The organism is Nakamurella sp. UYEF19, from assembly GCF_040546275.1.
Classification (GTDB): Bacteria; Actinomycetota; Actinomycetes; order Mycobacteriales; family Nakamurellaceae; genus Nakamurella.
On sequence record NZ_JBEPNO010000001.1, the window covers coordinates 57672 to 515515 of the forward strand.

Annotated in this window: 426 protein-coding genes, 2 tRNA genes and 9 pseudogenes (2 of these 437 cut by a window edge); 227 read left to right on the top strand and 210 right to left on the bottom strand. The window is 67.8% G+C overall.

Annotated features, from left to right (window positions below):
* The 4 genes from ABIB25_RS00240 to ABIB25_RS00255 all read left to right on the top strand — a co-directional run.
* Window positions 1–977: the 3' portion of an ABC transporter ATP-binding protein gene (locus tag ABIB25_RS00240; RefSeq protein ID WP_354526397.1), read on the top strand. 31 nt of this gene lie to the left of the window's left edge; the window shows 977 of its 1008 coding nt (coding positions 32–1008); its start codon lies beyond the left edge, outside the window; it ends in the stop codon at window positions 975–977.
* Window positions 974–2353 (top strand): ABC transporter permease, encoded by a 1380-nt coding sequence (locus ABIB25_RS00245; RefSeq protein WP_502919710.1) that lies wholly within the window; start codon window positions 974–976, stop codon window positions 2351–2353. The genes ABIB25_RS00240 and ABIB25_RS00245 overlap by 4 nt, the downstream gene beginning before the upstream one ends.
* 3 nt (window positions 2354–2356) lie before the next feature.
* Entirely contained in the window at window positions 2357–5131 is a 2775-nt protein-coding gene (locus tag ABIB25_RS00250; protein ID WP_354526398.1) for a bifunctional YncE family protein/alkaline phosphatase family protein, read from the top strand.
* A 230-nt stretch (window positions 5132–5361) separates the two neighbouring features.
* Complete coding sequence (locus tag ABIB25_RS00255; protein WP_354526399.1) at window positions 5362–6399, top strand: metallophosphoesterase; 1038 nt, start codon at window positions 5362–5364, stop codon at window positions 6397–6399.
* Between the two features lie 116 nt (window positions 6400–6515).
* Here the strand turns inward: ABIB25_RS00255 and ABIB25_RS00260 are convergent, their stop codons facing one another.
* From ABIB25_RS00260 to ABIB25_RS00290, 7 genes are all read right to left on the bottom strand, one after another.
* The gene (locus ABIB25_RS00260; RefSeq protein ID WP_354526400.1) at window positions 6516–7409 is read right to left on the bottom strand and encodes an inositol monophosphatase family protein; all 894 of its coding nucleotides are present in this window, start codon (window positions 7407–7409) and stop codon (window positions 6516–6518) included.
* Window positions 7406–8086 (bottom strand): glycerophosphodiester phosphodiesterase, encoded by a 681-nt coding sequence (locus tag ABIB25_RS00265; RefSeq protein WP_354526401.1) that lies wholly within the window; start codon window positions 8084–8086, stop codon window positions 7406–7408. The genes ABIB25_RS00260 and ABIB25_RS00265 overlap by 4 nt, the downstream gene beginning before the upstream one ends.
* Window positions 8087–8091: 5 nt before the next feature.
* A complete protein-coding gene (locus tag ABIB25_RS00270) occupies window positions 8092–9258 on the bottom strand; it encodes an ABC transporter ATP-binding protein (RefSeq protein ID WP_354526402.1) in 1167 nt (388 codons plus the stop codon).
* Window positions 9258–10181 carry an ABC transporter permease gene (locus tag ABIB25_RS00275; protein WP_354526403.1) on the bottom strand — a complete coding sequence of 308 codons (924 nt, stop codon included), beginning with the start codon at window positions 10179–10181 and terminating at the stop codon, window positions 9258–9260. The genes ABIB25_RS00270 and ABIB25_RS00275 overlap by 1 nt, the downstream gene beginning before the upstream one ends.
* Window positions 10182–10183: 2 nt before the next feature.
* Window positions 10184–11161 carry an ABC transporter permease gene (locus ABIB25_RS00280; RefSeq protein WP_354526404.1) on the bottom strand — a complete coding sequence of 326 codons (978 nt, stop codon included), beginning with the start codon at window positions 11159–11161 and terminating at the stop codon, window positions 10184–10186.
* A 37-nt stretch (window positions 11162–11198) separates the two neighbouring features.
* Window positions 11199–12485: an extracellular solute-binding protein gene (locus ABIB25_RS00285; RefSeq protein ID WP_354526405.1), complete on the bottom strand. Its 1287-nt coding sequence runs from the start codon at window positions 12483–12485 to the stop codon at window positions 11199–11201.
* Window positions 12486–12721: 236 nt separating this feature from the next.
* A complete protein-coding gene (locus ABIB25_RS00290; protein WP_354526406.1) occupies window positions 12722–13093 on the bottom strand; it encodes an ArsR/SmtB family transcription factor in 372 nt (123 codons plus the stop codon).
* Between the two features lie 103 nt (window positions 13094–13196).
* Between ABIB25_RS00290 and arsM the strand changes: the two genes are divergently transcribed.
* The 3 genes from arsM to ABIB25_RS00305 are packed head-to-tail and all read left to right on the top strand — an operon-like array spanning window position 13197 to window position 15651.
* Window positions 13197–14084: an arsenite methyltransferase gene (gene arsM, locus ABIB25_RS00295; RefSeq protein ID WP_354526407.1), complete on the top strand. Its 888-nt coding sequence runs from the start codon at window positions 13197–13199 to the stop codon at window positions 14082–14084.
* Complete coding sequence (gene arsB, locus ABIB25_RS00300; protein ID WP_502919727.1) at window positions 14075–15199, top strand: ACR3 family arsenite efflux transporter; 1125 nt, start codon at window positions 14075–14077, stop codon at window positions 15197–15199. Before arsM ends, arsB begins: the two co-directional genes overlap by 10 nt.
* A 41-nt stretch (window positions 15200–15240) precedes the next feature.
* On the top strand, window positions 15241–15651 hold the full coding sequence (locus ABIB25_RS00305; RefSeq protein WP_354526409.1) for an arsenate reductase ArsC: 411 nt from the start codon (window positions 15241–15243) through the stop codon (window positions 15649–15651).
* Window positions 15652–16034: 383 nt separating this feature from the next.
* Here the strand turns inward: ABIB25_RS00305 and ABIB25_RS00310 are convergent, their stop codons facing one another.
* From ABIB25_RS00310 to ABIB25_RS00335, 6 genes are all read right to left on the bottom strand, one after another.
* Entirely contained in the window at window positions 16035–17108 is a 1074-nt protein-coding gene (locus tag ABIB25_RS00310) for a methyltransferase domain-containing protein (RefSeq protein WP_354526957.1), read from the bottom strand.
* A gap of 118 nt (window positions 17109–17226) precedes the next feature.
* The gene (locus ABIB25_RS00315) at window positions 17227–19026 is read right to left on the bottom strand and encodes a DUF222 domain-containing protein (protein ID WP_354526410.1); all 1800 of its coding nucleotides are present in this window, start codon (window positions 19024–19026) and stop codon (window positions 17227–17229) included.
* Between the two features lie 613 nt (window positions 19027–19639).
* On the bottom strand, window positions 19640–19909 hold the full coding sequence (locus ABIB25_RS00320; protein ID WP_354526411.1) for a hypothetical protein: 270 nt from the start codon (window positions 19907–19909) through the stop codon (window positions 19640–19642).
* A 115-nt stretch (window positions 19910–20024) separates the two neighbouring features.
* Complete coding sequence (locus ABIB25_RS00325) at window positions 20025–20774, bottom strand: LLM class flavin-dependent oxidoreductase (protein WP_354526412.1); 750 nt, start codon at window positions 20772–20774, stop codon at window positions 20025–20027.
* A 10-nt stretch (window positions 20775–20784) separates the two neighbouring features.
* Window positions 20785–22749: an acetoacetate--CoA ligase gene (locus tag ABIB25_RS00330; RefSeq protein WP_354526413.1), complete on the bottom strand. Its 1965-nt coding sequence runs from the start codon at window positions 22747–22749 to the stop codon at window positions 20785–20787.
* Window positions 22750–22762: 13 nt separating this feature from the next.
* Window positions 22763–23752, bottom strand: a complete 990-nt coding sequence (locus tag ABIB25_RS00335) for an LLM class flavin-dependent oxidoreductase (RefSeq protein WP_354526959.1) — start codon at window positions 23750–23752, stop codon at window positions 22763–22765.
* A 296-nt stretch (window positions 23753–24048) separates the two neighbouring features.
* On the opposite strand from ABIB25_RS00335, the gene ABIB25_RS00340 reads away from it, so the two are divergent.
* The 3 genes from ABIB25_RS00340 to ABIB25_RS00350 all read left to right on the top strand — a co-directional run bounded on the left by ABIB25_RS00340 (window position 24049) and on the right by ABIB25_RS00350 (window position 27385).
* Entirely contained in the window at window positions 24049–24825 is a 777-nt protein-coding gene (locus tag ABIB25_RS00340) for a glucose 1-dehydrogenase (RefSeq protein WP_354526414.1), read from the top strand.
* A gap of 92 nt (window positions 24826–24917) precedes the next feature.
* Entirely contained in the window at window positions 24918–25673 is a 756-nt protein-coding gene (locus ABIB25_RS00345; protein ID WP_354526960.1) for a response regulator transcription factor, read from the top strand.
* Window positions 25670–27385, top strand: a complete 1716-nt coding sequence (locus ABIB25_RS00350) for a sensor histidine kinase (protein WP_354526415.1) — start codon at window positions 25670–25672, stop codon at window positions 27383–27385. The genes ABIB25_RS00345 and ABIB25_RS00350 overlap by 4 nt, the downstream gene beginning before the upstream one ends.
* Window positions 27386–27483: 98 nt before the next feature.
* Here the strand turns inward: ABIB25_RS00350 and ABIB25_RS00355 are convergent, their stop codons facing one another.
* Window positions 27484–27861, bottom strand: coding sequence for a fumarylacetoacetate hydrolase family protein (locus ABIB25_RS00355; protein ID WP_354526416.1), 378 nt, complete (start codon window positions 27859–27861; stop codon window positions 27484–27486).
* Between the two features lie 126 nt (window positions 27862–27987).
* Window positions 27988–28179: pseudogene (locus ABIB25_RS00360) on the bottom strand (VOC family protein); the annotation flags it as partial.
* Window positions 28180–28463: 284 nt separating this feature from the next.
* Here ABIB25_RS00360 and ABIB25_RS00365 point away from each other — a divergent pair.
* From ABIB25_RS00365 to ABIB25_RS00395, 7 genes are all read left to right on the top strand, one after another.
* Window positions 28464–29498, top strand: coding sequence for an aldo/keto reductase (locus tag ABIB25_RS00365; protein WP_354526417.1), 1035 nt, complete (start codon window positions 28464–28466; stop codon window positions 29496–29498).
* Between the two features lie 75 nt (window positions 29499–29573).
* A complete protein-coding gene (locus ABIB25_RS00370) occupies window positions 29574–29813 on the top strand; it encodes a ribbon-helix-helix domain-containing protein (RefSeq protein WP_354526418.1) in 240 nt (79 codons plus the stop codon).
* Window positions 29813–30118 carry a type II toxin-antitoxin system PemK/MazF family toxin gene (locus ABIB25_RS00375; RefSeq protein ID WP_354526419.1) on the top strand — a complete coding sequence of 102 codons (306 nt, stop codon included), beginning with the start codon at window positions 29813–29815 and terminating at the stop codon, window positions 30116–30118. Before ABIB25_RS00370 ends, ABIB25_RS00375 begins: the two co-directional genes overlap by 1 nt.
* Entirely contained in the window at window positions 30093–33269 is a 3177-nt protein-coding gene (locus ABIB25_RS00380) for an ABC transporter permease (protein ID WP_354526420.1), read from the top strand. Before ABIB25_RS00375 ends, ABIB25_RS00380 begins: the two co-directional genes overlap by 26 nt.
* On the top strand, window positions 33266–35983 hold the full coding sequence (locus ABIB25_RS00385; protein ID WP_354526421.1) for an ABC transporter permease family protein: 2718 nt from the start codon (window positions 33266–33268) through the stop codon (window positions 35981–35983). The genes ABIB25_RS00380 and ABIB25_RS00385 overlap by 4 nt, the downstream gene beginning before the upstream one ends.
* Complete coding sequence (locus tag ABIB25_RS00390) at window positions 35980–36915, top strand: ABC transporter ATP-binding protein (RefSeq protein WP_354526422.1); 936 nt, start codon at window positions 35980–35982, stop codon at window positions 36913–36915. Before ABIB25_RS00385 ends, ABIB25_RS00390 begins: the two co-directional genes overlap by 4 nt.
* Window positions 36912–37634 carry an ABC transporter ATP-binding protein gene (locus ABIB25_RS00395; protein ID WP_354526423.1) on the top strand — a complete coding sequence of 241 codons (723 nt, stop codon included), beginning with the start codon at window positions 36912–36914 and terminating at the stop codon, window positions 37632–37634. The genes ABIB25_RS00390 and ABIB25_RS00395 overlap by 4 nt, the downstream gene beginning before the upstream one ends.
* 64 nt (window positions 37635–37698) lie before the next feature.
* On the opposite strand, the gene ABIB25_RS00400 is transcribed toward ABIB25_RS00395, so the two are convergent.
* Entirely contained in the window at window positions 37699–40536 is a 2838-nt protein-coding gene (locus ABIB25_RS00400; protein WP_354526424.1) for an ATP-binding protein, read from the bottom strand.
* Window positions 40537–40755: 219 nt separating this feature from the next.
* Between ABIB25_RS00400 and ABIB25_RS00405 the strand changes: the two genes are divergently transcribed.
* On the top strand, window positions 40756–41454 hold the full coding sequence (locus ABIB25_RS00405; RefSeq protein ID WP_354526425.1) for a response regulator transcription factor: 699 nt from the start codon (window positions 40756–40758) through the stop codon (window positions 41452–41454).
* A gap of 93 nt (window positions 41455–41547) precedes the next feature.
* Here ABIB25_RS00405 and ABIB25_RS00410 read toward each other — a convergent pair whose 3' ends face one another.
* Complete coding sequence (locus ABIB25_RS00410; RefSeq protein WP_502919711.1) at window positions 41548–42018, bottom strand: response regulator transcription factor; 471 nt, start codon at window positions 42016–42018, stop codon at window positions 41548–41550.
* 93 nt (window positions 42019–42111) lie between these two features.
* Here ABIB25_RS00410 and ABIB25_RS00415 point away from each other — a divergent pair.
* Window positions 42112–42910: pseudogene (locus tag ABIB25_RS00415) on the top strand (COG4705 family protein).
* A 9-nt stretch (window positions 42911–42919) separates the two neighbouring features.
* Here ABIB25_RS00415 and ABIB25_RS00420 read toward each other — a convergent pair.
* Genes ABIB25_RS00420 through ABIB25_RS00435 form a run of 4 tightly spaced genes read right to left on the bottom strand, consistent with a single transcriptional unit; the run spans window position 42920 to window position 47640 of the window.
* A complete protein-coding gene (locus ABIB25_RS00420; RefSeq protein WP_354526426.1) occupies window positions 42920–45580 on the bottom strand; it encodes an FtsX-like permease family protein in 2661 nt (886 codons plus the stop codon).
* A complete protein-coding gene (locus ABIB25_RS00425; protein ID WP_354526427.1) occupies window positions 45577–46272 on the bottom strand; it encodes an ABC transporter ATP-binding protein in 696 nt (231 codons plus the stop codon). Before ABIB25_RS00425 ends, ABIB25_RS00420 begins: the two co-directional genes overlap by 4 nt.
* 49 nt (window positions 46273–46321) lie before the next feature.
* Window positions 46322–46981, bottom strand: a complete 660-nt coding sequence (locus ABIB25_RS00430; RefSeq protein WP_354526428.1) for an ABC transporter ATP-binding protein — start codon at window positions 46979–46981, stop codon at window positions 46322–46324.
* Window positions 46978–47640, bottom strand: coding sequence for a hypothetical protein (locus ABIB25_RS00435; protein ID WP_354526429.1), 663 nt, complete (start codon window positions 47638–47640; stop codon window positions 46978–46980). The genes ABIB25_RS00430 and ABIB25_RS00435 overlap by 4 nt, the downstream gene beginning before the upstream one ends.
* Window positions 47641–47827: 187 nt before the next feature.
* Between ABIB25_RS00435 and ABIB25_RS00440 the strand changes: the two genes are divergently transcribed.
* From ABIB25_RS00440 to ABIB25_RS00465, 6 genes are all read left to right on the top strand, one after another.
* Window positions 47828–49132 carry a sensor histidine kinase gene (locus ABIB25_RS00440; protein ID WP_354526430.1) on the top strand — a complete coding sequence of 435 codons (1305 nt, stop codon included), beginning with the start codon at window positions 47828–47830 and terminating at the stop codon, window positions 49130–49132.
* A 371-nt stretch (window positions 49133–49503) separates the two neighbouring features.
* Entirely contained in the window at window positions 49504–50193 is a 690-nt protein-coding gene (locus ABIB25_RS00445; protein ID WP_502919728.1) for a DedA family protein, read from the top strand.
* Window positions 50190–51164, top strand: a complete 975-nt coding sequence (locus ABIB25_RS00450; protein ID WP_354526431.1) for an undecaprenyl-diphosphate phosphatase — start codon at window positions 50190–50192, stop codon at window positions 51162–51164. The genes ABIB25_RS00445 and ABIB25_RS00450 overlap by 4 nt, the downstream gene beginning before the upstream one ends.
* A gap of 28 nt (window positions 51165–51192) precedes the next feature.
* Window positions 51193–52122 (top strand): ATP-binding cassette domain-containing protein, encoded by a 930-nt coding sequence (locus ABIB25_RS00455; protein WP_354526432.1) that lies wholly within the window; start codon window positions 51193–51195, stop codon window positions 52120–52122.
* Window positions 52119–52955, top strand: coding sequence for an ABC transporter permease (locus ABIB25_RS00460; RefSeq protein ID WP_354526434.1), 837 nt, complete (start codon window positions 52119–52121; stop codon window positions 52953–52955). Before ABIB25_RS00455 ends, ABIB25_RS00460 begins: the two co-directional genes overlap by 4 nt.
* Before the next feature lie 22 nt (window positions 52956–52977).
* Window positions 52978–53622 (top strand): DedA family protein, encoded by a 645-nt coding sequence (locus ABIB25_RS00465; protein ID WP_354526435.1) that lies wholly within the window; start codon window positions 52978–52980, stop codon window positions 53620–53622.
* Here the strand turns inward: ABIB25_RS00465 and ABIB25_RS00470 are convergent.
* The gene (locus ABIB25_RS00470; RefSeq protein WP_354526437.1) at window positions 53586–54281 is read right to left on the bottom strand and encodes a response regulator; all 696 of its coding nucleotides are present in this window, start codon (window positions 54279–54281) and stop codon (window positions 53586–53588) included. The genes ABIB25_RS00465 and ABIB25_RS00470 overlap by 37 nt on opposite strands.
* A complete protein-coding gene (locus ABIB25_RS00475; RefSeq protein WP_354526438.1) occupies window positions 54278–55852 on the bottom strand; it encodes an ATP-binding protein in 1575 nt (524 codons plus the stop codon). Before ABIB25_RS00475 ends, ABIB25_RS00470 begins: the two co-directional genes overlap by 4 nt.
* Window positions 55853–56134: 282 nt before the next feature.
* Here ABIB25_RS00475 and ABIB25_RS00480 point away from each other — a divergent pair, with 282 nt between their 5' ends.
* From ABIB25_RS00480 to ABIB25_RS00495, 4 genes are all read left to right on the top strand, one after another.
* The gene (locus ABIB25_RS00480; protein WP_502919729.1) at window positions 56135–56953 is read left to right on the top strand and encodes an ABC transporter ATP-binding protein; all 819 of its coding nucleotides are present in this window, start codon (window positions 56135–56137) and stop codon (window positions 56951–56953) included.
* Window positions 56950–57861 carry an ABC transporter permease gene (locus ABIB25_RS00485; protein ID WP_354526439.1) on the top strand — a complete coding sequence of 304 codons (912 nt, stop codon included), beginning with the start codon at window positions 56950–56952 and terminating at the stop codon, window positions 57859–57861. The genes ABIB25_RS00480 and ABIB25_RS00485 overlap by 4 nt, the downstream gene beginning before the upstream one ends.
* A gap of 98 nt (window positions 57862–57959) precedes the next feature.
* Window positions 57960–59069, top strand: a complete 1110-nt coding sequence (locus ABIB25_RS00490) for an ABC transporter substrate-binding protein (protein WP_354526440.1) — start codon at window positions 57960–57962, stop codon at window positions 59067–59069.
* Between the two features lie 75 nt (window positions 59070–59144).
* Complete coding sequence (locus ABIB25_RS00495; RefSeq protein WP_354526441.1) at window positions 59145–59822, top strand: class I SAM-dependent methyltransferase; 678 nt, start codon at window positions 59145–59147, stop codon at window positions 59820–59822.
* 43 nt (window positions 59823–59865) lie between these two features.
* On the opposite strand, the gene ABIB25_RS00500 is transcribed toward ABIB25_RS00495, so the two are convergent.
* The 5 genes from ABIB25_RS00500 to ABIB25_RS00520 all read right to left on the bottom strand — a co-directional run bounded on the left by ABIB25_RS00500 (window position 59866) and on the right by ABIB25_RS00520 (window position 65228).
* Window positions 59866–60837 carry a glycoside hydrolase family protein gene (locus ABIB25_RS00500; protein WP_354526442.1) on the bottom strand — a complete coding sequence of 324 codons (972 nt, stop codon included), beginning with the start codon at window positions 60835–60837 and terminating at the stop codon, window positions 59866–59868.
* Window position 60838: 1 nt separating this feature from the next.
* On the bottom strand, window positions 60839–61765 hold the full coding sequence (locus tag ABIB25_RS00505; RefSeq protein ID WP_502919712.1) for a carbohydrate ABC transporter permease: 927 nt from the start codon (window positions 61763–61765) through the stop codon (window positions 60839–60841).
* Window positions 61762–62706, bottom strand: coding sequence for a carbohydrate ABC transporter permease (locus tag ABIB25_RS00510; protein ID WP_354526443.1), 945 nt, complete (start codon window positions 62704–62706; stop codon window positions 61762–61764). The genes ABIB25_RS00505 and ABIB25_RS00510 overlap by 4 nt, the downstream gene beginning before the upstream one ends.
* Before the next feature lie 74 nt (window positions 62707–62780).
* On the bottom strand, window positions 62781–64073 hold the full coding sequence (locus ABIB25_RS00515; RefSeq protein WP_354526444.1) for an extracellular solute-binding protein: 1293 nt from the start codon (window positions 64071–64073) through the stop codon (window positions 62781–62783).
* A gap of 123 nt (window positions 64074–64196) precedes the next feature.
* On the bottom strand, window positions 64197–65228 hold the full coding sequence (locus ABIB25_RS00520; protein ID WP_354526445.1) for a LacI family DNA-binding transcriptional regulator: 1032 nt from the start codon (window positions 65226–65228) through the stop codon (window positions 64197–64199).
* A 367-nt stretch (window positions 65229–65595) separates the two neighbouring features.
* Between ABIB25_RS00520 and ABIB25_RS00525 the strand changes: the two genes are divergently transcribed.
* Window positions 65596–67059, top strand: a complete 1464-nt coding sequence (locus ABIB25_RS00525) for an aldehyde dehydrogenase family protein (RefSeq protein ID WP_354526446.1) — start codon at window positions 65596–65598, stop codon at window positions 67057–67059.
* A gap of 99 nt (window positions 67060–67158) precedes the next feature.
* Window positions 67159–68265, top strand: a complete 1107-nt coding sequence (locus ABIB25_RS00530; RefSeq protein WP_354526447.1) for an NAD(P)-dependent alcohol dehydrogenase — start codon at window positions 67159–67161, stop codon at window positions 68263–68265.
* Between the two features lie 13 nt (window positions 68266–68278).
* On the opposite strand, the gene ABIB25_RS00535 is transcribed toward ABIB25_RS00530, so the two are convergent.
* From ABIB25_RS00535 to ABIB25_RS00555, 5 genes are all read right to left on the bottom strand, one after another.
* Window positions 68279–68785: a MarR family winged helix-turn-helix transcriptional regulator gene (locus ABIB25_RS00535; protein ID WP_354526448.1), complete on the bottom strand. Its 507-nt coding sequence runs from the start codon at window positions 68783–68785 to the stop codon at window positions 68279–68281.
* Window positions 68782–68991 carry a hypothetical protein gene (locus ABIB25_RS00540; protein WP_354526449.1) on the bottom strand — a complete coding sequence of 70 codons (210 nt, stop codon included), beginning with the start codon at window positions 68989–68991 and terminating at the stop codon, window positions 68782–68784. Before ABIB25_RS00540 ends, ABIB25_RS00535 begins: the two co-directional genes overlap by 4 nt.
* A 12-nt stretch (window positions 68992–69003) precedes the next feature.
* On the bottom strand, window positions 69004–69210 hold the full coding sequence (locus ABIB25_RS00545) for an SgcJ/EcaC family oxidoreductase (RefSeq protein ID WP_354526450.1): 207 nt from the start codon (window positions 69208–69210) through the stop codon (window positions 69004–69006).
* 101 nt (window positions 69211–69311) lie between these two features.
* Window positions 69312–70598 (bottom strand): FtsX-like permease family protein, encoded by a 1287-nt coding sequence (locus ABIB25_RS00550; protein WP_354526451.1) that lies wholly within the window; start codon window positions 70596–70598, stop codon window positions 69312–69314.
* Window positions 70599–70660: 62 nt separating this feature from the next.
* A complete protein-coding gene (locus tag ABIB25_RS00555) occupies window positions 70661–71323 on the bottom strand; it encodes an ABC transporter ATP-binding protein (RefSeq protein WP_502919713.1) in 663 nt (220 codons plus the stop codon).
* Window positions 71324–71743: 420 nt separating this feature from the next.
* Here ABIB25_RS00555 and ABIB25_RS00560 point away from each other — a divergent pair, with 420 nt between their 5' ends.
* A complete protein-coding gene (locus ABIB25_RS00560; RefSeq protein ID WP_354526452.1) occupies window positions 71744–72511 on the top strand; it encodes a TetR/AcrR family transcriptional regulator in 768 nt (255 codons plus the stop codon).
* Between the two features lie 69 nt (window positions 72512–72580).
* On the opposite strand, the gene ABIB25_RS00565 is transcribed toward ABIB25_RS00560, so the two are convergent.
* The 16 genes from ABIB25_RS00565 to ABIB25_RS00640 all read right to left on the bottom strand — a co-directional run bounded on the left by ABIB25_RS00565 (window position 72581) and on the right by ABIB25_RS00640 (window position 87013).
* Entirely contained in the window at window positions 72581–73879 is a 1299-nt protein-coding gene (locus tag ABIB25_RS00565; RefSeq protein ID WP_354526453.1) for an RNA polymerase sigma factor, read from the bottom strand.
* Window positions 73880–73947: 68 nt separating this feature from the next.
* Entirely contained in the window at window positions 73948–74310 is a 363-nt protein-coding gene (locus tag ABIB25_RS00570; protein ID WP_354526454.1) for a YciI family protein, read from the bottom strand.
* A 79-nt stretch (window positions 74311–74389) separates the two neighbouring features.
* Window positions 74390–75067, bottom strand: a complete 678-nt coding sequence (locus ABIB25_RS00575; RefSeq protein WP_354526455.1) for a DUF998 domain-containing protein — start codon at window positions 75065–75067, stop codon at window positions 74390–74392.
* A gap of 166 nt (window positions 75068–75233) precedes the next feature.
* On the bottom strand, window positions 75234–76073 hold the full coding sequence (locus tag ABIB25_RS00580; RefSeq protein WP_354526456.1) for a class F sortase: 840 nt from the start codon (window positions 76071–76073) through the stop codon (window positions 75234–75236).
* A 9-nt stretch (window positions 76074–76082) separates the two neighbouring features.
* The gene (locus ABIB25_RS00585; RefSeq protein ID WP_354526457.1) at window positions 76083–76694 is read right to left on the bottom strand and encodes a CHRD domain-containing protein; all 612 of its coding nucleotides are present in this window, start codon (window positions 76692–76694) and stop codon (window positions 76083–76085) included.
* Window positions 76695–76892: 198 nt separating this feature from the next.
* Window positions 76893–77750, bottom strand: a complete 858-nt coding sequence (locus tag ABIB25_RS00590) for a class III extradiol dioxygenase subunit beta (protein ID WP_354526458.1) — start codon at window positions 77748–77750, stop codon at window positions 76893–76895.
* The gene (locus ABIB25_RS00595; protein WP_354526965.1) at window positions 77743–78099 is read right to left on the bottom strand and encodes a protocatechuate 3,4-dioxygenase; all 357 of its coding nucleotides are present in this window, start codon (window positions 78097–78099) and stop codon (window positions 77743–77745) included. Before ABIB25_RS00595 ends, ABIB25_RS00590 begins: the two co-directional genes overlap by 8 nt.
* A gap of 20 nt (window positions 78100–78119) precedes the next feature.
* Complete coding sequence (locus tag ABIB25_RS00600; RefSeq protein ID WP_354526459.1) at window positions 78120–78395, bottom strand: muconolactone Delta-isomerase family protein; 276 nt, start codon at window positions 78393–78395, stop codon at window positions 78120–78122.
* Between the two features lie 8 nt (window positions 78396–78403).
* Window positions 78404–79141 carry an alpha/beta fold hydrolase gene (locus ABIB25_RS00605; RefSeq protein WP_354526460.1) on the bottom strand — a complete coding sequence of 246 codons (738 nt, stop codon included), beginning with the start codon at window positions 79139–79141 and terminating at the stop codon, window positions 78404–78406.
* A complete protein-coding gene (locus ABIB25_RS00610) occupies window positions 79138–79827 on the bottom strand; it encodes a 4-carboxy-4-hydroxy-2-oxoadipate aldolase/oxaloacetate decarboxylase (RefSeq protein ID WP_354526461.1) in 690 nt (229 codons plus the stop codon). The genes ABIB25_RS00605 and ABIB25_RS00610 overlap by 4 nt, the downstream gene beginning before the upstream one ends.
* Entirely contained in the window at window positions 79824–80555 is a 732-nt protein-coding gene (locus tag ABIB25_RS00615) for a PIG-L deacetylase family protein (protein ID WP_354526462.1), read from the bottom strand. Before ABIB25_RS00615 ends, ABIB25_RS00610 begins: the two co-directional genes overlap by 4 nt.
* Before the next feature lie 172 nt (window positions 80556–80727).
* On the bottom strand, window positions 80728–81405 hold the full coding sequence (locus tag ABIB25_RS00620; protein WP_354526463.1) for a response regulator: 678 nt from the start codon (window positions 81403–81405) through the stop codon (window positions 80728–80730).
* Complete coding sequence (locus tag ABIB25_RS00625; protein WP_354526464.1) at window positions 81402–82991, bottom strand: PAS domain-containing sensor histidine kinase; 1590 nt, start codon at window positions 82989–82991, stop codon at window positions 81402–81404. The genes ABIB25_RS00620 and ABIB25_RS00625 overlap by 4 nt, the downstream gene beginning before the upstream one ends.
* A gap of 206 nt (window positions 82992–83197) precedes the next feature.
* Entirely contained in the window at window positions 83198–84223 is a 1026-nt protein-coding gene (locus ABIB25_RS00630) for an ABC transporter permease (protein WP_354526465.1), read from the bottom strand.
* A complete protein-coding gene (locus ABIB25_RS00635; RefSeq protein WP_354526466.1) occupies window positions 84220–85833 on the bottom strand; it encodes a sugar ABC transporter ATP-binding protein in 1614 nt (537 codons plus the stop codon). Before ABIB25_RS00635 ends, ABIB25_RS00630 begins: the two co-directional genes overlap by 4 nt.
* 1 nt (window position 85834) lies before the next feature.
* Window positions 85835–87013, bottom strand: coding sequence for a sugar ABC transporter substrate-binding protein (locus tag ABIB25_RS00640; RefSeq protein ID WP_354526467.1), 1179 nt, complete (start codon window positions 87011–87013; stop codon window positions 85835–85837).
* A gap of 256 nt (window positions 87014–87269) precedes the next feature.
* On the opposite strand from ABIB25_RS00640, the gene ABIB25_RS00645 reads away from it, so the two are divergent.
* The 7 genes from ABIB25_RS00645 to ABIB25_RS00675 all read left to right on the top strand — a co-directional run bounded on the left by ABIB25_RS00645 (window position 87270) and on the right by ABIB25_RS00675 (window position 94847).
* Window positions 87270–87731, top strand: a complete 462-nt coding sequence (locus ABIB25_RS00645) for a MarR family winged helix-turn-helix transcriptional regulator (protein WP_354526468.1) — start codon at window positions 87270–87272, stop codon at window positions 87729–87731.
* A gap of 72 nt (window positions 87732–87803) precedes the next feature.
* Window positions 87804–88811 carry a nuclear transport factor 2 family protein gene (locus ABIB25_RS00650; RefSeq protein ID WP_354526469.1) on the top strand — a complete coding sequence of 336 codons (1008 nt, stop codon included), beginning with the start codon at window positions 87804–87806 and terminating at the stop codon, window positions 88809–88811.
* A 173-nt stretch (window positions 88812–88984) separates the two neighbouring features.
* Complete coding sequence (locus tag ABIB25_RS00655) at window positions 88985–90133, top strand: VOC family protein (RefSeq protein ID WP_502919714.1); 1149 nt, start codon at window positions 88985–88987, stop codon at window positions 90131–90133.
* The gene (locus ABIB25_RS00660; protein WP_354526471.1) at window positions 90130–91059 is read left to right on the top strand and encodes a fumarylacetoacetate hydrolase family protein; all 930 of its coding nucleotides are present in this window, start codon (window positions 90130–90132) and stop codon (window positions 91057–91059) included. The genes ABIB25_RS00655 and ABIB25_RS00660 overlap by 4 nt, the downstream gene beginning before the upstream one ends.
* Entirely contained in the window at window positions 91056–92618 is a 1563-nt protein-coding gene (locus ABIB25_RS00665; protein WP_354526473.1) for a bifunctional 3-(3-hydroxy-phenyl)propionate/3-hydroxycinnamic acid hydroxylase, read from the top strand. Before ABIB25_RS00660 ends, ABIB25_RS00665 begins: the two co-directional genes overlap by 4 nt.
* Window positions 92615–93433: an SDR family oxidoreductase gene (locus ABIB25_RS00670; protein ID WP_354526474.1), complete on the top strand. Its 819-nt coding sequence runs from the start codon at window positions 92615–92617 to the stop codon at window positions 93431–93433. Before ABIB25_RS00665 ends, ABIB25_RS00670 begins: the two co-directional genes overlap by 4 nt.
* Window positions 93434–93482: 49 nt before the next feature.
* Window positions 93483–94847 carry a cytochrome P450 gene (locus tag ABIB25_RS00675; protein ID WP_354526475.1) on the top strand — a complete coding sequence of 455 codons (1365 nt, stop codon included), beginning with the start codon at window positions 93483–93485 and terminating at the stop codon, window positions 94845–94847.
* Here the strand turns inward: ABIB25_RS00675 and ABIB25_RS00680 are convergent.
* The gene (locus ABIB25_RS00680; protein ID WP_354526476.1) at window positions 94844–95482 is read right to left on the bottom strand and encodes a TetR/AcrR family transcriptional regulator; all 639 of its coding nucleotides are present in this window, start codon (window positions 95480–95482) and stop codon (window positions 94844–94846) included. The two genes, ABIB25_RS00675 and ABIB25_RS00680, sit on opposite strands and share 4 nt — an antisense overlap.
* A 232-nt stretch (window positions 95483–95714) precedes the next feature.
* Between ABIB25_RS00680 and ABIB25_RS00685 the strand changes: the two are divergent.
* From ABIB25_RS00685 to ABIB25_RS00700, 4 genes and pseudogenes are all read left to right on the top strand, one after another.
* Window positions 95715–96341, top strand: a pseudogene (locus ABIB25_RS00685) (AMP-binding protein); the annotation flags it as partial.
* Window positions 96342–96456: 115 nt separating this feature from the next.
* Window positions 96457–97440, top strand: coding sequence for an AMP-dependent synthetase/ligase (locus tag ABIB25_RS00690; RefSeq protein WP_354526477.1), 984 nt, complete (start codon window positions 96457–96459; stop codon window positions 97438–97440).
* 254 nt (window positions 97441–97694) lie between these two features.
* Window positions 97695–98177 (top strand): GNAT family N-acetyltransferase, encoded by a 483-nt coding sequence (locus ABIB25_RS00695; protein ID WP_354526478.1) that lies wholly within the window; start codon window positions 97695–97697, stop codon window positions 98175–98177.
* A gap of 188 nt (window positions 98178–98365) precedes the next feature.
* Window positions 98366–98608 (top strand): annotated as a pseudogene (locus ABIB25_RS00700) (type II toxin-antitoxin system PemK/MazF family toxin); the annotation flags it as partial.
* A 90-nt stretch (window positions 98609–98698) separates the two neighbouring features.
* On the opposite strand, the gene ABIB25_RS00705 reads toward ABIB25_RS00700, so the two are convergent.
* Window positions 98699–99133, bottom strand: coding sequence for a hypothetical protein (locus ABIB25_RS00705; RefSeq protein WP_354526479.1), 435 nt, complete (start codon window positions 99131–99133; stop codon window positions 98699–98701).
* Window positions 99134–99274: 141 nt separating this feature from the next.
* Between ABIB25_RS00705 and ABIB25_RS00710 the strand changes: the two genes are divergently transcribed.
* Window positions 99275–99889, top strand: coding sequence for a TetR/AcrR family transcriptional regulator (locus tag ABIB25_RS00710; RefSeq protein ID WP_354526480.1), 615 nt, complete (start codon window positions 99275–99277; stop codon window positions 99887–99889).
* A gap of 105 nt (window positions 99890–99994) precedes the next feature.
* Window positions 99995–100129 (top strand): hypothetical protein, encoded by a 135-nt coding sequence (locus ABIB25_RS00715; RefSeq protein WP_354526481.1) that lies wholly within the window; start codon window positions 99995–99997, stop codon window positions 100127–100129.
* 12 nt (window positions 100130–100141) lie between these two features.
* Here the strand turns inward: ABIB25_RS00715 and ABIB25_RS00720 are convergent, their stop codons facing one another.
* Window positions 100142–100741: a TetR/AcrR family transcriptional regulator gene (locus ABIB25_RS00720; protein ID WP_354526482.1), complete on the bottom strand. Its 600-nt coding sequence runs from the start codon at window positions 100739–100741 to the stop codon at window positions 100142–100144.
* Window positions 100742–100817: 76 nt separating this feature from the next.
* Between ABIB25_RS00720 and ABIB25_RS00725 the strand changes: the two genes are divergently transcribed.
* From ABIB25_RS00725 to ABIB25_RS00740, 4 genes are read left to right on the top strand one after another with little or no spacing between them, the layout of a single operon-like run.
* The gene (locus ABIB25_RS00725; protein ID WP_354526483.1) at window positions 100818–101777 is read left to right on the top strand and encodes an ATP-binding cassette domain-containing protein; all 960 of its coding nucleotides are present in this window, start codon (window positions 100818–100820) and stop codon (window positions 101775–101777) included.
* Window positions 101774–102574 (top strand): ABC transporter permease, encoded by an 801-nt coding sequence (locus ABIB25_RS00730; protein WP_354526484.1) that lies wholly within the window; start codon window positions 101774–101776, stop codon window positions 102572–102574. Before ABIB25_RS00725 ends, ABIB25_RS00730 begins: the two co-directional genes overlap by 4 nt.
* Before the next feature lie 19 nt (window positions 102575–102593).
* Window positions 102594–104441, top strand: a complete 1848-nt coding sequence (locus tag ABIB25_RS00735; RefSeq protein ID WP_354526485.1) for a DEAD/DEAH box helicase — start codon at window positions 102594–102596, stop codon at window positions 104439–104441.
* Entirely contained in the window at window positions 104438–104992 is a 555-nt protein-coding gene (locus ABIB25_RS00740) for a hypothetical protein (RefSeq protein WP_354526486.1), read from the top strand. Before ABIB25_RS00735 ends, ABIB25_RS00740 begins: the two co-directional genes overlap by 4 nt.
* A gap of 146 nt (window positions 104993–105138) precedes the next feature.
* Here the strand turns inward: ABIB25_RS00740 and ABIB25_RS00745 are convergent, their stop codons facing one another.
* Window positions 105139–105663: a PadR family transcriptional regulator gene (locus tag ABIB25_RS00745; RefSeq protein WP_354526487.1), complete on the bottom strand. Its 525-nt coding sequence runs from the start codon at window positions 105661–105663 to the stop codon at window positions 105139–105141.
* 41 nt (window positions 105664–105704) lie between these two features.
* Between ABIB25_RS00745 and ABIB25_RS00750 the strand changes: the two genes are divergently transcribed.
* Window positions 105705–106079 (top strand): nuclear transport factor 2 family protein, encoded by a 375-nt coding sequence (locus ABIB25_RS00750; RefSeq protein ID WP_354526488.1) that lies wholly within the window; start codon window positions 105705–105707, stop codon window positions 106077–106079.
* Window positions 106080–106416: 337 nt separating this feature from the next.
* Here ABIB25_RS00750 and ABIB25_RS00755 read toward each other — a convergent pair whose 3' ends face one another.
* A complete protein-coding gene (locus ABIB25_RS00755; RefSeq protein WP_354526489.1) occupies window positions 106417–107283 on the bottom strand; it encodes a helix-turn-helix transcriptional regulator in 867 nt (288 codons plus the stop codon).
* 156 nt (window positions 107284–107439) lie between these two features.
* On the opposite strand from ABIB25_RS00755, the gene ABIB25_RS00760 reads away from it, so the two are divergent.
* Complete coding sequence (locus tag ABIB25_RS00760; RefSeq protein ID WP_354526490.1) at window positions 107440–108513, top strand: aldo/keto reductase; 1074 nt, start codon at window positions 107440–107442, stop codon at window positions 108511–108513.
* A gap of 191 nt (window positions 108514–108704) precedes the next feature.
* On the top strand, window positions 108705–109208 hold the full coding sequence (locus tag ABIB25_RS00765) for a DinB family protein (protein WP_354526491.1): 504 nt from the start codon (window positions 108705–108707) through the stop codon (window positions 109206–109208).
* A gap of 30 nt (window positions 109209–109238) precedes the next feature.
* Here the strand turns inward: ABIB25_RS00765 and ABIB25_RS00770 are convergent, their stop codons facing one another.
* A complete protein-coding gene (locus ABIB25_RS00770) occupies window positions 109239–109880 on the bottom strand; it encodes a putative glycolipid-binding domain-containing protein (protein WP_354526493.1) in 642 nt (213 codons plus the stop codon).
* 96 nt (window positions 109881–109976) lie between these two features.
* On the opposite strand from ABIB25_RS00770, the gene ABIB25_RS00775 reads away from it, so the two are divergent.
* Together ABIB25_RS00775 and ABIB25_RS00780 are read left to right on the top strand one after the other, a co-directional pair.
* The gene (locus tag ABIB25_RS00775; protein ID WP_354526495.1) at window positions 109977–110849 is read left to right on the top strand and encodes an SDR family NAD(P)-dependent oxidoreductase; all 873 of its coding nucleotides are present in this window, start codon (window positions 109977–109979) and stop codon (window positions 110847–110849) included.
* Between the two features lie 9 nt (window positions 110850–110858).
* On the top strand, window positions 110859–111326 hold the full coding sequence (locus tag ABIB25_RS00780) for a MerR family transcriptional regulator (RefSeq protein ID WP_354526496.1): 468 nt from the start codon (window positions 110859–110861) through the stop codon (window positions 111324–111326).
* Here ABIB25_RS00780 and ABIB25_RS00785 read toward each other — a convergent pair whose 3' ends face one another.
* Window positions 111327–111854 carry a nuclear transport factor 2 family protein gene (locus tag ABIB25_RS00785; RefSeq protein ID WP_354526497.1) on the bottom strand — a complete coding sequence of 176 codons (528 nt, stop codon included), beginning with the start codon at window positions 111852–111854 and terminating at the stop codon, window positions 111327–111329.
* A gap of 79 nt (window positions 111855–111933) precedes the next feature.
* Here ABIB25_RS00785 and ABIB25_RS00790 point away from each other — a divergent pair, with 79 nt between their 5' ends.
* The 5 genes from ABIB25_RS00790 to ABIB25_RS00810 all read left to right on the top strand — a co-directional run bounded on the left by ABIB25_RS00790 (window position 111934) and on the right by ABIB25_RS00810 (window position 115263).
* A complete protein-coding gene (locus ABIB25_RS00790; protein ID WP_354526498.1) occupies window positions 111934–112287 on the top strand; it encodes an ester cyclase in 354 nt (117 codons plus the stop codon).
* A 224-nt stretch (window positions 112288–112511) separates the two neighbouring features.
* The gene (locus tag ABIB25_RS00795; RefSeq protein WP_354526499.1) at window positions 112512–113093 is read left to right on the top strand and encodes a nitroreductase family protein; all 582 of its coding nucleotides are present in this window, start codon (window positions 112512–112514) and stop codon (window positions 113091–113093) included.
* A gap of 12 nt (window positions 113094–113105) precedes the next feature.
* Window positions 113106–113576: a hypothetical protein gene (locus ABIB25_RS00800; RefSeq protein ID WP_354526500.1), complete on the top strand. Its 471-nt coding sequence runs from the start codon at window positions 113106–113108 to the stop codon at window positions 113574–113576.
* A gap of 246 nt (window positions 113577–113822) precedes the next feature.
* Complete coding sequence (locus tag ABIB25_RS00805; protein WP_354526501.1) at window positions 113823–114557, top strand: SDR family NAD(P)-dependent oxidoreductase; 735 nt, start codon at window positions 113823–113825, stop codon at window positions 114555–114557.
* Window positions 114558–115002: 445 nt separating this feature from the next.
* Window positions 115003–115263 carry a hypothetical protein gene (locus ABIB25_RS00810; RefSeq protein WP_354526502.1) on the top strand — a complete coding sequence of 87 codons (261 nt, stop codon included), beginning with the start codon at window positions 115003–115005 and terminating at the stop codon, window positions 115261–115263.
* A 33-nt stretch (window positions 115264–115296) separates the two neighbouring features.
* On the opposite strand, the gene ABIB25_RS00815 is transcribed toward ABIB25_RS00810, so the two are convergent.
* Window positions 115297–116154 carry a LysR family transcriptional regulator gene (locus ABIB25_RS00815; protein ID WP_354526503.1) on the bottom strand — a complete coding sequence of 286 codons (858 nt, stop codon included), beginning with the start codon at window positions 116152–116154 and terminating at the stop codon, window positions 115297–115299.
* Between the two features lie 106 nt (window positions 116155–116260).
* Here ABIB25_RS00815 and ABIB25_RS00820 point away from each other — a divergent pair, with 106 nt between their 5' ends.
* The gene (locus ABIB25_RS00820; protein WP_354526504.1) at window positions 116261–117208 is read left to right on the top strand and encodes a DMT family transporter; all 948 of its coding nucleotides are present in this window, start codon (window positions 116261–116263) and stop codon (window positions 117206–117208) included.
* Between the two features lie 293 nt (window positions 117209–117501).
* Here ABIB25_RS00820 and ABIB25_RS00825 read toward each other — a convergent pair whose 3' ends face one another.
* Together ABIB25_RS00825 and ABIB25_RS00830 are read right to left on the bottom strand one after the other, a co-directional pair.
* On the bottom strand, window positions 117502–118344 hold the full coding sequence (locus ABIB25_RS00825) for an RCC1 domain-containing protein (protein WP_354526966.1): 843 nt from the start codon (window positions 118342–118344) through the stop codon (window positions 117502–117504).
* A gap of 42 nt (window positions 118345–118386) precedes the next feature.
* A complete protein-coding gene (locus ABIB25_RS00830; RefSeq protein ID WP_354526505.1) occupies window positions 118387–118671 on the bottom strand; it encodes a hypothetical protein in 285 nt (94 codons plus the stop codon).
* Between the two features lie 217 nt (window positions 118672–118888).
* Here ABIB25_RS00830 and ABIB25_RS00835 point away from each other — a divergent pair, with 217 nt between their 5' ends.
* The 3 genes and pseudogenes from ABIB25_RS00835 (at window position 118889) to ABIB25_RS00845 (ending at window position 121202) form a co-directional block, all read left to right on the top strand.
* Window positions 118889–119866, top strand: coding sequence for an alpha/beta hydrolase (locus ABIB25_RS00835; protein WP_354526506.1), 978 nt, complete (start codon window positions 118889–118891; stop codon window positions 119864–119866).
* A complete protein-coding gene (locus tag ABIB25_RS00840) occupies window positions 119832–120536 on the top strand; it encodes a helix-turn-helix transcriptional regulator (protein WP_354526507.1) in 705 nt (234 codons plus the stop codon). Before ABIB25_RS00835 ends, ABIB25_RS00840 begins: the two co-directional genes overlap by 35 nt.
* Before the next feature lie 219 nt (window positions 120537–120755).
* Window positions 120756–121202 (top strand): annotated as a pseudogene (locus tag ABIB25_RS00845) (TetR/AcrR family transcriptional regulator C-terminal domain-containing protein).
* A 176-nt stretch (window positions 121203–121378) separates the two neighbouring features.
* On the opposite strand, the gene ABIB25_RS00850 reads toward ABIB25_RS00845, so the two are convergent.
* Window positions 121379–121807, bottom strand: a complete 429-nt coding sequence (locus tag ABIB25_RS00850; protein WP_354526508.1) for a hypothetical protein — start codon at window positions 121805–121807, stop codon at window positions 121379–121381.
* Between the two features lie 228 nt (window positions 121808–122035).
* A complete protein-coding gene (locus tag ABIB25_RS00855; protein ID WP_354526509.1) occupies window positions 122036–122353 on the bottom strand; it encodes an ArsR/SmtB family transcription factor in 318 nt (105 codons plus the stop codon).
* 83 nt (window positions 122354–122436) lie between these two features.
* On the opposite strand from ABIB25_RS00855, the gene ABIB25_RS00860 reads away from it, so the two are divergent.
* The 3 genes from ABIB25_RS00860 to ABIB25_RS00870 all read left to right on the top strand — a co-directional run bounded on the left by ABIB25_RS00860 (window position 122437) and on the right by ABIB25_RS00870 (window position 125148).
* On the top strand, window positions 122437–123498 hold the full coding sequence (locus ABIB25_RS00860) for an SDR family oxidoreductase (protein WP_354526510.1): 1062 nt from the start codon (window positions 122437–122439) through the stop codon (window positions 123496–123498).
* A 151-nt stretch (window positions 123499–123649) separates the two neighbouring features.
* Window positions 123650–124285, top strand: coding sequence for a TetR/AcrR family transcriptional regulator (locus ABIB25_RS00865; RefSeq protein WP_354526511.1), 636 nt, complete (start codon window positions 123650–123652; stop codon window positions 124283–124285).
* Complete coding sequence (locus ABIB25_RS00870) at window positions 124282–125148, top strand: TIGR03620 family F420-dependent LLM class oxidoreductase (protein ID WP_354526512.1); 867 nt, start codon at window positions 124282–124284, stop codon at window positions 125146–125148. Before ABIB25_RS00865 ends, ABIB25_RS00870 begins: the two co-directional genes overlap by 4 nt.
* A 69-nt stretch (window positions 125149–125217) precedes the next feature.
* Here the strand turns inward: ABIB25_RS00870 and ABIB25_RS00875 are convergent, their stop codons facing one another.
* The 3 genes from ABIB25_RS00875 to ABIB25_RS00885 are packed head-to-tail and all read right to left on the bottom strand — an operon-like array spanning window position 125218 to window position 129206.
* The gene (locus tag ABIB25_RS00875) at window positions 125218–126183 is read right to left on the bottom strand and encodes an oligopeptide/dipeptide ABC transporter ATP-binding protein (RefSeq protein WP_354526513.1); all 966 of its coding nucleotides are present in this window, start codon (window positions 126181–126183) and stop codon (window positions 125218–125220) included.
* Window positions 126180–128165, bottom strand: a complete 1986-nt coding sequence (locus tag ABIB25_RS00880; protein ID WP_354526514.1) for a dipeptide/oligopeptide/nickel ABC transporter permease/ATP-binding protein — start codon at window positions 128163–128165, stop codon at window positions 126180–126182. The genes ABIB25_RS00875 and ABIB25_RS00880 overlap by 4 nt, the downstream gene beginning before the upstream one ends.
* Before the next feature lie 3 nt (window positions 128166–128168).
* Window positions 128169–129206: an ABC transporter permease gene (locus ABIB25_RS00885; RefSeq protein ID WP_354526515.1), complete on the bottom strand. Its 1038-nt coding sequence runs from the start codon at window positions 129204–129206 to the stop codon at window positions 128169–128171.
* Between the two features lie 152 nt (window positions 129207–129358).
* On the opposite strand from ABIB25_RS00885, the gene ABIB25_RS00890 reads away from it, so the two are divergent.
* Window positions 129359–131035 (top strand): ABC transporter substrate-binding protein, encoded by a 1677-nt coding sequence (locus ABIB25_RS00890; protein ID WP_354526516.1) that lies wholly within the window; start codon window positions 129359–129361, stop codon window positions 131033–131035.
* Here the strand turns inward: ABIB25_RS00890 and ABIB25_RS00895 are convergent.
* A complete protein-coding gene (locus ABIB25_RS00895) occupies window positions 131002–132351 on the bottom strand; it encodes an alpha/beta hydrolase (protein WP_354526517.1) in 1350 nt (449 codons plus the stop codon). The genes ABIB25_RS00890 and ABIB25_RS00895 overlap by 34 nt on opposite strands.
* 78 nt (window positions 132352–132429) lie before the next feature.
* Between ABIB25_RS00895 and ABIB25_RS00900 the strand changes: the two genes are divergently transcribed.
* From ABIB25_RS00900 to ABIB25_RS00910, 3 genes are all read left to right on the top strand, one after another.
* The gene (locus ABIB25_RS00900) at window positions 132430–133914 is read left to right on the top strand and encodes a serine hydrolase domain-containing protein (RefSeq protein ID WP_354526518.1); all 1485 of its coding nucleotides are present in this window, start codon (window positions 132430–132432) and stop codon (window positions 133912–133914) included.
* Window positions 133915–133917: 3 nt separating this feature from the next.
* The gene (locus ABIB25_RS00905) at window positions 133918–134814 is read left to right on the top strand and encodes a GNAT family N-acetyltransferase (RefSeq protein ID WP_354526519.1); all 897 of its coding nucleotides are present in this window, start codon (window positions 133918–133920) and stop codon (window positions 134812–134814) included.
* Between the two features lie 96 nt (window positions 134815–134910).
* The gene (locus tag ABIB25_RS00910; RefSeq protein ID WP_354526520.1) at window positions 134911–136572 is read left to right on the top strand and encodes a helix-turn-helix domain-containing protein; all 1662 of its coding nucleotides are present in this window, start codon (window positions 134911–134913) and stop codon (window positions 136570–136572) included.
* A gap of 21 nt (window positions 136573–136593) precedes the next feature.
* Here the strand turns inward: ABIB25_RS00910 and ABIB25_RS00915 are convergent, their stop codons facing one another.
* Window positions 136594–137436 carry a M55 family metallopeptidase gene (locus ABIB25_RS00915; RefSeq protein WP_354526521.1) on the bottom strand — a complete coding sequence of 281 codons (843 nt, stop codon included), beginning with the start codon at window positions 137434–137436 and terminating at the stop codon, window positions 136594–136596.
* A gap of 231 nt (window positions 137437–137667) precedes the next feature.
* Here ABIB25_RS00915 and ABIB25_RS00920 point away from each other — a divergent pair, with 231 nt between their 5' ends.
* Window positions 137668–139401 carry a serine hydrolase gene (locus ABIB25_RS00920; protein WP_354526522.1) on the top strand — a complete coding sequence of 578 codons (1734 nt, stop codon included), beginning with the start codon at window positions 137668–137670 and terminating at the stop codon, window positions 139399–139401.
* Window positions 139402–139570: 169 nt separating this feature from the next.
* Complete coding sequence (locus tag ABIB25_RS00925; RefSeq protein ID WP_354526523.1) at window positions 139571–139954, top strand: hypothetical protein; 384 nt, start codon at window positions 139571–139573, stop codon at window positions 139952–139954.
* Here ABIB25_RS00925 and ABIB25_RS00930 read toward each other — a convergent pair.
* The gene (locus ABIB25_RS00930) at window positions 139940–140395 is read right to left on the bottom strand and encodes a hypothetical protein (protein ID WP_354526524.1); all 456 of its coding nucleotides are present in this window, start codon (window positions 140393–140395) and stop codon (window positions 139940–139942) included. The genes ABIB25_RS00925 and ABIB25_RS00930 overlap by 15 nt on opposite strands.
* A gap of 275 nt (window positions 140396–140670) precedes the next feature.
* Between ABIB25_RS00930 and ABIB25_RS00935 the strand changes: the two are divergent.
* The 9 genes and pseudogenes from ABIB25_RS00935 to ABIB25_RS00975 form a co-directional block, all read left to right on the top strand.
* A pseudogene (locus tag ABIB25_RS00935) lies at window positions 140671–140748 on the top strand (MerR family DNA-binding transcriptional regulator); the annotation flags it as partial.
* Between the two features lie 198 nt (window positions 140749–140946).
* Complete coding sequence (locus ABIB25_RS00940) at window positions 140947–141222, top strand: muconolactone Delta-isomerase family protein (protein WP_354526967.1); 276 nt, start codon at window positions 140947–140949, stop codon at window positions 141220–141222.
* A gap of 236 nt (window positions 141223–141458) precedes the next feature.
* Entirely contained in the window at window positions 141459–143162 is a 1704-nt protein-coding gene (locus ABIB25_RS00945) for an ABC transporter substrate-binding protein (RefSeq protein WP_354526525.1), read from the top strand.
* Window positions 143163–143224: 62 nt separating this feature from the next.
* A complete protein-coding gene (locus ABIB25_RS00950; protein WP_354526526.1) occupies window positions 143225–144163 on the top strand; it encodes an ABC transporter permease in 939 nt (312 codons plus the stop codon).
* Window positions 144160–146148 carry a dipeptide/oligopeptide/nickel ABC transporter permease/ATP-binding protein gene (locus ABIB25_RS00955; RefSeq protein ID WP_354526527.1) on the top strand — a complete coding sequence of 663 codons (1989 nt, stop codon included), beginning with the start codon at window positions 144160–144162 and terminating at the stop codon, window positions 146146–146148. The genes ABIB25_RS00950 and ABIB25_RS00955 overlap by 4 nt, the downstream gene beginning before the upstream one ends.
* 31 nt (window positions 146149–146179) lie before the next feature.
* On the top strand, window positions 146180–147211 hold the full coding sequence (locus ABIB25_RS00960) for an oligopeptide/dipeptide ABC transporter ATP-binding protein (RefSeq protein WP_354526528.1): 1032 nt from the start codon (window positions 146180–146182) through the stop codon (window positions 147209–147211).
* A complete protein-coding gene (locus ABIB25_RS00965; protein ID WP_354526529.1) occupies window positions 147211–148254 on the top strand; it encodes an alpha/beta hydrolase fold domain-containing protein in 1044 nt (347 codons plus the stop codon). Before ABIB25_RS00960 ends, ABIB25_RS00965 begins: the two co-directional genes overlap by 1 nt.
* Window positions 148241–149275 (top strand): LacI family DNA-binding transcriptional regulator, encoded by a 1035-nt coding sequence (locus tag ABIB25_RS00970; protein ID WP_354526530.1) that lies wholly within the window; start codon window positions 148241–148243, stop codon window positions 149273–149275. The genes ABIB25_RS00965 and ABIB25_RS00970 overlap by 14 nt, the downstream gene beginning before the upstream one ends.
* A 45-nt stretch (window positions 149276–149320) precedes the next feature.
* Window positions 149321–150334 carry an alpha/beta hydrolase gene (locus ABIB25_RS00975; protein ID WP_354526531.1) on the top strand — a complete coding sequence of 338 codons (1014 nt, stop codon included), beginning with the start codon at window positions 149321–149323 and terminating at the stop codon, window positions 150332–150334.
* Window positions 150335–150532: 198 nt separating this feature from the next.
* On the opposite strand, the gene ABIB25_RS00980 is transcribed toward ABIB25_RS00975, so the two are convergent.
* Window positions 150533–151144 (bottom strand): TetR/AcrR family transcriptional regulator, encoded by a 612-nt coding sequence (locus ABIB25_RS00980; RefSeq protein WP_354526532.1) that lies wholly within the window; start codon window positions 151142–151144, stop codon window positions 150533–150535.
* Between the two features lie 53 nt (window positions 151145–151197).
* Between ABIB25_RS00980 and ABIB25_RS00985 the strand changes: the two genes are divergently transcribed.
* The 5 genes from ABIB25_RS00985 (at window position 151198) to ABIB25_RS01005 (ending at window position 157829) form a co-directional block, all read left to right on the top strand.
* The gene (locus tag ABIB25_RS00985; protein ID WP_354526533.1) at window positions 151198–152178 is read left to right on the top strand and encodes an aldo/keto reductase; all 981 of its coding nucleotides are present in this window, start codon (window positions 151198–151200) and stop codon (window positions 152176–152178) included.
* A gap of 50 nt (window positions 152179–152228) precedes the next feature.
* Window positions 152229–153245 (top strand): quinone oxidoreductase family protein, encoded by a 1017-nt coding sequence (locus ABIB25_RS00990; protein ID WP_354526534.1) that lies wholly within the window; start codon window positions 152229–152231, stop codon window positions 153243–153245.
* 374 nt (window positions 153246–153619) lie between these two features.
* Window positions 153620–155605 carry a glycosyl hydrolase 2 galactose-binding domain-containing protein gene (locus ABIB25_RS00995; protein ID WP_354526535.1) on the top strand — a complete coding sequence of 662 codons (1986 nt, stop codon included), beginning with the start codon at window positions 153620–153622 and terminating at the stop codon, window positions 155603–155605.
* Complete coding sequence (locus tag ABIB25_RS01000; protein WP_354526536.1) at window positions 155602–156645, top strand: carbohydrate kinase family protein; 1044 nt, start codon at window positions 155602–155604, stop codon at window positions 156643–156645. The genes ABIB25_RS00995 and ABIB25_RS01000 overlap by 4 nt, the downstream gene beginning before the upstream one ends.
* Window positions 156642–157829 carry a serine hydrolase domain-containing protein gene (locus ABIB25_RS01005; RefSeq protein WP_354526537.1) on the top strand — a complete coding sequence of 396 codons (1188 nt, stop codon included), beginning with the start codon at window positions 156642–156644 and terminating at the stop codon, window positions 157827–157829. The genes ABIB25_RS01000 and ABIB25_RS01005 overlap by 4 nt, the downstream gene beginning before the upstream one ends.
* Window positions 157830–157887: 58 nt before the next feature.
* Here the strand turns inward: ABIB25_RS01005 and ABIB25_RS01010 are convergent, their stop codons facing one another.
* Genes ABIB25_RS01010 through ABIB25_RS01030 form a run of 4 tightly spaced genes read right to left on the bottom strand, consistent with a single transcriptional unit; the run spans window position 157888 to window position 164423 of the window.
* Entirely contained in the window at window positions 157888–161175 is a 3288-nt protein-coding gene (locus tag ABIB25_RS01010; protein WP_354526538.1) for a GH92 family glycosyl hydrolase, read from the bottom strand.
* Window positions 161172–162128 (bottom strand): carbohydrate ABC transporter permease, encoded by a 957-nt coding sequence (locus ABIB25_RS01015; protein ID WP_354526539.1) that lies wholly within the window; start codon window positions 162126–162128, stop codon window positions 161172–161174. The genes ABIB25_RS01010 and ABIB25_RS01015 overlap by 4 nt, the downstream gene beginning before the upstream one ends.
* Window positions 162125–163144: a carbohydrate ABC transporter permease gene (locus ABIB25_RS01020; protein ID WP_502919715.1), complete on the bottom strand. Its 1020-nt coding sequence runs from the start codon at window positions 163142–163144 to the stop codon at window positions 162125–162127. The genes ABIB25_RS01015 and ABIB25_RS01020 overlap by 4 nt, the downstream gene beginning before the upstream one ends.
* A gap of 28 nt (window positions 163145–163172) precedes the next feature.
* Window positions 163173–164423 carry an extracellular solute-binding protein gene (locus tag ABIB25_RS01030; RefSeq protein ID WP_354526542.1) on the bottom strand — a complete coding sequence of 417 codons (1251 nt, stop codon included), beginning with the start codon at window positions 164421–164423 and terminating at the stop codon, window positions 163173–163175.
* On the opposite strand from ABIB25_RS01030, the gene ABIB25_RS01035 reads away from it, so the two are divergent.
* The 4 genes from ABIB25_RS01035 (at window position 164413) to ABIB25_RS01050 (ending at window position 169490) form a co-directional block, all read left to right on the top strand.
* The gene (locus tag ABIB25_RS01035; RefSeq protein ID WP_354526543.1) at window positions 164413–164661 is read left to right on the top strand and encodes a hypothetical protein; all 249 of its coding nucleotides are present in this window, start codon (window positions 164413–164415) and stop codon (window positions 164659–164661) included. The genes ABIB25_RS01030 and ABIB25_RS01035 overlap by 11 nt on opposite strands.
* Before the next feature lie 423 nt (window positions 164662–165084).
* On the top strand, window positions 165085–167556 hold the full coding sequence (locus tag ABIB25_RS01040; protein WP_354526544.1) for a cellulase family glycosylhydrolase: 2472 nt from the start codon (window positions 165085–165087) through the stop codon (window positions 167554–167556).
* Between the two features lie 31 nt (window positions 167557–167587).
* Window positions 167588–168247 (top strand): sugar-binding protein, encoded by a 660-nt coding sequence (locus tag ABIB25_RS01045; protein ID WP_354526545.1) that lies wholly within the window; start codon window positions 167588–167590, stop codon window positions 168245–168247.
* Window positions 168248–168455: 208 nt separating this feature from the next.
* A complete protein-coding gene (locus ABIB25_RS01050) occupies window positions 168456–169490 on the top strand; it encodes a LacI family DNA-binding transcriptional regulator (protein ID WP_354526546.1) in 1035 nt (344 codons plus the stop codon).
* 192 nt (window positions 169491–169682) lie between these two features.
* Here the strand turns inward: ABIB25_RS01050 and ABIB25_RS01055 are convergent, their stop codons facing one another.
* Window positions 169683–170297 (bottom strand): TetR/AcrR family transcriptional regulator, encoded by a 615-nt coding sequence (locus tag ABIB25_RS01055; protein WP_354526547.1) that lies wholly within the window; start codon window positions 170295–170297, stop codon window positions 169683–169685.
* A gap of 197 nt (window positions 170298–170494) precedes the next feature.
* On the opposite strand from ABIB25_RS01055, the gene ABIB25_RS01060 reads away from it, so the two are divergent.
* Window positions 170495–172186, top strand: a complete 1692-nt coding sequence (locus ABIB25_RS01060) for an MFS transporter (RefSeq protein WP_354526548.1) — start codon at window positions 170495–170497, stop codon at window positions 172184–172186.
* Window positions 172187–172303: 117 nt separating this feature from the next.
* On the opposite strand, the gene ABIB25_RS01065 is transcribed toward ABIB25_RS01060, so the two are convergent.
* The 4 genes and pseudogenes from ABIB25_RS01065 to ABIB25_RS01080 all read right to left on the bottom strand — a co-directional run bounded on the left by ABIB25_RS01065 (window position 172304) and on the right by ABIB25_RS01080 (window position 174470).
* Window positions 172304–172480, bottom strand: a complete 177-nt coding sequence (locus tag ABIB25_RS01065; protein WP_354526549.1) for a hypothetical protein — start codon at window positions 172478–172480, stop codon at window positions 172304–172306.
* 146 nt (window positions 172481–172626) lie between these two features.
* A pseudogene (locus tag ABIB25_RS01070) lies at window positions 172627–172960 on the bottom strand (dihydrofolate reductase family protein); the annotation flags it as partial.
* Entirely contained in the window at window positions 172957–174114 is a 1158-nt protein-coding gene (locus tag ABIB25_RS01075) for a serine hydrolase domain-containing protein (protein WP_354526550.1), read from the bottom strand. The pseudogene ABIB25_RS01070 and the gene ABIB25_RS01075, both read right to left, overlap by 4 nt.
* Window positions 174111–174470, bottom strand: coding sequence for a VOC family protein (locus ABIB25_RS01080; protein WP_354526551.1), 360 nt, complete (start codon window positions 174468–174470; stop codon window positions 174111–174113). Before ABIB25_RS01080 ends, ABIB25_RS01075 begins: the two co-directional genes overlap by 4 nt.
* Window positions 174471–174616: 146 nt before the next feature.
* Here ABIB25_RS01080 and ABIB25_RS01085 point away from each other — a divergent pair, with 146 nt between their 5' ends.
* Window positions 174617–175108 carry a winged helix-turn-helix transcriptional regulator gene (locus ABIB25_RS01085; RefSeq protein ID WP_354526552.1) on the top strand — a complete coding sequence of 164 codons (492 nt, stop codon included), beginning with the start codon at window positions 174617–174619 and terminating at the stop codon, window positions 175106–175108.
* Between the two features lie 72 nt (window positions 175109–175180).
* On the opposite strand, the gene ABIB25_RS01090 is transcribed toward ABIB25_RS01085, so the two are convergent.
* The 3 genes and pseudogenes from ABIB25_RS01090 to ABIB25_RS01100 form a co-directional block, all read right to left on the bottom strand.
* Window positions 175181–175405 (bottom strand): hypothetical protein, encoded by a 225-nt coding sequence (locus ABIB25_RS01090; RefSeq protein ID WP_354526992.1) that lies wholly within the window; start codon window positions 175403–175405, stop codon window positions 175181–175183.
* 80 nt (window positions 175406–175485) lie between these two features.
* On the bottom strand, window positions 175486–175923 hold the full coding sequence (locus ABIB25_RS01095; protein WP_354526553.1) for an FAD-dependent monooxygenase: 438 nt from the start codon (window positions 175921–175923) through the stop codon (window positions 175486–175488).
* Window positions 175919–176168: pseudogene (locus ABIB25_RS01100) on the bottom strand (family 1 glycosylhydrolase); the annotation flags it as partial. The pseudogene ABIB25_RS01100 and the gene ABIB25_RS01095, both read right to left, overlap by 5 nt.
* Window positions 176169–176473: 305 nt before the next feature.
* Here ABIB25_RS01100 and ABIB25_RS01105 point away from each other — a divergent pair.
* Complete coding sequence (locus tag ABIB25_RS01105) at window positions 176474–176785, top strand: hypothetical protein (protein WP_354526554.1); 312 nt, start codon at window positions 176474–176476, stop codon at window positions 176783–176785.
* Here the strand turns inward: ABIB25_RS01105 and ABIB25_RS01110 are convergent.
* Window positions 176760–177719, bottom strand: a complete 960-nt coding sequence (locus ABIB25_RS01110; protein WP_354526555.1) for a helix-turn-helix transcriptional regulator — start codon at window positions 177717–177719, stop codon at window positions 176760–176762. The two genes, ABIB25_RS01105 and ABIB25_RS01110, sit on opposite strands and share 26 nt — an antisense overlap.
* Window positions 177720–177781: 62 nt before the next feature.
* Here ABIB25_RS01110 and ABIB25_RS01115 point away from each other — a divergent pair, with 62 nt between their 5' ends.
* From ABIB25_RS01115 to htpG, 3 genes are all read left to right on the top strand, one after another.
* Complete coding sequence (locus ABIB25_RS01115) at window positions 177782–178990, top strand: epoxide hydrolase family protein (RefSeq protein ID WP_354526556.1); 1209 nt, start codon at window positions 177782–177784, stop codon at window positions 178988–178990.
* 10 nt (window positions 178991–179000) lie between these two features.
* On the top strand, window positions 179001–179549 hold the full coding sequence (locus ABIB25_RS01120) for a pyridoxamine 5'-phosphate oxidase family protein (RefSeq protein WP_354526557.1): 549 nt from the start codon (window positions 179001–179003) through the stop codon (window positions 179547–179549).
* Between the two features lie 61 nt (window positions 179550–179610).
* Complete coding sequence (gene htpG / locus ABIB25_RS01125; protein WP_354526558.1) at window positions 179611–181575, top strand: molecular chaperone HtpG; 1965 nt, start codon at window positions 179611–179613, stop codon at window positions 181573–181575.
* A 32-nt stretch (window positions 181576–181607) separates the two neighbouring features.
* On the opposite strand, the gene ABIB25_RS01130 is transcribed toward htpG, so the two are convergent.
* From ABIB25_RS01130 to ABIB25_RS01140, 3 genes are read right to left on the bottom strand one after another with little or no spacing between them, the layout of a single operon-like run.
* Window positions 181608–182396: an FAD:protein FMN transferase gene (locus ABIB25_RS01130; protein WP_354526559.1), complete on the bottom strand. Its 789-nt coding sequence runs from the start codon at window positions 182394–182396 to the stop codon at window positions 181608–181610.
* On the bottom strand, window positions 182393–182938 hold the full coding sequence (locus tag ABIB25_RS01135) for an FMN-binding protein (RefSeq protein ID WP_354526560.1): 546 nt from the start codon (window positions 182936–182938) through the stop codon (window positions 182393–182395). The genes ABIB25_RS01130 and ABIB25_RS01135 overlap by 4 nt, the downstream gene beginning before the upstream one ends.
* Window positions 182939–182943: 5 nt before the next feature.
* Window positions 182944–184362, bottom strand: coding sequence for a ferredoxin reductase family protein (locus ABIB25_RS01140; RefSeq protein WP_354526561.1), 1419 nt, complete (start codon window positions 184360–184362; stop codon window positions 182944–182946).
* Window positions 184363–184631: 269 nt separating this feature from the next.
* On the opposite strand from ABIB25_RS01140, the gene ABIB25_RS01145 reads away from it, so the two are divergent.
* From ABIB25_RS01145 to ABIB25_RS01160, 4 genes are read left to right on the top strand one after another with little or no spacing between them, the layout of a single operon-like run.
* The gene (locus tag ABIB25_RS01145) at window positions 184632–185327 is read left to right on the top strand and encodes a response regulator transcription factor (protein WP_354526562.1); all 696 of its coding nucleotides are present in this window, start codon (window positions 184632–184634) and stop codon (window positions 185325–185327) included.
* Window positions 185324–186730: a sensor histidine kinase gene (locus ABIB25_RS01150; RefSeq protein WP_354526563.1), complete on the top strand. Its 1407-nt coding sequence runs from the start codon at window positions 185324–185326 to the stop codon at window positions 186728–186730. The genes ABIB25_RS01145 and ABIB25_RS01150 overlap by 4 nt, the downstream gene beginning before the upstream one ends.
* 12 nt (window positions 186731–186742) lie before the next feature.
* Window positions 186743–187816, top strand: a complete 1074-nt coding sequence (locus ABIB25_RS01155; RefSeq protein ID WP_354526564.1) for a lysylphosphatidylglycerol synthase transmembrane domain-containing protein — start codon at window positions 186743–186745, stop codon at window positions 187814–187816.
* Between the two features lie 31 nt (window positions 187817–187847).
* Window positions 187848–189119 (top strand): cytochrome P450, encoded by a 1272-nt coding sequence (locus ABIB25_RS01160; RefSeq protein ID WP_354526565.1) that lies wholly within the window; start codon window positions 187848–187850, stop codon window positions 189117–189119.
* 29 nt (window positions 189120–189148) lie between these two features.
* Here the strand turns inward: ABIB25_RS01160 and ABIB25_RS01165 are convergent, their stop codons facing one another.
* Window positions 189149–189847 carry a Pr6Pr family membrane protein gene (locus tag ABIB25_RS01165; RefSeq protein WP_354526566.1) on the bottom strand — a complete coding sequence of 233 codons (699 nt, stop codon included), beginning with the start codon at window positions 189845–189847 and terminating at the stop codon, window positions 189149–189151.
* Window positions 189848–189901: 54 nt separating this feature from the next.
* Window positions 189902–190765, bottom strand: coding sequence for an aldo/keto reductase family oxidoreductase (locus ABIB25_RS01170; RefSeq protein ID WP_354526567.1), 864 nt, complete (start codon window positions 190763–190765; stop codon window positions 189902–189904).
* A gap of 204 nt (window positions 190766–190969) precedes the next feature.
* On the opposite strand from ABIB25_RS01170, the gene ABIB25_RS01175 reads away from it, so the two are divergent.
* Complete coding sequence (locus ABIB25_RS01175; RefSeq protein ID WP_354526568.1) at window positions 190970–191836, top strand: universal stress protein; 867 nt, start codon at window positions 190970–190972, stop codon at window positions 191834–191836.
* Window positions 191837–192008: 172 nt separating this feature from the next.
* Here the strand turns inward: ABIB25_RS01175 and ABIB25_RS01180 are convergent, their stop codons facing one another.
* From ABIB25_RS01180 to ABIB25_RS01200, 5 genes are read right to left on the bottom strand one after another with little or no spacing between them, the layout of a single operon-like run.
* Entirely contained in the window at window positions 192009–192755 is a 747-nt protein-coding gene (locus tag ABIB25_RS01180; RefSeq protein WP_502919716.1) for a VIT1/CCC1 transporter family protein, read from the bottom strand.
* A 52-nt stretch (window positions 192756–192807) separates the two neighbouring features.
* The gene (locus ABIB25_RS01185) at window positions 192808–193011 is read right to left on the bottom strand and encodes a ferredoxin (RefSeq protein ID WP_354526569.1); all 204 of its coding nucleotides are present in this window, start codon (window positions 193009–193011) and stop codon (window positions 192808–192810) included.
* On the bottom strand, window positions 193008–194312 hold the full coding sequence (locus tag ABIB25_RS01190; RefSeq protein ID WP_354526570.1) for an NADH-ubiquinone oxidoreductase-F iron-sulfur binding region domain-containing protein: 1305 nt from the start codon (window positions 194310–194312) through the stop codon (window positions 193008–193010). Before ABIB25_RS01190 ends, ABIB25_RS01185 begins: the two co-directional genes overlap by 4 nt.
* Window positions 194309–194905 carry a ferric reductase-like transmembrane domain-containing protein gene (locus ABIB25_RS01195; protein WP_354526571.1) on the bottom strand — a complete coding sequence of 199 codons (597 nt, stop codon included), beginning with the start codon at window positions 194903–194905 and terminating at the stop codon, window positions 194309–194311. The genes ABIB25_RS01190 and ABIB25_RS01195 overlap by 4 nt, the downstream gene beginning before the upstream one ends.
* Window positions 194905–195879 (bottom strand): FAD:protein FMN transferase, encoded by a 975-nt coding sequence (locus tag ABIB25_RS01200; protein ID WP_354526572.1) that lies wholly within the window; start codon window positions 195877–195879, stop codon window positions 194905–194907. Before ABIB25_RS01200 ends, ABIB25_RS01195 begins: the two co-directional genes overlap by 1 nt.
* A 33-nt stretch (window positions 195880–195912) precedes the next feature.
* Here ABIB25_RS01200 and ABIB25_RS01205 point away from each other — a divergent pair, with 33 nt between their 5' ends.
* Entirely contained in the window at window positions 195913–196395 is a 483-nt protein-coding gene (locus tag ABIB25_RS01205) for a hypothetical protein (protein ID WP_354526573.1), read from the top strand.
* 177 nt (window positions 196396–196572) lie between these two features.
* Here ABIB25_RS01205 and ABIB25_RS01210 read toward each other — a convergent pair whose 3' ends face one another.
* From ABIB25_RS01210 to ABIB25_RS01255, 10 genes are all read right to left on the bottom strand, one after another.
* Entirely contained in the window at window positions 196573–197616 is a 1044-nt protein-coding gene (locus tag ABIB25_RS01210) for a sensor histidine kinase (RefSeq protein ID WP_354526574.1), read from the bottom strand.
* Window positions 197617–197651: 35 nt separating this feature from the next.
* Complete coding sequence (locus ABIB25_RS01215) at window positions 197652–198371, bottom strand: response regulator transcription factor (RefSeq protein WP_354526575.1); 720 nt, start codon at window positions 198369–198371, stop codon at window positions 197652–197654.
* A gap of 437 nt (window positions 198372–198808) precedes the next feature.
* Window positions 198809–199513 carry a hypothetical protein gene (locus tag ABIB25_RS01220; protein ID WP_354526576.1) on the bottom strand — a complete coding sequence of 235 codons (705 nt, stop codon included), beginning with the start codon at window positions 199511–199513 and terminating at the stop codon, window positions 198809–198811.
* Between the two features lie 102 nt (window positions 199514–199615).
* Window positions 199616–200542, bottom strand: a complete 927-nt coding sequence (locus ABIB25_RS01225) for an N-acetylmuramic acid 6-phosphate etherase (protein ID WP_354526577.1) — start codon at window positions 200540–200542, stop codon at window positions 199616–199618.
* Window positions 200539–201441: a MurR/RpiR family transcriptional regulator gene (locus ABIB25_RS01230; protein ID WP_354526578.1), complete on the bottom strand. Its 903-nt coding sequence runs from the start codon at window positions 201439–201441 to the stop codon at window positions 200539–200541. The genes ABIB25_RS01225 and ABIB25_RS01230 overlap by 4 nt, the downstream gene beginning before the upstream one ends.
* Window positions 201438–202436, bottom strand: coding sequence for an ABC transporter ATP-binding protein (locus ABIB25_RS01235; protein WP_354526579.1), 999 nt, complete (start codon window positions 202434–202436; stop codon window positions 201438–201440). Before ABIB25_RS01235 ends, ABIB25_RS01230 begins: the two co-directional genes overlap by 4 nt.
* Window positions 202429–203448, bottom strand: a complete 1020-nt coding sequence (locus ABIB25_RS01240) for an ABC transporter ATP-binding protein (RefSeq protein ID WP_354526580.1) — start codon at window positions 203446–203448, stop codon at window positions 202429–202431. Before ABIB25_RS01240 ends, ABIB25_RS01235 begins: the two co-directional genes overlap by 8 nt.
* Window positions 203445–204338: an ABC transporter permease gene (locus tag ABIB25_RS01245; protein ID WP_354526581.1), complete on the bottom strand. Its 894-nt coding sequence runs from the start codon at window positions 204336–204338 to the stop codon at window positions 203445–203447. The genes ABIB25_RS01240 and ABIB25_RS01245 overlap by 4 nt, the downstream gene beginning before the upstream one ends.
* Window positions 204335–205294 (bottom strand): ABC transporter permease, encoded by a 960-nt coding sequence (locus ABIB25_RS01250; protein WP_354526582.1) that lies wholly within the window; start codon window positions 205292–205294, stop codon window positions 204335–204337. The genes ABIB25_RS01245 and ABIB25_RS01250 overlap by 4 nt, the downstream gene beginning before the upstream one ends.
* 18 nt (window positions 205295–205312) lie before the next feature.
* Window positions 205313–206956, bottom strand: a complete 1644-nt coding sequence (locus ABIB25_RS01255) for an ABC transporter substrate-binding protein (protein WP_354526969.1) — start codon at window positions 206954–206956, stop codon at window positions 205313–205315.
* 93 nt (window positions 206957–207049) lie between these two features.
* Here ABIB25_RS01255 and ABIB25_RS01260 point away from each other — a divergent pair, with 93 nt between their 5' ends.
* The 3 genes from ABIB25_RS01260 to ABIB25_RS01270 are packed head-to-tail and all read left to right on the top strand — an operon-like array spanning window position 207050 to window position 209876.
* Window positions 207050–208186, top strand: coding sequence for a serine hydrolase domain-containing protein (locus tag ABIB25_RS01260; protein WP_354526583.1), 1137 nt, complete (start codon window positions 207050–207052; stop codon window positions 208184–208186).
* Entirely contained in the window at window positions 208183–209358 is a 1176-nt protein-coding gene (locus ABIB25_RS01265; protein ID WP_354526584.1) for an anhydro-N-acetylmuramic acid kinase, read from the top strand. Before ABIB25_RS01260 ends, ABIB25_RS01265 begins: the two co-directional genes overlap by 4 nt.
* Window positions 209355–209876, top strand: coding sequence for a GNAT family N-acetyltransferase (locus ABIB25_RS01270; protein ID WP_354526585.1), 522 nt, complete (start codon window positions 209355–209357; stop codon window positions 209874–209876). Before ABIB25_RS01265 ends, ABIB25_RS01270 begins: the two co-directional genes overlap by 4 nt.
* Window positions 209877–209913: 37 nt before the next feature.
* Here ABIB25_RS01270 and ABIB25_RS01275 read toward each other — a convergent pair whose 3' ends face one another.
* Together ABIB25_RS01275 and ABIB25_RS01280 are read right to left on the bottom strand one after the other, a co-directional pair.
* A complete protein-coding gene (locus ABIB25_RS01275) occupies window positions 209914–210813 on the bottom strand; it encodes a slipin family protein (RefSeq protein WP_354526586.1) in 900 nt (299 codons plus the stop codon).
* The gene (locus ABIB25_RS01280) at window positions 210810–210953 is read right to left on the bottom strand and encodes a DUF6307 family protein (protein WP_354526587.1); all 144 of its coding nucleotides are present in this window, start codon (window positions 210951–210953) and stop codon (window positions 210810–210812) included. The genes ABIB25_RS01275 and ABIB25_RS01280 overlap by 4 nt, the downstream gene beginning before the upstream one ends.
* A 142-nt stretch (window positions 210954–211095) precedes the next feature.
* On the opposite strand from ABIB25_RS01280, the gene mgtA reads away from it, so the two are divergent.
* Complete coding sequence (mgtA, locus tag ABIB25_RS01285; RefSeq protein WP_354526970.1) at window positions 211096–213717, top strand: magnesium-translocating P-type ATPase; 2622 nt, start codon at window positions 211096–211098, stop codon at window positions 213715–213717.
* An 18-nt stretch (window positions 213718–213735) separates the two neighbouring features.
* Here the strand turns inward: mgtA and ABIB25_RS01290 are convergent, their stop codons facing one another.
* Window positions 213736–214737 (bottom strand): zinc-binding dehydrogenase, encoded by a 1002-nt coding sequence (locus ABIB25_RS01290; protein WP_354526588.1) that lies wholly within the window; start codon window positions 214735–214737, stop codon window positions 213736–213738.
* A gap of 389 nt (window positions 214738–215126) precedes the next feature.
* Between ABIB25_RS01290 and ABIB25_RS01295 the strand changes: the two genes are divergently transcribed.
* From ABIB25_RS01295 to ABIB25_RS01305, 3 genes are read left to right on the top strand one after another with little or no spacing between them, the layout of a single operon-like run.
* Window positions 215127–215621 carry a universal stress protein gene (locus ABIB25_RS01295; RefSeq protein WP_354526589.1) on the top strand — a complete coding sequence of 165 codons (495 nt, stop codon included), beginning with the start codon at window positions 215127–215129 and terminating at the stop codon, window positions 215619–215621.
* Complete coding sequence (gene ppk2 / locus ABIB25_RS01300; RefSeq protein WP_354526971.1) at window positions 215618–216430, top strand: polyphosphate kinase 2; 813 nt, start codon at window positions 215618–215620, stop codon at window positions 216428–216430. The genes ABIB25_RS01295 and ppk2 overlap by 4 nt, the downstream gene beginning before the upstream one ends.
* 26 nt (window positions 216431–216456) lie before the next feature.
* A complete protein-coding gene (locus ABIB25_RS01305) occupies window positions 216457–217926 on the top strand; it encodes a glycosyltransferase (protein ID WP_354526590.1) in 1470 nt (489 codons plus the stop codon).
* 82 nt (window positions 217927–218008) lie between these two features.
* On the opposite strand, the gene gap is transcribed toward ABIB25_RS01305, so the two are convergent.
* The 5 genes from gap to ABIB25_RS01330 form a co-directional block, all read right to left on the bottom strand.
* The gene (gene gap / locus ABIB25_RS01310; protein WP_354526591.1) at window positions 218009–219010 is read right to left on the bottom strand and encodes a type I glyceraldehyde-3-phosphate dehydrogenase; all 1002 of its coding nucleotides are present in this window, start codon (window positions 219008–219010) and stop codon (window positions 218009–218011) included.
* 202 nt (window positions 219011–219212) lie between these two features.
* The gene (locus ABIB25_RS01315; protein ID WP_354526592.1) at window positions 219213–221543 is read right to left on the bottom strand and encodes a heavy metal translocating P-type ATPase; all 2331 of its coding nucleotides are present in this window, start codon (window positions 221541–221543) and stop codon (window positions 219213–219215) included.
* Window positions 221544–221636: 93 nt separating this feature from the next.
* A complete protein-coding gene (locus ABIB25_RS01320) occupies window positions 221637–222680 on the bottom strand; it encodes a zinc-dependent alcohol dehydrogenase family protein (protein WP_354526593.1) in 1044 nt (347 codons plus the stop codon).
* Between the two features lie 114 nt (window positions 222681–222794).
* Complete coding sequence (locus tag ABIB25_RS01325; protein WP_354526594.1) at window positions 222795–224294, bottom strand: bifunctional aminoglycoside phosphotransferase/ATP-binding protein; 1500 nt, start codon at window positions 224292–224294, stop codon at window positions 222795–222797.
* Between the two features lie 198 nt (window positions 224295–224492).
* Window positions 224493–224993 (bottom strand): universal stress protein, encoded by a 501-nt coding sequence (locus tag ABIB25_RS01330; RefSeq protein ID WP_354526595.1) that lies wholly within the window; start codon window positions 224991–224993, stop codon window positions 224493–224495.
* Between the two features lie 529 nt (window positions 224994–225522).
* Between ABIB25_RS01330 and ABIB25_RS01335 the strand changes: the two genes are divergently transcribed.
* On the top strand, window positions 225523–225852 hold the full coding sequence (locus ABIB25_RS01335) for a hypothetical protein (RefSeq protein ID WP_354526596.1): 330 nt from the start codon (window positions 225523–225525) through the stop codon (window positions 225850–225852).
* Between the two features lie 43 nt (window positions 225853–225895).
* Here the strand turns inward: ABIB25_RS01335 and ABIB25_RS01340 are convergent, their stop codons facing one another.
* The 7 genes from ABIB25_RS01340 to ABIB25_RS01370 form a co-directional block, all read right to left on the bottom strand.
* Entirely contained in the window at window positions 225896–227293 is a 1398-nt protein-coding gene (locus tag ABIB25_RS01340; RefSeq protein ID WP_354526597.1) for a sensor histidine kinase, read from the bottom strand.
* Window positions 227290–227943: a response regulator transcription factor gene (locus tag ABIB25_RS01345; RefSeq protein WP_354526598.1), complete on the bottom strand. Its 654-nt coding sequence runs from the start codon at window positions 227941–227943 to the stop codon at window positions 227290–227292. The genes ABIB25_RS01340 and ABIB25_RS01345 overlap by 4 nt, the downstream gene beginning before the upstream one ends.
* Window positions 227944–228563: 620 nt before the next feature.
* Window positions 228564–228803 (bottom strand): ferredoxin, encoded by a 240-nt coding sequence (locus tag ABIB25_RS01350; RefSeq protein WP_354526599.1) that lies wholly within the window; start codon window positions 228801–228803, stop codon window positions 228564–228566.
* Entirely contained in the window at window positions 228800–230041 is a 1242-nt protein-coding gene (locus ABIB25_RS01355) for an NADH-ubiquinone oxidoreductase-F iron-sulfur binding region domain-containing protein (protein WP_354526600.1), read from the bottom strand. Before ABIB25_RS01355 ends, ABIB25_RS01350 begins: the two co-directional genes overlap by 4 nt.
* Entirely contained in the window at window positions 230038–230763 is a 726-nt protein-coding gene (locus ABIB25_RS01360; protein ID WP_354526601.1) for a ferric reductase-like transmembrane domain-containing protein, read from the bottom strand. The genes ABIB25_RS01355 and ABIB25_RS01360 overlap by 4 nt, the downstream gene beginning before the upstream one ends.
* Window positions 230750–231742, bottom strand: a complete 993-nt coding sequence (locus ABIB25_RS01365; protein ID WP_354526602.1) for an FAD:protein FMN transferase — start codon at window positions 231740–231742, stop codon at window positions 230750–230752. Before ABIB25_RS01365 ends, ABIB25_RS01360 begins: the two co-directional genes overlap by 14 nt.
* 689 nt (window positions 231743–232431) lie before the next feature.
* Window positions 232432–233196 carry a hypothetical protein gene (locus tag ABIB25_RS01370; RefSeq protein WP_354526603.1) on the bottom strand — a complete coding sequence of 255 codons (765 nt, stop codon included), beginning with the start codon at window positions 233194–233196 and terminating at the stop codon, window positions 232432–232434.
* 756 nt (window positions 233197–233952) lie between these two features.
* Here ABIB25_RS01370 and ABIB25_RS01375 point away from each other — a divergent pair.
* From ABIB25_RS01375 to ABIB25_RS01385, 3 genes are all read left to right on the top strand, one after another.
* Window positions 233953–234288, top strand: a complete 336-nt coding sequence (locus ABIB25_RS01375; protein WP_354526604.1) for a hypothetical protein — start codon at window positions 233953–233955, stop codon at window positions 234286–234288.
* Window positions 234289–234501: 213 nt separating this feature from the next.
* Window positions 234502–235137, top strand: a complete 636-nt coding sequence (locus ABIB25_RS01380; RefSeq protein ID WP_354526605.1) for a DUF4352 domain-containing protein — start codon at window positions 234502–234504, stop codon at window positions 235135–235137.
* 63 nt (window positions 235138–235200) lie between these two features.
* Entirely contained in the window at window positions 235201–235866 is a 666-nt protein-coding gene (locus ABIB25_RS01385) for a BON domain-containing protein (RefSeq protein ID WP_354526606.1), read from the top strand.
* Window positions 235867–235894: 28 nt separating this feature from the next.
* On the opposite strand, the gene ABIB25_RS01390 is transcribed toward ABIB25_RS01385, so the two are convergent.
* Window positions 235895–237082: an AI-2E family transporter gene (locus ABIB25_RS01390; protein ID WP_354526607.1), complete on the bottom strand. Its 1188-nt coding sequence runs from the start codon at window positions 237080–237082 to the stop codon at window positions 235895–235897.
* A gap of 248 nt (window positions 237083–237330) precedes the next feature.
* Between ABIB25_RS01390 and ABIB25_RS01395 the strand changes: the two genes are divergently transcribed.
* Complete coding sequence (locus ABIB25_RS01395; protein WP_354526608.1) at window positions 237331–237591, top strand: hypothetical protein; 261 nt, start codon at window positions 237331–237333, stop codon at window positions 237589–237591.
* Complete coding sequence (locus ABIB25_RS01400; RefSeq protein ID WP_354526609.1) at window positions 237588–238520, top strand: hypothetical protein; 933 nt, start codon at window positions 237588–237590, stop codon at window positions 238518–238520. Before ABIB25_RS01395 ends, ABIB25_RS01400 begins: the two co-directional genes overlap by 4 nt.
* Window positions 238521–238590: 70 nt before the next feature.
* Here the strand turns inward: ABIB25_RS01400 and ABIB25_RS01405 are convergent, their stop codons facing one another.
* The 3 genes from ABIB25_RS01405 to ABIB25_RS01415 form a co-directional block, all read right to left on the bottom strand.
* Entirely contained in the window at window positions 238591–239565 is a 975-nt protein-coding gene (locus ABIB25_RS01405; RefSeq protein ID WP_354526610.1) for a M48 family metalloprotease, read from the bottom strand.
* A 4-nt stretch (window positions 239566–239569) separates the two neighbouring features.
* Complete coding sequence (locus ABIB25_RS01410; protein WP_354526611.1) at window positions 239570–239947, bottom strand: BlaI/MecI/CopY family transcriptional regulator; 378 nt, start codon at window positions 239945–239947, stop codon at window positions 239570–239572.
* A gap of 162 nt (window positions 239948–240109) precedes the next feature.
* Complete coding sequence (locus tag ABIB25_RS01415; protein WP_354526612.1) at window positions 240110–240733, bottom strand: COG4705 family protein; 624 nt, start codon at window positions 240731–240733, stop codon at window positions 240110–240112.
* A 264-nt stretch (window positions 240734–240997) separates the two neighbouring features.
* Here ABIB25_RS01415 and ABIB25_RS01420 point away from each other — a divergent pair, with 264 nt between their 5' ends.
* From ABIB25_RS01420 to ABIB25_RS01435, 4 genes are read left to right on the top strand one after another with little or no spacing between them, the layout of a single operon-like run.
* Window positions 240998–242149, top strand: coding sequence for an iron ABC transporter substrate-binding protein (locus ABIB25_RS01420; RefSeq protein ID WP_354526613.1), 1152 nt, complete (start codon window positions 240998–241000; stop codon window positions 242147–242149).
* Window positions 242150–242196: 47 nt separating this feature from the next.
* The gene (locus tag ABIB25_RS01425) at window positions 242197–243720 is read left to right on the top strand and encodes an ABC transporter permease (RefSeq protein ID WP_354526614.1); all 1524 of its coding nucleotides are present in this window, start codon (window positions 242197–242199) and stop codon (window positions 243718–243720) included.
* The gene (locus ABIB25_RS01430) at window positions 243717–244769 is read left to right on the top strand and encodes an ABC transporter ATP-binding protein (protein ID WP_354526615.1); all 1053 of its coding nucleotides are present in this window, start codon (window positions 243717–243719) and stop codon (window positions 244767–244769) included. Before ABIB25_RS01425 ends, ABIB25_RS01430 begins: the two co-directional genes overlap by 4 nt.
* Window positions 244770–244798: 29 nt before the next feature.
* Window positions 244799–245527 (top strand): TetR/AcrR family transcriptional regulator, encoded by a 729-nt coding sequence (locus ABIB25_RS01435; RefSeq protein ID WP_354526616.1) that lies wholly within the window; start codon window positions 244799–244801, stop codon window positions 245525–245527.
* 86 nt (window positions 245528–245613) lie between these two features.
* Here ABIB25_RS01435 and ABIB25_RS01440 read toward each other — a convergent pair whose 3' ends face one another.
* Window positions 245614–246753, bottom strand: a complete 1140-nt coding sequence (locus ABIB25_RS01440; protein ID WP_354526617.1) for a thiolase family protein — start codon at window positions 246751–246753, stop codon at window positions 245614–245616.
* 326 nt (window positions 246754–247079) lie between these two features.
* Between ABIB25_RS01440 and ABIB25_RS01445 the strand changes: the two genes are divergently transcribed.
* Window positions 247080–248741 carry a SulP family inorganic anion transporter gene (locus ABIB25_RS01445; RefSeq protein ID WP_354526618.1) on the top strand — a complete coding sequence of 554 codons (1662 nt, stop codon included), beginning with the start codon at window positions 247080–247082 and terminating at the stop codon, window positions 248739–248741.
* 153 nt (window positions 248742–248894) lie between these two features.
* Window positions 248895–250424 carry a fatty acyl-CoA synthetase gene (locus ABIB25_RS01450; protein WP_354526619.1) on the top strand — a complete coding sequence of 510 codons (1530 nt, stop codon included), beginning with the start codon at window positions 248895–248897 and terminating at the stop codon, window positions 250422–250424.
* Window positions 250425–250439: 15 nt separating this feature from the next.
* Here ABIB25_RS01450 and ABIB25_RS01455 read toward each other — a convergent pair whose 3' ends face one another.
* Entirely contained in the window at window positions 250440–251378 is a 939-nt protein-coding gene (locus ABIB25_RS01455) for a LysR family transcriptional regulator (RefSeq protein WP_354526620.1), read from the bottom strand.
* An 83-nt stretch (window positions 251379–251461) separates the two neighbouring features.
* Here ABIB25_RS01455 and ABIB25_RS01460 point away from each other — a divergent pair, with 83 nt between their 5' ends.
* Window positions 251462–252346 carry an EamA family transporter gene (locus ABIB25_RS01460; protein ID WP_354526621.1) on the top strand — a complete coding sequence of 295 codons (885 nt, stop codon included), beginning with the start codon at window positions 251462–251464 and terminating at the stop codon, window positions 252344–252346.
* A 171-nt stretch (window positions 252347–252517) separates the two neighbouring features.
* Here ABIB25_RS01460 and ABIB25_RS01465 read toward each other — a convergent pair whose 3' ends face one another.
* Window positions 252518–253006, bottom strand: a complete 489-nt coding sequence (locus ABIB25_RS01465; RefSeq protein ID WP_354526622.1) for a hypothetical protein — start codon at window positions 253004–253006, stop codon at window positions 252518–252520.
* A gap of 16 nt (window positions 253007–253022) precedes the next feature.
* On the opposite strand from ABIB25_RS01465, the gene ABIB25_RS01470 reads away from it, so the two are divergent.
* From ABIB25_RS01470 to ABIB25_RS01485, 4 genes are all read left to right on the top strand, one after another.
* Entirely contained in the window at window positions 253023–253487 is a 465-nt protein-coding gene (locus ABIB25_RS01470; RefSeq protein WP_354526623.1) for a hypothetical protein, read from the top strand.
* 85 nt (window positions 253488–253572) lie between these two features.
* A complete protein-coding gene (locus ABIB25_RS01475; RefSeq protein WP_354526624.1) occupies window positions 253573–255003 on the top strand; it encodes a phytoene desaturase family protein in 1431 nt (476 codons plus the stop codon).
* 175 nt (window positions 255004–255178) lie between these two features.
* On the top strand, window positions 255179–257221 hold the full coding sequence (locus ABIB25_RS01480; RefSeq protein ID WP_354526625.1) for a hydantoinase/oxoprolinase family protein: 2043 nt from the start codon (window positions 255179–255181) through the stop codon (window positions 257219–257221).
* Entirely contained in the window at window positions 257218–258897 is a 1680-nt protein-coding gene (locus ABIB25_RS01485; RefSeq protein WP_354526626.1) for a hydantoinase B/oxoprolinase family protein, read from the top strand. Before ABIB25_RS01480 ends, ABIB25_RS01485 begins: the two co-directional genes overlap by 4 nt.
* A 325-nt stretch (window positions 258898–259222) precedes the next feature.
* Here ABIB25_RS01485 and ABIB25_RS01490 read toward each other — a convergent pair whose 3' ends face one another.
* The gene (locus ABIB25_RS01490) at window positions 259223–259576 is read right to left on the bottom strand and encodes a VOC family protein (RefSeq protein WP_354526627.1); all 354 of its coding nucleotides are present in this window, start codon (window positions 259574–259576) and stop codon (window positions 259223–259225) included.
* Between the two features lie 633 nt (window positions 259577–260209).
* On the opposite strand from ABIB25_RS01490, the gene ABIB25_RS01495 reads away from it, so the two are divergent.
* Entirely contained in the window at window positions 260210–260338 is a 129-nt protein-coding gene (locus ABIB25_RS01495; protein WP_354526628.1) for a hypothetical protein, read from the top strand.
* A gap of 27 nt (window positions 260339–260365) precedes the next feature.
* On the opposite strand, the gene ABIB25_RS01500 is transcribed toward ABIB25_RS01495, so the two are convergent.
* From ABIB25_RS01500 to ABIB25_RS01540, 9 genes are all read right to left on the bottom strand, one after another.
* On the bottom strand, window positions 260366–261622 hold the full coding sequence (locus tag ABIB25_RS01500; protein WP_354526629.1) for an MFS transporter: 1257 nt from the start codon (window positions 261620–261622) through the stop codon (window positions 260366–260368).
* On the bottom strand, window positions 261615–262100 hold the full coding sequence (locus ABIB25_RS01505) for a MarR family winged helix-turn-helix transcriptional regulator (protein WP_354526630.1): 486 nt from the start codon (window positions 262098–262100) through the stop codon (window positions 261615–261617). Before ABIB25_RS01505 ends, ABIB25_RS01500 begins: the two co-directional genes overlap by 8 nt.
* Before the next feature lie 284 nt (window positions 262101–262384).
* Entirely contained in the window at window positions 262385–263911 is a 1527-nt protein-coding gene (locus ABIB25_RS01510) for a PucR family transcriptional regulator (protein ID WP_354526631.1), read from the bottom strand.
* A gap of 79 nt (window positions 263912–263990) precedes the next feature.
* Window positions 263991–265130, bottom strand: a complete 1140-nt coding sequence (locus tag ABIB25_RS01515) for an S-methyl thiohydantoin desulfurase domain-containing protein (RefSeq protein WP_354526632.1) — start codon at window positions 265128–265130, stop codon at window positions 263991–263993.
* 58 nt (window positions 265131–265188) lie between these two features.
* Complete coding sequence (locus ABIB25_RS01520; protein ID WP_354526633.1) at window positions 265189–266499, bottom strand: hypothetical protein; 1311 nt, start codon at window positions 266497–266499, stop codon at window positions 265189–265191.
* Between the two features lie 30 nt (window positions 266500–266529).
* Window positions 266530–267513, bottom strand: coding sequence for an ABC transporter permease (locus tag ABIB25_RS01525; protein ID WP_354526634.1), 984 nt, complete (start codon window positions 267511–267513; stop codon window positions 266530–266532).
* A complete protein-coding gene (locus tag ABIB25_RS01530; protein ID WP_354526635.1) occupies window positions 267510–269012 on the bottom strand; it encodes a sugar ABC transporter ATP-binding protein in 1503 nt (500 codons plus the stop codon). Before ABIB25_RS01530 ends, ABIB25_RS01525 begins: the two co-directional genes overlap by 4 nt.
* A gap of 116 nt (window positions 269013–269128) precedes the next feature.
* On the bottom strand, window positions 269129–270310 hold the full coding sequence (locus tag ABIB25_RS01535; protein WP_354526636.1) for a sugar ABC transporter substrate-binding protein: 1182 nt from the start codon (window positions 270308–270310) through the stop codon (window positions 269129–269131).
* Window positions 270311–270402: 92 nt separating this feature from the next.
* A complete protein-coding gene (locus tag ABIB25_RS01540) occupies window positions 270403–270708 on the bottom strand; it encodes an antibiotic biosynthesis monooxygenase family protein (protein WP_354526637.1) in 306 nt (101 codons plus the stop codon).
* A gap of 382 nt (window positions 270709–271090) precedes the next feature.
* Between ABIB25_RS01540 and ABIB25_RS01545 the strand changes: the two genes are divergently transcribed.
* The 3 genes from ABIB25_RS01545 to ABIB25_RS01555 are packed head-to-tail and all read left to right on the top strand — an operon-like array spanning window position 271091 to window position 276107.
* A complete protein-coding gene (locus ABIB25_RS01545; protein WP_354526638.1) occupies window positions 271091–273193 on the top strand; it encodes a hydantoinase/oxoprolinase family protein in 2103 nt (700 codons plus the stop codon).
* A gap of 5 nt (window positions 273194–273198) precedes the next feature.
* On the top strand, window positions 273199–274914 hold the full coding sequence (locus ABIB25_RS01550; RefSeq protein ID WP_354526639.1) for a hydantoinase B/oxoprolinase family protein: 1716 nt from the start codon (window positions 273199–273201) through the stop codon (window positions 274912–274914).
* On the top strand, window positions 274911–276107 hold the full coding sequence (locus tag ABIB25_RS01555; RefSeq protein ID WP_354526640.1) for a metal-dependent hydrolase family protein: 1197 nt from the start codon (window positions 274911–274913) through the stop codon (window positions 276105–276107). The genes ABIB25_RS01550 and ABIB25_RS01555 overlap by 4 nt, the downstream gene beginning before the upstream one ends.
* A gap of 15 nt (window positions 276108–276122) precedes the next feature.
* Here ABIB25_RS01555 and ABIB25_RS01560 read toward each other — a convergent pair whose 3' ends face one another.
* From ABIB25_RS01560 to ABIB25_RS01600, 9 genes are all read right to left on the bottom strand, one after another.
* The gene (locus ABIB25_RS01560) at window positions 276123–276872 is read right to left on the bottom strand and encodes a class I SAM-dependent methyltransferase (protein WP_354526641.1); all 750 of its coding nucleotides are present in this window, start codon (window positions 276870–276872) and stop codon (window positions 276123–276125) included.
* A 350-nt stretch (window positions 276873–277222) separates the two neighbouring features.
* Window positions 277223–278224, bottom strand: a complete 1002-nt coding sequence (locus ABIB25_RS01565) for a proline racemase family protein (RefSeq protein WP_354526642.1) — start codon at window positions 278222–278224, stop codon at window positions 277223–277225.
* Between the two features lie 48 nt (window positions 278225–278272).
* Window positions 278273–279736, bottom strand: a complete 1464-nt coding sequence (locus ABIB25_RS01570) for an FAD/NAD(P)-dependent oxidoreductase (RefSeq protein WP_354526643.1) — start codon at window positions 279734–279736, stop codon at window positions 278273–278275.
* A complete protein-coding gene (locus ABIB25_RS01575; protein ID WP_354526644.1) occupies window positions 279717–280007 on the bottom strand; it encodes a (2Fe-2S)-binding protein in 291 nt (96 codons plus the stop codon). The genes ABIB25_RS01570 and ABIB25_RS01575 overlap by 20 nt, the downstream gene beginning before the upstream one ends.
* Window positions 280004–281173 carry an NAD(P)/FAD-dependent oxidoreductase gene (locus tag ABIB25_RS01580; protein ID WP_354526645.1) on the bottom strand — a complete coding sequence of 390 codons (1170 nt, stop codon included), beginning with the start codon at window positions 281171–281173 and terminating at the stop codon, window positions 280004–280006. The genes ABIB25_RS01575 and ABIB25_RS01580 overlap by 4 nt, the downstream gene beginning before the upstream one ends.
* The gene (locus ABIB25_RS01585) at window positions 281173–282153 is read right to left on the bottom strand and encodes an ornithine cyclodeaminase family protein (RefSeq protein ID WP_354526646.1); all 981 of its coding nucleotides are present in this window, start codon (window positions 282151–282153) and stop codon (window positions 281173–281175) included. The genes ABIB25_RS01580 and ABIB25_RS01585 overlap by 1 nt, the downstream gene beginning before the upstream one ends.
* Window positions 282150–282866, bottom strand: a complete 717-nt coding sequence (locus ABIB25_RS01590) for a GntR family transcriptional regulator (RefSeq protein ID WP_354526647.1) — start codon at window positions 282864–282866, stop codon at window positions 282150–282152. The genes ABIB25_RS01585 and ABIB25_RS01590 overlap by 4 nt, the downstream gene beginning before the upstream one ends.
* Window positions 282866–284386: an aldehyde dehydrogenase (NADP(+)) gene (locus ABIB25_RS01595; protein WP_502919717.1), complete on the bottom strand. Its 1521-nt coding sequence runs from the start codon at window positions 284384–284386 to the stop codon at window positions 282866–282868. The genes ABIB25_RS01590 and ABIB25_RS01595 overlap by 1 nt, the downstream gene beginning before the upstream one ends.
* Window positions 284383–285288 (bottom strand): dihydrodipicolinate synthase family protein, encoded by a 906-nt coding sequence (locus ABIB25_RS01600; RefSeq protein ID WP_354526648.1) that lies wholly within the window; start codon window positions 285286–285288, stop codon window positions 284383–284385. Before ABIB25_RS01600 ends, ABIB25_RS01595 begins: the two co-directional genes overlap by 4 nt.
* Window positions 285289–285474: 186 nt before the next feature.
* Between ABIB25_RS01600 and ABIB25_RS01605 the strand changes: the two genes are divergently transcribed.
* Both ABIB25_RS01605 and ABIB25_RS01610 read left to right on the top strand, forming a co-directional pair.
* A complete protein-coding gene (locus ABIB25_RS01605; RefSeq protein WP_354526649.1) occupies window positions 285475–286866 on the top strand; it encodes an aspartate aminotransferase family protein in 1392 nt (463 codons plus the stop codon).
* A gap of 107 nt (window positions 286867–286973) precedes the next feature.
* Complete coding sequence (locus ABIB25_RS01610) at window positions 286974–290015, top strand: glycoside hydrolase family 2 TIM barrel-domain containing protein (protein WP_354526650.1); 3042 nt, start codon at window positions 286974–286976, stop codon at window positions 290013–290015.
* Window positions 290016–290099: 84 nt separating this feature from the next.
* Here the strand turns inward: ABIB25_RS01610 and ABIB25_RS01615 are convergent, their stop codons facing one another.
* The 3 genes from ABIB25_RS01615 to ABIB25_RS01625 form a co-directional block, all read right to left on the bottom strand.
* Window positions 290100–291134, bottom strand: a complete 1035-nt coding sequence (locus ABIB25_RS01615; protein ID WP_354526651.1) for a Gfo/Idh/MocA family protein — start codon at window positions 291132–291134, stop codon at window positions 290100–290102.
* A 14-nt stretch (window positions 291135–291148) separates the two neighbouring features.
* Entirely contained in the window at window positions 291149–292312 is a 1164-nt protein-coding gene (locus ABIB25_RS01620) for a glycosyltransferase family 2 protein (RefSeq protein ID WP_354526652.1), read from the bottom strand.
* A gap of 232 nt (window positions 292313–292544) precedes the next feature.
* Entirely contained in the window at window positions 292545–293408 is an 864-nt protein-coding gene (locus ABIB25_RS01625; protein WP_354526653.1) for a GGDEF domain-containing protein, read from the bottom strand.
* Between the two features lie 146 nt (window positions 293409–293554).
* Here ABIB25_RS01625 and ABIB25_RS01630 point away from each other — a divergent pair, with 146 nt between their 5' ends.
* Window positions 293555–294325 carry an enoyl-CoA hydratase-related protein gene (locus tag ABIB25_RS01630; protein WP_354526654.1) on the top strand — a complete coding sequence of 257 codons (771 nt, stop codon included), beginning with the start codon at window positions 293555–293557 and terminating at the stop codon, window positions 294323–294325.
* A 68-nt stretch (window positions 294326–294393) separates the two neighbouring features.
* On the opposite strand, the gene ABIB25_RS01635 is transcribed toward ABIB25_RS01630, so the two are convergent.
* The 3 genes from ABIB25_RS01635 to ABIB25_RS01645 form a co-directional block, all read right to left on the bottom strand.
* On the bottom strand, window positions 294394–295437 hold the full coding sequence (locus tag ABIB25_RS01635) for an NAD(P)-dependent alcohol dehydrogenase (RefSeq protein WP_354526655.1): 1044 nt from the start codon (window positions 295435–295437) through the stop codon (window positions 294394–294396).
* A 126-nt stretch (window positions 295438–295563) separates the two neighbouring features.
* Entirely contained in the window at window positions 295564–296733 is a 1170-nt protein-coding gene (locus tag ABIB25_RS01640; protein ID WP_354526656.1) for a 4-hydroxybenzoate 3-monooxygenase, read from the bottom strand.
* 14 nt (window positions 296734–296747) lie between these two features.
* Window positions 296748–297545, bottom strand: a complete 798-nt coding sequence (locus ABIB25_RS01645) for an IclR family transcriptional regulator (protein ID WP_354526657.1) — start codon at window positions 297543–297545, stop codon at window positions 296748–296750.
* A 142-nt stretch (window positions 297546–297687) separates the two neighbouring features.
* Between ABIB25_RS01645 and ABIB25_RS01650 the strand changes: the two genes are divergently transcribed.
* From ABIB25_RS01650 to ABIB25_RS01685, 8 genes are all read left to right on the top strand, one after another.
* Window positions 297688–298869 carry a thiolase family protein gene (locus ABIB25_RS01650; protein ID WP_354526658.1) on the top strand — a complete coding sequence of 394 codons (1182 nt, stop codon included), beginning with the start codon at window positions 297688–297690 and terminating at the stop codon, window positions 298867–298869.
* Window positions 298866–299585, top strand: coding sequence for a protocatechuate 3,4-dioxygenase subunit beta (gene pcaH / locus ABIB25_RS01655; protein WP_354526659.1), 720 nt, complete (start codon window positions 298866–298868; stop codon window positions 299583–299585). The genes ABIB25_RS01650 and pcaH overlap by 4 nt, the downstream gene beginning before the upstream one ends.
* Window positions 299582–300145, top strand: a complete 564-nt coding sequence (pcaG, locus tag ABIB25_RS01660) for a protocatechuate 3,4-dioxygenase subunit alpha (protein WP_354526660.1) — start codon at window positions 299582–299584, stop codon at window positions 300143–300145. Before pcaH ends, pcaG begins: the two co-directional genes overlap by 4 nt.
* Window positions 300142–301317 (top strand): lyase family protein, encoded by a 1176-nt coding sequence (locus ABIB25_RS01665; protein ID WP_354526661.1) that lies wholly within the window; start codon window positions 300142–300144, stop codon window positions 301315–301317. Before pcaG ends, ABIB25_RS01665 begins: the two co-directional genes overlap by 4 nt.
* Entirely contained in the window at window positions 301314–302138 is an 825-nt protein-coding gene (gene pcaD / locus ABIB25_RS01670) for a 3-oxoadipate enol-lactonase (RefSeq protein WP_354526662.1), read from the top strand. Before ABIB25_RS01665 ends, pcaD begins: the two co-directional genes overlap by 4 nt.
* The gene (gene pcaC, locus ABIB25_RS01675; RefSeq protein WP_354526663.1) at window positions 302138–302563 is read left to right on the top strand and encodes a 4-carboxymuconolactone decarboxylase; all 426 of its coding nucleotides are present in this window, start codon (window positions 302138–302140) and stop codon (window positions 302561–302563) included. Before pcaD ends, pcaC begins: the two co-directional genes overlap by 1 nt.
* Before the next feature lie 365 nt (window positions 302564–302928).
* On the top strand, window positions 302929–304215 hold the full coding sequence (locus ABIB25_RS01680; RefSeq protein WP_354526664.1) for an EAL domain-containing protein: 1287 nt from the start codon (window positions 302929–302931) through the stop codon (window positions 304213–304215).
* Between the two features lie 100 nt (window positions 304216–304315).
* Window positions 304316–304672 carry a hypothetical protein gene (locus tag ABIB25_RS01685; protein WP_354526665.1) on the top strand — a complete coding sequence of 119 codons (357 nt, stop codon included), beginning with the start codon at window positions 304316–304318 and terminating at the stop codon, window positions 304670–304672.
* 2 nt (window positions 304673–304674) lie between these two features.
* Here the strand turns inward: ABIB25_RS01685 and ABIB25_RS01690 are convergent, their stop codons facing one another.
* From ABIB25_RS01690 to ABIB25_RS01700, 3 genes are all read right to left on the bottom strand, one after another.
* Window positions 304675–305469: an ATP-binding cassette domain-containing protein gene (locus tag ABIB25_RS01690; RefSeq protein WP_354526666.1), complete on the bottom strand. Its 795-nt coding sequence runs from the start codon at window positions 305467–305469 to the stop codon at window positions 304675–304677.
* Window positions 305470–305487: 18 nt separating this feature from the next.
* A complete protein-coding gene (locus ABIB25_RS01695; RefSeq protein ID WP_354526667.1) occupies window positions 305488–306522 on the bottom strand; it encodes an ABC transporter permease in 1035 nt (344 codons plus the stop codon).
* Between the two features lie 140 nt (window positions 306523–306662).
* A complete protein-coding gene (locus tag ABIB25_RS01700; RefSeq protein ID WP_354526668.1) occupies window positions 306663–307847 on the bottom strand; it encodes a substrate-binding domain-containing protein in 1185 nt (394 codons plus the stop codon).
* A gap of 367 nt (window positions 307848–308214) precedes the next feature.
* Here ABIB25_RS01700 and ABIB25_RS01705 point away from each other — a divergent pair, with 367 nt between their 5' ends.
* The 4 genes from ABIB25_RS01705 to ABIB25_RS01720 all read left to right on the top strand — a co-directional run bounded on the left by ABIB25_RS01705 (window position 308215) and on the right by ABIB25_RS01720 (window position 312740).
* Complete coding sequence (locus tag ABIB25_RS01705) at window positions 308215–309237, top strand: LacI family DNA-binding transcriptional regulator (RefSeq protein WP_354526669.1); 1023 nt, start codon at window positions 308215–308217, stop codon at window positions 309235–309237.
* Between the two features lie 226 nt (window positions 309238–309463).
* Window positions 309464–311638: an alkaline phosphatase family protein gene (locus tag ABIB25_RS01710; protein ID WP_502919718.1), complete on the top strand. Its 2175-nt coding sequence runs from the start codon at window positions 309464–309466 to the stop codon at window positions 311636–311638.
* On the top strand, window positions 311635–312228 hold the full coding sequence (locus ABIB25_RS01715; RefSeq protein WP_354526670.1) for a hypothetical protein: 594 nt from the start codon (window positions 311635–311637) through the stop codon (window positions 312226–312228). Before ABIB25_RS01710 ends, ABIB25_RS01715 begins: the two co-directional genes overlap by 4 nt.
* A gap of 188 nt (window positions 312229–312416) precedes the next feature.
* Complete coding sequence (locus ABIB25_RS01720) at window positions 312417–312740, top strand: hypothetical protein (RefSeq protein ID WP_354526671.1); 324 nt, start codon at window positions 312417–312419, stop codon at window positions 312738–312740.
* On the opposite strand, the gene ABIB25_RS01725 is transcribed toward ABIB25_RS01720, so the two are convergent.
* On the bottom strand, window positions 312737–314881 hold the full coding sequence (locus ABIB25_RS01725) for an acyltransferase family protein (RefSeq protein WP_354526672.1): 2145 nt from the start codon (window positions 314879–314881) through the stop codon (window positions 312737–312739). The two genes, ABIB25_RS01720 and ABIB25_RS01725, sit on opposite strands and share 4 nt — an antisense overlap.
* Window positions 314882–315023: 142 nt before the next feature.
* Here ABIB25_RS01725 and ABIB25_RS01730 point away from each other — a divergent pair, with 142 nt between their 5' ends.
* Complete coding sequence (locus ABIB25_RS01730; RefSeq protein WP_502919730.1) at window positions 315024–316823, top strand: acyl-CoA dehydrogenase; 1800 nt, start codon at window positions 315024–315026, stop codon at window positions 316821–316823.
* Window positions 316824–316845: 22 nt separating this feature from the next.
* On the opposite strand, the gene ABIB25_RS01735 is transcribed toward ABIB25_RS01730, so the two are convergent.
* The 8 genes and pseudogenes from ABIB25_RS01735 to ABIB25_RS01775 form a co-directional block, all read right to left on the bottom strand.
* Entirely contained in the window at window positions 316846–317658 is an 813-nt protein-coding gene (locus tag ABIB25_RS01735; RefSeq protein WP_354526674.1) for an aminotransferase class V-fold PLP-dependent enzyme, read from the bottom strand.
* 7 nt (window positions 317659–317665) lie between these two features.
* Window positions 317666–317947, bottom strand: a complete 282-nt coding sequence (locus tag ABIB25_RS01740; RefSeq protein WP_354526675.1) for a hypothetical protein — start codon at window positions 317945–317947, stop codon at window positions 317666–317668.
* Window positions 317944–318657 (bottom strand): ABC transporter ATP-binding protein, encoded by a 714-nt coding sequence (locus ABIB25_RS01745; protein WP_354526676.1) that lies wholly within the window; start codon window positions 318655–318657, stop codon window positions 317944–317946. Before ABIB25_RS01745 ends, ABIB25_RS01740 begins: the two co-directional genes overlap by 4 nt.
* Window positions 318573–319604: an ABC transporter ATP-binding protein gene (locus ABIB25_RS01750; RefSeq protein WP_354526677.1), complete on the bottom strand. Its 1032-nt coding sequence runs from the start codon at window positions 319602–319604 to the stop codon at window positions 318573–318575. Before ABIB25_RS01750 ends, ABIB25_RS01745 begins: the two co-directional genes overlap by 85 nt.
* Window positions 319605–319662: 58 nt before the next feature.
* Window positions 319663–320190, bottom strand: coding sequence for an ABC transporter permease (locus ABIB25_RS01760; RefSeq protein ID WP_354526678.1), 528 nt, complete (start codon window positions 320188–320190; stop codon window positions 319663–319665).
* Window positions 320187–321878 (bottom strand): ABC transporter substrate-binding protein, encoded by a 1692-nt coding sequence (locus tag ABIB25_RS01765; RefSeq protein WP_354526679.1) that lies wholly within the window; start codon window positions 321876–321878, stop codon window positions 320187–320189. Before ABIB25_RS01765 ends, ABIB25_RS01760 begins: the two co-directional genes overlap by 4 nt.
* Before the next feature lie 72 nt (window positions 321879–321950).
* On the bottom strand, window positions 321951–322697 hold the full coding sequence (locus ABIB25_RS01770) for an amidohydrolase family protein (RefSeq protein WP_354526973.1): 747 nt from the start codon (window positions 322695–322697) through the stop codon (window positions 321951–321953).
* Window positions 322627–323031: pseudogene (locus ABIB25_RS01775) on the bottom strand (amidohydrolase family protein); the annotation flags it as partial. The pseudogene ABIB25_RS01775 and the gene ABIB25_RS01770, both read right to left, overlap by 71 nt.
* A gap of 440 nt (window positions 323032–323471) precedes the next feature.
* Between ABIB25_RS01775 and ABIB25_RS01780 the strand changes: the two are divergent.
* Window positions 323472–324095 carry a hypothetical protein gene (locus ABIB25_RS01780; RefSeq protein WP_354526680.1) on the top strand — a complete coding sequence of 208 codons (624 nt, stop codon included), beginning with the start codon at window positions 323472–323474 and terminating at the stop codon, window positions 324093–324095.
* A 142-nt stretch (window positions 324096–324237) separates the two neighbouring features.
* Here the strand turns inward: ABIB25_RS01780 and ABIB25_RS01785 are convergent, their stop codons facing one another.
* From ABIB25_RS01785 to ABIB25_RS01795, 3 genes are all read right to left on the bottom strand, one after another.
* Complete coding sequence (locus ABIB25_RS01785; RefSeq protein WP_354526681.1) at window positions 324238–325071, bottom strand: alpha/beta fold hydrolase; 834 nt, start codon at window positions 325069–325071, stop codon at window positions 324238–324240.
* A 169-nt stretch (window positions 325072–325240) separates the two neighbouring features.
* Window positions 325241–325693, bottom strand: a complete 453-nt coding sequence (locus tag ABIB25_RS01790) for a MarR family winged helix-turn-helix transcriptional regulator (RefSeq protein WP_354526682.1) — start codon at window positions 325691–325693, stop codon at window positions 325241–325243.
* 78 nt (window positions 325694–325771) lie between these two features.
* Window positions 325772–326860, bottom strand: a complete 1089-nt coding sequence (locus tag ABIB25_RS01795) for a TDT family transporter (protein WP_354526974.1) — start codon at window positions 326858–326860, stop codon at window positions 325772–325774.
* 174 nt (window positions 326861–327034) lie between these two features.
* On the opposite strand from ABIB25_RS01795, the gene ABIB25_RS01800 reads away from it, so the two are divergent.
* From ABIB25_RS01800 to ABIB25_RS01825, 6 genes are all read left to right on the top strand, one after another.
* Window positions 327035–328042, top strand: a complete 1008-nt coding sequence (locus tag ABIB25_RS01800) for a LysR family transcriptional regulator (RefSeq protein WP_354526683.1) — start codon at window positions 327035–327037, stop codon at window positions 328040–328042.
* Entirely contained in the window at window positions 328039–329112 is a 1074-nt protein-coding gene (locus ABIB25_RS01805; RefSeq protein ID WP_354526684.1) for an adenosine deaminase, read from the top strand. Before ABIB25_RS01800 ends, ABIB25_RS01805 begins: the two co-directional genes overlap by 4 nt.
* A gap of 72 nt (window positions 329113–329184) precedes the next feature.
* The gene (locus ABIB25_RS01810; protein ID WP_354526685.1) at window positions 329185–330906 is read left to right on the top strand and encodes a GGDEF domain-containing protein; all 1722 of its coding nucleotides are present in this window, start codon (window positions 329185–329187) and stop codon (window positions 330904–330906) included.
* A gap of 204 nt (window positions 330907–331110) precedes the next feature.
* Entirely contained in the window at window positions 331111–333309 is a 2199-nt protein-coding gene (locus ABIB25_RS01815; protein ID WP_354526686.1) for an acyltransferase family protein, read from the top strand.
* Window positions 333310–333542: 233 nt separating this feature from the next.
* Entirely contained in the window at window positions 333543–334064 is a 522-nt protein-coding gene (locus tag ABIB25_RS01820) for a DUF3145 domain-containing protein (RefSeq protein ID WP_354526687.1), read from the top strand.
* 153 nt (window positions 334065–334217) lie between these two features.
* The gene (locus ABIB25_RS01825; protein WP_354526688.1) at window positions 334218–335006 is read left to right on the top strand and encodes a hypothetical protein; all 789 of its coding nucleotides are present in this window, start codon (window positions 334218–334220) and stop codon (window positions 335004–335006) included.
* Between the two features lie 64 nt (window positions 335007–335070).
* On the opposite strand, the gene ABIB25_RS01830 is transcribed toward ABIB25_RS01825, so the two are convergent.
* The 9 genes from ABIB25_RS01830 to aceE form a co-directional block, all read right to left on the bottom strand.
* Window positions 335071–336525, bottom strand: a complete 1455-nt coding sequence (locus tag ABIB25_RS01830; protein WP_502919719.1) for an acyl-CoA carboxylase subunit beta — start codon at window positions 336523–336525, stop codon at window positions 335071–335073.
* A 17-nt stretch (window positions 336526–336542) separates the two neighbouring features.
* Window positions 336543–337766 carry a beta-ketoacyl-[acyl-carrier-protein] synthase family protein gene (locus tag ABIB25_RS01835; protein ID WP_354526689.1) on the bottom strand — a complete coding sequence of 408 codons (1224 nt, stop codon included), beginning with the start codon at window positions 337764–337766 and terminating at the stop codon, window positions 336543–336545.
* Window positions 337763–338005 (bottom strand): acyl carrier protein, encoded by a 243-nt coding sequence (locus tag ABIB25_RS01840; protein ID WP_354526690.1) that lies wholly within the window; start codon window positions 338003–338005, stop codon window positions 337763–337765. Before ABIB25_RS01840 ends, ABIB25_RS01835 begins: the two co-directional genes overlap by 4 nt.
* A 135-nt stretch (window positions 338006–338140) precedes the next feature.
* Entirely contained in the window at window positions 338141–339124 is a 984-nt protein-coding gene (locus ABIB25_RS01845; RefSeq protein ID WP_354526691.1) for a beta-ketoacyl-ACP synthase III, read from the bottom strand.
* The gene (locus ABIB25_RS01850) at window positions 339121–340098 is read right to left on the bottom strand and encodes an ACP S-malonyltransferase (RefSeq protein WP_354526692.1); all 978 of its coding nucleotides are present in this window, start codon (window positions 340096–340098) and stop codon (window positions 339121–339123) included. The genes ABIB25_RS01845 and ABIB25_RS01850 overlap by 4 nt, the downstream gene beginning before the upstream one ends.
* A gap of 129 nt (window positions 340099–340227) precedes the next feature.
* Window positions 340228–341415 carry a PucR family transcriptional regulator gene (locus tag ABIB25_RS01855; RefSeq protein ID WP_354526693.1) on the bottom strand — a complete coding sequence of 396 codons (1188 nt, stop codon included), beginning with the start codon at window positions 341413–341415 and terminating at the stop codon, window positions 340228–340230.
* Complete coding sequence (locus ABIB25_RS01860; RefSeq protein WP_354526694.1) at window positions 341412–342677, bottom strand: DUF5685 family protein; 1266 nt, start codon at window positions 342675–342677, stop codon at window positions 341412–341414. Before ABIB25_RS01860 ends, ABIB25_RS01855 begins: the two co-directional genes overlap by 4 nt.
* A 129-nt stretch (window positions 342678–342806) precedes the next feature.
* Window positions 342807–343010, bottom strand: a complete 204-nt coding sequence (locus ABIB25_RS01865; protein ID WP_354526695.1) for a cold-shock protein — start codon at window positions 343008–343010, stop codon at window positions 342807–342809.
* A gap of 234 nt (window positions 343011–343244) precedes the next feature.
* A complete protein-coding gene (gene aceE / locus ABIB25_RS01870; RefSeq protein ID WP_354526976.1) occupies window positions 343245–346055 on the bottom strand; it encodes a pyruvate dehydrogenase (acetyl-transferring), homodimeric type in 2811 nt (936 codons plus the stop codon).
* 354 nt (window positions 346056–346409) lie between these two features.
* Between aceE and ABIB25_RS01875 the strand changes: the two genes are divergently transcribed.
* From ABIB25_RS01875 to ABIB25_RS01885, 3 genes are all read left to right on the top strand, one after another.
* On the top strand, window positions 346410–346853 hold the full coding sequence (locus tag ABIB25_RS01875) for a DUF3052 domain-containing protein (RefSeq protein WP_354526696.1): 444 nt from the start codon (window positions 346410–346412) through the stop codon (window positions 346851–346853).
* A gap of 80 nt (window positions 346854–346933) precedes the next feature.
* Window positions 346934–347398, top strand: coding sequence for a peroxiredoxin (locus ABIB25_RS01880; protein WP_354526697.1), 465 nt, complete (start codon window positions 346934–346936; stop codon window positions 347396–347398).
* A gap of 167 nt (window positions 347399–347565) precedes the next feature.
* Window positions 347566–347637: transfer RNA gene (locus tag ABIB25_RS01885), tRNA-Val, on the top strand.
* A 136-nt stretch (window positions 347638–347773) separates the two neighbouring features.
* Here the strand turns inward: ABIB25_RS01885 and ABIB25_RS01890 are convergent.
* Together ABIB25_RS01890 and ABIB25_RS01895 are read right to left on the bottom strand one after the other, a co-directional pair.
* Entirely contained in the window at window positions 347774–348196 is a 423-nt protein-coding gene (locus ABIB25_RS01890) for an organic hydroperoxide resistance protein (protein ID WP_354526698.1), read from the bottom strand.
* A gap of 144 nt (window positions 348197–348340) precedes the next feature.
* Entirely contained in the window at window positions 348341–349528 is a 1188-nt protein-coding gene (locus tag ABIB25_RS01895) for a Gfo/Idh/MocA family protein (RefSeq protein WP_354526699.1), read from the bottom strand.
* Window positions 349529–349687: 159 nt separating this feature from the next.
* Here ABIB25_RS01895 and ABIB25_RS01900 point away from each other — a divergent pair, with 159 nt between their 5' ends.
* On the top strand, window positions 349688–350491 hold the full coding sequence (locus ABIB25_RS01900) for a methyltransferase domain-containing protein (RefSeq protein WP_354526700.1): 804 nt from the start codon (window positions 349688–349690) through the stop codon (window positions 350489–350491).
* A 24-nt stretch (window positions 350492–350515) separates the two neighbouring features.
* On the opposite strand, the gene ABIB25_RS01905 is transcribed toward ABIB25_RS01900, so the two are convergent.
* Window positions 350516–351607, bottom strand: a complete 1092-nt coding sequence (locus tag ABIB25_RS01905; protein WP_354526701.1) for a hypothetical protein — start codon at window positions 351605–351607, stop codon at window positions 350516–350518.
* Between the two features lie 63 nt (window positions 351608–351670).
* Here ABIB25_RS01905 and ku point away from each other — a divergent pair, with 63 nt between their 5' ends.
* Both ku and ABIB25_RS01915 read left to right on the top strand, forming a co-directional pair.
* A complete protein-coding gene (gene ku, locus ABIB25_RS01910) occupies window positions 351671–352669 on the top strand; it encodes a non-homologous end joining protein Ku (RefSeq protein ID WP_354526702.1) in 999 nt (332 codons plus the stop codon).
* A gap of 162 nt (window positions 352670–352831) precedes the next feature.
* Complete coding sequence (locus tag ABIB25_RS01915) at window positions 352832–353173, top strand: hypothetical protein (RefSeq protein WP_354526703.1); 342 nt, start codon at window positions 352832–352834, stop codon at window positions 353171–353173.
* Between the two features lie 92 nt (window positions 353174–353265).
* On the opposite strand, the gene ABIB25_RS01920 is transcribed toward ABIB25_RS01915, so the two are convergent.
* From ABIB25_RS01920 to ABIB25_RS01930, 3 genes are all read right to left on the bottom strand, one after another.
* A tRNA-Arg gene (locus tag ABIB25_RS01920) sits at window positions 353266–353337 on the bottom strand.
* Between the two features lie 69 nt (window positions 353338–353406).
* Complete coding sequence (locus ABIB25_RS01925) at window positions 353407–354195, bottom strand: DUF305 domain-containing protein (RefSeq protein WP_354526704.1); 789 nt, start codon at window positions 354193–354195, stop codon at window positions 353407–353409.
* A gap of 5 nt (window positions 354196–354200) precedes the next feature.
* On the bottom strand, window positions 354201–355202 hold the full coding sequence (locus tag ABIB25_RS01930; protein ID WP_354526705.1) for a thioredoxin-like domain-containing protein: 1002 nt from the start codon (window positions 355200–355202) through the stop codon (window positions 354201–354203).
* Between the two features lie 148 nt (window positions 355203–355350).
* On the opposite strand from ABIB25_RS01930, the gene argS reads away from it, so the two are divergent.
* From argS to thrB, 6 genes are all read left to right on the top strand, one after another.
* Complete coding sequence (argS, locus tag ABIB25_RS01935) at window positions 355351–357003, top strand: arginine--tRNA ligase (RefSeq protein ID WP_354526706.1); 1653 nt, start codon at window positions 355351–355353, stop codon at window positions 357001–357003.
* 274 nt (window positions 357004–357277) lie between these two features.
* Window positions 357278–358714, top strand: coding sequence for a diaminopimelate decarboxylase (gene lysA, locus ABIB25_RS01940; protein ID WP_354526707.1), 1437 nt, complete (start codon window positions 357278–357280; stop codon window positions 358712–358714).
* Window positions 358711–358935 carry a hypothetical protein gene (locus ABIB25_RS01945; RefSeq protein WP_354526708.1) on the top strand — a complete coding sequence of 75 codons (225 nt, stop codon included), beginning with the start codon at window positions 358711–358713 and terminating at the stop codon, window positions 358933–358935. Before lysA ends, ABIB25_RS01945 begins: the two co-directional genes overlap by 4 nt.
* A complete protein-coding gene (locus tag ABIB25_RS01950; RefSeq protein WP_354526709.1) occupies window positions 358932–360224 on the top strand; it encodes a homoserine dehydrogenase in 1293 nt (430 codons plus the stop codon). Before ABIB25_RS01945 ends, ABIB25_RS01950 begins: the two co-directional genes overlap by 4 nt.
* Window positions 360221–361309: a threonine synthase gene (thrC, locus tag ABIB25_RS01955; protein WP_354526710.1), complete on the top strand. Its 1089-nt coding sequence runs from the start codon at window positions 360221–360223 to the stop codon at window positions 361307–361309. Before ABIB25_RS01950 ends, thrC begins: the two co-directional genes overlap by 4 nt.
* Window positions 361306–362199 (top strand): homoserine kinase, encoded by an 894-nt coding sequence (gene thrB, locus ABIB25_RS01960; protein WP_354526711.1) that lies wholly within the window; start codon window positions 361306–361308, stop codon window positions 362197–362199. Before thrC ends, thrB begins: the two co-directional genes overlap by 4 nt.
* On the opposite strand, the gene ABIB25_RS01965 is transcribed toward thrB, so the two are convergent.
* Both ABIB25_RS01965 and ABIB25_RS01970 read right to left on the bottom strand, forming a co-directional pair.
* Window positions 362171–362650, bottom strand: coding sequence for a MarR family winged helix-turn-helix transcriptional regulator (locus ABIB25_RS01965; RefSeq protein WP_354526712.1), 480 nt, complete (start codon window positions 362648–362650; stop codon window positions 362171–362173). The two genes, thrB and ABIB25_RS01965, sit on opposite strands and share 29 nt — an antisense overlap.
* Complete coding sequence (locus tag ABIB25_RS01970) at window positions 362647–364062, bottom strand: MFS transporter (RefSeq protein ID WP_354526977.1); 1416 nt, start codon at window positions 364060–364062, stop codon at window positions 362647–362649. Before ABIB25_RS01970 ends, ABIB25_RS01965 begins: the two co-directional genes overlap by 4 nt.
* 626 nt (window positions 364063–364688) lie before the next feature.
* Here ABIB25_RS01970 and rho point away from each other — a divergent pair.
* From rho to ABIB25_RS02060, 18 genes are all read left to right on the top strand, one after another.
* Window positions 364689–366959, top strand: a complete 2271-nt coding sequence (rho, locus tag ABIB25_RS01975; protein ID WP_354526978.1) for a transcription termination factor Rho — start codon at window positions 364689–364691, stop codon at window positions 366957–366959.
* An 11-nt stretch (window positions 366960–366970) separates the two neighbouring features.
* On the top strand, window positions 366971–367363 hold the full coding sequence (locus ABIB25_RS01980; RefSeq protein ID WP_354526713.1) for a PPOX class F420-dependent oxidoreductase: 393 nt from the start codon (window positions 366971–366973) through the stop codon (window positions 367361–367363).
* A gap of 111 nt (window positions 367364–367474) precedes the next feature.
* Window positions 367475–367687, top strand: coding sequence for a 50S ribosomal protein L31 (gene rpmE / locus ABIB25_RS01985; RefSeq protein WP_187091180.1), 213 nt, complete (start codon window positions 367475–367477; stop codon window positions 367685–367687).
* A gap of 105 nt (window positions 367688–367792) precedes the next feature.
* A complete protein-coding gene (prfA, locus tag ABIB25_RS01990; RefSeq protein WP_354526714.1) occupies window positions 367793–368920 on the top strand; it encodes a peptide chain release factor 1 in 1128 nt (375 codons plus the stop codon).
* Window positions 368910–369785: a peptide chain release factor N(5)-glutamine methyltransferase gene (gene prmC, locus ABIB25_RS01995; RefSeq protein WP_354526715.1), complete on the top strand. Its 876-nt coding sequence runs from the start codon at window positions 368910–368912 to the stop codon at window positions 369783–369785. Before prfA ends, prmC begins: the two co-directional genes overlap by 11 nt.
* Window positions 369786–369862: 77 nt before the next feature.
* Window positions 369863–370510 carry an L-threonylcarbamoyladenylate synthase gene (locus ABIB25_RS02000; protein WP_354526716.1) on the top strand — a complete coding sequence of 216 codons (648 nt, stop codon included), beginning with the start codon at window positions 369863–369865 and terminating at the stop codon, window positions 370508–370510.
* Window positions 370511–370877: 367 nt separating this feature from the next.
* Window positions 370878–372110: an MraY family glycosyltransferase gene (locus ABIB25_RS02005; RefSeq protein ID WP_354526717.1), complete on the top strand. Its 1233-nt coding sequence runs from the start codon at window positions 370878–370880 to the stop codon at window positions 372108–372110.
* A gap of 36 nt (window positions 372111–372146) precedes the next feature.
* Window positions 372147–372623: a Cg1360 family ATP-synthase-associated protein gene (locus ABIB25_RS02010; protein ID WP_354526718.1), complete on the top strand. Its 477-nt coding sequence runs from the start codon at window positions 372147–372149 to the stop codon at window positions 372621–372623.
* Between the two features lie 176 nt (window positions 372624–372799).
* Window positions 372800–373081, top strand: a complete 282-nt coding sequence (locus ABIB25_RS02015) for an AtpZ/AtpI family protein (RefSeq protein ID WP_354526719.1) — start codon at window positions 372800–372802, stop codon at window positions 373079–373081.
* The gene (atpB, locus tag ABIB25_RS02020) at window positions 373072–373863 is read left to right on the top strand and encodes a F0F1 ATP synthase subunit A (protein ID WP_354526720.1); all 792 of its coding nucleotides are present in this window, start codon (window positions 373072–373074) and stop codon (window positions 373861–373863) included. The genes ABIB25_RS02015 and atpB overlap by 10 nt, the downstream gene beginning before the upstream one ends.
* 96 nt (window positions 373864–373959) lie before the next feature.
* Window positions 373960–374205, top strand: a complete 246-nt coding sequence (gene atpE, locus ABIB25_RS02025) for an ATP synthase F0 subunit C (RefSeq protein ID WP_354526721.1) — start codon at window positions 373960–373962, stop codon at window positions 374203–374205.
* Window positions 374206–374248: 43 nt separating this feature from the next.
* Complete coding sequence (locus tag ABIB25_RS02030; RefSeq protein ID WP_354526722.1) at window positions 374249–374779, top strand: F0F1 ATP synthase subunit B; 531 nt, start codon at window positions 374249–374251, stop codon at window positions 374777–374779.
* Window positions 374779–375600 (top strand): F0F1 ATP synthase subunit delta, encoded by an 822-nt coding sequence (locus tag ABIB25_RS02035; RefSeq protein ID WP_354526723.1) that lies wholly within the window; start codon window positions 374779–374781, stop codon window positions 375598–375600. The genes ABIB25_RS02030 and ABIB25_RS02035 overlap by 1 nt, the downstream gene beginning before the upstream one ends.
* Before the next feature lie 100 nt (window positions 375601–375700).
* On the top strand, window positions 375701–377344 hold the full coding sequence (gene atpA, locus ABIB25_RS02040) for a F0F1 ATP synthase subunit alpha (protein ID WP_354526979.1): 1644 nt from the start codon (window positions 375701–375703) through the stop codon (window positions 377342–377344).
* On the top strand, window positions 377344–378270 hold the full coding sequence (locus ABIB25_RS02045; protein ID WP_354526724.1) for a F0F1 ATP synthase subunit gamma: 927 nt from the start codon (window positions 377344–377346) through the stop codon (window positions 378268–378270). Before atpA ends, ABIB25_RS02045 begins: the two co-directional genes overlap by 1 nt.
* Before the next feature lie 4 nt (window positions 378271–378274).
* Window positions 378275–379699, top strand: a complete 1425-nt coding sequence (gene atpD / locus ABIB25_RS02050) for a F0F1 ATP synthase subunit beta (protein ID WP_354526725.1) — start codon at window positions 378275–378277, stop codon at window positions 379697–379699.
* 176 nt (window positions 379700–379875) lie between these two features.
* A complete protein-coding gene (locus ABIB25_RS02055) occupies window positions 379876–380268 on the top strand; it encodes a F0F1 ATP synthase subunit epsilon (protein ID WP_354526726.1) in 393 nt (130 codons plus the stop codon).
* A gap of 45 nt (window positions 380269–380313) precedes the next feature.
* Window positions 380314–380769, top strand: a complete 456-nt coding sequence (locus tag ABIB25_RS02060) for a DUF2550 domain-containing protein (RefSeq protein WP_354526727.1) — start codon at window positions 380314–380316, stop codon at window positions 380767–380769.
* Window positions 380770–380868: 99 nt separating this feature from the next.
* On the opposite strand, the gene ABIB25_RS02065 is transcribed toward ABIB25_RS02060, so the two are convergent.
* Entirely contained in the window at window positions 380869–381444 is a 576-nt protein-coding gene (locus tag ABIB25_RS02065) for a cob(I)yrinic acid a,c-diamide adenosyltransferase (RefSeq protein WP_354526728.1), read from the bottom strand.
* 121 nt (window positions 381445–381565) lie between these two features.
* On the opposite strand from ABIB25_RS02065, the gene murA reads away from it, so the two are divergent.
* Window positions 381566–382822, top strand: coding sequence for a UDP-N-acetylglucosamine 1-carboxyvinyltransferase (gene murA, locus ABIB25_RS02070; RefSeq protein WP_354526729.1), 1257 nt, complete (start codon window positions 381566–381568; stop codon window positions 382820–382822).
* An 8-nt stretch (window positions 382823–382830) separates the two neighbouring features.
* Here murA and ABIB25_RS02075 read toward each other — a convergent pair whose 3' ends face one another.
* The gene (locus tag ABIB25_RS02075) at window positions 382831–383691 is read right to left on the bottom strand and encodes a sucrase ferredoxin (protein ID WP_354526730.1); all 861 of its coding nucleotides are present in this window, start codon (window positions 383689–383691) and stop codon (window positions 382831–382833) included.
* Between the two features lie 88 nt (window positions 383692–383779).
* Between ABIB25_RS02075 and ABIB25_RS02080 the strand changes: the two genes are divergently transcribed.
* From ABIB25_RS02080 to ABIB25_RS02095, 4 genes are all read left to right on the top strand, one after another.
* The gene (locus tag ABIB25_RS02080; RefSeq protein WP_354526731.1) at window positions 383780–384550 is read left to right on the top strand and encodes an enoyl-CoA hydratase-related protein; all 771 of its coding nucleotides are present in this window, start codon (window positions 383780–383782) and stop codon (window positions 384548–384550) included.
* 68 nt (window positions 384551–384618) lie between these two features.
* The gene (gene nucS / locus ABIB25_RS02085) at window positions 384619–385278 is read left to right on the top strand and encodes an endonuclease NucS (RefSeq protein ID WP_354526732.1); all 660 of its coding nucleotides are present in this window, start codon (window positions 384619–384621) and stop codon (window positions 385276–385278) included.
* A 918-nt stretch (window positions 385279–386196) separates the two neighbouring features.
* On the top strand, window positions 386197–386481 hold the full coding sequence (locus ABIB25_RS02090) for a hypothetical protein (protein WP_354526733.1): 285 nt from the start codon (window positions 386197–386199) through the stop codon (window positions 386479–386481).
* 88 nt (window positions 386482–386569) lie between these two features.
* Complete coding sequence (locus ABIB25_RS02095; protein ID WP_354526734.1) at window positions 386570–386800, top strand: DUF3107 domain-containing protein; 231 nt, start codon at window positions 386570–386572, stop codon at window positions 386798–386800.
* Between the two features lie 60 nt (window positions 386801–386860).
* Here the strand turns inward: ABIB25_RS02095 and ABIB25_RS02100 are convergent, their stop codons facing one another.
* The 4 genes from ABIB25_RS02100 to ABIB25_RS02115 are packed head-to-tail and all read right to left on the bottom strand — an operon-like array spanning window position 386861 to window position 390263.
* On the bottom strand, window positions 386861–387493 hold the full coding sequence (locus ABIB25_RS02100; protein ID WP_502919731.1) for a TetR/AcrR family transcriptional regulator: 633 nt from the start codon (window positions 387491–387493) through the stop codon (window positions 386861–386863).
* Between the two features lie 60 nt (window positions 387494–387553).
* Complete coding sequence (locus ABIB25_RS02105) at window positions 387554–388327, bottom strand: hypothetical protein (protein ID WP_354526736.1); 774 nt, start codon at window positions 388325–388327, stop codon at window positions 387554–387556.
* 29 nt (window positions 388328–388356) lie between these two features.
* Complete coding sequence (locus ABIB25_RS02110; protein ID WP_354526737.1) at window positions 388357–389961, bottom strand: alpha/beta hydrolase; 1605 nt, start codon at window positions 389959–389961, stop codon at window positions 388357–388359.
* Entirely contained in the window at window positions 389958–390263 is a 306-nt protein-coding gene (locus ABIB25_RS02115; RefSeq protein ID WP_354526738.1) for a type VII secretion target, read from the bottom strand. The genes ABIB25_RS02110 and ABIB25_RS02115 overlap by 4 nt, the downstream gene beginning before the upstream one ends.
* 128 nt (window positions 390264–390391) lie before the next feature.
* Here ABIB25_RS02115 and ABIB25_RS02120 point away from each other — a divergent pair, with 128 nt between their 5' ends.
* The 4 genes from ABIB25_RS02120 (at window position 390392) to ABIB25_RS02135 (ending at window position 394845) form a co-directional block, all read left to right on the top strand.
* A complete protein-coding gene (locus ABIB25_RS02120) occupies window positions 390392–391417 on the top strand; it encodes an alpha/beta fold hydrolase (protein ID WP_354526739.1) in 1026 nt (341 codons plus the stop codon).
* The gene (locus tag ABIB25_RS02125; RefSeq protein ID WP_354526740.1) at window positions 391414–392682 is read left to right on the top strand and encodes a DUF3152 domain-containing protein; all 1269 of its coding nucleotides are present in this window, start codon (window positions 391414–391416) and stop codon (window positions 392680–392682) included. The genes ABIB25_RS02120 and ABIB25_RS02125 overlap by 4 nt, the downstream gene beginning before the upstream one ends.
* A 128-nt stretch (window positions 392683–392810) precedes the next feature.
* On the top strand, window positions 392811–393974 hold the full coding sequence (moeZ, locus tag ABIB25_RS02130; protein ID WP_354526741.1) for an adenylyltransferase/sulfurtransferase MoeZ: 1164 nt from the start codon (window positions 392811–392813) through the stop codon (window positions 393972–393974).
* A 64-nt stretch (window positions 393975–394038) separates the two neighbouring features.
* A complete protein-coding gene (locus tag ABIB25_RS02135; protein ID WP_354526742.1) occupies window positions 394039–394845 on the top strand; it encodes a TIGR02569 family protein in 807 nt (268 codons plus the stop codon).
* Here the strand turns inward: ABIB25_RS02135 and ABIB25_RS02140 are convergent.
* Together ABIB25_RS02140 and ABIB25_RS02145 are read right to left on the bottom strand one after the other, a co-directional pair.
* On the bottom strand, window positions 394792–395934 hold the full coding sequence (locus tag ABIB25_RS02140) for a DUF4192 domain-containing protein (protein ID WP_354526743.1): 1143 nt from the start codon (window positions 395932–395934) through the stop codon (window positions 394792–394794). The genes ABIB25_RS02135 and ABIB25_RS02140 overlap by 54 nt on opposite strands.
* An 81-nt stretch (window positions 395935–396015) precedes the next feature.
* Window positions 396016–396339 carry an MGMT family protein gene (locus ABIB25_RS02145; RefSeq protein WP_354526744.1) on the bottom strand — a complete coding sequence of 108 codons (324 nt, stop codon included), beginning with the start codon at window positions 396337–396339 and terminating at the stop codon, window positions 396016–396018.
* An 81-nt stretch (window positions 396340–396420) separates the two neighbouring features.
* Here ABIB25_RS02145 and ABIB25_RS02150 point away from each other — a divergent pair, with 81 nt between their 5' ends.
* The 6 genes from ABIB25_RS02150 to ABIB25_RS02175 are packed head-to-tail and all read left to right on the top strand — an operon-like array spanning window position 396421 to window position 405298.
* Window positions 396421–399639, top strand: coding sequence for an ATP-dependent helicase (locus ABIB25_RS02150; protein WP_354526745.1), 3219 nt, complete (start codon window positions 396421–396423; stop codon window positions 399637–399639).
* Window positions 399636–402926: an ATP-dependent helicase gene (locus tag ABIB25_RS02155; RefSeq protein WP_354526746.1), complete on the top strand. Its 3291-nt coding sequence runs from the start codon at window positions 399636–399638 to the stop codon at window positions 402924–402926. The genes ABIB25_RS02150 and ABIB25_RS02155 overlap by 4 nt, the downstream gene beginning before the upstream one ends.
* A gap of 58 nt (window positions 402927–402984) precedes the next feature.
* Window positions 402985–403797, top strand: coding sequence for a dihydropteroate synthase (gene folP, locus ABIB25_RS02160; protein WP_354526980.1), 813 nt, complete (start codon window positions 402985–402987; stop codon window positions 403795–403797).
* A 37-nt stretch (window positions 403798–403834) separates the two neighbouring features.
* The gene (locus ABIB25_RS02165) at window positions 403835–404233 is read left to right on the top strand and encodes a DivIVA domain-containing protein (RefSeq protein WP_354526747.1); all 399 of its coding nucleotides are present in this window, start codon (window positions 403835–403837) and stop codon (window positions 404231–404233) included.
* Complete coding sequence (locus ABIB25_RS02170) at window positions 404230–404709, top strand: SRPBCC family protein (RefSeq protein WP_354526748.1); 480 nt, start codon at window positions 404230–404232, stop codon at window positions 404707–404709. The genes ABIB25_RS02165 and ABIB25_RS02170 overlap by 4 nt, the downstream gene beginning before the upstream one ends.
* Before the next feature lie 10 nt (window positions 404710–404719).
* Window positions 404720–405298 (top strand): DNA-3-methyladenine glycosylase I, encoded by a 579-nt coding sequence (locus ABIB25_RS02175; protein ID WP_354526749.1) that lies wholly within the window; start codon window positions 404720–404722, stop codon window positions 405296–405298.
* Here the strand turns inward: ABIB25_RS02175 and ABIB25_RS02180 are convergent.
* Window positions 405281–405694 carry a DUF6191 domain-containing protein gene (locus ABIB25_RS02180; RefSeq protein WP_354526750.1) on the bottom strand — a complete coding sequence of 138 codons (414 nt, stop codon included), beginning with the start codon at window positions 405692–405694 and terminating at the stop codon, window positions 405281–405283. The genes ABIB25_RS02175 and ABIB25_RS02180 overlap by 18 nt on opposite strands.
* A gap of 33 nt (window positions 405695–405727) precedes the next feature.
* Complete coding sequence (locus ABIB25_RS02185; RefSeq protein ID WP_354526751.1) at window positions 405728–406564, bottom strand: enoyl-CoA hydratase/isomerase family protein; 837 nt, start codon at window positions 406562–406564, stop codon at window positions 405728–405730.
* 229 nt (window positions 406565–406793) lie between these two features.
* Between ABIB25_RS02185 and ABIB25_RS02190 the strand changes: the two genes are divergently transcribed.
* Entirely contained in the window at window positions 406794–406961 is a 168-nt protein-coding gene (locus ABIB25_RS02190; protein WP_090479970.1) for a DUF3117 domain-containing protein, read from the top strand.
* A 99-nt stretch (window positions 406962–407060) separates the two neighbouring features.
* Here ABIB25_RS02190 and glgA read toward each other — a convergent pair whose 3' ends face one another.
* Window positions 407061–408212, bottom strand: a complete 1152-nt coding sequence (gene glgA, locus ABIB25_RS02195; RefSeq protein WP_354526981.1) for a glycogen synthase — start codon at window positions 408210–408212, stop codon at window positions 407061–407063.
* Between the two features lie 137 nt (window positions 408213–408349).
* Between glgA and glgC the strand changes: the two genes are divergently transcribed.
* The gene (gene glgC / locus ABIB25_RS02200; RefSeq protein ID WP_354526752.1) at window positions 408350–409573 is read left to right on the top strand and encodes a glucose-1-phosphate adenylyltransferase; all 1224 of its coding nucleotides are present in this window, start codon (window positions 408350–408352) and stop codon (window positions 409571–409573) included.
* Window position 409574: 1 nt separating this feature from the next.
* Here glgC and ABIB25_RS02205 read toward each other — a convergent pair whose 3' ends face one another.
* Window positions 409575–410024, bottom strand: a complete 450-nt coding sequence (locus ABIB25_RS02205) for a D-alanyl-D-alanine carboxypeptidase family protein (protein ID WP_354526753.1) — start codon at window positions 410022–410024, stop codon at window positions 409575–409577.
* 19 nt (window positions 410025–410043) lie between these two features.
* Between ABIB25_RS02205 and ABIB25_RS02210 the strand changes: the two genes are divergently transcribed.
* Window positions 410044–410421 carry a hypothetical protein gene (locus tag ABIB25_RS02210; RefSeq protein ID WP_354526754.1) on the top strand — a complete coding sequence of 126 codons (378 nt, stop codon included), beginning with the start codon at window positions 410044–410046 and terminating at the stop codon, window positions 410419–410421.
* Here ABIB25_RS02210 and ABIB25_RS02215 read toward each other — a convergent pair.
* On the bottom strand, window positions 410411–411031 hold the full coding sequence (locus tag ABIB25_RS02215) for an O-methyltransferase (RefSeq protein ID WP_354526755.1): 621 nt from the start codon (window positions 411029–411031) through the stop codon (window positions 410411–410413). The two genes, ABIB25_RS02210 and ABIB25_RS02215, sit on opposite strands and share 11 nt — an antisense overlap.
* 176 nt (window positions 411032–411207) lie before the next feature.
* Between ABIB25_RS02215 and sigE the strand changes: the two genes are divergently transcribed.
* From sigE to tatB, 4 genes are all read left to right on the top strand, one after another.
* The gene (gene sigE, locus ABIB25_RS02220; RefSeq protein ID WP_502919732.1) at window positions 411208–411840 is read left to right on the top strand and encodes an RNA polymerase sigma factor SigE; all 633 of its coding nucleotides are present in this window, start codon (window positions 411208–411210) and stop codon (window positions 411838–411840) included.
* Window positions 411837–412364, top strand: a complete 528-nt coding sequence (locus ABIB25_RS02225; protein WP_354526756.1) for a zf-HC2 domain-containing protein — start codon at window positions 411837–411839, stop codon at window positions 412362–412364. Before sigE ends, ABIB25_RS02225 begins: the two co-directional genes overlap by 4 nt.
* Window positions 412365–412389: 25 nt before the next feature.
* Complete coding sequence (locus ABIB25_RS02230) at window positions 412390–413865, top strand: S1C family serine protease (RefSeq protein WP_354526757.1); 1476 nt, start codon at window positions 412390–412392, stop codon at window positions 413863–413865.
* 136 nt (window positions 413866–414001) lie between these two features.
* Window positions 414002–414631 carry a Sec-independent protein translocase protein TatB gene (tatB, locus tag ABIB25_RS02235; RefSeq protein ID WP_354526758.1) on the top strand — a complete coding sequence of 210 codons (630 nt, stop codon included), beginning with the start codon at window positions 414002–414004 and terminating at the stop codon, window positions 414629–414631.
* Between the two features lie 26 nt (window positions 414632–414657).
* Here the strand turns inward: tatB and ABIB25_RS02240 are convergent, their stop codons facing one another.
* The gene (locus ABIB25_RS02240) at window positions 414658–415797 is read right to left on the bottom strand and encodes an Mrp/NBP35 family ATP-binding protein (protein WP_354526759.1); all 1140 of its coding nucleotides are present in this window, start codon (window positions 415795–415797) and stop codon (window positions 414658–414660) included.
* A 64-nt stretch (window positions 415798–415861) separates the two neighbouring features.
* Here ABIB25_RS02240 and ABIB25_RS02245 point away from each other — a divergent pair, with 64 nt between their 5' ends.
* On the top strand, window positions 415862–416386 hold the full coding sequence (locus ABIB25_RS02245) for a YflT domain-containing protein (RefSeq protein ID WP_354526760.1): 525 nt from the start codon (window positions 415862–415864) through the stop codon (window positions 416384–416386).
* Between the two features lie 4 nt (window positions 416387–416390).
* On the opposite strand, the gene corA is transcribed toward ABIB25_RS02245, so the two are convergent.
* Window positions 416391–417473: a magnesium/cobalt transporter CorA gene (corA, locus tag ABIB25_RS02250; RefSeq protein ID WP_354526761.1), complete on the bottom strand. Its 1083-nt coding sequence runs from the start codon at window positions 417471–417473 to the stop codon at window positions 416391–416393.
* 84 nt (window positions 417474–417557) lie between these two features.
* Here corA and ABIB25_RS02255 point away from each other — a divergent pair, with 84 nt between their 5' ends.
* Together ABIB25_RS02255 and ABIB25_RS02260 are read left to right on the top strand one after the other, a co-directional pair.
* The gene (locus tag ABIB25_RS02255; RefSeq protein ID WP_354526762.1) at window positions 417558–418436 is read left to right on the top strand and encodes a PHP domain-containing protein; all 879 of its coding nucleotides are present in this window, start codon (window positions 417558–417560) and stop codon (window positions 418434–418436) included.
* A gap of 4 nt (window positions 418437–418440) precedes the next feature.
* Window positions 418441–418776 (top strand): hypothetical protein, encoded by a 336-nt coding sequence (locus tag ABIB25_RS02260; RefSeq protein ID WP_354526763.1) that lies wholly within the window; start codon window positions 418441–418443, stop codon window positions 418774–418776.
* A gap of 5 nt (window positions 418777–418781) precedes the next feature.
* On the opposite strand, the gene ABIB25_RS02265 is transcribed toward ABIB25_RS02260, so the two are convergent.
* From ABIB25_RS02265 to ABIB25_RS02275, 3 genes are all read right to left on the bottom strand, one after another.
* The gene (locus ABIB25_RS02265; RefSeq protein WP_354526764.1) at window positions 418782–419639 is read right to left on the bottom strand and encodes an alpha/beta fold hydrolase; all 858 of its coding nucleotides are present in this window, start codon (window positions 419637–419639) and stop codon (window positions 418782–418784) included.
* A gap of 96 nt (window positions 419640–419735) precedes the next feature.
* On the bottom strand, window positions 419736–421235 hold the full coding sequence (locus ABIB25_RS02270; protein ID WP_354526765.1) for an Rv3212 family protein: 1500 nt from the start codon (window positions 421233–421235) through the stop codon (window positions 419736–419738).
* 137 nt (window positions 421236–421372) lie between these two features.
* Window positions 421373–422896, bottom strand: a complete 1524-nt coding sequence (locus tag ABIB25_RS02275; protein WP_502919733.1) for a DEAD/DEAH box helicase — start codon at window positions 422894–422896, stop codon at window positions 421373–421375.
* 273 nt (window positions 422897–423169) lie between these two features.
* Here ABIB25_RS02275 and ABIB25_RS02280 point away from each other — a divergent pair, with 273 nt between their 5' ends.
* Window positions 423170–423883 (top strand): ferritin-like fold-containing protein, encoded by a 714-nt coding sequence (locus tag ABIB25_RS02280; protein ID WP_354526767.1) that lies wholly within the window; start codon window positions 423170–423172, stop codon window positions 423881–423883.
* Here ABIB25_RS02280 and ABIB25_RS02285 read toward each other — a convergent pair.
* Window positions 423866–425860: a prolyl oligopeptidase family serine peptidase gene (locus ABIB25_RS02285; protein ID WP_354526768.1), complete on the bottom strand. Its 1995-nt coding sequence runs from the start codon at window positions 425858–425860 to the stop codon at window positions 423866–423868. The genes ABIB25_RS02280 and ABIB25_RS02285 overlap by 18 nt on opposite strands.
* A 5-nt stretch (window positions 425861–425865) precedes the next feature.
* Window positions 425866–426570, bottom strand: coding sequence for an MOSC domain-containing protein (locus tag ABIB25_RS02290; protein ID WP_354526769.1), 705 nt, complete (start codon window positions 426568–426570; stop codon window positions 425866–425868).
* Window positions 426571–426661: 91 nt separating this feature from the next.
* On the opposite strand from ABIB25_RS02290, the gene rlmN reads away from it, so the two are divergent.
* On the top strand, window positions 426662–427789 hold the full coding sequence (gene rlmN / locus ABIB25_RS02295; protein ID WP_354526770.1) for a dual-specificity RNA methyltransferase RlmN: 1128 nt from the start codon (window positions 426662–426664) through the stop codon (window positions 427787–427789).
* Here rlmN and ABIB25_RS02300 read toward each other — a convergent pair.
* The 3 genes from ABIB25_RS02300 to hrpB are packed head-to-tail and all read right to left on the bottom strand — an operon-like array spanning window position 427771 to window position 431969.
* Window positions 427771–429021, bottom strand: coding sequence for an ArgE/DapE family deacylase (locus ABIB25_RS02300; protein ID WP_354526772.1), 1251 nt, complete (start codon window positions 429019–429021; stop codon window positions 427771–427773). The genes rlmN and ABIB25_RS02300 overlap by 19 nt on opposite strands.
* A 23-nt stretch (window positions 429022–429044) precedes the next feature.
* The gene (locus ABIB25_RS02305; protein ID WP_354526773.1) at window positions 429045–429398 is read right to left on the bottom strand and encodes a DUF2631 domain-containing protein; all 354 of its coding nucleotides are present in this window, start codon (window positions 429396–429398) and stop codon (window positions 429045–429047) included.
* A gap of 30 nt (window positions 429399–429428) precedes the next feature.
* Window positions 429429–431969 carry an ATP-dependent helicase HrpB gene (gene hrpB, locus ABIB25_RS02310; protein WP_354526774.1) on the bottom strand — a complete coding sequence of 847 codons (2541 nt, stop codon included), beginning with the start codon at window positions 431967–431969 and terminating at the stop codon, window positions 429429–429431.
* On the opposite strand from hrpB, the gene dxr reads away from it, so the two are divergent.
* From dxr to ABIB25_RS02330, 4 genes are read left to right on the top strand one after another with little or no spacing between them, the layout of a single operon-like run.
* Window positions 431963–433153, top strand: coding sequence for a 1-deoxy-D-xylulose-5-phosphate reductoisomerase (gene dxr / locus ABIB25_RS02315; RefSeq protein WP_354526775.1), 1191 nt, complete (start codon window positions 431963–431965; stop codon window positions 433151–433153). The two genes, hrpB and dxr, sit on opposite strands and share 7 nt — an antisense overlap.
* Window positions 433147–434454, top strand: a complete 1308-nt coding sequence (locus ABIB25_RS02320) for a M50 family metallopeptidase (protein WP_354526776.1) — start codon at window positions 433147–433149, stop codon at window positions 434452–434454. The genes dxr and ABIB25_RS02320 overlap by 7 nt, the downstream gene beginning before the upstream one ends.
* Before the next feature lie 48 nt (window positions 434455–434502).
* The gene (gene ispG, locus ABIB25_RS02325; protein ID WP_354526777.1) at window positions 434503–435666 is read left to right on the top strand and encodes a flavodoxin-dependent (E)-4-hydroxy-3-methylbut-2-enyl-diphosphate synthase; all 1164 of its coding nucleotides are present in this window, start codon (window positions 434503–434505) and stop codon (window positions 435664–435666) included.
* Window positions 435667–435677: 11 nt separating this feature from the next.
* Complete coding sequence (locus tag ABIB25_RS02330; protein WP_354526778.1) at window positions 435678–436511, top strand: GNAT family N-acetyltransferase; 834 nt, start codon at window positions 435678–435680, stop codon at window positions 436509–436511.
* A 28-nt stretch (window positions 436512–436539) separates the two neighbouring features.
* Here ABIB25_RS02330 and ABIB25_RS02335 read toward each other — a convergent pair whose 3' ends face one another.
* Window positions 436540–438114 (bottom strand): MFS transporter, encoded by a 1575-nt coding sequence (locus ABIB25_RS02335; RefSeq protein WP_354526779.1) that lies wholly within the window; start codon window positions 438112–438114, stop codon window positions 436540–436542.
* A 111-nt stretch (window positions 438115–438225) separates the two neighbouring features.
* On the opposite strand from ABIB25_RS02335, the gene ABIB25_RS02340 reads away from it, so the two are divergent.
* Entirely contained in the window at window positions 438226–440064 is a 1839-nt protein-coding gene (locus ABIB25_RS02340; protein ID WP_354526781.1) for a penicillin-binding transpeptidase domain-containing protein, read from the top strand.
* Window positions 440065–440080: 16 nt separating this feature from the next.
* Window positions 440081–440935 carry a type I methionyl aminopeptidase gene (gene map, locus ABIB25_RS02345; RefSeq protein ID WP_354526782.1) on the top strand — a complete coding sequence of 285 codons (855 nt, stop codon included), beginning with the start codon at window positions 440081–440083 and terminating at the stop codon, window positions 440933–440935.
* Between the two features lie 18 nt (window positions 440936–440953).
* On the opposite strand, the gene ABIB25_RS02350 is transcribed toward map, so the two are convergent.
* The 4 genes from ABIB25_RS02350 to ABIB25_RS02365 all read right to left on the bottom strand — a co-directional run bounded on the left by ABIB25_RS02350 (window position 440954) and on the right by ABIB25_RS02365 (window position 444833).
* Entirely contained in the window at window positions 440954–441553 is a 600-nt protein-coding gene (locus ABIB25_RS02350) for a hypothetical protein (protein WP_354526783.1), read from the bottom strand.
* A complete protein-coding gene (locus ABIB25_RS02355) occupies window positions 441550–442947 on the bottom strand; it encodes a mycothione reductase (protein ID WP_354526784.1) in 1398 nt (465 codons plus the stop codon). Before ABIB25_RS02355 ends, ABIB25_RS02350 begins: the two co-directional genes overlap by 4 nt.
* A 9-nt stretch (window positions 442948–442956) precedes the next feature.
* Complete coding sequence (locus ABIB25_RS02360; protein WP_502919720.1) at window positions 442957–443883, bottom strand: serine protein kinase RIO; 927 nt, start codon at window positions 443881–443883, stop codon at window positions 442957–442959.
* 146 nt (window positions 443884–444029) lie between these two features.
* Entirely contained in the window at window positions 444030–444833 is an 804-nt protein-coding gene (locus ABIB25_RS02365) for a YaaA family protein (RefSeq protein ID WP_354526785.1), read from the bottom strand.
* Between ABIB25_RS02365 and ABIB25_RS02370 the strand changes: the two genes are divergently transcribed.
* The gene (locus ABIB25_RS02370) at window positions 444832–445788 is read left to right on the top strand and encodes a GNAT family N-acetyltransferase (RefSeq protein WP_354526786.1); all 957 of its coding nucleotides are present in this window, start codon (window positions 444832–444834) and stop codon (window positions 445786–445788) included. The genes ABIB25_RS02365 and ABIB25_RS02370 overlap by 2 nt on opposite strands.
* An 88-nt stretch (window positions 445789–445876) precedes the next feature.
* Window positions 445877–447673 carry a proline--tRNA ligase gene (locus tag ABIB25_RS02375; RefSeq protein ID WP_502919721.1) on the top strand — a complete coding sequence of 599 codons (1797 nt, stop codon included), beginning with the start codon at window positions 445877–445879 and terminating at the stop codon, window positions 447671–447673.
* Here the strand turns inward: ABIB25_RS02375 and ABIB25_RS02380 are convergent.
* The gene (locus ABIB25_RS02380; RefSeq protein ID WP_354526788.1) at window positions 447645–448145 is read right to left on the bottom strand and encodes a DUF4439 domain-containing protein; all 501 of its coding nucleotides are present in this window, start codon (window positions 448143–448145) and stop codon (window positions 447645–447647) included. The genes ABIB25_RS02375 and ABIB25_RS02380 overlap by 29 nt on opposite strands.
* Complete coding sequence (locus ABIB25_RS02385) at window positions 448142–448687, bottom strand: hypothetical protein (protein ID WP_354526789.1); 546 nt, start codon at window positions 448685–448687, stop codon at window positions 448142–448144. Before ABIB25_RS02385 ends, ABIB25_RS02380 begins: the two co-directional genes overlap by 4 nt.
* 65 nt (window positions 448688–448752) lie before the next feature.
* Between ABIB25_RS02385 and rimP the strand changes: the two genes are divergently transcribed.
* From rimP to ABIB25_RS02430, 9 genes are all read left to right on the top strand, one after another.
* The gene (gene rimP / locus ABIB25_RS02390) at window positions 448753–449442 is read left to right on the top strand and encodes a ribosome maturation factor RimP (RefSeq protein WP_354526790.1); all 690 of its coding nucleotides are present in this window, start codon (window positions 448753–448755) and stop codon (window positions 449440–449442) included.
* Window positions 449439–450437, top strand: coding sequence for a transcription termination factor NusA (gene nusA / locus ABIB25_RS02395; RefSeq protein WP_354526791.1), 999 nt, complete (start codon window positions 449439–449441; stop codon window positions 450435–450437). The genes rimP and nusA overlap by 4 nt, the downstream gene beginning before the upstream one ends.
* 96 nt (window positions 450438–450533) lie before the next feature.
* Window positions 450534–450839, top strand: coding sequence for a YlxR family protein (locus ABIB25_RS02400; RefSeq protein ID WP_354526792.1), 306 nt, complete (start codon window positions 450534–450536; stop codon window positions 450837–450839).
* A 76-nt stretch (window positions 450840–450915) separates the two neighbouring features.
* Window positions 450916–453891, top strand: coding sequence for a translation initiation factor IF-2 (gene infB / locus ABIB25_RS02405; RefSeq protein ID WP_354526793.1), 2976 nt, complete (start codon window positions 450916–450918; stop codon window positions 453889–453891).
* Between the two features lie 78 nt (window positions 453892–453969).
* Window positions 453970–454263, top strand: a complete 294-nt coding sequence (locus ABIB25_RS02410) for a DUF503 domain-containing protein (protein ID WP_354526794.1) — start codon at window positions 453970–453972, stop codon at window positions 454261–454263.
* A gap of 24 nt (window positions 454264–454287) precedes the next feature.
* Window positions 454288–454866: a 30S ribosome-binding factor RbfA gene (gene rbfA / locus ABIB25_RS02415; protein WP_354526795.1), complete on the top strand. Its 579-nt coding sequence runs from the start codon at window positions 454288–454290 to the stop codon at window positions 454864–454866.
* 257 nt (window positions 454867–455123) lie between these two features.
* Window positions 455124–456167, top strand: coding sequence for a DHH family phosphoesterase (locus ABIB25_RS02420; RefSeq protein ID WP_502919734.1), 1044 nt, complete (start codon window positions 455124–455126; stop codon window positions 456165–456167).
* A gap of 55 nt (window positions 456168–456222) precedes the next feature.
* Window positions 456223–456882 (top strand): GntR family transcriptional regulator, encoded by a 660-nt coding sequence (locus ABIB25_RS02425; protein WP_354526796.1) that lies wholly within the window; start codon window positions 456223–456225, stop codon window positions 456880–456882.
* Window positions 456883–456889: 7 nt separating this feature from the next.
* A protein-coding gene (locus tag ABIB25_RS02430; protein ID WP_354526797.1) for an MFS transporter crosses the window boundary here: on the top strand, window positions 456890–457844 show its 5' portion. Its footprint extends 542 nt past the window's final position; the window shows 955 of its 1497 coding nt (coding positions 1–955); its start codon is at window positions 456890–456892; its stop codon lies beyond the right edge, outside the window.

The following is a 457844-nucleotide window of genomic DNA, read 5'->3' on the forward strand; positions in this document are numbered from 1 at the left end:
GTATCGTCAAGTCTTTTGGTGCTGTCATCGCACTGGACGGCGTGGACATTGACATCGCCGAAGGCCACGTCCATGGCCTGGTCGGCCCGAATGGCGCCGGCAAGACGACTCTGCTGGGCCTGCTCCTCGGCCTGGCCGTGGCTGACAGCGGAACGCTGGAGGTGCTGGGCCGGCCGGTGCGCCGCGCGCTCGCCCTGCCCGACGGTGTTGCGGGCTTCGTCGACGGGCCGGGTCTCTATCCCTCGCTGACCGCACGGCAGAACCTTGTTGCCCTGGCGTCGCTGCGCGGCGACCGCAAGCCCGGCATCGACGATGCCCTTGACACTGTTGGCCTGACGGACGTCGCAGACGACCGCGTGCGTGGCTTCTCCCTCGGCATGCGTCAGCGCCTCGGGCTCGCCGCCGCCCTGCTGTCCCGGCCGCGTCTTCTCGTGCTCGATGAACCGGCCAATGGCCTCGACGCCGCCGGGACCCGCCACGTCCACCGGGTACTGGGTCGCCTCGCGGCCGGCGGCGCGTCGGTGGTGATGTCCAGCCATCGCATGGATGACCTGACGGCCCTGTGCACCGAGGTCAGTCTGCTGGCCAGTGGCCGGGTGGTGTTCTCCGGGCCGGTGAGCAAGCTCGCCGCGGAGACCGGAGCGATCGACTACCGGCTGCGCACGTCCGACGGCGCTGCCGCCCGGCGGCTTGCCGAGAGCACTCCGACTGTCCGGGTGCTCCCCGACGACGACCTGCTGCAGCGTCAGGACGCCCAGGCCCTGCTCGTCCGGGGGTCTGTCGCGTCATTGGACGACCTCGTCGCCCGACTTGTCGGCCTTGGAGTGGCCGTCCGCGAGCTCTGCCCGGTCGTGTCGCCCCTCGAGGCCGCCTACCTCGCCCTGACCGGGACCGAGGAGGACCGCGGCGGCGACGGCCCGCCATCGTCGCCAGGCCAGGGGTCCGATGACCGAACCGACGACGGGATCAACCGGTGACTGCCCAGACCGACGCCCTGCCTGGCGAGGCGGCGACGCTTCCGCGGCCCGATGCCGCGCCCGCCCCGCTGTGGCGTGGCTACCGTTTCGAGCTGGTGAAGCTGTTGTCGCAGTGGCGACTTCGAGTCGTAGCCCTTGTCTGCTGGCTGGGGCCCGGGTTGGTGGTGGCCGTCATCAGCACAGCGACCACGTTGCCGACCGACACCGTTTTCGGGCGCTGGATGGGCCAGACCGGGTGGGCCGGGTCGCTGGTGGTGCTGTCTTTCGCGTGCGCGTGGGTGTTGCCGCTGCTGACCTCGCTGGTCGCCGGCGACGTGTTCGCCGCGGAGGACCGGCAGGGGACCTGGCGGCACCTGCTGGTAGCCGTGCGCTCACCGCGAAGGATCTTCCTCGCCAAGGCACTCGCCAGCCTCACGGTGGTGCTTGCCCTCGTCGTTGGCCTCGCGGTGTCCAGTGTCGTCGGCGGCCTTGCGGCAGTCGGCGGCCGGCCTTTGGTCGGGCTGGACGGCCAGGTGCTGTCACCCGGCCACGCCGCGATGTCGGTGATGCTCGCCTGGGCGGTGGTGCTGGCACCGACCCTGGCCTTCTCCGCGGTCGGTCTGCTCGGTTCCGTCATGTTCGGGCGGTCGCCGATGGGTCTGCTGACACCGGTGGCGCTCGCGTTCGTGCTCGCCCTTGCCCAGCTGCTGCCGCTGCCCGTCCTGCTGCGCATCGCCCTACCCAGTTGGTCGTTCCTGGCCTGGCGGGGGTTGTTCACCGAGCCGGCACAGATCGGGCCCATCGTGGCCGGCGTGGTCGTCGACCTGGTGTGGGCGCTGCTGGCCGCGGTCCTGGCCTACGCGGTGTTCGTGCGCCGTGACTTCACCGACCCTGCCTACGACGGCGCGGGGCCTCGTACGGTCTTGTCGACCCTCGCTCCGCTGGCCGTGCTGGTGGCCGTCAGCGTGGCCGTGCTCGCCGCGGTGACTCCGACGTCGGGGTCGGGCATCGACCGGCCGAAGCTCGAACGCTCCCTCGCGACCGCCTACGGACATCTGTACCGGCTGCAGACGCGGGAGCTCGCCCGACCGGACGTGCCCGAGGCGCAGTTGAACGTCGGCGCGTCGTGCGACAAGGGTGGCGACCTCGTCGAGGACGCCGGACCCGGGAACGACTGGCGTTGCGTCGTCACCTGGCACATTCCTGGCGCCACGGCCGTCGGCTCGGCGGTCTACCAGCTCGACGCGACGCCCGACGGGCGTTACGTCGCCGACGGGGACGGTCCCCAGTCGGTCAACGGATTCTTCCAGGTGCGGACCCCTACGGGTGACGTACCGAATCCGCTATGGCAGTTCGACGGCTCCGTCGATCTGTTCACCGCCACCACGAAGGGTTGAACCATGCAGGTCACACGACAACGGCGGCCAGCCACACGGCGCCGCCTCGGTCGCCGATCGCGAATCGTCGCCGTCGGCACCACCGCGATCCTGATCGCCGGCGCCGGCGCCGCCTACGCGTCCACTTCGCAGTTCGGACACCGTGAGGTCGGCACGCAGTACAAGGACGGGCTGCAGATCTCGTCCGACCAGGTCATCGAGCCGCTCGGCGATCGCCTGTTCACCAAGTACGGCAAGTTCATGGCGTCGACGCCCAGCCCCGACGGGCGTTACCTTGCCGTCACGAGCACCGACAAAAGCGTTGTGCTGCAGATGTTCGACCTCAAGAACTACCGCCTCGTCTACACCGTCGGTTCGGCGACGTTCGCGAACCAGGCGACCAAGGACGGCACCGTCGGGCAGGGCGGGCCGGCGTGGTCGCCCGACGGCAAGGCGCTGTGGCTGCCGCAGGCCAACGGCCTCACCCGGTACCCGGTCAATGCCGGCGGCACGCTCGGCGCGCCGATGACCGTCACCCTGCCAACGGTGAACGGCGCAGCGCCGCTGCCGGGCAAGGCCGTCTACACCCCTGACGGCAGGGGCCTCTACGTCCCGGTCAACGGCCAGAACACCGTCGTCTCCCTCAACCCGGTCACCGGCAAGGTGCAACACACCTGGAACGTGGGCATCGCCCCGCGCGAGCTGGCCTTCGTCGGCTCGAAGCTGTACGTGAGCAACGAAGGTGGACGGTTCGCCAAGCCGGGCGAGACGACGATCAACTCCTACGGCACCCAGGTGCCCGCCGACCCGTACCTGGGAACGTCCACCACCGGCACCCTCAGCGTCATCGACACCACGTCAAGGTCGGCAAGCGTGAAGTCGATCGCGGTCGGACTGCACCCCACCGCGCTCTACATCAGCGGAAAAGCGCTGTTCGTCGCCAATACCAACAGTGACACCGTCTCGGTGGTCAACACCACGAACGACAAGGTCGTCCAGACCATCGCCACCCAGCCATGGACGAAGTCGACCGTCGGCTACGAGCCGACCGGCATTGCTCTGACCAAGGGCCACCTGCTCGTCACGTTGGGGCGTGCGAACGCTGTCGCGGTCTACCGCTACTCCGGCGCACCGCAGGACCCGGTGAGCTACCTCGGCCTGCTGCCCACCGACTACTACCCCGAGGACGTCACGGTCGCCGGCGGGCAGGTCGTGGTCACCAACACCCGCGGCATCGACGCCCGGGGGCCGGAGCTGACCGTCACCAAGGGCCAGGGCACCGTGCCGGCCACGGGACACGGCACCCACAGCACCACCGGATCGCTGACGAAGTTCACCTTGCCGACCGACCAGCAGATCGCGAAGGACACCGCCACGGTGTTCGCCCAGAACGGTTGGGGGACAACGGATGCAGCCCAGGCAAAGGGCCCGTCCAAGGCGCCCGTCGCAATCCCGACCCGGGTCGGTGACCCGTCCACGATCAAACACGTGTTCGTGCTGGTCAAGGAAAACCGCACCTACGACCAGGTGTTCGGCGACATCGCGAAAGGCAATGGGGACAGCACACTCGCACAGTTCGGTGCGAAGGTGACGCCCAACCAGCACGCGCTGGCCAACCAGTTCGGGCTGTACGACAACACCTACGACATCGGCACCAACTCCGCCGAGGGTCACAACTGGCTGATGCAGGGCGACAACCCGGAATACACCGAGTCCTCCGCCGGGGAGTACATCCGCAGCTACGACACCGAGGACGACGTCCTTGGTCACCAGCGTTCGGGCTTCCTCTGGACCTCCGCCCAGGACGCGGGAGCCACCGTGCGCAACTTCGGTGAGTTCACCCAGTTCGAGACCAAGCCCGCCGATGCGACCTGGCAGAAGTACTACTGCGCCGCCACCAACGTCGACCAGGGCGGCGACCCCGCCCAGCTGACCGACCCGGCGATCAAGCAGGACACGGAGTCACCGATTCCGTCGCTCAACGCGATCACGAACCACGACTACCCGAAGTTCGACACCGACATCCCGGACCTGTACCGCTACAACATCTGGAAGCAGGACTTCGAGAAGAACGGTCCTGCGAACCTGAACATGTTCTGGCTGTCCAGCGACCACACCGGCGGCACCCCGGACCCGCAGGCGCAGGTCGCCGACAACGACCTCGCCGTCGGCAAGATGGTGCAGGAGATCTCGCACAGCCCCTACTGGAAGGACTCCGCGATCTTCGTCGTCGAGGACGACAGCCAGGACGGCGTCGACCACGTCGACGGACACCGCGCACCGATCCAGATCATCAGCCCGTACGCGAAGCGCGGCGTCGTCGACAGCACCTACTACACCCAGATCACCATGGTGCGCACCATCGAGCAGATCCTCGGGGCGCAGCCGCTGAACCAGAAGCTCGCCGCCGCAACGCCCATGGCCGGCGCGTTCACCAACACGCCCAACCTGACGCCGTTCACCGCCGTCAAGAACCAGGTCCCACTCACCGAGGGCGTCAGCCCGGCACCGGCCTGCGGTACCGACCCCGTCGGCAGAACTGGGACTGCGGCGACCAGGGCGACGACCCCGGCCATCCCTGCTGCGCAGCAGGGTATTGCAGCGCTGTGGACGACCTGGGCCAAGAGCCAGCGCTTCACCGGCAACAGGGCCGTACCGGACTACGCCGACCCGGAGCAGATGAACCGCTACACCTGGTACCGGACCAACGGGTACACCAAGCCCTACCCCGGGGACCCGAGGATCTACCCCCCGGCCCAGGTCCCCGGCGCCTACATCCCAAGCTCGGACACCGAGTGAACTGACCCGCTCCAGTTGGCGCACCGACCACCAACACCACCGCGACCGCCCCGCCGGGATTGCCCGGCGGGGCGGTCGTGTCCACCGGCCGACCGATGTCAGCCATGACAACCCGATCCGGGTACACAGTTTTCCCGTGGGCATTCCCTCGGCTGGGTAACGGCCGGTGAACCCTGCCGATGGATCGACTGTGCCGCCAACGATCAATCCTCCCGTCTGATTGGAACTCCGTGAAATTCCTTCGATCGACTGCCGTCGCTGCCTGTGCTGCTGCCGCACTGACGCTGACGAGCTCCCTCAGTCCTGCCGCGGCCGGACCCGGCCATGACGACGATCATGGCCGGGATTCGTTCACCTTCGCGGTGATCGGTGACATTCCCTACGGCGATGCGCAGATTGCGAAGTTCCCTGCCGTGATCAAGCAGATCAACGCAGACCCCAAGGTCGCCTTGGTCGACCACCTCGGCGATATCAAAAGCGGATCATCGATCTGTTCTGATAGCTACTTCCAGCAGGTCAAGAAACAGTTCGACAATTTCGCGGACCCCTTGGTCTACACCGTCGGCGACAACGAGTGGACCGACTGCCACCGGCTGAACAACGGCGCGTACAACCCCCTGGAACGCCTGGCGAAAATTCGTTCGGTGTTCTTCGCCCACCCCGGACAAACCCTCGGCCGGCATCCGGCTCCGGTGAAATCTCAGGTAGCGCATGGGTATCCAGAAAATGTTGCCTACACCCGAGCCGATGTGGCGTTCGCGGCAGTGCACATCGTGGGCAGCAACAACAGTCTCGCCCCTTGGACCGGCAACATCGGACCGACACCGGAGCAGAGCGCCGAAGTGCTCGGCCGGACCGCGGCCGGTATCCAGCTGATTCGGGAAACGTTCGCCCGCGCCCGCGCCGAACACCAGCGGGCGGTGGTGCTGCTCACCCAGGCCGACATGTTCGACCCGACGGTCAGCAACCCGGTCTTCGCCGACTACTTCGCCTTCCAGCCCATCGTCGCCGCAATCGCCCAGGAGTCCGCAACCTTCCGCGGCCCGGTGTATCTGTTCAACGGCGACAGTCATGTCTACAACGACGACCACCCATTGGCCGTGGGTTCGAGCTGGCTGACGTTCTATGGAATCAGCACACCCGTGACCAACCTGACCCGGGTCACCGTCGACGGATCGACCGGTGTCGACAACTACCTGCGGGTCACCATCGACCCTCGTGACCGGAACGTCCTGAGCTGGACGCGCGTCCCGTTCACCGCTGGCTGAGCGGTCTACCGGGCCACCCCTTTTCGGTCCACGGATCGTGCACGATTGGGTGGAGTCATTTGACGTGTTTCAGGGGTCGGCGACGAAACACCGGCCCACCGTGGGGTCGTGGGTCCTCAGTCGGCAAGTGCGTTGCGCCAGATGGCGCTGAGCTCCTCGGCGACCTGGGGTGCTGCGAGTAGTACGCCGCCGGCGGCAGGCCCGGTGGTGGCGTGACCGTCGGAGTCCAGGCAGACGGCGCCGGCTTCGAGGCCGGCCAGGATCGACGCGAGGTTGTCGATGGGGGAGAAGGTGGAGATGACCGCGCCGGCTGCCCGTCCGGCGGCCACCTGCAGGAGCGTCAGGGCCGAGGAGCCGAGAATTCTGGCGGTGCAGGACCTGGCGGCCAGCTCGTCGATCATCGGAAACATCCCTGGCCATGGCAGGTGCGCCAGTAGTTCGGTGGTGAAGACTGTGCCGGCCAGGGTTGCGGTGCTCGATGCAGCCAGTCTTGCCGGCTCTCCGGTGAGCCGGTAGTCGTCATCAAGCCGCCAGCGCCAGGCGCCGCCGCCGCGGCGTGCGAGCACCAGTTCCCTGCGGACCGGGTGGGTCACCACTCCCAGCAGTGGACCGTCCGCGTCGGTGCAGCACAAGCTGAAAGCGCTCCAACCGAGGTCGTTGGCGTAGTTGGTGGTGCCATCTACCGGGTCGCAGTACCAGGTGAATGCTGCCCGCTCGTTGCCGCCGGCGCCGAACTCCTCGCCGATCAGGCGATGGTCGGGGAACGCGCCGAGGAGGCGGTCGCGAACGTCCAACTCGATCCTGGTGTCCAGCTCCGTCACCAGGTCGGCAGGGTGGGCCTTGGTCGTCACCGCGGTGGCGCGCACGGTGTCGATCGACCTGGCGGCTTCGCAGGCCAGGTCGATCGCCAGCTGCTGCGCCGCGTCCGGAAGCGTTGTGCAGGCCGACGATCCGGTCGAGCGTCCGACGAGCTCGACCGGCCGGTCGCGTGGTGTTGCTGACCCGGTCACGAACTCCTTCTCCCCTTGATCACTGTTTCCAGCAAAGCGATCTCGTTGCTGATGATGGCGTCCGCACCCTGGGCGATCGCGGCCGCCATGTCGGCCGGGTGGTCCACCGTCCACACCGATACCTGTATCCCCTTGGCGTGCATGTCATCCACGATGCCTGCGGTCAGCAGCCGGAAATAGGGGTTGAAGAACGCCGGGCGCCGCTCCCTGAGCAAGTCCTCCGACGGTAGTTCCAGATTTTCCCAGCTCAGTGCGATCCTGGCGGTGGGGGCATGCGCTCGCAGGGGACCGGTGTTTCCTGCGAACAGCATGCTGTCCAGGACACGGAGGCGCTGCAGCTCGTCGAAGGCGGCTGGGCCGATCACCGGGTCCGGTAGGTCGACCATCAGCTGGCACTGCCGCTCGGAGGCCAGCCGCGCGACGTCTGCCAGGGTGGGGACACGTTCTCCGGCCGGACTGGTCAAAGCTCTGACCTGCGCCAGATCCAACTCGGCGAGCAGGTGCGGAACCTTCCACAGTCGGGTCAGCTCGGCGTCGTGCAGGACCATCAACGTGCCATCGCCAGTGGCCCGCACGTCGATCTCGACCATGTCCGCGCCGGCATCGATGGCTGCCGCCACCGACTCCATGGTGTTCTCCCGATGCGCGACAGGTTCGCCGCGGTGGGCGATGGACATCACCCTCATGCTGATCGGTACTTTTCAGAACCGCCTGCTGACGCGGTGGATCGTGAGTTCTCACCGGCGGATTCCTGTTCGGCGACAACAGATTCCTCGTCCTCGACCAGCAGATCGTCGGAATAGACGAGCGCCCTGGTCGCCCGCACCCCCACCACCTGCTCCGGCTGCGGGTCGTCGTCTGAAAACGCTCGCAGCGCGGTGCCATGGGACTGCAGGAGCACTTCGCGGTAGTGGCCGCGTGGGATGACCCGAAGGACCACGGCACGCCCGGTACCCGGTGCGCCGGCGTCGGTGAGCTGGATGTCCTCAGGGCGCACCCAGCAGGAATTCCCGCGCCGGCCGCTGAACGATGCGCATGGCAGTGATCCGCCGCCGGTGAACGGGATACTCCCGGCGACCGGCCCGGATTCGAAGACGTTCATGGTGCCGATGAAACCGGCGACGAACTTGGTTCGCGGCAGCCGGTACAGCTCCGCCGGCGGAGCCAGCTGTTGGATCCGCCCCCCGCTCATCACGGCCACCCGGTCGGCGATGGACAGGGCCTCCTCCTGGTCGTGGGTGACGAAGACGGTGGTGATGCCGAGGCGCTGCTGGATTTCCCTGATCGTCTCGCGAACCTGCACCCGCAGCTGGGCGTCGAGGTTGGACAACGGCTCATCCATCAACAGCACTTCCGGTTCCAGCACCAGGGCCCGCGCGAGCGCGACCCGCTGCTGCTCCCCACCGGAAATCCGGGCCGGCATGGAGTCCCGATGGTGCTGCAGGCCCAGCAGATCCAATGCCCAGTCAGTCTTCTCCTTGATCTGGGCCTTCGTCATCCTACGTACTGCGAGGCCGAACGCGATGTTCTTGGACACCGTCATGTGGGGCCACAGCGCGTAATTCTGGAAGACCGTCGCTGTCGGTCGCCGTTCGGGCTTGGCATGGGTGTAATCGATCCCGTCGATCTGCAGTCGGCCGGCGTCCGGCTGGAGGAACCCGCCGATCATCCGCAGGGTGGTGGTCTTCCCGCATCCCGACGGCCCGAGCAGGCAGACCAGCTCACCCTTGTCCACCGCGAGGTCGAGATGGTCGACGATGGTGCGTCCACCGAGGATTTTGGCGATTCCCTCGAGCTGCAGGCCTGGTGCGGTGGCGTCGGGGTTCGCTGCCCGTCGGGGAGTTGACATCACTTGATCTGAAAACCTTCCGCGAGGTGGCCGCCGAGGATGTGTCTACGCACCAGCAGGAGCAGCAGGATGCTGGGGATGGTGAGCACGATGGCGAAGACGGCCGCCGCCGGCGCCGGGTAGTTGTCGACGAGGGTGTACATCTGGGTGGGCATGGTGATGTACGTCGGCGAGCCGATCAGGTAGGTACCCTGCGCCTCGTCGAAACAGGCCAGAAAGGCCAGGATCAGAGCTACTGCAATACCGGGAATGGCCTGTGGCAGAGTGATTCTGGCAAAGGTCCGGACCGGACCGGCACCGGCATCCCTGGCGGCATCGAGCATGCTCGGCGACACCGAGGCGAAGGCGGCGGCGGGCAGCCACACCATCGTCACAATGGTGCCGAGCAGTTGGATGATCACCACGCCCAGACCGGTCCCCATCAGGTTCAAGGAGTAGAACAGCGTCGCGATCGAGGTGAACAGGCCCATCTTGGGAAACGCGTTGGTCGCGAACAGCCCGATCAGGACGACTCGGCGCCCCGGGAACCTGCGTCTGCCGATCGCGTAGGCGGCCGGCAGACAGATCACCGTTGCGAGTGCGGTCGCCGAAACTGCGAAACGCAGGGAAAGCCAGAAGGAATGGCCGAGTTCGGGTTGCGCGAAGACGATCTTCCACCAGGACAGCGTCCAGGCCTGGGGTAGGAGCGACGGTGCGTTCCAGGTCTTGGCGAAGGCGCCGATGGCGAGCCACACCAAGGGGCCGACGATGAACAGAACCAGCACGATCGAGACCGTCAGGCCCAGGAGCCGCAACAGGACCGAACGGGCGCGTTCGGCGGGGCTGGGTCCTCGTTTGCCGAAGGAGAGCTCGGGGCGGTCGGCGGCGACGCTGATCGATGCTGCATCGACGGCACCGTTGGACAAGGATGGGGCGACAGTCACGACTACATCACGGCCGATGATCTTGCCTGCCTGGCGTTCGCCCAGACGTAGGCCCAGCCGATGAGGATGGCCAGGGCGAACAACACCACGGCCATCGCCTGCGCATCCTGGGGCTGTTGATAGGTGTTGTAGGTCGTCACCATCTGCACTCCCAGCATCGTCGGACTGGCCGGGCCGACCATGAACGGCACCGTGAACGAGCCGAGCACCCCGACACCGGTGAACGTCGCCACGATCACCGTCGGAACCGTGGCCATCGGCACCATCACCGACCACACGGCTCGGCTCATCGAAGCCCCTGCGTCCCTGGCCGCATGGATCAGCGCATCCGGCACGGCCGCCACCCCGGAGGAGATCAGCAGAACGGCAAAGGGTAACGACGTCCAGATCTGCGCGACGATCACACCGGAGGTGTGATAGCTCAACGGCGAGAGATGAAATCCGAGCAGGCTGCCGGCACTACCCCAAAATCCGGTCGAAAGGTAGAAGTTGCGAATCGAGTACGCCCCGATCACCACTGGGATGAACAGCGGGACAATGGCGATCCCGGTGATGAAGCGCCCCCAGCGAGAGCCGGAAAGCCTTGCGTACAGGGCGATTACCCAGGAGATTGCGGTCACGACCACGACGGTGACCACCGTGACAAGAACGGTCACCCACAGATCCGAGCGGAACAGCCGGTCGGCAAACACCTTGCTGAACACGTCGAACGTCGGCGATCCGTTGTTCTGCAGCACGCTCGTCGACAGCAGCGTGGCTATTCCGTTCGGGCCGCCGGTGTACCCGAGGGTGTAGAGAATGCCGGTGACGATGGGGATGCCGACGAAGACGATCACCACCATCACCGGCGGGGAGACCATGAGCCAGCCGGCACCGACCCTCTTGGCGGTACGGCCGGCTGTCCCCGACCGATCGACGACTGTGGGTCGATCGAGGACAGATCGATCTGAAATCGAAGTCTGGTTCAAGGGGGTGGTCATGGACACTCCGGCGGCTCGCACAGGTCGATCAGCACGATCAGCCCTGTGCGACGGCAGTGGCCCACTGCTTCTGCAGATCGGCACTGGTCTTGGATTCCAGGTTTGGCCGCAAATTCTGGGTGTCGATGCCCGCGAACGCCCCTTGTACACCGGCCGGGAGGTCAGAGATTGGAATAGCCGGGAAACCCGCGATGGTGCTGACGATCTGCGACTGCTGAGCCGGCAGCAGGACCCAGTCGATGAACGCCTGCGCGGCCTTCACATGGGCGGAGGACTTGATGATGGCCAGATACGTCGGGCTGCCGTTCAGCGACGGATTGGCGATCTGGGTGACCTTGATCTTCTTGTCTAGCTGCCCGGTCTGCTGCGCGGACAGGAATTGATCCGACCACACGGGCGCCATCTCGATCTCCCCCTTGCTCAGGAGATCAAGCACAGCCTGGTTCCCGTTCGGATAGGTGTTCTGATAGACCGAGGGGGTCAGATCCTTGAGAACGGCCAGACCAGGGGCGAAATTGGAATCCAGCGCGGGGTTGTACGTGGTCTGCATCGACGTCAGCGCGCTGGCGGGAATCTTGGAATCCACGACAGTCTCGACGAAGTTCCCGCCAGATCCACCAGTGCTGGGACTGTTGTAGGTGAACTTCCCAGGGTTGGCCTTGATCCAGGTCAGCAGTTCAGCCAGCGTCTTCGGCGGGTCGGTGACCTTCGTGGAGTCATAGGCCAGGAGCACCGACGACGCACGATAGGGGACCGCCGCGCTCTTCACCGCTGCCATCGCGGTGGGCGAGATCCTGGAGATGCTCGGAATGTCGGCGACCGTGACGGGCTCGGTCAGACCGGCCTGTTGCGCGGCCATGCTGAAGTTGTCGGTCAGGTCCACTGAAACCGGCTGGCCCGACTTGATCGCAGCCGCGACCTTGGCCAGATCCAGATTGGCGTTGGCACTGTGGGTATCGAAGGTGAAGGTGATCTTCGTGTTCGGGCAGACCTTCTCCCACGCCGGGATCAGGTTCTTCTGCCACAGGTTCTGGATGTTGACGTCACCACCCGAAGCGAAGGCGAAACCGTCGCCGCCTGTCGGGCAGTTGAATGCGGCCGAAGCCGCGACTCCGGACCTTCCGGCAACGGTTGACCGGGGCGCGCCCACGGAACCGGAGCCAGCCGCCGCGGACGAGCTCGAACCGGCCGCGCCGGCGGTGGTAGCGGCCACTGGGCTGCTGAGACCAGCGCCGGAACTGACCTGTGTGGAACTACCGCAGGCGGCAAGGATCACGGCCAACGCCGCGACACCTGGAACAAGTAGTAGAGACGTCCTGCGCATGAAGGTGTCCTCCGATCGATGAGGTGCGTCCCAATGGAGCAAGCGCGACGCTACGGTCGGTCGGTACACGATTGGCCCCCCACAAAGTGCCCACTTGGTGAACAGGACACCAACACTTCGTGGGGCTAAGTAGTCACTCCCGAGGGCGGCGCCCGATGGTGCAACCTTGGCAGCCGTCGACGGTCGGCTGGCGTTGACGGCGATGAGGCATGGCATCCGGTATGGTTCGGCCTCGATCAGACGGCCGCACCTTCGGCCGGTTGCTGGCTGGTGAGTACCGCGGCGAGGGAGTCCAGGGCGCCGGGTACCAGCGCGAAATAGGCCCACACGCCACGCTTGTCGCGGGTCAACAACCCGGCATCGACGAGCACTCTGAGGTGGTGTGACACGGTCGGTTGGGTCAGGCCGAGCGGCTCGGTCAGATCGCATACGCACGCCTCGGCGTTCTCGTGCGCGGCGACCATCGAGAGCAGCCGCAACCGGGTCGGATCCGCGATCGCCTTCAATCTTTGCGCCAACACCGCGGCCGTCTCGGCGGTCATCGGCTCCCTGGTCGGCGGCGCGCAACACGCCACCTCGGTCGATGGCAGCTCGGTCCGGGTGGTCATCAGACAAGTATGCACCTGGACATTGACAAACGTCTATGTCTGGGGCCATGGTGGGGACATCGACGTTCATCTATGCAGGCGCCATCTCTGAAAGGAATCGGTCATGCCCACCACCGACGAACTCCGCGAACACGTCCGCGATCGCTACGCCGCTGCAGCAGCCGCTGTCGGATCAAGTTCAGGGCAAAGCTGTTGCGCGCCTTCTGATGCTCTCGCCGTGATCAGCGATGGCGACGAGTCGGAGGTCTTCGGCGCCGGCCTCTACGACGCCGGACAGACCGACGGTCTGCCCGCCGAGGCCGTACTGGCCTCACTCGGGTGCGGCAACCCCCTGGCTGTCGCCGACCTGCGGGCCGGGGAGAGGGTGCTGGATCTGGGGTCCGGCGGCGGCATCGACGTGCTGCTCTCGGCCAAGCGGGTCGGACCGTCCGGGTTCGCCTACGGCCTGGACATGACCGGGGAGATGCTGGAGCTGGCCCGGGCCAACGCCTCCCGTGCCGGCGCCACCAATGTCGAGTTCCTGGAGGGTCAGATCGAGCAGATCCCGCTGCCGGCCGCTTCGATCGATGTGATCATCTCCAACTGCGTCATCAACCTGTCCACCGACAAGCCGGCGGTGCTGGCCGAGATGTTCCGGGTGCTGATCCCGACCGGCCGGATCGGCATCTCCGATGTCGTCGCAGAGGACCACCTCACCGCCGCGCAGAGGGCAGAACGAGGCTCCTACGTCGGCTGCATCGCCGGGGCGCTCTCGGTCACCGAATACCTCGACGGGCTGACAGCGGCCGGATTCACCGGCGCGGAGGTGGTGTTCACCCATCAGGTCGCCGACGGCCTGCACGGCGCGATCGTCCGCGCCACCAAACCCGCGGTTGCCGGCTGCTGCACCCCGGCCGATCACGCTGACTGCTGCGAAATCTCCGCCAAGACCGACTGTTGTGGGACTTCCAGCGCGGGTGGCACCGCCGCGGCGAGCTGCGGTTGCCGGTGACGACCACGCACATCTCGACAGCCGGGCAACCCGCGGGCCTGGCCAAGCTGTCGAGGCTGGACCGGTTCCTGCCGGTCTGGATCATCGCGGCGATGGCACTCGGGTTGCTGCTGGGCCGGGTCATCCCGGGCCTTTCCAGGGGCTTGGATGCGGTGAAGGTCGGGTCCGTGTCGTTGCCGATCGCTATCGGGTTATTGGTGATGATGTATCCGGTGCTGGCCAAGGTCCGCTACCACGAGACGCGCAGGGTGACCGGCGACAAACGTTTGCTGATCTCCTCGTTGGTGATGAATTGGATCATCGGACCGGCGCTGATGTTCACCCTGGCGTGGCTGCTGCTGCCGGACCTGCCGGAATACCGGACCGGGTTGATCATCGTCGGGTTGGCCCGCTGCATTGCCATGGTGCTGATCTGGAACGAACTGGCCTGCGGCGATCGGGAGGCCGCGGCCGTCCTGGTGGCCATCAACTCCGTCTTCCAGGTCATCGCCTTCGGGACCTTGGGCTGGTTCTATCTCCAGGTCCTGCCGCGCTGGCTCGGCCTGGCAACCACCACTGCCGGATTCTCCATCGGCGCGATCACCCTCTCTGTCCTGGTGTTCCTCGGGATCCCTCTGGTCGCTGGGTTCCTGACGCGCACCATCGGTGAGAAGACCAAGGGCCGGGAGTACTACGAATCGGTCGTGCTGCCCAAGATCGGGCCCTGGGCCCTCTACGGGTTGCTGTTCACCATCGTGGTGCTCTTCGCATTGCAAGGTGATGCGATCACCACCCGTCCTTGGGATGTCGCCCGCATCGCGCTCCCGCTGGTCGTCTACTTCGCCATCACCTTCGGTGTCGGATTCGGCCTGGGACGGGGCCTGAAACTCGGCTACGCCAAGACCACCACCCTGGCGTTCACCGCTGCCGGCAACAACTTCGAACTGGCCATCGCCGTGGCCATCGGTACTTTCGGGGTCACCTCCGGGCAGGCCCTGGCCGGCGTCGTCGGCCCACTCATCGAAGTCCCCGCCCTGGTCGCTCTGGTCTATGCGGCGTTGTGGGCCGGCCGACGGTTCTTCCCCGGCGACGCCACCGCGCCGATCACCCCGCGCAACACCTCCGCCGGCTCCTGAACCCCGGCGTTCCGAGTCCCCAAGGAATGGAGCTCCCCCTGATGTCCGACAAGCCTTCGGTGTTGTTCGTCTGCGTCCACAATGCCGGCCGCTCTCAGATGGCCGCCGGGTTCCTCACGGCACTGTCCGACGGCGTGATCGAGGTCCGCTCGGCCGGGTCGTTGCCGGCCCATCAGGTCAACCCCGCCGCGGTGGCGGCGATGGCCGAGGTCGGTATCGACATCACCGCGCAGGTTCCGAAGGTGCTGACCACCGAGGTGGTGCAGGCCTCCGACGTGGTGATCACCATGGGCTGTGGTGACGCCTGCCCCATCTTCCCCGGCAAACGCTACGAGGACTGGGAACTCGACGACCCGGCCGGGCAGGGCGTTGAGGCCGTACGACCGATCCGAGACGACATCCGCAGACGCGTCGAAGCTCTCGTCGCCGAATTGCTCCCGGCCAAGGTCTGACATCGTGATCGCCACCTAGCAGCCACCGACGCCCGGACTGCTCGGCCCGCAGACCATTGACCGTGCTCACCCCGGCCAGTCGGGCCACCTCGTCCCGCCGGAGAACTGGCACGCGCTGAAATGCGCTCCAGGCCGCACGGCCAACAGGTCACCGGAGGAAAGCACGCCGCCTACGACCAGGTGCTGATCGACGCGGCGGCGGCCCACGGCGCCCAGGTCGTCGACCTGCGCGTGTCGTACGGGCAGGAGGCCGACCAGAAGTTCTGGGCCGAGGACGGATCGCATCCCACCCCCAAGGCCTATGTCGACTGGTCGGTGGCGATGGCCGCGGCGGTGCCGCTCCGTGCCGCTGACCTACAGCCAGTGGGGAGCTTGCGAACAGATCACCGCCGTTCCAGCAGGACTGCCACCTCGACGTGCGTAGTCTGCGGAAACATGTCGAAAAGCTTTGCCTCGACTGGGTTCAGCGACGGCATCCTGGCCAGATCGGTGGCCAAGGTCGCCGGGTTGCAGCTGGAGTAGACGACGTGCCGAGCGGCGCCGGCCTCGATCCGGTCAGCGACGGTTGCGCCCAGTCCGCGACGGGGCGGATTGACGATCACCAGATCGGCGTCCAACCGTTGCGTGGCAGCGTCGTCGGCGTCGAAGGTGAAGCGATCCGGATCGGGTAGGTCAGCAGCGCTGCGTCGCGCACTGGACACGGCGTCCGCGGAGACCTCGACGCCGTGGATGGTGTTGGCGGATGCTGGTGCGCAGTGCAGGGCGAAACCGCCGACGCCGCAATACAAGTCGAGGACTGATGTCGGCGCGATCTGAGCAGCCCAGGCGGCGGCCTGCCGGTAGAGACCGGCGGCGACGGCTGTATTGGTCTGGAAGAAGGACTGCGGACCCACGTGCAGGCCGACGTCCCCGAGCCGCATGAGCAGTGTGCTTTGCTCGGTGAGCACAATTTCCTGATCGCCTTCGAGCACAGCTTTGTGTTCCGGATGCAGATTCACCGATGCGACCGCGAGCTGGGGGAGTGCAGACTGCAGATCAGGCAGTCGGCGCCTGATTTCTTCCAGCCGGTCGAGCGACCGCAGGACGAACCGGACGAGCAGCTCGCCCTGGGGTGACGCCGTGACGATCAGGTACTTGATGTCGCCCCGGCGGCGGTTGACATCGTAGGGAACCAGTCCGGTCCGGGCGATGAAGTCGACGAGGGCCGGAAACGCGTCGATCAGCGCCGGCTCGCAGATCCCGCACCGGCGCAGGTCGATGCCCTCGCGGTTCTCGTCCAGGATGCCGATGGACGGATTCTTCTCGTCGCCGCCGACCACCCACTTCGCCTTGTTGCGATAGCCGGACTCTGCGCTGGCAAACGGCTCAGCCCAACGGATGTCCGGGCCTACCGCGTGCAGCGCCCGAGCGGCCAGAGCCTGCTTGTCGGCCAGTTGGCGGTGGTACGGCACGCCCATCAACCGGCATGAGCGGCATTGACCGGCACTGAAGTAGTCGCACTGCACCGTTCCACCATATGGCGAGGTCCGGGTTTGATCAGCGTCTGGCAGACTCCACCGCTGCCCGAGCGGCCGGTCAGGCCGACGGGTCGGTTGTTGGCACCGGGTCGGTTGTTGGCACTGGGTCAGTTGGGGCTGGCGGGCCGGTTGGTGGCGGGTCGGTTGGTGGTGTCGGGTCTGGTTCGGGTGTCGGGTCGGGCCAGTTTTCTGCCGGCAGGGGTGGGTCGGGGGTGGTGTAGGTGTGGCCGGTGGGGGTGGTCCATTGGTTGGTGTGCGGGGTGGTGCGGGTGCTGTGGTGGCCGGCGTGGGTTTTGGCGCGGTGGTCGCCTCGGCATTTGTTGTCCAGGTTGTGGGCGGCGGTCGGTCCTGATGGTGCGGGTTGCAGGTGGTCCAGGTCGCAGCGTCGGCCGGGGACGGTGCAGATGGGGTTGGTGCAGGTGCCGTCGCGGAAGGTGAGGGCGTGGCCGAGTTTGCGGGAGGGGAACCGGCCAAGTTCGGTGGTGGCCAGGAGGTTCCCGGCCTGGTCGGTGAGCAGTTGGTAGAACAGGGTGCCGGGTTGGTGGGCGTAGTCGCGGATGGTGTCGGCGGGGATGAGGGCGGAGCGGTCGGCGAGTTGGCCGGGGGTGTCGGTGTAGCCGAACAGCGATTGGATGGTGATGATGACGCCGATGGTGACCGGTAGCGGCCGCGCGGGGTGCGGTTGGGGGCAGGGGGTGATGACGGGCCGGCCGGGGCGTTCGGGGTCCCGCGGCTGGGTTGCCGGGCCGCCTGGACCGGTGCCGGGTGGCGCGGGGTCGGCGGGGTATGTGGTGGGTTGGGTGCGGGGGTCGGGGCGGAACGCCGACGGCGGCAGGTCCCACTCGTCCTGGACGGCAACGTCCTGCGCGGTCGTGTCTTCGAGGTCGGCATCTTCGGGCGCAGCGTCGTCGGGGACCCTACCGGCGTCCGGGCCGTCGCTGCGCTCGTCGACTGCGTCCTCGGCCTGCCCGGCGTCCGGGCCGTCGCTGCGCTCGTCGACTGCGTCCTCGGCCCGCTCGGCGTCCTCGGCGTCCTCGGCCCGCTCGGCGCGCTCGGGGTCGTCGACTTCGGCGGCGTTCTCGTCGACCGCGTCGTCTTCGACAAATTCGTCGTCTTCCCAGGCGACGTGGCAGCCGTTGCTGACCCGACCCAACACCAGATCGACCAGCACATCGGCGCGGCGCTGCGCCCAGGTCCGCCGATCACCCGGCTCCACCAACCCCGCCACCGCGTTCAACACCTGATCCACCGCATCGGCATCCACCGCCGAGATCGCCGCCGACAAAAACGAGATCCCATCGACATCGGGCCGGACCGAGACGTACCGGTCGGCGAAAGAACGCCGCAACCGCTCGTTCGTCTGATCCGGTTCGACCTTCGCGACGAACTCGTTCAACCAGCGACCCAGCAGCTCCGCGGTCTTGCACGTCGCCACCGGCACCACCAACAAATTCAACAACCGTTTCGAGGAGTCCCGGGTCAGCCGCAGCAACGCACTGCTGATCTTGCCCGCCCGGCGCAGGTCCACATCCCCGGCCAGCCACGCATCCCACACCCGCGGCGCCTCCTCCTGCAGCCGCCGGGTGATCCCCATCGTCCGCTGCACCGAAAACTTGGTGACCTTCACCGCCAGCCCGATCTCCGTCGCCGCGAACTCGCCCGGCTCGTACCGCGCCGAGATCCCCACCCCGGTGCGCTCGGCGATCCGCCGAACGTCCACATCGTGGCGCAACACAGCGAACTGCACCATCAACTCCGCCTGCCGCGCCTGCGCACAGGCCAGAACCCGCTGCTGGCAGGACAACTCATCAACCAACGCAGCCGCCCGCTCGGCCTGCACATCGGTGGCTGTCCCCATACCAAAACCCTAGACCGGACCACCGACAGTCACTGATAGTGATGGGTCGAATGCGAACAGGGTGTCCGCCAGTCGGCGGCGCACCGGCAGGCACGTCTGCGCACCCATTACCGGCCCACCAGCAGGTGCCAGCGTTTCGCGCAGCCAGGTAACTCGGCCATGGCGATTCATCGACGAGGGCCGCAGCAGAATCGAGTCGGTTCCACCGACCGAAGCCCGTCGGCAACAGTCGGACACCCCGTCTGATCACCGGGGAGACTCACCAGCGGGCTGATCGTGCACCCCGAGGCCCGGAAACCCCGGCGGACCGCTGTGGCCAGGGAGGCCCCGGTCGGCCGGAACCCGTCCTTCGGCGTTCACGGCTGAATTTCTGGTCCCATGCTGTCGGGTCTGCTCGGCCAGACGTCGGTAGTAGTCGGAGACGATGGTGAATGACTGGCCGATCGCTGCCAAGAAAGTCGCCGCGGCCTGTTCGACCACCTCGCCCTCCTGCAGTACGAACGCACGAACGCACGAACAGCGCCACGTGCTTCAGCTGGTTGAGAACGCCGGGATCGGAGTCCGTGTAGATGCGCCAGAGGGGGCGCAGGTCCTCGGACACCAGGCCGTCGAGTCAGCTGATCAGGAATCGTCGGTGTGCTTCGAGGACGAATTGAGCCTTGAAAGGCGTGAGCTCCTGGGAATTCTCGCCGCGCACGGCGATGGTGGAGGTGACCGCATGGTCTGCAGCGAGCGCATTTTTCATACCCGCGATCAGGTACACGAATCGGACCCAGACGGTGAACAGCTCCTCCAGCAGCATCGAACGAAGGCCTGTCTCGGTGAGCACCACGCCCCATCGCGCGCCGCACTGCAGCCGCCGGAGGTGGCCCATCTCGTCCATTCCGAGTTGGCGTCGATGTCGGAGTGCTGGTGGTGCAGTACTTTTCGATGGGCAACGGTGGCGTCGAGGCCAAGGAGGTGGCCAAGGATGGCGGGGGGCACTTCCGACCCGCTGTCTACCCGAACAGAGCCCGGACCTCCTCGGGCGCTGGGCCTCCGGGTTCGATCACGACGACGGCGTCGTCGAAACCTGCCTCGGCGTAACGGGCCAGATCGTCGCCGATACGTCCCAGGTCGCCCGGTTCGGCCAGCTGGACGGCACACACGATGGCCCGTCGACCGCCGGAGGCTCGGTAGCGATCGTGGGCGGTGATGATCTCGTCCGTGCTCCGGCGGTAGGCGGATGCCAGCCAGCCATCGAACTCGCGAGCAGCACGGTCCACGTTCGCGCCCCAGGAGCCGAGGAGCAGGGGCGGGCGCCCGGAGACCGGGGCAGGGGCGAGGTCGGCGTGTTCGTCCCGTCCGTTCTCCAGCAGCACCCGCAGGCGCGCCACGTTCGACGTGAACGTGCGGAACCGCGCGGCGTGGTCCCGATCGAGGGTGGCGAAGTCGATGTCGGTCGACCCGGGGCTGACGCCGAGGCTCAAACGGTCGCCGCACACCAGCTGCAACGAAAGGATTCGATGGGCGAGTTCCGCGGGATGATGAAGCGGGACCTGCAGGGTGGCGGTCCCGAGCTCCACTCCTTGCGTCGCAGTGGCCGCCACCGCCAGGGTGACGAACGGATCCGGCACCATGAAGCCGCGCCCGATGATCTCCGGGACCCACAGGCTCTCGAACCCGGCGTCCACCAACTGTTCTGCCCACGGGGCGATCGGCCTCGGGGGTGTCGAGGACAGATGGCCGAGCGTTGCGCCCAGGCGCATGTCGGCTCGGTCAGCCGGACTGCTGCAGCCGGTTCGCGGCGAATTCCGCGTACCAGCGCAGGGCGTCGGGATTATCGACCGAGGCGATGTTCGCGGCCTTCTCCAGCGGCTTGCCGGCGAGCAGTTTCTTGATCGGGACCTCGAGTCGCTTGCCGGTCAGGGTGTGGGGGACGGCGGGTGCCTCCACGATCTCGTCGGGGACGTGTCGCGGCGTCAGGCGGGTACGCAGGGTGGTGATGATCTTCTGCTCCAGCGCGTCGTCCAGCGCCTGTCCGGGAGCGGGCACGACGAACAATCCCAACCAATATCCGTCGTCGGGTAGATCAACTCCGATCACCAGGGTTTCGGTGATCTCGGGCATGCTTTCCAGCACGTCGTAGAAGTCGGCACTGCCCAACCGCACGCCCTGCCGGTTCAGCGTCGAATCGGAACGGCCATGGACCGAGATGCTGCCGTCGGAGTGCATCGTCACCCAGTCCCCGTGTCGCCACACTCCCGGCCAGGTGTCGAAGTAGGACTCCTGGTAGCGCACGGCATCCGGGTCGTTCCACAGGTAAATGGGCATCGAGGGCATGGGCGCGGTGATGACGAGGTCACCGACCGAGTCCACGACTGGACGACCGTCATCGTCCCAGGCCCCGCAGTCGACGCCGGCGAGGATCCCGCCGATCCGGCCGACCTGGACGGGGGTGTACTCGTTGGCGCCGATGAACGAGCCGGAGATGTCCGTGCCGCCGCTGGTCGAGTCGATGCGCAGATCAGGGCTCACGTGCTCCATCACCCAGTGGTACCCGGCCGGCGGTAGGGCTGACCCGCTGACGAACACATGGCGGAGCCGGCTCAGGTCCCACCCGAGCTGCGCCGCGGACACGCCGGCGTTGGCGCTCGCCGTGATGACGGCGGCGCCGAGCAGCATGACCTGCGCCCCGGTGCGGGCTGCGACCTCCCAGACCGCGCCTGGAGGATGGCCAGGGCTGCCCTCGTAGAGGACCAGGCCCGCACCCTGCGTGAGCGCGTTGATCTGGATGTTCCACAGGGCCCAGCCGGTCGAGGTATAGGTGAAGATCCGTTCGCCGGGGCGGAGTCCGGCGTAGAGGCCGGACCACTTGAGCCCCTCGAGGGTGATCCCACCGTGGCCGTGCACAAGCCCTTTGGGCAACCCGGTGGTGCCGGAGGTGAACAGGACCCACAGCGGATGCGAGAACTCGACCTGCTCGAACTCCAGGTGATCGTCCCCGGACACCAGCTCGTCCCATGACGTGGAGCCCGCTGGATCCGGCCGGTCGAAGACGTACGCGATGTGCAAATAGTGCCGCACGGTCGGCAGCTGCTCCCGTAGCTGCGCGACGACGCCGCTGCGGTCGATGTCCTTGCCGTTCCAGTGGTACCCGTCCGTCGCGATGAGCACCGTGGGTTCCAGCTGGGCGAGGCGGCCGATGGTGCCCTCGGCACCGAAATCCGGGGAACAGCAGGCCCACACAGCCCCGACCGCAGCCGTGGCCAGACACGCGATCACGGCATGCTCGGTGTTCGGCAGGTATGCGGCGACCCGGTCGCCCGGTCGCACGCCCGCGCGGCGTAGCCAGCCGGCGGCCGAGGCCACCGACCGACGCAGCGCACCGAAGGTGATCTCACGCGCCGGTCCGCCGCCCTCCTGGAGGCAGACCAGCGCAGCGACATCGTCAGAACCGTTGCGCAGCAGATGTTCCGCCCAGTTCAGCCGGGCCCCGGTGAACCACCGGGTGTGCGGCATCTGGTCGGTGGTGCGGACCTGCGTCCAGGGTTGCGAGAAGCTCACGCCGTAGTAGTCGACCACGGAGAGCCAGAACCTGTCCAGGTCCTCGACCGACCAGCGCCACAGGGCGTCGTGGTCGTCGAACTGCCGCTCTTCGCGCACCTGCAGCCAGTCCAAATACTCGCGCATCGCCGACGCCTGGATGCGCTGAGCCGAAGGGGTCCATAGTGTCTCGGTCATTCCCTGACCAGATTCAGCCGGCATTGACCTTGGGCATGATCTCCTCGGTCAATCGCTTCAGATCGTCCATCGTCTTGGCCGTCGGCACGTCGCGGAACGGCGGCCACAGGAGCGGCATCGTCATGCCGGCTTCCTTGTACCGCTTGAGGATGTCCTCGAGCTGGCGTGCAGAACCCGCCAGCAGGTTGGAGGCCTTTCCGGCCGGAGTCTGGTCGATGTCCTCGTCGGTGATGACGAACCAGATCATGCTGCACATGTCGAAGTTCTCCGGCAGCGTGCCACCCATCTCGTTCAGCTCCCGCTCGATCTCGGTGCGCCAGCGCCTGATGTCCTCTGGCGAGTCCTGGATGCCGATCCATCCCGAGAGCCCGTACTTCGCAATACGCCTCGCCGAGCGCTTCGGGTCCTTGAGACCGCTGAAGAAGATCGGCGGATGGGGCTTCTGGATCGGTTTGTGGCCGAACCCGGACAGGGCGAAGTCGGCGAATTCACCGTGGTACTCGAACAGGTCGTTCGTCCAGATGCCCTGCATGATCTCGATGGTCTCGCGGACGTGCCCGTGACGGCGCGGGAACAGGTCGGTGGCGCTCGCGGCGGCGAACTCCTCCGGCATCCACCCGGAACCGACGCCGACATTGAGCCGGCCGCCCGACAGGTGATCCTGGGTGGCCAACTCGGCGGCGAGCACTGCGGGCGCGCGATAAGGGGTGTCGATGATGCTCATGCCGATCCGGATCTTCGTGGTCTTCGCTGCCAGCCACGGGATGAGCGTCATGCCCTGGAACCACTCGCCCCGCGAGATGACCGGCATTCCCGGCGGGAAATCCATCATCATCCCGAATGGGAACTGCATCTCGGCACGATCGGAGGTCTCGGGCACGATGATCCGGTCCAGGGTCCAGATGGAATCGAAGTCCAGATCCTCGGCCAGGGCCGTGAGGTCCTCGAGTTCCTTGACGGTTACCTTGTCGCGGAAGTTGGGAAGGTACAAAGCCAGCTTCATCGCTGCGTCCTCGTTCATTGCGGCCTCCTCGGGTCGATATCGGATGTCCACGCTCGACCGGCACGGAAGAGATCCCCGACCGTGCGCGGTGCGGCGTGCCCTCACCGTCGTCGGCGGGTCTGGTCGTTTGCCCAACAGCGTCTCAACAGTTCATCAATTGTGGGCCCGGTCACCACTCTGCCCCTATCGTCGGCCTGGCCTCGGCGGTCACGTCCAGGAACGAAATGTCTTGAGCCAGTGAGCCAACGCCATTGGGCTACCGCACTGGGCCAACGCCAACAACTGTGGAGGAAATCGTGGGAAGAGTCGAAGGAAAGATCGCGCTGGTCACCGGTGGAGCGAGAGGCCTCGGTGAGGCGACGAGCCGGACGCTGGCCACCGAAGGCGCCACCGTCATCCTGACGGACGTGCTCGACGAGGAGGGCACCTCCGTCGCCAAGGAGATCAACGCGGCCGGCGGAAAGGCTCTCTACCTGCATCAGGACGTCACCGACGAGGGCCGCTGGAACGAGATCACCAGCGAAGTCGTGGAGAAGTACGGCCGGATCGACGTGGTGGTCAACAACGCCGGCATCGTGGTCGACGCCACCGTGGAGGACACCACGCTCGCGGACTGGCGGCGGGTCAACTCGATCAACAGCGAGGCGGTCTTCCTCGGGACCCGCGCGGCCATCGCCGTGATGAAGAACCAGGATCCGATCGGTGGCTCGATCGTCAACATCTCGTCCATCGCCGGGCTGGTGGGAATCGAGAACCTGGCTGCCTACAACGCATCCAAGGGCGCGGTACGGATGTTCAGCAAGTCCGCGGCCCTCCATGTGGCGAAGTCCGGCTACAAGATCCGGGTCAACTCGGTGCACCCCAGCTACACCTGGACCCCGATGGTGCAGTTCCTCGGCGACAACACCGGTGACCGGGATGGCTTCTTCGACGCGCTGGGTGCGATGCACCCGCTCGGCCGACCGGGAGTGCCGATGGACATCGCCTGGGGTGTGCTCTACCTGGCGTCGGATGAATCCACCTGGGTCACCGGCTCCGAGTTGGTCATCGACGGTGGCATCACCGCAGGCTGAGCTCAGCGCCACGGGATACGCTGATGGTGCCTGAGTTCCCCTCCGAGGGCGAAGAGGATGCCATCAATGAAGATGCGCCCGTGACGAGCAGCATGCTGCAGAACGCAACACGGCCGGACGGTCGCGGTGCGCGAACGATCCTGGTCGTCGACGACGACGAGCGGGTCCGGGAAGTCGTCAGCTGGCAGTTGGAGGCGGAAGGTTTCGCGGTCGGTCAGGCCGGAGACGGGCCGGCGGCGTTGCAGTCGATCGCAGCGCTGCCGCCCGATCTCGTAGTTCTCGATCTGTCGTTGCCGGGACTCGGCGGGCTGGATGTCCTCCGCCGGTTGCGCCAGCAGAGCCGGTTGCCGGTGATCATCCTCAGCGGGCGGAACGGCGAGACCGACCGGATCGTCGGCCTGGATCTCGGAGCCGACGACTACCTGGTCAAGCCGTTTTCGCCCGAGGAGTTGGCGGCCCGCGTGCGGTCGGTGTTGCGCAGGTGCGAGCCGGCCGGCGTCGCCGAGTCGGCCGATCCGGATGATTCTGCGGGCGGGACGGGCGGTACTGCTGGTGTCCGGCTCCGGATCGACTCCGGGAGCAGGGAGGTCACCGTCGACGGCCAGGTCGTGGAGCTGACGGCCAAGGAGTTCGACCTGATTGCCTTCCTGTCGGCGCATCCTCGTCACGTCTTCACCAGAGCCCAACTGCTGGAGCATGTGTGGCGTTCAGACCCCGGGTGGCAGTGTGACGCCACGGTGACCGAGCACGTCCATCGGGTGCGGCACAAGGTGGAGCCCGACCCGGCGCATCCGCGCTGGCTGCGGACCATCCGCGGGGTCGGATACCGGTGGGAGCCCGGTCCGTGACGGCGACGATCAGAAGGGACCGGCTCCTCGGCGGCGACCGACCCGGCTCGGCCGTGGGTGTCGGCATCGATCACGCCGACAGTCTGACGCTCATCGAGCGCCACTCCGAGGTGCTCGACCTGCTGGCGTCCGGGGCAAGCCTGGTAGACGTGCTCACTGCGGTCGCGGTGGCTCTGGAGGAACTGATCCAGGGCAGCAGTTGCTCGGTGCTGCTGCTGGACGGTGCGACCGGAACGCTGAATCATGGTGCGGCGCCTCATCTTCCAGCGAAATACATGGCGGCGATCGACGGACTGAGCATCGGCCCGGATGTCGGGTCGTGTGGCACCTGCGCGCACTCCCGGACCCCGGTGGTCGCGTCCGACATCACCTCGGACCCCCGGTGGGCAGGGTTTCGGAATCTCGCCGCCGAGTGCGGTCTGCGGTCGTGCTGGTCGCAGCCGATCTTCGGCCGCAACGGAGCGGTGCTCGGAACTTTCGCGGTCTACCACCCGGAGCCCCACGTTCCCGACGACCGTGAACTGCGGCTCGTCGGCCGTTTCGTGCACCTCTCGTCGGTGGCCATCGAGCATGCAGTGATGGTCGGCGCCCTGGTGGAGAGCGAGGAGCAGTTCCGCCGGGCGTTCGAGGACAACGCGGTCGGCATGGCCATGACCGATCTGCAGGGCGTGCTCACCAAGGTGAACAAATCGCTCCGAGTCATGCTGCGGTGCAACGAGTCCGACCTACTGGGCCGACCGCTGGCCGAGCTCGTCCACCCGGACGACCGAGCCGCGGCTGCAGCCGCGCTGCAGATGTCCCCGCGGGATGACACGGACGGTGTCGAATTCGAGGCACGTTTTGCAGCGGCCGATCACAGGTCGGTCGTCGTCGCCGTCACCGTGTCGGCCGTCCGGGCGGCCGACGGGACGCCGCTGCGGTGGTGCGTGAATCTGCTGGACGTGACCCAGCGGCGCGCGGTGCAGGCCGAACGGCAGGCCCGCCGTGAGGCGGAGGCTGCGCAACGCACCGCGGAGGCGGCGAGCCGGGCGAAGTCGGATTTCCTGGCCGCCCTGAGCCACGAGATCCGGACACCGTTGCAGGCCGTCACCGGATTCACCGAGCTGTTGCAGAATCTTGACCTCTCGGCCGAGCGCAGAAGGCTTGCCCTGCGCCACATCGAAGGTGCCGCCGGGCATATCCTGGCGTTGGTCGACGACGTGCTGGACATCGCGAAGATCGAGGCGGGCGCGCTTCCACTGCAGATCGAACTGGTCGATCTGGCCGCGCTGGTCCGTGAGGTGGTCGAGCTGTTGCGGCCGTTGGCCGACCAGCGGACGATCACGCTGCATCTGGAGGCCGATACCAGCGGCGGGCAGGTGCACGCCGACCGTCGTCGGCTGCGGCAGGTGTTGATCAACGTGATCAACAACGGGCTGCTCTACAACCACCCTGGCGGGTGGGTCAGCCTCAGGGTGGACATCACCGACGGCGCGGTGGTGGAGGTCTCCGATTCCGGGCCCGGCATCGCCGACGAGCTCCGGGATCGGTTGTTCCTGCCGTTCGACCGGCTCGGCGCGGACATCGGGGGTGAGCCGGGTGCGGGACTCGGACTTGCCCTGTCCCGGGCGTTGACCGAGGCGATGGGCGGACGGTTGATGCTGCGCAGCGCAGACGGCGGTGGCACCACCGCTGTGGTCACCCTGCGGGTGGACGACGCCTCGATCCACTGATCAGGCCCGATGTAGAGTGCGGACCCGCGCGGGCGTCGTGATCGGGGCGGGCAGGAGGGCGACCACCGTGTTGACGATCGTGCTGATGCCTTCGATGGTCATCTCCACCACATCACCGGGCTGTAGCGGTGGTGGATCGGTGCGTCCCCGTCGGCGTCGTGCCGATCGACGAACTCGTCGGCGGTGACGATCCAGGGGCCGCGGGTGGCGGACGAGTCCTTCCCCTTCGCCGGACCCAGGTTCACCTGCCTCTCGCGCCGCTGGAGGTCGCGGGCCGACCAGTCGTCGAGGATGCAGTACCCGAACACGGAATCGTGGGCGGACACGGGGTCCAGATCGTGCCCGGACGCGCCGACCACGACGGCTACCTCGAGCTCGAAGTCCGGCTGCTGCCAACCCGGTGGGACAGGGACGTTCTCGCCCGACAGGACGGCCATCCGCTGCCCGTCCGCGTGCAACACCGTCGCGAGACGCATGTCAGGTTTCCTTCTGTCCCAAGATCGTGATGGGTTCCGGGGTACCGATGCGCCGCAACGGGATCGACTTCCAGATGGTTGCTCATCGGGTGGTCAGGGGCCAGCAGGTTGCGTTCGGTGGCGGGGTCACGGATCATGCCGGGACTGACGCCGTTCACCCGCATCCCGGCTGACCATCGGGTCGCTGAAGTCGAGAAGGTGCGGGTGCCAGGTGTCCTCGTCGAGGGTCTCCAGTCCGGTGGTGCATTCCATGGTGTTGCCGTGCGGGTCGAGGAAGTAGCTGAAGGTGTTGTTCCCCGCCTGGTGTCGACCGTGGCCGGATTCGATCGGCACTGATCCTCCTGCATCTCACCGGTGGCGAAGATGACCGCCTGGCGGGCGGTCTTCACGCTGACAGCGGGAATGCCGGTACGGAAGTGCTGATCGGTCATGAGGATCATGCGCCTGGTCGTATGGGACTCCCGAGTCTCCTCGATCAACGCAACGAGCCGATCGACATGGACATCAGCGACACCGGATGCGGCGCGGCAACAACAGGGGCGGGTGGCAGAGAAGGACGGATGCAGGGTTTGGGTGTGCTCCTGCCGGAGCACTGCAGAACCATGGAATATCGACTTCTTGGCACAAGCGGCTGCGCCGTCTCGAATCTCACCCTTGGCACCATGACCTTCGCCCGGGAAAGCTCGGAGGACGTGGCCCTCACCCAGCTCGATGCCTTCATGGCAGCAGGCGGAAATCTGATCGACACCGCGGACGTCTACAGCTCGGGGGCCTCGGAGGAGGTCATCGGGCGCTGGTTGGCGGACCGGCCCGCCGACATCACCGATCAGGTGGTGCTCGCGACGAAGGGCAGGTTCCCGATGGGGACGGGACCCAACGACCTCGGGCTCACCCGTCGCCATCTGCAGCGCGCCCTGGACGACTCGTTGCGCCGGCTCGGCGTCGACTGCGTCGATCTCTACCAGGTGCACAGCTGGGATCCCCTCACCCCGATTGCCGAAACGCTGCGCACGCTCGACGGTTTCGTCCGACAGGGCAAGATCCGATACATCGGCTTGTCCAACTTCACCGGCTGGCAGGTGCAGAAGGCGGTGGCCACGGCCGCGGTGCTCGGCCTGGAACCCCCGGTCACCCTGCAGCCGCAGTACAACCTGCTGGTCCGGGAGTTGGAATGGGAAATCGTGCCGTCCTGTCTGGACGCCGGGCTCGGCCTGCTGCCGTGGTCGCCGCTCGGCGGCGGCTGGTTGACCGGCAAATACACCCGTGAGGCCCGGCCGGCCGGTGCCACGCGGCTCGGCGAGAACCCCGACACGGGGGTGGAGGCCTACGACCGGCGGGCCGGCGCCGATCGGACCTGGTCCGTCGTCGAGGCGGTGCAGTCCATCGCCGACGCTCGTGGCGTCTCGATGGCACAGGTGGCTCTGTCCTGGTTGGCGGACCGGCCTGCCGTCACCTCCGTCATCCTCGGTGCCCGCACCCTCGAGCAATTGAACGACAATCTCGGCGCTGCTGATCTGCATCTCGAATCCTCGGAGACCGCGGCGCTGGACAAGGCCAGCGATCCGATCGCAGCGGACTACCCGTACGGCGTCCCGGGCAGCGATCAGCGGAGTCGGAAGCTCGCCGGCGGTCGCTGATCCGGGGCGGCCTCGGCCGGCAGGCAATCACGCGCCGTATACCAAGTGGTTGACGGACGCGGTAGCGTCTGGGACGTGACTACGCAGATCGCCATCCGGCTGGAAGCCCACGAGCTGGCGGCGCTCGACACCGAGGTCGCCGAAGGTCGGGCGGCCAATCGTTCCGAGGCTGTTCGGCTGGGTATCGCACGTATCCGACGAGATCAGCGATATCGCGGTGACGAAGCGATTCTGGTCGAACTTGCCCGCCGGGGGGAGCGGGTCTATCCGGATCTCGAGGGTCTGCTCGACCTCACGCATCCCGCGTTGGACTGATGCGAACCATCGCTGTGGTCCTGCTGGACAAGTGTCGTCCGGCGCTGATCCTGACAAGGCAATCCAAGCTGCACCTGTCGACCTGGTTGACCGTGGCGCCGATCACCATGACCACTCGCGGGCTGAGCAGCGAAGTTCCTGTGGGGCCACGAAACGGACTCGACCACGACAGCGTGGTGAGCTGCGACCACATCACCACGGTCCGGAAAGATGCGGTCGGGGAGACCCTGGGCTTGCTGTTCGACGACCAGGAGGCCGCCCTGGCGCGGGCGATCAGCGATGCGTTCGAACTCGATCTGCGCTAGGCGGGCGGTCGCACACCGGTGGTTCCTCTTCGCGATCATCCTCGTCGTTTTCCTCGTCACCGCCGGCTTGACCACCATGACGATGTTCCTGGCCGATGCGGCGCAGGCGGGCGTGCGGGCCACCCTGGACCAGGCAACGATGAGCGCCCGTGCCGTCCAGTTGGCGACCGAACTCGCTCCGGACGAGGCAGCCCAGGGTGTTGCCGCCCAACACCTTTTTGCGACCGCGTTCGCCGGACTACCGGTCCGCGTCGACCGGGCTGTGGCCGGTGGGCAGTTTCCGGTGATCCCGGGACGTCCCGATGGTCGGCCGACATCCGGGCCTGCTTTCGAGCCGCGGACATTTGCCGATCTTCCCGGCCATGCGCACATCCTCGCGGGCACCTGGCCGGCGGCGGCCGTCGCGGGCAGCATTGCGGTTGCGGTACCGGCCGATCCGGGATCGGCAGCCGGCCGGCGAGTCGGTGACACGTTCACCATTGCCGATGACAACAGCGGCACGGTGTTCCGGGTGGCGGCGCTGTACCGACCGGACGATCCGCTCGACCCGTACTTCCTCCCGCAGGTGGGCGGGGCGTCTGCCGCGCCGATCGTCGTGGCGGTGGGGGAACAGGACCTCAAACTTCTGTCCAGCAGCCCTTCGGCGCTGTGGACCGTCTCACCGGACATCCCGAACTTCTCGGCCGCACCGGCGGAATCACTGAGTCGAGCGCTTGCCGGCCTGGAGCGGTTGGCCGGTAACTACCCGGGCGTCAACGTCCACGGAGTCCAGCTGTCCGGTGGGCTCCCCGACACCATGACGACCATCATCGCCAGCCTGGCCGCCGTACGCGGGGTGGCAGCCCTGCCCGTCCTGCTGACGGCTGGGTTCGGTGTCGTCCTCATCGGGTTCCTGGTCGCGATGCTGGCCAGGAACCGGCGTCAGGAGCTATCGGTGCTTCGGGCCCGTGGGCTGGGGATCGCTCGCCTCACATCCTGGGCCGCAACGGAAAGCGTCGCCGTCACCGTCCCGGCGGCCCTGGTCGGCCTGTGGGTGTCATGGTGGATCAGGCCCTGGGTCCAGAGCCCGGCGGGTCGGGCCATCGCAGGTCCGATTCCCTGGTGGCCGGCCGTTGTCGTGATCTGCGCGTCCGTCATCGCCGCGATCGTGTTGACCCTGCGGGAGTCTCGTCGCGGGTTCGTTCCCGGTCGGGCGTCGACGGTCGGCTCGATCATCCCTGTGGTGCTGATGCTGGCCGCCGGCGTGGTCTCGTTGTGGCGGTTCCGGCATGCCGGCTCGGCCGTGCTGACCGAGTCCGGATCGATCCGCGTCGATCCGGTCGCGTTGCCGGCACCTGCGCTGAGCCTGCTCGCCATCGGCTTGGTGGGTACCCTGCTGGCCGCCCTCGCAGCCCGTGTCACCGCCGTCGCCGCCGGTCGGTTGCCGGGTCTCGGATCGGTCCTGCCGGCTCGGGAGTTATCCCGCCGATGGCCCACGTTCGGCGCTGCGGTCCTGTTGATCTGCCTCGCGGTCTCGGGCGCCACCCTGACGGCCGGCTACGACCGGACGCGGACATCGTTCGCGGACGCGTCCGCCAAGCTGGTCAACGCCTCCGATGTCGGGGTCCACCTGCCCGACTTCGTCGCCGAGACGGGAGCCGAAACCCCCAGCGGCCATCGCGGTCTGGCTGCGGTTGGCAGCGTCCGGCAGGTGACTGATGCGTATCTCACCCCTATCACGATCGGGAACACGGCCGGGCAACTGGTCGCGGCGCCGGCGGCGGACCTGCCCGGATTGTTGCCCGCCATGCCGGGTGGCTACGACCCGGCGGCCGTCGCCCGCAGCATCTTGTCACCGGTGGTCGGCATTGCCCTGCCGTCACGCGTCCGGCAGATCACCGTCGACATCTCCCTGAAAGCGGCTGCTGCGCCCGCCGCCCTCGCAGATCCGGGCGCGGTGCCCCCATCGACCAGCGCCTTCCTCGGAGTACATCTGGTGCTATGGATCGCGGTTCCGCGTGGTGGCGTGACACCGTTCGGAAGCAGTGGCCTCCGTGTACCGCTGGGCGCGGGCGACCCTCGGCCGCCGGTGACGCAGCAGGTCTCGATCCCCGTGACGACAGTCGAGACGTTGGGCGGCACGCCGGTGATCGTGGCCATCGACACCGTCCTGGACACCCAGGGCACCGACACGGTCGACAGCGTGCACATCAACCGGATCCGAACCGACGGCAGGGACACCGGTTCGGCGCAGTCGTGGACGCAGGCAAGAATCCAGGCTGCCGATGACCCGGCGACGCTCACGACGGGCCGGCCGGGTTCGATCAGCTGGGCCGGATCGATCCCGGCGGCCGCCACACCGCGGACCGTCCGACTGATGCCCCAGGAGATCGCATCGGCCGGCGGCGCGGTGAGGGCGCCGGTCCGGGTGGTCGTCAACCAGTTGATGGCGGAGCAGCTGGGGGTGGGAGTCGGCGGTTCCCTGGACTTCCGGCTGGATGCCACCGGCGGGCACGCACTTGCCACGGTGGCGGCGATCTCGCCGGTGCTGCCCGGAGATGCCGCCGTGCCGAGGGCAATGGCGGATCTGACGGCCATCACCGTGCAGCTGTTGTCGACCACCACTGTCATACCAAGGGCGAACGAGATCTGGATCAGGACGACCTCACCGGGTGCGACAGCCGGCAAGGTGCGCGAGGCAGGCGGCCCTGGATGGGTGGTGACGATCGCCGGCGACCGGACGGCGGCCGCCCTGATCGATCCGGCGCAGACCGCGTTGTGGATGGGCGTCGGTGTTTTCATGCTGCTGGTCGTCCTCGCCGTTGCCCTGATGGCCGGGAACCTCGGCCGGGATCGACGTGGAGAGATCCGCCCACTGGTCGCAGCCGGTCTCACCCGCCGCCAGTTGGTTGCCCTCCGCCGACGAGAATTGTTGTGGTGCCTGATCATTGGTACGGTTCTGGGGCTCGCGGTCGGGCTGATCGCATCGATCCTGACGGTGAGCGGGCTGGCCCGGTCAGCGGTCGTCGGTGCCCCTGCCCAGCTGGCCCCTGTACTGGGGTTCTCCGCCGGGTTGTGGCCGGCGATGGCGGCGGGCGGGATCGGTGTCGCTGCGGTGCTGGTCTGGTACGGCCGGTTGAATTCCCATCACTGGGGCAAGGCCGTGCGATGACGGAGAACCATTCGGTGGCAGTGGGTCTCGTCGGGATCCTGCGGCGGCATCTGCGCGCCGCGCGCGGCCCGGGCGTCCTGCTGGCGCTGTTGGTCTTCGTCTGCACCACGCTGGTCGCCGCTCTACCCGGCGCGATCGAGTCCCGTGGCGCTGCCGAACTGCGTTACCAGGTAAGTGATCTCGGTCCGACCCAACGCTTTCTGACCACCCGGGTCTTCGCCCCGCTGCCGAGGGTCTCCGTGTCGGTCCCCGGGTTCTCTCCGGATGTCGCGGCCGTCTGGGGCGGCTGGGACGCGGCTCTGGAGAACGTGCGTGACCAGGCGCCCGAACCGCTCCGACAGACCCTCGGGCGCCCCGTCTACACAGCGGTGACCACTGCGTTCCCGCTTCCCCGGGATGCCGCCGTCAGCGCCAACCTGCAGTTGAGCTTCGCGGCCGACCCCCGCCTGACTGATTTCGCCCGACTCGTGGCGGGGGTGTGGCCGGCGGCCGATCACCAGGCGCCCGCTTCGCTCTCGCCGGTGGACGTGGCATTGTCGACCGAGACCGCCAAGGCCCTCGGCTGGAAGATCGGAACGGTGCGGCGCACCGTCATGCGGGACGGCCGTGTCCATCCGATGATCCTGACAGGCCTGTTCGAGGCCGCCGCCGGCAGTACCGATCACTGGTTGCTCAACGGCAACATCGTCCACCCCAGCATCGTCGAAACCCCGAATACGCAGATCCGGACGGGGGTCGCCTACGTGCACCCGGCGAGTTGGCCACTCGCCGAGGCGTTCACCTCGAAAGAGCAGACGCAGATCTACCTCCGGTTCGACGTGAGCCGGATCCGGTCCTCGGACGTGCCGGCCCTGCGTGCCCAGATCGATACCTTCACCGCCGCAGCCCATCCGTTGACAGGGCTGCCCGGAGCGGATCCGTTGCGGCTGAGTACCCGGTCGGGGCAGACCCTTCGGGCCGTCGAGGCGTCTACGGCGGTGGCGCGCGCGCTCCTCCTGGTGATCGCCGTCGGGCCGTGCGGCGCCGCGGTGGCAGTACTGCTGCTGGCCAGTCGTCTGCTGGTCGACCGGAGACGTCGGGCACTGGGTCTGCTGTCGACCCGCGGCTGGTCGACGCTGCGGTCGCGGGTGGCGCTCGCCGCCGAAGGTCTTCTGCTGTCGGTGCCCGCGACCCTTCTTGCCGTGGCAACGGTCCTGCTGATCGCGCCGCCGGATCACCGGGTGGATCTGGTGCTCCCGGTTGCGGCCGGGTTGCTGCTGGTGCCATCGCTGCTGGCTGCCGCGGCTACTCCGTCCAACTCCCCGGGGGCGCGCGCCGACTACGCGCCCCGGCGTAGTCGCCGGCGGAGATGGGTCGCGGAGGTCGTGTTGCTCGGCGCTGCGGTGGCGTCGGTGGCGCTGCTGTTCGCCGCGGGGGCGAGCCCTGCGGCCGGTGGTGTCGACCCGTTGATCGTGGGCGCGCCGTTGCTGCTGTGTCTCGCGTCGGCAGTGGCCGTGACCCGTGTGTATCCGTGGCCACTGAGGGGACTGCTGCGCAGTTTTCGGCGCCGCCGCGGTGTGGTGAACTTCCTGGGCTCGGCGCGGGCGGTGCGCGAACCGGCCAGCGGAGTGGCGCCGGTGTTCGCGCTGGTGGTGGGGGTCGGCACGGCGGTGCTGTCCTCGATCCTGCTGTCCACCCTGAGCCAGGGGGTGAACTCGGCGGCCCGCTCCGACGTCGGGGCAGATCTGCGCGTGGCTGCGGCGCGACTCTCGCCCGCCGCCCTGGCCAGGGTCCGAGCGCTGCCCGTCGTCGTCGCCGCGGCCACCTCGATGACGGTCGATCCGGTCCAGATCGCGGTCTCCGGTACGGAACAGGCCATGTCGGTGTATTTGGTGGATGCCGGCGAACTGCGGTCGGTCCAGGCGGGTGTCACCGGCGCGGCGTCGATACCGGATTCGGTGGTCACTCCCGGACCGGCCAACCAGGTGGTGATCTCCGCCGATCTGGCGGCGCAGCTGGCCCAGCTACCGGCAAGAGCGTTGGCCGTCGGTGACCACGCCCTGACCGTCGCCGATGTCTCCGCGTCGGCCGCCGGTCTTGGACGGAGTTCGACCTGGATTCTCGCCGATCGGTCGATGCTGTCGGACTTCACCGACAGTGCGTATGAGCCCGACACGCTGCTGCTCGAACTCACTCCCGACGCGGACCCCGCCTCTGCGGCAACGGCTGTCGACGGCGCGATCCAGGGTGAGGGCGCGGTCATCGCTCCGCAGCAGGTGTCGGCCACGTTGCTGGCCGCCCCGGCGATCGGTGGGGTCCAGGCCATGGTGCTGATCACCCTGATCAGCGTGGCGGCGCTCGGTGCTCTGGCGGTGACGCTGTTGTCGGTGGGGAGTGCGCCGGCGCGCCGGCGGCTGCTGGGGGTGCTCGGCATTCTCGGTCTACCCCCGGGTGCGGGGCGCCGTCTCGTCGGATGGGAGTTGATCCCGATGGCCCTGGCGGCGTTGCTCGGCGGTGGCGCGGTGGGGGTCGGGCTGAGCAGGATGGTGCTGTCGGCGATCGATCTCCGTCCCTTCACCGGCGGACCGGCAGGCCCCTCTCTCGCAGTGGACCCAGTGGTGATGATCATGCTGGTCGGTGGATATGTGGTGGTCGTCGCGCTGGCCACGGTGCTCGGTGCTGCGATCGCCGAGAAGGCTGCTGCGGCCGTGGTCGTCAGGTTCGGCGAGACATGAGCGAAGAGGAAGGGAACGCGATGACGCAGACCGTGACAGCCGAACCGGCGATCCTGTGCCAGGACCTGATCAGGATCTTCCGGGAGCAGGGTGTCGAGGTGCAGGCGCTGCAGGGGCTCAACCTGCGGATCGGCGTAGGGGAGCTGGTCGGCATCGTCGGCGAATCCGGATCGGGCAAGTCGACCCTGATGTCGATCCTGTCCGGATTGGACGCACCGTCCGCGGGTTCCGCTGTGGTTTCCGGTCACGATCTCGTCGGGTTGAAACGCGCGCAGCGCACCCGCTACCAGCGTGAGGTGGTCGGATTCGTGTGGCAGCAGACGGCTCGAAACCTGTTGCCCTACCTGACGTCTGCGCAGAATGTCGCTGTGGTGCTCACGGGGATCGACCGCGTCCGACGACGGGCGCGCGTCGCCGAGCTGCTGGACCTGCTGACCGTGTCCGACTGCGCGAACCGCCGCCCGACGGAGATGTCCGGTGGTCAGCAGCAACGGGTGGCCATCGCGGTGGCTCTGGCCAACGGCCCGCGGGTCCTGCTGGCCGACGAACCGACCGGTGAGCTCGACGAGGAAACCGCGGCGGTCGTGCTGGAGGCGATCCGCACCGTGAACTCGCAGCTGGGCGTCACCACCGTCATCGTCACCCACGATCCGGCCGTCTCCGAGCACGTCCGGCGGACCGTGCAGATCCGTGACGGACGCACTTCGACAGAGGTGTTGCGCCGGACCACCTCCGATCGCTTCGGCGTCCAGATCACCACTGCGCAGGAGTATGCGGTGCTGGACAGGGTCGGCCGGCTGCAGCTGCCGTCCAACTTCATGAGCAGACTCGACCTCGCGGACCGCGTCCGCCTCGCACTGGAACCGGACCACATCGGCGTCTGGCACGCCGACTCGACGCCGGCCCCCGATCCGGGAGAAGGCCAGCGGTGACAAACGTTCCGGTCCTGAGTGCACGCGAACTGACCCGGATCTACTCCGGCGCGGCAGGGGACGTCATCGGCTGCCAGGCAGTGACCGTCGATGTGCTGGCCGGGGAGTTGGTGGTGCTCCGCGGACGTTCGGGCGCAGGCAAGACCACCCTGCTGAACCTGTTGGGTGGTCTGGATCGGCCCACGTCCGGATCAATGCAGATCGGCGGTCTCGACATCGCGTCGATGCCCGAGACGGAGCTGGCCGCACTGCGCCGCGACCGGCTCGGGTTCGTATTCCAGTCGTTTGCGCTGCTGCCCATGCTCTCTGCGGCCGAGAACATCGAGGTCCCCCTGCGGATCCAGCGTGTCGCACCGGCCGAGAGGGATGCAAGGGTGGCCGAGGCGCTGGATGCGGTGGGCCTGAGCAGGCATGGCCGGCAACGGCCTGGCGAACTGTCGGGAGGGCAGCAGCAGCGTGTCGGGCTGGCCCGCGCCCTGGTCGGCCGGCCGGACATCCTGATCGCGGACGAACCAACGGCCCAGCTCGACAGCGTCACGGCCGCAACGATCATGGATCTGATCTCCGAGATGGTGCATGCCGGTGGCATTGCCGCCGTCGTCGCCACTCATCACGCAGCCATGGCCGCGAGGGCCACCCGGGTCTGGGAGATCAGAAGTGGCCGGGTCACCGAGCAGTCTGCGGCGGCCGGCAGCCACGGCCGTCGCGCCGCGCCGTGAGGCTGCCGTCGGGCAGAGTCCCTGAACGGGAGGGCCGGTGATGCCGGCGGAGCGATTGCCGACGTCAGGAATTGCGGTGGGCCAACTGGGCCCGGCCCCGGATGGCGAGCTTGCGGTAGACGACTGCGAGATGACCTTCGACCGTTCGGCTGCTGATGAACAGCTCTGCAGCGATCTCCCGGTTGTTGCGGCCGGCTCCGGCCAGAGCGGCCACCTTCTCCTCGGTGGCGGTGAGCATGGCTCCGGTTCGCGGGCCGTCGATGCGCGCGAGTTCGTCATCGGCGAATCGCATCCACGGAATTGCCTCGATGGTGGTGAATCGGTCCTTCGCGGCTCGGAGGTTGCTCCTGGCCCCGGGTTTGTCACGACGGCGGCGGTGCACCTGGCCAAGGGCGAACAAGCTGCGGGGCAGCTCCAACGCCAGCGGTGAGAGCTGATGTGCTGCAACGGCAGCGCCGAGCGAGGCGACGGCATCGTCCAGTTCGCCATTCGCCGCATGGATGAGACCACGCAGGCGGTGACCGACGCCGATCAGCGTGGTGCGGCTCAGGAGTGCTCCCAGAGCGAGCTGCTCGGTCGCCAGTTCGGCGGCTCGTTCCAGTTGCCCGGCCGCGATCAGGGCCTCACCCAGATCGGCCTCCAGCCGTTGCCGACGGCCTGGCTCCTGGATCTTCAGCACGACAACGGCCCGCCAGGCCCGCTCGAGGTGGACCAGGGCCGCGGCGGGATGACCGTCGAGGAGGTCGGCCAAACCGAGGACGTGGCAGTACGCGATGGTCTTCTTGGTCGGATCGGCGTCGTCGCCGGGCAGCTGCGCCATGATCAGTTCACGGGCGCGCCCTGCCTGTCCGCTCAGGACGGCAGACAGGGCGTAGGCCGAGTACAGGGTGGCCGGTGCCACCCCGCCGCGCGCCTCGATCTGCGCGAGGCCGTCGCTTGAAAGTTCCGTTGACCGGCGGTAGTGACCGGCCCAGTACTCGGTGAGCGCCAAGTGCCCGAGCAGCGCGGCGATCGACCCGTCGTCACCCTCGGCACGGGCCGTCGTGATCGCGCGATTCAAGCTGGTCCGCGCACCGTCCAGGTCGTCGACCAGCTTGAGTTGGTAGGCGCGAATGCTGCTCACCCGATTGAGGACGGAGATCGACCGGGGCTTCGTCGCCCGGTGACGGGACTCTGCCGCTTCGGCCCGCTTCAACAGATCGGTCGCCATGCCATGACCGGAATCAAGATGGTCTTCGGCGAGATAGACCAATGCCATGGAAAGTGATCCCGGGTCGGAGCCGTCCAGACCATCGAAAAGCCGGATGGATTCCCGGGCCAGGTCTGCGCGGTCCGATCCCGCTCCGTCTCCGACGTCCGCCGCGCAGGCGAGAGCAACTGCGCGGCAACGTGGATGCGTAGGGAAGCCGTCCAGGACCGTCCGCACTGCGGCCTGAGCGGCACGTTGACCATGCACCCAGTAGGTCGTCTCGACCAGCATGGGCAACAGATCCGACCATCCATCGGCGTCGGGCCGGTCGGCAGCCAGGTCCCCGGCCCGCTCGCACGCTCCCTGGAGATCGCCGGCAGCGAAGTACAACTCTGCCGCGGTCAGCCCCCGGCGGAACCGGTCGATGCGATCTCCGGCGGGAGTCGAGGCGATGGCCAGATCGGCCAGTTCGGCCGCGGTATGCACAGCACCGCGCGATCGGGCCGAGAGTGCACCGGCTTCCAGCGATCTCGCCAGGTCGGCATCCGGTTCCCCGTCGGTCGCCAGGGCCAGGTGCCGGGCCCTCTGCTCCGGATCAGCGGTGTTGTCGGCGAGCCGGCGATGGAGTCTCCGTCGCTGTCCCGGTGGCAGCGACCGTAGCGCCTGGGAGCCCAACAGCGGATGCGACATCCGCAGCCGGCCGGCGGTCTCCACGACCAGGCCGGCCGCGACGGCGTCGTCGATGGCGGTCTCCGGGTCGGCCATCACGCCGGCCAGTGCCCGGCCGGCCGAGCGGCAGGTGGGAGTGGACAGTGCGGCCACCACCAGCACGACCTCGCGCACCGCGCCGGTCTCCCGCCGGAGCCGCCGATCGAGTAGCCCCGTCAGGGTGTCGGGCACGGTCAACCGTTCTTCCGCTCGCGGCTCCCCGGTGCGAAGCGAGAGCCTGGCCTGACCGAGTTCGATGGCCCAGTAGGGATTTCCGCCCGAAACGGTGACCATCTCACGCAGGGTGCCGGGTGTCCATCTGCTTCCGAGCCGATGACACAGGAGTTCCCCGAGCGCGGGAGCTGGGAGGGCGCCGAGCGCGACCACCTGATGGTGTCGACCGGCGAGGCCATTCGATTCGACCAGCCCGGGAGCATCGATGTCGGGCAACACATCGGGGTCGCCGGTGCGCCGGGTGATGAGCACCCACACCGGTTCGTCTCGCAGGCGTCGGAGCGCGTAGCCGAGCACGTCCGCGGTGGCCTGATCCAGCCATTGCACGTCGTCAGCTGCGATGGTGATGGACCGATCTCCCGACAGGAACCGAAGAGCTTTGAGAACGGCGGCACCGATCTCGCGTTCGGACGGCGGCGGGCCATGGGAGACGCGTCGCAGCAGGGCGACCTCGAGTGCAGTCCGTTGCAGGTGGTGCAGCTGGGGTAGCACGTCGTCTGCCACCGATTCGAAGAGGTCGCCCAGGCCGGCGAACGACATCCGAGCTTCCGCCTGCGTCGGACGAACGCTGAGCACCAGCATGGATCGAGCCATCGCAAGCGAGACACCGGCCGCCCACAGCGTGGACTTGCCGATGCCGGCCTCACCGGTGATGGTCATGCTGCCCGGGGATTCATCGGAGCCGAAAAAGTCAGTCATGATTGCGATCTCGGCAGACCGCCCGAAGATCACGTCTGTCGGACCAGCAGCAGGCACCATCTCACAACCCATCTACGGCTGTGTGGACCGTCGGGCCCTGAGTCGTCGTCGACAAAACCGGGGGCGCGCAAGCGTCGTGATCGAGGCTAGCGGATGGGGTAGCCGATAGCTTGCTGCCGGCGGGCCGGCATCCGAGATGCCTTCCACACATAGCCGTGCTGTTGGCAGGCCGCTCACCCTGTCCGACCCGCTTGGATTCACCTGACCGGCGCCTCGGGATACCGTCCGGTGATGGCGCATCTGTTGGTGGTGGAGGACGACGAGACGATCGGCGGGGTGCTGCGCTCGAGCCTGGCCGCTCATGGCCACGTGGTGACATGGGCGTCCACGGGCAGCGGTGCCCTGGAGGTGACGGCCGCCGAGATGTTCGATCTCGTGCTGCTGGACCTGGGATTGCCCGACATGGACGGCGTCGACGTCTGTCGGGCGCTGAGATCAGCCCAGCCCGGCGCGGTACTGGTCGTCCTCACCGCGCGGGACGAGGAGATCGACGTGGTCGTGGGGTTGGAGGCCGGGGCGGATGACTACCTGACGAAGCCGTTCCGTCTCGGCGAACTCCTCGCGCGGATCCATGCCCACCTCCGTCGATCACAACCCACGACAGCATCCCCGGCCGGCGCAGACGGCGCGCTTCGAGTCGATGAACAGACCCGACGTGCCTACCTCGGTGAAGCCGAACTCCCCCTGCGCGCGAAGGAGTTCGACCTGTTGGCCCGGTTCCTGGCCTCGCCGGGGGCGGCGTTGTCCCGGGCAACCCTGATGGCCGACGTCTGGGATCCCCACTGGTTCGGATCGACCAAGACTTTGGACGTTCACGTGTCCAGTCTGCGATCCAAACTTCAGGCCGCCGCAGTGCTGGCAGCACTGAGCGCCCCGTCGATCGTGGCGGTCAGGGCATTCGGGTACCGGCTGGAAACCGAAGGGAGGTAGGCAGGTTCGCCATGGCACGGGTCGACAGCCGGTTACCCGGCCGGGAGGTCGATGCGGAAGGTGCACGGTGACGCGTGGGCCACGACGGTGACGTCACCGTCGGATGCGCGGGCAAGCCGCCGAGCCAGGGCCAGTCCGAGGCCGGCTCCGAGATGTCCGTCGCTCGAGGCCGGCCCACGCAGCGGTCGGGGGCCCGGCGCTACGACGCAGGACGGCCCGGAGCCGGGCGATCAACTCGGGAAATGCGATCGGTTTGCTCAGGTAGTCGTCGCCGCCTGCGGAAAACCCGGAAAGGCGGTCACCGAGCTCGCCCCGGGCGGACAGGAAGATCACCGGCGCGTCGACCCCTCGGGCGCGCAGCGCCTGACACACATCGCGTCCGTCAGAATCCGGGAGACCGATGTCGAGAAGGACAGCGTCCACCGATCTTCCGACTGCGGTTCGGATCGCGCCGCCGCCGTCGGAGGCGGTGACGACCTCGAAGCCCTCTTCACGCAGGCCCCTGGCGAAGACATCCCGCAGGCCGTCGTCGTCTTCGACGAGGAGCAGCCGGTCGTTGGTCACCTGCACCAGTATTGCGCCCGGCCCAGGCAGTCGAGGGCTCGATGGCTGACGTGGTCAGGATATTTACAGGTTCGCCAGGTCAGCATCTGGATCATGAACATCGAAACCCAGGTCCAGATGCCGGCATCGACACGACGTGCACTGCTCAACAAGGTCCCGGAAGTGACCCTGTACTTCTGGATCATCAAAATCCTCGCCACCACCGTTGGTGAGACCGCCGCCGATTACCTCAACACCAACCTGAATTTCGGTCTCACCAACACCACCTACGTGGTGGCCGGTCTGGTGCTGGTCGTGCAGTTCCGGTTGAAGAGGTACGTCCCCGGCGTGTACTGGCTGGCGGTGGTGCTGATCAGCGTGGTCGGCACCTTGATCACCGACAATCTGACCGACAACTTCGGGGTCACCCTGCCGATCGCGACACTCGTGTTCGCGGTGGCGCTCGCGGTGACCTTCGCAGCCTGGTACGCGACCGAGGGGTCCCTGTCGATCCACACCATCGTCACCGGCCGTCGGGAGGGAGGCCTTCTACTGGCTGACCATCTTGTTCACCTTCGCCCTCGGCGCCGCGGCCGGCGACCTCGCGGCGGAGCGCCTGAATCTCGGATACTGGCTGTCGGCCATCGTCTTCGCGTCGCTGATCGCCGCCGTGTCGTTGGCGCACTTTGCGTTCCGGTTGAACGCGGTCCTGGCGTTCTGGATCGCCTACATCCTGACCCGGCCGCTGGGCGCGTCGTTGGGTGACTACCTGTCCCAGCCGGCGGATGCCGGCGGGCTGGAGCTGGGAACGACCGGAACCAGCGCGATCTTCCTGTCGGTCGTTCTCGTACTCGTCGTCTACCTGACCTGGTCGAAGAGGGACAGGACCTCGGCTTCGGCCCTGACCGCCTGAGGACGCCATCTACAGCTCCCGCAGGACGGCGATCGGCGGTCTCTGTGCGACGCGTGTCGCGACGGTGCCGACGGTCGCCAGCGCGGCCAGGGTCAACAGGGCGACGATGCCCAGATACAGCCAGGGCACGGCGATGATCGACGGTGGCGGGTCGAAGACACCGGTGAGAACTTTCACCAGCATCTGCGACAGGATCCACCCCATGATGCCGCCGGCGGCGAGGCCGCCGATGGCCAGCACGATCACTTCGCTGAAGATCATGCCGCGCAGGTGTTTTCGCCGTGCGCCGAGGGCGCAGGCGATGGCGAAGGTTCGTCGTCGCTCGGTCAGGCCCAGACCCAGGACAAGCCCGCCCGCGGCTGCTGCGAGCAGCAGGGCGAAGGCGAGTTCGACGCGGGTCAGTCCGGTGAGGTCGACGGCGGTGAGGCTGGAGCCGACGGTCTTGCGGGTGGTGCTGATGTCGGTGACGGTGGCGTTGGGACCCAGGATGCTCTGGATGCCGGTCGCAACGGTGGCGCTGTTGCGGCCGCCGGTGTTGACCAGGAACGACCCGACGGCGTCGGTGCCGGTGCGCTGGGTGATGTAGGCGGCGTTGGCGACGAAGAAGCTGTCCTTCGGGGCGGTGGGGAACTCGCTGACCACCCCGACGTAGTGGAAGGTCACGGTGGCGAGTTGGTGGGTGCGGCCGTCCATCAGCCGCAGGTTCAGCGGGTCGCCGGGCTGCAACTGGTAGTCCTTGACGGTCTCGGCGGAGACCAGGATGGAATCGGGCGTGGCGGCCAGGGTGGCCATCAGACCGGACGCGGTGCCGCCGCTGAAGTAGGCGTCCTGCAGGGCGGTCGCCGAGGTGATGCTCGCGGGTCGGACCCCGTAGAGGTCTTGCAGATCGGTGCCGATGTAGGCGAAGCGGTGCTGCACAGGCTCCACCGCCGTGACGCCTGGAACACCGGCCAGCGTGGCCGCCGCGGCCGGGTGCACGATCGTTCCGGGGGGTTGGGTGACGGTGACGTCGGCGCCGTTGGTCAGCTGTGCGTCGGCTTCGGCCTGCTGGGCGTAGGTGGCGTTGAAGGTCGAGGTGGAGGCGGCGAACGACAGGGCCAGTGCCAGCAGGACGATGGCGCGGGCCATCGGACGCCGCTGCCGCGACAGCCCGGCTGCCACCGGAGCAGCCAGGCGACCGGTGAGTGGTCGGAGTAGTTTCTGCAGGATCGGTCGGCCGCGGCCCAGGAGGAAGTCCGCGCCGCGCCACGCGAGCAGTCCCGCGCCGATCCACAGCAGCGCCGGTCCGGCCAGCGCCCAGTAGGACACCGAGATCGTCGGCACCCCTTCCGGTGCGATCACCAATTGGTAGCCGTTGCGGCTGGTCGCATTGAAGACCAGACCGGCGACGATCAGCAGGGCTCCGTCCAATCCGTAGCGGGCCCACGCCGGGTAGCGCAGGCCGCGAACGGTGGCCCGGCCGGCCGCGACCGTTGCGTTCTTGAGGTCACCTCGGGCGGGCACGAGAATGGTGAGGGCGGCGATGACCAGCCCGACGAGGGCTGCGGTGACGCCCCAGACGAGAGCGTCGGTGGTGGTGTTGCCGAAGCTGGAGGTGCCGAAGGCGATCTGGCCGACGATGGCAGCTCCGGCCAGTCCCACCGCGGATCCGACGAGGCCGGTGAGCAGGGCTTCCACTCCGGCCAGGCGGATCAGTTGGGCGGCGGTTGCGCCTCGGGCGCGGAGCAGGGATTGCTCACCGCGCCGTCGTGCGGCTCCGGCGGAGGCGATGGTCGCGGTGAGGAATCCGGCCAGGATCGCCCCGGGCAGTCCGAGGAACAGGAACAGCACCTGGGAGTATGCGGCGTCACCGCGGGCTCCGCCCAGAGCGGCGCCGAGGTTGTCGCCGACCACGGCTCCGCCGGCGGTGACGGCTTCCAGGTTGTGGGCCGCGGCGGTGACGGCGACGTAGGCGGCGGCGGGGTCGGTGGGCAGCGAATGTGCTCGTAGCACGTGGATCTGGGACGACAGCAGGTCGGGACGACTAGTGGCCAGCGGATCGAAGATGTTGTGCCACAGAGTTTGTGGGAGCAGCATGACGTTGTCCGGTGGGGCGGTCCGTAAGGCTCCGACGGCGGCTCCGACGGTCTGGAACAGGGAGTCGGCCTGGGGTAGGTCGATGACGCCGGCGATGGTCACCGTCACCGGTGGTAGTCCGGCGCGTCCGATCAGCACCTTGTCGCCGGCGGCGGCGTGCAGGTTCGATGCGGTCTGCTGGGCCAGCAGCACCCCGGTATCGGCACCGGCCAGGGTGCGGATGACCGTAGGGAACTGGCGTCGGTAGGTGTCCGGGATGCCCAGGATGACGGCGGGGCCGGTGGTCTGGTTGCTGCCGCCCGCGGTGGTGCTCAGGCCGCTGCTCTGCCCGAAACCGACGGTGGCGGAGGTGATCACGCCGAAGGTGCCGGCGACGGTACGGGCGACCGCTGCCGGGTCGGCGCCGCGTTGGACCTGGACCTGCCAGTCGATGCCGACGCTGCGGACGGCCCGGTCGGTCATGGTGGCCTTGGAATGGGCCAGGAACGCGCCGAGGGAGGCGAGCAGGGCGACGGCGATGGCGATCCCGAAGGCCGCTGCCGCCAGCCGGGTGGGCCGACGCAGGATCAGTCCGCGGATCCACAGGGAGATCATGACGCCACCTGAGCACGGGTCCGGTCGGCACCAGGCAGCAGCATCGCGCCATCGCGCATCGTCCACCGCTGGGGGAGGCGGGCGGCGATCACCGGGTCGTGGGTGGAGATGACCAGGGCTGCGCCGAGTTCTTCACTGGCGCGGAGCAGGACGTCGATGACCAGGGCTGCGGCCTGGTGATCGAGCTGTCCGGTGGGTTCGTCGGCCAGGATCAGTTCCGGTGCCGAGGCCAGCACTCTGGCGACTGCGACCCGTTGTGCCTGCCCGCCGGACAGGGTCTCCGGGAGCTGGTGGGCCAGCTCGCTCAATCCGAGCGTCTTGAGAGCCTCGGTGGCGTAGCTGCGGGCGACACGGTCGCTGACGTCGGCCAGCAGCAGCGGGAAGGCGACGTTCTCCAGGACGTCCAGCGCCGGGAGCAGGCTCGGACCCTGGAAGACGATCCCCATCCGGCCTGCTGTCCGGAGAGGATCTTGGCCCCACGTTGGCCAGGTCAGGCTGCCGCCGATGGCCGGGACGAGACCCGCCATCATGTGCAGCAACGTCGATTTCCCCGAACCAGAGGGTCCGGTCACCGCGACTCTGGTCCGCGAGGTGACCACGGCATCGACGCCGTGGACCGCGACCACGGCGGTCCGCCCCGATCCGTAGGTATGCCCGACACCGACGCATTCGATCAGGATGTCTTCTGGCATGTTCGTTCCCTGGACTGGAAGTGAAATGGAGGGTGAGATCGGCTGGCCATCAGGTCAGCGCCCCATCGGTGATGGTGATGATGCGGTCCGCCGCGGCGGCGACAGCGGGGCTGTGGCTGGCCACCAGGATCGCCACCCCGGTGGCGGCCAGAGCCGAGAACAGCTGCAGCACGTGCTGTTCGGTACCTTCGTCCAACTCGCCGGTTGGTTCGTCGGCCAGCAGCACCGCGGGGCGGTTGGCCAACGCGACGGCCAGGCCGGCACGGGCCGTCTCGCCTCCGGAGAGTTGCCCGGGGTAGGCACCGGACCGTGCGGCGATGCCCAGCGAGGTCAGCAGTTCCGGAACATCCGGCCGGTCCCTGCGGCGGGCCAGACGCTGTGCCAGGCGGACGTTGTCACGCACGCTGAGGTGGCCGATCAGGTTGGCCGACTGGAACAGCAACCCGATTCGTCGGGCTCGCAGTTCGGCGCGGACCGGTTCGCTCTGGTGACTCATCCGGTGGTCGGTGATCCGGACGGTACCGCCGTCGGGTTCGTCGATGCCGGCCAGGCACGACATCAACGTCGACTTCCCCGAGCCGGACGGGCCGACCAACGCGACGAACTGCCCTGGGTGGACTTCCAGCGAGACACCGCGCAGGGCCAGGGTTTCCTCGTCACCTGCCCGGAAGAACCGGTACAGGGATTCTGCGTGCAGCGCGGCGGTCATGCCGACCAGCTGAAGGAGTCGGTGACCTTGCGCCACGGGTCGACGTTGTCCCCGCCGACGGGAGCGCCGACCGTGATGACCACTTCGGTCCCGGCCTTGAAGAAGACATAGCGTTCGAACGCCGCGGTGGTGACCCTGCCCGTCACCGCGTTGGGTGGAGTATCCGCGTGGTATGCGAGAACGATTGCGGCTCCTGCCTTCCGCGTGACCGTGCTGACATCGCCGAGCAGGAAATTGGCCGAGGAACCCGATAGGGACGGTACTTCCGACGCACGGATGGAGGCTGTCGTCGGTGCTGAGGTCGCGGGTCGGGTGTCCACGCGGATGCTGTTGTACTTGTCGGTGAACAGCACACCGGTAGCGGTGTCGGTTCTGGCCCAGCCCTCCGGCACCGTGACGGTGAACTTGCCGGCGCTGGGCTCGTAGGGGACGAACGCCTGGTTGTCGGGGATGTCGCCCGCCGGATTGACCTCCCGCTGCGCGGAACCGGCGGCTGTCGCCACGGGTGTGGTCGTCGGCGTCGCACTCGGAATGCTGGAAGCGACCGTCGATGTCACCGGGGCAGGGGAGGAGCTACCGCAGGCGGCCACACCCACGAGTCCGACGAGTCCGACCAGGATTGCTCGGACGCTTCGTGCGGTGTGTGGTGGAAGGTTCATGGGTGCTCCAAAGCGGTTTGTCGGGAGTGGATCTCGCGCCCCAACGGGCATGAACCCGACGCTACGAGCCGAAGAACAACGCACGGGCCGTGGAAGGTCAGCGCTTGGCAAAACATCCCCGCTCACGGTGTCGGGGCGGCACACTGAGGCAGGAAGCCGCGGACGAGTCGAACGATGAAGGGACGCCATGAGGCGCAGGATCATCCGGCTGAGCACCGCCGTCACGGCGGTGGCGATCCTGCTGTTCGGCCTGCCGCTGGCCATCGGCCTGACGCGGTACTTCATCTCCGAGCAGCACAGATCGCTGCACGACGCGGCCGCCGGCATCGCTGTCGCCGTCTCCGGGGACCAGGGGCTTCGGCAGCTTCCGACGGACGCCAATGCCGAGGCGGCACGACAATTCGCTGTCTACGATCCGATCGGAACCAAGATCGCCGGCGATGCTCCCGCAGCCTCCGGCCCGTTGGTCGACGCCGCACTCCGCGGCGGCGTCGTCGACGGGCAGGTCGACGGCAGATATGCCGTCGCGGTGCCGGTGACCGACGGGAACACCGTCGTCGGAGCGGTCTTGGCCACCCAATCCGATGCCCTCCTGTCCACCCCGGTGGCGGTCACCTGGATCGCGATGACAGCGCTCGCGCTCATGGCGCTGATCGTGAGCTGGTTGCTCGGGCGAAGGCAGGCCCGAGTGTTGACCCGCCCGCTGGAAGACCTCGCCGGGGTCGCAGAACGATTGGGCGACGGCGACTTCGGTGTCCGCACGGTCCCGGCGGGGATGACCGAGATCGACTCGCTGAACCGATCCATCAACCGCACCGCAGTGCGCCTCGGCGAACTGCTCGACCGCGAGCGCACTTACACCGCCGATGCCTCGCATCAATTGCGCACACCCCTCACCGGGCTCCGGTTCCAACTGGAAGCTGCGCTGGAGGATTCGACAACCGATCCGCGACAGGCGATCCGGGATGCACTGGTCACCACCGATCGGTTGGAAGCGACGATCACCGATCTACTGGCCCTGGCCCGCGACACCCCGAGCACCGGCGAACCGCTTGACATCGACTCATTGGTCCGAGACGTCCACGAGCGCTGGCGCGGCGCACTCGCCCAACAGGGACGCCCCGTCCAGACGGTCGTCGCACGGCTGGACGGTGCGAGCCGGGCCTCCGCCGCTGCCGTCAGCCAGATCCTGGACGTTCTGCTGGACAACGCCTGCCGCCACGGCGACGGGGAGGTCCTGGTCACGGTCCGGGATGCCATCGACACGATCGCCATCGACGTGACCAACCAAGGCCCGATCATTGCCGGCGGAGGCCGAGAACTGTTCCGACGGAGGACTGGCGGATCAACCGGCCATGGCATCGGACTTGCCCTGGCCCGGAGCCTGGCCCATGCAGAAGGTGGTCGCCTCACCCTGAGTGCTGACACGCCGACATTTACGCTCCTGCTTCCGGCACCGAAAGAATCGGACCGCAAACCAGCCTTGAAGTAGCCGTCCACACCGAGGTTCCCGGCATGCAATGACCGTCACCCGGAAGGCATCTAGATCTTCGACCGACCCACCGATGGGGTCTATTGAGGTACAACATGGTCCGTACAGCGTTGTGCCTCAGCAGTGGGGCGGCCCGTGGGTCATTCCAGATGGTCCCGCCCCGTGTCCTTCCCCTCACGGTCATCCAGGGCACGTCGCTGGCACTCGGCGTCGATTTCGGGCCTGCCGGATCCGTGGGATTTCACTCGGACACTGCTACTATTGTACTGGTAGTACTACGTCGTGAGCCGTTGTCAGTCGTTGCCAGTGGACAGATCCAGCCGGAGGAGACCCATGAACGCCCCCCACTGCTCGCCCGTCCCGAGGCCTTCGTGGTGACCGGGCTGGCTGCTGGATTCAATCCGCTTGATGCCACCAGCGTGATCGCGGCGACCGGACTGATCGGCATCTTCTGCGTGCTGGTGGCCGAAACCGGTTTGCTGGTGGGGTTCTTCCTGCCGGGGGACTCCCTGCTGTTCTCGGCCGGGCTGCTCGCCGCAACCCATGGATCGCTGCACCTCCCGCTCGGGGGCGTACTCGCCGTTGCCGCCGCCGGCGCGCTGATCGGTGCTCAGATCGGCTACTGGATCGGACGGACCCTTGGCGTCGCCCTGCTGAACAAGGCCAAACGGCCGGCTCTCCGACGGGCCACCGAGCGGGTCACCGAGGTGTTGGAGCGCTACGGTCCGGCCAAGGCGATCGTGTTGGCGCGCTTCATCCCGGTGGTCCGGACGGTGATGAACCCGATGGCAGGCATGGTGGGCATCTCCCAGCGGCTGTTCACACTCTGGCAGATCATCGGCGGACTGATCTGGTCGCTCGGCGTCACCATGGCCGGGTACTGGCTCGGGTCGCAGATCACCGGAATCGACAAATATCTGCTGCCGATCATCGCCGTCGTGGTGGTCATCTCGCTGATTCCCGTTGGGCTGGAACTGCTCAAGATGCGGCGCGAGGGCCGAGGCGCACCGAAGGATCCGGCAGCTGACCGCACCATCGATCATCCGGGAGCGGCGGCGTGACCACCATTTCCTATCTGGAAGCCATCGTCGTCGGGGCTCTGCAGGGCGTCACGGAACTGTTCCCGGTGTCCAGTCTCGGGCACTCGGTGATCCTGCCGGCCCTGATCGGCGGTAGCTGGGGTCGGGATCTGGACGTCTCGACCCCGGAATCGCCCTACCTGGCATTCATCGTGGGCCTCCACGTCGCCACCGCCTTCGCGCTGCTGGCATTCTTCTGGCGGGACTGGATCCGCATCATCGGCGGCTTCGTCACGTCCATCCGGTACCGACGGATCTCCACCGACGCCGAACGGTTGGCGTGGCTCATCGTGTTGGCCACCATTCCGGTCGGCGTCGCCGGCCTGCTGCTGGAACACACCTTCCGCACCGTCCTCGGCCGCCCGATGCCGGCTGCTGCCTTCCTGTTCGCCAACGGCATCGTGCTCTTCGTCGGTGAGTTGCTCCGCCGCCGCGCCCCGGCGGTCACCGTCGGTGCGACCGCCGGACTCGCCAAAGGTGAAGCCGACAGGGCAGAGTCGCTGACCCGAGGCACAGATCTGGACGCCGGCCTCGAGGAGCACGAGGCAGATCTGCGCTCTGACTCGCGGCTGGCCGGGCTGACCATGAAGCGTGGTGTCCTGATCGGATGCGCCCAGATCCTGGCGCTCCTCCCGGGGATCAGCCGGTCCGGGGCAACCATGGTGGCGGGTCTCACCCAGGGTCTCTCGCATCGTGACGCGGCCAGGTTCTCCTTCCTGCTGGCGACACCGGTCATCCTGGCCGCCGGCGTTCTGAAGGTGCCGGACCTGTTCGGACCGCTCGGTGCCGGCATCCACGGTCAGATCCTGGCCGGGAGCATCGCGTCCTTCGTGTGTGCCTACCTTGCGGTGCGGTTCCTCGAGAAGTACTTCCGTACCCGCACTCTCATCCCGTTCGCGATCTACTGCCTCGCCGCGGGGGCCGTGTCCTTCGTCGTGCTGGCCGCCCGATGAGTACCGTCACCGCAATCGGAGAGGCATCATGATCCAAGCTCGATCGCTGACCAAGACCTACGGGGACAAGACTGTCGTCGATGGCCTCGAGTTCGACGTACGTCCGGGCGTCGTCACGGGGTTCCTGGGCCCGAACGGGGCCGGCAAATCCACCACCATGCGGATGATCCTCGGCCTCGACCGTCCGACCAGCGGCACCGTGACGGTCGGTGGAAAGCGCTACGCAGACCTGCCCGCGCCGCTGCACGAGGTCGGCGCCCTGCTCGAGGCCCGCTCGGTGCACACCGGCAGATCTGCCTTCAACCACCTGCTGGCACTGGCGAAGACCCATGCGATACCGACATCCCGGGTGCGGGCGGTCATCGAGTTGGTCGGGCTCACCGAGGTCGCCAGACGGAGGGCGGGAGCGTTCTCCCTCGGGATGGGACAACGCCTCGGAATCGCCTCGGCGCTTCTCGGGGACCCGGGCACCCTGATCCTGGACGAACCGGTCAACGGCCTCGACCCGGACGGCATTCTCTGGATCCGTCACCTGCTGAGGAATCTTGCCGCGGAAGGACGTACGGTCCTGGTGTCGAGCCACCTCATGAGCGAGATGTCCCTCACGGCCGACCATCTGATCGTCATCGGCAAGGGCCGGTTGATCGCCGACCTGCCGATCGCCGAACTCCTCTCGTCGGCCTCACGGGACACGGTTCTGGTGCGGAGCCCGCAGGCAGACGAATTGCAGCGCCTACTCTCCTCGTCGGGTGTCACCACCACCAGTCACGAGGCCGGCGCTCTGGAGGTCCTCGGCCGCACCGCAGTGGAGATCGGCGATCTTGCGTTGGCAAACGGAATCGCCATTCACGAATTGACGCCGCAGCGTGCGTCCCTGGAGGAAGCCTTCATGGAATTGACCAACGAATCCGTCGAATATCACGGCGGTCTCACCATCGCGGAAACGAGCGTGGCATGAGCGTCACCCAGGCCCTCCCGTCGTCGGCCGTCACACCATTTGTGCCGCTGGCAGATCCTGCCCCGGTCACGCTCCGGCGGGTGCTGAGCTCGGAATGGGTGAAACTGCGGTCGCTCCGCTCGAGTTGGATCACCATGGGTCTTGCGGTTGCCGCGATGGTGATGGCCGGAGTGGTCGGCGGCATCCTCACCAACCAGGACTGGGCACACATGCGCCCGGGGCGCCGGGCGAACTTCGATCCCGTCGGTCTGTCTCTGGCCGGGCTCAACTTCTCCCAACTGGCGATCGGCGTGCTGGGCGTGCTGTTCATCTCGGGCGAATACGGCACCGGAATGATCCGCTCGACCTTGGCCGCGGCGCCCAGGCGTCTGCCGGTGCTGTGGGCCAAGGCGATTCTGTTCGGCCTCGTCACCCTGATCCTCATGGAGATCTCGGCTTTTGTGGCCTTTCTGGGCGGTCAGGCCGCGCTGGGTAGCCACGGTACGACGATGACCGCGCCCGGAGCGCTCCGGGCCATCGTGGGGAGCGGGCTGTATCTCACCGTGGTTGCGCTGCTCGGGATCGGTCTCGGGTTCGTCATCCGATCGACCGCCGGCGGCATCGCGGCGCTGTTCGGCGTGCTGTTGGTGCTGCCGGGCATCCTGTCCATCCTGCCGGACAGTTGGCAGACGAACGTGGGGCCGTACCTCCCGAGCAACGCCGGAGCGGCCCTCTACGATCTGCATCCTGATCCGGGCACGCTCGCTCCCTGGACCGGGTTTGCGGTGTTCGTGGGCTACGCCGTGGTCGCACTGGTGGCCGCCGCCATCATCCTCGAGCGCAGGGACGCGTGACCGAGTTGACCGGAGAAGCAAGATGAGCCTGGTGACTTCGATCGTGGATCCCATCCTGACCTTTCATGGCTGGCCGGCGTATGCACTGGTCGGTGGTTTGGTTTTTGCCGAAGCCGCACTCTTCGTCGGGTTCGTGCTGCCGGGGGAGACGGCCGTCATCCTGGGAGGGGTCCTCGCCTACCGACATTCCATCTCACTTCCTCTGCTCCTGGTGGTCGTGGTGCTGGCGGCCATCATCGGGGACTCGGTCGGCTACGAGGTGGGTCGGCTCTTCGGCAATCGCATCCTGGCTCTCAGGGTCTTCCGGAACCACCAGGCTGCAATCGATTCCGGCAAGGATCGTCTGCACCGCCTGGGGGGCCGAGCGGTATTCCTCGGAAGGTTCACGGCATTTCTGCGGGCCGTGATGCCGGGTATGGCCGGCACGGTTGGCCTGCGCTATCGCACTTTTCTGGCCTGGAATGCCGCCGGCGGCATCATCTGGGGTGCCGGCTTCACCGTCCTCGGCTACCTGGCGGGCGCCAGCTACACCAAATTGGAGAGCTACGCGAGCATCTTCAGCTGGGTCGTCCTCGGTCTGGTCGTCGTGGCGATCGGGGTGTGGGTCATTCGACGCCGGCGATCGACGGATCAGGGGCGACTTCCCGGGCGCTCGACCCTGCGATAGCGGTGCACGGGGCGTCCGGTCGATCCGTACGACAGTTCCAGACGGAGCAGGTGTCGGCGTTCCAGCTCCGACAGGTAGCGCTGCGCGGTGGGACGGCTCATCCCGAGTGTTCTGGCCACTTCACTGGCACCCATCGGCGTTGTCGACGTGCTGACGGACTCGAGTACCGCGGCCATGGTGACCGGGAGGTTTTTTTGCGTTGCTCGGGACGCGTTGTTGGGACGGAGCAGGGCGAACAGGGAATCGACTGCTTCCTGGTCGGCGAACTGTCCGATCTCGGCGTCCAGGTGTTCCCGCCATTGCTGATAGGCATGCAGTTGTTGTTGAAGTGCCGGGAATCCGAATGGCTTCACCAGGTAGTAGAACGCACCGAGGCCCATCGCCGACCGAACGGTGGTGATGTCGCGCGCAGCGGTGATGAAGATGGTGTCGGGAGCGTCTCCCTCGGAGGCCAGCTCACGAAGGAGGGCCAAGCCGTCCAGGTCGGGCAGGTAGATGTCCAGGATCATCAGATCGGGCCGGTCCCGTCGTACGGCTGCTGCCGCATCGGCCGCGCTGTGCGCCTGGCCGATAAAGGCGAAGCCGGGCACTCTTTCCACACTGGCGGCGTGGATGCGAGCGACCTGGAAGTCGTCGTCGACGACGAGCGTCCGGATCATCGGTGGCCGGCTGCTCTCGGGAGGCTGACCTCGAAGCGGGCACCCGGCTCGGTGTTGACCCGGATCGAGCCCCCGGCCCGCGCCACCAGACGGCGCACCAGCGCCAGACCGATACCGCGACGACGGTCGGACTGGGCCGCCTTGGTGGTGAACCCGTCGTCGAAGATGTTCTGCGCGTTCACCTTTCCGATGCCGGGGCCGTTGTCCTGCACGACGATCGTGAGCTCGTGCTCGTCGGTGATGGTGACGACGACGGAACGTGGCACAGGCTGTTCGGACACGGCGTCGAGGCCGTTGTCGATCAGATTGCCCAGGACCGTCATGACGTTCTGGGCAACCGGGCCGCTGGAGAGCTCAAGTCTCGACAGGGGGGCGATGGTCAGGGTGATGTCACGCTCGGCGGCGATCGTCTGCTTGGCCAGGAGCAGGGCGGCGATGATCGGCGGTGAGATCCGCGACCGCAGATCCTCGCCGGTTCCGGTCTGTCCGGAGGCGACGACGCCGTTCACGTAGCTTCGCGCCTCGGCGAATTCCCTGAGGTCGAGCAGTCCACCGATGACATGGAGCCGATTCGCGAATTCGTGTTCCTGGGCCCGCAGGGCCTTGGCCAGACCGGTCGCCGAGTCCAGTTCCCGGATCAGACCTTCCATCTCGGTTCTGTCTCGCAGCGTGATGACGCTACCGGTCGATCGTCCGGCCGTGACCACCCTTCGCCGGTTCACCACGAGCAGCGAGTCGTCGGTGAGCACGACCTGATCTGCCCCGTCCACCCGGCCGGTCAGCACATCGCGGAGCCGGCCGGGAGGGATGGCGTCGGTCAGGTCGGCGCCCAGGACCTGACCGGACATGCCGAGCAGACGCCGTGCCTCGTCGTTGAGCAGCGTGACCCGGCCCTTCGCATCAAAACCCAGTACGCCTTCACGGATCCCGTGCAGCATGGCTTCACGTTCCTGCAGCAGGGAGCTGATCTCGTTCAGTTCGAGCCCGAAGGTCTTCCGCTTCATCGCCCGGGACAGCAGCAGGGCCACCGCGACCCCCAGGGTGAGCGCAATGGCCAGATAGATCGTGATGCCGCCGGCCTGCGAGGCCAGCTCGGCGCTGACCGTGGTCTCGAGCACCCCGACCGATACCTGACCGATCACCTTGCCGGATGCCGAGAAGACCGGCGCCTTGCCGTTGGCAGAGCGGCCGAGGCTGCCGTTGTCGATGCCGACATGGGTGAGGCCGTCCAACACCTGGACGGGCTCCTCCAGGTAGCGGCCGATCTGTGCCGGGTTCGGGTGCGAGTACCGCAGTCCCTCGGCGTTCGTGATCACGACGTAGGCAGCACCGACATCGTGCTGGAGCCGGGTGGCCAGGGTGCCAAGGACATGGCCCGGGTCACCGGCCGCAAGTGCCGTGGCGACTTCCGGGATGTCGGCCACGCCGGCCGCCGTCACCCTGGCCTGCTGCTCGTACCGCTGGTCCAGTGCCGAGCTGGTCTGCCGGACTTCCAGGACACCCCCGATGACGGCCGTGAAGGCCAGCACTCCGACGATCGACCAGAGCAGCCAGGAGGCAATCGATCGCATGGTCGCTCGGCCTCCGGTCAGTGTGCATCGTCGCTGCGGGCCAGAGGCCTGCCACCTTCGATGTGAAGTGAAGCACAACCGTCATTCTGCTCCAAGTGCACTCGAGCAGAAGGAGCAGAAGATGCAGATTCGCGTAGCAGGTGAGCAGATTTCCTGAAAAGAATGGTGATGGCGCACAAAGACGAGTAGCACGCGGAAACTATTCATCTCGACTGTTTCCCGGCATGCTCCTCCACAACCGGACTGACGAAGGAGTTGCCGACGGTGACAATGACGACATCGATAGCTGAAAAGGCCCCACCGGCCATCGAGATCCGAGGGGCGACGAAGCGGTTCCGCACTCCGAAGGGGGGAGTGTTCACGGCGCTGCGGGACTTCGAACTTTCGATCGGTCCCGGTGAGTTCTGTGCCGTGGTGGGGCCGACAGGCTGCGGGAAGTCGACCACCCTGACCCTGGTCTCAGGTCTGGAGAGGGCGTCGGAGGGGACGGTCGAAGTAGATGGGAAGCCGGTCTCAGGGATCACGCCGGGGGTGGGATTCATGTTCCAGCAGGACGCAGTCTTCCCCTGGAAGACGGTGCTGGACAACGTCGCCGCCGGACCGCGCTTCCGCGGCCAGTCGCGGGCCAGGGCCAACAACCTGGCACGCGACTGGCTGCGCCGCGTCGGGCTCGCCGGTTTCGAGGATCGCTACCCGCACCAGCTCTCCGGCGGCATGCGAAAGCGTGTGGCCCTGGCCCAGAGTCTGATCACCGAACCACGGGTGCTGCTGATGGACGAGCCGTTCTCGGCGCTGGATGTCCAGACGCGATCGATCATGTCGGACGAACTCCTCGGCCTCTGGGACCAGACGCGTCCCGCGGTCATCTTCGTGACCCATGACCTCGAGGAGGCCATCGCGCTCGCCGACAAGGTCGTCGTGCTCACCGCCGGTCCTGGAACCGTGAAAGCCGTCTTTCCGGTCGATCTGCCCAGACCCCGCAAGGTCCAGGAAATCCGCTTCGATCCCGAGTTCATCGCGATCTACGAGAAGATCTGGGAAGCGCTGCGGACCGAGGTCGAAACGGCCTACGCCAGGACGACCGCCGCGGTGCCGGCATGACGAAGTCTCCCCAGGTGGTCCAGGCCGGCCCGACGGAGCGTGCGGTGGCCAAGCCCGTTCTCCGGTCTGCCGGTGCGGTCAGAGTGGTGAGATCTGCTCGATACCGGAATGTCCGCCGTCGCGTCCTGATGATCGTCGCGAGACTGGCTCTGGTCGCGATCCTGCTGGGGGCATGGGAGTGGGGCGTCAACGCCCGCCACATCGACCCGTTCTTCTGGGGGCAGCCCAGCCAGGTCTGGGCCACCCTGCGCAACTGGATCACCCAGGGCACGGACCACGGTTCACTGGCGGAGCAGATCTCGGTGACGCTGCAGGAGGCCGTCTACGGATTTCTGATCGGCGTCCTCCTCGGGGTGGTGTTCGGTATCGGACTCGGAGGCAATCGCTTCCTCGCCGAACTGCTCTCGCCGTTCATCAAGGTGGCGAACTCGATACCCCGCATCGTGCTCGGCTCCATCTTCACCGTCGCATTCGGCTTCGGTATCGAATCGAAGGTGATCCTCGCCGCCGTGCTGGTCTTCTTCGGCGTCTTCTTCAACGCCTTCCAGGGCACCAGGGAAGTCGATCGAAATCTGGTGTCCAATGCCCGCATCCTCGGTGCATCCCGGTTGCAACTGACCCGCCAGGTCGTCCTGCCCTCGGCCTTCACCTGGATCCTGGCCAGTCTGCACATCAGTTTCGGTTTCGCCATGATCGGCGCCATCGTCGGCGAGATCCTCGGCTCGGACAAGGGTCTGGGTCTACTGATCCGAAGCTCCCAGAACAACTTCGACATGAACGGCGTGTTGGCCGGCATGGTCGTGGTCGCAGTCATCGCGCTCGTCGCCGAACTGCTCATCACCCTCCTGGAGAAGCGGATCCTGCGGTGGAGGCCGCCGACGAGTTCCGCCGACATGACCACTGTCTGACCCCGAAAGAATCTACGCGCCGGTGTATTTCCCCCCGACCGCCAGTGTGGTCGCGGTTGCTCCATCCTGCCCCGTTCACCCTTGAAAGGAACACAACGATGTCCTCCCCACGATGGAAATCCCTGATCGTCCTGGCTACGGTCGGAACTCTGACGATCACCGGTTGCGCCACCAAATCCGCCGGCACCCCGGCTGCGGCCGGTGACTCGAGCACTTCCTCCAAGGCCGGGTCCGGTGCCAAATCGGCGAACGTGAGCAGCACCCCCGACCTGACGATCATGGTGGGCGGTATGTCCAAGCAGATCTACCTTCCGTACATGCTGGCCAAGCAGTTGGGCTATTACACCAAGGCCGGCGTCAACGTGGACCTGATCGACGAGCCGGCCGGCGGTGACGCGACCACCAACATGCTCGCCGGCCAGGTGCAGGGCGTCGGCGGCTTCTACGACCACACCATCGTCCTGCAGGGCAAGGGCAAGGGCAAGGCCGCCGAGTCCGTGGTCTCGATGCTGCAGAACCCTGGAGAGGTGGAGCTCTGCCGCACCGATCTCAAGGGAACGATCAGATCAGCGGCCGATTTCAAGGGCCGATCGCTGGGTATCACCGACACCGGTTCGTCGACCGACTTCCTGACGCAGTACATCACCACGAAGGCAGGTGTCGACCCGTCCAGCACGACCCGTCGCGGGGTCGGCGCGGGCCAGACCTTCCTGGCGGCGATGAAGCAGAAGGCCATCGACTGCGGAATGACCACGGAACCAACTGTCTCGCAGGCACTGTCGACGGGTGTCGCCTACATCCTGCTGGACATGCGTAGCTCGGCCGGGGCAACCGCCGTGCTCGGCGGCAACTACCCGGCCACCTCCCTCTACATGCCGACCGACTACGTCGACTCGCACAAAGCGGTGGTGCAGAAGCTGGTGAATGCCTACGTGGCGACCCTCAAGTGGATCCAGACGCACAGCGGCACCCAGATCGCCGACGTCATGCCGGCCTCCTACTACGCCGGTGTGGGCAAGGAGGCGTACGCCCATGCACTCGACAGCGAGAAGGCGATCTTCAACCCGACCGGCCTGATGCCGTCAACCGGACCGGCGACCTGCCTGGCTGTGCTTGCGGCATTCAACCCATCGGTGAAGGGCAAGGCCATCGATACGAACAAGACCTTCACCGATGAGTTCGTCAAGGCCGCCACCGTCATCAGCTGACATCCGGCGGAATGGGTCTTGCCGGAACGGCAAAGATTGTTGCGGGGCCGGTGGGCGATCAGCGAGAGTGGGCCGATGACCGAGAACAGCACTGCGGGATCGCCCGTGCCCGTTACCCCACCCTCTGGCGGCTACGTGGGTGATCCTGCGGTGCAGGAGGAGTGGGACCGTCGGTACTCGGACCGGGATCAGCTCTGGAGCGGAAAACCCAACGGGGTCCTGGTAGCCGAAACTGCCGGCCTCAGACCGGGACGTGTGCTGGACGTCGGCTGCGGTGAGGGCGCGGACGCAGTATGGCTCGCGCGCAGCGGTTGGGCCGTCACAGCACTCGAGCCCTCCGGCGTTGCGTTGGCCAGGGCGGCCGGGCACGCGCGGGACGCCGGCGTCGAGATCCGTTGGGTGCATGCCGGTCTGGCCGAAGCCGGGCTTCCGTCAGGATCCTTCGACCTGGTGTCCGCGCAGTACCCGGCCCTGTTGCGCACCCCGGACGGCGCGGCCGAGCGGGCACTGACTTCTGCCGTCGCGCCCGGTGGTGTGCTCCTCCTGGTGCACCACGCAGGCATGGAGACCCAGCCGCCCCGTGACGACGGCTTCGATCCGGCGGACTACGTGTGGCCGTCGATGATCCGGTCGATGCTCGACGTCGATTGGGAGGTCGAGGTGGACGGCGAACGACCGCGCGTCGCACCCGAAGGTGGCGCCGGCGCTCATCACGCCGCGGACCTGGTGCTGCGGGCGCGGCGGTTGCGCTGACCGGCCGCCGCGCCGGCTCCCCGCAGGCGCCCTTGCGGTTGATTCAGCGACTGATCCCGGCGTCGGTGCGGCCGAGTGCCAAAGTCTGACCGGTCCAGCTGATCGGTTGTGGATCGGAGATGACCCCGACGAAACTGCCGTCCGCCGCATCGTGGTGGAAGGCCAGGAATTTCCACTCCGACGAGTCCCGGTTCCAGATGATCCGACCGCTGTACAGGGATCGACCGGTCAGTTGGCGGGCCCCCGCGATGTCGTAGGGCCCCAGCAGGCTGTCCGCTCCAGCCCACCAGACTCCGCCGCTCGTCCCATCGGATCCACGGTCCTTCGACAGATCTCCGTCCAGACACGAGAACAGGAGAATCGGTCGCCCGTCGACGATCTCGACCTGGGTCACCTCGAGTTGGCCGAACCCCTGACCGGGTTCGGTCAGCGGAGGACGCAACTCCCACGTCCGGAGATCGGGCGACCAGGCGTGGCCCACCACACCACGGTCGTCCGCGGCACCCTCGTTGGCCCTGGCGGTGATCAGCATGTGCCAACCGTCGCCGTCCGGGTCGGCGACAACCCAGGGGTCGCGGAACGCCTCGTCGTGCCACTTGCCGTCGGCCAGCACCTCGTACCAGCGGGGATCAGCACTCAGCACCGGGTTGGCGCCACTCTTTCGCCAGTGCAGCAGATCGCTCGAGGTCGCGTATCCGATCTGTTGACGGTTCCCCGCCGGGGTCAGCGACGCGCCGGTGTAGAACATGAACCAGGTCCCGTCGGGGTGCCGGACCACCGAACCGGTCCACGTCGCCAGATCGTCGAAAGCGGTGGCGTCGCTGCGGACCAACGCATCCTGCACCCTGGTCCAGCGGGTCAGATCGGTCGAGATGGCATGACCGATGGATGCTCGGTAGTGCCGGTCGTGCGGCTTGGGCAACGCGCGCGAGGCATGGAGGAAGAACAGGTGGTAATGCTGTCCGTCGTCGGCGAGCCAGAAATCCCAGACCCAGGCTTCGGGAAGCGAGAACATGTCAGCCTTTCACGCCGGAGGAGGCGATGGAATTGATGAAGGCACGCTGGAAGGCGATGAAGAGTGCGAGCACGGGGATGGTGATCATCGAGGCGTAGGCCATCAGCTGACCCCAGGAGACGTTGAGCTGCTTGAAGTAGTCGATACCGACCATCGCGGGACGGAGATTCTCCGACTGCACGACCATCAGCGGCCACAGGTAGGAGTTCCACGCCGGCAGGAAGGTGAGGATGGAGACGGTGGCGATCGCCGGTCCGGACAGCGGCATCACGATCTTGCGGTAGATGTGGAACCAGCCGGCCCCGTCGACGGTGGCCGCCTCGTCCAGTTCCTTCGGTATCGAGTCGAAGAACTGGTAGAAGAGATAGATGGAGAAGGCATTGGCCACGAACGGCAGAATCTGCACCTGATAGGTGTCCAGCCAACCGAAGGAGAACCCGTTGGCGTCCAACCAGGGAAGCTTGTTCACCCACCAGAGAAGCGGCAGGGCCAACGTCTCGAACGGCACGATGAGGGTGGCGATGATGATGCTCAGAATCACGGTCTTGCCGCGAAACGTCAATCTTGCCAGAGCGAATGCTGCCATCGAATTGACGATCACGCCCAGCACGACGGTGCAGACGGAGATGATCACCGAGTTCATGATGAACGTGCCGAAGGGAACGCGATCGAAGACAGCAGTGTAGTTGTCGAAGGACAGGTGCCCGACCGGCAGGAATGCCCTGATCGACGTCAGATCGGAGAAGATCTGGTCGTCGGGCTTGAAACCGGAAATGATCATGAAGATCAGCGGAAGGCCGAAAACCAGACACAGCACGATGCGGAAGATCAAGCCGGGGATCGAGCCGACGCGCTTCTTCGCGGCCGTGACATTCGCTCGGGGCTCGTCGATGTCGGACTGCGTGGCCGGCGCAAGGGTGTCGCTCATCGCACTTGGTCCTTGTCTCTCGTCAGGAAGCGTTGGACCAGCGAGACCATCAGCACGATGACGAAGAAGACGAGCGAGATCGCTGATGCGTAACCGGTCTGTTGTTGCTGGAAGCCGGCTCGAACTGCCTGGTACACGACGGTCGAGGTGGAGTCGAGGGGACCACCCTGGGTCATGATGTTGATCTGGGTGAACAGCGCCAGCGCGGCGATGGTGATGGTGATCAGGATGAACGTGCGGGTCTGCTTGAGGCCAGGCCAGGTGACCCACTTGAAGTTCTGCCACGTCGAGGCGCCGTCCAGCGAGGACGCCTCGTAGAGGGACGAGGGAATCGTCTGCAGTCCCGAGAGCCAGATCACCATGTGGAACCCGACGTTCTGCCAGATGGACATGAAGATGATGGCAGCCAGCGCGGTGTGGGTGTCACCGAGCCAATCGGGGCCGTGGATGCCGATCTTGAGCAAGAGGCTGTTGATCAAACCGTTGGGCTGGTACAGGAACGTCCACAGGATGGCCACCACCACCATGGAGGTCACCACCGGGAGGAAGTAGATGGTCCGGAAGAAATTGACGCCCTTGATCTTCGTGTTGATCAGCAGCGCGAGGCCGAGTGCGAAGCCGGCTTGCAACGGCACCACGAAGACTGCGAAGACGACGGTGTTCCGCAGTGACTTCCAGAACGTCGCGTCGGCGAAGATCCGGGTGAAGTTGTCGAACCCGATGAACCTGATGGGCTGCGGGGAAACCAGTTTGGAGTCGGTGAACGCCAGGGCGAAGGTGAGTGCGATGGGGATGAGCACGAAGGTGACCAGCAGTACGGCTGCGGGTGCGAGCATCCATGCGGCGGCTCGCTTCTGGGAGGGCGCTCGTCGGGATCCGAGCTGGTGCGGGGCCGGAATGCTGGGTACATCGGCGGAACGTGATTCGAGGGTCGAACTCATGGGTCTGCTCCTTCGGGGACCCTGGGGCCGCGCCCCGCCGGGGATACCCAGCGAGGCGCAGCGTTCATGGGGTGTCAGGAAAAGTTGTTGTTGGACTTCTGGTTTGCGTCGATGTCCAATACTGCCTGGTCCAGCTCAGTTTTCGGGTCGGCACCGTTGAGGATGTCCTGCGCGGTCTTGGTGAACTCGGTCGCGATGAAGGGGTAGCCGGGTGTCGGCGGCCGGATCGTCGCGAACTTCTTCGAGTACTGCCGGAAGATGTCGTAGGCACCACCCTTCTCGTATCCCTTGACCACGGCAGCGGCCGCGTCCGTAGCAGGGATGTTGAAGGTGGCGGTGGCGACCGAGGCGACGTACTTGTCCTGGGAGGCGAACTTCATGTAGTCCATCGCGCCGGCCTGGTTGGCGCATCCGGAACTGACGGCCCACTGCCAGGAGCCACCGCCGATCTTCGGACCGTTGCCGAAATCGACCGGGGGCAGGAAGACGACGTCGTCACCGAACTTCTTCACCAGGGGGACGGCCGACCACTGGCCCGACCACAGAATTGCGCTCACGCCATTGCCGAAGTCGGCAATGGGGTCCGCTCCGGATTTCAGCGGCGCGAAACCCCCTGTGATCATCGAGCGGAACCAGGTCGCCCACTTCACCGCTGCAGCACCGTTGAGCGTCTTGTCCGCGGAGGTGAAGTCGGTCCGGTTGATCAAGTCGCCGCCGAAGCTCTGCAGTAGGGGGGAGTAGGCGTAGGGCCACCATTCTCCGGTGGCACTGGTCCCGAGATCCAGCGCGTACTTGAACTTTCCGCCGGCCTTGATCTTGTCCAGCCCGGCACTGAACTCAGCTGCCGTCCATGGCTTGTCGATGGTCGGAATGCGGATGCCATTCGCTTCCAGCACTGATTTGCGGCTGACCATCGTGAGGGAGACGTCGTAGTACCCGAAGGAATAGGTCGCGCTGTTCCACTTGCCGACGGTGGACGGTAGGAACTTGGAGAGGGTGTCGTCCAATCCCGTCAGCGGCGCCAGATACTTGGCCCACGCCCAGTTCGGCACGTTGGGGGCATCGACGTCGAGGATGCACGGCAGCTTCTTGGCCGCGGCCGCCGCGGTGACCGACTGATTGTAGGAATCCTGCGGAAACGCTTGGACCTTGACCTGATAGTTCTTCTGGCTGCTGTTGTAATCGGTGACGATGGCATTGATCGAGGCGAGCTCGGCTGCATTGCCGGCATTGTGGGTCCACAGCGTCAAGGTGCTGCCCCCGCTGTCGCTCTGCGAGCTGCTGCCCTTGGCACAACTGGTCATCGTCACCGCCAGGGCGACCGCTAGACTTGTCGCTACGAGGCGCTGGTAGGTGCGTACTGCCACTGGTTCCTCCGTGTGGTGGAAATCCGGGTAGGCCCGGATCCGAGGGGCACTCGCTGAAACGAGTGCCCTCTCGTTGCGGTTGTGGTGGTGTTCGCCGTCCCGCGGACGAGACTTTGCCGAGGATCAACCTCGGGGCGGCGTACTCACTGATGCCCGACGTACCAGGGGGCAGGGCATCAGTTGGTGCACGGCCGGGGAATCCGGGCCGTTCTCGATCTGACGGATCAACGACTCGACAGCCCACTTGCCCATCGCGTAGTGCGGTAGGGCCATGGTGGTGAGGCCCGGCCGCAGATTGGTGGAGATGATTTCCTGGTCGTCGAATCCGACTATCGAAACATGATGCGGCACAGAGAGTCCGAGCTCCGCCGCCGCCTGGTAGGCGCCGAAGGCGATCCGGTCTGTGAAGCAGAACAATCCGGTGGGTCGATCCGGACGCTCCAGCAACGAGTAGGCGGAATCGAATCCGCCGACTGCCTCTCCCGGTCCGGCGATCACCAGCGAGGGGTCGAAGGGGATTCCGTAGACCTCGAGTGCCTGCCGGTACCCGGTCAGCCTCGCCCTGGTGGCCGGGATGTCAGCGCTGTCGGTGCAGAACCCGATTCGCCGGTGCCCATTCGACAGCAGTTCTTCGACCGCGGCCCGAGCGCCGCCGACCTCGTCCGGTACGACCGAGGTGAACTCCCCATTCTCCGTCCTGGCGTCGAGCAACACTGCCGGGCCGTCGCCCAGTCTTGCCGGCGGGCTCACGATCCGGTGGTACATCGAGGCGTAGAGCACGCCGTCGACCTGTCGATCCGAGAGGGCCTGCAACTCCCTGTCCTCGAGTGCGGGGTCTCCGCCTGACGACAGCAGAAGCAGCAGTGAACCCACGGCGGAAGCCGCTTCCTGCGCGCCGAGGATCAGCTGGCCGGCGAAGGGGGTGGTCGCCACCAGGTCCGAGACGAACCCGATGGTGTGGGTCCGTTGGCTGCGTAGACCCTGGGCCAGCCTGTTCGGACGGTATTCCAGTTGCGTGGCAGCCTCGCGGATACGTTCCCGGGTACTGCCCGCGATGCGCTTCCCGTTGACGTCGTTCAGGACGTGGGAGACCGTGGTGACGGAGAAGCCGGCCAATTCCGCAACATCACGGATTGTCGCCGCCTTGAACTGCACCGTTGCACCGCCTAATCCTTTTGGCAACTCTGACTGGGCAATGGTGGATCACCAGGTTGTGTGTGTCAACCCTGACACCGTGGTTCACCCATCTGGCCCTTTTGGAAGAACAATACGATGCCGAAGTGCCGGTTCCCGCCGAAGGAAAGGACAAATTGACCCCGTTGACAAACCGGTTGGGCAGGCTGTCGAGATGCCGCTCGGCGACGGACGGCCGGCCCATGATGAGTCAAATGTCCCGGTTCGGCAGGCCGGGATGTCGGGTCGTGTTGCGCCGATTGGCTCGGGACCTGTCAGTGGGCGATCGATAACGTGAGGCTGGTACCTCTGTGTCCGGCCGTGGCAGCGACGAATCGAAGGAAGAACCATGATCGACGTAGATCAATTACCCGAGATCAGGACGGATCTCTTCATCGACGGGCAGGCGCAGAGTGCCGGCGACGTGCTGGAAGTGCTCGATCCGGCTGACGGTGCGTCCGTCGTCGGGTACGCCGCGGCGGCCAGCGCCAAGCAGGCGGAGGCTGCTGTGACGGCAGCTCATCGGGCCTTCCCGGGCTGGGCGGCCCGTACCCCGCAGGAGCGTGCCGACCTGTTGATCGCTGCGCTGGCCCCGCTGGAGGCGGACCGCCAGGCGACGGCCGACGTCCTGACGCGGGAGAACGGCAAGATCAGGATCGAGTCGTTCATCGACTCCCTTGTGCTGGCGCACCGCTTCGAACTGGCCGCCGCGCTGGCCGGCGACGTCGAGCAGGTGACCTACCTGCCCGCCCCGCCCTATCGCACCGAGATCCGTTACCTACCGCTAGGTGTGGTGACGATCATCGTTCCGTTCAACTGGCCGCTTGCCATCCTGGCCGCTTGCCTCCCGCAGGCGCTGCTGGCCGGCAACACGGTCGTGGTGAAGCCGCCGCCCACCGCGCCGCTTGCCACGACCCGCACGGTCGCCCTCCTGGCGCAGTCGCTACCCGCCGGCGTGCTCAATGTCGTCACGGGTACTGACGCCGAGGTCGGGCCGGCGCTCATCCAGGACCACCGGGTGAAGAAGGTCTGCTTCACCGGCAGTCCGGCCGGTGGAAAGCGGATCATGTCCATGGCAGGCGGTTCGCTGACCAGGGTGTCACTGGAACTGGGCGGCAACGATCCGGCCCTCGTCCTGGCCGATGCGGATCTTGGGCCTGAATCCATGCAGCGCCTCTTCACCGGGACATTCGATTCCACCGGGCAGATCTGCATGGCGACGAAGCGCTTGTACGTCCACCGGTCGCGCTACGACGAGATCGTCGAGGGACTGTCGGTGATCCTGTCGGGTGTTCGTCTGGGGCACGGCCTCGACCCGGAGGTGACGATGGGGCCGCTGCACAGCCCGCGGCAGGTGTCCTACGTCCGTGAGCTCACCGCGCAGGCACGGGCCGCCGGCACCGAGGTGCGGGAGTTCGGTGAACCAGCAGGCGGCGCCGACCTCGGTCGTGGCAACTTCCTGCGGCCGTCCCTGGTCCTCGACCCGGCCGATGACGCCCGGGTGGTCGTGGAAGAGCAATTCGGTCCGTCGCTGCCGATTCTTCCGTTCGACGACGAGGACGAGGTGATCGGTCGGGCGAACGACACCTGGTCGGGTCTGTGCTCCTCGGTGTGGACCCAGGATCTCGACCGGGCGGCCAAGGTTGCCCGCCAACTCCGCACCGGCTTCACCTTCATCAATGCCCACGGCGCCGCCCACCTGGACGAGCGCGCCCCTTTCGGCGGGTTCAACCACAGCGGCATGGGTCGGGTGATGGGCATCGAGGGTGTCCGCGACTTCATGGACACGCATTCGACCGGCTTCCCGGTCTGAGGGCGTCGACCCACCCAAACCATCTCACCCCAGCACACCTGAGAAACACTGTCGAGCGCACCAGAAGCTTTGCTGCGCAACGATTCGAGTAGGAGATCGATGAAGATCAGAGCAGCGGTCGTCGAGAAGACCCACGGACCGTTCGTGGTTCGCGACGCGGAACTCGATGGGCCGGCGGCCGGTGAGGTGCTGGTCAAGGTGGCGGCGACCGGTGTCTGCCACACTGACGCGATCACCCGGGAGGGTGCCCTGCCTTTCCCGTTGCCCGGTGTCCTCGGGCACGAGGGTGCCGGGACGGTGATCGCTGTGGGCGATGGGGTCACCGGCATTCACGAGGGTCAGGCGGTGGTCATCGGCTGGCCGTTCTGCGGCACGTGCCGCAACTGTCTCGACGGCGAGCCGAGGTACTGCCTCCGGCTGGGAGAGTTGGTGGCGGGAGGGGGGCGTGTCGACGGATCGTCGGCGCTGCGAACGCCGGGCGGCGAGCGGTTGTCGAGTCACTTCTTCGGACAGTCCTCCTTTGCCACGTATGCGATCGCCTCGGCGCAGGCGCTCGTCCCGATTCCGGACGGGCTCCCGGTGGAACTCATGGGGCCGTTGGCCTGTGGGCTGGCCACCGGTGCTGGAGCTGTCTTCAACACCGTGCGGCCCCAGCCGGGAACCTCCATCGTCGTCTACGGTGCTGGGGCAGTCGGTCTCGCTGCGATCATGGCGGCGCGAAACTCCGCCGCCACCATCGTCATCGCGGTGGATCGGCACGACTCCCGACTCGCGCTGGCCACGGAACTGGGCGCAACCCATACGGTCAACGCCCGTGACTGCGACCCGGTGATCGCGGTCGGCGACATCTGCGGCGGGCCCGCTGACCACGCGCTGGAATGCACCGGGGTGATAGGAGTGGTGCGGCAGGCGATCGACTCGGTGGGCATGCGCGGCACGTGCGTCCTGATCGGGGGCGCACCGGCGGCCGCGGAGTTCACCGCCGACCACCTGACGACGCTGTGGGGCAAGACCATCGTCGGGACGCTGGGTGGGAGTGGACGCAGTCAGCGGCTGATCGGCACGCTGATGGATCTCTACTCGCAGGGCCGGTTCCCGTTCGACCGGCTGGTCGAGTATTTCCCCCTCGAGCGGATCGGCGAGGCGCTCGAGGCCTCGGCGCGGGGCGAGGTGATCAAGCCGATCCTCGTCATGCCCACCGATTGATCGGCGATATCGGCTACCGTTCGGCTGATGGGGACGCTGCCCGGCCGGCGCCGTCCCGGTTTCTCCTCCGGGTCTCCTCAGCCGCCTCCCGCAGCACGGGTGCTGCTCGCACGAAGTAGTCGAACAGCACCTCCAGCTGGTCGAGAGAATAGGTCTGCAGCAGTTCGCCCACCTGGCGCCGGGTCGGCTCGAACACCTGCGAAAGATAATCGATGCTCTCCGAGGTCACCGATATCTTCACGCTGCGCCGATCCTGCGGGTCGGCGTCGCGACGCACGTAGGTCAGCTTCTCCAATCGGTCGATCAGTCGCGTCGTCGCTCCCGTGCTCAATCCCACCTTCTCGGCCAGCTGACCGGCGGTCAGCGGCCCTCCCGCCTGCAGGACATCGAGCGCATGGACGTCGGTCGCATGCAGACCCGTCGAATCCGCGTTGGCCTGTCCGTTGGCCACGACGGCGCTGAGGTATTCCCGATAGGCGGCGCTGCGCCTCTGCAGCAGCGAACGAACCGTGCGGCTCACGCCACCGGCCTGGTCTGCGGCGCCGTGCGGAACGAGAGCGATTCCATCAGCGGCTTGCGCTTCGTGTTCTGAAATGATGCTATGTGCAACCCTTCCGGGCCGTCGATCACCACATAGGTCTGGACCTTCGTCAGTCGCTTCGGCCGCGGCTTCGCTACGTCACCCCGGGCGAGGACCACTGTCGTGCCGCCCGCCAGGGTCCGCACCTAGACGATCTCCTAATCCATGATCGTTCCCTTGAGCAACTTCTCGAACAGCGCACCGTGGGAGCGCTCGATGTCCGCCCTCCCGCGGTAGCGCGTTCCGAGCCAGGTCACGTAGTCCGCGTCGTGGGTGAAGCACGAGGCATACCCGTGGGCATCTCCGGCATTCCATGCCGCAGCCTGACGCTCGAACAACTCCACCATTGCCGAACCTGCATCCATTGCCGTCTCCTAGTATCTGCATGAGTGCAGTTATTGCACTCATGCAGATACCACGCTCCTTGCGCGGGGTCCGCTCTCGATGGTGCGGCAGCAGATCGTGATCACGTCGTCGACCTTCGAACCTGCACCGCCGGGGACCTGCGCATCAGGCTGGCAGCGGTCGGAACGGTGGCGAGCAGTGCGATCGCAAGGGTTCCGGCAATGATGGCCGGAAAAATCCAGAGTGGTCCGTGCGCGATGGGGGACCCGTTGCGCACCATGCTGAATGGGATGGTCGTGGCCAGCGCGGCGGCGGCGCCGAGCACGGTCGCGATGAAGGTGGCCAGCGCGGCTTCCAGGGTGGTCAGCGCCAGAACCTGTTTTCTACTGGCACCGGTCAGCCGTAACAAGTCGAATTCCCGGTGGCGATGCCGGGTCGCCGAGACCAGCGAACTGGTGACCGAAATGCCGACGAAGAAAATGATGATGACAACGACGAGGTAGTTGATCGGCGCCAGAGCCGCACCCTGGCCGTCCCGCGGGAATGTCGTCGATGGGGACGTGCTCTCGGTGCTCTGCATGTAGAGCGTCCCGGTCGTGACACCGACCAGCATGACCAGAGGGCCCACGACCGCCGCCTGTTTTGCTGCCCTGACCCGCAGGTGACGACCGGCCAGCCGCCCGATCGGACCGGCCAAGGCACCCGTCACGCGGCCGACGATGCTGATGGCGATCGGGCTCAGCAGGGCGAGACCGACCGCGGCGGCGACGCCGGCCGGTCCTGCCGTACTGGACAGCAGCGGCCCGTTGGTCATGAACAGGGTGGAGATGCTCAAGCTCGATCCGATGATCACCAGGACGCTGCCGGTGATCGCTCGGGAACGGACGAGAGTGCTGGTGGAAGCCGGGACATCAGCAGCCAGGGCGAGCGCCAGGACTGGTGGGACCGCCGATATCCGTCGGCCGGCCAGATAGGCACCGGTGGCCGCGGCCGTCACCGAGAGGCCGCCCCCGATGCCGAACGCGAGCCACCCGGCGTGCAGCGTGATCGGCCCGCGCACCATGCCGGCGGCAGTCAACCGGTGCAGCAGCAACGCCCCGAGAGCCCTGCCCGGAAACAGTCCGAGCAGGACGACCGGGACCGAGACGACCAGGGTCTCGACGACGATCGTGACCTGCACCTGTCGCGGGGTCGAACCGATTGCCCTCAGCAACGCGATCTCACGCTGCCGATTGGCCACGGCCAGGGAAACGGTCGAGACGATGCCATAGGCCACGATCACCACACTCCAGCCGCCCAGGATCAACGGCAGCAGGACAAGCACAGATCGATCCTGGGTGTCGGTCGACAGGCCGGTCTGGAACAAGGTGGCAAACCCGGCCAGCAGGCCGGTCCCGACGAGGGTCACCAGGGTCGCCGTCAACTGCGACGTGACGCGCGTGCGAGCCGACCGGAGCGCGAAGCGCCACATCAGGAACCGGCCGGCAAGCCGCCGAGACGGGCCATCGCGGCAGCGACTGCGGCCGCCGTGGGCGCTTCCATCGTGTCGGCCACCTCTCCGTTGGCCAGGAACACGACTCTCTGGGCGTAGGAGGCTGCCACCGGGTCGTGGGTCACCATGACGACGGTGCGCCCCCACTCGCGGACCGTTCGCTGGATCAGCCGCAGAACCTCCCGGGCGGCGGTCCCGTCGAGTGCGCCGGTCGGTTCGTCAGCGAAGATCACCGCGGGTTCGGTCAGTACGGCACGGGCGATCGCCGCGCGCTGCTGCTGACCGCCGGACAGCTGGCCAGGCAGATGATCCATCCGATCGGACAGGCCGAGCACGCCGAGCAGCCTTCGCACAGCGGCGGCATCGATCGATCGGCCCGCCAGTTCCAGCGGCAGGGTCACGTTCTGGCGGACGGTGAGGGTCGGCAGCAAGTTGAACGACTGGAAGATGAAGCCGATGCGGCAGCGGCGCAGCCGGGTCAAGGCGGCCTCGTCCAAGGTCGCCAGATCACAATCCTGCAGGTAGACCGTGCCGGAGGTAGGTCGGTCGAGGCCGGAGGCACAGTGCAGCAGCGTGCTCTTGCCCGAACCGGACGGCCCCATCACCGCCGTGAAACTGCCGGTGGCAAAGCCCAACGTCACACCGTTCAGGGCGCGGACCGTGCTTTCCCCTTTCGCACCATAGGTTTTCGAGACGTCAGACAGCCGGATAGCTGGTCGCTCTCCCGGGAGGATCGGATCGGCGGGGAAACCTGAAACGGCTGGGTATGGTGCACGCGTCATCATGGGTACAGCATACGCACACAAGTGCTCATGAACGACTTACAGCTAAACATACTCGTTGGTAGTTGTTTTGCGGCGTCTTGCAGCCAGCGCGGGCGGTAGGATGCGCGTTCACTGGTATATTTCGTGACGACACGGTCGGCGTCACGAAAAGGAGCCTTGATGAAGTCAACGGAATCAGGCTGCGAGGTGTGTGGCCGCCCGCGGACTGTCGCCCAACGTGGGCGACCCGCCCGGTACTGCTCGCCGGCCTGCCGGGCTAGGGCCTACCGACTTCGTGTGGCCGACGCGTCGTCGATTCCCCACCGGGGCCCGGGTGCACCGATCCCACCGAAAGAGGTGGTGCTGCCGTCAGGTCTCAGTCTGGACAGGATCATCGCGGCGGCGGTGGCAGTCGCCGACCGTGACGGCGTGGAGGCGCTGTCCATGCGCCGAACCGCCGACCAACTCGACGCGGGGGTGATGTCGCTGTACCGGCACGTGCGGTCCAAAGAGGAACTGGTCGATCTCGTCGTCGATGCCGTGTTCGGCGGCCATCAACTTCCCGAGCCGGGACCCCATGGCTGGCGGGCCCGGCTGGAACTGTCGGCACGCACGGAGTGGGCGATCTATCGCGCTCGACCGTGGATGGTGCCCTTGGTCGCGGCGACCACGCGGCCGCCGATCGCCGTGCACCTGATGGCGTACACGGACTGGCGGATGCGGGCCGTGGACGGACTCGGCCTTGACTTCGCCATGATGGTCCAGATAGCGGTGGGGGTGAGCACCTGGGTCCAGGGCGCCGCCCTGGCATTGGCCCAGGAGGATCGAAATGCCAGGGTGTCCGGTGCCGAGCAGCAGGGAGCAACTTCCCGAGCGGACGCCATCACGGCTGCCTTTGATTCCGGCCGTCTGCCGATGGTCTCGCAATTCGGTGCCGACGCCTTCCGGGTGTCGAGACCGCAGGCTGTCTTCGAGTTCGGGCTCCAACGGTTGTTGGACGGCGTGGCTGTTCTGCTGGGCGGGTCGGCTGTCACCGCCATCCCCGAATCATCGTCCTCGATCTGATGGCCGGAAATCTCAGTCTCGAACGTAGAAGACGACGGCTCGTGGCTGCGCCGTTTGCTACCGAGCTTGCTACTCGACACCTCGTAGAGACTGCGCCCGCCGTTGCAGGAAGTTTTTCTCACGGCCGTTGCGGGCCAGTGCGGCTGCGTACTCGAATTCTGCACGTGCCTCGGCCGTACGCCCCAGTTTGGCCAGCAAGTCACCCCTGACGCTGGGCAGCTGGTGGCTCCCGCGAAGTCCAGGCAGATCGGCGAGGTCTTCCACGAGCCGCAGCCCGACCTGTGGGCCGTGGGCCATCCCGTGCGCTACCGCGCGGTTCAGCAGCACCGCGGCCGAGGTGCTCAGGTCGGCGAGCGCATCGTAGAGCCGGGTGATCGTGTCCCAATCGGTTTCTTCGATCGACGCAGCGCTGGTGTGGCAGGCGGCGATGGCGGCCTGCAGTGTGTAGTAACCACCGGCTCCCGCCGTCATGGCGAGCTGTAGGGCGGCGGATCCGCGTCGGATGGCCAGCTGGTCCCAGCGCGCTCGGTCCTGATCGGCCAGGAGCACCGGGTCGCCTGCTGCGTCGGTGCGGGCAACCGAACGCGAGGACTGCAGGTACATCAGTGCGAGGAGGCCGGCGGTCTCGGGTTCGTCGTCGAAAAGCTGGGCCAGCAGCCGGCCGAGTCGGATCGCCTCCTCGCACAGCGCGGGTCGAAGCAGGGTCTCACCGGCGCTGGCGGAGTAACCCTCGGTGAAGATCAGGTAGATGACGTGCAGGACGGCGGGCACCCGCTCACGGCGTTCGTTCTCCTGCGGAACATCGAAAGGCTGGCCGCCCCAGGGAGAATGTTGGGAGGCGGGCAGGTCCACCGGGAGTTGCCTGGCCACCTCGGCCAGGGTCGTCTTCGCCCGGGTGATCCGCCGGACAACGGTGGCCTCGGGCACCATGAAGGAACGGGCGATCTCGGCCGAGGTCAGGCCGGCGACCAGTCGCAGTGTCAACGCCACCTGCGACTCCGTTGTCAGTGCGGGGTGGCAGGTCATCATCATCAGCCGCAGGACGTCATCCTGGATCGGGTCGATCTGCATGTCCTGCACCTGGCCCTCCTGGAGGCGAAGTTGTTGGCCGACGGCATCTTCGGCTCGGTGATGCCGTTCGGTATGACGCAGTTCGTCGATGGCCCGGCGCCGGGCGACGGTCATCAGCCACGCGGCCGGGTTCTGCGGAACACCCGTCTCGGGCCACTGCTCGAGCGCTGCCACCATGGCGTCGTTGGCCGAGTCCTGCGCGAGGTCCAGGTCGCCGGTGATGCGCAGCAGCGCTCCGATCAGCCGCGGCGCCTGTTCGCGCCAGGCGGTGACCACTGCGTCTTGGCTGGCGCTCATCCACTGATCAGATCAGCCTGCCGTGGCCCGGGCAAGCCACCGCGGTGACCGCCCGGGCCCAAGGGACGTCAGGCGCCGGGTGCCTGCATGATCTGACGGACCTCGCTGCTGCCTTCCCAACCGGGCCAGTTCAGCAGATGCAGCTCGATGAACGAGCGCGCCATCGCCACCGCTTCTTCGCGGGAGTCGACCTCGAAGATGGCGTAGCCGCCGACCAACTCGGTGAACTCGGTGAACGGTCCGTCGGTGACGATGATCTCGCCGCCGACGGCCTTGACCTGCACGCCGACGGCGCTCGGGAGCAGACCGCCGGTGGTGACCAGTTTCCCTGTCGCTGCGACGTCCTGCAGATAGGTGGCCATCGCGGCGAAGAACGCCGGCGGCGGCATCCCGATGTCCTCGCGAGCCTTCAACATCGTCATGAACTGCATGTCGTCTCCTTCTGGTGGGTTTGGCTGGCCTCTGGTTGGTGCTGATCGTGCAGGAGCGGTGATGGAGCCGGGGTGTTACTCAACGAGGCGTCCGGATCAGATGCACGCAGACCGCGGCGACGAGCCCGAGCTCGATGGCGCACACGATCAGGATGCGCACGCCGAAGCTGCCGAACACCGGTGCGGCATCGATGACCACGGCCGCCAGGATCGCAGTGAGGCAGCCGACCGCTCTGCGGCGGTCACCCTGAGCGGCGAACCGTCGGGCCAGGACCGCGGCGGCCACCAGCCACCCGATCGTCGCGAGGGCGAAACCGGCCATGTGCAGCTGACCGTGCCAACTGAACTGGCCTGGGCCGTCCGGCGTCCCCATCGGGAAGGCATAGCCCGGGTCTGCGAGGAACACTCCGGAGACGATCAGGCCGAGGCCGAACCCGGTAAGGCCGAGAGGGGCCCAGGTCCGGCCGGGTCCGGTCGGCATGGCCCGGCGCATCCCGAGGGCACCGGCGACCAGCAGCGCGCCGGTGACCAGGAAGTTCGCGATCTGGATGAACCCCATGGACCCCAGGCTCAGCATGCTCAGGGCGTGTTTGTCGAGGTCGAAACCCTGACGGGTGAAGGTCTGCACCACCCCGACGATCAGCAGTACCGGCGCGGCCAGACCGCCGGCGGCCAGTAGCCGGTGCGTCAGGCGGTCACCGGCCCAGGACGCGCGGGTTGTCGTTGCGGGAGTGACTCTGGTGGCGATGGTGTTCACGGTGGGCTCCAAGTCGATGACGGCACCCCAACGGTGCCTTTCATCTACTGCGTCGCCCGAGCACATCCGATCCGGACACCGGCCCGTGAAAACTTTCGTTCGTTTTCTTGACCTGCGGTCAGCGGACCTGATGGCAGGCGACGTGACCCGACTTGTCGAGGAGCCGCTATCTTTGCGGGACGGGTACTGCGGTGATGAGCAGGTTGGATTGGTAGCTGCGGGTGGAGTAGTCGAAATCACCGATGCACGTCACCAGGAGCAGGTCCGAGGCATTGGTGGTGCGTTGCAGCAGCCGGGGGTCCAGTTGCGTCTTCTGGATTTCCTGTCGGTTGGTCACCTTGAAATGCAGGGTCCGTCCATCCGCCTGGGCGAGGGTCATGGTGTCTCCGGTGTGCAGGAGGTCAAGGGCAGCGAACGCCCCCAGTCCCGCTGCCGCGGAATCGATGTGCCCGGTGATCACCGCCCGGCCCGGCATACCCGGCCGTGGCCCGGATACCCACCAGCCTGCCGTGGAAATATCTGCCGGCGGTTCCAGCACGCCTTCGGCCGTCACGCCGATCGGGACGACGCGGATCGGATTGCGCGAACCCGCCAGTTGAATGGACGTCGGAACGGACAGGGGCGCACCCGCGTTGGGCGGCGGCGGCTGATTCTTCTGCCGGGAGCCGGCGGTCGACGACCGCGTCCCTGCTGCCTCGACAGATGTGGGGCGCTGACTGGGTGGAAGTGTGGACGTCGACGGCGAATTGTCGACCGGATCGGGCGCGGTGGTGGCCGGGCTGTGCGTCGACAGCGGGGCTGTCAAGGTACGGACGAAATACTTCTGCTCGATTGCTGCGGTGTGGGTCCGGGCGGAGAAACCGGAAATGAGCGTGATGCTTGCAGCGACGACTATCAGGATTCCCGCGAGCAGCAGGGTGATCAACCACGCCATGGCTGGGCGCAGCCGGCGGCGGCGCCGGGTGGAATCCCGACGCCGCCCACCAGATTCATTCGTTGATGCCATCTTCGGGCGTCAGATGCTCCGCTTGCGGACGGTGTACACCCCGGCCGCAGCCAGGAGCACCATGACCGACCCGAGAAGCAGCGCAACCATGGGGCCGCCGAGCCCGGACTGCGCTGCAGCGAACTGTCCACCGTTTCCGGCGTCGACCGCGGTCGGTGCTGTGCCGGACCCGGTCATCAGTTGGCCACGGGCAGCACCGGAAGGGTGGGACTTGGTGTGCACGTTGACGTAGTAGCCGGCCGGGTCGGCAACGATCGCGGCAGCCAGGACTTTGTCCACCTTGACGGTTGCGGTTCCGTGAGCGTTGATCACGGCAGCATCGAACATGACCACGACCGGACCGCTGACCCCTTCCGCGCCCTTGTGGATGTGACCGGCCACCACCGGTCCGCTTCCCTGGAAGGAAACGGTATAGGTGATCGTCCCGGCCTGCGGGTCGACGTCGACCGTGGCGGCGACAGTGTCGCCGGCCGAGCCTGCCGGAACCTCTGACGACCCGTTACCGGAAGCAGTCAGACCGGTGGTTGCGGCTGAAGCAGTCGACACCACGCTGACGAGCATGAGACTGCAGACACCGGCGATGGCGAGCACACGCGCTGCGGTGACGCGAAAACGATTCATCTTGACTCTTTCCCGTTGGGTACCGGCGCGGGCCGCCGGCACTGGATCACCACCCCTTGATACACCTATCTGTGAGTTGACCCAGAAATTCATGGACGACCCCGAGCCTGCAGAGGCCGCCGACCGATGTGGCCGCCGCGGGCAACGCCGCAGCGACGTACACCAGGTGGCCGACGAAGCTCGTTGGTGAGCTCGGTTTCAGATCGTCGACCGCACCCGGTTGTCGTACAGGGCGAGTGCCGCAGCCGTATTCGACGCCGGTACGTGGTAGGTGGAATGCACCAGTTCGATCTGCGGGTTCATCGCCCCGCGCATCACCAACCACATGATCAGTTCGATGCCCTCGGAACCGGCCTGGGTGATGTAGTCCTCCCGGCTCAGGGCGGCCAGGGAGGCCGGGTCGTTCTCGATGGCGTCGAGGAACATGTGGTCGAATGTCGGATTGATGAAGCCGGCACGGGCGCCCGCGAGTTGGTGCGACATCCCACCGGTGCCGAAGACGGCAATCTTCACCGCGGGGTCGAACGATGTGATGGCCCGCCCGATCGCCTGGCCGAGGGCGTAGCACCGCGCGGCGGTGGGCTGCGGGTACTGGATGACGTTGACGAGCAGCGGAACCACGGCGCACGGCCAGGTCTCGCCCGGGTCGGGACAGTAGATCGACAGCGGCACGGTGAGCCCGTGATCGACATCGAGTTGCTGGAACACCGTCAGATCGAAGCCCTCATCCATCAGCTGTTGCACCAGATGCAGCGAAAGCTGGGGCGATCCAACCACTTCGGGCACCGGACGCTTCCCGAAACCCTCGTCAGCCACCTGGTACCGATCGGCCGTGCCGATGGCGAAGGTCGGCACGATGTCGAGGTCGACCCCGTTCGCATGGTCGTTGTAGACGATCAGGGCGATGTCGGGTCGGTGCTCGGCCATCCACTCCTGTGCGGGCTGGTAGCCGTCGAAAAGGGGTTTCCAGTATGGGTCCTGGGTCTTCCCCCGGTCCATGGCCGAGCCGATGGAGGGAACGTGCGACGTCGCCAGCCCCCAGATCACTTCAGCCATCGATCCGCCCTCCCGAGCGCAGTTCAGCGACGAATTCCTCTTCGGTCATGCCGGTGAACACCCCTCCGAGGTACTGCATCGACCGACCGTCTAGCATGGCCAGCTTGTAGACGTAGAAGATGCTCCCGCCGAGGTCGAGCATGGCCTGCCAATCCCGTGCGGCGACCGCCTTCCGTTGGTCATCGGTGAGGCCGAACTCCACGCAGTACTCCTGCTCGCCGGCGAGGAACCGTTCGCGGTCGGCGGCGGTGCGGAGGCTCATGAACATCTTGTTCATCGGGTACCCGCGTCGGCTTGTCTCGCCGTCGAACACGTAGGTGTCGGTGCGTTCCGGCGCCGTACCGTCCATCGAACCTGCGGACACGTCGCCTACCGTTCCTGGGGGTGCTGGGCGAGTGCCTCGACGGTGACGTCGAGCCACGGTGCCATCGGCAGCGACATCAACGCGTCATGCAGCTCGGCGGGATCGGTCGCCTCGTACAGGCCGACGGTCGCATTGCGGCCGGGAACGCGCCACAGGCGCTTCAGGGTTCCCGCTGCCCTCAGTTCCATGGCGCGGGCCCGTTCCGCCGCCCGCAGCTCCTCCCGCTGTTGAGTGGTTGTCTCGGTGGGCAGACGGTTCTCGGACCGGACGAGGAATTCCACGTCGTCTCCTACTCTCTCGATCGTGCGATGGGTTGCAGGACATCGGTGGCCAGTCCGATCAGCACTTCGGCAAGAGCACCCGGATCGGTCACCATCGCCTCGTGGCCGGTCGGCAACTCGTGCACCGGCCAACCCTGCTCCCGTGCTCGATCGGCCTGGCCACGGAAGGCTCGCATCCAGGAGACGCATTCGACGAAAGCGGCCGGGATGTGGCGTCCGGCACCGGTGAGATGCAGTGTGTCGGTGTAGGTCTTCCAGGGATGCGGAGTCAGACGCGGTGTCAGCCAGTCGATGTCGCTCTGCTCCGTGACGCCCAGGACGGACAGCCTCCGCACCGGTACCAACCAGCCGAAACCATCCTCGGCCGCGGAAGTCGCCCAGTGGTGTGCGACGGTCTCCGGCAACAGGTCGCGGGCCGACTCGCCGTCCGACCCGACGAAAGCGTCGAGATACACGCGCCGGTCGATGATGTCGGGGCGCCGGTCGGCGACCGCGCTGACGATCTGGCCGGCATAGCTGTGGCCGACCAGCACGACGTGCTCCAGTTGCAGCACGTCGATCAACCGGATCACGTCTTCCACGTGGGTATCCAGGCCGACAGCAGGAGAGAGTAGATGGGCCCGCTCGGACAGTCCCGTGAGGGTGGGTGAGTGGACGTCGTGACCAGCGGCGCGCAGTAGCGGGGAGACCCGATCCCAGCACCAGCCCCCGTGCCACGCGCCGTGCACCAGGACGAAGACGCTCACCCGGGTCCATCCACGTACGCCACCCCGAGGCGCTCGAGCGTCGGGCGCATGTCGTAGAGGTCCAGACCCAATACGCCCGAACGGAACTGCTCGATCTTGCCTGCCTCCGAGGTCTCGCGGGCCAGGGCCTTCTCCGCCACCTCGGGGGCCAGCTCCAGAGGGACGCAGAGCACGCCGTCGTCATCGGCCACCACGACGTCGCCCGGGCGGAGCGAGGCGCCCGCGATCACCACCGGCACGTTGACCGAACCCGGACTCGCCTTGACGGTGCCCTGCGCCGAGACGGCGCGCGACCACACCGGAAAGCGCATGGCGCTCAACGCAGCGACGTCCCGCACGCCGGCGTCGATGATCAGTCCGCAAACCCCGCGGGTGGCCAGTTGCACGGCGAACAGCTCGCCGAACATGCCGTCCGTCGACAGCGACGTGGTGGTGACCACGAGGACGTCACCCGGCCCGCACTGCTCGATGCTGGCATGGATCATCAGGTTGTCCCCGGGGTGGCTCAGCACAGTCACGGCGCGCCCGGCGATGCGCGCTCCCCGATAGATGGGGCGCAGCACCGGCTGGGTGAGACCGCGCCGTCCCATTGCCTCGTGCGCCGTGGCGACGCCGGCGCGCGCGAGGATCTCGACTGCGTCGGGGTCGGGGCGTCGGTCGGACCGCACTATCACATGGCCGCTCATCGGAGATCGCTGCCCACCGTCGGAAACGTGCGCTGGTAGGCCTCGGCGTGGGTGACCCTCGACGGTGCGCCGTTGCGTACCGCCTGCACGCCGCGGCGGCTGCCGAGATCGGTGTAGTAGCGCAGCAGGTGGTCCTGCGCGGTCATGCAGGCCATCGCCTTCGCCTTGATGTCGAACACCTCGGTGATGTCCAGGAGCAGGTCTGGGTTGAAGCCGCACACCTCCGGCTGGTGCGGCTCGAACTGGAGGACCTGCGAGGCCCCCAGGGGCTTGGTGCTCCGGTCGTGGCCGTGTGCCTGGGCGACCATGCGGGTGAGGAGGGTGGTCTCGTGGGCCAGGTTGTGATCGCGGTTGTAGGGGTCGTCGGCGACGTGGGTCAGCAGGACATCTGGTTGCCGCGTGCGCAGCACCTGGACCATGAAGTCGACCGCGGCGGCATCGACCCGCAGCGGATAGTCGCCGAGGTCGAGGAACTCGATGCTTGCCCCGAGAACCGCTGCGGCGGCCGTTGCCTCAGCGCGGCGGGCTTCCTTCACCCGCTCGAGGGTCATATCCGGCCGCGACCACAAACCCTGGGACTCGCCCCTCTCGCCGAAGCTCAGGCAGAGCACGTGAACCGCAGAGGCGCGTTGGGTGGACAGTGCGATCGCACCACCGGCGCGCCAGACGAAGTCGCCGGAGTGCGCACTGATCACCAGGATGGATGCTGTCTCGGCGTCGTTGGTCATGCCTGATCGGTCCCTTCGCAGCGTGGCGACGACCCGACGGCCGCGTCCTTCTCCACGCTAGGAAAACCTCGTGAGGCAGACAACGGACCGACGTCAGCTCTTGATCGACCACTGCGACCCGCGGCGGCTACGTCATCCGTCGCGATCGGCCGTCGCGATCAGGCCGTCTGGATCAGGACGGTGGCGGTGTGATCAGACCCTCCCGGATGGCGAGCAGCGCGGCCTGGGTGCGGGAGGACAGCTGGAGCTTGCCGAGCACGTTGCTCACGTGGGTACGTGCGGTGCGGTCGCTGATCACCAGGCGGGCCGCGATGTCGTTGTTGGACAACCCTTGTGCGACCAGAACGAGGATTTCCCGCTCGCGCGTCGTGAGGCCGGACAGGCCGAGTTTGGGTGCGGACATCCGGCGGGCCAGTTGCCGGGCGACGGTCGAGTCCAGGTGCACCCGGCCGGCCGCAGCGTCCCGGATGGCGGTGCCGACGTCGTGTGGGTCTGCATCCTTGAGGAGGTACCCGGCGGCTCCGGCGGCCAGCGCGGCGTGCACCCGCTCGACTTCACCGAAGCTCGTCAGGACGACGACACGGATGTCCGGGTGGGCCTGTGCGATTGCTTCGGTGGCTTCGACGCCGCCCATGCCCGGCATCTGGAGGTCCATCAGAATGACGTGCGGGACAGGCTGTCCGGTTGTTCGCCACTGTTCCAAGAGCGCCAGGATCTGTTCCCCGTCGTTGGCCTCGCCGATGACCTCCACGGATGGCACGGTGTCCAGGTAGGCGCGGACGCCGCGCCGGACGAACGCATGGTCGTCGACCACGGCTACCCGGATGACCTCGGGCGGGCTCTCGGTCATCGCTCACCTCGAAGGTGTCCCGAGCGCTCCCGGTGGTCGGCGTCGGCGACCGACCTGCCGACCCTGGGCAGCACGACCCGCACGGACCAGCCGCCGTCGGGACGCGGCCCGACAACAAGCCGTCCGCCCCATCTCTCGGTGCGTTCGCGCATGGACATCAGCCCGAGTGTGGTCGCCGGCGCAGAGGCAGTCGTCCCGAGATCCGGGTGTGGGGAACACCCGTCGTCGGAGACCTCGACGACAAAGCCGTCACCGTCGGTGATGTCGATGCTCACGTGGTTGGCCCTGGCATGTTTGACGACGTTCTGCAGTGCCTCCTGGACGATGCGGTACAGGTCCTCCTGGAGGTCGACGGGAAGATCGGATTCGACGTCGCAGGGGGCTCGTACGTCGACGATCAGCCCGGTTCTGGCCCGGAGGCTGGCGGCATGCGCCCGCACCGCATCGAACAGGTCCCGCTCGGTGAGGTCAAGGGGACGCAACTCGAACATGAGCCGTCGGACGTCGGCCAGCGCATTCTGGGCCAGTTCGGCGAGCTCCTCGGCCGCACCGCAGACCGACGCCGTATCGAGGTTCTGGCTCGCTGCCGCGGAGCGCAGGGCCGTGGTCTGCAGGCGCATCGAGAAAAGTTGCTGCACCACGGAATCGTGAAGATCCCTCGACAGCCGCCGTCGCTCGTCGAGCCGCACCTGGGATCGCGTCTGGGCCAGGAGTTGTGCGGTGTCGATGGCGACCGCCGCGTATTCGGCCATCGCGCGCAGGAAGTCGAGGGATTGCGGGCCGGGATCCTCACCGGGCACGTAGTACGCGTTGATGACCCCCAGTGCCCGACCCCGGACTATCAGGGGCATGGCAACGAAGCCGTCCCAGTTCGGCTGATCCATGATGGCGTGCAAGGGCGCCCAGTCCGGGTCGGCCATGACCGTTGCCTTCCGGTGGGGAATCACAACCGCCTCGACCCGCTCGATGGCTTCCAGGAAACGAATGTCCGCACCCAGTCTGCGGCAGGCACTCAGCCGTTCGGTGAAGCCGGCAGCATCTCCGAAGCCGGCCATGCCCAGGATCCTTACCTCGTCCGTCGGGTCGTCCATGGCCAGATGGATCTGCACGGCGGCGATGTTCGCGGTCATGTAGATCTCGTGCGCAACGGCATCCAACGTCGCGTGCAACGAGCCGGCGTCGGCCACGCTCGAGGACACCCGCACGATGGCGGTGAGACGTTCCTGCTGCCGTAGTGCATCGGTCACGTCCCGAAACCACACCACCTGGCCGGACGATCCGGGAATCTGCTCGAGCCGGTACTCGAGGTCACGCCGACGCCGGTCCTGCGTGGTCCAGGCCGTCGTGTGCAAACCACCGACGGCATCCTCGGACAGCGGGTCGATCGCGAACGGCGCCGTTCGTCCGACCAGATCGGCGTCCGGAAGCCCCAGGATGGCGGCGGCGTTGGCGTTCAACCCGACGAAACGACCGTCGGTGTCGAGCACGGCCAGACCATCGGCGGACACATCCACGAGTGCGCGCAACACCACGTCGGCGGTGGTGGCCGGCGGCCAGGCCGGAGCGGTGGTGACGTCGGTGTGCACGATTTTCCACCCTACGTGCGACTCCTGCCTCACGCGGACCGCGCCACCGAAGCAGGATGATTCGGCCGCTGGAACTACGTCAGATGCCTTACGTCGGGGCTCCGGAACCGCTCACGTACAAGTAGTTCTCGTCGATCCACGCCAGCGATCGCGCCACTCGAACGTCGAACGGGGGGGACCGTCAGCATCGAGCCGGCCCGATCGATCTACCGGGTCGAGGGGCGGCGGACGAGCCGGGACAGCGTGACGGCAACCACGAGAGCCGCGCCGTAGAAGAGTTGCTGGGCGAAATCCTGGGCCCCGAGGAGTTGTAACCCGGCCACACCGGTGGCCAGGAACAGGACTGCGATCCCGGTGCCGAGCGCGTTGAACCGCCCGGGCTGGATCGATGTCGCACCGAGGAACACCGCGGCGTAGGCGGGCAGCAGGAAGGTGTCGACCGAGGACGGGCCGGCAGAGCCGGTGGTTCCGACGTAGAGGACACCGGCCAGAGCGGCGATGGTGCCGGCCAGGACGAACGCACCCATCCGCACCCGGGTGACCTTGATTCCGCTCAGAACCGCGACATCCCGCGACTGCCCGACGAACAGCACACGCATCCCGACCGGGGTGAAGCGTGCGACGTACCAGATGATCAGCATGATCAGCACGCAGTAGTAGAACTGCACCGGGACCTTCCCGACCTGCCGCAGGAAGGTCCAGTTCGCCAGGTCTCCGGACACACCGACGATGGTCGTCGAGTTCGCCAGCCAGAACACCAGGCCGGTGAAGAACGTGCCCGTGCCGAGCGTGACGATGAACGGCTCGGTCTTGAACATCACCACGAACAGTGCGTTGACTCCACCACAGGCGGCGCCGACCACGACCGCGATGAGGCACGCCACCCCGACCGGCACGCCGTGCTGCACGTTGAGCACCGCGATCACCACGGCGGCCAGCGCACCCGTTGCGCCGAGCGACAGATCGATGTCGCCCGCCATCGACGGGACGAGCGCGGCGAGGGCCAGCATGAACAGGATCGACTGGGAGCCCAGGATGCTCGTGACGTTGCCGCTGGTGAGGAACCGGTCAGGAGAAAGAATGGAGAAGACCACGACCAGCAGGAGCCAGGCCAGCGGGAGTGCCGAGCGTTCGGCCCACTGTCCGATCGACCGGCCGCCCGCCGGGGAGGTGCGTGGCGACTGTCGCTGTGGCGTCGGCGTTTTCGGGTCGGTGATGGGGGCGGACGTCACTGGTGCACCTTTTCTGTGGTCGAGAGGGACGTTTCGGTGGTCGCTCGCGCGGCGGCGTAGACGGCGGTCGAGATGGCCTCGGGACTCATGTCGGCACCTTCGACCTGGCCGGCCTGACGGCCGTCGCTGACCACGACCACCCGATGGCACACGGTGGCCAGTTCGTCGAAGTCGCTCGATACCCAGATGACGGACATGCCCGTCGTCGTCGCCCGTTCGATGACCCGATAGATCTCGGCGCGCGCAGCGACGTCGACGCCCTGCGTCGGCTCGTGCAGCACGAGCAGACGCGGCTCGATCTCCAACCACTTGGCCAGCACCACCTTCTGCGCGTTGCCGCCGCTCAGGGTGCCGATCGGAAGCGAGGTCCGGCGTGGGCGCACGTCGAGGCGTTCGGCGCGTTCGTCGGCGGCGGCCCGCAGCTCACCGAGGCGCAGCCGACCAGCCCTGGAGAACCGTTGCGCCACCAGGAGCATCATGTTCTCCGCGACCGACACGGCCGGGGCGATCGCGTCACGTCGCCGGTCGGCCGGGATGAGGGCCATCCCCATCTGGACCGCCACCGCCGGGCTGTGACGGGAGAGGTCGACCGCAGCGCCGTGCAGCGCCAGCGTTCCGCCGGCCGGTCTGGCACCGAACAGCAGGTATGGCACGTCCTCGACGCCGGAGCCCATCAGGCCCGCCAGGCCGACGACCTCCCCAGGGGCCACCGTCAGGTCCAGATCGTGTATCCGACCACCGTTCAGTCCAGTGACGGCGACCGCGGCAGGGGCGCCGGAGTCGAACTGCCGCAGTCGCTGGGCCGCACCCACGGGTCCACCGGCCGCAGCGGCGGCTGCAGCCGAACCGACGATGAGTTCGACGATCTCGTCGTCACTGACGTCGCTCATCGCCGCCGTGGCCGCCACCCTGCCGTCTCGCAGGATGGTCACGCGGTCCGCGATCTCCCGTACGGCTGCGAGATCGTGGGAGATGAAGACGACGCTCGAGCCGGAGGCCACCACCCGCCGGATCAGATCGAACAGGAACTCGACCTCGTGCTCCGGCAGGAACACCGTCGGTTCATCCAGGACGAGAACCGATGACGCGGCACCGGTCCGGGCGCGGTACTGCTCGAGTTGGTCGGCCGCGCGGGCGATCGCCACCAGGGCCTGGTCGACCGGTGGCAGGTCGTCCACCACCAACCGGGGGTCGATGTTCACCCCGTAGGAGCCGAGCATCTCTGCTGCTGAACGGATCTCGCGCCGCCAGTTGATCTGCCGACGGGATGGGCCGCCGGTCGTCAGCGAGCTTCCGAGCAGGTTCTCCACCACCGTCAGCGGTTTTGCGAGACCGAGGTCCTGGTGGACGAAGCTGAGACCCAGACCGCTGGATGCCCCGAGGGCCATCGGCAGCGTGACCTCCCGGCCGTCCACCGCGAGCAGGCCTCCTGGTTCCGGGACGTTGACGCCGGCGAGAACCTTGACCAGGGTCGACTTCCCGCATCCATTCTCGCCGAGGAGCGCGAGCACCTCACCCTGTTCGACCGTCAGATCGACGTCGGACAGAGCACGCGTGGCCCCGAAAACCTTCGAGATGTGCCGCAGCTCCAGCGCCGTTGTGCTGGACATGTCAGCCGGCGGGGGCGTTCTGCCACAGGCTGCGGTAGCCCTTGACGTAGCTGTCACCGAAGCCCTTGCCTGCCGCCGAGAATTCCGCGACGTTGGCCGGCGTGAAGAGGCGGTACGGGGCGAAGGCCTTCGGCGCCGCGATGGCGGGTTGCCCGGACATCACCCGGAACAGCTGGTCGGCCCCGCTGTAGGCCATCCACGAGGCATCCGGACCCATGTCGGTCCCGATCAGATTCGACGGGTCGGCCATCAGCGGGACGACGTCGGGCGTCATGCCGAAGCCGTACATCATCGCGCCGTGGGCGGAAGCCTTCAGTGCGGGCAGCACGAACGGCGTCTGGGCGTCGTACACGGTGAACACCGCCTTGACGTTCGGGTTCCGCACCAGCGCCGACTGCACCGCGCTGGTCAACTTCGTCGACCAGTCCGGGATCGAGACGTTGATGGAGTCGACCTTGCAGGTGGCGCAATACTTCTTGAACTCCTGCGTCACGGTGTTGCCCATCCCGATGGACGGCGGGTTCTCGTTCGAGGTGATCACCAGTGAGTCGATGGCACCACCGTTCGCGCGGGTCAGTGCCGAGGCGACGCCCATCCGCATCGCCTGGTCGAACTGACCGTCGGTCTGTCCGGCGATCAGCGTCGAGGCCGGCTCGGACACGTCGGCGAGGTGGAGGTCGACGACCTTGATTCCGGCGGCCTTGGCCGCTGCCATCTGGGGAGCCAGGGCCGCTGGATCGATGCCGCAGACCAGCGCGATGCCGTCGTAGTGCTGGCTGATCGCAAGATTCATGCCCTGCACCCACGCCTGCGGGCCGCCGTTGTTCTGGAAGTAGGTGCTGCCCGTCATGCCGACGCTCTTCGCGATGTCGACGATCTGACGGGAGTTCGTGTCGCAGGTCTTCACCTGGCTGCTGACGGGCATGGAGAGGATCTTCTTCCCGGCGAGGCCGGCGACGGAGAAGGCGGGCCCCTGAGCGGTGAAGGTCGGTTGCTCGGCGGCGTCGGCGAGTGCCTGCTTCAACGTGGTGAGGTCGGCGGCCGACACGGCTGAGCCGGCGGGTGACGTACTTCCGGCGCCGGCCGAAGTGGTCGTCCCGGGGGAGGAACCGGCTGTGCTGCTGGTCGAGCTGCAACCTGCGATCACGGCGGCGGCCAGCACCGCGGCGGTGGAAAGCATGCCCGCGCGAACCCATGTGGAGCGATCTCTGCGTTGAGACATCAATTGTCCTGTTCGTCGTCCTCGGTGACGGCGCGACCACGGCGGGGGGCCAGTGTCGATCCGGGTGTCCAGCTGACGGTAGGGGAGTGAAAGTGTCTAGGGCACGGTGCATTCGACGGCTGTGCGCCGAGGGGAAACGGTGGCCGCGAACGCGACATTCGTCGTATGTCATCGACTGGCGGTTGAGTGTTCAACCCGCGCCTAGCATTGAAGGATGGACGAGGGGCTGACGCAGGACCAGGCTGCGACGTGGTTGGCGTACCGGCGGATGCACATCCGGCTGATGACCGGGCTGGACCGTCAGTTGGCCCACGATTCGCGGATGCCGCAGGGCTACTACGCCGTGCTGGCCCAGCTTGCCGGGCAGCCGGACCGGCGGCTCCTGCTGTCCGAACTTGCCCGGCGGTGCAACTTTTCGCAGAGCCGGCTCTCACATGCGGTGGCGCGCATGGAGGAGTCGGGTTGGGTCGTGCGCGAGGACGCGGGCACGGCCCGACCCAGCACGTACGCGCGTCTGACCGACACGGGCGCGGGTGTGCAGGCCACCGCCGCCATCGGGCACGACCGGGCGGTGCGGGAACTCGTCTTCGGTGGGCTGACCACCGCTCAGGCAGATCAGCTCCGCATTCTGGCCGAGATCATCAGCGAGCACATCGCGGAGCATCAGCGGGGTTGAGTGTTCAACCTCGGCTTGGTAGGTTGGCGAGGAGTTGAACGTTCAACTCTTCGTCTACGAAAGGGTCCCTCGATGACCGCCCTCCCGTTCGTCTCCCGTCGCCGCCTGCTCAGGCTGGCCGCCGTCGGCGTCGTCGCAGTCCCGGCCTTGTCGATCGCGACGGATGCGTCGGCCGCCTCCGCCGGGCCGAGTGGTCCCGACGACCAGACGATCCCGAATGCCGAGGCCCGCGATACCCACGCCCGCAACACCGAAGCCCGCAACACCGCCGTGGTGAGGCGTGCCTTCGCGGAGTTCTACGGCGGCGGGCGCACCGAGCGCTTCGCTGAGTTCTTCGATCATGGCTACATCGAGCACGACCCCGCGATCGCAGCCGGACGCTCGGGGCTCCTCGCATGGGTCAGGCAGACCCAGGCCCAGCGACCCCGCTCGATCACGTCGATCAAACGCATCATCGCGCAGGGGTCGATGGTCGCCGTGCACAGCCACCGCTCGACCACTCCGGCGGACGAGATGACCGGGACGGCGGTGATCGAGCTGTTCAGCCTCCGTGCCGGCAGGATCGTCGAGCACTGGACCTACACCCAGGCGGTGCCGGCCACGACGCGGAGCGGCAACTCGATGTTCAGCAACGTCTACGCCTACCCGGGAACGCCGCCGGTGGTGACCCGGACGCGGGCCGATGCCAACCGGCAACTCATCCTGAAGGCCTGGGCCGCGGTGTTCAGTGCCCGCGACCTCACCGTGCTCGACCGCTACTGGGCGCCGGGCAACGGCTATCTGCAGCACAACCCGAACGTGCCCAACGGAGTCGGTGGCCTCAAGGGTTTCCTGGGCACGCTCCCGCCGTCGGTATCGCAGAATCGTTTCTCGGTCGCCGCCGGGGATCTGGTGCTGACGGTCAACCAGAGCGTGGCGACCTCCGGCGATCTCGACAGTGATCTGGTCGGGAGCGCGGTGGCAGACGTCTACCGGATCGTCGACGGTCGAGCGGTCGAGCACTGGGACGTCGTCTCGCCGGTGCCGACGACCAGTGCCAACGATCACTCCGTGTTCAGCAGGCTCCATCCCGAGCTCTGAGCCAAGGGCTTCCCGGGTTCGGGCCCTTCCGGGTGTCGCCCTCGTTCCCGGTACTCGTCGAGATCGCCGTACCGACCCGTTGTCCCCGGAGTTGATGCTTCCATCAGATCTGATTCCCAATGACAATTTCCGTGGCCGGGCTGATGATGGCGTCAGAAACGACGAGAGGATCAATGATGACCACTCCTACGGCCGAGGCCGATTCGAGGAACATCCATCGCGATCTGCACAGCGAGCAGGGGTCGGTGCGGGGCGAACGGCCGGACCGCGCCCGAAATCCGGTGATCAAGGCCGAGGACCTCGCCTGGTTGGAGTTCCAGAAGCCGGACCTCGACCGGGCCGAGAAATTTGCGCACGACTTCGGTTTCACGACGGTCACGCGCACTCCCGATTCGGTGTCGCTGCGCGGAGCGCTTGCGGGCAGTCAGTGCCTGGTGATCCGCCGCGGTCGGGATTCGCGCTTCGTCGCCCCGGTATTCCGCGCGGCCGATCGCGCGGATCTCGACCGGCTCGCGCGGGCAACCGACTCGATACCCAGACCCCTGGACGGTCCGGGCGGCGGTGCGGTCCTCGATCTGCACGACCCATCCGGGTCCTTGCTCCGGGTCGTCGCTGGAATCGACGAACTCTCGGCCCAACCGCTCGTCGCACCGTTGACCGTCAATGTCGGCGGCTCGGCCCTCCGGACGAACGCGGTGCAGCGACCACCCGTCGCGCCGGCCCAGGTGCAGCGCCTGGGTCACGTGGTGTTGGAAACGACTTCCTTCCAGCGTTCGCTGGACTGGTACCAGCACCATCTCGGACTGATCGTCAGCGACTTCCTGTTCTTCCCCGGGCAGCGCGGGCGCGGACCCACGATGGCTTTCATCCGGTGTGACCGCGGCGGGATGCCGGCCGATCACCACACCCTTGCCATGCACCTCGGACCCAGCTGCCGGTACATCCACTCCGCCTACCAGGTCGCCGATCTCGACGCCGTCGCAGCCGGCGGCCGACACCTCGCGGAGCAGGGCTACCGCCACGCCTGGGGCATCGGACGACACATCCAGGGCAGCCAGATCTTCGACTACTGGCGCGATCCCGACAAATTCATGGTCGAGCACTTCACCGACGGCGACCTGTTCGACTCCTCCGTCGAGGCCGGCTGGGCACCGATGACCGCCAGCGGGCTGTCGCAATGGGGTCCGCCCGTCACCCGAGATTTCCTGGACGCCACCCCCTCCCCACGACTGGTCCGCGAACTCGTCCGCGCACTGCGGGACGGCAACAACGAATTCGACGTCCGCAGACTCGTCGGCCTGCTGAAAGTAGCCACCTCATGAGCATCAGCATCCTACGGACCGCCAACGCCTGGTGGGTCGAGACTGCCGACGGCGCAACTCGTATCGATACGACTGCCACCACGACCGGCGAACTGCTCGCCGACCGGCCGACGATCGCGACGACCGTGGGTGAGGTCACGGCGGTGCGCGATCTCGAGCTGCTGTCACCGATCACCGCGCCGTGCCGGGTCGTCGCACAGATGGTGAACTACCGCTCCCACGCACTGGACTCCCACCTCGATCCCGACCGGGTACCGACCACCTTCTTCCGCAAGACGTCCGGCTCGATCAGCGGCCCGTTCGACGACATCCGCACCCCGAAGCACGTTCGCCTGCTCGACTACGAGGTGGAGATCGGTCTGGTGTTCGGAGCCGAGGTACCGGTGGGCACCGTCATCACGGCCGCCGATCTCGCCCACTACGTCGCCGGCATCGTCATCACCAATGACGTCAGCGCGCGGGACCTGCAACTGCCCAAAACCCAGTTCTACGAGTCGAAGTCGTACCCGACCTTCACTCCCATCGGTCCGCGGCTGGTGCTGCTGGACGCAGCCGAGCTCGCCCGTTTCGGCGACCTGCGGTTGCAGACCTGGGTCAACGGCGACATCCGGCAGGACAACACGGTGGCCGACATGATCGTCAGGCCGGTACAGGCTCTCGAGGTGCTCACCGGGTTCCAGCGGCTCTCACCCGGGGACGTGTTGCTGACCGGCACCCCGGGCGGGACTGCGCTCAGCGCACCGCCGAAGCCGATCGAGTTGATCGGCAACCTGCTGCCGCCGCATGTGAAGTGGAAGACCTTCTTCAAGCGCCAGGCCGGCAATCGAAAGTATTTGCGCGACGGCGACGTCGTGGAACTCTCGGTGGCAACCCCTGACGGGGCAATCGATCTCGGCCGCCAGCGGACGACGGTCCGCGGCGCATGACTGCCGAGAACAGCCATCGGTCGATCGAGGAACGTGCCGCGGTCGTGATCGTCGGTGCCGGACCGGTCGGCGTCGTAGCCGCAACTCTGCTGGCCCAGCGTGGCATCGACAGCCTGGTGCTGGAGCAGTACTCCGCCGCGTATTCGTTGCCTCGTGCCGTTCATCTGGACGACGAGGTCTACTGCATCCTGCGGGAGATCGGGCTGGATGCCCGGTTCGACGCCATCAGTCGGCCGATGCCGGGTATGCGGCTGGTGGATGCCCGGCACCGCACGATGGCCGAGTTCCGTCGGGAGGGGGTCAACGGATCACTCGGATGCCCGCAGGCCAGCATGTTCGATCAACCCGATCTCGAAAAACTGTTGCTGGAGAACCTTTCCGCCCACCCGGGTGTAGTCCTCCGACGGGGGGCCAGGGTGACTGCCATCGAGCAGCGAAACGCCGGCGCGCTGATTCGTTATGCCGACACGTCCGGCCTGCACACCGTTCTCGCCGATGCCGTGCTGGGCTGCGACGGTGCGAACAGTGTGGTCCGCCAGTTCATCGGCGCGTCGATGAGCGATCTACGGTTCTGCGAGCGGTGGCTCGTCATCGACGTGCGGACCTCGGCACCGCTGCTGGTGTGGGGAGGGGTGCACCAGATCTGCGACCCGCACCGTCCGGCGACCTTCATGCACGTCACCGGCACGCGATACCGGTGGGAGTTCCGACTCGACGACGACGAGAACGCCGCCGACCTGACCACCCCCGACATGCTGGCGCAGCTGCTCGAGCCGTGGTTCGGTCCTGTTCTGCCCGCCGACGTCGAGATCGTCCGCCGCGCCACGTACACGTTCCGGGCGCAGGTTGCCGACCGCTGGCGTAGCGGCCGGGTCTTCCTGCTCGGCGATGCCGCCCATCAGACGCCGCCGTTCATCGGGCAGGGTCTGGGCGCCGGGCTTCGTGACGCACACAACCTTGCCTGGAAATTGGCCGGCGTGGTGCGCGGCGAACTCGCCGAGAAGGTCCTCGACACCTACGAACCCGAACGCCTTCCGCACGCCACCCGGACGGTGCGGGCGGCGGTCGCCATCGGATGGGCACTGACCGGGGGACAGGGCCGGGCCGCTGTGGTGCGAAAAGGCGTACTGGCCTTGATGTGCCGGATTCCCGGACTGTCGCGGGCCGTCCTCAACAGCGCCTCGCCGGCGCTGGGCCGTAGTGCTCTGGTCACAGGTACGCCGGTGACCGGACGGCTCGGCCAACGCCGACCAGGCCGTGTTTTCCCCGGCGTGCTGTCCGTCGCTACGGTTCCACGCGGGTTCACCATCGTGTCGAACTGCCTGCCGACGCCGGCACAGAGGCACGTCATGCTCGGCCTCGGTGTTCATCATCTGATCGAGAAAAACCGGGGTGCAGCGGTTCTGGTGAGGCCGGACGGCGCGGTAGCCAGCGTCGGGCACGGGCGCTCTGCGGTGACACGGCTGCTCGAGCTCGTGGCAGCGTTCTCGACCGGTGCCGGCGGTGAGGGCTCGAAAGAATCCGGGCAGCTCAGCCGTCGCGAGGAGGCACACCGTTGAACACGACCTACACCGCCCGCACCGTCCTGGTCACCGGTGCCTCGTCGGGGATCGGCCGAGCCACCGCCGAGGCCTTCGTCGCCCGCGGATATACCGTCGTCGGAACCAGTCGCGATCCGGCCGCCATTGCGGAAGAGAACCGTGTCGACGGCGTCGAGTACATTCCGCTCGACCTGCGTGTGCCGGCCTCGATCGAGGCCCTGCCGTCGCTGGTCGGCGAGATCGACATCCTGATCAACAATGCGGGAGAGAGCCAGTGCGGTCCCCTCGAGGATCTTCCGACCGCGACCGTCGAGGATCTGTTCCAGCTCAACGTGTTCGGACCGTTACGGCTGACCCAGCTCGTCCTCCCCGGCATGCGCGTCCGGCGCTACGGCCGGGTGGTGATGATCGGGTCGATGCTGGCCAGCTTCCCACTGGCGTACCGCTCCTGCTACGTAGCGACAAAAGCCGCGATCAAGGGCTTCTCGGAGGCCGCGCGTTTCGAGACGTCACCCTTCGGCGTCTGGCTCACCACCGTGGAACCCGGCTCCATCAACACCGGGATCTCCGAGCGGCGCACCACCTCCATCGCCGATGGCTCGCCCTACGCGGCTGATTTCACGACCGTGCTCTCGGCGCTGGATCGACGTAGCCACGGTGGTATCCCACCCCGTCAGGTGGCCGAGACCATCGTCGTCGCGGTCGAGTCCGAGCATCCCAAGCCGCTGTACGCGGTCGGCAGCCGGGCCCCGATGATGTTCACCTTGCGCCGGCTGACTCCGCGGACGCTGGTCGAGAAGCTGGTGGCCCGCGGGCACGACCTCTCTCGTTGACCTACCGGCGCACACTGATGCAGTGAATGGATGAGGCAGGAGAACTGACTTGAATGCAGACCAGTACCGCCGGCGACTGACGGATCCGATCAAGGACGAGACCAGGATGGCCGTGCGCTGGGGCCTTGGGCACCAGTTGCCGAGAACGATCATGGCCATCGCCGGGCATCGCGGGGACCTGCAGGGCCAGATGGTCGGCGCCGCCGGCCACAACGGAGACCCCTTCCCGGTCTTCGAGCGGATGCGAGCAGCGGGCCCCCTCTACCGAGGTCGGTTCGCCTACGTCACCACCTCGTTACCGGTCGCTCGGGAGGTGCTGTCCAGCCATGACTTCCGCGCCCGGTCCAATCGCAGATCGATCAGTGGCCCGGTCGGACGGCTGCTGGCCTGGTCCGGCGCCACCCGCGCCCTCGGCCCGCTCGATCCGCCCTCGTTGCTGGCCACCGAACCGCCCGAACACACCCGCTACCGCAAACTCGTCGCCAGGGTGTTCAGCGCGCGCGCCGTCGCGGCGCTCCGGGAGCGTGCCGAGGTGATCGCCGCTGAGCTCCTCGACGGACTGGCCGGTCGCCGCGAGGTCGACCTCGTGCCCACGTACTGCACGGCGCTGCCCCTCACCATCATCGGTGAAATCCTCGGCGTGCCCGCCGCCGAACACCATCGTGTGCTGGCCTTCGGGCAGGCCGCGGCGCCGAGTCTTGACCTCGGTCTGTCCTGGCCGACCTTCCGCCGCGTCGAATCATCGCTGCACGACTTCGACGTCTGGTTGGGGCAACATCTCGCCCGTCTTCGCGCCGACCCGCAGGACGACCTGTTGAGCCAGCTCGTCTCGGCACAGGACGAGGGCGTGGGGCTGACCGAGACAGAGCTGAGATCCATTGCCGGACTGGTGCTCTCGGCCGGATTCGAGACGACCGTCAACCTGCTTGGCAACGGGACTGCCCTGCTGTTGGAGCATCCTGATCAGCGGGCTGTGCTGGATACATCGCCGGAGCTCTGGCCGAACGCCGTTGACGAGATGCTGCGCCTCGATCCACCGGTCCTGCTCACCGGGCGCACCGCGCAGAGCGACACCGAACTCGCCGGAGTCCAGATCCCCCGGGGGACCGTCGTCACCGCCGCGCTGGCCGCGGCGAATCGTGATCCGGAAGTGTTCAGCGACCCCGACCGTTTCGATGTCACCCGTCACAATGCGAAGGAGCATGTCTCCTTCTCGGCGGGGCGACACTTCTGTCTCGGAGCCGCACTCGCCCGTATGGAGGGTGAGGTCGGATTGCGCACGCTGTTCGCTCGTCATCCGCACCTGCGGGCCCAGACCGGAGCTCGCCGGCGGGAAACCCGCATCCTGCGCGGATACGCGAACTTCCCCGTCGATCTCGGTCCGCCGGCCGACACGCCGGTCCAGAAGGTCTAGCTACGACGCGGTTTCGGTACCGGCAGCGGACGGGAGGCGATCTCGCGAGCCTCGTCGCCGGTCAACCCGAACATACGGAGCAGATTGATCGCCAGCTCGTCCGCCACTCGGTCGATCTGAAGCTTCGGCTTGCGCTTGACGAGGTCGAGCACCCCGAGGAGAGCGCCGCCGGTACAGGCGAGCGCGATCGCCGGGTCGGCGATGTCGAAGCGCCCGGCCGCGTGCGCAGCGGTGATGTCCCGCAGGGCGCGCGGGGCGAGTCCGGACCCGGAGGTCAGGTAGTTCGAGCCGGTGTTGGAGATGATCCGCGCGATCTGCGGATGGGTCCGTTGCAGCCGCACGGTGAGCCGGACACCTGAGGCGAAGACCTCGGCCGGGTCGTCCAGACCGGCGGTGATCTGGTCCAACAGCGCCCCGTGCTCTTCCAGTGTCTCGGCCACGGCGGTGTCGAAGAGCGCGGCCTTCGTGGCGAAGTGGTTGTAGAAGGAGCCGAAGCCGACGTCCGCCAGCTCGGTGATCTCCTGGATGCTCGAGTCGGCCCCGCCGTCATGCGCGAGGAGTTGCCGCGCGGCACCGATCAGCGCCGCCCTGGTGCGCGCCTTGCGGCGGTCCAGTCGGTTGGCAGTCTCGATCATCGCCGGAGACTAACACATTGCTGATGCCCATATCAGTTCTGAGCCCTTCATTGACAACACCCCTCTGCAGAATGATGATGGCATCAGAACCGATGGAAGGATCATTCAGATGTCATCGTCGACAGCGCGTGAAGAACTGCACAGTGACCAAGGGCCGGCCGGGGGGCCTCTGATGGCCCCGCAGTTCAGTTCCGTTGGCGCCAGATTCCTCGACCGGAGCCGGCGCTCGGCCATGAGCGAGGCTTTCCGCGCCCCGACTGCCACCGGATGGCTCTCCGTCACGTGGGCGGAGAGCGAGCGCCGGGCCCGTGAGCTGGCCGCCGGACTGCTCGCACTGGGCGTGCGGCCCGAGCAGCGAGTTGCCATCGCCGCGACCACGCGACTCGACTGGGTGCTTGCTGACCTCGCCGTCGCTGTTGCCGGGGCCGCAACCACGACGATCTACCCCAGCACCAACCCCGAGGACGTCGCGTACATCCTGGTCGACAGCGGCGCCGTCATCGGCTTCGCCGAGGACGAGACCCAGCTGGCGAAAATGCGTACGGCCGATGGTTTCGTCGGGGATCTGCGGCTCGTCATCCTCTTCGATGGCCCCTCCGACGGCGAGCACGTCCTGTCCATGGACCGTCTCACCGAACTGGGCCGACACCATCTCCGAGAACACCCGGAGGCCGTCGACGCTGCCGTGGCCGCGGTCGAGCCCGACCATCTCGCCACCATCGTCTACACCTCGGGCACCACCGGACGGCCGAAGGGTGTGGAGCTGACCCATGGCAGCTGGCTGCACCTCGGCGTCGCAGTCGCGGCCGAGGGCGTCATCCGCGCCGACCACCTGCAGTTCCTCTGGTTGCCGCTGTCGCATGTCTTCGGGAAGCTGCTGCTCGCCGCGCAGTACGAGATCGGTTTCACCACAGCGATCGACGGACGTGTCGATCGCATCTTCGACAACTTTGTCGCTGATCCGGCCGAGCTTCATGGCCGCTGCACCGCGCATCTTCGAGAAGGTCTACAGTCGCGTCGTTTCCAGCGCCCAGGCAGCGGGCGGCGCCAAGGCGAAGATTTTCGATTGGGCCTTCACGGTCGGTGTCGACGTGGTTCGCCGTCGGCAGGCGGGCAGGCCGGTACGACCGTGGCAGAACGTGCAGCTTGCCGTTGCCGATCGACTCGTCTTCGCCAGGATCAGAGCGCGCCTCGGCGGCAACCTGGAGTATCTCGTCTCGGGCAGCGCCGCGCTGTCACCGCAGATCGCCGAGTGGTTCGCCGCCGCGGGTCTGCCGATCCTCGAGGGCTACGGCCTCACCGAGACCAGTGGAGCCTCGTTCGTCAACCACCCCGACGATGTCCACATCGGCACGGTCGGCCGTGCGCTTTCCGGCACCGAGGTCAGGATCGCCGACGACGGCGAGATCCTGCTGCGCGGCCCGGGTGTCATGCGCGGCTTCCACAACCTGCCGGACGAGACCGCGCGTGTGATCGACGGCGACGGGTGGCTTGCCACCGGCGATGTCGGCGAAGTGGACGCCGGTGGTTTCCTCAGGATCACGGACCGCAAGAAGGACCTCGTCAAGACCAGCGGCGGCAAGTACATCGCGCCGACCGCGATCGAATCGGCGATCAAGGCGGCGTGCCCGATCGTTTCGCACGCAGTTCTGATCGCAGAGGGCCGTCGCTTCGCCAGCCTGCTGGTCACTCTGGATCCAGATGCGCACACAACGGAATCTGCCGAGGCAGCGGTCGAGCGGGCGATCAAGTCGGTCAACGCCGTCTTGAACAGATGGGAGACGGTCAAGCAGTTCCGCATCCTCCCGCGGGAGCTGAGCATCGAAGCGGGTGAATTGACCCCGAGCATGAAGATCAGGAGAGCGGTCGTCGCCCGGAACCACGCCGATGTGATCGACGGGATTTACAGTGGCAGACCTGACGACCCAGATCGCCAGGCGCCACGCCGCGCTGAGTAATTCGGAGAGGGCACGGTGGACCATGAATGGGCAAAGTGGGCCCCGTCTGCCGCGCCGGGACGACCGCGTCCTGGTCGCCATGTGCACCTGACTCGTGCTGGTCGTCGCGTCGGTCGCGGCACTGAACCTCGCCCTGCCCCCGATGTGATGGGGTGGGCGACATGACTTGGGAAACGCATCCGGTGACACCAAACCGCTTCGAAGACTTCGCCGACGTGATCAACCTGCAACGGCGCCCCACGCATTGTTGGTGTGTGTCCCACAGACTGCGTCCGGCTGACATCCACCGGTTGGGCGCCGGTAGACGGGAGCAGGCGATGCGGCGTCTGTGCGAGGGTGAGCATCCGCCGGGCGTGGTCACCTATGGGGACGGAGAACCAGTGGGCTGGTGCAACATCGGTCCGCGCTCCGAGATCCCTCGGCTCAAGGATTCGCGTCTGATCCGTCCCGTCGACGACGTGCCGGTGTGGAGCATCATCTGCGTCATCGTGCGCGCCGGGCACCGTCGGCAGGGTGTGACGGCTCCGCTGATCGAGGGCGCGTTAGCCTATGCCGCCTCGCACGGCGCGCCCGCGGTGGAGTCCTACCCGGTCGACCCGGCCGGACGGATGGATCTGACCATGGGGTTCGTCGGCACGAAGAAGATGTTCGAGAGGGCCGGTTTTCGGGTCATCGGCACCACCGACGCTGTCGCCAACGGTCTGCCGCGCCTGGTGATGCGGCGCGACATCGGCTGAAACGGTGCTGCGCGGCACGTGGCGGGCCTTCTGCCGAGGCCGCCGATCCTCGGCCGGTGTGGGTCGCCGACGATCGTCGATGATGATGGCATGACTCGCGGACGTCTCAGCACGACGGTCGATCCCCTCCTGCTGGAAGAGGCCCGAAACCTGCGGCCGGGCACGACCGACGCAGCACTGGTGGAGGTGACGCGGTGATCCCGCGCCACCGCCGTGCGCTCGTGGCGCCATGCACGAAGATTTGTGGGCTGCCCAGCGAAGTGGTGCTCGAACCCGGTGACGATCGGTCCCTCGTCGGTCGGCGGTGAACCTCGACTCGGTGGAATGCGTCTCGATTGTGGTTCTCGTGAGCAGGTTGGGCCGTTTGCGGGATGCCCGGATGCGGGAGAAACTGCGCGGCGCTCGCGGTAGCCGTTGATTGTTCCGTTTGATCCATCGCCGGCAGTCGGAAGGCGGTGCTGGCTGGATGCCGGTGGAAAACCGATCGCGTGAACCTGGTGAGGTTCAACGCAATTGCCGACCTACTCGCGCCGCCAACCCCGACAGGTGATGTAGCCGGCCACGAGCAGTCCGGTCATCAGTCCGTCCCACACGATGACCTCGCCGGACCCCACGGCGCTGCCGGTGAACTGGTAGCCGGCGGCGGTACCGGTCAGCAGGAGCTTGTTGGCGATCACCAGCTCCCACAGGCCGCGACGACCACGCGGTGCCACGGCGAGCAGGACAAACAGCCCGGTGCACAAGGCGAACCCGTACATCCGCCACGTTTCGACGATCCTGGTTGCGCTCTCCGCGTGGAGCACCGTCGTCACGGACGCGGCCATTGCCGCCGCGGCGGCAACCGCAGCCGTCGCCATGATTGCTCGGGTGACCCGGAGTCGGGTGGGCGACAGACCCGTTGGCTGGATCTGACCGTCGTCGACGGACACCCGATGCATGAGCAGTTTGTCGGCCATGTTCCACCTGTCGATTGTCGGCTAAGGCGACAGTCTGTCGCGTTAGTGGCCTGAGCGTGACATACTGACGGGGTCGGCGCAACTGCGCTGTCGACGCCGTCCCGGCTGACGCCGTCCGGCCGAAACAGAAGGTGGTTCGCCATGAATCCGGACCGGCGCGGCGACGCCGACACCGCACGCCGGCCCGGCGGGCGATCGGCTCGAGCCGGCGCGGCGATCCTGAGCGCCACGCTCACCGAACTGGTCGAGGTGGGGTACGCCGCGCTGAGCCTGGACCTTGTCGCCGCCCGTGCCGGCGTGCACCGTGCCACGATCTACCGACGCTGGGCGAACAAGGGCGACCTGGTCGTGGCGGCCGTGCTCGCGTCTGCGGCCGCCGACATCCCCGAGCCCGACACGGGAACCCTGCGTGGCGATCTGCAGATGATGCTGCGGGACGTCGTCGATACCCTTGCGCTGCCGAGCAGCCGGGCCCTGCTGCAGATCGTGGTGGCCGAAGCAGATCGGGTTCCGTCCATCGACGCCGTGGCGCGTTCCTTCTGGCAGCAACGGTTCGAACTGGCTGTGGCAGTCGTGGAACGAGGCAAACAGCGTGGCGAACTCGGCGAGGACGTCGATTCCGCCCTGTTCGTCGAGGTCCTGGTCGCTCCGCTCTACCTCCGCACCCTGGTCATCCGGCAACCGCTCACCGATCAGTACGCCGACCATCTCGTCGATCTCGCGCTCGCGCCTGCTCTGGCATCCGAGGACCGATAGCGAGAAGAGCAGCTGGCAGACCGCCGACGGTTGCTGATCACGTTGCGCGCGAATACTCGGTTGAACCAGGTGATGCCGGCGGTATTCGGACCGCTGGGAGCGGACATGGCCGCCGTCGCTGGGCAGTACTCGCCAGCGGAGTTGGCGGCCATCGCCGATTTCCTCCGTCGTACCACCGATGTACTCGTCGCGAACACAGCCAAGATCTCCGGTGGCACGGTGGCCACCGGACATCGGTGACGTGCTGGGGTCTCAGGCCAACCGGCGAGCCAGCAACCGGAGCTGTCGACCCATCCGATCGAGGTATTCCGGCGAGTGCGGGTCCAGTCCGGTGAGCCGCTTGGTCTCGCCGGGGAAGACGGCACCGGAGACGACGAAGCTCTGCAGGACCAGCAGTACGAACGCCGGGTCGAGCTCGGCGGCGATCTCGCCGGCCGCCTGCCGGTCCCTCAGGTCGAGCAGTTCCGGGGCGTCGGGTTCGAACGTGGATTGTGCAGGGTCCTGTTCGAAAGATTCCCGCAGAAACAGGCGTTGCTGATCTGGATCGAGCAGGCCGGCCTCGAGGTAGCGGAAGGCCAATTCGTCCAAAGAGATGCCGGGTTCGGTGATCTCGGCCTCCTGTTCCTGCCACTGCTGCAGGATCGCTTGGTACAGGCCCTCTTTGCCACCGAAATAGTAGGAGATCAGCTGCTTGTTCACGCCCGCCCGGCGGGCGATCTCGCTGACCCGCGCGCCCGCCCGCCCCTTGGAGGCGAATTCTGCCCGGGCGGCGTCCAGCAGCAGGGCCCGGGACCGATCGGCGTCATGCCGGCGCGCCTCGGGCAGCGGTGCCCTCCTGGATGTGTCGGCCATGATGGCAACTCTACCCACGAGAATTGGTCTCATCTATCTGGTTGACAATATCAGCCAGCTGGGTGAAACTGGTCCGATGGAACCCCCTCTGCTCGAAGCTGTGGCCCTGACGAAACGCTACGGAGAGGTCGACGCGCTGACCGGTGTGGACCTGATCGTCCCGGCCGGGCAGGTGCTGGCCGTGCTCGGGCCCAACGGGGCCGGCAAGACCACCCTGATCCGGAGCATCGCGACGTTGACCAGGCCGACGTCGGGCCTGCTCAACGTCGCGGGTATCGATGTCGTTGCCGAACCGTCGCGGGTGCGACGGGTGATCGGTCTGGCCGGTCAGTATGCCGCGGTGGAACCGGCGATGACCGGTCGGGAGAACCTCCGCATGGTGGCACGACTGTCCGGTCACGGCCGCCGGGACGCACGATCGGCCGCCGATGCGGTGCTGGAGCAACTGGATCTCGCCGAGGTGGGAGATCGTCTGGTGCGCAACTATTCCGGTGGCATGCGCCGCCGATTGGACCTGGGATCGAGTCTGGTCGGAGCGCCCAAGGTGCTGCTGCTCGACGAGCCGACCACCGGACTGGACCCCCGTAGCCGCAACGAGTTGTGGTCGGCGATCCGCGAACTCGTCGGCCGGGGCACCGATGTCATCCTGACGACCCAGTATCTGGAGGAGGCCGACAGGTTGGCCGACCGGATCGCCATCATCGACGGCGGGCGGGTCGTCGCCCAGGGCAGCCCGGCGGAATTGAAGGGCCTGGCCGGCGAGGACGTCGTGGAGGTTCGGGTCCGCGACGACGCCGATGCGCACCGTGCAGCCGGCGTATTGGGGTCGCATGCCATCCTCGAACCTAACGGTACCGGCATTTCGCTGCCCGCCACCGATGGCGTGCAGGACTTGATCAGGGTGATCGGCGTTCTGCAGGACGCCGGTATCGCCTTGGCCGACATCGGTGTGCGCAGGCCCACTCTGGATGATGTATTCCTCGCGCTGACTGGTCGTCCGGCCGCTACCGACGTCGGCGTCGAGGCCGCAGCATGAGCACGCTGGCCCCCAGCACGACCGCCACGGCAGTCACCACGACCTTGGAAATGGTGCATCGCACCGGCCGGCAGTTGGCACGCACCCCACAGGTGCCAGGCATCGCCGTCGCGCAGAGCGTCATCTTCCTCTTGATGTTCCGATACGTCTTCGGTGGAGCCATCGGTGTGGACGGCGTTCCGTACGTGAATTTCCTGGTGCCCGGCTTCGTGGTGGGCGGGATGCTCTTCACCGCCGGCGGCACTGCTGTTGCCGTCGCGACGGACGCGGCCACGGGATTCAACGATCGACTCCGGTCCATGCCCATCTCGGGGACGGCAGTGCTGCTGGGCCGGGCCGTGGCCGACATGGCGCTGTTGCTCGGCGTCGCGGTGGTCACTGCGGCGTTGGGGTTCGCCATCGGGTTTCGCCCCTCGGGATCCGCTGGGGGAGTTGCGCTGTCGATCCTGTTGCTCGTCCTCTACGCGTGGGCGATCGCGTCGGTCTTCCTGTGGTTGGGCCTGGTCGGCGGCAGCGCACAGGCGGTGCAGGGCCTTGGCATTCTCGGGGTCCCGTTCTCGTTCCTGTCCAGCGCGTTCGTGCCGGTGCAGTCGATGCCCGCCGTCCTGCAGGTGATCGCCGAGTATCAGCCACTGACCCTCATGGTCGATGCGGTTCGCGGGTTGGTCCTCGGCGAGCCGGTCACCGCGACAACGGCGCACAGCCTGACCTTCTCGGTCGTCGGATCGGTGCTGTGGTCCATCGGGCTGCTGGCAGTGTTCTTTCCGCTGGCGGTGCGTCGTTACCGACGGGGTTGACGGGCCGGATCTACTCCAGGTGGCCTTTGTGGTGGAAGCCGAGAAGTTCATCTGGTGGGGCCCTCACGATCTGATCGAGGCCTGTGCTCGGGCCGGGCTGCCCCCCGGACATCCCGGCCAAGTGTTGCTGGCTGTACCCAACTCCACCGGTAGCGCGGTCACCGCGTCGTCGAGGTCGGTCAGGATGGTCGATCCCCGGGCCGCGGTCGCGGCACTGGCCATGTGCAGCAACGGTTCTCCGGGTATCAGCAACTCGCTGTCGGTGTGGCGCAGGATCGCCGCAGCCTTCCTGACCGGTGGGACAGGCGAGTCGCTGGTGGAGGAACTACCCGTTGCGGGGCATACCGCGGTCGGGCTCGATGGGATCACCATCTGGGCCGCCGGCGCCACCGTGGCCGCCGCTCGCCGGTCCATATCGCGGCTGCCACCACAGCCGGCGGCAGCCTACGTCGATACCGTGCTGCGTCCGTATCAACGGGCGGGCGTGTTCTGGATGGAGCATGCCGCCGCGTACGGCCTCGGCGGGATCCTCGCCGACGAAATGGGTCTGGGAAAGACGGTGCAGGCGATCGCCCTGCTTGCGGGCCGCTCCCACGGGCTGCACCTCGTGATCTGCCCGACGTCGGTCCTGTCGAACTGGTCCCGGGAACTAGCCCGGTTCGCCCCGCAGGTCCCGGTGATCCGCCATACCGGGTCCGATCGTAGGGCGGCATTCGACGACCTCCCGAGTGGGTCCGTGGTGCTGAGCACCTACGGCTTGCTCCGCACCGACGGTGCGCTCGCGCGCACCGAATGGGACGTGGTGGTGCTCGACGAAGCGCAGCAGATCAAGAACCCGACCTCTCGTGCTGCGCGTGCCGCCTACGCGCTCGAGACCCGTTTGCCTCTGGCGATGACCGGGACGCCCGTGGAGAACAGACTCGAGGAACTGTGGTCGATCATGGCCTTCACCAACCCTGGCCTGCTCGGCAATCGGATGCGATTCCGACAGCGGTTCATCGTCCCGATCCAGGACCGGGAGGCCGGTGCGGCGGCCCAACGTCTGCATGAGATCGTCATCCCGCACATCCTGCGGCGCCGGAAAACCGACGTGGCGAAAGAGCTGCCCGCCAAGATCGAATCGACAGTCATCTGCGTGATGTCCGACGAGCAGGAGATGCTCTACCGCGACGCACTGACCAAGGCGTTCGAGGCCGGCCTCGGCGTCGGATTCGAGCGGAGCGGTCGGGTGCTCGCTCTCCTGACCCGGCTGAAACAGATCTGCAATCATCCCGAACTGGTGCGGCCGACCGGCGGATCGCTGGTCGGCCGGTCCGGGAAGCTGGACCGGGCCACCGAGATGCTGACCGAGATCATCGACAACGACGAGCGGGCACTGGTTTTCACCCAGTACCGCGCTACCGGTGAACTACTGAGCCGGCATCTGTGCCGTCTGGTCACCCGGACTGCAGTGCCCTTCCTGCACGGCGGTCTGAGCATGAAGGTCCGCGATCAGATGGTCGCCCGGTTCTCCGACGACGCGAACGGGCCGCCGATCCTGATCCTGAGTCTGCGTGCAGCCGGCTTCGGCCTCAATCTGACCAGGGCAACGCACGTCCTGCACTACGACCGTTGGTGGAATCCCGCAGTCGAACAGCAGGCCAGCGACCGGGCCCACCGGATCGGCCAAACGCGCACCGTCAACGTGTACGCGCTGCTGACGGAACGCACTCTGGAAGGGGCCATCGCCGAGATGCACGACAGCAAGAAGGATCTCGCCGAGACTGTCGCGACCGGGCGGGCATTTCCGCGTGATAGCGACCTCGCCGCCCTGTCCGATCAGCAGCTCCGCGCCCTCCTGGAGACCAGGCCAGGGACCCAGCCATGACCCAGGAGTTCGGCCACACCGCCTGGGGCGCAGACTGGCGGCGGCTCGCCGAGCCGACCTACCTGAGCGCCCCGGATCCACGGCTGCCGAAAGCTCGGTCGCTGACCCGCCGGGACGGAGTCGAGAACCTGATCGCCGAGCCCGGACATATATCGGCTACCGTCGCCGGGACCGGGGAACATCAGATATTGATCGAGCTTCCGGTCTGGACCGTCGCCCAGCAGCGGAAGGCCACCAGATTGGTGACTTCTTCGGCAACCAACGACGATCTGGGCGACCCGATTCATACCGCCCTGGGCAAAGCCGGACTGCCGCCGTTGCCGGCCCTGTCCCAGATGACCGCAACGTGCAGCTGCTTGCAGCGCACCAGATTGTGCGTGCACCTGCTGGCCACCTGCTACGAAATGGCCAGGAGATGCGACGAGCGCCCTCGGATGGCGCTGATGCTGCGGGGTCTGGCCGAGATCGTTGCCCCTACGAACGTCTCGCGTATCCCGATCAGCATGATCGACCCCAGGACCTTCTATCCGGGCGGGACCTGCTGTCGGTGACCTCCGGCCCACTCCTGGCGGCAAGGCCAGAGTCACTCTGTCCAAGTGGCTGTGGACGGCAGGATAGGCCTCGTCATTCGACGCCTCCGACCTCATTGCTCGCCTACCTGCCGGGGAGCTGCCCGGTCGAGGTTGGGCCTGCCGCGCTACGGCTCTCGGTCCGACAGGGTAATGCGGGCTTGAGCGAGCCAGGCGAGGTCAGCCTGGGCGCGGTTGATGGCGAAACGGGCGGTGAGGCCGCGGCCGGGGTGGTCCCCGTACCCTGCGAGTAGAGCACGACAGAATGCGAGTGTGTGCCGCACTTCTTGCTCCCAGTGGTCCAGTTGCGAGAGCAGGTGTTTCGACGCGGTGTGACCGGCGAAGTGCAGCTGGATTTGCAGCGGTTGCCGGGCGCGCTCGGCAACCAGGTCGAACCCATCAAGCCAGCCGCGGAATGCGTGAAGGCCTGCTTCGGTCGCGGTATAGATCCGCTTGTCCGGCACGCCGCGCTGGGCCACGTCCTCGCCCGTGGCATGTCCGCGTTCCACGAGTTTGGGTAGTTCGACGTAGATGTGCGAGCGCGTGATCGGCCAGAAGTAGGCGATCGCATTCGACGCGCGCAGGCCGAGGTCATAGCCCGATGCTGGGCCGTCGAGCAGGAGTCCGAGAACGAGATAACCACCGACAGCCATATGGGAACTATAGTCAACAATTACCTAGTCAGGAGTGGACTATGAATCGTCATGAGGCCGTCGAGCAGTACGCCCACGCGTGGGCGCGGCGCGATGCTGCCGGCATCCGTGCCAGCTTGGGGAGCTGCTGGGCCGACAACGGCACCTATACCGACCCGATCACCGACCCGGTGACCGGAGTCGACGGGATGGTCGACCTGATCCTCGACTTCGCCCAACGATTTCCCGGCGCCGCGCTCCAGCCGACGAGCGGTCTTGACCTGCACCAACACGTCGGACGGTTCACTTGGCTCATGACCGCGCCGTCGCCGATCGTGGCGGACGTCGTCAACTACGGCACCACGCTCTCTGGCGTCGATTTCGTCGAGTTCGCCACCGACGGCCGCATCACCGGGATCGTCGGCTTCTTCGGCTGAGTCCGTCCAAGCTTGGTTCCCTGCGGGCAGTGCATGACGTCACCGGCCGGGCCCTGGGAGACTGCGGTAAAGGCCCCACCCGATGTGGGGGGCTCGTTCCGTCTCTGTGGTCGTCTCGCAGCTGCCCGGTACTGCACCATCAGCCCCGGTACTGCACCATCAGCCCCGGTACTGCACCATCAGCCCCGGTACTGCACCATCAGCCCCGGTACTGCACCATCAGCACTGAGTGGATTGCGCCGCCCCTGAAACGGCGATCGATCCGGATCCCGACACATTCTCGGGGGTCGGGTACGAAAACCAGTTGCTGGCAATCAGTCTGCGGGCCACTCCGGCGCTAGAGGACGCGAAGGACCCGGCCGCGGTCATCGGCCCGGATCCGGTTGATCCGGGCGAGTGCCCGTTCTGAGTGCTCGTCCGCGGCGCGGTAGACGATCAGGCGGAGGTCGGGGTCGCCCAGCGGCGCGAGAACCTCGAAGGTCACACTCAACTCGCCGACCGCTGGGTGGTTCATCGCTTTGACCCCGCTGGCGCGGACGGCCACTTCGCGTGAGCGCCAGTGGGTGGCGAAGGCGTCGCTGTCGCGTTCCAACTCGGCCAGCAGCAGGGCCAGCTGCTGGTCGGCAGCGTGGGTGGCCCACGCTGCCCTGAGGTCGGCTACCGCCCCGCGGATGACGTCGGTGTCGGGGTAGAAGTCGCGGAAGCGGGGATCGAGGAAGCACATGCGCATGATGTTGCGTTCGCGGACCGGGTGCCGGTCGAAGTCCAGCAGTAGTCCGGCGATCGGTTCGTTCCAGGCCAGGATGTCCAGTCGATGGTTGAGCACCATGGCCGGTGTGGGGGCGAAATCGGCCACCATGCGGCGCAGGCCGTCCGGGACCCTCGGCGCACTGGAGCGTTCGGGGGCGCGGTGACCGGCCAGGGTGAACAGGTAGCCCGTCTGGTGTTCGTCGAGTCGTAGTGCGCCGGCCAGTGCCTGCGCGACCTGGGCGGAGGGACGGACGTCCCTGGCCTGTTCCAGTCGGATCAGGTAGTCGACGCTGACCCCGGCCAGGGCCGCCACTTCCTCCCGCCGCAGGCCGGGGGTGCGGGTGGGGCTCATCCGTGGTGGGAGTCCGACGTCTGCGGGATTGATTGCCTCGCGTCGGGTGCGCAGCAGCGCCGCCAGTTCGCGACGTGCGATCGGGTTCAGGGCGGCGTCCATCCTCCTGACGGTAGTGGCAGATGGGGGACCTGCGCAGTGGCGCAGCCTGGTACGGCTTGTCCCAGGATGATCCCGGCCTTCCTGGACCGCCCCGGTCCGGCGCAGCCTGCGTCAGGGCAGCAGTTCGCTGTTCATGACGTTCGGGAGCGAGAAGCGATGACAGGACTGGATTCCTACCGGCTGTTGGGCCGATCTGGGTTGCGGGTGTCGCCGATGTCGTTGGGCGCCATGACCTTCGGCGATGCGTGGGGGTGGGGCGCCGACGAGGCGACGGCCCGCCGGATCTTCGACACGTATCTGGAGGCGGGCGGGAACATGGTGGATACGGCCAATGCGTACACCGAGGGGCAGTCCGAGCAGTACCTGGGCCGGTTCCTGGCCGGCCGGCGGGAGTCGGTGGTGGTGGCCAGCAAGTACTCGGCCACCAGGAACCCGGCCGATCCGAACGCCGGTGGCGCCCATCGCAAGTCGTTGGTCGGGTCGATCGAGGCGAGCCTGCGGCGGTTGGGCACCGACTACCTGGATCTGCTGTACGTGCACGCCTGGGACGGGTACACCGCTGGTGAGGAGATCATCCGGGCGCTCGATGATCTGGTGCGGGCGGGAAAGGTGCTGTATCTGGGGATCTCGGATGCACCGGCCTGGGAGATCTCCCGGATGCAGACCATCGCCGACCTGCGTGGCTGGTCGCCGCTGGTCGCACTGCAGGTGGAGTACAACCTGATCGAGCGGACCGTCGAACGTGATCTGCTGCCGATGGCCCGGGAACTGGGGCTGGGTGTCATCCCGTGGGGTCCGTTGGGCGGCGGGGTGCTGACCGGGAAGTACTCCCGGTCGGATCTGGGAGGTCCGGGTGCCGACCGCCCCGGAGGGACCCGGAAGGACTACGCGGTGGCGAACCATCTGCTGACCGAACGTGGTCTGCGCATCGCGGAGGTGGTGGTCCAGGTGGCGGCCGAGGTCGGTGCCACTGCGGCGCAAGTCGCCCTGCGGTGGACCCTGGAGCATCCGGCGGTGGTCAGTCCGCTGATCGGCGCGAGGACATTGGAGCAGTTGCAGCAGAACATCTGTGCGCTGGATGTCGAGCTGGATGCCCATCAGCTCGACCGTCTGGACGCGGTGAGCGCCGTGGATCTAGGATTTCCGCACGAGTTCCTGTCCAGGCCGATGGTGCGCGGTGTCGTCGACGGAACGACCACCGTGCGGCCGCGCCCCGCGATGCGCTGGTGACCGCAGCGCCGAACCGTGTGGGCGGTCAGGGATAGTCATCCAGGAAGTGGTTGCCCCGGTTGGCCGCACGCTCCGCGACTTGTTCGACTTGTTCGACTCATGACCGGACCGGACCGGACCGGGCCAGCCCGGGCTCGCCGTTCCACCCGGCCGGGCATCATTCAACCCGCAAGAGAATGGACTGCATACCTGTGAATACGCAACGCATCACCAATGGCGACGAGCGAACGATTATCGAGAACATGCTCGATCGCAATCGCGGGGCGCTCATCAACACTGCCCGCGGCCTGTCCGAAGCCCATGCGCGGCAACGGCTCGTCAGGTCGCTGACAACTCCGATCTCCCTGATCAAGCATGCCGCCGCCGCGGAACGGATCTGGTTCCAACGGTTCTGGGCCGGACTGGAAGAATCCGGATGTGACGGCTACTCGAACCGGGACGAGGGCACCGTCACCGTCGCGGACGACGAAACATTGGCCGACGTGATCGCCGAGTACGAGCGTGCCAGCGAGCGATCGCGGGTGATCGCCGCCCGTTTCGACCTCGACGACACGAAGGACAATCCCCGCGAAGGAACCGTGAGCATGCGATGGACCCTGCTGTCGATGATCGAAGAATTCGCCCGGCACGCGGGTCACGGCGACATCCTGCGCGAAAAGATCGATCAGTCGTCACCTCCACGACCGAATCGGTAACACACGGCGGTGTCGAGCCCAGGACGGTCGTCAGGACTCGGTCACCGTCAGGGCATGGGCGAGCTGCGGGTAGCGGACGACCAGGCCGTCGGCGTCGACGTCGAGGTCGGATCGGAAGTCCCGTGTTTCGCTCTCGTAGCACACGACCCGGCGGTTGGACGCGGTGCGCGAGGAGTACCGCTGAGGTGAGGCGATGACCTGCAACGACGGCATGTCCACCCAGCCCATGGTGAGAAGCGTTTCCGGAACGTCGGTCTCGAGGTGGCCGAGCCTGCGGATCGGCATGGTGTTGGTCAGCGGGCACAGACCCAGATCGCAGTCCACCGCCTCTCGGAGAATGTCGGGGTCCTCGATGCCTGGTGGTGGCAACTCGCCCAGTCGTGCGTCAACCCGGCCCGACGACGATGCGTCGGAGGTCCAGCCGCGGTCGTTGCGGGTCAGGACGAGCTCACGTGTCCACCCCCGGCCGCGGCTGGTCACCTCGAGCCGTTCGGTGCGCCAGTTTGCGTCGCACTCCAGGCTCCAGCAGGTGACCCACAGCCGTGCGCGCGAGGTGCCCATCGCAGTCATTGCGCCAAGGCGGAAATCGATCACTGCGGCATCCAGACGTTTGGGATCGTCCTCGCCGATCCACTGCCGCACCTGGGTCACGTTCAGTGGCATGTCTGTCATGAACCCAGGATCCCATCCCTCATCTGCCGGCGGGACCCGCGGTGCTCGTGGGTTCGGGTTGCGTTCGAGCGCACTCGAAGTTCTAGCCTCGGCCCCATGAGCAGACAGACGCAGACCTGGATCATCACCGGCGCATCGAAGGGCTTCGGCCGCGCCCTGGCCGAGGCTGCGCTGGCAGCGGGCGACGATGTGGTGGCCGCCGTTCGGCGCCCGGAATCGGTCGCCGACCTGTTGCAAGCCCACCCAGACCACCTGGCGATCGAAATCTACGATGCCTCGGACTCCCTACTCGCCGCCCGTTTGGTCAGCCGCACCGTCGACCGCTTCGGGCGGTTGGACGTCGTGGTGAACAACGCCGGCCGGGCCATCATCGGCGCCGCCGAGGAGGTCAGCGAAGGCGACCTTCGCGCATTGATGGACCTGCACCTTTTCGGGCCGGTAGCTTTGGTGCGTGCGGCTCTGCCGGTGATGCGGGGGCAGGGCAGCGGGACGATCGTGCAGATGAGCAGTCAGGGCGGCCGGATCTCCTTCCCCGGTGCCGGTGCGTACTCTGCCGGGAAGTTTGCGCTGGAGGGCTGGTCGGAAGCCCTTGCGGGTGAGGTTGCACCGTTCGGAGTCCGGGTGATGATTGTCGAGCCGAGTCGGTTCCGCACCTCGTTCAATGCCCCAGAGGTGCTCGGGTTTGCCGATGCGTCCAGCGTCTACGCAGGTGTACTGGACGCGGTTCGTCACGACCTGGCCGGTATCGACGGTGAGCAGGAGGGTGACCCTCACCGTGCGGCCCGGATCATCACCTCACTCGTGCACGGAACCGAGGTCCCGCTGCGACTTCCGCTCGGCTCCGAAGCCGTCGAACGAATTTCCGCCAGCCACCGGCGCGGCTTGGAAGAGGTGGCCACATGGGCAGAGACCGCACGCTCCGCGGACTTTCCCGAGTTCGCCGGTTCGGTCACGACGCGGCCGATCTAGGCTTCGGTCATGGCCTCCGACGATCTGATGAACAAAGTCCTGTCCAACCTGGACGAGGTCGACGGGCCGATGTCGATCGAAGTCATCCACCGGCTGGCCGACACCAGCGGCGTCGAGGGCCCGATGGGCATCGCCGAGGTGGCCCAGTTGCTGGACGTCTCGCCGCACACGTTGCGCTACTACGAACGGATCGGCCTCCTCCAGGTCGACCGTGACGGCAACGGCCATCGACGTTACGGTGCTGAAGTGGTGCGCCGGTTGGTGTTTCTGACGCGGATGCGCCTGTCCGGCATGGCGATGCGGGATCTGCAGCACTATGTGGGCCTGGTCGACGCCGGGGAAGACACCGTGCCCGAGCGCCTCGACCTACTGCTGGAACACCGCGACACGGTGCGCCGACAAATTCGCGAACTCACCTTGTCCCTGGCTGCCACCGAGTACAAGATCGCCACCTACGGCGGACGCGCCGGAAGCTGATCAAGTCGATCGCAACAGTGAGAACGCTGGTCGCTCCAATCCAGGCACAGCCGCAGGAGCGACGGAGGCCGTTGCAGCTGCCAACGCGAGTAGGACGATGTTGCGGTTCCCGTCGGCGGCGGTCGGGGTCTGTTCGAGGCGTTGGATGACGAAGCCGTTGTCCCTGTGGACGAGGGTGATTCGGTAGCGGCCGTACAGCGTCCAGGACGCTGATCCGAAGGGGTCGACGCCGAAATGGGTGGCGCGGAATGCCGCGCTCACCAGCGTGCCGGTATGAGCGTGGTCGGCGACGTAGTTGGCGACCAGGTGCTGGGTGGCGGTGAAGCCGGCGAACAGTCTTTCCCACCCGTCGCGAAGGTGGTGGGCGGTGGCGTGTTCAGGCTTGCCGCCCCAGAGGCCGGTGAAGTCGGTGACGACGTCGTCGGCGAAGCATCGTTCGAACTGGTCCCAGTCGCGGGTGTCGATGCTGGTGAACATCCGGTCGCAGACTTCGACCGCTTGTGCCGTGGTGATGGTCTGGCTGGTCATGTCGTTCTCCTTGGGGACTTTGCGGCGATGATGTGTTCACTGAGCGCGAGGGCGGCGTTGATCACACAGCCCCTTGGCGGTGATCGGGGAGATCATGCGGGCCAGAGATCGGGGTGACTACGTGGCGGCCGCTGGCTGCATTGCGGAGACATCGCTGGATCAAGGGTCGCCGACCTCGCGCGCGCAGTGGCGCGACCGGTGGACCGCGATGCGCAGCGCCGTCCCGGACATGACAACGGTTACCCAGCAGTCGGTCTCGGAAGGGGAGTGCGTGGCCAGTCGCTACACGGTCACCGGCACTCCGGTCGCGCCGTTCCTTGGACATGCACCCAATGGCCTACCGATCGGCCTCACCAGCTTGGACATGGTGCGCGTGGTCGATGGGCTGCTCGTCGAGCACTGGATCCTGGCCGGTGCGGCCGAACAGCCATGAGCTGCGGGACGTAGCGGCCCGTGGACGGCCACACCTGGGTGAGGCTCATCGACTGGAATGGGATCCGCAATCCGGCCCATCGTGCAGGTTCTCATTCCGGTCGATGACGGTGGATGACAGATGATGACGGTCATGAAGGATGACGGTCATGACGGATGCCGGTCATGACGGATGCCGGTTGGTGGCCTCGTCGACGGGAGCCCTTGTGCTGACAGACTCCGGAAATGAAATCGAAGCCCGCGCCGCTGTTGCATCCGCTGTTGGCATCGCGGTGGAGTCCTACCCGCTTCGACGTGGCGGCCGAGGTTGGATCGCCTGAGATCGAGTCATTGCTGGAGGCGGCGCGGTGGGCGCCGTCGGCGGGCAATTCGCAGCCGTGGGCGTTCATCGTCGGCCGTCGGGGCGATGAGATACATCAGCGGCTCGCCTCACACCTGGCCAGGAGTTCCGCGGTCTGGGCGCCCTCGGCGAGCCTGCTGATCGCGAACCTGTGCCACCGCTACGTGCAGGACACAGACTGGGAGTACTCCGAGTTCTCGCTCTACGACCTCGGGCAGGCGGTGGCCCACATGACCTTGCAGGCACAGTCTCTCGGACTGTCCACCCGCCAGTTCCGGGCCTTCGACCGGGACGCGGTGAGCCGGGACTTCGCCCTACCGCCGCATTGGCAGGTGGCCACCATGTCCGCGCTCGGGTCCGAGGCCGGCGGTGCGCCGGCCGGGTCCACGCACCCACCGGCACACCGAACCAGGCGTACCGCCCAGCACCTGCTGTGGCCCGAGGCGGCCCGTGAAATACCCCGCTGAGTCGATCCGACCGTGACCACCCCCGAACCGGACGCCGTGATGGCGCAGGTGGGCCGCGGTATCGAGTTGAGTCAGCGGGGCGAGAAACGGATCGCCAGCGAAGTTTTCTCCGCATTGTGGGCCCAGGTCGGTCCGGATGGCGACCCTGTTCACCGGTGCGCGATCGCTCATTGGACTGCTGACCTGCAGGACGACGTCCACCGGGAGCTGATGTGGGACCTGCGAGCGCTGGAGGCAGCTGAGTCAATCAGTGACCACCGCGTGCTCCAAGCCGGCGTCGGCAGTTCGGTGCTCGTGCTGTTCCCATCGCTGCACCTGAACCTCCGCGAGGCCTATCGCAAGCTCGGTGATCATCATCTGGCCGCCGATCACGCGGCAAAGGGTCGGGCCGCATGTGCGGCGTTGGGCGATGACGGCTATGGCCGCATGATCGGTGCGGGCCTGGAGCGGCTGCAGCAGCGGCTGACCGACCAGTGCAGCTGAACCGCCCGGGACATTCGAAGATTGTCGGTCCTCCACCGCCCTTTCGGTCACGTGAAACCCGTCTGTTCTGCAATGCAATCGACGTCGCGACCCAGTCCCCGGCCCTTGCGCGTCAGGGCGACGAACCTCGATTCGAGGATGTGAATGCGGAGTCCGAATCCCGCCAGCACCAGAGCAAAGTCGCTGGCACTGTTCGGCTATCGCACCGCCACCGGGCGGTCCGCGTTGTCCAATGAGGAGTGCACTATGTCGAGAGTCGCTGTCATCACTGGAGCCACCCGAGGAATCGGAGCGGCCACCGCTGCCGCGTTGGGGCACCACGGATTCACCGTTGTTGTGACCGGGCGGTCACAGCTGGATGTGGACGCAGCAGCACACCAGCTGAACAACGAGGGCATTCAAGTCCGGGGGGTGGTGCTGGACGTGACCTCACCGGAGAACGCTGCCACAGCCGCCCAGCAGATCGGCGACGAGTTCCGTCACGTCGACGTCCTGGTCAACAACGCGGGAGCCCTGCCCGAGGGGACCTCCCCGGGAGCCGAAGTGGCTTACCCCGCCGTGGCGGCCAGCACGTTCGCCACGAACGTCCTAGGACCGTTCAACGTCGTCGAAGCGTTCCTGCCCCTGCTACGCAAGAGCGAGGCCGGGCGCATCGTCAACATCTCGACCCGTATGGGCTCCCTTGCCGAGCAGGCCGATCCATCGTCGGCCTACTACTCGATGATCGTGCCGGCGTACCAGGCGTCCAAGGCCGCGCTGAACAGCTTCACCATCAGCCTGTCCAAGGCGCTGGCCGACACCCCGATCCTGGTCACCTCGGTCTGTCCCGGTTTCGTCCAGACCGACCTGACTCCGGTCAACCGCGACCACGCGCCGACCACCCCGGAAGAGGCCGCGCAGGTGGTGCTCACCGCGGCAACGCTGCCCGCTGGCGCTCCATCCGGCACATTCGTCGACGCTGACGGCCCCATCCGCTGGTAACCACCGGCTCGGTATCAGGTCTGACCGCCGACGCCATCGCCTGCGGTCAGACCTGATCCCTCGAGCTGAAAAGAAACATCCTGCAGAGCTTCTATGTCATCACCCTCCCCGCAGGTCCGATTTGGGCCATCCACCTGTTCAACACGATCGTATCGGCGCTCATGCTGCACTGGTGTGGTTCCGCTGCCGCCGTCGGTCCATCCTTCATTGAACTTGCCGTGGCCTATGGGAATGAACCAACGGGGCGTTGAGGAGCAGGGCTTGGCAAGCGACCCATGCCGACGTAACAAACCGATCGTTGCAGGGGAGATTGCCACGGCCATTATTTCGCCAAACAAATTCGTTGAGCGAGCCGAATTCAAATAATGGCTCCTCTCAGTCTACGGTGGCATCAACGGGGGGCGTCCTCTTGTACGTGCCCCTCTGGGAGACAACGGGTAGGTACATGTTCGACGGGACCATGTTGATCTGGGATTACCCGCAGGAGACGCAGAATGGTGATCAGTTCGACCTGGTGGAGGGCATGGAACTCGACGGCCAGGAAATCCGGCGGCACCGGACCTACTGGGCGTTGCGGGGCACCGAACGCATCATCGTCAACGCCAACGCCGAGGCCACCGAGTGTGCGGCTTGCAATGCAGTGAAGGGTTTGGTCGGTCCAATCGGTTCGCAGGCCCAGCGCGCCCCGCCCTCGTCGGAATTCTGATCAAGCCGCTTGCGCCTCGGGGGGTACCGGCAGTTAGCGTTCGAGATCGATGAACGTCAGAAAGGCACGGGCTGCAGGGCTGAGTTGGTCGGCGGTCGGTGCCGCCAGGAGCAGGTGGCGGGGCACCCGGGGGCGGAGCGGCACGGTGACCAGCCCGATCGGAGCGGGGTCCACTGCGAAGCTGGGCACGACGCTGACGCCGAGGTCGTCGCGGACCATGGCCAGCAGCGTGGCCATCTCGCGAATGTGGTGGGCGGGGGTGAACGGCAGCCGCGCAGCACTGTAGAGGCCGCGGATGAGGGGTTCGCAACCGCCGCTGGATAGCAGGAACGGGTCGTCGGCGAGGTCGGCCAGCTCGACCTCGGTCTGTTCGGCCAAGGGGTGGCCGGTGGGGAACACGGCCAGCATCTCGTCCTGGGCCAGCGGCGTGGTGCTGAGATCATCGCGCGGCCCGGTGACGACGCCGAGATCGACTACCCGGGCGGCGATCCACTCGCCGACCTCCGTGTCACTGCCCTCGAGCAGGACGATCTGCACTGCCGGGAATCGACGGCCGAATGCCCGGATCAGCGGCGAGAGCAGCTGGCAGGCAGTAGGAAACGCGCCCAGCCGCAGCCGCCCCCGCTGGAGTCCGGTGACCTCGGCCGCCTCGTCTGCGAGCCGATCAACCGCGCGCAACGCCGTTTCGGCGTGCGGGAGCAGCGTCCGGCCGACGTCGGTGAGCGTGCTGCCGGTGCGGTCGCGTACCACCAGCTGGACGCCGAGTTCGGTCTCCAGCGAGGTCAAGGCATGACTGACGGCGGACTGGGTGATCTTCAGACGCACGGCGGCGTCGGTGATTCGGCCGGTCTGGGCCACGGCGGCGAAGGTCCGCAACTGGGCCAGATTCATGAACGGCGCTCATGTTGTAGGTGACCAGCTCTTGTTGGACTCATGCGCTCAGTGTCGACTACGACTGAGCAAGGAAGCAACCGGCCGAGTGGGAGGGGGAGTGGTGATGGCTCTGGTCGACGGCGTAGCTCTGCTGCTTTTGGCAGCGTTGTGGGGCGCATCGTTCCTGTTCGTCCGGGTGGCGGTGCCGGTGCTCGGACCGGTTGCGCTGATCGAGGTGCGAGTCGCCCTCGCCGGTTTGGCGCTGCTCGCGGTAGCTCTGCTCGTCCGGCGGCTACCGGATGTGCGCCGTGACTGGCGGGGATTCCTTGTGCTGGGCGGCCTGTCCGCGGCGGCGCCGTTCACCCTGATCGCTGCGGCCGAGCTGCGCCTGAGTTCGTCGCTGGCGGCGATCCTGAATGCCACCACTCCGTTGTTCACGTTGCTGATCTCGGCCGTCCGGCTGCGAGAGCGCCTGTCGGTACGGCGGCTGGCCGGCGTGGTGCTCGGCCTGGCCGGAGTGGTCGTACTGGTCGGGTTGGGTCCCCTGCGGCTCGACGGTGCGCTGATGCTGGCCGCCGGGGCGAGTTTGCTGGCTGCACTGTTCTACGCCCTTGGCGGTGTTTACGCGGCGACCCGCTTCGCGCAGACCCCGGCGTTGGTGACCGCGACCGGCCAACAGTTGGGGGCGGCGGTTCTGCTGGTGGTCCCCATGCTGGCGCTGCCCCCGGCGCGTAGCCCAGATTCCGGCGTGGTCCTGGCGGTGCTGGCCCTTGCTCTAGCCTGCACCGCAGTGGGTTTCGGCTTGTTCTACCGGCTGATTCGCCGCGTCGGTCCCGCCGGCGCGCTGTCGGTGACCTTCCTGGTGCCGCTGTTCGGGTTGTTGTGGGGGGCGGTCTTCCTGCACGAGCCTCTCACCTGGGCCACGCCCGCCGGGCTCGTACTCGTCCTGGCCGCAGTACTGCTCGTCACCAACATCCGGCTCACTGGCCGCACTCGATCGCCCTCACCTTCGTCTCTGACGAGGGAATCGATGCCCGACGACATCGAGGCTGCCCCGGACCATCGTGCATAGCCGTTCCACCCCGGAATGGTCGGGGCACCAGTAGCGCGGTGAACCGATCCCGTCACCTGTGCTGTACCCCCGAACTGGCGCCGGCGTGGTTCGACGAGCCGAGCGGCGGCAGACGTACCCATCGCTCACATTCCACGGATGCGGGCTCGATCAGGTCCACGGCTATCACGGTAGCAATCGGTCGACGGTTGCTACGGCCGGGCCACCACAACACCTCCACTTTCAATGAAAGGTGTCCTCGATCCATTGCCACCTTTATCAGGTATTGCTGCGGACGGACCAACGGTATCTCTCTACCTCGCCTGCTGAATGCCCCGCCACCCGTCGACATCGCACTGCCCGTCTGCATTGTTCCCCGCCGCTACCACCGTGCCGTCGAGGCGAAGGCCGAGGGTATGGGCCGAGCCCGCCGCGACGGCGACGATGTCACGCCAGCCACGAACGTCGCACTGGCCGTGAATGTTGTCCCCGATCGCGAGGACTCCTCCGTTCGCGAGAAGGCCGACGGTGTGGTGACTTCCCGCGGCAACCATGACGATTCTCCGCCACTCGGCGACCTGACACCCAGCCGAACCGTGGCGTCCTGCCGCCACGACCGAGCCATCGAATCGAAGTCCCACCGTGTGAAGATGCCCCGCAGTGATGCCGACAAGATCGCTCCACTCGTCGACGTCACATTGTCCCGCGCGGTTGTTTCCAACGGCCATCGCGGTTCCGTTCTTCAGAACCCCGACCGAATGCCAGTCACCGCAGGCGAGCGCCACGATGTTCTGCCAACTACCGACGTCGCACTGGCGCTCGACGTTGCGGCCGGCAGCCAGCACCGTGCCGTTCACCCGTGCGCCGAGCGTGCGGCGCCAGCCAGCGGCAATGGTCTTGACATCCAGCCACCCGCCCACCTCACATTGACCGTCACCGTTCCACCCCGCGGCTACCACGGTTCCGTCCGTTCTCAGCCCGACGGTGTGCGAACGGCCAGTGTTTCGCGCAGCGTGCACGTTGCCCGCTGCGACGGCGACCACGTCGCGCCACAGGTGGGTGTTGCTCTCACCTGCAGCGCCGTTGCCCACTACGAAAGCGCCGCCGGTCGATCGGCGACCGACCGAATGCCGTCTGCCGGCCGCAAGTGGAGGCACATTGATCACGGGAGCAACCATGGCAGGGCGTGATCCGATCACCTATTCCAGTCGCATCGCCGCCGGTGCGGCCACGCCACCCACACCGACGACCAGCTGCGGGTCATCGATGAGGTCAGTACGCGGCCACGACGGCCCTTGTCGGTCATTACCTGGGCGCCGCGCCGCACCGTCCGATCCGGTCACCGTGACGGTGCAGGTCGACGGGGTCCAGGGACCGACGACGCGGTTGATCACCGATGAAGGGCAGAGCATGCAGACCTCTCCGGCTTCGACCGGGTCCGGGACGGTCACCTGGATGACCATGCCGCGGACCTCGGAGTACATCAGACCCGTAGTGCGGCATCGGCTTTCCGACAGAACCGCCGGCAGTGGCACGTCCATCGGCACCGTTCCCGCCCTCGGCCCGCGGCACCTTCGGTGAGTTTGACGTGTCGGTGACGGGTTGTCGGAATGGCATTGTCTGGTTGGGGCCGTCGGGACACCGCAACCACTGGTGGAACGGTGACACCCCGTTGTCGCGAGGAGGGGGCAGGCTGTCGACATGATCAACCTCGATCGTCGCGAAATCGCCCTTGCCACCAGTGGCCTTGCCAGCCTCGGCGATACTGCCCGCACAGGTGCGGGGCTGGAGCCTCTCCTGAGCGCCGGATATCCGGAGCCCGACGACCACGAGGCCTGGCAACTCCTGCGCGCGGGGGGTGCCCTGTCCAACGCGAGGCTGGATGACCCCCGGTTGTCCACCAGGGTCATCGCCGGTGTGCCATGCCGGGTGATCGATCCGCCGGTCGGCCAGCTTGCGACGGGTGGCTACCTGCACATCCATGGCGGCGGATGGTCTTTCGGCTCTCACGAATCGCAGGACGAACGACTGCTCGCACTCTCGGATGCCACCGGCCTGCAAGTGGTGAGCGTGGGGTATCGATTGGTTCCCGAATATGATCTCCGGGCTGCCATGTCCGACTGCGAAGTGGTCGCACGGGAAGTGACCGCGCAGAGCGGTTTCTGGGCGATCGGTGGGGAATCGGCGGGTGCTCACTTGTCGGTGACGACCCTGATCCGCTTGCGGGACACCGCTCGGATACCCTTCCGGGCCGCGGTTCTCACCTTCGGCTGCTTCGACCTGGCCGGTACGCCGAGCCGTCGGCGGGGTCCCGGCACCTTCGGCACGTTGAATCGTGCACTGCTCCCGGACGCCGATGACGCCCTGTTGCGTGCCCCCGAAATCTCGCCGCTCTACGCCGACTTGGCTCAGCTGCCCCCGGCGCGGTTCCTCTGCGGCACACGCGACGGACTACTGGACGACACCTTGATGATGGAGGCCAGATGGCGCAGGGAGGCCGCCACCGAACTCGATCTCGTCGCCGGCGCCGTTCATGCGTTCACCCTGATCGCCGGCCCCACGACGGCGGCTGCCCGCGGGGGGGGGGGGAGCACGCTTTCCTGCGCCGGCATCTCGCTCTGGCTGCGGGGGGTCGGATGGAGCCATGACCAGGCTGAGCCGGTTGTACGCGGTTGCTGAATCTTTGCGTGCGGCCGCACCGGTGCTGGTCGCCGTGGCCGAATTGGCCAGGCAGCAGGAGGTTTCGTCTCGTACCATCCAACGAGACCTCCAGGCGTTGATGGCGGCCGGCCTTCCCATCCGATGGGAGGAGGGCCGCGGCGGGGGGTGGACCGTCGATGCGGCTATGACGCTCCCGCCGATCAACCTCACCGCACCGGAGGCGGTGGCGCTGATGCTCGCGGCGGCGGCGGCGGCCGGCGGCGGGGCCCCGATGGGCGGCGCTGCCCAATCCGCCTGGGGCAAGATCGCCGGGGTGCTGGACCGGGCAGGCTCGACCGGCGTGGATCGGTGGAGAACACGCGTTGCGGTGCTTCCCGCGAGTTCCACGCGCAACGCAGCCGTCATCGAGCGCGCGACCGCCGCCCAACTGCTCGTTCGGCTCACCTACTCGGATGCAGAGCAGGCGGTCACCACTCGCGAGGTCGAACCGATCGGTCTGCTCGCTGCTGGCGGGCAGTGGTACCTCATCGGGTGGTGCCGGCTGCGCGGGGGCGTCCGCGGCTTCCGTCTCGATCGGATCACCGCGGTCGAGGCAACCACGGAGCGGGTCGTCAGCAGAGATCTTGCGGACGTCCTGCGCAAGGATGCCATCGCAGCCCGCTCGGTCATGCCGGCCTCTCTGGGCTGACCGGTCATCTGCTGTCCGTTTCGTCCCCTGGGCGTTCCCGCAGGAACGGCCGACCCCACCAGCGTCACCATCGGGCGCTACCGGTGGCCGTCGTCAGCACGGCTACCTCGGCACGAGCATGGATGACGTCGCCGCGCTGGCGGGGGTGTGTCCAGGCAGACCGTCTACAAGCACTTCGGTGACAAGCGACGAATGTTCGTCGAGTTGCTCACCGGCGACATGGGCAATGCCGAGACGACGGTCGCCGCCCTCGGTGAGGCCGTCCCCGCCAGCCTGGACCTCGAGACCGATCTCCGCGCCTTCGCGCGTGCCTATCTCGCAGCGGTGATGCAGCCGCACCTGATCCGTCCTCGACGGGTCGTCATCGGTGAGGCCGAGCGCTTCCCCGAGCTCGCGGCCGCCTGGGACAGCAACGGCCCGGCGCAGGCGTATTAAACGTTCGTCCGATGGTTCGAGGCACTGGACCGGCGCGGCCTCCTGCGCGTCAGCGACTCGGCCCTCGCTGCACAGAACATCAACTGGCTGATCCTGTCGATCCCACTCAACGAAGCCATGGCCCGCCCGGTAGACGACTCGGCCGCTGCCGAGGAAGAGCTTCGCCGCTACGCCGACGAAGCAGTGCGCGTCTTCCTCGCCGCCTACGGCGCACCCATGCTCACGCCCTGACCGAGGGTCATCGGTAGCGCCGCCGGTGCGGCTTTGCCCGATCAGCGTGACCTGTCGACCGTTGACTGGAGCAGCCGGCGACCAGCACGTGCGGGGGCTTGTCTTCAGCAAGGGGAGACCGGCGCTTGTGTGTGCGGGGCTGTCCGGGCTGGGTGCCCACACATGAACTGATCGAGTCAACTCGTCAGGGCGATCACGGCGCGTCGGGCGGCCGAACGCACTCGGGCATTTGAATCCTGTTGCGCTGCAACCACACTATTGAGTCCGTCATCGATTTTGTGCCTGGCCACCACCTTCGCCGCCATCTCGCGAACCCGCCAGGCCTCGTCGTCGAGAGCTGTGACGATTGCGGCTGTCGCGTCGGCGTGCCACTCCCACAAGAGCCCGCGGGCGCCCCACACGCGGAGCCAGTAGTCCGGCCACGGCGCCACGTTCGTGAGCACCCCCGTGGCTGCAGGACCAGCGAGAGCCATGATCAGTTGTGGATCGACCTCCTCGCCCGCCAACAGTGCGATGCATCCGGCGATCATGCGAGGCCGCCCGCGACAGACGGCCTCCTGCCGGATGCTGCGCCGCGGGCCGGGCCAGACGTGCGGCGGCGTCATCGATGGCAGTCCAATCCTTGCAACGCTCGGGCTCTGGCCGGTGACTCTTGACCGGCCATCCTGGTGCGTAGATTACCGATATCCACCACGAGATCGAATGCGATCGAGTCACGTCGGCGTGCCGTGATGGTGTCGTCCCCGACGTCGACGCACATCTCGAGCTGGTGGCCTCGTCTGCAAGTGGGTTCGTTCCGCTCCGGCCACCGAGAATTGCCCTCCTGTCGGCATTCAGACGGCGAGGTCGAACGATGCCCTGAGCGAGGCGATGACCTCTTCGTTGCGGCGATAGTACGACCACTGGCCGATGCGGGTGCATGTCACCAGACCCGCCCGTTGGAGCACCGCCATGAATTGGGACGCCGTCGATTGCGAAACGTCGGCCCTCGCCTGGATGTGCTTGAGGCAGACGCCGACCGACGCGGCGGGCTGATCCTGGGGCGGGAACGACTCGGGATCCTTCAGCCAGCTCAGGATGGCCAGCCGGGTCGGATGCGCGAGCGCTTTGAACACGCCCACCAGTTCTGCCTCGGTCAGTGCTGTCGTCACTGGGCGACTATATCGCAGTATCGCAATTTACCGATCCGTGGTAAACCTAGATCGGTAAATTACGATCTAACGATGGAGGAGCCATGGAGCAGAAGACCGCGCTGGTCGTGGGTGCGCACGGAGTCATCGGAGGCAACCTGACGGCACACCTCGACTCGTCGGGCGAATGGAACATCATCGGGCTGTCCCGCCGCGGAGGCCCCACTTCCGGGCGCATCCGCCACGTCGCAGTCGACCTGCTCGACCGCAGGCAGACGGTCGCCGATCTCGCGGACCTCCCGGATCTCGAAGCGGTGACCCACATCTTCTACGCCGCCTACCAGGATCGACCGTCCTCGGCGGAACTTGTCGGGCCGAACCTGGCGATGCTGACGAACGTACTGGACGCAGTCGAACCCATCGCAAAAGGTCTGCAGCACATCAGTTTGATGCAGGGCTACAAGGTCTACGGCGCTCATCTCGGCCCGTTCGCCACTCCCGCGCGAGAGGACGATCCGCCGCACATGCCACCGGAGTTCAACGTCGACCAGCAGTCACTCCTGGAGCGCCGACAGCGGGGGTCGAACTGGACGTGGTCGGCGTTGCGGCCATCAGTGGTCGCCGGGATCGGACTGGGCAATCCGATGAATCTGGCCATGGTGATCGCCGTCTACGCCAGCATCAGCAAGGAACTCGGTATACCGCTGCGTTTTCCGGGTCGGCCCGGCGCCTACGACGCCCTGATCGAGATGACCGACGCGGACCTTCTGGCCAAGGCCACGATCTGGGCCGCGACCAACCCGGCCTCTGCCAACCAGGCCTACAACATCACCAACGGCGACATGTTCCGGTGGAGCAGCATGTGGCCGAAGATCGCCGCGTTCTTCGACCTGGCCGTTGCGCCGCCGCTTCGCCTCTCGCTCACCGACGTGATGGCGGACAAGGACAACCTGTGGCAAGAGATGGCGAAATCCCACAACCTGTTGCCGACGCCATACTCCGACGTCTCGTCCTGGCCCTTCGGGAACTTCGTCTTCGGATGGGACTACGACGTCATCTCCGACAGCTCCAAGGCCCGTCGGGCCGGATTTCACGAGTATGTCCAGACCGAGGAGATGTTCCTGGAGATCTTCCGAGACCTCCGCGATCGCCGGCTCATTCCCTAGTCTCCCCGGTCGTCACGGACTATCCAGGTGGAAGCTGGGGGAGCGCGGTGGAGGCCGAGACCCTCGTATTCCCCGGACCACTGCAACAGAAGTCGTGGTAGTACAACGATCAGTGTTATGCATGCAACGACCGTTGTAGTAGGTTCGGGTGATGAACACTTCCCGAGGCGGCGACAAACGCCGAGATCTGCTCGACGGCGCACTCACGGTGTTCGCCGCCGACGGCTACACCAGGGCCAGCGTCGACAGGATCGCCCGCGCTGCAGGGGTTTCCACCCGGACGATCTACAACCAGTTCGGGGACAAGGCGGCGCTGTTCCAGGCGGTCATCGTCGACAGTGCCCGCCGGGTTGCCGCCGCCCAGATCATCACGGTGCAGCGCTATCTCACCAAGATCGTCGACCTCGAGGCCGACCTGATCGAGTTCGGGCGGATCTGGGCCACCCCGGTCCAGGCCGATTTCGCGCCGCACTTCGCGTTGGTGCGCCAGGTCAACGCAGAAGCCAGGCACGTACCGGAAGCGGCTCTGCGGGCGTGGCAGGAGCAAGGCCCGCTCCGGGTCCGAAGGGAGATCGCCACGCACCTGGCTCGTGTCGCCGACCAGGGTTTGCTCACCATCGACGACGCTGACCTGGCGGCCGCCCATTTCGTCCTGCTGGTCGCGGGGGAGAGCACCAATCGCAGCAATTTGCAGGCAGCGCCACTGGAACTGGAAGAAATCTACCGGCTCTCCGACGCCGGTGTCCGGGTGTTCCTGCACGGCTACGGGAAGAAGGATTCGTCATGATCCAACAAGGAACTTCCGTCGGCAGGCTCGAACTGGGTCCGGTCGGCATCGCGCTCGACGTGCTCCCGGGCGACGAGCACCTGGCCCAGGCCGCCGAGTTGGAGCACCTGGGCTACCGGGCCATCTGGTTGCCCGGCGGTCAGATCGACGACCTTTCGCAGATCAGCAAGATCATCTACGCCACCACCACCGTTCAGGTCGGCGCAGCCATCCTCTCGGTGGACCGCTACCGTCCAGAAACCGTGGCCGCCTTCTACGGGGAGATGCAGGGCGCAGCACCGGATCGTCTCGTCGTCGGGCTGGGCGGCCCGCAGCAACCGAAACCCCTGCAGGTGATGGCCGAATACCTCACCAGCCTGGACACCAGCGATCCGCCGGTACCTGCAGCCCGACGGATGTTGGCCGCGCTGGGCCCCCGCAAGCTCGGACTCGCCCGGGATCGCTGCGCCGGGGCCATTCCGCTGCTGGTCACGCCGGAGTACACCGCGTCTGCCCGGCAGATCCTTGGCTGGGAAGGCGATCTGGTCATCGACCAGATGGTCGTCCTTGACACCACTGCGTCGCGAGCCCGCGAGACTGCCCGCGGCCCTTTACGTTTCCTGTCAACGGTGAGCGGCTACCCGGCAAACTTCGCCCGGATGGGTCTGAGCGCGGACGATATCTCGGGCCTGAGCGACCGGCTCGTGGACGCACTCATTGCCTGGGGTGACATGGGCTCGATCGTGGACCGCATCACCTCGCATCTCCAAGCCGGCGCGGACCAGGTGGTCGTCACCGTGCTGAGCCAGGACCGTCAACCGAGAATCATGGACGTAGCGCGCGGGCTGGCCGCCCACTTGCCTTGGTGGTCGAGCTCATCCTGACGTTCGAGAACGTCGAACTGGTCGGAGAAGCTGATCGGAGTGGGGTCCATCGCCCCTCTGGCCGCGGCCTCACGGTTCGAGACCCGCTGCCACGCCGGCGAAGTGGCAGGCCGCCTGGTGTGAGCGGTCCGCCGCAATGGACTGCGGATCGACGTCGACGCAGATGGTGCGTGAGGGATCGCTGCGCGGGCCGACGGGGCACCGGGGATGAAATCGGCACCCCGAGGGCGGTTTTCCCGGGTCGGGTACATCGTGCTCGAGCGCGTCGTCGGTGCCGGATGGTTCGATCCTGGCCCCCATCCGTGGTGCAGACTCCAACAGCGTCCGGGTGTAGGGGTGCGAAGGGTTGCACATGAGCTCCTCGGCGGGGGCGATCTCGACGCATCGACCCAGATACATCACCGCGATGACATCGCTGACATACCTGACGGTCGCGAGGTTGTGCGAGATGAACAACACGGACATCGCCAACTGGCGCTGGAGGTCGCGCAGCAGATTCAGCACAGAACCCTGCACCGACGCGTCCAGCGCCGAGGTGATCTCGTCGGCGATCAGTACTGTGGGTTCGACCGCAAGTGCGCGGGCCAGCGCGACCCGCTGCCGTTGCCCGCCGGAAAGCAAGGACGGTAACGCGGTGGCCAGCGCCGGATCGAGGCCGACGCGTTCGAGCAGTTCCCCGACCCTGACGCGGCGCAGCCGGCTGCGGACGCCCAACAGTGCTTCGCCGATCGAAGCTCCTACCGTCATCCTCGGGTCCAGCGAGGAGTACGGATCCTGGAAGACCATCTGGATGTCCCGGGCGGCGTCACGACGGCCGGCCCCGACATCGCGCCCGTCCAAGAGGATCTGGCCACGCGAGGGGCGCGTCAGACCGACCGCGGCCTTGGCGACCGTCGACTTGCCGGAGCCCGATTCACCCACCAGGCCGACGATGGTGTTCTCGCCGATCGTCAGGTCGAAGCCGTCCACAGCCCGGATGTGATTGGCGCCGTGGCCGAAGGTCACGGTGACGTCATCGAAAGTGAGGACGCTCATGAGGTCCGCGCGATCGTGCTTGACACAGCGCCGGGCTCGACGGCGCGGGGCGGGCCCTTCGCCCCCTGCCGGGGGTGCCAGCAGGCAACTGTGTCACCGTCGATCGAGAGTGGTTCCGGTGTTCGGCTGCAGCGGTCGGTCGCGTACGAACAGCGCGGCGCAAATGCGCACCCGGTTCCGAAGTCGGCCGGCGGCGGAGGGCGGCCGGGGATGGTGGCCAGCGGAACGCAGCGGTCGGTCTGCAGGTCGGGAACGGCGGCCAGCAACGCCCGGGTGTACGGGTGGCGTGGCCCAGCGAGCAGCGTTGCCACGGAGATGCTCTCGACGATCTGGCCGGCATACATCACCAAGATCCGGTCACACATGGCTGACACGACGGCCAGATCGTGAGAGATCAGCAGGACTGCCATGTTCTGCTCGGCCCGGACCTTTGCGATCAGTTCCAGCACCTGCTTCTGCACGGTCACGTCCAGCGCGGTGGTCGGTTCGTCGGCGATCAACAGTGTCGGGCTCAGCATCAGCCCCATGGCGATCATGGCCCGCTGGCGCATACCGCCGGAGAACTCGTACGGGTACTGGCGGGCCCGCCGCCGCGGTGCGGGAACGCCGACCTGGCCGAGGCGATCGACCGCGCGGGCGGCTGCGGCCCTGCGGCTCAGGCCCCCGTGCTCGACGGCGACCTCGGCCAGCTGGGACCCGATCCGGCGCACCGGGTTCAACGAGCTCATCGGGTCCTGGAACACCATCGCCATCGAGGTGGCGAGGTGGCGACGAAGTCGTCCCCGGGACAGCCGCAGGAGATCCTCACCGTCGAAGAGGAGCCGGCCGGCCTCGACGTCACCCGGCGCTTGGATCAGCTGCGCGATGGCCAGCGCGCTCAGGGATTTGCCCGACCCCGACTCGCCGACGATGCCGACGCACTCGCCGGCGGCGATCTCGAAGCTCACCCCGCGCACCGGCATGATCGGGTGGCCGTCAGGCCCCGGAAACCGGACCGTGAGGTTTTCGACCACCAGCACCGGTCGATCGGTGGACGCCCACGGTCCGTTCGTGCCGGTTTCGGTCTTCGCGAGACCGGAGGGCAGCCAGCGTCGGCGACCCGTCGAGACCCGGCGGCCCGCAAGTTGCGCCGCGGCCTCACCGGTCAGGTTCAGAGCCAGGCCGGCAAGCACGATCGCCAACCCCGGGCCGAGCGCGGCCATCGGATTGATGTAGATCTGCTGGAGGCCGTCCTGCAGCATCCGCCCCCAGTCGAAGGACGGGGGCTGCACCCCCAGACCGAGGAACGACAGACCGGCGAACGCGAGCAACATGCCGCCGGCGCCCATCGCCACGTTGACGATCAGGGTGTCGCCGATGTTGGGCAGGATGTGGCGAACGATGATCCGCATCCGGCCCGCCCCGACCATCCGGGCCGCCGAGACGAAATCGCGACCGGCGACGCCGGCGGAGAGCGTGTGGGTGAGCCGGGCGAACACCGGCGCGGACGCGACCCCGAGCGCGAGCATGGCACCGGTGGCACCGATCCCGAAGATGCTGGAGAAGAAGATCGCCAGGATGAGGCCGGGAAATGCGACCAGGACATTGAAGGCGGCGACGATGAAACGTCCGACGCGGGCGCCGGTGACGATCGGCAGGCTACCGAGCAACAGACCGAAGAACACTCCGATGAGAGTGGCGCCGAGCGCGAGCTCGAGCGAGAACCGAGTAGCCACCAGGACTCGCAGCAGCAGATCACGACCCAGCCCGTCGGTCCCGAAGGTGTGGGCGGACGACGCCGGCAGGTTGATGCCGGCGGTGTCGTAGGCGTCGGCGGACCGGCCCCAGATGATCGGTGCCAGGATGGCCAGCAGCAGCAGCGCGATGTCGGCGACCAGCGCCGCGATGCCCAGTGGCGTGCGCAGCAGCCGACGCAGACTGACGTTGCGCGGGACGGAGTTGTTGCTGACCTGCGCGGCCACCACCGTCATCTCGGTCGTCACGTTTCAGGACTCCCGGATGGTGGTTTGTGGGTCGACGACCGCGAGGAGGAGGTCGACGAGGAAGTTGATCACCAGCACCAGTCCTCCGTAGACGAGGACGAGTGCCTGGACCATGGTGAAGTCGTAGCTGGTGATCGCGGTGACGAATACCTGGCCCAGCCCCGGCCAGGCGAAGATCGTCTCCACCAGGACGGTGCCGGCGATCAGCCCGCCGAGCAGCAGTCCGGCGATCGTCGCCGTGGCGGTCAGGGCGTTGGGCAGGGCGTGCCGGACGTAGAGCTTCCACCCGGGGAGCCGCTTGAGCCGCGCGGTCCGCATGTAGTCCCTCTCCAGGACCGAGAGGATCTCCACCCGCACGATGCGGGAGATGCCGACGATCGCGCCGAGCGAGAGCGCAAGCACCGGCATCACGTAGGAGGCAACACCCTGCTGGCCGGCGACCGGAAGCAGATGCGTGCGAACGCCCAGCAGGTAGACCAGAGCCACGCCGAGCAGGAACTCCGGGATCGACCCGAGCACGATGCTGACGGTCGTGTAGGCGAGCTCGAGAGGTCGCCGCCGTCCGTTCTGCGTCAGGACCGCCATGATCAGACCGAGCGGGACGGCGACCAGGATGGTCACGCCGAAGGCGATGAGGGCCAGCAGAATCGTGTTCGGCAGCAGTTCGGAAATCGTCTCGTCGACCGGAAGCCCACTGGACAGCGACCGACCGAGGTCGCCATGGATCAAGTGGCCGAGGTAGTCCCAGTACTGGGCCGGCACAGACTGATCCAGCCCGAGGTCGTGACGGGTGGAGGCCACCACATCGGCCGAGGCGTTGATACCGAGCGCCTTTCGCACCGGATCGCCCGGGACGAGGTGGATGATGAACGCGGCGAAGGTCACCAGGACCCACAGCGACACCACCAGACGCGCCGACCGTCGGACGGCGAACCGAATCCACGGATTGACCCGGAGATTCACCCGGCGTGGACGGACGGGTCCAACCTTGACCGCAACGATGGCCGTACTCCCCTCGGACGCCGTTCCTCGTCGGCTCATCCTTCATCTCGGCTCATCCTTCATCTCTACGGGTGGGGGCGCTTCGTCCGGACCCACAAGAGTCCACCCGACATGTTCGGCCAGGACGACGATGCAATCGGCGTCGCCGCTGGACACGCTGTTTCCACACCCTTTCAGCTGGAGGAATCTTGATGCGTGCTCACTACCTGGCGGTCGGCATGGCCGCGGGCCTTCTCACGATGGCAGCATGCACCTCCGCTTCGTCCGGCGGGCAGGGCTCGTCCAGCACCTCCGCTCCGTCCGGTCCGCAGGGTTCGCCTGCTGCCTCCGGTCCGGCCGGCCTGCCGGGCTCGTCCGTCAGCTCCGGACCCCCGGCCGGTGACCTGGTCAGCGGCGGCAGCATCACGGTCGCCGTGGCGTCGGACCCCATCAACCTCGATCCGAGCGTGACCCTGGACTCCGGCTCGCTGCAGTTCCACTACATGGCCTACGACACGCTGCTGAGTCTTTCGCCCCAGGGCAAGCTCGTCCCGAACCTGGCTACCGCGTGGAGCACCAAGGGCAACAGCTACGTCTTCACGATCAAGCCGGGCGTCACGTGCTCGGACGCGACGGCGATGAATGCCAAGGTGATCGGCGAGAACATCTCCTACACGCTGGATCCCAAGAACAAGTCGCCGATGCTCGGCTACACGGTGCCGGCCGACACGAAGGTCACCGCCGACGTCGCCGCGAACACGGTCACCCTGACGGCGCCGACGCACGACGCGTTCTTCCTGAATCACATCGCGAACCTGTTCATGATCTGCCAGAAGGGCCTGGACAACCGAGGTCTGCTCAAGACCCAGACCTTCGGCTCCGGACCCTACGTGCTCGGTGATCGTGTCCCGAAGTCGCATTACACCTACTCGGTGCGCACCGGCTATACCTGGGGCCCCGACGGCACGAAGACCGATGTGCCTGGCCAGCCGGCGAAGGTGAACTTCCAGATCGTCGCCAGCGAGACCACCGTCGCGAACCTGCTGCTGAACAAGCAGGTCAACATCGGATTCGTGAAAGGTCCGGACCGGGCCCGACTCACCGCCGCCAAGCTCTTCAACCAGGTGGCCACGGTTCCGCAGGGCGAATTCTTCTTCAATCAGAAGTCGGGGTCGATCATCAGCGACCTGCAGGTGCGAAAAGCGTTGATGATGGCCGTCGACATGGATCAGTTGCGCAACGTCTTCTCGCAGGGCAACGGCGCGGCACCCACCTCGTTCCTGGGCTTCGGCCCGACCCCGTGCCCCAACGCCGGAGCCGTCGCCAAGAACTCTCCGCAGCATGATGTGGCGGCGGCCAAGGCGCTGCTCGATACCGACGGATGGATCGTCGGAAGCGACGGGCTCCGCAGCAAGGCCGGGAAACCCCTGTCCCTGACGCTGATCTACGACACGGCGACCCAGCCCCAGGCGGCCGCATCGGAGTTCGCGGTGGATCAGTGGAAGGCGATCGGCGTGCAGGTGAAGCCGGTCGCGACCGATGTCATCAACGACGGGCTGTTCGGCAGCCATCCGTGGGACATGGCATGGCAGGGAGTGGGTCCGGCTGATCCGGCGACGTTGGTCCAGTTCTTCAGCGGGAAGACGCCGCCGGCCGGCAACAACTTCGGGAGTACCAACAATCCGGCGTACGTCAAGCTGACGGATGCGGCTCAGAAAATGGACGGCGCCGCCGGTTGCGACCTGTGGAACCAGGCCGAGGCCAGCCTGCTCTCCAATGTGGACACGCTGCCGTTCTCGTTCGAGAAAGACCCGACGTGGGGCAACGGTGTGCAGTTCGAGAGCACGGTCTACTCCTACTTCCCGACCTCGTTGCGCCAGACGAAGTGAGCTGCGCCAAAGAGCGCGATCATCCCCATCGGTAGGGTTCGTCGCCAGTTGTCGAAGTCATGGGCGCCGGCCTGCTCCAGATAGCCGGCGACGTCATAGCCCCTGTCCACCAATACATCACGAAAATGGCGGTTGGCCGACAGTTGCGTCACCTCGGCGGCGAAAGGCAAGGATTGGTTCTCCAGGATTCCGACGTCGAGCCAGTGGCGGATCGGTTTGACGGGCACCGATTCGTACTGGCGGATCAGCCACTCCGGTTGGTCGTCGCGACCCAGCGACAGATCGGACGGATCGGCGTCGACCGCGCGTTTCCCCCACCACATCGACGCCGACATGGACAGCACGTTGCCGAACACGTCCGGCCGGAGGAAGGCCAGCCAGTTGGCGGCCAGGGCCCCGTAGCTGAATCCACCGACCGCGACCCTGGCCGGGTCAGTAGAGAGACCGAAGTCCCTGCGCAGCAACGGGAGAAGCTCATCGGCGACGAAGGCCGCCATGGCCGGGTTGCACGGCAGTTCCTGCGAACGGGAGAATGCGGAAGCGTTGCCGACGAGGATCGCGACGAAGGGCGGGGTATGGCCCCCGGTGACCAGGTTGTCGAAGATCAGGTCTGCGCGGAAGGTGTCGGAGGCATAGTCCTCGCCGTCGAAGAGGACGACGGTGTGGTGATTGTCAAAGGTCGCGTCGTGGCCCGGCGGCGTCCAGATGGTGACGGTACGAGTATTTCCGAGGACTTCGGAATGGACGGTCCGGTCGTGCAGGAGACCTCGCTCCGCGACCGGGGTGTGCCACGGGTAGGCGGGGGTGTCGGGCAGCACCAGCAGCGGGTCCCACTTGTCTTTTCTCGGTCCGTCGCCGTTCGGTTCGCATTCGGCCAGATAGACCGCGGGAAATCGCCGGACCGGGTTGAACGGGTCGGCGAACGAAGCCTGGTAGCGGCCGAAGATATAGGTGCGCAGTGCATCGGCGCTGTGCAACTCGGCGACGTCGTCGTTGTGGAATTGAATCGGCGTGTCCAGGTACTGATAGGTCGTGGTCACGTCCGAGCGCGCCTGCGCCTCGACCCACCAGACGTCGCCCGTATGCGGTGCCAAGGCCATCCCGACCGGCACCGTCTCGTCGTCGAACAGCGCGCACAACACGTACGGCCGGCTGGTTCTCCCGATGACGACGAACGTGACGAGGACCTGATCAGTGCCCCCGATGCGCTGGACCAGCGGTCCCGCAGCGGCGGTCAGCGCCTGCTCGAGTTCGGCCCGAGCCCGGACCGGATGCTCGGCGACCGACGCCAGGAATCGTCCCAACACCTCGTTCATCACTTCGCGTCCCTCCGCGGTCCGGTGTACGCCATCGGATTCGCAACAGCCTAGGCCGTCGCGCTGCACCATCGGATTGTGCCGAACGACCACGGGATCGGCCGCGCTTCGTCGTGGCGCCCGACGACAGCCGACCGTGTCGGTGCCACCGTTGGGCAGGTGGAACACGCCGAGCTTCAAGACCAGGATGCACTGCGCCGGCACGGCATCGACGAGATGCACTGGCAGCATCGTCTTGCCGAACTCGCTCCGCGTCACGGGGTGCCGGGCGCGTCGCTGGGAATCATGCGGACCACCGATTCCGGCGTGCAGGTCGCGCAGGCCGCCTGCGGGGTGCTCAATGTCGCCACCGGGGTGGACGTCACGCCGGATTCGCTGTTCCAACTCGGGTCGATCACCAAGGTGTGGACCACGTCTCTGGTGATGCAGCTGGTGGACCAGGGACTGGTGAGTCTGGACGCGCCAGTGCACGAGGTGCTCCCGGAACTGCGGCTCGCCGATCCGCGCGCCACCGCCCTCGTGACGGTGCGACATCTCCTCACCCACACCAGCGGGATCGACGGCGACATCTTCACCGACACCGGCCGGGGTGACGATGCATTGCAACGATTCGTGCAGGAACTGGGTTCGGCGGCCCAGCTGCATCGCCCCGGATCGGCGTGGTCCTACTCCAACGCCGGCTTCTGCCTCGCCGGGCGTCTGGTGGAGGTCCTCACCGGAGGGTCCTTCGAACGGGCACTGCGAGAGCGACTGCTGGAGCCCCTCGGTCTTTCGCACACCGTCATGCTGCCGGAGGATGCCCTGCTGCACCGCGCCGCGGTGGGCCACTTCGGCCGGGGCGCCGAAGGAGCGAAGCCATCAGCGGTGTGGGGTCTGCCTCGCGCCATCGGACCGGCCGGCCTGATCTGTGCTGACACCCTGGACGTGCTGACCTGGGCGCTGGCCGTCGCTCCGCTGCAGGGCGGGACCACCACCGTGCTGTCCGCAGACAGCATCGACGCGATGGCCGCCGAGCAGGTCGTGCTGCCCGAGTGGCTGGGCGAGCCGGACAGCTGGGGTCTGGGCTGGGCCCGCTCGAACTGGTCCGGCCACCGCGTCGTCGGACACAGCGGTCAGACCATCGGTCAGGCGGCGAGACTGCAGGTCAGCGCAGATCACGGGCTGGCCGTGGTGCTGCTCACCAACGGCGGCAACACCGCGGATCTCTGCGGCGACCTGTACGACGAGATCTTTGATGCACTCGCGGATATCGCCCGACCGCAGCCGCCGCCTCCTGGTATCGCGGCGCACCGCTACGCGGCCTGGATCGGCACCTACGAACGGGCCAGCCTGCGCATCGACATCGGGCTGCGAGACGGCCTCCTGACCTTGACCCAGACCGAGGACAGCCCGTTCGTCGGAGCGAACGAGGCCACGACCTCCCTGGAGATGCGTCAGGTCGGTGACGACCGCTTCGTCGTTCGCGAGCCGGGAACGTCGTCCTATCGCCCGGTGCTGTTCGCCGACCTCGACGGGGCGCCGGCCCTCTACTTCGCCCTTCGTGCGTTTCCCAAGGTCGCGTGAGGCGTGGCCGGGCCGGGCACCGAGCAGCGCGTGGACGGGGCGGCCGCCATCGTGGCCGAGGCCCGGCAGGCCGCGGCGGCCGTGGCCGCCGCCTCCGGTGTGGTGATGCGGGAGTTGACCTCGATCCAGGAGTTCGAGGACATCAACCTGCTGCTGAGCACCATCTGGGGGTCACCGCCCTCTCGACCCCACCTCAGTGCGGAGCTCCTGCGAGCCCTCAGCCACGCCGGCAACTACGTCGTCGGCGCCTACGACGGGTCTGCCCTGGTCGGAGCGGGAATCGGATTCTGCGGACCGCCGGCGACCCACACGCTGCACAGCCACATCGTCGGCGTGGCGACCTCAGCGCAGCGCCGCAACGTGGGTTTCAGCCTGAAACTGCATCAACGAAACTGGGCGCTCGAGCGTGACCTCACGACCATCGCCTGGACGTTCGACCCGCTGATCCGCCGCAATGCGCATTTCAATCTCGCCAAGTTGGCGGGATCCGCAGTCGCCTACCTACCGGACTTCTACGGCCAGATGCGTGACGGGATCAACCTCGGGCAGGACTCGGACCGCATCCTCGTGCATTGGGATCTTCTCGCCCCGACTGTCGCCGAGGCCTGTCGTGGTCGAGGGATCAGCTCGAAAGCCCTTGCTCTGCTGCAGGTGGGCGCTGACTTCTCTCTCGCAATCAGCCTCGACGGCGAGCCGGAGCCCGTTGCCCCGCTCACCCCGACGGTGCTGATCGTCGTTCCCCAGGACATCGAGGAACTGCGCCTGCGGCATCCCGAGATGGGTGCTCGATGGCGGACGATGCTGCGGCGGGCGCTCGTCGACGCATTCGAGAGCGGGGCGAGGATCGTCGGCTTCGACAGGCGCGGTTGGTACGTCCTGCAAGGGGCGCCGCTCCGGTAGCGCGTCCATCGATCCGTCGGTCCGCTGTTACCTTTGCAGGAAGGCAGGATCACCGGGGCGCAGCCCTGCGGATACGTTCGGGGAGTGCGACTTTCGATGGACAGTGACCGCCCGCGCGTCGATTTGGCACGAGTGCTCGCGGATCTCGGCTCCACGCTGCTGGAAGTCGTGCGCGGCGACCTGTCCACCCGGATCGAGATCGACGGCGTCGCGATCTACGACGCCCACGACGAACTGGTTCTGCCGTCGGGTGCCATCGTGCTCGGCGTCGGACTGCACGACGTCCACTCCATCGCCTCGGCTCTCGTCGAGCTCGGTGCGGACGGTGCGCAGGCGCTGGTGGTCCGATCGCCCGTCGTGCGCGACGAGCAGCTCGTGCGGGCCGTCGACGAGTCGGGCGTTGCGCTGCTGGCGCTGACGCGGGGTGCGTCGTGGACGCAGTTGGCCGCTGTGCTGCGAACGCTGCTCGTCGAGGACAACGTCGGTCGCGACGGGAGCTCGACTGATGTTCTCTCCGCAGATCTGTTCACGCTGGCGAACGCGGTGGCGGCCCTGGTCGATGCTCCGGTGACGATCGAGGACCGCAGTTCGCATGTGCTCGCCTTCTCCGGGCGGCAGGACGAAGCCGATGCCGACCGGATCCAGACAATCCTGGGGCGTCAGGTGCCGGAGCAGAACACCCGGGCCCTCACCGAGCTCGGAGTGTTCGAGGCGCTCTACAAGAGCAACGTTCCGGTGTACGTGGAGTCGGTCCCCACCCGCTCTGGCGAAATCTCCCTGCCGCGCGCTGCGATCGCGGTACGCGCCGGAGACGAGGTGCTCGGCTCGATCTGGGCAGCGGTCCGGGAACCGCTCAGTGCAGCACGCAGCGAGGCATTCGAAGAGGCCGCGAAGCTGGTGGCGCTGCACCTGCTTCGCCTGCGGGCGGGTGCAGACGTCGACCGCCGCCTGCGGGCCGACCTGGTGAGCACTGCCATCGAGGGTGGACGCGGTGCGGCGCAGGCGCTGACCCGGCTGGGTCTGGCCGGTCGGCACGCGGCGGTGCTGGCGCTGGGCTTTCGGTGTGCCGGTCCGGACGACGGCCAGGTCCACGATGCCGGAGCCGTCGCGGAACGCCATCGCGTCGCCGACGCCTTCGCCCTGCACCTGAGTGGGAGCCAGGCGGGGTCGGCCGCAACCCTGGTCGGCGACGTCGTCTACGGCATCCTGCCGGTGCGGGATACCTGGAGCGACGCCGAGGCCCGCGTCATCCGCGTCGCCGAGGCGTTCCTGATGCGCATCGGTGATCGGCACGCGGCAGCCATCGGCATCGGCGAGGTGATCACCGACCTGAGCGGCCTGGCGGCGTCCAGGAGCAGCGCCGACCGGGCCCTGCGGGTACTGCTCTCGCACGGTCGGGTGGGTGACGTCGCAACCGCCTCCGGCGTCCAGATCGATGCACTGCTGCTGGACCTGGCGGACCTGGTGGCGGTGCGGGGCGAGAAACCGTCCGGGCCCATCGCACGACTGATCGCCTACGACGCCGAACACCAGGGTCATCTCGTCGAGACCCTGCGCGCCTGGCTGGACACATTTGGCGACGTGATTGCTGCTGCCGTCCAACTCTACGTACACCCCAACACATTTCGCTACCGGGTACGACGGGTGGTCGAGGTCGGGCAGATCGACCTGAACAACTCGCAGGAGCGCTTCGCCGCCATGGTGCAGCTGCGGTTGATGGTGGTCGACGGGCCTCGCGGCCCGCACGTGAACCTGTAGCGCCCGGACGCCTCATCGGGACTAGATCCGGTTGATCAACGCGATTCGTGCCCTGAGCGCGACCAGGGCGAGCTGCCCGGCCACCGCGATGAAGCCGAGGGCCTCGCGCGGTGAGTCGAAGCTGCCGCGCAGTGTCAGGTCGCCTATCCGCTCGATCGTCGGCATGAGTGCCCCCAGTTCGGCTGCCGACGGATTGGGCATGTCGATCTCGAGAACCAGTCCTGCCGGAGCTTCTACCGGCGGGTACGTGCCGGACGTGACGGCGTCCAGCGCAGCCTGCCGGATGGCCTCCCGGGCGACGGTGGGAGACAGGCTGTCCGCGGCGCTGAAGCCATGGGCGGTCTTGACCGCCACGGTGTGCACCCCGCTGAAGCGGATCCGCGCGATGTCGCAGATCAGGTCGTCCCCGGTGAGCAGGCCGATCGGTACACCGACCGCGGCGGCCTGCAGGGCATTGAGTTCCGCCTCCGACACGGGGGCACCGTTGAGTCGAACGCCTCCGAACGTGCTGGAGTAGGAATGAGCCAGCACACCGGGCGCGCCGGCCGGAGCGTGATAGCCGAGGAAGAAGGCCACATCGAAATCGCTCGACAGCCCTTCGCACATGCAGTCGACCTTGGGGGTCCCGAAGACGAGTCGTGCCCGGGGGTCCAGATCCTCGTGCAGCAGGTTGTCCATGGTGCCGTGGCTGTCGTTGACGGTGACGGCATCGGCGCCCCCGTCGAACGCGCCGATGATCGCGGCGTTGGTCTCCGCCGTCATCAGCTGCTGGGCGCGGGCATACCCATGGCCGCCGCGGGTCACCTGATCGAGGGTCGCGATGCCCGCAATGCCTTCCATGTCCACCGAGATGTACACGCGCATACCCACTCCAATGCTCGAACGACCGAATGGTCACTCTACGGTCGGGCCGCCGGACGGACCTCGTGGCGACGGCTGGATCGTCGGGCGTGGTTCGTCGTCGGCGACGAACCGTCGCAGCGGTCGAGCGGAACCGTCCCGATCCGGCGAATCTGTCCGACGCCACCGGAACCCACCTGTCGATTGGTGTCGCAGGCTGACGCCGTCCGTGCTTGCGCGACCTAGGTTGGGCACGTGGCGACGAACATCTCCGGTGGCCTGCGAGAACTTCTCGAGTCCGAGCGAGCGATGTGCGATGTCCCCGGAGTGGCCGTTGCCATTCTCCGGCCGGACAGTGCACCGGAGTTCCTGTCGTTCGGGTCCCGTGATCTGGCCGGCCAAGATCCGGTGACGGAACGGACGCTCTTCTCGATAGCGTCGTGCACCAAGTCGTTCACGGCCGCGGCGGTGGCGAGCTATGTCGACGAGGGCCTGCTCGAATGGGACAGGCCGGTGCGGGACTACCTCCCGGGCTTTCGCCTGTGGGACCCGGTGGCGACCGAACAGCTGACGCTGCGGGACATGCTCTCGCACCGCTCCGGCCTCCCGCGGCACGACCTGCTCTGCCACGGCGACACGCAGGTCGATCGCGGCGCGGTGGTCCGGGCGATGCGGCACCTGCAGCCGAACCAGGGCTTCCGGAACGCCTGGCAGTACAACAATCTGATGTACGTCGCCGCCGGATGGGTGCTGGAGCAGGTCACCGGCACGACCTGGGAGAAGGCAGTGCAGGACCGGCTTCTCAGCCCGGCGGAGATGGCTGCGACATTTCCGGCCTCCGCGGACACACCGAAGAGCGCGGACTTCACGGAGGGTTTCGCACGGCGGCGGGGGCAGGTGCAGTCCATCCGCCACGACCCCGACGACGTCCGGGCGCCGGCCGGGGGCATCATCTCCTGTACCGCGGACCTCGCACGCTGGTTGCAGGCCAACCTCGACGCCGAGCGTTCCAACGGTGCCACGATCCTCTCGCCGGCCCAGTTCGCCCAGATCCACCGACCCGTAATCCCGGTGACCCCACCGGCAGTGGAGTGGCCGGAGATCACCAAGGTCGGGTACGCCCTCGGCTGGGAGGTGATCGTCTACCGCGGTCACCGACTCCTCCAGCACACGGGCAACGTGGACGGATTCAGCTCGGCGATCTGCTTCGCTCCCGATGACGGCTTCGCCGTCGCAACACTGACGAATCTGAGCATCACCCCACTGCGCGACATCGTGCCCCATCTGGTGCTGGACGAACTGTTCGGAGCCGAGCCGGCGCCGTGGGGAACGCGGTTCCGAGATTTCTACGATGCGGCACTGACCGGCGAGCTCCAGGCGGCCGACCGACGTCACGAGACCGCCGGCACCTCGGCCTGGCCCAGGCCCCTGACCAACTACCAGGGCGTTTACGACCATCCGGCCTATGGCTCCGTCAGGGTCGGCGTGGCGCGCGGGGATCTGACGGTGGCCTTGCGGAGCATCGACCTGCAGGTTCGTCACCTGCACCAGGAAGCGTTCGAACTGCGCAACGACTTCCCGGAGATGTCCATCTGGGCCCGATTCGATTCTGACATGGAAGGTCACATCAGCTCGCTGGCCCTGTTGCTGGAGCCGGCCGTGGAACCGATCGTCTTCACCCGCCGCGCGCAGGGCCCGGCCGGTCCGGAGTTGGCCGGGCTGGCCGGCAGCTACCTCCGCGGGCCGTTGACGGCCGTCCTCCGACTGGGTGACGATTCGACCTTGCGGCTCCAGTTCGCCCGGCAGCCGGCCGTGAAGCTGGTCCACCGCCGTCATCTCGTCTTCGTGATCGAGGGCAGCCAGAATTCGACGGTGGAGTTCGTCGTGGATCACGTCGGGTCATCAACGCGACTGATCCTCTGGCCGTTCGGCGACTTCCTGCGGGTAGAAGCAGACGGGCCGGTGGGTGTGATCGATCGTGAGCATTGACAAGGCGTCCGGACCAGCCGTGGTTGCTGCGTTGGTGGCCCGAGTGCCGCAGATGGCGAACAACCCGCCCGAGGAGAGTCGCGTGCGAATCGGTGAACGCGCGAGCCTCCCGAACCGCCTGATCATCCGACAGGTGGACCAGGGAATGTCACCCGATACTGGAGATCCGATGGCCGGCACCGAACGAACTGAGAACACCACCGTTCCGGTCGGGGTCATCTCCGGATTGGCCGGGGGCGCGCTCGCCGCTTTTCCACGCTCCGTGGGCCCGCTGATCGGCCTGCGCAACCCGCTGCACTGCCGCGTGATCGGCCTGCTGGATCTGGCTCTGGTGCCGGGATTGCTGTGGGGTAGGCCGCGCGGGCCCTGGCTCATGGCCCGCGCGGCCGTCAACCTGCCGATGGCGGCGTTCGCCCTGAGCCAGGCAAGGGGGACCCACAGCGTCCGGAACGCGCGGATCTTCTTGGCAGCAATGGCTCTCGCCACGATCGACGACGTCCGTTCCCTGCGAGCGATCCGGTGCTGGCCCGGAGACCGATCAGTCGGCCGTTGAGTGGAAGGACCGAAACCCCAGGGCGACGACGACTGTCCCGGTGATCAGCACCACCACCGACCCCAGCGGTCTGGTTGAACCATCGGCAAGGCGGCCGCGGCACTGGCCCCAGAGGACCAGGAAGGCGAAGACTGCACCGGTCGCGTGCGTGAGACCGAGCCCGCCGACGCCGACGACCAGGGCGACGCAGACGGCGGGAGTAACTGCGGTGCTGCGGGAATCGAGGTGACGACCGACGGCAGCAACCCCATCAGCCCAGCTCCGCCGTACGCCGCGAGAGCCGCCACCAGGAAGGTACCGGAAATGTGGGCCGACCGGACGATCCGGTCCTGGCCGGCCACCACCACCAGGGTGGGCACCGCGACGGTCGGCGCCGGTGGACAGGCCGGCGGCGACGACCGAGTCGGCGAGATCGTCGATCGACACACGCCGGCTGGGCATCGGCGTCGGTCCTGAGCCGGGGTTGTAGGGTCCGACAAAACGGTGTGCGTCATGCCCGGCGGCGATGAGGCCGGCGAAGTTCTCTCTTACACCGCCCCGGCACCGTGGGCCATCGCGATGGTGGGTCCATCGCCCACGTCGACGTGCACGTTCATGGTCAGGGTGTCCGAGACGGAGATCATCGGGCGACCGTAAGCGTTGACACCGGTGTCAAGGTCAAGACCGCGGTGGGATACGAGCCCGACGGGCAGAAGCGCCTGGGAAAGGATGCACCCATGTTGATCGGAGAGCTCGCCGAGCGGGCAAGCACGTCCGCTCGTGCGGTGCGCTACTACGAGCAGCAGGGCCTGCTGGAATCCGAATGGTCCGGAAATCGAACTCTGTCCTTCGGTGGTGGCGGCGATGCGCGACACGCTGGATCGGATCGAAGGGCAGCTCACCTCGCTGGGCGGCCAACGTGAAGCCGTGTCGGAACTTCTGCGGCATCCGTCCTGACGCGGCGGGCCGCCCCAATCCAGAATCCCCACACCGAAGGAGCTTTCGTGCAGTTCATGGTGTTGAGTCGACGTCTTGCCGAGTCCTTCCCGCCCGAGGAATTCGACAAGATCATCCCCGCGGAGACCGCCCGGGTTCGTCAGCTGTATGCCGACGGGGTCGTTCGACAGATCTGGCTGCGGGGCGATGCCGCGGGCGCCTGCTTCCTGATCGAGGCCGCTGACCTTGAGGTCGCCCAGCAGACGGTGGACGAGTTGCCGATGGCCCGCTCGGGACTCTCGGAATTCACCGTCATCCCGCTGACTCCCTATCGGGGATTCGGTCCGACCTGATCTGATGTCCCCCTTCGGTGGAGATGGTCAGGATCTGATGGGTTGCTCCGGTCGCGATCGCGACGACCGACGGGACCAGCGAGCCGCAGTAGTGGGTCCCATGAGAAAAGTGCTTTACGTAAACTTATTGACATCTGCACGTAACCTGCGGTTCCCTCGATGGAGCACCGCACGACACCGGCGTCTTCGGCGTCGTCCATTCACGGGTTTCCCAGCAGTCCCAGCAGGAGGACCGAGTGACGTCGATCGATTCCGGGCTCCGCCAGTTCGACCCGCTGTCGCCCCAGCGCCCATCGACCGGTCGCCGGGCGCCCGAGCCGCGGTCGCGAGAGCCGCTGTCGCGAAGACGGACGATCGGCCCGAGATGGCCGGCATCGGCGGCGTTCGTCATCGGCGCGGCCCTGTGCGTAGTACTCGCCGCCTGCGGAGGCGGAAAGCCCGCCGGCGCAGGTGCTTCCGTGTCCGGAGCGCCTGCCTCCCCATCGTCGGTCGGCGACACCCTCACGGTCGCAGCGCAGGCGCCGGCCACGAGCATCAACCCCGGGACGGTGGACACCGCTTTCATCCTGTACACCGCACTGGCCTACGAGCCGTTGATCTACCGCGACTCCGATGGCAATCTCCAGCCGGCGCTCGCGTCGGCGTGGAAGTACGTCGGCACGGGCAACACCCAACTGGATCTGACCATCCGGCAGGGCGTCAGATTCACCGACGGCACCGACGTGACCCCGCAGGCGGTGCAGAAGTCGCTGGAGTACATGAAGAGCGCGGGCGGCAACCAGGCCCAGGCATTGGCCTCGATCCAGTCGATCGTCGTTGCGGGGCAGACGGTGTCGATCAAGCTGTCGCAGCCCAATCCGATGCTGCCTGACATGCTGACCCAGTCGTACGGGATCGGCCAGGTGATCGGACCCAAGGGGCTGGCCAACCCGAAATCGCTGAACCTCACCAGCGTCACCGATGGTGCCGGTGCCTACGTGTACGACCCGTCTGCCAGCGTGGCCGGCGACCACTACGTCTATACCGCCAACCCGGGCTACTACGACAAGGCCCGGCAGCATTACAAGAAGGTCGTCATCCGGGTCATCGCCAACCCGCAGGCCGCCCTGAACGCGGTGACCACCAAGCAGGTCGACGTGGTCGTCGGTGACTTCACCACGGTGAAACAGGCGAAGTCGGCCGGTCTGCAGATCGCCCAGGTCGCGTTCGTCTGGGACGGACTGAACCTCATCGACCGGGACGGAACGGTGAGCAAGCCCCTCGGTGATGTCCGGGTCCGGCAGGCGATCAACTACGGCATCGACCGCCAGGCAGTCACTTCAGCGCTGCTGGGTCAATATGGCGTTGCCACCAGCCAGGTCTCGGTACAGGGATCGGACGGCTACTCTGCGGACGCGGCGTCCCGCTACCCCTACGACCCGGCGAAGGCCAAGTCCCTGCTGGCCGCCGCCGGGTATCCGAACGGAATCGACCTGCCGGTGCTGTCGGTCCATTTCGCCGGCCTCGACACCATGACCGGCGCCCTCACCGCCCAGCTGGCCAAGGTGGGCATCCGCCTCGACGTGACGACCGTCAGCGACGCCAATTCCTACATCGGTGGGGTAACCGGCCGTCAGTACCCGGTGGTGGCCGTCGGCTACGGCGCACAGCCGATGTACCTGATGGGACAGGGACTGTTCCTGCCCGCGGCGAAGGTCTTCAACGGGTTCGGCACGAAGTCGCCGGAACTGAGCAAGCTCTACACCGACGCGGCGGCCGCCGACGCCACCGCACGTCCGGCTCTGAACGAGAAGATCCAGGACTACCTGGTCGACAACGCCTGGTTCGCACCGGTGGCGTTCACCCCGGTCTTCTACTACGCACGAACGGATCTCGGCGGCCTGAAGGTCGGTGCGAAGGCCCCGGTGACAAGTGCACTCGACTGGTACGACACCAAGTAGTCCAACGCATCACGGACGCCGCCCGGCAATCGGCCGACCGGCGGGGAGGGAGGTAGGACGCGATGCGCACATTGCTCGGTCGGTGGCTGCTGACGGCCGTACCGCTCGTCTTCTGCGTCACCGCGTTGACGTTCGTGCTGACCAGCCTCGTCCCTGGTGATGCCGCCCGATCCATCCTGGGCATCAGTGCGACCCCGGAACAGGTCAGCGCGCTGAACAACCAACTCGGGTTGGACCGGTCGATGCCCGCGCAGTACGGGCGCTGGCTCCTCGACGCTGTACGCGGGGACCTCGGGACTTCGATCACCTCCGGTGTGCCCGTCTCGCAGGAGCTCGCCGAACGGATCGGGGTGACGCTGTCGCTGATCCTCGGTGCGCTGGTGGTCGCAACCGTGATCGGCGTCGGGCTCGGGGTCTACAGCGCCGTTCGCGGCGGCTGGTCGGCTCGCGCGGTCGACGTGATCTCTCTGCTCGGGCTGGCGGTGCCCACCTTCTGGCTGGGTCTCGTGCTGCTGACCATCTTCGCCGTCCGGTGGCAGGTCTTCCCCGCCACCGGGTACACCGCGTTCGGCGACTCACCCGTGCAGTGGTTCGAATCGCTGGTGTTGCCGGTGGTCACCCTCGGCCTGGCCGGATCGGCGCCGGTCGCGAAACAGACGCGCAGCGGGGTTCTCTCGGAGCTGGGAAGGGACTACGTCCCGGCGCTGCGCTCCAGGGGCATCACCGAACGGTCGATCCTGCTGCGCCATGTCCTGCGCAACGCCGGGGGCCCGATCGTCACCGTGCTCGGTCTGATGGTCATCGGCCTGCTCGGCGGAACAGTGCTGGCCGAAACGGTTTTCGTGATGCCGGGTCTGGGAAGCCTGGCTGTCACTGCCACCTCGTCGCACGACATTCCCACCATCCAGGGTGTCGCCCTGGTGTTCACGATCGTGGTGCTGCTGGTCAATCTCGCAATCGAGATGCTCCACGCCTGGCTCAACCCGAAGGTTCGGTCATGACGAGAACGACGCCGACGGCGGCGGCGACCCCGGTCGCCATCGGCGTCCCGGTTGCCCATCGTGGCTTCTGCAGAAGACTCCTGCGCAAGCCGCTGGCTGTGGTCGCGCTGGGCTATCTCATCGCGATCGTCGTCGTCACCGTGCTCGCCGGGTGGATCGCGCCCCACGGATCGGACGACCAGGACCTGGCGCAGGCGCTGACCGGGCCCAGCCGGGCCCACCTCATGGGAGCGGGAGAGCTGGGCCGGGACGTGCTCAGCCGACTGCTCTTCGGCGGCCGCGTCACGCTACTGGGCGAGGTGATCAGCGTGGGTGTGTTCGCGGTCGTCGGCATCCCGGCCGGGATGATCGCGGGCTACCGCGGCGGCTGGTTCGACCGGGTGGTGCTGCGGGTGGCCGACCTGGTGTACGCCGTGCCGGTGGTGATCATCCTGCTGGTGGTCCTGGCCGTGTTCCCGAACGACGAGACGATCGCGATGGTTGCCCTCGGCGTCCTGGGTGCCCCCTCGTTGGCCAGGGTGGTCCGCTCCGCCACCCAGGACATTCGTGACGAGCTCTACGTCAGAGCGGCGGTGGTGGCCGGACTGAGCGATGCCGTGATCCTCCGGCGGCACGTTCTGCCGCGGCTGGCCGGCCCGATCATCGTCCAGCTGTCGCTGTTCGGTGCGGCCGCCGTCGGGCTGGAGACCGGACTCGGGTTCCTCGGCCTCGGCGTCACCCAGGCGACCTGGGGCACGATGGTCGCCGAGGCCTCCCGCAACCTCGGTGAACAGCCGTGGCTGCTGATCCCGTCCGGTTTCGTGATCATCACCTTCGTGCTCGCGCTCGGACTGCTCGGCGACGGGGTTCGGGACGCCTCCGCCGAGCGTTTCGAGCCGGGACGCCCGGCTCGCCGACCGATCCTGAGATCCATTGCACCGCAACGGCTACTCCAGGTTTCCACGGATAACAGCCCCGGTGCACAGGATGAGCTGCTGTCGGTTTCCGGCCTGAGCGTGACCTTCGCCATCGACGGCGTCGACACCGAGGTGGTCCACGACGTCTCGTTCACCCTGCGGCGTGGCCAGGCCCTCGGCATCGTCGGCGAGTCCGGGTGCGGGTGCGGGAAGAGCGTCACCGCCCGGGCGTTGATCGGCCTGCTGGCGCCCGGGGGTGAGGTCACCGCCGGGCGGGTGGTGTTCGACGGCATCGACGTCACCGCGGCGGACCGGGCGACCATGCGGGGCGTGCGGGGCCGCCGGATCGGATTGATCTCGCAGGATCCGGTATCCGGTCTCGATCCGTCATTCACGGTGGGACAACAGATCTCCGAGGTGGTTCGGAGGCACCGCGGATGCAGCCAACAGGAGGCACGGCGCCGAGCTGTCGAGCTGCTGCAGATGGTCAGCCTGCCGGATCCGACGGCCGTGTCCAAGACGTATCCCCATCAACTCTCGGGCGGCATGGCGCAGCGGGTCGGTATCGCCGCGGCGCTGGCCGGTGACCCCGATCTGGTGGTCGCCGACGAACCCACCACGGCGCTGGACGTCACCGTGCAGGCCGAGATCCTCGACCTGCTGCGCACTCTCCAGGAGTCAGGTGTCGCGATCATCCTCGTCACCCACGACTGGGGCGTGCTGGCCGACCTGTGCGATCGGGCGTTGGTGGTGTACGCGGGCCAGATCGTCGAGCAGGCGACGCCGACGACGCTGGTGGCCGCCCCCGGTCACCCCTACACGAAGGGTCTGCTCCGATCGAATCCTCGCTTCGGGGTACCCGGCAGACCGCTGGTGTCGATCGACGGTGTGGTGCCGGCGCCCGGCGAGTGGCCCGCGGGGTGTCACTTCCAGGATCGGTGCCCGCTGGTGACGCGGCAGTGCCGGGTCGGGCCGGTCCCGTTGTTCGCTCTGGCCCGGGATCCCGGTGCCGCCGGTGACGACCGGGGAGAGCACGGCGTACGGTGCGTGCTCGTCGACCATTCGGTCTCCGGTGGTGCTCGTGTCTGATGCCGAGATCCATTTCGAAACAGTTGATCTCGTGCGGACCAGGGACCTCGTGGTGCACTATCCGGGTCGGCGGCGCCGGTCGCCGGGCCTCGACGCCGTCCGCGGGGTGAGCATCGACATCGCCGCCGGCCGGACCGTCGGACTGGTGGGGGAGTCGGGTTCGGGCAAGTCGAGCATCGGTGCTGCGCTGCTGGGTCTGGTCCCCACCGCGGCCGGGACCATCTCGTTCGACGGCGCGGACATCACCCACGCCGATCGCGCCGCCCGGCGCCTGCTGGCCAGACGGATGCAGGTGGTGTTCCAGGACCCGTTCGGGTCGATGAACCCGGCGAGGACGATCGGTGAGACGGTGACCGAGGCCCTTCGCTACAACCTCGGACTCGACCGGGGGGTGGTGGCGGACCGGCTGGAGCGGGCGCTGACCGACGTCGGTCTTCCGCCCAGCGCGGCCGGCCGCTACCCGGGAGAGTTCTCCGGCGGGCAACGCCAGCGCATCGCCATCGCCAGGGCCATCGCGGTCGACCCGGATTTCATCGTCTGCGACGAAGCGGTCAGCGCGCTCGACCTCTCGGTGCAGGCCCAGGTCCTCAACCTCTTCGCCCGGTTGAAGGCCGAGCGCGGACTGAGCTATCTGTTCATCTCCCACGACCTCTCGGTGGTCCGGTATCTCAGTGACGAGATCGTCGTCCTCTTCGGCGGCCGGGTCGTCGAGCAGGGACCGGCCGGCACGGTCGCCGGTCGGCCGGCGCACCCGTACACCCAGGCGCTCGTCGCCGCGGCGCCCGTACCGGACCCGGTGGAGCAGCGCCGCCGCCGGCTGCAACGAATCGCTCTCGCCGTCGCTGGCGCCGGCACCGTTGCCGCCCCCCAGGGTTGTGCGTTCGCCCCGAGATGCCCGCTGGCCACGGCCATCTGCCGGGAGGAGGATCCCCAGCTGGCGGAACGGGAGCAGCAGGTCAAAGTCGCCTGCCATCACTACGAGGACGCCCGGGGACTGTTCGACGGCGTTGTCTCGACCGAGCGAACCACGCACACCGAACGAGTCGAGATGGGCGGCACCTGATGTTGGAATCCGCAATACAGCAATACATCGACGCCGAGCCGCCGATCGACCTCGTCGGGCTCGACCCGGCAGTGATCCGGGAACTGCTGGCGCAGCAGATCGATCGCCAGTTCCGCCGGTTCGGCCGGCCCGGACCCGACGTGCTGAGCGTGAACGATCACGTCGTTCCCGTCGAGGGCGGCCAGATCGTTCTCCGGCTCTACCGTCCGGGGGCAGGTCGGCTGCCGGCGCACCTGCTGGTGCACGGCGGTGGCTGGACCAGCGGTTCGATCGACGAACTCGTCTGCGACGCGACCGCTCGCACGCGGGCGGTCGCTGTCGGCTGCGTGGTGGCCGCACTGGAGTACCGGCTGGCGCCGGAGTTCCCGTTCCCGGCCGCGGTCTACGACACCGTCGCCGCGCTCCGTTGGCTGCAGTCCGAGGCCGTCGAGTTGGGGATCGACGCCACGGACATCTCGGTGGGCGGTGCCTCGGCAGGAGCCAACCTACTGGTGGCCGCGCTGCTCGCCGCACCGGACATCGCAGTCGTCGGAGCAGTTCTCGAGGTTCCGGCCCTTGATCTCACCGTGGAGTCCGTTCGGAAAGCAATCTCGGAGCAGGACTTTCCGGTGTCGGTCGAGGAACTGCTGGTGGCGCCGCGGCTCTACCTCCGCAGTCCCGGAGATGCTCTGTTGCCCATGGCCTCTCCGTTCCTCGCCGACGATCTGTCCTGGCTGCCGCCGACTCAGATCCTCACGGCGGAACTGGATCCCCTGCGTCGGGAGGGCGAACTCTTCGCCGAACGACTGCGTGCTGCCGGGGTGCCTGCCGAAGCCACCCGCTACCGTGGCGCCGTGCACGGGTCGGCGATCCTCACGCGCAGTTGGCCGACGGCCCGTCGGTGGAACGATGACATCATCGTCGGTCTCCGCGTCATGCACCATCGTGAGCCGCCGACCGCGGACGGGTCCAGCGCCGAAGGACGCGATGGGCGCTCATCGGTGTCCGCCCCGGAGCTGGGCGCGCCCGGTACCGCCGAGGCGGTCGACCGTGGTCGAACCTGAGATCCCCGGCGTCGAGCCGATTCCCGAAAAGGTCACCATCTACGAGGTCGCCCGGCGCGCGGGGGTGTCCATCGCCACCGTCTCCCATGCGCTCAACCGCCCGGAGCGGGTCAGTGCGCTCACCCGCGGACGGGTCCTGGACGTCGTCGACGAACTGGGCTTCACTCCGAAGAACACGGCAGTGACCCTGGCCCGCAAGGGGGTGGGGCGCATCGGTGTGGTGGCACCGTTCACGTCGTACCCGAGCTACTACGCGCGGCTGACGGGGATACTCGACGCCTGCCGTGACAGCAATCTCGACGTCGTGGTGTTCGACGCGCCGTCCGCTGCCGCGGCGACCTCGCCGCTGCTGCATTCCCTGCCGACCACCGGCCGTCTCGACGGGCTGCTCATCCTGGGTGTGCCGCTCGAGGATTCGATGGCCCGGCGGCTCGCCCAGCGCAAGCTGCCGACCGTCCTCATCGACTCTGTGCACAAGGATTTCGCCAGTGTCACGGTGGACGACGAGGCCGGCGGCTACCGGATCGGGCAGCACCTGAGGGAACGGGGGCGCGAGCATTTCGTCTTCGTCAGCGAGGCGCAGCAGTCGACCGACTACGTGTCGCCGGGTCAGTTGCGGCTGCGCGGATTTCAGCGGGCCCTTGACGAGAGCCTGCCCGGAGGGCGGCCGGTGCACTGGGTGGTGACCACCCCGGATCTGCGCGGTGGTCGCGAAGCGGCCGAGGTGATCGCCGCGATGACCGACCGTCCCGATGCGGTGTTCGGCCACCACGACGATCTGGCCGCCGGCGTGTTGAAGGGTTTCCGGGCGGCCGATATCAGCACCCCCGAGGACATCGCGGTGGCCGGGTACGACGGCACCGACCTCGCGGACTCTCTCGACCTCACGACGGTGGCCCAGCCTTTCGCCGAAACGGGCCGGATCGGCGCTGCCCTGCTGCTGGAACTTCTGGGTGGGGCCGGCATGGCGGTCCAGCAGGTCAACCTGGCTCCACAGCTCATCATCCGCTCCACCACCTGATTTCCCTCCACATCACATCCGCAGCTCGAAGGGATCGACGACGACATGGACCACATGGACGACGAATTGACCACCCTGGTGGCGAGTGTCGCAGCACGCCTGCCGGCACCCGCCCGCTGGCCCTCGGCGGTTCCACGACCGGGCCAGACCGACGCGCAATGGCGGCAGGCGACGGCCAGAATACGAAGCGAGCACGACGCCGCAGCCATTCGCGGGTCTCGCCTGATCCGCGAAGGAGGGGAGGACATTCCAGTGGGATCCATCTCCTACCAGGACATCCCGGTGGCCGACGGCGCCGTCACCGGCCGGATCTACCGGCCCGCAACCGCTGCCGGTCCACTGCCGGCTTTGGTAGTGCTGCACGGCGGCGCGTGGTGGATGGGCGGCGGCGCAGCGGGTTTCGACCTCAACGACGGGCTGTGCCGGGCGTTGTGCGCCGGGATCGGAGCGGTGATCGTGAATCTTGACTACCGACTCGCCCCCGAGCACCGATTTCCCACGCAGTTGGACGATGCGTATGCCGCGCTGTGCTGGACGGCGGATCCGGCGAGCGGGCTGGGCGTCGATCCGGGCCGACTCGGCATCCTGGGCATCAGCTCCGGCGGAAATGTCGCGGCCGCGGCAGTGCTGATGGCACGCGACCGTGGCGGACCCGCCCTGCGGGCACAGGTTCTGGTGTCACCTTCGTTGGACTGCACGATCGGATCGAAATCCATGCAGGAGGATCCGGCGCTTCTGGCCGGTGCGATGCTGCTGCGCCAGCTGTACACACAGGGTCAGAGCGATCTCACCCTGCCGTACCTCTCACCCGTGCTGGCCGCGGATCTCACCGATCTGCCGGCGAGCCTGATCAGTGTCGGTGACTTCGACCCGCTGCGTGACGACGGACTCCGGTACGGGAGAAGGCTTGCTGAGGCGGGGGTTCCGACCACCGTGAACCGCTATCCGATGACGCACACCGTCTCGCTGCCGGCCGTGCACCGGCAGTGGCTGGCCGACACCATCGCCGGGACTCGCGAGTTGCTGCTGGTGCCGGCCACCGAATCCTCCGACGCGTAGTACTCACGCCCACAAGTGCACTGTCGGCCGTGCTACCGGTGGTGTTCGGGTACTACAGGTGACGATCGCGCCGTCTGCTCACTCGCCGCCGATCCGTCCAAAGCGGTTCGGCGAGGTCGATCTGGTCCATGTTGGCGTGCGCCCAGGTGCGGATGGTGGTGACAGGATCGCTACCAGCAGCCCTGATCGACGGCCGGGTCACGATGGGACGTGTTCCGCCGCTTCGCGGTGCAGAAGCGTGTGGGCCAGGGCGTCGACAAGCTTGTCCGCGTAGTCGGTGTCGGTTCGGGCATGGCTGACGAGCAGTCGGTAGTACACCGCGCCGTACAGGGCGTCGATGGTGGTGGGGATGTCCAGGCCCGGACGTAGTTCGCCCCGCTGCAGACCCCTGGCCAGGACGGCTGCGGCGGCGTCCCGTCGGCCGGCGAGGTATCGCTCGGTCAGGGCCTTGGCCAACGTCACGTCGTGGCGGCTCTCCGCGATCAGTGACAGGAACGCGGCCCCGGCGGTGGTGGTGGTCAGCAGGACCACCACCGAACGCAGCTGCGTGCGCAGATCCTCCACGGCAGATCCGGTGTCGGGGAACGGGATCAGCGGGCTCAGGTGCTTGTCGAGGGCATCCAGCACGACCGCCGACTTGGACGGCCACCAGCGGTAGATCGTTGCCTTGCTCACCCCGGCCTGCGCCGCGACCGCGTCCACCGTCAGGTCGCGGAGCCCGCGTTGTTCGAACAGGATCCAGGCCGCTTCGAGCACGGCGACACGGGACCGATCGCTACGCCGGCTCTCGTCCGGTTCGGTATTCCCCACCACTTGATCCTATCAACGAAACGAGTCGTTTCGTTTTGCGTTACCCTCGGGGCATGACGAAGTCGACAAGATCTGCTCCGACCCGCCGACTCGGCACCTCCGGTCCGGCAGTCGGCCCCATCGGGCTGGGCTGCATGGGCATGACGTGGGCCTATGGGACGGACACCGGGTCGGATGATTCCTCGCTGGTGATCGGCCATGCGCTGGACCTTGGGGTGAACCTGATCGACACCGCCGACATGTATGGCCCGTTCACGAACGAGGAAGTGGTGGGACGGGCGCTCCTGGGTCGCCGGGACGAGGCCGTCCTGGCGACCAAGGGCGGCAACGTCGTCCGGGCCCCGGTCGACGGGGTGCCGCAACTACCGAGCCAGGACGGCCGTCCGGAGCATCTCCGCGGTGCCGTCGACGACTCACTTTCTCGCCTGGGCGTCGACCACGTCGACCTCTACTACCTGCACCGGCCGGATCCAGCGGTGCCGGTGGAGGAGTCCATCGGTGCGATGGCGGAGATGGTCACCGCCGGCAAGGCTTTGGCGCTGGGCGTCAGCGAGTTCACCGTGGAGCAGCTGGACCGGGCGCAGGCGGTACATCCGATCGCCGCGGTGCAGTCGGAGCTGTCGCTCTGGACCCGGGACCATCTGGAGTCGGTGCTGCCGTGGTGCCGGCGACATGGTGCCGCGTTCGTGGCATTCTCTCCGCTGGGTCGCGGCTTCCTGACCGGGAGCTTACGGGAGGCCGCGTTCTCCGCGGATGACTATCGCTCGGCCAATCCCCGCTTCCAGCCGGAGAACATCCGCCAGAACCTGGCCATCGTCGACGTGGTCGAGGCGGTGGCGGCTCGTCATCTGGCGACGGCCGGGCAGGTGGCATTGGCGTGGGTGTTGGCCCAGGGCGACCACGTGATCGCGATTCCAGGCACCCGGCGACGGACCCGGCTGAGCGAGAACGCTGCCGCCGCCGGACTTCAACTCACCGCAGCCGATCTGGCCGAACTGGACGCCCTCCCGCAAGCTGCTGGAGGTCGGTACTGAGTTGGTCGACACCGGCTCGTCCACCAATCTGACAGGCAGGTGTTGTGCGCATGAAAGCCGTTCGGGTGCAGTTCGTCGGGTCTCCCGAGGTCCTCGAGCTCCAGGAGGTGGAGCCGCCGCGCCCCGGGGTCGGTGAGGTCGCCATCGACGTCGCATACGCGGGCGTCGGACTGGTCGACACCCGTTTTCGTGACGGGACTTTCGAGATTGCGACACCCTTCATTCCCGGTATCGAGGTCTCCGGGTACGTGAGGTCGGTCGGCGCCGGCGCCGGCGCCGACCGATTCCAGGCGGGTCGGCCGGTGGCGGCGTTGCTCAACGACTTCGGTCGTGCGCCCGGCGGCGGTGGGTACGCCGGGATCGTCGTCGCCCGTGCCGATCTGGTCGTTCCCCTCGCCGATGGAGTCGATCTCGCCCGGGCCGCCGGTGCCCTGGTGAACGGCACCACCGCCTGGATCGCGTTGCATGACCTCGCTCGGATCGCACCGTCCGAATCGCTGCTGGTGCTCGGCGCCACCGGCGGGCTGGGCACGGCCGTCGTGCGACTTGCCGTCGCCGCCGGTGTCCGGCAGATCATCGGCGTGGTCAGCTCCGAGGAGAAGCGCCGAAAAGCGATCGCAGCGGGTTGTACCGACACCATCTTGCGTTCGCAGTGGGGAGGCGACCTGCAGCGGATCACCGAAGGGCAACGGGTGGACGTGGTGGTCGATCCGGTTGGCGGCGAGGCCAGACATGCAGCATTGCAGGCATTGGCGCCATTCGGTCGGCTGGTGGTGTTGGGCAACGCCAGCGGCCAGGACGTCCCCGTCTCCACCGATTCGTTGTGGCACCGGACGATCACCATGACGGGACTGAGTCTCGGCGGGATCGCGCACACCCATCCTGGCCTGTTGGCCAGGGCTGCGTCGGCCGCCCTTGGGGTGCTGGCTGCTGATTCGGCCCCGGCACCGACGATCCGACCGTTGGCCGAAGCCGCCGACGTGCACCGGGAGCTGGAATCGGGCGCAGCGCCGACGAAGACGGTGCTCGACCTCGGGTCGTTCCGCCCTGGGTTCTTGCCGGCCTGATCTCATCCTGCCCAGCTGGTCGAGGAATACGTTGCTGGTGAACCGATCCCCGGATGCCGCCTGGTGGCTGGGTGAATGGGAAACTTCTGCACCGGTTGACCTTTGAGTGATCCGCGTCGGATACCGCCGCGGAGCAGTGGTCATCCTGGCCCGGTCCGTGTCCCCACGGTCGGAGAAAACCAACCGAGGCCGGACAACTCGGTGGCAACCACCCGAAACTTGCGTGCTGGGCCGCGACGGCGCCACGCGCCAGTGACCAACTGGGAACCATCCGCTATAGTCTGGAACAACGTTGTCTCAGCTTTTGGCCGGCCGGGTGGGTTCGGCGACAGGATTGACCGCTCGTCGATGAGCGGCACGGAAGGCGGACCTTGATGCGCACCGAATGGAATCTGGCGGAATCGACGTGGCTCCTCCGCGGCTGGCGGCAGAACGACTGGGAACGTTCGAAGACCTTCGTCAGGGTGGAGGACGGAAGGCCCGACATCCCGCCGGTTCCGGTGACGGTGCCCGGCTCGGTGCGGACCGCCCTCGTGGAGGCCGGAATTGTTGAATCACCCTACGTGCACACCCGATCTCGGGACTCGGAGTGGATCGAGAACCGCCACTGGAGCTACACCACGACGCTGACGCCGGAGCAGGCCGGATCGGCGACCGAAGGGACTCGCCTGTTGCTGGTCGCGGACAGCTTGGACTACTCGGGCGTGGTGCTGCTGGACAGCACCGAGGTGGGAACTTTCTGCGGTGCCGCGATCGGGGCGAGTTTTGACCTGACCGATGCCGTCGCGGCCGGCGGCCGCACGCTGACGATCGTCTTCCGGCGGGTACCGGAGGACATCGGCCAGATCGGCCGGACCAGTCGGATCCGTGAGTGGAAGGCGCGTTTCGGCTACGGCTGGGACTGGACGCCGAGGATCGTGCAGATCGGCGTAGCCGGTCGGCTCACCCTCACGGCCCGGTCCGGCCTGACCTTTGGTGATGTCCGTGTGCTGGCCGAACTTCCCGCGGCCGGCGCAGCGGCCGGTGTGGTTCTGGTGCACGCGCCGGTGCACGCTGCCGACGGTTCTCAGAACCTGTCCGACCGGCCGCTGACGGTCACCGTCAGCGGGCCCGGAGTTGCGTTCTCGCAGGAGATCTCCAGTGGGGACTCCTGGCACGAGATCTCGGTGCCCGGTGTGCAACCGTGGCAGGTGACGCCGGAGGGGGGTCAGGCCGTCAACGGGCAGAACCTCTACGACGTCACGGTTTCGTTGGCCGACGGTGAGTCCGTGGTGCGGCGTGTCGGGTTCCGATCGGTCCGGTGGCAGCAGTGCGAAGGCGCTCCGACGGACGCGGAACCGTGGATCTGCGTGGTCAACGGTGTTCCGACCTTCATGGCCGGTGTCAACTGGGTCCCGATCAGACCGGACTACTGCGACGTCGGCGAGGCGGAGTACCGGAAGCGCCTCGCCGAGTATCGGCGGATCGGGATCAATACCCTCCGGGTGTGGGGCGGGGCGCTGCTCGAGCAGCCGTGCTTCTACGAGATCGCGGACGAGATGGGTTTTCTGGTGTGGCAGGAACTTCCGCTCTCCTCCAGCGGCATCGACAACTACCCGCCGGACGACGACGAGTTCGCCTCCGAGTTCGCCGGGATCGCGAGGTGGTATTCGCTGCAGATCGGGCACCATCCGTGCGTCATGCTCTGGGGCGGCGGCAATGAACTGACCGAGATCGTCGAGCCGATCGTTCCGTTGTCGGGTCACCATCCGGCGATCGCTGCCGCGAGGGCTGCTCTGGCCCTTCATGATCCGTGGCGCCGATTCGTCACCACATCGCCTCTCGGACCTGCGGTGTGGGGCAACGAGGCGGACTTCGGCAAGGGCTTGCACCACGACGTCCACGGCCCTTGGGAGAGCACCGATACCTTCCAGCAGTGGCAACGGTACTGGGACGGTGATGACTCACTCCTGCGGAGCGAGGTCGGCGTCGGCGGTGCGAGTGGTCTGGACCTGCTCACCGAATTCGAACTCGTCGGGCCCACCACGACGACGAAGCAGCGCGAGGACCTGCACCAGCTGTGGATGCACTCCTCGGCCTGGTGGCTCGACACCTTCAAGAACTGGGACGGCACAGGAGGTCTCGCCACCTGGGTGCAGGACAGCCAGCTGAGACAGGCCGAGTGGCTGGGCTACGCGGCCAAGGTGACCAGGGCTCGCTTTCCGAGAGTCGGGGGTTTCATCGTCTGGCTCGGTCACGATACATTCCCCTGTGCGGTCAGCCTGTCATTGCTGGACTTCAGCGGTCGGCCCAAGCCCGCTGCCGAGTCGTTGCGGATTGCCTTCTCGATGCAGGCCGTCACGTCCGGGAACAGCCGTTGATCGGCAACGCCAGCGGGGTGGCGACCGTATTGGTCGCGGGACACCTGTGCCTGGACGTGACGCCCGCGTTGCCCGGCGAACCGTCGTTGCGTCCTGGCGATCTGTGGACCACCGGACCGCTGACCCTGTCGCCGGGGGGATGCGTCGCGAACACCGGGGCCGCTCTGCTCGACCTGGGGGTCGACGTCGCGGTGTGCGCCGACGTCGGCGAGGATGTCGGTGCGGATACGTTGACCTCCCTGGTGCGAGACCTCGGATTCGACGTCGAGGGTCTCCGCCGGACGGGTGGTCGCACGTCCTACTCGATCGTGTTGCAACCGCCGGGAGCCGATCGAACCTTCTGGCATCACGTGGGAGCAAACGAGTCGTTCGACGGGAGCGCAGTTGCCTTCGCCGGCGAGAAGCTCCTTCACGTCGGCTATCCGACCTTGCTCCCGGCTCTGGTGAAGGACGATGGCCGACCGTTGGTGGAGCTGTTGACGGCGGCGCACCGGGCGGGTCTGGTCACTTCGATCGATCTGGCCGTCGTGTCGGAACCGACTACCGGGTCCCACGCCTTCTGGCGCAGGGTGCTCGCGGCGGCGCTGCCCGAAGTAGATGTCATCACACCCAGTTTCGATGATCTGGCGACCGGTCTCGGCGTTCTGGAAATTGGTACGGCGACTCCGGAATCCCTCCTTGCAGCCGCGGCTGAGTTGGTACAGACCGGCGCAGCAATCGCCTTGGTGTCGGGCGGCGCAGCCGGTTTCGGTCTGGCTACCGCCGGTCCAGCGCGTTTCGCCGGCGCCGGACCGATGGTCGCTGAGCTCGAAACGTCCTGGCATGACGTGCGAATGACCGCCCCTGCCGTGCGGCTCGCGGAGTCGGCGACGACGAATGGCGCGGGAGATGCGGCCACTGCCGGTTTCCTGCATGGTTTGATCGAAGGTTTCTCCCCGGCCGCGGCGATGGAGGCAGCGGCAGCGGCCGCGGCTGCCAGGATCTCCGGATGGAAGATCGGGTCCAGACCGATGGCGACCAGTGACGGCGGCGCCCGATGACCGCCGGCCCCGGTACGTCGAGGATGCACGGCTACTGCGCGACGGGATGGGAAGGCGTCCGTGACGCCCTGGCGCGCGACGATTCCGGGACCGAGATCGGCGGCGTCAGCCTCGCCGTCCACCACCGTGGACAGGTGGTCGTCGACCTCTGGGGCGGGCGCGACCCGATCGACGGACAAGACTGGACCCGCGACAGCGTCGGCACCCTGTTCTCCTGCACCAAGGCGATCACCTCGGTGATCCTGCTGCGTCTGGTTGACCAGGGTCTGGTCGACCTGGAATCACCGGTGGCCGCGTACTGGCCGGAGTTCGCAGCCGCCGGTAAAGGGGCCATCACCATCCGTCAGGTGATGTCCCATCTCGGGGGACTGCCGTTCGTCGGAACGACGGACCTGACCACGCTCTACGACCAGCGGGCCAGTGCTGCGCTGCTGGCTGCAGCCACCCCGGTGTACCCGCCCGGCGACCACTGGATGTATCACGCCTTGTCCGTCGGCTATCTCGATGCCGAGGTGGTGCGGCGGGTGACCGGTCGCACCGTGGGAACGATTCTGCAGCAGGAGATCTCGGGCCCACGGAGCCTGGATCTGTGGATCGGTCTGCCCGCCGACCGTGACGGGGACTTCCGGCCCTCCCATCCGGTGGTTCCCGCGGACCTGTCGTTGCTGGACGGTGAACCAACGGATGCGCTGGAGTTCGCGGCTCTGCGCACAGCGCGGGAGGTGGTATCCCTGATGGTGGCGGGCGAGGGGGCGTCCGGCGCCGCCGAGGCGATGATCACCCGGGCCTTCCGCGCCGCGGAGATCCCCGCCGCCAACGGGACGGCGAACGCGCGTGGCCTGGCCGGCTTCTACGCAGCGCTGATCGACCGGACGCAGCCGCTGCTCTCGCCCGCACTCCTGCGCCGAGCGACCCGCAGCCAGACCGACCTCACTGCACCGGTACCGCCGGAGCAGGTACCTCATCGCTACGGCATCGGGCTCGACCTGCGCAACCCGAACAATCCGATGCTGGGTGACGGTTGCTTCGGCCACAGTGGCGCCGGCGGGCGTCTCGGGTTCTGCTGGCCCGACGAGGATCTGGCCTTCGGGTACGTACCGACGACGATGGGCCTGGGGGAGCCTGACCTGCGGTGGGCCCCGATCCTCGACGCGGTCGCTTCGTCCGTGCGGGCCGCCGGCTGACCGCGCGGCGGCTGCTCGACCGGGCCTGCGTCGGACGCTGCCGGCTGACCTCGGTCGGTCAGGCCAGCAACTCGAACTGCGCCAGCGACAGCGGTGCGCTTCCGGTGTTCTGCAGGCGCAGATCTGTGAACGAGCCGGAGATCTCGAATGCTCTGGTCTGCCGGCCCCACTGGAATACGGCCGCCTGCCGGTCGACCGTGCGCCACTCCTGGTCGTCAGCTGATCGCACCTGGACCACCCAGTTCGCGGTTCCGACTGCGGCCGGCGTGACCGTGTAGAGGGCGGGGTGCACCGGGGTGGCCCAGTGACAGCCGACACCGGTACCCGGTGCCAGATCGACAACGGTGTCCGACGAATCGTCGACGAGCACGGCCGGGTCGCCGGGGCAGTCGAGAGAAGTTTCGGCCGATCCGGTGAGATCCACCAGGGTGACGGGCTTCTGGCCATCAGCCGTCAGACTGGGAGGGCTGGAGTCGGCACCCCACGAGGTCGGCACCGGGCTCATCGTCAACCGCAGCTCGCCGCCGGCCAGGACGCGCTCGTGAGGTAACCAGACCGTATTCCATTCCTCGCCGTCCAGGGTGGCCGCGGCGATGTAGACGTTCTCGGGAGAGTTGCCGTCCGCGGTGACGGTGAAGGTTCCGCCGCCGGCCACGACGATCGTGACTCGGTTGAAAAGCGGTGAGGTGATGACATAACCGGGCCGGCCGACCACCAGGGGATAGAACCCGAGTGCATTGAAGGTCCACCAGGTGGACATCTCGCCGTTGTCCTCGTCTCCGGGGTAGCCCTGCCCGATCTCCGATCCCAGATAGAGCCGGCGCAGACATTCGCGGACGATTCGTTGGGTGGCATCGGGTCGTCCGGCGAACAGATACATCATCGGGATGTGGTGTGCCGGTTGGTTCGAGAGCCCGAGCATCCCCAGCCGCATGTCCCTGGCCTCGGTGATCTCGTGGATCGGGTAGTCGTAGGAACCGCGGACGGCGTCACCCCCGACTTCGGGTGTGCTGAAGAAGGCGTCCAGTTTTCTGGCCAGTCCTTCGCGGCCACCGTAGAGGGCAGCCAGCCCGGACCCGTCCTGTGGCACCGAGAATGCCATGCCCCAGCCATTGGTCTCGGTGTAGTCGTGCCCCCAGGTAGCGGGGTCGTACTCGGCTGCAGCGAGCCGGAAACTGCCGTCCGCGCAACGGCCCTGGAAGAAGTCGATGTCCGGATCGAACAGCAGCGAGTAGGACAGGGCCCGTGAACCGAAGTACCGGGTGTTGGCGCGGAATTCGGCTCTCCGGTCGATCGGCCCGACGTCGGCCATCAGTTCCGAGAAGGTGTGCAGACCGAAGTCGTTGATGGCCGCCTCGATGGTCCAGCTCAGGCCCTCCGCGACCTCGACCGGTGTCCAGCCGCGGAAGATGCTGTGCCGCAATCCTTTGCGTCCGACGGCCGGCACCGGTGGTGGGACGGTCGCATTTCGCAGGGCGGAGTCGTACGCCGCAACGAGGTCGAATCCGGGTGTGCGCTTGACAGCGGCGTCCGCGACGATCACGTCGCTGCTCGTCCCCACCATGACATCCACGTGCCCCGGTGCGCTCCAGCGGGTGGTCCACCCGCTGTCCCGGAAGTGTTGGACGACACCGTCGAGTAGGCGCCCGGCACTGGGATCCAGGAGTTGCAGAGCGGGCCAGGACGTGCGGTAGGTATCCCAGTAGCCCTGGTTGACGGTCAGCTCCCCGGGCACCACCGGCAGCCCGGTGTGATGGGCGGTGTGCGGTTTCGGCGGGGGAGCGAACGGGCTCGCGTAGGCCGGGCCACCTGGCGTGGGCTCGTGCATCACGTTGGGATAGAGCAGAAGTCGGTATAGGTTGGAATACAGCGTAATCCGCTGGTCGGGACTCGCGCCAGACACACTGACCACGCCGAGTGCGTCGTCCCAGCGATTCCTGGCCGCATCCCGGACTGCGTCGAACCGGTGGGTCCCGATGTCGAGCTCGAGGTTCCGAGCAGCCTGCTCGGTCGAGATGAATGACGTCCCGATCATCAACTCGACCGTCTGTCGGTCACTGGCGTCGTTCGCGTTGCTCATCCGCAGATAGGCGGTGCCGCCCCGATCCGGTTGCGGGAGTTGGCCATGCCCCACCACCACGCCCCGCAGCCGGGCGTTGACGAAGAGACGGGGAACCACCGGAACCCGTTCGAGCACCGCATCCGACCATCCGGTGATCGTGGCACCGCCGTCGTGGACGGCGATCTCGACCGCTCCGTCGGAATCGAGTTGGTCCAGGATCAGGGCCGCCGGCAGGCCCGGCGGAAAAGTGAATCGCATGGCGATGCTGTGCTGTGCCGGCGCCAGTTCGCCGACCACACCGTTGTCGAAGGCGACGCGGTAGTGGTAGGGACGGTCGAGTTCATTGGCGTGGTCGAACGGCAGTTCCCGCGCGAACCGGTCCGGATCCGGGATGCCGTCAGACGTGGTCGGCATCACCTGGAACGAGGCCCGTTCGCCGATCCACGGGCTGGGGATCAGGGTGGTGGCAAAGGCCTGGATCCGTTGCGTCGGCCCCTGTTTGCGAGCAGGCTGCTGCACGGCAGCGACGTCACGGTCGGTGTTGGCGCCGGAGTTGTCCAGCACCAGCGGGCCAGGTCGCTCGTTGTCGCACCAGGTGTAGATCCAGTGCCCCTGCCAGGCTCTCGTCATCGGTGAGGCCATCATGAATCCGTGGGGGAGTCCGACGGCTGGAGCGGTATTGCCGCGCGAGTACAGATACGACGAATGCGAGCCGCGGGTGGTCCTGACCCAGTCGCTCGGATGATCGGGGTCGCGGGTCGGACCGACATCGGGACCGACCGTCACTGCGTCGATCCAGGCCGTCAGCACTCCTGAGAAAGGTTCTCCAGCCCAGGTTTCCACGTCGATGCCGACGACTCGCTGACCGACTGCGATGGACAGATCAACGACCTTCAGATTCCACTGGTCGGGGACCAGGGTGTCCGACCGGAATTGTGCTTCCGCACCGATCGCCGTCCCGTACTGGTCGCTGCCCGTCGGCCGGAGGCCGCCAAGGCGCGAACCGTCGTCGAAGCGCAGGTCGAGCGAGACAGCGCACGAAGCATAGCGTTCCGGCCCGGTCCGATCGGGCCGGAACTCAGGGAGCACTGCGTACCGGAGACGGTCACCCGCCTGGATGACCCGGTCGATGTCCAGCATTCGGGCCCGGTGGGCGCCATCGCGAACGGTGACGCACTTCCAGCAGTCCTCCGATTCCAGACCCACCGAGGGCGGACAACAGATGGGGGTGACCGGCCCGCCGCCGAATTCGAGGTGGATGCCGTTCGTGACGGTCGCGCTCACCCCTTCACTCCGCCGGCCAGGCCGGCCGCATTGAGGAAATGCCGTTGGAAGATCAGGAAGAGGAACACCGGGACCAGCACCGCGAGCAGGAGCGAGGCCACCTGGACGTTGATCGGTGAATTCTTCGCGACGTTCGCCAGGCCGACCGAGATCGGCTGCTGCTCTGGGTTCAACACCAGCATGGGCCAGAGGAAGTCCTTCCACGAGGCGATCACCGACAGCAGCGAGATCACCCCGATGATCGGGCGCGACATCGGCAGGACCACCGAGACGAAGATCTGGAGCGAGCCGGCCCCGTCCACCCTTGCCGCCTCGAAGAGTTCACGTGGCAAGGCGTCGAAGAACCTCTTGACGACCAGGATGATGAACGCGTTTGCGCCGGCCGGGAGCCAGATCGCCAGGTAGTTGCCCAGCAGAGAGGTGTGGAGGATGGGCATGTCGACGACCGTCAGGTAGAGCGGGACCAACGCGATGACGCCCGGGACGAACAGGGTGATCATGATGGCGCCGTCCAGGACGGGACCCCATTTGGGACGAAGTGCACTCAGCACGTAGGCGGTCGTCAGGCACACGATGAGGGTGACGAGGAGACTGCCCATCGCCATGACCGCCGTGTTCAGCAGATATCGTCCGACCTGCGCCCTGGTCCAGGCTTCGGTGATGTTGCTGAACTGGAACCCGTCTGTCGGCAGGAGACTCATTGGCCGGGTGACGATGTCGGCCGAACTGGAGATCGAGGACTTGACGAGCCACAGCAACGGACCGGCACCCGACACGATCAGGGCCACCAGCACCAGTCCTTGCACGGTGCGCAGGGCATACCTGACCCCGGGTTGCTGACGTTCCAGGTCCGAGACCAGTCCACTGGCCGTTTCCGGCGATGGACGACGGTGGAAGCGGGTGCGCTTCCCGACGACCGGGGTGTCGGTCGTCGGGCTTTCCAGCGCCGTCATCTGCTCCACCGCCTGGTGGCCAGGAAGTAGAGGCCGGAGATGATGGCCAGTGCCACGGCCAGCATCGCCGAGATCGCACTCGCCGCACCCAGATCGTTGTAGACGAAAGCGTAGTTGTAGATGAGCATCAGGAGGGTGATCGTGCGGTTGGCCGGTCCACCGCCGGTGAAGAGGAACGGCTCGGCGAAAACCTGTGCCGTGCCGATGATCTGGAGTAGGAGAACGATCAGGATGATCCCACGGATCTGGGGAAGGGTGACCGTCCAGATCTTCCGCCAGATACCGGCACCGTCGAGTTCGGCCGCCTCGTACAGTTCTTTCGGCACCGATGCCATCGCCGCCAGGTAGATGATGACCGTGCTCCCGGCGGCCGCCCAGGTGGATTCCAGCACGAGGGACGGCATCGCGAGATCCGGCGAGTTCAGCCAGGCAAAGGGTCCGAGGCCGAACCAGCCCAGCACGGTGTTGAACAGGCCGGTGCTACCTGGGTCGTAGAAGACCTTCCACAACAGGATGGCGACCACCGGCGGGAGGACCACCGGCAGGTAGGACAGGATGTTGTAGAGCCATCTCTTGGTGCGCAGCGACGAGATGACCACGGCCAAGACCAGCGGAACCGGGAAACCGATCAACAGGGCGAGGCCCATGAAATAGACGGTGTTGATGGCGGCCTGCGGCAGTTCGGGTAGCGTGAAGACGTAGCTGAAGTTGCTCCAGCCGACCCAGGTCGTCGGCTGGTCGAGCTTGGTTCGCTGCCAGGCCATCACGACACCGCGGATGATCGGCCCCCAGGAGAAGTACCCGAAGATCACGATGGCCGGGACTGCCAACACCACGGCGCTCAGGCCACCGCGCGCCCACCATCGGCGGACGGCCGAGCTCCTGCTCGGCGGCGTGGATGAGCCCGTCGACGTCGGTCCGCCCGCTGACCTGGTCACCGGGGACGAATTCGTTCGGGCGGGGTTCGCCGCCGGCGTCGACGCGGCGCCGGCCTGATCGAGGTTGGTGGACGACATGGACGAACTCCCGGCTCCCGGTATGCGCTCAGCGGCCCAGCAGGCTGTTGACAGCCGACGAGGTGTTGGACAGCTCGGTCGCGACGTCCGCGGACTTGTCGGTGAGAATCTTCTGCACCAACGCATCCAGCTTGGCGTAGACCTCCTGGGCCTTGTTCGAGGGCTCGGGAGTCAACTTGATGCTGTTCACTGTGGCGGAATAGGTTGCAAAATTGGTCAGCGGGACGTTGATGTAGCTCTTCACCCATCCCAGGTATTCCTGGTCGTTGGTCGCCTTCAGCGTCGACACCCCGGGAAGGCCGACCGGAAGACCCTGGGAGGCGGTGAGTTTCGCCGCTGCCACCGCCTTGGCCTGGTCCAACGAGGACTCCAGCGAGAACGCGATCCACTTCACTCCGGCGAGTCGTTGGTCGGCCGTCGCTTTCGGGCTGATGACCTGGACCGCACCGCCACTCATGGAGCCGCCGGCAGTCGATCCCTGCGGCATGGTGCCCAGCCCGAAGGACGCCGGCTTCATACCATCCTGGACGACGGCGAGGATGTAGTTGACCGGGGCCCCGATGAACATCCCGATCTTGTCGGCCGCGAAATCCTTGGAGATGGAGGTCATGTCGTACAGGAAGGTGGTGCCCATCGAATTGTCGGTCCAGCGCATCTGCGTCAGCGCGTCGAGCGCATCCTTTCCCGACTGGTCGTCGAAAGCCGCCTTCGAACCATCGGAGGATTCCAAGGTGCCTCCGCGGCTGTAGACGGTCGCCCCGTACATCCACCCGCCGGTGTTGTTCTGCGTCATCTGGGCATATCCCGCGGCACCGGTCTTCTGGCTGATGGTCTTCGCAGCAGCCCTGACCTCGTCCCAGGTGGTCGGCGGCTTGTCCGGGTCCAGACCGGCTTTGGTGAACAGCGCACGGTTGTAGACCAGGCCGAGCGCGTATCCGCCGATCGGAATGCCGTAGACCTCACCGGCCTTGTCCTGCGTCACGGACAGCGCAGCGGGGTTGAGCTGGTCGTAGAGGCCGATCGTCTTGAGATCAGCGGTGATGTCGCTGATCTGCTTGTTCTGGATCATCGACTGCGGCTCGGTGAACGGCACGGTCACCACGGTCGGCAGTTGTCCGCCGGCCAGCTGGGCTGCGAAGGTCTGGGGATCCCAGGCGATCTCGCTGCCGTTGACGGTGACGTTGGGGTTCGCCGCCTGGAAATCCTTGATCCTCTGCTCGAAGGCCTTGAGATCTCCCGGGCTGCTGGCCGGGGGCTTGTTGGAGACGGTGATCGTCACCGGCGTGGTGTTCGCAGCGCTGCTCGCGCTGGACGGGGTTCCGGAGTTGGACGGGGTTCCGGAGCCGGCAGGGGTCCCGGAGCCGTCAGGCGCCTGCGTGCTGCTGGCTGCGGAAGCGGAGGTACCTGAATTGGCCGTGGCGCTGGAGCTCCCACAGGCTGCTGCCCCGAGGGCCAGTACTGCGCACAACACGATGGATCTGGTGACAAGCCGTTTCCTCATTGAAACCCTCCGATAGACGGTCGTAGTGACCGATTGCCTGCTCCGGACCCGTCCGGGACAACGTTGTTTCTCGACCATAACCTCGTCACGCTATTCTGTCCAGCGGGACGGCGAGAATTCCACGCAAAGCGGGTGCAGGAGGTCTCCGCCAAGAGATCGACACGAAGGAAAGTTCATTGGTAGAACTTATTCGTGGGCGCAGAACCGAGGTCGGTCGACCCGTTCGGGTGTCACCGATCAATGGAGCGGACGAGTTTCGACCGAGGGCTGGACAACGTTGTCCCGGGCGACTACCGTCCATCGAACCGTCGCCGCGCGGGGTCGACGACGGTTTCATCAGCAGGTTCGAAGGAGAACCGAAATGCCTAGAGGGCTCACGAACAGATCGCTCCAGTGGCAGCGGCAAGCTGTTGCCAGGTCGGTTGTTTCGATCCTTGCGATGACTGCCTTCCTGGTGTTGGTGCCCGCCGGGATGAGCTCCGCGATGCTCGCAGAATCGCGTGAATTCCCAGGGTGGAATGTGTATGCCGAGGGAAGCGCCGATATCACGCATCTGAGCGACGCCACCCACGTCAAAGATGGAACGGCCTCGCTCGAAATCGTGAACAGAACGCCATTGGAAGGCGGCCGGTACGGAGGCGTCGCGCAAGGGGTTCCAGTCGCCCCGAGTAGCACCTACGTCTTCTCGGCCTGGGTGAAAGGGCAGGAAATTGCGCCGGGTGAGAGCAACTTCATCGTGTACACCAACGATTACACGGGCAAACAGATCCTGCCGACGGGAACCTTCGACTGGCAGCAGATCAGCTGGACCTACACCACCGCGCCCGGGCAGACCCAGATGTCCTATGTCCTCATCAGCCAGAACACCGGAATGCTGTGGCTGGACGGTCTGCGCGTCATGAAAACCGGATCCTCCACCAACTCCTTGGCGAACGGCAGTTTCGAGCAATCCAACGATAGTGTGACCGTCCTGGGCGCCAGCCTGGTATTCGCACCCGGCAGAGCGTCGTTGCGGGTCGACGCCAGTGCCTCGCCGGTGCGCTGGGAAGTGTTGGACCGCAACGGTGTACCGCTGCGGTCCGGTTCCGTCGACACCACGTCCGGCCCGGCCACCATCGGCCTTGCCGACCTGCCTGTCGGCTACTACGACGTGGCCCTGACGGCCGGGGATCACACGACGAAGACATCCGTCGCCGTGGTCGAATCGCTCGGAGCGCCGTACCTCGGGACCCGGCCCCTTGGCACCACGATCCATCCGCTCGCCCACCCGTCCGTCGATCAGGCCGAGATCGGCGCACAACTCGGCCTCGGTGACACCCGGCTCGACATGCGTTGGGAGAACGTCGAGAAGTCGCCCGGCGTCTACAGTTTCGACTCCGTCACCGATGGGCAGGTGAAGGCGTTGCAGGCCGCCGGGATCCGACCCTCGGTCATCCTCGGGTACTACAACGCGTTCTACGACAACGGGCGGACACCCAGTTCGCCGGCCGGGATCGCGGCTTTCGCGAAGTATGCCAAGGCTGTCGCACAGCACTACGGGAAGGGTGTCGACTACGAGGTCTACAACGAACCGAATGTCGTCACCAACACCAGTCTGTGCGGGGATACCGCTGCGTGCTACCTCGATCTCGTCAAGCCGGCCATCGAACAGATCCGTTCGGCCGCGCCCGGTGCCCGGATCGTCGGACCGTCGTTGGGCGGGTTCACCTCGTGGTGGCTCACCGACAGGCAGTCCTACCGGTGGATGCAGGACTTCCTGGCAGACGGCGGGCTGAATCTCGTCGACGTCGTCGCCATCCACAACTACTCGATTCCGGTCCCCACCCAGGGCTTCGCCCCGGAGAACCAGACCTCGTCCGTCGTCGCGGCGGTCAGGGCGCTGATCGACTCCTATCCGGGGGGCGCCGGAAAGCCACTCTGGCTCGGTGAGACCGGCTGGCCCACCACCGGCGCCGACAAGGGCGGGGTCGACGAGGACCAGCAGGCCAGGTATCTGACCCGCGACGTGGTGATGTCGCTGGGCGCCGGAGCCGCGTCGTACATGGCCTACGACCTGATCGACGACGGGTCGGACCCGATCAATCCGGAGAACCGATTCGGTCTGCTGCGCAACGAGACGGCAGAACGCGGCGTTCTCGTCCCCAAACCCGGCTATGTCGCCTACGCGGTACTGTCCCGCCAATTGGACGGCTACCACTTCAACTGGCGCGAATCGCTCGGTGCCGGCGTGTACTCCTACGTTTTCACCAACGCCCGCCATGACGTGAAGAGGGTGATGTGGGCGCCGGGCGGTGCCAAGGTCGCTCTTCATGCGGTCGGAAACCTGACCGTCACAGCCCTTCTCGGCAGTACTCTGACGCTCTCCCCGGACCTCGGGACTTCGACTCTCCAACTGACGGACGAGCCAATCTACGTCTCGGGACGTGTGCTCGGCTCCGCGATGGCGGTGACCGCTGATCGTGACGTCGTCTCCGTGCCGGCGCAGAGTCTGCAGAAGCAGCCGGTGAAGATCACTGTCGGCGTGAACAGCACAGGTCGATGGCTGGTCAGCGGTCTTCCGGTCACCTTCACCAGTTCGACCGGGCAGAGCATCACCGTGGTCCCGAAGGCCAACCGCTGGGTCTCTGGGACCCTGACGATACCGGCGTTCGCGGAGGCCGGGGACAAGGTGCTCACCGTGACCGCCACGCAGGGTGGCCGGGTGAGGGCGATCCGCACCATCGCGACCCAGGTCGTGGAGAATCCGCAGGCGTCGCTGATCCCGGTCACCGAGCCCGGCGCCACCACCAGCCGATCCGCTGCGCTCCGTATCATCTACGGGTCGTCGACTCCGGGTGTCACCGTCCGGTCGGTCACGTGGGCGATCGGTTCCCAACGCGGGACGCTCTATCCAGCAACATTTTTCCGCTGACGGAATCGCTGCCGTCACGCTGCCGGCCGACATGCAGGGTTTGTGGCGGGCCACTCCCTACACGGTCGGTTTCACCCTGTCGGACGGGGAGTCGAAGACGATCTCGGGTACTACCGCCTTCGCCCCGGTCTACCCCGATGGCAGTCCGGGCATGCTGACCGTGGATCTCGCCAACCAGGCGCAGTACGTCGATCTGGGTGGCGGCACGAGCGGTGGGGACGACCTCTCCGGGACCATGACGCTGACCTACGACGCGACCTACCTGAAGGTCAGGGCGACCATCCACGACGACGTGCACAGCCCGGCGGCGGACGCCTTGAACCTGTGGTCGGCTGACTCGATCCAGTTCGCCTTCGCCTCGGGTCTGCCGGCGCCGGGCGGGGCCTACTCCGAGTTCGGTGCGGCGCTGCTCGGGTCGGGTCCGGCGCTGTACCAGTTCTCGCCGGTCGGCGGATCCGTAGCCGGCGGGCAGGTGTCGGTCGTCCGCGACGAGGCGCGCAGGACGACTGTCTACTCGGTTCAGATCCCCTGGGCTGCGGCCGGTCTGTCGCCGGGCGACCCGTACTTCAGCTACTCGTTCCTGGTGAACGACAGCGACGGTTCCGGCCGCAAGGGATTCATCCAGTGGGGTGCGGGCATCGGCGCCTCCAAGGAGTCCGCCAAGTACCTTCCCGTCCAGCGGATGCCGTGAGGCCACGGAAGGTGAGTGTTGGCTCACGATCACGGTGCCTCCATTGGCCGTTCGGGGGGTGCGCGCCAGCGCACGCCATGAGACTACCCGCTGTCAAGGACTTCGAGTAAAGCACTTCAATTTTGTTGCGAGGCGGCCTGGGTCGCTAGTGTCGGTGGGTAAGGCGCCCTGGGTGGACAGGCCGCCCGGCACGCGGAGGTGATCGACCATGACTGATCCCGAGATCGGTTCGATGCCGCCGACACCCGACAAGGTCACCATCTACGAGGTCGCACGACGCGCCGGCGTGTCGATCGCGACCGTCTCGCATGTGCTCAACCGTCCGGAGAGGGTCAGTGCGCTGACCCGCGGGCGGGTGCTGGACGTGGTCGACGAACTCGGCTTCACCCCGAAGAACAGCGCCGTCGCCCTGGCACGCAAAGGGGTCGGGCGGATCGGTGTGGTCGCGCCGTTCACCTCCTACCCGAGCTACTCCGCACGCCTGGTCGGCGTGCTGGAGGCCTGTCGGAACAGCAATCTGGACGTGGTGGTGTTCGACGTTCCGTCGGCCGCCGCGGCCACGTCACCCCTCCTGCACTCGCTGCCGACCACCGGCCGACTCGACGGTCTGCTGATCATGGGCGTTCCGCTGGAGGACTCGATGGCTCGGCGCCTCGCGCAGCGCAAGCTCCACACGGTCCTGATCGACTCCCACCACAAGGATTTCGCCAGCGTGACCGTGGACGACGAGGCCGGTGGATACCGGATCGGGCGTCACCTCACCGACCGCGGCCACCAGCACTTCGTGTTCGTCAGTGAACCGCAGGAATCCACCGACTACGTCTCTGCAGGGCAGCTGCGGCTGCGCGGCTTCCAACGGGCGCTGGACGAGGGTCGCCCCGACTCGCAGCCCGTGCACTGGGTCATGACGACCCCGGATCTGCGGGGAGGTGAGGAGGCCGCGGCCTTCATCTCCGCGATGTCCGAGCGCCCGGACGCGGTCTTCGGCCATCACGACGTGCTGGCAGCAGGAGTGCTGAAGGGCCTGCGGGCGGGGGGAATTCGCGTGCCCGAGGAGATCGCGGTCGTCGGGTACGACGGCAGCGATCTCGCGGATGGCCTCGACATGACCACGGTGTCACAGCCTTTCACCGAGACCGGCCGGATCGGAGCCGGTCTGCTACTCCAACTTCTCGGCGGGACCGGCTCTGCCGTCCAACAGATCACCCTGGCCCCGGAGCTCGTCGTCCGCTCGACGGCCTGACGCCGGAGCGATCGTGGTCGGTCATGGCCGATCGGCCTCGACGATCCTCTGGGCCAGGACGGCGGGGTTGCTGAACACCACCTCATGGTTGCCGCGAGGTTGGCACGGTCAGTGCCGATGACACCCTCGCCGCCTTGGTCTCCGGCATCTGCCGCCTGATGACGGCCCCCTGAACCGGCTCGGCTCGCCGTTTCAGGAGGCCGGCACCGAACCTGCGGTCAAGTCTGGTTCGGCCATCGGTAGCTGCAGGAAAGACATCCGGGCGAAGGTGCAGAAGTGGTCCACGATGCGTTCCCGGGGGATGTCGGGGTTGTGCAGCCACCAGCGCCCCATCTGTTCCCCGGCACCGGAGACGGCGTGGGCGTGGGCGGTGACCGCCTCCCGATCGGCGTGCGGCGCGAAGCGGGTGGTGATGGCCGAGATGCGGTCGATGGTGTCGGTTCTCAGCTCGTAGATCTGGTCGGCCAGGGTGCCACCCAGTTCGCTGAGCCCGCCGTAGACCAGAGACCATCGTCGCGGGTCCCGTTCGATGATGGTGAAGAAGGCGTCGGCCCCCTGTCGGATCGCGGCCTCGGCGTCGGGAGCATCGCGGGCAGCGTTGATCAGGGTGTTCTCGAACTCTGCCCGCACGCGCCGCAGGCACGCGAGGTACAGGCCGTCCCGGGAACCGAAGTGGTCGTAGATGATGGGGCGGCTCACACCGGCTTCGCGGCAGAGATCTTCGATGGAGAACGCGCCATATCCGCTCTCGATGAAAAGGCGCTCGGCCAATTCGAGCAATTGCTGCTCGCGCACCGCTCGTGGCACGCGACCGTGCTTGAACCCGCCCACGCGCTCAGGCGCAGATCTTTTCGATACTGCCACTTGACGAACCTACAGTATGTAACCTAGATTCGCGCCTACAGTACGTAACCTACTGCGCGTAACCCAACGGAGGGTGCCGCTTCAACTCCCGATGGCGCGCCTGGACAGGAGACCCCGCGTCCGCACCCTGGCGCGAGGGAATGATCCTGGTCGCCACTCCGGCGTTGATCAGGGATTTCTCGCCCCAGCTCGGGCGGGCGTCGGCCATGGGCTTCTGGACGATGGGCCCGGTGGTCTGCAGCCTGGTCGTCACCGAGGTGTCCAGCCACACCCTCGATTCGCATCCCGACTGGCAATTCCAGTTCCGGGTGTGCGGAGCTGTCGGGCTCGTGGTCTTCCTCGTTGCCTTCATCGGCCTGCGAGAGCTGGCCCCGCAGCTCCGCGATCAGTTGATGATCAGTCTGCGCGAGCGGACGCTCGTCGAGGCCAGGGCCCGCGGGATCGACCTGGCCGAAGCGGCCAAGAGCCATTGGCGCCAGATGCTGCGACGGGACATCATCGTGCCCGCAATGGGTGTCAGTCTTTTCCTGCTGTTCTACTACACCGCGGTGGGCCTGTTCGTCGTGTTCTACGCAACGGCCTTCGGCTATTCCGAGGCGCGCGCAAACGCGCTGGCCAACTGGTACTGGATCGCCCAGGCTGTGGCGCTCATCGTCGGCGGTGCCCTGTCCGACCGGCTACGGGTGCGCAAGCCGTTCATGGTGGTCGGGGGTGTCATCAGCGCGATCGGTGTCGGCCTCTTCGCGATCGCCACCGGCAACGCCACCACCAGCTACGCACATTTCGTGTGGATCATCCTGCTCATCTCGATCGGCAGTGCCATGGCGTTCGCTACCTGGATGGCCGCATTCACCGAAACGGTGGAGAAGCACAGCCCCGCAGGCATCGCCACCGGGTTGGCGGTCTGGGGGGCGACACTGCGATCAGTGGTCGTCGTCGGGCTCCTCGGCCTGATCGTCGCCATCCCCGCGTCGGGCATCCTGGTCGACAAGGGAGCACAGGTGAGTGCGGCTGCCGCCGGCGCGGACCCGAGCCTGTCCGCTACCCAGAACGCCACCGTGAAGGCGGTCGCGGCGGATCCGGGCATCGTCACCAAGGCGCAATCTCTTGCTGCGCAATATAAGCCGCAGCTGGCGACCGCCGCCCTGCTCACCCCCGCCACCACCGCGGCGCTGCGGAGCAATCCGACCGACCCGACGACGCAGGCACAGGCGCTCGCCGAGATCTCCGGAACACCGGTGGCCGACATCGGACGGACGATGTCGCTGAGCACGAAGTACAAGGACGAACTGATCACCGCAGCGACCCTGGATACCGCCACCACCACCCTTTTCCTGAATCCGACCGACACGGCGGCCCAGGCCAAGGCCGTTGGTGAGATCGCGGCCGGTCGAAAGATCGACCCGGCGGCCGCAATCGCGAAACTGCTGGCGTTGTCGCAAGTGCCGACGGCAGATCTGCTGTTCCTGAACAGCAACGCCAAGCCGGTGCAGACCGCCGCCGCGCAGCTGGGCGCGCTCGCCACCGTGCCCACTGCGGACCTGACCTTCCTGGCCACCTACGGTGCCGGCCTCAGGGATCCGAAAGTGTTGGCGCAGTTGACCTATCTGCAGTCCCAGGGTCCGCTCGTGCAACAGGCGGCGACTGACGCTCCGGGGCAGTGGCAGCGGTGGTGGTGGATCTGTTTCGCCGGTCAGCTGCTGTTCCTCCCGTGTATCTGGCTGCTGAAAGGTCGATGGAGTCCGGCCAAGGCCCGGATCGACGCGGAGGCCCACGAAGAGGCCGTCGGTCGGGAACTGCTCGCTCTGGCCACGGCGGACCCGCGGGTCTGAGGTCGGCGACGGGAGGTCGGAGAGCCAGGACCACCACGAACCTGCGGCCGCGAGTCGGGGGCGCAGCGCTCGGTCCGTGGTGGTCCTGGCCCGGGATTTCAGGAGTGGACGTACTCGTCAGGACTGGATGTAGTCGTCGAAGGCGGCGGCCGGGTCGTACTCCGTGGTGACCTCGACGATGTTGTTGGAGTCGACGTACCCGGTGATCGGATCGGTCTCGCCGCTCAGGTCGTAGCCGCCGTACTCGCCTTCACCGAATCCGCTACCGAACTCGTAGCCTGTGGTCTCTTCCATGACTGCCTCCTGGGCTTGGGCCCCCGGGCTGTCCCGGAAGCGTTGGCAGGAGTGTGTCAATCGGCCGTACCACGCGCGTACCACCCCGTCCCAGCCGCGGCGGGACCGCCTGTCTGCTCGCTGGGACGGCCCGGCGTCGGCCTGCCTAGCCCTATCCGGACGGCCTCTGCCACATCGCAAACTCAGAAAGGTGACGCCATCGGACGCCTGCGCGTCCTCCGGATGATGGGTCAGGATGAATATTTCACCGTGCCATGCCCCGCCGTAGACACTGCTGACGTCGGGGTAGGCGCCGAAGCCGTCGCGGCCGCCGAGCACCGCGCCCGTGGTCTCCACGTACTCGTCGACCAGGTCCGGACGGATCGAGAACCCCGTCATCCAGTCCATCGCCTGGTCCGGTCCGGCGATGAAGCCGTCCAACGACAAGGTGAAGTGCCACAGGACCTTTCCTGCAGCGGCCTGCGGTTCGGTATCCATCATGCCGCGACACCCGCGGCGTAGCACCAGAAGTCGCGCATCAATGTCGGCGCGGTTGGATCGTTGTGCTCCAGCTGGGTGAACAGGATCGACACCGTGTCCCGCGACGGATCGATATGGGCAGATGTGCCGGTCCCTCCCACCCAGCCGTACCGACCGGGATTGGTCCAGGGATCGTCGTGGTTGAAGTCGACGGCGCCGCCGTAGCCCCAACCCTGGCCCTCGAGGAACAGCGTGCTTGCGGCCCGCTGATCGGCGGTCAGATGGTCGGTGGTCATCAGGCTCACCGACTTCGGCGACAGGACGTCGACGCCCGCGAAAGAGCCGTCGCGCAACAGCATTCGTCCGAAGGTGAACCAGTCGTCGACGGTGGACACCAGGCCGCCCGCTCCCGACTGAAAGTCCGGCGAGCGGCTCCACAGGCCGTCCGGTCCATCCACCAGGTGGAGACCGTCGGCTCCGGCCTGGTAGAAACTGGTGAATCGATCCATCTTCGCCGCGGGGACCTCGAAACCCGTGTCGATCATCTTCAGCGGCCCGAAGATCCGCTCGGCCAGGAACTCGAACAGCGGTCGGCCCGTCACCCGTGCGACGAGTACACCCTGCAGTTCGGAGCAGGCGTTGTAGAGCCACGCCTCGCCCGGCTGGTGGAGCATCGGAATGCGCGCCAACCTCGCCATCCACTCGTCCGGAGCGGGAACCCGTTGCGGTGCCGCTGATCCCTGACCAAGTTCGCTGAACAACGAGCTGATGGCCGGCATCGAGAAGTCCGACGGGAAGCCGTATCCCGCGCGGGAGGACAGCAGATCCTCCACCGTGATCGAACGATTGGCGGGTACCACGTCGTCGGCGGGACTCTGCGGGGTGCGCACCACCTTCGGGGCGGACAGTTCCGGGAGCCATGTTGCGATGTGATCGTCCAACGTCAGCCGGCCGTCGTCGATCAGCACCATCACTGCTGCGGCGATGATCGGTTTGGTGACCGAGGAGAGCCGGAAGATCGTGTCCCGCGACATCGGTGCGGTGCCCTCGATGTCGACGAAACCTGCCGTCTCCGCCTCGATCTGGGCACCCCTGGCCAGGAGGGCAACTGCGCCCGGCGCCACGCCGGCGCCGATGCCGATGCCGCCCTCGAGCAGGGTGCGAAGGCCGCTCATCGCGCAGCCGTGCGTTCGGCCAGTGGGCCGGTGAACACGATGCGGTTGCCGTCGGGATCCTGCAACGGGAGGACGCGCAGCGTCGTGGCGTCCTGCACGGGCTCGTGTGTTATCCCGATCCGGCCGAGATGTATGTCGAGTTCGTCGAGATTCGACTCGTCCAGCACCATGCAGGAGTTGCCCGCCCGGGGCGCTTCCGCCCAGACCTGGACACCGAACGAATCCGCTAGGTGCCATTCGAGCAGACCCGGCATGGGTCTCGCGTCCGGTAGGCGCCCGAAGAGCCTGGTGTACCAGGCTTCTGCTGCATCGGTGTCGGTCACGGTCATCTGTGCGAGCAGTCGGATCGTCGTCATGTCGTCTCCGTTTGTCGAGCCGTTGTCGTTGATGTCGGTGCACGATCCGGCAAGCGATGGTGAAGTGCAATCACTTCGAGCCTAATTGTGACTGGTAGTAGAATGCAAGCAGTTCGATGACGGAAAGTATTTGGACGGAGGTCGGCATGGCGGACGAACCACGATCAGGGTGTCCCATCAACGCTGCGGTCGAGGCGTTCGGCGACCGTTGGTCCCTGCTCGTGCTGCGGGATGTGATGTTCGGGAACCGTCGCAATTTCCGTGTGCTGCAGGCACAGTCGGAGGAGGGGATAGCGTCGAACATCCTCAGTGACCGGCTCAGGAAGCTGGTGGAGAGTGGTCTGCTGAGCCGGGACGGAGCCGGACCCGGTCAACGTGCCACCTACAGCCTGACCGAGCAGAGCATCCAGCTGGTCCCGGTGTTCGCGCAACTCGGATCATGGGGGCTGCGCCACCGCCCGACCACCTTCGAGTTGCGGGTCCGTGCCCAGCTGCTGGACGATGGTGGCCCGGAACTGTGGAGGGATTTCATGGACGAACTTCGCCAGACCCACCTCGGGGTGCCGAAACCCGACACCGGTCGGGAATCGGTCGAGCAGCGTCTGGCCGCGGCCTACGCCGCGGCGGTGAGTGCCTGATGCTTCGGCCTGATGGTGACACGGGAGCGCCCGTGCACCCAAGATCCGGCCGACTCCGTAGACCGTTCGGCGTCAGACGAGACTGCCGACGCCCGTGTCCTTCGCGTGGTCGTTCAACGGGTCGCCGGCTGCGCCGACCACCCGTGCGAACAGCCCTGCCGGATCACCGATGGACCCACCCCGCCAGGCGATGTGCTGATCGGGACGAACGAGGACGAGATCGGCTCCGTAGAGTACGCGGAGACGGTAGGTCGTAGTCCACGACGTGGAGCGGAATGCCTGCCCGACCGGCGACATCCTGCAGATCGGCGGCGCCACGCAGATCGTCGAGTGATGCCGGAGCCAGTCGCAGCAGGGTGAGCTCCGGTCCGAGAATGTCATAGGTGGAACGACCATCGGGCAGCCAGGCATGCGGCAGGCGGGCCGGCCGGGTCCACATCGTCCTGCGACGCATCGACGCCCTGTACGATCGCCCACCAATTGCCGTCGAGATCCAATCTGCCCATCAGGCCGCCGTAGGCGGCGCCGATCACCCAGTAGTGCACTCCCAGCGCGCACAGCTCCCGCTCCTCCAGGGCCTGCGATCGGAAGGTGATGCTGACGTTGGGAAGGCTTCCGGTCGAGCACTCGTAGTGGGCGCCGATGGATCGGCGCGTGACCCCGCCGCTTCCGTCGCAGCCGAGGGTGTAGTCGGCGGTCAGTTCGTGGTGACGGCCATCGGCATCGGCGAGAATCACTCGGACACCGTCGATCTCGTCGACGACGTCGACCACGCGCCAACCGGCCGCCAAGGTTGCCGAGGGTAGCTTTCCCACGGCGTCTGGCGAACCAGGCCGGCACGGTGAAGTGCTGGAGCGTCACCACCGGCGTGAGTCCACGATTCAGGGCCTCGGCGATCATCCGGAGGTAGTGCTCGTACTCGGCCCGGGAGAAGTGGCCCTCGACCGGTTCGATCCGCGCCCATTCGATGCCGAAGCGGTCGGATGCGAGGTTGTTCCCCTCGACCTGATGTGGCGATATCGCGGCGCCCCACAAGGAATCCCGGCGGATAGCCGGTCACCCGCCCGCACCGATCCGCCCGAGGGTGGCCGGCAGCTGCGTGATGAACGCCGAAGCTGGGCACGCCGAAGATGGGAACATCGTCATGTGGGCCTCTCCCTCTGAGGTCGTTTCCGGGCTGCAGGTGCGGAACGCGAAGCGCGGGTCGTGCAGACGATAGCGACGCGCCTGCTCCCGGGTCCGCTGTCATTCCGCTCAACGGCAAGCGGGATAGCGGGCAGGGCCTCGGACTCGGATGGACCGCTGATCTCACCCTTTTCGCGCCGACCGCGTCATTCCTGTCGGGTTCGCCCTCTCGCGGCGCAGGTGACGGCTGATGGGTTCTACATCGCCACCGAAATTCTCGGTACCCCCTACATCACCGACGCCCTGCCCAACGCCGACGAGGTGTCCACGGCCTTCGTCGCTGCGTCATGGACGGGACCGAATTCCTCGAACTGGGACAGCTGGACGGGGCGCTATCTGTCGGTCGAGGTGGCCGGCGGCCTGACCGGGCGCAAGTTCGGGATCTGGTGTTCGCGTGGAGCGCTGCAGGTCCGGTCGTTCCGGTACGAGGGCACGGACCACCTTGACGGCATCGTTGCGCCGACGGTCAGCGGCCACCCGCGGCGCGGTTGAATCGGTCGGCGGTCCTGGCCAGGTGGGCGGCCAGTTCCGGCGGTTCGTGCACGGCCATCTCGTGGCCGAGAAGGCCGATGTAGAGAGCCATCTGGTCGAGTGATTCCGACCCGGCCACCAACTCGCAGGTCTGGTCGTCGATCGCGGTGATGACCCCGATGGACGGCCCGATCCGCTCGGCTACGACCTGGGCAGGGGCGTGGATGGTGATGCGGCAGCGGTAGCGGTACGGCGCAATGCTGATGCCGCGCGAGACGTATTGGGACAGGTCGGAGGCCGGTGGCTCGCGGGGCGGAAATCGGGGCCCGGACGGGATCCGCGGCTCGAGACGGTCCATCCGGAAGGTCCGCCAGTCGGCTCGATCGACGTCCCAGGCAACCAGGTACCAGAGTCTCTGCGAGTGAACGATCCCCTGCGGCTGCAGCCTTCTGGTGCTCCTCGCACCGCGGAAATCGCGGTAGTCGGCGCGGAGCGTCTCTCGGTCACGGACGGCAGCTGCCACCGCGACCAGTACGTCCACGTCGACCGACGGACCCTGGTCGGCCATCGGCACGATCGCCCCGCGCAGCGTGTCGATTCGCCTCTTCAAGCGATCGGGCATCACCTGTTCCAGCTTGATGAGTGCCTGGACCGCAGTCTCCTCCATGCCCGTCACGCCGCTGAGGGTGACGCCGCGCAATCCGACCGCGATGGCGACGGCTTCGTCGCCCTCCAGCAACAACGGAGGGAGCGAGCCACCGGCGGCGAGCCGGTATCCCTGACCGGATCCGGGCTGCGCCTTCACCACGTAACCCAGGGCCCTGACCTTCTCGACGTCACGCCGGATGGTCCGTTCGGTGACGCCGAGACGGTCTGCCAGGTCTGTTCCGGACCATTCCCGGTGGGTCTGCAGCAGGGAGAGCAGGCGCAGCAGCCGTGTCGAGGTTTCGAGCATGAGACCAATGATGCTCCCCGTTGCGGACCGAACCTGTCCGCAACATGGAGCAGGCTCCATCCATGACCACCACAGAGCTCACCATGGCGAGGGACCCGCGCATTCGTCTGTTCCGCATCGACATCCCGCAGGCCGACCTCGACGATCTGGCGCACCGCCTGGCGCACAGCCGTTTTCCGGCGCCGCTACCGGGTGACGACTGGGACACGGGAGTCCCCGTCGCCTATCTGCGGGAGCTGGCCGACCACTGGGAGCATCACTACGACTGGCGCGCAGAAGAGGCCGCGCTGAACGCCTACCCGCAGTTCCTCACCGAGATCGACGGCCAGACAATTCATTTCCTGCATGTGCGGTCGCCGGAGCCTGACGCAGTGCCCCTGCTGATGACCCACGGGTGGCCGGGATCGTTCGTGGAGTTCCTGGATGTCATCCCGACGTTGAGCGATCCCCGGGCGAACAGCGGCGATGCTCGGGATGCCTTCCACCTGATCATTCCCAGCCTTCCGGGCTTCGGATTCTCGCAGCCGGTCACGGACGCCGGCTGGACGACCACTCGGATCGCCGCGGTGTGGTCGGAGCTGATGCGTCGCCTGGGGTACGACCGCTACGGCACGCAGGGCGGTGACATCGGAGCCGCGGTCTCGCCGGAGGTCGGTCGGGTCGATCCGGAACGCGTGATCGGTGTCCACGTCAACGGAGGCCCGGGACCGATGCCGCCCCTGCCCCTGGACGACGAAGAGTTGGCTGCGCTGTCGGACGTGGACCGGGACCGTGTCCACCGGATCGAGACGTTCATGCACGAGGAGTTCGGGTACATCGCCATCCAGTCGACCCGTCCGCAGACGCTCGCCTACGGGTTGACCGACTCTCCGATCGGTCAGCTGGCCTGGATCATCGACAAGTTCCGGGAGTGGACGCACCCCCGGAAGATGCTGCCCCACAACATCATCGACCGTGACCGCCTGCTGACCAACGTGATGACCTACTGGTTGACCGGAACGGCCGGCAGTGCCGCCTACGTCGGCTATGCGCAACCGGGCAATTGGGGAGCGCCCACTGTGCGATCGACCGTCCCCACCGGCACCATCGCGTTTGCCCACGACATCGGGATCCGCCGGTATGCCGAAACCGAGAACACCATCACCCACTGGGTGGACGTGCCGGGCCGTGGCGGACACTTCGCCGCGATGGAGGAGCCCGACCTGTTGGTCGAGGATGTGCGGAGCTTCTTCCGCAGCCTGCGCCCGGCCGATGTCGGTAGGCAGATCTAGGCTGACCTGCATGACCGAGACAACAAGCGCGTCAGGTCCGGTGATCGAACGTCCGGCAATGCCCGTGGGATACGGGTTGCCCGACAGCAGCGACGGGCTGCTCACCTGGGCGGAGGTGGAAGTCGAACTCGTTGCTGCGCACAACTACTGGCTCGCCAGTGTTCGCCCGGACGGCCGCCCGCACGTGGTCCCGCGCTGGGGCGTGTGGCTGGATGGCCGGTTCTACTACGACGGCTCGCCGGAGACGCGGCACGTCCGCAACGTCAGCAGCAACCCGGCGATGACGCTGAACCTCGAAAGTGGCACCCGCACGGTCATTCTCGAGGGCGACAGCTTCGCCACCCGTGCCGATGCCGATGGCCTCGGCGGCCGGTTGTCGGCCGCCTTCGGCAAGTACGCCGAAGCGGGCTACTCACCCGAACCCGGCTCGTGGGCCGGTGAGTCCGGCGGAGGGCTGCGGGTCTTCGCACCGACCAGGGCCCTGGCCTGGTTCGACTTCCCGAAGGACTGCACCCGGTTCCGGTTCGGCTCAGCTGGCCGAAACCCCTCGGAGAGCTGATGATCTCACCGGCCGAGGACCCCGAGTCCCGCGATGCCCACGGCGCGGCTATGGTTTCCGAATGAGTACCGAAGCGATCGCGGACGAGACGATCGAGTTCCAGGCCGAGGCGCGCCAGCTGCTGCAGCTGATGATCCACTCCATCTACTCGTCGAAGGACCTGTTCCTCCGCGAGCTGATCTCCAACTCCTCGGATGCCCTCGACAAGCTCCGGATGGCTGCCTACCAGGACAAGGACCTGCAGGTCGACACCGGCGACCTGCACATCTCGCTCGTGATCGATCCGGAAGCCCGGGCGCTGACCATCCGCGACAACGGCATCGGCATGACGCGTGAAGAGGTCGTCGACCTGATCGGCACGATCGCCAGGTCGGGTACCGGGGAGATGCTCACGAAGCTCCGGCAGGCCAGGGATTCCGGCGGTTCGGAGCAGGCCACCGCCGAGCTGATCGGACAGTTCGGCGTCGGTTTCTACTCCAGTTTCATGGTGGCCGACCGGGTCATCCTGGTCACCCGCAAGGCCGGGTCCGAACGGGGTGTGCGATGGGAGTCGACCGGCGAGGGCACCTACACGGTGTCCGAGCTGCCCGACGCCCCGCAGGGCACGGCCGTCACGCTGCACCTCAAGCCCGAGGACACCGAGGACGCGCTGCAGGACTTCGCCGACCCGGCGACCGTCCGCACCATCGTCAATCGGTACTCCGACTTCATCACCTGGCCGATCCGGATGGCGGCCAAGGCACCCGAGGGCGACGGCGAGGATGCCGCCCCCGAGGTGCAGGTGGTCAACTCCGGCAAGGCGCTCTGGGCGCGGCCGCAGAGCGAGGTCTCCGACGAGGAGTACGCCGAGTTCTACCGCCATGTCAGCCACGACTGGCAGGAGCCGCTGGAGACGATCCGGCTGTCCGCCGAAGGCACGTTCGAGTACCAGGCGCTGCTGTTCCTGCCCCGACACGCGCCGATGGACCTGTACATGCGGGACAGCAAGCGCGGCGTCCAGCTGTACGTCAAGCGGGTGTTCATCATGGACGACTGCGAGGCCCTGGTCCCCGAGTACCTGCGCTTCGTCAAGGGTGTCGTCGACGCGAATGATCTGTCGCTCAACCTGTCCCGCGAGATCCTGCAGCAGGACCGTCAGATCCAGTTGATCCGCAAGCGCCTGGTTCGCAAGGTCCTGTCGACCATCAAGACCATGCTCGCGGACGAGCCGGAGAAGTACTCGACGTTGTGGGACGAGGTGGGCCGCGCGCTCAAGGAAGGTCTGCTGTCCGATCACGACAACCAGCAGGCGATCCTGGAGATCTGCTCGTTCGCGACGACCTACGAGGCGCAAGGAGCGGGCTCCGAGGATGCCACGGTCTCTCCCGCCGGGCCCGCGAGGCCGACGACCCTGCGCGAGTACGTGGACCGCATGCCGGAAGGCCAGGACGCGATCTACTACATGACGGGGGAGTCACGGCCGTCGCTCGAGAACTCGCCGCACATGGAAGCGTTCCGCGCCAAGGGCTACGAGGTGCTGCTGCTCACCGATCCGGTGGACGAGGTCTGGGTCGACTCGGTGCCGTCCTTCGACGACAAGCCGCTCACGTCGATCGCCCGCGGGGAGGTCGATCTCGGTGGTGGTGACGTCGACGAGGACACCAAGAAGGCGTTCCACTCCCTGCTGGCGTGGATGGGCACCACCCTGGCCGAGGATGTGAAGGAGGTCCGGCTCTCACACCGGCTGACCGACTCGGCGGCCGTCCTGGTCGGAGATCCGGGCGACCTGACGCCGACCCTGGAGAAGATGTACCGGGCGATGGGCCAGCAGCCGCCCAAGGTGAAGCGGACGCTCGAGCTGAACGCGAATCACGGCCTCGTCGCCGGTCTGAAGGCTGCACACGACGCCTCCCCGGACGACCAGGGACTGGCCGACACCGCACACCTGCTGTTCGGCATGGCGCTCCTGGCCGAGGGTGGTGAACTGGCCGAACCCGCCTCGTTCGTCGCGCTGCTGTCCAGGCGACTGGAGAGCAGCCTCTCCTGAGCCGAGATGGTCCGGCGGAGGTGCCGGAATGTTCAACGAGGCACGACGTTAGTGGTGGAACCGTCGGACCAGACGATGAAACCCGTTCGTCCCGGCCGGGTCTCGAGCCAGCGCGCGGCGTTCGCGCCGTGCACGTAGGCGGCGGTCGCGTCGATGTCGGCCCAGGTCAACGAATCGGTGATGACGGTCACCGAGGCGACCCCGGCCGGGGCTCCGCCGGTGCGCGGGTCGATCAGGTGTGAACCTCGATGGGCGGTGCCGGAGGTGGCGACGGCACCGTTGCGGATCGGGACGACCGCGAGGACGCGGGCCGGGTCGGCGGGGTCCTCGATGCCGATGCGCCACGCCGGCCTGGTGTCATCTGCGGTGCGGCAGGTCATGTCGCCGCCGGCGGACAGGCAGAAGTCGGTGTCGGTCAGCTGGCGCAGGACTGCGGCGGCTCGCTCGACCGCCCACCCCTTGACCACACCGCTGGGGTCCAGCACGGTGCTGCCCCCTGGACCGGGTAGGTGGACGTCGAATGCGCCGCGCGACTCGATGCGCGCGGCTTCCCCCAGGGCCAGGACTTCAGCAACCTCGGGTGGGCAGTCCTGGACGGTGATCTCATCCCGGCGGAGCCGACTGACGAACGAGTCCGGCCGGTAGGTGCTGAAGATGCCGTCGACGGTCTGCAGTTCCGACATCACCTGCGCCCAAGCGGATCTGGCGACATCGTCCCGTGTGTGACGGCCGCGAAGGGCCAGGCTGATCGGCATGCCCATGACGTGCTCGACGTATCGGGCGGGCGAGATGCCGTCCCGCTGCACAGCGGTCGTCGTCACAGTCCGGCCTGATCGAGGGCGCTCTGCAGCGAGGTCACGTATCCGTCGCTGGTGACCGTGGCGCCGCTGACCATGTCGATCTGTGCGCTCTGGGCGCTGATCGTCTCCTGGATCAGGATGGGCAGCGCCTGGGCGTTGATCTCCTCGTCCCGGCCGTTGCCGTTGGGATACTGGATGACCGAGACACTGGTGATCTTGCCGCCCTGCACGGACAACTGCACCTGGACCGGGCCCCAGCGGGTGTCCGCCACGGTGCCCGTCACGGTGCTGTTCGCCGCGGTGGTGGTCGCCGTTGTCGGCGAAGTCGTCGTCGGCGTGGCCGGCGCACTGGTGACCGAAGCGGTGGTGGAGGCCGTGGTGGGTTTGCCTTGTCCGGTGGTGTCAGGCACAGCCGAGGTGGAGGTGGTCGCCACTCCGGCCTGGAGGGTGGAGACGAACGCTGTCTCTCCACCGGCGGCCTTCGAGGAGGTGGAGGTGTGGTAGCCGAACAGCAGGACCACGACGGTGATGGTGCCCATCAGGAACATCACGATGCGTTTCATTCTCGTTACCACCCAAAGCTTTCGACGTGGAAGTTCGCTTCGTGAAGCCCTGCGGCCACGGTCGTGCGACGGAAGTCCTCGGCCCACGCCTGCGGCCCGCAGACGTAGACGTCGCGTTCGGCGATGTCCGGCACCCAGTGCTCGAGGGCAGTCCGGTCGTCGGCACCGCCGATACCGGAACCGAGCCACGAGCCGGCGTATCGGCGGTGCCCGGGCAACAACACCACGTGCAGGCCGCGCTCGTCGGCCAGCCGCCGGAGTTCGCCGGCGAACAGCGGTGTACCGGTGTAGCGGTAGAGCAACACCGCCTCACCGGGCAGATAGGGCATGGACTCGGCCAGGGCCCGCAGCGGAGTCACCCCGACGCCGGCGCCGACGAGGGCGACCCGTCGGCGCGTCCGAGCCCGGTCGCTGAGCCGACCGTACGGACCCTCGACCAGGACCCGCGTGCCGGGACTCAGGGCGCGCAGCGCGGCGCTGCCGTCACCGACCATCTTGACGGTGATTCTCAGGTGCCGTCCGTCAGGCGCTGCGGACAGCGAGTAGGGATGCGCCCGCGTCCATCCGCGCCCGTTGAGAAATCGGAAGTTGAAGAACTGACCTGCCTCGGCCCGGACCGGGGAGCCGCCAGCTGCCAGGTGGACCGACACGAACCCGTCACCCTCGGCGATCACCGACGTCACCCGGACCCGATGACGGGCACTGCGCCACCACGGCAGCCCGAGTCGCCAGACGAGGACGCACACCACTGCGGTGGTCCACAACCCCCACCAGAAAACAGTTCTCGCGGTCGAGGCCAGGAAATCCTGGCCCGTCCACAACTGATGCGGCAGCGCAAGGCCGACGCCGAGGTAGGCGTACAGGTGGAGGAGATGCCAGGACTCGTAGCGGATCCTGCGTCGTGCCGCCTTCACGCTGGTGACCACCACCATGACCAGGCAGCCGGTGCCGGCCACCGCCAGCAGCATCCCCGGATAGTGGATGGTCAGATCCCAGAGGGTGGCCGGCGTGCGGGTCAGCTCGCCTGACGCGTAGCCGTAGGTGATGAGGACGAGATGGGCGACCATCAGGTTGAACGAGGTGAAGCCAACCAGCCGGTGGACGCGAGCCAGGCGGTCCTGACCGAATGCCCTCTCCAGCAGGGGAAGCCGGGCCATCAGGAGGACCTGGACGAGCAGGAGGACAGAGGCCAGCAAACCGGTGAGCCGACCGGTCGACATCAGCCCGGTCGTCCACCCGCCCAGGCCCTGGAATCCGCCACCGGTGGCCCACCAGTAGCTGACCAGCAGCAGAGCAGACCAGCAGGCGACCAGAAATCCCCATCGGACCGCCGAGTCTGCGCGGGCCCGGGAGGTGTCCACGAATGGGCCGACCGTCGGAGCGAGCATCGACCGCGCTGGCGCGACCGGTGGAGCTGCGGTCATGGATCGGGTCTCGATCACAACTCTCCTTCGTGTGGTGTGCCTTTGATCATGCAGGGGCCTGCTATGCAATTCCTCAGACCCGACTGTGTCCACCCTGTGCTCGGCCTGAGGTTCATGGACGCCGGCGCTTCGGCGGCCGTTGCAGCGCGCCTGGTGCTACTCGAGGGTCGCAGCCAAAGGTAAAAGGCAGGTTGGAGTCCTCGACGTGCCCCGGTGAGAACTCGGTGAGACAGCTCCACCGGAGCTGCTCGATGGGTCACCATGGAGCGATGGGGCCCCGACTGCTGCTTGCCGACGACGACCGTGCGATCCGGGAGTCACTGGAGCGCGCCCTGGAATTGGAGGGCTATGCGGTCACCACCGTCGCCGACGGGGTGCAGGCACTGTCTGCCATCCGGCGGGACACACCGGACCTGGTGATTCTCGACGTGATGATGCCGGGGGTGGACGGCCTCGGCGTGTGCCGGGTGGTCCGCGCCGACGGGATGCAGGTGCCGATCCTGATGCTCACGGCCCGGGTCGAGGTGGATGCCAGGGTCGAGGGGCTGGACGCCGGCGCCGACGACTACCTGGCGAAGCCGTTCGAGTTGGAGGAACTGCTGGCTCGACTACGGGCGCTGCTCCGTCGGGTTCCCGCCGAACCGGCCGGGGCCGATCCGCATCCGGTGCTCGACGGACTCCGGATCGACTCCGACAGTCGGCGTGTCTGGTGGCTGGACGAACAGCTCGAACTCTCCAAGACCGAGTTCGACCTGCTCGAGCTCCTGGGGCGCAACGCCGGCATCGTGCTCACGCATTCGGCGATCTACGACCGCATCTGGGGCTACGACTTCGGTCCCGACTCGAAGAACCTGGCCGTCTACATCAGCTATCTCCGTCGCAAGCTGGAGATGGCCGGCGCACCCGAACTGATCCGCACGGTCCGCGGCGTCGGCTACAGCCTGAAGGCGCGGGGCGAGCTGTGACGCTACGGCAGAAATTCGTCATCGCGTTCGCCGTGGTGGCTGCCGTCGTCGCCGGGATCATCGGTGCGGTTGCCTACAGCACCACGGATCACGCCCTGCGCAACGAGATCAACGTCTCGCTGACCTCTGCGGTGGGGACGCTGGCCGAAGGTGGTTCGCTGGCGCCGATCTCGGTGGGAGGCACCCCGGGCGCCGCCGGTTCCGGCGGTGATGGGCGTCGTAGCGACGGTCCCGACGTGATCGTCGAGACCGCGCAGTCCATCAGCGTTGCCGGTACCGCAACCCATCTCTCCGGCGTCGACGTGACGTTGCCGATCAGTCGACAGGCCCTGGACCTTGCGGCGGGCTCGACGGCGGGAGCGAGGGTGATCGACCAGGTCAGCGTCAACGGCAGCACCTACCTCGTGCTCACCCAATCACTCGGCGGCACCAAGGGTGCCGTGCAGGTGGGGCGGGATCTGGACGAGGCAGCACGGATCCTGCGCAATCTCGCCCTGGTGACCGCCCTCGTCGGGCTGGGCGTGCTGCTGGTCGCGGCAGGAGCCGGATGGTGGCTCGCGCGGCGGATCACCCGGCGTCTGACCGTGTTGACCGGGATGGCGGAAATCGTCAGCCGGCACGGCCAACTCGAAGTGGACTTCCTGATGCCGGGCAAGGACGAGGTCGGCCGGTTGAGCGCTTCGTTGCATTCGATGGTCGGTCAGTTGTCCTCCTCGCAACAGGCGCAGCAGCGGCTCGTGCAGAATGCCGGCCACGAACTACGGACCCCACTGACCAGCCTGCGGACGAATGTGAGCGTGCTTCGCCGTTTCGACGAGCTCTCCCCGGTATCGCGTCAGCGATTGCTCGACGACGTCGAAGGTGAGACCAGAGAGCTCACCAACCTGGTCAACGAGCTGATCGAACTAGCGATCAATCGGCGGGATGTCGAAACCGTGGAGTCCGTTGACCTCTCGGCGCTGACACGGAGGGTGGCGGCGATGTTCGAGCATCGCAGCAACCGAACGGTGACCGTCTTCGACGACACGGCCGTCACCGTGCTGGGACGTCCGAAAGCGCTCGAGCGGGCCATCTCCAATCTGCTGGACAACGCGCTGAAATTCGACACGACGGGCGGCCCTGTCGAGGTCGAGGTGACCACTGACCGCATCGAGGTGCGGGATGCCGGACCCGGTATCGCCGCGGACGACCTGACGAAGATCTTCGACCGGTTCTTCCGCGCGGATGCGGCCCGGAGCATGCCCGGGTCCGGGCTGGGTCTGGCCATCGTCGCGGAGGTGGCGGCCGCCCACGGGGGTGCGGGATTCGCCGAGTCCCGGTCGGCACGGGGAGCCCGCATCGGGTTCACCCTCGGGGCCGAGACGCTCTTACCGGACTCCAACCCGCATCCTGCAGTCACCTAGGACCGTGGCGGCATGGTCATCACCATGCCGGAACTGCTGATGATCGCAAACGAACCGACGACGGTCCCGCGGCAACGCAGCTCGCGTCGGCCGGCGACCCGCCGCATTGTCGTTGGCGTCGTCCTCCCGGCCATGATCCTGGCGTACCTGGTCGTGGCCGGTCCCACCATCCGGTCGGCCACGCGAAGCCTGGCCGGTGCCTCGCCGGTGTGGTTGGGGGCGGGTCTCGTCGCGACGGTCTCGTCCATGGTCGCGTTCGCAGCGTTGCGCCGGCAAACCCTCGCGGTGGGCGGTGCCCGTGTCCCGCTGCGGCGGACCGTCGGTCTGAGCTACGGGGCCGGTGCGGTTCACACGACTCTCCCGGCCGGCGCGCTGTTCTCCACCACCTATGCGTTCCGGCACCTCCGGTCGTGGGACGTCCCGTCGTCGACAGCCGCCTGGTCCATGACGATCACCGGTCTGCTCTCCACCCTCACGCTGAGCACTGTCGGACTGCTCGGCGTTGCCCTCGGACCGGGAGCCGGCGGGTCGTACCTCTGGCCGCTTGCCGAGGTCCTGCTGGTGGTGGCCGTCGTCGTCGGGCTGGTCCAGGTGTGCCGGCATCCCGGCGGGATGATCCGACTGGCCAACCTGAGTGTGTTGCGCTTCAACAGCTTTCGGGAACGCTCGTCCGATTCGGGTCTGGATCGGCTGGCGAACCTGGTCGCCGATCTGCGGGCCATCCGGCCGACTGCCCGCGACTGGATGGCTTCGACGATGCTCGCGCTGGCGAACTGGGCGCTCGATCTGGCGTGTCTCGCCGCGTGCGCCACCGCGGTCGGCGTCCACGTCGGCTTCCCGGCCCTGCTGATCACCTACACGGCGGGCATGGCTGCCGGCAGTGCGCTCCCGTTGCCCGCCGGGCTGGGCGCCGTCGAAACGGCGATGACCCTCGGCCTGACGGTGGCCGGAGCCGCCGCGTCTCCCGCGCTGGCGGCAGTCCTTCTGTACCGCTTGCTGTCCACCGGCAGCGTCGTGGTGATCGGATGGGTTGTCGTCGCCACCCAGCGACTGAGGAGCGATGGTCGTTCTGCAGGGATGTCGTGATGGATCCGGCCGGGAAGGGAATACTGGGTCCATGGTGGTCAGCGTCCAGCAGGTGACACGGCAGGCGGTCGGGGTCGGACGGTTCGCGGTCGGGATCTACACGAACCGTGCACAGAATCTCTACCACGGGCTCTTCCGGGGTGACCCGCTCAGCCAATTGCAACTGGCGATGGGGCGAGCCGATCCGCACGCGGTGTACGAGCGGATGCGCGAGAGAGGTCCGGTCCTGCCCACCCGACTGGGCAATCTGAGCTCCACGAGCTATGAGGTGTGCCAGCAGGTCCTGCGCAGCCGTGCCTTCGGAGTGACCGACCCGGCTGCCCCGCGCCCCGCGGAGGACATGCTGGACCTGTCGCTGCTGGCGCTGAACCCGCCCGACCACACCCGGCTGCGGCGGCTGGCCGCGCCGGCGTTCACGCCTCGTCGGATGTCCGGCTACGAAACGTTGGTCGAAGCGGCAGTGGATCGGTTGCTGGACCCCGTGTCCGGTCGCGACAGTTTCGACCTGGTCTCGACTTTTGCCTCCCCGCTGCCGATCGCGGTGATCACCAGCATGCTGGGGCTCGCCGACGAGCCCGACCGTCTGCGGCGGGTCGGCGCGACGGTGGCCTCCGCGCTGGACGGGGTGCACTCGTTGCGGCACGCGGTCCAGTTGTTCCTGGCCGACCGTCAGATGCGTGCAAGTTTCGCCGCCCTGCTGGTGCGTGCCGCCCAGGAGCCGGGCGACGATCTGACGTCGGTGCTGTTGGCCCAGCAGGGCGAGCAGATCACCAACGCCGAGTTGTCGTCACTGGTCGGGCTGCTGCTGCTCGCCGGGTTCGAGACGACGGTGAACGCCATCGGCAACGGCGTACGAGCGCTGCTGGCCAATCGTGAGCAGTGGGAGCTGTTGGTGGAAGACCCTTCTCGAGCCTCTGCGGTAGTCGAGGAGGTATTGCGCTTCGACCCTCCCGTGCAGCAGACGGCGCGGGTGTTGCTTTCTTCGTCGGCTCCGGCGGAGTTGGCCGGAGTCTCGGTGCGCCCGGGACGGTGGATGCTACTGATGTTGGCGGCGGCCAACCGCGATCCGGCTGTCTTCGACGCCCCCGACCGTTTCGACATCACGCGTTCCAATGCGGACGCCCATCTGGCCTTTTCCGGAGGCATCCACTACTGCCTCGGCGCGGCTTTGGCGCGGATGGAGCTGGTGGTCGCGTTCCGCGCCCTGGCGACCCGCTTTCCCCACCTGAGGTCGGCCGGACCGGTGATCATGCGGCCCGGAACCACCCTCCGCGGTCCGCGTCGACTGCCGGTGTCGGTCTGAGCGGCCGACGTCCTGCTGGTCTGGCGCAGTCAGCCGGCTTCTGCTCCCGTAGTCCGAGGGGTCGATTCTCTGCCCGGAAGCCTCCCGTCCGCCCACCGGGCGAGCGCTGCGAGGGCCAGGAACAGGACCGCGACGATGGTGGAGTTCAGCAGGACCCGTCCGAATCCGACCGTCGACACGTTGAGGAATGGGTACGGATACCAGTCGACGACCGGTCCGAGAGCGAGGGTTGCGATCAGCCAGACCACTGGCCAGGCCAGCGCCGGCAGGATGTCGCCGGATCTGACGAACCCGCGGGGCCCGAACACGATCCAGCCGACGAAGGTCAGCAGAGGCACCACGATGTGCAGCAGCCGGTCGCAGATCAGGTTTCCGGTGGAGTAGTTCGGTGACGGTGGCAGCGCGACGTAGGCGACGACACCGGTGACGGTGATGCCGATCAAAGCCGCCAGCCGCACCACCCGGAAGAACCTGTTGTCGATGCGCCGGAGGATGATCAGTAGAACCGCGACGGCCACCAGGAAGTTCGACTGGATGGTGAAGTAGGACAGGAACCGGCGGACCTGCTCGACCTTGGTGGTGGCGACAGCGGTTGCCCTGACCACGTTCTGCTCGTCCACGAGCACGTTCTGTCCGGCCAGGATGAGAATGAGCTGCAGGACCAGCGCGACGACGGCCACGACGAAGGTCGTGCTGTGCCAGATCCGACCGAGCTTCTCACGCGTCATGGAGCACAGCGTAGGACCCCACACCGACCGACCGGCACCGACCGGCCCACCAGGTCAGATTGCGTCGAGTTCGGCCAGGTCCTGCGGTGACAGAGTCAGGGCACCGCCGGCCACGTTCTCCCTGAGGTGGGCGACGGATGAGGTCCCCGGGATGAGCAGGATGTTGGGCGAGCGCTGGAGCAGCCAGGCCAGGGCGACGGCCACCGGCGATACCCCGAGGCGACGGGCTACCGACGCCAGTTCTTCGGACTGCAGGGGGGTGAAGCCACCGAGGGGGAAGTAGGGCACATAGGCGATGCCCTGTGCGGCAAGCGAATCGATGAGCGCGTCATCGCGGCGATTGGCGATGTTGTAGAAGTTCTGCACACACACGATCGGCGTGATGGACTGTGCCTCGCGGATCTGTTCGGCGGACACCGTGCTCACGCCGAGGTGTTTGATCAGCCCTTCCTGCTGAAGCTGGGCCAGCACGGTGAACGGTTCGGCAAGCGAGCCCGGAGTCGGTGTGTCCACACCGCCGACCCGGAGGTTGACGACATCAAGGGCATCCAGACCGAGGCGGTCCAGATTGTCGTGGACTGCCCGGCGGAGCTGCTCGGGAGCCAGCGCCTGCGGCCAGCCCCCCTCCGCGTCGCGGAGCGCCCCGACCTTGGTCACGAGGTGGAGCGTCTCGGGATAGGGGTGCAGGGCCTCCCTGATGATCTCGTTGGTCACGAACGGGCCGTAGTAGTCGCTGGTGTCGATGTGCGTCACCCCGATCGCCACTGCCTCGCGGAGCACGGCGATGGCGGCATCGCGATCGGCGGGCGGGCCGAACACATGCGGGCCGGCCAGTTGCATGGCCCCGTAGCCCATGCGCGAGACGGTCAGGTCCTTTGCGAGGGTGAACGTGCCACCCGGAATGGTGTTGCCTGTCATGGTTCCTGATCTCCTTCTGAGGCGTCGGATGCGCCCAACTCCACAGTGCCCCTTCTCCGACCCAAACATCGGGACCTTCGACCGTAGTCGAGAGTTCACGACAGGGCCACGCTGATGGTCTGCGTACCCCGCGGATCCGATGTCGCTGTTCATCTTCGTCGGCGGCCGGCAACCCCGGGCGCATCGAGCGCTGGAGGCAGGAAGATGAACGGTCAGATCGTGGTCGGGTGGTCGGATAGTCCGGAGGGCCGGTCAGCACGCGAGTGGGCGGCGGCTCAGGCTGCGGCGACCGACCGGTGTCTGGTGGTGCTGGACGAGGTGCCGCAGGATTCCCTCGGCGGTGGTGCCGGAGACCAGAACGAACACCAGCTGATCGAGCGGACCAGGACGAGGTTAGCTGCGGCGGTGGAGATTCTGGCCGACCGGTTCGTCGGCCTCGAGGTCAGAGTCGTGGTCGAGGTGGACGATCGGGCGGCCGGTCTGGTGCGGTGGAGTTCCGTCGCGGACATCCTGGTCCTCGGCGCCCCGCCGCGACGCCATCTCCGGATGATGGGCTCGCTGACCGATCACCTGGCGGCAGCGGCGCATTCGCCGGTGGCCTTGATCCCCGGAGGATGGCAAGCCGGACCGGACGCAACCGGCGCTGTGCGTGGCGGTGCCGTGGTTGTCGGTGCCACCACCACGATGTCGGGCCGGGCCGCTGTCCATTTCGCCTCTCAGGAGGCCGTGCGGCTCGACGCCACGCTGCTCGCCGTCGTCGGAGCCGAGCGAAGGTCGGCCGAAGGTCGTTCACTGGTCGCCCATTTCGCCGATCTAGCGGCCGCCGAGCCCGGCCTGATGATCGAGGTGCACTGGGCAGGAGGAGATCCGGCCCAGGCTCTGGTCGATCTCGCCCGGGATGCGCGTCTCGTCGTGATCGGGGTCCATCACAGCGAGGACCGATGGAGCATCCGACTCGGCCCGGTCACCGAAACGGTGCTGAGCCGCGTTGCCTGCCCGGTGATCACCGTCGCCCGCCTGCACACTCCTGCCGCCGGTGAGCCGGCCGCGCCCGCCTGGCTACGGGTGTGAATCAGTTCATCCGGCAGTCCTCGACGGGATCCTGACGACGTTCTGAGCCGACCTGCAGCGACGCCGAAGCTTCGTTCGGTCTCATGGTGCCGTCGACAGCCGCCGCCGTGCTGGTTCTGGGTCGAGACGTGGTGACCTAAGCGAACCCGGCGGCCGAGGAGGAGCGGAGGGGCTAGATCCCGCCGACGTGGCCGACCAGTTGGCCGATCCCGTAGGTGATCAGCATGGCCAGCGCACCGCCGACCAAGATCCGCACTACAGCGCGGTGACGTCTCGATCCGCCCAGCTGGGCGCTGATGGTCCCGGTCAACGCCAGTGCGATGAGCACCGCGGCGAACGTGACGGGGATGCGTGCGGACGGCGGCGGCAGCAGGATCGCGATCAGCGGGAGCAGCGCGCCGACGCTGAAGGAGATCGCCGAGGCTATCGCGGCCTGCCAGGGGTTGGTGAGCTCGTCGGGATCGATGTTCAGTTCGATGTCGACGTGGGCCGCGAAGGCGTCGTGTTCGGTGAGCTCCTCCGCCACCAACTTGGCCGTCGCCGAGCTCAGGCCCTTGTGTTCGTACATGGCCGCGAGTTCGGCGAGTTCCTCCTCCGGGCTCTCGGCGAGTTCGCGGCGTTCCTTCTCCAGCAACGCCTTCTCGGTGTCCCGCTGGGTGCTGACCGAGACGTACTCACCGAGCGCCATCGACACCGCGCCGGCGATGAGGCCGGCGACACCGGCCGTCAGGATCGGGCCGGAGGCGGTTGTTGCTGCCGCCACTCCCACGACCAGGCCGGCCGTGGAGACGATTCCGTCATTTGCACCGAGGACGCCGGCCCGTAGCCAGTTCAACCGGGATGACAAGCCGGCGGCATGCGGCTCGTCCGGCTGGACGGCCGTCAGACCTGATTCTCTTTCGCTCTCAGAAGTACTCACCCCTCCACGTTAGGCAAACACCCGACGTACCGCCAGCATTGGAAGCCTTGCCTCACATGACTGTTGACAATTTCAGAGCCAGTACCGGACACGAATTCGCGGCTGCTTTCGCCCGGCGCACCAGGCCGGCCGGGAGTGGTCCGGTCGGGAGGATGGGATATCCCCACTCGTCAAGGGTGATGGCCTCGGGGAGTTCCTCTGCGCACAGACCGTGCGCCCGGCAGGTGACGGCGTCGACCCTCAGGAGGGTGCTCATCGTGTTCCGGTCCTCGCGGTCGTCTCGTGTCCCAGGGGCAGTATCGGAGCCGGGCCCTGGCAACCGCCGTGCCGCAGATGGACTTCGAGGTGGGCGGCCTCCGGTCCCTGCAGCGCACGCAGCGCACTGGCCGCCAGGGCCACTGCACCGTCCGGATGGCCGCAGCCACCTCGCTTGTCGATCACCGGGAGGCGGCGTCCCAGTCGGTCGACCGCGTTGCGGTCACCGCCGGCCAGCGCCGCCATGTCGTCGGCGATGGCGGGGAGGCCGAACATGCAGGGCCCGCACTGTCGGGCGCCCGCGGCAGCGAGATGCTCGAGCACACGGGCGGTTTCGACGAGCACGCAGCCTCCGGGTGGCAGCACCACGATGGACGCCACGCCCTTCGTCCCGCCGACGGCACCCAATTCAGCCGCGCTGAAACCGATCTCGGCCACGCGGTTCAGATCGAGCCACCGGCCGGCCAGTCCGCCGATCAGCGCCCACGCCGGCAGATGGTTCCGGGTCGGCGTCCATCGCGCCGCCGCCAGGATGGATCGGACAGCGGTCCCGCCGGCGACCTCGACCACTCCGGGTGCGCCGACCGCCCCTCCGACGGTCACCAGGAGGGTCCCGGGTTCCGAGGCGGTACCGATCGTGCGGAACCAGGTTGCGCCGAATCGGGCGATCAGAGCCACCTGAGCCAGGGTCTCCGCGTTGTCCACGAGGGTCGGTCGTCCCTGGACACCTGACTCCCAGATCGCGGAGGTCCGCCCGGCCGGCCGGGCATCGCCCGTGTTCAGGTATCGGACGAGGGCCGTCGCCTCGGAGGCCACGAACCGCTGTGGGATTCCGACGATGCTGAAATCGACCGCCTCGACGGGCCGTTCGGCAAGTGCTCTGCGCAGCACGGCCGCGGAACCGGAACGCTGGTGCACCGCGAGGATGACCTTGTCGGCACCGACGGCGAGCGCGGCGAGCAACGCGCCGTCGATCACCAGGTGAGGTGAATTACCCAGCAGCACGGCATCTTTCGAAGACGTTGGGTCGCCCTCGCAGCAATTCGCGATGACGACGGCGGGGCGCCGCCTCGACGAGTTGGACGCGACGGTGGCCATCTTCCGGCCGGTCGGGAAGCCCGCACCGCCGCGCCCCACAAGACCGGCCGCCGACACCATGCTGGCGAGTTCGGTCGTGACGTGGACCGGGGCGGGCCCAAGTCGGCGGGCATGGTCGTCCAGCGAGACCGCCGGCTGGGCGGGTAGGAGGCGGGCGGTGCCGGTGCGGGTGCTCATGGTGGTGGGGTAGAGGGTCGTCGTCATCGATGGGATCCGATCTCTTCGCGGGGATGGGTGGTCTCGGCGGCCCTCCGCGCAACGGTGTCCGGGTGGCGATCCGGCAGCAGGCGCAGCGTCAGCGTCACGAGAACCGATACGATGCAAACGATGTCGATGGCAATCATCCACACCCTGGTGCCGTCTCCGCCGGAGATCCCGAAGCCGTGGAGGAGCGCGATGGGCCACATCGCATACGAGCTGAGATGTACGGCCTTCCAGGCGACGGCGGGCAGGTGCCGCCGCAGGGCGCTGGTGATCCCGATGGCGAGCATCAGGTCCACGGCGACCGTCCCCAGACCCACCCAGAGCGGATCCCAGGCAGCGCCGAAGGGGATCAGCACATCCCAGTAGTTCAGATCCACGTAGCCGTCGGCGATGGCCGTGACGATGTGGATCGCGAGGAAGGCCATCGACGTGATGGACAGCGTGCGATGGAGTCGCAGGACGGCGGCCCTCGGGAGGAAGGTGGATCCCTTCCGTCCGGCGGTGAGGATGCCGAGCACCATCACGGCCGTGAACAGCACCAGGGAGACCGCCCCGGTGGCGCGGCTGGCGTACCAGAGAATCTGCGTGTTCATCAGGCGGCCTGCTTCTCGTCGTCGGGCCAACCGGCGACGGTGACGGCTTGGCCGCCCATGTCCACCAGTCGGCTGGGGAGGCTCTGCGCGGCGAGCCAGGCGGGTGCCCGTTCTCCGCAGATGATGGCCGCAGTGGCGGCCGCGTTCGCGTCGAGCGCGCTGCCCGCGGCGACGGACACCGTGCGCCACCATGGAACCGGGTTCTCCCCGGTCCGGGGATCGACGAGGTGGTGACGCGCGCCGGCGGGCGTCCTCCAGGCCCTCGTCGTTGTCGAGGAGGTGGCAAGGCCGCCTGCGGTGATGGCCACTCTGGTCTGTGGGGCAGCCTCGGCGTGACGGTGGTCGTCGGCGACGGCGATCGTCCAACCTCCGGCGGGAGCCTGGCCTGCGACGGCGATGTCGCCACCCAGACCGACCAGCACACCGCTACCCGTCCGACGGGTGATGCGAGCTGCGGCACGGTCGGCGGCCAGAGCCTTTGCCGTGGCTCCTAGATCGAGGCCGACGCCCGCCGGAACGGTGAGCAGTCGTCGACCCGCATCGTGCTGGAGGTGCCACGCACCGGGGGCCGGCCGGGTCGCTGCGGTTGCAGTGCCGACGGCGGCGACCTCGAGGGCTTGGTCCAGCATGTCCCGGAGCGCCCTGATATCGCGGTCGTACCCGAGGGCGATCACGGCCGCAGCGACGGTCGGATCCACCAGATAGCCGGTGGCGGCGGCAACCCGGAGCGCGGCGGACATCGCATCGTTGAGAACGGGCGACAGTTCGACCTCGACGCCGGGAGTGCGGAGAAGCGCGTTGATCTCCGAGTCCGGGCGGAACCGGCTGCAGGCCTTCTCGATCGAGGCCAGTTCGTCGTCGAGCTCGTGCCGGGCGACGGCCAGTGCAGCCGGATCGGTCACCACCAGGGTGGCAGTCGTGGACCAGATCTGGAAGTCCACCCGCGTCGATCCGGTCGACAGGGAACCGTTCATCACGAACCGCCCGAGGAGGCGCTGGAGGCACTCGTGATCGGGGCGGCGGTGACGCTCGGAATCGACGTCGTGGTGGCGCCGGAAGGGGTCGTGGATGGACTGGAGGTTCTGATGGGGGCACTGGACGACGGGGTGGCCGGCGTCGCGGTCGTGGCTGCCTTCGACGATCGGGGGGCTGCCTTCGACGATCGGGCGGCTGCCTTCGACGTGCGAGCGGTGACGGCCGAGGTGACGGGCTCGGGCCCGGATGGCAACGTGCCAGCAGCCGTGCGCGGGGTAGTGGTCGAGGACGCACCGGCAGGTATCGCGGGGGTGTGGGCGACCGAACTCGTCCTCGTCGGCGCGCCGGCCGCCGCGTGGGGAGTCAGTGCGAGGGTGGCGGCCACCGACGCGACCCCCGCGGCACCCGCGAGTCCGGCCGTCAGCATTCTGACCCGACGCCGCATGCGCACTCCGGATGCGGCCGAATCTGGCAAGTTCATATCGATGGTTCCCTCTCGATGCGTGTCCAGGTGATCTTTCGAGCGTGCCGGACTGATCTCAGAGCCTTCTCGGGCAACGGCTTCTCGGGTGACTGTCTCTGACCACCGTGATCGACGGGACTGTGCGTCTGCTGTGCACCTGCTGAGTAGGCGGTCTGGATCCGCTCAGGAAGTTCTCAGTCCGGACCGGGTGAGATCGGAGCAGACGGCTCTACCGTGCCCCGGAGGACCCGGCAGCGGGAATGGTCAGCGTGGCGACGGCGCCTCGGCCGTGGGGAGAGTCGGCCAGCGAAACCGTTCCTCCATGAGCGGTGGCGATCTCGCGCACCAGGGAGAGACCGAGCCCGAACCGACGATTTCCGATCGGGCGCTCGGTGGCATGGTCGGAATTGTCGTTGCCACCGCGGGAGAATCGATTCCAGATTTCCTCGCGCCGGCCATCGGGTGGCAGGCCCTCGCCCTCGTCGGTGACGGTCAGGGTCACCATCCCCTGACCGGCCGAGGCCTTGAGCTCCACGTCGCCGCCGTCGACAGAATGCGAGATCGCATTGTCGACCATGGCGATCAGGGCACGTCGAAGGGCCGGCCGGGACCCGCGGACGTGCAGACCCGGAGCCGAAGACGATCGCAGGTGGACACCGGAATCGTCGGCGATCACCTGCATGCTCGCGGCGACATCATCGAGGAGTTCGGCCGGATCCATCCCCTCGGCGAGACCGGGGTGAGCGGTCAACGAGGCGCTCAGCAGCAATTCGTCGACGATCTCGGAGAGCACTCGACTGTCGTCCAGCAACTGTGCAGCGACCTGGCCGGCCGGTTCGTCGACGGGTATCCGCCGGGCCAGCAACTGGGCCCTGGTGTGCAGGATCGTGAGAGGTGTTCGGAGTTCGTGGCCAGCATCGGCGACGAACCGCCTTTGCAGCGAGAGTGCCTGTCCCAGTGGGCGAACGGCTCGCCGAGCGATGAAGAAGGCGACAACTCCGGCGACCAGAACGCCGACGGAGGCGGCCAGGAGCAGGGCATTGAGAACCAGCCTGTCGTCGTCGGTCGCCGGTTCGACGTGGGTGGTGCCTGCGAGCGGATCGCCGTGGTGATGACGGATGAGCGCAAATGCCAGGACCGCCGCCACGCCGACGGCCAAAGCACTGGCCAGAGCGATCTGCACCCCGATGCGCGTCGCCGCGTGACGGATCAGCGCCGCGTCCTCGACGTTCTGGCGAACGGCCGTTTCACCGGACGTGGCACGGCCGGGCATGCCGGCCCTCCTGCTCTTCGGCCCTACCGGTGACCTCACAGGCTACCGATGCGGTATCCGAGGCCGTGCACCGTGGTGACCACTTCCCGGCCGAGTTTCCGCCGCAGATAGTAGACGTAGGTGTCCACAGTGCCTTCCGTGTCGTTGGGGTCGAAGACGGCCGAGAGCAGTTCGGGGCGGGTGAACACCCGACCCGGCCGTCGGGCCAAGGTCTCCAGGAGGGTCGATTCCTTGCCGGAGAGATCGATCGGGTCCGTCCCTGAGCCCGTCACCCGCCGGGACTTCACCTCGAACCGGCGGCGTCCGATGCCGATCGTCGGGGTGGCCTCGGAGTGCCGTCGGAGGAGGGCTCGCAGTCGGGCCAGCAATTCGTCGATCTCGAAAGGCTTGACCACATAGTCTTCGGCCCCGGCGTCGAGACCCTCGATCTTGTCGGCCAGCGTGCCGCGTGCCGTCAGCAGGAGGATCGGGTTGATGACGCCCCTGGCCCGCAGTGTGCTGACGAGTTCGAGGCCGTCGACGACAGGGAGCGCCCGGTCGATCACCATGACCTCGTACTCGCGGGTGAGGGCACGGTGCAGACCGACCTGACCGTCTGGGGCGTGGTCGACCCGGTAGTCCTCGCCCAGCACTTCCAGCAGGAGCGGCGCAAGCTCGCGGTCGTCCTCGACGAGCAGCAATCTCGGTCTTGCGTCAGGGGCGGAGCCGTCGAGCGCTTGATGCTCGCCGCGGTGTGGACGGACTTTGTCGCTCATGACACGATCGTCCCACCTCCCATTCTGAATTTGCTCTGAGATCAGCCGAGCCGATGGTACTTCTGCTGACAACGTCCCGACTGTGAGATCCGCCTGATCCGCAGAGGGTATTGATGATGGTGGGGCCTATCCCCGCCGCCCGCTCCGAAGAGAACGTCTCGGTTCCCCGGTCCGCACCGAGGTCGAGAGCTGCGTCGACCGGCTGGATCTGCTGTTTCCGGACCTCCCGGATCGGTAGGACCACTGTGACGCGGCGATACCGTGGACCTGGGCGCTCTTGACCCAGGCGTCGTAACGGTCACCATTGGGTGGAGTAGAGGGACGGCAGTGATGGATTCGATCTTGTTGATCTGGATGGGCGTCGCGGTATTGGCCGCTCTTGTCACCTTCGTGTGTGCGTTTGCCGTCAGGCATTAGCCCGAATATCACTCAATTGGTCAAGGGCGCAGGGCAGATGGGTGGTCGTGCTGACCAGGCTGCCGGGTGGTCCAGGTCGTTGCGTGCGGCAGCAACACCGTGGCAGTACCCACCCCGAGGACCAAGGCCAGCGCGATGAGGCTGAGCCGCCGGCGACTGCTCCGGGCCGAGGGACCTCGGAGGGTGCTCCGCAGTTCGGCCCGCGAGGTCACCAACGCCTCCCACAGATGGCCGGCCACGTGAACGGTCATCAGCACGATCCAGATCCAGAAGCAGGTCTGATGGGCGGTCAGTACCCAGTTCGAGCGGGCGTCCGCGGTGAAGATCAAGGCCGTCCCGGTACCCAGCAGGGCCAGGCTCGACAGGATGACGAACGGTCCGAGGATGCGCAGCACGGGGTGCGGCGGTCCCTTCTCGATGTAGGCGGGGGCGCCACGGTAGTACCGCGCGAACCGGTACATCGTGCTGCCGCTCTTCAGCACCACCGGGCCCAGCAGGAGCAGGCCGACGTAGATGTGCAACGTGATCATCTGCCGGACGCTCAGAATGGTCACTCCTTCGACCGCGAGCAGGGCCAGGAGGACCGTGCCGGTCGCCGAAGTCAGGCGTGAGTTACCCTGCACACCAGCAGCTTTGTCCCCCGACGGTTCCGTAGCGGTGGCCAGGGTCGCCGGGGTGGAGACCCAGGGGACCTTGGCCAGCAGGCCGGCGGCGGTGGAATTCATCCTCACGGACCTCAGCATCCCCGGCGCGTCTCACAGAATCCTCAGCTGCTCGCGATCGGCGGGTGCATCAGGTCCCGGGTTGCGTCAGGTTCTCGTCGTCGGTCAGGCCCTCAGGTGAGCGAGGGCCTCGCGCACATGCCCACCGGAAGCCTTGAGAGCCCTCCGCGCAGCATCGACGTCGATCATGGTCCCGGCCGGACGGCTGCCGGCGATCAGAAAGACGACGCTGGTCTTGATGTCGCCGCAGAGGTCCAGCGCCTGTTCGCATTCGGCGTCGGTGGCGCCGGTGGCGTCGTGCAGCAGCTGGATGCTTCGGCCGCGCAGCTTGGCATTCGTCGGGCGCATGTCGACCATCAGATTCCGGTAGGTGTGTCCCAGCTGGATCATCAGTGCGGTGGAGAACGAGTTCAGCACCAGCTTGAGCGCGGACCCGGCCTTCAGCCTCGTCGACCCGGCGATCGCCTCGGCACCGGTGTCGGCCACGAGGAGATGATCGGCAAGGTCGGCCAGCGGTGGCATCGGATTCGACGTCACGAGGGCGGTGACGGCCCCCATCTGCCGACCGGCCCGGAGCGCGGCAGCCACGTAGGGCGTACGGCCGGAGGCGGCGAGTCCGAGGATGATGTCAGCCGGTCCGATTCCGGCGGCGTCGGCGGCCACGCCGCTCTCGTCGTCCTCGGCGTTCTCGACGGCCTGGACGAACGCCCGTGACCCACCGGCCTGATGGGCGATCACCACGTCATCGGCGATACCGAAGGTGGGCAATAGTTCTGCGGCGTCCAGCACCCCGAGCCGGCCGGAGGTCCCGGCACCGAAATAGTGCACCCGTCCGCCGGCGCGGACCCGCGCGGCGGTCACCTCCACCAGCTCCGCCAGGGCGGGCAGCAGCGCGGCGACGGCACCGGGCACCAGGGCGTCCTCGGCATTGATCAACCGGAGTACCTCGAGAGTGCTGATTTGGTCGATGCTCTCGGTCCGTGGGTTGATGTCCTCGGTGGGGGAGCTGACCCGCACCTGATCGTTGCTCACGACAGGTCCTCCGCTTGTTCGAATCGCCGCGGGATCACGGCCCTCCTGGTGGCCTCCAACGCGCTGACGGTGGCGTCGTAGCGTTGCTGGGCGACCGCCACGAACAGCACGTCCACCACGCTCAGCGCCGCGATCCGGGAGCTGGTCGCCCCGGACCGGAAGGTGGTCTCCCGTGCGGCCGTCACCAGCAGCACGTCGACCCGCCGGGCCAGCGGCGATCGCGAGACGCTGGTCAGCGCAATCGTCTTCGCGCCGTGCCGGCCGGCCTCCACGATCGCCTCCTCGGTATCCCGGGTCACGCCGGTGTGTGAGATGCCGATCATCACGTCCCCCGATCCGAGCAGGGCGGCGGCGGTCAGCGCGGCGTGCGTGTCGCTCCAGGTGAAGGCGATCAGACCGATCCGATGGAGCTTCTGCTGCAGATCCAGGGCGACCACCGCGCTCGCGCCGACCCCGACGATGTCGATCCGCCGCGCACCGACCACCAGGGCGATCGCGCGGGCCAGTGCCTCGCGGTCGATGGTGCGGGCGGTGTCGGCGATCGCCTGCCGGTCGGCGAAGGTGACGCTGTCGATGATGGACTCGAGATCGTCCGTCCGGCCGATGTCGCCCCCGACCTGACGATTGTCCGAGAGGGCCCGCTCACGGCCGGATTCCGCCGCGAGGGCGACCCGGAGATCGCGGTACCCGGCGACGTGGAGCTGACGGCAGAGCCGAAGCACACTCGACTCCGACGTGTCGGCGGCGCGGGCCAGTTCCGAGATCGTCTGCGCCGCCACCCCGCCCGGATCCTCCAGGATCCGGGCGGCCACCCGCTGCAACGACGGAACCAGGGTCGGCGCCAGACTGCGCAGGCTCACCAGGATCTCGGTGGTCGGCGCACCGTTGGTCGCGATCACGAGGGTTGCTGCACTGCAGTGCCGGCCAGTTCCCGCTGGCGCACATGGCATGCCAGCCGGTAGGCACCGGACGGCGGCAGCAGTGGCGGGACCGCCTCCCGGCAGACGTCCTCGACCAGCGGGCACCGCGGATGGAAGCGACAGCCGGCGGGTGGTCGGGCCGCGTCGGGGATCTCGCCGCGGACCGCCGTCACCTTTCGCCGGGCCTCCACCACCGGGTCGGCCACGGGTACGGCCGCCTGGAGGGCCTGCGTGTACGGATGCTGCGGATGATCCGAGAGTTCCGCCCAGCTGCCGTATTCGACGATCTGCCCCAGGTACATCACGGCGATCCGGTCGGCCAGATGTCGCACCATGCCGAGATCATGGCTGATGAAGACGTAGGTCAGGCCCAGCTCCGTCCGGAGGCGCGCGAGCAGGTTGATGATCTCGGCCCGGACGGAGACGTCGAGGGCCGAGACGGGTTCGTCCAGCACCACCACCTCCGGCTTGACCGACAGTGCTCTTGCAATCCCGACGCGTTGCCGCTGGCCGCCGGAGAGCTGGTGCGGATAGCGATCGGCGGTCGAGTGCACCAGACCGACCGTGTCCAGCAGGTCGGTGACCGCGGATCGGACCGCCGTTCGTCCGGACGCGAGGCCGTGCACCGTGAGCACCTCACCGAGCGCATCGCCGATCCGCTGGCGTGGGTCGAGCGAGGCGTAAGGATCCTGGAACACCATCTGCACCGATCTGCGGAAAGCTCTGGCCCCCTTGCGGTCCAGGGCGGCCAGGTCCTGCCCCGCGATGCGGACCATGCCCGAGGTGGGCTGCTCGAGCAGCGTCAGCAGGCGCGCCGCCGTGGACTTGCCGCAGCCGCTCTCGCCCACCAGGCCGAGCACGCTCCCGGCCTCCACCGACAGGGTGATGCCGTCCAGGGCGTGCACCAGCCCGCGGCCGGCGGTGGGGTAGTGCTTCACCACATCGACCATCTCGACCATCGGCGAGTCAGGCACCGGTCACGACCCTGAGGTCGGGGTGGGCATCGACCCACCGGTCCGGCGGCACCCAGCAGGCGGCCAGCGACGATCCGCGCTCGGTCAGCGGCGGTTCCTCGGCCGCACAGCGTTCCATCCGTTGCGGGCATCTCGGCTCGAAAGGACATCCGACCGGTAGCGTCGAGAGGGAGACGGGATTGCCCCCGATCTGCGGCAGCGCGGCTTGATGCCGTTGCGCCGGAGTGGGTATGGAGCGCAGCAATCCGTCGGTGTAGGGGTGCTGGGGTGCAGCGAACAGCAGCCCGGTCGCCGCCTGCTCGACCACCCGGCCGGCGTACATCACCGCGACCGAGTCGGCGATCCTCGCCACCACACCGAGATCGTGGGTGATCCAGACGACCGCAAGCCCGTAGTCGTCGCGCAGGGCGGTGACGACCTCCAGGATCTGTTGCTGGATGGTGACATCCAGCGCCGTGGTGGGTTCGTCGGCGATCAGCACCTTGGGGCGGGGAGCCAGGGCGCAGGCGATCAGCACACGTTGACGCATGCCGCCGGAGAGTTGGTGCGGGTAGAGCCTGGCCAGGTTCCGGGGCGAGGGAAGGCCGACTTCGGCGAGTACCTCCAGGGTCCGCTCGGCGGACTTCGCCTTGCTCCAGCCATGGGCCCGCAGCCCCTCGGACACCTGGTGGCCGACTCTCATCACCGGGTTGAGAGCCGTCATCGGGTCCTGGTAGACCATGCCGATCTGCGCACCGCGCAATGCCCGGCGTCGATTCTCGCCGAGGTGGACGACATCCGCTCCCTCCAGCAGGACCTCGCCTTCGGTCAACGTGGCGCCCTGCGGGAGCAGCCCGGCGATCGTCAGGGCGGTGAAGGATTTGCCGGAACCCGATTCGCCCACCACGGCCAGGGTTTCGCCCGACCGGACATCGAAGCTGACCCCGCGGAGGATCTCCGTCGTGCCGCCGCGGCCGGCGACACTCGTGTGCAGGTCCCGGACGGAGAGCACCGGCAGCACCGGCGCCGTCATCGGCCCGACTCCCGGCGGGGGTCCAGCGCGCTGCGGAGACCGTCGCCCAGGAGGTTGAGGGCGATGACGGCGATGACGATCGCGCCTGCCGGAAAAGCCATCGTCCACCACTGGCTGGTGATCGTGTTCTGCGCGTCCGAGACCATCAGACCAAGGCTGGGCTCCGGTGGCTGCGTGCCCAGACCCAGGAAGGAGAGGGCGGATTCGGTGAGCAGGGCCCAGGAGAGCGCGAGCGTGATCTGCACGACGATCGGGGCGCTGACGTTGGGCAGGACGTGCCGCAGCAATACCCGCCACGTCGGGATCCCCAGCACCCGTTGGGCTTTGATGTACTCGGCCTTCGCCACACCGAGCGTCGGCCCACGGGAGACTCGCGCGAAGATGGGGGTGTAGACGATGGCGATGGCGATGGCCGTGTTCTGCCAACCGGCTCCCAGGGCGCTGACCACGGCCAGCGCGAGCAGGATCGCGGGGAAGGCGAACAGCACCTCGATGAACCGGCTGATGATCTGGTCCAGCCAGCCGCCGAAGAACCCGGCGCAGATGCCGAGGGCCGAACCCACTACGGCGGCGATGGCCACCGCGACGACCGAAACCCGCAGGGAGGTCCAGATCCCGGCTGCCACCCGGGCTGCGATGTCCCGGCCGAATTGGTCCGATCCGAACCAGTAGGTACCTGACGGTGGTTGGTTGCGGGAGTCCGGGAACTGATCGAGCGGGTCGTGTGGCAGGAATCCGAGAGCTCCGCAGGCGCCGACGATCAACAACACCGCGGTGAGGACCAGACCGATGCGTCCGTTGGGATCCCGCCAGATCCGGCCGATCAGACTGCCGTTGCCCGGCGGGGCTCCGGCCGGGCCGACGTCGGGGGCGATGGGCGTGACGCTCATATCTGTCGCATTCTTGGGTCGACGATCCGATAGCCGATGTCCACCAGCAGGTTCACCACGACGAACGCCGCGGCGACGATCAGCACGCTGCTCTGGACAACCGGGTAGTCGTGGTCGGTGATGGAGGTGAAGAGCAGTCGGCCGAGTCCCGGCAGGGCGAAGATCTGCTCGATGATGACGGTCCCGCCGAGCAGGTACCCGAACTGGATGCCGGTGAGCGTGAGGATCGGGATCGAGGCGTTCCGCAGCACGTGCGCGGTGCGGATCCGCCTGGGATAAAGACCTTTTCCTCGGGCCGTACGGACGAAGTCCGCCTGCGCGGTCTCGACGTACTCGCTCCTGGTGGTGCGCATGACGTTGGCGGCAAAGCCGACGGAGAGCACCAGGGCGGGATAGAGGATCTGGCTCATGTTGCCGGAGAACGATTCCGTCAGGGGCACGAAGGTACTGGTGTCGGGAAAGTAGTCGAAGAGATCGGCGAGCAGCGCAACCGTCAACGTGCCGAGCACGAACTCCGGGATGGCCAGCCCGAGCAGTCCGACGCCCTGGGTGACCGAGTCCCGGGCCTTGCCCGGCCCGGATCCGGCCAGGGTGCCCAGCAGGACCCCGACGGCGGTACCGATCAGGGCGGCGAGGACGGCCAATTCGATGGTCACCGGGAGGGCGGCGCCGATCAGCGACGACACGGAATTGCCGCTCGTCAGGGACACCCCGAGATTGCCCTGGAAGAGCTCACCCAGCCAGGAGAAGAACTGCGAGTACCACGGCTGGTCGATGCCGTAGAAGTGGTTCAGAGCCTCGATCTGGCCGGCGCTGAGGGTGCCCGACTCGATCCCCAGAGAGGCGGTGATGGCGTTGCCCGGGATGGCCCTGAGCACCACGAAGACGACGATGGTCACCCCGAACAAGGTGACAAGGGCACCGCCGAGCCGGGCACCGAACCATTTCCAGGACAACGCCATCCCTGCGGCCGCTCAGCTCGTGGAGGCGAGCGAGGTCAGCAGTTCATCCGCCCGCGGCTTGAAACCTGTTGCGCCTGAACCGACCAGGTAGTAGTCATCGCTGCGGAACATCCAGACCCATGGCGATTCCTTGAGCAGTTCGGACTGGAGCTGCTGGTAGATCTTCTGACGGTCGGCGTCCACCGTGCTGGTGTTGCCCTTGACCAGGAGGTCGTTCAGCGTGGCCGAATCCAGGCCGCCGGGCAGCGAGAGACTGCCGCCGGTCGTGTAGTAGCGCCCGTACATCAGATATGGGTCGTAGCTACCGCCGTTGAGCGCGACGGCCGCGTCGAAATCGGCTGCCAGCCATGCCTTCACGTACGGGTCCGTGGTCAGCTGCTTGAGCGTGAGGGTGACGCCGATCGCCTTCAGTTGTGACTGCAGGTTCTGGCCCTCGGCGACAGCCGTTGCGTACTCACCGGTCTCGACGATGGTGTTCAACGTGATGCCGCTGCCGTATCCCGCGGCGGTCATCAGCGCCTTGGCAGCGGCGGTGTCGCCCGGCTTGCAGGCCAGTCCGTCGGTGGGGGAGAACTGGAACCCGGGGCTGGTGATCGGGCCGGTGACGGTGCCGTCACCGTTGGCAGCCGTCTTCACCACCTGGTCGCGATCGATGGCGCAGGCGATGGCCTGCCGCACCCTGACGTCCTTCAGCGGACCCTTGCGGCCGTTGAGCATCAGCGCGTGATACGAGAGCACCGGCTGCTTGACCAGGGTGAACCTGCCCGACGTTCCGGCGTTGTCGGCCACCGTCGGATCGGACAGGATGCCGAGCTGGAACGCGCCGGCCTTCATGCCCGAGACGATGGAGGACTCGGCCGGGATCACCCGGAACTGGAGGGTCCCGATCTTCGGACTGCCGCCGAAGTACTTGCTGTTGGCCGTCAAGGTGACCTGCTGTCCCTGGGCCCACTTGGTCCAGACGAACGGCCCGGTGCCGTCCGGGGTCTTGGCGATGCTGTTCGCGGTGATGTCCTTGGCGTGCAGGATGGCCGAGTTCACCGAGGCCAGGGAGTAGAGCAGGGCGGTGGACGGCGCCGAGAGGGTCAGCTTGACCTGATCGGTACCGACCGCATCGACGGCCGTGATGGCCTTGAGGTTGGAACGCGCGACGGCAGCAGTCTTCTCGTCCAGGATCCGGGTGATCGAGGCCTTGACGTCCGCTGCGGTGAAGGGATCACCGTCATGCCAGGTCACCCCACTGCGTAGCGTGAAGGTGAGGGATTTGCCGTCGGCCGCGGTGTCCCACCTGGTGGCCAGATCGGGCACGACCTTGCCGTCCTGGTCGAGGGCGACGAGCCGCGAGTAGACCAGGCTCAACGTTTCCACGGTCTGGAACGCGGTGGCCTTCTGCGGATCGAGCTGGTCGACGTCCCCGGTGCGGGCGACCACGAATGTTCCGCCGCTCGGCGCGGGAGTTGCGCCGGACGAACCGGTTCCGCCGGACGGGGCAGACGACCCCGAGACCACGGGAGCGGCCGCCGACGTCGTCGATGACGAGGACGAACTGCCCGAACCGGCCGGAGAGCAGGCTGCTGCCGCCAGTACTGCGGCGATCGACACCGCACCCACTGCCGCTCGATGTACCTTGCGCCCCCGCGAACCACTGCCGAACATGAAGACCACTGCGCCTCCTCAGGCCGATGACCTGCGAATGTTAACCATTGACCTACGTGACTAACAAGAGGTCATCTATTAACCTCTGGATTCGTGGAGCATCTGCGCGGCACCGGCGAACAGCTGCTGGACGATGCCGTCGGGGCCATCCGAGGGCTTCCCGGTGGCCCGCCGGGTGTCGTGGTCGCCACGTCGTCCGGTGGCCGGATGCGGTGGTCGGCCGCGGGTTGGGCCCAGAAGTTCGACGACCGGGGCCTGATCGCGGAACCACCCCCCATCGACGTGGATACGGCCACCGACCTCGGGTCGGTCACCAAACTGGTCGCCACCACTGCGGCGCTGATGGTGCTGTTCGATCGCGGAGAGCTGGACCTGACCGCCCCGCTGACGGAGCTGCTGCCGTGGGTCGGTGGGACGCCGGTGGCCGGTGCCACGGTCCGGCGACTTCTCGAGCACCGCGGCGGGCTGTGGGAGTGGTGGCCAACCTATCTGGAGCCGGAGAACGCGCTCGGCCTGATCGCGGACCTGCCGCTGCGATACCGGCCGGACGAGGCCCGTCACTACTCGGATCTCGGCTTCCTGCTGCTCGGTGCCGTGGTCGCCGAATTGACGGGCGGCACCCTTGACGACGCTGTCGGCCGACTGGTGTTGGAGCCGATCGGTTTGCCGCACACGAGGTACGCCGGCCCGACACCGGGGTCCGTCGTCGCCGCGTCGTCGAGCGGCGACCGGATCGAGCGGGAGATGGTGCGGACCGGTGTGCCGTACCCGGTGCCGCTGTCGGGTGAAGGGTTCCCGGGTTGGCGTGACCACGTCCTGGTCGGAGAGGTCAACGACGGCAATGCCTTTCATTCCTTCGGCTCCGTGGCGGGACACGCGGGCCTGTTCTCCACCGCCAGGGATCTGCTGGCCTTCGGCGACGCCGTGCTGCACTCCCTCGACGGTGGCGGGTTCGTCTCCGCGGCGACCGCACGGCGGTTCAACGATCCAGGTTCCGACCCGACGCAGGCCCTCGGCGGCCGCATCTGGTCGGCCCGGGGCCGGAAGGCCTGGGGCCACACCGGTTTCCCCGGCGTGGCACTGGCGATCCTGCCAGACCTGGCGACCAGTGTCGTCCTGGTGACCAACCGCCTGCACGTGGCAGGCACCCCCGTCCCGACCGAGCCCAGTTGGACGCACGTCCTCGACGTCGTCGCGGACATCGTCGCGCAAGAAGGAGATCCAGCATGATCGTGATCGGATTGATCAGCGGTACGTCGTATGACGCCATCGACGCGGCGGTGGCCGAGATCCGGCAGGAGGAGGACACTCTCGTGCTCCGGCCACTCGGCCTGCACGGCCACGACATGCCAGAACGGCTTCGCGCCGAGATCGCCGCCGCGCTGCCACCTCATCAGACCACGCTCGAGGAGGTCTGCAAGCTCGACACCAAGATCGGTCAGCTGTTCGGCGAGGTGGCTGTCGCGGCCAACGAGCACTACGCCGGTGGCCGCGCCGATCTCGTCGTCTCGCACGGGCAGACGGTCTACCACTGGGTCGAGGGTGCCCATGCCCTCGGCACCCTGCAGCTGGGCGGCGCCGCCTGGATCGCCGCGGCCTGCGGGGTGCCGGTGGTGTCCGATCTGCGGACCAGGGACATCACCGTCGGTGGCCACGCGGCGCCGCTGGCCTCCACCCTGGATGCCCTGCTCCTGCTGCACGACGGGGTACGGCGCGGATCGGTGAATCTGGGCGGGATCTCGAACATCACGGTGCTCGGTGATCAGGGTGAGGTGGTTGCCTACGACATCGGCCCGGCCAGCGCCCTGATGGACAGTGTCGTCGTGGACGCCACCGACGGGGCGGAGCGGATGGATCTCGATGGGGCCGGTGCCGCCCGTGGGGTGGTGGATGAGCGGTTGCTCGAGCACTTCCTCGCCGAGCCCTACTACGGGCTACCGGCACCCAGATCCACCGGTAAGGAGCTGTTCCACGCCGACTACGTCCGGAACAGCGTGCAGAAGTTCGGTGCCGATATCACTACGGACGACCTGCTCGCCACGTTGACCGAACTCACCGCAGTGCTGGTGGCCGGCGCATGCACCGACCACGGATTGACGGAACTGGTGGTGGCCGGCGGCGGGGTCCGCAATCCCACCCTGATGAGGCGCATCCAGGAGCTGTGCGCACCGGTCCGGGTCACGTCGATCGACGAATACGGACTGCCGCCGCAGGCCAAGGAGGCCTACCTCTTCGCCATGCTGGGTTATCTCACCGTGCACGGTCTGCCCGGCACGATCGCGACCGCCACCGGGGCGCGGGCGGCGTCGATCCTCGGCTCGATCACACCCGGTACCGGCCCACTGGTCCTTCCGGCTCCCAGTACCGTTGCGGTGCAACGTCTCCGCATCGAGGCGGAATGATTCGAACGGGGGTGGTCGCCGATGCCGGCGAGTTGGCCCGGGTCTTCGTCGACGCATGGCGTACCGGCTACCGCGGTGTGGTGCCCGATGCGATCATCGACACGCTCGACATCGACGACTGGACCGTCGGTTTCGAGAAGCGCCTGCGGGAGAGCAGTTGGACGACGATCGTCTGGCAGACCGGCGCGTCGGTGGCGGGTTTCGCCCGGTTTGGCGCGGATCCCGACCGGCCGGCGCCCGGCGCCGGCTACCTCGCCTCCCTCTACGTCGACCCGACCCACTCCGGGCGGGGAATCGGCAGTGCGCTGTTGGATTCCGTTGTGCAATTGCTGACCGAAGCAGGTCGCGACGACATCGAGCTGTGGGTCTTCACCGCCAACTCGCGTGCGCGTGAACTATACGAGCGCAGCGGCTTCCGCCCGACCGGACGTACCGCCCTCGACCCGGAGTGGGGCGCGGAACGGGTCCACTACCGGCTGGCTCCGCTCCGAGCGAACTGCGGACGGCTCGACGAGTGACGCAGGATGCGTCGGAGTTGTCCGTCGTCCAGCATCCTCACCTCCTGGCGGTTGTCCCGTTGGTGGCCGACTGGTGTTCGGGCCTGACGGCGTGATCCGGCACCGGCCGGTGGACCGGCGCGGAAGGTACCGGCGCGGAAGGTACCGCCGCGGAAGGTACTGCCGCAGCTGCACTCTCCCTCGCCAGGAACGATCCGAGTTCGGCGATGGTCGTCATCAGGGGGGCCGGGAAGACGACCGTGGTGTTCTTGTCGACACCGATCTCCACCAGCGACTGCAGGTTGCGCAGCTGCAGCGCGAGTGGGTGCGCCATCATGATGTCCGACGCATCGCCCAGCGCGGCTGCCGCCATCGATTCGCCCTCGGCGTTGATGATCTTCGCCCGCTTCTCGCGCTCGGCTTCCGCCTGGCGGGCCATGGCACGCTTCATCGTGTCGGGAAGCTGGATGTCCTTGAGTTCCACCAGGGTGACCTGGATTCCCCAGTCGACGGTCGTCACGTCGAGGATCTCGCGGATGACGATGTTGATCTTGTCCGTTTCGGACAGCGTCTGGTCCAAGGTGTGCTGGCCGACCACTTTGCGCAGGGTCGTCTGGGCGATCTGATCGATGGCGGAGTAGACGTTCTCGATCGCCACGACTGATTTGACGGCGTCGACGACACGGAAGTAGGCAACTGCCGAGACGTCGACGCTGACGTTGTCGCGGGTGATGATGCCCTGGGATTGGATGGGCATGGTGACGATCCGCAGCGACACCCGGTGCATCACGTCGATCAGTGGCACGATCACCCGCAGGCCGGGTTCCCGGACGCCGATGACCCGGCCGAGGCGGAAGAGCACACCCTGCTCGTACTGCTTCACCACCTTCAGTGCCAGCGCCAGCAGGAGCAGGACGACGACCACGACGATGACCAGCACGGTCAGGAAGGCGTTCATCGAACGTTCTCCTTGATCTCGTCGATGGCGGCCAGCACGCTGACGGAAGCCTGCGCCAGGGTCTTTCCCTTGGCGGGATGGACCTTCTCGGCCTTCAGGGCCTCTTCGACGATGAGAAGACGCTGCTCGTACTGGCTCATGGTGATCTCCTGATGAGATACGCGGCGGGCTCATCCCACCGTTGACTTCGATGCTTGTCCCCTACTGCCGCGGCCCACAGGGGACAAGGTCCCACCGGTGCAGACCGTTCGGCCCTCCCCGGACGAAGATCCAGAGGATGCGATGGTGGATGTGAACCTGACCGCCGCTTCCGCGCTGTCCGAATCCGATTTGCTGCAGAACGAGGAAACGTCTGCGCAACTGGGACTGTCGGCCCCCGAGGCCGCCCGCAGGCTCGGTCGGTACGGACCCAACGCTGTGTCCTCTCATCGGGCCAGGTGGTGGCCCGTGCTGTGGCACCAGCTGCGTTCGCCGCTGCTCGCACTGCTCCTGGTCGCGGCGGCGGCTTCCTATTTGATCGGCGAGCGGAGCGACGCACTCATCATCGGGATCATCGTCGGGCTGACCGTCGGTCTGGGCTTCGGAAACGAGTATCGGGCCGAGAAGGCCGCGCAGGCACTGCATTCCCGCATCCGTCACGAGGCACTCGTGGTCCGGGACGGTGTCCCGGTGCGGGTGGACGTGGCCACTCTCGTACCTGGTGACGTGATCGAGTTGAAACTCGGGGACGTGGTCCCCGCGGACCTGCGGCTGATCCATGTGACCGGTCTGGCGTGCGACGAGGCGGTGATGACCGGTGAGTCGATGCCGGTCGAGAAGGTGGTCGGGGCATCCGCCGCCGGCACGGCGCTGGCCGACCTCGTTGGCTGTGCATTGATGGGCAGTGTGGTGCACGCGGGGAGCGGTCGGGGAGTGGTGGTGGCTACCGGTGCGTCGAGCGAATTCGGGAAGATCGCCGCCGGCCTCGGTACTCGCCAGCTGGAGACCGTCTTCCAGGTGGGTCTGCGGAAATTCTCCCTGTTGCTGGTCTACGTCGCGGGTGGTCTCACCACGTCGATCTTCGTCATCAACATTGCGCTCCACAAACCGATCATGGATGCGCTGCTGTTCTCCCTGGCGATTGCGGTGGGAATCACACCGCAGTTGCTCCCAGCGGTGGTTTCGAGCAGTTTGGCGGCCGGGTCCGCCAGGATGGCCAAGCGGAAGGTACTGGTCAAAAGGCTGGTCTGCATCGAGGATCTCGGTGACATCGACGTGCTCTTCACCGACAAGACCGGAACCCTGACGCTGGGCTCACTCGACTTCATGCGGTGCGTTCCGACACCCGGGACGACCAATGACGAGTTGGTCCGGTGGGGCCTGTTGTGCACGGAAAACCTTGTCCGGGACGGGAGAGCGATTGGCGGCAACCCGCTGGACCAGGCGCTGTGGGACTCCCCGGCGGCGCTCTCCGAGCGAGACCGGGTGTCCCGCTACACCCGGGTCGACATGCTGCCATTCGATCACGACCGACAGATGGTGTCCGTGCTGACCCGCGATGCCGACGGCATCTCGACGCAGATCACCAAGGGCGCCCCGGAGAAGGTACTGCGTCTCTGCCGGGAGGTTCCGCCGGCTCTCCGCGTGTCCCTGGCAGCGGAGTTCGCGGCCGGCAACCGGGCAATCGCCGTGGCAATCCGCACGACGGGGAGCTGTCGACGCCTGGAGGCGGCCGCCGAACACGATCTCGATCTCCTGGGGCTGCTGGTATTCCGCGACCCGCCCAAACCCGATGCTGCCGCCGCGCTCGACCGACTGGCTGCGCTCGGGGTCGTCGTCAAAGTGGTGACCGGCGACAACCAGGCCGTGGCCGTGAAGGTGTGCGTCGATCTCGGACTCGTCGGACCGACCGGTGACCCCGGGGTGATCACCGGCGGCCAGTTGGATGCGATGGACGACGTGGAACTCGCCCGGGCGATACCCCGGACCACGGTGTTCGCCAGGGTCACCCCGGAGCACAAGGCGAGAATCGTTCGGGTGCAGAGGCGGTCCGGCGGTGGAGTCGCGTTCCTCGGAGACGGCGTGAACGACGCGCTGGCCCTGCACGCTGCCGATGTGGGCATCTCGGTGGATTCGGCGACGGATGTGGCGAAGGACGCCGCCGACGTGATCCTGTTGGAGAAGGATCTCGACGTCCTCGCGGACGGTGTTGTCGAAGGACGACGGATCTTCGCGAACACGATCAAATATGTGCTGATGGGCACGTCCAGCAACTTCGGCAATATGTTCTCGGCGGCGGGGGCCTCGATATTCCTGAGTTTTCTCCCCATGCTGCCGTCCCAGATCCTCCTGAACAATCTCCTCTACGACGCGAGCCAGCTGGCCATTCCTACGGACAACGTCGACGAGGAGCAGTTGCGCCGCCCGTCGCATTGGGATATCGCCTTCATCCGCCGGTTCATGATCTTCTTCGGCCCGCTGAGTTCGGTCTTCGACTTCGTGACGTTCGGCGTGATGTTGTGGGTCTTCCACTCCGGGCCGTCGCAGTTCCGATCAGGTTGGTTCGTGGAGTCCCTGGCGACCCAGACGCTGGTGATCTTTGCGATCCGCACGCGCCGGATCCCTTTCTTCCGCAGCCATCCCAGCCTCCCGCTGACGCTGGCAGCGATCGGCGTCGTGTTGGTCGGAGCGGTGCTGCCGGCAACGCCGCTGGCCGGTGCGCTGGGCTTCACGCCACTGCCGGCAGGCTTCTTCATGACCCTCGTCGGAATGGTCATCGGGTACCTGACCCTCATCGAGGTCGGCAAGCGAATGTTCTACCGAGCAGACCGGTTCCGCCCGGCCCGGCGGCCGAACGCGCCCGAAGGCCTTGACCGTCGCCATCAACGCCGTCGCGCGGCGAGGTTCAGCACCGCCGAACGGTGACCGCGGATCAACCCGCTCTCAGGGGACGAGCACGATCCGGATCGGATTCCCGGTCTTGCTCCGGAGGTGCTCGACGGCGGTGACCGCTTCGCTCAACGGGAGCAACTCGCTGACCGACCGTGCGAAGTCGACCCGGCCGGCGGCGACCAGGCCGACGAGTTGTTCGACATGCGCCGGCTCGGAACCGTAGTGGCCGAGGACCTGCTGCTGGAGATAGCTGAACCGCGTGCCGTCCTTGATCACCACTGGTTTGTCGGTGAGCCCGACCAGGATGAGTTTGCCGAGCTTGCCCAACGTGGCGATCGCCTGCTCCCGGACCGCCTCGACGCCCGCGAAGTCGAAGGCGTAGCTCAAACCGGCACCGCCAGTCGCCTGCGAGAGCTGTTGTTCCAGCCTGGGATCCGCCGGATCGAGAGCGAAATCGGCGCCGAAGGCCAGCGCTCTCTCGCGAGCGGTTGGCAACGGGTCGACAGCAATGATCGGGGCGGCTCCGACGAGCCGCAGGAGGCTGATCGCATGGGCGCCGAGCCCGCCGACGCCCCACACGCCGGCGCTCCGACCCGGCAGTACCTGCGCGGTGGCGGTGATGGCCGCCCACGGGGTGGAGACCGCATCGGGGATGAAACAGGCCTGCTCGAACGGCAGATCGTCCCCGATGGCCACCAGGGTGTGTTCCCGCGCCACGGCGTACTCGGCCCATCCGCCGTCGTAGTCGACCCCGCGGGTGTACACGGCTCCGCCGCGGAGTTCACCGGCCTGCAACAGCACCCGTTGTCCGACCGCCCATGCGGTGACCTCGGGTCCGACGACGTCGACGGTCCCGGCGACCTCGTGCCCGAGGGTGACCACGTCTCCCGGCAGGTACAGCGGGCGGAGCGGCCCGTCGATCAGGTGGACGTCGGACAGGCACACTCCGGCAGCGCCGACCTTGATGCGTACCTCCCCGCGACCAGGGACCGGCGTGGGCACTTCAGCGACGGAGAATGCCCGGGTACGTACATCGAGACGTCCTGCCAACATTGGGGTCTGCCGTTCTCTCGTCGGTCCGTCGACCATCGCCGACCGTTGCCGCCTGCACCCTGCACCCTGCCTACCGATCCTAGGGGGTGGATCCGGTGACGCTTCGGGGACCGTCGGCCCTTCCCCCACAGCTGATTCCGGCGACATCCGGTGATTCCGGTGACATCCGGTGATTCCGGCGACATCCGGTCGATCCGCGGGCACCCGTCACCCGAGCCTCTGTCGGTCGGGACCTTGGTCCTTCGTAGTGGAGCAGTTCGAGCCTTGGACCACCAGCCCGATCCGACGAGGGTGAGATCCAGGGAAACCAGCGGGCTCGTCGCCTTGTTCGTCTCCCGTCCGCACCACGACCCGGCCGCGTCGCGGCCCTCGCCAACAAGGAGCACCTCATGGGTACTGGATCAATCGTCGATCATCGGGTCCTCGTCGCCGTCGACGGATCTCCTGCCTCTCTCGAAGCATTGCGGGTCGGCGCCCGGATGGCCGGCCTGTTCGGGGACCGGCTCGTGGGTGTGTCCGTTTGGCAGTCGTTCCGGCATGGGATCCTGCCGTCCGACTCGAGGCATCCCGAACAGGCCGCCGAGCAGCTCGTGACCACGAGCGCGATCGAGGCCTTCCGGGACGGCGTCGTACCGCCCATCGAAATCGAGGCGGTCGAGGGCGATCCGGCCGACAACCTGATCGCGTTGAGCCATTTCGCGAGCCTGATCGTCGTGGGAAGTCGCGGGCACTCCGGTCTGTCGGGCCTGCTGCTGGGCTCGGTCAGCAGTGCGGTGGCAGCGCACGCTGCCTGCCCGGTTCTCGTCGTCCATGCTCCGGTGTCCACACCCGCTGCGCCGGTATCCGAACTGACCGTCGACCAACGGATCGTGGTGACCCTCTGACGGGGCAGAAGCCCGGCGACAAATTGCCGTCCAGGGTCTACGAGGCGGAGCTCCTCCGCCTCCAGATCGAACTGGTCACCCTGCAGCAGTGGGTACGTGACACCGGCGCCCGGGTCGTCGTGATCTTCGAGGGCCGTGACGCGGCGGGAAAGGGCTCCGCGATCAAGCGCATCACGGAACGTCTCAACCCTCGCTGGTGTCGGATCGCCGCGCTGCCGGCCCCGAGCGAACGAGAACGCACGCAGTGGTATTTCCAGCGCTACATCGAGCATCTGCCGTCAGCCGGCGAGATCGTGCTCTTCGACCGCTCCTGGTACAACCGGGCCGGCGTGGAGCGCGTGATGGGATTCTGTACGAGCAAGGAGTACCGCCGATTCCTGCAGCAGGCACCGATCTTCGAGCGGCTGCTCGTCGAGGACGGCATCATCCTGCGCAAGTACTGGTTCTCGGTATCCGATCTCGAACAGGAGCGGCGATTCAAGTCCCGCCGGCAGGATCCGATGCGGCGATGGAAACTCTCCGACATGGACCTCCAATCGATCAGCAAGTGGGTCGAATACTCCAGGGCCAAGGACGAGATGTTCGTGCACACCGACGTTCCCGGCTCACCCTGGTACGTCGTGGAGAGCGATGACAAACGGAAGGCCCGGCTCAACATCATCAACCACCTGTTGTCGACGATCGCCTACGGGCGCAGCGATCCACCGATGGTTCGCATTCCACCTCGCCCGCCGATCGGTGACTACGTCCGCCCGCCCCGCGAGGAGTTCACCGATGTGCCGGACCACGCTGCCACGCTCATTCCTTGACCACACGATGTGGAGCCGATGATGTCATGTTGCCGATAGTGGAGGGGGTATCGGACGGCCGGGTGACCAGTGCCGTCAGGACCACCGAGGTGCCCATCGTTCCAAGGGATACCCACGAGCTGGGCCCGATCATCGGGCCGGGGCGGCTGGCCGCGGTACTGACCGCCGGTCACCGGGCGCGACAGGCCTTGTCGGGCCGCACGGTGATGCATGTGAACTCCACTGCGACCGGCGGGGGGGTGGCGGAGATGCTGCCGACATTGCTGGGTTACACCGCTGGCGCCGGCGTTCAGGTCCGATGGTTCGTCCTGAGGGGCGACCCGGCCTTCTTCGCCGTCACCAAACGCCTCCACAACCGCCTTCATGGCTACTGCGGCGATGACGGAGATCTGGGTACGACCGCACGCGCGGCCTACGAACGGATTCTTCTCGACGCAGCCACCGACATGCTCCAGGTGCTCGAGCCCGGCGACATCGCCGTCCTGCACGATCCACAGGCACTGGGCCTGGCCCCACTGTTGCGGCGGAGGGGCGTCACGCCGATCTGGCGGTGCCACATCGGCACCGACACTGCTGACGCGATCACAGCGGATGCGTGGACCTTTCTGACTCCCTATCTTGATGATGTGGCGGCGTTCGTGTTCTCCCGCGCCTCCTATCGGCCGGCGCGGATCCCGGTCGACCTGACCTGGGTGATCACCCCGTCCATCGACCCGCTCTCGACCAAGAACCGACCGCTGGATACCACTGCAGTGAGCGACATCCTCGTCTACACCGGCCTTCTCGGTGGGTCACCCGCCTTGCCTCCGATGTTCTCGCGGCGGGACGGCTCTGCCGCACGCCTGGAACGACGAGCCGAAGTGGTGCAACTCGGACCGCCTCCGTCGCCGCGGGAGCCGGTCGTGGTGCAGGTGTCGCGGTGGGACCGGCTCAAGGACATGATCGGAGTGATGACCGGGTTCGCCGAGTACATCGCCACCACCGGGTCGGGACATCTCATCCTGGCCGGACCGAACGCCAGCGGAGTCTCCGACGACCCCGAGGGCGCGGCCCAGTTCGCGAGCTGCGTGCAGGAGTGGCGAGGGCTCCCCGAACGCCACCGGCGACGGATCCACCTGGCCAGCCTCCCGGTCGTCGACGCCGAGGAGAACGCGCTGATCGTCAACGCCGTGCAACGTCATGCGGCGGTGGTTGTCCAGAAAAGTCTGGCCGAGGGGTTCGGGCTCACTGTGCTGGAGGCCATGTGGAAGGGCCGGCCGGTGGTGGCCAGCGCCGTCGGCGGCATCCGCGACCAGATCGCGGATGAGCGCTACGGGTTGTTGTTGCCTGATCCGCACGATCTGGCCACTTTTGGCGCGCTGGTCCGACGGTTGCTCGACAACCCTGCCATGGCCTCGTCGATCGGTCAGAGGGCGGCTGTGAGGGCAGCTGATTTTCTACCGGACCGGCACCTCATCGCATGGGCGGAGCTGCTGATCGACGTGACCGCCTGTTGAGATTCGCCCGGGCGACCGGTTCCTGTCCGATGCGTTGCCGGCTGGACTCGTCGCGTCGGGGTTTCAGGTCCTCGCCGGAAACTCAGATCTTCGCGACCAGACGCGTCAGGTCGACCAGACGGGCGGTGTATCCCCATTCGTTGTCGTACCACCCGAATACTTTGACAAACCTGCCCGAAGCCTGGGTCAGGCTCGAATCGAAGAGGCAGGAGGCGGAATCCCCGATGACGTCGGAGGACACGACCGGATCGGTGGTGTAGCGGAGTCGGCCGGCCAGTGGTCCCGCGGCTCCGGCGGCCTCGAAGGCGGCGTTCACCTGCTCCACCGTGACGTCCTTCTCGAGGAGGACGGCGAGGTCCACCAACGAACCGTCGACAACGGGAACCCTCAGTGCGACACCGTCCAGCCGACCCTTCATGGTGGGCAACACCTCGCCAACGGCACGCGCGGCCCCGGTGGTGGTCGGGATGATGTTCACCGCGGCGGACCGCGCTCGTCGGGGGTCCTTGTGTGGTCCATCGAGCAAATTCTGGTCGCCGGTGTAGGCGTGCACGGTGGTCATGTATCCCTTTTCGATGCCAAAGGCATCGAGCAGGACTTTCACCATGGGTGCAACACAGTTCGTCGTACAGGAGGCGTTGGAGATGATGTGGTGGTGGGCCGGGTCATAGATGTCCTCGTTCACGCCGCATACGATGGTCGCGTCGACACCTTTGCCCGGTGCCGAGATCAGCACCTTCGACGCCCCGGCCGTCAGATGTGCCGCAGCGGCTTCCCGGGTGCGGAATTTACCGGTCGACTCGATGATTACTTCTGCACCGTGTTCCCGCCAGGCCAGCTTCCCTGGGTCGCGTTCCGAGCTGACGAAGATCTTGTGCCCGTCGACGCTGAAGGCGTTGCCCATATCGACGACATCCCGGCGAAATGGGCCGAACGTGCTGTCGAAACTCAGCAATCGCACCATCGTCGCCGAGTCGAACACGTCGTTGACGGCGACCACCTCCAGGTCGGGGGCGTCGATGACCGATCTCAGATAATCTCTCCCGATCCGGCCGAACCCGTTGATACCGATCCTGGTGATCACGCCGCACCCCTGATCGATAGCACACCGCTGTGCCGGTGGCACTCCCTCTGCCGCGATTGAACTGTTTCGGTCAAGGAATCAAGAAATGGTCGGAGTGTGGTGTCTGCAGTCACTGTGCCGTTCCTTCCAAGAGGTTGTGGCGAGCGTAGGCGCTGGACATGGCAATTCCGCAGGGCCGAAAGTCCCTCATCACCCACAAAACCTACGGCGCCGTCTTGGCGACGCCGGTCGGAGCGATTCTCCCGTTCCGCCTGAGAAGACTGAACAGACCCTCTTCCTCCTGGGCGTTGTGCAGTCGCATGATGGCGTAGAGGCCGTACAGCAGTCCCCGGAGCTCGGTCACGTCCGCGGCGCCGGCTACGTCGCCGCTGATCTCGCCGAGCAGCCGGTGCAGCCGCGCCGCCTGCACGTCGATCTCGGCGTGGGTCCGGCTCAGCGCAGCAGTGGCGTGCGGCCCGCTCATCAGCTCGTCCATCCTCGGATACAGGTCGTGTTCCTCGGCGTGTTCGTGGGGTAGAAGTTCAGACTCTATCCGCTGCAGGAGGTCTCGGGCCCGCGCGAGGGATGCCGAGTCGGTGTCGATCGAGTCGGCGACGACTCTGATCTGCTCGACCACCGGCAGGACCGCAGCGTGTTCGGCGAAGAGGCGCTCGGTCAGGGCGGCGTCCGTCGGCGGCAACGTCACAGTGTGGCGGTGTCCAGGTGTCAGCGCGCGCAGCGCCACAACGATCGCCAAGACATCGATGCCCTCCTGGGCCAGTGCTCCGGCGGCCGGTGGGAGATAACCCATCGCGGCTACCACCATCGCTACCAACGACAGCCCCATGCCGACCACGACCGATTGCAGCGCAATCGTTCTGGACCGCTGGGCGATCAGGATCGCCTCGGCCAGGGAGTCGATCCGGTTGCCGGTGATGACGACGTCAGCGGTCTCCGACGAGGCAGTGGCACCACCTGCCGCCAACGCGACCCCGATGCCTGCGGCGGCCAGTGCGGGGGCGTCGTTCACCCCGTCCCCGACCATGATGGTGGATCCGTTCGTCGCCTCGGCCTCCACCTGTCGCACTTTGCCGGCGGGGTCGCAGTCGGCCTGTACGAAGTCGACCCCGACCAGGGTCCCGACGGACTGCGCGATGTCGGAGCGGTCGCCGGTGAGCAGAACGGTGCGGGTGATTCCCGCGGACCGCAACGACTCGATCATCCGCCGGGCATCAGGGCGGATCGGATCCTCGAGCAGGATGACGCCGCCGGGGAGCCCGTCCACCGAGACGAACACGGTGAGCCACGAGTTCAGTGCGGCTCGGCGACGGGCACCACCCATCCAGTCCGGAGTTCCATCCGTCAGGATCCAGGCGGCTTTGCCCAGGCGAATCAGGTGGCCGTCGACCCGGCCCTCGATCCCGTAGCCCGGCTCCTCGGTGACGGACTCCGGCATCTGGAGCGCGACCCCACGACGGTGGGCCGCCTTGACGATCGACGCGGCCATCACGTGGGGTGAAACCTGATCCAGCCCGGCGGCCCACCGCAGGAGTTCCTCAGAATTCCAGGCGGAGTCACCGGTCACCACCTCGATGACCTCTGGTTCGCCCTTGGTCACCGTCCCGGTCTTGTCCAGGATCAGCACCCGGCCCTTCGCCAGACGCTCCAGGGCGTCGCCGCCCTTGATGACCACCCCGACACGGGCCGACCGGGACAGTCCCGACATGACGGCGATCGGTGCCGCCAGCAGCAGCGGACATGGTGTCGCCACGACCAGCACCGCCACCACTCGGACGGCACTTCCGGTCAGCAACCACACCGCACCGGCCAGGGCCAGGGTGAAGGGCACGAAGAAGATCGCGATCCGGTCGGCTGTGCGGACGAACGGTGCCGAACCGGCGCGGGCCTGTTCGACCAACCGGACGATCTGGGCGTAGGTCGACGAAGCCGCCTCCGAGGTGGCGACCAGGTGGATCGGGGACCCGGCATTCACCGACCCGCTGCGGACGGTATCGCCCGCGATCCGGTCGATCGGGCGGGATTCCCCGGTGAGGCTGGACTCGTCCAGCACGGCGGTCGCGGTCAGGTGTCCGTCCACCGGTACCACCTCCCCCGGGCCGACCAGAAGGTGGTCACCGCGGCGTACCTCGTCGACCGGGACCTCCAGGATCCCGTCAGGGTCCACTCGGCGGGCGGTGCGCGGAGCACGCTCGACCAGCACACTCAGATCACGCTGGGCCCGGCTGGCCGCTCGCGCCTCGAGAAGCCGGCCGCTGGCAAGCATCACGGTGATCATCGCTCCTGCGAAGGGCTCGTCGACGGCGAGCGCCCCGACCAGGGCCAGCACCGCGATCAGGTCGACTCCGAGTTTCCGCTCCCGGAGCGACCCAACGACCCACGCGACCGACACCACCATCCCGAGCACGGTCGCCGCCACCCAGCACAGGGATTCCCACCGGTGCACGCCGAACGACCAACCCACCGCACCCGCGCCCAGAAGGATGAGGGAGACCAGGAACAGCAGCAGGTCGAAATGGTTCCGCAGCGTACGCATGCCGTCAGCCTGCCCCGGCGACCGAGCCGTCCACACGGTACAAAGTCCCGATGATGCGGGGTTTTCGAGGTGCTCGTCGGGACCGGGGGGTCGTCACGTCCTGGTCAGCGCCACCTTGATGGCGCCGGTGTCCCCGGCGCGCGCGAAGGTGTCGTAGGCGTCGAGGATGGCGGGGAGCATGAAATGGTGGGTGACGAAGGTGTCAGGTTTCAGCTGACCGGTACGGACCAGTTTCAGCAGCGTGGGGGTCGACCACGTATCGACCAGCCCCGTGGTGATGGTGATGTCGCGGATCCAGAGGTCTTCCAGATGCAGCGTGGCCGGCTTGCCGTGCACGCCGACGTTGGCCACATGTCCGCCTGGCCGCACGAGTCGGGTGCACATCTCGAAGCTCTCGGGCACCCCGACCGCTTCGATCGCCACGTCGGCCCCGAGATCGCCGGTCAGGCTGTTGATCCGAGTGGCCGGGTCTTCCCGGCTCGGGTTGATCGTCACGTCGGCACCGAACTGCTTCGCCGCGTCGAGTCGTGCGTCGAGAAGGTCGATCGCCACGATGTGGGACGGGCTGTACAGGCGGGCACAGGCGATGGCCGCGAGTCCGATCGGGCCCGCACCGACGATCGCGACGGTGTCGCCGGGACGGACTCCGCCGTTGATGACGCCGACCTCGTAGGAGGTCGGGAGGATATCGGCCAGCATGAGGATCGACTCGTCGTCGACCCCGGCCGGGACGGGGTACAGCGAGGTGTCGGCGAAGGGAGTTCGCACGTACTCCGCCTGGGTGCCGTCGATCTTGTAGCCGAGGATCCAACCCCCACCCCCTTGGCACTGCCCGTAGCGGGCTTCCCGGCAGTACCGGCACCGCCCACACGAACTCACGCACGACACCAGAACCCGGTCTCCAGGTCGGACGGTATTCACGTTGGAGCCGATCGCCTCGACCGTTCCGACCGCCTCGTGACCCAGGATGCGACCGGCGGTCACCTCTGGCACATCACCTTTGAGGATGTGCAGGTCCGTGCCGCAGATCGTCGTCGTATCGACGCGAACGATCGCGTCGGTCTCCTCGATGAGGCGCGGATCGGGTACGTCGTCCCAGCTCTTGAGGCCTGGACCGTGATAAACGAGAGCTTTCATGGCAATCTCCTCGGACGTGTCGGGTTTCTCTCCGAGTGTGGTCCCTTCCCGTGCCGGCGGCAGTGCCGAAAGACCCGTCGTGCAATGGACTTTGGCCGCTGTCCACGGGCGACGTCAGGCCGGTCGGGTAGCGAGGACGCGCGGTCGAAGTCTGCCGGGGAACAGAGCACCTGCTGCCGCGAGCGATGTCGGGGCCGAGGTGGAGGTATCGATCGATGAGGCCTCCGGCCAGGGATCCCGGGCGGCGCCGAGTTGGCGGGCAACGACGGCGCCGGCCTCGGAGCGGTCATGGCCGGCTTCCAGGCGGCGTTGTGCACGTGCAGCCGAGAGATCCAGCGGCGCTTCGCATTCGATGGCGACCAGCCGGCTCCGGCCGGCGAGGGCCACGGCGGAGGCGAGTTCCCGCACGGCGGTACCGGCCCAGGTCGCGTCGGCGATGACGCATTGCCCGGCATCGAGTGCGAGGCGGGCGCGTGCCAGGAGTTCCTGGTACGTCGCCATCTTGCCCGCCTCGGTGTACCTCCCCTCGGGCCCCGGCGGCAGCGAATCCTGACGGATGACGTCCGAGCTGAGGACGACAGCACCGACGAGCTCGGCGAGGCCGGTGGCCAGCGTGGTCTTGCCCGTGCCGGGCGCGCCGCCAACGAGGGTCAGGGTCACCTCTCCGGCCTCCAGGTGAGCCAGTGCCAGCCGAGCGTGCGCATCAGCCTCGGCCACCGCGGTCGGCACGCCCTGGGCGGCGCGGATGCAGGCCACCTTCGCCCGGACGAAGGCGCGGTAGGCGACGTAGTGGTGCTGCAGGGAGGTGACCGAGGGAGTGTGGCTGAATCCGTCGTAGGAATCCAGGAAGTGCCGGGCCAGGTCCGGGCGCCCCAAATATTCGAGATCCATGGTGAGGAAGGCGATGTCGTCCAATACATCGACGTATCGCAACTGATCGTCGAATTCGAGGCAGTCGAGCACCCTGGGGTGGTCGGGCAGGCAGAAGATGTCCTCGGTGATCAGATCGCCGTGGCCGTCGACGATCATCCCGCGCGCGACCCGATCCTCCAGCAGCGTTGCGCGGCCGTCGATGTATCGAAGCGCCAGTTCGGTGATCCGTCGATGCATCTCCGGGTCCAAGGTCGTGCCGAGGAACTTCTGTGTTTCGGCGAGGTTGTCGGTCCATCGGTGGCGCAGCGCGGCCGGGCGGCCGGCCGCCGCGATCTGCGGTCCCCTTTCGGCACCGGCGTGGAACGTTGCCATCAATCGGGCAAGATCACGCAGGTTGCCCTCGACGTCGGCGCCGCGCCGAATCATGGTCGACAGCCGTAGCGCCTCCGGCATCCGGCGCATGACGATCACGTGGTCGTCGACCTGTCCGTCGGAACCGGAGACGGTTGCGACGTCGAGGTACACATCGGGTGCGAGCCTTCGATTGAGCTCGAGTTCTCGCCAACAGGCGTGCCTGCGGGCTGCTTCGGTGCGAAAGTCGAGGAAACCCAGGTCGACGGGCTTCTTGACCTTGAACGCACGATTTCCCACCAGTGCCACCACACCACTGTGGGTCTCTCTGATCTCGGCCGGTAATCCGGGCGTGAGAACGACGGGTACCTCCTCGACGCTGCTGGTCATCGCATGCTCGCTTCCATTCGGGCCATTCTGCAGCCGGCCGAATTTCCTGGGAATCCCCGAAGGTCCCGTGACTGCGGGGACGATGGTCCCTGGCCGGATCTGCCGAGTCGACGCCGCCGCGGAAGGTCTTGGCGTGGGCAATTCTTGGTGGTGGAGAATCGCGAGAACACCATTCTGCGCGGCAGAGGCGCCAACGACTCAGAGTGTGACGGCGCCGGCTCGATCGGCCAGCAGATCGGACTCCGAAAATGCGGCGACGGATCCGGGAGCATGGACGACCAGGACCGGGCAGAGGGCGTGTGCGGCGCAAGCATTGCTCACCGATCCGAGCAGCACTCCGGACAGCCCTGCGTGGCCACGACTACCCACCACCAACAGGCTGGCCTCGCGGCTCAGCGCGATGAGGCTGTCCGCCGGATCGCCCTCGACAGCGACGATGTCGATCTCCGGCATGACGCCACCCCGGAATGCGGCAATGACGCAGTTGGACACGAGATCTTCGGCGAACTCCTCGGGATGCGCAGAGGCCGGCGGCAGTACGCCATGCCGAAACGGCTGCCATGCAGTGACACCGACCAGTCGATCTCCGGAGAGGCCGGCCAGCCGGCGCCCGACTCGCAGGGCCTCCAGCGAGGCCGGCGATCCATCAACCGCAACCATGACCCTGCCTGTCTTCACAATCTGGGTTTCCGTGGTCATCTGGTGCTCCTCTGGTGGAACCCGACCCGGAGGGTCGACTTCTGGTGGGTGGCGTCCTGCTCCCCAGCTTGGTCGCCGTCGACCGACCACCCAAGGATCGGACTGCTCCGCCATGCAGAGGCCAACGTCCCGGTGTTCGAGGACCGAGGTCTCGTCTTGCCGAGCGGCGGCGCTGTCACGGTGGAGGCTGGAGGTCGATGGCCCGCCGGCAAGGTCACTGTCCAGACAGCGAGAAACTGTTCAGCCGAGGGGACAGCCTTAAGTCTGAGTAAAGAATGACGCTCCCTCCTGGTCCGATTACCAGCCACGTGTTTGACTGACAATGCTGCCGAGCGACGACGAATCCGCGGTACCCAGATGTCCGCGTAGAAGGGAATGTCGCCGGGAGCGCTCAACGGTCAGCCCACTATTGCAGGAGGTTTTCGTGGCAGATAGCGCATCCATGGATAATTCGTCGTTGGTGGAGGGTGGTTCATCTGTACGCCGTTCGCTGGCGATACGTGTAGCGGGCGCGTTGCTGTGTCTCGCGGTGTCGTACGTACATCTGGTCGACCAATCCTTTTTCGCATTCGACAAAGGACCCACCTATGTTCTCGTCGGATACGCCATCCTGGAACTGGCGGGGATCGTCACGGGTGTGCTGCTCCTCGTGCGTCCGGCCCGATCGGTCTGGAGTGCAGGAGCCCTGGTGGCTGCTGGACCGATGATCGGGTACGTGTTGTCAAGGGGGCCAGGGCTCCCCGGCTATTCCGATGATCGCGGCAACTGGTCGGAGCAGTTGGGAGTGGCCAGCCTGGTCATCGAGGTGCTCCTGCTCGCCTTCGCGCTCGCCGCAATGGGCCCGAGATCACGTCCTTGATTCCCTCCCGGCCGGGTTTGGCGGGTACACACATGAGGCAGTTTCACGCATGATGCAGTGGGGCTCCGTCGGTTCGAGAACCGGGCGGGGAATGATGGACAGGTGCCGGCCAGGTCGTCACGATCTGCAGCCCGCCGGCAGGCGATTCCTCAGCCTTGGCTTCGCCGCCGGCGGTCCTGGCACTGTCACGGACCAGCGCCAGTCCGAGCCCGCTGCCACCCGGCACGGCCTGCGTGCCGCGCGTGAAACGCTCGAAGACGATTTCGCGCTCCTCGCTTGCGAGGCCCGGTCCATCGTCGGCGACGGTCAGCGTGACGGCCGCCGCTCCGTTCCGGGCAAGTCGCACCCCGACCCGACGGTTTGCGTAGCGAAGGGCATTGCCGATCAACTCGTCGATCACCCGGTCCAACACCCCGATCGGCGCTTGGATCAGAAGCCCATCTGTCACGTCAGCATCCAGCTGGATGCTGTCTTCGTTCGCCGTCGTCTGCCAGGTGGCAACTCGGCCGCGAACGATGTCGGACGCCTGCACCGAGCTCGACGCCGGGCCGGAGTCACTGAGTGCAAGGGCAAGCACCTGATCCAATCGGCGCGCGAGTCGATCGACCTCGGCGACGGCCGCGGCGGCGTTGTTTCGAACGGCCGGATCCTGGGTCAGATCTTCGATTGCCTCCAGCCGCAGACGGATTCCGGTGAGGGGAGTCCGCAGATGATGCGAGGCGTCGGCCGCGACCCGCTGTTGGCGGGTGACGAGTTCGTCGAGGTGCCCGGCTGTCGCGTTGAGGGCCGCCGCGACCTGACGGACCTCTGCGGGACCGTGGTCCTCATCTCCCCTGAGCGACAGGTTGGCGGGCAGTCGTCCCGCAACTCCGGCGAGTCGATGCAAGGGTGCGGCGAGTGAGCGCGCGAGCAACCAGGCCACCAGAGCAGCCGCGGAGATCACGCTCGCGATGAAGAGCGCCAACGAACGACCGGTCCGGGCCACCATGTCGTCGACCACATCCTCGGGGAGACTGAATCTGACCGCTGCCATCACCTCTCCATGTTGGAGGATCGGGGCAGCCACATATCGCAGAGTGCCTCCGAGGGTGATCGATGTTCTGGTGTCGGAGGCCAACTGGCCGGAAAGGGCACGGCGAATCTCCGGTCGGTCGAACACCCGGTCGAGGGCGCTCAGGTTCGAGTCCGCCGCGAGACTCAGGTCAGGGCGCACGATCACGATGCGGGCATTGGTTCTTGCGGCGTCGGTCGCCACAGTTCCGGCCCACAGCGCCTCCGACTGCATCGACAGCTGTGCTGAGGTGATGAGGGCGTCGAGTTGGAGTCTGGATACGAAGGCGGCGCGCTGATCTCGGTCGACCATGATGACCAGAGGTACGGCAAGGGCGATCGCGACCGCGGCGGTCAGGGCCACGAGAGCGAGCACCAATCGCCGTGTCATCGGTCATTCTCGACGAGCCGGTATCCGACCCCCCGAACCGTCTCGATCAATTCCGGGGCGCCGAGTTTGCGGCGAATGACGGACACATGGACGTCCAACGACTTTCCGGAGCCGTGCCAGACCGGGTCCCAGACTCTGGAGAGCAACTCGTTGCGTGGTACGACCCTTCCAGGATGCTCGGCCAGCACTGCCAGCAGCTCGAATTCCTTTGCGGTGAGCTGCACCGTGGTTCCGTCGAGCGATGTCGTCCGACGAGTGCGATCAACCACGAGACGACCTGCTTCCAGGGGTGCCTCGATTCGCCTTCGCCGTGCGATCGCCCGTATGCGGGCGCTGACCTCCCGCACGGAAAAGGGCTTGACGACGTAGTCGTCGGCGCCCAGTTCGAGCCCCACCACGCGATCGGTCTCGTCACCCCGTGCTGTGACCACGATCACCGGGACGTCGCTTCGCTGCCGCAGGGTTTTCAACACATCGAGTCCGTCACCGTCCGGAAGACCCAGGTCGAGCAGCACCACGTCGACATGACCCGCAGCAGTGGGCACCTCCCCGGCGGTCCGGACGTGGGTGACGTCCAGTCCGTTGCGGCGCAAGCCTTCCAGCAGTGGCACGAACACGGCCGAGTCATCCTCCACGACGAGCACCTTCATCAGTGAAGCCTCCTCCGCGTGCGGCGTAGGTACCATCATCCTCATGTCATTGCGAGGACTGGCCACAAGCGTCCTGGTGGCCATCGTGTTCAGCGGGTGCGCTGTGACTGCCGTCGTCGCCATCGTTTCGGCCATGCCGGCGTCAAAGCCGCCACCGGAATCCCTGGTGATCGTGGTGCCGGTCTCCGTTCCCGCCCCCGCCCTGTCGTCGAGCGGATCCCGCGCGTTGCCGGCGACGCTCCCTCCCGTGCTGTCCGGAGCTCTATCTTCGGGACCTGTGCCCCGAAGTCCTCATCCCTCGGGATCTGCATCGTCGCAGCCTTCGGGGCAGCCGATGACCTCGAGATCGACCCGCATATCAGGGCCGTCGGCCGTGGTGCCCACCCAGCCCTCATCCGAACAGCCGGCCGGGACTCCGCCATCCACCCGTGCGCCGTCGGCACCCGAGCTGCCTGTTCCGACCGAAACGTCTGTGACCGTCACGTCGGCCCCGGCACTGACCACAGCGGTAGAGACCACGTCCGCCATCCGGGTCCGCACCACCGGGGATGATCGCGCGACGGTGAGCACGGGCAGCTCGGCAGATGACTGAACCCGCTCGACCGACCTCTTGAAGAGCCTCACTCGATGCTGAGGCGCAGCGCCCGCCGCGGGCAACCGCGTTCCGCGCGCACCGCGGCTCTGCGGTCGGATCCTTCCAGGTCGGTCGACGGGATGACGGGATAGCCCCACGGGTCCAGGTGGATGATCCCGGCTGCAAGGTGTGCGCACATCCCGATGCCATCACAGGCGACCGGATCGATGTGGAGTCTTGCCTTCTCAGCCCTGCCAAGGTTGTCTGCCGGGCGAGAGCCTCTCATCGTCCCTGCTCCTGTTGCAGGCAACGACCGTAGCGGTGGTCGTTGATCTCGGCAGCGAATTCGCGGAGGGCGCTACGGATCATCCGCAAGGCGCCATCCGGTAATCGGCAGGCTCCCCGGCCGTCGACAAGGGCCATCTTCTCGTGCAGGCGGTCGAGATCCCGCTGCCCCGCCCGTCGGCCGGCCAGTCGTGAAACGAGCTCCACCACTTCGGGAAGGCCGAATCGGCAGGGTCCACACTGACCTGCGCTCTGGTCGGCCAACCAGTGTGCGATCGACGCGGTCATCTCGAGCCCGCAGTCGAAACGCCCCAAGGCGATCAGGACACCGGCACCGAGAGATCGTCCAGCCTCCTTCAGTGCGTGCGGATCGACGGCCAGAAGCGCCAGCTCCGACCAACCCACCCATTCCCCGCCGTATCCACCGAGGAGAACTGCCTGCGGGACCGGGACTTTCGCTCTTTCGAAGAGCTCGGAAAACGTTTCGCCTGCAGGTACCTCGGCGACGAACCGGCGGTCCCCGTCAGTCACCGTGACCAGGGAGCTCGGTTCGAACGATCGCGATCCGGTGCGGGCCAGCAGGCCCAGCCTGGCCAGGGTCTCGACGTTGTGCACCAGGACCGGAGGCCCACCGGCCCACGGCTGCGCGGGGTTCATCGTGGTTCGGGGAAGCGGTGGACCGCCGTGAACCGCTCTGATGACCGCCGAAGACTCGCCGGCCAGATAGCGTTCCGGTGTCGTCACGATTTCCGGTGCCCTGGTCAAACCGCTCCGGCGCTCCGCGAGGGCCGAACGCAGACTCTGCAACGTGGCCCGCGCCTCGTCCGCCAGCCAGATGACGACCCGGTCGGCTCCGATCATGGATGCCGCGAGTTCAGCGCCGTCCAGGACCAGATGTGGCCTCAATTGGAGCAGGGCGGCGTCCTTGCCCGACGCGGGCTCACCTTCGCTTGCGTTGACCACCAGCGTCCAACCGCCGACATCGGCCTGCTGCGCAGCGCGCCACTTGGTAGCCACCGGGAAATGTGCCCCACCGCGGCCGGTGAGCGCGATCGCGCGCACCTGCTGATCGAGCCAGTTCGGCTCGAGGCCGGCCGTCACCACACCGAAGGCGGCCTCGTGTGCCGTGCGGTCCTGCCGGGGGACGCGTGTGTCTAATTTGTGCACGACCTGCGACGAACTGCCGATATCGATGAAGTCGGATCCGAGAAGAGCTCGGCCACGGGTGATTTCGGTCATCGCGAGACCACCTTTCCGGAAGTGCCCTCGATCGGAGTGCCGCTGGGCAGCGGCGCTCTCACGGTGGGCTTCGATGTTTCCGAACCGGGCCTCGGCCGACCGGCCGCGTACCGCCACCATGCGGCGGCGAGCACGGCGATGCCCATTGCCGCGTAGGCGGTTGTCCATCGACCGCTATCCGATCCGGCGAGAACGGCATGCACCCAGGCCGCGACCCACGAGAGTGCGGCGGCCCGGTGCAGGCCCCGCCACCATCGGATCCGCAACCGCCCCGCCAGCGCTGCCGAGAGTCCCGCCGCCGCGCCGGCCCAGAGCGAGATCACACCCAACGTGACGGGCAGTGGGCGATAGGCGGCTCCCATCGGGACCAGCGCGCCCATCCAGCCGACCTTGGCGTACGGATCCAGAACCAGTACGACGACGTGCAGTGCGGTGAAGACGAGAGCGAAGACCGTGAGTGAAACGTGCAGGCGCAGTCTGGTGGTCGGGGAGAGCCCGCGAAGACCTGCCCGGCGAGGATGGGACAAGACCAGACCGGCCAAGGTGGCAACGGTCAGCAGGAGCAGTGCGGATGCGCCGGCTGCTCGGGCGACAAGCCACAGCGCCATTCTGTTGCCCTCGATGTGCTGCCAGGTGAAGCCGGTGAGCACTCCGCAAAATGCCGCCGACACTGCCACGATCCCGGCCCGCGCCGCCACACGTGCAGATTCACGAGCCGGCATCGGACACCTGCCAGAGCACGGACGGGGCAGCCGCAGGGCTGACCCCGATCCGACCGGACAACTCGACCCAGATGGCGGCCAACGCCCGAGATTCGGCCAGGCCGAGGATCTCTACTGCCCCCGCGACGAACAGGGACTTGCTCCAGACCTCGGCCCAGGCCGGATCCTCGTGGATGACCGTGACGGCGGCCAGCTTCGACGCCGCCGGTCCGCCGCTCCGTGGGTCGATGAGATGGTGGACTTCTCGATCCCCCACCTTCCAATGTCGCAGGCGTACCGACGATGTGGCGACCGCCCGATCCGAAGTGTCCACGACCGCAATCGGTTCTCGATGTGCTGCTTGCCCGGTGATCAGAGGGTTCTCGATCGCGGCGCGCCATCCGGCTCCTTCCGGGCCGGATCCCCTGGTGGCCAGATCGCCGCCGGCCTCGACGAGCGCAGCGGTGCCGACGCACCGTAGAGCAGAGATTGCCCAACGCACCGCCAGTCCTTTTCCGATCCCGCCCAGATCGATCCGCTTCGGCCCCAGGCGAACCGATCCGGTCGCCTCCCGGAAGCGAGGCTGCCAGCGATGCACTGCCGTGTCGGACCTCGGTGGTCCAGTGGGGCCGCTGATCTGGACATCCCCGGTATCGAAGGCCAAGGACCTGTCGTAGCCCATTGATTCGAGCGTCCTCAGCACCCTCGGGTCGAACAGTCCGCCCGTGACGCAATAGGCGTCGTAGGCCTCGAGAATGGCGTCGAAGCATCGCTGAGGGACCGCATGGTATTGACGTGGTGCACTGTTTGCCCTCATCAATGGGCTGGCCGGATCGAACCTGGTGCAGGAAGACTCCGTGTCACGGAAGATCTCCTCCACGACCCTGAATGCGTCGGCGGCTTCCTGGGGTCCGGCTCCGACCAACTGCACTGTGACCTGGCACGCCATGGCCCGGAAGCGGTGGAAGTCGGTTCTCTGCTGCATGACGAGGTCAGCCACCCGATGCTCCCGACTTGGTATGAACGGCAGGGGCGGGAGCGGGGGCCGGCGCAGCGGCGGGTGCAGGTGCAGGTGCAGGTGCAGGTGCGGGTGCGGGGGCGGGTGCCGGTGCGGGTGCGGGTGCAGGGGCAGGTGCGGGTGCGGGTGCGGGTGCAGGTGCGGGTGCAGCGGCCGGGGCCTGGACTGCCGGCGCGGAGGAGGCCTGGACGCTCGGCGCCGACGGGGAGTTCGCCTGCACCGAGTCGGGAACCGTCGTGGGACCTGGTGTGGATAATCCTGCAGTCGCGATTGGCGCGGCTGCTTTCACCGCTGCCGCTGCCGCCTCTGCTTTCGCTTTCGCTTTCGCTTTCGCAACGGCTACCTTGTGCGCCGCCACCGCTTTTCCAATGGCCTCGCGAGACCTCTTCGTATCCTGATCCCACTGCTGCACCTGCTCTTCGGTGTGGACCAGCAATTTGTCCAGCCGGGCAAGCCGGGCAGCCATCGCAGCGTCGGTCGCGCTCCCGGAGCTCGACCGGCCGGCTGGCGACACCGCGGCCACGACGGACACCGGCGGCGTCGATCGAGGTGGCGCAGCTGCGGCTCTCGGATCGTGGGCGTTGACCCACAGGGTCGCACCCGCAAGGAAGGCCAGCGACGCTGGTGCGACCACTGCCATCGGCCCCCAGGTGGGCCGCCGTGCTCTGCTCTCAGTCATCCTGATTGTCCTTTCGATGTTGGGGCGTGCCACTTTCATATTCGCGGGTGGCGTCGTCGCCCGCCGCCGAGCCGGTACCGGCCGGCGACGGGGCAGTCGAACCTGATGCACCCGTTGAGGTGTGGGTCGCCGGCCGCGCCCCGACGGCAGTGGTCGGGGTAGCACCGGCCCACCCGGCGGCAGCTGAACCCGATGCGCCCGTTGAGGTGTGGGTCACCGGCCGCGCCCCGACGGCCGTGGCTGGGGTGGAACCGGCCGACGCGGGACCAGGAGTGACCACCTTGGGCGTTGCGATCGGAGTCTGCACGACTGCTGCCGGGGCCATCGGCGAACCTGCCCGTGCTGCCTGCGGGACGCCGGCCCGGGCCGGGGCTACCGGCTGAATGCCGGAGGTGGACTGTGCTGCAGGCGGTAGGGCGGCCGCGGGCCGGACCGCTGACGTCGGGTCGTCGACGCCGGGCGTCGGAGCGGTTGCGGAAGCGGCCGCGGCGGCTCGGGCAGCCCGGTCGGCCGCGCGGGCAGCTGCGTCACGCTCGAGGATCAGCGACTGCAGACGGGTTTCCATCTTCGCCAGCCGCTGGGCCGTCGGATCGACGCCGGCACGACCGGGGTCAGGTCGGGGAGGTGCAGTGGCCACCACCGGTACGACAGCGGCGTCGGGAGGGGACGGGAGGGCTGCCGTGCTCAGGGTCCAGGCACCGGCCGTCAGAGCTGAGGTGACGGCGAGGGTCGCCGCAGTGATTCGGGTCCTTCGCATCGAGACTTCCTTTCATCGGCCAACGTCTCCCCAGTGAACATGGACAAGGCAAAATCCATCTCCGGGCAAGCTGAAGCTGAGGTAAGAACTCGGCGAGTTGCATTTCCTGCGGAGCCGAGCAGATGAAGCGGAGCTTGGAGCCGTCGGGGAGATGACCTGGTTCACGCCCGATGTCGCGGATGACGCGGTTCGACACGCGGCCGCCTCCGGGATTTTATCGATGCAGGGCCAAAGTCCCTGTCGGCCAGATGGCACCGGAAATTACCGTGGAGGTCGGGCCGCCGTGAGTCGCTGCGGCCCACGAGGACGGAAGGCAGGAGTAGGAGTATGCCGATCAAGGTAACGAGCACCGATCAGCGGGCCGGGTGGGTCGAACCCAATGGGGGTGCTTTCCCGGCAAGGGCCTTCGGGGGACCGGATGACGGCCGCCGATGGATGGTCTCCGCGGCCGATCTGCAGAAGAGTCAGAAGTTCACCGTCGGCCGATCCTGCGAGTATCGGGTGGCTCTCGATCCACGCACCAGGCAACCAGTTCGGGACAGTTTTGGGTGCCTGGTCTATCTGATGGCTGAACCCGATCCTCCTCGTCCCTGGCCGAATCCTCGCCGGCGGTGCGGTAGATCTGCGAGCGCAGGGCAGGCCCTCCTGACGACCCTTGCTCTGCTTCTTCTCTGCGTCGGATTCCTCGGGGGATCCGGAACGACTGCGTCCGCCGAGTCGGCGAATGCGGTGGGGCCGGTCGTCCAGAGATTGTCGATGACGACAGGTCGTGCCGAGATCCGTGGTCGCCTCGATGTTGTCGAGGGCAGAAGCAGGAAGATCCACGTGGTCGGGTGGACCTACGACCCGTTCCGCCCTGGTACATCCAACAGCGCGGATATCGTCGTGGACGGAAGGATGGCGGCGCTTCCGCTGGCAAACAGGGCCCGTCCGGATGTGAACCGAGTGATGCAGGTTGCCGGTCGGCATGGCTTCGACGTCTGGATCGCCGCCACTGCGGGTCGGCACCGGGTGTGTGTCCTCGCCCGCCCGATCGCCGATACCGGCGGTGCCGAGGTTCTCCTGGGGTGCCGGACGGCAAGCGTGTACTGAAATTCGGAACTCGTCATCGTGCTGCCATTCCGGCGGTTGGGATTTCGAGGAGATCGACGAGACCGTTCTCCTTGGATAGGTGCGAAGTCCTGATGCTGGGGGACTTTCGCCTCTGCCAGTCCGCTACTGGCGGAACGATGATGAGTGGTGCGTCAGTACGAGAGCGGCCGAGTCGCTCTTCCGCATCGTGACTGTTCGTCGAAAGAGCGTGAAATGGCAATCCAATCACCGTCCAGCCATGTCGAGCCGGCGTTGAACGAGCGCGCGACCAAGGCTCGAATCCGTACGGACGAGGTCAGCGTGAGGTCCCGACGGAGCTGGCCGGCGCGGCATACCGTGGTGTTGGTGGCCCTGGTGGCGATCGTCTTCGTGGCCATGATCACGATCGCAACCCTTGCCGGGAAGTCTGCAAGTGATGCGCGGACAGCCGGCACGACCACGTCCACGGGCGTCGAGGCTTATATCGGGACTGCGGTGAGGGATGGAAAGTTCGAATTCACGGTGATGGCCGTCGATGCCGGAGTTTCCGGTGTCGGGACGGCGCCGCTCGACGCGACTGCGAAAGGTCAGTTCGTCACCGTCCACCTGACCGTGAAGAACATCGGGACCGGTGCGCAGACCTTCGACCAGGGTTCGCAGACGATCATCGACCAGCAGGGCCGAGAATCGTCGTCCGACCCGAAGGCGGGTCTTTCGGTCGACCCCACCAATTTTATTGCCGTGATCAAACCCGGGGTCAGCCACACGGGCGTAGTCGTCTTCGACATCGCCAAGAATGCCGTCGCGACTCGGATGCAGCTGCATGATGTTGCCTTCTCCGGCGGGGTCACCGTTCGATTGGTGCAGTAATCGACCCACGGGCCGGGACCTTCTGCTCTGTCGCGTGGCAGCGAATGCGACCAGGATGAAGACATGACAAAGATGGCTCGCACTCCGAGCGAAAAACTTCAGATTTCTGTGCTGGACCAGCTGCGCGGGCTTCCGGGTGTCGAGGCCGGCCAGATCGGAGTAGCCGTCGATGGCGGCTGCGTCACGTTGACCGGCGAGGTCGAGACGTACTCCGCCACGTTGTCGGCCGCGAAGGCGGCTTTGCAGGTGCCCGGCATCACCGCCGTCGCCCAGGAGCTGACGGTCAGGGGCGGCTGGGCCGCCTCGACCGACTCCGACATCGGCCGGCAGGCCGCGGAAGCGCTGGACCGGGCAGTCGACGTCCCGGAGACTGTGAAGATCTCGATTCACAACCACGTCATCACTCTGTCCGGCGAAGTGGCCTGGCCCTACGAGGCGGAAGCGGCGTGCCGGGCCGTCAACTACATCCTCGGCGTCAATTCGGTACGAAATTTGATGACGCTCCACGTCGGGGCGGTCGGGGCCGAGATCGAACGCGACATCACCGCAGCTTTGACCGGCCACGAGCATTCCGAAGGTCCCGAATTACGGGTCGGAACGAATTCCAGAGGTGGGGTGGTGTTGACCGGGTCCGTTCGATCCGCCACCGAGAAGAGTCAGGCCGAGTCGGTCTGCTGGTCGGCACCGGGCGTCCGATCGGTGGTCGACCATCTGACGATCGTCGACTGAGTCCGGCGACGCCGGAGGAGGGTGCCGATCATGACCGGTCGAGCCGCGGGAAGAGGATCTCCCGGGCCAGGAGCAGCATGGCAGCTGCAATGGGAATGGCGACGAGCGCACCGATGATGCCCAGCAGGGCGCCGCCGATCAGCACGGCCAGCACGGTGACCAGAGCGGGTACCTCGACGGCACGCCCGATGATCCTCGGGACCAGGAAGTAGTCCTCGCCGAACCGATAGAGGACGAAGAAGCCGATCGTGGCCAGACAGATCGGCAGCGACACGGTGAGAGCCACCAGTGCGACGACGACGCCGGCGATGGTGGAGCCGACCACCGGCACGAGGTCCAGGATGGCAACCAGGATCGCGAGCAGCAGGGAGTACGGAACGCCGAAAATCAACAGCCAGGCGTACGTCAGGCCACCGGCGATCAACGAGATCACCAGGTTTCCCAGCACGTATCCGCCGACCTTGGCCAGAATGTCGTCGCCGATCAGGATGGCGCGCGGTCGACGCGAGTGCGGGAAGAGTCGATAGCCGAGTGCCCTGATGCGTGGCATGTCGGCCAGGAAGTAGATCGTCAGCACCAGCACGATGAGTCCATTGGCCACCGCGGAGAATACTGCCACACCGGCACCGAGGAGGCCGTTGGCAATCCCGGAGCTGGACGACGACAGCAGCGAGGTGGCTTTCTGCTCGAGTTGGAAGCGGTCGTTGAGCTCACCGAGGAGCGAGTTGTGATCCTTCAGCTGGGCCAAGTATTTCGGCACATTGGTCGCGAACTGTTCTCCCTGCGTGACCAGGGCCGGTACCGCGGCGGCGATGAACCCACCGATCGCACCGAGGATCAACACCAGCATCGTCACGACCCCCAACCAGCGAGGGAACCGGTGTTTGACCAACCACGACACCGCGGGCTCCATGCCAACAGCCAGGAACAGCGACAACCCGATCTGCACGAAGACGTCACCGGCGATGAGGAACAGCTGGATCAGGCCGTAGGTGGCCGCGACACCGGCGGTGGCGGCCAGCCCGACGAAGAAGGGCGACCGCCAGTCGAAAGGCTTGCCCAGCTTGCCCATCGGATCGGCGTCGGTACTGATCCGTTCGGCCGTCACCTCGGCCTGGGCCACTGCACCCTCGGCCTTGGCGTCGTGGGGTTGACCGACCAGATCGTTGTGGCCGTCGGCGCCGTCGGACGGGTCGGCAGGGGGCGTGGACGCCACAGCGTGATCCTCTCGATCAGGGAACTTCTCTTCTCAGAGGTAGTGAATGCCCAGAGTGGGCCGGGGCCACGCAATGACGCGCCCTCGCCACGTTCGAGTTGGCCCTGACCCTGATTCCTTCAGGCACTTCTCAGCCAATTTCGCTCGACTTGCCTCTACTATCGATGTAGTAGTAGAGGTTCAGGGACAGAGCAGGCTCGCAGGTCGCGACGTGACGAGGTCCGGAATTGCAATTGAACGGAGTGGACATGACCACATCGACAGATCGACGGCTGCGAGCGATGGCCGCGAAAGGCCGGAGCAGGTTGGGATTTCTGGCTCGGAACCGGCGGGGACAGCTGGCCATGGCGGTGCTGTTCGGCGCCATCGTCGGGGGCGGCTTCGTGGGTGTCGCCTCGAGTGGGCTGGGCGAGCACGACGGCCGCGGCGGGCCGGGCATGTCGTCGTTCGAGCAGGGCGGCCCGCACTCGATGTACCAGCCGGACGGCAACTCGGGGTACGACCGATGAACCACCCGGAGAGCTGCCTCTCGGAGCGCTCGGACGGTGAGAGGTTGCGCGCCAATGCTTTCCCGTCCGACTCCGTAGCGCTGCCACCGGTCTGGGCCTTCGACGAACAGGTGCCGCCGGAACTGTCGGCGCGCTGGGGGGCAGCGGATCAGGAGTCGGTGTTGCTCGCCGATTTCGTCCGCACCCTGATGAATGCCGGTGCAGCGGTCCTGCTGATGATCGGCGTCGCTTCGTTGGTCACCGGCTTCGGTGAGGGCGGGACATCCGTGGCCGCAATGGCTCTCGCCCTCGGGGTGCTCATGCTGGTCCGGCGATCACATCGACGTTCGCGTGGTCGCGCCGACAGTTTCACCGCAGGCGAGATCGACCTGGTGTTGGCTCACCGTACCGAGATCAGTTTTACCGACTGGGATCTGTTGTCCGGGACCGATGCCCCGCCAGAGGTGGCGGTCGCCCGGCGGGCGGGCGTCCTTGCGCAACAGTTGGCGGCGACCGACGCTTGGTCGAGCGAGCACCTGGCCACTCATCGGCTGCGTCTGGACCCGAGAGAGGAGGCCAGAGCGATCCAGGTGACCGCTCGTGAGCTCTTCGATCGTCGGGCTGCGCTGTCGGTCGGGAGCGACGCGGGCCTGCTTCCCGAACTCGTGGCGGCACGGGCCGGCTGGGAACAGCAGCTGGAGATTCTGTGGTCCGCGCTGGGCGACCGACTCGAGGCCTTCGAGGCCTACACGCAGGAGCTCCTCCGGCTGGCCGAAGTCATCGAACAATCGGACCAGGCACGTCGGCTGCACACCAGTCTGAGCGCCCAGGGACCGGCACTGGCCGTCCGGTCGGTCCGTCACGAAATGGCGGCCGCCGACCTGACGGGACTGCGGGCCGAACTCGATCTGCTGCGAAAGGAACTGCGTCTACCGGACACCGGTCGCTGAGGGCCGGCCGGCGTCCACGGACGGGGCGTCGGCGTGACGTTCCTCAGCGTGGCCTGAAGTGCTGGAGGCTTCAGCGTTGCCGGAAGTGATGGAGGTAGGGGGCCGCGCTCTCGATGGCTTCCCGGATGTGGGCGAGGCTGGCGATGCCGACCAGGAGGACGAGAATGGACAGGACGACCGCGGTGGCGACCCGTCCGTTCCGCCGCGCAGGAGCCGGTTCCAGCAGGGCCTGAACTCTCGAGGCGACCTGGAGGGCGCCAACGCCGAGCACCGGAATCCTCGCGGCCAGGTCGGTCGGTCCTCGACCCGATGACGATCGCGCCAGGGCGGATCGGAGGAGGGCGACCCTGGCCAGGGCGCGTCCGGTGACTCGTCGGTCTCCCATGCCCGCCGCAGCATCCTCGTCGGCCCACCGTTCGACACCCAGCCGGACTGCGGCCGACACGTTGCGCAACAGGGGGTTCGCCGCCGCTGCGATGTCTGCGATGTGGACGTAGAGGTGGTGCCGCCTGGTCAGGTGGGAGAGTTCGTGGGCGGTGAGCACGCGGCGTTCGTCGGCGTCCAGCTCGTCGAGGAGCCGCTGACCGATCACCACGCACCCGTGCAGGCCGGCGATGGTGAACGCGTCGGCCGACCCATCGCCGAGAACGACCATCGGCCCGTTTCCCGTCCTCAGGCTGCGGCACAGCTTCTCGGCGCGGACGAGCGAGAGCACGATGCTCACCGTCCGGATCGCGGCGCGCACCAGCAGGACGGCCACCATGACGGCAGCGCCGGCACCGAGCCACGCGGGGACCGGGACCTCGGCGCGGATGACGGCCGCCGACCAGTGGCCCTCGGCCGCCACCGAGCCCAGGCTGGCGATCACGGCGACGGCGATGGCGGTCAACGCGATCCCGGTGGCCAGCGACACCGCCAGCGACGCCGCGGTGAGCAGCCGGACGGCCTGCATCGGTCGGAGGCGCCGGACCGCAGTTCCGGCGGTGCGGCCGACCACCAGGCAGGCCAGAACGGCGACGAACACGGCGATCAGCGGGAACGACATCTTCTCAGCCCCGTGGTTCCGAGTGATCGAGCAGTTCGGCCAGCAGCCGTTCCTCCTCGGGATCGAGTTCGGCCACGAAACGGGCGAGCACACCGGCGCGGTCGGATCCGTCGGAGAGCAGTCGCCGCATTCGTCGGGCGGCGACGGCGTCCTCGACCGAGCCGACCGGCGCCGCGAGGCTGTAGGTGAAAGCCCGTCCCTCGCGGCTCTGGGTCAGCGCGCCCTTGGCGGCCAGGCGGGACAGGGTCGTCATCACGGTGGTGTAGGCGGGATCTCCGCTGAGCTGCTTCTGCACGTCGGAGACGGCAAGCGGCTTGGTGGCCGCAGCCACGACCGACATGACAGCGCTCTCCAACGGCCCCGGCACACGCCGATCACTCATCGATCGCTCTCCGCCTCTGATTGCTCCTGCTGCTCGCCCGCTGTACGACCGGATAGGTAGTACTAGGTGTTCTGTCGTTCCCAGTGTGTCACGTCCTCGCCGTGCCCTGGAGGTCCTCGTCGGCTTCGTGGTCGAGGCCGACGGGTTGGATGTCCGTCCGCGTCACTGCCACGTAGAGCACGAGCGCTGCGATCGCCACCACCCCATGATCGGGATCAGCATCATTGCGCCGAACAGCAGGGCGGAGTCGAGGTAGCCCAGTTTCATGCTTGCGGCAGTCAGATCGCCGGCCGCGGTGCCCAGGGCAAAGGTCGCCAGAACGGTGATCCAATAATAGGTCTCGCGGCGGCGGGTGGTGGCGCTGTGGATCGACAGCGTGCCCTCGCTCCGGGACCAGAGCCACAGGGCCAGGCCGACGACCGCCGCGTAGAAGACTGTCGACCCGAGGTACGGCAGGTCGAGTACGACGTGCAACACATCCGCGGCCATGGTTCCGAAGACCGCCACCATCGCGACGGCGAACCAGTAGATGCCCGCGACGTAGCGGCGCGTCCTGAACTGAAGGTACATCGCCAGCGCGAATCCGAGCAGGCCCACCGATCCGGCCAGCACCAGGCTGGCCTCGCCCAGGTAGTCGGAGGCGGCCTCGCCCATACCGGTGGTCAGCACCTTGATCAACCAGAAGAGTGCCGTGATCGCCGGCACCTTCGCTGCGAGCGGTTGCCCGAAGATGGCGTCGGACCTCGACCCGGTCGTGCCCGTCGTGGCGGGCGCCGTGGATGCCATGGTGTTCCTTCCAGCGTGCCGCCGGCCCTTCCGGGCGGCTAGCTACTATCTAGGTAGTAGTACGTCCGAAAGATAGTTGACCGGCCGCCGCCCTGGTCTGTGACCTCCGACTCAGTGGTGCGACGAGGAAAAGCGTCGGTAAAAGGCGATGCACAGCCTTCGCTTTGGCCTCGAGGGTTACTTAGGCTAGCCTCAGCTTGTCCAGTGGATCTCCTCAGTGCCATGTCGGATGTCCTCTCCAGCAAGCCAACCCCGGAATGAGCCATGTCCTCACGATCGACGAACCGCCTGGCCTGTGCGCTCCTGGCCGCCGGTGCGGTCATCCTCTCCGCCTGTGGTTCGGCAGGTTCGGCCGCTTCCTCGTCCTCGAGTACCTCGAACAGTTCGAGCACCTCGGCCGCGTCGGCCGACGGCAGCCCGACCCCGGGTAGCGCCACGCCCACCAGCAGTGCCCCGGTGACGACCGCTGCGGAGGAGAAACTGGACCCGACCGCCCTGGTGGTCTACAACGCGCAGCACGAGAACCTCACCCAGGCCTGGGCCGACGAGTTCGGCAAGGCGAACAACGTCAAGGTCCAACTGCGCAACGGGAGCGATCTGGAGATGGCCAACCAGATCGTCGCCGAGGGAACTGCCTCGCCCGCAGACGTTTTCATCACCGAGAATTCGCCGGGCATGAACATCGTCGAGAAGGCCGAACTGTTCCAGAACGTCGACAAGGCGACCCTGTCGGCTGTCCCGGCCCAGTACTCGCCGACCACGGGCAAGTGGGTCGGGGTGGCCGCCAGGTCCACCGTCTTCGTCTACAACCCGGCCAAGCTGACCGAGGGGCAACTGCCGAAATCGCTGATGGACCTGGCCGATCCGTCGTGGAAGGGGAGGTGGGCCGCCTCTCCCGGCGGCGCCGACTTCCAGGCGATCGTCAGCGCCATGTACGAGCTGGAGGGTGCCGATGCCACCAAGGCCTGGCTGACCTCGATGAAGGAGAACTTCAAGGCCTACAAGGGCAACACCACCGTGATGAAGGCCGTGAACGCCGGCGAGATCGACGGCGGCGTGATCTACCACTACTACTGGTACGGGGATCAGGCCGGTACGAAGGAGAACAGCAAGAACACCAAGTTGCTGTTCTTCGGGAAGCAGGATCCCGGTGCGTTCGTCAGCGTCTCGGGTGCCGGGATTCTCGCGTCCAGCAAGAAGAAGGACGTGGCCCAGAAGTTCCTGCGGTTCGTGGTCAGCAAGCAGGGCCAGGAGATCGTGGCGAACAACGTGTTCGAGTACCCCGTCCTCGACACCAGGACCGAGACGAACAGGTCGCTCGCGCCGCTCGCCGGGCTCGACGCTCCCCAGGTCGATCCGGCCACGCTGAACAGCAGCCAGGTGGTAGACCTGATGACCGAGGTCGGGCTGCTCTGAGCGCTGTCGCCCACCCACCCGAACGCCGGACGCCCCGGAGGCCGGTGGTGTCCCTCTTCCGAGGCGCACCACCGGTTTTCGTGGTACTTGCAGCCGCGGTGGCGCTGTTGTCGCTCGTGCCCGTCGCCTTCATCGTCCAGTCGTTGGTCCAGGCCGGACCGGCCAGGGCCAAGGCCCTGATCTGGCGTCCCCGGGTCGGCGAGCTGCTGCTCAACACCGGCCTCCTGACTGTCCTGTCGATGGCCGCCTGTGCAGTGCTCGGCACGGCCTGTGCGTTCCTGATCGAGCGGACGACGGTGCCAGGGGCCCGATTCTGGGCGCCGATGCTGGTCACCCCGCTGGCCGTTCCGGCCTTCGTCACCAGTTACGGCTGGGTTTCGGTCGTGCCGGGCATCGACGGGCTCTTCGGTGCCACGCTGATCATGACGTTGGCCTACTTCCCGCTGGTCCTGCTGCCGGTGGCCGGCGCGCTCCGGGGGACCGACCCGGCCTGGGAGGAACAGGCGAGATCACTCGGGCTGGGCCCGGTGCGCACTTTCCGCCGGGTGACCCTGCCGCAGCTGCGACCGGCGCTGCTCGGTGGTTCGTTGCTGGTGGGCCTGCACACCCTGGCCGAGTTCGGGGCGTTCCAGAATCTCGGGTTCTCGACCTTCACCACGGCCATCTACGAGCAGTACCAGTCGACGTTCGCGAGTACGGCCGGGAACATGCTGGCGGTCGTGCTCGTGGTCTGCTGCCTGGTGTTGGTCGCGGCGGAGTTCGGGCTGGGGCGTGGACCGGTGGCCCGCACCGGATCCGGCAGCCCCCGTCCGCATCGTCGGGTGTCTCTGGGCTGGTGGAACATCCCGGCCGTCAGCGGTCTGGTTGCAGTCGTAGGGGCAGCGCTCGGGGTGCCGGTGTCCAGCGTCGTCCACTGGCTGGTGCTGGGTGGGCGGGCCGTGTGGACCAGCACCCTGTGGGACTCCGCGGTGTCGACCGTGGCGCTCGCGGCCGGAGCGGCTCTGTTCACCACTGCCCTGGCATTTCCCGCCGCCTATCTTGCTGTCCGGCACCGCGGCCGGGTCAGTGCCGTTGCGGAACGGGTCAGCTATGTCGCCGGCGCGGTGCCGTCCCTCGTGGTCGGCCTCGCGCTGGTCACGCTGACCGTGCACTACGTCAAACCGATCTACCAGACCTACGTGACGTTGTTCATCGCCTACGTCGTGCTGTTGCTGCCGCGCGCACTGGTCTCGATCCGATCTGGTCTGACCCAGTCGCGGGTCGAGCTCGAGGAGGCCTCCCGCGCACTGGGAAAGTCCCGCCTGGTGACGCTGGCGCGAATCACGGTGCCGCTGGCCTCGCCGGGCCTTGCGGTCGCCGCGACCCTGGTCTTCCTGGCCGCGGCGACCGAGCTCACCGCCACTCTGATGTTGGGACCGACCGGGCTGCGCACGCTGTCCACCCGGTTCTGGAGCCTGAGTGGAAGCATCGACTACGTGGCCGCCGCACCGTACGCCGCGTTGCTGATCGTCATCTCCCTGCCGGTCACCTTCTTTCTGCTACAGCAGTCGCGACGGGCGGCCGGACGATGAACGCAGTGACAGCCGCAGGTCTCGCCAAGAAGTTCGGCGGCGTGACCGCACTGGCGGGGGTGGATGTCGACCTGCCGGCGGGTAGCACGACCGCTCTGCTCGGGCCGTCGGGGTGCGGGAAGACGACCCTCCTGCGGATCATCGCCGGTTTCGAGAAACCAGACCTCGGAACCGTTTCGGTCGGGAGCGAGATGATCACCGGACCGGGGATCTGGAAGCCCGCCGAACGCCGGTCGATCGGATACGTGGCACAGGAAGGCGCCCTGTTCCCACATCTGGACGTCCGCCGCAACATCGAATTCGCGTTGTCCCGTCAGGAACGACGGTCCGGCAGCAGGCTCGCCGAACTGCTCGACCTGGTGAGCCTGGAAAGCTCTCAGCTGCAACGGTTTCCGCACGAACTCTCGGGAGGGCAGCAGCAGCGGGTCGCACTTGCCCGGGCGCTGGCCCGTCGGCCCGGCCTGGTGTTGCTGGACGAACCTTTCGCCGCGCTGGATGCCGGTCTGCGCTCCGGCACCAGGGATCTGGTGGCAGCAGCGCTTGCCGTCGAGAAGGTCACCACGCTGTTGGTCACCCACGATCAACAGGAGGCGCTGTCGTTCGCGGATCGCGTGGTGGTGATGAGGGACGGCCGGGTGGTGCAGACCGGTACACCGCGGGAGGTCTACTCCCAGCCCGCCAACCGTTGGAGTGCCGCCTTTCTCGGCGACGCCGTGGAGCTCAGAGGGACCGTTCGGGGTGATCGGATCAGCTGTGCCCTCGGGCTCCTGCCCCTGTCGGCAACCTGCCCGGACGGAGAAGTCACGGTGGTGCTCCGCCCGGAGCAACTCCTGATCGACCGGATGGGCGATTCGAGCTCCGACGAGGCGCCGGTGATCGCGCAGGTCGTGGAGACCCGGTATTTCGGGCACGACAGCGTCGTCGGTCTGCGGCTCGCAGCCGACCCCGAACTGCGCCTGACCGTCCGCACGGCGGCGGACGTGAACCTGGGTCCGGGCACCAGGGTGACCGTCCGCGTGCGAGGCGCCGCGACCGTTGTCGGACCCTGACCTGACCGGTGAGCGCTTACGCTCAGCACATGACGAACACCTCCGGTGAACAGGAGAAGGCGGAGCCGAGCCGTATCGGGCGCCGCCGCGCCGCTGCCAAGGACGACGGCACAGCGGCCTATGCGGAACGACGTTCCGAGATCAAGGCCGCGGCCGCAGACCTGTTCAAGAGCGAAGGTTTCCGGGGCACCAGCATCGGCCGGGTAGCGCAGGCGCTCGGCATCGACCGGGCGACCCTCTACTACTACGTCGGGAGCAAGGAAGAACTGTTCGACGATGTCGTCTCCGGAGCGGTCCGTGCGAACGTCGAGATCGCCGAGGAGATCCTGCGGGGAGGGGGTTCGGCCCCGGAGAAGATCTTCTCGCTGGTCACCTCGCTGATGAACAGCTACGCCGAGCACTATCCGTTCCTCTACGTGTTCATCCGGGAGAACCTCGGCCATGTCGGGAAGCGCAGATCCGAATGGTCGAGGGAGATGCGCGCCCTCAACAAGAGGTACGAGGAGATCGTGGTCGAGATGATCGACGTCGGCGTCGCCGAGGGCACCATCCGGCCGGTGGGGGAGCCCTGGATGATGGCGTACGGCCTGATCGGCATGGTCGGTTGGACGAACCGCTGGTTCAACCCGGACCACACCCCGGTCGACGCCGAAACGGTCGGCCTCACCTTCGCCAGGATGCTGCTCGCCGGGATCGCGGTCGACGGCGATCCGGTGTTGCCGGCGGCCGGGCGGCCCCGTCGCACGGCGAACGGCTAGCGGCCCAACCAGTTCGGTTTGCGCTTCTCCAGGAAGGCCTGCTTGGCCATCGGGCCGTTCTGTATGCGCCGCGAGCAACGCGACCGTCAGATCAGCTCCAGCAGCGTCGCGTTGGCCTGTCCGCCGCCCTCGCACATGCTCTGCAGGCCGTAGCGCAGGCCGGCGTCGCGCATGTGGTGGACCATCGTCGTCATGATCCGGGCGCCGCTGCCGCCCAGCGGGTGGCCGAGGGCAATGGCGCCGCCGAGGGGATTCAGGGCCTTCTCGTCGGCGCCGATGTCCTGCAGCCAGGCCAGCGGCACGGAGGCGAAGGCCTCGTTGATCTCGAAGACCCCGATCTCGTCGAGCTTCACGCCGCTTCGGGTGAGCAGCTTGCGGGTGGCCGGGATCGGCGCGGTGAGCATCTTGATCGGGTCGTCGCCGGCCAGGGCAACGCTGTGCACCCGGGCGATGGGCGTCAGGCCCAGCTCTTTGGCTTTCGCGCTGGTCATCATCAGCAGGGCGGCGGATCCGTCGCTGATCTGCGAGGCGTTGCCGGCGGTGATGCTGCCATCCGGCTTGAAAGCCGGCTTGATGGAAGCCATCTTCTCCACGGTGCCGCCGCGGCGGATGCCCTCGTCCTTGGTGACGGTGCCGGCCTCGGTCTCGATGCCGACGATCTGACCGTCGAAGCGTCCGTCGTCCTGCGCGGTGGCGGCCCGGTCGTGTGAACGCAGCGCGAACTCGTCGAGCTGGGTGCGGGTGATGCCCCACTGGTCGGCGATCAACTGGGCGCCGGTGCCCTGGTCGGGGAACACCCCGTAGCGGGCGGCGAACAGGGACCCGGTCGGGTCCTGACCGGCGAGCGAGGAGCCCATCGGGACGCGGCTCATCGATTCGACTCCGCCCGCGACGACCACGTCGTAGTGCCCGGCGACCAGGCCGGCCGCAGCGAAGTGAACTGCCTGCTGGGAGGAGCCGCACTGACGGTCGACCGTCGTGCCGGGCACGTTTTCCGGCCAACCGGCGCCGAGGATGGCGTTGCGCGCGATGTCGAAGGTCTGCTCCCCGATCTGCGACACGCAGCCCCAGATGACGTCGTCGACGACGACCGGGTCGATCCCGCTGCGATGGGCCAGCGCGCGTAGTACGTAGGCGGACAGGTCGGTCGGGTGAACCGAGCTCAGGCCTCCGTTGCGTTTGCCGACGGGGGTTCGGACAGCTTCGACGATGACCGCATCACGCATGATGTGCTCCCTGCAGATGATCGTTGTTCCGGTCGCTCACCGACCGGAGGAGGCCCTCAGTCTGCTCTATCGATCAGCCCATGGTCAACGTTGCTGTTGACAATGCTGGCGCGGGGCGTATCCGGTCACCGGTTTCGACTGGTCCCGACCACCCGCCAGAACCGGGACTGTGACGGGCGCGACGGACCGGGGGACCTAAGTCTCTATCCGGTCCTGGGTGGCTCGTCCGACCCTTGAGTCGAGGATTCCGTCCACTCGACCGCCACTCTCCAGCGGTTCGAACGACCAGAACTGAAGTGATGATGCGCAGCGACAGCAGTACTGGCGTGATTAGCCGCGGCCTGAGATGGGTTGCCGTCAAACGGTTCCTACCGAGCGCCGCCGACTACTCCGGCCTGTCCCGATCCTGGCCGCGGGACCTGATGGCCGGTCTGACCGTCGGCGTAGTCGCACTGCCCCTCGCCCTCGCGTTCGGAGTGGCCACCGGCGTCGGCGCCGGGCCGGGCATCGTGACGGCGATCATCGCCGGCACCGTGGCGGCGGTGTTCGGGGGCTCGCGGCTGCAGGTGAGCGGGCCGACCGGCGCCATGACGGTGGTCCTCGTGCCGTTGGTCGCCCAGCACGGTCCGGCTGTGGTGTACCCGGTCGCCCTGCTCGCCGGCATCGTGGTCCTGCTGTCTGCCCTGCTGCGGCTCGGTCGGCTGCTCGACCACATCCCGTGGCCGCTGATCGAGGGATTCACCGTGGGTATCGCGGTGGTGATCGCGGCCCAGGAGATTCCTTCGGCCCTCGGTGTCGTCAAGCCCGAAATCGACAATGCTGCTGCAGCGGCGGCCATCTCGATCCTTCGGTTCGTGGAGCATCCGCACTGGCCGGTACTGGGCCTGCTGATCCTCTCGGTTGGCGCCACCGTCCTGTTGACCAGGGTGCACCGTGCCGTGCCCGCCGGCCTCATCGCGGTGGTCGGCGTCACGGTGGTGGCCGGCGTCGGCGGGATGGACGTCGCCCGGATCGGCACGATCCCGGCCGGGCTGCCGGTTCCGTCCCTGCCGAGCCTGGCTGGGGCTGGATCGTTGATCGGACCTGTCCTGGTCGTCGCCTTCCTGGCCGGGCTGGAGAGCTTGATGTCGGCCAGGGTCGCGGACGGGATGAGTGACGCGCCCCGTCACGATCCCGACCGTGAGCTGTTCGGGCAGGGTCTGGCCAACATCGCCGCCGGCTTCTGCGGCGGGATGCCCGCCACCGGCGCGATCGCCCGGACCGCAGTCAACGCCAGGGCCGGAGCGCACACCAGGGTGGCCGCGCTGACCCATGCGATCGTGCTGGCGATCATCATGTTCGCGGCGGCGCCGCTGGTCGGCAAGATCCCACTGGTGGCTCTGGCCGGGGTATTGCTGGTCACCGCCTACCGGATGGTCGAGAAGCGGAGCATCCGTTCGGTCCTCACCTCGACCCGCGGTGACGCAGCGGTTTTCGCCGTCACTGCGGTGTGCACCGTCGCGTTCGACCTCATCACGGCGGTCGCCATCGGGCTGGTGCTGGCCGGCGCGTTGGCCCTCCGGCGGCTGGCCTCCACCTCCCAGGCCGTGGTGCAGGTGCTTCGCCCGGACGACCTGAGCAGCGCAGCCGAGCATGAGCTGCTGGCCTCGCATGTTCTTGTCTACCGCCTCGACGGTCCGTTGTTCTTCCCGGTGGTCGGACGGTTCCTCGCCGAGATGACGGCGATCGCCGACGTCCGGGTCGTCATCCTGCGATTGGGTTCGCTTGCGATGCTCGACGCGTCGGGCGCGAAGGCGCTCGGTGATGTGGTCCAGCAGCTCGCCGAGCGGGACATCATCGTGTTGTTCAAGGGCGCGACCGCGGAGAACGAACGGCTGCTCGCAGCGGTCGGGACGCTGCAACCCCTCGTCGCGAAGGGCCACGTCTTCGACGATCTGGGCGCAGCCATTGCGCATGCGGCGCGGCACGTCCGGAGGGTCTCCGCCTGAGGGCGGAGGTGGTGGCCCGCCGTGCGGACCAGAGCCGGCGGTCAGTCTTGACTCCTCTCCTGGCCGGTGGAAACATCCCGGATGCCAGGGTCGGCGCAGGATCGGACCGGCCCGCCCGCGGTCGATTTCGACCTCGTCGAAGATAGGAGTCCGATGAGCCAGGTCCGGTCGAGCACCGTCGACGGCGTTCTGCACCGCAGTGCGGTCCGTGCACCCGACCGGACGGCGCTGATCTTTGCCGGCCGCGCCTGGACCTACCGACAGTTGGACGAGGCCGTCTCCCGCGCGGCCGCACATCTGTTGTCCCTCGGACTCTCCCGCGGTGATCGGGTGGCCACGGTCGGTGCCAATTCCGATGCGTACCTGTTGGCTTTTCTCGGGTGTGCCAGGGCCGGCCTCGTGCACGTCCCCGTCAACTACGCCCTGACCGGTCGGGAGCTGAGCTACATCCTCGCGCAGTCCGGCAGCCGCATCGCGCTGGTCGATCCCGATCTGGCGGCCGGGGTGGCGGCGGTGCAGGAGTCCACGTCTTTGGAGCAGATCCTGGTACTGCAGGGCACGCCGGACGCCGTCCTGCACGGATGGAGTTCAGGCCTGGTTCCTGCCGTCGACATCGAGGTGCAGGAAACGGATCTCGTCCAACTGCTGTACACCTCGGGCACCACGTCCAATCCGAAGGGCGCGATGATGACCCATACCGCGCTGGTGCACGAGTACACCTCGAGCATCCTGGCTCTCGATGCCGCGGAGGACGACGACCCGTTGCACTGCATGCCGCTGTACCACTCGGCGGGTATGCACGTTTTCCTGATGCCGTATCTGGCGGTCGGAGCGACCAACCATCTGATGCCGCGCCCCGACGTCGCGGAAGTGTTGCGCCGCATCGGTCGTGATCGGATCGGAGCGCTCTTCCTGGCGCCAACCGTCTGGGTTCCGCTGGCGAATCACCCGGATCTACCCGGCGGTGATCTGAGTTCCTTGCGCAAGGCGTTCTACGGGGCCTCGATCATGCCGGTGCCCGTGCTGCAGAGGCTCCAGGCGCTGCTACCGGAACTCGGTTTCTACAACTGCTTCGGCCAGTCCGAGATCGGCCCTCTCGCCACGGTTCTCAAGCCTGCCGAACACGCCGAGCGCCCGGAGGCCTGCGGTCGCACCGTGCTCTTCGTGGAGGCCAGAGTTGTGGACGAGGAAGGCGCAGACGTCCCGGCCGACGTCCCCGGTGAGCTGCTGTACCGCTCGCCGCAGCTCTGCACCGGCTACTGGGACAGCCCGGAGGCCACCGCTGAAGCCTTCCGGGACGGGTGGTTCCACTCCGGCGACCTGGTGCGGCGGGACGCGCTGGGCTACATCACCGTGGTCGACCGCATCAAAGATGCGATCAACACCGGCGGGGTGATGGTGGCCTCCCGGGAGGTCGAGGACGCGCTCTACACCCATCCCGACGTCGCCGAGGTCGCCGTCATCGGAACTCCGGACGATCGCTGGATTGAGGCGATCACCGCCGTGGTGGTGCTGCGGCCCGGGGCGACAGCCGGGCCGGCCGAGCTGATCGCCCACGCCCGCCTGTCACTGGCCTCCTTCAAGGTGCCGAAGAGCGTGCACCTGGTCGCCGAACTGCCACGCAACCAGAGCGGGAAACTGCTCAAGCGCGTCCTCCGCGACGACCTCCTGCCGTCGGCCTGACGTTCGCCGCGCCGGTCAACGAGAACTTGATCCCGCCGTCGCGTTGGGGGCCGGCTGCGCACTGGTCGACGCGGCGATCTGACGACAGACGTTCTCGACGACGGCCCGGTTCGCCGGCCACTGCTCGGCGCCTGATCTCACCAGGCTCCACATCCGGCGTCCGGTGTCGGCGAGGTCGAGCGCAACCGTTCGCACTCGCTGCGCTTCGAAGGAGTCGGTCGGAAGGACACTGACCCCGTGCCCGGCCAGCACGAGATCGACCACCAGGTCGAGGCTGTCGGCCCGGTGGGTCATCCGGGGGAGCCAACCGGCCAGCGCGCACAGACGCGCCGACAGCTCGTCGTCGCCGGTGTCGCGCGAGTTGCCGATCCATCCGACATTTCTGAGCGGGGCCAGGTCAGCCGGTGTGGTGATCCGATCCGGTAGTGAGATGTCCTGCGGCACAGCGAGAACCATGGTGCTCGTCGACAGGTGCTGGTGTGGGTGGGTCCACCGACGGGGCACCATCGTGTAGTCGTAGACGAATCCGATGTCGATGACGTCGGTGTCGAGGAGGGCGATGACCTCGTCGGGCTCGCTCTCCCTGATCTCCAGACGGACCTCGGGGTCGGACCGGGCCAGCTGTGCCATGGCCGGCAGCAGATGCCGACGCATTGCCGTGGTGTACCCGGCCACCCGGACCAGTCCATGCGGCTCGCTCCGCGTCGAGAGGTCCATCTCCGCCGCCGTCACCGCGGCGAGGATGTCCCGGCCGCGTTCCGCGAGGCGTCGTCCCGCTGCAGTCAGCCGGACCCGACGGCCCTCCGCCTCCAGCAGCGGAACGCCGCACTGACGTTCCAAGGCCGAGAGCTGTTGGCTGACAGTTGATGTCCCGAATCCGGTCGCCTCCGCGACCGCCGTCATGGTGCGGAGACGTGACAACTCGACCAAGGCCCGCAGCTTGTCCAGATCCACCCGTCCGATTATCCACGAAATACGGACGATATGGCCTCGAATCTTCACTGGACGTAGAAGGCACCGGCCTGTTCACTGACCTGGTGAAAGTTCCAGCTCCCGCGATGGCCATCGCCGCCATGATCTCCGTCCAACTCGGTGCGGCTCTGAGCAGCCGACTGTTCGCCGCGGTCACCCCGGCCGGCACCGTCTGGATGCGGCTGACGGTTGCGGCGGTGATCCTGCTGGCGGTGACGCGCCCGCCGCTACTCCGCCTGTCCCCGGCAATGCTTCGAGGGACCGTGCTGCTCGGCGCAGTCACCGGGCTGATGACGCTGATGTTCATGGAGGCGGTGGCTCGCATCCCGCTCGGAACCGCAGTCGCCATCGAGTTTCTCGGCCCATTGACCGTGGCTGCCCTGCGCAGTCGTCGTCGCTCTGCCGTGATCTGGCCGGCGTTGGCACTGGCCGGCGTCGTCGGCCTGACGCAGCCGTGGTCCGGTCCGCTGAACATGCTGGGTATTGCCTTCGCTGCGACCTCTGCGCTCAGCTGGGGCGGCTACATCCTGCTCACCCAGAAGGTCGGTGCGGCATCGGAGGGGCTGCAGGGTCTGGCTCTCTCGCTGACCGTGGCCGCCCTGGTGACTGCACCTTTCGGCGCCGGGGCCGCGATCAGCGGCCTGACCCCCGCCGTCGCGGCGCAGGCCGTCGGGCTGGGCATTCTCGTACCATTACTCCCGTTCGCGTTGGAGATGTTGGCGCTGCGCAGGATGGCGGTGGCCGCTTTCGGCACCCTGATGGCGCTCGAACCTGGCATCGCGACCGTGCTCGGCCTGGTCGTGCTCCGGCAGGCTCCGGAACTTCTCCAGGTCATCGGGGTGGTACTGGTGATGACGGCCGGGATCGGGGCGCAGCGCGGCGATCGTCCGGCCGGAAACGCCCCGAAGTCGCCGGATGACGATCCGCTGGTGTCGGTCGCCCAGCCCTGACGTCAGCGCTCGGACGTCGGGCGCTCGGGCGTCCGAAGCTTGAGCATCCGCATCGAGTTCGCACCCGAGTCCGTCGTCTGCACGGGGTCCACCAATTCATCGTTGCGCTTCCAAGCAATACGCCGGTAAACGGTAGATATACCAATTCGGTCCGGCATCGTGCGCGCTCGACTATCGTTCGGGTAGCTTCCGATCGTTCGGTCGGAGCCTGAACGAGGGGGATCGAATGCACCATATGTCCGGAAACCGGACTTCGTCCGGTCGAGTTCGGCGAATGTCGATGTTGGGTTCGGCCGCCGTTCTCGCTGTGATCCTGACGGCTTGTGGCAGCAGTTCGAGCGGCGGGGTGGCCGTACCGGCGTCGACCCCGATGAGCTCGGCCGCCAGTTCCGACGAGAGTTCGCCCGCTTCGTCGACAACATCCTCGTCGGTGGAAACGTCGCCGTCAGCCGACGGCTCCACAGAATCCTCCTCCACAGAATCCTCCTCGACTGAAGCCTCCACGCCTGCCTCGTCCTCGCCCGAGTCGACCTCCGAGTCCGAATCCAGCTCGTCCGAGTCGTCGACCTCATCCCCGGAGTCCTCGACCAGTTCATCGAGGACGACCGCTACTACCGTCGCCCCGGCCAAAGGCGTCGCCAAGCCGGGCACGTCGCTCAAAATCGGCCAGCCGGCCGTGGTGGAGTACCAGACCGGCAAGAAGGGCGACAGCTACTACCAGAAGGGCACCATCGAGGTCACCGTCACGAAGATCGTCAAGATGGACCCGAAGGTATTCGATACCCTCAGCAACAAAGCCGATTTCGCCGGGTTGATCCCGTACTACATCTTCACCGACAACAAGATCCTCAGCTACGAGGGCAAGGTGGACGGCAATCCGCCGACCAGTCCGATCATGTACGGCGTCCTGAAGGACGGGACCGAGGCGGGAAGGGCCAGCGGCTTCGGCTCGTTGAAAAGCTGTGAGGACACCTACTTCGAGGAACCGAAAGTAGGGGCCACGGCCGTCAACTGCACCATCACTCTTGCAAAGGCCTCAGGCTCACCGGTGTTCGGCGCGGTGTACGAAGGCGATTTCGACCTCTACCCCTCGTCGACGGCCAATCCCTATGCCCGGAACCCGATCGTCTGGCTGCCGTAGCTGCCTCGGCGTTGGCGGAGAGGCACCGGCGTAGTGAGACCGCCAGAGCCGGTTGCCGACGGTCGGCGTCGGGCACTGTAGAGGGGTGAGCACAGCAATCGTGGTGGGGTCGGGCCCGAACGGGCTGGCGGCTGCTGTCACCCTCGCACGACGCGGTGTGGAAGTCACCGTGCTGGAGGCGGACGACGTCATCGGCGGGGGTACCCGGACGAGCGAGCGGATCCTGCCGGGCCTGATGCACGACGACGGTTCAGCTGTTCACCCCATCGCCTTGGCGTCGCCTTTCTTCCGCAGTCTCGATCTGCCTGCCCACGGCCTGCGCTGGGCTTGGCCCGACGTGGATCTGACGCACCCGCTGGACGGCGGACGTGCCGGCGTGATGGTGCACTCGATCACCGACACCGCAGAGCATCTCGGTCGGGATGGGGCCCGTTGGCAGCAACTCATGCGGCCTTTCGCGGACGGATTCGACGCCCTGGCGCCCGAGATCCTCCGGCCGTTGGTGCATGTGCCGCGACATCCGCTGCTGCTGGCCAGGTTCGGGGCGCTTGCTTTGCTTCCCGCGACCACTACGGCTCGGATCTGGCACACCCAGGAGGCCAGGGCCCTGTTCGCGGGCAATGCCGCCCACGGCTGGTATCCGCTGACCCGGCCGACCACCTCCGCTATCGGGATCATGTTGGCCGCCATCGGTCATCGGCATGGTTGGCCGGTCGCGGTGGGCGGTTCAGCCCGCATTGCCGATGCCTTGGCCGCGGTGCTGACGGGCCTTGGTGGACGGATCGAGACCGGGCACCGGGTGGCCAGGTTGCGCGATCTGCCGCCCGCCGACCTCGTCATGCTCGATGTCGCGCCGCGCGCGGCGATCGACCTCGCCGGCGACCGACTTCCCAGCTCGGTCCGCCGCGCCTACCGTCGATTTCGGCCGGGGCCGGCAGCGTTCAAGATCGATCTCGCGGTCCAGGGCGGGGTGCCCTGGACCGACGAGCACAGTCGACTGGCCGGCACCGTCCACGTCTGCGGCTCGTTCGACGAGGTGGTGGCGGCCGAACGCGGAGTGCACGCCGGGGTGATGCCCGACCGTCCCTTCGTGCTGGTGGCCCAGCAGTACCTTGCCGACCCGGGTCGTTCGGTCGGTGACGTTCACCCCGTCTACGCCTACGCCCATGTTCCCCGCGGCTACACCGGCGACGCCACCCCGGCGATTCTCGCGCAGATCGAGCGGTTCGCCCCGGGCGCCCGTGAGCGGATCGTCGGCATGTCGGTACGTCGGCCGGACGACCTGCACTCCTGGAACGCCAATCTCGCCGGCGGCGACATCATCGGCGGGGCAAACGATCCGCTGCAGTTGGTGATGCGACCGCGCATCTCACCGGATCCGTACCGCACCGGGATCCCGGGCGTCTACCTCTGCTCGGCGTCCACCCCGCCCGGTGCGGGCGTGCACGGCATGTGCGGGCACAACGCCGCGCTCTCCGCCTTGCGTCACCTCGATCCTGGCCGCCTCACCCGCTGAGTCCCAGCGACAGCGCGGAGGTGTTCGTGCGCATCGCACGCATCCGACCCGGCCGGATGGGCGACGCGCACACCGCGTGTCCCCGTCCTCGTCCTAGCTTGATCGAGAGTTCCAGCGCAGGAGCGACCATTCGCCAACGTCGACGGGGAGAGAGATGGCCCGGTACCGAGTTTCGATGGACATCGGGGGCACGTTCACGGACGTGGTCACCTATGACGACAACGCCGGGGTGTTTGCGGCGAGCAAGGCCTCGACCACGCCGGGCAACCTGAGCGAGGGGGTGCTGGCCGGGCTCGACTCGGTGGTGCAGAATCCCGCCGACATCGGCTTCCTGGTGCACGGAACCACGCAGGGGCTCAACGCCTTCCTCGAGCGGCGGGGAGTGCCGGTGTTGCTGCTGGCCACCGACGGCGTGCAGGACAGCTATCACATCGCCCGTGGGCCGCGGGCCCACTTGTACGACCTGCACTACCGCAAACCGGAGCCGTTGGTCCGTCGTCGCGACGTGATCGGAATCGGCGGGCGGATCGCTGCCGACGGCAGTGAACTCAGGCCGCTGGCCGAGAACGCCCTTCGCGCCGCGGCCCGCCGCGTGATCGCCGAGGAGTACGGCGCCGTGGCGGTCGCGTTCCTGTTCAGCTACAAGAATCCGGACCACGAACTCCGCGCGCGGGAGATCCTCCTCGAAGAATTGGGCTCCGACTTCACCGTGTCGCTCTCGCACCAGGCCGCCAAGGAGTGGCGAGAGTACGAGCGCACGTCGTCGGCAGTCGTCGAGGCCTACACGGGCCCGATCGTCCGGCGGTACCTGAGCGAGCTCGAAGGGCGCCTGGAGAATCGGCAGCTCTCGGTTCCCCTGCACGTGATGCAGTCCTCTGGCGGCATTCTCACCGCCGAGTCCGCACGAGCCCGTCCGCTCCAGACGCTCCTGTCGGGCCCGGTCGGCGGTGCGATCGCCTGCGCGGAACTCTCGCGGCAGACGGGGCGACCGAACCTGATCGGGATCGACATGGGCGGAACCTCTTTCGACGTCTCGCTGATCGTCGACGGGGAACCGGACGTCTCGGCCGAGGCGCACCTCGAGGGCCTGCCGATGCTGATGAGCGTCGTCAACATCCACACCGTCGGTGCCGGCGGCGGTTCGGTGGCCTGGTCCGAGGCCGGTGGCCTCCGGGTCGGTCCGCGTTCCGCCGGCGCACGGCCCGGACCCGCCTGCTACGGCCGCGGCGGCACCGAGGCGACGGTCACCGATGCGAACCTGGTGCTCGGCCGGATCGATCCGAACGGGTTCGCCGGCGGACAGATGACACTCGACCCCGGGTTGGCCACGGCGGCTGTCTCGGGGCTGGCGGACCGGTTCGGTCTGTCGACGGTGGCGATGGCCGACGGCATCTGCGACGTGGCGAATTCCAAGATGGCGCAGGCGATCCGGACCATCACGGTCTCCCGCGGCATCGAGCCACGCGACTCGGCCCTGGTGGCCTTCGGCGGTGCCGGGCCGATGCACGCGGTCTTCCTGGCCCAGGAGCTGGGTATCGCCGAAACCATCGTGCCGCGGTTCCCGGGCGCCTTCTCGGCCTGGGGGATGCTGCAGACCCAGATCCGTCAGGACTACACCGAGCCCTACTTCTTCCTCGACGAGGACATGGACGCCGACGGCATGGCGGCCGCGCTGTCGGCCACCGAGGCGCTGGGGCTGGGGGCACTGTTGCACGAGAGCGTCGCCGCAGACCAGCGGTCCGCTTCGCATGCGGTCGACATTCGTTATGCAGCGCAGGAATACACCCTCACGGTGCCGCTGACCAGCGCCACCGAACCGACCGAACCAGGCTTCCTCAAGACCGTGGCCGGGCGGTTCGCCGATCTGCACCAGGCGAGGTACGGACACGCGAACCTCGGTGCTCCGATCGAGTTCGTCATGCTGAGGACGACCGCGTTCGGTGACCTTGGCAAGCCGGCACCGCAGAAGTGGCCCACTGCGACAGGTACAGACTTCCCGCACGAGATCCGCCAGGTGGTGTTCGGCGGCCAACCGCAGGACACCATCGTCGTCCGACGCGACGACCTGCTGGTCGGGCACACCTTCGTCGGACCGGCCGTCGTCACCGAGGACACCGCCACCACCGTGGTGCCGCCGGAATACACGGTGAGCGTCGACGAAATCGGCTCGCTGATCATCCGGGGTTCGCGCACCATCCAAGGGCAGGAGAGCAAATGACCACCGCACTCGACATCGACCCGGTGACTGTCGAAATCATCCGCAACGCCTTGAATTCCAGTGCGGACGATATGAACGCCACCCTGATCCGGTCCGCCTACACGCCGATCATCTACGAGGCCGGCGACTGCGTCGTCGCGCTCCTGGACGCCCAGCACCGTGTGCTGGGTCAGTCGGCCGGCCTCCCGATCTTCCTGGGCAACCTCGAGACCTGCACGCTGGCCACCGAAGAGCGGTTCGGGCGCGAGGTGTGGCAGCCAGGCGACGTCTGGATCCTCAACGACAGCTACCTCGGTGGAACGCATCTCAACGACGTGACGATCTTCGGCCCGGTCTTCGTAGACACCACCCTTGTCGGCTTCACGGCGTCCCGCGCGCACTGGATCGACGTCGGTTCCAAGGATCCGGGCGGCTCGATGGACTCGGTGACCATCTTCCAGGAGGGGCTGCGGATGGGCCCGCAGAAGCTCGTCTCGGGCGGCGTTGACGAGCGGTCGATCATCGACATCATCGTCACCAACGTCCGATTCCCCTATCCGACCGGCGGCGACATGCACGCGATGATCGCCTGCATCAAGATGGGCGAGAAGCGTCTGCAGGAACTGGTTCTGCGCTTCGGCCTCGAGACGCTCGAGATGGCTCGCGACGAGATCTTCCGGCAGACCGAGGTTCTGGAACGGGCTGTGATCGCCGCCATTCCCGACGGTCGGTACGCCTCGGAGGGTGTGCTGGACAACGACGGGATCGACCTGGACACGCCGATACCCATCCGGCTGACCATCACCGTGTCGGGCGAGGACATCGACTTCGACGTCACCGAGTCCGCCGACCAGACCGTCGGACCCGTGAACTGCGGTGTGGCGCAGGCCGTCTCGGCCCTCCGGGTCGGCTACAAGCTGTTGGTCAGCCCGGATCTCCCCGGCAACGGCGGTTCCTTCCGCTCCATGACGACGCAGGTCCGCGAGGGCTCCGTCCTCGGGGCGAGGTCACCCGCTGCCTGCCAGTGGTACTTCTCGCATCTCGGGCTGCTCATCGACATGGTCGCCAGGGCGCTAGCTCCGGTGATGCCGGACCGGGTGGCAGGCGCTAGCCATGGCGATTCGATGATCATCCTGACGGCCGGGACCGACCCGCGGGTGAAGCGCGAGTTCGTCAGCCTGGAGGCAACCGTCGGCGGCTGGGGAGCGTGGGAAGGTGCCGACGGAGAGAGCGCGTTGATCAACAACGTCAACGGCTCGCTCAAGGACATCCCGATCGAGGTCTACGAAACCCGGTACCCCTGGCGCATCAACGAGTATCGGATCCGGCCGGACTCCGGTGGCTCCGGCCGCTGGCGCGGCGGCAACGGCGTCGTCCGGGAGTACGAGGCACAGACGGACATGACGGTGTCGCTGTGGTTCGAGCGGTCGCGTCAACCCGCCTGGGGTCTGTTCGGCGGTGAGGACGCGGTCGGCCCGGATGTGGTGATCAACCCGGGACGGCCGGACGAACGCCGGATTCTCAAGATCAACGGGATGACCGTCAAGAACGGCGACGTCATCCGCTGCGCCACCGGTGGCGGCGGTGGCTACGGTGACGCCGTCGAGCGCTTGTCCGAGGAGGTCAGCGCGGATCTCGCCGATCACCACATCACGCCGGAAGCCGCCCGCAACCGCTACGGATTCACCGGGGAGTAGCCGTGAGCAACCCCCGTGTACGGGAGCTCCTCACGTAGAACATGTACTACATGGAGACACGTCGGTCCTGATCGCGGGCGATGGCGGCGATCCGCCGGACCTGAGCGGGCCGGACGGAAGGGTCAGCGCGGTCTCCTCCACGGAGTCTCGCACGCGTTCGGGCAACGTTCTGGCGATCGAGTGGCCGATCTCATGATCGCTGCAGGGGCTCATCACCTCGGAGCTGCTCTGGTGACGTGTCACCCTGCCGACTTCCAGGCGATCGGTGACGCTCTGGAGTTCCTGGTTCGCTGAGGAAATCCTGCTCCGCTGAGGAGAGGACGCGTCAGGCGGGCTCCCACAGCTCGACCCGATTGCCCTCGGGATCGGTCACCCATCCGAACCGGCCGACGCCGTCCATGTCATGCACGGTGACGGTGACGTCCGCTCCCTTGGTGCGGAGTTGCGCCAGCATTGCGTCCAGGTCGCGAACCCGGAAATTGAGCATGGTCTGCTGGGTCGGGGACCCGAAGTAGTCGGTCCCTCGATCGAAGGCAGCGAATACGGTCATACCGGCACCCTGGCTCCACAGGCCGTTCTCGTCGATGTCCAGGCCGAGGGAATCGCGATACCAGGCGGCCAGCGCCGCCGGATCGGCGGCCCTGATGAAGTAGCCGCCGATTCCTACCACTCGTTCCATGTCGCCATCTTGACAGGACCAGGTGCCGGAAACCACGGTCCCGGGCTTGAGCAAAATGCACTCGACCCGCTGCAACCGAGCTGGACGCTGGTGACGTCGAGGATGTGATGGCTGACTGGCGGACTGACCGGGCGGGCCCCGTTGGCATATGTGCGGGCCGCGGTGACCACGACCATCCGGATCACTGGCGTCGAACGGCTCGACGGACGACGTATCCCAGCTCGTCGCCTCCGCAAACACTTCCAGCCCTGTCGTCGAGATCCGTTCTGCGACATCAACGAAAATTCCGTGCTGGGTCGCTGACTCGCGCCATGCGTTGTCCGTGAGACCTGGCGTGCTGCGATCCGGCCCGCTCCGCAGGATGGAACTATGGTCGGCATGGAGTTCGTCCGCTAAGAGTCGCCCCACCCGAACCAGCGCGGCGCACACATCGGGGTCTTCGGTCTTGCCAACGGCCTGGCGCGGGCAGACCTGCTGACCAGCAGCGACCGGGAATGGCTTGCGGCCCACAACGCATGGGGTGATGCCGCCTATCCGGATCCAGCGACCGTCGATCCCACGATCTTCGACAAGTCGCTGCATCCGTCTGCCACCTGCTGGTTCAAGGCCGACGCCCACCACCTCCTGGCCGAGGTGAGAGGCTATCTGGACCTGCTGGACCGTTACGGAGTCACGTGGCGCGAGCGGCGCTCGGCTGATCCCGGCGAGCCCCTCTACGAGGACGACGTGCAGGTGGTGGTGGTGCCGCGTCGCGCATCCTGATCCTGGGACGGACGCCGGTGCCGAGGTTCAACCGCCCGGGACCTGGTCGGTGCCGCCGTCCGTGTGCCGATACCGAACGAAGTCCGGCAAGGTCACCGCGATCAGTCCGGCTCCCACGACCGCCGCCAACCCGCCGGTCACCGCGCTCACGCCGGGGGAGAAAGCGTTGGCAACCAGTCCGGCCCGGAAGTTGCCCACCTGGGGGAAGGCCGCCCCGACCACGAACTCGGTCGAGCCGGTCCGGCCGCGCATGGCATCGGGGGTGGCGAGTTGGACGATCGTGGTGCGGAACACCACCGCCAACACATCCGCGGCCCCGGCGACGGCGAGAAACGCGACGGTAGCCGGAAAGCTCTGTACGGCACCGAATCCGGCAAGCGCAGCACCCCAGACGGCGCCGGTGATGAGCATCGCCCGGCCCGGGTGGACGACGTGCCTGACGGGCCCGGAGAGCACCGAGCCGAGCAAGCCGCCCACCGCGATGGCCGTGCTGAGCAGGCCGAGGGTGCCCGGTGATCCGCCAAAACGCTCGGCGTTGATCGCGGGGAAGAGCGCGATGGGCATGGCGAGCACGGTCGCGCTGAGGTCGGCCAGCATCGCGCCGCGGAGTGCTCGGTTGTCGATGATGAACCGCAGTCCCTCGGCCAGGGCCTTGAAATTGCGCTGTGCCGCAGGCCCTTCGGGCCGCATGGGCGGCAGTCGGAACACGCCGTACAGGGCGGCGAAGAACGTCAGCGCGTCGATCAGGTAGCAGAGCTTGAGACCACCTGCCGCAGCGATGAGACCGGCGAGGGCGGGGCCGCTGATCATCGCCAGGTACATCGAGATCATCGTCAGGGCTGCGCCGGCCGGGACGAGTTCGCGGCGCAGCAGCCTGGGCATGAACGTTCGCCGTGCGGGTGCGTTGATCGCGCCGACGCCACCCTGCACGGCGGTCAGCCCGTAGAGCAGCCAGAGAACGCTCGAACCGGCGAATGCCTGGGTTGCGAAAGCGATCGACACCAGCATCTGCATGGCACTGGTGACCAGTACCAGCCTGCGTCGGTCGACCGAATCGATCAGCACGCCGCCGACCATTCCGACGACGATTGCCGGGACGGCGAACGACAGGCCGACGGCGCCGACGGCAGCCGAGGAGCGCGAGATGGTGAAGACCTGTAGGGCTACGGCGAACGTCGTCATCTGCCCGCCCACCGCCGAGAGCGACGAGCCGAACCAGAGTCGGCGGTAGTCCGGAGACTCCCGCAGTGGTCGGATGTCGGCCAGCAGGCTGCGGTCAGTCAAGGTACGGTGCAGCCAGTCGTGCAGCAATGCGGGCATGAAAAGAGCTGCGCTGCAATGCCTTGGCCAGTTCGGCGGCGATGACGTCCAGCGGGGCGCTCAACTCTGAGCTGAGCTCACGGACGGCAGCCGAGGTGGCGGCCCACTCGGCGTCGATCACCGGACGCAGCTCTTGCGCCTTGTCGGTGAGGTATACGAGCCGCTGGCGCGCGTCCGAACCGGCTCGTAGCTGGACGAGTCCGCGCGCGACCATCTCCGAGACGGTCTGACTACCGGCGGAGTGCGTGGTGTTCATCCGCTGGGTGATGTGGCGGATGCTGCACGGCCCGTCCGCGGCCACCACGCGTATGACCGCGGAGTATTTCGGGCGGTAGTCGACCACGCCGAGGTCGGTGAGCGTCTGGGCCACGTCTGCCGCCATCGCGTCGAAGCACGCGCGGAACTGTCCGATGAAGGCGCCGTCGAGGGCATCATCCGTCATGGAGGAAAGTATATCACCACTGTGATAGCACTTACATAATATGTGCATTTCCGTATTGGCCCTGGCTGACAACTTCTGTTTGACGGTACCTCAGGCTTCTTGACACCGTGCCGTCACCCGATGTCCTCGTTCGGAGGACCCGCAGGAGTCCCCGATCGAGCCGCCGCTCTCGGCTGCGCGTCGGAAGGTGGCCGGCGCGTTCGAGAAACTCAGGCGCATGGCGAAAAATCAGCCTGATCGACACCTTTCGATTTCCTGGACCGGCGGCGGAGTCCGTTCGTACCTCACTGGACCGGTGGTGCCGGCTCCCGAAGTGAGGCGAGCGCGTAGCAGAGCACATGCAGCGCAAGACGTTGGGTGGGATCGTCGAAGACCAGCCCGAGTTGCTTGGCCCGGAGAATGCGCGCCAGCACGGTGTTCCGGTGCACGCCGAGTCGGTGGGATGCTTCGACCAGGGATCCGCCGCAGTCCATCACGGCGAGAGCGGTGTCGACCAGAGCCACCCTGTCGTGAGCGGCCATCAGGTCGCTGAGGCAGAGATCCGCGACCTTCGCGATCTCGATCGTCGGCAACCAGGCAAGGGCGGCAGGAGCGCCCACCTGGTCGAACCACTGGACATCCTGCCGGCCTCCCTGACGGGCGACGTGGGCAGCGAGACGGGCCTCGGCGACGGACCGGAGGAGGCCGGGAACGCCGTTGTGGGCGCGTCCGACCCCGACAGCCAGCTGGTACGAGCCTGCAGATTCGGCAAAGCTGTTGAGGGCACGGCGAAGTGGGGCGGTGCCAGTCGGGTTCGAGCCGCTCTGCCAGGAGATCCAGCCGTCGTCCTCGGCGATCAACGGCCAGGTCGGACGGCCTTTCTGCCAGGCCATCCGCACGAGGTGGGTGAGCTCGGCCGGTGGTGGTCCCGCCGAGCGCATCGGGGCGATCCAGACCGCGCGGTTGGCGCCGTCCACCTGCCATCCGAGATCCGTGCTCCACGAGGGTGCTTCGATCTCGACCTCCGGCTGGGAGATCGATGGGGTGCGGGCGTCGACGGCCAGTCTGCGCAGCAGGCCGAAGGCTGCGGCCTCCTGAGCGGCGTGGGTCGCCCAATCCAGCCTGGTCTGGGCCCAGGCTGCCAGCAGCGACGGGCGGGCCAGCTTGAGCAGGGCCCCGTGTGGCCCGGCCACCGAGGCGTTCACCGGGACGCCGGCCACCAGTCGCGCCCATGGTTCGCCCGGACCGTTCACCGCGACGGTCACCTGCGCGACGTCCGGACGTTCGACGATGGCGCTGGCCCGGCCCGCCAGCACCGCATCGCCGGCCACCAGGGCCACCGGCGTGCTGCCCAGCTCCTTGTTGAGCACGCTGAGCACCCCGCGGATGCTGGTCTGCTCGGTCAACCGCTCGGCGCACAACGCCTGCCGCAGAGCCCGTGTGGCGGCGGGCGCACTGATCTGGCCGGCGAGTTGCAGGGCGACGTCGACCGGGTCCGAGTCGGTCAGCAGCAGGGACATGTTGAGTCGGTCGGCGAGCGCGGCGCTGGACGCACCGGCCACCCCCGACGTCACCACCACGCCGGCGAAGTTGCGCTCCCAGGCCAGATGGAGGGCCGCTGCGAGGGACCAGCCGCCGGTCGCGGCCTCGGCATGGAGGACGACGAGCGAGTGCGGGGGAGTGCGCCGCAACCGGTCGAAGGTCTCGGCCAGGATCACCTGGGCGACAGTTCGGGTCGGACCGGCCAGGTGCAACACCCTGGCCGATGCCAGCGGCTCGATCCGTAGCAGGTCCGCCATCATCAACGGCAAGGTGGAAGGGCGCGAGTTCACCTTTGATCCTGCCTGTTCGCGCAAGCGCTCATCGGGACGTGAGCTCCGCTCCTCGCTCGTGCCTCGCTGCGATGCTCACTCACCGGCGCCTCGGGTGGTCGAGGGGGATGCCGTGGGAGCCGAGGCCGACCATCGCCATCCCCTCGGTGGAGTACCAGATCGCGTCGGCCGGGGTGGCCAGGACATCGACCAGGTCGCCGGGCTCGAGGCTGTCCAGCGTAGCCAGGACACCGCGGGACGCGTCGAACAGGCAGAGCAGATCCGGTGCGGCGGCGACCAACTCACCGTCGGCGAACACCGCGACGATCTCGCTCCTCAGCTCGATGCGCAGTTGTCGCCCGAGGTCGCCGAGCTCCTGGACGACGAGGCTGGACGGGTGTGCCGGGATGGTCCAGTCGGTCGGCCGCGACAGGTGCTCCAGCTCGACGATCCGTCCCCGCCCGATGCGCCGGCAACCGATGACCGCCGCCAGCCGGACGAGCAGTTGGTCGGGGTCGGTGTACTGCAACAACACCCGCCCGACGTTGATGAGCCGGGACAGGGTCCCCGGCAGGGCCGCCCGCCGGAGTACACCGGTGGTGGTGGGGTAGGCGGCGAGCGCGGCCCAGCCGCCCAGCGCGTCGACGTTCCCGCGCAGGAGGCGGTCGGCTCTCGGCCCGGCCGGCGTGCGGACCAGCACACTCTCGCCCGTCGGGCCATAGGCGACCAGGGGCGTGGCCGAGACTCCGGCGAGATGCATGGCGGTGTGGTGGATCAGTGCGTAGGTCCGCCCCATGCCGTCGGCATCGATCAGCGATATCCCCAGCTGGGAGGCGGCCACCACGGGCGCGAACGCACTGACCGTCGCCGCGGCGAGCGGGTAGATGGCGCCGAACCGGGTGTCCGTGGCCTGCTCCACCTGACGGACGGCCATCGAGAACTCGTTGCCCGACGGTGGGAGGTCGGTCATCGCCGAGCCGGATCCGATGACACACAGGGAGACGCAGGGGGTCTCGGGTGGGAGCACCTCGGCGCGCATCAGCGAGACCGGTCCGTTGCGGTCGAGCAGTCGGGTGAGCCACGACGTCAGCGAGGACTTGTTGGCGTCGCCCAGTGCCGGAGAGTAGAACTTCGCACCTTCGTACAGAGCAGGCACGTCCTCGGACGAGATCGAGGCGATCGCGCCGACGTATCCCGACCCGCGCTGCTCGCCGACCGTCGACGGCACACCCTTGTTCATCGCTGCGCCGGCCGGTTCATCGCGCCGTCGGCCGGCTGGTCGTCGGCCGGTCGGTTCATCATGGTGCCATCCGGTCGAAGACCTCGACGCGCCGGGGATCGGTGTCCGCCGCCCCTGCCACCCTGACCCGGATCCGGACCGTGCCCGGCGGGCTGTAGGGCACTGCCACGGTCGAAACCTCGGCCACATAGGCGGATCCGGGCGCCGCACCATTCGCGACCACGATCGCCGTCGCCCTCTCCTGGGCTTCCTCGCGCACCTTCTCCAGCTGCTCGGCGGACTCGATGTAGGCGAATTCGTCGAGCCAGGACGTCGGCTGGCTGACCGCGGCGCCCAGGCAGGCCAGCTCCTGCGGATCACGCGTGGCCAGCACCACCGGCCCGTCGGTGAAGCGCCCGAGACCATCACCGGAGGAGCCGCCACGGTCCGGGGTCAGCACGGCGGTCGGTACGACCAGCTCGACCCCGAATCCGGTCAACTCGCCGGAGCGGATGGCCACCAACCCGTTCCGGACGTCTCCGGCCACCTGCCCACCCGGCCGGGGCAACAGCACCCGGCAGTTCTCGATGCGCTCCAGGTGCGCGGCGCCGGAGATCTGCAGCGCGTCATCGGCGCCGAGCGACACCACCGGAAGTGACCGGATGCGAGACGACGTGCTGTGGCCGCCATCCCCTCGTGCGACCCGGAGCAGGACGCCGGGTGCCATTGCTGCGAGGGCCTTCTCCCACCGGACCAGCAGTCTGTCGGTCAACGGCCCGAGCGCGCAGTCCAGCGTGACCGTTGCCTCTCTCGCCACCAGACCGTGGCCGCCGAAATCGCTGGCCACCGAGATCCTCGCCTGCGGAACGGCCGCCTGGGTGGCGTTGGCGACGGCCTGTTCGTGCACCGGATTGGCCTGCGAACCCGCGGCCACGATGGCGATGTCACGTATCCCTACCAGGGCGAGTCGGACGGTGACCGCCTCGAGTCCTGGAAGGTCGAGCGGGCACAGTTCGTTGCCGAGGAGGTCGTGACCGCCGGCCACGGTGAACCGGTGGGCGATCAGCCGCTCGACGAGATCGGCGGGGGACCGCGCGAGGGCCGGATCGCTGGCCGGCACCGGCACGATCCGCACCACGGCGACCTGCGGAAGTGCCTGCGGCCCCGGTAGAACGGCGCTTCTCAGGATCTGGGAGATGTCGATCGTGACGGCTTCCAGGGACCCACCTGCCACCGCGAGAATGCGGGATAGCAGTGCTTCGACGTCGTCAGGCCCGGAGGGGACGAACGGGATGGACACCACCCGGTGATCGCGCAGCACCACCGCGTGCTGTCTGCGCGGCTGCAGACTGATGTCGGCATAGGCGGGTCCACCGGCCCGGGTCGGCATGGTCCGCAGCCTATCCCGCCCCGGGCCGGGCTATCGGCTCCGTTTTCGCAGCAGCCGGTCGACGGTAACGGCGAACAGGATCAGCGCACCCTGCACCACCTGCTGATACGTGGTGTTCCAGCCCAGCAGGTTGAAGCCGTTGCCGATCAGGGTGAGCAGGAACGCACCGACGACCCCACGCCAGATCGCACCTTCGCCACCGAGGATGCTGGTACCGCCGATCACCGCGGCGGCGATCGCGGTGAGCTCGATGCCGGTCGCCATCGTCGACTGCGCCGAACCGGCCCGCGAACACAGGATGAGCCCGGCGAGGGCGGAGCAGACACCGCTGATGACATAGGCGGAGACCTGGACCGAGCCGACCCTGATACCGGAAAGCCTTGCGGCCTCGATGTTCCCGCCGACGGCATAGAGCCGGCGGCCGAAGGTGGTGTAGGCGACGATGACCCCGATGACGATCACCACGACGGCGAAGACCATGGTCGCCCAGGTGAGCCCGAAGATCGACCCGGTGGTGAAGACCGCGAACGCGTCGGTCTGCGTGGCCAGCGGATAGACGATGGCACCCGACGTCAGGATCACGGCGAGGCCCCTGTAGATGATGCTGGTGGCCAGGGTGGCGATGAAGGAGTTGACGCCGCTCCGGACCACGATCATGCCGGTGATCCAGCCGATCGCCGCCCCGACCAGGACGGCGGTGACGAAACCGAGGGTGACGGACGTCAGGCGGACGACCTGCACCCCGATGATGCTCGATAGGGCCAGCGACGCACTGGCCGTCAGGTCGAAGACGCCCGCCAGGATGCAGACGGTGGCCCCGGCGGCCAGCAGTCCGACGACGGCGCACTGGTCCAGGACGTTGATGGCGTTCGCGCTGCTGAAGAACGTGTCGGTGGACACCGACAGCGCCACGACGATGGCCAGCAGGGCGATGACGATGCCGTAGTCGCGAAGACGGACGCCGCGGCGGAGGCTGATCTCCGGCTTGGCTGCGACGGCGGTGGGGACGCTCACTCTGGTTCTCCTTGGTCTCCGAAGGCCGCGGCGATCACGACTTCCCTTGGTGTGCCTCGCGGGAAGTCGCCGACCGCGCGGCCGTGTCGCATCACCATCACCCGGTGCGACAGTCCGAGGAGCTCCTCGATCTCCGAGGACACGCAGATCACAGCCATGCCCTGCGCTGCGAGATCGGTGATGAGATGGTGGATCTGACTCTTCGCCGCGACGTCGACACCCCGGGTGGGTTCGTCGATCAGCAGCGCCCGCGGGGAACGGAGCAGCCACTTGCCGAACAGTGCCTTCTGCTGGTTGCCGCCCGACAGGGTGTCGATGCTGGCATCGGTCCGAGCGGCGCGGACATCGACCGACGACGACATCTTCGCCACCGCAGCACGTTCCGCCCCCAGTTTGACGAATGGGCCGGAACGTCGCGAGCCGAGAGAGGCCAGTGCCATGTTCTCGCGGACGGAACGGACCATCACCAGCCCCTGCTCCTTGCGGGACTCCGGGACCAGGGCGATACCGGCCGCCATGCTCCGGCGTGGTGACGGTCGCCCGAGGTCTGTTCCGTCCACCTCCACCACACCCGAGGTCGGTCGATCCGCACCGAACAGCATCCGCAGGGTCTCCGATCGACCACTACCGACAAGTCCGGCGATACCGAGGATCTCACCGGCACGGACCTGCAGGTCGACGTCCTGGACCATGCCGCGCGACAGGCCGCGGGCCGACAGGACCACCGGCGCCGAGTCCGGCACGGCAGCGGGTTCGGGGAACAGCACGTCGATCTCGCGGCCGACCATCTGCTGCACCAGGGTCCGGGGGGTCTGCCCGGCGGACGGTCCGGTCGCGACGAGCGCACCGTCCCGCAGCACGGTGATCCGGTCGGCGACGCCCAGTACCTCGTCGAGGAAGTGCGACACGAGAATGACGGTTGTGCCGGCAGCGGCCAGCCGTCTGATGAGCGCGAGCAGGTTCTCCTTCTCGTGCTCGGCCAGCACCGCGGTCGGCTCGTCGAGGGCAAGCACGCGCGCCCCCCTGGCCAACGAGCGGAGGATCTCCACCTGCTGTTGCACGCCGTTCGGCAGGGTGTCTACCCTGGCCGACGGGTCGATGTCGAAACCGGTGGTCTCTATGAGCTTGTCGTACCGCTGCCGGTCGATGCCGGTCTGTCGGAAGCCACCTCGTTGCGACCACCTCGCGAGGAAGACGTTCTCCAGCACCGGCCGGGCCGGGACCAGCGTGCCTTCCTGCGAGATCAGGCTGACACCATGGGCAATCGCATCACGGGGTCGGCCGAGTTGCACCTGCTCGCCGTCGAAGGAGACCGTTCCGGTGTCGGCCCGGACGGCCCCGCCGAGGATCTTGAGCAGGGTGCTCTTGCCGGCGCCGTTCTCTCCGACGAGGCCGTGCACCTCGCCCGGCGCGATGTCCAGATCGATGTCGCGGAGCACGCTGACACCGCTGTAGCTCTTGCCGATCCCGCGGATGGAGATGTCGGGAGACGCATCCATGGTGTTCCTGCCCCTGTCTTGCCGGCCGCTGGGCAATGGTCGGAGAACGACTGCCGGGGTGGGCATCTCGGTCGGAGTTGACCGACATCGACACCCACCCCGACGATCTGCGACCGCTAGTCGGAGTAGTCCGCCGTCAGCCCGGCCAGCGTCGCCTTGGTGCCGAGGCATTCAAACGTGGTGAGCACGCTGCAGGCGTTCGTGGCCGCCGGCGGGTTGCCACCGCGGGCCTTGAGCAGCCCGAGTTCGGCCGCCTTCGCGCCCTCCTTCTTCTCCGGCACGTCGTAAGTGCCGTACCAGGTCCCGTCCGCGACGAACGCGAACGCCTGGGTGGAACCGCCGTTGCCGACGAACTGGATGCTCTTGCCCTTGGCCAGCGGTGTCGCACCTTCCAGGGCCTGCGAGGACCCGATCACCACGTCGACGTTCGGGTGGGCCTGCAGGAGATTCTGCATCGCGGTCCGGCCGGCATCGGGGGTGTACCCGCCGACCAGGTTGGACACGACCTCGGCCGCGCCGCCGGCCTTCAGGGCTGTGACGGCTGCGTCGGTACGGGCACCGTCCAGCGGGTAGTTGGCGAAGCCCTGCAGATAGGCGACCTTGCAGTCGGAGGCGTGACCGCCGGTCTTGCAGGCCTCCAGCGCCATCTTCGCCAGGCCGACACCGTTGACCGTCGGCGGATCGATGATGTTGATGGTGCCGGGGATCTGCGGCTCGATGGTGTCGAACTTCCCACCGACCGGCGTGAACTCGATGACGACGGTGATGCCCGCAGCCAGGGCCTGCTTGACCGGTGTGGCGATGGCCGTTCCGTCGTTGGCCTGGATGATGACGACGTCGAAACGCTTGGAGGTGACGGCGTCCTGGAGCTGGTTCACCTGGGTGGGGCCGTCGAAGTTGGAGTCGAGGAATTCGGCCGAGGCATTGTGGGCACCGGCGTATTCCTGGACTCCGGCCCATGCCGCCTGCGCGAAGGAGTTGGCCTTGGCGAACCCGAAGAAGCCGATGCTCAACTTCTTCGACTCGTCGACGGAGGCGGGCGCACTGGAGGCGGGCGCGCTCGACGCCATGGAACCAGGCGTCCCGGAGCCGGCCGGCGCGGAGCTTGCCGGTGCTGCCGAGCTGGGCGCCGCCGACGAGCCGGCCGGTGCTGCCGAGCTGGCGGCCGAGCTCGCAGCCGTGCTCGTCGAGGACGAGCTGCACGCGGCGAGCGTCAGCGTCAGGGCGGTGGTGGCCGCCGCCAGGAGCCTGGCGGTACTGCGGGTCCTGGTTGTTCGGGTCCTCGTTGATCGGTTCACTGGGAGGGCACTCCTTCAGCCGTGGTGGTCTCGCGTGGGGGTGATGCGGTCACATGTGGTTGCGATTCTCGGGCAAGGGACGAGGCCGGGATTCAGACGAACTCGAAAAGTCTGCCAACGACGAGTTCGTCCTTCCCGAGGTCCAGCAGGGAGACAAGTTGTTGGGACACAACAACTCGCCATGGGTCCTCGACCCATCGCCGGTAGTCCTCCGCCGAGTCCCAATCGGCGGTGACCAGATGGGTGGCGCCGGTGCCGTCCGTGGATCTGAGCAGCACCGCCTCCCGGCACCCGGCGAATGTCCGGGCGCGTTCGAGTACCTGCTGCTCCGCGTAGAAGTCCTCGAGCGCCTTGGCTTTGCCGGCGGCGGCACGAAGGGTGAGAACGCTGCGGATCAAGTGCACTCCCGGAAGTCGTGGGGGATCGAGTGGGCAAATGCTGACCGGTCCCTGTTCCGGTCGCATGTGCGGCGCGCACAGTGCCTGGCCCGGCCGCTGTGCGAGCGTCCGGTCCGGTCCGGTCGGTGGCTACATCCGACCCACCGGAACGTCGCCGGGTGCATCGGGAAATGCTTGACAGTCGGCAAATGCGTGTGCGAGCGTGTGGCCGTCTCCTGCCGTGCCAACCGGTCAGGAGCGACAGCCACGTCCTGTCGTCAGTCTTCCGCGTCCTGCCACTGCTGCGCCGAGACCTTCGCCGCCCCCGCTGCCGGGCCGCTTTCACGGACCCATGACCTCTACGGCCGGCGCTGCCCGGACCCCTTCAGGAAGGCCACCAGCGATGAATCGCACCAGCCGCATCGCCATCGACGTCGGCGGCACCTTCACCGACGTCGTGGAGTTGTCCTCGGACACCGGCGAGATCACCTTCGACAAGGTGCCCACCACTCCGGAGGAGCCGACCACCGGCGTCCTGGCCGCGTTCGCAGTGACATCGGCAGCTCTTCAGGAGGTGACGATATTCACCCACGGAACAACTCTCGGCCTCAACGCGCTGCTGACCCGGAACGGTGCGCGGATGGCGGTGATCGGAACGCTCGGCTTCCGCGACGTGTACCTGCTGGGCCGGACCGATCGCCGGCCGATGTACAACCTGACGTACCGACCGCCGACCGCGCTGCTGGAACGCTACGACACGTTCGAGGTCCCGGAGCGGAGTCTGTTCGACGGCAGCGTGCTCCGACCACTGGACGTCGAGGCGGCCAGGGCCGTCGCGGCCACGGTGGCGGAGCGGGGCTACGACTCGGTGGCGGTGGCCTTCCTGCACTCGTACGCGAACCCCGCCCACGAGTTGCAGATGCGGGAGATCCTGGCCGAAGTCGCTCCCGAGGTGGTGGTCTCGCTCTCCCACGAGCTGTCCAGGGAGTACCGCGAGTACGAGCGCACCAGTACGGCGGTGCTCGACGCCTACGTCAAACCGATCGTCCGTCGCTACCTGACCGTGCTGCAGGACCGGCTTGCCGATGGCGGTTTCGCCGGTCGCTTCCTGATGACCAGGTCCGGCGGCGGCGCGATGACGGCCAGTGCCGCCCGGGAACAGCCGGTCAGCCTGATCCTGTCGGGTCCGGCCGGCGGGGTGATCGGGGCCGCGGCGTTCGCCAGGCTGATCGACCGGCCCAACCTGATCACCATCGACATGGGCGGTACCAGCCTGGACGCATCGCTGATCGTCGACAACGAACCGGTCCTGCACCAGGGGGCCGAGTTCGAATCGCTGCCAATCAACACCCCGTCCCTGTACATCCATACGATCGGGGCCGGCGGGGGCTCGATCGCGTGGTTGGACGGCGCGGGTGCTCTCCAAGTAGGTCCCCAGAGTGCCGGTGCCGCACCGGGTCCGGCCTCCTACGGCCGAGGCGGGACCGCGGCGACCTTCACCGACGCCGCGCTCGCCGTCGGCTACATGGGGGCCAGCGCTCCGCTGGGTGGACGGCTCACCCTCGACGCCGGGCTCGCGATCAGTGCCATCGAGCCGTTGGCCGCGGAGGTCGGGCTCAGCCCGCTGGCGTTGGCCAGGGGGATCGTCCGGATCTCCACCACCAAGATCATGGGGGCGGTCCGCGCCATCACGGTCGAGGTGGGCCGCGATCCCAAGGACTTCGCGCTGCTGTCCTTCGGTGGCGGGGGTGGGTTGGTCGCGCTGGACGTGGCACGCGAACTCGGCATCGGCACGGTGGTCGTCCCGCCGGGCCAGGGCGCGTTCTCCGCCTTCGGCATGTTGATGGCCGATGTGCAGCATGACTTCTCGCGCACGGCGGTGATCCCGTTGGCCGCACTCGACACCGATCTGCTGGATGCGACCTATGCGCCGATGACGGACCAGGCCCGAGAGGTGTTGACCTCGGAAGGATTCGCGGGTGACGGCCAGGTACTGATGCGTTCCATCGACGTGCGGTACAGCGGTCAGGAGCACACCGTCACGGTGCTCGTCCCGGATGTGCCCGGCGCCGAGGTGGCAGCCGTCGTCGAGAAGGAGTTCACCGAGTTGCACGAGCGCCAGTACGGGCACGGCATGGACGACCCCATCGAGGTCACTACGATGCGGCTGCGCGCAACGGGTCTCGTCGACAAGCCGACGCTGCCGCGGCTCGCGGCCCGCGTCGAAGGCGGGCCGGTGTCCACGGGGACCAGATCGGTCTACCTGTCCGACGAGGAACCGTCGGTGGCGTACGCGCTGTACGCCCGCGAGGAACTGCTCGCCGGTGACGAGATCGCCGGTCCGGCCGTCGTCTCCGAGCACACCGCCACCACCGTCATGCACGCCGGTGACCACATGCACGTCGGCGGCTACGGCGAGATGGTCATCGCCGTCGGCACATTCGACACCGTGCCGGAAACAACAGCAGACCAGCCGGCAGTACTCGAACCAGCAGGAAAGGCCTGATCCCCATGAGCGACGCGATCACCACCGAGATCATCCGCCACGGCCTCCTGGCCGGCGCAGAAGAGATGGCGCGCAACCTGTGTCGGACGGCCTACAACACGGTCGTCTACGAGATCCACGACTACGGCATCGGTATCCACGACGCCGCCGGCGATGTCGTCGCGGATGCGCCGGGCATCGCCGTGTTCACCCGCGGGAACGACCACGGCATCAAGGAGGCCATCAACTTCCTCGGCAAGGAGAAGATGCTGCCCGGCGACGTTTTCCTGTTGAACTACCCCTACTGGTCCTCGGCCCACACCCTCGACCCGCTGGTGTTCGCGCCGGTCCACTCGGGCGGCGAGATCATCGCCTTCGCCTCCTGCCGGATTCACGTGCTCGACCTGAAGCAGAAGGACCCGGGCTACGTGCTGGACTCCACCGACATGTACCAGGAGGGTCTGTTCTTCCCGGCCAGCAAGCTCTATCGCGGAGGCGAGCCGAACGAGGACATCTTCAACATCGTCCGCTACAACTCCCGGTTACCCGAACGCACCATCGGCGATCTGCAGGCTCAGGTGTCGGCCTGCTTCACCGGTGTCCGCCGCACACAGGAGATCGCTGCGAAGTACGGTACGCAGACCCTGGTGCAGGCGATGGAGGCGATCAACGATCATGGCGAGCGGTTGGCCCGCCTCGCCCTCGCGAAACTCCCGAAGGGTACCTGGACGGCCTTCGACTTCGTCGACTCCGACGGCATCGACCTGGATCGCTTGGTGAAGATGAATGTGACGGTCACCGTCGCGGACGAGGAGATGGTGATCGACTGGACCGGAAGCGAGCGTGATGTCCGCGGCCCGATCAATCTGCCCGTCGGGCAGACGGAGGCGTTCTGCAGCTTGATCTTCAAATCTCTCACGACGCCCGATACATCTGTGGTGGCAGGCAATTTCAGGCCGCTGCGGGTCATCACCGAACCGGGTTCGGTGATGCACGCGGTGCCGCCGATGCCGACCTTCACGCTGTGGACCGCGCTGATCGGCGGCGAGGTTGTGCTCAAGGCGCTGGCCCAAGGGATGCCCGATCTCGTTCCGGCCTGCTCCGGCGGTGACGTCTGCTCGATGATGGGTCTGGGCGTGAACCCCCGCAACGGCGAGGCATGGCTGGAGGCGACGAACGAGGCGGTCGGCTTCGGTGGTCATGCCGGGGGCGACGGGTCGGACGGCATCATGCACCTGAGCGAACCCGGTTGCCGCAACAACCCGGTCGAGGTGCTGGAGACCAAGTCGCCGATGTTCATCGAGTCCTACGGCTACCGGCCGGACAGCGGCGGCGCCGGGATGCACCGCGGTGGTGTGGGTGTCGGTCGGGTCTACCGGTTCACCGCTCCGTCGATCGGCATCTGCCTGGTCTACAAGACGAAGACCAAACCGTGGTCGATCGGCGGCGGTCTGGAGGGCGACAACAACCACATCATCCTCAATCCTGGGACGGAACGAGAAGTGGTGCAGGGGGGCAGCTACAACCACCTGGCGGCCGACGACGTCCTGGTCAACAACACCGGTGGCGGCGGTGGCTACGGAAACCCGTTGCTGCGCGAGCCCTCCCGGGTGGCCCATGACGTCCGCAACGGGTTCGTCTCGGTGTCCGCGGCCGGGCAGGATTACGGTGTGGTGGTGGATCCCACCAGCTTCGCCGTCGACGACCGTGCCACCGCCACCCGGCGGGAAGTCATGTCGTGAGCACTCTCTCGATCGTCAACGGGCTCGTCTTCGACGGTGTCTCCAGCGAGTTGACGCAGGGCACCGTGCATGTGGTCGACGGCCGGATCGCGTCGGTGAACGGCCCGGCACAACCGGCCGACCGGGTGATCGACGCGCGCGGCGGAACGGTGCTCCCCGGCCTCATCGACGCCCATTGCCACGCCTACGGCATCGATCTCAACATGCTTGCGCTGGAATCGAGGCCGCTGAGCTACGTGGCGCTGGCCGGTGCCCGCCGGCTGGCCAACTCTCTCGCCCGCGGGTTCACCACCATCCGCGATCCTTCCGGCGGAGACGCCGGCCTGGCGCGGGCGATCGCCGAGGGTCTGATCCCGTCGCCGCGTTACCTCTGGCTCGGAGCAGCATTGAGTCAGACCGGTGGGCACGGCGATGCACGCGGCCCCGACATGCAGGTGTGCGGCTGCGCGGCGCACACCTGCGAGGTGGTCGACGGCATCGACCCGCTACGGCGCGCGGTGCGCGACCGGTTCCGCCGCGGAGCTCATGCCATCAAGATCATGACCTCCGGCGGTGTGGTGTCGTTGACCGATCCGATCCGGATCCCGCAATACTCCCCGGAGGAGATCCAACTGGTGACGGCGGAGGCTGCCCGCCGCGGGAGTTACGTTGCGGCCCATGCCTACTCACCGGAGGCGATCATGCATTCGATCGACAACGGTGTGCGGACCATCGAACACGGCAACCTGCTGGATGCGGAGACGGCCGTCGCGATGGCCGCTGCGGGCGCGTTTCTCGTGCCGACGCTGGTCACCTATGACGCGATGGACCGCCGCGGCGGTGATCTCGGCATGGCCGCCATCTCCCGCCAGAAGAACAGCGAGGTGCTGGAGGCCGGCCGAAAGGCGGTGGAGCTCGCCCGCGGCGCCGGCGTGAGGGTCGGCTTCGGGACCGACCTGATGGGACCGCTGGAGGACGAGCAGCTCAATGGACTGCGGGTGCAGATCGAGGTGGACGGTGTTTTCCTGGCGCTGCAGTCGGCGACGTCCGTCAACGCCGACCTGATCCGCCGGCCGGACCTCGGGCGTGTGCAGGAGGGTTGTGCGGCGGACCTTCTCGTCGTCGACGCCGACGTGTCCCAGAAGCCGTCCGTGCTGTGGGACGGTCCGGAACATCGGACGGTGATCCAGGGCGGTACGGTCCTCGTGGGCTGAACTACGGTGCCTGCGTCAGTCGGAGCGCTGCAGGACGAAGGTGAACTCCTTGGCGTCGCGGCTCGCGCCGTTCCCGTCATCGTCGCGGACGTCGACGACGGCCAGACCCGCGTCGGCGGCGAGTTCACGGAACCCCGGTTGAGTGTGCCAGTGCAGGATCCACGGGCGCTCGACGACGGTGGCCCCATCGTCGGACCGACGCTCGTACCGCAATGTGGTTCGCTGCGTGCGTGCGTCGTCATCACGTTCCTCGGATTGCACCGACACCCGCAGAGTCGATCCGTCCGGTGCCGTCGCTTCCCGGATCTGGCCGAGCCGGTCGGTGGGTGTGGGGTCCGGGACGAAGAGGGGGATCAGCGCGGTGCCACCGTCGACCAGGTGCTTGCCGATACCCGTGAGGCCGCGCCGCGCTGCGTCGTCGTCGGGGAGGAGGTTGAACGTCGGGCCGGCCAGGAAGATCGAGCGATAGCGCCGGGGGAGATCCAGCTCCTCCATCTTCTGCCGGTAGAGCGTGACGTCGAGACTCTCGGCAGCGGCTCGGGCGCGGCATCTGACGAGCATGTCCTCCGAGGAGTCGACGCCGTCCACGTCCAGGCCGTCCCTGACGAGATCGAGAAGCGGTTCGCCGTCGCCGCAACCCAACTCGAGCGCCGGCTGCCCTGACTCCCGGATGAACCTGACGTACGGAGACGCCTGCTGCGTGAACGACTTCAGCGGACCATAGAGCTCCGCGACGATGCCTGTGTAGAAGTCAGCAGGTTCCATCCGACCATTATCGGTGTCTGTCAGGCCAGCCGGCGGGCGCTCGGGCGCCGGCGCCGGGAATCGCGCTCATGAAGTTGACGATTCCTGTCCCTCCTGTCCCATTTCCGCTACGTTGATGAGCGCCGTGGAAGTTGATAAGCGCGGGGTCAGGGGGCGTGGGCTGCCGCACCCAGGAGCGGAACGCTGCCGTACCACGGACTGTCCTGCAGCGGGGGCCACATGAGGTGGTCGTAGGTCCAGACCGGGGGGCCCCGGCCCGTTCCGCCTCGGCGTCGTCGTCGAGGAACTCGGCGGGTGGGTGGCGGTCGGGTAGCACCACGGCTGACAGTTCCAGACGGTTCGTCATGTGCTCAGAGCACGAATCCGCGGGGGAACGGATCGCGTGGATCGAGCATGTACTGCGCCGTCCCGGTCACCCAGGCCCGGCCGGTGATCGTCGGCGTGACGGTGGTGATCCCGTTCAGCTCACCCTCCTCCACCAGCCGGCCGATGAAGTGGGTACCGATGAAGGACTCGTTGTCGAAGTCGGTGTCCAGCGCCAGCTCTCCGCGCGCGTGCAATTGGGCCATGCGCGCGCTCGTCCCTGTTCCGCAGGGGGAGCGGTCGAACCAGCCGGGGTAGATGGCCATGGCGTGCCGGGAGTGCTTGGCGTCCGAACCCGGCGCGGCCAGGTAGACGTGGTGGCAACCGGTGATGCCGGGATTGCCGGGATGGACCGGCAGGTCCTGTTCGTCGATCGCGGCCATGATGGCCAGTCCGGCACGCAGGATCTCGTCCTTGTTCGCCCGACTGAACTCGATCCCGAGATCCTCCAGGTGAACGATCGCATAGAAGTTGCCGCCGAAGGCCATGTCGTACGAGACCTGGCCCCAGGGGGAAACTTCGACCTTTCGGTCGAGGCCCAAAGCGAAGGACGGCACGTTGGTGAGCGTGACCGACTCGGCCACCCGATCCTTCACCGCCACCCGAGCGACCACCAGACCAGCCGGGGTGTCCAATCGGATCGTGGTGACCGGCTCGGTGACCTCGACCATTCCGGTCTCCACCAGAACCGTTGCGACACCGATGGTCCCGTGTCCGCACATGGGCAGACAGCCGGACACCTCGATGAACAGGACGCCGTAGTCGGCGTCCGGTCGGGTGGGTGGTTGCAGGATTGCCCCGCTCATCGCCGCGTGGCCGCGTGGTTCGTTCATCAGCAGCTCGCGGACGTGGTCGAGGTGCTCGAGGAAGTACTCCCGACGTTCGAACATCGTCGCGCCGGGGATCACGCCGAAGCCGCCGGTGATCACCCGGGTCGGCATTCCTTCGGTGTGGGAGTCGACCGAATGGAAGACACGGTCAGTGCGCATGTCGGCAGAGGCCTTTCTGGTGGTGGAACAGCGATCGGGGATGACGTTTCATTCGATGCTGCGGTGGTGGGCCCTGGCCAGTTGTCCGAGGGTGATCGGTTGGGCGATCGGCCGGCCGGCCACCCCCTGCAGGTCCGCGACGGTCGGGGTGTGGCCGGCTCGGTCGGCGACCAGGCAACTGATGGCGTAGCCGCACACCCGACCCTGGCACAGGCCCATCCCCGGACGTGAGTAGAGCTTGACCGCCCGCGGGTCCCCAGCTCCGAGTTCGGTGATCGCCTCGGTGATCTCGCCGACGGTGACTTCTTCGCAGCGGCAGACGATGGTGTCCTCGTCCGGCCAGTCCATCCACCCCGGCCGCACCGGGAAGGCTTCCAGCAGCGCGGTGGCGAATTGATGCCGCGCCGTACGAGTACGTCGCAGCCGTCCGGCCGTCCGGCCGTCCGTCGGGGCGTGACCCGTGGCGGCCGCAGCGGATCGGCCGGCGATCTCGCCCTCGACCACGCACAAAGCTGCCCCGCCGACCCCGGTCGCCTCGCCCGCGACGTAGACGCCAGGGGAACTGCTGAGCTGGTCCGCGTCGACCACCGCGACCAGACTGCCGTCGAAGTCCAGTCTGGTCGAGCAGCCCAGCTGTACCGCAAGCTCGAGCTGCGGGGTGAAACCGTAGCCGACGGCCAGGGTGTCGCAGTCGATCTCCTGCTCGGAACCGTCGATGACGCGCCAGTCGCGGTCCAGCTTGGCCGTCACCACGCCGGTGAGCGACTCCGCACCGCGTGCCCTCACCACCGCGGTGTGGGTCCGGTAGGGGATACGGTGTCGAGCGAGAATCCTGGTGTAGTGGGCACCTTCACCCAGTTTGGTCAGATTGCGGGCGAGGGCCACCGGATGTCGGGCGAAGGAGGTCGGCGCGCCGCCGGCCTCGAAGACCCCGACCACCTCGGCGCCGCCCTCGGCCAGGCCCGCCGCCACTGCCAGCAGGAAGACGCCGGTGCCGGCCACGACGATCCTGGAACCGGCGAGCACGCCCTGCCCCTTGAGCAGTGCCTGCGCCGCGCCGGCGGTGAAGACTCCAGGGACGGTCCAGCCCGGGAACGGCAGCTGACGGTCGTAGGCACCGGTGGCGACGATCACCGTGCGCGCCAGGATGACCCGCTCGCCGTCACCGGTGGTCATGTTGACCCGGAACATCGGCCCTGGCAGCGTTTCCACCTGCCAGACCGAATGACCCGCAAGATGTTCGATGCGTTCGGCCCGTCGCTCGATGGCCTGTTCCAGGCTCTGGTAGGTCGACCACCCGGTGTGATGTTTCCCGTCGTCGCCGTGCCGGTGCCGCCAGTACTGGCCACCGGTCCGCTTGCCGGCGTCGACCAGTGCGACCCTTGCCCCGGCCGCGGCGGCCGATCCGGCCGCGGCCAGCCCGGCCGGTCCGGCGCCGAGCACGGCCACGTCGAAGAAGTCCTGATCGAAACCGCTATCAGGCAAAGCGTTTTCAGCCGGCGAGGTCGGCATGCCCTGCCCCTTCCTGGGTGACGACGACATCGCCGGGCTGGACGTCGATCAGGCACGCGCGGCGGCTGGGTCGACCGTTGACGGTGACGAGGCAGTCGAAGCAGATCCCGATGCCGCAGAAGATGCCGCGGGGCGCGCCGTTGATGCGGGTGGTTCGCCAGGAACGGTGTCCCGCGGCGATCAATGCGGCACCGATGGACTGCCCTTCGACGGCAGTCAGCGCCACGCCGTCGAACGAGAACTGGATCGTGGCCTTGCTCGTCCCGCTCATCGCGCGGCGACCTCCTCAAAGCGGTGCGGGCGGAAGGGCTGGAGGTCGATGGCGGTCGACGCTCCGATGATGATCTGGGAGATCAGCAGTCCGGTTCCCGCAGAGAGCCCGATGCCGGCGCCTTCGTGTCCGGTCGCCTGGATCAGGCCGGGGGCCCGAGGGTCGTTTCCGATGACGGGGAGGTGGTCAGGGCAGTACGGACGGAATCCGAGATACGTGCGCAGCAGCGTGACGTCGGCCAGGAACGGGAAGACCTCGACCGCCTGGGCGGCGAGTTTGCGCACGACCGGCAAGGACATGGTGCGGTCGAACCCGACCCGTTCCCGGCTGGCCCCGATCAGCACCGAACCGGCCCTGGTTCCTTCGACCACCACGGAGGTCTCCAGGCCGGCATCACTGCTGGCGACGTTCGCGACGTACTCGGCCGTGTAGACCTTGTGGTGCACGACCTCGGGCAACGGCTCGGTGACGAGGATGAATCCCCGGCGCGGTAGCACGGGGATCGGTGCGCCGGCCATGTCCGCGATCTGCCCGGCCCAGGTGCCGGCGGCGTTGATCACCCACCGTGCCGGGATCGTCGGCTGCGTCGTGGAATCGGTCCGGACGGCGGTGATGGCACCGTCCCGGCCACGGGCGAATCCGGTGACCGAGGTGCCGGTGATCACGCGGGCACCGGTCCGGCGGACGTGGCGGATGATCTGAGCAGTGGCGAGCATCGGCTGGATCTGGCTGTCCTGGGGGTAGAACGCCCCGCCGGCCGCGGCGCGGGTGACGTTCGGTTCGAGCTCGATCAGGTCGTCGAGGGACAGGTCCACGGACTCGATCCCGGCATGGCGCTGGTGGGCGGCGAAGCCGCGCAGGGCCGTCGCGGTCGACTCGCTGGTGGCCACCACGACGCCGCCCTTGCGCTGGTACTCGAGTCGGTGCGCGCCGATCTCTTCGGCGATCTCCGTCCAGAGCCGGGAGGACAGCAGGGCCAGGTCCAGTTCCGGCCCAGGTTCCTTGTCCGACAACAGGATGTTGCCTTCGCAGGAGGCGGTGGTGCCACCCCCGATCGGCCCGCGCTCGACGATTGTCACGTCGAGCCCGGCCTTGCTGCAGTAGAACGCACAGGCGGCGCCGACCACGCCGGCGCCGATGATCACCACGTCGGTGGAGGCCGCCATCAGGTGGCCCGGTCGAGAACATGCGACCTGCCTAGGATGGGCCACCTGTCGAGCCAGGCCGCCTTGGCGGCCTCGGCGACGGCGAGGTCCTGCCATCCCATGCCGACGCTCTTGAACACCGAGATACCGTGATGCCGGTCCGCGCTCAGCATCTCGGTCATGTCGACGAGGCTACCGACGTCGAGGACGCCGGCGGCGACCGCCAGGATCACATCGCCGGCTTCCCGGAGCGCCGTGGTGCGCTCCTCGACCACCACCCGGTCGGCGCGGGCGAAGACCTGTGCGTCCAACTCCCGGCCGGTGGGCGAGTGCGAACCGACCGACACCACGCAGGCGTGGTCGGACAACAACGAGCCGTCGAAGAGCGGTTGGTCGGAAGTGGTGGCGCAGACGACGATGTCGGCCTCCCGCACCGCGTCCGCAGTGCCGGCGGAGGCGTTGAACCCCTCGCCGCGCAGGCGGGACACCAGGTCCGCCGCCCGTTCCAGGGTTCGTGCAACGACCCGGACGTCGCGCAGGGCGCGGACCGAGTTGACGGCCTGCACGTGGGCGTAGGCCTGCGGGCCGGTGCCGAAGACGGTCAGCGACGCCGCGTCCTGGGCGGCCAGGTACCGCACGGCGAGGGCAGAGACCGCCGGTGTGCGCAGCGAGGTCAGGGCCAGCCCGTCGATCAACAGCTGCGGGGCGAGGGTCGTCGCGTCGAAGAAGACGTAGACGCCCTGGATGCGGGGAAGACCCAGCCGGGCATTGGCCGGCGCGATGCTCACCAGTTTGACGCCGACCGCCTCGTCGGATTCCGCCGGCATCACGAGGATCTCGCCGTTGGCGGCCGGGACGGAGGTGCGGGCCGGGCCGGCGGACAGATCCCGGCCGTGCCGCAGAGCGTGTTCGATTGCAGCGATGGCCGCGTCCCAGGACACCAGTGAAGCCAGGGTGATCCCGTCGAGAAAGGGCAGAGAGGTGAGAACGGGCGCTGTCACTGGTAGCTTCCGTGCGGTGTGCTGACAGCCGCCGACATGCCTGCGGCAGCATCGAGCACATCGGAACCCCAGTCGGTCCGGATGTGCTCCAGGTGCTCGATCATGAGCTGCCGGACCCGTTCGGAGTCACCGGCGACCAGTGCGTCGACGATGTGCAGGTGGGACTGCGCCGTCCGGACGAGCTCGTCGGTGCCGAGTTGGGTGGTCAGCCGGAGCTGACGGGTCTGGTCGCGCAGGGACTTGACCGTCGAGGTGAGCCGATGGTTGCCCAGGATGCGCAGCAGGCTGAGATGGAAGACCAGGTCGGCCTCGAGGTAGGCGACGACATCGCCGGACGCGACCGCCCCCACGATGTCGTCGGCCAGGCCGCGGAACTCGGCCTCCCGGGCGAGGACCTCGGCATGGCCGGAAAGCCCGACCATGCTGGGGATCTCGAGAAGCGCCCGCATCTGGTAGATCTCCTGAAGATCCTGCTCGCCGAGCGGCAGGACGCGGTACCCGCGGTTGCGGACGGCTTCCATCACGCCCTGGTCGACCAGCGTCAGCAGGGCCTCCCGGACAGGACTCGTCGACACGCCCAGTTCGGCGGCGATGGACGCCGCCGAATACAGCTGCCCCTCGACCAGGTCTCCGGTGATCAGGTTCTTGCGCAGGATGGCAAGGACCTTGTCCTTGAGGCTCGATTGCTCGATCCGACCACCGAAGGCCTGCATCAGTACTCCGAGCCGCGCTGGACCAGGACGCCGTCGACCCGCTGCGGGATGCCCTCGGCGTTGCTGTCCTGCAGTGCTGCCGGCAGCAGTGCCGTTGGAAAACCCTGGTAGGCAACAGGTCGGAGGAACCTGGTGATCGCCGCGGTGCCGACCGACGTGCTCGAGGGCGCGGTGGTCGCCGGGTACGGGCCGCCGTGCTGCTGGGCGTGCGTGACGCTGACCCCGGTCGGCCACTGGTTCCAGAGAAGACGCCCGGCCTTGCCGGCCAGCAGCCGGACCAGTTCCGGGACGACCGCGTCGTCCGGCTCACCGGCGATGGTGGCCGTCAGCTGGCCGTCCAGACTCCGGGCGGCGGCCAACAGTTCGGACTCGTCGGAGTAGGTGACCAGCAGGACGGTCGGACCGAAGCATTCGGTCAGCAGCGTGTCCGGATCCGCCAGCAGCGCAGCGATTCCGGTGACCAGGATGGTGGGCCCGGGTGGATCCTCGCCCTCGTAGTTCGTCGGCACCCCGGACGGACCGCCGGCCAGCACGCTCACCTCCGGGTGGTCGGCAAGATCGGCGAGCACCGCGGTGTACCCGGCCTGGATCCGGCTGTTCAGCATCGGAGCGGGCGCCGGAAGCGTCATCGACACGAGATGCTCGATGACCGAGGACTTCTCGGGGACGAGGACGACACCGGGCTTGGTGCAGAACTGCCCGGCGCCCAGGGTGAAGGAATCCAGCAGACCGCGGGCGATCGCTTCCGCGCGCAGCTCGGCGGCTGCCGCGGTGACGAAAACCGGGTTGACACTGCCCATCTCGGCGAAGAACGGGATGGGCTCCGGCCGGGAGTTGGCCAGGTCGAACAATGCGCGGCCACCGGCGATCGAGCCGGTGAACGAACCGGCCTTGACGCGCGGATCGGTCAGCGCCTGTCGTCCGGCCCCGTCGCCGACGATCAGCGCGAAGACACCGTCGGGGGCACCCGCGTCGGCCAGGGCCGCGGTGACGAGTCGGGCCGTCAGGACGGAGAGCGCCGGGTGCCCGGGGTGGGCCTTGAGGATCACCGGGCAGCCGGCGGCCAGGGCGGAGGCCGTGTCGCCACCGGCGACGCTGAACGCGAACGGGAAGTTGCTGGCCGCGAAGATCACCACCGGCCCGACGGGTTCCAGGACGCGTCGAAGATCGGGGCGGGGAGCGCCCATCGGCCACTGCGGGTCGGCATGGTCGATCTGGGCGTCCAGGAACGCACCATCGGCGAGGACCTCGCCGAACAGGCGGAGCTGGAACGACGTCCGCTTCACCTCACCGCGCAACCGCGGCTCACCGAGATGGGTTTCGGCGATTGCGATCCGGACGAGCTCGTCCACGTGGGCATCGAGTGAATCGGCGACGGCGTCGAGTGCCCGGCGCCGCTGCGCCGGTGTGGTGGCAGCCCACACCTCCGCGGCCGCAGCGGCGGCGTCGACCACCGCCGTGACCGTCGGATCGGCGGTCGTGGTGAGCACCGTGGATGCTGCCGGAAAGCTGGAGGTCACAGGTAACCCTTGGCCAGGGCGGCCTCGGTGTCCTTGGTGATCTGAGCGGCCGTTTCCGGGGACAGCGGGGAACGCGGGGGCCGGCAGATGCCGCCCTTGCGCCCGGCGACGTCCATCGAGAGCTTGATCGCCTGGACGAATTCGTGCTTGGAGTCCCAGCGGAGCAGCGGGTGCAGATCGCGGTAGACGACCAGGGCCTTCGCCCAGTCGGCCGGGTCGGCCGAGGTCGATAGTTGGTAGAGCTCCAGGCTGCCCTTGGGCAGCGCGTTCGGGTAGCCGGCGACCCAGCCGACGGCACCGTTGATGCCCAGTTCCAGCAGCACGTCGTCAGCGCCGATGACGACGTCGAGTTCCGGCGCCAGTTCCTTGATCTGGTAGGAGCGGCGGACGTCGCCGGAAAATTCTTTCACGGCCACGATGAGGCCCTCGCCGTGCAGGCGGGCCAGCAGCTCGGGCACCAGGTCGATCTTGGTGTCGAACGGGTTGTTGTAGGCCACGATCGGAAGCCCGACCTTGGCGATCACGCGGTAGTGGTCGACGACGGCGTCGGGTCCGGCCTTGTAGACGTTCGGCGGAAGCGCCAGCACCGACTGGGCGCCGGCCTCCGCGGCCTGCTCGACCCAGCGCAGGGACTGGTGGCTGGAGTACGCGGCGACACCGGGCATCACGCCGAATCCCTCGGGCGCGGCCTCGACTGCGGTGGTGACCACGCGGGCACGCTCGTCATCGGACAGGGTCTGGTACTCACCGAGCGAACCATTGGCGGCCACACCGTGCATTCCGTTCGCCGCCAACCACGCGACATGCTCGGCGTAGCTGTCGAAGTCGACCGACAGGTCGTCGTTGAACGGCAGCGCGGCCGCGACGTAGACGCCGTGCCACGCCTTCTTCTGGTCCGTCATGGTGCTGTTCTCCTTCTTGCTTCGTCTCGTCGAAGCCGTGTCCGGTATTATGGGTGAGGTCTGGCGGGTGAAACACGCTCACGTTCTCGGTGATACGTAACATATTACCTGAACGGCAGATTGGCAAGACCCAGATCTCAGCGGCCCGTCATGGACGCGGCTGACGCGCGGCCTACGGTCTCCTGCATGACCTCCCCGACTTCCTTGATCTCCGCTGCCGAGCCCGCCGCTCCCGGGACCACGCCCGCTCGCGGTACTGCTCCCGCGTCCGGCACCGCCGAGCAGTTCTGGGCCGACGCCGATCGCCACCTGATCCGGTACGGCGCGACGTTCACGCCGGAGATCATCGAGCGGGCGGCCGGCAGCTTCCTCTGGACCGAGAGCGGCCGGAAGATCCTGGACTTCACCTCGGGCCAGATGAGCGCCATCCTCGGCCACTCGCACCCCGAGATCGTCGCCACGGTGCGAAAGTCGATCGGCACGCTCGACCATCTGTTCAGCGGCATGCTGTCCCGGCCGGTGGTCGACCTGGCGCGGCGTGTGGCGGATTCACTGCCCGATCCGCTGGAGAAGGTGCTGCTGCTGACCACCGGCGCCGAGTCGAACGAGGCGGCGCTACGGCTGGCGAAACTGGTCACCGGCAAGTTCGAGACGGTGTCCTTCAGCGGGTCATGGCACGGGATGACCCAGGGCGCGGCCGCCGCCACCTACAGCTCCGGTCGCTACGGCTACGGTCCGGTCGCGCCCGGCAACCTGGCCATCCCGACACCCAACCCGTATCGCCCTGACTTCGTGACCGACGGGACGTTCGACTGGAGGCGCCAGCTGGACCATGCCTTCGGGATGGTCGACGCACAGTCGGTCGGCAGCCTGGCCGCCTGCATCGTCGAACCGATCCTGAGCTCAGCCGGCATCATCGAGCCGCCGCTCGGCTACCTCCCTGCACTGAAGGCCAAGTGCCGTGAGCGCGGGATGCTGCTGATCCTGGACGAGGCGCAGACCGGGCTGTGCCGGACCGGGGACTGGTATGCGTTCCAGCGGGAGGGTGTGGTGCCGGACATCCTGACGCTCTCGAAGACCCTCGGTGCGGGGCTCCCGCTGGCAGCCGTGGTGACGAGCGCGGAGATCGAGCAGACGGCCCGCGATCGTGGGTTCCTGTTCTTCACCACCCATGTTTCCGATCCGTTGGTCGCGGCGGTGGGCAACACGGTGCTCGACGTCCTCGAACGCGAGCAGATGGATGTCCAGGTGCAGGCCAAGGGGGCCCAGCTGCGGGCCGGGCTGCTCGAGATCCAGTCGAGACACCAGGCGGTGGGCGATGTCCGGGGTCGCGGACTGCTGCACGGCGTCGAACTGGTGCTGGATCGCGACACGAAGGAGGGGTCGGACGTGTTGGGCGCCTGGGTCACCAGGCGGTGCCTCGAGCTCGGTCTGCACATGAACGTGGTCCAGCTGCGCGGGATGGGCGGCACGTTCCGGATCGCCCCGGCCCTGACGAGCACGCCGGAGGAGATCGCCCTCGGCCTGGAGATCCTGGACCAGGCGATCGGCGAGGCGGAGGGCGCTCACCTGGCGTAGCCGATCGCCTTCCAGCGGCCCGCCGGCAACGACGAGGACCTGGCCACACTGCTCGGCGCTTCCCTCTGCGAACGAGCGCCCCCGAGGCGTCCCCCTAGACTCCGAAGATGACTTCAGCGAGGGAACGACCGCGGCAGGATCGCGACGGTGCAAGGCACCTCGACTCGAGCGAGATCGCCTCGGTGGAAAGCGTCCTGCCCGGTGAGGGTCGCCTCGCCCCACGGTCCTGGTGGGATTCCGACGCGCCGTCGCTGCTCCTGGACGGGTCGTGGAAGTTCCACTTCAGCCCGGACGCCGCCGGCCTGACGATCGGCTTCGAGGAGCCCGGGCACGACGATGCGGAGTGGGATCTGCTGCCGGTCCCGTCGGTCTGGCAACTGGCCGGGCTTCCGGCGAAGCCGCGGTACAGCCCGCCGGCCTACACCAACGTCATCTATCCGTTCCCGGTCGATCCGCCGCATGTCCCTGACGCGAATCCGACGGGGGAGTACCGGGTCTCCTTCGACGGTCCGGAGGGCTGGCCCGCCGGCCGCCGGGTGCTGCGGTTCGAAGGGGTCGACTCGCACGCCACGGTGTGGCTCAACGGCGTCCTGCTGGGTTGGTCGACGGGTAGCCGGCTCGCCGCGGAGTTCGACGTCACCGACGTGCTCCGGCCGGGCGAGAACGTCCTGGCTGTCCGGGTGCGGCAGTGGTCGGCGGCCTCGTACCTCGAGGACCAGGACATGTGGTGGGTCTCGGGCATCTTCCGTTCGGTCTCCCTGCTGTGCCGCCCGGCCGGCGCGCCGTCGGATGTGTTCGTGCATGCGGATTTCGAAGCGGCCACCGGAACAGGCGTGCTCACCGTTGACGCCACCGATGCGGCTGGGTCGCCGGTCGCCGGTCGGCTGGATTTCCCCGATCTCGGGCTCGCCGGGGCGGACGCCGCGGTGGCCCACCCCCTGCCGGGGGTTCGGCCGTGGACTGCGGAAACGCCTGTCCTGTACGACGGCACCCTGACGTCCGACACCGAGGTGATCACGCTGCGGGTCGGGTTCCGCCGGGTCGAACTGCGTGACGGACTGCTTCAGGTGAACGGCGTGCCGCTGCTGCTGCGTGGCGTGAACCGTCACGAGTGGGACCCGGAGACCGGTCGGACGATCAGCCTGGAGACGATGCGTCAGGACATCGCGTTGATGAAGCAGCACAACATCAATGCCGTCCGCACCAGTCACTATCCGCCGGACCGCCGGTTCCTCGACCTGTGCGACGAATGGGGTCTGTGGGTGATCGACGAGTGCGATCTTGAGACCCACGGTTTCTTCCTCAACGAGTGGCGGAACAACCCGAGCGACGAACCGATGTGGCAGCCCGCGCTCCTGGACCGCATGCAGCGCACCGTGGAGCGGGACAAGAACCATCCGAGCATCATCCTGTGGTCGCTCGGCAACGAATCCGGGGTCGGCCGGAACCTCTCGGCGATGGCCAGGTGGGTCAAGTCCCGGGACTCCTCGAGGCTGGTGCACTACGAAGGTGACTGGGACAGCGGTGATGTCGACGTCTACAGCCGGATGTACGCGGACGTCCCCGAGGTCGAGCAGATCGGATTGCTGACCGAGAGCGCCGCCGCCACCGACGAACTCGACGCCCATCGACGATCCCTGCCATTCCTGCTGTGCGAATACGCGCACGCCATGGGAAACGGTCCCGGTGGACTGACCGAGTACCAGGACCTCTTCGACGCCCACCCCCGGCTGCAGGGCGGTTTCGTCTGGGAATGGCTGGACCAGGCCATCACCGCCCGCAACGCCGACGGGGACGACTACTTCGCCTACGGTGGGGATTTCGGTGAGCCGGTGCACGACGGGAACTTCATCACCGACGGCCTGCTGTTCCCCGATCGCACCCCGTCGCCGGGTCTGCTGGAGTTCAAGAAGGTCATTGCGCCGGTCAAGCTGACCATCGATCCGCAGACGCGGGCGGTGCGCATCGACAACCGGCACGATTTCCTGGATACGTCGGGATTCACCCTCGACTGGCTACTGGAGGACAGCGGCGCCCGGGTGGACAGCGGCACCATGGCGATGCCGCTGCTGGCCGCCGGCGAATCCGCCACCGTCGGGTGGCCGGCGGAGTTGACCGCTGCCGCGGCTCTGCTCCCGGCTGGTACGACACCCCCCGGAACCCATGGCGAACGGTGGATCTCGGTCACCGCGAGGTTGGCAGCCGACCAGCCCTGGGCCACGGCCGGCCACGAGATCGCCTGGCAGCAGGCGCAAGTCGAGTTCCCAGCCGGTCCCGACCGCCGGCTCGCCGCACCATCGAGTGCGCGACAGTCCAGGCACGGGTCCATCGGCCCGGTCACCATCGACCCCCGGACCGGGCTGCTCGCCGCCGTTGGCGACCTCGCCGTGCACGACGCCAGGGTCACGCTCTGGCGGGCCCCGACGGACAACGACCACGGCATCCCGCACACCGAACGGGACACCGGCAAGAGCATGGACACCCGTTGGCGCGCAATGGGTCTGCACCGATTACAGCACAAGCTGATCGACCTGGAGGTGGGCGATCAGGAGATCACCTCGACCTACCACGTCGGTCCAGCTGGATCCGACCAGAGGGCCGTGGTGGCATACCGCTGGACCAGTGCCGAGCCTGACGAGGCGCATCTGGCCATGAAGGTGGACCCGCCGGCCGGGTGGCCGGTCCTGCCGAGAGTCGGTCTGGCGCTCGAATTGCCTGGCCGCCTGCAGCATCTCGACTGGTTCGGTCTCGGCCCGGGAGAGGCCTACCCGGACACCACGACCGCGGTGCGGGTGGGGCGATTCGCCTCCGACCTCGCCGGTCTGCAGACGCCCTACGTGTTCCCCCAGGAGAACGGCAACCGGCGGTCGGTCCGCTGGGCGAGCCTGACCGACTCCGGGGCCGGCATCCTGCTGATCGGAGACCCCTTGATCGATGTCACCGTGCGGCCCTGGAGTTCGGCGGCATTGGCGGAGGCCCGTCATCCTGACGAACTGACTCCCGACGGGTTCGTTCACCTCGACATCGACGCGGCTGTCGGCGGGGTGGGCACTGCGGCGTGCGGACCCGGTGTGCTGCCGGCCTACGAGATCACCGGACCGGTCACCCTCCAGCTGCGACTGCGCCTGGTCGGGGCCGACGAGGGCTGACGGGCGAACCTGACCGGCGTGCGCGTCTGAAACTACCGGCAGGGCTGTCTTTCCCGACGCGCGGCCTACTTTCCGATGCCCGGGTCAGGGATGGACGACGCCCAGGTCGGACAGCGCGCCGGTGAGGATCCGCATCATCGACAGGGAGTCGCGATGCGGCATCACCGGGCTCTCGATCTCGCCGGCACGTACCCGGGCCTGCACCTCGCGGAGCTGCGGAAGGTACCCCGCACCCTCGATCTCGGCGGTCAGGACCTCGGGTTCCGCATCGGCAAGGTGCAGCGTCATCAGGCGTGGGGCCAGCGCGTTCGCGGCGATCTCGACCCGACCCAGCGTGCCGATCACGGTGGCGGTGTTGGATCCCTGCGCGCGCATGGTGCAGGTCCCGATCCCGGACACCGCGTCCGGGTATCGGAACAGCAGGGTGGCGGTGTCGTCGACACCGTTGGGGGCGAGGCCGCCGAACGTCGTCACGGAATCCGGATCGCCCAGCAGCGACTGGATCATCGACACGGGGTAGGGGCCGAGGTCCAGCAGTGCTCCGCCGCCCTGAGCCGGGTCGAAGAGGCGATGCCGGGGGTCGTACGGGAACCGGAAGCTGAAATCGTCGACGACCTGGCGGATCTCGCCCAGTGCCCCGGATCCGATCAGCGCGCGCAGCCGCACGTGCAGCGGGTTGAACCGCGACCAGACCCCTTCCATCAGGAAGGTCCGGTGCTTCGTCGAGGCTGCCACCATGGCCTCCGCGTCGGGGTAGTGCACAGTCATCGCCTTCTCGACCAGCACGGCGGTGCCGGACTCCAACGCAGGGATGGCCGCCTCGTGATGCACCGCGTGCGGGGTCGCGACGTAGAGAACGTCGATCTCCGGCAGCATGTCGGCCAGCACGGAGTAGACCGTGATCGCGGGTCGGGATCCTTCGTCCGGGATGGTCAGGCCGGCGGCGTAGGCCGCGCCGCGCTCCGCTGACCGGGAGCACACGGCGACCAGTTCGGCATCGGGCAGCAGGAGCAGATCGGACATCACCGTGTGGGCGATGCCGCCGGTGCCGACCACGCCCCACCGCAGCGGGTGCTCGCGTTCGGCGACGTAGGTGGCCGGTGGTGCGTAGCTCGGCATGCTGGTTCCGGTGCTCAGTGACTCGACCGCTGGGGACTCGACCGCTGGGCCATGGCCGCCAGCGCCTGTTCCCGGCCCATCTCCTGCGCCTCGGTGAGCGAGATGTAGTCGCCCACCCGCCCGAATCTCATCTTCTTGGTGTGTTCGAGGGTGTCCTCGATGAGCATTCGATTGGTACGGATGAGGTCGGCGGTGATCCCGATGATGATCGACAGGAATCCGACGATCAGCGACACCGCGCCGACCACGATCGACTGGAGGTGCTCGCCGGTGTCACCGGTCAGCCGCAGGATGCCGTAGCGGGCGAAGAAGTAGGCGCCGAGCAGTCCGAAGATGGTCGCGAAGAAGGAGAAGATGGCCCATGGCTTGTACATGATGTACGAACGGACGATGGCACCGGCCGACTTCATGATGTGCTCGCGCATCGACTTGAACAGGCGGGACTCACGGGTCTTGGGGTTGGTGACGACCGGGATGCTGGCGATCTTCAACTTCTTGTTGCCCGCCTGGATGATCGTCTCCATGCAGTACGAGAACCGGGTGATGGTGTTGAGCAGCATCAGGCTGTCGCGCGAATAGGCACGGAAGCCGCTGGCCGCGTCGGGCAACTTGGTACCGGCTGCCTTGTTCACCACGCCGCTACCGAAGTTCTGCAGCATCACCTTGAACTTGGAGAAGTGCTCGACCAGATGTACCTGCCGGTCGGCGATCACGATTTCGGCCTCACCACGCAGGATCGGCTGGACCAGGTCACCGATCCGCTCCTGGGGGTACTGGTTGTCGCCGTCGGTGTTCACCAGGATGTCAGCGCCGAGTTCCAGTGCCTTCTGCGCGCCGTCGTGGAACGAACGGCCGAGACCGCGGTTGCGGGCATGCCGGACGAAGTGCGTCACACCGTGGGCCCTGGCCACCTCCACGGTCCGGTCGGTCGAGCCGTCGTCGATGATCAGCACGATGATCTCGGCAACGCCGGGGATCGATTTCGGAATCGTCGACAGGACCATCCCGAGGGTCTCCTCCTCGTTCAGACAGGGCACCTGCACCACGAGGCGGACACCCGGCTTCGGGCTGCTGCCCAGCGTTTCGGCAGGAGCTCCGACCTGTGGCGAGGCATCGATTCCCGCGGTCGGCGACCAGGCGGTGGTGGCCTCCAGGGCCGGAGAATCGGTGGCACTCATGGGTGACTCCTGCTCTGCCGCGGTGGCCCGGCGGCGCCGGCCGGGAGGGGACCCGGTCGACACCGATGACCCTGCGACCTCGTGACGGTGGCTCGATGACGGCGTGGTGGACGCAGCCGGAAGACGAAGGGGCCGCAACGAAAGGGTAAACCGTTCCATGCTCGTTGCCGAAAGGCTCGCTCGGCAGTGGAGGCCGCCCTCCACCCTCGCCCGAGCGATCGCAAGGCTGCGGTCAGCCTTGCGCCGGCCCGACCTGCGGCGGCCTGCGGGATTCGCGCCGGACCCGGTAGAGGTCTGCATCAGCTCGGGCGATGAGATCGGTGCTGGTGTCACCTGGTCGTAGTTCGGCCAGTCCGACCGATACCGACCAGAGGTGGGTTGCTACGGCCAACATCTCGTTGACCTGCAGAAACCGCCCTCTCGCCGCTGCAAGCGGGATGCCGGGGACGACGCAGAGGAACTCGTCCCCGCCGAACCGGACGACGAGATCGTCGGGACGGAGCATCTCCCGCAGCGTGTGCGCGACCTCCCGCAGGACCAGGTCACCGGCCGAGTGGCCCCGCGAGTCGTTGATCTTCTTCAGGGAATCGACATCGACGAAACCCAGGACGAGTGATCTACCCGACCGTCGACTTCTGACCACCTCGCTCTCCAGTCGGAGCAGTCCGGCGCTCCGCGAGTACACGCCGGTGAGTTCGTCCTGGGCCGCCATGTCACGGTCGTCGGCCGCCGAGCCCCGGTCCGCTCTTGCGCTGTCCCGATCACGTCCTGCCTGGCCGCGGTCACTACCGGCCCAGGCCCGCTCGAGGGCGGCTGCAGTGCGCAACTTCCTCAGGTCGTCGAAACTGGGTGTCGTCTGGAGTTCCAGGCCGCGGACGTCGGAGGCTGCGCCGTCCCGGTCCAGGGCGTCGTTCAGCTGGTCGCGAAGGTTCGCTGCTCGATCCCGGGCATCGCCGGCCACGTCCCGGCGGCTGGCGGCCCGGTCCCGCCCGGCTCCGGAGTCCTCGTCCGGTTCGGTCTGGGAGGAAACTTCCGGGCCGACGAGATCCTGACCGACGCGAGGCCCGGGTCCGTGCGCAGCACCGCCTTCGATCACCGAAACGCCCCCGTTTCCCCTCCACCTGGTTCCACCCGGAAGATCCGAGCCGCGCCGCCGTGGTGGGACAGATTCTGCCACGCGGGAGGCCAGCACACTATGTCTCCGACTCGCCGGGCGGTGAACGGGTGAAGGACACTGAACGGGTGCCGACCGACTTGCTTATCCACATCGATGGATCTGCCGCCTGGATCGAACTTGCCGAGCCGCAGCGGGGTTGTCCGTTGAACCTTCGGACCGTCGCCCAGCTCGCCGCAGCGATCGCCGGGGCCAGAGCGGCGGACTGCGCGGTGGTCGTCCTCGCTTCTTCGGGGCGGGCGTTCTCGGTGGGCGGTGACATCAAGGACTTCGCCGCGGCCGCCGACCCTGGCGCATACATCGACGAGCTCGCGCATGCCCTGCACGCGGTGATCCTGGAGCTGCATGCGCTGGACGCCATCGTGATCAGCGTCGTCCAAGGGGTGGCAGCAGGGGCGGGGTTCCCGCTCGCCGCCGCTGCAGATCTGGTGATTGCCGGCGAGTCCGCCACTTTCACGCTGGCGTACAACAAGATCGGTCTGACGCCGGACGGCGGCAGCTCGCTGCTGACCTCCACCTTGGGCTTCCATCGGACCATGGCTCTCGCGCTGCTCAACCCGCTGATGACGGCGTCGGAGGCACACTCGGCCGGATTGGTGTCCGCCGTCCATCCGGACGGCGAGGTGACCGCCGCGGTGCGGGCCGTCGTCGAGACGCTGCTGGCCGGTTCACGGTCCGCCCAGGTCGGGACCAAACGCCTGCTGCGCGGGCGGGCACTGCCGCTGACCGGCTCCGACTTGGACCTCGAAGCCTCCCGGATCAGCGCCGCCGCCGACGGCCCGGACGGCCGTGAAGGGGTGCGCGCGTTCGTCGAGAAGCGCGCACCCCACTTCGGCTGACGGTCCGGGCGGGCGGCCGTCGACGTCAGGGCAGATCGCGACTCGACGCGACCGCCCTGAGGTCGAGATCAGGCGAAGGTCGCCGTGTCGATGACGAAGCGGTAGCGGACGTCACTGTCGACGACGCGGTCGTAGGCCTCGTCGATCTGCTCACCGGAGATGACCTCGATCTCGGAACCGAGGTGGTGCTCCGCGCAGAAGTCGAGCATCTCCTGCGTCTGGGCGATGCCGCCGATCATCGATCCGGCCCAGCTCCGCCGCATCGGGATCAGGGCAAAGGCGGGCACGGACTGCGGTTCCGCCGGTGCGCCGACGTTGACGAGGGTCCCGTTCAGACCCAGCAGCGAGAGGTAGTCGGCCATCGGAAGGTTGGCCGAGACGGTGTTGATGATCAGGTCGAAGCTGCCGGCCAGGTCCTTGAACGTCGCCGGGTCGCTGGTGGCATAGAAGTGGTCGGCGCCGAGCTTGAGACCATCGTCCTTCTTGGACAGGGTCTGCGAGAGCACGGTGACCTCGGCCCCGAGCGCATGGGCGATCTTGACGCCCATGTGGCCCAGCCCGCCGAGTCCGACGATCGCCACCTTCTTGCCCGGTCCCGCACCCCAGTGCTTGAGCGGTGAGTAGAGCGTGACGCCGGCACAGAGCAGGGGGGCGGCCACGTCGAGGGAGACACCTTCGGGAATCGACAGGACGAAGTCCTGGTCGACCACGATGTGCGTGCTGTAGCCACCCTGCGTGGGTTGGCCGTCCCGGCCGATGGCGCCGTAGGTGCCGACGTTGCCCTCGAGGCAGTACTGCTCCTCGCCCGCCAGGCAGTTCACGCACTTGCGACACGAGTCGACCATGCAGCCGACGCCGACCCGGTCACCGACCTGGTGCTTGTCGACCGCGGATCCGATCTCCTCGACCGTGCCGGCGATCTCGTGTCCGGGGACCAGCGGGAAGTTGACCTGGCCCCACTCCTCGCGCGCGGTATGGATGTCGGAGTGGCAGATGCCGGCGAAGGCGATCTTGATGAGGACGTCGCGCGGGCCGAGGTCACGGCGCTCGATGGTGGTCTTCTCGAACGGGGCCTTGGCGCTGGGCGTGGCGTAGGCGGTCACAGAACGCATGCTGGATCGAATCTCCTTCGTAGAGCACAGGTGGTGCACCGATTCCCGGCGCCATCAGAATCAATACCCGACGGCGGCCCGGCCAACCAGCGTTCCAGGGTAACGAGGGTCTCAGGACTGCGTGCGTCAGCGTCGGAACGGCAACCCGGTGTAGCTCTCGGCCAACGTCGTGGCTGCCGACCGTGACGACTCGAGGCCGCGCAGCTGGGACAGCTGGAGCTCGGCGTCGAACTCGTCCCCGAAACGGTGCAGCATCGAGGTCATCCACCACGAGAAGTGTGTGGTGCGCCAGACTCTGGCCAGTGCGGTGTCCGAATACCTGTCGGCCGGCCCTGGATCGTCGTCCAGCAGGAGGGCAGCAAGGGCCACGTCGAGCACCGCCACGTCGGCGACCGCGAGATTGAGTCCCTTGGCGCCGGTCGGCGGCACGATGTGGGCCGCATCACCGGCCAGGAAGAGCCGGCCGTGCCGCATCGGTGCGCTGACGAAACTCCGCATGGGCGTGATGGCCTTGTCCAGGACCGGCCCGTCGGCGAGCTCCCAGCCGTCGAGTGCGAGCCTGGTGGACAGCTCGTCCCAGATGCGGTCGTCCGAGTAGTCCTCGATCCGCTCGTCGGCGCCGACCTGGAGATACAACCGACTGATCTCGGCGCTTCGCATGCTGTGCATCGCGAAACCATGCGGGTGCCAGGCGTAGATCAATTCGTCGGTCGACGGCGGCACGGCGGCCAGGATGCCCAACCAGGCGAAGGGGTAGTCCCGAGTCATCACCTTCTGCGTCGCAGCCGGAAGCTGCGGACGGCAGATGCCATGGAAGCCGTCACACCCGGCGATCACCTGGCAATCGATTCGCTGCGGGTTCCCGTCGGCGTCGGTGAAAGTCACGCTGGGAGCGTCGCCATCGACGTCGTGGACGGCGGTGTCGGTCACCTCGAAAAACATCGGCAGCCCGTCGCGGTCGCCGGCGTCGATGAGGTCCTTCACCACCTCCGTCTGTCCGTAGACCCACACCGAACGGCCGCACAGGTCGGGGAAGTCAACCCGGTGCCGGGTGCCCGGCCACTGGAGGTAGATCCCGTCGTGCCGTAGACCCTGCTCGTGAAGTCGTTGTCCGAGACCGAGTTCGGTCAGCAGATCGACCGTGCCCTGCTCCAGGACGCCCGCCCGCAGGCGCGCCTTGACGTAGTCCCTCGAACGATTCTCGACCAGGACCGTGTCGATGCCGCGGCGGGCCAGCAGATGGGACAACAGCAATCCCGCAGGGCCGGCTCCGATGATGGCCACCTGTGTGCGCATCCGCCGATGATGGACTACCGGCCGGAATCGATCGAGGGCCGACTTCCACTGGATGGATCCGACTTGCCGATCGATCGCGAGATCCCGCGGGCAGCGAGCATCAGGGCCGGCGCGAGCTTCGCCAGGCCCCCTCGATTGCCGGCCGCCACGATGCCCAGTGCTGCGATCACCCGGCCGCTCCGGTCCGATACGGGCACCGCGATCGAGTAGGTGCCGATGGTCATCTCCTGGGCGGTCTCCGACCATCCGCGCCGACGGATCTCGGCCAGCTGCCGGAGCATCCGCCCCCGTTCCACCACGGTGAATGCAGTGACCCGGATCAGATGATCCATCGCCTCGGCGATCACCCCGGGATCGGCGTGGGCCAGCAGGACCTTCCCGACCCCGGTGGCGTGGAGCGGCAACTCGGACCCGCTGCGACTCACCACGGCCACGGATCTCGTGCCGGAGATCCGCTCCACGTAGAGCGCCTGCAGACCGCGACGCACGGCGATCTGGACGTTCTCGCCGGTGGTGGCGGCCAAGTCCTGCATGAACGGCAGTGCGACGTCGCGCAGCTCGCGGGACACCGGGGCCAGCAGCCCGAGTTCCCAGAGCCTTGGCCCGATCTCGTACCTTCCGTCGGGGCGCCGGACGAGTCCGCCCCAGGCGACCAGCTCGGCCACCAGTCGGTGGCAGGTGCTCAGCGGCAGCCCGGCCCGCGCGGCGATCTCGGACAGCCCGGCCCGCGGCAGATCGGTGTCGAAGGCGGACAGCACCGCCAGCGCCCTCGACGTCACGCTGCGTCCGGCCGAACCCGATCCGCCCGCCACCGCAGTCCTCCGATCCGAAACCTTCTGCTCAGTGGAAGGCCAGGGTAGCCACCACCGCGATCGGCGGCCTATTTTGACCCGGAAGGGTCGACCGCAGCGGAGCGCGGCCCGTAGGCATAGGGAAGTGCTGGTTGATCCACCGATGACCGAGGACGTCTTCGTACTCGATGCCGTTCGCACACCGTTCGGCCGTTTCAACGGCGCGCTCGCCGGCACCCGGCCTGACGACCTGGCCGCCCATGTGCTGCAGGCACTACCCGCCCGGCACCCCGGACTCGATCCTGCGGCCATCGACGACGTCCTGCTCGGCAACGCCAACGGCGCCGGTGAGGAGAACCGGAACGTGGCCAGGATGGCGGTGCTGCTGGCCGGCTGGCCCACCTCCGTGACCGGGGCGACCGTCAACCGACTGTGCGGTTCGGGGATGGAAGCCGTCCTGCAGGCCCGGCGGGCCATTGCCATCGGTGACGCCGCGCTGCTGGTCGCCGGTGGAGTGGAGTCCATGACCAGGGCGCCGTGGGTGGTGCCGAAGCCGGACCGGGCGTTCCCGGCCGGGCACCAGACGATGTCGTCCACGACGCTCGGCTGGCGCCTGGTCAACCCGGCCATGGATCCGCGCTGGACGATCGCGCTGGGGGAGAGCTCCGAGCACCTGGCCGACGTCTACTCGATCAGCCGCGACGCCCAGGACGAGTTCGCCCTGCGGAGCCATCAACTGGCTCATCAGGCCTGGGAGGCAGGGGTTTTCGCCGACGAGGTGGTCGGCATCCCGGGACTCGACCTGGTGCGGGACGAAGGCATCAGACCTGACACCGACCTCGGCGCCCTGGCCCGGCTCGAGCCGGCATTCCGGCCCGGCGGCACCGTGACAGCGGGGAACTCCTCGCCGCTGAACGACGGCGCATCAGCGCTGCTCGTCGGCAACAGCGCTGCGGCCCAGAGCATCTCGGCGCTGCCGTTGGCCCGAATCGTGTCCGGTGCGGTTGCCGGCGTCGACCCTGACGTCTTCGGGATCGGACCCGTCCAGGCGGCACGAGATGCGCTGCGGCGAGCCGGGATCGGATTCGATGATCTCCGTTTCGTCGAATTGAACGAGGCTTTCGCGGTGCAGTCGCTGGCATGCCTGTCGTGGTGGCCGGAGCTGGATCCGGCCAAGGTGAACGTCTTCGGCGGCGCGATCGCGATCGGTCATCCGCTGGGGGCCTCCGGCGCCCGCATCGTCGGGGCGCTGGCCCACCGACTGCGGGCGGCCGGTGGGGGATACGGCCTGGCTGCCCTGTGCATCGGCGTCGGCCAGGGCATGGCCATGGTGCTGGAAGCATGACCAGCTACGTGAACCCGCCGGCGGGGACACACCCGCCACTCGACAGTCCGGAGTACGGCAGCACGGCGCTGCGGCACCCGCTGCGGACGCCGATCGACCTGCCGCAGCGGCTCACCGAGGTCACCGGTCCGGTGCTCGGCGACCGCAAGCCCGGTGACCTGGACGCCGACCTGACGCGGCAGCACGACGGCGAACCGCAGGGTCAGCGGATCATCGTGCAGGGGCGGGTTCTCGACTCGGACGGACGCCCGGTCCCGCACACCCTCATCGAGACGTGGCAGGCCAATGCCGGTGGTCGCTACCAACACGTCCGGGACCGCTGGGACAGTCCGCTGGACCCCAACTTCTCCGGCCTGGGACGCACCATGACGGACTCGTTCGGTCGCTATCGATTCGTGACCATCCGGCCCGGGGCCTACCCGTGGAAGAACCATCTGAACGCCTGGCGTCCCGCCCACATCCATTTCTCGCTCTTCGGTCGGGCCTTCACCCAGCGGTTGGTCACCCAGATGTACTTCCCCGGCGATCCGTTGTTCTTCCAGGATCCGATCTTCAACTCCATTCCCGATCCCGCCGCCCGGGAGCGACTGATCTCCCGCTTCAACCTGGATCGGACGGTCCCGGAGTGGGCGCTGGCCTACGACTTCGACATCGTGCTGAGGGGTACCGGTTCGACACCCTTCGAGAGCGACGACGACGTGGAGGACGAGGCATGACAGCCGGCCTGACCCCCTCGCAAACCGTCGGCCCGTATCTGTCGATCGGATTGGCCTGGGTCGACGGGGTGTTCGCCGCCGAACCTGGGTCACCGGGCGGATTCTGGTTGCGTGGAAAACTTTTCGACGGTGCCGGGCAGCCTGTGCCGGACGGCCTGGTGGAATCGTGGCAGGCCGACCCGGACGGCTGGTTCGCTTCTCCGGAGGATCCGCGGGGCGCAAGGGAGTATCCCGGATTCCGCGGATATGCGCGGAGCAGCACCGACTCCGAGGGCGCCTTCGAGATCTTCACCGTCAAGCCCGGCCGGGTCCCGGACGGACAGGGTGGACTGCAGGCACCCCACATCGATCTGTCGGTCTTCGCCCGTGGCATGCTCGACCGCGTGGTCACCCGGGTCTACTTCGAGGATGAGATCGATGCCAACGACGCCGATCCGGTGCTCGCCCTGCTGCCGGACGACGAGACAAGGGGCACCCTCGTCGCGAAGGTCTCCGCTGACGGATATCGGATGGACATCCATCTGCAGGGTGAGCTCGAGACGGTCTTCTTCGCGCTGTGACCGGGATCTTCGGGACGACCTTCACCCGTGGGTGGGATACCGGGCTTCCGGACGACCAGGCGTGGCTCGACGCTCTGGTCCAGGTCGAAAAGGCGCTCGTGGATGCGGGGGAGCGAGCCGGCGTCATTCCTCCGTTCGCAGCGCATGACATCAGGTCGGGGTGGAGCGGGGCGTCGGCATTCGGGGTGGAGCAGATCGGCGAGGGTGCCGGAGCCGGCGGCAATCCCGTCATTCCACTGGTGCTGGCATTGAAGGCGGCGGTACCGGAGGAGGTTCAGCGCTTTGTCCATCTGGGCGCCACCAGCCAGGACGTCCTCGATACCGCGGCGATGCTGTTGTCCCGCAGAGCAATCGAGCAGATCGTCGGCCATCTGACCAGGGCAGCCGACGCCGCGGCCGACCTCGCTGGCAGTCACGCCGACACGACGATGGCGGGCCGCACGTTGATGCAGGACGCGCTGCCGATGACATTCGGGCTCAGGGCTGCCGGCTGGATGCAGGGCCTGGACGGGGCGGCCGATCGACTGCGCCTGGTGGCCGCCGGGCTGCCCGTCCAGTACGGCGGACCGGTCGGTACCTTCTCGGGCTCGCTCGCGGCCGGATCTGCCATCAGGGGGGCGCTGGCCGACCGGCTCGGTCTGGCCGACACCACCTTGGCCTGGCACACCGCGCGGCTGCCGATCGGCGATCTGGCCGGAGCACTCGGTACCGCGGCCGGCATCGTCGGGAAGGTGGCCCTGGATGTGGTGCTGATGGCCCAGACCGCCGTCGGCGAGGCGGCGGAGGGATCTCCGTCAGGAGTGGGTCATCGGGGAGCCGATGGACACGGTGGGTCGAGTTCCATGTCGCACAAGCACAATCCGATCTCCGCCATTTCCGCGCGGGCCTGCGCGCAGCGGACGCCGGGGCTGGTGGCCACGCTCTACGCGGGGATGGAGCAGGAGCAGGAGCGTGCCGCGGGTGCCTGGCACAGCGAGTGGGAAACGCTCGGCGACCTGTTGAGACTCACCGGGTCGGCCGCGGCCTGGCTCACCGACTCGTTGCAGCACCTGATGATCGACGCAACAGAGATGCTCCGCCACTCCGCACCCCTGCCCGGCGGTCCGGGCGAATCCCGTTCACTGGTGGACGGTGCCCTGGCAACCAGGTCGAACAAGCGGGCGAATCGATGACTGCGGTGCCCGTGCACTACCGGATCGATTGCGCACCTTCGCTTCCGGCGGACGCACCGACCATGGTGATGGCCGGGTCCCTCGGCTCGACGCTGGAGATGTGGGACGCGCAGGCAGCCGTCCTGGCACGGTCGGCGCGGATCGTCCGCTTCGACATCCGTGGCCACGGGCGGACGCCGATGGCCGGCACCACCGTCGGCATCAGTGATCTGGCCGACGACCTGCTGGCATTGTTGGACCGTCTGGACCTCGGTCGGGTGCACCTGGCCGGTCTGTCCCTGGGGGGAATGGTGAGCATGTCGCTCGCCTCCCGGCGCCCCGATCGGGTCGAGAGCCTCTCGGTGGTCTGCACTTCGGCCTACCTGCCACCGGCCAGGGGTTGGCTCGACCGGGCTGCCTCCGTTCGCGCCGGGGGCACCGGGGCCGTCGCCGATGCGGTGGTCGCCCGCTGGTTCACCCCGGACTTCCAATGGAATCGGCCCGAGGTGGTGGTGCGCTACCGGGACATGATCGCTTCGATCTCGCCGGCCGGATACGCCGCCTGCTGCGAGGCGATCGCAGCCATGGATCTTCGTGCCGACCTGGCCTCGATCACCGCCCCCACCCTGGTGATCGCAGGCAGTGAGGACCCGGCCACCCCGCCGGACCATCAAAGGGCCATCGCCTCGGCGATCAGCGGTGCCCGTCTGGAGATTCTCGGCCCGGCGGCACACCTGGCCAACGTCGAACAGGCCGAGGCAGTCAGCTCGCTGCTCGCGGATCAGATGGGCGTTCCGGTCGGCCACCCGCACGGGGAACTTCAAGTCGAGGAAGGCCGCTGATGGACGATCGGGAGCGATACGACGAGGGAATGGCGATCCGCCGGGCCGTGCTGGGCCGCGATCACGTCGATCGATCGGTGAACGGGACCACCGACTTCACCGCACCGTTCCAGGACTTCATCACCCGATATGCCTGGGGTGACATCTGGACGAGACCAGGCCTCGACCGGCAGAGCCGCAGCATGATCACCCTGGCGGTGCTCACCGCGCTCGGACAGGAACACGAACTAGCCCTCCACGTGGGTGCGGCTCTGCGAAACGGACTGACCCGCGAGCAGATCCAGGAGGTATTCCTGCATACGGCGGTGTACGCCGGAGTCCCGGCCGCCAACCGGGCTTTTGCGGTGGCGCAGCAGACCTTCGACGGACTGGACACGCCGACGGGTCCGCCGCCGGTGCCCCCGGTGCTGCCATCCACGGATTGAGCGCCCGGCTCCCGGGAAGTGATCCAGGCCCGGAATGCACTTCTTTTTCCGCCGATGGACGCCATGGCAATCGCGTTCTTCTCTCCAATTGCTCCCACCACAGGCTGCGGACGCTCGAATGGAACCAGATGTCGTGACCCGCGGTGACGATTTCGTCCTCTGCGACAGACGCTGCTGCGCGGTTGAGTCGTCAAACGGCACTGTCGGGTGAAAGCCAAATCGGGCTCTTTGCCGCGCTGATTACCGGCCGGTAGCGTCACGGAGGGCAGTTCCGCTGCCGACGGGCGATCGCCGGAACAGATGCCGAGACCGGGACGCGCGCGAGTCCTGATCTGCAGCACGATGTTCCGGCGGGGAGGTCCTCCATGTCAGATGTCACCGTCTCGGAACCCGATGACGCCCGCACGCACCGGCAACCTTCCGAATCCGACACCGGGCGGGCCCAGCGGATCGTGGCTCTCGCGCGCCGGCACCTCCGGATGGACGTCGCCTACGTCTCCGAGTTCGCAGCCGGTGCGGACGTCTACCGGTTCGTCGACGGCAGCGGCGCCGCGTTCGGGATCCGGGTCGACGGACGAATTTTCGCCGGAGTCACCTTCGATCGTCAACTGGCCGACGGAGCGATCCCGCCGCTGCGTGCCGACCGGTCGAATACCGATCCGGCCATGGTCCGGTCCGAGGTATCGGCCTACGTCGGCGTCCCGTTGGTGCTCTCGGACGGAACGGTGTTCGGCACCTTCTGCGCGCTGAGCCGGAAGCCCGCACCGTTGGACGCACGCGACCTCGGCGTGATGGCGCTCTTCGCCGAGCTCCTGGTCCGCGAGCTGGACGAACAACACGCCAGCGACCGCTCCAGGGAGCGGATCGTCCAGCTCCTCAACTCGTGCAGCATCGCCATCGCATTCCAGCCCATCATCGACGTCCGGGACGGGTGCTGCCTCGGTGTCGAGGCCCTGTCCCGCTTCCCGTCCGGATTCGGCTCGCCGGACACGGTGTTCGCCACCGCCCGGACGGTCGCGCTGGGGACGGAACTCGAGGTCCTGGCGCTGAAGAGGGCCATCAGCTTCCTGCCGCTGGTTCCCCCCGATCAGTTCCTGGCGCTCAACCTGACTCCCGAGGTGGCCTTCGACCTGGCCCGCGATCCGTCCTTGTCAGCGGGTCTGCCACTCGACCGGCTGGTGCTGGAGGTCACCGAGAACATGGCGATGCAACGCTACCGGGAGTTTCGGGAACGCCTTGCGCCGCTGCGGGAACGAGGGCTTCGGTTGGCCATCGACGACGCGGGCGCCGGATACGCCTCGCTCTACCACATCATCGAATTGCAACCCGACATCGTGAAGATCGATCGTTCGATCGTCAGCGGTGTTGATCGGGATCGTTCGCGCCGCAGCGCCATTCGTGCTTTCGTGGCGATCGCCGCCGACCTCGGCGCCAGCGTGGTGGCCGAGGGCATCGAGACCGTAGCCGAGCTGGACACCGTCCGGGAGCTCGGTGTCGACGCCGGTCAGGGTTACCTTCTCGCACAGCCCAGTACGGACACCTCCCGTCTGGCGGGATCCAGGAGCCTGCTCCCGGCCCAGGTCGCCGCGAGCAGTTCGCCTCGTGCGGCACGCCCGGTCCGCCGGCATGCCCTGGGCCGGAAGGTCTCCTGAGAGGAACCGTGCGACGTCTGCCGCCCCGATGATCGACGGATCCACCAGATCAGGGAATTCCCCTGATGTCGCATCCATCTGCCGCCGTCACACTTCTCCAGTGGACGAACGACACGCGAAGCAGGGCAGCGCGACGACGAAGGACAGCGACATCCGGCTGGCCGAGGCGATCATCGACGACGCCTTCGCCTCGATGGTCGTCGAGAGCCGCGACGAGGTCGCCGCCAAGGAAGGCGCGGCGGCGGCAGCGAAACGCAACCTGGCGGTCGTCCTGGCCCAGCAGTCCGCGTGGAACCGGGCCGGCACCTTCGATCATGTGGTCGGGTTCCGGGCCGTGGTCCTCGCCCAGGTCGCCCACCTCGCCGAGACCTCGCTGCCCGCCTGCATACACCTCCGCGCCCTGACGGCCTACCTTTCCGAGTTCCATCCGGCCGACGAGCCCCGTCGACCGGAATGAGGTCAGCCCTTGTCCAGGGTGGTCGCACCGGTCATGATCGCCACCGCTTCCATGGGCGTGTGGGACTGGGGCGTGATGACGCCCGCGCAGCCACCGAGGCGCGCGATGTGGATCCGGTCGGACACCTCGAAGACGTTCGGCATGTTGTGGCTGATCAGGATGACCGGAAGGCCCTTGGCCTTGATCCGGCGGATCAGGTTGAGCACCTGACCGGTCTCCTTCACGCCGAGTGCGGCAGTGGGTTCGTCCAGCACCACGAACTTGTCGGCGAACGCGGCCGCACGGGCGACGGCGACGGCCTGACGTTGCCCGCCCGAGAGGGTTTCGACGGCCTGACCCATGTTCTGGATGGTGCCGATCCCGAGCTCGGCCATGGACGCGGAAGCACGTTCCTTCATCGCCTTCTTGTCCATCATCCGGAAGACGCTGCCAAGGGGTCCTGGCCGCTTCAGCTCCCGGCCGAGGAACAGATTGCTGGCGATGTCGAGTGCCGGGGCCACCGCGAGTGTCTGGTAGACGGTCTCGATCCCGGCGGACCTGGCGTCCATCGGCGTCCGGAACGTGACCGGTTGCCCGTCCAGCAGGATCTCGCCGGAATCCGGCTGGACCGCACCGGTCAACGCCTTGATCAGCGTCGACTTACCGGCGCCGTTGTCGCCGATGATCGCCAGCACCTCGCCGGGGTAGAGGTCCAGATCGACCCCGTCGAGGGCCACCACCCGCCCGTAGGTCTTGATCAGGCCGCGGGCCGACAGAATCGGCCGACCGAGGTCGCCGCCTGGGCTTGTCTTGTGCATCGAGGGAGCAGACATGTTCTAGGCCTTGACCTTTCGAATCCATTGGTCGATAGAGACGGCGCCGATGATCAGGACACCGATGGCCAGGACGCGCCATTGGTCGTCCACTCCGGCGAGCGACAGACCGCTGCGGAAGACGTAGACGATGAGCGCGCCGAGCATGGTCCCGCTGATGGCGCCGCGCCCGCCGAACAGGCTGGTGCCGCCGATCACCACGGCCGTGATGCTCTCGAGGTTGGCATCGACGATGGCGTTGGGGCTGGCCGTCCCCGCGCGGCCGATGAGGACCCACGCGGTGATCCCGAAGATGACACCGGCCACCAGGTAGACGGTCAACAGCACGCGATTGACCCTGATACCGGCCAGTCGGGCACCCTCGATGTCATCGCCGACGGCGTACACGTGTCGGCCCCAGGCGGTCTGGTTCAGCACGAAGGCCATGACGATCGCGAGCAACGCCACGACCAGGACACCGGTGGTGATCCGGAAATTGCCGATGCTGATGAGGTTCCCGGTCCAGTTGAGCAGGTCCGGCATGTCAGATCCCTGGACACTCTTGCCGCCGGAGTAGAGCAGCCCGACGGCCGTGAAGATCGACAGCGTCCCGAGCGTGACGATGAATGGGGGCAGCCGGAGTCTGGTGACCAGCAGACCGTTCAGGAAACCACCGGCCGCACCGAATGCGATGCCGATGAGCAGGGCCAGGAACCCGGGAACACCCTGCGAGGCAGCCAGATTCGCCATCAGCAGCATGGACAGGATAGTGAGAGCGCCGACCGACAGGTCGATGCCGGCGGTCAGGATCACCAGGGTCTGGCCGATGGCCAGCGCGGCCACCACCGCCACCTGCTGGAGGATCAACGAGATGTTGCCCGCGTAGGCCAGCCGCGGATTGATGAACGAGAAGACGACGAACGAGATGATCAGCACCAGCAGCGGACTGACCGAGGGGTGTGAATGCAGGACGTGCTGAATTCGCTGGACCGGCGATTGCCGACGCTGGGCGAACTGCTCGGCCGCACTGGCCGGTGGTTGATGCTCTGTGGTGGTCATGGCGGATCTCCTGGCTCGTCATTCTTGGTGTAGCGGAGGGACTTGCGCGCGCTGGAAGATGCGCAATGGCAGTCGGTCGGAGGTACTGCGGGTCCGTTCGCGTCGGATGAACGGACCCGCAGCACTACCAGGAGCGCAGGTCAGCCCCAGCAGATCTTCGAACCCGCTTCAGTGGTGATGCTCTGGACACCGGCGGCAGTCTTGTCGGTGACCAGAGCGACCCCGGTGTCGTAGAACGACAGTCCAGGCGAGACGGCCGGCTTGGCGCCGCCGCGAGCAATGGTGGCGATGGAATCGACGCCCAGCTGCGCCATGCGGAGCGGGTACTGCTGGGACGTCGCCCCGATGATGCCGGACTTGACCTGGCCGACGCCCTGGCAGCCACCATCGACGGAGACGATCAGCGCGCCCTTGGTGCCGGCGGCCTTGAGGGCCGAATCGGCGCCGACTGCGGCAGGCTCGTTGATCGTGTAGACCACATTGATGTCAGGATTCTTGGCGAGGCAGTTCTCCATGGCGGTCTTGCCGCCGTCGGTGCTGCCCTGGGTGGGCTCGTTGCAGACGATCGTGTAGGTGCCGCCCGAGTACTTGCCGGTCTTGTCCTCGTCGCCGTTCTTGGCCTTGTCCTTGACGTCGATTCCCATGCCGGAGAGGAAGCCCTGGTCCCGGTTGTAGTCGACGGAGACGATCTTGTCGTTGAACAGATCGAGCAGGGCGATGGTGGCCGGCTTGCCAGCGAGCTGGGCCGCGGTCCACTTGCCGATCAGTTCACCGGCCTTGAAGTTGTCGGTGGCGAAGGTGATGTCGACGGTGTCGGCGGGGTCAGGCGGGGTGTCGAGCGCAATGACGTAGAGGCCGGCCGCCCGGGCCTTCTTGATGGCCGGGTTGACCCCTGGACCGTTGGGGGTGATCAGGATGCCCTTGTCGCCGCGCGAGATGGCGTTCTCGATCGCCTGGATCTGGCCGTCCTCGTCGCCGTCCGCCTTTCCCGAGGCAATGGTGATCTTGACGTTGTCCTTGGCGGCGGCCGCCTTGGCGCCGTTCTGCATGGCGATGAAGAACGGATTGAGGGAGTCCTTCGTGATCAGCGTGACGGCGACCGAGGCGCCGGTCGGCACCACCGCGGAGGACCCGGCCGAGGCTGACGGCGCCGAGCTCGCGGCCGGTGCGGCACTCGAGACCGGTGCTGCGCTGCTGGTCGGCGCCGCACTGCTGGAGCTCGAGGTGGTGCCGGGCGCGGCCGTGGTGCTGCTGCTTCCGCATGCGCTGAGCGTGAGGGCGACCGCAGCGACCATGGCGAGCGGCGCCAGGCTCTTGCGGGTCATGTGTCGAGTGGAATGCATCATTTCTCCCTGATGTGCGATGAACAACGGAACGCGGTTGACGGATCGATGAATCGAAGAAATGCAAACAACAGAAGCATTTCTTCGGAAGTGGGCCGTGTCTCTCGTGGTTCCGGCAGGTCAGCCGAATTTCGCATCGAGAACACGGTGGTGCGGGCGGGCGTCCCCAGCTCCTTTGCTGGGCGCATCAGGTGTCCCTGTTGCCGGGATCACGTTGCCGCTATGGTGGCACAGCGCAACGGCTTGCGCAAGCGGTTGCGCGGTATATTGTCCGACAGGGTGATCACGGACCGCCTCATCCCGACTTTTGGTTGGCAGTAGCTGAAGACTTCGAGGAAAAATGAAGACCATGGCCGATGTCGCCCGCGAGGCGGGCGTGTCCGTCTCCACCGTCTCCCACGTGATCAACGAGACCAGGGTGATACGTCCCGAAACCCGGGCACGGGTGCTGGACGCCGTGGAGAAGACCGGCTTCGTCGTCAACACGCTGGCGCGATCGCTGGCCACCTCGACGACGGCCACCATCGGTCTCGCCGTCTCGGCCGTGTCGAACTTCTACTTCGCCGAACTGGTCGCGAGGATCGATGCGGCCGTGCGAGCGGCGGGAAGCACGCTCCTGCTGGCCGACACGCACGAGGACCCAGGGGAGGAACTGAAGATCGTCCAGTCGTTGCACCGCCGCCGGGTCGATGGGATTCTGCTGGCTCCGGTGACGGGCCGGGACGGCGCCGCCCTGCAGTATCTGCGGGACCTGAAGATCCCGGCGACCCTGGTCGATCGCTGCGCTGCCGCCGATTTCGATCAGGTCGGGGTGGAGAACGTCGATTCGACGGCCCGGTTGACGGCACACCTGGCTGCGAAGGGGCATCGGCGCATCGGATTGGTTGCCGGCATCACCGGAATCCAGACCACCATCGAACGCACCAACGGCTACCGGAAAGCGCTCAGATCCAGGAGAATTCGATTCGACCCAGCACTCGTGGTGAGCGGTGAATCGACAGCCGACCGGACCGAAGGCGTCGTCGGGCAGCTGTTGGGCCTGGCCGACCCACCTACGGCACTGGTCGTCGGCAACAACCACATGACCATCGGTGTCCTGCGAGCCCTCAAGGGCCGGGGTCTGCGCGTGCCGGAGGACATGGCCCTTGCCACCTTCGACGACTTCGACTGGGCCGATGTGTTCTCCCCCCACCTGACGGCCATCGCCCAGCCGATCGACCTGATCGCAGGCCGCGCGGTGTCGATGTTGTTCGAGCGCATCGCCGGCTCCGACGGCCCGCCGCGGACCGAGCGGCCGGCGGGTCTGTGGAGGCACCGGGAATCGTGTGGCTGCCGGCCGGGCGAGCAGGAAACGGTGGAAGCAGGGGGATGAGGCCGTCGGGCAGCGATCCGGTGACAGGACCGGCGCACCGACGGGACCCGAGTCTCTTTACCGGATCATTACTGTTGTGCAGCAGTCCCTTTCGTAGCGCCGGATCTTCAAGTGCCGGCCACCCGGAGTTCGCACTCGACCCTTGCTTTCTGGGCCGGTACACAGCAAGCTCCTACCTCGGGCCGGTCCTTTCGCGGTCCTAAGGTCTCACCTCGGGAGCACGCTGATGAGGTTCCGTTCCGAAGCACGTCCGCTCGTACGCAGCGCCGTCGCGCGTCGCTCCAGGTTGCTGGCGATCTCCGCGGTCGCGGCGGTCGGCGTCTCGTTCCTGGCCACCGGGTCGTCGAGTGCATCGGCCACCTCGGCGGCTGCCGTGTCACGGCAGGCCGGGACGACCATCACCAGCACGGGACTGCAGCAGGGGCAGGTCAAACACGTCTGGCTGATCATCCTGGAGAACAAGTCCTACGACGCCACGTTCACCGGCCTGAACCAGAACAGCTACCTGTGGAAGACCCTGCCGAGCCAGGGTGTGCTGCTCAAGAACTACTACGGCACCGGACATTTCAGCCAGGACAACTATCTGTCGCTGGTCGCCGGTCAGGCGCCGCAGCAGGACACCCAGTCCGACTGCAGTGTCGAGGACTTCGACTTCGGGAGCAACTCCAGCATCGTCACCAAGCACAACAGCAACTACGGGCAGGTCGCCTCGCTGGCCAACGTCGCCCAGCCCAGCGGTGCGAACGCTCCGAACGGGACGAACGGCTGCACCTACCCGACCCAGGCGCCGACCTTGTTCAACCAGCTCGATGCGGCGGGCGTCAAATGGAAGGGCTACGCCCAGGACCTCGGCAACCAGGCCGGTCGCGAGGACGCAGCGTGCGGGGGGCCCGGAACGGCGGCCAACAACCCGACGACGAACCCGACCTTCATGAGTGCCACTGCCGCCCATCCGTTCCCGGCCGGGGTCGTGAGTTTCACCGGGGCCCAGGCCAACGACCAGTACGTCGCCAAGCATTTCCCGTTTCCCTGGTTCCACAGCCTGACCGGAACGGTGACCTCGTCCGGGACGACGCGCGGCCTGACCACTCCGGTGCAAGGCGGGACCGACTGCGACGCAGCCCACATCGCCAACCTGGACAGCCCGACCAAGGGGTTGTTCAAGGATCTGCAGAAGTCGTCGACCACGCCGGCATTCAGCTGGATCACCCCGAACAACTGCAGCGACGCCCATGACGCGATCTGCAAGGGCAACAACCTGTCCGGTGCGTTCACCGCGTCCGGGCAGCCCGTCTACCAGTCCGGTGCCCCCGACCCGGAGCTGCTCGCCCCGAAGAACTACACGGGGGGCCTGTACGCCTCGGACCTGTTCCTGCAGTACTACATCCCGATGATCGAGAAGTCGCCGGCGTTCAAGGACGGCGGCCTGATCGACATCACCTTCGACGAGGGCAACCCGCCGTTCACCTACAGCGGCAACAGCTTCAACAACGCGAACGCCTACGGCCCGACGCTGGGGAACAAACCGGACGCGAAGGCCGGGCTGGCCGCAGATCTGGCGGGCGAGAACCTCTTCGGCAGCAACCAGCAGTACGAGCCGACCGGTCCGAACTCCACGCTCGCCAAGGACAAGAACGGCAACCAGCTGTATCCGGGGCCGGGCGACAACGCGTTCATCGACCGCCCACCGGCCTGTACCTCGACCACGCCGGTCATGGTCCCGGCGAACTGCGTCCCCGGGATCGTCCGCGGCGGTTCGGGGAACTCGCCGGCCGCTCGCAACGATGCGGTCGCAGCCGGGGCGTCGACGTCCTACGTCCTGGACAGTGCGATCCTGGCCGACGACACCGGGCGTGCCGTAGTCGACACCGTCGACACCACCGGACCGGGGGGGACCAGCCCGATTCCGGCCAACTCCTTCGTCGGGACGGTGTCCGATACCGGCCCGCAGAAGCCGACGACGCCGACCGGGTCGGTGATCGACGGATCGTTCCAGCTGGTGGATCAGACCGGCTCACCGGTCTCGCCGACCGGACCGGTCAGTGGCATCACGTTGAGCGCCGAGGGGGCACCCGGCTACCTGGCGCCTGGTCAGACAGCCGACCCGCTGTACGACGCCGCCGACCTCACCGCCGGTGGCGGCGACACGGGGAGCGTTCTGATCAGCCCGCTGATCCGTCCCGGCACCAGCACCACCACGTTCTACAACCACTACAGCTGGCTGCGGACGATGGAGGACATCTTCGGTGTCAGCCACGGTGACGACCACACCGCCCTGGCCGCCGGTACTGTCTCCGGAGGCCTGGACGGCAAGGGCCACATCGGTGATGCGGCGCAGGCCGGTCTGGCGCCGTTCGGTCCCGACGTCTTCAACAACGCTCGCATCCGGCAGGACCGTTGACTCTTGCGACGGGTGCCGGGCGGTTCGCCGCCCGGCACCGGGCACTGGCCGCGATCGTGACGGTCGCCGCGCTCGTGCTGTCCGGATGCGCCCCCGCACAGGCCGGACCGGCGGAGGACACCTACGGGTCGCTGCCGACCTTCCTGCCGGTTGCCTCGATCCAACCGGACAGCGTGCTGACCGGAACGACGGAAAGCCCGGCGCTCACGGTGCAGGGTGATGCGGTGCAGGTCCGGCTGGACGGCGGATCGACCGTGCAGGCCACCGTCAGCGGCCCTGACGTGCCCGGCGAGGGGCTGCCCTACGAGACGCCGTCAACCACCTGCACGTTCACGGTCACGCTGACGGGCGCCACCGGAGCCCCGACCGCCATCGCTGTCGCCGACTTCACCACGGTCGACCACCTCGGCACCGTCTACCACCCGGCCGTGGTGCCGGGCAGCCCTGCACCACCCCGCACCATCGCGCCCGGTCAGGCGGTGTCGTTCCAGCTCCGGACGGTGATGATCACCGGTGAGGGCCTCATGCGCTGGGCACCGGGACACCCGCGCATCGTGGCCTCCTGGGACTTCGTGGTGGAGAACGACTGACGCCGTTTTCGCGGGTTGTCCACAGTCAGAGCTCGTCGCAGGCCGACTGTCGGTGCGACCCCATATGGTGAAGTCATGAGCAAGATTCGAAGCAAGGGACGAGCGCGAAGCGAGCATCGCAGCGAGGTACGAGCGAGGGGCGGAGCGCAGCGGGCGATGAGCGCTTGCGCGAAGAGCCAGGATCAAACATGAGCAAAGTGAATGCGATGCAGGCCATGAGGGAGGCGCGGTATGCCGCGCGGAAGCCGGTCACGGCACCCGCCGTTCCGGCCCGCCCGGTACGCGTGGATGTCGCCGCGCCGGTGGACAAGTCGCGTGCGACGGTCGCACCGGACGTCGTGATCAAGGACGTCGTGGTCATGGACGGCTTGGTCGGCGACGCCGCGGCGGACGGGGCTGGTCCGGGCGAGACCGAGGCGACGGAGGAGGCACTCTGCGGGCACCGGAGCATGAACAACCGGATCTGCAAGCGGCCGGCCGGTCATTCGGAGAAGAACCACCGGTACAACTAGCTCTTCATCCATCGCACGACGGTATCGAGGGCCCGCCCGAGGATCGGTGCAAGTGCCTTGCTGTAGGCCTGGGTCAGATGCGTTGCGTCCCGGTAGAGCAAGGTGTCGCGCACGACGACCGGGCACCCGGCCGCGGCACAGAGCCACGGCGTCGGGTCGATCACCGGGACGCCGAGACTCACGACGGCAGCGATGACCGCAGCATGTCGGCCGGCCAGCTGATCGGTGACCGTCACGGTCGGAGTGGCTGACCTGGCGGGGAACTGGCAGGTGGCCGGCGCTTTCACGTGGGCGGCCAGACACACCGGCACGTTCGTCGCCGGTGTCGGGATGTCTGCCAGATACACGACTGTGGGGGCGGCCGCCTGCAGCCTGGCCAGCGTGGTCACCGTCTGCGCTGACCACTCCGCGTTGGAATAGGCAGGTCCGGGCAGCGAATCGCTGCCGGATGCGATGACCAGATCGGGATGCAACGCCGAGATCTTCGCGATCGTGTCGGACCGCCACGCCGGGCACTCGGTGAACGGCCGTTGCAGCTGCGCGTTGGTCAGCAGGACGTCGGCCAGCGGGCAGGCCGCCTTCGTCCAGGACACGAGCTTCCAGCCCTGTGCGATCGCCAGGGTGTTCAGCGCCCCGAACCACTGCTCGGCGTGGGAGTCGCCGTACAGCACCACTGTTCGGGTGCCGGACGGATCGCCGAAAACGCAGGGCGGCTCGGTCGTCACCAGGAAGTCAGCGTTGCAGCCGTTGTTGGTGGTCGGCGGTACGTCATCGACCGCGGCGGTCAGGGATGGCACCAGGTTGGAGGGAAGGTGCGGGGCGGTGTACGCCTCCGTCAACAGCTGGGAGAGCCCGCTGAGGTCGGTGCCGGCCAGGGCCAGCCGGCCGTCCGGCCCGCTGTTGCTGAGTTCGCCCCGGGGGAGCAGCACGATCGTCACGGCCGCCACGGTGACGACGACCGACATCGCGCCACCCAGGATGAAGGCCCGCGGGCGGGAGAAGCGCGTCCGCGCGACACGCTGCTCGATCAGCACGTTGCTCGCCGTGGCCAGGGCGAGCCCGACCACGGCGGCGGCAAGCTTTCCGCCCCAGCCGAGGCCGTCGCCGAGCAACGCCGGCGCCAGCACGATCAACGGCCAATGCCACAGGTACAGGCCGTAGGAGACCCGGCCGACATATTGCACGACCCGGCCCTGCAGGATCCGCTCCACCCCATCGGGATGGCGCCGCGGCCCGGCGGCCAGGACGAGCGCCGCACCACCGACCGGAAGCGCTGCTGCGGCCCCGGGGAATGGCGTCGCGTCGGTGAACACAAACGCCGGCGATACCAGGAGTACCAGACCGACCCACCCGGCGGGCACCGCGATCCGGCCCGGCAGCCGCAGCAGTGCCGGGGTGCCGATCGCCAGGATCGCGCCGACGCCCAGTTCCCAGGCTCTGGTCTGGATCGCGAAGTACGCGAGCGGCGCGTCGATTCGGGTCACCACGACCGACACCACCAGCGACGCCGCCGTGCCCGCCACCGCGAGAGTGCCGATGGCCAGCCGGGTGCGACGGCGGAAGACCAGCGAGACCCCGATGATCAGCAACGGCCAGAAGATGTAGAACTGCTCCTCGACCGCCAGTGACCAGAAGTGTTGCAGCGGCGACGGACTGCCGTCGATGTGCTGGTAGTCGACACCGGCGGCGGCCAACCGGTAGTTCATCAGGTAGAAGGTGCTGAAGATCCCGTCCTTCGCCACCGACGTCGACTGCAGCGGTGGTCCCCAGAGCCGGGCGGCGACGACGGTCACGGCAATCACGACGAGCGCGGAGGGCAGCAGTCGCCGGATCCGTCGCGCGTAGAAGGCGGACAGCGAGAGCCTGCCGGTAGTCAGTCGTTCGGACAGCAGGTGCCCGGTGATCAGGAAGCCCGAGATGACGAAGAAGACATCGACGCCGACGTATCCGCCGGTGACGCCCGGAACACCGCAGTGGTAGAGCACGACCAGCACGACGGCGATGCACCGCAGACCCTGGATGTCCGGCCGGAACCGCCGTCCGGCCAGTTCTGCGGGTTGCGGTTCGGCAGTGACGGTCCTGGTGGCGGCAGAGTTTCCGGCTGCCTCGCGGGTCGGCTCGCCGCCGCTCGTCAGGTCCACCCGCACGATGCTAGGCGGTGGGGCGTGTGGTCCCGGCTCCCTCGAACCGGCCGGCCCGGGCCGCTGCACAAATACACTCGACCAGGGCGACCCGGCGTGGGGAGCGCCGGAGCAAGGAGACGTCGTGCCGCGTTCACTCATCATGTCCCGCCGTGACCTCGAGTTCCTGCTGTACGAATGGCTCGACGTCACGTCGCTGACCGCTCGGCAGCGTTTCGCCGAGCACAGCCGCGAGACCTTCGACGGTCTGCTGGACCTGAGCGAGTCCATCGCCACCGAACACTTCGCCCCGCTCAACCGCCTCGCCGACCAGCAGGAGCCGACCGTCGGGCCGGACGGCAAGGTCGTGCTCATCCCGGAGATCGAGAAGGCCTTGGCGCTCTACGCCGACGCCGGGCTCGGCGCCGGCGTCTTCGATGAAGCACTCGGCGGTCTTCAACTTCCGCTGACCGTGCACCAGGCCGCGAGCATGTACTTCCAGGGCGCCAGCGTCGGCGCCTTCGCCTATGCGTTCCTCTCGGCCGGCAACGCCGGTCTGGTGGCAGCGCACGGCACCGCGGAGCAGGTGGAGAAGTTCGCGAGACCCGTCATCGAGGGCCGTTGGTTCGGCACGATGTGCCTGTCGGAACCGCAGGCCGGTTCGTCGCTCGGCGACATCACCACCAAGGCGCTGCCGCAGGACGACGGGTCCTACCGCCTGCACGGCACCAAGATGTGGATCTCCGGGGGGGATCACGAACTGGGCGGCAACATCGTCCACCTCGTCCTGGCCCGCACCCCGGGCGCACCCGCTGGGGTCAAGGGCATCTCGCTGTTCATCGTCCCGAAGTACCTGGTGGACGACGACGGCACGGTCGGTGAGCGCAACGACGTCGCGCTGGTGGGGCTCAACCACAAGATGGGGTACCGCGGCACCACCAACACCCTGCTGAACTTCGGCGAGGGTCTACGCACCCCGGGCAGTCTGCCCGGCGCCGTCGGGTACCTGATCGGCCAGGAGCATCGCGGGCTGTCCTACATGTTCCACATGATGAACGAGGCGCGGATCGCCGTCGGGGCCGGCGCCGTCGCGCTCGGCTACACCGGCTACCTGCACGCCCTTGACTACGCACAGACCCGGAAGCAGGGCCGCCCGGTGGACGCCAAGGATCCTTCCGCGCCGCCGGTCGCCCTGGTCGAGCACCCCGATGTGCGCCGCATGCTGCTGGCCCAGAAGTCCTACGCCGAAGGTGGTCTCGCGCTCATCCTGTTCTGCGCGCATCTGGTCGACGAGGAACGGACGGCCACCACCGATGACGAACGCGCCCGGTGCCACACCCTCCTGGAGATCCTCACGCCCATTGCGAAGTCCTGGCCGTCGCAGTGGTGCCTGGCCGCCAACGACCTGGCCATCCAGGTCCATGGCGGCTACGGCTACACCCGCGACTACGCGGTGGAGCAGTACTACCGGGACAATCGGCTGAATCAGATCCACGAGGGCACCCACGGCATCCACGCGTTGGATCTGTTGGGCCGCAAGGTGATCATGGACGGCGGGGCCGCGCTCAGGCTGCTGGTGGAGACGATCGGCGCAACCCTCTCGCGAGCCAGGGGAGCCGGGCCGGCCGGTGGCCCCCTAGAGCTGGCCGATCAGCTCGACGCGGCACTGGGGCGGCTGGTCGAGGTGACCGCGCGGCTCTGGGAGGGGCGTGACCCGGCGGTGGCGCTGGCAAACGCCACCCTCTACCTCGAGGCGGCCGGACACATCGTCGTGGCATGGATCTGGCTCGAGCAGGTTCTCACAGCAGGCGCAGCCGACGAGAGCGATGGTCACTTCTACGGGGGCAAGAGGGCTGCGGCAGCGTACTTCTACCGTTTCGAGCTGCCAACGGTCTACTGGCGCCTCGACCTGCTGGCCTCGCTGGACCGGACCACGCTGGATCTGGACCCCGCGTCTCTGTAGGGCTCCGCCTGCCTGAGCCTCGTCAGCCCGCCCAGGCCTGCCGGGCGGCGGCGACGGCGTCCAGCGTCCGCGGCGGGACCGGGCCCAGCGCCTTCCCGAGCGCAGCGAGGTCGGCGATGATCAGCTCCAGATCGGCACTGCGCCCGGTGTGATTGACCCGAAAGGTGCTGTGGGACAACGAGCCCGGCGCCGGCCCGATCAGCCGGGAACCGGCCGCACGTGTCGCGGCGACCAGGTCGGCGACGGTCCAGCCGTCCGGCACGGCCACGGTCGTCACGACCGCCGCTGCGGTGGCGTCCTCCGCGATCCACGGCGTCAACCCCAGTATCCGCAGTCCGGCCCTGGTCGCGGCGGCGGCTGCCCGGTGGCGGTGGATCACCCGGTCGAGGCCCTCGGACGACACCCGGGCCACTGCCTGACCCAAGGCCGCGGTCTCCAGCGACGCGGGGGTGCCCAGGATCGTCGATCGCCCGGTGGCCAACCAGCCGTCGCGGAGGTCCAGCAGCGAGAGAATCGACTCGCGCGGGGCGGAAGCGTTGCGCTCCATCCTGTCCCAGGCCCGAGGGCTGACGAAGAGTGCGGAGACGCCGGCCGGTCCGGCCAGCGCCTTCTGCCCGCCGATCGCCACCACGTCGGCCTGCCAGTGGTCAGGTGTCACCGGGTGGGCACCGACGGAGGCGACGGCGTCGACCACGAGCAGGGCGCCATGGCCGGCCACGATGGTGGCGATCTGGTCCATCGGGTTCGCGCCGCCGGTCGCCGCCTCCGCGTGCACCACCGCGACCAGATCGAAAACGCTTGTTGACAGTGCGTTTTCGACCTCGGCGGCCGTCACACTGCGGTCATAGGGCACGTCCACCGAGGTGACGTCGGATCCACCCGAGGCCAGCCATCGGCCGAACAGAGCCCCGTACGGCCCGGTTACGATGTTCAGCGCGGGAACCCCGCTGCGCCAGGCCTCTTGCCGTCGCCTCCAGAGCGACGATGGCCTCGCCCTGGATCAGCAGGACATCGCCGGTGGTGTCCAGCAGACCTGCGACGGCATCCTCGACGGCGGCGACGTCGGCCGCCCCCACCACGGGTCGGTCGAGCAATCCGCCGTGATCGCCGGGCACCACTGTCATGTCGCGTCCACGTCCATCGGGAATTCGTCCGCGAACAGCCGGGGGACCGCCGCGACCAGGGCCCGGGTGTACTCCGAGCGCGGATGGTCGATGACCTGCGTGGCGATGCCGGTCTCGACGACCTCGCCGTCGAGCATCACCGTGACGTCGTCGCAGAGGTGACGGACCACGGCCGGGTTGTGCGAGATCACCACGATCGACAGCCCGAGTCGGTCGCGCAGCCCGAGCAACAGGTCGAGCACAGCGGCCTGGATCGAGACATCGAGAGCTGACGTGGGTTCGTCGGCGACCAGCACGGTGGGTTCTACCGCCAGCGCCCTGGCGATGGCGATCCGTTGCCGCTGCCCTCCGGAGAACTGCCCGGGATAGCCGTCCAGCGCGGACGCGGGGAGCGCGACCTGATCCAGCAGCTCCAGACAACGGGCCTGGGCCCGCGGTTTGGACAGCCCTTGGACCAGCCGGAGCAGTTCGGTCAGGGTCTGCCGCACCGTCATCCGCGGGTCGAGCGAGGAGTACGGATCCTGGTAGATCATCTGGATCGCGCTCAGCTCGTCCCTGGTGCGCCTGGCCGGGAGCACGCGGCCGCCGAGGAAGACCTCGCCGGCGTCGGGGCGCAGTTGCCCGGTCAACACCTTCGCCAGCGTGGTCTTGCCGGAGCCTGACTCACCGACGATGCCGTGGATCCGTCCGACCCCCACCTCCAGGTCCACACGCTCACAGCCCGCACCGCGGCCGACGCCGAACCGTAGGTGACGTCGATGTTCCGCGCCGCCAACCGGAGTGGCGTCCGGGCGGCGGACGTCGGAAGGACGGCCGGATCGATGGGCCGGACCACCTCCCGGGACGCCGGCAGTTCCAGCACCGCGTCCAGAAGTTGGCGGGTGTAGGGCCGCTCGGGATTCCGCAGCACCGCGTCGGTGCTGCCAGCCTCGACGCCCGCACCGGACCGCATCACGACGATGCGGTCCGCCATCGAGCTGACCACGGCCAGATCGTGGCTGACGAAGATCATCGACAGGCCCGACTCCTCGCGCAGACCCGAGAGCAGGTCGAGGATCTCGGCGGCGATGGTGACGTCCAGCGCCGTGGTCGGCTCGTCGCAGAGCAGGATCTCCGGCCGGCAGGCCAATGCCATCGCGATGACCGCCCGCTGCCGCTGTCCGCCGGACAGCTGGTGGGGATAGGCGCTCGCCCGACGTTCCGGATCCGGGATCCGCACCGATCGCATCAGGTCGAGGGCGGTGGCCCTCGACGCCCGCCGGGATTCGCCGAACACCCGACGCGGCACCTCGGCGATCTGGTCGCCGATGCTCATCACCGGGTCGAGAGCGGCCAGCGGATCCTGGAAGACCATCGCCAACCGCCGCCGGCGGGCGGCCCTGACCCCGCGGCCGGCCAACGGGATGTGGGTGCCGCTCATCGTGAGCGAACCGGACGTGACGCGCGCCGACGACGGCAGCAGCCCCATCAGCGCCCGGAGGGTCACGCTCTTGCCGCTCCCGGACTCGCCGACGATGCCAAGGGTGCTTCCGGCAACGAGTTCGAGATCGACCGAGCTGACCACCTCGCGGCGTTCGCCGCCGGCCGGGAAGGTGACCGTGAGCGCCCAGAGCTGCAGCGCTTCGTGATTTTTGCGCGCCCGGACAGCCGCCGTCACCGCCGCACCCGCCAGACGTCTGCGAGCCCGTCGCCCAGCAGACTGAAGCCGAGCCCGGTCAGCACCACGGCAAAGCCGGGCATGGCCGGCAACAACCACTTGCGCCGAACACGACGATCAGCAGCAGGCCGACCCAGAGTGCGGGCAACCCGGCGCCGATGGACGGGATGATCCGGATGACCTGGTCGGCCGCCCGGTCCTTGCGGACCGCCGCCCAGGTTGCCAGCGGTACCGTGACCAGCAGGCAGAACAGGCCGGCCAGCACCACCAGTTCCAGGGTGACGCCGATCCGGGGGAAGATCAACGACCGGGACGGCACCTGGTAGAAGAGCGAGTCGCCGGTGTCGCCCTTGGTCACCAGGCGGCCGACGAACGAGCCGAACTGCGTCCACAGCGGTCGATTCAGCCCCCACTGCGCCCGCAGCGCGGCCACCGCGCCCGGCGTGGCCCGGTTGCCCAGCATCGTCTGTGCCGGATCGCCCGGGATGAGATGCAGCAGCAGGAAGGTCACGATCACGACGCCGACGACGACGCCCACCTCACTGAGCAGCCGGCGCCCCACGTAGCGGAAGGTCTCCCGGGTCATGAAACCTTGACGTTCTCCAGACGGACCGCGCCGGCCGGGTTGACCTCGAAGCTGGTGACCTTGGTGCTGGAGGCTTTCAGAGCGGGCGGGTAGACCAGCGGCACGTACGGGGCGTCGTCGGCGACGGTCTGCTGGATCTGGCGGTAGAGGGCCCTGCGCTTGGTGTCGTCCAGTTCGGCCTGGGCCTTGGTGACAAGGGCGATGGCCGCCGGGTTGTGGTAGCCGGTCCAGAAGGACGTCGACCCGCCGTTGACGTCGTCGATCTGGAAGGAGGCCATCTCGTCCGGATCGCTGATGTCGTTGATGGCGTTGTTGATCATGATCTCGTAGTCGAACTTGAGGAAGGCAGCCTTGTAGGCGGCGGTCTCGATCGACCGGATCTTCACCGTGATGCTGATGGCCTTCAGGGCCTCCTGCAGGATCTGCGCCATCTGGTTCCAGTTCTGGTCCGACGACGGCACCAGGATCTCGGTGGTGAATCCGCTCGCAGACTTGGACTGGGCCATCTCGGCCTTCGCCGCGGCGACGTCGTGGCCCAGCACCGTGATGGTGCCGTCGTAGTACTGAAGGCTCGGCGGGAAGAACGAGTCCGCGGGTGCTGCGGTCCCGAACGTCGCTGCCTGGGAGATCTGCTTGCGGTTGACCAGGTGCGAGATCGCCCGCCGCACATGACGATCGGCGAACTGGGCGACCTTCTCGTTGAACAACAGCAGATCGACCGACCACTGCGGTCCATTGAGCAGGGTGAGTGCGGAATTACCCTTGATGTCCCCGACGTTCGCCGCCGGGAAGGAATCGATGACGTCGACCTGGGCGCCCTGGAGCTGCTGGAGCAGCTGGTTGTCGTCGCTGACGATGCTGAACTCGACGCCGTCCAGGTAGGGAAGCCCGGTCTGCCAGTACTTCTCGTTCCGGGCCAGCACCACGGTGCCGCCCTTCGTCCACGACTTCAACACGAACGGCCCTGTCCCGATGGGCGCGGCGAAAAAGGCGGCCGCGCTCTTGCCCTGCAGCTTGTCCGGCACGATCGAGTTGGAGAACGCCGAGATGTCCGAGATCAACGGCACCCACGGTTGTTTCAGTGCGACGACCACCGTCAGCTCGCCGGTGGCGGTGACGCTGGAGATAGCGCTGTCCAGAAACGACAGCGGGCCGTCCTTGTCGTCACGCGCCCGCAGGATGGAGGACGCCACGTCCTTGGACGTCAGGGGTGATCCGTCGGAGAAGGTGACGCCTTTGCGCAGGGTGAAGGTGTACGTCAGGCCGTCGGCCGACACCGTGTGGCCGGCCGCCAGATGCGGCTGCAGCGCGCCTTTCACATCGGTGATGTAGAGCGGTTCGAAGATCTGGTTCAGGGTGTAGACGTCACCGGCCACGATGACGGCCGCCGGGTCGAAGTTCGTGGGGCCGGTCGTCCGCGCGTACTTGAGCGTCCCGCTGCCGCCACCGCCCGTCGTCGCCGGTGCGCCGGTGGAGGAGCCAGCGCCGCCCGACGAGGCCGCGCCCGTGGTGAAGGATCCGCTCGCCGGAGTCGATCCGGCGGCGGTCGTCGGCGTCGTGGAGGTGGAGGCCTGACCGATCGGGGTGCTCGGCGTCGAGCAGGCGGCCAGGATCGGCGTGATGATCATCAGGCCGGCGCTGCCGACTCCGAAACGCAACAGCTGGCGGCGGGACATGAGCTGGGACATGGTGTTCAACCTTCTCGACTGGATGAAGACGTCATTCTGGACGTGCGGTTCTGGGGTTCGGATGGCCCGTCGTCACGGCGGCGGCCGGACGAGAAGTCCCCGCAGGAAGACCTCACCCACCGAGTCGGGGTCGGTGAAGATCTCCGGATCGCTCGGGTCGACGTCGAGCACGATCGCATCCAGCCGGCGACCGACCGTCAGCCGTCCGGTGACGTCGCCGACGCCGCAGAGGTCCGCGCCGTTCGCCGTCGCGGCGAGCAGGGCCTGCACCGGACTCAGCCCGGCTCCGACGAGTTCGGTGATCTCCCCGAGGTTGCGGCCGTGCATGTCGCGATGGGCGAAGTCGGTGCCCAGCGCGATGGGCACACCGGCCGCCCGGGCGATGCGCACCGCCTCGACCAGGGTCTGCCCGGCGGCGATGGCACGGGCGGTGGCTGCCGGTGGCAGGCTTCCGGGAATTGCGGCCTGCGCGGCCAGATGACGGTAGATGCCAAGGGTGGGGACGAGAAAGGCGCCGGCAGCGGCCATGTCGGCAGCGTCGGCCTCGGTCAGCCAGATTCCGTGCTCGATCGACCGGGCACCGGCGGCCACCGCCGTCCCGATCGCCGGACCGCCGAGGGCGTGCACCATCACGGGTTTGCCGCGACGCCCCGCCTCGGTGACGGCGACACCCAGTTCGTCGGCGCTGAACTCCGGGTTCGAAGTGGCCGTCGCCGGCCGAGAGGACCCCGCCGGTGGCCATGATCTTGATCCAGTCGGCGCCGCTGCGCAGGATCGTCCTGACCACCCGACGCATCTCGTCGACGCCGTCAGCCAGATGCGGCGGGCGGCCGACGTAGTCCGGGATCATGCCGTCGGTGGGGAGCTCGAGGCCGACGCCGGCCAGGAATCCGTCACCGTGGCCGCCGGTCTGACTGACCGGGACGACGCTGACCTGCAACTCCGGGCCCTGCGCGAGGCCGGCTGCGATGGCATCACGGACGCCGGCGTCAAGACCGCCGGCATCACGCATCGGGGTGACCCCGGCGTGCAGCGCCTTCCGGAGCCCGTCCAGCGTCTCGGCGATGCGGTAGCTGTAGGGGGTGGACAGCTGCTCCCAGCCGTCGAAGCTCTGGGTCACTGCGTGCACGTGGGTGTCGACAACGCCCGGCATCAGCCATCGACCGGCCAGGTCGAGGTCGGGATGCTCCGGGTCGATCGGCAGGTGGGGCGCGATCGCCGTGATCAGGCCGTCGCGGACAGCGATGTCGAGGGGACCGACGAAGTCACCGGTGCCGTCGAGGACGAACGGTTGCCGGAGGGTGAGGCTTCGGCCCGGCAGGGCCGCGCTGCTGCGTATGCGCCGACCTTCCACCGTGCCCGGTCGTCCTGCCACCGTGCACCGCCTTCCAGAGCTGCCGGTCAGCAAGCCGGACCTGTGCGCTGACACTCTGGAGCTCGCCCGAGCACAACCAAGCCGGGCGAATCACTGGCGCTCCGGCCCGGTGACGGGGGTCACCGCACGTAGAGTCGGAAGGGCGCTGGCGGCCGGACAGACCCGACCGGCAGTCCCGATGACCACAGCATCTCTACCGATGACGACAGGGATACCTCATGCGACTGCCCGGACCCACCGATCTCCTCGCCCTGGCCGGCAGGGGTTTCGAAGCCGCCGAGAAGGCCATCGCCCTGGTCCCGAGGCTGGTGGTGATCGTCGGTGAGGTCGAGCAGCTGATGGCGACGGTGCGCAAGGTCGTCGCCGACATCCAGACCGTGCAGACGCGGGCGGCGGCGGTCGTCGGGCGCACCGAGACCGTGGTGACCAGGGCGGAGACCGTCGTCGGACGGACCGAGAAGCTGACGGCGGCACTGACCCCGCTGCTGGACCGCTTCCAGCCGACGCTGGACAAGCTCGAGCCGATGGTGGCTCACCTGGCCGCCACCACGAGCCCGGTAGAGATCGACGCTATCGTGAAGCTGGTCGACACCCTGCCGGACGTAGCGGCCAAGATGCAGACCGACATCCTGCCGATCCTGGACACGCTCGGCACCGTCGCGCCGGATCTGCGCGACCTGCTCGACGTGTCCAGGGAGCTCAACGAGATCCTCGGCGCGGTGCCAGGTCTCGGCCGCATCAAGAAGCGGATCGAGGAACGTCAGGAGCAGGAGGACGAGGCCCGCGCCGACGAGTACCGGGCGAACGAGATCCCCCCGGCCGAGCCCGCCCGGCAGAACTGACCCGTCAGGCGACTGGGCTCCGTGGCTCGCTGGCCCCGTTTCCCCGTCGAGCGGGGACCACAACTCCGACAATTCGGACGCAAAGGGGATTTTTGCTCCCCACAAGTCGGGGGGACACGGCCGAATCCAGGTCCCGGAGAACTCAGCCGTTGATGAAGTCCAGCAGCGCCGAGTTGAACTCGTCGACGTGGCTCGCGTTGATCGCGTGCGGACCACCCTCGATGAGGACGAGCTTGGCGCCGGTGATGGTCTCGGCCGAGAGCTTCCCACTGACCTCGAACGGGACGACGGCATCGGAATCGCCGTGGATGACGAGCGTCGGCACGGTGACCTTCGCGATGTCGCCGCGGAAGTCGGTGGTGCCGAAGGCCGTGACGCAATCGCTGGTGCCCTTGGGGGAGGCGAATGCCGCGATGTCACGGGCGTAGACGCGCTGCTGCTCGCTCACGGTGAGCTTGTCGCCGGCGGTGAAGAAGTTGGTGGTGAACTGGTCGAGGAAGGCGATTCGGTCGGACTTGATCGCGCCCTGGAAACCGGCGATGGTGGCGTCGTCCAACCCGCCTTCCGGGTGCTCGTCGGACTTGTAGAGGAACGGCGGCACGGCGGCGGCCAGGACGGCCTTCGCGATGCGGGAGGGGCCGTAGGTGCCGATGTACCGGACCACCTCGCCGCCGCCCATGGAGAACCCCACCAGGGTGACCTCGGTCAGGTCCAGGTGGGTGAGCAGGGCGTCCAGGTCGGCCGCAAAGGTGTCGTAGTCATAGCCGCTCCACGGCTGGGAGGACCAGCCGAAGCCGCGGCGATCATAGGTGATGACCCGGTGACCGGCCTCGATCAGCGCCGGCACCTGGTTCTCCCACGAACGACCGCTCAGCGGCCAGCCGTGGATCAGGACTACAGGGGTGCCGGCCCCGAGATCTTCGTAGTACAGCTCGATCGGGGCGCCGTTCTCGTTGCCCACCGTCAGCTTGGCCATGGTCAGTCCTCCTCGTGATGATCCCCGCTGGGATCACTGTGATGATCTCTGTGGTTGGTTCGATGTTCTGGAACTTCCGCCAACGTAGTCCTCCCAATTCAATCGCGCACGACGTAATCATGAATTGCAGGGGTGAGAAGGGCTACCGAGAGACCGGGAATGAAGTCGACTAGTGGCGTGTGGACAGCAGAGTCGTCGCAAGCGTCCGGAGCTGCTCGACCAACTCGTCCTGCTGCTGCATGGAAAGACCCGTGGCATCGCAGATCTCGGTCGAAACTCCGGCGGATCGCCGCTGCAGGGTGCGTCCGCTACGGGTGAGGCCGACGATCACCGAACGCTCGTCCTCGGTGTCCCGCGTCCGGCTGACCAGGCCCATCGTCTCCAGCCGCTTGAGCAGTGGGGAGAGCGTCGAGGACTCGAGGCTCAGACGTGATCCGATCTGACCGACCGACGAGGCACCGTCCTCCCACAACAGCATCATGACCAGATACTGCGGGTAGGTGAGGCCGAGTGTGGAGAGCGGTTCTCGGTAGCGTGCCGTCATCGCCCTGGATGCAGTGTAGAGCGCGAGACAGAGTTTGTCGTCGAGCGCCAGCGCCTCTGCGGTTGACGAATCGGTCATCCTTCCACCATAGGCGCGCCGCTTCGCCCGTGTGATCGATCGGGGTCTTGCGATCGTCCCACCGGCACGGCGGGGCGTCTACCGGACCGGCTCGAAGATCTCCCCGGTGATCGACCGGCCGAGGGTCTTGGCCGATACCGTGCCCCATGCGGCGAGCAGGACCACGTACAACCCCACGGCCAGCGCATGGATCGCCGAGGCGCCGGTGGCGTTGCCCAGCGCGGTCGCGCCGGTGACGCAGGTGCCGATCGGGAAGGTGAAACTCCACCAGGTCAACGAGAACTCGAGCCCGCGCCGCGCACCGTGCACGGTCAGGGCGACGGCGAGGGAGAACATCAGCGCGCCGAATCCACCCATCGAGATCCCGTAGATCACTCCGAAGATCCGCAGACCTTCCGCCACCGGAGCGGCAACGACCGACCCGGAGGCGGCGCCCAGCAGATTGACCGCGGTGATCGACTGGCCGATCATGCCCAGCGTGATCCAGACCGTCGGCGCGGCCTGGACGGGCGGGAGCCCGCCGTGCACGAGCCGGGAGTAGACCAGGGTCAGGGTGATCATGCCGACGATCAGGCTCAACCCGAACATCGCGTAGCAGGCAAGCATGAGCATCAGGCGCAACTGCCCGGCCGGCACATGCGGTAGCAACAGCGCTCCGGTGGAGGCCGAGACCATCGGCGGGACCACGGGCATCAGCCAGGCCGGGAGAGCGACGGCAGTGTCGTGGTCGTGGCGGGTGATCATCGCGAACGGCACCCAGACGCTGGTGAAAAGTCCGAGCAGGGTGCCGGCCGTCCAGAGGACGAAGTCGGCGGTCAACGCGGCCGGGAGCCCGATGACGTCGCGGCCCAGCAGCAGGGCGCCGGACCCGACGGTCAGCAGAGCCATCGCCGGCGCGCCGTAGAATTGCGACATCACCGGATGACGGGCGTGCGCCAAGGCGTTGCGACGATGCCGCAGCCAGTGGATCGCGAAAGCCACCGACAGGCTGACCAGGGCGACGGAGGCCAGCAGCCAGATCCCGATGGCGAACACCCGAAGGCCGATCAGGTGCAGCGGCAGGGTGGCAGCGGCATTTGCGACGATGCCGGTGCCCATCACGGAGGCGAACCAATTGGGGGTGATGTTCTCGAAGACCTGTCCGGGGCGATCCAGGGCGGGCAACATCCGGCGTCCGGCGGGCGGAGGATCGGTGGTGGCGCGCTCGGGCAGGGACGTGGGGTCGAGGCGGCGGGATGAAGCGGTTGTGCTCACGAGGACGACTCTGCTCGCGCAGTGACCTGCCCGGTAGGGGTCGATCTCTTGTCGCGACACAAGCAGGACTTGTGGTCTGATAGCCAGATGCTGAGCCGCCGCGTCCCCGATCTGATCGCCCTGCAGCTACTGCTCGCCGTGCGTTCTGAAGGCAGTCTGGCGCTGGCCGGGACCGCGATGGGCATGACGCAGCAGGCGGCCTCGCTACGGATCAAGGCGATGGAGACCCAGATCGGGGTCCCGCTCGTGGTGCGCAGCACCCACGGGTCGACCCTGACGCCGGCCGGTGCGCTGGTGGCCGGCTGGGCCACGCCGGTGGTGGCTGCCGCCGACCGGCTCGACGCCGGCGTCGCCTCGTTGACGAACACCCGGGACGCTCACCTGCGCATCGCCGCCAGTTTGACCGTTGCCGAGCACCTGGCCCCGCGCTGGTTCCTGGCGTTGCGCGACGGGCAGCTGCGAGCCGGGCAGCAGCCGACGTCCCTGGAGATGATCACGACCAACAGCGAGGGTGTGATCCGGGCCGTGCTCGAGGGCACCGCTGACCTCGGGTTCGTCGAAGGGCCAGGCGAGCCACGAAAGGTGCGATCGGTGGTGGTGGGCCACGATCATCTGGTGGTGGTCGTCGCCCCGGGCCACCGTTGGGCCAGGTCAGGGCGGGCCATCGGCCCGGTGGAACTCGCGGGCACGGCGCTGGTCAGCCGGGAACCGGGATCCGGGACCAGGGAGGCGTTCACCAAGGCGCTCCGTAGCCGGTTACCGGCCGGCGCCGAGATGTCGCCACCGGCCATCGAGCTGGCCAGCGCGGCCGCGGTACGGGCCGCCATCGCCACCGGCACCGCCCCGGGCGCGATGAGCGCGCTGGCGGTGGCCGACGATCTTGCCCTCGGTCGTCTGGTGGAAGTGCCCGTTGCCGAGCTGGATCTGCGACGGGAACTGCGGGCGGTCTGGCTGACCAGCCGTCAGCCTCCTCCGGGCCCGGCCCGGGACCTGGTGGCCGTGGCCGCGCGATCGGCCACGGCTCTGGCCGACCGGCGTGGTCTGCCGACCTCGGCACTCCGGCGGCCGAGGACTTCTGCCAGGCTCGGGTCATGAATCTCCACGACTACATCGCCGGGCTACCCAAGGCCGAACTGCACGTGCACCATGTCGGTTCCGCCTCGCCGACGACGGTGGCGGCGCTCGCCGCACGGTACGAGGGCCGGACGGCGGTCCCGGCCGATCCCGGTCTGCTGGCCGACTACTTCACCTTCACCGACTTCGCGCACTTCATCGACGTCTACCTGTCGGTGGTCGATCTGATCCGGGATGCCCAGGACGTGCACCAGCTCACCTATGCCGTCGCCGCCGATCTGGCCGCCCAACAGGTCCGATACGCCGAGTTGACCGTCACTCCGTTCACCTCGGTGCGCGCCGGTATCCCCGCCGAGGAGTTCTGCGATGCGATCGAGGACGCGAGGCTGCGGGCCGAACGCGACTTCGGCATCGTGATGCGCTGGATCTTCGACATCCCCGGCGAGGCCGGGATCCCGGCTGCCGATGCCACCCTGGACATCGCCTTGCGGTGTCGGCCGCAGGGTCTGGTCGGGTTCGGGCTGGGCGGCCCGGAGGTCGGGGTGCCGAGGCCGCAGTTCGCCGCACATTTCGCATCCGCGCGCGCTTCCGGTCTGCACAGCGTCCCGCACGCCGGCGAATCGACCGGTCCGTCGACCATCTGGGATGCCATCGAGACACTCGGTGCGGAACGGATCGGGCACGGGATCGCCGCGGCGCGGGACGACGTGCTGATGGCCTTGTTGAAGGAGCGGGAAATAGCCCTCGAGGTCTGCCCGACCTCCAACGTGCGGACCCGGTCGGTGGCCTCGCTCGAGGAACATCCGTTGCCGTTGCTGTTCGCCGCCGGTGTTCCGCTGACCGTGAACTCGGACGATCCTTCGATGTTCTCGACCACGCTCTGTCGTGAGTACGAGATCGCCGCCGAGCTGTTGCATCTGGACGAGGACGGGGTGACGGCGCTGGCCGCAGCTGCGGTGAGGCATTCCTTCGCCGACGCCGCTGATCTGGCCCGCATCACGAGTGAGCAGATCGAGTACCGGGACCTAGCGGTACGAAACCCGCGTGCCGCACCCACAATCGGTGACAATCGGGGTATATTCGATAACTGAAAGTTACGAACCTGGGAAGCCGAACACGCGCCTCGGACACGGTTCGTCACCAGAACTGTGGAGGTTGGAGGAATGGTCGACTCGACGGGCACGGAGCGGCTCGCCGGGACGGGTCCGCCCCCGGAACGGCAGCACGGACCGTCAGGGATCGATGTCCGGTCGGTGCGGACGAGTGCGGTCGGTCTGTCCGTCCTACTGATCTGCCTGGTCCCGCTGACGCTCCCCGAGATCGACGGGTTCTGGCGTCTTCCGGTTGGTGCCGCCCTCGGGGTCGGTGTGCTGATCCTGCTCTGGTGCGCGTGGTTGCTGAGACCCGGGGCGAAATCCCCCTCCATGGTTCCGGGCGACACCGGTGACGCTGGCGGCAGGACACCGGGCGACCGGCCCACCTGCTCGACCGCCGAAGTCGACCCGGCCATGGACCGGCACTGGCGGAGATGCTTCACCGAGGTATTCGACACCAGCCCCGTCGGGGTCGCGCTGTTCGACGAACACTGCATCTTCGTGCGGGTGAATCCGGCCCTCGCCGAGCTGTTGGGTCGGCCCGCGGGCGAGCTGATCGGGCACGGACCGGGGGAATTCGGCCACTCGGACGATGTCGGCCAGGTCGACGACATCCTGCGTCGGATGGCCGAATCTGTCGCCGCCGGTGGAGACGGGATCATCCGCGCCGAACGCCGCTGGGTGAGGCCGGACGGGGAGCTCCGGACCGGCGCCCTCTCGGTCTCGCCGGTGCCTGGACCCGAGGGGCGCCGGTGGATGCTGTCGCACGTACAGGATCTGACCGAGCGCAAGCAGGTCGAGTCGGTCCTGCAGCAGTCGCAGGCCACGCTGACCGCGGTGGCGAGAGTGGCCAGGTGCGTGCAGTCCGGCGAGGACCCCCGGCAGGTGCTGGCCGCCGAGGTGCGGTGGCTGGCGCAGGCGATCTCGGTGTGCATCCTGGAGCCTGCGGAGGCCGGGCGCCTCACCGTGAGCCACTGCGTCGGACACCGGGTCCTCGGGACCCGACTCCGGCCGGGAACCGGAGCTCCGGGACGGATCTGGCTCAGCCATCAGCCCGAGCTGATCGACGAGGCGGGTCCGGACGACTGGGGATTCGGCAGTGTGACCGCCCCGACCGCCACGGCGACCAGCTGGTGGCAGCCGTTGCTGGACAACGGCACCGTCGTCGCGGTGCTGGCCGTGACCTGGGATCGCGTCCTGTCCGGCGCGGCCGACCCGTCGGTGCTGGCGGTCCAGTTGCTCGCGGAGGAAGCCGGCTCGGTGTTGACCGCAGCGAGGGTGCGGATGGAGTTGGAGACGCTGGCCGAGACCGACGCCCCGACCGGGCTGGAGAACCGTCGTGGCTGGCAGTCGAGTCTCCAGGAGCTGATCAGCTGGACCCAGCAGACCGGGGAACCGCTGACCCTCGCCCTGGTCGACCTCGATCACCTCAAGCGGTACAACGACACCTATGGACATCACGAGGGCGACGAGCTGCTGCGCAATTTCGCCGCGCGGGCGAGGGCCATGCTGCGAAAGGCCGACGTCATCGCGAGGTGGGGTGGTGAGGAGTTCTCGATCGGTCTGCCGGGATGCGCCGCGGGCGACGCCGCGCCCCTGCTGGACAGACTTCGTGTGCTGGTGCCCGACAGCCAGACGTGTTCCATCGGCTACGCCACCCTGTTGCCGACCGAGAGTGCCTCGCAGTGTCTGGTCCGAGCGGACGCCATGCTGTACCGCGCGAAGAGGGAAGGCCGCAACCGGGTGATCGGCTCCCCTGATGTCGCCCAGCAGACGTCGGCCGACGGCTGATCAGGCCCACCCGGCCCCCTCCCGCCTGCCGTTCATTCTTCACCCGTCAAACGTGGGTCGCTACGGTGTGGCTCCCCCCGTCGATGCACTACGCTCGCCTTCTGCCAGTTCGGCATCGGACTCTCGGTTGTCCAAAACATAGTTGTGCCCCATAGCTTTTCGCTTGTTCGGCAGGTTTGGGCCAACCAGCGGGGAGGAACACGCGTGACCCAGGATCTTGGCGGGAGGGTGCGGCGGGGCTACGCCGAAGGTCTGGACGGAATCCGGGCGATCGCCGTCATCGCGGTGGTGCTCTACCACGCCGGAGTGCCCGCCCTTCGTGGCGGATTCGTCGGCGTCGACCTGTTCTTCGTCGTCTCCGGCTACCTGGTGACGGCTCTGCTCCAGCGCGAGCACGACACCTCCGGACGGATCCGCTTCGGTGCCTTTCTCCAGCGCCGGGCGCGGCGTCTGCTGCCGGCCCTGGCCGTCATGGTGATCGTGGTCTGCGCCGCCACCCTGGCTCTCGGGCACGATCTGGGCGCCGGGCTGCGGAGTCAGCTGATCGGTGCATCGACGTTCTCGAGCAACTGGATCCAGCTGGGCACCGGGTCGTCGTACGTCTCCGCCGCCGAACCCGCCGTCCTCACCCATCTCTGGTCGCTGGCGGTGGAGGAGCAGTTCTACCTGCTCTGGCCGGCAGTCTGCGTGCTGCTGCTGACGCGGCTGGCAGCGCGCCGTCGACGGGTCGCTCTGGTTGCGCTGCTGGCTCTGCTGTCGGCTGTGGTGATGGCGGCGACCTTCGCGACGGGTTCGGATCCGACCCGCTCCTACGTGGGCACGGACAGCCATGGGTTCGGTCTGCTGCTGGGCGCCGCGCTGGCGCTGGCCCGACCCTCCTCGGACGTCGACCCGGTCTTGCGGCGGAGGCCGACCGCCCCACGCGGACTCGCTTCCGCGTGGGGTCCGATGGCACTCATGGTGGTGATCGGGGGTGCCTTTCTGCTGTCCGACACGGCCGCCGTCACCTACCGGGGTGGCCTGTTCGCGGTGAACGTCGCCGCTGTGGTGCTGGTCGCGATGGCGGTCAGAGGTGCCGGCCCGGTGCACACGCTGCTGCGTCGTCGGTCGCTGCGCTGGGTGGGGCGCCGCTCGTATGCCCTCTACCTCTGGCACTGGCCGGCGATCGTGATCGCCGACCGGATGCTGGGTCCGGCCATCGGCCGGCCGATGGCCGCCGCCCTCGCCGTCGGCGTTGCGGTCCTCGCCGCTGCGGCGTCCTGGAGATGGGTCGAGGAGCCGATCCGACGTGCCGGCGCCGCGGGATACCTTCGGTCGATCGGCCGCACCCTGGCGGGGAGTCAGACTGCCGGGTGCCGGCCGCCGGTAGCTCGCCGAAGTGTCGGGTGGGCCGCCGTCGGTACGTTCGGCCTGGTCCTGGGGATAGCCGCGTGCAGCGTGGTCGCCGCGCCACGGCAGAGCCAACTCGCGGTCTCGCTGGCGGCCGGGGAGGAGGCGCTGGCGCAGGCGAGTGCGAATCGGACCAGCCCATCCGCGCAGTCGGCTCTCCGGACGGACGCTGCGCCGTCGACGATCGGGATGACCGCATCGCCCCTCACGGACGCCGTTGCCGCGGTGTCACCACCGCCGGCCCCAGCCTCGGCCGGGTCGAAGGTGCCGCCAACCTCGACGCCAACCTCGACGCCAACTTCGACGCCGGACTCGACGCCCATCTCGATGCCGGCCGCGACGTCGGGCGCGCCCAGCCGGCCCATCGCCAAGGTGGTGAAACCGGTATACCCCAGGGCGACGCCGAAGACCTCCACGTCCGGCGCCGCGCCCGCCGGCCCGGCCAAGCAGGCCAAGCCGACCAAGCCGGTGAAACCACCCCCGACGAGCCGGACGCCGCCGGGTACGACCACCACCCGTTCGAGTCCACCTCCAGACGTCGATGGCTCGCAGATCAGTGCGATCGGCGACTCGGTGATGCTGGCGTCAGCGCCCGCGATGCTCGATCGCTTCCGCGGCGCCGACATCGACGCGGTGGTCAGTCGTCAGCTGTGGGACCTCGGCACCCTCATCGCTCCGAAGCTCGCCGACCGGCAACTCCGGCCCTACCTGGTGATCGGGCTCGGTACCAACGGCACCGATTCGGCGGCGCACATCGGATCTGCGCTGGCCGAACTGCCTGCCTCGGAGTGGGTGGTCCTGGTGAACGCCTTCGTGCCGGACAGCTGGCAGGACGAGGCCAACAACAACCTCGCAGCAGCCGCGGCGGCACGACCGCGTACGTGCCTGGCGGACTGGCATGCCGCCATCGGCGCACGCAAGGACCTGCTCGGACCTGACGGCGTCCACCCCGGAGCGGCCGGCGGACAGCTCTACGCCTCGGTCGTGGCCGAGGCGCTACGGCGCTGTCACTGACGGTGCTGCGGGACCTCGCCCGAGGTCCGTCCCCGGCCCGGGATGCCGGCAGGCCGTTCGACTTCGGCGGAAAGCTGGCGTCACGGTGGTATCACGGTGCACAATGGCCCCAGTGGAAGCAGCGTGTCCATCCCTGCGCGCAGGGTTTCGCTGCCTCACCGGTACACAGCACGCCGATCGATCGCGCATCCACGTCGGGGAAGACGTTGGAGCTCGAGGTGAGGTGGACTGTGGTGAATCGTGACAACGAAGCGCCGCGCGCGACGAGGGCGCAGGGCGTCATCTTTGTGCATTCGGCGCCCGCGGCGATCTGTCCGCACGTCGAGTGGGCGATTTCCGGAGTGGTCGGAGATCGCGTCTCGTTGTCCTGGACGGCGCAGCCCGCCTCTCCTGGCCAGCTACGCGCCGAGGTCGGCTGGAAGGGTACGCCCGGAACGGCCGGACGGATCGCCTCCGCGCTTCGCGCCTGGCCCATGTTGCGTTTCGAGATCACCGAGGATGCCTCTCACATCTCCGACGGCGAACGTCTCTGCCATGTCCCCGGCCGCGGCCTGTGGCGGTCCGCCATGGCGGCCAATGGCGATCTGGTGCTGGGCGAGGACCGGATCCGGAGTCTGATGGAGCGCGCGACCAGCCTCGACGGACTCCGACATGCGCTTTCCGAAGCCCTGGGCGCGGAGGTCGACGCCGAACTGGAGTCGTTCCGACGGGCCGGTGAGGGAACTCCCGTCACGTGGTTGCACCAGGTCGGCTGAGCCGCCCGGTCGCGGTGCCCGCTGGACGTCGAAGGCGACGCGGCGGCCATTGCGGTCGACCGTCTCTGCTCGGGACAACCTGACCGGATCCTGAACGTCTCTCTCCTGGACCTCTGCGACCGGCGGGGGATCGATGAGGGATGGAGCTCGGCGTTGCCCCTTCGTGGCCGGCGGTTGACCATGGTCCTGACGGCCGCACTCGTGGCCGTCCTGGTGCTGGGCGGTGCGTCGGCACTGGCCATCTCGGCGCATCGAAGTGGCGTCGAGGGTTCGGCCGGCGCCGGGGCCACGAATGCTTCGTCCTCGCCCGGCGATAGTTCAGCTGCCGTCACCGGACCTGGTGTGGCCGCCGCAGTGTCGCCGGCGAAGTCCGGATCCGATGGTTCGGAGCCGTCGTCCCCGAGTCCGTCGTCGGGCACTTCCGTCGCTGGTCCGGGTGCCACGACGTCGAACTCTTCGACAGGGCCGGCCCCCTCGGCTGATCCGCAGGCCGGCGGATCCTCCCCGGATCCGACCAGCGCACCGGCCGGTCCGTCGAACAATCTCACGGTGCAGATGTCGCCGTCCTCCCGAGCGCACCCGAGGGCGCAGGACGTCCAGCTGCTGCTGCAGGGCTTCTTCGACGCCATCAACCAGCACAACTACGTGAGCTGGACGCAGTCCGTGACCGGGGCGATGGAGTCGCGGCAGACCAGCGAGGCCTGGCTTCAGGCCTACGCGACGACCGTCGACTCCAGCATCTGGATGGAGTCGATGCGAGACGACCCGCTGCAGGTCACGCTGCGTTTCACCTCGCAGCAGGACGTCGACCTGGCGCCCAAGGACCTCCAGGCGGCCTGCATCGACTGGACTCTGACCTACCAACTCGCCGCTGAGAACGGCCGCTTGGTGGTCGGCTCGACCGTACCCGGCAGCGTTGTCATGGCCAAGTGTGCTGGTTAGCTCAGCAGACTGGGGCGGCTGCATCCGGATGTTCGGGACGGCTGGAGGGGGATGTTCGGGACGGCTAGAGGGGAATATTGCTGTGGGCGCCGCGGCCGGCCGGGGCCGAGGCGAGGGCCTCGGCCACCCGACGCCGGGTCTCGGACGGACTGATGACCTCGTCGACGACGCCCAGCTCGATCGCGCGGTTCACGCCACCGGCGACCTTCTCGTGCTCGATGGCCAGGGCAGCGTGCAGGGCCTCGCGTTCGTCGTCAGGAGCGGCAGCGAGCTTGCGCTTGTGCAGGATCCCGACGGCCGCCTTGGCACCCATGACGGCGATCTCCGCGCCCGGCCAGGCGAACACCGCGGTGGCGCCGAGCGACTTGGAATTCATCGCGATGTAGGCCCCGCCGTAGGCCTTCCTGGTCACCAGCGTGACCCGTGGGACAACGGCTTCGGCGAAGGCATGCAACAGTTTTGCGCCGCGCCGCACCACCCCGTCCCACTCCTGGCCGACGCCGGGCAGGTAGCCGGGCACGTCGACGATCACCAGCAGGGGAATGCCGAAGGCATCGCACATCCGGACGAACCGTGACGCCTTCTCGGCCGAGGTGGAGTCGAGGCAGCCGCCCAGCCGCAGCGGGTTGTTGGCGACGACGCCGACGCTGCGGCCGGCGAGCCGACCGAGACCGATGACGATGTTCGGGGCCCACTTGGCCTGCAGCTCCTCCATCGGCTCGTCCAGGATGCGGTCGATCACCGGGCGGACGTTGTACGCCCGGTTCCGCTGCTCGGGCAGGACGTGTTCGAGTTCGGGGTCGTCGACCATGCCGGCCACTCCGGCGATGCCCGGCCGGGAGAAGAGGCTGGAGACCCGGCGGGCGCGGACGTAGGCGTCGTCCTCCGAGTCCGAGACGATGTGCACCACACCGGATTTACGTCCGTGGGCGGACGGCCCGCCGAGGGCCTCCATGTCGACCTGCTCACCGGTCACCGATCGGACGACATCCGGTCCGGTGACGAAGATCCGGCCTTCCGGGGACATGATCACGACGTCCGTCAGCGCCGGCCCGTAGGCGGCGCCACCGGCGGCCGGCCCGAGCACCACGGAGATCTGCGGCACCCGTCCGGACGCCCGGACCATCGCAGCGAAAACCTGCCCGACACCGTCGAGGGCTTCGACACCCTCGGCCAGGCGGGCACCACCGGAGTGCCAGATGCCGATCACCGGGATGCGCTCCCGAATGGCGGCGTCGATCGCGTCGACGATGTGACGGCAGCCCGCCGACCCCATCGCACCGCCCATCCGGGTGGCATCGGTGCAGTAGGCGATGACCTTCGCGCCGTCGATCCGGCCGCGCACCACCGACACTCCGGAGGTGTCGGTCGGGTGGAGAGCCACCACCGTGTCGACATCCAGCAGCTTGGCCAGCCGGATCTCCGGCTCTCGGAAATCGAGCTGGCGGGGGCCGGGTGCGGCAGCCGGTGTTGCTGCGGCTGCCTCAGCGGTCGGGGTGCTCACGCGTGCTCCTGACATCTACTTGGTGAAGACCGCTACTTGGTGAAGACCAGCGCGACGTTGTGACCGCCGAAACCGAAGGAGTCGTTGACGGCCGCGGTGAGCTCGACCTTGCGGGTCTCGGTCACCACGTCGATCTCGATCTTCGGATCGAGGTCGAACACGTTCTTGGTGCCGGGCACGATGCCGTGCTTGACGGCCAGCACGGTGGCGATCGCCTCGACGGCTCCGGATGCCCCCAGCATGTGACCGGTCATCGACTTGGTCGCCGTGACCACCGGGTGGTCTCCGATGGCACGCAGAATCGTCTTGGACTCGGCCACGTCGCCCACCGGAGTGGACGTGGCGTGCGCGTTGACGTGCCCGATGTCCGCCTTGGTGAGGCCGGCCGAACGGAGCGCCTTGGCGATGGCGCGACTGCCACCTTCGCCGTTGGGCTCCGGGGCGGTGATGTGGAAGGCGTCGTTCGACATGCCGATACCGGCCAGCGTGCCGTAGATCTCGGCTCCGCGTGCCACCGCGTGGTCGCGACGCTCGAGCACCATCATGCCGGCGCCCTCACCGAGGACGAATCCGTCCCGTCCGAGGTCGAACGGCCGCGAAGCCGTCGTCGGATCGTCGTTGCGGGTGCTCATCGCACGCATCTGCGAGAAGCCGGCCACCGGGAGCTGGTGGATGCAGGCCTCGGCACCGCCGGCGATCGCGATGTCGATCTCCCCGGCCTTGATCAGGGTGTAGGCCCAGGCCATGCCCTCGGCGCCGGCCGCACAGGCGGCCACCGGGGCATGGACGCCGCCGCGGGCCTTGGCCCATAGACCCACGGCGGCGGCCGGGCCGTTCGGCATCAGCATGGGGATGGTCATGACGGCCACCTTGCCGATCCCGGACTGCTCCAGGATGTCGTCCTGACCCAGCAGGGTCAGGGCGCCACCGATACCCGTTCCGACCACGACGCCCATCCGTTCGGGGTCGATCTCCGGTGAACCCGCATCCGCCCAGGCCTCGCGGGCGGCCACCATGGCCACCTGCTGCGACCGGTCGAGCCGACGGGCCTCGACCCGCGGGATGATGTCGGTCGGTTCCACGAGCAGAGGCGCGTGGATGGCCACCGGGAGGTTGTACTTCTCCACCCAGGGTGCGGTGTTCGCCGTGACGCCGATGCGGCCGTCGAGCATGGCCTGCCACGTGTCCGGAGCAGTGCCGCCGATCGGCGACGTGATGCCGATCCCCGTGACGACGACGTCGTGGTCCTCGCTCATGCCTTGTTGGCGTCGATGTACGTGACGGCGTCACCCACGGTCTTGAGCTTGGCCAGTTCGTCGTCCGGGATCTTGACACCGAACTTGTCCTCGGCCTGCACCGCGATCTCGACCATCGACAGCGAGTCGATGTCAAGGTCGTCGGTGAAGGACTTGTCGGCGGTGACGTCGGCAGCCGGGACGCCGGCGACCTCTTCGACGATCTCGCCGAGGCCGGCGAGGGTGTCCTCGTTGCTCACGGTGGTTCCTTTCGGTGGTGATGTTCCTGCCGGGGACCCGGGAGGATTGTGTTCAGCGATCCCCGCTGGTGCGGGAGTTGCGTGCACAGGGCGAATTCTGCCCCAGCGGGCGGGGCGCTCAGCGCCGACAGGCAGTCACGGGCACAGGAACACCTGTCCGGCGTAGGTGAGTCCGGCGCCGAAACCGACGGCCAGGATCACCTCGCCGGGGGAGACCTGTCCGGCCTCGCGCATCCGGTCCAGAGCGATCGGGATGGATGCCGACGACGTGTTGCCGGACGTGACGATGTCCTTGGCCACCCGCATCTCCGGACGCGCCCCGGCCGTGACCAGCTTCTTCGCGATCGACTCGACGATGCGCAGGTTGGCCTGGTGGGTGACCAGCACGTCGATGTCCGACAGCTGCAGGCCGGCCAGCTCGACGGCCCTGATGGCCACCGGCGCGATGGCCGACGTGGCCCAGCGGAAGACGGCCTGACCCTCCTGGATGAAACTGCCTGCACGCGACTCGATCCGGATGGCCTGGGTCTGCTGCTCGTCGCTGCCCCAGGCGACCGGTCCGATCTCCGGCTCGTCGGAAACGGTCACCACCGCAGCGCCGGCGCCGTCGCCGAAGATGATCGCAGTGGCGCGATCGACGGGGTCGGTCCAGGCGGTCAACTTCTCCGAACCGACGACCAGCACGTTCCTGGCGCTGCCGGCGCGGATGGCGTGGTCGGCGGCGGCCAACGCATAGCAGAAGCCGGCGCACGCGGCGTTCAGGTCGAACGAACCGGGAGCAGAGATCGACAGGGCCAGCGCGATCTGGGTCGAGGTGTGGGGGACCTGGGACTCGGTGGTGCAGGTCGCGACGATGATGGTGTCGATGTCCGACGGGTCGAGACCGGCGTCGGCCAGAGCCTTCCCGCCGGCGATTGCGCCCATCGACGCGACGGTGTCCTGATCGCCGCCGACATGACGCTCGGCGATCCCGACCCGGCTCTGGATCCACTGGTCGTTGGTGTCCATGATCTTGGAGAGGTCGTCGTTGGTGACGATCCGCTCCGGTCGGTAGTGGCCCAGCCCGACGATCTTCGATCCTGCCGTCGGGGTCGGGTGGGAGATCTTGACACCACTCATGCGTTGGACCTCACTGTGCTGTTCGACGCTGGGCCGTTCGGTGCAGCGGTGCTGATTCCAGACGCGCCGCTGTGTTCCTCGATGAAGGCTGCGGCCTTGTCCAGGTCGTCCGGGGTCTTGAGGGCAAGGGTCGCAACGCCTTTGAGGTCCCGCTTGATGAGACCGACCAGGGTGCCGGCCGGTGGCAGTTCGAGGACGCCGGTGACGCCCAGGCGCCCGAGGGTTGCCATGCAGAGGTCCCAGCGCACCGGCCTGGTGACCTGGGCGGTGAGCAGTTCGAGGTAGACGGACCCCGACGCCACGACCGAGCCGTCGGAGTTGGTGAGCAGCGGGCGCGCCGGATCTGCCGTGGTGATGCCCGAGAGGGCGGCGTGCAGGGCGTCCCGAGCGGCGGCCATGTACTGGGTGTGGAACGCCCCGGCGACCGGCAGCGGGATGACCCGCGCTCCTGCCGGGGGGGCCGCCGCCAGGGCAGCCAGTGCCTCGATCGAGCCGGCGGCCACGACCTGGCCGCCGCCGTTCACGTTGGCCCCCACCAGGTCCAGTGCCTCCAGAGCGGCGAGGACGGCGTCCGTGTCGCCGCCGAGCACGGCTGACATGCCGGTCGGGGTGATGGCGCAGGCCCGGCCCATGGCCGCGCCGCGGATCCCGGCCGTACGTACGGCCGCTTCCGGGTCGATCACGCCGGCGACCGCGGCGGCGGCCAGTTCACCGACCGAATGACCGGCGGTGACGGCTGAGGCCGGGAGAGCGAGGGTGGAGGCCGCCAGCAGGGCGGAGGCGACGACCAGCGGTTGGGTGACCGCAGTGTCCTTGATCTCGTCCGCATCGGCGGTGGTACCCAGCCGGACGAGGTCGAGTTCGGCGGCCGCGGTGAACCGGGCGGCCAATGCGGCGAGTCCCTCCACCTCCAGCCAGGGTAGGAGCATTCCGGGCTTCTGCGATCCCTGTCCAGGGGAGACGATGGCCAGCACCCGTTCAGCAAACCACGACGCGGACCCGGATGCGTGGTCGTCGGTCCTACCAAGTCCCCCTCCGGTCCTTGTAGGAATCCTCTAAACGAGGGTGCGTATTCGGCCAATGGTCGGCTGGACCTGTCAGGGTCAGACCGAATCGGCGAGGCGCCCGACGGTGAGCGCGATCTGCAAGGTGAAGGCCTCACGGCTGGTCGTCGCGTCCAGCCCGGTGATGTCGCTGATCCGTCGCAGCCGATACCGAACCGTGTTGGCGTGGACGAAGAGGAGCCGGGCGGTCGGTTCGAGGGCGCCGCCGGACGCCAGGTAGGTGTCCAGTGTTCCCAGGAGCGGTTCTCCGGCGGCGAGCAGGGGGGAATACACGCTGCGCCGCAGGTAGTCTGCCGCCTCGGCGTCGCCGGCCAGCACCCGTTCGGGCAGCAGGCTGTCGGCGTCGACCCCGCGCGGCGCGTCGCGCCATCCGGCAGCGGCGCGGAGGCCCGACAGCGCCGTCCGCGCCGAGGCCATCGCCCCGGACAGGCCGGTCCCGACGGGTCCGCGCACCACCGGTCCGTCACCGAAGATGTTCAGTAGGGAGTCGACGCCCTTGGCGAGGACCTGCTCGGTGTCGGCCGCCAGGATCAGGATCAGCCGGTCGCCGTGCAGTCCGGAGAGCGCGGACACGCCGGCCGCCGCGGCCCGATCCGCAGTCCCGGCGAGGGCGGCAGACCGGGATCCGACGACCACCGCGACCTGACCGGAGAAGTCCCAGTTCAGGGCCGAAGCCCGCGAGGCCAGGGAATCGCCGCCGTCTCCCCGCACGATGCCGTCCACCACCAGTGCTTCCAATCGCTGGTCCCAGGCACCGCGGGATTCGGCGGCGGCCGCGTAGACCCCGGCAGCGGAGAACGCGACCTCCCGGGAGTAGCGCAGCAGCGAATCCGCCAGCGCCGCCGACTCGGCCGGGTCCGTGGCCAGCGCCGGCAGGTGCTCCTCGGCCACCGAGATCGCGATCCGGACCAGTTCGACAGTGCGGCGGAGCGTGACGCTGCGCGCCAGTTCTCGGGGGGCGGCGCCGAAGACGGCCTCGGTGAGCTTGAACCCGTCGAGGCCGCCGCGGGCCCAGCCGACGTAGCCGGCGATGCCAGCCTGAGCGACCAGGGTCACCCAGCTGCGCTGCAGCGCCGGCAGCGTCCGGAACCACGGCAGCCGCTCGTCCATCAGAGCGACCGAGCGGGTGGCCAGGCCACTGGCGGCGCGCTCCACCTTCAGCAACGTCGCATCGCTGACGGCCGGCCGAGCCGATTCGGCGAGTTCTGCGTCGATGGTTCCGGTCACCCCTGCAGGGTGTCACGACCGCTCGGCGGGGACGGGTGTCCGGTCGGCTGGTCGGTCGGTCCGGCCGTGGGGGGTGGGTCCGCGTGGTGGGTCGAGGAGCAGTCGCAGCAGTCGCAGCAGCCCCCGTCGCAGCAGTCGCAGCAGCTGCCGTCGCAGTTGCAATTGGTGCATCCGGGCTCGTGACGGCGCCCGGTGCAGGGGTTGTCGTGGCTGGCGCAGAGCGCGTAGCCGGTGCAGTACACGCCGACCCAGGGCAACACGTTGCGCCAGAAGGACCGACTACCACCGGGTCCCGGTGGCGGGTCGCCTGGCGCCGCCGGCGGGTGACCCGGATGGCCGGCGATCGGCCGTCCCCCGGGCGCCGCCGGCTCCCACGATGCGGTCGCGTCGAGGACGCGCGGGTCGAAAACACGGTGCACCGCAGCGTGTACGGCGTCGACCAGCAGGATCCGGATCAGCCGGTCGTCGGTGAGCTGCAGCCTCGACAGCCCGTTCCGGATGGTGTCGGCCAGCTGCCGGCACAGCGCCCTGGCGTCGGCCAGGGTGTGCCCGGTCGCGGTCAGTGGGTTGAAGTCGCCGGCCCGCGCGTCGCGGTCCAGGTCCTCCGCTGCGTCCATCACGTGCGCCAGAGCTCCGTAGGCCTCGCCGATCTCGCGCAGCGCACCGGCGTTCGCCGGGGCCTCGGCCAGGTCGGCGGTGGCCGCGAAGATCGTGCCGGCTGCGATCGCAGAAGGGGCGGTGACGGCCAGCAGGGAGTCACCCGGCCTCGTGGTCAACTCCAGATCGGCCTGCCGGGCCAGGTCGGCCAACATCCCGGGGGCGTCGATCGATGTTGACATGGCGCGGTCCGCGAGCGCCCGCCTGCGCAGGCCACCGGCCAGGCCGGCGGCGGCCGCGCTACGGACCGGGTGGGCCGAGTTCACCCCGGATCGTTTCTCCTGCAACACATCAGCCGCTTTCGCGGCGGCCAGCGTCAGGGATGCGGTGCCGGCGAACCGGGCGGACAACTCGGCCGGCGCGATCACCGTGGCCGTGCGCATCCCGCGGAGCGGACAGGGTCCGGCCGTCACGGTCGAAGCCGCGATGCTGCGTTGGGCCTGCAGGAGTACCGACGTCATCACGGCGTCGGTATTGGTTGTGACTCTCGACAGCTGGCCGTGCCGATCCCGGAGCGAGAGGCACAGACCGCAGAGGTGGGCCTGCCACTGCCGGTGGAGCTGGTCGTCGAGATGGTGTCGGCAGGGGGCGATCAGACCGAACATCTGGGGTCCCTTCGTCGGCCCGCATTGGCGGGCGCGGGCGCAACATGCCGGGCCGGTATCGCGGCGGCGATACCGGCCCTCATGTGCCGCTGTTCCCGGCCGGGCAATGATGTACGCGGCCGGAGCGGGTCACTCCGGGGTGACGCCGGTGGCCTGCGGGCCCTTCGGTGACTGCTCGACCTCGAAGGTGACGCGCTGGCCCTCTTCGAGGGACTTGTAGCCCGACCCGCCGATGGCCGAGTAGTGCACGAAGACGTCGCCGGATCCGTCCTCGGGGGAGATGAACCCGTAGCCCTTCTCCGCGTTGAACCACTTCACAGTTCCCTGCGCCATGCTGCTCTCCTGAAGCGTTGTCCACGGTGGGCCCGCGGGGTGGAACACCCCGGCCGGTGCCGTTCTCCGACCGAGGGGATGCGCCTTGACCCCGTGAAGTGCGCGAGGCGCCGGAGAGAAGAGCAACAACGCGCCCGAAGATACCGCGGCGGCAAACCGGTTGGCCAGAGCCCGTGCGGCCATTTCACAGACCGCCCGGAGCTCCGACAACCGCTGCCGCGGAGAGATCTTGGGTCAGGAGTCGCCACCTGCGTTACCCGAGGTCCCGGCCTTCGCGTCGTGCAGTTGGTAACGCCCGACTGCTTCCGAAGCGGCGCCCTCCCGGTAGCCGCCCTGACGTTCAAGAGCGGATAAAGCCGCGACCACCATCGACGGTCCGTCGATGAGGAAATGGCGGCGGGCGGCGGCTCTGGTGTCTGAGAAGCCGAAGCCGTCCGCGCCGAGGGCGACGAACTCCCCGGGTACCCACGGCGCGATCTGGTTCTGCACCGCACGCTGGTAGTCGCTGGTGGCGATCACCGGTCCGGGGCGGTCGGCCAGGGCGCTGGCGACATACGGCTCGGGGTGGTTTCCCGAGGGGTCGAGCAGCTTCGCTCGCTCGATCGTGTCGCCCTCGCGGCGCAGCTCGGTCCAACTGGTCACCGACCAGACATCGGCCGCCACGTCCCAGTCGGCGGCGAGCAACTGCTGGGCCTCGAGCGCCCACCGCACCCCGACGCCGGAGGCCAGCAGCTGCACCCGGGCCTTGCCCTCGGTCTCCTTGGCCGGCGAGAGCAGGTACATGCCCTTGAGCAGTCCTTCGACGTCGAGACCTTCTGGCTCCGCCGGCTGGACGTACGGCTCGTTGTAGAGAGTGATGTAGTACAGGATGTCCTCGCCGCCGAAGTCCCCGGCAGACCGGGTGACGCCGGAGCCCGACGCCTCCGGGCCGCCGTACATCCGGCGAAGGCCGTCCTTGACGATGTGTCCGATCTCGTACCCGTAGGCCGGGTCGTAGGCGACCACGTGCGGCATGGTCGCGGCGAGCAGGTGCGAGTGCCCGTCGGCGTGCTGCAGGCCCTCGCCGGTGAGCGTGGTGCGGCCGGCGGTGGCGCCCAGGACGAACCCGCGGCACATCTGATCGCCGGCGGCCCAGAGGCCGTCCCCGGTCCGCTGAAAACCGAACATCGAGTAGAAGATGTACATCGGGATCATCGGCTCGCCGTGGGTGGCGTAGCTGCTGGCCACCGCGGTGAACGTCGCGACCGAACCGGCCTCGTTGATGCCCTCGTGCAGGATGACGCCCTGCTCGGACTCCTTGTACGCCAACATGAGGTTGGCGTCGACGGCCGTGTACAGCTGGCCGGCCGGGTTGTAGATCTTCTGCGACGGGAAGAACGAGTCCATGCCGAAGGTCCGGGCCTCGTCCGGGATGATCGGGACGATCCGCTTGCCGATCTCCTTGTCCTTGAACAAATCTCGCACCAAGCGGACGAATGCCATGGTGGTGGCGATCTCCTGCTTGCCCGATCCGCGGGTCAGCACCTTGTAGGTGTCGTCGCCGGGCAGCTGCAGTGGCTTCGAGGTGACGCGACGCTCGGGGATGTATCCGCCGAGCCGGGCCCGCCGCTCCTTGAGGTACTGGATCTCCGGAGCATCGTCGCCGGGGTGGTAGTACGGCGGCTGGTAGGGATCGGCCTCGAGCTGCGCGTCGGAGATCGGGATGTGCAGTTCGTCCCGGAACGACTTGAGGTTGTCCAGGGTCAGCTTCTTCATCTGATGGGTGGCGTTGCGGCCCTCGAACGAGGACCCGAGGTGGAAACCCTTGATGGTCTTCGCCAGGATGACCGTCGGCTGCCCGACGTGGTGGGTGGCGGCGTGGTAGGCCGCGTGCACCTTCTTGTAGTCGTGGCCGCCGCGCTTGAGGGCCCAGATCTCGGCGTCGCTCATCGACGACGTCATGGCCTTCGTCCGGGGGTCGCGTCCGAAGAAGTGCTCGCGGACGTAAGCGCCGTCGTTGGCCTTGTAGGTCTGGTAGTCGCCGTCCGGCGTGGTGTTCATGAGATTGACCAGGGCGCCGTCCTTGTCGGCGCGGAGCAGGGTGTCCCACTCGCGGCCCCAGACCACCTTGATGACGTTCCAGCCGGCGCCGCGGAAGAACGACTCCAGCTCCTGGATGATCTTGCCGTTACCGCGGACCGGGCCGTCCAGCCGCTGGAGGTTGCAGTTGATCACGTACGTCAGGTTGTCCAGTCCGTCGATGGCCGGCAGGTGGATCAGCCCGCGCGACTCGACCTCGTCGAGCTCGCCGTCGCCGAGGAAGGCCCAGACGTGCTGCTGGGACGTGTCCTTGATGCCGCGGTGGTGCAGGTAGCGGTTGACCCTGGCCTGCGCGATGGCGTTCATCGGGCCGAGGCCCATCGAGACCGTCGGGTTTTCCCAGAAGTCGGGCATCAGCCGGGGGTGGGGGTAGGACGGCAGCCCGCCGCCCGGGTGCGAGACCTCCTGACGGAAGCCGTCCAGCTTGTCGGTCGACAGTCGCCCCTCGAGGAACGCGCGGGCGTACATGCCGGGCGATGCGTGCCCCTGGAAGAAGATGTGGTCGCCGCCGCCGGGGTGGTTCTTGCCGCGGAAGAAGTGGTTGTAGCCGACCTCGTACAGGCTCGCGGACGAGGCATATGTCGAGATATGTCCACCGACGCCCACGCCCGGCCTCTGGGCGCGGTGCACCATCATCGCGGCGTTCCAGCGGATCCAGTTCCGATAGCGGCGCTCCACCTCCTCGTCACCGGGGAAGAAGGGCTCCGACTCGGTCGCGATGGTGTTGATGTAGTCCGTCGTCGTCAGCGCGGGGAGCCCGACGTGCCGCTCTCCGGCCCGGCCAAGCATCCGCATCATCAGGTAGCGCGCCCGCTGCTGGCCGCCGGCGTCGACCATGGCGTCGAAGGAGTCCAGCCATTCCTGGGTCTCCTCCGGATCGGCGTCCGGGAACTGGGCGGCGAAACCGTCGCGGATCAGGTGGTGTCGTGAGGGGCCCGTCTCGGGTCCGGCCGGCCGCGGCGTCATGCTGGAGGAAGCCAAGGGATCTCCTCGTCAGGCGATCGGCGGCGGTGATGTGCGATGGGCACGTGCTCGCGTCGACCGGTTGGTCTCAGGCCGCCCCGGGTGGGAGCCGCCGCCTACCATCCTTCCGCATCATTCAGCGCTCTGCCGCCGCGGGCTGCGGTGGACAGCTGTCGGCCGCCCACGATCGGGCCCAAGGGTGGGTCGGGAGTTCTCGGACTGCGGGTTGCTTGCATAATGTGGTCCACGCCGGGGCACTTCCAGCTGGTGATGCCGAGCACGGTGTCGCATTCTCAAGGCCGCACGGGTTCACAAGCATCTATGGAGGGTTCACCAAGTGGGAAGGCGCGACAACACGTGAGCGAGGTCTCGGGACAGGCGCAGGGCTCCTCCGAGAGCAGCGTCGCTGTCCGGCTCGGTCTGAAGGCCGGCGACGTCGTGGGGGAGATCGGCTACGACGACGACGTCGATCATGATCTGCGGGACGCGGTGGAACGCATCATCGGGTCCGAACTACTCGACGAGGACGCGGATGACGTCCTCGACGCGGTGGTGCTGTGGTGGCGAGAGGACGACGGTGACCTGACGGACGCGCTCGTGGACGCGATCACCCTGTTGGCCGACACCGGGGTCATCTGGCTGTTGACGCCCAAGACCGGGCGGGCCGGCTATGTGGAGCCCAGTGACATCGCCGAGGCCACCCGGACTGCGGGGCTCTCGCAGACCACCACCGTCGCCGGGGGCACCCAGTGGATGACCGCCAGGTTGGCGCGCGCGAAGCAGGGCCGGATCCGCAGGTAGCTTGTGGTCATCGGATGCCTGCCAGGCAGCTCCGGTCAACAGCCAACACCAGCCATCGTCAGCAGTGGGAAGGGGCCATCATGTCAGTCGAGATCGGTTCGGTAGCACCGGATTTCACCCTTCCGGACGCCAACCGGGCACCCGTGTCGCTGTCGTCTTTCCGGGGGAAGAAGGCCGTGCTGGTCGTCTTCTACCCGTTCGCCTTCTCGGGCACCTGCACCACCGAGCTGTGTGCGGTGCGCGACGATCTGGCGTCCTTCCAGAACGAGCATGTCCAGGTGCTGGCCGTCTCCACCGACCCGGCCCCGGCGTTGCAGGCCTGGGCCGCAGCTCAGGGGTACGAATTCCCGCTGCTGTCGGACTTCTGGCCGCACGGTGTGGTCTCCCAGGCCTACGGCTCCTTCCACGAGGGTGGGTTCGCGCTCCGCGGGACCTTCCTGATCGACACCGAGGGCGTCGTGCGCTTCGCCGAGGTCAACGGGCCGGGCGAGGCCAGGGACCAAGGCTCCTGGAAGCGCGCCGTCGCAGCCCTCGCGACCGCCTGACCCGTCCACCTCGCCCTGACCGCGGAGAGCATGGGCGGTGGCGGGAACGGCCGTGGGTCGTGCGGCTCCCGGTGTACCCGCGGTCGGAAGGCGCATTGTTTGGGCCGACCCGCCCAGCCGTGGCATCATCTTCCGGTCAGGGCGCCTTGTCGTCGGCCCCTGATGAAGGGCGCGTAGCTCAGCGGAAGAGCTCCCGGTTTACACCCGGGCGGTCGGGGGTTCGAACCCCTCCGCGCCCACCGTCACACGACCCGCACGGGCTGTTCCCGACCCCGGTCGGCGGCGGCAGCCGATAACGAAGGTCGGAGTCGTTCGACTACGAACGACTCCGACCTTCACTGTTGCATCACGGCTGCAGTTGCACCGTTGTCCGGTCTACGTAGTGATGGTGTCCAGGGTGACCTCGATGTTGCCGCGGGTGGCGTTCGAGTAGGGGCAGACCTGGTGGGCGGCCTCGACGAGGGCGTCGGCGGTGGCCTGGTCAACGCCGGACATCTCCACGTGCAGCGCCACCGAGAGAACGAACCCGCCGGCGCCGTTCGGGCCGATCCCGACGTCGGCCGTCACCGCGGCGTCGGCGATGGGGGCCTTCTCCTTGCCGGCGATCAGCTTGAGCGCGGACAGGAAGCACGCGGAGTACCCGGCGGCGAAGAGCTGCTCCGGATTGGTGGCCCCACCGGGGCCGCCCATCTCCACCGGGGTGGCCAGATCGTGGTCGACCAGGCCGTCCGAGCTGCGGGTGTGGCCGTTGCGGCCGTCCCCGGTGGCGGTGGCAGACGCGGTGTAGAGCGCGCTCATGTTCTTCCTCTTCCTGGTCGGGCGGGACGAGCGTTCCCTGGCTCGTCAGGGTTGCGCTCATGATCGGGTCGATTTCTGCCCCACGAGCCACAAAACCGCCACGATCATGAGCGCCGTCGAAGTTGATAAGCGCGGCGGGGGGGGTCAGGCGGGGACGGGTTCCCAGGTAGAGTAGTTGCCGGCACTGGTTTCGACGGCCGCGAGCACACGCTGGACCTTGAGGGCGTCGGCGAACGACGGAGTCGGCTGGACGCCGGTGGCGATCGCGTTGACGAGGTCGACGACCTGGTGGGTGAATCCGTGCTCGTAGCCGAGTCCGTGGCCGGGCGGCCACCAGGCGGCGATGTACGGATGCTCGGGCTCGGTCACCAGGATGCGCCGGAACCCCTGTGCGCCAGGCTCATCGGTGCCGTCGTAGTACTGCAGCGTGTTCATGTCCTCGAAGTCGAACGCGATCGAGCCCAGAGAGCCGTTGACCTCCAGGCGCAGGGCATTGCGGCGGCCGAGAGCGAAACGGGTGGCCTCGAAGATGCCGATCGGCCCGCCGTCGAAACGTGCCGTGAAAAGGGCGGCGTCGTCGACGGTGACCGGCCCCTTCGGCACGTCGGCGCCGACCGCGCCACGCCCGCCGAGGCCGACGAGCTCGCCGCCGATCGGACGCTCCTTCACGAAGGTCTCCATGATCGCCGACACCCCGGTGATCTGCTGGCCGGTGACGAACTGTGAGGCGTCGATGATGTGCGCGCCGATGTCGCCGAGCGCACCGGACCCGGCCTTCTCCTTGTCCATCCGCCAGGTGAGCGGTCCGTTCTCGTCGGACAGCCAGTCCTGCAGGTACTGCGCCCTGACCTGACGGATGGTCCCCACCTTGCCGTCGTCGACCATCTGCTTGAAGAGCGCCAGTGCGGGCGTACGGCGATAGGTGAAGCCGCACATGGCCATCACGCCGTTCGCAGCGGCCGCGGTGGCGGCCTGCGTCATCTGCTCGGCCTCCGCGACGGAGTTGGCCAAGGGCTTCTCGCAGAGCACGTGCTTGCCGGCCTGCAGGGCCGCGATCGCAATCTCGGCGTGGGTGTCGCCGGGGGTGCAGATGTCGATCAGGTCGATGTCGTCGCGTTCGATCAGCCGCCGCCAGTCGGTCTCGACCGAGGCCCACCCCATCTTGTCGGCGGCGGCCTGCGCGGCGCCGGCGTTGCGGCCGGCCAGCGCGGTCAGTTCTGGGGTGAGCGGTAGATCGAAGAAGCGATGGGCGCTTCGCCAGGCGTGCGAGTGGACGCCGCCCATGAAGGCGTACCCCACCATGCCGACCCGAAGTGGTCCTGCGACGGACATCGTTGCTCCCTGGAAGTCTCGCGACGCGGCGGATGTCACCGGTGCGGCACTGCCGGACGAGACTAGTACGCGGCCTGTCGGGACCACCCCGTCGACCACGTCAGTCCCAGCATGTGAAACCACATTCCCAACTGTTGGTTCTCCGACTACCGTGGGGTCATGACGAATCCGCAGTACACCCACGGCCACCAGGACTCGGTGCTGCGGTCCCACCGCTGGCGGACGGCGCAGAACTCGGCCGGATACCTGCTGCCGCATCTGGCCTCCGGTCTCTCGCTGCTCGACATCGGTTGCGGGCCGGGGACCATCACGTCCGATCTGGCGGATCTGGTTGCCCCGGGGGCGGTGTGGGGCGTCGACAGCAGCGCCGAGGTCGTCGCCGAAGCGTCCCGGACCGCCAAGGCCAGGGGCGCCGCCAACGCGAGTTTCGGGGTCGGGGACGTCTACGCCTTGGCGCACGCCGATGGCGCCTTCGACGTGGTGCACGCCCATCAGGTGCTGCAGCACCTCGCCGACCCAGCGGCCGCGCTGCGGGAGATGGGCCGGGTCTGCCGGCCGGGTGGCATCGTGGCGGCCCGCGATGCCGACTATGCGGCCATGGCCTGGTTTCCGCGGGTGCCTGCCCTTGACGACTGGATGACCCTTTACCAGCAGGTGGCCCGGAGCAACGCCGCCGAGCCCGACGGTGGCCGGTTCCTCCGTCACTGGGCCCATAGGGCCGGGTTCGCCGACGTGACGTCGTCCGCCTCCGTCTGGTGCTACTCCACCGAGGCAGAAAGGCAGTGGTGGGGCGGCCTCTGGGCGGATCGGGTGGTCGGGTCCGCGTTCGCCGCGCAGGCAGTGAACCGCGGCTTCGCCGACGTGGCGCGTCTGCAGGCGATGGCCGCCGGATGGCGGGAATGGGCGTCCCATCCGGATGCCTGGTTCGCTGTTCTCAATGGTGAGATCCTCTGCCGCCGTTGATGATTCGCGTGCCGATGCGACCTGTCAGGTCCGGTTGCCGCCGGCTCTGGTCAGCGCGAGCTGGGCCGCCCGGCGGCGTATCTGCGCAGCCCGGGCCATCTTCTGCTGCTCGGCGAGATGCTCGCGTTCTGCCGCCAGTTGGCGGCCGAGTTCCTTGATCCGGCCCTCGATCGCCTGGACGGCCTCGTCGGCGGCTCTGGACCCGGCCTGCGCGTCGGCCGCCTCCTGTTCCGCTGCCGCCACCCGCCGCGCCCGGTCGGCTGCCGCCCGGTCGGCAACGGCCTGCTGAGCTGCGGTCCGGTCGGCGGCGGCCTGCTGAGCTGCGGTCCGGTCGGCGGCGGCCTGCTGAGCTGCGGCCTGGTCGGCGGCGGCCCGTTGAGCTGCCGCCTGTTGTGCTGTGGCCTGGTCGGTGGCGGCCTGTTCGGCGGCAGCGTGCTCGGCGGTCGCTCGATCTGTCCCTGCACGCTTGGATCCCGGAGGGGCGCTGGTCCGGACCGTGACCGCCGACGAGGTACGGGCCCCGGCAGCCGGTTGCGGTGCGGATGTCTTCGGCGACGCCGGTGGCGACTCCGCTCGGGCGCGTCTGGCCTGGCGGAGGGTGTCGAGCGAAAGCACCGCGGCGAGTTCCGGCAACGTGGTGGACCCGAAACCGTCCCAGTGGGCCTGGGTGACGAGCACGCCGGACATCAGCAGCTCGGCCACCTGTTCGTCGGCCAGCGCGGCGTTGAGCGTTCCGGCGACCTCGTCCCGGATGGAGGCCGACGGAGTCGGCTGACCGGTCACGTCGAACGCCAGATCGGCCAGGTCCCTGACCAGGGAACGTCGCCGCCCGGTCAGCTCCCGCAACTGGTGGGCATCGAGGGCCTGCTCCGCCTCGCGCAGTTCGGCTCCCAGCCGGAGCAGCTCGCCGACCTCATCGGGCGCAGAGCGAACCAGCTGGTTGAGCGTGTCCGCCGCGAGCGTCGGTTTGCGCAGGGCGGCTATCCGGCCGGCACCGTCCCGGTCGCCAACCTTCCTTGCCGCAGCAGCCAGAGCCTTCCGTCGAGTGGTGAATTCGGCCATCGGATGGGAGTAGAGATCCTCCACTGCGGCATCCAGGGCAGATGGTCCGGTCACCGTCCCATCTTGACGCACCATGGGGGGGTGTCAGTGACGGCAAAGTTGGTCCATCATGAACCGATGCGTTCCATATGGAAGGGCTCCCTGGTCTTCGGGCTGGTCAACGTCCCGGTCGCCGTGTACTCCGCCACCGAGGACCACGACATCCGGTTCCACCAGGTGCACGAGAAGGACGGCGGACGGATCCGCTACCAACGCACCTGCGAGATCTGCGGTGAGGTGGTCGCCTTCGGCGACATCGCCAAGTCCTACGAGGCTGACGACGGCCGCACCGCGATCATCACGGACGAGGACCTCAAGTCCCTCCCGACGAGCTCGGAGCGAGAGATCGACCTGCTGTCGTTCGTCCCGTCGGACCAGATCGACCCAGTGCTCTACGACGCCAGCTATCTGCTGGAGCCGGCCTCGAAGTCGGCCAAGGCGTACGTACTGCTGCGCGAGACGCTCGCCGAGAACGACCGGGTCGCCATCGTCCACTTCGCCCTGCGCCAGAAGACGCGGCTCGCCGCGCTCCGAGTGCGAGGTGACGTCCTGGTGATCCAGACCCTCCGGTGGCCGGACGAGGTGCGCGAAGCGTCGTTCAAGTCATTGGAGACGCCGGTGGCGTTGTCCGCGGCGGAGAAGCAGATGGCGGCACTGCTGGTCGACTCCTACGCCGACGACTTCCACCCGGACCAGCACGAGGATTCCTATCGCGAGGAACTCCAACAGATGATCGACGCCAAACTCGAAGGCGAGGAGGCGTTCCCGGAGCAGGAGTCGTCCGACGGTGAGGACGCCGAGGTGCTCGACCTCCTGGCGGCCCTCCAGCGCAGCGTGCAGCGCAATGCCGACAAGGACGCAGGCAAGGCCGCCCCGTCCAAGACTGCCAAGGCGACGGCCGAGGAGGACGCGGAGGACGGCTCGGACGCCAGGGACGCCACTGCCAAGAAGCCTGCTGCCCGCAGATCAGCCGCTCGCAAACCCGCGGCCAAGGCCGACCCCGAGAAGGCCAAGGCCCCCACGCGCGCCCGATCGACCACGACCACGACCCCCACCAAGGCGAGCAAAACCGCCTGAGTCCACGGTGACGTTCCTCCCGATCCACTGACGACACACCGTTGTACGATCGATATCTTCGTTCTGCGAACTTCCTGGCTATGTTTACTCCGTCGCAACAACTACCCGTCATTCTTGCGGTGTAGAGGCACTGTGAAGCAAACCTGTGGTTGAGAGGACATCATGACAACGTTGATGCGGTTCGACACCCCTCATGGGGAGACCGTCTTCATCCGGCCGGATCACGTCTCGGCGGTGGTTCCCTCCCGTGGATCGCAATCGGAGATCCACCTGCAGGGCGGCAGTCGTATCACCGTGACCGGCTCGGCCAACAACGTGCTCGGCCATCTCGGTATCGATGTCGCTGGGCAGGAGCATCCGGTCGCCCGGGACCAGCGTCCGCCGTCGCTGTTCCAGGGACCGGTCGGACTCCGCGGTTCGGAGTTCGGCCCGCTCAACACCCAGCGCGGCGGCTCGACCTTCCCCGACGCCACCCGACATCTGCGCCCGACGGCCTCCGCCTGACGATTGCGGTCGGTACGCAGCACACGAGAAAGGCCCGGTTCCTCCGAGGGGGAACCGGGCCTTCGTCGTTCGCGGACTGCACTGACGCCCTGTGCCCCCGGCAGGATTCGAACCTGCGCACCCGCCTCCGGAGGGCGGTGCTCTATCCCCTGAGCTACGGGGGCGCGAGGCAGAACTCTACCGTATCGACGACGGCCGTATCGACCGTGCCGATCCCGACCGAGGGCGACGGATCAGCCGGTGGGTGCGGTGTAGGCCAACGGCTTTGCGCCACGGGCGGCGAGCATGCCAGTCATCACACCGATCTCCGATTCCTGCGATTCGAGCATCTTGCTGGCGAAGTTCTGCACGACGGGGGACGCCGCGTGGGTGGCCGCATAGGTCATCATCGCCGCGCCGCCGTGGTGGTGACGGATCATCAGCTGCAGGAAGAAGATGTCAGATGCGCTGCCCTTGAGCCCCTCCAACTTGGTGATCTCCGCGTCGGTGGCCATGCCGGGCATCACGGCACCGTCGGAGAGTCCGGACGACGCCGTGGAGGTGCCGACCACGTTCATGTCTGCCATTCCCACCGATCCCATCCAGGACATGTGGGCGTCGCTGTTCAGGCGGGGGACACCCCACAGGTCCAACCAGCCCTGCATGGTGCCGATCTGCGATGTCTGGGTGTACTCGATGTCGTAGGCGGTGAGCCTGACTTCCTTGTCGCTGGAGTCCAGTTCGGCGATGTGGGCCATCAGCACGCCCTGGTTGTGATGCACGATCATGTCGCGGGCGAAGCCGGTGTTCACCACGTCCTTGCCGTCGGCGCTGATCGACATCGTCTGCGGGCCACTGTTGCCCAGGGCGAGTCCGACGCTGGCGCCGATCAGGACCATCACCAGCGCGCCCAGTCCGAGGACGATCGCCGTACCGCGCGATCCCCAGCGCGTCAGGATCGAGGAGTTGCGGTCCGCCGGCCCGACGCGAGTGTCATTGTCCTCGTGCAGGCCAGGAGCGGATTCGGAGGTCGGTGTGCTCATCGGGCCTACTTGCTCGACGGTGCGGGAGACGACGGTGCGGGAGACGACGGTGCGGGAGACGACGGTGCGGGAGACGACGCGGCGGAGGACGGGACCGAGGCCGGTGCCACGGCCGGGCTGGTGGCGCCCGAAACCGCTCCGCTGCTGGCGGGCGGAACTACTCCTGCGGTATCACCGGCATTGATGACACTCTCGGCGGTGTCGGCGGTCAACCCGGCACCATTCATCTTGATCGCATCGGTGCCGGGGGTGGCGGCATCGTAGGCCGGCGGGCTCGCCAGGAAGCCGGGCTGGTCGCAGGATCCACCCGGCTCGGGCGCGATGTACGGGTTCTGCTGGAGCGAGGTGATGAATTGCTTGATCCGGATGTCCGAGGCGGAGCTGACCTTGAGCTGGTGGGCCCAGGCCTGCAACGAGATCGGCGAATCGAGGTTGGGGTACGGGCTCATCAGGATGTACGACTTGCCACTGACCAGGGACTTGAGGATGTCCAGGTCGCCCGCCGCGATGGTCGTCGGGTTGTAGGCGATCCATACTGCTCCATGCTCGAGCGGATGGACCATGTTCTCGTTGCGGACGGCCGTCGGGTAGATGGCGCCGTTGCAGTCGGCCCACTCGGCGTCGTGCGGACCACCGATGGGCGGGTAGCGGTCGTAGGCGACCCGCTGGGTCGACGAGACGTGCAGCGCCGCTTTGTATTCGGCAAAGCTCAGGGTGCCGTTGGCGGCCACCGTGCTCTTGCCCGCGTAGATGCCGGTGATCTTGGTCGACGGGTCCTTGTTGGTGTCCGACGGCACGAAGGGAGCTACCGCGGCGGCTGCGTCGTCGTTGCTCTTGTTCTTGGAGTAGACGACGGTGAAGATGCCACCGATCAGGATCAGCACCACTACCACGGCGCCGATGGTGAGCCAGGGGAGCCCCTGCCTCCGGCTGACCACCGGGGCCACCGACCGGGTTTTCTTGGCGCTCTTACCGCTTGCCATCATCGGTGCTTCGACCTCGTTCACTCTTCCAAGCCGGACCGGACCGTGACAGGCCCGGAGGTAGACCGCTGGAGTCTACGGGGCGATTCGGTGACCTCGGTGTGAGCATTCGCTGGGCGCCGGGGACCCCACGTGGCACAAACCGGGTGCGGAACCTTCCTAGAATGGACAGGTGAATCCCGTCCAACTGGCCGATGCCGTTCGTGCTGCCCTGTCCAGCGCAGTCTCCGCCGGAGCCCTGGCCCTCACGGTGCCGGACGATGTCACCATCGACCGTCCGCGTTCGCGGGAGCACGGCGATTATGCAACGCCGGTGGCGCTGAAGCTCGCCAAGGCCGCCGGACTGCCCCCGCGGCAGATCGCCGAGGTGCTGGCCCGTTACCTGGCGGAGGTCGACGGCATCTCCGCGGTGGAGATCGCCGGGCCCGGGTTCCTCAACATCCGTCTCGACGCCGCGGCCGCCGCTGCGGTCGTCGGTCAGGTGGTCTCCGCCGGTGACCACTACGGATCGTCGCAGGTGTTGGCGGGCAAGCAGATCAACCTGGAATTCGTCTCGGCCAACCCGACCGGTCCGGTGCACATCGGTGGTGCCCGTTGGGCAGCCGTCGGTGACGCGCTGGGCCGGGTGCTGAGCACTCAGGGCGCCACGGTGGTGCGGGAGTACTACTTCAACGATGCCGGCGCCCAGATCGATCGGTTCGCGCGGTCGCTGCTGGCGGCGGCGAAGGGACGCCCGGCGCCCGAGGACGGTTACGGCGGCAACTACATCTACGACATCGCCGGCAAGATCACGGCCGAGAACCCTGGCGTGGCAGAGCTTCCGGACGATGTTGCCGCCGAGCTCTACCGGACTCAGGGCGTCGAGCAGATGTTCACCGAGATCAAGGCGACGCTGCATGCGTTCCGGACCGATTTCGACGTCTACTACCACGAGGACTCCCTGCACGCGAGCGGGGCGGTGGGCAAGGCCGTCAACCGGTTGAAGGAGTCGGGTCATCTCTTCGAGGCCGACGGTGCCTGGTGGCTCAAGTCGACCGACTACGGCGATGACAAGGACCGGGTGGTGATCAAGTCCGATGGTGATCCTGCCTACATCGCGGGCGACCTCGCCTACTTCCTGGACAAGCGGTCCCGTGGTTTCGACCTCTGCATCTACATGTTGGGCGCGGATCACCACGGGTACGTCTCCCGGCTCAAGGCCGCCGCGGCCGCCTTCGGCGACGACCCGGCGGTGGTCGAGGTGCTGATCGGGCAGATGGTGTTCCTGGTCAAGGACGGCGAGCCCGTCCGGATGAGCAAGCGTGCCGGCACCGTCATCTCGCTCGACGATCTGATCGAGGCTCTCGGGGTGGACGCTGCCCGCTACTCGCTGATCAGGTATTCGGTCGACACCACGCTGGACCTCGATCTCGACCTGTGGACGAGGCAGAGCAGCGACAACCCGGTCTTCTACGTGCAGTACGCCCACGCGCGGTTGTCGGCGCTCGCCCGGTCCGCGTCGGACCTGGGGATCGACCTCGGTGACGACTACGACGCGGCCCTGCTGGACACCCCGCAGGAGGCGGAGCTGATCGCACTGATCGCGGGATATCCGCAGGTGCTGGCCGCAGCTGCCGACCTGCGCGAGCCGCACCGGGTGGTTCGGTACCTCGAGGATCTTGCCTCGGGCTACCACAAGTTCTACGACGCGGTCCGCGTACTGCCGATGGGGGAGGAACCGGTGACACCGGCCAACGTCGCGCGTCTGTGGTTGTGCAGCGCCGCCCGTCAGGTGCTGGCCAACGGCCTCGCCGTGCTCGGCGTCAGCGCCCCGGAGCGCATGTAGTGAGTGAGCACCGTAGCGAGGAACGAGTGCGCAGTGAGCATCGCAGCGAGGAACGAGCGAGGAGCGGAGCGCAGCGAGCGATGAGCGCTTGCGCGAAGAGCCAGGATCCAACAAGGAGCGGAGCGCAGCGAGCGATGAGCGCTTGCGCGAAGAGCCAGGATCCAACGAGGAGCGGAGCGCAGCGAGCGATGAGCGCTTGCGCGAAGAGCCAGGATCCAACAAGGAGCGGAGCGCAGCGAGCGATGAGCGCTTGCACCAAGAGTCAGGATCCAACATGAGAGCGCATCCAGCGGGCCCTCGGCACGGCGAGATCCCTGCCGACCACACGTCGTTCGTCCCGGCCGACCTCAATGAACTCGACCCGGCAGTCTGGCCTCGGGGCGCCGGCCGGTCAGGCGGCGTGATGACGTTGGCCGGCAACGACGTCCGTGATCTCGCGATGACCTACGGCACCCCGTTCCTGGCGATGGACGAGCAGGATTTCCGCAGTCGCTGCCAGGACTTCGCCGACGCCTTCGGGTCGGCCGCCGACGTGCACTACGCGGCCAAGGCCTTCCTGTCCTCGCACATCGTGAAGTGGCTTGCGCAGGAGGGACTCTCGCTCGACGTCTGCTCGGGCGGCGAACTGCGGCTGGCGCTGCGCGCCGGGTTCCCGCCGGAGCAGATCGCCCTGCACGGGTCCAACAAGTCCCAGGTCGAACTCGAAACCGCCGTGGAGGCGGGCGTCGGCGCCATCGTCGTCGACTCGTTCGACGAGATCGGCCGGTTGGCCGGCATCGCAGATGCGCGCGGAAGTGCAGGATCGGCGAGCACCAGTAATGGCTCCAGCCGACGGATCCCGGTGATGATCAGGGTCACGGTCGGCGTCGAGGCGCACACCCACGAATTCATCGCCACCGCCCACGAGGATCAGAAGTTCGGGTTCTCGCTGGCCGGCGGGGACGCCGCAGAGGGGGTGCGGCGGATCGCAGCCGCTCCGGGCCTCGAACTGATCGGGCTGCACTCGCACATCGGCTCGCAGATCTTCGATCCCTCCGGATTCGAGGTCTCGGCCCACCGGCTGGTGCTGCTGCTGAAGTCGGTGATCGCCGACCACCCCGAACTGGCGCAGACCATCACCACCCTCGACCTCGGTGGCGGCCTCGGCATCGCCTACACCTCGGCCGACACCCCGCCACCGGTCGACGCGATGGCCAAATCGCTGACCGCAATCGTCGAACGGGAGTGCCAGGCCGCCGGCCTCGTCGTCCCGCGGATCGCGGTCGAGCCGGGCCGGGCCATCGTCGGACCGGGAACGGTGACGGTCTACGAGATCGGCACCATCAAGGACGTGCACCTGGACGGCGGCGTGGTCCGCCGGTACGTCTCCGTGGACGGCGGGATGAGCGACAACATCCGGACCGCCCTGTACGACGCCGACTACACCGTGGTGCTGGCCTCGCGCTCGTCCGCGGCCCTGCCGGTGAGGTCCCGGGTGGTGGGCAAGCACTGCGAGAGCGGCGACATCGTCGTGCGGGACTGCTATCTTCCTGCGGACCTCGCGGTCGGGGATCTGGTGGCTGTCGCAGCGACCGGTGCCTACTGCTACGCGATGGCCAGCAACTACAACCGGCTGCCCCGGCCGCCCCTGATCGCGGTGACCGGCGGCACCTCCCGCCTGTTGCTCCGCCGCGAGACCGACGACGACCTGATGCTCCTGGAGACCTGGTGAACGAATCACAGAACGGCGGCGGCCCGAAGCAGCCGTCGGTGGCGCCCGCCGCGATCCTGCTGGGGCTGGCTGCCGTCCTGATCGTGGTGGTGCTGATCAAACCCGCGATGGCGCAGTGGCTCAAGGTCACCATCGTGATCCTGGTGGTCCTGGTCGTCATCGCGCTGCTGGTCTACGCCTTCGTGCTGTTCCGCCAGACCACCAGACGTGGTCCCCGGTGAAACCCGTCCGCGTTGGGGTGCTGGGCGCCGGGGTGGTCGGTTCGCAGGTGGTGCGCCTGCTCCGGGAGCAGGGTGACGAGCTGTCGGCGCGCGTCGGTGCCCCGCTCGAACTGGTGGCGGTGGCCGTCCGCCGGCCCAAGGCGCATCCGGACATCCCGGACGAGCTGTTGACCACCGACGCCGCCGGCCTGGTGGCCAGGGATGACGTCGATGTCGTCATCGAGGTGATCGGCGGCATCAACCCGACCAAGGACCTGCTGCTGACCGCCCTCCGGCGCGGCGCCGCCGTGGTGACGGCGAACAAGGCCCTGCTGGCCGAGGAGGGACCGGCCCTCTACGAGGCCGCCGACGCCGCAGGCGCCGACCTGTACTTCGAGGCCGCTGTCGCCGGGGCCATCCCGTTGATCCGGCCGATCCGCGAATCCCTTGCTGGGGACCGGATCTCGCGCATCATGGGCATCGTCAACGGCACCACCAACTTCATCCTGTCGCAGATGACGGCGGCCGGCTCCAGCTACGAGTCCGCGCTCGAAGAAGCGACCAGACTGGGTTACGCCGAGGCGGACCCCACCGCGGACGTCGACGGGTTCGACGCCGCGGCCAAGGCCGCCATCCTGGCGTCCATCGGATTCCACACCAGGGTCGGTGCGGCCGACGTGCACCGCGAGGGCATCGCCGACGTCACGGCGTCGGACATCCGCTCGGCCGCCGAGTTGGACTGCGTGATCAAGCTGCTCGCCATCTGCGAGCGCGTGACCGGCGAGCACGGCGACGCCGTATCCGCCCGCGTCCACCCGGTGATGCTGCCCAGGGCGCACCCGCTGGCCGGCGTCGACGGCGCCTACAACGCGGTCTACGTCGAGGCGGAATCCGCCGGTCGCCTCATGTTCTACGGTCCCGGCGCCGGTGGGGCGCCCACCGCCTCCGCGGTGCTCGGCGACCTCGTGGCCGTGGCCCGGAACAAGATCAGTGGTGGCCGTGGCCCCCGGGAGTCGGCCTACGCCGCACTGCCGGTGCAGCCGATGGGCGACGTGCCGTCGAAGTACCACATCAGCCTCCAGGTGGACGACCGCGCCGGTGTGCTCGCGGCCGTGGCGATGGCGTTCGCCGATGCCGGCGTCTCCATCTCGACGGTTCGGCAGCAGGGCAGTGGAGCAGCGGCGACGCTCGTCGTGGTGACCCACTCCGCACCCGACGCCGCGCTGTCGGACACCGTGGCCAAATTGGCCGAACTCGAGTCGGTCCACCGGGTGACTTCGGTCATGAGAGTCATGGGAGACGTGGCGTGAACACGGGTGCAGCAGTTCCGAGGCCCGGGTCGGGCTGGCCCGGTCTGATCGCCGCCTACGCAAACCGGGTGGCCGTCCCGCCGGGCGCCACCCCCATCACCCTGCTCGAGGGCGGTACCCCGCTGCTGCCGGCGCCCGCGCTGTCGGCCGCCGTCGGTGCCGACGTCTGGCTCAAGATCGAAGGTGCGAACCCGACGGGTTCCTTCAAGGACCGCGGCATGACGGTGGCCGTCACCCACGCCCTCGCGTCCGGCGCCAAGGCCGTCATCTGCGCCTCCACCGGGAACACCTCGGCCTCGGCCGCCGCCTACGCGGCTCGGGCCGGGATGACCTGCGCCGTGCTGATTCCGGAGGGCAAGATCGCCACCGGCAAGCTGGCCCAGGCGGTGGTTTACGGAGCAAGGATCCTCCAGGTCCAGGGCAACTTCGACGACTGCCTGGAGCTGGCCCGCAAGACCGCTGCGGCGCACGAGGAGATCGCGCTGGTCAACTCGGTCAACCCGGTGCGCATCGAGGGCCAGAAGACGGCCGCCTTCGAGATCTGCGACGTGCTGGGCCGTGCACCCGACATCCACATCCTCCCGGTGGGCAACGCGGGCAACATCACCGCGTACTGGAAGGGCTACCGCGAGTACTTCGCCGATGGGATCATCAGCTCCCGTCCGCGGATGTTCGGATTCCAGGCCGCCGGTGCGGCTCCGCTGGTGCTCGGCCACCCGATCTCGGACCCGGAAACCATCGCCACCGCGATCCGGATCGGTGCGCCCGCCTCCTGGAACGGGGCGATCGGTGCCCGCGACGAGTCCGGCGGGCTGATCGACGCCGTCACCGACGAGATGATCCTGGCGGCCTACCGGCAGCTGGCCACTACCGAGGGTGTCTTCGTCGAGCCGTCGTCGGCGGCCTCGATCGCCGGTCTGCTGGCCACCGCGGCCGACGGCCGTCTGCCTTCCGGTGCGACCGTCGTCTGCACGGTCACCGGGAACGGGCTCAAGGATCCGCAGACGGCACTGGCCGGGCTCACCATGCCGATGATCATCCCGGTGGCGGCAGAAGCCGTGGCGGAAGCACTGGAACTTGCGTGACCGGCGCCTGGGCGACTGTCCGGGTGCCGGCCACCTCGGCCAATCTCGGACCGGGGTACGACTGCTTCGGGCTTGCTCTGCAGCGCTACGACGACGTCGGGGCCACGCTCTGCGCTGACGGAGTGCGGGTCGAGGTCGAGGGCGTCGGAGCGGGTCAAGTGCCAACCGACGCAAGCCATCTCGTCATCCGGGCGATGGCGCGGACCTGGGCGGCCGTCGAACGGGAGCTGCCGTCCGTCTGGCTGCGCTGCCACAACGCCATTCCGCACGGCGGCGGGCAGGGATCATCGGCCGCGGCCATCGTCGCCGGTCTGCTGCTGGGCCGGGCCCTGCTGCCGGGCGGGGGAGCGGAGGTCGGCGACGATCTGATCCTGCAGTTGGCCAACGGGATGGAGGGCCACCCCGACAACGTCGCACCGGCCCTGTTCGGCGGGTTCACGCTCGCCTTCATCGACGGGCAGGGCGGCGCCGCCGCGGTCCGGCGGGCGGTCCATCCGTCGGTGCGGGCCGTGGTCTTCACCGCCTCGCAGACTTCGTCGACCCACCAGTCGAGAACGCTGCTGCCGCAGATGGTTCCGCACGTCGACGCCGCGGCGAATGCGGCGTCGGCGGCCCTGCTGGTGCATGCGATGACCACGGATCCGAGCTACCTGCTGGAGGCCACGAAGGACCGGCTGCACCAGCCGTACCGGGCGGCATCGATGCCGGAGTCGGCGCGCTTGATGAACGACCTGCGGGAGGCCGGGATCGCCGCGGTGATCTCCGGGGCGGGACCTTCCGTGCTGGCCCTGGTCGCCGAGGACCTGCGGTTGGATGCCTGGCGCCGCAACGGTTTCGATGCGCAGGAAGTGCCGATCTGCACTACCGGGGCGACCGTCGGCCTCGACTGACCGCGACGCCGGCGGTGCGCGCGAACAACGTCACGAGGTGCTCCAACTCTTCCGCCGAGAAGTTGGTGAAACCCGCCGGCGGGCGATCGAGGATCTCCTGGGCGAGGTCGGCCATCTCGCGTCCGGCGGGGGTCAGGTCGATGATCTTGCGGCGCCGGTCGGACGGATGGGTGGCCCTGACGGCCAACCGTCGATCGACCAGATCTCCGACCACCACCGAGGTGTAGGGCGGATCGGTGCCGAGCGAGGCCGTCAGCTCACCCATCGTCAGCGGCCCGGAAGACAGACGCCGCAGGGCTTTCGCCTTGATGAAGCTGACCCCCAGTCGGTGGCTGATCTCGGCCCGGCGCACCGCCAGATGCTCCATCACCATCTCGCGGATCGCCTGCCACGCAGCAACCTGCCGCCGACCAGGGTCCAGCGCGATGGGCGGGGACGGGTGGGGGGTCATCGCGCCGCCGCGGCCTGCCGGGTCGGATCCGAGTTCATCAGACCAGCCACCCGGTCGACGGTCGACCTGGCCCAGCGACCGGTGGTGGTCAGGCCCAGCCCGAGGACCGCGAGACCGCAGCAGGCGACGATCCACCAGGCGGTCTGCGCCGTCGCGAGAATCCCGGCCGCCTGGCCCACGGAGGGCGATCCCGACCCTGCCACGGCGCCCGAGGCGATCACGGATCCGATCACCGCCACACCGAGAGTCGCGCCGACCTGTCGGCTGGTGGACGCCACCGCGGCGGCGACACCAGCCTGGCTGATGGGCATCCCGGAGACGGCCGTGTTGGTGATCGGCGCGTTGACCAACCCGAAACCGATCGCGAAGAGGACGTAGCAGCCGATCAGGTAGGGCAGTGCGGTGGTCGCCGTCATCACCGTGAGCCCGGTGGCGCCGAGCGCCATCGCAGTGCCCGCGAAAATCAGGGCCACCCTGGCCCGCCCGGCGGCCACCAGGCGTCCGGAGATGGGGGCGAAGATCATCGTCATGAGGGCCATCGGCAGCACGGTCAGGCCGGCCTGCAGCGCCGAGAAGCCGCGGACCTCCTGGAGATAGAGACTGTTGAGGAACAGGAAGCCGGAGAACGCTCCGAACGCGAAGATCGCGATCGCCGTCGCCCCGGAGAATGGCGCGCTGGAGAAGAATCGCAGGTCGATCAGCGGATCGACCCGACGCGGCTCGTAGAGCAGGAGCCCGATGAGCGCGGCCGCAGCGAGCAGGATGAACGACCACAGCACGCCCGAACCCCACTGCAGCCGACCGGATTCCACGATCGCGTAGGTCAGGGCGGCCAGCATGACGATGATGAGCACCTGGCCGATCGGGTCGAACCGGCGCGCTCTGGGTGCGCGCGACTCCGGGACGAAGAGTCCGGCCAGCACGATGGCGGCGATGCCGATCGGCACGTTGATCCAGAAGATCCACCGCCAGCCGACCGTCTGGATGAGCACACCGCCGATGACCGGGCCCAGTCCCATGCTGATGCCGACGACGCCGCCCCAGATGCCGATCGCTTTCGCCCGTTCGCGCTTCTCGGTGAACACATTGGTGATGATCGACATCGCAACCGGGTTCAGCATCGACCCGCCGAGGGCCTGCACGATCCGCGCGACGATCAGCAACTGCAGGTTCGGCGCGACGCTGCACAGGGCCGAACCGAGGGTGAACGACGTCAACCCGATCTGGAACGTCCGGCGTCGCCCGATGCGGTCGGCCGTGGATCCGGACAGGATGAGGAAGCTGGCGAGCGTCAGGGTGTAGGCATCGATCACCCACTGCAGACCGGACACGCTGGCGCCCAGATCGGTGCGGATCGAGGGGAGTGCGACGTTGACGATGGTGCCGTCCATCCCGACGATCAGCAGACTCATGCAGCAGATGGCCAGGATGAGGGTCTTGCGTGACGCCGGTGGTCCGGCGATCTCCGCGTCGGAGGGGTGCTTCTCGAACTTCTGCGGCACGGTTGTATCGGGCAAGTTCAGCCTGCGCAATCACTTGTAGATGTATCACTGTTAGCTTGGGCAAGAGTACTCCCGCCACGCCGCACCGGGGGCGTTTGTTGCCGCCGGGGGCAGGGTACGTCTACGCTGGAGATCGATCACCGGTCGTGAGCAGTGCCGCCGGAATCTCGGGGATTCGATTGACGAACTCCACATCCCCCTCTTGTGCTTCGAATCGACGTGTCGTCCAACACGCGAGCGGAGCATCGAGCCCACTCGGTGTCTTCCGACGGGACGGTGTGCAAGGCCGAGGGGATGTCCGAAGGTTCCAACTCTGGCGATGTCTTCCAGCGTCTTCCAGCGCCCGACCGCAGTGACCTTTTCCCCTCCACGCCCGCCGGGTGTGGATCAGCAGCCGCCGCCCAGGGCGCCGGCGCTTCGAACCCGACCGGAATCTTCCGGGTCGGACAGGAAGGATCTTCGTGAGAGAAACCACGGAGCAGCCCGTCTCCTCCACCACCGCAGCGCGAGCGCGCCGCGGCGATGGACTTTCGGGCATGGTGCTCGCCGATCTGAAGGCCCTCGCGGCCCAGCTCGGCATCAAGGGCACCTCGGGACTACGCAAGGGCGACCTCGTGTCCGCCATCGCTTCCCACCAGAACAGCGGTTCGGCGCCGATCACCGGCTCCTCGCCGAAGAACAAGGCTGCCGCGACCCAGGAGCCAGGCGTGTCCGCGGAGTCAGGCGTGTCGTCACCGCCGACCGGCGCTCGGGTCGCAGGTCAGACGAACGGCCGCAACCAGGCCCCCACCACCAGCCGCCAGGACGAACCTGCGTTGTCGCTGGACATCGATCTGCCCGAGCGTCCCGCCCGCCGACGCGCCGCTGCGCGTCCTGAGGGCGCCCCGACGAGTGCAGCTCCGATCAGTTCGGCGCCGATCAGCACGGCACAGATCGGCACCGCCCCGGCTGCCGGGTCGGCACCCGCTGCTGCAGCGCCCGACACCACCGAGCAGGCTTGCGTCAGCCGCGCCCATTCCGACGGTGCCCAGGCACCGGCCGAGAATCAGCAGCGCGACAGTCAGACGAACGGCGGCCAGACGAACGGCGGCCAGACGAACGACAGCCAGACGAACGGCGCGCAGACGAACGGCGGCCAGGGCAACGGTGGCCAGCAGAACGGCGCCGATCGGGGTGACCGACCGTCCTACGACGACGACGGCCCCCGCAGCACCCGGCGCAACCGTCGGAATCGCCGTGACCGCGACAACCGTGGTGGCGACCAGACCACGGTCGAGAACGGCGAGATCGGTACCCGCGAGGCCCAGACCAGCCAGAACGGCCAGGCGACCCAGTCCAGCCAGACGGGCCAGAACGGACAGCAGGGCCAAGGTGGTCAGCAGGGCCAAGGTGGTCAGCAGGGCCAGAACGGCCAGCTGCCCCGCGAGAACCAGAACCGCGACGGACAGAACCGCGATGGACAGAACCGGAACCGTCAGGACAACAATCGTCAGGACACTCGCAACGGCCAGGACAACAATCGTCAGGACCGCGGCGGCCAGGATCGTGGCGGTCAGGATCTCGATGGTGACGACACCAGGCGTGGCCGTCGGTTCCGCGATCGGAACCGTCGCACCCGTGATCGGTTCGCCGACGCTCCGACCGACACCGAGGTGCGCGACGACGACATCCTGATGCCGGTGGCCGGCATCGTGGACGTGCTCGATTCCTACGCCTTCATCCGGACCTCCGGCTACCTCTCCGGCCCCAACGACGTCTACGTCTCGCTGTCGCAGATCCGCAAGAGTGGCCTGCGTCGCGGTGACGCGGTCACCGGAGCCGTTCGCGCGCCGCGCGAGGGCGAGACCGGTGCCCGGCAGAAGTTCAACGCCCTGGTCAGGTTGGACTCGGTCAACGGGCAGGACCCCGAGCTCGCGAAGGACCGTCCGGAGTTCACCAAGCTGACCCCGCTCTACCCGAACGATCGGCTGCGTCTGGAGACCGAGTCGCACATCCTGACGACCCGCATCATCGATCTGGTGATGCCGGTCGGCAAGGGCCAGCGCGCTTTGATCGTGTCGCCCCCGAAGGCCGGCAAGACCTCGATCCTGCAAGCCATAGCGAACGCGATCACGACCAACAACCCCGAGGTCCACCTCATGGTGGTGCTGGTCGACGAACGGCCCGAGGAAGTCACCGACATGCAGCGATCGGTGAAGGGTGAGGTCATCGCCTCGACCTTCGACCGGCCGCCGGCCGACCACACCATGGTCGCCGAGCTGTCCATCGAGCGGGCCAAGCGGCTCGTCGAGATGGGTCGTGACGTCGTCGTCCTGCTCGATTCGATCACCAGGCTCGGCCGGGCCTACAACCTGGCCGCTCCCGCGTCCGGGCGCATCCTGTCCGGTGGTGTCGATTCCACCGCGCTGTTCCCGCCGAAGCGATTCCTCGGTGCGGCCCGCAACATCGAGAACGGCGGTTCGCTCACCATCTTCGCCTCGGCGCTGGTGGAGACCGGGTCCGCCGGCGACACGGTGATCTTCGAGGAGTTCAAGGGCACCGGCAACGCCGAGCTCAAGCTCGACCGCCGGATCGCCGACAAGCGGATCTTCCCGGCGATCGATGTGGACCAGAGCTCGACCCGCAAGGAAGACCTCCTGCTCTCGCCGGACGAGTTGGCGATCACCGTCAAGCTTCGCCGGGTGCTGTCGGCGCTGGATTCCCAGCAGGCGCTGGAGCTCCTGCTCGATCGCCTGCGCAAGACCAAGAGCAACGTCGAGTTCCTGATGCAGGTCGCGAAGACGACGACCGGCGTCGGCAACGACTGAGAGCGCGACCCATGACGACGCCGTTGGAGGTGTTGGCCCAATCGAAATATATGCTGTTGAACACATTTCGCCGGGACGGCACGGCCGTCGCCACGCCGGTCTGGGTGGTGCGCATCGCTGACGAGCTGATGGTCTGGACCAACCCGACGGCCGGAAAGGTCAAGCGGATCCGTCGCGACGGTCACGTCGAGATCGGGCCGTGCACCCGGAGCGGCAGGCCATTGGGCTACCCCGTGCCCGCGTCGGCCCGGATCCTCGACCCGGGCGAACTGGACGCGGTGATGGCTGCGTTGATCGACAAGTACGGTGTGGTCGCCCGGCTCACGCAATTGCCCGACCGGATCAACGCGATGCTGTCGCGCCCGCCGCAACCGCGTGGCGGTATCGGCCTTGTCCTCGTTTAACACTCCAGCACGTCCATCTGGCAAACTGGGAGGCCGGCTCCGGTTCACGTTCCGCACAACGGTGCGGGCGACCCGGCGGCTGATCCGTGGCTCCAAGAGAGGAACTACCCCATGAAGACCGGCATTCACCCCGAGTACGTGGCCACCGAGGTGGTCTGCAGCTGTGGCAACACCTTCGAGACCCACAGCACCAAGACCAGCGGCAAGATCACCGTCGAGGTCTGCTCGAACTGTCACCCGTTCTACACCGGCAAGCAGAAGATCCTGGACACCGGTGGCCGGGTTGCACGCTTCGAGGCCCGTTACGGCAAGCGCAGCCGCTAGCTCTCCCAAAGCGCCCGTCGGTCGGTGACCGGCGGGCGCTTTTGCGTCCCCATCCGGAGCGAAACCTGCTCCACCACAGAGCTTCCCGAACAGAAGGGAGCGCCGATGGCTGCGTCCACTGCTTCGGGCTCGACCGCAAGGAATTCGACAGCCGGGCCTGCCGCCGGATTGATCGCCGAGTATGCCGAACTGCAGACCAAGCTCAGCGATCCCGCCGTGCATGCCGACCAGGCCGCCGCCCGCCGGCTAGGGCGTCGCTACGCCGAACTGACGCCGATCGTCAACACCGCCAACGCCCTGGAGACCGGCCGTGGTGATCTGGCCACGGCCATCGAGTTCGCGACGGAGGACCCTTCGTTCGCCGACGAGGTCGTCACGCTGACCGGCCAGGTGTCCGAACTGGAATCCAAACTGGCCGAACTGCTGACGCCGCGCGATCCCGACGACGCCAAGGACGCGATCGTCGAGATCAAGGCCGGCGAGGGCGGTGAGGAGTCGGCGTTGTTCGCCGGTGACCTGCTCCGGATGTACCTGCGGTACGCCGAGCGTCACGGCTGGAAGACCGAGGTGATCTCCGCGTCCGAGTCCGACCTCGGTGGCTACAAGGACGTCACCGTCGCGGTCAAGGCGCCCGGCTCGCCTGCTCCCGAGGACGGGGTCTGGGCGCGGCTCAAGTTCGAAGGCGGTGTGCACCGCGTCCAACGGGTGCCGGTGACCGAGTCGCAGGGACGCATCCACACCTCGGCGGCGGGGGTGTTCGTGGCACCTGAGGCCGAAGAGGCCGTCGATGTCACCATCGACCCCAACGACCTGCGGATCGATGTGTTCCGGTCGTCCGGACCGGGCGGTCAGAGCGTCAACACCACCGACTCCGCGGTCCGCATCACCCATCTTCCGACGGGCATCGTCGTGTCCTGCCAGAACGAGAAGTCCCAGCTGCAGAACAAGGAGTCCGCGATGCGGATCCTGCGTGCTCGCATGTTGTCGGCAGCCCGGGACGCGGCGGCCTCCGTGGTGGCCGACGCCCGTCGTTCGCAGGTCAGGACGGTCGACCGGTCGGAGCGGGTGCGGACCTACAACTATCCGGAGAATCGGATCGCCGATCACCGCGTCGGTTTCAAGGCCTACAACCTGGACGCCGTGCTGGACGGTGATCTGGACGCCGTGCTGGACAGTCTCGACCGTGCCGACCGCGCCGAAAGACTTGCCGGCGGTGGGCCCGTTGGCGCGTGAATCCCTCCGGGTGCAGATCATGGCGGCCGCGCAGCGGCTCACCGATGCCGGTGTGCCGAGCCCGCAGTTCGACGCGGAGGAGCTCGCCGCGCACCTGCTCGGCATCGGGCGGACGAAACTCGGGCTGCAGCCGCTGGTCGAGCCGGAATGGGTGGAGACCTACGAGGCCCTGATCGCCCGTCGGGTGGCCCGCGTTCCGTTGCAGCACCTCACGGGTGAGGCCTACCTGGGACGCACCACAGTCCAGGTGGGGCCGGGCGTATTCATCCCGCGGCCGGAGACCGAGGTGCTCTTGGAGTGGGCGCTGGACGCGATCAAGGACATCGAGGCCCCGGTCGTCATCGATCTGTGCTCCGGCAGCGGCGCGATCGCGCTGGCGATCGCACAGGCCAGGCCGGACGCCCGGGTGCACGCCGTCGAACGGGCGGTCGGCGCCCTGGCCTGGGCACGCCGCAACGCCGAACTGCACCGAGACGCCGGTGGTACCCCGATCGATCTCCGCGGGGGGGACATCACCGACGAGCGACTGCTGACCGATCTGGAAGGCACCGCCGACCTCGTGACGGCCAATCCGCCCTACGTCCCGGCCGGCACCGTCGTCGATCCCGAGGTGGGGGAGCATGATCCCGCCGAGGCCGTGTTCGCCGGCCCGGACGGCCTCGATCTCATCAAACCGCTGATCTCGATCTGTGCCGGGCTCCTCAAACCGGGGGGCTTCCTGGCCATCGAGCACGACGACACCCAGGGCGAGTCGGTCCCGGGGCTGCTGTCGTCGCGCCGCGTGCTCGCCGACGTCGTGGATCACCAGGACCTGACCGGTCGACCGCGATTCGTCACGGCCCGCCGCGTCACCATGACGCGCTGACGCAGCGGCAACGACGCGAAGGAAGCACGGCCGTGCCGGCGGACAGCACGCCCGGACAGAACTGAAAGGATGAGGCAGTGACGACATTCCACTGCAGTGACCCGGTCACCCGCCGTGCCGGGCTGGAGGCCGCAGCCGCTGCGGCCGCGGCCGGCGAGCTGGTCGTGATGCCGACCGACACCGTCTACGGGATCGGCGCCGACGCGTTCAACGCCTCCGCCGTGCGGGCCCTGCTGGCTGCCAAGGGCCGCGGCCCCGACATGCCGGTCCCGGTGCTGGTCGGTTCCTGGAAGACCATCGAGGGTCTGGTGCTCGCGGTACCGCCGGTGGCCACGAAGCTCGTCGAGGCGTTCTGGCCGGGCGGTCTCTCGCTCGTGGTCGAGCACGCACCGTCGCTGACCTGGGATCTGGGTGACGCGAAGGGCACGGTCATGGTCCGGATGCCGCTGCACCCGGTCGCTCTGGACCTGCTGCGCTCGGTCGGTCCGATGGCGGTGTCCAGCGCGAATCGCAGCGGCCAGCCCCCGGCGCTGACCGCAGACGAGGCGGTGGCGCAGCTGGGTGAACAGGTGAGTGTGTATCTGGACGGCGGCCCGGCGCCGATCGGGGTGGCCTCGACCGTGGTCGACGTGACGGGTCCGATCCCGGTCGTCCTGCGTCAGGGTGCGGTCTCGCTCGACGCGCTGCGCGAGGTGGCGGGCTCGGTGCGGGGTATCGGGGAGTAGTTCACGGCGCCCACCCCCGGCAGAAGTACCCGCCCCCGCGGCAGGAATACCGCGCCCTCCGGCAGACATGCCGCGGGCCCGGTCCGAAGCATTCGGACCGGGCCCGGTGCGGCTGCCCCCGGCGTGGGAGCATCGATCGAGCACATCGGATGGGATGTGCTGGGCGACCGAAGTGCAGTACCCGGCTTGGGTTCTCGGTCAGCGCCTCTCGATCGGCAGGCACTGTTGTGACGCCGGGGGCCAGGGGTCGGTTCCATGACACCGAGGAGAAATCCGGCGGGACGCGGGCAGAATTTCCCGACCGGATCCGGCGGCGTCATCGCGGCGGTTGGCTCGGTCGGGGTGATTCCGCTACTACCCTGAGCCGGTGGCCGACATCGCGATTCCAGTGCGGGAGTACGCGCTCGTGTTCGGGACCGCTGCCTTCGTCACCTTCATCGCCACCGGAGGAGTGCGCCTGCTGGCGTCGAAGATCGGTGCTGTCACGCCGATCCGGGATCGTGACGTGCACAAGTTGCCAACGCCCCGGATGGGTGGGGTCGCGGTCTACCTGGGGGTGGCTGCGGCCATTCTGATCGCCCGCAACATGCCGGTCGTTGGCCGGGCATTCGATTCGTCGTCGTCGATCCAGGGGGTGCTGGCCGCGGGCGGCGTCATCGTGCTGGTCGGTGTGCTGGACGACCGGTTCGACCTCGACGCCATCACCAAGCTGTTCGGACAGATCCTGGCCGCCGGTGTGCTGGTGCTCTACGGCGTCACCTGGCTGCAGGTGTGGCTGCCCTCCGGTGACGGCGGCACGACGGTGTCGTTCTCGCAGACCCAGGGCGCGCTGATCACCGTGCTGATCACCGTGGTATTGGCCAACGCGATGAATTTCATCGACGGTCTCGACGGGTTGCTCGCCGGCGTCGCCACCATCTCGGCGGTCGCGGTTTTCATCTTCTCCGTCCACCAGTTGATGGCGTCGGCCGACGACTCCGTCGGTTCGCAGCCCCCGTTGATCGCCGCGGCACTGGTCGGGGCCTGTCTCGGCTTCCTGCCGCACAATTTCTACCCGGCCCGGATCTTCATGGGCGACTCCGGGTCGATGTTCATCGGCCTGACGATGGCGGCCTCGGTCATCACCGCCAGTGGGCAGCTGAACAGCTCGAACTTCGGCCCGCGGAGCACCGTGGCGCTGCTGGCGCCGGTCATCGTCGTGCTTGCGGTCGTCTTCATCCCGCTGCTGGATTTCCTGCTGGCCGTCATCCGCCGCACCAAGGAGGGCCGTCATCCCTTCAGCGCCGACAAGCGGCATCTGCACCACCGCATGCTGGCGATCGGGCACACCCACCGTCAGGCGGTCCTGATCTTCTACCTCTGGGCCTTCGTGCTCTCGGCCGGCTCGGTGTCCCTGGTCTTCGCGCGGTGGCAGGAGGTGGTGCTGCCAACGGCCGGGGCCGCACTCGTCGCCCTGCTGATCTCCATGTGGCCGTGGCTCCGCTCGCGCCGCCTGACCAGGCGTCGGGCGCTGGGCGTGGTGTCGAAGGGGCCCGTCGTGGTGGGGGCGAAGCCAACGGTCGGGACCCAGGCCGGCGATGGGGCAGGATCGACACCGTGAGTACAGGATCGACACCGTGAGTACAGGATCGACACCGTGAGCAGGAGCAGGTCGGCCGGACCGGATCTTGCGGCGAATGTCGTCGCCGCCCAGCGCGCCGCCGAGCGCAGCCGAACGGGCGGGGTGTGGTCGCTCGGCCATCTCCGGATCTGCTGGATCGCGCTCGTCGTGGCCGGAACGCTGCTCCTGGTCGCCGCCGCGCTGCTGTCCGGTGGGCGGGCCGTCGCCGGGGTGGCCCTTGGCACGGTGATCGTCGGGATCTTCTTCAGCTTCTCTGCCGTCGTCATCGCCAAGGCCGGCCAGGTGAGCCCGAAACTCGTGATGGTGGCGGCACTCTCGGCCTACGTGTTCAAGATCGTCGCCCTCGGCGTCGTCCTCACCTTCATGCCGAGGGACGGTGTCTTCGACACGAGATGGATGTCCGGGGCCATCGGGCTCGGCCTCTTCGTGTGGCTGGGCGCCCACATGCGCTACGTGTGGACCACGAAGGTCTACTACGTCGACCCGCACTGAGCCGAAACCTGCTCGCCGATCACCGGTTCCGCAGTCCGGCGAACTTCGACACGTTGTAGAAGGGACCCCTCCCGGGTGCGGGAATACCAACTCCTTACTGATAGTGTCCGGGAGCCATGAAGAAGCGGGCCAATGCCGACTCCACCTCTACCGGGGCCGATGAGGGTTGGGCTGTGATGACCACCCTGATCGGCGGTTTCGTCGTGTGGGGTGCAATCGGTTGGCTCCTGGACCGGTGGTGGGGAACGTCGTTTCTCACGCCCGTGGGGCTCATCCTCGGAATGGCGCTCGGCATCTACGCAGTGGTCGCGCGGCACGGCGGATTCAGGAGCACCCACCCGACCACGTCGAGGCCGACGCAGTACAACCCAGGTCTTTATCGCTCCGCCAGATACACCCCCGACCCCCAGCCCGGGCCGCCTCCGGCCAACACCCGAAGGGAGACCGAGTGTCCCTGACCTTCTTGGCCGCCGCCGATGGCGGTTTCCAGCCACCCTCGGTGGAGCATTCGTTCTTCTTCGACAAGATCGGAGACGGTTCGGTCATCGCGTCCGTCAAGGCGATGGGTCTCCTGGTCGTCGGGGTGGTGGCGATCATCGCCTTCTTCACGGCGTCCGCACGCCGTGCCGCCGTCGTTCCCGGCAAGTTGCAGTTCGCCGGCGAGAGCCTGTACGGGTTCGTCCGCAACGGGGTTGCCATCGAGATCCTGGGCAAGAACGGCAGGAAGTGGGCAGGTTTCCTGGCCACCCTGTTCGTCTTCGTCCTGGTGATGAATCTCTGGGAACTGCTACCGGTCGCCCAGCTGCCGGTCACTTCGCATTTCGCCGTGCCGGTGTTCCTGGCCGTCATGGTCTGGGTCATCTACAACTTTGTCGGGATCAAGAAGCATGGGTTCTTCGGCTACCTGAAGCTGATGTGCTACATCGCTGGGATCCCGTGGTACATGCACATCCTGCTGATCCCGATCGAATTCCTGTCCAACATCATCCTGCGGCCCTTCACCATGGCCGTCCGGCTCTTCGCCAACATGTTCGCCGGCCACATGCTGGTCGGCGTGGCCTCGGCCGGCACCCTTTTCCTGTTCGAACAGGGCGGCATCTCGTACGCGACGATGGTGCTGCCGTTCGTGGCCAGCATGTTCCTGGTCTTCTTCGAACTGCTCATCTGCGCGCTGCAGGCCTACGTGTTCGTCCTGCTGGCTGCCATCTACCTCGAGAGCTCGCTGGCCGACTCGCACTGATCCGCTCCACCCATCACCATCCAGGACTGCTCCACCTGATCCCGCGCCGGCGGGGTCAGTCACCGCACAGATCCACCGAGAGGGAGAAAAACTCCAATGTCTGTCGTCGCCAATCTCGCCGCTGTCCAGATCATCGGCAACCTCGGCACCATCGGCTACGGTCTCGCGGCCATCGGCCCCGGCATCGGTGTCGGTATCGTCTGGGCCGCCTACATCAGCTCGACCGCGCGCCAGCCGGAGTCGGCCGGCCTGACCCGGACCTACGCGTTCCTCGGCTTCGCCGTGTCCGAGGCACTGGCCCTGCTGGGCTTCGTCGTGCCGTTCATCCTGCCGACCAGCTGATCACGCTCCGCCTACCACCGGACCACCAGTCGAGGGGCACATCTTGATGCAATCCGCGCTCAACCTCGCGGCCGAGGCGACGACCAACCCGATCGGCCTGCCATGGGGCGAGGTCGCGATCGCGGCCATCGGGTTCGTAGTCCTGCTCGTAGTTCTGCAGAAGTTCGCCTGGCCGATGTTCGAGAAGGCCTACTCCGCAAGGACTGCCGCTATCGAGGGCGGTATCGCCCAGGCGGCCTCGGCCCAGACCGAGGCCGCTGCAGCGCTCGCCGAGTACAAGCAGCAGTTGGCCGGCGCCCGCGAGGAAGCCGCCAAGATCCGTGAGGACGCCCGGTCCCAGGCCCAGGCCATCCGGGACGACCTGCTGGCCCAGGCACACGCCGAGACCGAGCGGATCGCCGCTGCCGGTCGCGCCCAGCTGGACGCCCAGCGCGCTCAGATCGTGGCCGAGCTGCGCGGCGATCTAGGTCGGGTCTCGGTCGAGCTGGCCAGCAAGGTGGTGGGTGAATCCCTCGAGGACGACGCCCGACAGCGCCGCACGGTCGAGCGGTTCCTGGCCGAGCTGGAGAGCTGATGGAGCACATCGCCAGCAAGCAGTCGCTGGCCGCCGCGAGCGGCAGGCTGCTGGTGCAGGCCGCCACCCTGGACGACACCGGCCTCGGTGCCCTCGGATCCGATCTGGCCGGAGTGGGCAGTCTGCTCAGCCAGCAGCCGATCCTTCGTCGCACGCTGTCGGAGGCGACCACCGATGTCGAACACCGAGCGGGCGTGTTGTCCACCCTGCTCGCGGGCAAGATCGGCACCCCGGCGGCCACCATGGTCGACTTCGTCATCCGGCAGTCGTGGGCGACCGGGCGGGATCTCGCCGACGGTTTCGTCCGGCTCGGACGGACCGCGATGTTCCTGCGGGCCGAGCGGTCCGGGGAACTCGACGAGGTCGAGGACCAGCTGTTCCGGTTCGGTCGCATCCTCGACGGCGCGCCCGAGTTGTCCGTCATCCTCGACGACCCGACCACGGTCGGCGCTGCGCGATCCTCCCTCGTGGCACGGCTGCTCGCCGGGCGGGCGCATTCGCTCACGTCCGATCTTCTCGAGCAGCTGGCGATGAACCCGGGCAACCGCTCGTTCTCGCACGGCGTCGGCGAGATCGTGGCGCAGGCCGCCGAGCGCAAGGACAAGATCGTCGCGACGGTCCAGTCGCCCACCGAGCTGACCGTCGAGCAGACCAATCGGCTGATCGCCGCACTGGCCAAGATCTACGCCCGCCCCGTCTCGGTCCACGTCGTCGTGGAGCCTTCCCTGGGCGGCGGCATCCGGATCCGTGTCGGCGACGAGGTGATCGACGGCAGTGTCGCCGGCCGCCTCGACGACCTCCGTCGGCGCATGGCCGGCTGAACCACCCCGCAGAACGAGCAAAATGCACGACGGGTTCCGGTGAACCTGATCTGGCGAACATCTGATACGCACACGCATGACGACACAGAACGGGAACGCGATGACCGAGTTGACCATCTCCGCTGACGAGATCCGCTCTGCGATCGAGGGCTATGTCTCCGAGTACGCACCCGAGGTGACCCGGGAAGAGGTCGGCGTCATCTCCAGCACGGGTGACGGAATCGCCACCATCGAGGGTCTGCCCTCGGCGATGGCGAACGAACTCCTGAGCTTCCCGGGCGGTGTCCTCGGCGTCGCACTCAACCTCGACGTCCGCACCATCGGCGCCGTCATCCTGGGCGACGCCAACACTCTCCAGGAGGGACAGCAGGTCACCCGCACCGGTGAGGTCCTCTCGGTCCCCGTCGGTGACGCCTTCCTCGGACGGGTCATCAACCCGCTCGGGCAGCCCATCGACGGACTCGGCGAGATCAAGGCCGAGGAGAACCGCGCGCTGGAACTGCAGGCTGCCTCGGTCGTCGAGCGCCAGGGGGTCAGCGAGCCCATGCAGACCGGCATCAAGGCCATCGATGCCATGACGCCGATCGGGCGTGGTCAGCGCCAGTTGATCATCGGTGACCGCAAGACCGGCAAGACCGCGGTCTGCGTCGACACCATCATCAACCAGAAGGCCAACTGGGAGACCGGCGACGCCAAGCAGCAGGTGCGATGCATCTACGTCGCGATCGGCCAGAAGGGCACCACGATCGCCGGTGTCCGGCAGTCGCTGGAAGACGCAGGCGCGCTCGAGTACACCACCATCGTCGCCGCTCCGGCGTCCGATTCGGCCGGGTTCAAGTGGCTCGCCCCGTACACCGGCTCGGCCATCGGCCAGCACTGGATGTACCAGGGCAAGCACGTCCTCATCATCTTCGACGACCTCTCCAAGCAGGCCGAGGCCTACCGTGCGATCTCGCTGCTGCTGCGCCGTCCGCCGGGGCGCGAGGCCTACCCGGGTGACGTCTTCTACCTGCACTCCCGTCTGCTCGAGCGTTGTGCCAAGCTCTCCGACGAGCTCGGTGCCGGTTCGATGACCGGTCTGCCGATCATCGAGACGAAGGCCGGTGACGTCTCGGCCTACATCCCGACCAACGTCATCTCGATCACCGACGGTCAGTGCTTCCTCGAAGGCGACCTGTTCAACTCCGGTGTTCGGCCGGCCGTGAACGTCGGCATCTCGGTGTCCCGTGTCGGGGGCGCGGCGCAGGTCAAGGCGATGCGCAAGGTGTCCGGCACCCTGCGTCTCGACCTCTCGGCCTACCGCGAGCTGGAGGCGTTCGCCGCCTTCGGTTCGGACCTGGACGCCGTGTCCAAGCGTGCGTTGTCGCGTGGCTCCCGTCTGGTCGAGCTGCTCAAGCAGGCCCAGTTCGCGCCGTTCTCGGTGGAGGAGCAGGTGGTGTCGTTGTGGGCCGGTACCCGCGGTCACCTCGACCGCGTGCCGGTCGGGGACGTCCGCCGGTTCGAGGCCGAGTTCCTGCAGTACCTCCGGCACGTGTCGGGTGGACCGCTGCAGACCATCAAGGAAGCCAAGGATCTCTCGCCCGAGACCGAGAAGGCGCTGCTCGAGGCGTTCGGCGACTTCGCCGAGTCGTTCACCACCTCCGACGGCACCATCCTCGGCCGAGAGCAGAAGTTCGCGGCGATGGATCCGGCGAAGGTCGGCCAGGAGAAGGTGCAGGTCCGCAAGCCTGCTCCGGCGAAGTAATGGCAGCTCAGGTCAGGGTCCTGCGCCAGCGCGTGAAATCCGTGCAGTCGACGCAGAAGACCACCAAGGCCATGGAGATGATCGCGACCTCGCGCATCGCCAGGGCGCAGGCCAAGGTACTGGCGGCCGCCCCGTACTCGGCGCGGATCACCGACGTGCTGACGGCGCTGGCGACCGCGTCGACACTGGACCATCCGCTGCTGGTGGAACGTCCGGATGCGAAGCGTGCCGGGATCCTGATCGTCACTTCCGACCGCGGTCTGTGCGGCGGCTACAACGCCAACGTGCTCAAGGCCACCGAGGAATTGACAGCGCTCCTGCGCTCGCAGGGCAAGGAGCCGGTCTACTACATCATCGGCCGCAAGGGTGTCGGCTATTTCAGCTTCCGTCAGCGCGCCATCGTCGAGTCCTGGACCGGCTTCTCGGAGAAGCCGACCTACGACGATGCGGTCGCGGCGGCCCAGACGCTGCTGCCGGCCTTCGTCGCCGGGTCGGCCGGCCAGCTGGACGACGGCAGTGCCGGGATCGACGAGATCCATCTCGTCTCCACGCATTTCGAATCGATGATCACCCAGTCACCGACGGTGCGTCGAGTGGCTCCGATGGAGATCGAGTACGTGGAGAGTACGGAGAGCACGCCTCTCCTGCCGTCCTACGAGTTCGAACCGGCTCCGGAATCCCTGCTGGACGCGTTGCTGCCCAAGTACGTGACCACCCGGATCTTCGCGGCACTGCTCGACTCCGCGGCCAGCGAGTCGGCCGCCCGGCGGGCTGCCTGCAAGGCGGCCACCGACAACGCGAACGACATCATCAAGATCCTGTCCCGCCAGGCCAACCAGGCCCGGCAGGCGCAGATCACCCAGGAACTCAGCGAGATCGTGGGCGGCGCCGCCGCCTTGGCTGCCGCAGGAAGCGAAGAGGACTAGAAAAGTGACCACTGCCACCAAATCCGCCGTCGCCGGCCGCGTCGTCCGCGTCATCGGCCCGGTCGTCGACATCGAATTTCCCCGGGGCGAGGTTCCCGAGCTCTTCAACGCGCTGAACGTCGAGGTCTCCGGCCTCGGTGACGAGCGGGTGCTCACGCTCGAGGTCGCCCTGCACCTCGGCGACGACATCGTCCGCGCCATCTCCATGCAACCCACCGACGGTCTGGTCCGCGGCGCGTCGGTCAGCGACTCCGGCAAGCCGATCTCGGTCCCGGTCGGGGACATCGTCAAGGGTCACGTGTTCAACGCCCTCGGCAAGTGCCTGGACGCTCCGGGCACGGCGGAGGACGCCGAGCACTGGCCGATCTACCGCAAGCCGCCGCCCTTCGACCAGCTCGAGGGCAAGACCGAGCAGCTGGTCACCGGCATCAAGGTCATCGATCTGCTGACCCCGTACGTGCAGGGCGGCAAGATCGGCCTGTTCGGTGGAGCCGGCGTCGGCAAGACGGTGCTCATCCAGGAGATGATCACCCGCGTCGCCAAGAACTTCGGTGGCACCTCGGTGTTCGCCGGAGTCGGCGAGCGGACCCGTGAGGGCAACGACCTCATCACCGAGATGACGGAGTCCGGAGTCATCCGGGACACGGCTCTCGTCTTCGGCCAGATGGACGAACCGCCGGGGACCCGCATGCGGGTGGCGCTGTCCGCACTGACCATGGCGGAGTACTTCCGCGATGTGCAGAACCAGGACGTGCTGCTGTTCATCGACAACATCTTCCGATTCACCCAGGCTGGTTCCGAGGTCTCCACGTTGCTCGGTCGGATGCCGTCCGCAGTCGGTTACCAGCCGACCCTGGCGGACGAGATGGGTGAGCTGCAGGAGCGCATCACCTCCACCCGTGGACGGTCCATCACGTCGTTGCAGGCGATCTACGTGCCGGCTGACGACTACACCGACCCGGCCCCGGCCGCGGCCTTCGCCCACCTCGATGCGACGACCGAGCTCGCCAGGTCCATCACCGAGAAGGGCATCTACCCGGCCGTCGACCCACTGTCCTCGACCTCGCGCATCCTGGACCCCCAGTTCGTCGGTGAGGAGCACTACCGGGTTGCCCAGGAAGTCATCCGGATTCTGCAGAAGTACAAGGAACTGCAGAACATCATCGCCATCCTCGGGATGGACGAGCTCGCAGAAGAGGACAAGCTTCTCGTCGGTCGTGCCCGCCGGATGGAGCGTTTCCTCGGACAGAACTTCTTCGTGGCCAAGCAGTTCACCGGCCAGGACGGTTCCTACGTCGAGATGGCGGACACCATCGCAGCGTTCGACGCGATCGCCAAGGGGGAGTACGACAACATCCCGGAGCAGGCCTTCCTGAACGTCGGTGGCCTGGACGACGTGATGGCCAAGGCCAAGGCGCTGGAGTCCTGATCCGGCGGTCGTCGTGAGAAGTGTTGCGGGAGGCCCCATTTGCCCTGGCGGGTAATTGGGGCCTTCCGGTTTTCTGATCGAAGCATGTCAGCGCGAGCTGCACAGTCTGTCCTTTCGGGGCCGTGCGGCCTCGGGTTAGACTCAGGAGATCCACCAAGCGAAGAGGCGGAGCGTCAGTGTCTGAGATGCAGGTTGATCTGGTCGCGGTCGAACGACAGATCTGGTCGGGATCGGCCCAGATGGTCGTGGCCAGAACGGTGGACGGCGACATCGGTGTCATGCCGGGTCACGCACCTCTGCTCGCCCAGCTGCGTGAGGGTTTCTCGGCCAGGATCATCGAGCCTAACGGGACGGTCCAGGCGGTAGCCGTTCATGGCGGATTTCTTTCCGTCACCAAGGACGGCGTCGCCATCCTGGCGGAGGACGCGGAGCTCAGCGAGGACATCGACGTCACGTCGGCGCGGTCGGCCTACGAGCGGGCCAAGGCAGCAGGGACCGAATCGGCCGAGACGGAAGCGGAGCTGCGCCGGGCGCGCGCGCAACTGCTGGCGTCCGGCGAGACGGTCTGACGGCCGAACCCGAAACTGACGCCGGCAGAACAGGAGAGGACCATCGTGAGCGCTGAGATCGTCGGTCTCGCGCTCCTCCTTGTCCTCCTGCTGTCCATCGTCGCGATTGCCGTCCGGCGTTCCCTGCTGACCCGGTCCGGGGGAGTCGACATCTGCTGGCGATCCTCGTTGGGCCCGGAAGGCCGAGGATGGTCGTTCGGCCAGGCCCGCTACCGCGAGGGTGAGCTGATCCTCTACCGCTCGTTCTCGCCGCTACCGCTGGCCTCCCGGGTGATGTTGCGGGATCGGTTGATGCTCGGGGAACGCCGTGGGCTCGCCGGAACGGAGCCGGACCTGTTGCCGGTCGGCTCGGTCGTGATCCGATGTACCGACGGCAGTGCACCCGTCGAGCTGGCGTTGACCGAGGAAGCCGTCACCGGTCTGCGGTCGTGGCTCGAGTCGGTGCCCCCTGCCACCGGAAGCATCAGTGGACGCCGACGCGGCGGGCTCACCGAGGTCTGAGCCAGTCGACCCGCTGAGCTGGTCGACCCGCTGAGCTGGTCGACCCGCTGAGCTGGTCGTCGACCGGCAGTGTCGGGTCGGTCAGGCTGAGGCTGCCCGTCAGGCCCGATCCCCACCGGGAATCCACTGCACGTCACCGTCCGGGTTCGCAACCCGACCCAGGATGAACAACAGGTCCGACAGGCGATTCAGATAGGTCGGTGCCAGCGGGTTGGTTCGCTCCGCGTCGATCGCCATCAACGCCCAGGCGCTCCGTTCCGCCCTCCGGGTGATCGTCCTGGCCACGTGCAGCAGAGCCCCGGCTGGTGTGCCGCCGGGAAGGATGAACGAGTTCAGCGGATCCAGGGTGTCGTTGAACGTGTCACAGTCCCGCTCGAGCCGGTCCACGTAGTCCTGGGTGACACGCAGCAGTGGGTACTGCGGATCCGCTTCGATCGGTGTCGCCAGATCCGCTCCGAGATCGAACAGCTCGTTCTGGACCCGGGAGATGACGCCCGCGACCTCGACCGCGGGAGATCCCATGGACATCACCACGCCCAGCGCGGCGTTCGTCTCGTCGCAGTCGGCGTAGGCGATGAGCCGGGGGTCGGTCTTGGAGACTCGGGAGAAGTCCGACAGGCCGGTCGTGCCGTCGTCGCCGGTACGGGTGTAGATGCGGGTGAGGTGGACAGCCATGTCCGCGAGCGTACGCATGCCCGGGTGTCGGCGGCGGTGTACCTCCCGCGACCTGCGGTGAGAGCGGGTCGGCCACCTGCGGCGGCACGGAGACCGGTGATGGGGCACTAGAGTCCGACGAGTGGATGATCGCTTCCTGGTGACCGGCGGTGCCCGCCTCTTCGGCGAGGTCTCGGTGGCGGGCGCGAAGAACAGCGTGCTCAAGCTGATGGCAGCAGCGCTGCTCGTCGAGGGCACGACGATCATCACCAACTGCCCGGCAATCCTGGATGTGCCGCTGATGGCGGATGTGCTGACCGGCCTCGGGTGCCGGGTCGAGCTCTCCGACGACACCGTCCGCATCACCACGCCGGCCCAGCTCTCGTACGAGGCCGACTTTCCCGCGGTCGGTCGATTGCGTGCGTCGGTGTGCGTCCTCGGCCCGTTGATGGGCCGCTGCCACCGGGCCAGGGTGGCACTGCCCGGCGGAGATGCGATCGGGTCCCGACCGCTGGACATGCACCAGAACGGGCTGCGCGCCCTCGGGGCGCGGATGAGCATCGAGCACGGCATGGTGGTGGGCGAGGCCGAGCGTCTGCGTGGCGCTCAGATCGGTCTGGATTTCCCCAGCGTCGGGGCAACCGAGAACATCCTGATGGCGGCTGTCCTGGCCCAGGGCACCACGGTGATCGACAACGCCGCCCGCGAACCCGAGATCATCGATCTGGCACTGATGCTGGGACAGATGGGCGCCAAGATCAGCGGCGCTGGCAGCGCCACGATCACCATCGAGGGCGTCGACGCGCTCCACCCGACCGAACACCGGACCGTGGGCGACCGCGTGGTCGGTGGCACCTGGGCCTACGCCGCCGCCGTGACCCAGGGCCACGTCACGGTCCGCGGGGTCAGGGCCGCGCACCTGGCCGCGCCCCTGGAGCGTCTGGTCCAGTCCGGCGCCATCGTCGAGGAGCTGGCGGACGGCTTCTCGATCGACATGCCGTCCCGGCCGCGTGCGGTCGACTTCATCACCATGCCCTACCCGGGTTTCCCGACCGACCTGCAGCCGATGGCCCTTGCCCTGGCCGCGGTCGCCGAAGGACACTCGCTGATCACCGAGAACGTGTTCGAAGCCCGGTTCCGGTTCGTCGACGAGCTCATCCGGATGGGGGCCGACGCCCGGACGGATGGCCATCACGCCTCGTTGCGGGGGCGCGCCAAGCTGTCCAGCGCGCCGGTGTGGTCGACCGACATCAGGGCCGGTGCCGGGTTGGTACTCGCGGGACTGGTCGCCGAGGGCGTGACCGAGGTGCACGAGGTCGGCCACATCGACCGCGGCTATCCGCATTTCGTGGAGGACCTGCGGTCGCTCGGAGCCAAGATCGAGCGGGTTGCGCTCTAGGGCCCCTGCTAGTCCCTTACCCATCGGCCGGTTGCGAAAGGCTTGCCACCGCACAGGGTGTCGTGGACTGCTGGTCCGTGTTCCCGGCGCAGATGCACGGTCACGGCTTCATCGTGGACCGTGGCTTCCACAGTGACGTGATCGCCGTGCTGTGCCGGGACGGCCCGAATCCGGACGGCGTCCGTTGCGGCCGGTCCGAGCTCCCGGCGGAGCAGGACGTCTGCGGTCTGGGCTGCTGGTGGCAGATCGGCGCGGCCCCGCAGGCCGTCGGGATGAACCAGTCCGTCGGCTGCCGCTGTCACGACGGCCCGAGCACCGGCCAGGTCGAGGAATCCGTAGGCGTAACCCCACGGCAGTACCAGCATGGTGCCGGCGTACCGGTGCCCACCGAGATGGCTGATCTCGACGATGGTCTCGCCGAACTCCTGGTGCAGGCCGGTGGCCACCCCGCGACCGACGATGGCGCAGCACCGATCGCGGCGGCCGTTGGTGCAGACTGCGAAGACCGGCTGGGGGCGTGCCTGGGTCCGATGGGTGTCGAGGTCAGTCAGGTCGGCGGTGGTGACCGCGCCATCGAGTGCCGCGACGAAACCGTTCGGTCCGACGACCCCGAGGAAACTCCTGCCCGCCTCGGCGATGCGTCGCGAGTGAACGCTCCGGATTGCGAAGGCGCGCAGCCCGTTCCGGGTTCCGATGGCTTCGGCGACCGCCGGGTCCAACTGCGCGACCGCGTCCTCCGCGGTGTTCGCCGTCCACGACGCGCGGTGGTCGAGGAGCACGAATGAACCGAACTGGGCCGCAGTGCCGGCGGGGTCGTCACCGGAGTCCCTGGCAGCCTGCGAGCAGAGGACCGGCGGGGGAGGCGTCACGAATTGATTGTCCCTGCTCCGTGTCACCCGGATCGCCCACTGCCCCTCCCGCCGCCCGGGTCATGCTCCCGTGCCCTACGGTGCAGTCATGGCTTATCGACACATCGAGGTGACGGTCGGCGGCCCGGTCGCCCGGCTGACGTTGAACCGGCCAGAGCGACGCAATGCGCTCTCCGCCGAGGTCCTGTCCGAGATCGGTGCCGGGCTGGCCGAAGTGGCGACCGGTCCGGCCACCGGTCTGGTGCTCGCGGCCAACGGGCCGGTCTTCTCCGCCGGCCACGATTTCGCGGACGTCGCGAGTCGGGATGTGGACGGCGTGCGGGCGCTGCTGACCTCCTGCACCGCCGTCATGGCCCAGATGCAGTCCATGCCCCAGATCGTGATCGCGAGAGTGCACGGGCTTGCTACCGCAGCGGGCTGCCAACTCGTGGCCTCGGCCGACCTGGCCGTAGCCGGGCGGTCGGCCGGCTTCGCGCTGCCCGGCGGCAAGGGCGGCTGGTTCTGCCACACCCCGGCCGTCCCGGTCGCCAGGGCGATCGGCCGGAAGCGACTGATGGAGCTGGCGCTGACCGGCGACGTCATCGACGCCGGGACGGCGCTCGACTGGGGTCTGGTCAACCGGGTCGTCGACGACGCCGACCTGGACGCGGCCGTCGAGGAGCTGTTGGCCAGGGCTACCCGCGGTAGTGGGACTTCCAAGGCCTGGGGCAAGCGGGTGCTCTACGCGCAGCTGGACCGCCCGGAGGCCGATGCCTACGGGATAGCCGTCGAGGCGATGGCCGCCGCCTCGCAGAGTCCGGCCGCGCGCGAGGGCATGTCGGCATTCCTGGAGAAGCGCAAGCCGCAGTTCGTGGACTGACAGGTGGCCGGTTCCCGGCGAGTGCCCGATGTGCGGGTGCACGCCGCGACAGCCGATAGGGTGTCGGAGTGCGTCTCGTGGTGGCCCGTTGCTCAGTTGACTACGTGGGCCGATTGACCGCACATCTTCCGATGGCGACCAGGCTGCTGCTCGTGAAGGCGGATGGATCCGTCTCCGTCCATGCCGATGATCGCGCCTACAAGCCCTTGAACTGGATGAGCCCGCCGTGCTGGCTCACGCAGGAGCCCGGCGTCTGGCGGGTGGAGAACAAGGCCGGTGAGCAGTTGATCATCACCCTCGAGGAAGTGCTGCACGATTCGCAGCACGAGCTCGGGGTGGATCCCGGATTGATCAAGGACGGCGTCGAGGCGCACCTGCAGGCGCTGTTGGCCGAGCAGGTCGAGTTCCTCGGACCGGGATTCACCCTGATCCGGCGCGAGTATCCGACGCCCGTTGGACCGGTCGACCTGCTCTGCCGTGACGCCTCCGGAGCCGTGGTCGCCGTGGAGATCAAACGTCGCGGCGAGATCGATGGGGTCGAGCAGCTGACCCGGTACGTCGACTTGCTGGGCCGCGACCCACTTCTCGGCCCGGTAACCGGCGTGTTCGCCGCCCAGCAGATCAAGCCCCAGGCCAGGACGCTGGCCGAAGACCGCGGTATCCGCTGCCTGGTGCTGGACTACGACCAGCTGCGCGGCATGGACGACACCGTCGGCCGGTTGTTCTGACCTGATCTGGATGGACGCGCATGTCGCTTCGTGAGTGGTGTCGGTCTGGAGCTGGAGGCGATTTGCCGGTGAGACCTGGGGCCGGTGGGATACAGGGCCACACATCGCACTGTCAGCTGGTCACGCGGTCGGCGCAGCTTGATCGCAAAGACCTGTCTGCGCGAGCCGTCGGAACGGTGGTTGGTTGGGGTCGGGGTATTGGCGGGTGGGCGCGGATCATCCCCAGCCCACAGCCAGACCGTCGGGGTCGTCAGGTAGCGTCCTCATGCCAGGATCCCCTCCGCTCTTCCGTAAACCAGAATTCCTCGTACGACAGTACTGGGTGGTTGCTTGAGTCAAGTTCGGAACGGAGCCTAAGAGCGGCTGGCTCTGAGCCATGAGGACCGGGATACTCGATCTGACTTGAATCGCAATCGTGTTGGTGCTGTTGATGTTTCGTAGCTGTCGTTGGTCAGGAAAGGTCTGGACCCTCGCCCCACCAGGGCTCGGTGACAACGACCTCATACCGTCCCGCGAGGGCGACCCGTACCTCTACAAGGAGTCCGATGCCGACGTCCATCCACTCCTGATCGCCGGCACCGTCAATTGGCGACCTGTCGTCGGCGTGCGCGACGCCCCATTCGGCAAGGCGCGATACGAGTCCGATCTCGATACCAAGGCGCCGCCGGATCGACCGCACTGCCTCCGCGCCCGTTCCGCAGCCACAGCAGAGTATTTCCGTACTCCGGCCACCACTCCAAGGTCTGCATGTAGAGATCTTGACACTGGTCTGCCAGGACACAAGTCGGGCTTCGCATCGGCCCTGGACATTCATGACGTCAGAGGTAACCAGCCGACTTGATTCAAGCAACCACCCGGTACGACAGTTCGAGTCTACGCCCACGAGCTGCTAGGACAAAGAGATTCTGCTGCAGGCAGATGACCCAGTTCGTCCCGCGGGAAAGTGATCCCCGGCGGCCGGCCCTCGCCCTTCAGCGTGACGGATTCGCCCGCACGGCCGACGAACGCGTGGTGACCACCTCCGAGCTCCAGCAGAGCCGCACCACCATCCGGCCCGATGGCCACCCGGCCGTCGATCCTGACTGTCTGGTTGAACCGACCGGACGGCGGGTGGCGACTCCACCCGGTACAGCCGTTCCAGCGAGACCGCTGTTCGCCGTCGGCGCAGGGCTGCGGGCCCGGCGGATCGCGACGCTGCACTAGCCTGCAGTAGAGCGGCAAGTGGCAAGAAACCACGATCCGCACACGAGCGATTTGCACCCATGCAAGCAGCACAGAAACGAGGACCGGCGTGGATATCAAGATCGGTGTGACCGACAGCGGACGCGAACTGGTGGTCACTTCGGCCTCTCAGCCGGACGAGATCGAGGCGCTCGTCAGCGAGGCGCTGAAAAACCCCAGCGGAACGCTGGTGCTGGTGGACGAGAAGGGCCGCAGGGTCATCGTGCCTTCCGCGCGGATCACGTACGTCGAGATCGCTCCGGCCGACGTTCGTCGCGTCGGCTTCTCTACCACGGGCTGACCCACCCGGTCAGACGGGCTGACCGACCGAGGACCCACTGACCAGGCTGGTGCGACGCCCTCAGGCCTGGCGCGGGAATCGTGAGATTCCCCGCCAGGCCAAGGTGGAAAGCATCTCGATGGCCTCGCTCCGCGGCACTCCGGGGCTCTGGGTCAACCAGTAGCGCGCGCTGACCTGCGACAGTCCCACCAGAGCGGCCGCCAGTAATCGGGCACGCTCCGGATCGACCCCGGTGTCGGTGATGATGGTGTCCGTGATCGCCAGGATGCAGGAATCAGTGGCGTGGTCGACGATCCGTTCCACCTGGGCCTGACCTCGGAGGTCCGACTCGAAGATCAACCGGTAGGCCTGATCGTTGTCGGCCACGAAGCTGAAGTAGGCCTCGACTGCTCGGTGTACCCGCTCGTTGTTGTCGGTGGTGCCGTGCAATGAGTCCTCGACCAATCGCACCATCTCGTCGGCGGACTCGCCGAGCAGTGCCAGGTACAGCTCCAGCTTCGACGGAAAGTGTTGGTACAGAACCGGTTTGCTGACACCCGCCCGGTCTGCGATGTCGTCCATCGCGGCGGCGTGGTAGCCCTGGGCCACGAAGGCACCCCGGGCGGCAGCCAACAACTGGGCCCGTCGATCGGACCGGCTCAGGCGGGGCGTCGGTTTCGTCGGGGATGTCGAGGACCCCGGGGTGGTTGACAGCTGTGCCACGGTTGCGCCCTCCCTGGTCCATGCGATTCGGATCCACGTCGGGTCACAACACTACGCGGGACCCCTGGTGGCCTGGGCCCACGCGGCGGCCAGGTCGCCGTAGGCCGCGATCCGGGCCGGGACGTCGGCAGGATCGATCTCCAACGGCATGCCCGCACTGGCGGCAGCTACCTCGTCGAGGGTGAGCGGCACCACCACGCCCAGATGCTCGTGGTCGAGGTGTCCGTCGTGCTCGGCGCGATCGGCGGTCAGGCAGCGATCCGCGGCAAGCGAATGATCCGCCACCAGTGAGTAGGGCGACGGGAGTCCTTCTCGATCCGGCGACAGGACCTCGATGAGCGCTCGTCCGTCGGAGTCGTCCCGCCGATCGGTGGCCAGTTCCGGCGCCGAGCGGGTCAGTGCCGCTGCGTAGCCGGCGGCGCCCGCACCGGCATTCATCCCTCCGACGGCCCAAGCGACGAGGTAGAGGCCGCCCGCGCCGTCGGTCATGGCCGTCGAGGCGAGCCCGTCATGCGCCATCGATGTTGCGATCGACAAGGTGGCGGTAGCGACCGTGTCGATTTCGCTGCCCTCACCGGGCCTGATCCGCAACAAGGCGAGGCCTGGCGCGTCGAGACCGGTCAGCCAGAAGCTGACGACACCACTGCGGACGGCCTCTTCGAGATCCTGGGTCTCGGTGATGTGCAGCACCACGCGATGACCGGCAGGTGACCGGCCGAATCCGGCCACCCCACGGCCGCTCAGCTGGACCAGTACGGTGTCCTGCACCTGCTGGTAGTAGGTCCAAGCCGTGCCTGGAGGGCGGGCCGCTGGGCGGGTCGTCACAGGAGCCATTGTGCTCTGCGGTCGCCACCTCATCGTCCCGGCTTGACCGGAACGTCGCGGCCACGCCCGACGACGATCGAGCCCTCCGCAGCCAGCGCCCGACCCTGCATGTAGTTCCGCATGCTGTGGTGACGGGGGTCCCCGCCGACTCTCAACAGCGATGCCACCAGGCCGGTGCCGGCAAGGGCTGCGACGTTGGTGGAGACGTCGATGTTGGTGCCGCCAAATGCTTTCGACGCAGGATCCGTGCCGTACGGCTCGGCAAGACCGGTCACCCGGGAGGCCAGGTTGTCGGTCACCGGGAGCGTGATCGGGTCCTGGTCGTAGCTCAGGATGTAGACCTGGGAAGCCGGCACGCTCGGGTATCCGGCCGCAGACCGCGTGTCCCAGCCGGCGCCCGGAGATCCCATCAACACGAGGGAGTCGACGGGCAGGTCGTACCGGGCGGCTTCGGACACGGTTGTCGATCCCATCGAGAAGCCGAGGACCGTCACCCTGGCCGAGCTCTGCGACATCGATCTGATCGTGCGCAGGTCGGCGGCGAGTACCGGTGCGGCAGCAGCAGCCGACTGGGCCGAGGCAGCGGCCACCGTGTCGCGGATGTCCGTCCCCAGGGAGCTGTCCGGGTCCTTGGGCCAGGAGAGCGGGATGTCGTAGCCGTACCAGACGACGACGGCCGTCTGCTCGCCTGGCGACTGGGTCATCGATTCGTCCCGGAGGTCGGCGGCCAGGTCGATGCCACCGGCCATCTGCGAGGGGGAGTTGGCGATACCCGGGACGACGACGGCCACGTTGGTGGCCGTCGTCAGGTCACCGACCGCCACAGCCGCCCGGCCCTGGCCGGCGTACGCGCCGGGGTCGTAGACGATCAAGGCGGCGGAACCGGAGCGGTCGGCCGCCTCGCGGAGGGAGTGCAGGATCGACATCGCGAACCTGATGCGCGTCGGGTCATCCGACCCGAGGTCGGCAGCCAGCGCCGCTCGGTTGCGCTGGTCCGTCCGGTAGGCGGGATTCATCACCGGGTCCGGGCGGAGCAGTGGATCCCGACCGCCGCGCAGGGCGTCCGGACCCGTGGTGGGATCGGCGGCCAGGCCCGATCTCAGCGAGTCGAGGGCCGCTTCCACGGAAGCGAGGCGGCCGCGCAGGGCCGCGTCGAGCTCCCGGGCGATCCCGTTGATCCGCAAGGCCTTTGCGGCCTGCGGCACGCCGAAGATGCCACCGACCTGATCCACCCAGGTGGCGTCCCGGAGATGTTTCAGCTCAGCCAACGCGAGGTGGACATCGATGCGGGCGTCGAAGACCGCCCGATCGATCACCACGCACACACCTTCGATGGCAGCGGCCTGCCGTAGCAGGAGGACCGCAGTCTCCTGCGCGGTGAGCAACAGCCGGCCGCTACCAATCCGGGGTGATGGAGCTGACCACCCCCTGCTGATCTCCCCGATGGCGGACTCACCGTCGGTGCGCCCGGCGGTCAGCGCGGACAGGACACCCGCCAGATGGGCCGCCGCGTCCCGGAGCTGGCCGGTGTGCAGCGAAGCGAGGCGTGCGGCCGGACTGCCTTGGCCCGGTGCATCCAGTTCCGGCATGTGCTGGGCGAGCATCGCGCTCCCGATCAGGCTGTCGCCGGTCACCGGGGTTCCGGTCTGATGGCCTGCTCGAAGCGGTCGAACTGTTCGGCGGAAACCCTGAGCCCACCAGCCAGCCCGGACGCGACTGCACCCAGTTGGGCCCCAGCTTCGTCGGCCTGGAGGGTGCGCAGGTTCACCAGAGCCGCGGCCTGCGATGCCACCGGGGAACCGCCCAGCCCGGCAGCGGAGACGGGGGCGCCGGTGGCGGCCGGTACCGCCCGGAACCGGGCGGCCACGCCCTCCAGAGTGCTGGCCGATCGGCGGATCCAGTCGGTGTCGACCTCGAGATCGAAGTTTCCTGGCACGGGTGTCCTTCCGGGACGCAGTGGCGGCTGGCCAATCAGATGGTTCCGCCACCGACGCCGACGGGTCCAGAGCCCGTCGCCGAATGTGGACAGCGGAGGGGTATGGGGACAACTGGCACCATCGAGGGGTGATCACCGCCCGCGACGACCTCGAGAGCTGGACGACCGCGGAGCTGGCCGAGGTAGGCGGAGAGACACCGGGCGTCGCTGACGATCCGCCGGCCGGCTGGACCGAGATGGTCGACGGCCGTGGGGTTTTCCTGCGACGTACGGACAAACCGATCGACGCGGGTCCGGACGGGCCCGACGTCTGGTTCGTGCACGGGCTGGCCGGTTCCTCGACCAACTGGGTGTCACTGGCCGGCGCACTGGCCGATCGGGCGGTCGGATATCTGGTCGATCTGCCCGGTCACGGTCGCTCCGACCCACCGCCCCGTGGGCGCTATTCGCTGGTGGACGACGCCTGGGTGGTGGCACAGCTGATCCGTCGGTATTCCAGCGGTCCGGTGCACCTCGTCGGCAATTCGATGGGTGGGATCGTCGTCACCGCGCTGGCCGCCCGGTTCCCGGAACTCGTCGCCACCCTCACCCTGATCTCACCCGCCGTGCCGGACCTGCGCCTGACCAAGGATCGGGGAGCAGATCGGATCCTCGGCCTGTTGTTGCTGCCGGGCACGGCGGGGGTCGCCGTGAGACAGCTGAGCGCCACCAGCCCGATGGCGCGCGCCCGCGGCATGGGCCGGCTCTGCTACGGCGATCCCAGCCGCCTCACCGACCACGACTTCGAGGTCGCGGCCGCGGATCTGGCCTGGCGCGGGCCGCTACCGTGGGTACACCTGGCCACCATCGGGACCCTGCGCGCGCTGATGCGCAGCTACCTCCGGCGTTCCGGGTCGTTCCAGGGCGACGCCGCCCGAATACGCGTACCGACACTGGTGATCTGGGGCACTCGGGACGCGCTGGTCGACGTGCGTCTGTCCCGCCGGACCGCGGAGGCCTTTCCCGACGCATCCTTGCTGGTCATCGCTGGTGCGGGGCACACGGCGCAGATGGAGGAGCCGCGGCTGACCGCGAGGGCGATCGCCCGACTCTGGGAGAAGCCGGGCGCGCCGCACCTTCCTCTCACAGGACCTGTGGCAACCTCGTCAGCGTGACGCGTCCCGGCAACGACACCCACCGAACCCGCAGTGGGCGGCCGTCGGGGCCCCGCCAGATGTACACACCGCCACCCGGCAGCTCCGGTCGCCGTCCGCCGCCTGTGGGGCGGTCCCCGCTGTGGGACGAGCAGGACACCCGGCAGAGTGGACCGCAGCCGCTCAAGGCCAGTTGGGATCCTGTCGAGCGGACGCCCCGTCCGCCGAACAAGCCCAGACCGACCAGGCAGGGACGGCGGCGCAGCGCGGTCGGCTGGTTCGTCCACCGCTACGGCTGGCGGGCCTACGCCATCCCGGTGCTGATCGCACTGACCGTCATCGTCATCGTGCAGGTGGGCAAGCCGCCGGTATCGACCGCGGCGGCGCCCTCCAGTGTCGCGCCGGCCGTCGTGACGGTGATCAGTGGCGTCACCGAGACCGTGACGATGGCGCCGCAGACCACCGCCTCCGCCCAGGCCGGCACCACGCCCAGGACGCCGAGCACCGGCAACGGGCTGCCCGCGACGGCGAACACAGCGAGGACCACCGCGCCGACCGGCTCGACCGGCCCGGTGCCGACCGGGACCTACCAGAACCTCACCTCGGCCGCCCTGCCACCAGGGGCGTCCTTCGTGGCCAAGGGCAAGGACACCTGGCACCTGGTCAAGGGCACCACCGCCCCGATGGGCAGCGGGCCGACCAAGTACACCTATGCGATCGCCGTGGAGGACGGGGTCGAGAACACCCAGGCCGACCAGGAGTTCGCCAGCCTCGTCGACAACACGCTGGCCGACCCTCGGTCCTGGATCGGTTCCGGCAGCTACACGCTCCAGCGGGTCGATTCCGGTACGCCGTCCTTCACGATCTCGCTGACCAGCCAGATGACGGTGCGCGAGAACGCGCTGTGCGGGTGGGAGATCCAGTTCGAGGCTTCCTGCTACGCGCGGAACGTCAAGCGGGTGGCGATCAATGACGCCAGATGGACTCGCGGGGCGGTGTCGTTCAACGGCGACCTCGGCTCCTACCGGGTGTACGCGATCAACCACGAGGTCGGGCACGCGCTGGGCTTCATGCACCAGCCCTGCGCGACCAATGGCGGGCTGGCTCCGGTGATGATGCAGCAGTCGTGGTCGACGGCGAACGACGATCTCTCGCTCTTGAATCCGCAGCTGATCCCGATGGACGGCAAGGTGTGCAAGTTCAACCCCTACCCATACCCCCTGGGATCGCCGTCCGGTGTGACCACGCCGGCCGCGCAGTCGACTGCGAGCAAGCCGAGCGGCTGATCCGTACGCCTTGTCCGGCGTCGGCCGGGAAGATTTCAGGCGGCAGGGCAGTTGGCCTTGAGTGACGGCGACACACATGTGTTGGAGTCGAACTGAGCCTGGAGTCGAACAGTGTCGAGGAGAGAATTGTGACGTCCCTACCCCCTCTGGTGGAGCCGGCGGAATCGCTGAGCAAGGCCGAGGTCGAGCGGTATTCCAGGCATCTGATCATTCCCGATGTCGGGATGATCGGGCAGAAACGGCTGAAGAACGCCAAGGTTCTCGTGGTCGGTGCCGGTGGACTCGGATCCCCGGCGCTGCTGTATCTGGCCGCGGCCGGGGTCGGCACGCTCGGCATCCTGGATTTCGACATCGTCGACGAGTCGAACCTGCAGCGCCAGGTGATCCACGGACAGTCCGACGTCGGCAAGTCCAAGGCTGTCTCGGCTGCGGAGTCGGTCGCCGAGATCAACCCGTTCGTCGAGGTCATCCTGCACACCGACCGTCTCGAGTCGGACAACGCGCTGGAGATCTTCGCCGGCTACGACCTGATCCTGGACGGGACCGACAACTTCGCCACCCGCTACCTGGTCAACGATGCCTGCGTGCTGCTGAACAAGCCCTACGTCTGGGGCTCCATCTTCCGTTTCGAGGGGCAGGTCAGTCTGTTCTGGGCCGAGTACGGCCCGCAGTACCGGGACCTCTACCCCGAGCCGCCGCCGCCCGGCATGGTGCCGTCGTGTGCGGAGGGTGGCGTGCTCGGCGTTCTCTGCGCCTCGATCGGCTCCATCATGGTGACCGAAGCGATCAAGTTGATCACCGGAATCGGCGAGACCTTGCTGGGCCGTCTGATGGTCTACGACGCGCTGGAGATGACGTACCGCACCGTGAAGGTGCGTCGTGACCCCAACGGCGAACCGATCACCGGCCTGATCGACTACGAGGTGTTCTGCGGGTCGGTGTCGACCGAGGCTGCCGAAGCTGCTGCCTCGCACACCATTTCGGCGAAGGAACTCAAGCGTCGGATCGATGCGCACGAGGATTTCGCCCTCATCGACGTGCGGGAGCAGAACGAGTTCGAGATCGTCTCCATCCCTGGTGCTGTGCTCATCCCCAAGGGCGACATCCTCTCCGGTGAAGCTCTCTCGCTGATCCCGCAGGACAAGCCCGTGATCCTGCACTGCAAGTCCGGGGCGCGTTCCGCGGAGGCGCTCGCCGTCCTCCACAAGGCGGGTTTCGCCGACGCCGTGCACGTCGGCGGTGGGGTGTTGGCCTGGATCAAGCAGGTCGACCCCAGTCTGCCCAGTTACTGATTTCGTCCCGTTCCCCGGTGGGGAGACGACGGGCAAGGCCCAAGGGCCTGTACCGTCACTCTTCGTGCCCACGTCGCCGCCCGCCCATGTGCTGGCGGCGTTCGGTGCCGGTTCGGTCGTGCCGGAGCAGCTCGCCGGTGGTCGAGGTCTGGCCTTCCGGTGTGCCGACATCGTCTTCAAGCCGGTGGACAACACGGCCGAGGCGTCCTGGATCGCTGCGACCTTCGAGCAATTGCGGATCTCGGGCATCCGGGTCGCCCGCCCCGTCAGATCGTCGGACGGTCGATGGGTGGTTGCGGGTTGGTCGGCCCAGCGTTTCGTGTCCGGGCGGACGGAACCCCGGTACAGCGAGATCATCCAGACTTCGCTGATCCTGCACGAGGCCCTGGCCGGCATTCCCCATCCCCGCTACCTCCGTGATCGTGACGATCTGTACAGCTGGGCCGACCGCCTGTCCTGGGGCGAGCGCGTGACCGATCGTTTCGACCTCGGCGATGGGCACGGCTCGCGACTGTTCGAGGATCTGGCGATCGGGCGCAAGCCGGTCGACGTGGCACCTCAACTGGTGCACGGGGACATGTTCGGCAACGTGCTGTTCGCCGGGACTGCCCCGCCCGCCGTCATCGACATGACGCCCTACTGGCGGCCCGCCTCCTGGTCGGCGGCCGTGATCGCAGTGGACGCGATCAGTTGGGGTGGTGCGCAGACCGACCTGTTGCAGGAGTGGGGTCATCTGCCCGAATGGCCACAGATGTTGTTGCGCGCGTTGATGTTCCGGCTAGCAGTGAGCCTTTCCCATCCGCGGAGCACCCCCTCGTCACTGGTCGAGATCGTTTCCGCCGCCGAGATCATCCGTCCTTTCCTGCCCTGACGCTCCTGTCCGTCCCGGCGTCGAGTCCGGCCATGGCAGCCCGCCTTCTTGTGCGGACAACACGTCCTGTACCGATGGCGGGTCCTGTCCAAGACCGCGCAGATTGCTCGGCGGCAGCCCGGCGGCCATCACGCCCAGCATGAGGTGGGCGAGCCGGTAGTCGGGTTCGGCCTTCAGCACGCGGTCGAGAGCCACCTGGGCCAGCGCGCCGTCGCCGCGGCGATAGGCCGCGACCGACAGCACCGCGCAGATCGGTGCAGCATCCACGTCCGGGGTGGCCCTGGCGACCGCGATCAACATCGGCAGCCAGGGCGGCTCCATCTCCTCGACGGCCCGCGCGATGACGTGATCGCGGATCTGGACGTCGGACAGCAGCAGAGCGATCAGGGCGCAGCGCGACGCCGGCAGCCCGCTGCTTCCTGCTGCCTCGGCCAACGCCCGGTCGATGTTGACCCTGGTCATCTCCTCGAGGGCCGCGCTGTCCACCGGTCCCTCGGTGCCGACCGGCCCCACCAGGGCATCCGCAGCGAGGTGCAGCGCTCGCGACGCCTGGGTCGCGGCGCGGCCGACCGGCCCGGCGATCGAGTCGCGCAGCGCCTGTCGGTCGACCAGGATGCTGCGTCCGCTCAGGGCCGACGCGGCGTTCATCGCCAGCACCTGCGGGTCCCGCGCGCCAGGGAGCCGGCCGGAGTTGTCGCCGCGTCCTGGCCAGCTCGAACAGACCCGGTCCCCGCGGACGAACACCTGGTCCAGGATGGTGGTACCGCCGGCTTCCAAGGACTCAACCACCTTGTCGTACAGCCCCGGACGGCGCTTGGCACGTGAGTAGCAGACCAGGGCCACCTCGTCGCTGTACCGCCCGGCGTAGAGGCGAAGCTGCTCGCCCGGCGGTGAGGGCGGTCCGCCCTGGCCCCGGGGCTCCTCGAGATCCATCCTGATCACCGGCCCCAGCCGTCTTCGCGGCCCGGACATGCAGACCATCACCAGGCTCTCCTGCGGGTGGAAGCCGAGCATGGCGGGAATCGCCGCGAGCAGGCCGCTGCGGCCGCTGAGTCGAACGGTGGTGGTGGTGCCGTCGGTGGTTGTCATGTGGCAGACCATCGGCCGCCGGTGCCATGCCCGTCCACGGGCAGATTGCCGTTGTGGACAGTCGACGGGTAGGTGGATGGATCAGACGCTCTGTCCACAATCGTCGGGCGCTCGAGTGGGTTGCCAGCGGTAGCGGCGCAGATCCACCCGACCGTCCGTCACGGTGACACCCTCGGCGCGGAGCAGCGCGGTCTGCTCGTCCCGCAGGTGGGCCGCGGGAGTGCCGTCGGCTCGCAGGATCCGGTGCCAGTGCGTCGACTCGTCGGACATCTCCGACAACACCCGGCCGGCCAGGCGGGGCGACCGCGAACCTGCCCGCGCCGCGATGTCGCCGTAGGTGGCGACATATCCGGCGGGGACGTCCGCGACCTCGGCGAGCATCCGCTCCGCCAGTTCCATGTCCATCCGCCCCATCCTGCCAACAACGGGACCCGCCTGACAGCTCGGGCGTGCCTGACTGTCGGGGGTCCGTGATGGGATCAGTGCATGAACTCCCCCTCGTCCGTCAGCTACCGGTTCGGACCGGTCCCGCCGGCCTCGGCGCCGGTATCACTGACGGCCGAACAGTTGCAGGTCACCGTGAACACCGCCCCGCGGCTCCGGGTGCTGGCCGGGCCCGGAACGGGGAAGACGACCACTTTGGTCGAGGCGGTGGCCCACAGGGTCGAGGTGGGTGGGGTGTCTCCGGAGGAGATCCTGGTCCTGACCTTCTCCAGGCGGGCCGCGGCCGAGCTGTCCGGGCGGATCAGCCGGCGGTTGCGGCTGACCACCAGGGAGACGATGGTCCGGACGCTGCACTCCTACGCCTATTCGGTCCTGCGCACGCAGGCGGCCGAGGCGGGCGAGCCGTCTCCGCGACTGCTGGCCGCAGGAGAGTCCGATCAGATGGTTCGCGATCTTCTCGGCGGGCACGTGGCGGATGGAGGTGGGCAGTGGCCGGACTACCTCGCTGGTGCGCTGTCCTCGCAGACGTTCGCCGGTGAGTTGCGAGAGATCCTCCTTCGAGCCGCCGGTCAGGGCGTCCCACCAGCCCGGATGGTGGAGCTCGGACGTCGGCACAAGCGGCAGGAGTGGATCGCGGCCGGGCAGTTCGCACGCGAGTACCAGCAGGTGAGCGATCTTCGGCAGGGCATCAGCGGCTTCGGGGTCGCTCTCGACCAGGCCGAGCTGACGGCGGCTGCGCTGGGTGCGTTGCACCGGGACGAAGTGCTCGCCGCCGAGCAGAGACGGATCCGGCGGATCTTCGTCGACGAGTACCAGGATGTGGATCCAGCACAGGCCAGGCTGATCTCGGTGCTGTCGGCGGGCGCGGACGAGCTGATCGTCTTCGGCGACCCCGACCAATCGATCTATGCTTTCCGCGGTGCAGAGCCGACGGCGATGCGTGACATCGAGGTCGATGTGACCGCGGTGCTGACCTTGTCGCGGAGATCGTCACCGGTGCTGACGGCGGCGACCCGCCGGGTGGCCGCGCTGCTTCCAGGCACCGCGACCCATCGCGAGCTGCGGACGCCAGACACCGACCCGGACACGCAGGCATCGGCACTGGTCGAGGTCAAGGTGTTCGCCACCGCGGCCCGTGAGGCGTCCTACATCGCGGACACCCTCCGCCGCGCTCATCTGCTGCACGGCGTGCCGTGGGGAGCCATGGCCATCCTGCTTCGGGCGCCCTCGGTGGGGCTGGCCGCGATCACGCGGGCGTGCGTGGTGGCCGGCGTCCCGGTCGTCCTCGGCGGTACCGATGAGGTGTTGTCCGCGGAGCCTGTGGTGTCGGCACTCCTCACGACGCTGGACTGCGGGATCCGGCCCGCTGCACTGACCGGTGAGCGAGCGACAGAACTGCTCTCGTCGCCACTCGGCGGCGTGGATGCGCTCGGCCTCCGGCGCCTGCGACGCGCGGTGCGGGCGGCCAACCCGGGTGGTGGTTCGAGTGCCGATCTTCTCGCCGCGGTCCTGGCCGGTGCACCCCTCCCTGTTTCGGTTCCGACTGATCTTCGTCCCGCCCTCCAACGGGTGCGGGCCTTGCTGACCATTGCCCTGGAGGGTGCGTCGAGCCCCAGCGCCGAGACGGTTCTGTGGCAGCTCTGGCAGGCGACAGGACTGCAGGAGAGCCTCGTCGCCGCAGTCGAAAGGGGTGGGAGCGGGGGGCAACGTGCCGATCGGGCGCTGGACGCGGTGCTCGGCCTGTTCGCGATGGCCAACGATCTCACCCAGCGACTGCCGCTGGCCGGTGTCGATGCCTTCATCACCCAGGTACGCGGCCGTCAGCTGCCCGGCGAGCAGGAGACCGAACGAGCGGGCGACGCGGTGGCGCTGCTGTCCGCGCACGCAGCCAAGGGTCTGGAGTGGGAGGTCGTCGCCGTCGCGGGCGTCCAAGAGGGGACCTGGCCCGATCTACGGCCGCGGGGGAGCCTTCTGGGCGGTCGGGAACTGCTCGATCTCGCGGCGGGCCTGCCGGTCGGCGTCCCCTCCTCCGGGCTGCTGGCCGAGGAGCGGAGGTTGTTCTACGTCGCCGCGACACGGGCACGCCGCCAACTAATCTGCACCGGGGTCCTGAACCAGGACATCGTGCCGTCGCGGTTCCTCCAGGAACTGCTCGGCACCCAGGACGACCTCGCGGTCGAGCAGGACGCAGCGACGCCCTTCGTGCGAAACGAGCGCCGCGGTCTGCATCTCACCGACCTGCTGGCCGATCTGCGGCGGGCGGTGACCGATCCGTCGCTGCCGTCGCCGGACCGGGAGGCCGCCGCCCGACACCTGGCGGAACTGGCCACCGCCGGCGTCCCCGGTGCACGTCCGGACGACTGGTACGGTCTGGCGCCGCGCTCGACGGACCGCTCGCCGATCCCACCCGGCGAGCGGATCCGGGTATCGCCCTCACTGATCGAGTCGTTGGAGAACTGTGCCTTGCGGGCGGTGCTCGAACGACGAGGTGGTCGGACCGAGCCCGGCCAGGCGCAGATCGAGGGCATCGTGGTGCACGCAATGGCCCATGGGCTGGCCCTCGGGGTCGGTGAGGTCGAACTCCGAGCAGAGATCGACACGTTCCTGGAGGGCCAGGAACGCCTGCCGCCCTGGCAGCTGGACCGTACCCGACGCGGACTGCTTGCCATGCTGGAGGCGGCTTGCTCCTGGGTCCGGGACAACCATCCGCCGCGGACCCTCGTCGGATCCGAACTCGACATGGACATCATCATCCCGCCCGAGGGTCACGAGACCCCGGACCACGCCGTGCATCTGGTCGGTCGTGTCGACTGGCTCTCACGGAAGGCCGACGGCGGCGTGGTGGTGACCGACTTCAAGACCGGGGCCACCCCGCCGACCAAGGCCGAGGCCCAGGCGAACGCGCAGCTGGCGGCCTATCAGGCCGCCATCACCCTCGGCGCGTTCAGCAACTCGGTCACAGGGGTCGATGCCGGGGAAGAGGACAGTGCCGAGAGCCAGGACAGTGCCGGCCAGCAGGGCGCCGAACCGATGCGACCGGGCGGGGCCGAGCTGGTCTTCCTGCGTTCCGGCCGACCCAAGGTCCTGGTGCAGGACGAGCCGACGGCTGCCTCGACCACCCGCTGGCTGGGGACGATTCGTTCCGCAGCAGCACATCTCGCCTTCTCGACCGCCCGTGCCCAGGAGAATGCCCGGTGCGAGCGCTGTCCGGTGCGGACGAGCTGTCCGCTGCAGAACGAGGGGCGTCAGGTGATCGGATGATCGGGGCCGCAGAACTCTCGCAGATCCTCCAACTGCCGACGCCCACGACCGAGCAGGCGGCGGTGATCGAGGCGCCCCTCGGACCGGCGCTGGTCGTCGCCGGGGCCGGTTCGGGCAAGACGGAGACCATGGCGGCCCGGGTGCTGTATCTGGTAGCCAACCGGATGGTCGCGCCTGACCAGGTGCTGGGTCTGACGTTCACCCGCAAGGCGGCTTCCGGTCTCGGTGCTCGGATCCGGCGACGGCTGCGCACCCTGGCGACGGTCGGCGCGCTACCAGGTCGTCCGGTAGACCTCGGGTCGGAGGGCGGGGGAGAGACCCAGGTCTCGACCTACCACTCCTTCGGTGGTCGCCTGATCTCCGAGTTCGGCCCGCTGGCCGGCATCGAACCGACGTCGAAAGTATTGAGCGCCACCGGATCGTGGCAGCTGGCACGGAGGGTCGTCGGACGATGGGACGGTGACCTGGAGACCGATCTCGGGCCCGACCAGGTCACCGAGCGGCTGCTGGCGATGGCCGGTAGCCTCGCCGATCACCTGATCGGCACGCAGGCCCTCTCCGACGAGATCGAGTCCGTCCTGGCCCGCCTGCGGGCGGCGCCGCCGTCACCGGCCCAGAAGGGGTCCGTGCACAGCGGGCTCCTCGGCCCGATCAAACGGCTGCAGGACCGGGCCTGGATCCTGCCGTTGGTCGACGCCTTCACCCGCGCCAAGCGTGAGGCCGGGGTTGTCGACTTCGCCGATCAGATGCAGGTCGCGGCCGCGCTCGTCTCCACCCACCCGCGGATCGGGCTGACCCTGCGTGAACGCCACCGGGTGGTCCTGCTCGACGAGTACCAGGACACCGGTCATGCCCAACGGGTCATCCTGCGGGCCGTCTTCTCCGAGACCGGTGTCGCAGGGCGACCGTCCGGTCATCCGGTCACCGCCGTCGGCGACCCGGTGCAATCCATCTACTCGTGGCGGGGGGCGTCTGCGTCCAACCTGCCGCGTTTCCCGGCGGACTTCCCGACGTCGGACGGCTCGCCCGCCGCGACCCTGACCCTGTCGACCAGCTTCCGGAACGCCGGCTCGATCCTCGGGGTGGCGAACGAGATCTCGGAGATCGTCCGCAGCAGCCCGGTCCAGGTGCAGGAACTACGTCCGCGACCCGGCGCACCGGCTGGCGAGGTCCGCTACGGCCTGTTCGACACGGCGATCACGGAGGACAAGTGGGTCGCCGACCAGATCCGGCAGCGATGGTCGGAATCGGGCTCGGAATCGGGCTCGGAATCGGGCTCGGGCGTGGGGTCAGGACCGCCGTCCACCGCAGTGCTGCTCCGGCGGCGCCGCGACATGGAGCCGATGGCGATGGCGTTGCGCGCGGTGGGCCTCCCGGTCGAGGTCGTCGGCCTGGGTGGCCTGCTGAGCGAACCGGAGATCGCGGACCTGCTGGCGGTACTGCGGGTGCTGGTCGACCCGACGGCCGGGTCGGCGGCACTGCGCCTGTTGACCGGTGCGAGGTGGCAGCTGGGCATGGCCGACCTCGAGGCGCTCTCGCGCCGGGCCGCCGCTCTGACCCCGCGCCGGGTCCGTGGCGGTGCAGACACCGAAGGCGCCGGTCCGGGTCGTGCGGCCGTCCGTGCGGCCTTGGACGGAGCCGGATCCGGTGAGGACATCGACTCGGCCTCGCTGGTCGATGCCATCTCCGACCCCGGGTCCCCGTCGGACTTCTCGGCCGACGGCTTCCATCGCCTCGAACGGCTATCCGCGGAATTGAACCGTCTTCGCCGACGACTGAACCACCCGTTGTCGGATCTGGTCGCCGAGATCGAGCGGGCTACCGGACTCGATGTCGAGGTGGGGATCTCCTCAGCTGCAGGGCGCGCCCACCTGGATGCCTTCGCGGACGTCGTCGCGGAGTTCGCCGCGAGTGGGGGTGGCCCCCTCGAACTCGTCGAGTACCTGCTGACCGCCGCTGAACGGGAGGACGGACTGTCACCAGGCGAAGTGGTCTCGGCGCCGGGCCGGGTGCAGATCCTGACGGTGCACGCCGCCAAGGGTCTGGAGTGGGAGATCGTTGCGGTGCCACATCTCTCGGACACCGTCTTCCCCGGATCCCGCGGCAGCACCTGGCTGGGCGATGCCTCGCAACTGCCACCGGCTGTCCGCGGCGACCGAGCGGACCTCCCGCAGCTCCACCTACCGCCGGGCGGCGACCAGAAGGACATGGTCGCCGCGTTGGCCGCGCACACCGCCGATCTGAAGGCGGCGCAGGCCGTGGAGGAACGGAGACTGTTGTACGTGGCCGTCACGAGGGCGGAGCGGACAGTCCTGCTCTCGGGTCATCACTGGGGGCGTACCGGCAGCAAGCCGCACGGCCCGAGCGAGTTCCTGCTCGAGATCCAGCAGGCAGCCGCGCCGTTCGGGCCGTCGGACCGGCCGGCGCCGGCGCCGGCCGAAGGCCAGAGCAACCCGTTGACGGCGGAGCCCCGGACCGCCCAGTGGCCGCTGGATCCGCTCGGGCGCCGTCGCGTCGACGTCGAGAGAGGCGCAGCAATGGTCGAGGCGGCGATGGACGGGCGCGACGCCTCCGCGGCGTCTGGTGAGGCCGACGACCCTTACGACTGGGGCCGGGACGTCGCCGCCCTGCTCGCGGAGCGCGCGGCCGCGCGGGCCCGTTTCATCGAAGTGCCGCTGCCGCAGACCATGTCGGCGACATCCTTGATCGAGTTGGCCGAGGATCCGGCCGGTCTCGCCCGCCGGATCCGGCGCCCGGTGCCCCATGCACCGACGTCGCGGGCACAGCAGGGGATCGCGTTCCACGCCTGGCTCGAGCGGTTCTTCCGTGCCTCCGCGCTACTGGAGATCGCCGATCTGCCCGGCGCTCATGATGCCTCGCTCCAGCCTGACCTCGAGGTCGAGTCGCTCAAGACGAAGTTTCAACTGTCCGCCTGGGCCCGCCGGGTGCCGTTCGAGGTGGAACTGCCGTTCTCGATGACCATCGGCGGGCAGCCGGTTCGCGGCCGGGTCGACGCGGTCTTCCGAGACGACGACGGCGGTTGCACGGTGGTCGATTGGAAGACCGGACGACCACCCCAAGGTTCGCGTCGATCGTCGGCCACGGTGCAGTTGGCCGTCTACCGTCTCGCGGTCGCGGAGATGCTGTCCCTGCCGCTGGACCGGGTGCGGGCCGCCTTCGTCTACGTCGATGCCGAGCACACGTACGCCCCCGCTGATCTGCTGGATGCTGACGGACTTGCCGAACTGGTGCGTTCCGCCACCCGGGGGGACGCACACGTAGGCTGATCCGGTGGATCCAGTGGTGTTCCGAGGACGCCCGCTCCGCACCGATCGGGCCGCGGTGATGGCGATCGTCAACCGCACACCGGATTCCTTCTTCGACGGTGGCGCGACTTTCGACGACGGGCCCGCGATGGCGGCCGTCGACCAGGCTGTCGCCGACGGAACCGATCTGGTCGACATCGGCGGGGTGAAGGCCGGAGTCGGGGCCACCGTCGACATCGCCGAGGAAATCGCCAGGGTGGTGCCGTTCGTGGCCAAGGTGCGAGGTGCCCATCCGCAGCTGATCATCAGCGTCGACACGTGGCGGAGCGAGGTCGCCGCCGCAGCCTGCGAAGAGGGCGCAGACCTGATCAACGACACCTGGGCCGGGGCCGACCCCGGACTGGTCGCGGTTGCGGCCCGCTACGGCGCCGGCATCGTCTGCTCGCACACCGGCGGAGCAGCGCCCCGCACCAACCCACACCGGGTCGCCTACGACGACGTGGTGGTTTCGGTCATCCAGGAAACGACTGCCGCCGCCAGGGGCATGGTCGCGGCCGGTGTGCCGAGGGAAGGCATCCTGATCGACCCGACGCATGACTTCGGGAAGAACACCTGGCACGGGCTGGAACTGATCCGCCGCACCGACGAACTGGTCGATACCGGTTGGCCGGTCCTGATGGCGCTGTCCAACAAGGACTTCGTCGGCGAGACCCTCGGGGTGACGTTGCACGAGCGACTCGAGGGGACGCTGGCCGCGACGGCCGTGGCCGCGCTGGGCGGCGCGGCCGTCTTCCGCGCCCATCAGGTGGTCCCGACCCGCCGCGTCCTGGAGATGGTCGCCTCGATCAGGGGCATCCGACCTCCGATGGCTCCGCGCCGCGGCATGGTCTGATCACTGACCGGCCCGGGCGCATGGCACCATCGACGGTGTGACCACTGTGCTCTTCTACCTCGTCATCGCCGCCGTCATCGGCCTGGTGATCTTCTTCCTCGCTGTTTTCGTCTTCGGGCGGGGCGAGCAGATGGCGCCACTGGATCCGAGGACGTCACCGGCCGAGCTGCCCGAGCATGACGTGACCTCGGAAGACGTGCGAAACATCCGGTTCGCACTTGCGCTGCGCGGCTACCGGATGAGCGACGTCGACTGGACCCTGGAACGCCTGGGCGACCAGCTGGACGAGCTACGTCGGGAGAACACGGAGTTGCGCGGTCTCGCCGGTCCGGGGGAGCAGCCGGGGACCGCCGAAGGGTCGGCCGACGACATGGTGGCGGCCGGACAGGTCGTCAGCGGCCAGGTCACTTCCGGCCCTGCGCAGGAGTCCCGATGACGGGCCACCGGGGCAAGGTGCACGCGACGCTGGACGTGAAGGCGTCGGTCGAGCAGGTTTTCGCCGCCATGGTCGACCTGCCGTCGCAGGACAGGTGGATGCTGGGCACCAGGTTGTTCGCTCTCGAAGGCGAGGTGGACGTCCCGGAGGTCGGCTCCCGGATCGCTGCGCTGACCGGCATCGCCGGCATCGGGGTGCTGGACACCATGACGGTGACCGTGTTCGACCCGCCGCACCGCTGGGAGACCGTCCACACCGGCAACGCCTTCAAAGGCATCGGCATCTTCAGCGTCGAACCCGGTCCGCTCGGCGCCCGGGTGACGTGGGCCGAGGAAGTCGACCTACCCCTCGGCGCCCTTGGTCGTTTCGGCTGGAACTTCGCCAAACCCCTGGTCCGGTGGGGACTCTCGGAGTCGCTCAGGAGACTGGCCAGGGGAGTCGTCGAGGGTAGCCTTCCGGTGACCGTCGCACGATGACCGGTCGGCCGTGACCACCCCGGCTCGCGATGGCAAGGTCCGGTGCGGGTGGGCCACCTCGGCGCCGGAGTACATCCGCTACCACGATGAAGAGTGGGGCGTGGTCCTGCGCGGTGACGATGCGCTCTTCGAGCGGCTGTGCCTCGAGGCTTTCCAATCGGGCCTGAGCTGGATCACGATCCTCCGGAAGAGACCCGCCTTCCGCACGGCCTTCGCGGGCTTCCGGATCGCTGCAGTGGCCGACTTCGACGAACACGATGCTCTTCGCTTGATGGCCGACCCCGGGATCGTGCGGAACCGGCAGAAGATCGACGCGGCGCTGTCGAACGCGCGGATCTCCCTTGAACTCGACGGCGGACTCGATGCCCTGCTGTGGTCCTTCGCGCCCGTCCACACCACCCGGCCGCACTCGCCGGCCGAGGTACCGGCCATCACGGCCGAATCGACTGCGCTGGCGAAGGACCTCAAGGGACGGGGATTTCGTTTCGTGGGGCCGACGACTGCCTACGCCCTGATGCAGGCGACCGGCATGGTCGACGACCACGTGTCGGGCTGTTGGCGGGCCGGGCAGTCAGCGCGCGGCGCGTGACGCCTTGGACGACGGTACCTGGGCCGTCCGGGGCTGCTCGGTGTCGCCGGCGTTGGTCCTGGAGCTCCCGGAGTCCTGCGCCGAGTGCTTCCGCTGGGTCCGCGACGCCGCTCGGCGCTGTGCTGCCGCATTCCGCGAGGCCGTCCTGGCATCGGCGGCCGACTCGGTGGGAGACTGCCGAGCCGGCCCGGCCGGTTCGGGATCGTCAGTCTTCGCGCCGGTCCCCGACTTGCCGGGCACGTTGATGACGGCAACCCCCGAGGCGAGATCGATTCGCAGATCGCCGTCCCTGGCATTGCCCTCTTCCTCGCGTCGGTTCGCCTTCGACTGGCGTTCCTCGATCTCGTGACGCATGCCGGGATTGAACAGCGCGCCTAGTTCTCCGAGTGGTCCCACGTCGTTCAGCGTACGTCCTGGAGCGGCGTCAGGTCAGTTGCCGACGAACCTGGGGCGGCGCTTGTCGACGAAGGCAGCGATCGCCTCGAGGTGGTCGGCACCGGCGAAGAGTTCGGCCTGCGCCCGGCCCTCGAATTCCAGGGCTGATCCGAGATCCGCCGTGGCAGCGTGGTGCAGCGACGCCTTGATCCAGCCGTAGGCGCTGGTGGGGCCGTCGGCAAGGGCGGCGGCAAGCGTTGCCACCCTGATCATCAACCCGTCGTCGGGGAGCACCTCGTCGACCAAGCCGATCCGCAGTGCCTCGGCAGCGTCCACCCGCTCGCCGAGCAACATCATCCGCGACGCCCGGCCGGCGCCGACCAGGCGGGGGAGCGTGAAGCTGGCGCCGGAGTCCGCTGACAGACCCACGCCCGCGAAGGCCGCCGAGAACGAGGCCGACGCGGCGGCCACCCGGAGGTCGCAGGCGTAGGCGAAGGCGGCTCCGGCGCCGGCCGCGGCTCCGTTGACAGCCGCGATCACCGGCTTCCGCATGGTCGTGATGGTGCTGATCGCGACGTTGTAGAACTCGCCGACCGTGGTGGCGATCCGCGGATCCCTGGCTTTCACGAGCCGTTGGTGTTCCTTCAGGTCCTGTCCGGCGCAGAACGCCCGACCGGCTCCGGTGAGCACCAGAGCGCGGACCGAAGAGGAGGCGGCCGCCGCGGACAGGGCCGTCAGCAGTGCGTCCTTGAGAGCGAGGTCGAACGAGTTGAAGGCGCCCGGACGATTCAGCGTGAGGGTCCGGACACCGCCCGCGTCGCTGATCAGCAGGGGCTCGGTCCCGGCCGGAACGGGGGCAGAGCCGGGTGCTGGGCTGGAACTGAGGGTCATCGTCGACTCCTGGGTCGAATCATCGCGGAAAGACGGTCCGTCACGGTCGGTGGTCGGCATTTGAGCACCTGCGGTCGGCACTGCCCCTGACATGGGGGAGAATAGGACAGCCACTCCGGTGAACGAAGCTGCGGTGGGTCGATCGCCGGACGGGAACCACCGTCCGGTCCGGATGAGTTGCACACGGGATGCGAGCAGGCATCCTGATCGAGTGTGGAGGGAGTCGTACATGGCGGCCATGAAGCCCCGCACCGGGGATGGTCCCCTCGAAGTGACCAAGGAGGGCCGCGGCATCGTGATGCGGGTACCCCTGGAAGGCGGTGGCCGGCTCGTCGTGGAGATCTCCGCGGACGAGGCGTCAGCGCTCGGAGATGCCCTGAAGGCTGTCGTCAGCTAGATCCCACCGCGCACCCCCCCGCCCGGGTCCGTTGCACCGATGCTCTCGGCGCAGACGACCCGGGCGGCCTTTTTTGCCCCGGTGCCTCGGGCTCGACGGTCAGAGCAATGATCGGTAGAGATCCACCGTCTGCTCGGCGACCGCGGTCCACGAGAACTGCGAGTCCGCCCGCACCCGTCCGGCTTCGCCCTGCGCGGCGGCGCGATCTCGACCGGCGACCGTCGCATTCACCGCCGCGGCGAACGCGGCCTCGAACCCCGTCCCGTCCTGCGCGTCGTAGTGGACCAGCGTGCCGGTGACACCGTCCTGCACCACCTCGGGAATCCCACCGACGTCGCTCGCCACCACAGGGGCGCCGCAGGCCATCGCCTCGAGGTTGACGATCCCCAGGGGCTCGTACACCGAGGGGCAGCAGAACACCGTCGAAGCCGTCAGCACCTGACGGACCTCGTCGAGGGTCAGCATGCCGTCGAACCAGAAGACACCCGGCCGGACGGCCTGCAGCGCGCGGATGGCGTCCGCCGTCTCGGCCGCGATCTCGGGCGTGTCCGGTGCCCCCGCGCACAGCACGAGTTGGATTTCCGGGTCGAATCGATGGGCGGCCGCGATCAGATGTCCGACGCCCTTCTGCCGCGTGATGCGGCCGACGAACGAGGCGATCGGCGCAGCGAGGTCGACCCCTTTTGCGGTCAGTGCGGTCCGGTCGTCGGTGGCACGGTAGATCGACGTATCGATCCCGTTCCGGATCACGTGGACCCGCGCCGGGTCGAGATCCGGATAGCAGTCGAGGATGTCGGTGCGCATCCCATCGGAGACGGCTACGACGGCGTCGGCGGCCTCGTACGCCGTCTTCTCCGCCCAGCTGGAGAGCCGGTAACCCCCGCCGAGCTGTTCGGCCTTCCAGGGCCGACGTGGCTCGAGGGAGTGGGCGGTGACGACGTGTGGGACGCCATACAGCAGTTTCGACACGTGGCCGGCCATGTTGGCGTACCAGGTGTGCGAATGCACCAGGTCGGCGCTGCCACAGGCGGCGGCCATGGAGAGATCGACCGACAGCGTGGACAGGGCAGCGTTGGACCCCTCCAGATCGGGTGCGGGGCGGTGCCCCGAGGCGCCGGGACGGTCGGCGCCGAACGCGTGCACGTCGATGTCGATCAGCTTGCGCAACTCGCGCACCAGGTAGTCGACGTGGACACCCGCACCGCCGTAGACATCAGGCGGGAACTCGCGAGTGAGGATTGCGGTCTTCAGGGTGCTCGATGTCGGGGCCACCGGGTCAATCTAGCGGCCATGCCCGGGTCAATCCAGCGGCCAGGCTCGGGTCAATCCAGCGGTCGCACGGGGCATCCCGCCGAGCGAGTGGAATTGCGGACCGATAGGGTTCGTCCATGGTCCTCAAGCCCAGAGTTCTCGGCATCGTTCTCGCTGGTGGTGAGGGAAAGCGGCTCTGGCCGTTGACCGCTGACCGCGCCAAGCCGGCCGTGCCCTTCGGCGGAAACTTCCGCCTGATCGATTTCGTCCTCTCCAATCTCGTCAATGCGGGGTACCTACGGATCTGCGTACTGACGCAGTACAAGTCGCATTCCCTCGATCGGCACATCACCACCACGTGGCGGATGAGCCAGATGCTCGGCAACTACGTGACACCGGTGCCGGCACAGCAACGGCTGGGGCCACGCTGGTACACCGGCAGCGCGGACGCCATTCTGCAGTCGCTGAACCTGGTCTACGACGACGATCCCGAATACCTGGTCGTTTTCGGAGCCGATCACGTCTACCGAATGGACCCGTCCCAAATGGTCGCGGACCACATCGAGTCGGGCGCCGAGGCGACCGTGGCGGCCATTCGCGTGCCGCGACACGAGGCCACTGCATTCGGCGTCATCGACACCGACGACACCGGCCACCGAATCACCCGATTCCTGGAGAAGCCAGCGGATCCCCCTGCCGTGCAAGACGATCCGGACGTCGCCTACGCGTCCATGGGCAATTATGTCTTCACCACGAAGTCCCTGATCGAGGCGCTCAAGGCCGACGCCGGCGACGAGAACTCGATTCACGACATGGGCGCCAACATCATTCCTATGTTCGTCGATCGCGGTACCGCGAACGTCTACGATTTCGATCGCAACCAGGTCCCGGGTTCCGAGGAACGCGACAAGGGATATTGGCGTGACGTCGGTACTCTCGACGCATATCACGACGCCCACATGGACCTGGTTTCGGTCCACCCCATCTTCAACCTCTACAACCAGAAGTGGCCCATTCTTTCGGTTCCGCCGACGCTGCCGCCGGCGAAATTCGTCGAGAACGGCATGGCTCTGGATTCGATGGTCGGTCCCGGGACGATCATCTCCGGCGCCACCGTGCGCCGCTCGGTCGTCTCGGAGAACGTCCGAGTCGCGGTGGGCGCAAGCGTCGAGGGCTCGGTGATCATGCCCGGTGTGCGGATCGGGCGAAATGCCGTGGTGCGCAACGCAATCCTGGACAAGAACGTCATCGTCCCCGATGGCGCCACGGTAGGCATCAATCTGGAGGCCGACCGGGCTGCCTACACCGTCACCGCCTCGGGAATCACCGTGGTCGGCAAGGGCATCACCATTCAGCGGTAGGTCAGCCGATCGGTTTGGGCAACCGGGCCGGGCAACCGGCCTTCTGATAGCTCGTCGAGTACTCGAAGTGCCATGGTTCGTTGTCGTACATCCGGCACCAGCCCTGCCGACCCTTGGTCGCCTGCAGCCACTGATAGGCCGTCGCGGGTTGAACGTCGACGGCATATCCCTTGACGTGCGCGGACTTTGCGGGCGGCAGGACGTAGAAGCGCGCGTTGGCCTCGCCATAGTCCTTTACGTACTCGTCGAACAGGGCAATCTGCTGCGCGGCACTGCGTTTGCCGTCATTGAGGCACAGCGTGACCTTCTTGGAGGCGGCTAATTTCTTGATCGCCACCCAGCCGGCGCGGACGTCGGCCCGCAGTCCGGTCGGGGCCTCGTCGGAATACTGGGGATCGACCGAACAGGCCGGGCCGTCGCCCGGTCCGGCGACGTTCGGATCCGCGGACACCTGCGAAACGCCGGCCGAGGTGCCGGTCGTCCCGGTGGTGGTCTTCGGGCTCGACGGCGTCGTCTTCGGCGTCGTCTTCGGCGTCGTCTTCGGCGTCGGGGACGGACCGGGCGTCGACACCGGCGCCGAGGTGGGCGGTGTGGGGGAGCGGGAGGCGGACGGCAGGGTCGACGACACCTCGATGGTGGACGCGGGTGTCGAGCTCGGGGCTGCCGGAACGCTGATCACCGACTGGGAGGACGGCGCAGCCGTGGTGGGGACGACGGTCGACCTGACCGTGACGGTGACCTCCGGTCCGGCGGTCGGTGCGCCGGAGCAACCGGCGACCAACGACATGGCCAGCGCTCCGACCAGTACAGCAGGTCTCGTTCTCAAGAGCTCGATCCTCAACGCTTGACCGCGGCGAGCAGACCGTCGCCCAAGGACGTCATCATCGGCACCAGGGTCTCGTCGTCACGCACGATCCGCCCTGCCTCCCGGACGGCGATCGTCTCGGCGTCCCGCTGGGTCGGGTCGGCGACCTTGTCCCCGTGCAGGGCGCCGGCCAGGACGAGAATGCCGCCGGTGCGCAGCAGCCTGATCGCTTCGCCCACGTACTGCGGGTAGCCGGTCCGATCCGCGTCCACGAGCACCAGATCGTAGGCGCCGTCGGTCAACCGGGGCATCACCTCCAGGCCTCTGCCGTTGATCAGCCGGGCGCGGCCCGGCGTCACGCCGAACACGGTGAAGACCTCCTTCGCGGCCCGCTGGTGTTCGGCCTCGATGTCGATCGAGGTCAGCACGCCGTCCTTGGCCATGCCGGCCAGAAGATGCAGACCGCTCACACCGGTCCCGGTTCCGATCTCGACGACGGCGCGAGCCGACAGCACCGCGGCCAGGAAGGTCAGCGCGGCACCGGCCCCCGATCCGATCGGTTCGCAGCCGAGATCGGCTGCACGGCCACGGGCCGTCAGCACTGCGTCGTGCTCAGGCACGAAGAATTCCGCGAAGGACCTGCTGGAGCTCATCTGCTACCTCCGGGATGTTCTGCTGAGGAGGCGAACGTACCGCCCTCGGCAATGGGTTCGAGCCGGACACGCGCGCTTTGACAGATCCGCCCGACCGCGTTCACAGGGGGCTCACACTGCCCGGCGGCAGAATCACGGTTGTATCTTCCGAGCAGTAACCACAAGAGGTGAGTCCACTGACCATCCTGCCCACGCCGAGCGGTCCAGCCGGAACGAGTGCTGCGTCCGATGTCGCGACGTGGACCCCGCCGGCCTGGGAGGACATCGTCAAGGACCACGGCGATCGTGTCTACCGTCTGGCCTACCGCCTGTCCGGTAATTCCCATGACGCCGAGGACATCACCCAGGAGACGTTCATCAGGGTGTTCCGTTCGCTCGACGGCTTCCGTCCCGGTTCTTTCGAGGGTTGGTTGCACCGCATCACCACCAACGTCTTCCTGGACATGGTGCGTCGTCGGCAGCGGATCAGGATGGAGTCGCTGCCCGAGGAGACCGACCGCATCGCCGGTCGGGAACCCTCGCCGGAGCAGGCTTTCCAGGATGCCAACCTCGACCCCGATCTGCAGGCCGCACTGGACGAGTTGCTGCCGGAGTTCCGGGCCGCCGTCGTGCTGTGCGACGTCGAAGGCCTTTCGTACGAGGAGATCGGGGCGACTCTCGGCGTCAAGCTGGGCACGGTCCGGTCCAGGATCCACCGCGGTCGGCAGGCGCTTCGCGCGTCCATCGAACGGCGGCGGGAGGCAAGAGTCGAGGGTGGGACGTACCGGACGCTGCGCAACACCCTGCTGCCCAAGGTGGTGATGCCGTGAGTTCGTTCTTCGATGATCATCTGGCGTTGGACGCGATCGTGGCGTATGCGGACGGCGAGATGAGCCTGACGGCGTACCAGCGGGCGGCCGCCCATGTCATGCGGTGCGGTGCCTGCGCGGCGGACGTGGCCGAGCAGACGGCCGCGTCCCAGTACCTGCGCCAGGCCCGGATGCCGACCATGCCGGGTTCGCTCTTCGAGTCCCTCCGTTCGATCCCGGTCGCAGTCCCCGCGGCGCGCCCGGTACCCGGTGTCGTGCTGGACACCGTCTCCGGTCGGGCCAGGCGGTCGCCGGAAGATTCCGGACAACATCGTGGACGCCGATTCCGGATGGGAGCTGGAGCGCTCGTGGCAGGTATCGCGGTCGGCGCAGTCGTGGCAGCGTCCGGTGCCGACCAGTCCTCGTTGAACCCGTCGGCGCCCATCGGCCAGGACACGGCCGCCGTCTCCCGTCCGAGTCCGACCTCGGCGCCGCACTCGACGGTGATCAATGTGGTGGCCCGGAGCAGTCGAGCCACACGGTGATCCGCCGTGTCGTAGCCTGGCGATGATGACTCCTCCACCCGCACCCCGGCTGGCGCCGCGTCCCGTCTGGCGTCCTGCCGTCGACCCGGCGCAGACCGCCGCATTCGGGCGTCCCGACGGAGTTCCCTCCTCGTTCGGTCCACGCACCGCACCGGCCGATTCCGCTGGTGGTCGCCACACCGCTCTGACTACCGGCGAGGTCGTGCCGGAAATGCTCGCCGACGCCTTCGGCAGACCCCCGGGCGACGGATCGAGCCTCGGTCGCCCGCCGGCCGGTCCACCGGCTGTCGAAGAACCCGAACCATCGGACCCGTGGCGTGATCCCTCCGCTCCGGTACGCCTCGGGGAGCCGGCGCTGGCCGAGTCGGTGGTCGAGGCGCCGGAAGAGATTCCGATCGAACGATTCACGTTGCGGCAGGCGCTGTTCGAGCGCCGGATCCGTCCGGCCGGACTCATCGTGCTGGTCGTCCTGGCTGTCGTGCTCGGCGGCGGGGGCGCCGCGATCGGCGTGTGGGCCGGCGGCCGTCTGCCTGCGGTCTCCACCGATCCCGAGTTCAACGTGGCCTCGGTCGCGCCGGCGATCCAGCGACCAGCCGGTTCGGTCGCCGCCATCGCCCGGCAGGTCATCCCGTCCGTGGTGTCCGTCGAGGTGCGGACCGGCGACACCGGCGACACCGGGTCCGGGGTGGTGATCGACGGGCGCGGGTACGTGCTGACCAACAACCACGTGGTCTCCCTGGCGGCCATCGACTCCACGGCCCAGCTCACCCTGGTCTTCTCCGACGGCAAACGGGTACCGGCCACGATCGTCGGCCGGGACCCGGAATCCGATCTGGCCGTGGTCAAGGCGACCGTGACCGGCGCGACGGTGGCCCAGCTGGGTGATTCGGCCAGCGTGCAGGTCGGTGACGAGGTGATCGCCGTCGGGTCACCACTAGGACTCGCCGGAACGGTCACGACGGGCATCGTGTCGGCGAAGGACCGTCCGGTCCGTCTCTCCGGCGGTGACTCGGACACGAACGCCGTCATCGACGCGCTGCAGACCGATGCCGCGATCAATCCCGGCAACTCAGGTGGCCCGCTGGTGAACGCTGGGGGCGCCGTTGTCGGCATCAACTCGGCCATCAGGACGCTGGGTGGCGACACCAGTGGTTCCATCGGACTCGGGTTCGCCATCCCGATCGACTACGCCAAGACCATTGCGCAGGAACTGATCCGGAACGGCAAGGTGATCCACTCGACGATGGGCGTCAACGCGAAGTCCGCCACCGACGGCACCACCGACGGCGCCCAGGTGCAGAACGTCAAGGACGGCGGCCCGGCGGCGAAGGCCGGCATCCGCGAGGGGGATGTGATCACCAAGGTCGGCGACCGCTCCGTCGGGAACGCTGACGAACTGGTCGTGGCAGTGCAGTCGCACGATGTCGGTGAGTCGGTAGCGGTGAGCCTCACCAGGTCCGGGAAAACCCTACGGGTGACTGTGGTGCTCACGGCCGAGTGACCAGTCGGCAGGCATGTCGCCTCCGAATCAGGACCAGCAGCTGCCGCCGGTAAGCTGAGGCAGCGCTCGCCAGACGCTTTCGGCGAAACACCGAGGATTCACCAGACCAGGGACGGAGGCCGCTGCTGTGTTCGGCATGTCGTGGCCCGAGATCATCATCATCCTGGCGGTCGGAATGTTCGTCCTCGGTCCCGAGCGGATCCCGGTAGCGGTGAAATGGGTCGGTTCGACCCTCAAGACCGTCCGGACCATGGCAGCTGGAGCGCAGGAGCAGCTTCGTGGCGAGTTCGGGCCGGAGATCGACGAGCTCCGTCGTCAGGTGGAGGAGCTGCAGGGTCTCAAGGAGATCCAGGATCTCCGCAAGCTGCGGGACCTGAACCCGAGAGCCATGATCCAGAAGAACATCCTCGGCGAGGAGTTCAGCGGCGGCATCGGCGGGTTCCTCGGTCTCAACCAGGCGGCCGAGACCACCGGATCAGGCGTGGCGGAGGAACCGGCAGTCGCGACCCCGTTGATCACCGACCAACCGGTAAGCTTCGACAAGCCGGTCAGCGTCGAGAAGCCCAACCAGGTCGAGACGATCGCCCAGGCGAGCCTGCCCGAGGTCACGGCCCCTGAGGTTCCGGTCACCGAGGCTCGGGGTGTCGATGTCCAGGCCCCCGGAGTCCCGGTGCCGACCCATTCGGTGCCTGCGATCCATGTCAACGAGCCGGTGTCCGCGCCCCGTCACGCGGCGCCGACCAGCTTCGACGCCGACGCGACCTGACGGGGTCCTCGCAGAGGGCGGCGGTCCTAGCGGCGGGACGGTGCGATGCCGAGCGACACCCCGACGAGTGGCCTGTTCCTTGCCGCCAGATCGTCTGCGACCTTGGTGAGAGCCTTCGCCGCCGGTGAATCCGGATCGGAGATCACCAGCGGCACACCGGCATCGCCGGCCGCCCGCAGGGAGACCTGCAACGGGATCTGTCCGATGAGTGGCACGGTCCCCCCGGTCACGCGGCTCAGCGAGTCCGCGACCACCTGACCGCCGCCCGACCCGAAGAGATCCAGCACGGTGCCGTCGGGCAGGGTCATGGCCGTCATGTTCTCCACCACTCCGGCGATCTTCTGCCGGGTCTGCAGGGCGATCGAGCCGGCCCGCTCGGCCACCTCGGCGGCGGCGAGCTGCGGGGTCGTGACCACCAGGATCTCGGTGGTGGGGATCAGCTGGGCGGTGGAGATCGCGATGTCCCCGGTGCCCGGCGGGAGGTCGAGCAGCAGCACGTCCAGGTCGCCCCAGAAGACGTCGGCGAGGAACTGCTGCAGCGCACGGTGCAGCATCGGCCCGCGCCACACCACAGGGGTGTTGCCGTCGACGAACATGCCGACGCTGATCACCTTCACCCCGTGGGCCTCGGGCGGCAGGATCATCTCGCCGATCCGGGTCGGCCGGCCGGTGACACCGAGCATCCGGGGGATGGAGAAGCCGTAGACATCCGCGTCCAGCACGCCGACGGCCAGGCCCCTGGCGGCCAGCGAGGCGGCCAGGTTCACCGTGACGGTCGACTTGCCGACGCCGCCCTTTCCGGAGGCGATCGCGTACACCCTGGTCCGGGATTCGGCTCTGGCGAACGGGATGTCCTTGGTGGCACCACCCTTGAGGTTGTCCCGGAGGGTACCGCGCTGCTCGTCGGTCATCACCCCGAGGGTGAGCCTGACCTCGGTGACGCCGGGGACGGCCCGGACCGCGGTGGTGACGTCCTCGGTGAGCTTGTCGCGGAGGGGACAGGCCGCGATGGTGAGGAGCACGGTCAGCTCGACGATGCCGTTGGCGCTGACCTCGACCGCGTCGACCATGCCCAGATCCGTGATGGGGCGCCGGATCTCCGGGTCCTTGACGGTCGACAGGGCGGTGCGGACGAGGGCGGTCAGTTCTTCGGCGGTTCCGGGCATACAGATGAGGCTACGGGGCTTGTATCCACATCAGATGCACACCTAGCCGTGCCAGCATGAATGCATGACATCGCCCATTGGAAGCCCGCAGATGCGATTCCGCGGGGCCGCCGGTGCGCCGGCACTTCCCACCCCGCCCACCGGGTTCGCGGTGGCCGCGTACCCGACCTACGCCCAGGCCCAGGGCGCCATCGAGCACCTGGCCAAGAACGACTTCGCCATCCAGGACGTGACCATCGTCGGTACCGACCTGCAACTGGTCGAGCGGGTCACCGGTCGTCTGACGGCCGGCAAGCTGGCCGGCGCCGGCGCTGCGTCCGGTGCCTGGTTCGGCTTGTTCGTCGGGCTACTGATGAGCTTCTACGGGCAGTCCAGTGCGGGCCTGGCGCTGATCCTGGTCTCGGTCGCCATCGGTGCAGTGTTCGGCGCCATCATGGGTTACCTGGGCTACTCGGTGGCGAAGGGCAAGCGGGACTTCACCTCTGCCTCGCAGGTCGTCGCCCGCCGCTACGACGTGCTGTGCCAGCCGCGGACCGCGGAGCAGGCCCGCAACCTGCTGGCCCGGATGGAGCTCGGCTCCAAATCCTGAGCGGTCAGAGCCACCGCTTGCGGCGCAGCGCGTAGTAGAGCACCGAGCACACCAGGATGATCCCGACGATGGCCATCGGATAGCCGAAGGTCCAGTTGAGTTCGGGCATGTGCGTGAAGTTCATCCCGTAGATGCCGGCGATGGCCGTTGGTACCAGGGCGATCGCGGCCCAGGCCGAGATCTTGCGCATGTCCTGGTTCTGCCGGTTGGCCACCTCGGCCAGTGCCGCAGAGACCAGGGTGGTGAGCATCTCGTCGAAGGTGCTGATCCGCTCCGCGACGTGGGAGACGTGATCCTCGACATCCCGGAAGTACTCGCGGACGTCGTCCGGAATCAGTGCGTTCGGAGTGTTCGAGAGCGCACGGAGCGGCGCGACGAGGGGAGTCACCGCTCGCCGCAGTCGGAGGATCTCGCGCTTGAGCCGGTAGATCTGTTCGGTGTCGACGTACTCGTCCGGGTCGAAGACCGCAGACTCCATCTCGTCGATGTCCTCCTCGATCTCCTGCACCACCGTCACGTACTCGTCGACGATCCGGTCGGCTATCGCGTGCATCACGACGGCCGGTCCCAGCGCGAGCTGCTCGGGGTCGGACTCCAGCGAGCTCCGCAGCCCGGCCAGTTCGGAGTGCTCGCCGTGTCGGACGGTGATGATGAAATCCTTGCCGAGGAAGACCATGATCTCCCCGCTGGACACCACCTCGCCGCCCTGCTTGCGGGCCGTCAGATGGTCCTGGAACTTCACCGTCTTCAGGACGAAGAACAGGTACTTGCCGTACTTGTCCATCTTCGGCCGCTGGTAGGCGTGGACGGCATCCTCGACGGCGAGTTCGTGCAGCCCGAACGTCTCGGCCACCGCAGCCATCTCCTCGTAGGTCGGCTCGTGGAACCCGACCCAGACGAAGCCCTCGCCGGTCGACCGCACGCGGCCCAGCGCAGTCACGGGGTCCGAGCAGTTCGTGTCCCGCCGCCCGTCGACGTAGGCGCCGCAGTCGACGAGGGCCTGCCCCCTGCTGATCGGTCTGACCACCATCGAATGCTGCTTGCGGCCGATGGTCATGAACCCCGGCAGTGGTGGCAGAACGGGCATGACGAACCTCCTTCGCGTGGCGCAGAACCCGGATCAGGCTACCCGTGCCAGTTGTCCGGCGAGCAGCAGGCAGGATGGGGTGCGATGCTCATCGACCTGCACACCCATTCCGACGCCTCCGACGGGACCGACACCCCCGCCGAGCTGGTCGAAGCCGCTGCTCGGGCCGGGGTGGATGTCCTCGCCATCACCGACCACGACACGACCGGCGGGTGGGAGGCTGCCGCTGCCGCACTGCCGTCGGGGTTGACCCTGATCCGCGGCTCGGAGTTCTCCACCCAGGTGATGGGCGAGGGATGGGCACACAGCGTCCACCTGCTGGGCTACCTGTTCGACCCGACGGACACAGCGATCGTCGACGAGCAGGCGCGACTGAAGGCCGAGCGCCGGCGTCGCGGCCTGGCCATCGTCGATCGGATGGCGCAGGACGGGTTGCCGATCACCGGCGAGCAGGTGCTGGCGATCGCCGGTGACGCGCCGGTCGGCCGGCCTCACATCGGCCGGGCGCTGGTCGCGTCCGGCGTGGTGGCCTCCGTCGACGAGGCGTTCGCGACGCACCTGTCAGGCCGCGCCAAGTACTACGTGCAGAAGGTGGACACCGATCTGTTCCGCGCGGTGGGAATGATCCGGGCGGCCGGCGGCGCGAGCATCATCGCGCATCCGCGGGGCCGGGGTGAGCAGCGGGTGCTGACCCCGGAGCTGATCGGCGCGCTGGCCGCGGCCGGCCTGACCGGCCTGGAGGTCGACCATCCGGATCACACCCCGGCGCAGCGTGCCGAGCTCCGGGAGATCGCCGCCGAGCACGCGCTGCTCACCACCGGATCCTCTGACTACCACGGCCACAACAAAAAGCTCCGGATCGCCCAGGAGACCACGGATCCCGAGGTGCTGGCGGCCCTGATCGCGGTCACCGGCGGGGTCACGCTGCCGCTCGGGCCGGTGCCGCTCGGGCCGGTGAGCTGAGCTGTTGAGGCTCCCGCCTGCGGTCCGCATTCTGGAGGTACTCGCCGCACTGCTGTCCGCCGGGCTCGTCGTCCTCGGGCTTGCGCTGGCCGTCCTGGTGGTGGCCGCGCCGGCTCTGGTCAGCGGTACCGGAGTCGCAGGGGCGGGCGGGCCGGCGGGGAATCTTCTGGTGACCGACGGTCCGCGGCTCGATCGGGTGCTGGTGCAGTTGATCGTCGGTGTGCTCGGAGAGTTCCTGCACCTCAAGCGATCTCGGTTACCGGAGCGCTCCAGGCCGGCGGTGGCCGTGGTGGTGATCCTGGTGTCGTTCGCAGCGCTCTGGTGGGGTTGGTGGCGCTGAGCAGTTCAGTGCGTCCAGCTCGAGAACAACGGCAGCAGCACGTCGAGCAGGGCCTGCGGTGCCTCAACGGCCGGTGAGTGGGCGCCGCCGGGGATCAACAGCAATTCGGAGCCGAGGGTCTGCGCCATCGCGCATTGTGCCGGTAGCGGCCAGGCGTCGTCCGCCTCGCCGGCCACGACCGCGACCGGCGTGCCGCGGCCTGCCAGGGCGGAGGCGAGTTCGGCGGTACGGTCCGGCTCCGTCAGGAGGGCACCGCCCATGCCGAGCAGTCCCGCCCGGCTCGACTCCAGGAAGCGGCGCCGGTAGAACCGGGCCAGGGGATGGGGATCGTCCGGATCGGCCCCGGCCGCCCTCTGGCCGTTGTCGTACAACGACTGCGGTCCTTGTTCCCGCAGTACCGGCGCGCCGGCCGTGAGGGCGTCGAACCGATTGCCGGAGACGAACGCGGCCGGCCCGGAGCAGAGCAGTACCAGCCCGCTGACGTCCGCCCCGGCCAGGACCGCCTCGCGGGAGACCAGACCCCCGAAGGAATGGCCCAGCAGCAGGACCGGGTGATCGAGCGCGAACCCCGCCACCACCGAGGCGATGACCAGACCGAGAGCCCTTGGGGTGTAGGCTGTCTCGTCATCGGGGCCGGGTGACTCGAACTGGCCGGGCTGGTCGATCGCGATGGTGACGAAGCCTTCGGCGACCAAGGGGTCGATGATCGGCGCGAAGTCCTCCTTGGAACCGGTGTAGCCCGGGACCAGCAGGACCACCGCTCGCGGATCGTCCGCCGGGGAGCCGACGAGCGCGGCCAGCGGCCCGATCGAGGACTCGAGCCTGCTGTGGACGGCGTGGGTGGGGGTCAGCTGATCGGCCATGCCGACATCATTCCAGCGATGTCGTCGCAGCCAGCGTCAACCCGGCCAGCGTCAACCCGGCCAGCGTCAGTCCGGCCAGCGTCAGTCCGGCCAGCGTCAACCCAGGGCGACCACGCTGTCGCCGCGGTCCTCGATGATCATCGAGCCGATGGCACTCGCGTCGACGCGGCCGGTGTAGCCCTGGCGGTCAACCGTGATCGTCTTTCCACCGGCAGCTCCGAGAACCGTTGGACCCGAGGTGGAGTCGAAGGTCTCCAGACCCTTGTCGGTGGGCATCAGCAAGGTCGTCCCGATGGCCGCGGGCAGCCCGAGCGCGCCGTCGGCGACCCAGCTCAGGGTCAGGTCCGAGACGGACACCGTGGTGGGCGCTGACGACGATGGGTTGAGCGCGTCGGTGATGTTGCTGCTGCTCGTGGTGGTCGGCGCGGCGGAGGAGAAGGCCGTGGCCGGTGGAGGCACCTGGGCGCTGGTGGTCGAAACGGCCAGCAGATGGTCGCCGACCAGCGACAAGCGGGTGGAGTCGGTCTGCACCGCCGGTGTCACCTTCGCAGGTTTCGACACCGAGTCGGCTGCGATGATGTCCGCCGCCGGGATGTCCACCGGGGTCCGGGAGGCTTCCTTGCCGGTGGCGTCGTAGACCACCACGGCCGGCTTCGGGCCGGATACCAGGACGGCTACGCGGTCGGCGGTCAGACCGACGATGCGGGCGGCTGCAGCTCCGGTGTCGATGTCGGCGCAGCCCTTCTTGTTCGGGTCCGGCACGCAGGTGCGCGGGTAGTGCTGCCAGACGTCCCAGCCGTCCGGATGGTCCACCACCGCACCGGGATCATCGAAGTTGAGGACCACCCGGGCGTTGGCGCCCTCGGACGGGCAGTGCTCGACGGCGGCGAACTGGTTGCTGGTCATCGCCAGGTCGGTGAACGTGCAGCCCAGGCGCGACTGACCGGGCTTGGGCGGGTTTGCCTGGTCCCCGTACTGGATGGTGCGGACCAGGTCGTAGCGCCACACTTCCAGTCGCGTGGCGCCGAGCCAGCCGCCGTACGGCGATCCGAAGACCAGCGAGCCGTTCTCCTGTCCGGGCGACGTCCGGACCTTCCCCCGCGCACCCGTCACCGGGTCGAACGTCATCACCTGCGAGCAGAAGCCGTTCTCGCCGTACACGGTGGCGATGCCGGCGATCGAGGCACTCGAGGTCATGTCCGCGGGTCCCGTGTCGCCGGATCCGATCGCGCAGAGCGTGCGGTTGGACCGGGTGTAGGTCCAGCGGACGACGCCGCTGACCGCGTCGTGGGCACTGATCGTGTGGGTGTCTGCGGTGACCACGACACCGGACTCGGACGACACCACCCCGAGGGCCGGATCCGTTGCGGCGGTCCACTTCTGGGTCAGCGTGGTCGGCACGGCACTGGACGGTGAGGGCACCGAGGCCGCCGCGTACGCTCCCGACGGCGCATTCCCGGGCGAGCTCACGACCAGGTCGGCGTTGCGGATGTCGCTGGACCGGTAGACCAGGATCCCGGCGACGGCCACCACGAGGGCGAGTCCGGCGGCCAGTGAACGGTCGAGCAGACGCCGTCGGCGGAACGTGGAAGTCACGGCGGAAGCCTACGCAATGGCACTGAGAGCAAAGAAGGGAAGGAGGCTCGCCGGTGCTGTCCGGAGCGGTCTTCGTGGGTGAGGGTGGCTGCAGTTCTGGTCACGATGGCGGTTGCACAGGTGACCGAGCCCGAGCCTCACTCGCCGGACGGAGCTGCGCCGGCCGATCCGCTGCCGCCGCGGGTGCGACGCCGTGACCGCTTGCGCGGTGACGAAGATGGTCCGCCGTCCTCGGCCGTGACCGAGACGTCGGACTGGGCGGCCGGCTGCTCCGTCGACGTCGAACGACGGGAGCCGCGCGCGCCGCTGTCCCGGGAACTGCCGTGGCCGGTCCCGCGCGACGGCGCCACGGCCGCCTTGCGACGGTGTCCGCCGGTCTCACCGAGATCCTCGACGGCCTCGGCGCCAAGACCTTCGCGGGTGCGCTGGGACCTCGGCAGGCGCCCGGTGGTGCCCTCAGGGATGTCCAGGTCGGCGAAGAAGTGCGGCGAGTTCGAATAGGTCTCGGCCGGGTCGGCGAAACCCAGGGACAGCGAGTCGTTGATCAACTTCCAGCGGGGGATGTCGTCCCAGTCGATGAAGGACACGGCGACGCCGGTCTTGCCGGCCCGCCCGGTACGGCCGATCCGGTGGACATAGGTCTTGTCCTCTTCCGGACACTGGTAGTTAACGACGTGGGTGACGTCCTCGACGTCGATACCGCGGGCGGCCACGTCGGTGGCGACCAGCACGTCGACCTTGCCGGCCCGGAACGCACGGAGCGCTTGCTCGCGGGCGCCCTGGCCCAGGTCACCGTGCACGGCGGCGGCCGCGAAACCGCGTTCCACCAGTTCGTCGGAAACCTTCTGGGCGGTGCGCTTGGTGCGGGTGAAGACCATCGTCAGGCCGCGACCGCGCGCCTGCAGGAGCTTGGACAGCATCTCGATCTTGTCCAGCGCGTGGGCGCGGTACACGAACTGGGTGGTGGTCAGGTGGGTCTGGCCCTCGCTCGCGACCTCGGCCCGGATGTGCGTCGGCTGCGACATGAAACTGCGGGCCAGGGTGAGGATCGGCCCCGGCATCGTGGCCGAGAAGAGCATCGTCTGCTTGACGTCCGGAACCATGCCGAGCACCTTCTCGATGTCCGGGAGGAACCCCAGGTCGAGCATCTCGTCGGCCTCGTCCAGCACGAGCACCTTGATGCCGCCGAGCTGCAGGTGACCGCCCTTGGCCAGGTCGAGCAGGCGACCGGGGGTACCGATGACGACATCGGCGCCGGCGTGCAGTGCGGCGATCTGGGGCTCGTAGGCCCGGCCGCCGTAGACGGCCGTGACCGAGAGGCCGAGGTACTTCGCGGCACCTTGCAGATCCCGGGTGACCTGGACGCACAGTTCCCGGGTCGGCACCATCACGAGCGCGCGCGGCGCCCGTCCGGTGTTGAGCTTGCCGTTCTCGTCCTGCGACCCGGTGTCCCAGGCGAGGCGCTGCAGGAGCGGCACTCCGAAGCCCAGCGTCTTGCCCATCCCGGTCCGGGCCTGCCCGATCAGGTCGGACCCGACCAGGGCGATCGGCAGCGTCAGCGCCTGGATGGCGAAGGTCCGGTGGATACCGGCTTCGGTCAGAGCCCGCACGATGCGCGGGTCGACCTGGAGATCGGCAAAGGTGGGTGCCTCCGGTGCCACCGGTGCGTCACCGGTCAGCGGGTGGGATACTGCTTCCTCGTCCAGTGGTACGTCAGCCACGTGCTCGAGTTCTATCGATGGGATCAGTTCGGTCATGGGTGGTCGAAGCCTTCCGTGCGGTCCGCGCGCGTTGGCAGTGATCACAGGTTTACGGGCCCGGGGCGACGCGCGCACAATGCGGCAGCGCCGTCATGGTGCTGCCTGTCGGGTCCGATTCTACGTGGTGGGATGCACAGGTCGATCGCCGATCGGCGTAAGGGCAACGGAGGCCGTATGACGGACGCTGCAGCGGGCAATGTCGGTGCCGGTACTTTTCAATCCCCGGCCGGCGGTTTTCGCACATCCAGCACGGTGCCGGCCGGCACCACCGAGTTGCTCGGGGTGCTCGCCTACGGCGAACTGTCGGCCTTCGACCGGATGTCAGCCGACGCCCGGTACGCGCCCACCCTGTCCGGACGAGTCGCGTTGTCCCAGATGGCCTCGGCCGAGATGGGCCACTTCCGGCGCCTGGCAGCGCATCTCGATCGTCTCGGGGTCACGGTGGAGGACGCGATGACGCCGTTCGTCGTGCCGCTGGAGGCGTTCCACGACTCGACCGCCCCGCACTCCTGGCTGGAATCGCTGGTGAAGGCGCACGTGGGTGACGGTTTGGCAGCCGACTTCTACCGTGAGATCGCCGAAATGCTCGACCCGGTGACCCGTGATCTCGTTGTCGAGGTGCTCAGTGATACAGGTCACTCTTCTTTTGCGGTTCGCGAGGTGCGCCGGGCGTGTCAGGAGGACCCCAGGCTGACCGGGGCCCTCGCTCTCTGGGGTCGTCGCCTCCTCGGCGAGGCGATCACCCAGGCCCAGTACGTGGTGGCCGACCACGACGACCTGGCCACCCTGATCGTCACGGGTTCCGGTGACCTGTCCGGGATCGCGGCACTGTTCCGCCGCCTGCAGATGGGCCACACCGAGCGGATGAAGTCACTCGGTCTCGCCTGAGATCAGCTCGATGCTCGGCACGCCCGGCGTGGGGAAGCCGAGGACCTGTCCGTAGAAGGCGAGTTCGGCTTCCAGGGCGGTCTTGCGAGCGGCAGCGGCCCGGAAGCCGTGCCCCTCCTCCGGGAACACGATCAGCGCATGCGCGATCCCGCGCGCGGCGCAGGCCGCCGCGAAACTCTCGGCCTGGTCGGGAGTGACGATCGGGTCCTTGCCGCCCTGCAGCAGCAGCACCGGTCGGGCCAACCGGTCGGCGTGGTGCAGTGGCGAGCGGTCGACCAGCACGTCCGGGCCGGTGCCGGTGAGCTTGTGCAGGTAACGGGACTCAAAATCGTGGGTGCTCTCCATCAGCGCAGCGAGATCGCCGACGCCGTAGGAGGAAACGCCTGCCGAGAACGGATTGCCCTCCGTCGTCAACGCGCCCAGCACAGTCAACCCGCCGGCCGAACCGCCGCTGATGAACGCTGCGCCGGCCGTGCCGTCGGCCAGCAGTCCGGAGGCCACCGTCATGGCGTCGGCGACGTCGAGCTCGGCCCATCGCCCGGTCAATGCCTCCCGGTAGGGCCGGCCGTAGCCGGTGGAGCCGCGGTAGTCCACCGCAGCGACCACAAAACCGCGACTGGTGAAGTAGGCGGTGATGGTCGAGAGCGAACGGCTGTGCGCGGCGGTCGGCCCTCCGTGCACGGTGATCACCATCGGCGCGGTGCCGGCGGCGGCCCGGTGATCCGGGTGCGTCGGCGGATAGACGACCGCATGCACGCCGTCGAAAGTGCGGGTCTGCGGAACCGGTGCGAACCCGTTTGGAAGTGGCTGTTCGACACCGGACCGGATCGACTGCCGGCTCCCGTCGGCCTGGATCAAGACCACCTCCGAGGCCGCGGTATCGCTGCCCACGACCAGGGCGATGCGGCCGGACCCGTCCGTGGTCAGGTCGCCCACGGAGGTCCACTCGGGATCGAGCGGTCGGAGTTCGCCGCTGAAGGTGTCCAGCACCGATGGGCGGCCGCCGGGCCGCAGCAGCAGGCGCCCGCCGGGCACTGCGGCCCAGTTGCGTCGGCCGAGCACCCACAACGGTGGCGCGAAGTCGGTGTCCAGTGCTGTCGGGTAGCGGCGTGCGCCCGTGCGCGGATCGATCAGAATCGGTCGCCACCAACCGCTCTCGTCACTGATCAGCAAAACGGAACCGTCCGGGGCGAAGCCAGGGTCGACCACCGAGATGCCGGCGCCACCGGCGATCTGCTGCACCGCTCCGGCGACCGCTCCCGACCGGTCGAGGGCGGCCAGGTGGGCGATGGTGCTGTCCCACGGCATGTCCGGGTGGTTCCAGCTGATCCAGACCAGTGCATCGCCCGCCGGGGACAGCCGCGGAGAAGCCAGGAAGTCGGTGCGTGGTTGCCCGGCGAGGAGGTCGATGACCGCGTCGGGATCTTCCGCGGCGTTGCCGTCGAGCGGGATGGCCACGATGGTCCGGTCGACGGTCCCGAAAGTGCTGTCGCCACGATGCGTCTCGCGAACGGCCAGCAGGCGTGAGCGGCGGGTGTCCAGGTGCATGTCGGCGTACCGCAGCCCGGCGGGGAGCGTCGGAGCGGGGGTCAGCGGGACCGGCTCGCCGGCCGGAGTCAGCCGGTAGAGCCGCTGATCGGTGAAGTGAGCGAAGACAAGGTCGTGGCCGTTGGCACCGGGGACGACCCGCCCGGGGACGTCCGGCGCGGGAACCGGGAGCCAGGAGGTGCCGCCGTACTCGTGCACCCTGGTGCGGGCGTCCCACGGCGCGGGCAGCAGGTCGACCGTCGCGCCTCCGGCGTCGGTGGTGCAGACAGCGACCCGGCCGCGTTCGGACGGGCGGCCCTCCGACCACCAGAGCCGGTCGCCGGCGAACGCCACCGCCTCCAGCGACCGCCCGGCCGTCACGGCCTGGTCGGCGGAGATCGGGGACGGCCACGAACCGGGGGTCGTTCCATGCTCGGTCGTCCCGGTCACGGCGGTCACTGGTCTGCGTCCAGCGAGATCGGGACCCGCTTGGCCACTGACGACTTGGCCTCCGGCGACAGCCCCTCCACGCCGACGAGCGATGCCAGCAGCTCGGGTTCGGTGGTGAAAGCGCGGAAGGCGGTGGCCACCGTGATGCCGTGGTCCGGTCGGTGCAGCACCTGGATCCGGTCGCCGGCCGCCACCTCGCCGGAAGTGATGACCCGTAGGTAGGTACCTGGCTCGGCGCGCTCGGTGAATCTCTTGATCCAGCCACGCTCGGCCAGGAACCCGGCGAACGTGCGGCAGGGGATCCGCGGGTCGCTGACCTCGAGTACCAGGGTGTCGCCGACCGCCCACTGCTCGCCGACGACGGCGTTGCTGATGTCGATGCCCGTCGTCGTCAGGTTCTCGCCGAACGACCCGCCCGGCAGCGGCCGGCCGATCTCGGCCTGCCAGCTGTCGAGATCCTCCCGGGCGTAGGCGTACACAGCTTGGTCGTCGCCTCCGTGGTGGCGCAGATCGCACACGTCGTCACCGGCCAGTCCGCTGCCGGCCACACCCTTGCGGCCCGGGGCGGTGACCATCACCGGATGGGCGACGGGTCGCTTGTCGATGCCGGTGCCGGCCGGGGCCGAGGTGTAGGGCATGTCCATCGCCCGGCCGAGGTTCACCGAGAGCACCGAACCGATCGGGAGTGAGATTGTTTGATCGTTGTTCATGAGGTGAAGGTTAGCCAGCCGCCCGTCAGCACTTCACGTGCGTTCGCCGATCTGCGGAACCGGGCCGCCGGCGTGGGAGAATCGTCAGGTCATGACGAAACCTCTGCCCTTGATCTTCTCCGCACCCAAGCGCGGCAAGCCGCCCGTGCACCTGGCCGACCTCGATGCGGACGGTCGCAAGAAGGCAGTCTCCGCAGCCGGGCAGCCCGCCTTCCGCGCCGATCAGCTGGCCCGTCACTACTTCGGCGGACTCACCAGAGCCGCCGACGAGATGTCCGATCTACCGGCCAACGGCCGTCAGGAATTCGTCGATGCGCTGCTGCCCGAGCTGCTGACCGAAGTGCGGTCGATCTCCTGCGACGACGGCGACACCCGCAAGACGCTGTGGCGGGCCCACGACGGAACGCTGATCGAATCGGTGCTGATGCGCTACCCCGACCGCATCACGCTCTGCGTGTCGTCGCAGGCCGGGTGCGGCATGGCCTGCCCGTTCTGCGCGACCGGACAGGGCGGGTTGCAGCGCAACCTGTCCACCGGCGAGATCGTCGAGCAGGTCCGGCTGGCCGCCCGCGCCGCCCGCGACGGCGCGATGGGCTCTCCCGGACGGCTGTCCAACGTGGTGTTCATGGGGATGGGGGAGCCCCTGGCGAACTACAACCGGGTGCTCGCCGCGGTGAAGATGATCACCGCGCCCGCTCCGTACGGGCTGGGGATCTCCGCCAGATCGGTCACCGTGTCGACCGTCGGGCTGGTCCCGGCGATCGAGAAGCTCACCGCGGAGAACATGCAGGTGCGTCTCGCAGTCTCGCTGCACACCCCGGACGACGAACTCCGTGACACCCTGGTGCCGGTCAACGACCGGTGGAAGATCGACGAAGTACTCAGAGCCGCCCGTGGCTACGCCGACAGGACCGGCCGTCGGGTCTCCATCGAATACGCTTTGATCCGCGACATCAACGACCAGCCCTGGCGGGCCGACATGCTCGGTGAGCTGCTGCGACAGCACCTCGGGCAGCTCGTCCACGTCAACCTCATCCCGCTCAACCCGACCCCGGGCAGCCAGTGGGACGCCTCGCCCAAGCCGGTGCAGGACGAGTTCGTCCGACGGGTCCGCGCCCAGGGCGTGGCCTGCACGGTCCGGGACACCAGGGGCGAGGAGATCGCCGCGGCCTGCGGTCAGCTCGCCGCCGAGGAACTACCTCAGCTGACGCCACAGTAGTCGATGGCCAGCGCGGCAAGGGCCCGGGCGGTGGTCAACACCTCCGCGATCGGCACCGACTCGCCCGGTCCGTGCGCCAGCGTCACGTCGCCCGGTCCGTAGTGGACGGTCGGCACCCCGCCGATCGTGTTCATCAACCGCAGATCGCTCCCGTACGGCGCGCCCCACCGCTGCTGCCGGTGCGTCGAGACGCCGGCGTGGGCCCTGGCCACCGCGTCCAGGATCGGGCTGGCGTCATCGGTCCGGGACGAGGCGAACTGGCCTCCCCACCACTGGACCCGTACCGGATGGTCGGCCAGCCACGGATCCTCCCGGCAGGTCTGCGCGATCGTGTCCTCGAGGATCACCCTGGCCTCGGCAGTGCTCTCGCCGAGCCGGACGCCGTAGCGGCCCTCCGCCACCAGCAGGTCCGGAACCGAGGACGACCACTCGCCGGCGTGCACCTGGCCGATCTCGATCGGATAGGGGATGTCCCAGCGGGCCATCATCGGATCGGCGTCGACGTTCCGCGCGGCCTCGAGGGCTCGCAGCGCCTGGAACACCGGCCAGAACTTCTCGACTGCGCTGACGCCGGCGCTCCGACGGGAAGCGTGGGAGGCCAGCCCGGGGACGTGGAGGCGAAACGTCAGCGCACCGCCGTTGGCCGGCACCAGGTCGAGCGACGTCGGCTCGGGGATGACGCAGGCGTCGGCCCGCCATCCGCGCTGCAGGGTGGCGTAGGTACCGAGTCCGCCGTCCTCCTCGCCGACCACACAAGCGAGCAGTAGATCGCCCCGCAGCGGAACGCCCACCGCACGCAACGCCTGGACGGCCCAGATCGACGCGACCAGGCCGCCTTTCATGTCGCAGGCCCCCCGTCCGTAGACCCGCTCGGCGTCGGCAGCACCGTCGAACGGGTCGTTCCGCGGCCAGGCCGCCAGGTCGCCCGGAGGCACCACGTCGACGTGGCCGTTGAGCATCAGCGACGGCCCGTCACCGCGTCCGGCGAGCCGGCCGACCAGTCCGTAGGCTTCCGACCGATCTACCTCGGCCCCTGGGAAGTTGTGCGCACCAATGGTTTCGGCCAGCGGGATGGACCAGTGATCGACCTCGGTGCCGATCTGCGTCAGGCGTCGGGCGAGGTCGTCCTGGACGGAGTTCTCCACATCGGTGCCGGAGATGCTGGGCACCTGGATCAGCGCCGACAGATCCGTGACGATCGCGGCAGCATGTTCGTCGAGGTGATCCAGCACCCGGCTACGCCACCGGGCGGGAGTCAGGGCCGCAGCCGCCGCTCACGCTTGCGCTGGCGTGTGCTCCGGACGATCCACGCAGCCATCAGCGCGGCGATGATCACCAGGAAGTAGTCCTCGACGTGCGAGACATGGTTGCCGAAGACGGCCATCAGCAACATCGCCGCGACGCCCACCCAGAGGAAGATCGCCTTGCCGCGCGGTGCGAAATCGCCCCAGTGGCCGTGCCAGCCCCACTCCTCGCTGGGAGCGTCCGGGTTGTAGGACACGATCGCGCCGTGGTGCGCCGGTTCGATGGCGCCGTGCTCGTCTGCGCCGTGGTCAGCACTGTGATCGGCATCGCCTGACGGAATGCGCTCGATGGATGTGCCGGACACGGATCCTCCTTGGCTCTTGCCTACCTATGTCTACTGCCTACCGGGACCAGTTTGGCACGGGTCGTCGGGCCACGCGTGTCGCGGATAGCGGCTGCGTAGTTCGGCCCGCACCTGTGGGTAGCCGTTGGTCCAGAAGGAGGCCAGGTCCGAGGTGATCGCCGCGGGTCGACCGGCCGGCGACAACAGGTGCACGACCACCGGGACACGCCCGTCCGCGATCACCGGCGCCGACGTCCAGCCGAAGGCCTGCTGCACCTTGATCGCGAGCACCACCTGGCCATCCCCGTCGTGATCGATCGCCCCGTAGTCGAGTCGGACCGGCGATCCAGAGGGTGTCGGCACCCGTTCCGGGACGAGTTGGTCCAGCCGGGCCGCCGCCGGCCACGGCAGCAGCCGGCGCAGCGCCGAGGTCATGTCGATGCGGCCCACGTCTGCGGCACGACGCACCTTGCGCAGATCGGGACCGATCCACTGCTCGACGCTCGCCAGCAGGCCGGTGTCGGACACGTCGGGCCAGGGCGGACCGATCACCCGGTGCAGCAGCGCCAGCCGTCGGCGCAGGGTGTCGGCCGCAGCCGGGATGGACAGGATGCCCAGACCCTCGGCGCGGAGGCCCGCGAGGAGGGCTGTGGCCACCTGCTCGGGATCGGGATCGGTCAATGGCTGGTCGGTCAGCACGATGGCACCGAGGGAGTCGGTCCGCCGGAGCGTGAGAGTGCCTTCACTCCAACGGATGTTGTCGTCCGTATGACGCAGGGGTGACGCGACCTGCAGTGCGGTGGCCTGGTCGAGCGGGGCGGCAAGACGGATGCGGGCGTCGGCGCGACCCGACGGTCTGTCGGCCGAGGCGACGGCCAACCAGGTGGAGCCCGTCAGACCGGTCGATCCGGAGAGCTGCGCGCCGGTCCCACCCGTCATCAGGTAGTGGCGACCCGCCGTGTGGCCGGTACTGCGCAGCCGCGCCAGCCGGTCCGGGAAGGCCAGACCCACGACGACACCTGCCGCGAGGTCGTCGTCCAGGGCGGTCCGCCGGCTCGAGGTGGCGAGCTGGGTGGTCAGCCGCCGGACCTCCTCGCGCCACCGGCCCGCAGTCGGCTCACGGCTGTTCCGCACAGCGCGCCACCCGGCCACCAGGTCGTCCCCCGCGGTCGGGATGTCCGAGGAGAGCACAGCGACGATCTCGGCGGCCCGGTCGGAGCCGACCAGCTGTGCGCCGTCGAGCAGGGCCCGCGCCAGCCGCGGCGGGGCTCCGATCCGGGCGAGTTCCCGGCCCCGCAACGTGATCCGGCCGGATTCGTCGACGGCGTCCAACGACGCGAGGGTTGCCAGGGCCGCGTCGAGGGCGGGTGACGGCGGGGCGTCGAGGAGATCGAGTCCGTCGCCCCTCGGGTGACCCCACTCGGCGACGGCCAGGGCGAAGCCGGTCAGGTCGGTGGTGAGGATCTCCGGCGACTGATGAGCCGGAAGGTGTCGATCGTCAGCCTCGGACCAGCACCGATAGGCCCGGCCGGGACCCTGCCGGCCGGCCCGGCCGGCTCGTTGGGTGGCCGACGACCGGGACACCTTGGTGGTGGTGAGGGCTTCGAGCCCGCGGACGTGGTCCATCCGCGGCTCTCGCGACAGCCCGGCGTCCACCACGATCGAGACCCCGGGAACGGTGAGCGAGCTCTCCGCCACGGCTGTCGCCAGCACCACCCGCCGCCGACCTGACGGCTGCAGCACCCGGTCCTGGTCGGCGGCGCTCTGCCGCCCGTAGAGCCGCTGCACATCGGGGCCGCCGCCATCGTCAAGTGGCCCCAGACGCGAAGCCACCGAGGCGATCTCGGCCTCGCCGGGCAGGAACACCAGCACATCCCCCGGGGCCTCGGCCATCGCGCGCCGGGTCACCGCCGCCACCTGATCCAGCAGACGCGGGTCCACTCGCGCATCGGCCAGTAGTGGAGTCGGCACCGCGGCCGGCGCGAAGATCAGCTCGACCGGGTACGTGGAGCTCCCAGCGGTGATGATGGGGGCCGGATCCCCACGGCCGAGAAGCTCGGCAAGACGAGCGGAGTCGGCCGTGGCGGAGGTCGCGACCAGCTGGAGGTCGGGCCGGATGGTGGAGAGAATGTCGAGGCAGAAGGCCAGCGCGAGATCCGTGTCCAGCGCTCGCTCGTGGACCTCGTCGATCACCACCGCATCGACCCCGGCCAGCTCCGGATCCTGCTGCAGCCGCCGAAGCAGCAACCCGGTGGTGACCACCTCGATCCTGGTGGCGCCGGACACCCGCCGGTCGCCCCGCATCGCGTACCCGACGCGTCCGCCCACTTCCTCGCCGACCAGCTCCGCCATCCGGCGCGCGGCGGCACGGGTGGCGATGCGGCGCGGTTCGGCCACGATCACCCGGCCCGGCCACTCGTCGGCCAGTGCCAGTGGGAGCAGCGATGTCTTCCCCGAACCCGGAGGCGCGACCAGCACCGCGGCGCCCCGGCTCCGCAGGGTGCCGATCACCGCCGACAACGACTCCCGGACCGGGAGATCCCCGCCGGGCGCGTCGAACCGCGGCAGTAGCAGAGAATGGCGGGGTGACATCTACCCATGGTCGCCGACGCGTGGTGATTCTCGGATCCACCGGCTCGATCGGCACGCAGGCGCTCGAGGTGATCGCCGCTCACCGTGATGAGTTCGAGGTGGTCGGGCTGGCGGCGGGCGGCGGGAATGCAGAGCTCCTCACCGCCCAGGCCTCGGCGCATCCGGACGCAGTGGTCGCTGTGGCAGCGTTGTCCGCGGAGTTCTCGATGCCCGGCCGCACCGTGCTGCGCGGCCCGTCGGCAGCCACCGACCTGGTCACCGGGGTGGAAGCCGACGTGGTCCTCAACGGCATCACCGGCTCGATCGGGCTCGGCCCGACGATGGCGGCGCTCGCCACCGGACGAACCCTTGCCCTGGCCAACAAGGAGTCTCTGGTGGCCGGCGGCTCGCTGGTGACCTCGGCAGCACGGCCCGGCCAGATCGTGCCGGTGGATTCCGAACATTCCGCGCTCGCCCAGTGCCTGCGCGGCGGGTCGGCGGAGGAGGTGTCGAAGCTGGTCGTCACGGCATCGGGCGGACCCTTCCGCGGCCGGACCGCCGAGCAGCTGGCTGGGATCACCGTTGCGGATGCGTTGGCCCACCCGACCTGGGCGATGGGGCCGGTGGTCACGGTGAATTCAGCCACACTGGTCAACAAGGGTCTCGAGGTCATCGAGGCCCATCTGCTCTTCGGCATTCCCTACGACCGGATCGACGTCGTGGTGCACCCGCAGTCCGTCATCCACTCGATGGTCACCTTCCGCGACGGCTCGACCATCGCCCAGGCGTCCCCGCCGGACATGAAACTGCCGATCGCGCTGGGTCTGACCTGGCCGGACCGGCTCGCGCAGGTCTCGACGCCCTGTGATTTCTCCACTGCGTCGTCGTGGACGTTCGAGCCGGTCGACCGAGTGGTCTTCCCGGCTCTGGACCTGGCCCGGTGGGCCGGGACCACGGGCGGGCTGGTCCCGGCCGTGTTCAACGCCGCGAACGAACAGGCGGTGGCCGCCTTTCTGACCGGAAAACTGCCCTTCACCGGCATTTCTCACATCCTGGAAGGCATCCTTGATGAGGCCGACCACGTCCGGGCCGAACCGGGCAGCATTTCGGACGTCCTGGCTGCGGAGGACTGGGCCAGGGCCAGGGCCGACGAACTGATCCAAGTGAACTCATCGAGAACCGACAGGAGCAGCAACACGTGTTGACCGCGATCGGCGTGATCCTGTTCGTTCTCGGGCTCCTGTTCTCCATCGCCTGGCACGAACTCGGCCACCTCACCTTCGCCAAGATCTTCGGCGTCCGGGTCACCCAGTACATGGTGGGATTCGGCCGGACGTTGTTCTCCCGGCAACGCGGCGAGACCGAGTACGGGCTCAAGGCCATTCCGCTCGGCGGCTACATCCGGATGGTCGGCATGGTGCCGCCTGGAAAAGATGGACGTCAGCGGATCAGTTCCACGGCCATGGGGCCGGCCGGGATGGTCCGGCAGCTGATCGAGGACTCGCGGGCCGGCGACCGTGCCCAGGTCACCGAGCTCGACGACGGGCGTCAGTTCTACCAGCTGCATCCGTTCAAGCGGATCATCGTCATGGTCGCCGGTCCGGTGCAGAACCTGATCCTCGCGGTCGTGCTGTTCATCGTCATCGTGGTGGGCATCGGTCTGCCGACCAGCATCCCCACGGTCGGGACCGTGAGCCGGTGCGTGTTGCCCGCGACGTCGACCTCCCCCGTCTGCACCGCGACGGACCAGCCGACGCCCGCGGCCAGGGCCGGTCTGCTGGCCGGGGACCGCATCGTCAGTTTCGCCGGCACCGAGATCACCAGCTGGGACCAGATGCGGGTTCTGATCAGGGCCTCCGCCGGCCGCGAGGTGTCGCTGACCTACGAACGCGCCGGGGTGCAGACCACCGTCCAGGTGCCCATCGTGCAGAACACCCTGGCCGTCACCGACGACCAGGGCACCCAGATCGGCACCACCCTCGGCGGGTTCCTGGGGATCACCGCGCAGACTGAATACCAGTCGCAGTCGGTGGGGGAGGCCTTCGTCATGACGGGCCAGTTCATCGGCCGGGCCGCCCACGCGGTCGTCACCATCCCGGCGCGTATCCCGGATCTCTGGGACTCCATCTTCAACGGCAAGGCCCGAGACCAGAACTCCCCGGTCGGGATCGTCGGCGCCGGTGTGATCAGCGGCGAGATCCTTTCCTCCGACACCGCGGCGAAGGACAAGATCAGTCTGTTCCTGCAGCTGCTGGCCGGCTTCAACATGAGCCTGTTCCTGCTCAACCTGCTGCCCCTGCTCCCGCTCGACGGCGGCCACATCCTGGGCGCCGTCATCGAGTGGGTCCGACGGGGATGGTCCAAGGTCCGCCGCAGGGCGGACCCGGGTCCGTTCGACGTGGCCAAACTGATGCCGGTGGCCTACGTGGTGGCATTGTTGTTCATAGGGCTTTCCGTGCTCACCTTCGTGGCCGACGTGGTGAACCCCGTCAAACTGTTCGGCTAGCACCCGTCCAGCTACCACCTTCTCGCAACACCCGATGGAAAGAGCAACATGATTGGTTTGGGAATGCCCTCCCTGCCCGCCGAGCGGGCCGTCCCGGTGCTCGCTCCCCGGCGCAAGACCCGGCAGCTCGACGTCGGTGGCGTCTGGGTCGGCAGCGAGCACCCGGTGTCCGTGCAGTCGATGTGCACCACCAAGACCGCGGACGTCAACGCCACGCTGCAGCAGATCGCCGAGCTCACGGCCTCGGGGTGCCAGATCGTCCGAGTGGCCGTTCCGGACACCGATGACGCCGAGGCGCTCGCACAGATCGCCAAGCACTCGCAGATCCCGGTCATCGCCGACATCCACTTCCAGCCCAAGTACGTGTTCGCGGCGATCGATGCCGGCTGTGCAGCAGTGCGGGTGAATCCCGGGAACATCCGCAAGTTCGACGATCAGGTCGGTGCGATCGCCCGGGCCGCCAAGGACGCCGGGATCAGCATCCGCATCGGCGTCAACGCGGGTTCCCTGGACAAGCGGCTGCTCGAGAAGTACGGCAAGGCCACGCCCGAGGCGCTCGTCGAGTCGGCCCTGTGGGAGTGCTCGCTCTTCGAGGAGCACGACTACCGCGACATCAAGATCTCCGTCAAGCACAACGACCCGGTCATCATGGTCCGGGCCTACGAGCTGCTGGCGGAGCAGTGCGACTACCCGTTGCACCTCGGCGTCACCGAGGCCGGCCCCGCGTTCCAGGGCACCATCAAGTCGGCGGTCGCCTTCGGGGCGCTGCTGTCCCGTGGAATTGGCGACACCATCCGGGTCTCCCTGTCCGCGCCGCCCGTCGAAGAGGTGAAGGTCGGGCTGCAGATCCTGGAGTCGCTGAATCTGCGGGAGCGCGGTCTGGAGATCGTGTCCTGCCCGAGTTGCGGGCGTGCGCAGGTCGACGTCTACAAGCTGGCCAACGAGGTGACGGCTGGTCTCGAGGGCATGGACGTCCCGCTCCGGGTCGCGGTGATGGGCTGCGTCGTGAACGGCCCCGGCGAGGCTCGTGAGGCCGATCTGGGTGTGGCGTCGGGCAATGGCAAGGGCCAGATCTTCGTCAGGGGCGAGGTCATCCGCACCGTCCCGGAGGCCGACATCGTCGAGACGCTCATCGAAGAGGCCATGAAACTGGCCGACATCATGCGGGCCGAAGGCACTCCCAGCGGCGAGCCCTCGGTCAGCCTGGTCTGACCGGAACAACAGTGCTGACAGCAGGATTCGCGCGGATCCTCGGTCCCGCCAACGGTGGCGAAGTGGCCAGGGTGCTTGCCTCCGACCCCATTGCCGGGTGCCTCGTCGCTGCTCGCTTCGAGCAGGCCGGGATGGACTCGCGCGCCCTGGGCGGTCAGTTCTGGGGCGTGGGCGGCGGTCGGGACGGTGTCTGCTTCGACGGCCCCAACCTGGTGCCGCTCTCCGGCGACAAGCACTCGCTGAAAGCCTTCGCGCAGGCCGCATCCCGCGGCGGTCGTCGTTGTGCGTCGATCCTGGGCCCGGCCGAGCTCGTGCTGCCGCTCTGGGATCGCCTCTCCGGACGGTGGGGCCCGGCCCGGGAGGTCCGGGAGGACCAGCCGCTGCTGGCCTGCACCGAGCGGGTGCAGTGCGCGACGGATCCGCTGATGCGCCCGGTCTGCCCCGAGGAGTTGGAGATCTACTACCCGGCCGCGGTGGCGATGTTCACCGAAGAGGTCGGCGTCGACCCGCGCTGGCCCGACGGCGGGACCGGTTACCGGGCGCGCGTGGAAGAGCTGATCCGCTCCGGTCGGTCGTTCGCCCGTTTCGACGGCGACAGGGTGGTGGCCAAGGCCGAGATCGGCGCCATGTCGTCCCGGGCCGGGTTGATCCAGGGGGTGTGGGTGACTCCGGAATGCCGTGGCCAAGGTCTCGCGGCGCCGGCGGTGGCCACGCTCGCCGATCACATCCGCTCCCTCGGCCGGATCCCGAGCCTGTACGTCAACGCCCACAACCTGTCCGCCCGGGCCGCCTACAAGCGGGTCGGCTTCCGCCAGGTCGGCACCTTCGCGTCCGTGCTCTTCTGACCTGACGCCACGCCCGTCAGCCGCGGGGTCAGCCGGCGGTGACGGGTTCCACCGCCGGCTTCTCGTGCGTGACGACGCCACCGGGGTGGAAGAACGCGGCGACCAGCGAGATGGCGAGGGCGATCGACATGCCGATGAGCACCGCCCGGGTGGCGACGGCAAAATCCTGTGGGATCGCGGCCCGGATCTGCTGGACCGCGGCGGCTGGGAAACCTGACGGTGCACCGGATCCGGAGCCGCCGGTGCTGCTGCTCGCGGCGGCCGCGGCAGCTGCGCCCGCCTGGTCGGCCGGGACACCGGCGCCGACGAAAGTCGTCGTCAGGCGAGTGGTGAAGACGTTGCCGAGCAGGGTGCCGAGTACGGCGAGACCAAGAGCGGACCCGTAGTTCCGGACCGTCTGGGAGATGCCGGTGACCTCCCCGTAGGACGCACCGATCGCGCGGTTGACGGCGTCGGTGCTGGACGGTCCGAGCAGCAGGCCGATCCCGGCGCCGGCCAGCACGATCGCGTACCACTGGGCGCCGAGTTGCAGGTTGGTCAGCTGGATCGCCCAGAGCGCGAAGCCGACGGCCCCGATGGCCGACCCGGCCACGATCGCGGGCTTGGCGCCGCGGCTGTCCAGGATGCGACCACCGATCTGGGCTGCCGGTGCGAAGCCGCCGAAGAACACCAGGAGGTAGAGGCCGGCGTTGTTGGCGTCGTACCCGAGCGAGACCTGCGAATAGACGCTCGCGAAGAAGAACACCGGCACGAACGCGATCATCGAGAAGAAGAGCACCACGTTGTCGACCACGAAAGCGCGATCGTGGAAGATCTGAACCTTGATCAGCGGGAACTCTGTCCGGGTCTGGACCAGCACGAACACCACGATGATCACCAACCCACCGACGATGCACAGCCAGGTGCCGATGTTGGACCAGCCCCAGCTGGACGCCTGCTCGAAGCCGAAGACGCTCAGTCCCATGCCCGCCGCGGCCAGCACGGCTCCGCGATAGTCGATCGGCTCCCGCCGTCCGGCGGTGGTGATCTTGGCCATCACCGCGATGACGATGGCGACGACGGCGATCGGGACGTTGATCCAGAAGATCGCCCGCCAGGTCCACTGGGTCAGATAGCCACCGGCGATCGGTCCGATCGCGGTCAGCCCGCCGCTGACGCCGAAGAAGATGGCCAGCGCCCTGCCCCGCTCCCGCAGCGGGAACGAGCTGACCACCACGGCCAGGGCGGCCGGGATCATCACGGCCGCCGAGAAGCCCTGGACGACCCGGAAGAAGACGATCCAGGTCTCGGCGAGCGAGCCCTTCGGCGTTGCACCGCAGAGGGCGGAAGTTCCGGCGAACCCGGCGATGCCGATCAGCACCATCCGTTTGGACCCGATGACGTCGGCCAGGCGACCGCCGAAGGCGAAGCCGGCGGCCAGTGCCAGGATGTAGCCGTTGACGACCCACTGCACGCCGCCGCGGGTCAGGGCCAGTTCGTCCTGGATCCGCGGGGTGGCGATGGAGACGATCGTCTGGTCGATGAACGTCATCGCGACGGCGAACAGCATCGCCACCAGCGCGAGGTAGCGGGACTTGGATGCGGTGGTTCCGGGCGCCGTCACGGCGATGAGTCTGGCATGCGTGTGAAACGTCGGTAGGGCAGGGGTTTTGATCCCGTGGGAGAACGGCGTGGGACGGCGTCCGCCGAGCGGCAGCGGGAGATACTCGCACTCATGAGGGCCTTCCGATTCCGCGTCCGACTCGCCGTTCTGCTGGCGGGTTCGACCCTGGTGACGGTCGGGTGCACCAGCACCCCACCGGCCTCCGATCCGGGGCCGACGCCGGACGCGACCGTCACGCAGTTCGCCACCGCCTGGCAGGGGCTGAAAACCGACACGATCGCCAACCTCACCTCGGACCCCGGATCGGCGACCGAGGAGCTGACCTCGGTCCTGAAGAACCTGGCCCCGACGAAGGTCGCCGTGACCGCGGGCAACGTGAAGCAGACTGACCCGCTCAACGCGACCTCGTCCGCATCCTTCGTCTGGACCCTGGCCAAGGGGGTGACCTGGAAGTACACGGCCAACTGGGCGTTCACCCGCACCGCGACGACCAGTCCGTGGAAGGCCCAGTGGGCGGCCACGCTGATCAACCCGAAGCTGGGCGAGGGTCAGACGATGGTGCTGCGGACCACCGACGCCGCCAACGGGGTGATCGTGGATCGGAAGAACCAACAGATCCAGCAGCCGGTCACGGTCTACTCGGTGGTCGCCCTGCCCGGCAAGGTCGGCGACGTGAACGTGGCGGCGGCGGCGCTGACCAAGATCCTCGGGAAGCTTGACCCGACCGTCACGCCCGCGTCGGTGGTGGCCGGTCTCAAGATCGCCACCCCCGCGACGGGCTACACCGTCACCAACCTGCGAGAGGCCGACTACGAGACGGTCCGCAGCCAGCTGAACACCATCCCGGGGCTGACCTTTCCCTCGACGACGCGAAACCTCCCGCCGGTCAAGGACTTCGCGAAGTTGCTGCTCTCCGAGGCGGAGCCGGTGGCCAACAAGCTGATGGCCGGCAAACCGGGTTGGGAGATCGACTCCATCGACGCGACGGGCGCCGAACTCGAGACCCTGGCCAGTCAGGCAGCCACCCCCGGCCCGAACGTGACGCTGACGCTGGACACCGCGATCCAGGAGGCGGCCGAGAAGGCATTGGCCGGCACCCCGGAGCCGGCCATGATCGTGGCCATCCAGCCATCGACGGGCGAGATCCTGGCTGTCGCGCAGAACCAGCCCGCCAACGCCCTCGGACCGCTCGCGCTGACCGGCGAGTACCCGCCAGGGTCGACGTTCAAGATCGTGACGGCCACCGCGGGGTTCGACAACAAACTCATCACCCCGACGACCCAGGTCGACTGCCCGGGGGTGGTGACCATCGACTCCCGCGAGATCCACAACGAGGGCTTCGAACTCGGCACCGTCCCGGTGACCACGGCGTTCGCGAAGTCGTGCAACACCACCTTCGCGCAGCTCGCCACCCAGATGCCCGTCGACGCGCTCACCAAGGCCGCGACCCAGTACGGGATCGGGCGTGACTTCGTCATCCCGGGCATCACCACGCTGACCGGCAGGGTGCCGGTGGCCGACTCGACCGTGCAGAAGGCGGAGGACGGTTTCGGTCAGGGCGTCGTCCTGGTCACCCCGTTCTCCGCGGCCCTGATGGCGGCCACCGCCGCCACCGGGAACATGCCGATGCCGTCGTTGATCCGTGGGGCGAAGACAACCGTCGATCAACCTGCTCCGGCCCGATCGGCGGCCACCCAGACCGGAGTCAAGACGCTGATGAGGGCGGTCGTCACCGACGGGACGGCGCTGATCCTGCAGGATGCCGGCACCGTCTACGCCAAGACCGGCACCGCCGATTTCGTCGACGCGAAGGGTGTCGACAAGGCCCACGCCTGGACGGTCGGGTTCCGCGGCGACCTGGCGTTCTCCGTGCTCATCGTGGCGGGGGACACGTCGAAGCGCACCAACGTGATCGCCGATCAGTTCCTCAAGGCCGTCCCCAGCAGCTGACCGTAGGCTGATTGGCATGTTGCGCACCATGATCGAGCCCGGCGTCCCCACGCCGACCCGACCCGTACCCGCCCAGATCGTCCGACCCGAATACGTCGGCAAGCAGCGTCCGGCTCCGAGCAACGATTCCTGGGTCCAGACCGAGGAGACCATCGAGAAGATGCGGCTGGCCGGCCGACTCGCCGCCAGGGCGATGGAGGCGGCCGGCGCCGCGGTGGCCCCCGGCGTCACCACCGACACCCTGGATCGGATCGTTCACGAGTACCTCTGCGACCACGGGGCCTACCCGTCGACCCTCGGCTATCGCCGCTACCCGAAGTCCTGCTGCACCTCGCTGAACGAGGTGATCTGCCACGGCATCCCGGACTCGACCGTCATCCAGGACGGCGACATCGTCAACATCGACGTCACGGCCTACATCGACGGTGTGCACGGCGACACGAACGCGACGTACCTGTCCGGGAACGTGTCCGAGGAGAACCGGCTGCTGGTCGAACGGACCAAGGAGAGCCTGGCCCGGGCCATCAAGGCGGTCGCTCCCGGTCGGCAGCTGAACGTCATCGGCCGGGTGATCGAGTCCTACGCCAAGAGGTTCGGGTACGGCGTGGTCCGTGACTACACCGGCCACGGGATCGGGCGGACGTTCCACTCCGGACTGGTGATCCTGCACTACGACGAGCCGACCGTGACCACCGTGCTGGAGAAGGGGATGACCTTCACCATCGAGCCGATGATCACCCTCGGCGGCGTCGACTGGGACATCTGGGACGACCAGTGGACGGTCACCACCAAGGACAAGTCCTGGACGGCGCAGTTCGAGCACACCCTGGTCGTCACCGACACCGGCGCCGAGATCCTGACGATCCCGTAAGCGATTCCGGAGGGCAGTTCAGAAGTAGTCCGCCAGCACCGGGTCGAGCAGGTCCCGGTAGCTCGGAAGGTCCCGGCGCAGGCCCACCGAGACGACGATCCGGTCGGGCTCCGGCCGGATGAACAGATGCCCGACGACGGGCACCAGCAGCACGCTGATCGAGCGGTGGGCCGGCGGACGCCCGTGCAATTCCTCGAACCCTCCGAGCAGGGTCTGCTCGACGGTCGGACCGGGTTCGGTGGGACGGCGTCGCGCGGCCCAGCGGTCGTACCACGGTTCCACCTCCGGCCAGATGTCGCGGAGCGCCGCCGAGAACTCGATCAGGTCGGTCGGCCGCGGCGCCGGACCACCGGGCCGGAAGTCCACCGCCTGCTCCCACCAGGCAGGCCAGTCGGCTGCGGCCGCCGTCAGCAGGACCGTGCGGTCCGGCCGGACGGTGTGCATCAGCCAGGGGTCGACCAGCCGCTCGGCCGGTGGCTTGTCGATCAGGGCGCCCGGACCCGGTCCGGTGCTCTGCAGGCGGAGGAAATCCCGCAGGAACAGCGGCGTCAGCAGCCACGACGGGTCGACGGTGACGTCGGCGCCGGCCGCGTCGAAGAGAGTGTTACGCCAGGTCACACCGGCTCCGGCAGACCCAGCAACGCGTTCTCCACCAGCTCCGAGAGAGCCGGGTGGATCCAGTACTGACCGCGGGCGACGTCGTGCGGCAGCTGCCCGAAGGACATCGCATGGATCAACGGCTGGATCACCGTCGCCGCCTCGGGCCCGATGACGTGGGCCCCGATCAGCAGCCCCGTCCGGCGGTCGGACAGCACCTTGAGGAAATGGCCCTTATCCTCGCGGGCCCAGCCGGCGGCGATGTCTCCGTAGTCCTGACGCTTCACGGCGTAGTCGAGGCCCCGGTCCTGGGCCTGGCGCTCGGTCAGCCCTACCTCGGCGATCTGGGGGTCGGTGAACACCGCCGCCGGGACGAATCGGTGATCCGACTTCTTCGGGGCGTCGGGGTGGGCCAGGTTGTACCGGACGATCCTGGCCTCCTGGTTGGCCACGTGCTTGAGCTGGTGCTCGGCACTGATGTCCCCGAGCGCGTAGATGCCGTCGACGCCGGTCCGCTGGTACTCGTCGACGACCACCCGGCCGTCGCGGTGCAGTTCGACCCCGGTGGCCGCGACGCAAAGCCGCTCGCCGTTCGGGGTGCGGCCGGTGGCGACCAGCACCAGTTCCGCCTCCACGGTGCGGGGCCCGTCCGGAGTGGAGAACGTGGCGGCGACACCGCCTGGGCTGCGCACGATGTGGTCGGGAACGACGTTCAGCACCAGGTCGTAGCGGGCCGCGGCCTCGGCGGTGAAGGCGGCCGAGATGTCGGCGTCGTGTGACTTGAGCAGGCGGTCGCCGCGGACCAACTGGGTCACCTTGGATCCGAAGGAGGAGAAGACGTGGGCGAACTCGGCGGCGATGTAACCACCGCCGAGGATCAGGATGCTGGCGGGCAGATCGTCGATCCGCATGATCGTGTCCGAGGTGTGGAACGGCACGCTGCCGTCGGTCAGGCCGGGGATTTCGGGGACGACGGCCCGCGAGCCGGCCGCCAGCACGAACCGGTCGGCGGTGACCTCGGCGGTGGTGCCGTCGTGCAGGTCGACGTGCAGGGCCTTGTGCCCGGTGAAGACCCCCCGCCCGGCGAACACCGTCACGTTCGGGCTGCCCGGGCCCTCGCGGTACAGGCGGCCGCCGGCCTCGATGGCGTCGATCCGGCCGAAGATCCGGTCGCGCATGCCCGGCCAGTCCACCTTGTCCAGGTGCGAGGCGATGTTCAGGTGTGCGCCGTGCCGGGAGGCGTCGGCGAGTTCGGCTGGGTGGACGAACATCTTGGTCGGGATGCAGCCGACGTTCAGACAGGTGCCGCCGAACAGACCGTCTTCGACGATGGCGATGTTCCAGTGATCGAACTCCGGCCCGGGAATGGAGTTCCCGGAGCCCGAGCCGACGATGACAAGATCGAAATGAGGCATCCCACCAGGTTAACCGCGAGCAATCCCACCCAGATGCAGGGCCAGCAACTCACCGTCCGCCGCCAACACGCCGCGCCGGGCGAAGAACTCGGCGATCACCCGGCAGTCCCGTTGCAGGAAGCTCTCGCCCTGCGGGTTGGCCACCACGTCGACGGCCTGCGGCAGGTCGATCACCACACACCCACCCTCGTGCACCAGGACGTTGTAGGGGGAGAGATCGCCGTGGGTCAGGCCGAGCTGGGCCAGGGTTTCCAGGCTCTGCACCAGGTCGTGCCAGAGCGACGTGAACTCCTCGGAATCACCCTGGTAGGCGGCCAGCCGGGGGGCGGCAGCACCGTCCGGACCCCCGATGAACTCCATCATCAATTCGGATCCGAGGATCTGCACGGGGTACGGGACCTTCGCCCCCGCGGTCCAGAGGGTGGACAGGACGGTGAACTCGGCGCCGGCCCACTTGGCCGAGAGGAGGTCACGGCCGAAGGTCGTCCTGGCCGCCATCGCGCGTGACTCGCGCGAGCGCCTGGTGCGGCGGCCCTCCTGATAACCGCTGTCGCGGTGGAACATCCGGTGGTGGCTGTCGCGGTAGGTCTTGACGGCGAGCAGGCATCCCGGACCGCCCGGCAGAGACCGGTCGAGCAGGCTGACGTCCGCCTCCTTGCCGGTCTTGAGGAGACCGAGGGTGGTGTCCCGCGCCGAGAAGGACGTGATCAGCCAGTCCGGGACGGGGGACGGGCCGTGGCCGGCGGTGTCGTAGGACGAGTACGGCGCCGCTTCGAGCGCGGGCTCGTCCAGGTCGGCGGTGAATCGGCCGGAACGTCCCTCGGAGACGAGTCGTGGTCCGGCAAGTCGTGGGGCGGAATTGGGTGCACGACGCGGGCGGCGGCGTTCTTCGTCAGGAGCATGGTCGAGCGGGTCGGACGGGTCGAAACGTGGCACGGAGGACTCCAGAGGGGAGGCGAGAAGGGGGGACGGGTCTACCGCTCGCAACAGTCATGGGTTGCCTCCTCGCACTCGGGAGATGTCCGGACATGGATCCGGACGTTCTCTGGAACTCCTCCGGGGGATCACACCGGGAGGAGGGCTCAACGATGACCCTGAGCCGTCCCCATCCGCAACTGATTTGTTGCGTCCAGATCGATCGAGGACGGTCCCGTCCTCTTCACGACCAATCCAGCGCGGTAGGTGACCCGCAGCAGTCCGGACAGGTCGTCGATGGTGGCCCTGGTGGTACCGACCAGACGGGCCAGCACCCCCTTGATCGCCTTGTTGTCGTGGCTCACCGGTTTTCGCTCGCCGGACCGCGTCATCGTGACGACGCGGACGGTGATGGCCTGCGGAGCCGGCGCGAACGAGGCGTAGGCACCGGACCGGAGATCGAGGACCGGACCTTCGAGTCCGGCCAGGACGGCGCTCATCGCATCGCGCCACAGCATGGTCATCGTCGGCATCCCGGGCAGGCGTGATCCGGCGGAGATCCGGTAGGCCGGGATCCGGTCGCCACCGGCGATCAGCCCGAACAGCGCCGAGGTGATCAACAGGCGATGGTCGGCCCGTGAGGCTTCCGCCTTGCTGATGCGCGGGGTCTGCAGGGCGGTGTAGAGCACACCGGTGTATCGGCTCAGTGCCGGCAGGGTGGGGCCGGTCAACAGGGCGGCATTCCCCCTGATCTCACCGTCCTTGGCGGCCGAGATCCGCAGGGCCGCACGGGCGGCGTTGACGTCCGAGGCCAACCTCACCGTTTCGGTGATGAGGCGCGATCGGATCGGGGTGAGCGAGGGGAACGACAGTCCGTCCAGGTCGAGCGCCGGGGCGGTCCCGCCCTTCGACTTCGTCTCGGACGGTGGCAGGAGTACGTACACACCGGCCACGCTAGCGTGATCGGTCATGGACGCCCTCACCCGACGCCCGCTGCTGGCCAGCGACGCGGCCGCGCTGCTGGAGATCGAACTCGCCGCCGAGCAGGCCGAGCCCTCGGAAAACTTCCCGGACCTGACCAAGCTGCAGGAGAGACTCGCCAACCCCGGTGTCGACCTGGTCGGCGGCAGCCTTGCCTACCTGTCCGGGGACGACATCGTCGCATCGGGTTTCCTGCTCGTCCGCCCCACGAGCACGAGGTGGACGGTGAACCTGTTCGGGGCTGTGTTGCCCGAGTTCCGCCGCCGCGGTCTCGGACGCGAGATGTTGGCGCTCCTGAAGGAGAAGGCGCAGTCGCAGCGCTCGGCGGCCGGCGCTGCCGACCTACCAGGTGACCTGCTGGTCTGGGTGCCCGGCGGCCGAGACGCCGCCAGCGCGTTCGCGTCGACCGCAGGCTTCGTCACCCGCCGGTACTTCGTGGAGATGCGGGCCGAACTGGCGGCCGGTCCCGCCGCGTTCCCCCTGGACGGGATCGAGATCCGGGGCTGGAACCCGGCCGACGACGAGCGAACGCGGCTCGCCTACAACGCGGCCTTCGCCGATCACTGGGGTTCGCCCCCGATGGACGTCGACCGCTGGCGGATCACTTTCGCCGAGTCCTCGTTCTTCCGACCGGAACTGTCCCGGGTGGCCGTGGCCGGCCGCGAGATCGTCGGATTCGTCCTCGTTGCCGAGTTTCCGGCGCAGACCGAGGCGCGCGGCTACCGGACCGCGTACGTGGATCGGGTCGGCTCGCTTCGGTCGGTGCGCGGGCGGGGACTGGCAGCCGCCATGCTGACCGACTCGATGCGGGCACAGTTCGATGCGGGCATCCGGTACGCCGAGCTCACCGTCGACGCCGATTCCCCGACCGGTGCCGGCCGCCTGTACGAGCGGCTCGGCTACGAAGTCGTGCACACGAACGTAGTGCACGGCCTGGACTTTTGACGTTGCCGGCTGCCGATAGGCTGATCCATGAGTGTGCCGCACCCGGCGGTATCGTCCGATCGAGGAGTTCGAAGCGTTGATCACCCGGATGTCGACCCTGTTCCTGCGCACTCTGCGAGAGGATCCAGCCGACGCCGAGGTCCCGAGTCATCAGCTCCTCGTCCGCGCCGGCTACATCCGTCGTGCGGCGCCCGGCATCTACTCGTGGCTGCCGCTCGGGTACCGGGTGCTCCGGAACGTCGAACGCATCGTCCGCGAGGAGATGGACCGGATCGGCGCGCAGGAGGTGCACTTCCCGGCGCTGCTGCCCCGTGAGCCCTACGAGGCCACCGGCCGCTGGACCGAGTACGGCGAGAACCTCTTCCGCCTCAAGGACCGCAAGGGCGGCGACTACCTCCTCGGGCCGACCCACGAGGAGATGTTCACCCTGCTCGTCAGGGACATCTGCTCGTCGTACAAGAGCCTTCCGCTGGCGCTCTACCAGATCCAGACGAAGTACCGCGACGAGGCACGTCCCCGTGCGGGCATCCTGCGCGGGCGCGAGTTCGTGATGAAGGACTCGTACTCCTTCGACATCGACGACGCCGGACTGGAGGCCTCCTACCAGCGCCACCGCGAGGCCTACATCCGGATCTTCGACCGACTCGGGCTGCGCTATGTCATCGTCGCGGCGATGTCCGGTGCGATGGGCGGCAGCGCGTCCGAAGAGTTCCTGGCCGATTCCGAGGTCGGCGAGGACACCTACGTGCGCTCGCCCGGCGGCTATGCCGCCAACGTCGAAGCCGTGACAACGCCGGTGCCCGAAGTGATCCCGTTCGACGACGCCCTTCCGGCGCGTGTCGAGGACACGCCCGACACGCCGACCATCGATACCCTCGTCGCGGTCGCCAACGAGCGGTTCCCCCGCGCCGACCGGCCGTGGACGGCCGCCGACACGTTGAAGAACCTCGTCGTGATGCTGCGGCTGCCCGATGGCACGCGCGAGCCCCTGGCCATCGGCCTGCCCGGTGACCGCGAGGTGGACATGAAGCGGCTCGAGGCGCAGGTGTCGCCGGCCGAGATCGAGGCGTTCACCGAGGACGACTTCAAGCGAAACCCGGCCCTGGTCAAGGGCTACATCGGGCCCGGCGTGCTGGGCACCACCAAGGCCAGCGGCATCCGCTACGTGCTCGATCCCCGGATCGTCTCGGGCACCCGGTGGATCACCGGGGCCGACCAGCACGGCAGGCACGTGTTCGACCTGACGGCCGGGCGCGACTTCGACGGCGAGGGTGTGGTCGAGGCCGCCGAGATCAGGGCGGGCGACCCCGCGCCAGACGGGTCCGGCCCGCTGTCGCTGGCGCGTGGCATCGAGATGGGCCACATCTTCCAGTTGGGACGGAAGTACGCCGAGGCGTTGGATCTCAAGGTGCTCGACCAGAACGGCAAACTGGTCACCGTCACCATGGGTTCCTACGGTGTCGGTGTCTCCCGTGCAGTGGCCGCCGTCGCCGAGAACTCGCACGACGACAAAGGTCTGATCTGGCCCCGCGAGCTCTCGCCGGCCGACGTGCACCTGGTGATCGCCGGCAAGTGGCCCGAGGTCGTCGCGGCTGCCGAGGAACTGGCCGCCCAGCTGGACACCGCGGGCGTCCGCGTGCTGCTGGACGATCGGAAGGCCTCGCCGGGCGTCAAGTTCGCCGATGCGGAGCTGCTCGGGGTCCCGACCATCCTGGTGGTGGGTCGCGGCGTGGCCGAGGGCACCGTGGAACTCAAGGACCGCCGGACGGGCGTCGGAAACGAGATGAGCGTCGCCGAAGCGATCGAGACGTTGGTAGGTCTGACCGGCTGGGCCTGGGCGGCCCGGCTGGGGTCGGTCAGCCCCGGCCGGGAAACGGCACGGTAGCGGGAATCGTCTTCGCGGCGATCCTCAACATGGTCAGCCAGACCGCCGAGTCCGAAAGTCCAGCCAGTGCAATCGTTCTCAGCGATCCGCTGTCGGTGGTCCCGATCACGCTGTGCCACGCGGCGGCGCAGTCACCCTCGATGACGGCGCTCAAGGCCCGGGCGCCGACGACTTCGGTGACCTTCATCGGCAGCGAGTAGGCCGGCGCCGGCCCGGGCGCCGACGCGCCGCCCTTGATCAGCAGGCTTGCGGTCGCCCCCTGCCGGGCCAGGTGACCCGCGCGGATGACGGCGATCTCGTCGGCGTCAGCGGGGTCGTAGGCGGCGACCAGGTCGTAGGCCCAGACGGCGACCTGCTCGGCGGCCAGTGCCACCTGCAACGCCTTGGCCGTGAGGGCCGAGAGCTTCCCGGACGGTGCCGCAGTGGTCGGGGTCGACGGTGAGGTGGTGGACGGGGATGTGGGGCTCGTCATGCCAGCACCAGCCGGTGGGTGGCAAGGCAGGCGGCGATCGGACCGAAGAGGGCTGCCCGGTAGCGGGACGCCAACCCGAACGCGTCGGTGAACAAACCCTGCGCCAACGCCGCATCGCTCCGCATCCCGGCGAGGATCTGGATCGACCCGCCGGACGGCACGGAGATCCCCGCGTCGGCGGTCGGTTTCTTCTTCTCCAGGGCGGCGGCCTGGGGACTGGTGCGGCCGAGTTCGGCGATCAACGCCGTCAGGTGTGCTGCCCGGTCCGAACGGAGCGGGGTGAGCCTCGCGGCGAGCGTCTTGTCGGCGGTGATCGCGTTGGCCAGGCGGACCACGTGCAGACGGGTGGTCGCGATCAGGGTCGGGACCGGGTCCGCCACCGGCGGCGCTGCCGCCGTCACGGTCTGGGTCACCCTGGTCGGCGTGGCGAACGGATTACAACCCGCACTGGCGCCCAATGCCACGGCGCCGGCACCGAGGACGAGCGTTCGCCGCGCCGGCAGCAGCGGGGTGGACGGCGGGTGCCGTGGATCGGATTGCACGGGACCATCATGTCAGGCCGATAGAATCACCTTCGTTCGACAACTACACAGAGCCAGGAGGCACCATGGCATCGGCAGACCAGGCGCGGTTGCGCGGAGTGGTCGAAGCGGTGGTCACCCGGGCGGGCTACGACCTGGAGGACCTCACTGTCGTGGCAGCAGGACGCCGTCGGCTCCTGCGTGTCGTCATCGATCGGGATGCCGGTGTCGACCTGGACGACGCGGCCACGGTCAGTCGTGAGATCTCCGCCGAGTTGGACGAACTGGATGCCGCTGACCCGATGGGCGCGGCTGCGTACACCCTCGAGGTCACCAGCCCTGGCATCGGACGGCCGCTCAGCCTGCCCCGACATTTCCGTCGGGCAAGGGGACGACTGCTGGCCATCACCACCGAGGACGGCGGATCGCTGCTCGGACGGGTGCGCAAGGCCGACGACGACGGCGTGGAACTGCTCGTCGGCAAATCCGGCACGGATCCGCTCACCCTGGCCTACCCGGTGATCGCCAAGGCCAGGGTCGAGGTCGAGTTCAGCGCCCCCTCGGGGCCGGTGCTGGCCGCACTCGGGGAGGACACCGCCCAGTTGTTCACCCAGCCGGACCTGGACTCGGACGACGAAGGACCTGACGACGACGAACCTGACGACGACGAACCTGACGACGACGTCTCCGACGGCGAAGGAGTCGAGCTCGATGAAGTCGACGAACCTGATGAAGAACCTGACGAAGATGAAGCAGAGGATCTGACAACACCATGAACGTTGACATCACGGCACTACGCGCGGTCGAGAAGGAGAAGGGCATCGAATTCGATTCCCTGATCGAGACGCTGGAGACCGCGTTGCTCTCCGCTTACCGCCACACCGAGGGGCACTCGCTGCACGCCAGGGTCGAGGTCGACCGCAAGAGCGGGAACATCAGCGTGCTGGCCGCCGAACTCGACGACGCCGGTCAGGTGACGTCGGAATGGGACGACACGCCCGAGGACTTCGGACGGATCGCCGCCACCACCGCCCGTCAGGTGATCCAGCAGCGCCTCCGCGACGCGGAGAACGAGCGCACGTTCGGCGACTTCGCCGGCCGTGAGCACGAGCTGATCACCGGGACCGTCAGCGCCGACGCGAAGGTGAACGCCCGGGGTGTGGTCGTGGTCAGCCTCGGCGAGATCGAGGGCATCATCCCGGCGGCCGAGCAGGCTCCCGGCGAGAGCTACGTCCACGGGCAGCGGCTGCGCTGCTACGTGGTCGCGGTGACCAGGGGAGCGCGCGGGGCGCAGATCACGCTGTCCCGTACGCACCCCAACCTGGTCCGGAAGCTCTTCGCCCTCGAGGTACCGGAGATCGCCGACGGCAGCGTGGAGATCACCGCCGTGGCCAGGGAAGCCGGTCACCGCTCGAAGATCTCGGTGCGGCCCATGGTGGCGGGGATCAACGCCAAGGGCGCCTGCATCGGCCCGATGGGTCAGCGGGTACGCGCCGTCATGAGCGAACTCGGCGGCGAGAAGATCGACATCATCGACCACGACGACGATCCGGCGACGTTCGTCGGGAATGCGCTCTCGCCGGCTCGGGCGCTGTCGGTGACCGTGGTGGATCCGGTCGCCAAGGCCGCCCGGGTGATCGTGCCCGATTTCCAGCTCTCGCTGGCCATCGGCAAGGAAGGGCAGAACGCCCGGCTCGCCGCCCGCCTCACCGGCTGGCGGATCGACATCCGGAGCGACGCCGCACCGGGTGTCCCGCCGGCCGCCGAGTGAGTGCTCCGGTGAGCGCCGCGGCCCCGAAGCGTTAGACTTGTCTGGTTGGGCCCGGCGCAAGCTGCTGTGGCCGCCATCCATCCGGGACGGGAACAGATGAACGAACCCCTCCGGACGTGTGTCGGTTGCCGCGAGAAGGCAACGGCCCCCACACTGCTCCGCGTTGTTGCCGTCGATGGGTCGGTCGTTCCGGACCCCCGGCGCCGTCTCCCCGGAAGGGGAGCGTGGCTGCATCCGATCCTGGGATGCCTCGACCTCGCGGAGCGTCGCCGTGCGTTCGGACGGGCATTTCGGCGTCCATCCGAACGTTTCGACACCACCGAGGTGCGTCAGGTCCTCATCGAGCAGCCCGAAGTACCCAGCACACCGAAAGCAGGTCGACCCGTCGTGAGTATGCCGTGAAGTCCCAGCAATGAGCCGGTACAACTAACACGAGGTCGAGCGGTCTCTGCCGCCCGGCCTCACCGTAAGGAGAGCAGTGGCAGGCAAGGCCCGAGTGCATGAGCTCGCGAAAGAGCTCGGCAAGTCAAGCAAGGAAATCATCGCCAAACTCAACGAGTTCGGCGAGTTCGTCAAGAGTGCGTCCTCGACCATCGAGGCACCCGTCGTCCGCAAGCTCAAGGATGCGTTCCCGGTGGGAACCGTCGGAGCACCCGCCAACGGTGTCGGTACCAACGGTGGCGGCTCCAACGGTGGCGGCGCCAACGGCGGGACGAGCACGCCCGCCCTCCGTGCACCCTCCGCGCGTCCCGGGACACCGACCACGCCGCGTCCGGCTCCGGGTGCGGCGTCGCCGTCCCCACGGGCCGGCGGATCGCCGGCGGCTCCGGTTCGTCCGGCTGCGCCGACCGAGAATGCCGTACCAGCCGCCCCGACCAACCGGTCCGCGCCCGTCCCAGCGGTGCCCGATCGTCCAGCGGCCCCGGTCGCTCCGGCCCAGCCGGTAGCTCCCGCTGCTGTGGCTGCTCCGGTCGTGGCTCCGACGCCGGCAGTTCCGGTCCAGGCGGCACCTTCGGCGCCGACCTTCTCCGCTCCGCCGGCGCCGTCCGTGCAGACCCCGGCGAACGAGGCTCCGGTTGCGCCTCGTCCGCCCCGTGTCCAGGGTGGTGTCCCCGGTGCTCCGCGTCCCCCGCGGATGGGCAACAACCCGTTCGGCGTCAGTGCCCCCCGCAACACTCCGGCCCGGCCGGGTGGCGTGCCGGGTGCTCCCCGCCCGCCGCAGGCCGCTCCGGGCACCCGTCCCGGAGGCGCGCCCGGTGCGGGCGGTCCCCGTCCGGCTCCCGGCGCCCGACCCGGCGTTCCCGGTGGCGGTCCCCGCCCCGGTACGCCCGGCGGTCGCCCGCCGGCAGCCGGTGCTCCCGGCACCCGCCCTGGTGCCGGTGGTGGCGGTGCCTACCGTGGCGGTGGTCCCGGTGGGGCTCCCGCCGGTGGCGGCGGATATCGCGGTCCCGGTGGTGCGCCGAGCGGCGCTCCGGCCGGCGGCGGTGGTGGCCGTCCCGGCGGTGCCGGCAGTCGCGGTCGTGGTGGTGCAGCTCCGGGTGCCTTCGGGCGTCAGGGTGGACAGGTCCGGAAGGGCCGCAAGTCCAAGAAGCAGCGTCGCCAGGAATTCGACAACATGCAGGCTCCGTCGATCGGTGGCGTCACGCTGCCGCGCGGCAACGGTTCCGTCGTCCGGCTGGCCCGCGGGTCGTCGCTGAGCGACTTCGCGGACAAGATCGACGCCAACCCGGCCTCGATGGTGCAGGCGCTGTTCCACCTCAACGAGATGGTCACCGCCACCCAGTCGGTCTCCGACGACATCCTGGAACTCCTCGGCTCGGAAATGGGCTACGAGGTCCAGATCGTGTCCCCGGAGGACGAGGATCGCGAACTGCTCGACACCTTCGACCTCTCCTACGGGGAGAACGAGGGGGACGAGGACGACCTGCAGGTGCGCCCCCCGGTGGTCACCGTCATGGGTCACGTCGACCACGGCAAGACCAAGCTCCTCGACGCCATCCGCAGCACGAACGTGGTGGACAAGGAAGCCGGTGGCATCACCCAGCACATCGGTGCCTACCAGGTCGCGACGAACCTCAACGACGTCGAACGGCTCATCACCTTCATCGACACCCCGGGTCACGAGGCGTTCACCGCCATGCGTGCCCGTGGCTCGAAGTCCACGGACATCGTGGTGCTGGTGGTCGCCGCCGACGACGGCGTCATGCCGCAGACGGTGGAGGCCATCAACCACGCCAAGGCCGCGGACGTACCGATCGTGGTCGCCATCAACAAGATCGACAAGGAAGGCGCCAACCCGGACAAGATCCGGCAGCAGCTGACCGAGTACGGTCTGGTCGCCGAGGAGTACGGCGGGGACACCATGTTCGTCGAGATCTCGGCCCGCCAGCGGATCAACATCGACGGTCTCCTCGAGGCCGTCCTGCTGACCGCCGACGCGGCCCTCGATCTGCGGGCCAACCCGGACATGAACGCGGAAGGCGTCGCCATCGAGGCGCACCTCGACCGCGGTCGCGGTGCCGTCGCCACGGTCCTCGTCCAGCGCGGAACCCTGCGGGTCGGTGACTCGATCGTCGCCGGCAACGCCTACGGTCGTGTCAGGGCCATGCTCGGGGACCACGGCGAGAACGTCGCCGAGGCCACCCCGTCCCGCCCGGTGCAGGTGCTCGGATTCACCTCCGTGCCCGGTGCCGGCGACTCCTTCATGGTGGTCGAGGAGGACCGCGTCGCCCGGCAGATCGCCGAGCGTCGTCAGGCCAGGACCCGCAAGGCCCAGGTTGCGAACCGTCGTCGGATCACCCTCGAGGACTGGGGCGACGCCCTGGCCGCGAAGAAGATCGAGCAACTCACCCTGATCATCAAGGGCGACAACTCGGGCACCGTCGAGGCGCTCGAGGACTCGTTGATCAAGCTCGACGTCGGCGAGGAGGTCAACCTGCGGGTTGTCCACCGTGGTGTCGGTGGCATCACCCAGGACGACATCAACCTGGCGGTCATCACCGACGCGATCGTGATCGGCTTCAACGTGAAGCCGGTCCGTGGCGTGCAGGAGCTGGCCGACCGCGAGGGCGTCGACATCCGGTACTACACGGTGATCTACCAGGCGATCGACGAGATCGAGGCTGCCCTGAAGGGCATGCTCAAGCCGGAGTTCGAAGAGGTCGCGGTCGGCGTCGCCGAGATCCGTGAGGTCTTCCGCTCCAGCAAGTTCGGCAACATCGCGGGCAGCATCGTGCGTTCGGGCGAGATCCGGCGCAACGCCAAGGCCCGGCTGCTCCGGAACGGGGTCGTGATCAAGGAGGACCTTGCGATCGACTCGTTGAAGCGGTTCAAGGACGATGCCGTCGAGGTCCGCGAGGGCTTCGAGTGCGGCATCGGACTCGGAACGTGGAACAACATCGAGGTCGAGGACACCATCGAGACCTACGAGATCCGCGAGAAGCCTCGCGCCTGACCGAAGTCCGTCCGGTCGGACGCACCTCCGGGTGCGTCCGGCCGGACGTCGGTCGTGGGGTCGACGGGAGACATTCGAGTGTATGTAGGCATTCTCGAACTCGATCTACTGCTCGGCGAGGTCGACTCGCTGAAGTACAAGCGGGCGGTGATCCGTCCGATCCTGGCCCGTCTGCGACGACTGGAGGTCGCGGTCACCGAGGCCGGGGATCCGGATCGGCTGCGCCGGGCCCTCATCGGCGTGTCCACGGTGTCCGGTGACCATGCCCAGGTGACCGCTGTGCTCGACACCTGCGAGCGTCAGGTCGCGGGGGAGGTCGAGATCGAACTGCTGAGCGCCCGTCGACGGGTGGTCGGCCCGCACGACGAATGACGAACAAGAAGAAGGAGTAGTCCGATGGCCGATTCGGCACGGGCCCGCAGACTGGCCAAGCGCATCGTCGCGATCGTCGCAACAGAGCTGGAACTCAAGGTCAAGGACCCGCGGCTGGCCATGACCACCGTGACGGCAGCTACCGTGACGCCGGACCTCCGCGAGGCCGTCGTGTTCTACACGGTCTACGGAGACGAGGAGGAAGTGGCCTCCACGGCAGTGGCCCTGGCCAGCGCCACGGGTGTGCTGCGCAGTGCTGTCGGCCGGGAAACCGGGATCAAATTCACCCCGACCCTGGCGTTCCGCCTCGACACCATTCCGGAGAACGCCCACCGCATCGACGATCTGATCGCCGCGGCCAAGGCCACCGACGCTGCGGTGGCCTCGCAGGCAGCCGGTGCGCAGTACGCCGGTGATGCCGACCCGTACAAGGTTCCGCGGGAGCCCGAGGACGATGCGGACCTCGAGGACGATTCGGATCTCGACGATGCCGCGGATCTCGACAATGCCGAAGATCCGTCCCGTTCGTCGGAAATCGACGGTTCGCCCGCATTCGATGACGAGGATGTCCCGGTCGCCGGATCCGGTCGCACCAGACCGTAACGGCCGGCCGTCCGGTACCGACAGTCATCGGTCCTGGACGTTTCGTTCTGCGTTGGACGGGTGAGTACCAGGCACTCGGACCGTAGTACCGTTCTGGCAACGTTGTTCCGCCGTGCATCGCCCGTTCGACCCATGGCCGATCGCATGAATTCCCCCGATCCAGTGATGGCTGGATGGCACTACGTCACTGTGCGTGGTTCGTCGCAGTGGGTGAGGAGGTGTTGGTGACCAGGGCGACCACTTCTGGCTCGCGACGCATCGTCCGGGTCGCTACCTCCTCGAGCGGTGTCCCGGGTTCGGCGGATCTCGGCGTGCAGTCAGACCTCGCCGCTGCCTGCGATCTGATCCGCGCTGCCTCGAGCGTCGTGCTGCTGGCCCACGTCAGCCCGGATGCGGACGCGCTGGGCAGTGCCTTTGCCCTGGGTCTCGCGCTCGATGCGGCCGGCTGGGACGTCACGGTGGCCTTCTCCGAACCGTCGACGGTGCCGATGTCCCTTCGTGGTCTCCCCGGCCAGCGGTTGGTGAAGGGTGTCCAGGACGTACCGGAGCACCCTGATCTGGTCATCTGTCTCGACGTCAACTCCCGGGAACGCCTGGGGAGTCTCGGTGCATTGCTCGAGACGGCCGGCGACAGCCTGGTGATCGATCATCACGCTTCCAACACCCGCTTCGGCAGCAACCATCTGGTCGACATCGCTGCCGAGTCCACGACGGTTCTGGTGGCCGCCATGCTGGACCGGCTCGGTCTGCCGATCGACCGTGCCATTGCGGACAACATCTATGCCGGGTTGGCGACCGACACGGTCGGGTTCCGCTTCGCCTCGTCGGCGGCCCACCGACTCGCGGCACGACTCCTCGATGCCGGCGTGAACCCGGACGAGCTGATGCGGCCGATCACCGACCTGCATCCGTTCGGTTGGCTCGACATGCTGTCCTGGGTGCTCGGCTCGGCTGCTCTGGACCGGCAGGCGGCGGGTGGACGTGGGCTGGTCTCCACGGTCATCGGCCGCGGGATCGCGGTCGGCCTACGCCAGGAGGAGCTGGATTCGGTGATCGACATCCTCCGGACCGCCTCCGAAGCCCAGGTGGCTGCGGTGCTCAAGGAGACCTCGCCCGGTCAGTGGCAGGTCTCGCTGCGGTCCCGGCCGGGCCCGGCCCCGGACGGCGCCTCGGTCCCCAGCGTCGACGTCGCCGCGGTCGCTAGCGAACTCGGCGGCGGCGGCCATGTCCGCGCGGCCGGGTTCGGCTTCGACGGAACCGCCGACGATGCGCTCGCCGCGTTGGTCGCCGCACTGGCGTGAGTCCGGGTCGCACCGATTTGATTCCGGCGGCCTGAACCCGCAGGATAGATACATCATGGATGCATCAGGTGTACAGGTCTCTGCCGCAGAGCGGGTGTACCAGCACGTACGCACGGGCATCCTCACCCGGCGGTTCGCCGACAACGATCTGCTGGCCGAGGGTCGGATCGCCGAGGAGATTGCTGTTTCCCGCACGCCGGTCCGCGAGGCTCTGCTCAGGTTGGAAGCGGAGGGCATGGTGCGCCTGCTGCCGAAACGCGGCGCCCTGGTGTTGCCCGTCAGCGCCCAGGAGTGGCGGGACGTGCTGTCCACCCGTGAACTGGTCGAGACCTACTGCGTCACCCAGGTGATCGACGGTGGGCGAGCGCCGATGCTGACCACCCGGCTGGAGGCGGCTGTCCAGGGCGTGGAGCAGGCAGCGAGGGCGAAGGACGTCGCGGCCTACGTGTCGGCCGACCGGGATTTCCACGCCACCATCGTCGCGGCCGCCGGCAACAACATCCTGGATCGGCTCTACTCCTCGCTCCGCGACCGGCAGCTGCGGATGGGCGCGGCGAACCTGTTCGCCGCCGGGGGTCTCGACGACCCGATCCGCATCAATCGCACCATTGCCGACCACCGCGGGATCGCCGATGCGATCGCCCGCGAAGACCGCGAAGCCGCCGTCCGCCTGACCATCGAGCACCTGGCGACGGCCGCCCGAAGTCTGGCGTGAACACCTGATGGCACCTCCACCCGAAGACACCGTCCTCACCGCCGAAACACCGACCGCCGAAAGGTCCGCTGTGCCAAGCGCCGGTTCCACCGCCCCCGCTCCGACCACCGTGACGTATCCCGCCAAGGCCCCCGGCAAGTCGTGGTTGGTGTGGGGTATCGGAGCCGGTGTCTACGTGCTGGCCGTCTTCCACCGCAGCACCCTCGGCGTCGCCGGCCCGCTGGCCGCAGAACGACTGCACCTCTCCGCGGCGCAGCTGTCGTCGTTCGTCATGCTGCAGCTGGCGGTCTACGCGATCATGCAGGTGCCGACCGGGATCATGGTCGATCGGTTCGGACCGCGGCGGATGCTGCTGGCCGCGACGCTGACCATGGGAACCGGGCAGCTGCTGTTCGCGTTCCTCGGTGGGTACGTCCCGGCCCTGCTCGCCCGCGGTCTGCTCGGCTGCGGCGATGCGATGACCTACATCTCGGTGTTGCGCCTGGTGGCCGGCTGGTTCCCGGCGCGTCGGTACGCGGTACTCACCAGCTTCACCGCGCTGGCCGGCTCGATCGGCAACATCGTCGCCACGCTGCCGCTGACCGGGCTGCTGCACACCCTCGGCTGGGGTCCGACGTTCGGTATCGCCGGCGGGCTGTCGATCGCCTACGCGGTGCTGCTGTTCCGCCCGGCGACCGCGGCGCCGTTCCGCGCCGCCGAGGAACGGGCCGCGACCGGGCCGGTGGCCGGACGAAGGGTCTGGACCGAGGTCAAGAGTGCCTGGCGGCTGCCGTCGGGGCGGCTCGGATTCTGGGTCCACTTCACGTGCATGGCCGGTCCGACGACGTTCGCGACGCTGTGGGGCTTTCCGTATCTGACGCAGGGCCTCGGGTACGCCACCGGAGTGGCCTCGTCGCTGATGCTGGTGCTGGTGCTCGGCGGGGTACTGGCCAACCTCGCGGTCGGCCAGATCGTCGGGCGCC

Excerpts from the sequence above, each read along its gene's own strand:
- ABIB25_RS01280 (WP_354526587.1), bottom strand. The coding sequence starts at position 210,953 with ATGAGCCAGTACGAGCAGCGTCTTCTCATCGTCGAAGAGGCCCTGAAG.
- ABIB25_RS00690 (WP_354526477.1), top strand. The coding sequence starts at position 96,457 with ATGGCCGCTGCACCGCGCATCTTCGAGAAGGTCTACAGTCGCGTCGTT.
- ABIB25_RS00890 (WP_354526516.1), top strand. The coding sequence starts at position 129,359 with ATGCGTGCTCACTACCTGGCGGTCGGCATGGCCGCGGGCCTTCTCACG.
- ABIB25_RS00375 (WP_354526419.1), top strand. The coding sequence starts at position 29,813 with ATGCGAACCATCGCTGTGGTCCTGCTGGACAAGTGTCGTCCGGCGCTG.
- corA (WP_354526761.1), bottom strand. The coding sequence starts at position 417,473 with ATGCCCGTTCTGCCACCACTGCCGGGGTTCATGACCATCGGCCGCAAG.
- ABIB25_RS00850 (WP_354526508.1), bottom strand. The coding sequence starts at position 121,807 with ATGACGCCGCCGCACGTCTGGCCCGGCCCGCGGCGCAGCATCCGGCAG.
- ABIB25_RS00585 (WP_354526457.1), bottom strand. The coding sequence starts at position 76,694 with ATGAATCGTTTTCGCGTCACCGCAGCGCGTGTGCTCGCCATCGCCGGT.
- ABIB25_RS01780 (WP_354526680.1), top strand. The coding sequence starts at position 323,472 with ATGCGACTGCCCGGACCCACCGATCTCCTCGCCCTGGCCGGCAGGGGT.
- ABIB25_RS00805 (WP_354526501.1), top strand. The coding sequence starts at position 113,823 with ATGTCGAGAGTCGCTGTCATCACTGGAGCCACCCGAGGAATCGGAGCG.
- ABIB25_RS00660 (WP_354526471.1), top strand. The coding sequence starts at position 90,130 with ATGAGCATCAGCATCCTACGGACCGCCAACGCCTGGTGGGTCGAGACT.
- ABIB25_RS00455 (WP_354526432.1), top strand. The coding sequence starts at position 51,193 with ATGATCCAAGCTCGATCGCTGACCAAGACCTACGGGGACAAGACTGTC.
- ABIB25_RS01155 (WP_354526564.1), top strand. The coding sequence starts at position 186,743 with ATGGTCATCACCATGCCGGAACTGCTGATGATCGCAAACGAACCGACG.
- nusA (WP_354526791.1), top strand. The coding sequence starts at position 449,439 with ATGAACGTTGACATCACGGCACTACGCGCGGTCGAGAAGGAGAAGGGC.
- ABIB25_RS00475 (WP_354526438.1), bottom strand. The coding sequence starts at position 55,852 with ATGCGATCGATTGCCTCCTGGCTGCTCTGGTCGATCGTCGGAGTGCTG.
- ABIB25_RS01765 (WP_354526679.1), bottom strand. The coding sequence starts at position 321,878 with ATGTCCCAGCTCATGTCCCGCCGCCAGCTGTTGCGTTTCGGAGTCGGC.
- ABIB25_RS01635 (WP_354526655.1), bottom strand. The coding sequence starts at position 295,437 with ATGCGTTCTGTGACCGCCTACGCCACGCCCAGCGCCAAGGCCCCGTTC.
- ABIB25_RS01160 (WP_354526565.1), top strand. The coding sequence starts at position 187,848 with ATGGTGGTCAGCGTCCAGCAGGTGACACGGCAGGCGGTCGGGGTCGGA.
- ABIB25_RS00975 (WP_354526531.1), top strand. The coding sequence starts at position 149,321 with ATGGACCACATGGACGACGAATTGACCACCCTGGTGGCGAGTGTCGCA.
- ABIB25_RS01350 (WP_354526599.1), bottom strand. The coding sequence starts at position 228,803 with ATGAGAGGCTCTCGCCCGGCAGACAACCTTGGCAGGGCTGAGAAGGCA.
- ABIB25_RS01530 (WP_354526635.1), bottom strand. The coding sequence starts at position 269,012 with ATGGATGCGTCTCCCGACATCTCCATCCGCGGGATCGGCAAGAGCTAC.
- ABIB25_RS00875 (WP_354526513.1), bottom strand. The coding sequence starts at position 126,183 with ATGAGCGTCCTCACTTTCGATGACGTCACCGTGACCTTCGGCCACGGC.
- rimP (WP_354526790.1), top strand. The coding sequence starts at position 448,753 with ATGGCATCGGCAGACCAGGCGCGGTTGCGCGGAGTGGTCGAAGCGGTG.
- htpG (WP_354526558.1), top strand. The coding sequence starts at position 179,611 with ATGAGTACCGAAGCGATCGCGGACGAGACGATCGAGTTCCAGGCCGAG.
- ABIB25_RS00720 (WP_354526482.1), bottom strand. The coding sequence starts at position 100,741 with ATGGCCGACACATCCAGGAGGGCACCGCTGCCCGAGGCGCGCCGGCAT.
- ABIB25_RS01040 (WP_354526544.1), top strand. The coding sequence starts at position 165,085 with ATGACTGCCTTCCTGGTGTTGGTGCCCGCCGGGATGAGCTCCGCGATG.
- ABIB25_RS00745 (WP_354526487.1), bottom strand. The coding sequence starts at position 105,663 with ATGGCTGTCGGTGGTTATCTCGTTCTCGGACTCCTGCTCGACGGCCCA.
- ABIB25_RS01970 (WP_354526977.1), bottom strand. The coding sequence starts at position 364,062 with ATGAGTCTGCTGATCGTCGGGATGGACGGCACCATCGTCAACGTCGCA.
- ABIB25_RS01485 (WP_354526626.1), top strand. The coding sequence starts at position 257,218 with ATGACCACCGCACTCGACATCGACCCGGTGACTGTCGAAATCATCCGC.
- ABIB25_RS00345 (WP_354526960.1), top strand. The coding sequence starts at position 24,918 with ATGCTGCAGAACGCAACACGGCCGGACGGTCGCGGTGCGCGAACGATC.
- prfA (WP_354526714.1), top strand. The coding sequence starts at position 367,793 with ATGGCTGCGTCCACTGCTTCGGGCTCGACCGCAAGGAATTCGACAGCC.
- ABIB25_RS01430 (WP_354526615.1), top strand. The coding sequence starts at position 243,717 with ATGAACGCAGTGACAGCCGCAGGTCTCGCCAAGAAGTTCGGCGGCGTG.
- ABIB25_RS01490 (WP_354526627.1), bottom strand. The coding sequence starts at position 259,576 with ATGGAACGAGTGGTAGGAATCGGCGGCTACTTCATCAGGGCCGCCGAT.
- ABIB25_RS01565 (WP_354526642.1), bottom strand. The coding sequence starts at position 278,224 with ATGCGCACTGACCGTGTCTTCCATTCGGTCGACTCCCACACCGAAGGA.
- ABIB25_RS01690 (WP_354526666.1), bottom strand. The coding sequence starts at position 305,469 with ATGCACAAGACAAGCCCAGGCGGCGACCTCGGTCGGCCGATTCTGTCG.
- ABIB25_RS01450 (WP_354526619.1), top strand. The coding sequence starts at position 248,895 with ATGAGCCAGGTCCGGTCGAGCACCGTCGACGGCGTTCTGCACCGCAGT.
- ABIB25_RS02290 (WP_354526769.1), bottom strand. The coding sequence starts at position 426,570 with ATGAACAACGATCAAACAATCTCACTCCCGATCGGTTCGGTGCTCTCG.
- ABIB25_RS01730 (WP_502919730.1), top strand. The coding sequence starts at position 315,024 with ATGTCCCGCCGTGACCTCGAGTTCCTGCTGTACGAATGGCTCGACGTC.
- ABIB25_RS00505 (WP_502919712.1), bottom strand. The coding sequence starts at position 61,765 with ATGAGCGACACCCTTGCGCCGGCCACGCAGTCCGACATCGACGAGCCC.
- ABIB25_RS01360 (WP_354526601.1), bottom strand. The coding sequence starts at position 230,763 with ATGCCGGCTCGTGAATCTGCACGTGTGGCGGCGCGGGCCGGGATCGTG.
- ku (WP_354526702.1), top strand. The coding sequence starts at position 351,671 with ATGCGTTCCATATGGAAGGGCTCCCTGGTCTTCGGGCTGGTCAACGTC.
- ABIB25_RS01710 (WP_502919718.1), top strand. The coding sequence starts at position 309,464 with ATGAGGTTCCGTTCCGAAGCACGTCCGCTCGTACGCAGCGCCGTCGCG.
- ABIB25_RS01075 (WP_354526550.1), bottom strand. The coding sequence starts at position 174,114 with ATGAGCGGCCTTCGCACCCTGCTCGAGGGCGGCATCGGCATCGGCGCC.
- rho (WP_354526978.1), top strand. The coding sequence starts at position 364,689 with ATGGTGCTCGCCGATCTGAAGGCCCTCGCGGCCCAGCTCGGCATCAAG.
- ABIB25_RS00400 (WP_354526424.1), bottom strand. The coding sequence starts at position 40,536 with ATGGGTTGTGAGATGGTGCCTGCTGCTGGTCCGACAGACGTGATCTTC.
- ABIB25_RS02045 (WP_354526724.1), top strand. The coding sequence starts at position 377,344 with ATGGCAGCTCAGGTCAGGGTCCTGCGCCAGCGCGTGAAATCCGTGCAG.
- ABIB25_RS00580 (WP_354526456.1), bottom strand. The coding sequence starts at position 76,073 with ATGGCATCAACGAATGAATCTGGTGGGCGGCGTCGGGATTCCACCCGG.
- ABIB25_RS00785 (WP_354526497.1), bottom strand. The coding sequence starts at position 111,854 with ATGACCAGCCAGACCATCACCACGGCACAAGCGGTCGAAGTCTGCGAC.
- ABIB25_RS00795 (WP_354526499.1), top strand. The coding sequence starts at position 112,512 with ATGAAATCGAAGCCCGCGCCGCTGTTGCATCCGCTGTTGGCATCGCGG.
- ABIB25_RS00380 (WP_354526420.1), top strand. The coding sequence starts at position 30,093 with ATGCGTTCGAACTCGATCTGCGCTAGGCGGGCGGTCGCACACCGGTGG.
- ABIB25_RS00590 (WP_354526458.1), bottom strand. The coding sequence starts at position 77,750 with ATGGCTGAAGTGATCTGGGGGCTGGCGACGTCGCACGTTCCCTCCATC.
- ABIB25_RS02170 (WP_354526748.1), top strand. The coding sequence starts at position 404,230 with ATGACGGGCCACCGGGGCAAGGTGCACGCGACGCTGGACGTGAAGGCG.
- ABIB25_RS02375 (WP_502919721.1), top strand. The coding sequence starts at position 445,877 with ATGTCGACCCTGTTCCTGCGCACTCTGCGAGAGGATCCAGCCGACGCC.
- hrpB (WP_354526774.1), bottom strand. The coding sequence starts at position 431,969 with ATGTCACCCCGCCATTCTCTGCTACTGCCGCGGTTCGACGCGCCCGGC.
- lysA (WP_354526707.1), top strand. The coding sequence starts at position 357,278 with ATGAGAGCGCATCCAGCGGGCCCTCGGCACGGCGAGATCCCTGCCGAC.
- ABIB25_RS00615 (WP_354526462.1), bottom strand. The coding sequence starts at position 80,555 with ATGACCAACGACGCCGAGACAGCATCCATCCTGGTGATCAGTGCGCAC.
- ABIB25_RS01795 (WP_354526974.1), bottom strand. The coding sequence starts at position 326,860 with ATGTTGCCCGCCCTGGATCGCCCCGGACAGGTCTTCGAGAACATCACC.
- ABIB25_RS00740 (WP_354526486.1), top strand. The coding sequence starts at position 104,438 with ATGACCCAGGAGTTCGGCCACACCGCCTGGGGCGCAGACTGGCGGCGG.
- ABIB25_RS01355 (WP_354526600.1), bottom strand. The coding sequence starts at position 230,041 with ATGACCGAAATCACCCGTGGCCGAGCTCTTCTCGGATCCGACTTCATC.
- ABIB25_RS00460 (WP_354526434.1), top strand. The coding sequence starts at position 52,119 with ATGAGCGTCACCCAGGCCCTCCCGTCGTCGGCCGTCACACCATTTGTG.
- ABIB25_RS00835 (WP_354526506.1), top strand. The coding sequence starts at position 118,889 with ATGATCAACCTCGATCGTCGCGAAATCGCCCTTGCCACCAGTGGCCTT.
- ABIB25_RS02140 (WP_354526743.1), bottom strand. The coding sequence starts at position 395,934 with ATGACAACCACCGACGGCACCACCACCACCGTTCGACTCAGCGGCCGC.
- ABIB25_RS02150 (WP_354526745.1), top strand. The coding sequence starts at position 396,421 with ATGAACTCCCCCTCGTCCGTCAGCTACCGGTTCGGACCGGTCCCGCCG.
- ABIB25_RS00280 (WP_354526404.1), bottom strand. The coding sequence starts at position 11,161 with ATGACCACCCCCTTGAACCAGACTTCGATTTCAGATCGATCTGTCCTC.
- ABIB25_RS01695 (WP_354526667.1), bottom strand. The coding sequence starts at position 306,522 with ATGACCACCACAGAGCATCAACCACCGGCCAGTGCGGCCGAGCAGTTC.
- ABIB25_RS00910 (WP_354526520.1), top strand. The coding sequence starts at position 134,911 with ATGGACAGTGACCGCCCGCGCGTCGATTTGGCACGAGTGCTCGCGGAT.
- ABIB25_RS00265 (WP_354526401.1), bottom strand. The coding sequence starts at position 8,086 with ATGTCCATCGCCCACCGCGGCGAACCTGTCGCGCATCGGGAGAACACC.
- ABIB25_RS00270 (WP_354526402.1), bottom strand. The coding sequence starts at position 9,258 with ATGTCAACTCCCCGACGGGCAGCGAACCCCGACGCCACCGCACCAGGC.
- map (WP_354526782.1), top strand. The coding sequence starts at position 440,081 with ATGTTGCGCACCATGATCGAGCCCGGCGTCCCCACGCCGACCCGACCC.
- ABIB25_RS01345 (WP_354526598.1), bottom strand. The coding sequence starts at position 227,943 with ATGAAGGTGCTCGTCGTGGAGGATGACTCGGCCGTGTTCGTGCCACTG.
- ABIB25_RS01700 (WP_354526668.1), bottom strand. The coding sequence starts at position 307,847 with ATGACCCGCAAGAGCCTGGCGCCGCTCGCCATGGTCGCTGCGGTCGCC.
- ABIB25_RS00610 (WP_354526461.1), bottom strand. The coding sequence starts at position 79,827 with ATGAGCGGCCATGTGATAGTGCGGTCCGACCGACGCCCCGACCCCGAC.
- ABIB25_RS02035 (WP_354526723.1), top strand. The coding sequence starts at position 374,779 with ATGGAGCACATCGCCAGCAAGCAGTCGCTGGCCGCCGCGAGCGGCAGG.
- ABIB25_RS01005 (WP_354526537.1), top strand. The coding sequence starts at position 156,642 with ATGACCGCCGGCCCCGGTACGTCGAGGATGCACGGCTACTGCGCGACG.
- ABIB25_RS00530 (WP_354526447.1), top strand. The coding sequence starts at position 67,159 with ATGAAGATCAGAGCAGCGGTCGTCGAGAAGACCCACGGACCGTTCGTG.
- ABIB25_RS01110 (WP_354526555.1), bottom strand. The coding sequence starts at position 177,719 with ATGCTCGAAACCTCGACACGGCTGCTGCGCCTGCTCTCCCTGCTGCAG.
- ABIB25_RS00950 (WP_354526526.1), top strand. The coding sequence starts at position 143,225 with ATGCGCACATTGCTCGGTCGGTGGCTGCTGACGGCCGTACCGCTCGTC.
- ABIB25_RS00495 (WP_354526441.1), top strand. The coding sequence starts at position 59,145 with ATGACCGAGAACAGCACTGCGGGATCGCCCGTGCCCGTTACCCCACCC.
- ABIB25_RS01760 (WP_354526678.1), bottom strand. The coding sequence starts at position 320,190 with ATGACCCGGGAGACCTTCCGCTACGTGGGGCGCCGGCTGCTCAGTGAG.
- ABIB25_RS01320 (WP_354526593.1), bottom strand. The coding sequence starts at position 222,680 with ATGAAAGCTCTCGTTTATCACGGTCCAGGCCTCAAGAGCTGGGACGAC.
- ABIB25_RS00355 (WP_354526416.1), bottom strand. The coding sequence starts at position 27,861 with ATGCGTCTCGCGACGGTGTTGCACGCGGACGGGCAGCGGATGGCCGTC.
- tatB (WP_354526758.1), top strand. The coding sequence starts at position 414,002 with ATGTCGTGGCCCGAGATCATCATCATCCTGGCGGTCGGAATGTTCGTC.
- ABIB25_RS01315 (WP_354526592.1), bottom strand. The coding sequence starts at position 221,543 with ATGCGTACGCTGCGGAACCATTTCGACCTGCTGCTGTTCCTGGTCTCC.
- ABIB25_RS00830 (WP_354526505.1), bottom strand. The coding sequence starts at position 118,671 with ATGTACTCCGAGGTCCGCGGCATGGTCATCCAGGTGACCGTCCCGGAC.
- ABIB25_RS00820 (WP_354526504.1), top strand. The coding sequence starts at position 116,261 with ATGGCTCTGGTCGACGGCGTAGCTCTGCTGCTTTTGGCAGCGTTGTGG.
- ABIB25_RS01620 (WP_354526652.1), bottom strand. The coding sequence starts at position 292,312 with ATGAGTGCCACCGATTCTCCGGCCCTGGAGGCCACCACCGCCTGGTCG.
- pcaH (WP_354526659.1), top strand. The coding sequence starts at position 298,866 with ATGACCAGCTACGTGAACCCGCCGGCGGGGACACACCCGCCACTCGAC.
- pcaC (WP_354526663.1), top strand. The coding sequence starts at position 302,138 with ATGGACGATCGGGAGCGATACGACGAGGGAATGGCGATCCGCCGGGCC.
- ABIB25_RS00755 (WP_354526489.1), bottom strand. The coding sequence starts at position 107,283 with ATGGACGCCGCCCTGAACCCGATCGCACGTCGCGAACTGGCGGCGCTG.
- pcaD (WP_354526662.1), top strand. The coding sequence starts at position 301,314 with ATGACTGCGGTGCCCGTGCACTACCGGATCGATTGCGCACCTTCGCTT.
- ABIB25_RS01550 (WP_354526639.1), top strand. The coding sequence starts at position 273,199 with ATGAGCGACGCGATCACCACCGAGATCATCCGCCACGGCCTCCTGGCC.
- ABIB25_RS01080 (WP_354526551.1), bottom strand. The coding sequence starts at position 174,470 with ATGACGACGATCCGACTGCTCGCACAGATGACCGTGACCGACACCGAT.
- ABIB25_RS02265 (WP_354526764.1), bottom strand. The coding sequence starts at position 419,639 with ATGGCCGATCAGCTGACCCCCACCCACGCCGTCCACAGCAGGCTCGAG.
- ABIB25_RS01640 (WP_354526656.1), bottom strand. The coding sequence starts at position 296,733 with ATGCGCACACAGGTGGCCATCATCGGAGCCGGCCCTGCGGGATTGCTG.
- ispG (WP_354526777.1), top strand. The coding sequence starts at position 434,503 with ATGATTGGTTTGGGAATGCCCTCCCTGCCCGCCGAGCGGGCCGTCCCG.
- ABIB25_RS02355 (WP_354526784.1), bottom strand. The coding sequence starts at position 442,947 with ATGCCTCATTTCGATCTTGTCATCGTCGGCTCGGGCTCCGGGAACTCC.
- ABIB25_RS01395 (WP_354526608.1), top strand. The coding sequence starts at position 237,331 with ATGACCACATCGACAGATCGACGGCTGCGAGCGATGGCCGCGAAAGGC.
- ABIB25_RS02255 (WP_354526762.1), top strand. The coding sequence starts at position 417,558 with ATGCTCATCGACCTGCACACCCATTCCGACGCCTCCGACGGGACCGAC.
- ABIB25_RS00250 (WP_354526398.1), top strand. The coding sequence starts at position 2,357 with ATGCAGGTCACACGACAACGGCGGCCAGCCACACGGCGCCGCCTCGGT.
- ABIB25_RS00915 (WP_354526521.1), bottom strand. The coding sequence starts at position 137,436 with ATGCGCGTGTACATCTCGGTGGACATGGAAGGCATTGCGGGCATCGCG.
- ABIB25_RS00760 (WP_354526490.1), top strand. The coding sequence starts at position 107,440 with ATGACAGGACTGGATTCCTACCGGCTGTTGGGCCGATCTGGGTTGCGG.
- ABIB25_RS00775 (WP_354526495.1), top strand. The coding sequence starts at position 109,977 with ATGAGCAGACAGACGCAGACCTGGATCATCACCGGCGCATCGAAGGGC.
- ABIB25_RS01240 (WP_354526580.1), bottom strand. The coding sequence starts at position 203,448 with ATGACGGCGCCGGTGCTGCCGGTGCTCTCCGTCCGGGACCTGCACACG.
- ABIB25_RS01925 (WP_354526704.1), bottom strand. The coding sequence starts at position 354,195 with ATGAGCACACCGACCTCCGAATCCGCTCCTGGCCTGCACGAGGACAAT.
- ABIB25_RS01375 (WP_354526604.1), top strand. The coding sequence starts at position 233,953 with ATGACGACAGGTCGTGCCGAGATCCGTGGTCGCCTCGATGTTGTCGAG.
- ABIB25_RS01615 (WP_354526651.1), bottom strand. The coding sequence starts at position 291,134 with ATGCCGAGCTACGCACCACCGGCCACCTACGTCGCCGAACGCGAGCAC.
- ABIB25_RS00470 (WP_354526437.1), bottom strand. The coding sequence starts at position 54,281 with ATGATCCGGACGCTCGTCGTCGACGACGACTTCCAGGTCGCTCGCATC.
- ABIB25_RS02400 (WP_354526792.1), top strand. The coding sequence starts at position 450,534 with ATGAACGAACCCCTCCGGACGTGTGTCGGTTGCCGCGAGAAGGCAACG.
- ABIB25_RS02185 (WP_354526751.1), bottom strand. The coding sequence starts at position 406,564 with ATGACCCTCAGTTCCAGCCCAGCACCCGGCTCTGCCCCCGTTCCGGCC.
- ABIB25_RS01145 (WP_354526562.1), top strand. The coding sequence starts at position 184,632 with ATGGGGCCCCGACTGCTGCTTGCCGACGACGACCGTGCGATCCGGGAG.
- ABIB25_RS01520 (WP_354526633.1), bottom strand. The coding sequence starts at position 266,499 with ATGCCGACCCGGGCCGGTGGACCCGCCTATGCCGACATCAGTCTGCAG.
- ABIB25_RS01415 (WP_354526612.1), bottom strand. The coding sequence starts at position 240,733 with ATGGCATCCACGGCGCCCGCCACGACGGGCACGACCGGGTCGAGGTCC.
- ABIB25_RS01195 (WP_354526571.1), bottom strand. The coding sequence starts at position 194,905 with ATGAACACGCAGATTCTCTGGTACGCCAGCCGCGCCACCGGGGCGGTC.
- ABIB25_RS00680 (WP_354526476.1), bottom strand. The coding sequence starts at position 95,482 with ATGATCGAGACTGCCAACCGACTGGACCGCCGCAAGGCGCGCACCAGG.
- folP (WP_354526980.1), top strand. The coding sequence starts at position 402,985 with ATGGCGATCGTCAACCGCACACCGGATTCCTTCTTCGACGGTGGCGCG.
- ABIB25_RS01085 (WP_354526552.1), top strand. The coding sequence starts at position 174,617 with ATGGCGGACGAACCACGATCAGGGTGTCCCATCAACGCTGCGGTCGAG.
- ABIB25_RS00750 (WP_354526488.1), top strand. The coding sequence starts at position 105,705 with ATGAATCGTCATGAGGCCGTCGAGCAGTACGCCCACGCGTGGGCGCGG.
- rpmE (WP_187091180.1), top strand. The coding sequence starts at position 367,475 with ATGAAGACCGGCATTCACCCCGAGTACGTGGCCACCGAGGTGGTCTGC.
- ABIB25_RS00955 (WP_354526527.1), top strand. The coding sequence starts at position 144,160 with ATGACGAGAACGACGCCGACGGCGGCGGCGACCCCGGTCGCCATCGGC.
- ABIB25_RS01580 (WP_354526645.1), bottom strand. The coding sequence starts at position 281,173 with ATGGCGGCCTCCACCGACGTGGTGATCATCGGCGCCGGCGTGGTCGGC.
- ABIB25_RS00815 (WP_354526503.1), bottom strand. The coding sequence starts at position 116,154 with ATGAATCTGGCCCAGTTGCGGACCTTCGCCGCCGTGGCCCAGACCGGC.
- ABIB25_RS00985 (WP_354526533.1), top strand. The coding sequence starts at position 151,198 with ATGACGAAGTCGACAAGATCTGCTCCGACCCGCCGACTCGGCACCTCC.
- ABIB25_RS01560 (WP_354526641.1), bottom strand. The coding sequence starts at position 276,872 with ATGGAACCTGCTGACTTCTACACAGGCATCGTCGCGGAGCTCTATGGT.
- ABIB25_RS00990 (WP_354526534.1), top strand. The coding sequence starts at position 152,229 with ATGAAAGCCGTTCGGGTGCAGTTCGTCGGGTCTCCCGAGGTCCTCGAG.
- ABIB25_RS01545 (WP_354526638.1), top strand. The coding sequence starts at position 271,091 with ATGAATCGCACCAGCCGCATCGCCATCGACGTCGGCGGCACCTTCACC.
- ABIB25_RS00315 (WP_354526410.1), bottom strand. The coding sequence starts at position 19,026 with ATGGGGACAGCCACCGATGTGCAGGCCGAGCGGGCGGCTGCGTTGGTT.
- mgtA (WP_354526970.1), top strand. The coding sequence starts at position 211,096 with ATGGTGGATGTGAACCTGACCGCCGCTTCCGCGCTGTCCGAATCCGAT.
- ABIB25_RS00545 (WP_354526450.1), bottom strand. The coding sequence starts at position 69,210 with ATGGATGCAGGTTCGGCAATGGTGGAGTTGTTCGAGCGTCAGGCTGCG.
- ABIB25_RS01480 (WP_354526625.1), top strand. The coding sequence starts at position 255,179 with ATGGACATCGGGGGCACGTTCACGGACGTGGTCACCTATGACGACAAC.
- ABIB25_RS00570 (WP_354526454.1), bottom strand. The coding sequence starts at position 74,310 with ATGCAGTTCATGACGATGTTGAAGGCTCGCGAGGACATCGGGATGCCG.
- ABIB25_RS00665 (WP_354526473.1), top strand. The coding sequence starts at position 91,056 with ATGACTGCCGAGAACAGCCATCGGTCGATCGAGGAACGTGCCGCGGTC.
- ABIB25_RS01800 (WP_354526683.1), top strand. The coding sequence starts at position 327,035 with ATGCTGAGCCGCCGCGTCCCCGATCTGATCGCCCTGCAGCTACTGCTC.
- ABIB25_RS00425 (WP_354526427.1), bottom strand. The coding sequence starts at position 46,272 with ATGCCAGAAGACATCCTGATCGAATGCGTCGGTGTCGGGCATACCTAC.
- ABIB25_RS01890 (WP_354526698.1), bottom strand. The coding sequence starts at position 348,196 with ATGAGCGCGCTCTACACCGCGTCTGCCACCGCCACCGGGGACGGCCGC.
- ABIB25_RS01720 (WP_354526671.1), top strand. The coding sequence starts at position 312,417 with ATGAGCAAAGTGAATGCGATGCAGGCCATGAGGGAGGCGCGGTATGCC.
- ABIB25_RS01740 (WP_354526675.1), bottom strand. The coding sequence starts at position 317,947 with ATGACAGTGGTGCCCGGCGATCACGGCGGATTGCTCGACCGACCCGTG.
- ABIB25_RS01570 (WP_354526643.1), bottom strand. The coding sequence starts at position 279,736 with ATGCCGACCTCGCCGGCTGAAAACGCTTTGCCTGATAGCGGTTTCGAT.
- ABIB25_RS01410 (WP_354526611.1), bottom strand. The coding sequence starts at position 239,947 with ATGAGTGATCGGCGTGTGCCGGGGCCGTTGGAGAGCGCTGTCATGTCG.
- ABIB25_RS00965 (WP_354526529.1), top strand. The coding sequence starts at position 147,211 with ATGTTGGAATCCGCAATACAGCAATACATCGACGCCGAGCCGCCGATC.
- ABIB25_RS02340 (WP_354526781.1), top strand. The coding sequence starts at position 438,226 with ATGAGGGCCTTCCGATTCCGCGTCCGACTCGCCGTTCTGCTGGCGGGT.
- ABIB25_RS00930 (WP_354526524.1), bottom strand. The coding sequence starts at position 140,395 with ATGCCCAGCCGGCGTGTGTCGATCGACGATCTCGCCGACTCGGTCGTC.
- ABIB25_RS01090 (WP_354526992.1), bottom strand. The coding sequence starts at position 175,405 with ATGTCGCCGGTCGGGCAGGCATTCCGCTCCACGTCGTGGACTACGACC.
- ABIB25_RS00510 (WP_354526443.1), bottom strand. The coding sequence starts at position 62,706 with ATGAGTTCGACCCTCGAATCACGTTCCGCCGATGTACCCAGCATTCCG.
- ABIB25_RS01045 (WP_354526545.1), top strand. The coding sequence starts at position 167,588 with ATGCAGGGTTTGTGGCGGGCCACTCCCTACACGGTCGGTTTCACCCTG.
- ABIB25_RS00715 (WP_354526481.1), top strand. The coding sequence starts at position 99,995 with ATGGCCGCCGTCGCTGGGCAGTACTCGCCAGCGGAGTTGGCGGCCATC.
- ABIB25_RS01865 (WP_354526695.1), bottom strand. The coding sequence starts at position 343,010 with ATGGCGCAGGGAACTGTGAAGTGGTTCAACGCGGAGAAGGGCTACGGG.
- ABIB25_RS00885 (WP_354526515.1), bottom strand. The coding sequence starts at position 129,206 with ATGAGCCGACGAGGAACGGCGTCCGAGGGGAGTACGGCCATCGTTGCG.
- ABIB25_RS02380 (WP_354526788.1), bottom strand. The coding sequence starts at position 448,145 with ATGACGAGCCCCACATCCCCGTCCACCACCTCACCGTCGACCCCGACC.
- ABIB25_RS02065 (WP_354526728.1), bottom strand. The coding sequence starts at position 381,444 with ATGGCTGTCCACCTCACCCGCATCTACACCCGTACCGGCGACGACGGC.
- ABIB25_RS00925 (WP_354526523.1), top strand. The coding sequence starts at position 139,571 with ATGGCCGGCACCGAACGAACTGAGAACACCACCGTTCCGGTCGGGGTC.
- ABIB25_RS01830 (WP_502919719.1), bottom strand. The coding sequence starts at position 336,525 with ATGTCAGGAGCACGCGTGAGCACCCCGACCGCTGAGGCAGCCGCAGCA.
- arsM (WP_354526407.1), top strand. The coding sequence starts at position 13,197 with ATGCCCACCACCGACGAACTCCGCGAACACGTCCGCGATCGCTACGCC.
- ABIB25_RS01290 (WP_354526588.1), bottom strand. The coding sequence starts at position 214,737 with ATGTTGGCAGGACGTCTCGATGTACGTACCCGGGCATTCTCCGTCGCT.
- ABIB25_RS01680 (WP_354526664.1), top strand. The coding sequence starts at position 302,929 with ATGTCAGATGTCACCGTCTCGGAACCCGATGACGCCCGCACGCACCGG.
- ABIB25_RS00565 (WP_354526453.1), bottom strand. The coding sequence starts at position 73,879 with ATGAGCGCCAGCCAAGACGCAGTGGTCACCGCCTGGCGCGAACAGGCG.
- ABIB25_RS01245 (WP_354526581.1), bottom strand. The coding sequence starts at position 204,338 with ATGAGCGTCACGCCCATCGCCCCCGACGTCGGCCCGGCCGGAGCCCCG.
- ABIB25_RS00385 (WP_354526421.1), top strand. The coding sequence starts at position 33,266 with ATGACGGAGAACCATTCGGTGGCAGTGGGTCTCGTCGGGATCCTGCGG.
- ABIB25_RS00310 (WP_354526957.1), bottom strand. The coding sequence starts at position 17,108 with ATGGGCGTGCCGTACCACCGCCAACTGGCCGACAAGCAGGCTCTGGCC.
- ABIB25_RS01210 (WP_354526574.1), bottom strand. The coding sequence starts at position 197,616 with ATGCCCGGCCGTGCCACGTCCGGTGAAACGGCCGTTCGCCAGAACGTC.
- ABIB25_RS02240 (WP_354526759.1), bottom strand. The coding sequence starts at position 415,797 with ATGCCCGGAACCGCCGAAGAACTGACCGCCCTCGTCCGCACCGCCCTG.
- ABIB25_RS02215 (WP_354526755.1), bottom strand. The coding sequence starts at position 411,031 with ATGAGCTCCAGCAGGTCCTTCGCGGAATTCTTCGTGCCTGAGCACGAC.
- ABIB25_RS00650 (WP_354526469.1), top strand. The coding sequence starts at position 87,804 with ATGACCGCCCTCCCGTTCGTCTCCCGTCGCCGCCTGCTCAGGCTGGCC.
- ABIB25_RS01810 (WP_354526685.1), top strand. The coding sequence starts at position 329,185 with ATGGTCGACTCGACGGGCACGGAGCGGCTCGCCGGGACGGGTCCGCCC.
- ABIB25_RS01705 (WP_354526669.1), top strand. The coding sequence starts at position 308,215 with ATGGCCGATGTCGCCCGCGAGGCGGGCGTGTCCGTCTCCACCGTCTCC.
- ABIB25_RS00390 (WP_354526422.1), top strand. The coding sequence starts at position 35,980 with ATGAGCGAAGAGGAAGGGAACGCGATGACGCAGACCGTGACAGCCGAA.
- ABIB25_RS01385 (WP_354526606.1), top strand. The coding sequence starts at position 235,201 with ATGACAAAGATGGCTCGCACTCCGAGCGAAAAACTTCAGATTTCTGTG.
- ABIB25_RS01165 (WP_354526566.1), bottom strand. The coding sequence starts at position 189,847 with ATGACGCGTGAGAAGCTCGGTCGGATCTGGCACAGCACGACCTTCGTC.
- glgC (WP_354526752.1), top strand. The coding sequence starts at position 408,350 with ATGGTCCTCAAGCCCAGAGTTCTCGGCATCGTTCTCGCTGGTGGTGAG.
- ABIB25_RS00895 (WP_354526517.1), bottom strand. The coding sequence starts at position 132,351 with ATGAACGAGGTGTTGGGACGATTCCTGGCGTCGGTCGCCGAGCATCCG.
- ABIB25_RS00500 (WP_354526442.1), bottom strand. The coding sequence starts at position 60,837 with ATGTTCTCGCTTCCCGAAGCCTGGGTCTGGGATTTCTGGCTCGCCGAC.
- ABIB25_RS01275 (WP_354526586.1), bottom strand. The coding sequence starts at position 210,813 with ATGAACGCCTTCCTGACCGTGCTGGTCATCGTCGTGGTCGTCGTCCTG.
- ABIB25_RS02365 (WP_354526785.1), bottom strand. The coding sequence starts at position 444,833 with ATGACCGATCACGCTAGCGTGGCCGGTGTGTACGTACTCCTGCCACCG.
- ABIB25_RS02145 (WP_354526744.1), bottom strand. The coding sequence starts at position 396,339 with ATGGACATGGAACTGGCGGAGCGGATGCTCGCCGAGGTCGCGGACGTC.
- ABIB25_RS00365 (WP_354526417.1), top strand. The coding sequence starts at position 28,464 with ATGGAATATCGACTTCTTGGCACAAGCGGCTGCGCCGTCTCGAATCTC.
- ABIB25_RS00430 (WP_354526428.1), bottom strand. The coding sequence starts at position 46,981 with ATGACCGCCGCGCTGCACGCAGAATCCCTGTACCGGTTCTTCCGGGCA.
- ABIB25_RS01785 (WP_354526681.1), bottom strand. The coding sequence starts at position 325,071 with ATGGCCAAGCTGACGGTGGGCAACGAGAACGGCGCCCCGATCGAGCTG.
- ABIB25_RS00780 (WP_354526496.1), top strand. The coding sequence starts at position 110,859 with ATGGCCTCCGACGATCTGATGAACAAAGTCCTGTCCAACCTGGACGAG.
- ABIB25_RS01170 (WP_354526567.1), bottom strand. The coding sequence starts at position 190,765 with ATGACAGGCAACACCATTCCGGGTGGCACGTTCACCCTCGCAAAGGAC.
- ABIB25_RS00330 (WP_354526413.1), bottom strand. The coding sequence starts at position 22,749 with ATGACCGAGACACTATGGACCCCTTCGGCTCAGCGCATCCAGGCGTCG.
- ABIB25_RS00810 (WP_354526502.1), top strand. The coding sequence starts at position 115,003 with ATGTTCGACGGGACCATGTTGATCTGGGATTACCCGCAGGAGACGCAG.
- ABIB25_RS01135 (WP_354526560.1), bottom strand. The coding sequence starts at position 182,938 with ATGAAACGCATCGTGATGTTCCTGATGGGCACCATCACCGTCGTGGTC.
- ABIB25_RS02280 (WP_354526767.1), top strand. The coding sequence starts at position 423,170 with ATGACGGACGCTGCAGCGGGCAATGTCGGTGCCGGTACTTTTCAATCC.
- ABIB25_RS01190 (WP_354526570.1), bottom strand. The coding sequence starts at position 194,312 with ATGACGACGACCCTCTACCCCACCACCATGAGCACCCGCACCGGCACC.
- ABIB25_RS01440 (WP_354526617.1), bottom strand. The coding sequence starts at position 246,753 with ATGCGTGATGCGGTCATCGTCGAAGCTGTCCGAACCCCCGTCGGCAAA.
- ABIB25_RS01980 (WP_354526713.1), top strand. The coding sequence starts at position 366,971 with ATGACGACGCCGTTGGAGGTGTTGGCCCAATCGAAATATATGCTGTTG.
- ABIB25_RS00525 (WP_354526446.1), top strand. The coding sequence starts at position 65,596 with ATGATCGACGTAGATCAATTACCCGAGATCAGGACGGATCTCTTCATC.
- ABIB25_RS01120 (WP_354526557.1), top strand. The coding sequence starts at position 179,001 with ATGACCGAGACAACAAGCGCGTCAGGTCCGGTGATCGAACGTCCGGCA.
- rlmN (WP_354526770.1), top strand. The coding sequence starts at position 426,662 with ATGACGAAACCTCTGCCCTTGATCTTCTCCGCACCCAAGCGCGGCAAG.
- ABIB25_RS00325 (WP_354526412.1), bottom strand. The coding sequence starts at position 20,774 with ATGCGCCTGGGCGCAACGCTCGGCCATCTGTCCTCGACACCCCCGAGG.
- ABIB25_RS01185 (WP_354526569.1), bottom strand. The coding sequence starts at position 193,011 with ATGAGCACCCTCCTGAGGGTCGACGCCGTCACCTGCCGGGCGCACGGT.
- ABIB25_RS01370 (WP_354526603.1), bottom strand. The coding sequence starts at position 233,196 with ATGCGAAGGACCCGAATCACTGCGGCGACCCTCGCCGTCACCTCAGCT.
- ABIB25_RS01175 (WP_354526568.1), top strand. The coding sequence starts at position 190,970 with ATGAACGGTCAGATCGTGGTCGGGTGGTCGGATAGTCCGGAGGGCCGG.
- ABIB25_RS01065 (WP_354526549.1), bottom strand. The coding sequence starts at position 172,480 with ATGGAAGAGACCACAGGCTACGAGTTCGGTAGCGGATTCGGTGAAGGC.
- ABIB25_RS00490 (WP_354526440.1), top strand. The coding sequence starts at position 57,960 with ATGTCCTCCCCACGATGGAAATCCCTGATCGTCCTGGCTACGGTCGGA.
- ABIB25_RS01790 (WP_354526682.1), bottom strand. The coding sequence starts at position 325,693 with ATGACCGATTCGTCAACCGCAGAGGCGCTGGCGCTCGACGACAAACTC.
- ABIB25_RS01400 (WP_354526609.1), top strand. The coding sequence starts at position 237,588 with ATGAACCACCCGGAGAGCTGCCTCTCGGAGCGCTCGGACGGTGAGAGG.
- ABIB25_RS00725 (WP_354526483.1), top strand. The coding sequence starts at position 100,818 with ATGGAACCCCCTCTGCTCGAAGCTGTGGCCCTGACGAAACGCTACGGA.
- ABIB25_RS01255 (WP_354526969.1), bottom strand. The coding sequence starts at position 206,956 with ATGTTCGGCAGTGGTTCGCGGGGGCGCAAGGTACATCGAGCGGCAGTG.
- ABIB25_RS01605 (WP_354526649.1), top strand. The coding sequence starts at position 285,475 with ATGACCTCCCCGACTTCCTTGATCTCCGCTGCCGAGCCCGCCGCTCCC.
- ABIB25_RS00860 (WP_354526510.1), top strand. The coding sequence starts at position 122,437 with ATGGAGCAGAAGACCGCGCTGGTCGTGGGTGCGCACGGAGTCATCGGA.
- ABIB25_RS01200 (WP_354526572.1), bottom strand. The coding sequence starts at position 195,879 with ATGAACGGTTCCCTGTCGACCGGATCGACGCGGGTGGACTTCCAGATC.
- ABIB25_RS00645 (WP_354526468.1), top strand. The coding sequence starts at position 87,270 with ATGGACGAGGGGCTGACGCAGGACCAGGCTGCGACGTGGTTGGCGTAC.
- ABIB25_RS01140 (WP_354526561.1), bottom strand. The coding sequence starts at position 184,362 with ATGACCGCAGCTCCACCGGTCGCGCCAGCGCGGTCGATGCTCGCTCCG.
- ABIB25_RS00995 (WP_354526535.1), top strand. The coding sequence starts at position 153,620 with ATGCGCACCGAATGGAATCTGGCGGAATCGACGTGGCTCCTCCGCGGC.
- ABIB25_RS01650 (WP_354526658.1), top strand. The coding sequence starts at position 297,688 with ATGACCGAGGACGTCTTCGTACTCGATGCCGTTCGCACACCGTTCGGC.
- ABIB25_RS01610 (WP_354526650.1), top strand. The coding sequence starts at position 286,974 with ATGACTTCAGCGAGGGAACGACCGCGGCAGGATCGCGACGGTGCAAGG.
- ABIB25_RS00870 (WP_354526512.1), top strand. The coding sequence starts at position 124,282 with ATGATCCAACAAGGAACTTCCGTCGGCAGGCTCGAACTGGGTCCGGTC.
- ABIB25_RS01020 (WP_502919715.1), bottom strand. The coding sequence starts at position 163,144 with ATGTCGTCCACCAACCTCGATCAGGCCGGCGCCGCGTCGACGCCGGCG.
- ABIB25_RS02090 (WP_354526733.1), top strand. The coding sequence starts at position 386,197 with ATGACCCAGTTCGTCCCGCGGGAAAGTGATCCCCGGCGGCCGGCCCTC.
- ABIB25_RS01340 (WP_354526597.1), bottom strand. The coding sequence starts at position 227,293 with ATGACACGGCGATTGGTGCTCGCTCTCGTGGCCCTGACCGCCGCGGTC.
- ABIB25_RS00465 (WP_354526435.1), top strand. The coding sequence starts at position 52,978 with ATGAGCCTGGTGACTTCGATCGTGGATCCCATCCTGACCTTTCATGGC.
- ABIB25_RS01805 (WP_354526684.1), top strand. The coding sequence starts at position 328,039 with ATGAATCTCCACGACTACATCGCCGGGCTACCCAAGGCCGAACTGCAC.
- ABIB25_RS00865 (WP_354526511.1), top strand. The coding sequence starts at position 123,650 with ATGAACACTTCCCGAGGCGGCGACAAACGCCGAGATCTGCTCGACGGC.
- ABIB25_RS00705 (WP_354526479.1), bottom strand. The coding sequence starts at position 99,133 with ATGGCCGACAAACTGCTCATGCATCGGGTGTCCGTCGACGACGGTCAG.
- ABIB25_RS00320 (WP_354526411.1), bottom strand. The coding sequence starts at position 19,909 with ATGGACGAGATGGGCCACCTCCGGCGGCTGCAGTGCGGCGCGCGATGG.
- ABIB25_RS02230 (WP_354526757.1), top strand. The coding sequence starts at position 412,390 with ATGACTCCTCCACCCGCACCCCGGCTGGCGCCGCGTCCCGTCTGGCGT.
- ABIB25_RS01380 (WP_354526605.1), top strand. The coding sequence starts at position 234,502 with ATGGCAATCCAATCACCGTCCAGCCATGTCGAGCCGGCGTTGAACGAG.
- ABIB25_RS01305 (WP_354526590.1), top strand. The coding sequence starts at position 216,457 with ATGTTGCCGATAGTGGAGGGGGTATCGGACGGCCGGGTGACCAGTGCC.
- ABIB25_RS02370 (WP_354526786.1), top strand. The coding sequence starts at position 444,832 with ATGGACGCCCTCACCCGACGCCCGCTGCTGGCCAGCGACGCGGCCGCG.
- pcaG (WP_354526660.1), top strand. The coding sequence starts at position 299,582 with ATGACAGCCGGCCTGACCCCCTCGCAAACCGTCGGCCCGTATCTGTCG.
- atpA (WP_354526979.1), top strand. The coding sequence starts at position 375,701 with ATGACCGAGTTGACCATCTCCGCTGACGAGATCCGCTCTGCGATCGAG.
- ABIB25_RS01575 (WP_354526644.1), bottom strand. The coding sequence starts at position 280,007 with ATGAGCGGGACGAGCAAGGCCACGATCCAGTTCTCGTTCGACGGCGTG.
- ABIB25_RS02155 (WP_354526746.1), top strand. The coding sequence starts at position 399,636 with ATGATCGGGGCCGCAGAACTCTCGCAGATCCTCCAACTGCCGACGCCC.
- ABIB25_RS00335 (WP_354526959.1), bottom strand. The coding sequence starts at position 23,752 with ATGAAGCTGGCTTTGTACCTTCCCAACTTCCGCGACAAGGTAACCGTC.
- ABIB25_RS01600 (WP_354526648.1), bottom strand. The coding sequence starts at position 285,288 with ATGACGGACCAGAAGAAGGCGTGGCACGGCGTCTACGTCGCGGCCGCG.
- ABIB25_RS01900 (WP_354526700.1), top strand. The coding sequence starts at position 349,688 with ATGACGAATCCGCAGTACACCCACGGCCACCAGGACTCGGTGCTGCGG.
- ABIB25_RS00730 (WP_354526484.1), top strand. The coding sequence starts at position 101,774 with ATGAGCACGCTGGCCCCCAGCACGACCGCCACGGCAGTCACCACGACC.
- ABIB25_RS01835 (WP_354526689.1), bottom strand. The coding sequence starts at position 337,766 with ATGAGCGAGGACCACGACGTCGTCGTCACGGGGATCGGCATCACGTCG.
- ABIB25_RS00420 (WP_354526426.1), bottom strand. The coding sequence starts at position 45,580 with ATGATCTCCCTGTGGATCCGCGGACTGATCCTGCGTCGGCCCACCCGG.
- ABIB25_RS00840 (WP_354526507.1), top strand. The coding sequence starts at position 119,832 with ATGACCAGGCTGAGCCGGTTGTACGCGGTTGCTGAATCTTTGCGTGCG.
- ABIB25_RS00485 (WP_354526439.1), top strand. The coding sequence starts at position 56,950 with ATGACGAAGTCTCCCCAGGTGGTCCAGGCCGGCCCGACGGAGCGTGCG.
- ABIB25_RS00305 (WP_354526409.1), top strand. The coding sequence starts at position 15,241 with ATGTCCGACAAGCCTTCGGTGTTGTTCGTCTGCGTCCACAATGCCGGC.
- ABIB25_RS02425 (WP_354526796.1), top strand. The coding sequence starts at position 456,223 with ATGGATGCATCAGGTGTACAGGTCTCTGCCGCAGAGCGGGTGTACCAG.
- ABIB25_RS01965 (WP_354526712.1), bottom strand. The coding sequence starts at position 362,650 with ATGACCCCCCACCCGTCCCCGCCCATCGCGCTGGACCCTGGTCGGCGG.
- ABIB25_RS01515 (WP_354526632.1), bottom strand. The coding sequence starts at position 265,130 with ATGAACAAGGGTGTGCCGTCGACGGTCGGCGAGCAGCGCGGGTCGGGA.
- ABIB25_RS00595 (WP_354526965.1), bottom strand. The coding sequence starts at position 78,099 with ATGGACGGTACGGCGCCGGAACGCACCGACACCTACGTGTTCGACGGC.
- ABIB25_RS01270 (WP_354526585.1), top strand. The coding sequence starts at position 209,355 with ATGATTCGAACGGGGGTGGTCGCCGATGCCGGCGAGTTGGCCCGGGTC.
- ABIB25_RS01880 (WP_354526697.1), top strand. The coding sequence starts at position 346,934 with ATGTCAGTCGAGATCGGTTCGGTAGCACCGGATTTCACCCTTCCGGAC.
- ABIB25_RS01325 (WP_354526594.1), bottom strand. The coding sequence starts at position 224,294 with ATGACCAGCAGCGTCGAGGAGGTACCCGTCGTTCTCACGCCCGGATTA.
- ABIB25_RS01915 (WP_354526703.1), top strand. The coding sequence starts at position 352,832 with ATGACAACGTTGATGCGGTTCGACACCCCTCATGGGGAGACCGTCTTC.
- ABIB25_RS00405 (WP_354526425.1), top strand. The coding sequence starts at position 40,756 with ATGGCGCATCTGTTGGTGGTGGAGGACGACGAGACGATCGGCGGGGTG.
- ABIB25_RS01420 (WP_354526613.1), top strand. The coding sequence starts at position 240,998 with ATGTCCTCACGATCGACGAACCGCCTGGCCTGTGCGCTCCTGGCCGCC.
- ABIB25_RS01895 (WP_354526699.1), bottom strand. The coding sequence starts at position 349,528 with ATGTCCGTCGCAGGACCACTTCGGGTCGGCATGGTGGGGTACGCCTTC.
- ABIB25_RS00440 (WP_354526430.1), top strand. The coding sequence starts at position 47,828 with ATGAGGCGCAGGATCATCCGGCTGAGCACCGCCGTCACGGCGGTGGCG.
- ABIB25_RS01405 (WP_354526610.1), bottom strand. The coding sequence starts at position 239,565 with ATGTCGTTCCCGCTGATCGCCGTGTTCGTCGCCGTTCTGGCCTGCCTG.
- ABIB25_RS02015 (WP_354526719.1), top strand. The coding sequence starts at position 372,800 with ATGACCACCCTGATCGGCGGTTTCGTCGTGTGGGGTGCAATCGGTTGG.
- ABIB25_RS01060 (WP_354526548.1), top strand. The coding sequence starts at position 170,495 with ATGATCCTGGTCGCCACTCCGGCGTTGATCAGGGATTTCTCGCCCCAG.
- ABIB25_RS01435 (WP_354526616.1), top strand. The coding sequence starts at position 244,799 with ATGACGAACACCTCCGGTGAACAGGAGAAGGCGGAGCCGAGCCGTATC.
- ABIB25_RS00655 (WP_502919714.1), top strand. The coding sequence starts at position 88,985 with ATGATGACCACTCCTACGGCCGAGGCCGATTCGAGGAACATCCATCGC.
- ABIB25_RS00285 (WP_354526405.1), bottom strand. The coding sequence starts at position 12,485 with ATGCGCAGGACGTCTCTACTACTTGTTCCAGGTGTCGCGGCGTTGGCC.
- ABIB25_RS00290 (WP_354526406.1), bottom strand. The coding sequence starts at position 13,093 with ATGACCACCCGGACCGAGCTGCCATCGACCGAGGTGGCGTGTTGCGCG.
- ABIB25_RS01590 (WP_354526647.1), bottom strand. The coding sequence starts at position 282,866 with ATGCAGGCCTTCGGTGGTCGGATCGAGCAATCGAGCCTCAAGGACAAG.
- ABIB25_RS02245 (WP_354526760.1), top strand. The coding sequence starts at position 415,862 with ATGACATCGCCCATTGGAAGCCCGCAGATGCGATTCCGCGGGGCCGCC.
- ABIB25_RS00710 (WP_354526480.1), top strand. The coding sequence starts at position 99,275 with ATGAATCCGGACCGGCGCGGCGACGCCGACACCGCACGCCGGCCCGGC.
- rbfA (WP_354526795.1), top strand. The coding sequence starts at position 454,288 with ATGGCCGATTCGGCACGGGCCCGCAGACTGGCCAAGCGCATCGTCGCG.
- ABIB25_RS00640 (WP_354526467.1), bottom strand. The coding sequence starts at position 87,013 with ATGCTTTCCACCGCCGCGGTGCTGGCCGCCGCCGTGATCGCAGGTTGC.
- ABIB25_RS01050 (WP_354526546.1), top strand. The coding sequence starts at position 168,456 with ATGACTGATCCCGAGATCGGTTCGATGCCGCCGACACCCGACAAGGTC.
- ABIB25_RS01015 (WP_354526539.1), bottom strand. The coding sequence starts at position 162,128 with ATGACGGCGCTGGAAAGCCCGACGACCGACACCCCGGTCGTCGGGAAG.
- ABIB25_RS02080 (WP_354526731.1), top strand. The coding sequence starts at position 383,780 with ATGGCTTATCGACACATCGAGGTGACGGTCGGCGGCCCGGTCGCCCGG.
- ABIB25_RS00770 (WP_354526493.1), bottom strand. The coding sequence starts at position 109,880 with ATGACAGACATGCCACTGAACGTGACCCAGGTGCGGCAGTGGATCGGC.
- ABIB25_RS01215 (WP_354526575.1), bottom strand. The coding sequence starts at position 198,371 with ATGAGCGACAAAGTCCGTCCACACCGCGGCGAGCATCAAGCGCTCGAC.
- atpE (WP_354526721.1), top strand. The coding sequence starts at position 373,960 with ATGTCTGTCGTCGCCAATCTCGCCGCTGTCCAGATCATCGGCAACCTC.
- ABIB25_RS01295 (WP_354526589.1), top strand. The coding sequence starts at position 215,127 with ATGGGTACTGGATCAATCGTCGATCATCGGGTCCTCGTCGCCGTCGAC.
- ABIB25_RS01845 (WP_354526691.1), bottom strand. The coding sequence starts at position 339,124 with ATGAGTGGTGTCAAGATCTCCCACCCGACCCCGACGGCAGGATCGAAG.
- aceE (WP_354526976.1), bottom strand. The coding sequence starts at position 346,055 with ATGACGCCGCGGCCGGCCGGACCCGAGACGGGCCCCTCACGACACCAC.
- ABIB25_RS01330 (WP_354526595.1), bottom strand. The coding sequence starts at position 224,993 with ATGACCACGGAAACCCAGATTGTGAAGACAGGCAGGGTCATGGTTGCG.
- ABIB25_RS00635 (WP_354526466.1), bottom strand. The coding sequence starts at position 85,833 with ATGTCCAGCACAACGGCGCTGGAGCTGCGGCACATCTCGAAGGTTTTC.
- ABIB25_RS00620 (WP_354526463.1), bottom strand. The coding sequence starts at position 81,405 with ATGACCGAGAGCCCGCCCGAGGTCATCCGGGTAGCCGTGGTCGACGAC.
- ABIB25_RS01220 (WP_354526576.1), bottom strand. The coding sequence starts at position 199,513 with ATGAATTCCACCGCCGCCGGCCTGCTGGCCAAGGTCCCCTGGGTCTCC.
- ABIB25_RS00435 (WP_354526429.1), bottom strand. The coding sequence starts at position 47,640 with ATGAACCTTCCACCACACACCGCACGAAGCGTCCGAGCAATCCTGGTC.
- ABIB25_RS01115 (WP_354526556.1), top strand. The coding sequence starts at position 177,782 with ATGACCACCACAGAGCTCACCATGGCGAGGGACCCGCGCATTCGTCTG.
- ABIB25_RS01860 (WP_354526694.1), bottom strand. The coding sequence starts at position 342,677 with ATGTTCGGTCTGATCGCCCCCTGCCGACACCATCTCGACGACCAGCTC.
- ABIB25_RS00940 (WP_354526967.1), top strand. The coding sequence starts at position 140,947 with ATGGTGTTGAGTCGACGTCTTGCCGAGTCCTTCCCGCCCGAGGAATTC.
- ABIB25_RS01265 (WP_354526584.1), top strand. The coding sequence starts at position 208,183 with ATGATCGTGATCGGATTGATCAGCGGTACGTCGTATGACGCCATCGAC.
- ABIB25_RS02190 (WP_090479970.1), top strand. The coding sequence starts at position 406,794 with ATGGCGGCCATGAAGCCCCGCACCGGGGATGGTCCCCTCGAAGTGACC.
- ABIB25_RS01505 (WP_354526630.1), bottom strand. The coding sequence starts at position 262,100 with ATGACGGATGATGCCCTCGACGGCGCCTTCATCGGACAGTTCCGCGCG.